Below are 461,373 nucleotides of genomic sequence, written 5' to 3'. Positions count from 1 at the left end.
CGCGCGCGGCGGCGACGTCGCTGCGGAGGCAGCTGCGGCCGTCGCGAGCGGCGACGTGGTCACCGAGGCCGCCGCGCCCGCCCGGGGCCGCGACGCCGCCCCCCAGGCTGCCACGCCGGTCGCGAGCCGCGACGTGGCGGTGGCTGCGCCCTCCGCGAGCACGTCCGCATCTGCGGAGGCGGTCGCGTTCGTGACGGGCGACGCGCGCACCGAGGCCGCAGATGCCGCCTCGCCCCACGGCGCCGCACCCGAGGCCGCCGCACCCGAGGCCGCCGCATCGGCGCCGCTCCAGGGGCCCGGTGTCGACGTGGGCACCACCGGCCACGGCGCGCCGGGCGTCGTCGAGACGGGGCGCTTCCCCCCGAGCGCGGAGCCTCCCCGCTTTCCCGCGGGGACGACGCCGACCCCGGAGGCGGTCGCGGCGACCCGCGGCCGGGCCAGCGAGGGCCCACCCCGCTTCCCCTCGGGGACGGTGCCGACCCCGGAGGCGATCGCGCAGGCGGTCGCGGCGACCCGGGGCGGGGCCAGCGAGCTCGGTCGGCGGGGTGGCGGAGGCGTCGGGCCCGGGCTCGGGCGCGGCGGTCCGCCCCACGCCAGCGAGGCGCTCCGGCGCATCGGCGCCGAGGGGGCTCAGTCCCTCGGCGGCGGCAGCGAGCTGCGCAGCCTGGGCGGCGGCAGCGAGCTGCGCAGCCTGGGCGGCGGCAGCGAGCTGCGCTCGGGCGCGGGATGGGCACGCCCCCTGGGCGGCGGAACCGAGCTCTGGCGGAGCTTCGCCACCGGGGCGCGCACGCCGTCCGGGGACCGCTGAGCGAGCCGCGCGGCCCGTCGCACGCAACTGGCGACGCGCGGCCGTCGACCCAGCTCGCGTGCAAACGAACCACCGATCCCTCCACCGCTCCGCCCTCTTCCTCCTCGGCGCGCTCGCGTGCGCCCTGTCCGCGCCGCAGGCGCGCGCGGACCTCCCCTCCGACGACGAGCCCACCGCGCTCGACGCGCGCATGGACCGCCTCGACACCGCGCCCCACGAGCTCTGGGCTGCGTCGCCGGGGCGCGCGCAGCCGCTCTGGATCGCGGTCCAGCTCGGGGTCGCTCGGCTCGAGCGCGGCGAGCGCTCCGTCAGCGGCATGCTGCTCGCGAGCGTCCCCCTCGAGCGGACGTCCGAGCGCCCGCGCGCGCCGCCTCCCTCCTCCGTCGCCGAGTCGGAGGCGCCCCGGCTGAAGCCTGCCGCCGAGGCCCGGGGCGCGCCCGGCGCCGCGCCGGCGCTCGAGCTCCCCGAGGCGCCTCCCGCGCCGCCCGCCGAGGCGGAGCCGCAGCTCCCGCTGCCGGTCCGGGTCACGCCGGCGATGGCGCGCGCGGCCGTGGAGGCGGCGCTGCGACAGGCGCGCCTGCTCGACCCGGGGGCGCGCATCGACGCGCTCGCCTCGCGCGCCCGGACGTCGTCGCTGCTCCCGGAGCTCCGGCTCCGCGTCTCGCGCCTCGTCGACGAGGCGGAGAACCTGGCGCCCACCGAGTACGACCCGGCGCGCAGGACGGCCTCCGGCGGCACGAGCCTCTGGCTCGAGGCGCGCGCGACATGGCGGCTCGACCGCCTGGTGTTCGTCGACGAGGAGATCGCCCTGGAGCGCCTCCGCCGCGAGCGCGCCGAGCTGCAAGCGAAGCTCATGGCGCGCGTCATCGAGCTGCTCTTCGCGTGGCAGCGCGCCGTCGCGCTCGCGGCAGACCCGGGCCGGAGCCCCGAGGAGCACCGCGCCGCGACGCTCGAGGCGCTCGAAGCCGAGGTGTCCCTCGATCTGCTCACCGGCGGCTGGATGACGCGCTGGCGCGCCGCGCGCGAGCAGGATTTCTGACCTGCGTACCAGCGGCTACAGGATCGTCTCCGAGAGCGTCACCTTCCGCTTGCCGGTCCCGGTGTCCCCGTCGGTATCGGTGACGGTCACCTCGACGTCCACGACCTTGCCGAGCAGCTCCTCGATCTCCCGCTCCCCGTCCAGCCGGAACCGCAGCCCCGGGAGCTTGCAGAAGCCGCCTTCGTCCTGGTCCAGGGTGAAGATCACCCGGAGCGGCTCGATCGTGGTGCCGAGCTCGGGCACGACGCCGCTCACCACGGTGGTCGAGCCGGACCGGCGGAGGTTCTTGATCCGGGTGGCGATGAAGATGTGATACCCGCCCTGCGGTCCCGCCTCGACCTGGACCTCGTCGAGATCCTCGAGCGGGAAGTAGTCGGTTTGCCCCTCGCCGACGACGACCACCGGCGCCCCGGCGCCGTCCGGCTTGCAGAGGTCCGGCTCCGCGTCCTCCTTCCACGAGGGGTCGTACGGATCGAGCTGCCGGGGATCCACGAAGGGAGCGCTGCAGCCGCCGGCGACGCAGGTCTGCGGCGCCGGGCACGTGGCGGCCCCGGGCGCGACGACGCACTCCCGCTCGAGGCGCAGCTCCAGGAGCGTCGTGCGGCCGCCGGTCACCTGGGTCATCGCGGTGCGGACGAGCACCGGCCTGTCCGGGTCCTCGGCCCCGAACGCCTCCAGCGAGATCTCCACCGCCGTCAGGTCGTCGAGGTCCTTGAAGGCGAACTCCCGGGGGAAGAAGAGCTGCCCGCTCCGGTGCGTCATCACGTCGTCGCGCACGAGCTCGCCCGCCGCGCGCAGGACCACGCGCATCCTGTCGATGTCGACCCCCGGGAGCAGCTCGCTCGTCACCCCGACCACCACGGTGCCGGTCGGCGGGGCCCCGACGCCGCAGCCGGAGAGGACCACCAGGAAGCAGAGGGCGCAGAGGGAGCCGCGCGCGCGGACGCCGAGCAGGGAGGGGCGCATGGGCACGGCGCTACTGGATGCCCTCGAGCGCGGCCAGGAACACGTCCGGGCCGACGAAGTCGTTGAAGCGCTTCCGCTCGGCCCCGGTGGAGTCGTAGATCACCACCGTGGGCAGGCCGACGACCCTGTACTTGCCCTTCACCGCGTCGACCTGCGGATCCTCGTCGTCCGTCGCGTCGACCTTCACCGCGACGAAGTGCCCCGCCTTGGCCATCACGCGGGGATCCGAGAAGGTGTCCTTGTCGAGCTGCTTGCAGGCGCCGCACCACTCCGCGGTGAAATCCACGAGCAGCGGCCGCTTCTCCGCCTTCGCCTTCGCGACGGCCACCGGCTCCTCGTGCAGCCACGTGAGCTGCCGCGGCGCGGCCTCGCCGGCCACCGCCGCCGGGACGGGCGAGGCGAGGCGCGGCAGGTCCAGGCTCGCGACGAGCAGGAAGCCGCAGGCGACCGTGAGCGCGATCCCGAGCCCCTTGCGGACCTTCACCCCGAGGCCGCCGTCGTCCCAGGACAGGTGCACCGCGCCGAGCGCGAGGCCGAGCGCCACCAGGCCCGCCATCACCGCCATGAACTGCGGCGTGGGCCGCGCGAGCGACGACAGCGCCGGGAACGTCGTCTTCAGGAAATAGAGCGCGACGATCAGCATCACGATCCCGAAGAACGACTTCACCCCGAGCATCCACTTGCCGCCCTTCGGGAGCGCGACGGCGAACGTGCCGACCAGCCAGAACGGCAGGCCGAGCCCGATCGAGAAGGTGGCGCCGACCAGCGCGCCGAGGCCGATGTTCTGGGTCTTGCCGATCCACAGGATGATGCCGGTGAGGACGGGCCCGGTGCACGGCGCGGCGACCAGGCCGCTCACCAGCCCGAGCAGGAACGCGCCGCCGTAGCCGATGCCGCCGACCTGCGAGAGCCGCTGCATCAGCGTGTCGGGCAGTGTCATGTCGAAGGCGCCGAACATGGACAGCGAGAGCGCGATGAACACCATCGCGATGCCGACGATGACCCACCGGTTCGCGAGCACGCTGCCGAACAGGCTCCCGGTCAGCGCCGCGACCACGAGCATCGCCGTGAAGAGCACGACGATGCCGAGCACGAAGCTCGTCGAGAGCAGCATCGCCTCGCGCCGGGACTTCGCCTCCCGCGCCCCGAAGATGCTCACCGTGATGGCGATCATCGGGTAGACGCACGGCGTGAGGCACGTGAGCAGGCCGCCCGCGAGCGCGGCGAGCCCCGCGAAGAGCGGGCCGGCCTGGAGACCGCGGGTGAACAGATCCGGCTCGTCGGCGGCCAGCGCGAGCCCCGGGCACGCGAGCACCGCGAGCGCGATCAGCGCGGCCAGCGCGCGATCCGACGTGCCGAGCGCGCGATCTGACGTGCCGAGCGCGCCGCGCTGAAGACCTGCCGGTGCGGCGCCGGCGCTTCCCTGGAGACGGGTCGAAGCGGTCATGACGGAGGTTCTATAGCAAAGCGATCGCCGTCGTGCGGCGCGCTCCCTTCCGTCTTCCGTTCGGACCGCCGTCAGCGCTTCGCCATCGTCGCCAGCGTCTGACGCGCCGCCTCGATCTCCCCGCCGAGCGCGATGGCGACCGCCGCCCTGCCCGAGGTGCTCCGCTGTACGAAGGCTTCCAGGTATTTCTTGGCCTCGTCCCAGCGACGGTCGAAGTAAGCCATCTGCCCCAGCACGAACCGGCCGTATCCCTGGCCCGCCGGCACCTCGGAGAGCCGGTCGATCAGCGCGCCGAGCCCCTCCACCGTCCTGCCGCTCTCGCACTGCACGACGGCGAGGTGCCCCTGGTAAAGCGGCTTGTCCCGCGTGCCCCAGCGCGCGGCCCGCGTGAGCGCGCCGATCGCCTCGTCGTACCGGCGCGCCAGGTGGTACACGCTGCCCAGCGTCCACCAGTGGAACGCCCGGCGGCTCGCCGGCCCCGTGCGCGCCGCGAGCCGGAGGTGGCCCACCGCCCCCTCGATGTCGCCGAGCGCCTGCTTCGCCCGCGCGGCGTCCTGGTGGGCGACGTCGCTCAGCACGCCGAGCGCCACGATCTGCTCGGCCACCTCGGACGCCCGCTCGAAGCGGCGCGTCTCGAAGTACGCGAGGTAGAGCTGCCTCAGCAGCATCGCCTGCGTCGTCCTGTCGAGCGGCCCTCGGAGCGACAGGCCCCGCCGCGCCCACAGCGCGCGCGACCGCGGCGTCTCCGCGCCGAGCGCGCGCCGCAGCATCTCCTCGGCCGTCAGCGACGCCGCCGGCGCCCGCCGCCGCGGCGCGCTGCTGGGCCGCTTCTTTCGTGGGGCGTCCTCCAGGCCCGCCTCGCCCCCGCTGCCAGCAATGGCCCCCGCCCCCGGCTTCGTGCGCCGCGACGCACCGCCGGAGCCCCCACGGACGGCTCGAGCGCCGCCCACGCTGTCACCGTGCTCGCTCGCCTTGCGCACAGAAAGCAATCCTAACAGACCTGGACAGGCGTTCCAGCAAGACGCGAGCTTTCCAGGCTTGACTCAGGCCCGGCTGGCCGCCGGGCGCGGTGGCGCCCCGACGGCTGCGCCCTGGCCGCTGGACGTGGTCACGCCCTGATTCGCCCTGATTCGCCCCGATTCGCCCCGATTCGCCCTGACAGTTGCGCCCTGACAGGCATGGCGCCATCGTCGCGGCCATGCGTCGCCGCCCTGGCTTCAGTTCGCTTCAGACGAGGCGGTGTTCCGTCTCCACGGTCTCCGGCAGCCCGGGTCGGGGCTCGGCCCTCGGGCTCGCGTCGTTCCTGGCCTTGCTCGTCGAGCTGCCGCTCGCGGCGGGGTGCGGGCACCCGGCGGGCCGCGAGGAGTGCGAGGCCATCTTCAAGCGGAGCGCGGAGATCGAGCTCCGGACCCAGAACATCGTGGATCCGAAGATCGTCGAGGAGCGCATCGCGGCGGTGCGGGACGCCCGCAAGGACCTCATCGACCGGTGCGTGGGGCGGCGGATCACGGACGCCGCGATGGCGTGCGTCCGGCAGGCGACGACCCCGGAGCAGGTCGATCGATGCCTGGAGTGACGCGCCCGGCGACGCGCGCCGACGTGCTGGCGACGCTGGCGATCGTGCTGCTCGTGGTCGGCGTGATCGCCGGGCGCGTCGCGCTCCGCGGTCTCGCCGCGCGCCCCTCGCCGGACGAGTGCGCCGCGCTCCTCGATCGCTACGTCGAGCTCGTCCTGCGCGCGGCCACGCCTGAGCCCGCCGCGTCCCAGGTCGCCGAGCGGAAGGCGCTGGCGCGGGAGGCGGCCGGCGAGCGCGGGTTCGTCCGCTGCGAAGCCGACCTCACGCAGGCGGAGGTCGCGTGCGCCCTCCAGGCGGGCAATGCGGACGACCTGGAGCGCTGTCTGCCCTGAAATGACGGGCCCCGCGGCCGGCGGGCGGCCGGCTCCGACGTGCGCCCCCGGCGTGAACCCTGCGCGGACCAGCGCTGCCCGGCCGTCGACCAGCGTGGACGCTGGGCTGGGCGAAGATACGACGCGCGCTGCGAATCGTTCCGGGCGCGCCGCGCTGTGATAGTCTCGGCCGTGGCGAGCGCTCCCCTCTGGCGCGATCTCCTCACCTCCCCACCCTCGGATTGCCTGTCGTGAAAGCCCCGTCGCCCTTGCTCGGCTTCAACAACAACGTCCGGCACAAGGGGCGGTTGTTCCACATACAGACCGAGGACTCGGGCATTCGCCATCCTCACATCATCACGCACCTCTTCGCCGACGGCGGCCGCATCCTGAAGACGACGAAGACGTCGTACGCGGAGCACGTCGGTCAGGCCACGCTCGCCGAGACGGTGCGCGGGATGATGAAGGAGCAGCACAAGGCGATGTTCATCGCCCTGCGCGACGGCCTCTTCGACTACCTCTTCGACGACACGGCCGCCCCGCCCGTGTCGGCGGCCGCCGCGGCGCCGCCCGCCGCCGAGCAGAGCAAGCCGGCGCGGCCGCCGGCGCCGTCGTCGCCCGAGGTGGCCAGCGCGCCGAAGGCGCCCCCGGCGTCGCGGCCCCTCACGCCCGAGGCGCCGCGCCCGAAGCCCGCCGCGGCGCCCGCCCCGGCGCCGACGCCGCCGCCGAGGCCCGCCGCGCCGGCGGCCAGGCCGGCCGCCGCGCCCGTCGCCGCCGCGCCGCCGCGCGCCCCGGCGGCCGAGCCGGCGCCCGCGTCGGCCAGCCCGCGCCCCCGGCTCGAGCTGGATCCGGGCGCGCTCCAGGGGCTCGGCAACGTCGGCGGCGGACGCCAGGCCAGCCCGCTCGCGGGCAGCAGGGCCGTGCGCCCGGCGCCCCCGGAGATCAAGCACGAGCAGCCGTCGATCGATCTCGATCTCGACGCGCTCGAGCGCGCCGCGGCCGAGGCGCAGACGCCGTTCTTCCAGCAGATCCAGGACCTCCCCCCGCCGCCTGCGTCCGTGATCGGGCGGCGGACCGAGTCCGCGTCGTCGGGCGCCGGGGTGTACAGCAACGTCCACCCGGAGCAGCCCGCGGCGCCGCCCGCGGCCACGGTCGCGGTCGAGCACTACTCGGGCGGCCCCGGCTCCGGGCGCTACGCCGCCTCGCGCCCGGCCAGCATCTTCGCCACCAACCGGCCCGCGGAGGGCGCCTCGATCTTCGGTGAGGACCTGATCAGCGAGAAGTCGCTGGACGAGGTGATCCTCAGCTACCTCGCGGAAGATCTCGACAGCCCTCCGGAGAAGAAATAGGCGGGCTGCCGCCCGGCGGTGCGAGCGCGTGAGAAGGCGGGGGGATCAATCGCGTGGTGCTCGGGCGCGTGATGACCAGGCGCGCGGACAGGCGCGTCGATCGACCGGCGAGTACCTCATGAGCCTGGGGCAGACCGCGGCGGACGCCGAGGGGCAGCGCCGCAGGGGCGCGGCCGTGGCCCGCATCTGGCTGCGGCCGATGACGTATCCGCTCGGCGTCAGCATGGCGACGCTGGCCGTCGTCTACCTGCTCGAGCTCGCGCGGCGCGGGAACCAGGGGCTGCCGTTCTGGGAGGTGTTCGCGCGCATGTCGCCGGGCGACGCCGAGCACATCATGGGCGGCATCGGCGAGGTCATCGCCGCGATCCTCGGCATCGTGATCACGGTCGCTTCCATCATCGTGCAGCTCGCGGCGAACCGGTACACGCCGCGGATCACCGAGATGTTCTTCCGCGACCGGACGAACATGCTCGTGATGGGCTTCTTCGTCGTCAGCGCGGTGTTCTCGCTGTGGATCAACTTCTCGATCCGCGTCGGCGGGGGCGGCTCGACCGAGCACGCGTTCGTCCCGTATTACGGCGTCCTCGTCACCATGGGGCTGCTCACCGCGAGCCTGCTCATGATGGCGCCCTACTTCGGGTACGTGTTCGACTTCGTCGAGCCCGACAACGTGGTCGGGCGGATCAAGCGGAGCGGCGTCGAGCAGGCGCTGCGCCCCGCGGGCGGGGAGGGCGAGGACGCGATCGACGAGCGGCGGGTGATGGCGCTCTCGGCGCTGGAGCAGCTGGCCGACGTGGCGCTCAACGCGATCGACCAGAAGGACAAGGGGATCGCGTCGAAGACGGTCGACTCGCTGTCGGAGCTCGTCGTCGCGTACCTGCCCCACAAGGCGACGCTCGACGAGCGCTGGTTCCAGATCCGCGACCGCCTCGCGAAGGACACCGACTTCGTGAGCATGAACGCCGAGGCGCTCGGCAAGCTCTCGACCACGCAGACCTGGCTCGAATACAAGGCGCTCCGCCAGTTCCTGATGGTCTACCGCGAGGCGCTCACCGCGATGCCGGACCTCATCACGCGCATCGCGATCGACACCCGGTACATCGGGCAGACGGCGATCGCCGCGGGCGACCAGGCGGCCGTCGCGGTGGTGGTGAAGTTCTTCAACACCTACATGCGCCGGGCGCTCAACGCGAAGGACATCGCCGCGGCCTACAACAACCTGAACCAGTACCGCTACCTCGCGGAGGAGCTGCTCAAGGCGGGGTGGGGGGATCAGGTCCTCGAGATCGCGCGCTATTTCAAGTATTACGCGCAGACGGCGCACGCGATGGGGCTCGCGTTCCTGACCGAGACGGTCGCGTTCGACCTGTGCGTGCTCAACGAGCGCGCGTACGACGTCCACGCGCCGGCCCGCGACGAGCTGCTCCGGATCTTCCTCGATGTCGACAAGGAGGCCGAGCTCGACCAGCAGGAGCGGTCGCTCCGCGGCGTCCGCAAGGCGCAGGTCAAGCTGGCCACGTACTACCTGCAGCGGGGGGAGGAGGCGCTCGCGCGCAAGATCTACCGCGACATGCGCGACGAGCGGCCCGACCGGCTGCGCTCGATCCGGGCGGAGCTCCTGGCCGTGACGAGCAACGAGTTCTGGGAGATCAACGACCGGGGCGCCGTGTTCGAGTACATCGAGCCGGAGCGGCGGCTGCTCATCCACCGCTTCTTCGAGTGGTTCCCGGCGACGACCATGCGGGAGCCGATCCGCGAGGAGCACACGCAGGAGTGAGCGGCGCGCCCGCAGGTGCGCTGGGGTGGGCGTCGGCGCGCGACGAATCCGCGCCGGGCATGGACGCGGTGATTCCTGCGGCGCGCGGGCGGCGATAGGATCGGGCATGCCTCCCCTGCACCCTCTCCACCCGCCGCAGGAGGGCTAGCCTCGACGGACGTCGAGGTCGAGCGCCGCAGATCACGAGATGGCCGCCTCACGCCCCCACCCCACGAGCGCCGAGCCCGATCCGCAGCGGGAGCTGTTCGCCGGCAAGTACCGGCTCATCCGGATGCTGGGCAAGGGCGCGATGGGGGAGGTGTGGCTCGCCGAGGAGGACGGGCCCAGCGACCCGCGGCGCCTCGTCGCGCTGAAGCGGCTGGCGCCGAGGTCCGAGCTCGGCGCGTACGCGCGCGAGTCGTTCTTCGCCGAGGCGCAGGTGATCGCGCGGCTCGACCACCCGAACGTGGTCCGGCTGATCGAGCTCGGGAGCTTCGAGGGCTCCGTGTACCTCGCGCTCGACTACATCGACGGCCCGGCCATCGATCGCGTGCTCAGGAAGGTGGGCGCGTTCTCGCCGCGCGTCGTGGCGTACATCGGCCGGGAGATGGCGAGGGCGCTCGAGGCCGTGCACACGCTGTGCGAGGAGGACGGGCGGCGCTACGCGGTGGTCCACCGCGATGTCTCGCCCTCCAACATCCTGATCGCGCGGGACGGCCGCGTGTGCCTGACCGATTTCGGGGTCGCGCGCGTGCCCGGCGGCGGGGGCGAGCAGGCCGACAGCGGCGTGTTCAAGGGGAAGCTCCCGTACATGCCGCCGGAGCAGGCGCGCGGCGAGCCGTTCGACGGGCGCGCGGACGTGTTCTCGCTGGGGATCACGCTCCTGGAGGCGCTGCTCGGCAGCCGGGTGCGCAAGGCCGACACGCAGACGCAGCTCATCCTGCGGGTCGCGTCGACGCCCATCCCCCGCGCGCGGACGCTGCTGCCCGAGCTGAGCGCGCCGCTCGCGGACGCGCTCGACGCGGCGACCGAGTTCTCCGTCGAGAAGCGGACCGCGAGCGCGGGGGCGCTGGCGGACGCGCTGGAGCAGGTCCTCCTCGGGATGGGCCCGGACGCCGAGCAGGAGGCGCGGCGCGAGCTGAAGGAGCTCATCGAGACCTACCTGGCGAGGGCGCGCTCGACGAGCGGCTCGGGCTGCCACGCGGCGCCGTCGATCCCCCCGGCGAGCGGACCGGGATTGAGCTCGCCGGGTCTTTCGCGGAAGGCGGCGCCGGCGGGCGTCGTGTCCGCCGACCGTCCGTCGGGCCGCCCGTCGTCGCCCGAGCCGCGGCGGAGCGCGCCTCCCGCGCGCCGGAGCGGCGCGCCGCGGCCGTCCGGCGCGGCCATGGGCTCGCTGTCGGTGAACTACCTCGATTTCGATGGCCCGGACGACGCGCCGCCGCGCCCGCGCGCGCTCGCGACGCCGCTCACGCCGGAAGGAGAGCTGCTGCGGAGGCACGCCGCGGTCGAGGTCGAAGGCGAGGCGGGGCCCAGGGCCAGCAAGCCGTCAGCGGCCGGCGCGGCGCTCGCGGCCGGGATGCTGCCGGCGACGCGCACCGGCGCGGCGCCCGGCGAGGAGCCCGGCGATACAGGGCTCAGCCCCGAGCAGATGCGGCGCAAGCGGCGGATCTTCTACGCGGGGCTGCTCGTGCTGGGGACGGTCGCGACGATCCGGCTGATCTTCGTGGCCGGCTGCTAGACCCATCAGCCGAGCTGGATCGCCCGGAGCACGGCCGCCTCGTTCAGCGCGTGGCGGCCGCTCTGGACCGACGCGAAGCCCGCGCGGGCTAGCGCGGCGAGCGCGTGCACGGCGCGCCGGATCTCGACCTGGCTGCGGGAGCCGCCGCGCGCGGCGAGCTCCTCCGCGCTGAGCGCCGCGCCGCCGGCGAGCAGCTTCGCGGCCAGCGCGACGTGCGCCACCGACCGGGGTGATCGCCGCCGCGCGTGGCTCCTCGCGGCGTTGACCATCTGCTTGACGCCGCGCGCCTCGAGCACCGCCCCGGCCGGCAGCGCGAGATCCCGGAGCGACGGGGAGGCCGGCCTCGCGACGACCTTCACGGCCGCGCCGACCGGCGCGGGAGCAGGCGCGGGCGCCGCCGGAGCGGGGGGCCGAGGCGCGGCGGGAGCGAGCGCCGCCGGCGGGCGCGCGGCGTCGGGCTGGACGACGCGCGCCACGATCTCGTTCTGGATGACGACCTTGACGACGCCGGCCACCTGCAGCGCGACGCGCAGCCGCTCGGTCTCGGCCTCGGCGGCCCTGCGCGCCTCGTCGGCCTGCTCGAGCTGCTGCCGGAGGCGGCGGATCTCGGCCCGCAGCGCGGCGCTCGGATCGGGCGCCGTCGCGCCCGCGATCTCGTCCGCGAGCGCCTCGCGCAGCTCGTCGATCAGCGTGCTCAGCTTCGAGTCCGCGGCGCGCGGCGGGCCGGCGGCCTCGCCGGTCCAGCTCGGGGCGTCGCCGCCGTGGGCGGTGTGGCGGGCGCGCCAGCGCTCGAAGCGCCCGGCGGCGGGCAGGAAGAACTCGCCGGCCGGGAGGGCGCGGAACTCCTCGAACGTGTGGCCGTCGACGAGCGCCTTCACCGCGTCGTAGTCGCGCTCGATCTCGAACCCGCCGATCGCCGGGAAGTTGAGCTGGCTCATGAGCTCCTTCGAGACGGCCTGCGTGCGCTGGCTGGCGACGGCGAGGAGGACGCCGCGCTTGCGGCCCTGCTTGGCGAAGCGGTGCAGGATGTCCGAGGTGAGCGACGCGCCGGACTGGGGCGCGAAGATGTGCACCTCCTCGACCACGAGGGCCGCGGGCGCGCGGCGCTCGGACAGGAGGACCCACAGCCGCTCGAGGAACGGGAGCGCGGCCTCCTGCTGGGCGCGGTTCGTCGGCTGATCGGAGAGGTCGATGACGAGGCCGAGCCCCTCGTCGAGCACCCGCGCGAGCGCGAGCGCCGCCGCGCGCTCGCCGGACGGCAGCGGCAGATCCGCGTGGGCGCCGCCGAGGACGAGCAGGCGGAACCGCTCCCGCAGCGTGTAGAGCTCGCCCTCGGGGTCGATCGCGACGACGGGGATGCCGGCCGCGAGCAGCTCCTCGCAGAGGACCCCGACGCCGAAGCTCTTGCCCCGACCGGACGAGGCCCAGATGCCGACGCGCAGGCCGGTGCGCGCGTAGTCGGAGAGGTCGAGTCGGTAGCCGTCGCAGAGGGAGAGGATGGGGCTCAAAGGGGTGCCTCCCGTGGGGCTCGGGGCGGATCGCGCGCGACGGTGGACTGTAGGCGAGCGCGTCGGCGTGTGCGAACCGAGCAGGGTCGCGTCGCGAGGGAGTTGCGGGCGAGGCGCGGCGGGGGAGGCAGGGGGAGATGGGCGTGGCCTGGTGGCCGTGGCGGGACGGGGCCATGTCGCGGGCGCGGCCGGATCGGCGCGCTTCCCGCGGGGCCGGGAGAGTGGAACTCCCGGCGAGCGGGTCCAGGGCCAGGCCAGACGGGGCTCGACCCCCGTGGGATCGGGCGCAAGGCCAGGCCAGAGAAGGGGTGGGCCCCCCGAGAGCAGGCAGGAGGGCAGGCCGGAAGGGGGGATGGTTCGAGACGGGGACCGTGTTGTCGAAGTGCCCTTGTGTGTTGATCCGACAAGCATGCAGAAGCAAGACATGGCGCGTTTGCTCGACGGATTACAACGAGCTTGCCCGGAGGCTGCGTGATGCAGCGGTCAGTACCCGGAGGCTGCGTGATGCGGCGGCCCGAGAGACCACCGGTCGCCGTGTGCGAGAAATCGGCACGCACTGTCTGGAAGGGAATCTTGCCCTTCATCGCCCGGCTTCACGGCCCGACAGGAGAAGGTAGGATCCACCAATGCCCGACCCCCGCTCCGTGCCCCCCGGCCCCCTCGTCGACGTCCCCTGGCTCGCGGCGAACGCCGCCGACCCTCGCGTCCGCGTGGTCGACTGCCGCTGGTACCTCAGCGGTCGCCGCGGCGCCGACGAGTACGCCCGCGGACACATCCCGGGCGCCGTGCACCTCGACGTCGACGCCGACCTCTCCGCCCCGGCGCAGGGAGGGCCCGGCCGCCACCCGCTGCCCGACGCGGCGGCGTTCGCGGGCGTGCTCGCGAGGATCGGCGTCGGCCCCGAGACGCTGGTCGTCGCCTACGACGACGCGGGCGGCGCCATCGCGGCGCGGCTCTGGTGGCTGCTGCGGTACTTCGGCCACCCGGGCGGGCGCGTGCTCGACGGCGGCCTCCAGGCGTGGACCGCGGCGGGGCACCCGCTCTCGACCGACGCGCCCGCCATCGCGGAGGCGCCGAGGACGGAGCTCGCCGCCGGGGGCGCGCCGGTCGCCGACAAGGTGGCGGTCGACCGGCTGCGCCGCGACCCCGCGGCGGTGATCCTCGATGCCCGCGCCCGCGAGCGCTACGAGGGGCAGACCGAGCCCGTCGACGCGCGGCCGGGCCACATCCCCGGGGCGCGCTCGGCGCCGTTCGCGGAGAACCTCCGCGCGCCGTCCGGGCCCTTCCGTGAGCGCGCGGAGCTCGAGCGGCGCTACCGCGACCTCGGCGCGCTCGAGGCGACCACCGTGGTCTGCTACTGCGGCTCCGGCGTCACCGCCTGCCACGACCTGCTCGCGCTGGCGACGCTCGGCCGCACGGACGCGATCCTCTACGAGGGGTCGTGGAGCGACTGGGCCAGGGACGCCGGCCTGCCCGCGGCGAAGGGCCCCGATCCCTGAGCGTCGCCCCCGGGCGTCAGGCGAGCGCGCGGCCGAGCGTGGCCTCGATCGTCTCGCGCAGGTAGCGCACCGCGAGCGCGAGCGTGCGCGCCGAGCTCTCCGGCGTGGGCTGGAGCGCCGGCGCGACCTCCATGACGTCGCCGCCGATCAGGCCGACCTCGCGCCCGAGGCGGCGGATCAGCGCGACAACGAAATCGGGCGTGAGGCCGTCCGGCTCCGGGGTCCCGGTCGCATCGGCGTACGCGGCGTCCGTGCCGTCGATGTCGTTCGAGAAATACACGCCCTCGACGCCGGTGCTCTTCACGTGGGCGACGATGGCGTCGAGCGCCGCCGCGGGATCGGCGCGGCACTCGGCCGCCCAGAACTGCCGCACGCCGTAGCGGCTCTCCCAGTGCTCGCGCGGCCTCTGCGAGGCGCGGACCCCCACCTGGGTCAGCCGGCCGCCCCGGCCGACCAGCTCGTTGGCGTGGTACGACCAGGTGGCGAAGCAGTACGCGACCCCGAGCCGCTCCTCGAGGAGATCGGTGTGCGCGTCGGGCTGCACGATGCCCCACGGCCGCTGCTGCGCGCCGCGCACGCGGGCGAGCGCGCGCGCGACCGGCAGGGCCGTGGAATGATCGCCGCCGAGCACGATCGGCGCGACGCCGGGGTTGATCGAGAAGACGAGATCCAGCGCGCGCTCGGCGATCGAGAGCGGGGAGACAGGCAGCCGGGACGCCTCCGGCTCGGGCACGCCGGGGTAGAGGGCGCGGCGCGAGGCAGCCTTCTGGGCCTCCGAGAGCATGTCGTCGTGCAGGAGCTGCGGGACGACGAACACGTCGCCGATGTCGACGAGGCCGACGTCGCGCGCCCGCTCGGGGAAGTCCGGGTGGGCGTCGAGGAGCGCGGTCCGGATCGCCTGCGGGCCCATGTTGGAGCCGCGGAGGAGCCCCGCGCCGACGTCGGAGGGGATGCCGAGCAGGATGGCGCGCGCGCCGGCGATCCGGTCGAGCGACGCGCGGAACCGGGCGGCGACCTCGTCCTGGGTCGTGGCGCCGTAGAGTCGCCGCTGGACCTCCAGCTGCTGGGCGCGCCCGGTGGAGACGAGGTAGAGGCCTCCGGCCGCCGGACGCAGCAGGAGCGCGAGCTCTTCGTGCGGGGTCATGCTCGACGAGGGTACGCGCCCCTCAAGGGGCCGCCAGCGAAAGGGCGGGCGCGGGGAGCGGGAAGCGCTCGGGCGCGAGGTGAGGCGCGGGCGCGCTCATCGCCTCGATCCAGGACGCGCCGCACGCGACGACGCGGAGCGCGCGCAGCACCCCCGCGTGCGCGACGAGGAGGTGCGGGCGCGCGCCGACGGGATCCATGGCGTCGCCGGACGTACCGGGCGTGCCGGGCGTGCCGGGCGCGCTGAACGCACCGGACGTGCCGGGCGCGCTGAACGCGCCGGACGTGGCGCCGAGCGCGCGCCAGAACGACCGCACCCGCGCCTCGACCTCGAGCGCCGACTCGCCCCCGGGCGGGCCGACGCGCTCCCAGCCGTCGAGCCACGCGGCGTACGCGATCGGGTCGTCGCGCTCGATGTCGGACCAGGCGCGCCCCTCCCAGGCGCCGTAGGCGATCTCGAGGAGGCGCTCGTCGACAACGTGCGGCGCCCCGAGGCGCGCCGCGAGCTCGGCCGCAGGGGCGGCGCAGCGGGAGAGCGGGGACGACCAGACCGCGCGCGGGCGCAGGCAGCGATCGGCGAGCGCGCGCTCGATCGCGGTCGCGGCGGCCTCCGCGGAGAGCTCCGCCGCGACGTCGAGGCGGCCGTAACAGACGCCGGAGAGCGGGACGGGGGCGTGGCGGAACGCGATGAGGCCGCAGGGGAGGGGATCCACGCGCGGCGCCCCCGGCTCAGCCGCCCCGCGCGATCGCGAGGGCGAGCAGCGCCGCGCACTCGGCGATCTGCTGCGCCGCGCCGAGGAAGTCGCCGGTGATCCCGCCGGCCCGCGCGCGGAAGCGGAGGCCGCAGATCGCCGAGGCGGAGGCCGCCGCGCCGACCATGGCCGCCGCCTCGGCGGCCGAGACGGCCCCGGCGGCGTGCGCGGCGGCGAGCAAGAGCGCCGGCCAGACCGAGCCGAGGAGCGCCTGCGGCAGCGCCGCCTGCGCGACCGGCCGGCTGCGCGAGGCGCCCTGCGTGACGTAGGGCAGCGCGACCATCAGCCAGATCGGCGGGGTGCGCGAGAGGCACTGCGTCAGCACCAGCGCGACCGGCGCCGCGGCGTCGAGCCGCGCGAGCAGCGCGATGCGCAGCACGAGGACCACGATCAGCGCCGCGGCGCCGAACGAGCCGATGCGGCTGTCCTTCAGGATCTCGAACATGCGCGCCCTGTCGAAGGCTCCGCCGAGCGCGTCGGCCGTGTCCGCGAGGCCGTCCTCGTGGAAGGCCCCGGTGAGGAGCAGACCCAGCGCGACGGTGACGCTGGCCGCGACGAGCGCGCCGCCCCGGTCGACGAGCAGCCACGCCGCGGCCTGGACGGCGCCGAGGCCGACGCCCACGAACGGGAACCAGGCCGAGGCCCAGCGCCAGTCCGCCTCGGCATAAGGGAAGCCGCCGACCGGGACGCGCGTGAGGAAGGTCGTCGCTGCCCGGGCGCCGCGCAGGACCGGCGGCATCATCATGAGGGCCCGGGCGAAGCGCGATCGGGCACGCCCGCGCTCGCGAACGTCGCCATGCCGGCGTGAAGGGCGCAGGCGGCGTCGAGGAGCGGCAGCGCGGCCAGGGCGGCGCTCGCCTCGCCAAGGCGCATCCCGAGGTCGAGCAGCGGGCGGGCGTCGAGGGCCGCGAGGATGCTGGCGTGGCCGCGCTCGGCCGATCGGTGGGCGAAGAGCATGCCCGCCCGCGCCCGCGGGGCCATCCGGACGAGCGCGAGCGCCGCCGCCGAGACGATGAAGCCGTCGACGAGCACCGCCATCCGCCGCTCGATCGCGCGCGCCGCGGCGCCCACGAGCGCGGCGATCTCCTTCCCGCCGACCGCCCGCACCACGCGGTGCGGGTCGGCGCTCTGGACGCGGCGGACCGCGTCGCGCACCACCTCGATCTTCCGCGACAGCGCGTCGCCCGCGACGCCGGTGCCCGCCCCGACGACGTCCTCGGGGGCGAGCCCGAGGAGCAGCGCCGTCATGGCGGCGGCCGCGGTGGTGTTGCCGATGCCCATCTCCCCGAGGAGGACGACGCGCGTGTCGCCCCCGAGCGCGTCGATCTCGGCGGCGCCGGCGCGGAGCGCGCGCTCGTAGACCGCCTCCGGGAGCGCGTCCTCGACGCGCAGGTCGAAGATGGGGTCGTCGGCGACCGGATCGCGCCGCAGCCGCGCGTGCGCGCCGGCAGCGTCGAGATCGACGCGCTCGTACGGGTGGGCGACGCCGACGTCGACGACCCGCAGCTCGACCCCGAGGTGCCGGCAGAGCACGCTGGCGGCCGCGCCGCCGCGCGCGAAGTTCGCGACCATCGCCGCCGTGACCTCGGCCGGATACGCCGAGACGCCGTGCCGGACGACGGGGTGGTCGGCGGCGAACAGCACCGCCGCCGCGGGCCGGCTCGCGGGCGGCCCGCCCTGGATGCCGGCGAGCGCGACGGCGAGCTCCTCGAGCGCGCCGAGGCTGCCGCGCGGCTTGGTCAGCGTGTCCTGCCGCGCGCGCGCCGCGTCCGCCGCGCTCGCGTCGAGCTCCGGGAACACCCAGGAAGGCGGAGAAGCCATGTCCGCGTTCTCTACTCCCGCGCGGCAGGCCGGGGAAGCGCGTTGACCGTGTCGGCAGGCCGTGATAGCCGCCCGTCCCGCCGAAGAGGTCCCTCGCGGGACGAGGGGACATGGAGTCCCCCCCGGGACAGGCCGAGCGCCGCCGAGCCGGGACGCCCCCGGGGCGCGCGAGCTCGCTCGAACAGGGGTCAGGATGTCGCTGCGTGTCCTCTTCGTCTGGTCCGTCTGCCTCGGCGCTTCCGCCGCTGTCCTGTCCGGGTGCGGCGGCGTCGACGCGCCCCGGGAGGACGGCGGCTCCGGCGAGCCCTCCGCCGCGGAGGGCGCGGGCGGCTCGTGCCTCTCGGGCGGCCACGGCGGAGCTGCTGGCGACGGCGCGGCGTCGTGCGCCGGGCCGGGCGCGCGGTTCGCGACGCGCGTGGTGTCTGCCTGCCTCGGAGCAGGGCAGGGGTTCGGTGAGGACAGGTTCCCGGACATCGTCCTCGGCCCGCCGCGAGGCGGCGGCTGCTGCGGCGGATCGCTCGACGTGCTCTCGCTGGGCGACGGGGGGTCGATCGTCGTGGCCTTCGAGGGCAACGCGATCGTCGACGGGCCCGGCGCCGACTTCCTGGTGTTCGAGAACGCCTTCGAGCGCGGCGGTGACGCCGCGAACGTCTTCGCCGAGCTGGCCACGGTCGAGGTGAGCGAGGACGGCGTCGCGTGGTCGGCCTTCCCCTGCGCCGCGGACCGCTACCCCTACGACGGCTGCGCCGGGTGGCACCCCGTGCACGCGAGCCCAGGCGAGAACGACGTCGACCCGCTCGATCCGTCGTCGGCCGGGGGCGATCCGTTCGATCTGGCCGACGTCGGGGTCCCGCTGGCCCGCTACGTGCGCATCACCGACCGCGCCGGCACGCCCGACGTCTTCGACCTCGACGCGGTGGGCATCGTCCACGCGCTGTGTCCGTGAGGCGCGCCGGGGCGCTCGCCTGCGCGGCGCTCGTGGCCGCGGGCCTCGCGCCGCGCGCGCGGGCCGAGGAGGCGGGCCGCGGCGCCCGCGCCGGGAGCGCCCCGCCGGAGGGCGCGCCGGGGGCGGCTGGGCCGCGAGCCGCCGGGCTGCAGGGCGCGCCGGAGGCCGCCGCGCTGGAGCGCGCCGCGCCGGAGGAGGCCCCCGCGGCGCGCCGGCCGGCGATCGAGGTCCGCGTCCAGGGCGAGCGCACCGCGACGGTCGCCGCGCGCGATCCCACCGCGGCGTCCTACGTGATCCGCGGCGACGAGCTCCGCGCCCCCGGCGCGACGGCCTCCTCCGTGCTGGGGCGCGTCCCCGGCCTGCAGGTCGTCCGGACCGGCGCCGGCGCCGACCTCGCGACCGCCTCGATCCGCGGCGCGAGCAGCGCCGAGACCCCGGTCTACCTCGCGGGCGTGCGGCTCAACGACGACGTCACGGGGACGGCCGACCTCTCGCTCGTGCCGCTCTGGATGCTCCACCGGGTCGAGGTCTACCGGGGCAACGCGCCCGCCGACGCCGACCGCCTCGGGATCGGCGGCGCCATCTTCTTCGAGCCGGCGCTGCCGCGCGGCCCCCGCGTCGGCGCGGGGCTCGGCGCGGGCAGCTTCGGCGAGCTCTCCGCGTCGGCCTCGGCGAGCCTCGGCGACGAGCGCGCGAGCGTCCTGCTCGCGCTCGGCCGGCGCGCGGCCGACAACGATTACCCGTACCTCGACGACGGGGACACGGGGCTCACCCCCGCGGACGACCGCACCCGGATCCGGCAGAACGCCGACTTCGAGGCCTACGATCTCTGGAGCGTCGCCCGCTACCGGCTGCCGCGCGGCGGCGGCGTCACCGCCCTCGTCAACGGCTTCGCGCGCGAGCAGGGCCTGAGCGACCTCTCGGCGAGGGCCGCGCCGCCCGCGAGCCCCGCGGACGCCGCGCGCTCCCGCGTGCAGCGCTGGCTCGGCGCGGTCGCCGCCGTGGTCCCCTGCGCCGGCCCGCGCGCCGGCGGCGTCGAGCGGTGCCGCCTCGAGCTCAAGAGCTCGGCGATCCTCACGCGCCAGAGCCTCCGCGACCCCCTGCTGCGGCACGGCCTGCCCTCGCCGTTCGTCGCGAGCGCCGGCGAGCGCGCGGCGGAGCAGGGCGCCGTCCGCCTCCGCGTCGCCGAGGGGGTGACCGTGTCGGCCTCCGCGGCGATCGAGGTCGAGCGCCTCGGCATCGACCAGGCGAGCGCGCCGCCGCTCCGCGCCCTCCGCGCGACGTCCCGCGCGTCGGCGAGCGCGTCGTTCGCGCCGGCCCCCTGGCTGGAAGGCTACGCGCTCGGCGCCGTGGAGCACCACGCGACGCGCGTCGACGGCGACGGCGGCGCGCGCGGGCTCGTCGAGCCGAGCGGCCGCCTCGGCGCGCGGCTGCGCCTCGCGGACGGCGCCACGCTCTTCGCCAACGTCGGCCGCTACGTGCGCGTCCCGGCGCTCGGCGAGCTCCACGGCATCTCGCCGATCGTGCGCGGCAACCCGGAGCTCGAGCCCGAGCAGGGCGTCACCGCCGAGCTCGGGGCGCGCGCGTCCGCCGCGCTGCCGCGCGCGCGGGCCGAGGCCTCCCTCGAGCTCCTCGGCTTCGCGCGCCTCGCGTCGGCGCTCGTCGCGTACCGCCGCGCGGCCCTCGGCGCCGTGCGGCCGTACAATGTACGGGGCGCGCGCGTGCTCGGGCTCGAGCTCACGGCCTCGGCGACCGCGCTCGACCACGTGCGCGCGGCGCTCACGCTGACCGCGCTCGACCCGCGCGACGCGTCGCCGGATCGCGGGATCGTGAGCGATCTCCTGCCCTTCCAGTCGCGCCTCGTCGCGGCGCCGTCCCTCGAGGTGTACGCGGAGCCCGCGTGGCTCGGCGGCGGCCGCGCCTCGCTGGGCGCGCGGCTGCTCTACCGGTCCTCGCGCGTCGCCGACCGCGCGGGGCTCCTCGTGCTCCCGGAGCAGGCGGCGGTCGACGTGGACCTCGCCGTCCTCGCGCTCGACGGGCGCCTGTCGGCGCGCCTCGCGGTGGAGAACGCCACGGGCGCGCGCATGCTCGACGCGGTCGGCTTCCCGCTCCCCGGGCGGAGCGTCCACGCGGCCATGGAGGTGTGGTGGTGATGAGGGTGATGACGTCGTCGTTGGACAGGGGCCCTCGCCGGCCCGCGCGCTGGTCCCCGCCGTGGACGGCCCTGGCCGCGGGCGCGGCCGGCGCGCTGCTCGGGTGCAACGCGCCGGCGCCGCCCGAGGACACGGGCGGCACCGACGCGCCCGAGGGGCCGTGCGGGATCGGCGCCGTCGTGATCAGCAGCGACTACCAGTCCACGAGCGTCGGCCTGCTGAGCTGGGACGGCGCGGTCCTGTCCGCGTCGATCGCGTCGTCGGCCTCGGCGCCCGTCGTGCTCTCGGCGCCGCTCTCCGGCGACGTGACCGCGCCGACGATGGCCCTGCGCGGCGGCCGCCTCGCGCTGATCGATCGCTCGGCCTCCGCGCTCACCTGGCTGGACGCGCGGCGCGGCGAGGTCACCGGGCAGCTCTCGGTGGCGACCGGCTTCACCGCGAACCCGCAGGACTACATCGAGGTCTCGCCCGTGAAGGCGTACGTCCCGCGCCTCGAGCCGAACCTCGCCCCGGGCGCCCAGCCGCTCGACGGCGGCAGCGACGTGCTCGTCGTCGATCCCGGGGCCCGCGCCCTCGTCGGCCGCGTCGACCTCGCGCCCGCGATGGCCGGGGAGGACCCGGAGTTCCACCCGCGGCCGAGCCGGGCGGCGCTGGTCGAGGACAGCCTCTACGTGCTGCTCACGGCGTCCACGCTCTCGTTCCTGGAGACGGCCGCGTCGCGCCTCGTCGAGATCGACGCGCGCGACGACGCGATCAGGGCGATCACCCTCCTCGACGGGCTGCACGGCTGCACGGGGCTCGCCGTGTCCCCGAGCGGCGGGCGGCTCGCGGTCCTGTGCTCCGGGTCGTTCGGCGGCGACTCCGCCTCCAACCTGGCCGAGGCGGGGCTCGTGGTCCTGGCCCGCGGCGAGGGCGGCCTCGTCGAGGAGCGGCGCTGGACGGCCGCCGAGCTCGGCGAGGGGTCGCCCGGCTTCTCCGTCGCGTTCGCGTCCGAGGACACGGTCCTCTTCACGACGCTCGGGCGCGACGCTGTCGGCGGCGAGCGCGCTGTCGACGACACCCTGACGGCGGTCGACCTCTCCGGCGGAGCGCCCCGCGTCCTGCTGCGCTCGAAGGAACTCCCGTTCTCCCTCGGCGAGGTGCGCTGCGCCGCCGCGTGCGGGCGGTGCCTCGTCGCGGACGCCGAGACCGACGGGGGCGTCGTCCACCGCTTCGATGTGGGCGCCGGCGGGGGCAGCCGCGCGCTCGTGCACGCTGGCGCCTTCCACGTCGACCCGCGGGTGGGTCTGCCGCCGCGTTACCTCGGCGCGTTCTGAAGGAGCATGCCGGCAGGCGGGCGCGGCGTGCCGGACTCCCGGGGGAGTCCTTTGGTCCTGGTGGTGGACGAATCAGTGGAGCTGAGGGGGATCGAACCCCTGACCTCATGACTGCCAGTCATGCGCTCTCCCAGCTGAGCTACAGCCCCGGTCGTTGGGAGCGGCATGTCTACAGCCTCTCGAGCCGCTTGTCTCTATTTTTTTTCAGCCGACGGTTGGTTTCCGGTCCCGGCCTCGCCGGCGGGGCTCAGCGCCTCGCCGGCGCGGCCCGTGGCGCCGCGCGGTCGCGTGGTCGCGCGCTGCCGGCCTTCAGAAGTTCATCAGCTTCGCCAGGTAATACTTCATCGTCTCGGTCGTCCCGCCGCCGATGCGCAGGAGCCGTTGATCGCGCCAGGCGCGCGCGATCGGGAAGTCCTCGATGTAGCCCCAGCCGCCGTGGAACTGCAGGCAGGTGTCCACCACGTCGTTCGCCACGTCGCCGGCCAGGATCTTCGCCATCGAGATGAGCTTCACCGTGTCGAAGCTGATCGGCACCTTCCGCACGTACCGCTCGTCGTTGTAGTGGTCGATGCACTTGTAGACGAAGGCGCGCGCCGCCTCGCAGCGCGTGTACAGGTCCACGAACTTGTGCTGCCACGACTCGCGCTTGATGATCGGCTTGCCGAACGCCACCCGCTCGCGCCCGTACTCGACCGTGTTGTCGAGCGTCATGAACGAGCTCGCGATCGCGCCCACCGCGGCGACGAGCCGCTCGGTCTGGAAGTTCTGCATCAGGTACGCGAAGCCCTGGTCCGGCTCGCCGAGCAGGTAGCGCCGCGGCACCCGCACGTCGTCCAGGAAGAGCTCCGCCGTGTCCGAGGATTTGTTGCCGATCTTCCGCAGCTTCTTCGCGACGCTGAAGCCCGGGAGCGCCGTCGGCACGAGGAAGAACGAGCAGCCGTGGGCCCCCTTGTCCGGCGACGTCTTGGCGAGCAGCGTCACGAAGTCGGCGCGCGTCCCGTTCGTGATGAACGTCTTCTGCCCGCTCAGCACGTAGTCATCGCCGTCCTTGCGCGCGGTCGTCCGGATGCCGGCCACGTCGCTGCCGGCCGCCGGCTCGGAGACGCCGAGCGCGGCGATCTTGTCGCCCGCGAGCGCCGGCCGGAGGAACTCCTCGATCTGCTCCTTCGTGCCGATGTCGCTGATCACCGGCGTCGCCATGTCGCTCTGCACGAGCAGCCCCATCGAGACGCCCGCCATCGTGGAGCGCACGAGCTCCTCGGCCTTCGCCGCCGAGAACCAGTAGTCGAGCCCGGCGCCGCCGTGCTCCTCCGGGAAGTGCGCGCCGAGGATCCCGAGCTCGCCGGCGCGCTTGAACACCCAGCTCGGGAAGCACTCCTCCGCCTCCCACGCCTCCACATGAGGAGCGAGCTCCTTCTCTGCGAAGGCCCGCACCGTCTTCCTGAACTGCTGATGTTCCTCCGTGAACGGCTGCCACATCGCGAACCCCTCCTCGCCGCCAGAATGAAAATAATTCGTACACGAAACATTTTTCAGCGCAAGCGCCGCGCCTTCCAGCGCTTCCGCCCCTGTCGAGCCCGCCCCTGGAAAGGCGGGCAGACAGCGCGGCGCACGACCGCGAGCGCCGCCGCGTAAGCGCAAGCGCCGGCTGGGCGGTGGGAAGCGGTACGTCGGCAGAACGTCGGCAGAACGTCGATCGACGCGCGCACCCATCCACGCAGTCTGCGGGCTCTGCTAGCCTCCCGGCCACATGCGATTCCTCGTCCTGTCGCGCAACGCGTCCCTCTACTCGACGAGCCGCATCGTGCTCGCGGGGCGCGCGCGCGGCCACGAAGTCAGCGTCATCGATCCGCTCGATTTCCAGATCGTCGTGTCGCGCGGTCGCCCCTCGTTGCTCGTCGGCGGCTCGGCGGTGCCCCGCTTCGACATCGTGATCCCGCGCATCGGCGCCAGCATCACGAACTACGGCCTCGCCGTCGTCCGCCAGTTCGATCTCATGGGCGTCCCCGTCCTGAACGGCGCCGTCTCGATCGCGCGGAGCCGCGACAAGCTGCGCGCGCTCCAGCTCCTCACGCGCCGCAAGCTCAACGTGCCGATCACCGTGTGCGCCCGGAACCCGGCCGGCGTCGAGGCGGCGCTCTCGCTCGTCGGCGGCTGCCCCGCGATCGTGAAGCTGCAGCAGGGGACCCAGGGCATCGGCACGATGCTCGCCGAGACGCCGCACGCCGTGCACGCGCTGCTCGAGACGTTCTGGGCCATGGGCCAGGACATCGTGCTCCAGGAGTACGTGCGCGAGTCGAAGGGCCGCGACATCCGGGTCATCGTCGTCGGCGGCCGCGTCGTCGCGTCGATGCGCCGGGTCGCCAAGCCGGGCGAGTTCCGCTCGAACCTCCACCGCGGCGGCAAGGGCGACCGGGTGAAGCTGCCGCGCCTCTACCGCAGCGTCGCGATCCGCGCCGCGAAGGCGATGGGCCTCGAGGTCGCCGGCGTCGACATGCTCGAGGCGCGCTCCGGGCCGAAGATCCTCGAGATCAACAGCTCGCCCGGGCTGGAGGGCATCGAGCGCGCGAGCGGCGTCGACGTCGCGGGCGCGATCATCAGCTACGCCGAGCGGTACGCGGAGGAGCAGCGCGGCCTGAGCCGCCGCACGCTCGAGGCGCGGATCGCCGAGGTGATCCACGACGAGCGCATGCCCGTCCCGCGCCGGCTCAGCCGCGCGGCGGAGAACGGCACGGGCGGGGGCCGCCGGAAGCCGGCGATCCTCACGAACGGGAGGGGCGCCCGGAGGGCGGTCTCATGACCCTCCGGGTCGAGGCGGCCGGCGACGCGGTCGTCCTCACCATCGATCGCCCCGAGCGCAGGAACGCCATCGACAGCGCCTTCGCGAGGCGCCTCGGCGAGGCGATCCGCCTCGCGGGCTCCGATCCGCGCGTGCGCGGCGTCGTGATCGCGGCGGGCGGCGACGTCTTCGTGGCGGGCGGCGACATCCGCGAGCTCCACGCGCTCGCCAGCGGCGGCGCGGCGGGCGGCGAGATCCTCGCGATGTTCGACGGCCTCGCGGCGCTGGAGGAGAGCGAGGTGCCGATCGTCGCGGCGGTCCAGGGCGACGTGCTGGGCGGCGGCTGCGAGCTGCTCCTGCTCTGCGATTTCGTCATCGTCGAGGAGCACGCCGGGCTCTCGTTCCGCCACGTCAAGATGGGCCTGTCGCCGGCCTGGGGCGGCCTGACGCGGCTCTGCGAGCGGGTGGGCCCGCTCGAGGCGTCGCGGCTGCTGCTGACGGCGGATCGGATCGACGCCGCCGAGGCGCTCCGGATCGGCCTCGTGAGCGAGGTCGTCCCGACGGGCGCGGCGCGGAGCCGTGCGATCGCGCAGGTGAACCGCATCGCCGACAGCCCGCGCACGTCGGTCGCCGCGATGAAGCGGTCGCTGCGCGGGGTGCGCGAGGCGCTGCGCGCCGCGGCCGTCGAGGTCGAGCGGGAGGCGTTCGCCGCGCAGTGGAACGGCCCCGAGCACCGGCGGGCCATGGATGCGTTCCTGAGCAAGAAGTGACCGTGGAGCAGGGCGGGGGGCGCGGAGCGGAGGACCCGAGCGGCGCCGGGCCCGGCGCTCCGGAGAGCGCGCTGCTCCCGGTCGCGCCGCCGACGATCGAGCACTTCATCGGCCGCCGCCCGCACCTGCGCGCCCTGCACCGCGCCGCCGAGTCGCTCTTCGTGGAGCGGCCCGTCTCGGTGCTCGTGCACGGCGGCGCGGGCATGGGCAAGAGCGCGCTCATCCACCACTTCCTGATGGGGCTCCGCCGCGACAAGGGGCCGGTGGTCCTGCGCGGGCGCTGCGCCCTCGGCGCCACCGAGTCCTACAACGCGTTCGGGGAGCTCATGGAGGCGCTGAGCCGCCACCTCCGGCGCATCCCCGACGACGAGGCGGCGCGCCTCCTGCCGCGCGACGTCCGCGCGCTCGCCCGGGTCTTCCCGGCGCTCGGGCGCGTGCCCGCGGTCGCCGCGGCGCCGCGCGTGAGCGAGGCGCCCGACGCCCAGGAGCTGCGGCGGCGCAGCTTCGCCGCGCTCCGGCAGCTCCTCTGGCGGATCGCCGAGCGCCGCCCGCTCATCGTGGCGATCGAGGACCTCCAGTGGAGCGACATCGACAGCGCGGCGCTCCTGCTCGAGCTCACGCGGCCGCCCGACGCGCCCGCGATGATGTTCCTCGGCAGCTACCGGACCGAGGACGTCGCCGCGAGCGCGCCGCTCCGCGCGCTGCTCGACGGGACGGGGCTCGATCTCCGCGCCGCCGGGGAGGGCGAGGCCGCGCCCGGCGCGCCGGAGCGCGTCGAGCGGCAGCACCGGGACGGCGCGCTGCGCGAGATCGTGGTCGGCCCGCTGTCGCCGATCGAGGCCGAGGAGCTCGCGCTCGCGCTCCTCTTCGCGCGCGGCGAGGGCACGCGCGCGCGGGCGGACGCCGTCGCGCGCGCGTCGCGGGGCGATCCGCGGCTGCTCGGCGAGCTCGCGCGCGACGCGCAGGAGCCGGCGGGCGAGGGCGCCGCGCAGGGCGACGCCGCGCTCGCCCGGGCGCTCAAGGCGCGGCTCCACCGCCTCCCGGAGCAGGCGCGCCGGCTGCTCGAGGTGATCGCCGTCGCCGGGGAGCCGATCGACGCGGCGGTCGCCGCGCGCGCGGCGAAGCTCGACGACGAGGAGCGCGCGCCGGCGCTCGCGCTGCTGCTCGCGGAGGACCTGATCGCCGCGCGGCCGGCGGGCGAGGGCGAGCTCGTCGAGGTGTCGCACGACCTCGTGCGCGCGTCCGTGGTCGGCCGGCTCGCCCCGGAGCAGCTCGCGGCGCGGCACCGGCGGCTCGGCCGCGCGCTCGAGGCGCTCGGGACGGCGGACGCGGAGACGCTGTCGCGGCACTGGCTCGGCGCGGGCGAGCCGGCGCGGGCGGGGCGGTTCGCGGCGCGCGCGGCCGAGCAGGCGGCCGAGGCGCTCGCGTTCGAGCGCGCCGCGCGGCTCCACGAGCGCGCGCTCGGCCTCCTCTCGCGCGAGGCGGAGCTCCCCGAGGCCGAGCGGCGCGCCCTCGAGGTCCGGTGCGCCGACGCGCTCGTCAACGCGGGCGAGGGCGCGGCGGCGGCGGAGCTCTACGCGGCGGCCGCGGAGGGGGCGGAGAGCGGGCCCGGGCTCGAGCTCCGCCGCCGCGCCGCGGAGCAGTACCTGCGGAGCGGGCACATCGACGAGGGGCTCGAGCTGATCCGCGCCGTGCTGAAGGCGGTCGGGCTGTCGCTCCCGGAGACGCCGCGGCGCGCGCTGGTGTCGCTGCTGCTGCACCGCGCGGAGCTGCGCCTGCGGGGCCTCCGGTTCCGCGAGCGGCCCGAGCGGGAGGTGCGCCCGGAGGATCTCGCGCGCATCGACGCGTGCTGGACGGTGACGGTGGGGCTCTCCGGCGTCGACATGGTCCGCGCGGCCGAGTTCTCTGCGCGCGCCCTCCTGCTCGCGCTGCGCGCCGGCGAGCCGTACCGCATCGGCCGCGCGCTCGCGTTCGAGGCCTCGTCCGCGTGCATGATGGGGTCGCCGAACCGGGCGCGCGCGGAGGAGCTCGTCGCGGCGGTGCGCGCGCTGGCCGAGCGGCTCGACAGCCCGCACCTGCTCGGCCTGTCGATGATGGTCTCCGGGATGCTCGAGGCGTTCACGGCCGGGCGCTGGAGGGCGGCGGCCGCGTGGTACGAGAAGGCGGACGAGCTGCTGCGCGATCGCTGCGCCGGCGTCGCCTGGGAGCTCGTGACGACGCAGCTCATGGCGTCGTGGGTGCGGTACTACCGCGGGCAGATCGACGCGCTCGGGCGGACGATGCCGGCGGTGCTCCGGGGCGCCGAGCAGCGGGGCGACCGCTACGCGGTGGCGATCTTCAGCGTGCAGGCCGCGTGGGTGGCGCTCGCGGCGGACGACGTGGCGGGGGCGCGGGGCGCGATCGCGGGGGCGCTGTCGCGGTGGACGACGTCGGGGTTCCACCTGGAGCACTTCGTCGGGCTGCTCGGCGAGACCTACGTCGACCGGTACGCCGGCCGCGCCGGCGCCGCGATGAGGCGGCTCACGGCGGCCTGGCCGGCGCTCGAGGGCTCGATGCTGCTGATGATGCAGAACAGCCGGGTGATGGCGCACGTGGAGCGCGCGAGCACGGCGCTCGCGGCGGCCGAGGGCGCGGCCGAGCCCGAGCCGCTGATCGAGGCGGCGCTCCGGGACGCCGCGGCGCTCGCCCGCGAGAAGACGGCGTGGTCGGACCCGTTCGTGCCGCTGATCCGCGCCGGCGCGGCCGCGCTGCGGGGCGACAGGGACGCGGCGATCGCGCAGCTCGAGGCGTCGGCGGCCGGGTTCGACGAGGCGGACATGTCGCTCTACGGGGCCGCGGCGCGGCGTCAGGCCGGCGAGCTGCTCGGCGGGGAGAAGGGGCTGCAGCGGCTGCTGGTGGCGGACGCCGTGATGGCGCGGGAGCGGATCAAGAGCCCGGCGCGGTGGGCCGCGATGCTGGCGCCGGGGTTCGGTCGGAGGTAGCGGCGCAGCGCTCCGGGGTGCCCGGAGGATCGGCCAACATGACCCCACGCACCGGCCTGCCTGACTCTCCGTCGATCACCCTGATCACAGAGAGGGACCGCCGAAGCACAGAGGGCAAGAGGACCGAATCAACAATTCTCCCTCTGTGCCCTCTGTGCCTCTCTGTGGTTCAAATCCTTCTCCGTCAGGGAAAACCAACCTGGCCGAGCGGTCGAGGCCGCGTCGCGCCACCACGACGTGCTCGTCTGAACGCATCGCGGTAGGCCCCCTCCGGGGGCCGGTCAGCCCGGATCCAGCGCTCTACCCCGCCCCGCGCACCGCCAGCGCCACCTCGTGCGCCTCGGTCCTCGCCGGGATCTCCCACCGCTCGCTCATCCGCCGGATCACCGCCTCCGGCACCGCCGCCTCGCGCGCGCGGTTCTGCGCGAACAGCGCCGCCGCCGGCACCTCCACGTAGACCACACGGATCCTCGCCCCGTAGTCGGCCGCCATTTGCAGCAAGGGCCCGCGCCGCTGCCGCGACAGGTTCGTCGCGTTCCACACGAACCGCTCGCCGCGCCGGAGGTGCTCCTTCGCCCGCTCGCGCGCGGCCTGGACCACCTGCCCCTGCGCGTCGGTCGGATCGATCTCGAGCTCGCTCCGCAGCGCGTCCAGGGAGACGACCGGCCAGCCCGCGAGGTGCTCGCGAACATACGTGTCCTTCCCGGCGCCCGGGAGCCCGCTCATCACAACGACCTCGGCGCGCGTGTCGTCGTACACCTCCACGTCCGGGTGCCGCCCGCTGGCGGGATCGGACCGGAAGTACACGAAGCGCGTGTGATCCGAAGCGAAGGAGCGCGGCGCCGTGTAACACCCCTCCTCGCGGCAGAACTCGCGGAAGAGCTCGATGTTGTCGACCACGCGGGCCATGTCCGCGCAGACGCGCCCGCGGATATCGGCCTCGGCCACGAGCGCGAGCAGGTCGCAGCGCGCGTGGAGGCTGACCTCGGCGGCGACGCGCTGCGCGTCGTCGCGCTCGATGAGGTAAAAGGGGATCTGGTGGTAGCGCACGAGCGCGCACACCTGCTCGCGCAGCGCGAACGGCGCGCCGAGCTCCCAGAGCAGCCGGCGCGCGAGGAGCTCCCCCGCGCGCGAGTGGCCCTTCGCCGTGATCCGCCCGTCCTCCTCGCGGGTGGTCGCCGGCTTCGCCACGTCGTGCAGCAGGCACGCGAGGTACACCGCGCGCTGCTCCTCCGCGGGCAGCGCCTGCCACGCGGGCAGCCCGAGGAGCGCCTCCAGCACCATGCGGGTGTGAATCCAGACGTTGCCCTCCGCGTGGTGGATCGGGTCCTGCGGGCAGGCCTCGAGCGCGCGCACCCAGTCGAAGACCTGGAGATCGTCCCAGGGGACACGCGCCGGATCGGGCGTGAGGAGGTCGAGCAGCGATGACGAGGACGACATGACGAACACCCCCTGGCGAGCGCGGGCCGTCTCCGACGGCGCGCGGCGCGGGAACGTAGCATGTCGGGGCCGGGGCGGCGGTGCTACGCTGGCGCCTCCATGTCCGCCAAATACCCTCGCTCGTTCCACCTGCCATGGTCGCCCGGCGGCACGTCCGACGACAAGCGGATGGCGGACGTGTCGGGGCTGCTCGGCGTCGAGATCGTCATCACCGAGAAGTGCGACGGGAGCAACCTCACCTACACGCGGAAGAGCGTCTTCTCGCGCTCGCACTCGGGCCCTCCGTCCCACCCGAGCTTCGACCTCGCGAAGGCCACGCACGCGAGCATCGCGCACCTCCTCTCGGACGGCATGTCGCTCTTCTGCGAGTATTGCTACGCGGTCCACTCCATCGAGTACGACGCGCTGCCGGGCTATTCGCTGGTCTTCGGCGTGCGCGACGACGCGCGGGGGCTCTTCTGGGAGTGGGACATGGTCGTCGCCCAGGCGAAGGATCTGTCGCTCCCCACGGTGCCTGTCCTGTTCCGGGGCGTCGTCGAGAGCGAGCGCGAGCTCGAGGCGCTGACGACCGCCCTCGCGCGCGAGCCGTCCGCGTTCGGCGGCCCGCGGGAGGGGGTCGTGGTGCGCGTCGCGGCCGAGTTCCCGGACGCGATGTTCCAGAGGTGCCTCGCCAAGTGGGTGCGGCGCGGGCACGTGCAGACCGACGAGCACTGGATGCACCAGGAGATCCGGGCGCAGCGGCTCGCCCCCTCGCCGGCAGAGGGCCTATCGCCGTGAGGCCAGCGCCGCGAGCCGGTCGCAGAGGCGCTCGCGGAGCGGGCCGTAGGTCCTGCGGTACTCCTCCCAGTCGATGCGCTCGTCCGCGGCGATCTCGCGCCAGATCGGGTTCGCCGCGCCGTAGTCGTGGATGGCCCCCGCCTCGGCGATCTGGACCGCGAAGAGCGGCACCCGGAGCGCGTGGAAGAGCTTCTTCTTCGAGGCCTCCGGCTCCTCGTCGAAGCGGGCGCCGGCCTTCTTGAAGTCGGACGCCGAGCGGCTCGCGGCCGACGCGGCGAGCTTCTTCCGGTCGAGCTTGAACGGGAAGGGCGGCCTCGCCTCCTTGAGCCGGTGCTCCGGCGGGAGGAACAGGCACTCGAGCGCGAAGACGCTGTGATCGGCGAGGGCGCCGCGGAAGGTGTCGAGCCCGTGGACGACCACGTTGACGCCGGGGGCGAACGCGAGGTCCTGCTTCGCGTCCCGGCGCGCGAGGACGGCGACGAAGTCCTCGTCGGACGTCGCGGTCGCGGTGCCGTACACGCGCGACCCGGTGCGGAACACGCTGTGGACCTCGCCATCGGCGCGGCCGAGGACGCGGAGGACTGTCGACAGGCTCATGGGGGGGCCTCGCTGCGAGGGGGCCCGCGAGCATTGCGCCGCCGCCGGCGCCGCGCAACGGGCGGCTTTCGTCCGACGGCTGCCGTCGTCCGTGTCGCCGGTGTCGTCTGTCGTGATTCCGCGCGCAAGGGCTCGACGTGTCCCCGCGCGCGGCGGGAGAATGGCCGCGTGATCCGCCGTGCCGTCATCCGGCTCTCCCTGGCCGCCCTCCTGGCCGGTTGCCACCACGGCGACGGGGCCCTGCACGACGACGGATTCCGGAGCCGGCTCTCGCGCGGCTGCCGGAGCGAGCCCGAGTGCCTCGTACTGGAGCTCGACGCGCGGGCCCGCGCCGACAGGTGCGTGTCGGGCTGCGAGCAGGCCGAGGCCGATCTGCGCGCGTCGAGGGCCCTCGTCGCCCGCCACCGGCAGCAGCGCGAGGCGCGGCAGGCCCAGATCGAGGCGCAGCGTCAGGCCGACGAGGCCGCGGAGGCCGAGCGCCGCCGCGCCGAGCTCGAGGCCGTCGAGGCGGCGCGCCGGCGAGAGGAGGCGGCCCACGCCGCCGATCTCGAGCTCGCCGCGACCGAGCTCGCCTGCGGCCAGCAGGGCGACGCCGCGGCCTGCGACGCGCTCCTCCGCTACCTCGCCGGCGCTGCCCCGCGCGACGAGCGCGCGGCCCAGGCGCGCGCGTCGCTCGAGAAGGGCCGGCGGCTGATCGCCGAGCGCGAGGCTGAGAGGGCGGCCGAGGCGCAGCGCGAGGCCGAAGGCGCGCCCGCCCCCGCGCGACCGGGCGGCGGGCCGGCTGCGCCGGCGCGTTCGCGGCCGGCGCCCGAGGGCCGCGTGTGCTGCTGCGACGGCACGCTGTCGCCGACCTGCGCCTACGTGAAGCGGGGTTGCTGCTCACACCACGGCGGCGTCTGCGCGTGCCCCTAGTCGCAGGGCCATCGGCCCCGCCCCGCGTGCATTCCGCTCATCCCACCCCCGGCTCGGGATCCAGCGCGCGCCCGACCGGCGGACGACGCGCTTCCTTCGAGAACTGCTCGAAGCAGGGTCACGGCGCTGCGACGTCGAGCTTCGTCACGACATTTCCTCCCCATCCGTAGAAAAGCGGGGATCCAGTCCCGCCGCTGTCGTCTTCCCCCAAAATGGCGACGTTTCCTCGGGGGTCCACGGCGAGGCTCAGCACGTTGCTGAGCTCGGGGCCGAGGGTTTGGGACCACGAAATATGCCCATCCCCGTCGAGCCGCACGACGAACCTCCGCTCAGCTCCGTCCTCTGCGCCGAGCGCCGTGCCGTCGGCGTCCAGGGTCCCGGTGAAGGTGCCCGCAACGAAGGTGTTCCCGAGAGCGTCGACACCGAGGCTCACTGCTCTGGATGCAGAGCTGCCCGCGATGACTCGGCTCCAGATGTGGCCTCCACGAGCGTCGAATTTCGCCACGAAGGCATTGTCGGATGAACAATCCGCGCCAACCAGCGGTCCGCCGCCGAAATCGAAGTCGCAGTGCGCGCTCCCGGCGAGGAACACGCTTCCGTCGCCGTCCACCGCGATGCCAGCGAGGCCTTCGTGGCTATCCGAGGCTGATTGACGATGGAGAGGAGCTGTCCACGCCTTGCTCCAGAGATCGTTGCCCGAGGCGTCCAGCCGCGCGAGCCAGAGCCGCGCGAATAGGCCTGAACCGTCATCGTAGATGTCCGAGTCGTCGGCCGCGATCACGATATGCCCTGAAGCGTCGACGGCCATGATGCCGCCTGGCGTGTACCTGCCGCTGCCGCTCGGGGAGAACTTGCTCCAGACAAAGTCTCCCATCGCATCGAACTTCGCCGCGTAGCCGCTATACGGGTCGTAACCACTCTCTACGAGCGGTAGCCGACCTCCCCCGAGATCGAAGTCCCCGTAGTAGCGTCCCACGAGCACCACGCCACCCGTCGTCGGATCCACCGCGATGGATCGGATATACCAATCTGCTTCATACCCGGCGTTGAGGTGCTTGCTCCACAGGGGGGTGCCGGCGCTGTCGAGCTTGTCCAGGAAGATGCTGTGCGAGGAGATGCTGTCCCAGGATGAGTTCACGAGCATGCGTACGAGGAACATGTTGCAGTCCGCGTCGAAAACGACGTGATGGCCGGCCTGCGGGCCCGAATCATCGCCGAAGAGCTTGCTGAGGGTGTGGTTGCCCGCGGCATCGTACTTCGCCAGGAGGAGGTCGTCGATTCCCCCGGACCGGAGCACGCCGCCGCCCAAGTCGACGTCCGACGCCGTGTACCCTGTCACGCCGAGGTTGCCGGATGGATCGAAGGCGATGCCCGTGATCGCCAGCGGAAAAGTGCCACCCACTGCCGGCCAGTCGTCCAGGCTGAAGGGACGGGAGGCCACCGGCGTGCTGCACCTGCCCGAGTTGCCCGTGCCGCCGGAACCCGACGAGCCGCCCGTGCCCGAGCCATCCGGGTCGAGATCGCCGATCGACACGCGACCTGTGGCGCACCCAAACGTGGTGGCTGAGAGGGCGACCGGGAACCACAACAAGGAGAGCGCTAGCTGCGAAAGTCTCATGAGCGAGGATCCTCCACCGTCCGGCGATCTCTCGCTCCGCGCTTTTGATCACGGAATCGTGCTTGAACAGCGACCCACCTTGATCATGCGCGGCGCCTGAGCGGAGCGCGGGCTCCGCGCGGCGAAGGCGCACGCGTGCGACGCGGCCTCCGCGATGTGCCCTGCGGCCACGAGGGCGTCGACGCGGAGGACGTCGCGCTCGATGGCGAGGCTACCTCCTGGAAAGCGGGCCGCGTGCTCGGCGGTGAAGCGAAGGGCGAGCGGCGCGTCCCCCCGCGCGAGGGCCGCTCGCGCGGCGTCGATGAGCCGGAGCTCGTCCGAGAGTACGAAGGTGGGTGTCGCAGGGGCCGGCGCGGCCTGCTCACTGCTGGGTTCTCGTGGAAGGGGGTCGACGGCGGGGACCGCCGTCACCGAAGGAGCGGAGGAGGGGACCTGGCGCGCGAGCCCGGTCCCCTGGGGCGCGGGCGCCACGTCCTTGATCGACGCCGCTGCGCGCGGGGCGGGCGACGCCGCTGCGCGCGGGGCGGGCGACGCCGCTGCGAGCGGGGCGGGCGACGCCGCTGCGAGCGGGGCGGGCGACGCCGCTGCGAGCGGGGCGGGCTCGGCGGCAGGGGCGACGGCGGGCTCCGCCTTCGCAGGCAGGGCGGGCTGCTCCTGCGTGGCCTCCTGCGTGGGTGAAGCGGCCGCCGGCGCCACCTCGTCGATCTCCGCTGCGCGAGGCGAGGCCGCGCGCGGCGAGCGCACGGGGGCTGCGGACGCGATCGCGTCCGCGTGACGGCTCGCCGCCACGTACGCACCCCCGAGCACGAACGCGACCGACGTGACGCCGATGGACGCGACGAGCACCGCCTTCAGGCCGAACGCGTGAGCGGCCTGCGCCGCGATCCCCCCGCTCGCCTTGGCCGTACCGACGCCGAGCTTCGTCGTTGCGGCCGCGGTCGCCGTCCCCACCGCGGCGGCCGCGAGGGCCTTCGCGCGGAGCGAGGAAGGCGCCTTCGCCGTCCTCCCGGCGCGCAGCAGCGCGCGGTCGAAGTCGTCGTACGAGTCGCTCACGGCCGCCTCCCGCCGCTCACCGGCAGACCCTTCTTCAAGCGCTCCGTCGCTCGCTTCCACGCTTCACGGGCGCGGCGGAGCCGTGACGCCACGGTTCCTGGCGGCAAGTCCAGCAGATGGGCTATGTCCGCCATCGTCTCTTCTTCGATCTCGTGGAGCACGAACACCGCGCGAAGCTCGTCGTCCAGCGCCTCGAGCGACGTATCCAGCAGCCTGCGCGCGCGCGCCTCGTCGAGGCGGCTGTCCGGCCGCTCGCCCGCCGGCGCCGAGGGCTCGCCCGTGAGCTCTTCGTGACGTGCTCGCCGGGTTCGCTCGCGCCGGACCATGTGAACCACGACCGAGACGAGGTACGAGCGCTCCTTGCCGGGAAGGAGCGCGTCGAGGCGCGACGCCGCCACCACGAACGCTTCCTGCGCGATGTCCTCGGCCGCCGCCTCCCCCACGCCCATCCGGCACGCGAACCGCCACAGGAACTCGAGGTGCGACGCGAGCTCTTCGAGCCGCGCCTCGCGGGCGACGTCGGCGGTGGGCTCACATGGGGCACGCGCTGGCGCGTCGACGAGTCCGCCCGGAGGGCGAGCCAGGCGGAAGGCGGTAGAACCGGGGGCGTCGTCGGTGGTGCTGATCACGAGGGGCTCGTCCCAGGCGATCCACGAGGTCCCCGCTTTGATCACGGAAAATACGCCCCGATGGAGAGCGCGGCGTCCAGCCGCACGGCGGGCGCTTGATACGCCGTCCCGCCGTGCACGAAGTAGAACTGGTCCCGAAGGAGGGGCAGCGCGGGCCCAACCTGCCCATCCACGAACGACCATGCGCCGAGCAGCGCGCGCACGCGTGCGCCGGCGCCCGCCTCGAGCCACGGGCGCCACCGGCTGTCGACCTTCGGGGCCCCCTTCCCCGAGGCGAGCAACGCGCCCGCGTCGAGCATCATGTAAGCGCTCACGAAGACACGATCGCCGAGCGATGCGCCGAGCGGCGCCAGCGAGGCGCGAGCGGTGAGCCAGGTGAGGCTCACCGCCGCTCCCCCTCCGAGCACGGTGCGCGGCAACGTCGCCCCCACGCCGAGCTCGGCCCATGGGAAGAGCGCTCGATCCGCTGCGAGCCCGCCCGAGAGCCGCGCGCCTGCCGGCCCTGCGTGGAGCGGTGTGGCCACGAGGCCGAGCGCCGCATACGGCTTCGTCGCGGGCGTGGTCTCGCGCGCCGTGGCTCGCCACGGCCTCGCCGGCGGCGCGGTGAAGGTCGGCCTGATCTCGCGGGCTGCGCCTCGCGACGGTCTCGCCGGCGGCGTCAGGGGGAGAGGCTCGGCGCGGGAAGCTTCGGCCCGGGCCTCCTCCTCGTCGCCGGCCATCGTGACGACCAGCCCGAGCGCCGAGGCGGCTTCCGCGCAGGAATCTGCCACGATCGTGCGCGCTTCGATGGCGCCATGCGCGCCTTCTCCCGAGATCACCAGCGTCACCGCGCTCGGCGGCTCCGCTTCGCGCACGTGGACCCGGAGCCGTACCGTGGAGTCGGCGTCGACGCGCCCTCCGCGCAGCGCAGCCGCCGCACGCACGTCGTCGAGCGTCACGCAGCGCTGCTCATCGAGCTCCACAGCGACCCCGACGCTCGCGGCGTGGACGGCCTCCGCTCGCACCAGAACGAGCCATCCCACGACGGCGATCGCGCCCTGGCGTACGGCGCCGCCCAGCGCGCGCACCCGACGAGCATCGCTCGACGGGGCGGAGACTTTCTGAAGTTGAGCTGCCACGGGCCGGGAGGATAAGGCGAACTGTGTCTTTATCTTGAAGGCAAGGCAGCGATCTGAGACCCATCACGCGCCGTTGGATCCTCTCTCCGGACCCCTGGCCGGCCATCCTGACGGATGGAACCAGGCGCGCCCCTCGCACCCACGGCGGCATCCGCCCCCCAGCCACCACGCGCGCACGCGCGCCCCGCGGCGGGCTCTGCGCCCGCCCGTGCGCGCCCGCCAACACGCGCGATCGAGGCTCTCCTGCGAACCTGGTGTTTCCTCGATGTTCTAAGTACCGTTCTGGCTCGCAGCCGCGGGGCGGCGTCTCTGCGCTTCGTCTCCGCGCTCTCAGGAGGGGCCATGGCCGTCGCCGACTCGCAGTCCGCTCATCCCCAGAAGCCCGATCATCTTCCCGAGGCCGTGGAACGGCGCGTGGAGGAGGCCCTCGCCGCGCTGTCGCTCGAGCAGAAGGTCCGCCTGCTGACGGGCGCCGACGTGTGGAGCACGTACCCCGAGCCCGCCATCGGCCTGCGCCGCATCGTGGTCTCGGACGGCCCCGTCGGCGTGCGCGGCGAGCAGTGGGACGAGCGCGATCCCTCCGTGAGCCTCCCTTCCCCCACCGCCCTCTCGGCCACGTGGGACGAGGCCCTGATCGAGCGCGTCGGCGCCCTGCTGGCGTCGGAGGCGCGGCGCAAGGGCGTCGACGTCGTCCTCGGGCCGACGATCAACCTGCACCGCAGCCCGCTCGGCGGCAGGCACTTCGAGTGCTTCTCCGAGGACCCGCTGCTGACCGGCCGGATCGGCGCGGCCTACGTCCGCGGGCTGCAGGCCCACGGCGTCGGCGCCACCCCCAAGCACTACGTCGGCAACGACTCGGAGACCGAGCGCTTCACCGTCGACGTCCGGATCGACCAGCGGACGCTGCGCGAGCTCTACCTCGCGCCCTTCGAGCAGACGATCGTCGACGCGCGCGCGTGGCTCGTCATGGCCGCCTACAACGCGGTCAACGGCGTGACCATGACCGAGAGCCCCTTGCTCGCCTCGCCGCTCGACGACGCGTGGGGCTTCGACGGCGTCGTGGTCTCGGACTGGACCGCGACCCGCTCCACCGCGGCCGCGGCGCGCGCGCGGATGGACCTCGCCATGCCAGGCCCGACCGGGCCCTGGGGCGACGCGCTCGTCGCCGCCGTCCGCAGCGGCGAGGTGCCCGAGAAGGCCATCGACGAGAAGGTCCGTCGCCTGCTGCGCCTCGCCGCGCGCGTCGGCGCGCTCGAGGGGGTCGCGCCGGCCGCCCCCGCCCCCGCGCAGCTCCCCGCCGACGCGGCCGCCCGGCTCGCCCGCGAGGTCGCCGCGGCCAGCATGGTGCTCGTGCGCAACCAGGGCGACGCGCTCCCCCTCGACGCGTCCACCCTCCAGCGCGTGGCCGTCATCGGCCCCAACGCCGCGCAGGGGCGGATCCAGGGCGGCGGCAGCGCCAGCGTCCACCCGCACTACGCCGTCTCGCCGCTCGAGGGCCTGCGCGCCGCGCTGGGCCAGCGCGTCGAGGTGCGCCACGCGCTCGGCGCCCGCAGCCTCGAGGGCCTCGTGCCCGTGGCCGGCGACCAGGTGACCGACCCCGTGACCGGCGAGCACGGCGTGCACGTGCGCCTCCTCGACGCGAACGGCGGCGCCTTCCACGACGAGCACCGGGCCGTCGGGAAGCTCACGTTCATCGGCGACTTCCGCGCGAACCGGGCCGCGACCATCGAGGTGACGGCGCGGTTCCGCGCCGCCGAGGCGGGCCGCTACCGCATCGGCGTGGCCGGCGTGGGCGCCTACCGCCTCACCGCGGGCGGGCAGGTCCTCTTCGAGGAGACGGTCGCGCCGGACAAGGACGACATGGCCGCGATGCTGCTCGCCCCGCCGCAGAGGGCGGCCGAGCTGACCCTCGACGCGGGCCAGGAGATCGACCTCGCGCTCACGCACTCTGTCGCCCCGGACGCGTTCGCGGTGGCGTTCTCGCTCGGCGTCGAGGTCCCCGCGCTGCCCGACGACGAAGAGCTGGCGCGCGCCGTCGAGCTCGCGCGCACCGCCGACGTCGCCATCGTGGTCGTCGGCACCACGGAGGCGATCGAGAGCGAGGGCTTCGACCGGAGCTCGCTCGCGCTCCCCGGCCGCCAGGACGCGCTGGTCAGCGCGATCGCGGCCGTGAACCGCCGCACCATCGTGGTGGTGAACTCCGGCGGCCCGGTGACCATGCCCTGGCGCGACGAGGTGGACGCGGTGCTCCTCACGTGGTTCCCGGGCCAGGAGATGGGCAACGCCGTCGCCGACGTGCTGCTCGGCGCCGCGGAGCCCGGCGGCCGCCTGCCGACCACGTGGCCGTCGCGCGAGGAGGACGTGCCCGTGCTGTCGACGCAGCCCGAGAACGGCAAGCTCGTCTACGCCGAGGGCCTGCACGTCGGCTACCGGGCCTGGGCCCGCGCCGGCGTCGCCCCGGCGTACCCGTTCGGGCACGGCCTGGGCTACACGCGCTGGGAGATCCTCGACATCGACGCCCCGCAGAGCGTCGCGGCCGGCGCGCCCGTCGAGGCGCGGGTGCGCGTGCGCAACACGGGGCCCCGCCGCGGGCGTCACGTGGTCCAGCTCTACCTGTCGCGGCCCGGCTCCGAGGTCGAGCGCCCCGTGCTCTGGCTGGCCGGCTTCGCCGCCGTCGAGGCCGAGCCCGACCAGGCGGTCGAGGTCGTCATCCCCGTGGCGCCGCGGGCCTTCGCGCACTGGGCGTCGGGCGGCTGGCAGGTCGAGCCCGGCGCGTTCACGCTGCACGCGGGACACTCGGCCACCGTCCTGACCCGGCAGGCCGCGGTGGTGATCCTGGAGCCCTGAGGGCGCGCCGCGCCGCTCCGGGCGGCCGGGCCTCACCCCTCGGCGTCGTCGTCCTCGGCGGGCTCGTCGCTCGCCGAGCGCCGCCCGAGCCAGCGGCGGAGCTGCGTGCGGTGCACGCCGAGCGCCCGGGCCGTGCGCGCCACGTTCCCCTCCTCGCGGCGCAGCGCCTCCTCGATCACCTCGTCCGCGGGCAGCGACGCCGCGCGCCGCGCCGCGCGCTCGCCGTGCTGCGCGCTCGCCGGCGGCCGCGAGCCGCGGTCCGTCGCCGTCGCGCCGGCCGCCGCCAGCTCCGGCGCGCTCGGCCGCGCCGGGGCGAAGGCGTGCCCGGCCGAGGGCGACAGGTGCCGCGCCTGGACCACGTGGCTCTTCGCGAGCTGCGCCTCCTGCGCCGCCGCGCGGATCTCCGCCATCAGCTCCCGCACGTTGCCGGGCCACGCGCGCAGGAGGCACGCCTCGATCAGCGACGCGTGGGCCACCGGCGGCGCGCTCGCGCCCTCCGCGCCGCGCTCGACGGCCGCGCCGGCGCTGCGCAGCGTCGCGTCCACGATCCACGGGATCTCCTCCGGCCGCTCGTGCAGCCGCGGGACGCGGACCGCCGGCTGCGCGATGCGGAAGAAGAGATCCTCGCGGAGCTTGCCTGCGGCCACCTGCGCGCGCAGGTCCTTGTGGGTCGCGGACACCAGCGCGAAATCCACCGGGATGGGCCGCGACGCGCCGAGGGGGAGCACCTCCCGCGCCTCCAGCGCCCGCAGCAGCTTCGCCTGCACCCCGAGATCGAGCTCCGCCACCTCGTCGAGGAAGAGCACCCCCCCCTGCGCGGCCTGCACGTACCCCTCGGCGTCCGCCGCGGAGCCCGAGTACGCGCCCTTGCGCGCGCCGAAGAGCAGCCGCTCGGCGAGGCCGTCGGGGACAGCGGCGCAGTTCACCGCGACGAACGGCCCCGCGCGCCGCGGGCCGAGGGCGTGGAAGGCCCGCGCCGCGTGCTCCTTGCCGGTCCCGCTCTCGCCGGTGATGTGCAGCACCGTCCCCGCGCGCGCCGCGCGATCGATCGCGTCCCACGCGCGCGCGAGGGTCGGCCCGAGGATCGTGCCCCCGGCCCTCGAGATCCCCGCGCGAAACGGCTCCACATCGGCCTGGATCACGAACACCGACGAGCCCGTGCGCACGATGCGCAGCTCGCTGCCCGCGCGCGCGCCGGTCAGCGGCTCGCCGTCGAGCGACGTTCCGTTCCGGCTGTCAAGGTCCTCGACCTCCCACTGGCCCTGGCGCCAGCGCACGCGCGCGTGCCTGCGCGACATCTTCAGATCGTCCAGGGGGACGCCCCCGACCTCGCCGCGGCCGAGCTCGAGCTCGCCGTCCTTCAGCGGGAGGACATCGCAGCGGGGGCTGTCCACGGAGAAGACGAGCACCAGCCCGGGCATCGGCCTCCTGGAACGCAGGCGTTCCGAGGCCGCACCGAGCGAGTCGTCCAGGGTTGTCCTGGGTGCAGTGGGCACCACGTCGCCGACGAGTCTAGCGCGGACCTGCAGCGATGAGGATCCTCCTGACGAGGATCGACGCCGGGCACGTGGAACGACGATAGGGGAGCTTTGGCCACAGCCGCGGAGCGCCCCTTGCTCCTTCGCAATCGCTTGTTGCGAATTGCCTCAGCGTGACCGATGCGCGTGGACGATTCTCCTCCGGGAGTAACGGCTCTTTCCATTGTGGCCGTGAGATGGGGCGGTAGAGCGCCGAGCTCGCCAGAGGTCCCGGCCGCATTGGGGCGGGAGCCGCGCGTTTTGCCGCGCCGGGGCCGGCGCTGGCCGGGCGATGGGCGGTGGTTCGGTGCTTGCTTTCGGGATGGACGACCCATGAAGGACGAGCATCACGACTCCGGACACAGCAGATCGTTCGCCAGGAGAGGCGATGCGAGCACGGGCGGTGTCTCGTCCTGCGTCCGCCGGTTGCCGCGGAAGGAGCGCGCCGTGGGCGAGGTCCTCGCTGGCAAGTACCAGATCGTGGGCCGGCTGGGCGCTGGCGGCATGGGCACCGTGTGGAGGGCGCGCAGCCTGTGGCTCGACGTCGATGTGGCGATCAAGGTGCTCCACGAGGAGCAGTTCGACACGCACGCCGCCGAGCGCCTGCTCCGGGAGGCGCGCGCGACGGCGAGGCTCGGCCACCCGGCGATCGTGCGCGTGTTCGACTTCGGCGAGACCGACTCGGGCGAGCCGTTCCTGGTGATGGAGCTCCTCGAGGGCACGTCGCTCTCGAACTGGCTGGATGCGAACGGCCCGATGCGGGCGGGGCAGGCGGTCCAGATGCTCTTGCCGGTCGCGTGCGCCCTCGCGGCCGCGCATGCGCAGAGCATCGTCCATCGCGACATCAAGCCCGCGAACATCCTCGTCGTGCCCGACGGCGCGGGCGGCCATGTCCCCAAGGTGGTCGACTTCGGCATCGCCAAGCTCGCCAACGCGGCGAGCCCCTCGATCACCCAGCGAGGGATGATCGTCGGCAGCCCGGAGTACATGTCACCGGAGCAGGCCGACGGGCAGCCCGAGGTCGGCGAGCAGACCGACGTCTGGGCGTTCAGCGTGGTGCTTTACGAGCTCATCACCGCGCGGCGGCCGTTCAGCGGCGAGACGCTCAGCGCGGTGATCTCGGCGATCTTCAGCAAGGAGCCGGTGCCGACGACGCAGCTCGGCGCCGGCGACGAGGAGCTCTGGGCGATCATCCAGCGAGGGCTGGCCAAGTCGCCCGCCGAGCGGTGGCCCACCATGCGCGCGCTCGGCCGCGCGCTGGCGTCCTGGGCGGTGGAGCGCGGGATCACGGCGGACGCGGCGGGCACGTCGCTCGAGCACCAGTGGCTCGCGCGCGGGGCCGAGTCGCCGGGCACCGCGGAGCGGCCTGCGCCGGCCGTCACGAGGGCCAGCGCCGTCTCCGGTGCGCCGGCGGCGCAGCGCCGGGCCGGCGCGAGGGGGACGCTGCTGGCGTCCCCGGCGCCGGCGGTCACGCCTGGCGGGCGTCGGGGCGGCACGGTCGTGATGGCGGAGGCGCCGAACGGCGCGCCGCTCGGGTTCTCGCCCGCGCTGCGGCTGCAGAAGGCGCTCCTGATCGGGGTCCTCGCCGCGTTCGTCGCGCCGGTGGTCGTCGTGATGGGGCTGAACGCGCGGGGCGGAAGCGCCGGCGCCGCGGAGCCGGTGGCGGCGGCCGGTGTCCCTGCGGTCCATCCGGGCGCCGTGTTGGCCCCCAGGGCGGCGGCCCCGGCGGCGCCCGCCGCTGACATCGCTTCTGCAGATGCGGGGGCGCCGCGCGCGGCAGCCTCCGGTGCGGCGGTGAGGGGCGCGCCGGCAGACGAGCCGCTCACGCCGCGCGTCGCGCGGCCCGCGTCACCGCTCGCGGCGCCCGATCCGGGGGACGAGGATCCCTATCCGTGGGACGACGACCCGCCCGCCGAGCGGGCCGAGGCGCCCGCTCAGCGGGCCGAGGCGCCGGTCCAGCGCGTCAGGGCGCCCGCTTCCCGCGCCGAGCCGACGGCCCGGCCCGGCGAGCGGCCGTCGCGTTCGAGGCCTGGAACAACGTCGATGCCGCTCCCGGCGGCGCCGGATTTCTGAGGTGGTCATGCGCAATTCTGGGGTGACGTTTCGCTCCTCTCGCGGCCGTGGCGATCTGCTGCTCCTCGTGGCCGCGCTCGCCGCGGCGGCGCTCGGTCCGGGGGGCTGCTCCGCGCTGATCGGCGCCGAGCTATCCGACAAGCCCGACGAGACGGAGGACGCCGGGGGCGCCGGCGAGGAGGGCGCCGGCGACGGAAGCGGCGGCGGCGATCTCAACCGGATCAGCGTCGGAAGCGGCGGTGGCGAGAGCGCCAGCAGCAGCGCGAGCGGCGGTGGTGAGAGCGCCAGCAGCAGCGCGAGCAGCGGCGGTGGTGAGAGCGCGACCAGCAGCGCGAGCAGCGGCGGCGGCGAGAGCGCGACCAGCAGCGCGAGCAGCGGCGGGGCCGGGAGCGTGACCAGCAGCGCGAGCAGCGGCGGCGGCGGGAGCGCGACCAGCAGCGCGAGCAGCGGCGGCGGCGAGAGCGCGAGCAGCGGCGGTGGCGAGAGCGCGACCAGCAGCGGGAGCGGCGCCGGCGGCGAGAGCGCGACCAGCAGCGCGAGCAGCGGTGGCAGCGAGGGCGCGACCAGCAGCGGGAGCGGGCCCGGCGACCCGGGCAGCGGGAGCGGGCCCGGCGACCCGGGCGGCGGGAGCGGGCCCGGCGGCCCGGGCAGCGGGAGCGGCGAGGAGGGCGAAGGCGGGAGCAGCAGCTCTGGTGGCGGGGCGGTCTGTCATGGCCATTTCGCCGATTGCGACGGGGACGCCGCGCACCATTGCGAGACGAACCTGTGGAGTAACGACAACCACTGCGGCGCTTGCGGCAACCGGTGCCTGGACCGCACGCGCTGCCGGCAAGGAGAATGTCGGTGATGGCTCGTTCTCCTGCTCTATCCAGGCGAGTCGGCGCTTTCCTCGTCGTGGCGTTGCTCGCGGCCGCGGCCCCGTCGCCTGCGTCCGCGCAGGGCTCGGGCGATGTGGAGTCGGCGCGCGTGCTGTTCGTCCAGGGGGCGAAGCTGGCCAGACAGGGGCGCTGGGAGGAAGCGCGGGCGCTGTACTCCCGGTCGCTCGAGATCAAGCCGGCGCCCCTCACGCACTACAGCCTCGGCGTCGCGCAGAAGGAGCTGGGGCGCTTCGCCGATGCGCTCGCCAGCTTCCGCGCGTTCCTGGCCGAGCCGTCCACCCCGGCGACCGCGCCCTATGTCGGGCCGGCGCGGGATGCGGTCGCCGCGCTCGAGGGGCGCGTCGGTCGGGCGACGATCGCCGTCAGGCCCGGCAAGGTGGACGGGCTCACGCTGGTCGTCGACGGCAAACCGAGGCGCGGGGGCCCCGGGCGGGTCGTCGAGGTGGACCCGGGAGATCACGAGGTCGTGGCGAGCGCCCCGGGGTACCGCGCCGCCGCGGCTCGGTTCACCGTCGGCGCGGGCGGCTCGGTCGAGGTCCCGATCGCGCTGACGCCCCGCACAGCGGCGGCCGTGCAGGCCTCGGCTGCCGGGGGGGGTCTGCCTCCCGTGGCCGACCCCTCCGACGCTTCGCCGAGCCGGACGCTCCCGATCGTCGTCATGGGCGTGGGCGGCGCGTTCATCGCCGGGGGCGCGGTCCTCGGCATCTCCGGCCTGAATCAGGCGAGCGCCGCGCGCACGAGCGCGGACGCGGACGCGAGCGCCGCGCGCGCGAAGGGGATCGTCGGTGATGTCCTCGGCGGCGTCGGTCTCGCGACCGTGGGCGTCGGGCTGTACCTGCTGCTCAACCAGCCAGCGCCGAGCGCTCCCCGCACGGGAAGCGTGAGGCCGTGGCTGGGCGCCTCGGGCGCAGGCATCGAGCTGCAGCTCTGACGGCGCAGGGGTCCCGCGTCAGGCCCTCGCGCTGGACGTGAGCGCTGCGCGACCGCGCGACGACGCGAGGACGTGGGGCATGCCCGCGCTTTCCGGCGGCGGCGCGGGCATGGTACTGCGCGCTCATGCGCTCGACCGCGATGGTGCTGTCCCTGGCCGCGCTCCTGGCCGCGGGCGCGCCCGCTTCGGCCGAGGGCGACGAGGCCAGCGCGCGCTCGGCCGAAGCGGGCGCGCCCGCGCCGCTGGCAGCGGCCGCGCCTGCGCCCCCGCAGGCCGCGCCGGAGGCAGCGGCCGCGCCTGCGCCCCCGCAGGCCGCGCCGGCAGCGGCGAGGTGGTGCGCGCCGGAGCTCGCGTCGCTGCCCGGCGACGTGTGCGCCTTCCTGCCGGCCAGGGAAGCGCCTGGCCCTCGCGTGCTGATGATCTTCCTGCACGGCGTCGTTCAGCCCGAGTCCGGGTGGCAGTGGGCGCAGCAGCGGGGCGCGGCGCGCGCCGGCGCCCGGCACGGCGTCGTCGTGATGATGCCGCGCGGGCGTCGAGGGATCGGGCCCAAGGCGATGGAAGACTGGTGGTGCTGGCCCACCGCCACGGCCGCGCAGGCGTCCCACGAGGACGCGCTGCTCGCCGAGTGGGACGCCGCGCGCGCGGAGCTCGAGCGGCGCGCGGGCGGGCGCTTCGAGCGGGTGCTCGTGTTCGGCTTCTCGAACGGCGCGTACTACGCGACGTCGCTGGCGATGCGCGGGCGGCTGCCGGTGGACGGCTACGCCGCGTTCGCCGGGGGATCCGGCGCGCGCTACCTGGAGCGCGCGGGCGCGCAGACCAGGCTGCGCGTGCCCCTCTTCGTGGGCTGGGGCGGCAAGGACCCGGCGCACCGGGATCAGGTCGCGCTCGCCAGGATGCTCCGCAGGCTGAAATGGCCCTCGAAGGCGCTCGGCAAGCCGCGCGCGGGGCACGCGATGACCGATGATCAGGTCGATCAGGCGTTCGAGTTCCTGCGCGGGGACCGGCGCGGCGCGAAGAAGCCTGGCCGCGGGCGCGCAGCTCGACCGCGATAGCGATCTTCGTCGTCTCTGCGTCTCCGCGCGCGCTGCGCCTCCGGGCTCCACACCCTCGTGAGCCCGGGACATCGGCGCGCGCCCCGCGATGACCGGCCATCGGGGAAGACGCCCCCGATCCCGGCGCGCCGCGCTCACCGGCGGGCGAGCCGTGGCGCCGGACGGAAGTGCACGGGGAACACCCGCTCGAGGAACTCGTTGCGCAGGAGCCCGTCCGGATCGACGAGCTGCTTCAGGCGGACGAACTCCGGGAGCGCGTGCGCGTACATCGCCTCGAGCTGCTCCGGCGTCGCGTAGACGTTCTTCACCAGGTAGACGCGGCCGCCGAGCTCGAGGGTGCGCGCGCTCAGCTCGCTGAGCCGCAGGCGGATACGGCACACGCTGTCTTCATCCCAGGCCTCGAACGCGAGCGTCACCGCGAACCCGTCGGTCCCGTGGTTGGCCGAGAGGAGGAACCGATCTCCCTGGATGTGGAGCACGTCGAACATGAGCGGCGGGATCCCGTCCCGGGCCGCGATCTCCTCGATCGTGCGCAGGAAGTCGGCGAGCCGGCGCAGGCTCTCCTCCCGGGCGCCCGCGTCGTACGGGATCATGAAGGACTGCTGCACCGTGAACATGCGCATCCCGAAGCCCTGCGCGATGCGCTTCGCCAGGACGTTGCCGTCCATGAAGAACATGTAGCCCATGAGCTCATCGACGTAGGGGCGCGTGACGTCGAAGATGAAGCGATCGATGATCGTCCAGATGGCGCGGCTCACCACCGACGCGCGCATCAGCCACTCGACCGGGACGCGGAGCAGGTGCCGGGGGCGATGGGTCAGCAGCGGGCGGAGCTCGAGCGACGTCCCCGCGACGTACCGCGACCGGAGGACCATGCTCCTGCTCCCCTCGAGGGTCTGGAAGGCGACCGAGAAGAGCGCCTCGGGGATCCATCCGGCCTCGTCGGCGGTGCCTCCCTCCGCCGGCAAGAGCAGCTCGGGCGGCGGGACGAGCGCCTCGGCGAGCTCCTCGAACGACGCGCAGCGCGTCGCCTGCGTCACCACCCGGATCGGCGTCCCGGCCGGGGCGACGCGCGCGACGCGGTAGGTGATGTCGATCACCGCGCCGAGGTAGCCGAGCCCGCCGATGACCGCGTGGAACAGCGCGCTCGTGGGCTCGTCGCGGCTCAGCGAGAGGAGCCGCCCGTCCGTCGTGAGGAGCGTCAGCCGCTCGACGTAGCTCCCCTCCTTGCCGGCGGTGCCCGAGAAGCGAGAGAGGCAGCCCCCCGAGACGGTGCCCCCCGCGGTGGCATAGCTCGTCGATACCGCCGTGTACGGCACGAAGCCGCGGGGGGCGAGCTCACGGGCGATGGCTCCCCACGTGGCGCCCGCGCCCACGGTCACCTGCGCGCGCTCCGCGTCGACCTCGATGGAGTCGAAGCGGCTCATCGAGATCATGACGTCGTCGTTCAGCGCCTGCCCGTCGAACGACTGGCCCCCGGCGCGGAACGTGATCCTGCGCCCCGCCTGCCTCGCCATCCGGAACAGCGCCCTGAGCTGCTCGACCGATCTCGGGAAGTACAGATCTCCACACGAATGGTGGAGCCCGCCATAGCCCTGGAGGAGGCAGAGCGGCCTCCGCGCGATCTCGTCGAGGCGCGGCGGGGGCGCCGCCCCTCCCGCGTGGGCGAGGCCGGCGCCCGGGCCTTCGCCCGCGCGCGGCGAACGTGCGCGCCATCCGCCGGCGAATCCAGCGGTCATGGTCAAGCCGGGGAGGGAAGGAGAGGGAGGGGGACGCTGCCTGTCGTGCCGGTGCTATCGAGAGCAGGACGCATCCGGGCAGCGTCGCTCGAGCGGGACGCCGGGGCAAATTCGCGCCCCGCTCGTCGAACCGGGCCTACAGGCCGAGGACCTCGACGCGGATGTTCCGCCGCGGCGCGGACTGCTGGAAGCGCCGGATGAGCTCCGCGACGTCGTGATCGACGTACGATGCGCCCTGGGCGTCCACGACCACGTGCGTGTCGCTCGGCAGCCCCTCGAAGAGCGAGACCAGCTTGCCCTGCGTGAAGAAGTAGGCCGCCTTGTTGAAGCGGATCGTCACGCGCGCGCCCTCGTGGATCACGTCGAACACGCGGGACATCTGCGTCTTCAGCACGAACAGGACGCCGACCGCCAGGCCGATCGCGATGCCCTTCAGGAGATCGGTCAGCACGATGGCCACGATCGTCACCACGAACGGGATGAAGTGGTTCCACCCGAGCTTGCGCATCTCGGCGAAGATCGCGGGCTTGGCGAGCTTGTAGCCGGTCACGAGCAGGATGGTCGCGAGGCACGCGAGCGGGATGTGCGAGAGCAGCGCCCCGGCGAACACGACGGCGAGCAGGAGGAGCGCCCCGTGCGTGAAGGCGGAGACCCGCGTGCGCGCGCCGGCGTTCGTGTTGGCGCTGCTGCGGACGATGACCGACGTGACCGGGAGGCCGCCGGCGAACCCGGAGACCATGTTGGCGAGCCCCTGCGCGACGAGCTCCCGGTTCGGCGGCGACTTGCGCTGGAACGGATCGATCCGGTCGACGGCCTCCAGGTTGAGCAGCGTCTCGAGGCTGGCGACGATCGCGAGCGTCACGCCGAGCACCCAGACCTCGGGCCGCGCGATCGCGGACAGGTCCGGGAGCTGGAGGGCGCTGAGCAGGTCGCCCGTGGGCAGCGTCACGAGGTGCTTCTGCTCGAGGGCGAGCGACGGGACCGCCGCCTTGAACAGCTCGTTGCCGAGCGTCGCGACGAGCACGGCGACGAGCGGCGCGGGCAGCCAGGAGATCTTCGCGAGGCGCGACTTCTCCCAGCCGACAAGGATGACGAGGCAGATGGCGCTGAGGAGGAACGCGCCCCACTCGAGCGCCTGCGGCGCCTGCGCCAGCATCGTGAAGGTGTTGCCGCCCTCGGCCTGGAACGACTCGGAGGCGAAGTTGTCCTTGTCGTAGCCGATGGCGTGGGGGAGCTGCTTCAGGATGAGCAGGACGCCGATGGCCGCGAGCATCCCCTTGATGACCGAGGAGGGGAAGAAGTGGCTGATCGCGCCGGCCCTCAGCAGCCCGAGCGCGAACTGCAGGACGCCGCCGATCACCACGGCCATCGCGAAGGCCTGGAAGCTCTGCAGGCTGGTGATGCCCGCGAGCACGATGGCCGCGAGGCCCGCCGCCGGGCCGCTCACGCTGAGCTGGGCGCGGCTCACGAGCGGGATGACGAGCCCGCCCACGATGCCGGCGACGATGCCCGACAGCAGGGGGGCCCCCGACGCGAGCGCGATGCCGAGGCAGAGCGGCAGCGCGACGAGGAAGACGACCACGCCGGCCGGGATATCGTACTTGAGGTTCGCGGTGAGGCGCGGGTCGAGCGGCGGCGCGCTGTCCGCCGGCGGCGCCCCGGGGAGCGCTGTTGCGTTGCCAGGAACGTCAGCGATCTGGGTACGGGCGTCCGTTTGTCCCGGACCATTGCTTGCTTGAATCACATTGTCGAACTGCATCGAACGGGCCCTCTTTTCGAGTGAAGTCTCGGGTCAGCGCCTGTCAGGCGTTCAGATCGCTCTCCGGAAGACGGCTGTCTCCGGGAGCGCCGACGGCGACGCCGTGTCGCAGATGGGCGTGTACTGACCGCTCGATGCATCGAATTGAAAGACCTGCCCGGTCTCGATCTTGAAGACCCACGCGTAGAGCGAGAGCTCGCCGCGCGCGAGCCGCGCCCGGACCGTCGGGTGCGTCCTGAGGTTCTCGATCTGGGCGAGGACGTTCTCCTCCACCGTGATCGTCAGCCGATCCTCCCCCTCGATGTGGGGGTAGTTCTCCTGCACCAGCCGGCGCGTCAGCTCGGCGTGCTGGAGCCAGCTCTTGACCCCCGGCAGCGCCTCGAGGCTCCCGGGATCGAGCAGCCCGCGCATCGCACCGCAGAGCGTGTGACCGCACACGATGATGTGCTTGACCTCGAGGTGCGCGACGGCGAACTCGATCGCCGCAGCCTCGCTGCCGCCGCCCGCGCCGTAGGAGGGCACGATGTTGCCCACGTTGCGAACGATGAAGATGTCGCCCGGCTCGGTCTGCGTGATGAGGTTCGGGTTGATCCGGCTGTCCGAGCACGTGATGAACAGCGCCTCGGGCCGCTGACCCCTCGCCAGGTGGCGAAAGAGATCCTGGTGCGTGCGGCAAACCTCGGCATGGAACTTGTGCAACCCGGTCGCTAGCTTCTGCATTGAACAAACCCTCTCCGTTGCCGCGCGGCTCTGGCGCGGCGGTCGTCGTGAACACCACCCTTTCCAGCTCCTCCGATCTCGCGGCGCACGGCCGCGGGCGCGGAGCTGACCGATCAATTCAGGAAGCGGGCTGGGGGACGACGGGAAGGAGGGCGGAGGACAGGAGACGCGAGGCGCGTGGGTCGGAGGTCGGCGACGAGGATAACGCGCGGCGGCATGACGCCGCCGATCGCGGACCGCTCTATCGCGCGTGCACGAAACGTCGCTCCTCGCTGCGGCGGCTGCAGCACCTCGAGATCGGCGTGATCGATCTCGATGGCCCCGGTTCGAAACGTTCCCGAAACATCGGAGTTGCTCGTTTCGAAAACGCTGATGTTCACTCGTGCCAGCGTGAGCGGCGCGAGGAGCAGCGCGAAGAGCAGCGCGATCCGCGGGAAAATTGACCGAAGGCTCAGCATCGTTCGGGGATTGAAGAGTTCGTCGGTCGCTCGAACCAGGATGGAACCCAGTATATTCCTCGATCTGGCAGGGCGGCTAGTGTGTCACGCAACATTGATGGGGAACATGCCGCTTGTGGCAGAATGTCACCATCGAGGACGGACTCACGGCGGCTGAGCCAGGCTGGGGCCAGACCCAGATAACCGCTGCGCAGTCGGGATTCAACCTGGGGTCAACGCTGTCACGATGGCGTCACGCGTGTCGTTCATCTCCTGCTCACCCGCATATTTATAACGAGGCCAGAAGAAGCCCTTGAGGCCGTCCTTCTGCCGGCGCGGGACCACATGGACATGGAGGTGGGGCACGCTCTGGCTGACGCGGTTGTTGATCGCGACGAAGAAGCCGTCTGCCGAGAGCGCCGACTCCACGGCGCGCGCGAGGCGCTGCGCGGTGGTGAAGAGCGGGCCGACCAGCGCGGCGGGGAGGTCGGTGAGCACCTCATGGTGGGCGCGCGGGATGAGCAGGCAGTGGCCGGGGAACAGCGGGCGGCTGTCGAGGAACGCCATGACGTCGGGCTCGTCGAGCACGACGAACGCCGGCGTTTCGCCCCGGACGATGCTGCAGAAGACGCAAGGACGCGCGGGCACGGGCAGCCGAGAGATGCAGCGACCGCCGCGCGGCGTCAATACGGCCGGCTGCGACCTTTCGTCGCGCGGCGCGCTTCGGCCCGGCTCGCGCGCCGTGGCCAGCGCGGCGCGCGGACCGGGCCGCGCCGGCGGCGTGGTCAGTGGCTCGCGAGGATGTCGCCGATCGATCCGTGGCCGGTCGGCTCGTGCGTCCAGTAGTCGAGGAGCCGTCCGCCGGCCGTCATCCAGATCCGGTCGTAGCGGCCGTCCTGGGACGTGATTCGCACCAGGTGGTCGCCGCCGTGGAACGCCCAGTGGCGGCCCGTGTTGTCGAAGTGGTCGATGAGCGCGCCCTGCCGCGTCTTGACGTGGAGCGCGTCGGCCGGGCTGTCCCAGGACGTGTCGATGATGAGCTCGTAGACCTGCCAGAGGTTGCCGGACGGGAGCACGCCCCAGTCCACGTTGATCCCGGAGTCGTTCGGGAGCCCGAAGACGAGGCAGTGGGGCATGCGCCGCGCCGCGTGCCAGAGGTCGCCGTTGCGGCTCGGCTCGTGGTGGAGCGTCACCAGCGTGTTGCGCGCGAGGCCGAACGCGTCGTTGTCGCCCGGGCTGTCCCACACCCGGCGGAAGAGGTGCTGGCAGAGCTGATCGGCGCCGGCGGAGAACCCGACGGTGAGCAGGCCCCGCTGACGGCGCTCGTGCAGGATCCGCCCGAACTTGCCGGGCTCGCCGTCGAACTGGGCGCCGAGCTGCTTGTAGCGCCAGAGGCCCGTCGTGCTGTAGCCGCCGCCGAGGATCACCACCTCGGACGACGCGAGGTAGCGCCAGAGGAGGTCGACGTCCTCCTTGCGCAGGTGGCTCGTCCAGTAGAACGGCACGTGCTCCAGGCCGAACCGCTCGTAGAACTGGAAGAACCAGCGGAAGTTGCCGTAGGCGAACTCCTGGCGCTCCAGCTCGTCGCCGTCGCGGGGCGCCTCGGACATCGGCAGGAACAGGACGCGCTTGTTGTCCTGCCCCTGCAGCGCGCGCTGCGCGATGTGGTCGTTGTGGATGACGTTGCAGCGGCTGTGCGAGCTGTAGATCAGCGCGGTCCCTCTCATCAGGGCCGGGATCTGAGCTGCTCGGCGCGCCGCTCGTCAAGAGGCGGCTCCCCGTCGAACGAGCGGCCGGCGGCGGCCGGCGGGGCGATCACGGCGGAGGCGCGACGCGGGCCTCGCCCGGCCGCCCGCTCAGCCGCGCCGCATCTGCTGCATCTTGCGCGGGACGGCGCCGGAGCGCATCAGCATCTCGAACGCTTCCTTCTCGAGCATCGGGTGGATGCCGCGCGGCGGGACGCCCATGGGGCTCTTCTTCCGCGTGACGAAGCCGCTCAGGTACTGCGGGTTCAGCGCGTACAGGCTCCGCAGCGTGTTCTTCATCTGCTTCGTGTTGTTCGCCCACGCGTAGGCGAACGCCCGCGAGCGGAGCAGCTGCGGCTTGAGATCGGCGAACGCCTCGTCGTTCGGGTCGAAGGTCTCGAGCAGCTCGACCGCCTTCGTGGCCTGGCCGGTCCGGGCCCACGCCTCGCCGACGATGGCGGCCATCATGGCGCGGATCTTCGGCTCCTTGTGGCGGGTCATGTCGATCTTGTCGACGAGCGCCCGCGCCTCGTCGGTCTCGCTCAGGATGAGGTGGATCATGCCGCGCTGGGCGCGCGCCTCGTCGGCCATCGGGGCCATCACCTTGTCGAGGTTGATGGTCTCCAGCGTCCGGAGCGCGGCCCGCGGGTCCTCCTGCATCTGGAGCTGCGCCTTGGCGAAGACCGCGGCCGCGTCGTCCTTCTTGAACTCGGTGTCGAGCTTCGCGATCGCGTCCTTGCGGGCCTCGGCGGTGTCGGCGGTCTGCACGATCTGCGCGACGGCGCGCGACCGGGTCGCGAAGCGCAGCGCCCACACGATGACGCCCGCGACGACGACCGTCAGGATCCCCGCGACCACCTTCGGCCAGACGCCCGGGATGGCCAGGGCGATCGCCCAGACGATGAGCGCCGGGATGCCGACGCGGATGGCGAGCGAGCGCGGGTTGAGCTGGGAGAGGGGGTCGGCCGGCGGCTTTCCGCTGCGGAGCGCCGCGATGGCCTGCTCGCGCTGCTGCTTGGGGCTCTGCTTCTTCGGGGTGGGTTTGCCGGGGGTCTTCATCGAGGTCGTGGATCTGACGTTCCCGCTGCGGGGGCGCGGGGTCTCATAGCCGGCTTGCGCGGGAGCGGCCAGCGCTGGCGGGCGGCCAGGGGCGGTCGGTGCTGACTGCCCGGCCCCCGGCGAGGGACGCCGGGGACGAGCGGTCAGCCCGCGGCGGTGTCGGGGTCGCCGGCGCGCCGGGGGGGGTCCCCCTCGGCCCCGGAGCCGGGGACGGGGGTCACCGCCGGGCGGACCGTCTCGAAGCCGCGCAGCGGGGGCAGCGGCTCGATCGACGGCGTGACGAGCGGCGCGCCGCGCTGCGGCGGGATCGAGGCGGTGGGGTCGGCGAGGCCGAGCGTGGACTCGCGGAAGTGGAGGAAGATCGTCTGCGCGATCGAGAGGCAGGGGACCGCGAAGAGCGCGCCGGTGATCTGGAAGAAGTGCTCGCCGATGAGCAGCGCGAGCACCACGAGGACCGGGTGGATCTTCGCGGAGTCGCCGATGATCTTCGGGTTCAGGAAGTTCGCCTCGAGCTGGTGGATGCCCACGATCCACGCGAGCACGCCGACCGCCGTGCCGAACGACTGCGTGAGGCCGATGGCGACCGCCGGGATCGAGCTCAGGATCGAGCCGAAGATCGGGATCAGCGACATCACGCCCGCGACCACCGAGAGGATCGGCCAGTACTTGAGGTCGAAGAGCCAGAAGCCGATCGCGGAGAGGACGCCGTTCACGAGGCAGATGAGGAGCTGCCCGCGGACGACGCCGGAGAGCCCGCGGTCGAGCCGGCGGAGGAAGCGATCGAACGAGTCGCGCGAGCTCGGGTGCCAGAGGTCGCGGAAGAAGCCGAGGATCTTCTCGTGGGTCAGGATGATGTACCCGCCGAGCATCAGCGTCATGAACAGGTTGAAGATGCCGCGCGAGATGGCGGTCGCGATGGCCTGGCCGATCCTGAGGACCGTGAGCGAGTTCTCCTTCAGGTACGCGGCCGCCTTCTCGTAGCCCTCCTGGAGCATGTTCGCGCTGGAGAGCGGGTGCTTCGGGCGCCCGTGCGCGATCTGCCAGACGCCGTCGCCCGCCTCCCGGATCTCGATGTCGTCGGCGATGCGCACGTCGAACGAGCCGTCCGGCCCCGGCGTGATGCGGACGGGCGGGCGCTCGCTGTCTTCCTCCCGCGGCAGCGCGATCGCGTCGGGCGGCGGCGCGGTGATCTCGTGGGGCTCCCGCTCCGGCGCGGCGTCGTCGACGCGCGGCGCGGCGTCGTCGACGCGCGCCGGCGCGGCCTCGCGGCCCGACCAGCGGCGGAGCCGCTCGTCGAGCGCGGGCAGGTACTCCTCGCGCAGCCGCGCGGCGAGCCGCGGCGCCTCGACCGTGAGCGCCTTCCCCTCGGCGACGAGGCGCGGGACGCTGAGCGCGAAGAAGCCCGCGATGCCCGAGAGCACGACGGCGTAGACGATGAGGATCGACGCCCACCGCGGGACGCGCGCGCGCTCGAGCCGGACGACCGACGGCGTGAGCACGTAGGCCACGACGAGCCCGAGCACGAACGGGAGCAGCACCGCGTGGGCGACGACGAGCAGCGTCACCGTGAGGACGGCGCTGACCGTCAGGAACACGGTGCGCCGGGAGATGCCCTCGCTCACTTGGCCTCGCCGCGCCCGGCCGCGCCCGCGGCGCCGCCGTCGATGAGCGGCGCGGGGAGGTCGGCGAAGAAGCCCTGCAGGTGGTCGCGCGTGGCCTCGAGCGCCTGCGGGACGACGCGCACGTCGGCGAGCACCGGCATGAAGTTGGTGTCGCCGGGCCAGCGCGGGACGATGTGCACGTGCAGGTGCTCGGCGATCCCGGCGCCCGCGGCGGTGCCGAGGTTGATCCCGATGTTCATGCCCTCGCACCTGAGCGCGGCGCGCAGGCGGGTCGCCGACTCGCGCACGAGTCGGAAGAGCGCCTCATGGTCGGCCGGATCGAGCGCGTCGAGCGAGGCGACGTGCGCGTGCGGGACGACGAGGAGGTGCCCCGACGCGAACGGGTAGCGGTTGAGCATCACGAACGCGCGGCCGGTCGAGGCGACGACCAGCCGGTCGCGCTGTTCGTGCTCGGAGGCGCGGGGGATGCCGCAGAAGATGCAGTCGGCCTGGCCCTTCGGCGCAAGGATGTACTCGATGCGCCAGGGCGCCCACAGGGGGTTACCCATGTCGCGGAGACGCTAGCACGGCGGCCACGCGCGCGGGACCACCGCTCAGAACGGGATCGGTGTGGCCGCGAGATCGAACCAGACCGAGAGGCCAAGCCCGGCGGTCGTGCCGAGCGCGTCCCAGACGAGGTCGCGGAACGAGGGGGTGCCGTGCCCGGCGGCGTCGTACGCCTCCTTGGCCAGGCCGGCGCCGAGCGCGAGCGCCGCTCCCAGGGCGATCCGCGCGCGAAGGTCGTCGGTCGCGAGCGCGCCGAGCGCGTACCCGCCGCCGGCCAGCGCGATTGACGCGCAGAAATGGCGCGCCTTGTCATCGCCGAACCACGGATCGGCGCCGCGCGTGAGCGGCTGCGCCGCGGACCCCAGCCAGACCGGCGCGCTCGTGGCGCGGAGGGGCGCGCCCGCGGCGCGGAGGGGCGCGCCCGCGGCGCGGGGGCGGGGGTCGTCCGTCCCGGCGGGGCCGTCGGCCCGGGCAGGCGGCGCGCCGAGCGCCACGGCGGCGAGGACCGGCGCCGCGAGGGCGGCGCGCGCAAGGAAGCCTCTCATCGCCGGATCGTCCGCGGCGTCGCTGAAAAAGCAAGAGGCGAGGCCCTGGGAAGAGCCTCGCCTCTCGTTTTACATCCGTACCATCGGGTCCACACGGCGAGCCGAGGGCACCGGGGCGCCCGCGGCCCGCCGCACCTGACGCGGCGGCGTGAGCGCCTGGCGCGCGGCCTTCAGAGAGGCCGCGCGCCGGGCGACGTCACTTCAGGTCCAGCTTGGTGCCGAACTTCTCCTTGATGAGATCGCCGATCGTGCCGGCCACCGGCTTGTCGTCGTCGTCCTTGCGCTTCTGCTGCTGCTGCCGGACCGGCGCGGGGCGCTCCATGCCGATGTTCTTCATCGTCAGGAAGAGCCGGCGGTCGACCGTGTCGAGCGAGGAGATCTCGGCCTTGACCTTGTCGGCGACCTTCAGCTTGCCCTCCTCGGGCTCCTGCACGTCGCTCTGCGAGATGAGGCCCTCGACGCCCTCGCGCAGCCGCACGAACACGCCGTAGTCGACGATGCTCACCACCTGGGCGTCGTCGATGACGCGGCCGGGCGGGTACTCCGTCAGCATGCTCGGCCACGGATCGTCCCAGAGCTGCTTGATGCCGAGGGAGACCTTCTTCTCGTCGTGGTTGATCGAGAGGATGATCGCCTCGACGTCGTCGCCCTTGTGGTACAGGTCGCTCGGGTTGTTGACGCGCACCGACCACGAGAGATCGCTCTTGTGGACCATGCCGTCGACGCCCTCCTCGATCCCGACGAACACGCCGTAGTCGGTGAGGGACCGGACCTTGCCCGCGATCTTGTCGCCGGGGTGGTACTTGTCCGTGAAGAGCATCCACGGATCCGGCTCGAGCTGCTTGAGACCGAGGCTGATGCGCTTCGCGCGCGCGTCGACCTCGAGCACCTGGCACTCGAGCTCCTGGCCCACCTCGAGCAGCTTCGACGGGTGCTTGACCTTCTTGGTCCAGCTCATCTCGCTGACGTGGATGAGGCCCTCGACGCCCGGCTCCAGCTCGACGAACGCGCCGTAGTCGGTGATCGACATGACCTTGCCGCGCACCTTCTTGCCCGCGGGGTACGCCTCCTCGGCGTGGTTCCACGGGTCCTCCTGGGTCTGCTTGAGGCCCAGCGAGACGCGCTCGGTGTCGGCGTTGTACTTGAGGACCTTCACGAGGACCTCGTCGCCGACCTGGAACACCTCGCTCGGGTGGTTCACGCGGCCCCACGACATGTCCGTGATGTGCAGGAGGCCATCGATGCCGCCGAGGTCGACGAAGGCGCCGTACTCGGTGATGTTCTTGATGGTCCCCTTGACGGTCATCCCTTCCGTCAACGTCTCGAGCGTCTTGGCCTTCATCTCGTCGCGCTCGCGCTCGAGGAGCACGCGCCGCGAAAGGACGATGTTGCCGCGCTTCTTGTTGAACTTGATGACCTTGAACTTGTAGGTCTGGCCGATCAGCTTGTCCAAGTTGCGGATCGGGCGAAGATCGACCTGAGAGCCCGGGAGGAAGGCCTTCACGCCGCCGCGGATGGTGACCGAGAGGCCGCCCTTCACGCGCTGGCTGATCGTGCCCTCGATGAGCTCGTCCGCCTCGCAGGCGTTCGAGATCTCATCCCAGACCTTCATCTTGTCGGCCTTCTCCTTCGACAAGGTGACGAGGCCGTCGTCGTTCTCGCGGCTCTCGATGTAGACGTCGACCTTGTCGCCCGCCTTGACGGCGGCCTGGCCCGCGGCGTCCGAGAACTCTCGGAGCGCGATGACGCCCTCGCTCTTGCCGCCGATGTCGACCACGACGGAGTCGCGGTTCACTGCGACCACGGTGCCGGAGATGATCTCTCCTTCACGCGCGAAATCGCCCCCCTCCACGCTCTGTTCGAAGAGCGCGGCAAAGCTCTCCATGCTCGCCCCGGACGAGCCTGCCTCCATCTGGATGTTACTAGTCATGTTGTTCGTTCTTGTTTCCTTTCCTTCCCTGGGATTCGCCGCTGCGGGCGTAGGCGTGGACCCTTGGTGCCACGCACGAGCGACGGAGGGGCAGGCACACGCGTACCGATGCACCCGGCCCCTCGGGAGAGGCGAGCCTGTAGTCTGAGGAGGGGCCTCTGTCAATGCAACGACCGAGCCATGGGCAGTTTTTGTCGTTTCCCTGAGAAACGACGAGCTCGCCGGTTCAAAGAGCCGCGATCTCAGGGCGCGGCGGGCGGCGCGGCGGGCGGCGCGCTGGCGGCGCTGGCGACGCGCTGTGCGAGGTCTGCGCAGGCGCGATCGAGGCCGTCGTAGGGCCACTTCGTCTGGATCTCGACGCGGTCGCCCTGCGCCGCCGCCTGGGCTCCCTCGATCGCGGACTTCGCGCCGGCGACGTCCGGCACCAGCGCGAGGGTGAGCTTGAGGCTGCCGAGGAGCGCCTGGGCGTCCGAGGCGAGCGCCGCCGCGGCCTCGCCCGAGGCGGGCGCGAGGCGCATCGCGAGCGCGGGCTCGGCGCCGAGGGTGAGGGCGCCCGAGGCGTGATCGATGCGGCGGAACAGCGCCGCGGCGCGCGGCAGCACGGCGGAGACCGCGCCGGCGGCGCCGGACCACGCGGGGCTCGCGACCGCGAAGGTGACCGGGCCCTGCTCGGGCAGATCGAGGCGCTGCCACTCGTCGGACGCGGGCAGCGCGGCGTTCACGATCTCGACGTCCGTGCCGAGGACGAGCGTGCCGTCGTCGGCCTGGCCGATCACGGCGCGCGGATGCGGGCTGCCGACGACGAGGAGCTCGCCCTCGCGGCGCCAGCCGGTCCAGCCCTCGTCGCGGGCGACCTTCTCCATGCCGGCGACGAACCGGCCCTTCGGGATGCGCCCGCCCGCGAGCGCGACCCAGCTCGCGGCGTCCGTCGACGCGATCACGATCTCGCGCAGATCCGAGGGGAAATCGAGGCCGGTGGCGGCCTCGATGCGCGCCTTGCGCGACGCGCGCGGCACGTCCGACGCCCCCTCGTCGAGCAGCGGGAGGAAGTGCCGGCGCACGGGGCCGAAGAGCGCGAGCTCGGCGGCCTCGAGGCGGACCACGATGTTCGCGTCGCCCGGGATGTGGCGCCGGGCCGTCGGCTCGTAGCGCCAGAGGAAGAAGTAGACGCCGAGCGCGGCGCCGGCGACCAGCGCGACGAGCGCGATCGCGGCCAGGAGGCACGCGGCGATCGACGGCCCGCGCGGCCGGCGCGGCCGCGGCGGGGCGGCGGGGGCGCCTTCGCCGGGCGGCGCGGGGCGCGCGTCTGCGGGGGCGGCCTCCGGCGCCGGCGCGGGGTCGCCCTCGGGCGCGGCGAGGTCGTCGGTCACTGTCGGTCGGATCGGTTCTTCGATCAGGGTGTCAGGCATCGGCTAGTTCCGCCCGCCAGAAGTCCGGCCAGCGATCTGAGGAGAGATTTCAACGCAAAGGCGCAAAGGCGCAAAGGCGCAAAACTGCACAAAATCTGTTCTTTTTTGCGCCTTTGCGCCTTTGCGTTGAACTCTTTCCCCCCTCGCGACACCGGTCCCTGGCAGGATCTCTGACCCGAGGCACTAGCCCGGGGAGCGCCCGGACAGCAGGGCGAGCACGACGGGCGCAGGGAGGAGCCAGCGGAGCCGCACGGCGCGCTCCACCTGCTCGATCGAGAGCGCCTCCACGAGCTCGGCGTGGCGGGTCTCCGCGACGTTGTCGCGGAGCACCTCGAGGAAGCGGCGCGCGCGCCCGGCGCCGGCCGCGTCGACGCCCACGATCTCGGCGTCGACGCGCACCCCGTCGTCGTGGAGGGAGGCCACGGCGCGGACGCGCTCGACGCCGGCGACGAGCGCGCCGATCGAGGGGAAGCGCCGCTCGAGGCGGGGCGGCAGCCGGCGCGCGCGCAGGTCGAGGCTCACGAGCCCCTCGGCGGCCGGGTCGCCGCGGCGCGCGTCGGGGCCGTCGCGCAGGACGCGCGCGACGCTGCTCACCTCGACCGCGGACACGAGCGCGACGGCCCGATCGCCGAGCGCGACGACCCGCGCCGCGTCCGCGCGCGCGTCGACGCTGCCGCGGCGGTCGAAGACGGAGACGCCGCCCTGCGACGACGGCGCGGCCTCCCAGCGGTCGGGATCGGGCGCGAGCCCGGCCATCCGGCCCTCGAGGACGACGACGCGGTCGCCCTCCTCGAGGTCGGCGAGCCGCAGGCCGAGCCAGACGACGTCGGCGCGCGGGAGCGCGCTCTCCAGCAGCGCGTCGGGCGCCTCGTCGAGCGCGCGCCGCGCGAGCGCGTCCGCGGCCGCCTGGCCGAGGCCGGCGCGCATGCGGGCGACGTCGACGCGCACCACGAGGTCGAGATCGGCCGGGATGAGATCGGCCGGCTCGACGCGCCGGACGACGCGCGGGCCGGCGGGGGCCTGCGCGCCGCGGTCGCCGGCGAGCCGCGGGGCGGCGTCCCCGCAGGCCGGGAGCGCGAGCGCAATCAGGGCGGGGCCGATGGCGGGGCCGATGGCGGGGCCGATGGCGAGGCCGATGGCGAGGCCCGCGGCGGCGCGGACGTCAGCCGCCGCGCGCACGGACCTCCACGAGGGTCGCCATCTCGTCGACGATCTCCTGCGGGCTCCTGTGGCCGGAGTCCATGAGGATCGCGTCGTCGGCCTTGCGCAGCGGCGCGACGGCGCGCTCGCTGTCGGCCCTGTCGCGGCGGAGCACGTCGGCGAGCGTCGCCTCGAAGCTGACGGTCATGCCGCGCGCGACGAGCTCGTCGTAGCGCCGCTTGGCGCGGATCTCGGCCGGCGCCGTGAGGAAGAACTTCACCTCGGCGTCGGGGAACACGACGGTGCCGATGTCGCGCCCCTCGAGCACGACCCCGCCCACGGCGCCCGCCTGCCGCTGCATCGCGAGCAGCGCCTTGCGCACCGCGGGGACGGCCGAGACGCGGCTCGCGCCGAGGCTGATCTCGGGCGCGCGGATCGCGCTGGAGACGTCCTCGCCGTCGAGCAGCACCCGCATGCCGCTGCCCCCGACGCTCGACTCGGCCGGGGCGTCGTCCGTCGTCGCGCCGCCCGCGCCGCCGGGCGCGCTCCGCTCCAGCGCGATGCGCCCGCCGCTGGCGAGGTCCTCGGCGAGCGCGCCGATCGCGCCCGTCTCGTCCCACGCGAGGCCGACGCGGTGGGCCGCGAGCGCGACGGCGCGGTAGATCGCGCCGGTGTCGACGAGGAGGTAGCCGAGCCGCTCGGCGAGCCCCCGCGCGACAGTGCCCTTGCCGGCGCCGGCCGGCCCGTCGATCGCGACGCGCAGCCGCCGGGGCTCGCCCGCGGCCGCGAGGTGGCGCGCGTCATCCTGTCTCTGCCGTTCCGTCACCTGCGCTCCTCCTCGCTCATCCGCTCCCTCGCTCACGCCGCGCGCGCGCTGTCGACCTCGATGCGCGCGCCCAGGGCGCGCAGCGTCCCGACGAAGAGGGGGAAGCTCGTCGCGATGCAGCCCGCGTCGCGCACGCGCGTGGGCCCGCGCGCGGCGAGCCCGAGCACGGCGGCCGTCATCGCGATGCGGTGGTCGCCGAAGCTGTCGACGTCCGCCGCGTCGAGCGGGCCGTCGGGCCTGCCCTCGACGAGGAGCCCGTCGGTGCGCTCCTCGCAGCGCACGCCGAAGGCGCCCAGCACGGACACCATGGCCGCGATCCGGTCGGTCTCCTGCGCGCGCAGCTCCCTCGCGTCGAACACCTCGGTGACGCCGCGCGCCCGCGCGCCGAGGGCGAGCAGGATCGGCAGCTCGTCCATGGCGCGCGCGGCGAGCTCGCCGCCGGCGCGCCCGCCGCGCAGGCCGGCGCCGGGGCTGGAGGCGACGTGCAGGTCGCCGGTCGGCTCGCCGAGGGCCTCACCCTTGAACTCGACGGCGATCGCGCTGTCCATGTCGCGCAGCACCTCGAGCAGGCCGGTGCGCGTCGGGTTCAGGCCCACGCGCCGCGCCGTCACGCGGCTGCCCGGCACGATCTGCGCGGCGGCGAGGAGGAACGCGGCGGCCGAGAGATCGCCGGGCACGTCGAGGTCGAACGCCGGGAGCGCGCCGGAGAAGCGCATCGCGTCGAGGCAGACCATCGCGCCGACCGAATCGAGCGGCACGTCGAGCGCGGTGAGCATGCGCTCGGTGTGGTCGCGCGAGACCGTCGGCTCGCGGACGAAGGTGGGGCCATCGGCGAAGAGGCCGGAGAGCAGGAGGGCGCTCTTCACCTGGTCGCACGGGAAGGGGAGCTCGACCTCGATCGACGAGAGCACGTGCGGTTCGGGGAGCGCCCCGACGTCGAGCGGCGCGGTGATCTCGCCGATCTTGCGCGGGTCGAGCTGCCCCTCGATGCGCCCGCCGCGGAGCCGGAGCGGCTTCGCGACGCGCTCCATCGGGCGGCGCGAGAGCGAGGCGTCGCCGACGAGCCGGGCGGGGAAGCGCTGGGCGACGAGGATGCCCGCCAGGAGCCGCATCGTGGTCCCGGAGTTGCCGCAGTCGATGGGGCCGTCCGGGGCGCGGAGGCCGGAGAGCCCGGCGCCCTCGACGACGAGCTCGCCGGGCGACGGCTCGTCGACGCGGACGCCGAGGGCGCGCAGCGCGCCCACGGTCGAGCGGATGTCGCCGCCCTGCGTCGCGCCCTGGATGCGGCTCCGCCCGCTGGCGAGCCCAGCCAGGAGGAGCGCGCGGTGGGCGATGCTCTTGTCCGCTGGGACCGGCACGCTCCCCATGAGCGGGCGCTCGGCCGGGTGGACGATCAGGTCGGGCACGCGTTGCCGTGTAGCAGAACGGCGGCGTCGGGCACAGCGAACGGGGCGAGCCATGCTGCTACAGTCGGCGCCTCGCGGCGGATCGAGCGGATCGGCAGCGGATCGGGCGGATCGGGCGGGTAGGCAGAAGACAGGAGGCGACGTGAACGAGGCACTGGACGTGGCGGCGCGCGCGGCGGCCCGGCTCGGCGAGGTCCCGGGCGTGGCGGCGGTCGTGCTGGGCGGCTCACTCTCCCGCGGAGAAGGGCACCCCGACTCGGACATCGATCTGGGCATCTACTACGAGCCGGAGCGCCCGCCCGATCTCGATGCGCTGCGCGCGCTCGCGCGGGAGCTCTGCGCGGGCGGCGCCGAGGACGCCGTGGCGCCGCTCGCGAAGGAGCTCCACGGGAGCGTCCCCGAGGACGTCGTGACGCCGATCGGCGCCTGGGGCCCGTGGATCAACGGGGGCGCGTGGCTGGACATCGAGGGGCGCCGGGTCGACTGGCTCTACCGCGATCTCGCCCGCGTGCGGCGCGTGATCGCGGAGTGTCGCGCGGGGCAGGTGACGTGCGACTACCAGCCCGGGCACCCCCACGGCTTCCTCAACGCGATCTACCTGGCCGAGGTCCACGACTGCCGGCCGCTCTTCGACCCCGACGGCGCGCTCGGGCCGCTGAAGGCCCTCGTGACGCCCTATCCGCCGCTCCTGCGGCGCGCGATCATCGACAGGTTCCTGTGGGAGGCCGGCTTCGCGCTCGACACCTCGCACAAGGCGGGGAGGCGCGGCGATGTGCTGTACGTGAGCGGGTGCCTCTTCCGCGCCGCGGCCAGCCTGGTGCAGGCGCTCTTCGCGCTGAACGAGCGCTACCTCTCCAACGAGAAGGGCGCCGTGCAGAGGACGCGGGCGCTCCCGCGGTGCCCCGAGGGCTTCGCCGACCGGGTGGAGGCAGCGCTGGCGGCGCCCGGCCAGGGCGCGGAGGCGCTGCTCGGGAGCATCGGGCGCATGGAGGCGCTCGCGCGCGAGACGCGCGACCTGTGCCGCCTGGACGCGCCGAGCTGGTAGCTCCGCCCGCCAGGAGGCCGGCCAAGGGATACGGAGACAGAGAATTCAACGCCAAGGCGCCAAGGCGCAAAGACGCAAAGAAGAAAGAAGATAATAAATTCGGGCATTTTTGCGTCTTTGCGCCTTTGCGTCTTTGCGTTGAAATCTCTCGCCGCTCGCGACGTAGATCCCTCGCAGGCTTTCTGGTTCGCGCTGGTAGCATCGGCCGCGACGGTGGCCGAGGACGCCGCGGGGGCGGGCCTGGAGGCGCATCGCGCGAGGACGAGGAGCCATGGAGATCAAGGTGGAGCACGGTCCGTCAGAGGAGCAGCTCGCGGAGCTCGGAGCGCGGGGCTGGCCGATCTGGACGAAGGAGGTGTCGACCTTCTCGTGGCACTACGACGAGCCGGAGACCTGCTACCTGCTCGAGGGCGACGTGATCGTGACGCCGGCGGACGGCGGCGGCGCGCCGGTGCGCATCCAGGCGGGGGATCTGGTGACGTTTCCCGCCGGGCTGAGCTGCACGTGGGAGGTCCGCTCCCCGGTGCGCAAGCACTACCGGTTCGGCTGATCGGCGACCGGCGGCACTTCGATGTAAGACAGCTTGCTCGGGATCGGTGCCCGGCGGCGCTCGGCGCAAGTTCACTGTCGGCATTCGCCGCCCGGTGGCGCTTCGGCGTGAGGCATCTTACGCGAGACCGCCGTCCGGCAGCGCTTTGATGTAATTATGATTACATTCGATCGCTGGCCGGGGGCGCCTCGGAGTAAGATATCTTACCCGGATCGCCGCCCGCCACCCGTCCTGCGCGAGTGAACTACCGCGCATGGGCTGGCAGGCGGCGGAGAAAGGAAGATGGCTTACTTTTGCAGGGCGGAGGGCGGCGGATCGAGCCAGATGGTTCGTGCCGCGCGCCCTGGCGCGGGGACCGGTCGTGGCGCGGGGGATCAGGGGGCGCCCGGTTCAGGCGTCGTCGAAGGGAGGATCGTCGTCGCTGCCGGCGTCGCCGGGCGTGACGGCGTCGCCGGCCGGCGCGGAGTCGGCCGCGGCCTCGGCGCCGCCCTTGCGAGCGCGCCGGTCGGCGCGGGCGGACTCGCGGCGGAGCCGGCCCAGGAGGCGATCGGTGATCTCTGCCGTCGCCGCCTTCTCGAGGGCGAGGTTCGTCTCGACGGCCCGGACCACGCGGATCCAGGCGTTGCGGGCGTTCAGCACCTCGCGCGGGGTCGCCCCGTCGGTGTTCGAGGGGGCGCTCAGCGCGAGCTGCTCGCGCTGCGCCTCCACCTTCTCGAGCTCGAGCGCGGCCGCGACCCAGGCGTCCACGACCTGCGCGAGCGGGCCCTCGGGCGTCTTCAGCTTCTTGAGCAGCTTCTCCGAGGCGTCGTCGAGCCGCGACCGGAGCAGCTTGGCGTCGCCCGCCTGATCGCCGTAGCTCCGCGCGATGGCCTTGAGCCCCGCCGGCGCGAGCCGATCGCGCAGGTCGAGGAGCGCCGCCGCGAACGCGGGGTCGTCGGTCATCTCGGCGAGCGCGCCGAGGTAGTTGTACGCCCCGCGGAGCTTGCGATCGTGCGTCGCGTCGAGCGCGAGGGCCTTCTCCATGAGCGCCTTCGATTGCTGCTGCAGGCTGGAGCCGAGCCGCTGCGTGGTCCTGATCCGGTCGTGCGCCTCCTCGACCGCGGGCAGGAGCGGCGCGAGCAATGGTAACGACGTGAAGGCCCTTCGATCCTGCTCCGGATCGAGCCACGGGCCGGAGATATTCACCATCGCCTGGGGGCTGAGATTGCGATAACCCATGAAATACCCTCCTTCGTCAGGGGCGCCCGGAGTGTCGGTCCCGGATTGACGGGATGCAACCTGCCGGGCGCGAGGGCGGGCGTCGCGGATGTGCTCTGTGGCCGGAGGGGACGAGATGCGCCACGACCGTCCCGAGATCGCGCGGCGCTTGCCCCTGGAAGAGAGGATCCCCTGGCCGAGGGGCGACCCCGCTGAACTCGGCCATGCGGGCGCGCGTGTGGCCGCCGGCGTCATTCCTCATCCTGCGTAGCGCGATCATCAAGTCGCTGGACGCGCTGGTGCGCTGTGCCGCCGCCCACCACAACCCAGGGAGCCAGCGGGTCGTACGCTGTGACACCCCACACAGGCAGCGGCGCTCCTTGAGCGATTTCAACAAGACCGCGTCGCTTTATTTCATCTCCGACAGCCGTCAACCTGTAGCGAGCCTCTAACATAGGTGGCCTGTCCGGCCTGTAGGGCACGCTCTCGAGCGCGGCCTCAGCCCCGCGGTGCTCGGCCCACTGGCGCAGCCGCATGGCGAGAAAGTAATCGCCGATGCGCGTCCCCCAACCATCACGCAGCTCTTCGCCTGCCGATGAACGGTGCATGAACACGTCAACGGGCGTCAACCAGTCTTTGCTGAGACATGCGAACAAGAGCTCATCAACCCAGGATAGTGTAAGCGCGCTGTCGTCCATCCGAGGCAAGAACGCAGCTTGGTGGGTGCCCAGCGCTACGAGATCCTCCCGCGCTCGATCTGCGCGCCCCCCCTCGGTGGACAGCACCGGAGATCGACTGGATAGCCTTCGCCAGGAGCGCGCCATCTGCTGGACACGCGTCCGAGATAGAGCGCGAGCTTCGTCCAGACCGCGGCGCGCGTCAGCCGGCTTCACGTGGACGAATCCGCGGCTGAACCCATCCTCCGGCGCATCTCCCAGGACGACGATGTCGAGATCCGGGTGCTCGGGCCGATACCGGAGCCTCCACGCGCAGAGCGCCCACAGCATCAGCCTATCCCTCCACAGGCCGGACGTCCATAGGATGATTCGCTGACGCGACTTCATCGCGCTGACAAGATCATCGAACGATGAGCGAAATTGTGTTCTTTCCCGACCCCGAAGCTTCCAGTAGTCGCACCGCTGCTCACAATGGTCTTCCGGAACGGACGCGCACGGCCCCTCCAGCACGTTGTCGCGCAGGAATCGCACAGGAAGACGAAGTCCGCGCCGAACCGCTCTCCGAATATCATCATTTGTAGTGACGTAAATGCTCATCGAAGCCTCAGTACAAGCACTTTTTGCAGGCTGATGATGGAGGGTCCCCGGACGTGCATCGTCTATAGCAGGTTCGACACTTCGTCTCACCTGGGTCTCCAGATCCTGGACTTGCACAAGACCGCCACGGACCGCGGTCCATGCAATCCTGATACTTCTCGTCACAGTTTTTGTTGCTTGTCCGCTCGCAATTTTCTCGGCAGCTACGATAATCAGCGTAGGCGATCTCACCGCACGCTCTCCGCTGCGCTTCGTTCTCGAATTTACCACATGCGACGGAAGCAGACTCGTAATCCGCCTCGCACTTCTCGTTGCATGGGCTCTGGGCCGCGATGTTACAGACGGGAGGAGGGGGATCCATGTCCTGCGGCTCCAGCGGCGGCGCAGGCCCGAAGCCTCCGGATCCTGTCGGACCAAAGCCGTAGCCGCCGACCCCTGTCGCGGTGACGATGATGCCGCCGGCACCGCTCTCGCCCTCACTCCGGAGGTAGCAGTCTCCGACATCGAAGTTGCACCCCGCGAGACCCAAAGATAGAAGAGCACACAGATTGTTAATTTGGACTCCCCACCGAATCTCCAAACAGGCCCAGCAGCGACCATCACAACCCAGCTACCAGGAAGAAATCGGCTACTCCCGCCGGCCCAGTCCACGTTGGCGCTCACGGACGCGCCCGGGCGACCAGCAAAGAACCAATCAGATTGCCCGCGAACCCCTGGAGCAAGACCGACCACGCTGTCGCAGAACACGACATCACACACGGGCATTGCATAGATTGCCAGGGACGGCCCAAGACTGACGTTGCCTGTCGTCGTGACGTAGCCAAGCATAACGGCCGTTCGAACGTAGACCCCTACACGTGCCCCTGGAACGATGCTGAGCATGTTGTGGACATCGATCCGGAAGTCCTTCTCTCTGCGCCAGAGCCACCCTACAGAAGGACTCACCGCGAGTCTTGGCTCGGTCCCGACCTGGATCCCGCCCAAGCTCACGCCGCCGCTGACCTCGAGTGCCTGTGCGGGCGCCGGGACGACGACGATCGACCAAGCGCAGAGCAGGCAGACCTTGGGGTGTGCGCACGTAGACATGGCGGAAGCCCTGGCCGGACCGCGACCCGCGTCGTGGGGCGCGAACTATTTATCTGGGCATGCGGCATCGGCGTCAAAGACAAACGCTGCGGTGAAACCGCAATGAATTGGGGCATGCCGTCCCGGGCGTGCGTTGGGGCGCACGCGGGTACGCGGCTGGTGTGTGTTCGTCAACCAACTGGTTGACGAACGTCACCCGCCCGGAAATTCTCAGCGGCTTCGCCAATGCCCCTCGACTTCGTCGGGCACGTATGCGCGGACGGCGCCGGCTGCGCACGGGCCGGCGTCCACCACCATGGCATGGCAGCTCCGGGGCGAGCGAGGGATGCGCCTCGCTCTTGCGATGGCATCACGTACCCCGCGCCGGCGGTGACACCGCACGCGGGCGTCCACCTCCACCCCGAGACCGCAACAACGATGTCCTCACGTCCTCTGGCGTGAGCCCCGGTGCGCCGGGTGTGTCCGAGGCTCGAACCGGCGCGCACCTAACCATGAGAAATTTCCCGCGCATCACGCAATGCACTCCCGGGGCGGAAGCTTGGCTCATCGAGGCTTCCTGGCGCCGCGGGACCTATGGTAGTCAGCCTCTGCACGAGGGATGGACGCCGTTCCAGCCGGTGCTGGGCGGAGAGGGCGATGCTGCGCCGGATCGGGCCAGCGCGGCATCCGGTCCTCACGTTCGGCCGAGGTGAACCTTGCTGCGTTCTGCGCTGGTCGTCTGTTGGTCGAGAGCGGTGGCCGTCGCGATGTTCCTCCTCGCGCTTCGGCCGGCCTTGGCCGCGCCGCCGCCGCGATCGCCGCCACCACGGTCGCCGCGCGTGGAAGCCCTGCTCAGGGAGGCAGAGGCGGCCCTCGATCGGCTCGATATCGCGCGCGGCCGCGACCTGTGGGCGCAGATCTACGATGTCGAGCGATCCACGGTCGGGATCTGCCAGCTCGGGCAGCTCGACCGCCGCCTCGGACGCTGGGTGGACGCGGCGGAGGAGCTCACGCGCTGCGTGCAGGAGATGCGCCCGCCGGCCACGACCACGGAGCAGCGACTCCACGATACGCGGCACGCGGATCTCGCCGCGGCGCGGCGGGAGGTCGCGCAGCTCCGTGTGTTCGCGCCGGCCGGGGCGGCGCCCGTGCTCGTGGACGGCCGCCTCGTGGACGAGAGCGGCCAGATCTACGTCGCACCCGGGCAGCATGAGGTCGCTGCGGCGTTGCCGGACGGCCGGAAGGCGCGCTCCACCGTGCATGTCACCGCGGGAGAATCGCGCGCCGTCCTCCTGAGCCCGGAGCCGGCAGCCCTCCGGAAAGGCGCCCCGCCGCAGGCGAGGCCGGCGGGCGCGCCGGCTCGACCGGCAGCGCCGCCGGCGCCATGGCTGCTTTATGCGGGCTCAGCTGCGTCGGGCGCGTTCCTGGTTTCCGGGATCGTGCTGCACATCGTGGCATCGGTCGAGGACAGCGCCCTGAGGGATGAGATGTGTAAGCCCCACTCGGATATCGAGGATGCAGGAGCGTTTCGAAGAGAGCAGCACGCCGTCGAGCTGAAGCAGCATCTCAGCACGGCGGCGCTTGTCGCCGGCACCGCGCTGGGAGCCGCGACGCTGGTGGTCGCAGTGCTACCGAGCGGCGCTCAGGTGCGCGCGAGCGCGGGCGGCGCGGAGGTGCGGTTCTCGTGGTAGAGCCTGGTACCGTCTGGGAAGGTCACCGGATCCTCGGCGAGGTTCACGATGGTATGGTCCGCACGTTCCTGGCCCGACAGGTAGGCGATGAGGGAGCGACGGTCTGGTTGCACCTCCGCGAGGGCCAACCCATGGACAGGACCGCGTTCGCTTCCGAGCTGAAACGGCTGCAGCATGTCTCGCGCGCGGTACCGAAGATCGAACCCGTTCTCTACGGCGACGCGGGCGGCCTCTCTGCCTGGGTCGCGTGCCGGCGAAGCGACGGCATCCGCATCAAGGACGCGACCCGCAGGGCCGATCTCGGGGCGACGGCGCTGCAGATGGTGGTCGAGGTCGCCCGCGCGATCCAGCGAAGCCACGCGCTGGGCTGGTGCCATGGTGCGCTCGGGCCGGACCGCGTGTTCATCACCTCGAAGCGGGACTATAGCATCAGCCATTTCGGCCTGGTCCGGCTGTTCCGGATCGAGCCGCACGAAGCCGCGCGGGAGCCGCTGGTGGCGCCTCCTGAGCTGCTGAGCGGCGACCGGGTGGGGCCACGAGCCGACGTCTATGGCCTCGGGACCCTGCTCTACGAGCTCCTCTGCCGTCGCTCGCGCGAAGCCGGCCCGCCCGGTACGTTGGGAGTGCGGCGGAACAGGCCTGCGATCCCCGTCGATATACCGCGCGCCGTCGCAGCGGTGATCGAGATGGCCCTGGAAGAGGATCCGCGCCGCAGGTACAGGAACGTGGACCACCTCATCACGGAGCTCGAGGGCCTCGTGGACGCTTGGTCCACGCTGGACCGGGAGCCGAGCAGCGGCGAGGAGCCGGCCTCGGTCGCCGTTGCGGTGCCGTCGACCTTGCGCAGCTCCCACCTGGAGGGGCCTCATTCGCCAGCGCCGGCCACAGGAGAGCCGGACGCCCGCTCGTCCGAGGTCAAAGCTGTCGCTTCGCTGTTGAATGACGGTGGGCTTCCGCTGCCGGAGATCCCCCCTCTCGACGTGCCGTCGCGGATGGCTCCCGCTCCGAAGGATCCGATCTTGCCACCACCCCCCTCCCTCATCCGAGGACCAAGGCGAGGGACGATGAGGGCGCGGAGCAACCCTGCCGACACGCCGCCCCGGAGGCTCGCGAGCCGCATCGCGGCTTCGGTCGCTGCGATGGCTGCGCTGTGTGCAGGCGCGCTCTGCCTGCTGCGCCCGGCTGGCGTCGTCCTCCGCGCGGAGAAGCTCGCGACGACCCTGGTGGAGCAGGGCTCGCCGCCGCATGAGCAGCAGAGGTCTCCGCCGCCGACTTCGCCGCCGAGCATCACCTTGGAGGACACGGACAGCCGCCCGCGTGCTGTGCTCGCACCGCGACTGGGCGTGGTGGCGAGAGCCGGTCTGCACCGGCCGTACTGCGAGTCCGGTGATGTGAGCTGTGGTCCTGCGCTGTACTAGGAGGGCTTCTGGATGCGATGCATTCTTCTGTTCATCGGCGCGATTGCCGGGGTGGGTTGTGTCCCCGACCGCGAGTGCCCTGGCACAGGGCCCCACGAGGGCGACCCTGCTGTGTGGCTCTGGAAGGGCACGCAGAACGAGGTGCAAGGCTGCGCGGAAGACAGGGAAGTTCTCTGGGACGGGTGGAGGGAAGAGTCCTCCACCGCCCCGGAGTCGCCGACGTTCGCGCGCGCTTGCGCGGGCATCGTCCGAGACGACCTCCCGGACGGGTACACCCTTTGCGTGATCCCGACCGAGATAGCGGAGATCTGCTACGAGGGGTATGAGGACCGATCGGTGTACGTCGAGGAGGATGGAGAAGAGCACGTGATGTGCTGCACGCCCATGGGGAGCCCGCCGACTGTGGTTCCTCAGAGCTATGGTGGATGCATGACATGAGCGACCGGAGGGCAAACACCTTGGCGCGCAAGCTCCTGCCCCTGTTCTGGGTCACCGTGTGGATCTCGGGCGGAGGATGCCGCGCCCATCCCGAGCCCGAGGTTTCGGGCAAAGCGGTGGTGACGCGCGCTGGTGAGGAGCTGGTGATCGATACGGGCGGCGACGGAAGGAGTTTTGTCGGCCTGGACGACCATCCGATTGGCCTATGCGTCGTGCGGAACGCAGGTGACCTCAGCGTGGTCGTGGATAATGGGGATGACACCGGGCTTTCCTACGTCAACGTCATGGACGAGGACGGCCTGCCTCATGCATCCGCGAAGATCGACGGAGATCTGTACCAGGGTGCGTGCGAGATCATCGTCCAGGAGCAGCAAGGCGATCCGTACCAGGCCGACGTCACGGCCGGGCCGTGTGACCTCGTCCGGCTCTTCGACGGCGCAAAGGCGCGTCTCGTGATGGCGACCTTTCACGTCTCGGACTGCAGCGGGGCCGACTAGCCGGGCCTGGTCGGGCGGTCATGTCTACCAGAAGATCCGACCCGCCGCCGCGGGCTCCACGCTGACGCCGGACCACGCGAGCGTGCTGATGAAGCGCACGCCGCACGTCGCCACGACCGCCACGTGCTGCGTCGACAGGTAGGCGGCCCCGGCCTCGACAGCCGGGAAGAATCCCATGTAGCGCAGGCACAACCCCCACGCGTTGCACACGGGGATGCGCCCGAAGTCGAGCCGCGCCGTCAGCTCGAGGGAGACGGGTACGCGGAACGGCATGACCCGGGCCGACGCCGCCGGGCCCCCCAGGAAGCCGAGCCAGCGTGCGTCGCTGCCCAGACCGAAGAGGCCCGCGTCGGCGCCGAGGCCGAGGTCGACGGCGTCACGGAGGGGCCATCGATGCATGCCGGTGACCGACGGCATGATGCCGCCGGTCGCGCGCGCGGCGCTCGCCCCCAGCACGACATAGGCCGCCTTGACGTCGACGTGCCACTGCGGCGGCGCGCCGTCTTCCGCCCGGGCGCCCGTGGACACGAGCCACAGCGCGATGATCACGGCGCACGGCCCCGCCAGCGCGCTACCTGGCCATCTCCGGCGGAGCATCGTCGGCCTGCGCCTTTCTCCGAGCAGCGCGGAGCGCCGCGAGCCAGTGCGCCTGGTCCGGGTCGCTGTCCCACGGCGGAGCCTCCCGGTAGAGCGTGTCCCAGTATTCCCATACTGCCGCCTCGGCCGTGGCCGAATCGGGCTCGCCTTCGGGCGCCTCCACGACGCGATCCACGAAGGAGCACCATGGCTCCGAGGCGAGGTGGCTCAGGCTCCGCCACGGTCGAGCGGGCTCCCCGCCAAAGCGCCCATCGCTGCTCTGGAGATAGCCTTCGTAGGCGCTCTGTCCGAGGGCCCTCCGCCAGAGGTAGTTGATCGACATCGTGCAGGTGTCGCGGTACATCGCGGCCCAGACGCGGTCCTCCTCCGGGACGTCCTCTCGCCATGCGGTCGCATACAGCGCGCGGAGCTCCTCCTCGCGTGAAGCCAGCTCCTCTCGACTGGTCGGCGGCGGCAGGGCCCTGATCGCGCGGTCGCGCGCGGCGCTCGGCCCGGGGAGCTCGTGCGCGGCGCCCCAGCCGACGGGCGGCTTCAGCATCGGGGGGATGGGCCTCGTCAGCGTCCTCGGTTTTCCGCGGCGCCCGATCCGAAACCCCCTCCGGAAGGCGCGGAGCGCCTGGGCCCGGAGCTCCTCGGCCGTGTCGTCGGACGTCAGCGTCCGCCAGAGATAGGTCCGGTGGAGCCGAGACGTCGGGTCGGCCTCAGCGAGCTCGCCTGTGCCGGGGCGCTCCTTCTTGAAGGCCTCCAACATGAAAAAGAACGCGCTCTGGACGGCCTCGAGCAGCATCGGCCAGGGTGGAGCCGGCTGCCTGTCGAAGCGTCCGTGGGGGCTCGAGGGAGCGCCTGTGTTGCCCTGGCCGACCGGGGGTCGCGAGTCGTCGATCCACCGCGCGAACTTCTTGCGGTGTCGCTCTGCCCATGCGCGGTCCTCCTCGAGCAGGTCGTCGCGCCACGCTTCGGCGCAATGCCTGCCCAGGTTCTCGAGATCCCGCGTCCATGTTTCGGGGTCCTTGGTCGTAAAGAGGCCGTATCCGGCGACCGCTTCGCGCAGCTGGACCCCTCCGGGCGGGAAGCTCGACCACCACTTCACGGCCGATCTCCCGGTTGGCCGCCGGTCGGGTCTGTCGGTTGACCACCGGTCGGGTCGGTAGGCGTGGGCGGGCAGCCCCAGCCCGGCCCGGCGCCGAGAGGGCAGAGGAGCGGGACGAGCTGAGGAAAGGCCCATCCGGGAGGCGGTGCCGGTAGCGCGATCATGGTGTCAATCATGTCGTCCGTGTCGACCTCGTCGGGGTCCGTCAGCTCGGCCGGCACCTTCTCCGGATCGTAGCGGAAATCCCACACGAACCGGCACTCCACGGTCGCTCCGCCAGGGATCGGCAGGCTGTTCATGAGATCCGTTTTCCTGGCTTGACCCTGCACGGATACCCATAGGTCCTTGGCCATCTCATAAGTTATCCATTCAGGGGTCTTGATGAGATGGTAGAGCATTTCGGCCACAGTCAGGGGTGGTTCCTGGTCGGCCCAGTTGGTCCACTGGCCACCGGCTTGGTAGCGGCATTGAAGCTTGCCGACCTGATCCCTCTCGTCCTTGCGGTCGAGCCACCTGATTGCAGCGGCGTTCATGCCCAACCTCTTGAGCTCTGATATCGCTTGCAGGGGCATCGCCGCGATCCGGTCTCTCAGCTCGTCGCGATCGCTGGGATCCACGATAGAGCAGCCGCAGGCGAGCACCGCCAGCAGGGCGCCGCCCAGCCGATGGTTCATCGGTCTTCCCCTCTCCGACAGATGGATCCACCCCCGCGTGGACCGTGGGCTACCCTGCCAGCACCGCTCCGCGCCGGTCAACGGCCGAATCCGATCCTCGATAAGCGTGCCGACGAGGACGTCGAGGCGGCCTCGCTCGCCGAGGTCGAGCAAGGCCTGCAAGAATTCACGCCCTGGACGTTATTCGAAATCGGAACGCCACACGGCTGCACAGATCGTGAATGAAACTCGTTGTCGTCAGCGAAGCGGATGCAGCGCTCGCTGCCGTCGTTCTTTCGTGCTGGCGTCCGGCCACACGCGTCGAAAGCCTGGTTCCTGGCGACATCGACCGAGGCCGTGACTGGGACCTCGCGTGACCAGCAAGCCACTGCCGCCGACGGCGCTTCAGGTTGCCTCCGGCGCAGGGCGCGCGGAGCCCGGATCCATCTGCCGGCGATCATCGGCGCCTCCGGCGCCCGGACTCTCGGTTAAACTACGATCCCATGGGATCCTTTCATCTTTACGGGGTCATCCATCTCGACACGGCGCGCTCCCGCGCGCTCGCGCGCGCCGCCGGGGTGCTCTGCGCCGCGCTCTGCGCGGGGTGCGCGGCGGACCCCGCGGACCACGAGGCTCCGGCCGCGGAGACCTCGGTCGGCGCGGTCGACGGCTCGGACGCCGTGGTCGCCGTCGTGCGGGGCGAGGGCGAGGTCACGCTCTACGTCTGCGGGGGCGCGAGCAGCTACGCGACAATGACCCGCTGGTTCGAGGGCCCCGCGGAGGCGAACGGCGCGTTCTCCCTCTCGAACGGCGGCTGGACCGCGCGCGCCGAGCCCGGCGGCGACGCCGGCGCGCTGCGCTCGCCCGACGGCGCGGAGCTCGCCTTCCGCGTGCGACCCGCGGCGCTGGACCGCGCCGAGGGCCTCTACGCGGCCGTCGACAGCGGCTGCCGCACCGGGGTCGTCGTCCACACGCCGGAAGGCGCCGAGGCGCCCGCGCTCCAGGGCACCTGGTGCGGCGACGGCGACCGCTTCGCGCAGGTGACGCCGATCCGCTGGCTGTCCGAGCCCGATCGGCGCGGGATCGAGGTGCGCGTCGAGCTCGAGGGCGCGCGGAAAAACCTGCTCGTGACCCCGCTCGAGCAGCCCTGATCGCGCCGTCTCGGCGTTCCAGCTCGGCCGTTGAACTCCGCCCCGCCCCGAACGAAGCTCGGCGGATGGCGGACGTAGCCCAGCCGCGGAGGCGGCACCTCGCCCTGCCCGCGTCGCGCTTCATCGGCCGGGAAGGCGAGCTCGCCGCGCTCACCGAGATCCTCGGGCGCGGCGAGCGGCTCGTGACCGTCTGGGGCCCGGGCGGCATGGGCAAGACGCGGCTCGCCCTGGAGCTCGCGAGCCGCTGGGCCGAGGCGCGGCCGGGGGAGGCCGCGTGGATCTGCGAGCTCACCGCCTGCCGGGACCTGCGCGGCGTCTGCGGCGCGGTCGCGCGCGCGATCGGCGCGCAGGTCGCGTCGGCGCGCCGGGAATCGGCGCTCGTCGAGCGGATCGGCCGCGCCCTGGCCGCGGTGGGGCCGGCGCTGCTCGTGCTCGACAACCTCGAGCACGTGCTCGAGCCGGCGGCGCCCGCCCTCGACGCGTGGGTGCGCGCCGCGCCCGAGCTCCGCTTCCTCGCGACGTCGCGCGAGCGCGCCCGCCTGCCCGGCGAGGTGAGCTACGAGCTCGGCCCGCTCGGCCTCCCCGCCGAGGGCTCGGCCGAGCGCAGCGCGGCCGTGGCGCTCTTCCTCGACCGCGCGGCCGCCCACCGCGCTTCCGCGCCGCCGCCGCCGCCGCCGCTGTCCGGTGACGAGCGCCTCGCCGACGTCGCCGCCCTGGTGCGGCGGCTCGAGGGCATCCCGCTCGCGATCGAGCTCGCGGCGGCGCGCGAGGAGGTCCTCGGCGTGCGCGGCCTGCTCGCGCGCCTCGGGAGCCGGCTCGACCTGCTCGCGGGCGCGGCGCGCGGCAGGGAGGCGCGGCAGGCGACGCTGCGCGGCGCGATCGCGTGGTCGTGGGACCTGCTCGACGACCGCGAGCGACGCGCGCTCGCCTGCTGCTCGGTGTTCCGCGGGCCGTTCACGCTCGCGGCGGCGGCGGCCGTGCTCGCGGAGCCGGACGCGGCCGCGATCGACCGCGTCGAGGCGCTGCGCGACAAATCGCTGCTCCGCGCGGCGCCCCCGGGGAGCGACGGGGCGCCGCGGTTCGCGCTCTACGAGGGGGTGCGAGAGCTCGCCGCAGAGAAGCTCGCCGAGCGCGGGGGGCGCGAGGGCGCGGCCGAGCGGCACGCCGCCTTCTACCTGGCCGACGGCGAGGCCGCCGCCGCGGACTTCGAGCGGCGCGGCGCGCTCGACGCGCTGAACCGCGTCGCCGACGACCTGGAGGAGCTGCTCGCCGTCGCCGAGGGCGCGCTCGCGAGCGCGGCCGCCGGCGCGGAGGGCGGCCGCGCGCCCGACGATGACGCCCGCGCCGGCGCGCGCGCCGCGGCCGAGCGCGCGCTGCGGGCGCTGTGCGCGGTCGAGCCCGTCCTCAGCACCCGCGGGCCGTTCGGCGCCCAGCTCGAGCCGCTCGACCGGGCGCTCGCGGCCGCCGAGGCGCTCGCGGCGGACCCGCTCGTCGTGGCCCGCGCGCTCGCGGCGCGGGGGCGCGCGCGGCGGCTCCGCGGGCAGGCGGAGGCGGCGCGCGCGGACCTCGAGCGCGCCCGCGCGCAGGCGGCGGCGCTCGGCGCGGCGGCGCTGGTCTCGGGGATCGTCGCGGACCTCGGCGTGCTCCACCACGGCCGGCGCGAGATGGAGCGCGCGCGCGAGCACTACGAGCAGGCGCTCGCGCTCCACCGGGCCCTCGGCGACCGCCGGGCCGAGGGGCGCGCGCTCGGCAACCTCGGGGCGCTCCACCACGACGAGCGCCGCGAGGACGAGGCGGCCGGCCACTACGAGCGGGCGATCGCGATCGCGGCGGAGATCGGCGACGGCAGGCTCGAGGGCATCTTCTCGACCAACGCCGGGCTGCTCGAGCAGGAGCGCGGCGCGCCGGCGCAGGCGCGGCGGCGCTACGAGCGCGCGGCCGCGATCCTCGGCGAGGTGGGTGACCTCCGGCTGCTCGCGATCACCCTCGGCAACCTCGGGGCGCTCCACCACGAGGAGGGCCGCCTCGACGACGCGCGCGCCTGCCACGGCCGCGCCGTGGCGCTGCTCCGCGAGGTGGGCGACCGCCGCTCCGAGGCGATCGCGCTCTGCCGCCTGGGCGCGGCGCTGGCGTCGCGGGGCGAGGTCGACGAGGCGCGGCGGGCGCTCGAGCCGGCGGAGCGGCTGCTCGCGCAGCTCGGCGACGAGCCCGACGTGGAGCTCGCGCGGGTCGCGTCGGGCTTCGTGGAGCTCGCGCTCGCGCAGGCGGCGCGGCGCGCGGCGCGGGGGGAGGAGGCCGCGGCGCACGCGGGGGCGGCGCGGCGGCGGATCGCGCGGGCGCGGGAGGGCGCGGAGGGGGCGCCGTCGAGCGCGAGCCGGTCCGACGACGTGCGGCTGCTGCTCAGGATCCTGGAGCGCAGCCTGGACGCGCTGGGGCTGCCGGAGGGGCGCGGCGAGGGCGGCGAGGGCGGCGGGGGGCGCGAGCTCCTGCTGACCGAGGGGGCGCGGTTCTGCCGGCCGCCGGGCGGGGGGTGGCACGATCTGCGCGAGCGGCACGCGGCGAGGCGCCTGCTCCTGGCGCTGGCCGAGCAGCAGCGGCGGGCGCCGGGGCGCGGGCTCTCCCTGGCGGCGCTGCAGGAGGCGGGGTGGCCGGGGGAGCGCATCCTCCCGGGCGCGGCGGCGAACCGGATCTACGTCGCGATGAACCAGCTGCGGAAGCTCGGCCTCAAGCCGTGGCTCCGGAGGGACGGGGAGGGGTACTCGCTGGATCCCGCGCTGCCGGTCCACCACGTCGCGATCGAGCCGGCGGCGGGGGGCGACGGCCGCGTTTAAGGGCGGCTTAAGGATCGGTCCGCGCCGGGAGACCTAGCCTCGCCGGTGGAGGTCCTTCGATGCGCATCTTCTCCTCGGTTCTCTTCGTGTCCTCGATCGCGCTCGCCGGCTGCGGCGAACTCCAGCCCCAGGCCCCCGATCCCGCCGCGGGCTCGGTCGGCGGGGGCGGCGACGCGCCCGGGGGCGGGGGCGCGGGGGGCGGCGCGCCCGGCGGGGGCGGCGGAGGCGGCGAGGGCGGCGCGGGAGACGGGGGCGGCGGCGCGCCGGAGACGGGAGGCGCTGGCGCGGGGGGCGACGCGCCGCTTCCGCCGGCGGACGCCTGGCACCGGCAGATCGCCGGCCCCGACATCGAGCAGGCCATGGCCCTGGCGATCGACCCGGGCGCGAACGTCCTCGTCGCCGGCAGCTCGCGCGGGCCTGCCGATTTCGGCGCGGGCCGGACGGCGCTCGCCGGCTTCGAGGATCTCTTCGTGGCGAAGTACACCGACGAGGGCGCCCTGCGCTGGGCGCAGCGCTTCGGCGGAGGCCTGGTGACGAGCACCGGCGCCGCGATCTTCGGCAACGACGGTGTCGTCGTCGTCGGTCATTACGCGAGCGGGCCGCTCGAGGTGGGCGCCCTGTCGCTCGAGGCGCCGGAGGACCACGACCTCTTCGCCGTCGCGCTCGACGGGCGGGGCAACCTGCGCTGGGCGCGCCGCGTTGGCGGCCCCGGCGACGATCTCGCCGGCCGCGTGGCCGCCGGCCCCGGCGACAGCGTGACCGTCGCCGGACAGTCCGGGGGCAGGCTCCTGCTCGTCAGGTTCGCGATCGACGGGACGCCTGTCTTCGAGCGGCGGCTCGGGAGCCTCTCCGGCAGCGTGTCCCTGTTCGCGCCGATCGGCGGGGTGGCGGTGGACCCGAGCGGCGACATCGTCGTGGCTGGCAGCTTCTCCGGCGGCGCCGATCTCGGCGGCGGCCCCATCACCGGGCTGCGCGGCGACCAGGCCTGGGTGGCGAAGTACTCGGGCCGGACGGGCGCCCACCTCTGGTCGAGGCATTTCGGCGCGCCCGAGGACCACGGCCTGGGCCTCGGCGACGAGGCGCAGGCGCTGCTCGTGGACGCGCGCGGCGACGTGCTGGTCGCCGGCCAGCTCGCGGCGGGCGCCGAGCTCGGCAAGGCGCCGATCGACGGCGCGGGCGGCGCGTTCCTCGCGAAGCTCGCCGGAGCGGACGGCGAGGTCCAGTGGGCGAACGTGCTCCCGGCGGCCCGCGTCGGCGGGGCGAGCCTGTCGTTCACGCCCGACGGTCGCGTCGCGCTCATCGCCTCGCTCGGCGCGCCCTTCGACCTGGGCGGCGGCGCGATCGACGAGCGGGGGAGCTACGTCGCCGTCTACGAGCCCGCGACGGGCGCGTTCGGGTCGCAGCGGCACATCGCCGAGGTCGGCGCGATGATCATCGACACGCAGAACGGGCTCTTCGGCCTGGGCGCCGCGGCGCTCGACGCAGAGGGGAGGCTCTCGCTGGTGACGAGCTTCCACGGCGAGGCGCAGAGCGGCTACGGGACGCTGCGGAGCGAGGGCTGGGGCGACGTGCTGGTCGCGCACGTGCCGCTCTGAGGCTCAGGCTGATCGGCGCTCTAGCCCTCCGCCTCGTCGCCGCCCGCCTCGCGCGGCGGCGCGCCGCCCTCGGCCGCCTCGCGCGCGAGCGCGCCGGCGTGGATGGCGCGCACCTCGTCGATCGTGCTGGCGTCGGCGGCGGCCTTGTCGGGGCGGTAGCGCTTCACGCGGGCGAAGCGGAGCGCGAGGCCGCCAGGGTACTGCGGGCTCGCCTGCACGCCGTCGAAGGCGATCTCGACGACGAGCTCCGGCCGCACGTGGACGGTGTACGCGTCGCGCGTGATCTCGAGCTCGAGCAGCCGCTGCGTCTGCCAGGCGAGCATCTCGTCCGTCATGCCCTTGAACGTCTTGCCGAGCATCACGAACGCGCCGGCGGCAGGGTCGCGCGCGCCGAGGTGCAGGTTGCTGAGCAGCCCGCGGCGCCTGCCGCTCCCCCACTCGACCGCCAGCACGACGAGGTCGAGCGTGTGCGTGCGCTTCACCTTGAGCCACGAGCTGCCGCGCCGCCCGGCCTCGTACGGCGCGGCGAGCGACTTGGCCATCACCCCCTCGTGGCCCCGGCCGAGCGCGTCCGCGAAGAACGCCTCGGCCTCGGCCGCCGTCGGGAGCTCGATGCGCGGGACCCGCAGCGACCGGTCGAGCACCTGCCGGAGCGCGGCGGCGCGCTCGCTGCCAGACCGGTCGAGCAGATCCTCGCCGTCGAGGTGCAGCACGTCGAAGAAGAGGGCGCGCAGCGGCAGCTCGGCCCGCAGCGCGGCCACGTCGAGCGTGCGGCCGAAGCGGCGCATCGTGACCTGGAACGGGTGCGGCGCGCCGTCCGGCCGCAGCGCGATCGCCTCGCCGTCCAGGACGAGCGAGCGGGCCGGGAGCGCCCGCACCGCCTCGACGATCTCCGGGACCGCCTTCGTGACGGGGTTGAGGCTGCGGCTGAAGACGCGCACCTCGTCGCCGGCCTTGTGCACCTGCACGCGCGCGCCGTCGAGCTTCCACTCCAGCGCCATCGCGCGGAGCTCGCCGAGCGCGGCCGTGACGTCGTCGGCGGCCTGCGCCAGCATCGGCTGCACCGGGCGGAGGAGCTGCAGCGAGAAGCGCTGGAGGCCGAACGCCCCCTCGAGGAGCGCCGTCTTGGCGACCGCGGCCGCGTCGCCGGCCAGCATGACCGCCCGCCGCAGCGAGGCCGGCGGCAGCCCCGCGGCGCGCGCGACCGCCTCGATCATCACCGCCTCGAGCGCGCCCTGGCGGAGCTCGCCGACGAGGAGCCGCGCGAAGAAGTCGCGCTCGGCCTCGGTCGCCCGGGCGAAGAGCCGGCCGAGCGCCGCGCGGCGCTGCCCCGCAGAGCCAGCGCCCGTGGTGCGCGCGATCTCCGTGAACACCGCGTCGGTCTCCCCGAGCGTGAGCGCGGGCTCGGCCGCGGCTGGGCCCGCGCGGCGCGCCTCGGTGACCATCGACGGCCCGAGGCCGATGCGGCCCTGGCGCAGCCGGCCGGCGAGCCAGTCCACGCCGATCTCCACCTCCTCGGGCGAGAGGCGGCGCAGGAGGTCGGCGAGGGCGGCGATCTTCTCGAGACGGCTGGACGTGGTGGCGACACGCTCGGAGGTGGCGACGAGGTCGGAGACGAGCACGCAGGTATCCTACCCTGGCACCTCTCGAGCGCACGCTCGACGGGTCAGTGATGAGGCCGCCGCAGGGTGTCCTCTACAACCGAGCCGAGGAACTCCGCAGGATCGGACCTGACCCACAGGCGCCAAGTGTTCTCCGCATGGGCTGAGCGAGAGACTACCAAAGGGTGTAAGAATGCGGAGCAGAAAAGAGCGCTTTCGGGCCGGATTGTCGACACGTCCAGTTGCGACCACTTACGGAGAGCGCAGAAGAATTATCAGGTCATCTCTCGCGACTGCCCTTCATCGCGGGCAACACAGCAGCAGATAACCTGGCTCCCGGCCGTCCTGGCCGACGAATCGAGCCTGTTTCGCCGCCTCGACGGCGTCGCGCTCGCAGCGCAGGGGCGATCGGGCGCCCTCCGGCGCCTCGTCGAGGAGGGGAGTCCGGCGTCTCCTCTTGCGTCTTACGTCTTACGTCTTACGTCGTTCACCTGTTTCGGAATCGAGCGCTCCGGCGCCGATCTGCCCCTCCGGCCGGCCGGTCGGCGCGGGGGCGACGAGATGGCGAAAGAGCGCCTCGCACACACCTCGACGCGCGCGCGCGCGGGCCCTGCGATTCAGGGGCGCGAACGGCATGACGCGCCTGCGGTGCACCCCGGGACCGCACGAGCAGCGCGCGGAGCCGATCTTCTCGCCCCTGTGCTGCCGAACACCCCGCGAGAGGCCCTCCGCCGCGCTCGCTTCCCCCGACGGCGCGATCGCTCCGTTTAGTTGACCTCCGCCGCTGGCCTTGATACCGGGTTGGCGGTCAGCGCGCCGTGGGCAGGTGAACACGGCGGGCGGGCGCAGTTTTCCTCAACCACAGGTCAGGAATACCGCCCTTTCGCTGCAAGGCCGCCATGATCGGGCCTTCGGAGCCGCTGGCTTGGTTTTTGCGCAGTGTCTCTCCGGCAGTCTGACTGTACCGGAAGATGCTGGCCTGGTGTTGGTGTCCGCACGGGAAGGCGACGGAGGTTCTTCGATGGTGGAGCGGCAAGTCCGGAGGCGGGTCGGCGTCGTGATGGGCGGCTCGTCGGGTGAGCGCGAGGTGTCCCTTCGCTCGGGCGCGGCCGTCGCCGAGGCGCTCGAGGCGCGCGGGTACGATGTCGTCCGGATCACGCTCGGTGACCGGTTCGGCGCGGAGCTCTGCGCCACGCTGCAGCGCGCGCAGCTCGACGCGGCGTTCCTGGCGCTGCACGGACGGCTCGGTGAGGACGGGTGCGTGCAAGGCGTCCTGGAGCTCGCCCAGGTCCCGTATACGGGGTCGAGCGTGCTCGCGAGCGCCCTCGCGATGGACAAGCTGAAGGCCAAGGAGATGTTCCGGCTGCACAACGTGCCGACGCCTCCGTACTACACTGTGGGTGCTCACCAGGACCTCGACGAGCTCGACGCGATTCACGGCTCGTTCGGGTTCCCGGTCATCGTGAAGCCGCGCGGCGAGGGGTCGAGCCTCGGCGTGGCCAAGGCCGGGTCGCTCGAGGAGCTCCAGGCGGCGCTCGCGCTGGCGTTCGAGTTCGACGACGCGGCCATCGTGGAGCGGTTCGTGTCCGGGACCGAGGTCAACGTGGGGATCCTGGACGGGAAGGTCCTTGGCGCGATCGAGATCGTCCCGAAGAAGGGGCTTTATGACTACGAGGCCAAGTACACGCCGGGCATGACCGAGTACCACATGCCGGCGCGCCTCCCGCCGACCCGCTACCGCGGGGTCCTCAACCTGGCGGAGCGGGCGGCCCAGGCGCTCGGGTGCACGGGCGCCGTGCGCGTGGACCTGCTCGTGACCGGCGGAGAGAACGAGTACGTGCTCGAGGTGAACACCCTGCCGGGCATGACCCAGACGAGCCTCCTGCCGAAGATCGCGGCGGCGGCAGGCTACGAGTTCGGCGACCTCTGCGAGGCCATCCTGGCGAGCGCCCGGCTGCACCAGCCGGTGCGGCGCCGCGCGCCCGCCGCCTCGGAGCTCCGCCTCAACGAGCGGGGACAGGCCGAGAAGCGGCTGCGGCTCGTCAAGTCGGCGATCTGAGCCGGCGACTCCTCGACAATCAGGCGCCCTCGCGGCGTGGCGGGGGCCGCGCCGCAGGGCGGCTCGGACATCGACACAGGCTCAGACGAGCGACGTGCAGATACCGACGCGGGGATGGTAGACGCCGACCCGGCGCTTCCCACTCCGGGTCTCGGGCGTCACGAGCACCACCATGCTCTTCACGAGCGGCGCATCCGCGCGAATCCGCACGTGCTCGCCCGCGACGACGACGTGCCAGATGTTGACCGTCCCGAACCGGGTCACGACGACACCCTCGTAGATCTGCGCGGGCGACGGCGCGCCGCGCAGCGCCAGGCGACAGGCCGTGTAGCTGCCCAGCGCCTGATACAGGAGCACGATCGGCATGACGACATACGAGAAGCCGACCACCATCGACGCGACATCGCTGTCCCGGTAATACCAGCCGACGGCAAGGATCCCCGCCCAGACGAGCAGCGCGTAGCCCACGCCCGCGAGCTGGTGCCGGGCGTGCCGCAGGGCCGCCCAGGGGCGCGGGGGCGGCTCGCGGAGCTCTTCGGGCAACTGGATCGCGCTGTGGGACGCCATCGTGCCGTCCCGGCATAACCTCGACGGCCGCGGAGCTCAATCGCGCAGCGCGGGCTCAACCGCCTTTCGCGGCCCGGCCCCGTGGACGCGCGCGCTCGCTCCGTCCGCCTGGGCCGCGGCGCGCGGGTCTTATCCGCTGGAAATCTGGCGCGGGTCGAGCAGGATCGCCGGACCATGACCCCCCTGCGCAACCGCAAATTCGTCCTCGCCGCGCGGCCGGCCGGCGAGCCCAAGGCGTCCGATTTCAAGCTGATCGAGGAGGAGATGCCCGAGCCCGGCGAGGGGCGCGCGCTGCTGCGCACGCTGTACCTGTCGCTCGACCCCTACATGCGAGGGCGCATGAACGCCGGCAAGTCGTACGCGCCGCCGGTCGAGATCGGCGACGTGATGGTCGGCGGCGCGGTGAGCGAGGTGGTCCGGTCGGGCGTCGCCGGCCTGTCGCCGGGCGACATCGTCGAGGGGCGGACGGGCTGGCAGGCGTACGCGATCACCGACGGGAGCGGCCTGCGCAAGGTGGATCCCGCGCTCGGCCCGGTCTCGACGGCGCTCGGCGTGCTGGGGATGCCGGGGATGACGGCCTACACGGGGCTGCTCAACCTGGGCCAGCCGAAGCCGGGCGAGACCGTGGTTGTCGCGGCGGCCTCCGGGGCGGTGGGCTCGCTCGTGGGGCAGATCGCCAGGATCAAGGGCTGCCGGGCGGTCGGCGTCGCGGGCGGGCCGCGCAAGTGCGACCACGTGGTGAACGAGCTCGGCTTCGACGCCTGCGTCGACCACCGCGGCCCCGACCTGGCCGACCGCCTGAAGGCGGCCTGCCCGGACGGGATCGACGTGTATTTCGAGAACGTCGGCGGCGCCGTGTTCGAGGCGGTGCTGCCGCTGCTGAACCCCTTTGCCCGCGTGCCTGTCTGCGGCCTGATCGCCCACTACAACGACGTCGCGCCGCCCCCCGGGCCGGATCGGCTGCCGGATCTGATGAGGCAGGTGCTCTCGAAGCGGCTGATGCTGCGCGGCTTCATCGTCGGCGATTTCGCCGAGCAACGCGGCGAGTTCCTGGAGGAGACGAGCCGCTGGATCCGCGAGGGGCGCGTCAAGTACCGCGAGGACGTCGTCGAGGGGCTGGAGAACGCGCCCGAGGCGTTCATCGGGCTGCTCAAGGGCGAGAACTTCGGCAAGCTGGTGGTGCGCGTCGCGTCCTGAGCGTCATTCCAGGAGGTTTCATGAGAAGAGATTGAACCACAGAGGCACAGAGGGCACAGAGGAGAGAAAAAGAGAGAAGAAGAGAGTGATTGTGCGTTCTGCATTCTATTCTCTGTTCTTTGTCTCTCCCTCTGTGCCCTCTGTGCCTCTGTGGTTCAATCTCTCCATCCTCAGGGAACCAGGGTGGCTCGAACGACGAGGCGCCACCTCGGGGCATCACGGCGCGAGGATCACCGCGCCGCCCGGCGGGATCGTCATCGAGAGCAGGCCGGCCGCGGAGACCGTCGCAGCCTCGCCGCTGAGCGCGTCGGTGAGCTCCGCGCCGGCCGGCAGGCCGAGCGCCTGCGCGACCTCGACGGAGATGCGCTGCGCCGCGCCCGCGCGCGTCAGCGCGACGACGGCCGATCTCCCGCCGGCGAGGCGGCGGCCGAAGACCAGCGTGTCCTCCGTGGCCGTCAGGTTCACGTAGGCGCCGCGGCGGAGCGCAGGGACGTCACGGCGCGCGGCGCCCAGCGCGCGCACGAAATCGAGGGTCTCGCGCTCGGGCGGCGTGAGCTCCGCCTCCGGCCGCCACAGGCTGCGGTTGTTCGGGTCGACGCCGCCCCACTCGCCGTACTCGTCCCCGTAATAGAGCAACGGCGCCCCGGGCAGCCCGAGCAACCACGCCATCCCGAGGCGCACCCGCGCATAGACGTCGGCAGACGCCGGCTCCGACGCGGTGTCCGTCCACTGGTGGTTCGGGACATCGCGGTTGCGGGGCCCCTCCGCGTCACGGTAGTCCGCGAGCGTCGCGAACCGGGCCGTGTCGTGGCTGCCGAGGTACGGCGTCATGATCGCGCCCTCGGGCCACCGCCGCTGCCCGTCCTCGACCCAGGTCGCGGCGTGCAGCATGCCCCTGCTCTCCTCGCCCCAGGCGAACGTGCGGTACGAGACGCCATGATAAAGGACGAAATCGAACTGGCCGTCCAGCCCGTGCGGGCCGATGTACTTCGCGATCGTCCCGTAGTTCTCGTCGTTGCACGACGCGCCCTGCCCGCAGTCGCTCCAGCCCATCGCCGTCTCGCCCATCAGGAAGTAACGGGTGCCCGCCGGCTCGAACGCCGCCCGGACCTCCGCGGCGAGGTTGCGCGTCGCGATCTCCTCGACGTGCTTCACGGCGTCCACACGGAGCCCGTCGAGATCGAACTCGTCGAGCCAGTAGATCGCGTCGTCCACGAACGCAGCGTTGGCCTCGGGCACCGTGTGGTCCACGTCGGGGAGATACCCGGCAAACATGCAGTCGAGCGCGTGCGACGTCCAGTCGCACCCGTCCGTGCCGCAGACACACCCCGTCCTGAACCAGTCCGGGTGCGACGCGACGTACTCGTGATCTTCGTGGACGTGGTTCACCACGAAGTCCTGGAGCACGCGGATCCCGTGGCGGTGCGCCTCGGCCACCACCGCGCGGAGCGCGTCGGCACCGCCGAGCCGCGGATCCACCTCGCGCGCCTTGATCGGCCAGTAACCGTGATAGCCGGTCACCTGGTGGACTCCATCGCTCGCGAGGTACGCGCCGGCAGGGTTCTCCTGGAACGGCGTGAGCCAGATGGCCCGCACGCCCAGCGCGTCGAGCGTGCCGTCCTCGATCGACTGCCTCAGCCCCTCGAGATCGCCGCCGAGCCAGTCGCCCCGCGGATCGGCGCCCGGCGTGGGCGGCGCGTTCAGGTCGGGATCCCCGTCCCGGTAACGGTCGGTGACGACCATGTAAATGAGCGCATCCTCCCAGGAAAACGGCTCCTCCTCGACCCAGAAGACGAGCCGGAGCGGCTCGCCGACGCGGCCGCTCCGGGTCGCGCCGCGCAGGGTCACCCGGTACTTGCCGTCCGCGAGGCCCCCCAGGTCGATCCGCACGTCGCCGCGCGCGTCGACCGAGATCTCCCGCTCCGTGAGCGGGCGCGCCTCGCCCTCCTGGTCCAGCAGCACCGCCTCGAACGCGGACGCCTCGGGCCCCGCGCCCTCGATGCCGTCTTGGTAGACGAGCCGCGCCTCGTAGGCGCCCTCGCCGTCCGCGGCCCGGGTCACCTGGCTCGAGGCGATCGAGAACGACGGAAGGCGGCAGTCGGGGACCCTGATCGCCGAGTTCTCGACGCCGCCGACATACTTGCGGCGACCCTCCGCGGGGTCGAACACCCACGAGACCTCGCTGCCCGACCGATACGCGATCTTGTAGCCGTGGAGGCCCGGCGGCAGCTCGACGGTGGCCACGAGCTCGCCCGGAGCGTCGCCCTCGATCATCGAAGGGGCAGAGTCGAGATCGAAGCCGTTCCACTCGCCAGGGACACGGACATCCGTCGCCCCGGGGGGCGGGACGAACGTGATCGACGCCGGGCAAAGCACGGCGGCCTGTCCGCCGCCACCGCCGCCGGCCGCACCGGCGCCGCCGGTGCCCTTTCCGTGACCCCCGTCGAGCTCGTGATCGTTTCCACACGCGAGCGGCACCGCGAGGAGCACGGCGGTGGAGACGAATGTCATCAGGAATGCAGATCGGCGGCGCGACATGGCCTCGATGAGTATCCGATCGCGAGGGACATGTCAGCGCAGGCGTCGCGGAGAATCGGCTCATGCAGCGCGGAGAAAGGCGATGCTCCGCCCACGCTGTTGCGTCGCCAACAAGGGCGGCCGTGGCCCCGTCGGGGCTCCGCCGCGCTCCGCCTCTGCCAAGCCCACGCGATAACGCTGAACGCAGTGACGGATCGTGCGACGCCGGCAAGGACGGACACCGCGGAAGCTCGTCGGCGTGGCCATGGACGAGCGGGGCCCGCTGCCCGCGCGCCTCGGCAAGCTCGACATCAAGGCCTGTAACGATAGAGCTCGATCCAATCGTAGGTCGCGCTCGCAGTGCCCGTCTCGGCCGTCACGGCCCCGGCCCACGCCGCGCTCGACGACGCCCAGATCGTCATGAGCACGTTCTGCGGCAGCACCATGAGGTCGATGCGCTCCGTCCACTCGTGTCGGAGCGCGTCGTCGACGGAAAAGCGGGCGCCGGACGGCGTCCATTCGATCTCGTACGTGTGGAAGTCCTCGCTCGGGTCGAAGCCGAGGTCCACCTTCTGCGGATGCTGCGTCGGGGTGACGGATTGCGTCACCGGGGGCCGTACCGGAGCGCCGGTGTACACCATGGCGTTGAACTGCACGTCGTTCGGCTTGGCTCCGAGGCACTCGATGTCGAGCTCGTTCCAGTTGTCCGCTGGCCAGGGGGTGTAGATCGTGACCAGGGACGAGATGACCGCCGAACCTCGGGCCAGCTTGACGCGAGCGCGCACGCGCCCGTACGTGAGTGTGTCGACGGAGCGAACCTCGGCACCCAGGAAGGACTTGGCCGCTCCGGAGCTGTCGACGGTGCCCGCCGGGGCCGGCGTGAGCCGAATCACCAGCTGGCCACGTTCGATGGTGGCGGCGGATTGCGAGAACAGCGCCAGATTCTCGGTCCAGGAATGTGTCATCAGCTGCCAGCGAGCTGCATCCAGTCGATCGAAATCGTCGCGGAAGAGCAGGGTGAAGGCCTCTTCGGGCGCGGGAGGGCCGCCCGCCGAGCCGCCGTTCCCCGTGCTCGCCGCTGTTGTGCCACCCGCCGTTCCGCCGGCGCCGCTCGGGCCGCCCGCGCCGCCGCCCGCGCCGCCCGCGCCGGCTCCGGCGCTGGAGGCGCCAGCCGCAGCCCCAGCCCCCGCCTCGGAGCCGTCCGTTCCGGCGCTGGAACTGCCACCAGCCCCCGCGCCGATGCCGTCCCCGCCAGCGCCCGGCGCCGAGCCCGGGGGCAGGCGGGTGTCGTCACAGGCCAGCGCGGTGAGAGCGGAGAACAGAAACGAAGCGAGCGTGTAGCGCGTCGAAGACATCATGGGCCCCACCTGGCGCACCGGGGGCGAGAGCGCTTCGCATTTTTTGCTTTCGGTCCGCGTCCCCGCTGCCGCACACTGACCTGGCCTTGAGCGCTCGGCCCGCGCTGTTCCAGCCCTTTCCGATGCTCGCCGGCCGGCGCGCCCAGGTCTTCCGTCACCAGCCGCAGTACCGTCGGCCCCGGCACTTCCACGAGGAGCCGGAGATCAACCTCGTCGCTCGCGGCGCGGGCATCATGGCCGTGGGGGAGCGCGTGGTGCCGGTCGTGGCGGGCACGCTTCTCTACTTCGCGCCGGGGCAAGACCACGCGCTCCTCGAGGAGAGCATGGATTTCGTCCTGTACGTCGCGGCGCTCCGCCCCGAGCTGGCGGCTCGCATCGGGGGGGCCGCGTCGAAGGTCGCGCTCGACGCCGTGCAGCTCACGCCGGCCGTGCGCGCCGAGGAGCTCGCGCTCCTCGGCGCGCTCGATCGAGCGCGCGACACCTCGGTGGTGGAGCACCGCCTCGCGGAGCTCTTCGAGCGGTCGCTGTCGAACGTGCCGCTCCCCCACGTGGTAAGCCGCCGTATCTTCGAGCTCTTGCGGCGCGATCCGAGTCTCCCCGGGGCGGCCCTCGCGGCGCGCCTGCACACCGGCGAGAGCGGGATCAGCCGGCGTTTTCGCAAGGACGTGGGCGTGAACGTCGTCGAGTACCGCGCGCGGCTCAAGCTGATGCAGTTCGTCGCCGAGGTGGATCGCGGCGCGAGCTTCGCGCGCGCGGCGTACGCCGTCGGGTTCGGGAGTTATGCGCAATGCCACCGCGTCTTCACGCGCGCCCTCGGCTGCGCGCCCCAGGCCTATTTCGGCGGTCAGCGCGCGGCGCTGACCGAGATGACCCTGCCGATGCTCGGATGAGGCGTCTCAGGCTGGGAGCTCCGGCGTCGGATACGGCGGGTCAGGGCAGCCCGAGCCGACAGGTCAGCTCCTGCAATCTGCTCTTCTAACCGCTGCTGAGCGGCTCCTTGCCGCGCGCGTCGGCGGCGAGGTACTGGCGCAGGTGACGGCGGAGCGAGACGCGCGTGATCCCGAGCGCGCTCGCGGTGCGGGTCACGTTGCCGCCCTGGGCGGCGTAGACCGCGAGGATGTGGCGGCGCACGGCCTCCCCGAGAGAGGCGCTGCCGCGCGCCGGAGGGGACGGCCGCACCGAGCCCGGCCGCGGCGGCGCGCTCGCCTGCGAGAGCGCGCCGATCTCGGGCGGCAGGTGCTCCAGGTCGAGCGGCGCGCCATGCGCGAGGAAGAACGCGCGCTCGACGACGCTCCGGAGCTCGCGCACGTTCCCCGGCCAGGGATACGCCTCGAGCTGCGCGAGCGCGCTCGGCGAGACGCCGCCGCCCGCGAGCCCCGTCGCGACGCGCTGGCGCTCAAGGAAGTGCTCGACCAGCCGGCGGACGTCGCCGTCGCGCTCGCGCAGCGGCGGGAGCGCGAGCCCGAGCGCGCCGACGCGCTGGTGAAGATCGGGGTGGAACGACCGCTCGATGGCCGGCGCGCGGAGGTCGCGGCTCGTCGCGGCGATGACGCGCACGTCCGGGACCTGCGAGCCCTCGCCGCCGATCCGGCAGAGCGGCTCGCCGTCGAGCACGCCCACGAGCCGCTGCTGGAGATCGAGCGGGAGCGCGCCGATCTCGTCGAGGAACAGCGTGCCGCCCTCGGCGAGCTCGATGAGCCCGGGGCGCGCCGCGGGGCGGCCGTCTGCCCGCGTCTCCACGCCGAACAGCTCGTCCTCGAGGCGCTCGGCCGGGAGGCGCGCCGCGCTCACGGCCACGAACGGGCCGCCCGCGCGCGGGCTGCGCGGGTTGAATGCGTGCAGGTACCGCGCGCAGAGCTCCTTGCCCGTGCCAGGCTCGCCCGTGATGAGCAGGGGCGCGCGCTCGTGCGCGGCGAGCCGCCGCAGCTCGTCCATCGCGCGCATCCATCGCTCGGAGGCGCCGACGAGGCGCACATGGCTGTCATCCTCGACCCAGAGGACGCGCGTCATCATCCCGCCGCCAGGGGAGCGGAGGTGTTCCGTGCGCCAGGAAGGGGCTGCGCTGTCTTCCACATCGCATCTCCTGATTCGTGGGCAGACGGCGAGCGCCGCGTCTGCCAATTTCACTCGTGGGCAGAAGGCGAGCGCCGCGTCTGCCAATTTTACTCGTGGGCAGAAGGCGAGCGCCGCGTCTGCCAATTTCATTCGTGGGCAGACGGCGAGCGCCGTGTCTGCCATTTTCTACAACCCGTGCTGTACCCGGCGCAGGCCGTCACCAGGGATGGACCCCGACGAACGACGGCGGCGGACGGCCCGCGACCGGCAGAATGACCAACGACGATGACGGTGGACAGATGCCGGAAGTTGTCCTCCGGCCAGCCACATCCACTCTACCGCGAACGGCGCTCTCGTGGAAGGGAGATCCCCACGGGACGGGGCCGTGGCGGCGAGGAACTACGTGCTCAAAATTTGTGCGTGAGCGCGGACCTGGGTTAGTCGACCCGTGCACCCGAAAGGAGACACGACGAGATGAGCTCGAAGCGCAAGACCCCGGCCCGCACGAAGACCACCAAGGTCCCGACCCCGGTCGCCTCGGAGAAGCCGAGCGCCGTGCAGCCGAAGGGCGCGTCCTCTGCCCCCGCCGCTGTCGAGATGCCGTCTGCGTCCGCGGAGCGCGCGGCCGAGCGCGCGCGCGTCGAGGCGCCGAAGGCCGCGCCGCCGCCCCCGCGGCCCTCGCGCGAGGAGCGGCACCGCCTCATCGCCAAGGTGGCCTATGGATATGCCGAGAGGGCCGGCTTCCGGAACAACCCCGTTGACGACTGGCTGAACGCCGAGCGCGAGGTCGACGCGCGGCTCGAGCGCCTCGCGAGCTGAGGCCTGCCGCGGCGGCGCTGGCGCGAGATCCAGCGAAGGTGTCAAAGGTGTCCGCGGAAGGAAGGGGAGGGCCGCGCGACGCCGCCCAGCCCCTGCATCTGCCCACGACTCCCACACGACGAGCCGCTCCCGCGCGGCGAGCCCCGAAGACGCCCGGCCGCCTCGCCCCGCGGCCCGAGCGCGCCGCCGGGCGTCTTCGAGGCTCGTAGCCGCGCCGCGGGATGGGTATCCTCGCGGTGGGACGTGGGCGATGAGCCCACGGCTCGTCGTCGTCGTAGCCGCCGCGCGCGCGCCTGGCCCGCGAAGGTCCGTACCCGGAAGCTCTCCATGCATTCAGGCCACGTCATCGCCAACCGCTTCCTGCTGGAGCGCCTCGCGGGCTCCGGCGGGATGGGCGCGGTGTGGCGGGCGGTCGACCGGCAGAGCGGCCAGGCGGTCGCGCTCAAGGTGATCTTCAACCAGGGCCGGGAGCACGTCGTGCGCTTCCAGCGGGAGGCGCGCCTGCTCGCGGAGCTCGAGCACCCCGTGGTCGCCCGCTACATCGACCACGGCGTCACCGCCGATGGGCTCTACTACCTCGCCATGGAGTGGCTCGAGGGCGAGGACCTCGGCGCCAGGCTGTCGCGGGGGCCGCTCGGGATCGAGCACAGCCTGATGCTCGTCGGCCGCGTCGCCGAGGCGCTCGCCGCCGTGCACGCGCGCGGCATCGTCCACCGCGACCTCAAGCCGACCAACGTGTTCCTGCCGGGCGGCGACATCGGCAGCGCCAAGCTCATCGATTTCGGCATCGCGCGCCAGGCCGACGCGACGTACGAGCTCACCCTGACGGGCTCGGCCATCGGCACGCCCGCCTACATGGCGCCGGAGCGCGTCCGCGGCGACCTCGACGTCGACGCGCGCGCCGACCTCTACTCGATCGGGTGCCTCCTGTTCGAGTGCATCACCGGGCGCTCGCCGTTCGTCGCCCAGCACCCGCTGTCCGTGCTCGCCAAGGTGCTCTTCGAGGCCGCGCCGCGCCCGAGCACCTTCTGCCCGAACATCCCGCCGTCGCTCGATCTGCTCGTGACCCGGCTGCTCGCGAAGAACCCCGCGGAGCGCCCGGCGGACGCGGGCGAGATCGCCGCCGAGCTCCGGATGCTGAGCGTCGTCGAGGGCAACATGTCGAGCGGCAACGGCCTGCCGACGCCCGCGCTGACGAAGAGCGAGCGGCGGCTCGTCAGCGTCGTGCTCGCGGCCGAGATGAGCGCGGGCAAGCGCGGCCCGCCGTCGGCCCGGCCGCAGGCGATGGCGACCCCGGCGCGGGCGAACGACACGATGCTGTCCGGCCACGACCCCACCGTGGTGTCCGGCAGCAAGGACGCGCTGCCCGAAGGCCTCCTCGCGCCCGCGCCGTCGGTGCGGGCGCGGCCCGCCCCGCCGCCGACCACGCCGTTCCACGAGGTCCGGCAGGCCGCGCAGTCGCACGGCGCCGTGCTCGAGGTGCTCGCCGACGGCTCGGTCGCCGCGGTCGTCGCCGGCGCGGGCTCGCCGACCGACCTCGCCGGGAACGCCGCGCGCTGCGCGCTCTCGATCCACGCGCTCCTGCCGGGCGCGTGGGTGGCGCTGGCCACGGGCTGGGACGTCATCGCCGGGACGCAGGCGGTCGGGCAGGTCATCGACCGCGCCGGGGCGCTGCTCGACGCGCGCGTCCGCCACGCCTCGGAGGACCCGTCCTCGGGCCGGCCGGTGCTCATCGACCAGATGACCGCCGCGCTCCTCGGCGATCGGTTCGAGACCGCCGCGGGCAGCCAGGGGCCCACGCTGCTCGGCGCGCGCGAGCCGCAGGAGGGCGGGCGCAAGGTGCTCGGCAAGCCGACGACCTTCGTGGGCCGCGAGCGCGAGCTCCGGGCGCTCGAGGACCTGCTCGACGAGTGCGCCTCCGAGGGGGTCGCGCGCGTGGTGCTGGTCACGGCGGGGGCCGGCGTCGGCAAGTCGCGCCTCGGCTACGAGCTCGTCCGGCGGGTCGAGGCGCGGAGCGAGCCGGTCGAGGTGTGGCGCGCGCACGGCGATCCGATGCGCGCCGGGGCGCCGCTCGGGCTGCTCGCGCAGATCGTGCGGCGCGCGGCGGGGATCGCGGACGGCGAGCCGCTCGAGGCGCGGCAGGAGAAGCTCGCGGCGCGGGTCGCGCGTCACGTCGGCGAGGCCGCGCGGGAGCGGGTCGCGGAGCTCCTCGGCGAGGTGGTCGGGGCGCCGTTCCCGGAGAGCCCGGCCCTGCGCGCGGCCCGGCAGGACCGCGCGACGATGGACGAGCAGACGCGGCGGGCGTGGCTCGACTTCGTCCGGGCCGAGTGCGACGCGCACCCGGTGCTGATCGTGCTGGAGGACCTGCACTTCGGCGACCGGAGCACGGTGGAGTACATCGACGCGGCGCTCCGGATGCTGCGCCAGAGGCCGCTGCTGGTGCTGGCGCTGGCGCGCCCCGGGGTGCGCGAGGCGTTCCCGGATCTCTGGGAGGAGCGCGAGGCGACGGAGATGCGGCTCGGCGAGCTGTCGCGCCGGGCGTGCGAGCGGATCGCGCGCGAGGTGCTCGGCGAGGCGGTGCCGGCGGCCGAGCTCGCGGCGATCGTGGACCGGTCCGCGGGCAACGCGTTCTTCCTCGAGGAGCTCGTGCGCGCGACGGTGGAGAGGCGGCCGCGGGGGGTGCCGGAGACGGTGCTCGCGATGATGCAGTCGCGGCTCGCGGCGCTCGAGCCCGAGGCGCGGCGGGTGCTCCGCGCGGCCGCGGTGCTCGGCGAGGTGTTCTGGCGAGGGGGGGTGGAGGCGCTGCTCGGCGGGGGCGGGCAGGTGCCGCAGCTCGAGTCGTGGCTGCTCACGCTGGAGAAGCGCGAGCTCATCGTGCCGCGGCCCGAGGCGACGCTGCGCGGGGAGGCCGAGTACGCGTTCCGCCACGGGCTCGTGCGCGACGCGGCCTACGAGATGCTGACCGACGCGGATCGCGCGCTCGGGCACTGGCTCGCGGCCGACTGGCTGGAGCGCGTGGGCGGGGACGAGCCGGCGGCGCTCGCGCTCGTGGATCAGCACCTCGGCCGCGCGGCGGAGGAGGCGATCGCGCTCGGGAACACCGACGGCGCGGCGGGGCACCTCGCGCGCGCGGCGGCGATCCGCGCGCGGGCCGGCCAGTTCGACGGGGCGATCGGCGCGATGACGCGGGCGTTCGAGCTCGCGGACGTGTCGCGGCGCGATCCGGAGGAGCTCGGCCGGTGGGTGGAGACCCTCTCGAAGGCGGTGAGCCACGCCCGGCGCGCGCCGTCGCTGGCGGCGGCCTCGGACCGGATCCTGTCGCGCGTCGACGCGGTCTCGCCGCTGGAGCTGCGGGTGAAGTCGCGCATCGAGCTCGCCCGCGCGCTCGGCGCGACCAACCTGTTCCGGCTGTCGCACGACCTGCTCGACGGCGTCTTCGAGATGGCGCTCGGGCACCGCGAGCTCCTGCGCGAGGCGCTGATGGTGGACCTGGAGGTCGCGTGCCTGCAGGGGCAGTTCGCGCGCGCGCGGCGCGCGGCGCTGGACCTCGACGCGCTCGGGCCGATCGACGACCCGCGGGCGCTGCTGTCGGTCGCCCTGGCGCGGGCGACCTCGGGGGATCGACGCGGCGCGATGGAGGCGCTGGTGCGCTCGGAGTTCATGTCGGATCCGGGCGACCGGGCCGCGGAGGCGGTGCGGGCGAAGCTGCTCGTGATGATCGAGCTCTACACCGGGGATTTCCGGGCCGCGGTGCTGGCGTGCGAGCGCGCGCTCGAGCTGGATCGGGCGCTCGGGCTGCGCTTCGACGGGGTGGTGAACCTGCACAACCTCGCGTACGCGTGCGTCCGGCTGGGCGACCACGAGCGGGCGCGGGCGCTGTTCGCGGAGTCGCTGGAGCGGGCGGACGAGGCGGGGTACGAGCGGGTGGCGGCCTCGAACCGGATGTACATCGCGTACCTCGACGGCGTGCAGGGGGCGGGGGACGCGCGCGAGCGGCTGAAGGAGCTCATCGCGCGGGCGGAGGAGCAGGGCTACTGGCACGACGTGCTGCAGGGCCGCTGGGCGGCGGCGATGCTGCTGAAGAACGCGCGCAACGACGCGCTCGCGCGGCGCGAGTTCGAGGACCTGCTCGAGCTGTCGGTGCGGCTCGGGGATCCGCTGCTGGAGAAGGACGCGCGCGCGTGGCTCGACCACGCCGAGCGGTGAGGCGCGGCGGCCGGGTCGCGCGGTGAGGCGCGGCGCCCGCGCCGGTCAGCGGGTCACGCTGGCGTCGGGGCCCGCGCCCTTCGGGGGCTCGTAGGGCTCGGGGCTCTTGCCGGCGGTCCTGAGGTTCACGAGCTTGTTGAGCAGGTCGAACCAGAAGGGCGCGCCGAGGGAGGCGGCGGCGGCGGTGATGAGGATGCCGGGGCTCACGAGCCGGTCGAGCACCCCGCGGATCCAGCCGACGATGCCCTGGCCGAGGAGCGCCGCGAGCCCCTTCCAGAGCGTCGGGAAGCTCATCTGCTCGGGGGCCTGCACGCCCCAGGTGATCTTGAGGTCGAGCCCGGTGAGCTGCCTGTGCGCGCCCCCGCCCTGGGCGAGCGCGGCCATGACGTCCTCCTCCGTGCCGCCGTCGAGCGGGGCGGCGCGGGGCGGCGTCTTCGCCATCTCCTGCGCCGCGGTGATCATGGCGGCGCGCACCACGGCGTCGCGCGAGAGGGCGCCCGCGAGCTTGATGCTGTCGGCGTTGAACCCGATGCAGAGGACGAGCGCCGTTGCGCTGATGATGAGCTGCGCGCGGCGCTTGTAGCGCCCGGCCGCCCGGTCCATGGCGTCGTTGAACCACCGCTCCAGCCGGATGTTGGCCTCGCGCACATCCCTGACCGTGCCGTCGACGATCGTGGCGAGGGCGCGACGGAGGTCGCTCTCCCCGGGCATGCGCGCGATGATGCTCCGCAGCTCGCCGAGCGGCGCGTCGTCGCAGCTCGGCGGCGCGGCGGACCCGGCCGGCGCGGGCGCGGCGGAGCCGGCCGGCGCGGGGGCGGCGGAGCCGGCCGGCGGGGGGGCGGCGCTGGCCGGCGGAGGCGAGGGATCCGAGGCGCTGTCCGGCGAGGGGATGGAAAGCGCGGAGAGAGGCGCGGAGCCCGCGGCGGTGGGGGGGATGGCCGCCGTCGCGGCGCCGGCCTGCGGGAGCGACGGGGCGCCGCTCCCGGACCAGTCGATGTGGCGCAGCGTGTCCATGAGCGCGGCCACGAACGCGTGCGACGGGATGTAGGACGGCCCCACCCAGCCGTACTTGAGATCCTTGATCAGCGGGTGTTGCCGGAACGCCGCCGCGAGCGGGCTCGGGGGCGGTCCCGGCATCAGCCGGGTGCGCACGAGAACGGCGGCGCCGCGGATCAGGCGCTTGATCAAGGGCTCGCGCGGGGCGACGCCGCGGGCGGCGGCCTCGTGGGCGGCGGCCTCGCGCGAGGCGAGCGACCGGAGGACGTGCGGGTCGAGCGCGCGGTCGGCCAGCAGGATCTCGATGCACTGCGCCAGGTTCAGCGCGCGCAGCCGGAAGACGCCGGCGAGCGCCTCGTGGATGGCCGAGCAGAGGACGCTGAGCAGGAAGAAGACGCTGACGAGGCCGATCGCGATGTCGAGGGTCGTTCCCATGGGCAGCCGGCTGGGCAAGGCGCGCGGCGGCGCGCGGCGCAGGCCGGCGCGCCTCGCGGCGCTCCCCCGGCCTGCGGGACAGGGAGGAAGAGATGGCCTTGCGAGCGCCCGCCCCCCCTCCGCGGCAGATCAGCATACGCCACGCGGCGTTCCGGATCGAGCGCGCTCGATGCCCCGGGATCTTGGTCTACCATCCCGTCCCCGTGACGAGCACCACGCTACCCCCCGAGTCACAGAGCGACAGCGAGCCGCAGCTGCGCACCTCCTGGGCGCAGGAGAGGGACGACCTCGACCGGACGCAGCGACCCAGGCGCGACCGGCTCATGCACGAGCCGCCGCCGGCGTCGCCGCCCGGAACGCTCGTCATCGACGACACGCGGCGGCCGAAGATCTTCGTCATCGACTACGACGCCGACATCGTGTCCGAGAAGGAGGTCCAGTCCCTGGACGAGTGCATCCCGTACCTCACGGACGATCGGCCCTCGATCACCTGGGTCGATGTCCGAGGGCTCGGACACAAGCCGACCTTCGAGCGGCTGGGCGAGATCTTCAAGGTCCACCCGCTCGCGCTGGAGGACATGGTCAACGTGCCCCAGCGGCCGAAGGCGGATGTCTACGGGGGCGAGCACGTCCTCATCATCTCGCGGATGGCGCAGGTCAATGAGCGCTGCGAGCTGCGCACCGAGCAGCTCGCGATCCTGGTCGGCAAGAGCTTCGTCCTGACCGTCCAGGAAGAGGCCGACTGGGACGTGATCGAGGTGGTGCGGGAGCGCATCCGCGTCGGCCGGAGCGCGGTGCGGCAGCGGGGCGCCGACTACCTGGCGTACGCGCTGCTCGACGCGGTGGTCGACGGCTTCTTCCCGGTGCTCGAGCGGCTCGGCGAGCGCATCGAGGATCTGGAGGTCGAGGTCATTGACGCGAAGCGCTCGATGTCGAAGCCGATCCACGACCTGAAGCGGGACCTGCTCACGCTGCGGCGCGCCATCTGGCCGCAGCGCGACCTGGTCAACGCGCTGCTCCGCGAGGACAACCCGATGATCTCCAAGGACACGCGGCTTTACCTGCGCGACACGTACGATCACTCGGTGCAGCTCATGGACATGGTCGAGACCTACCGCGAGCTGAGCTCGGGGCTCATGGATCTCCATCTTTCCGGGATGTCGAACCGGATGAACGAGATCATGAAGGTGCTCACGATCATCTCGACGATCTTCCTTCCGGTCACCGCCATCGCGGGCATCTACGGGATGAACTTCCACCACGAGAGCTCGCCGTACAACATGCCGGAGCTCGACTGGTATTACGGCTATCCGCTGGTCTGGTGCCTGATGCTGGCGAGCGTCATCGGCCTGCTCACGTACTACCGCCGCAAGGGCTGGCTCGGGAAGGACGGCGACAGCCGCTGACCTGCGGCAGCGGCAGGGGGCGCGCCGGCGCTGCGCTGCGTCGAGGCCGCGGGGGGCGGCGCGGCGGGCCGGCGGGGTGATTCGCAGGTGGACGGCGCCGGAAACGGCGCCGGAAGAAGACGGCGGGGATGGACGGGGCAGGCGTGGAGAGGGGAGGGGTCCCACGGAAGGCGCACCGGAGGGGACGCGCGCGTCGCGCCCGCGGAAATGCGTCGCATTGAATTGGTCGCGCCCGCCGGCGGCGGTATACTCTCTCGGTTATCGAGATGAGGATTCGCGAACGCTGGATCGCTTGCCTGCTCGTCGGTGGAGCGGCGCTCCTCGGCTTCGCCTGCTGGAAGGGGAGCCTCTCCGCCGCCTCCGACGCCGCCGCCGGCCTGGAAGGGCCGTCGGGACGCCTGCGCTTCGAGAAATCGCTCGACGTGTCGGTGTTCCAGCGCGGGAACATTCACACACACACGTCGCTGAGCGACGGTGACAGCGAGCCGCGCGAGGTCGTCCGCTGGTACCGCCAGAACGGGTATGCGTTCGTGGCCCTGACCGACCACAACCATCGGGTCGATCCTGCGATGTTCCAGGGGCTCCAGGCGTCATCGAATTTCGTCGTCATCCCGGGCGAGGAGATCACGATGACGGCGGAGGGGCGGCCTGTGCACGTGAATGCGCTCTGCGCGCAGGGGACGATCGGCGGCGGGAATTTCCCCACCAAGGGCGAGGCGCTCCGGTGGGCGATCGAGCGCGTGCGGGCCGAGGGCGGCGTGGCGCTGATCAACCATCCGAATTTCGACTGGGCGCTCTCGGCGGCCGACCTCCTGGGGGCGCCTCGGGCGGAGCTGCTGGAGATCCACAGCGGGCACCCGTACGTGCACACGGACGGGGACGCGACGCGGCCGTCGCACGAGGCGCTGTGGGATACGGTGCTGACGGCGAGGGGGGCCGCCGGTGGGGCGATCGCGGGGGTCGCGGTGGACGACACGCACCAGCTCGTGCCCGGGTCGAGCGCCCCGCCGTCGGGGCCTGGCCGCGCCTTCATCGAGGTGTTCTCTCGCGAGGTGTCGAGCGCCGCGATCTGCAGCGCGCTCGCCTGGGGCCGGCTCTATGCGTCGACGGGCGCGAGGCTGCGGAGGATCGCGATCGCCGACGACGCGTTCTCGGTGTGGCCGAAGGCGCCGGACGCCACGGTCGAGTTCATCGGGGCCGGCGGGCGCGTGCTGGAGAAGCAGCGGCCCGTGGCGGGGCGGGCGACGTACCGGCTGCGCGGGGGAGAGCGGTACGTGCGGGCGCGGATCACGCGGCCGGACGGGAAGCGGGCGTGGACGCAGGCGTACGCGGCGGTGGAGTAGGGGAGAGGCGCTTCACCGCCGCGGTGGGCCGACGTCTCCAGCAGCGATTCGCTCACGAGAGTGGCTCTCGCTGGGACCGTGGAGCGACGAAGCTGCCAATTGACTTGGGATCGCCGCAGCGAGTATCTCAGAGTGCGTGCGTCGCCTGATCTCCTGGATGTTGCCATGCGCTCTCGCGCTGTCCGTCGCCGGTGTCGGGAATGAGGCGAGCGCGGACGAGCCCTACGCCGATCCGGACGCGCGCGCGGCGTCGATGACGGCGGGGCTGCTGCGCCGCGCCAGGCAGGCGCAGGCGGCGGGGCGGCTGGTGGCGGCCGCGGCGACCTACGAGCGGGCGCTGGAGGCGGCGCAGGCGGCGTGGACGACCGACGCCGAGCGGGCGACGATCGCCGGGGAGCTCGGGCTGGTCGAGCTCGCGCTGGGGCGGCATCGGGACGCGGCGAGCCACCTGGCGCAGTGCCTCGAGCACCGGGGCGTGATCAGCGGATGGCTCCGCGACCGGGTCGATGATGGCCTGCAGCGCGCCGCGAAGCGCGTGGCGACGGTCTACGTGACGACCAATCCGCCGGGCGCCGAGGTCCTGATCGACGGGCAGGCGCTCTACCCGCCGGAGCCGGTCCACGAGGCGTTCGTGGAGCCGGGGGAGCACACGGCGCGGGCGCGGCTCGAGGGGCACGAGGAGGCGGTGAGCTCGTTCACTGCCGAGGCTGGCCTGACGCACCCGATCGTCCTCAAGCTGCGGCGCCTTCCGGAGCGCGTCGCGCGCGCGCCGGAGGCGGCCCCTGCGGCGCCGCTCTCGGCGGCTCCGGCTGCGCCTCCGGCCGGGTCGACCTTCCCGCTGGCGGAGCTGCGCATCGGCGGGGTGGCGCTGACGACGGCGACGGTGGCGGCCGGCACGGTCTTCCTCCTGCGGTCCGGCGTCCTCCGCGACGACCTCGCCGCGCAGGAGGCCTCGCTCCGCCGCGGGGGGTGGGACCCGTCCGCGTGTGGGGGGGCGGGCGCGCCGCCGGCCTGCGCCGAGCTCCGCGACACGGCCGAGGCGCGGGACCTGTTCCGCGAGCTCGGGGTGGGGACGCTGGTGGCGGGCGGCGTCTTCGCGGCCGTGACGGCGGCCGCGTTCCTCACGGATCTGTCGTATCTGGCGAGCGAGCCGGCGCGCCAGGGCGTCCGTATCGTGCCGGTGATGACGGCAGAGCGGGCAGGGGTCTTCCTTCAGGGCACGTGGTGACAAGGCACGTCCTGGTGTAGCGACGCTGGCCCGCTGCGCGCCGGAGGTCGTCGTGAGCCGGGCCGCGACCTTGACACGAACGTCGATAGTCGATCTCGCACGGAAGCTCGCCGCTCCCGTCGCGGCGGTCGACCCTGCCCGCGTCGCCACGCTATCCACCGTTCGCGCGCACCGACGCCCGGCGAATCCACTTCGTTCGCGCGCGCCGGCGCCGGGCAAACGCCCGCCTGCTTTGGCGCAGATGGATTCCGGTTGAAGCAAGCACCGGAGCGCCGGCAGACAGTCTGGCCCGCTGGTCCGTCCGCAAGCACATGCATTGGGAGCTTGAAGCGGTCGACAGATTCTTGCTGTAAGCACGAGTGACTCTGGACGGTTTGCTTGTCTCGGTGCTTACATGTGCCGCTGTGGTTCCGGGGCGGTGGGTAACGCCGCCCGGAGACTCCTGCGCGCTGTGACGCGGCGGGGTGTCAGAGCCCTTTGGCTCTAGGCATGGGTCCCTGACCGGGACGATTCGGGAAGGAAGCGACATGCAGCAACATGGCAGCAGCGCCCAGGGGCGCGGTGCGGCGGCGGCGACGTGCGTGCGGCCGCCGGTTCGGCGGAAGATTGCGGGCTCCAGCTGGCTTCCGAGCGCGCCGCTGCGCAGCGCCTCGTGGCTGGGCGTCCTCTGTTGGTTGCTCCTCGCATGCGAGGACGGCGCTTCGCCGGGGGCCGGCAGAGCGTCGAATTCGTTGACCGCCAACGACGGCAGCACCGGCGTCACGGAGTGCGACAGCTACCTCGATCAATACGAGGTGTGCATGCAGGCGACGTTGCCGTCGCACCAGTTCACCCAGCAGCAGAACGGCATCCGCCGCCAGCGGACCGCGTGGAAGACGCTGGCCGAAAGCCCCTTCAAGAAGCAAGCGCTGGCGCACGTGTGCCGGCAGGCCATCACCACCGCGCGGGGAGAGTTTCAGACCTGCACCTGGACCGGCGGGCTGTGACGCCATGGGACCGACGATTGGAGCGCGCGAGGGGCGGTTACGCGGCCTTCGAGGGCGCGGCGCAGGGAAGATTCGATTCGTCTGTGATGGGAGTGAGCAGCTGACCAGCGAGCTGCGAGGAAGCGCACCATGCTGAATGTCATCGGTCGATCCAAGAGGGCTTGGACCACGTCGTTCGTTTTGATCCAGGCGCTGGGGCTCGCGGGGCCGATCGCCGCGCTGGCCGCGACATCGTCGCGAGCGCCGAGCGCGAAGGCGAGCGCGGCGGAGCCCAGCCTCCCGCTCGACGAGGCGCTGCGCGAGATCGAGTCCGCGAAGGCTGGCTTGTCTGGCGCTGCGGCGCCGGAGAGCGTGGCGCGGGATGCGGCGACGGCGCTCCCGGATTCGGGCGACGCGACGACCGTCGCGGCGGTGGCCTCGGCGCAGTGGCTCAACGCCCCTTCAAACTCGGATCCGAGCGCAGCCTGGTCGCTCTTCGACGGCGACGCGCGGACGACGCTGTCCTCGCCCTCGGGAGCCCCGATTCGCGTGGAGGTCCGCTTCGCCGAGCCCACCTGGATCCACCAGGTCAGCGGCTTCGGGTGGACCCGGGGCGCACTGACCATCACCGTGGATGGCGCGGGGGGCGAGCGCGTCCTCGAGGGCGTGGAGCAGCGCCCGCTGGAGCTGTCGGGCGCCCTCGCCCCGCTGCGCATGCCGCTGCCCGTCCTGGCCGAGCGGGCGCTCGTCGAGTGGCTCCCCGGGGATGAGTCCGGTCTCGCGGAGCTCGCGTTCTGGGGCGCCCGCGATCCGGTGGGCGTGCTGCCGGAAGCGCAGTGGGCCGATCGGGTGACGAGCAACGGCTTCCCGGGTGCGCTCGTCTTCTCTTCGGATCGCGCCACGGCGCGAATCGGCGAGGTCGGTAAAGGCGCGCAAACGTTCGATGTCGACGTCTTCGCCGAGCCGCGGTCGCTGTCGCGCGCGTTCCTGGTCTACGAGCTCGAGGGCGTGTCGCACTGGAGCGGGGTGCCGCGCAGCATCAACGGAGCGGCCGAGCGCGCGTCGGCGGCGCTCCCGCCGGCCAGCGCCAGGTCCGGTCTGCAGGTCGAGGAGATCAACCCCGCGTGGCTCAAGCAGGGCGTGAATCAGGTGGCGTTCGGGGCGCCGCGGAGCTCCGTCGAGCACGGCTCCGCGTCGAGCTACGGCGTGAGCCACGTGCGCGTGGTCGGCATCCCGCACGGCGGCAGCTACGCTGCGGTCTCCCCCGCCGCGCTGTCGAGCATCGCAGGCCGCGCGCCCTCGGCGCAGGCGACCCAGCTCGGGACGGCCGCGTTCGCCGATCCCTCGGCCCCCCACACGCTCGGCTTCCGCCTGACCGAGCCGTCGGACGGCAAGCTGGTCGCCATCGCGGGAGGAGGGAAAGAGCGCCTCGAGATCCCGCTTCGAGGCCTCTCGCCCGGCTGGCATCAATGGGACGCGGCAGGTGTGTTCGCGACGCTCGACGCGGTTCGCTTCTCGCTGCACGGCGGCAAGGAGAAATCCTCGCCGATCGGGGATCTGCGCGTGGCCGCGAGCGCCTTGCCGGCGCAGGCGCGTCCGGAGCTCCGCATTGCCTACCCGCTGCACGGCGAGTGCGAGCAGGGGCGAGCCTACGTCCGGGGCTTCGTGCACGGCGCGGGCGCCGCGGTGACGGGCGTCAGCGTCGATGGCCGCGCCCTCACACCCGACGAGCTAAGCGGCGACGGGGCCTTCGAGCTCAGCGTCCCCGAGGCGCGGGGAGGGGCCGCGTGGTCGGTTCAGCTGCGCGCCGCCCTCGCGGATGGCTCCACCGTCGCTCGCCAGGTCGAGCTCGGGCCGTGCCTGGACAAGGGCGCGCTCGCGGCCGCGCCAGACGGCCTCACGCCCGACGTGGGTGCGCCCTATGGCGCGTGGGTCACGCCCGATGAAGCGAAGACACTGCACCACGCCGGCGCGACGCTCGAGATCCCGGCGGGGGCTGTCTCGGAGCCGGTGCGCATCACGATTCGACCCCTGACGCGCGATCAGGCCTCGCCCCCCGGGAGCGGGCTCGTCAACGTGGTGCCGGGCAGCGGCAGCTTCCGCTTCGGCCCGGCGGGGCTGCGCTTCAAGCGGCCCGTGCGGCTCACGCTGCCGTTCGACCGGGAGGGCATGCCGCCTGCGGCGACGATGCAGAGCATCTCGACCCTCTACTTCGACGTGCCGTTCGGCCTGTGGCGCGCGATCCCCAAGGTGGCGGACGCCAGCGGCGGCGTGATGGTGAGCGAGACCGACCACTTCACCGAGTTCATGAACGCCACGCTCCCGGCGCCGGACGCGCCGGGTCCGAAGAACACGCTGCCCGATGAGATGAACGGCATCGAGCTCGGCAGCCCCTCGGCCGGCGTGGACCTGATCGAGCCGCCGAGCGCGAACCCGCAGCGCACGGCGAACCTCGGCTACCCGCTGCGCGTGCCGCCGGGCCGCAACGGCCTCGAGCCCGATCTGGCGCTCACGTACTCGAGCGCCCGTGGCAACGGCTGGCTCGGCGTCGGCTGGGACCTCGAGATCTCGAGCATCCAGCACGACACGCGCTTCGGCGTCCCCGACTACGATGGTACCAGGATCCAGAATGATCACCCGGGCTCCGTCGCGGGCTCGGTGCGCTACGCGCTCGACGGCGCCCAGCTGACCGCCGTGGGCCCCGCCGCCGGCGGCACGCGGTATGAGCGCCGCGTCGAGGGCGCGTTCCAGCGCATCCTGCAGTTGCCGACCGGCGAACCGGGGATCGTTTACTGGGAGGTGACCGACAAGAACGGGGTGAAGTCGGTCTACGGCAAGACAGCGAACGCGCGCCTCGCCGACCCCAGCGACGCCAGCCGCGTCTTCAAGTGGAACCTGGAGTACGCCGAGGACCGGTTCGGGAATCGGATCGTGTTCAAGTACTTCCACGACGAGCAGACGATGTCCGGCGTCTCGATGCCGCAGGTCTATCCGAAGAAGATCTGCTACGGCGCCATCGCCTCCGAGGATGAGGTCGACTGCGACGGGACGTACAACGTGAGCTTCGTGCTCGACGCCGCCGAGACCCGGCCCGACCGCACCGTCGACGCGCGGGCCGGCTTCCCGATCAAGACGTCGCGCCGCCTGGAGAGCGTCGAGGTCGGCTTCGGCGACACGATCATCCGCAGCTACGACCTCCGCTACAAGCTCGGCGCCTTCCAGAAGACGCTGCTGGAGGAGGTCGGCTCGCTCGGCACCGACGGCACCGAGCTGTACAAGCACGACTTCGAGTACGAGGAGCCGCCACAGGACCCCTTCGCGGAGCCTGAGGTGTGGGGCACGCTCAAGTCGAGCTCGGGCCTGAGCACGGACTTCGGGCTCTCCCGGACGAAGGGCTCGAGCTTCGGCGGCGGCGGCGGCATCGGCGTGAAGACCCCGGTCATCTCCGCGAGCGCGAGCCTCGGCGGCTCCAGCGGGCACAGCCGCGTGCGCCGCTCGCTGCTGGATGTCAGCGGCGACGGGATGCTCGACCTCCTCAGCGGCCCGAGCAGCAGCGTCAACACGGCGCCTCGCCTCCTGCCCCCCTTCGATCACCTGAGCTACAAGAGCATCCCAGGCGTCGGAGAGAACTCGCTCGGATACACGAGCACCGGCGGCTGGACTGCCGGAGCGGGGATCTCCGTGCTCGGCGGCGCTCTCGGCCTCGGCGGTAGCCTCGCCCACACGGAAGCCGAGGATCGCCACATCCTCTCCGACATCAACGGCGACGGCTTCGTCGATCAGGTGTGGGTGAGCGACGGCGCCATCAAGGTCCGCAAGGGCGCGAAGGACTGTTTCGGAGAAGCGGAGACGTTCGGCGCGTACGACGAGTCGATGATCGCGTTCGCGAACGCCGACCGCCTGGAGAACCAGAAGAGCAGCTTCTTCCTCGTCGACCCGCTGGCGCGCTGGAAGGCGCCGTTCGCCGGCACGGTGCAGATCGGCGGCGCCATCCAGAAGGGCGCGGCGGGCGGCGACGGGGTCACCGTCTCCATCCTCAAGAACGACGCGCTCCCGCCGATCTGGACCCGGACGTTCGCCGGGGGCGATCTGGCGCCGTGCGTGCCCACCGCGGGCAACACCTGCAACGGCGCCACGCCGCTCCAGGAGCCGATCAGCGTCGGGGACGACCTCTACTTCCGCGTGAGCGCGGTCGACGACCCGCGCAAGGACCTCGTGCAGTGGTCTCCCGAGATCGCGTACCAGGGCATCCCGGCCAGCCGCGTCGACGACCGTGAGGTGTACGGCGCGTTCGTCTACCGCACGTCGCTGGCCGACGATTTCCGCCTGGTGGGCATGCCAAAGCGGCCCTGGATCCCGAACGCGCCGGGCGAGGTCAGCGTGGTCGGAGGCGGGACCAAGCTCTCGACCTCCGATGACGTCCAGCTCAACGTCTACAAGGTACCGTCCACTGCGACCACGTGGGCTGCGGCGCAGCTCGTGAAGAGCACCGACCTGGCCGCCGGCTTCGAAGGGCCGTATCAGGTCACCGCGACCGGCGTCCGCGTCGAGTCGGGCGACTTGCTCTACTTCGAGCTGAAGTCGGACTCGCCGGTGGATCCCGAGCGGGTGGGCTGGGAGCCGGTCGTCGAGTACACGCGCTACAGCCGGCCGGACCCGGAGGCCGAGGCTTACGTGGAAGGGGCCGTGCTCGGGTGCGGTCCCTCCGACGAAGATCCGGAGACGATCGTCTGCGAGATCGAGAACGATCCGACGCCGGAAGATCCGGTGCCCGTGAGCTTCATCGTGCAGCAGCCGGAGGTGAACATCGCCGTCTTCATGTGGCAGGCCGGCGCGCCGACGACGCCGGTGACGGCGGAGAGCTCGACCAGCGCGGGCACCTTCATGAAGGGCTTCACGAGCCACCCTGTGTGCGCCCTCGTGCAGGGCGTCAACAAGCTCTTCTCGAAGGCGTGCCTCGGCCCCACGGCGACCGGCCCCGCCACGTTCCCCGCTCCGGTCGGCATCACCCCGGGTGAGCCCATCTACTTCACCCTGATCTCCCGATCGCCCCTCACGCGCGTCGGCGCGACGCCCGGCGATGGCCAGGTGTACTGGGATCCCTCGACCGGAGGGGACCTCGCGCCCGTCAACGTCCGCTGGCTGGATCCGAACTTCGGCGACACCGAGGCGCCGGCGCCCACGCACGACATGATGGCGGGCGGATATCACCGGTGGTCGTTCGGGGACCATCGCGGCGACCAGACCTTCAGCGAAGCGGCGATCCAGCACGCGAACGTGAGCAGCGACACGGCGCCCTTCTTCTTCGCGACCATCTCCCGCGCGGGGATGGCTGGCGGCGCTGGTCCCGTGTACAGCACGCGTGGTCAGGGCAGCTTCGTGGGGCGCGGTCTGTTCTCGCCCGGCCGCACGAAGGCAGGCCGCGGCTTCTCGGGGAGCGGGGGCATCGAGGCGCTGCGGCTGTCCGACACGTGGAGCTACGGCCTGGACGCCAACGCTTTCAACGTCGGCGTGGGGATCGGCGCGGCCGACACCACGGGTGAGGTCGACTTCCTCGACATGAACGGGGACAACCTGCCCGACCTGGTGACGCGCAACGGCGTCCTGTTCAACACCGGCGGCGGCTTCACCTCCAAGCGCGCGGTCGACTTCGACGAGTTCCGCGAGGTCGACCAGGAGAGCATGCGCTTCAAGGCGAGCATGTCGCTCGGCGGCAGCGACGAGAAGGACCAGGCGGTCCCGGACACGGACACGCGCGGCCGGACGCGCGCGGTCATGTCCACGAGCTTCTCCGTCGGGCTCGACTACGCGGTGAGCTCCGGGAAGACGGAGCTGCTCGACATCAACCATGACGGCCTGCCGGACCGCGTATCCTTCAGCCCCGAAGGCGGGAACCCCGTCGTGCGCCTCAACACCGGGTACGGCCTGACGGCGCCGATCGAGTGGCCGAATCCGGACTGGAGCGCCAGCGGCATCGGCCTCCGCGAGGACGTGCTGAATGCCATCAACGTGATGGACGTCGAGACCGGTCCGAACGCGGCGCGCTACGAGGACACCGGCTCGCTCAGCGCGGGCGTCTCGGTCGGCGCGTCGTTCAGCGTGGGCGTCTTCGGGGGCGGCGGGCACGTCGGCGCGGGGTACGTCTACAGCATCAACCGCCAGGCGGTGGACTTCATCGACGTCAACGGCGATGGCCTGCTCGATCACGTCAGCCGGCTGCCGTATGACCCGCAGCTCCGGGTCAAGCTGAACCTGGGCGATCGCTTCGACGCGGAGCAGACGTGGGATCTTCCGCCGTGGCCGAGCGACGTGGAGGATGCATTCGCCACCGTCGGTTCGGACATCCTGAAGACGTTCGACACCACCAAGCGCAAGCAGGAGGCGCTGACCTTCTCCAGCTCGCGCGACTACAGCGCGACCTTCGACGCCGAGATATGCTACTTCTTCGTCTGCGGCAGCGTCTACGGCTTCTACAACGACACTGCAGGCGGAAGCGACGTGGCCTGGCGTGACGTGAACGGCGACGGGCTGGTCGATCACGTCGCCAAGGTCGACGGCCAGGCCCAGGTCCACGTCAAGCTGAACCAGCTCGGGAGGGCCAACCTCCTCAAGGCCGTCAATCGCCCCTTCGACGGCAGGTTCGAGCTCGATTACGAGCGGTATGGCAACGAGGTCGGCGACGAGGCGGAGCCGAGCGTCGACCTGCCGGGCAACAGCTACGCCCTCGTCTCGGTCGTCTCGATGGACGGCCGTGGCCAGACCCTCGGTCAGACCCTGGACTACACGGCCCCGGCGGGCGGAGCCGCCCGCGCGCAGACGGGCAAGTACGATCGCCTCGAGCGCGAGGACTACGGCTCGTCGATCGTCACCCTGACGCGCGGGGTGAAGGACAGCGAGGGCGAGTGGGTGGACGGCTCGGGCGACGGCTCGCAGATCGAGACGCAGTACTTCAACCAGGACTACTACCGTCGTGGGCTGGTCCATCAGACGATCGAGCGCGGCTTCACGCCGGGCGGCGATCTCGTCCCCTACACGCGCCAGACGTTCACGTACGAAGACCCGACGCCCGGCGGTGCGAGCGTGCAGGCAAAGCCGGATCCCATCGTCGGCTCGTTCTTCCCCGCGGAGACGCACCGCACGACGGAGTGGTTCGAGGGAGAGGCGACGGCGCAGAAGTCCACGGCGGAGCAGCGGACCTGGAGCTTCGACCACGGCGGCCTCGATACGCTCTTCGTGAGCGCCGACGAGGGCACCGCGGACGACCTGTTCTACAAGGTCGAGTACGACACGCGCGGCTTCAGCTATTCGAGCCCGAGCGAGCTGTACCTCGCGCAGCCGGACCGGGTGGTGGCGCGCAGCGGAAGCGCGTCAGGCGCCGTGCTGCGGGACCGGCGGGCCACCTACCACCCCACGACCGGCGCGCTCGAGACGTTCAGCCATCACATCACGGGGGGCGGCGTTCCGGGATCCAACGCGACGTACAACGACGCCGCGAGCACGGTCACGATCGAGCGGGATGAGTTCGGCAACATCCACCAATTGACTGATCCGAACGACTACGCGCTCACCTACCTCCACGACGCCACGGGGATCTACCGGACGAGCATCACCGATTCGTTCGGCTACACGTCCGAGAGCAGCCCGAACTACCTGTTCGGTGCTGTCGAGACCACGACCGACCTGAACGGCCACGGCACGAGGTACAAGTACGACGCCTTCGGCCGCCTGATCGCGGTGTGGGGGCCGAACGACTTCGTGGAGGATCCCGTCGCGCAGGAGGGCGTGGTCCCCACGCTGCGCGCCGTGTACGGGCTGCAGCCGGGGGCTCCTGCCGCGCCGTTCTGGGCGATCATGGGCCACAAGGACGTCTCCCGGAACGCGCCCACGACCCCGCCCCAGCTCCACGACTACGTCGAGACGGTCACCTTCATCGACGGCTTCGATCGCGTCATTCAGACGAAGAAAGATCTGGAGAAGGACTTCGGCGACCACACCGAGGTCGGTATGATGGTCAGCGGCTATATCCAGTTCGACGAGCGCGGGCGCCGGGAGGCGCAGGGCCAGCCCGTCTTCAGCACGGAGGCCGCCACCGCCCTGGTGGACGTATCGGACTCGGACGAACTCGTCACGACGTGGGAGTACGACGCCCTCGGGCGCGTGACCAAGCTGACGACGCCCGCCGATCCGGAGGACATCGGTCTGAGCTTCGTCGAGACCGAGATGACCTACGGCTTCGGGCTGGACCAGGAGGGAGTCCTGCGCTTCCGCACCACGGTCACGGAGCCCGACAGCGGGATGACCATCCAGCACCGTGACGTCACGGATCGCGTCGTCGAGATGATCGAGCGCGCAAATCCAGCGGATGGCACGCCGATCGTCACCCGGTACCGCTACAACCCGGTGAGCGACCTGCTCGAGGTCGAGGACGCTCATGGCAACGTCACGACCGCGACGTTCGACACGCTCGGGCGCATGGTGAGCCTGAACAGCCCTGACGCCGGGCTCATCGAGTGGGAGTACGATCGGGTCGGCAACCTGCGGGAGAAGCAGACAGCGAAGCTGCGGGCGTCGTCGCAGCGCATCACCTACCAGTACGACTACAATCGCCTGCGGCAGGTCACCTATCCGACGAGCACGCCGCGGGTCTACACCTACGGTGGTCCGTCGCTCGCGGGGGACGCGAACGGAAACGTCGCCGGCCGCGTCATGACGGAGACCAGCGAGGCCGGCGAGCGCACGTTCCGCTACGATCGGCACGGCAACAGGGTCCAGCTCCAGGCGACGTTCCCGCGGCTGCGGGAGCCGCACCGCGGTCCCTACCGCTACCAGGTCGAGCATCGGTTCGACTCGTTCGGCCGGGTGCTCCGCATCCTCTTCCCGGACCTGCGGGTCGGGACCAACCCCGACCAGATGCCGCTCGGCGATCCGAGCCGCGAGGTGATCAGCTACAGCTACGACGCCGGCGGCAACCTGAAGAGCATCCTCGGGTTGAACACGGAGATCAACGAGCAGCACCCCGACGAGTCGCCGAACACGATCTACCTCGCGCACATCGGCTACGACGAGTTCGGGCAGAGGGTGCGGCTCATCGCGGGCAACTTCATCGAGACGACGTACCAGTACAAGCCGCGCACGCGCAGGCTGGCCAACGTCAACGCGGACCATCGCGACCCGTTCCTGCGCCAGCAGAACAAGCCGGCGAGGCCGTTCCAGCGGCTCGACTACACGTACGACCATGCCGGGAACGTGACCGAGCTGCGGAACGACGCGCCGTTCGACAACCAGATGAACGGCAGCGTGCTCGTCGGCAACCTGAAGCACACGTACCAGTACGACGCGCTGGACCGCCTGACGCAGGCGGCCGGCGTGGTGCAAGCCAGGACCCATGAGAGGTATCGCTACACGCAGGCGTTCGAGTACAGCGACATCCACAACATCACCAGGAAGACGAACAAGAGCTTGCGGCAGGTGCCGGACTCCTCTCCGCGTGATGGAGAGGATGGCCAGGTTGACGGGTGGCGAGACGACCACGGCATCCCCGAGCAGACGTACGACGCGATCTACACCTACGCGGGGCCCCGGCCTCACGCGGTCACGAAGACCTCCGAGAAGCTCCATGTGGAGACGCAGCGCGACGATCGCGTTTACCAGTACGACGCGAGCGGCAATCAGCGGACATGGGCCTTCCGCGGCGCCACCCGCGAGATCATCTGGAACGAGGAGAACCTCGCGAGCGAGATCAAGCTCTTCAACCAGACCCGCTCGAAGAACCTCTACGATGGAGAGGGGCAGCGCGCGGTCTCGAAGCACGACGTCGTGGGCCAGGAAGAGACAGCGTACATCAGCCAGGACCTCACGATCCGCGACGGCCGCTACCTCACCAAGCACGTGTACGCGGGTGGGACGCAGCTCGCGTCCAAGATGGACAGCGCCTGGCTGAACCACCCGCCGACGCTGTACTTCCACACCGACCACCTCAGGAGCACGCAGTACTCGAGCAACGAAGAGCAGACGCTGATCCAGCACAACGAGTACTTCCCGAGCGGCGAGCTCTGGCGCGACGAGACCGATTCCCGCTACGAGCTGGCCCGCCGCTACACGTTCAGCGGCAAGGAGCTCGATATCGGCACCGGCCTCCACTACTTCGGCGCGCGCTACTACGACGGTCGCCAGAGCCAGTGGCTGAGCCCGGATCCGATGGTGGCGCAGTACTTCAGCGGGCAGCCCGCGCTCGGGGTCTACGCGCCGGTGAACCTCAGCCTGTACGCGTACACGGGCAACAACCCGACGAACTATGTCGATCCGAACGGGCAGTGGATCGAGTCGGCATGGGACGCGGTCAGCCTGGGGATGGGCGTGGTGTCGCTGGTCGACAACGTGCAGAAGGGCAACTGGGGGAGCGCCGCGCTCGACGCCGGCGGTGTGGCCCTCGACGCGCTGGCGCTGGCGCTTCCGGTGGTGCCCGGCGGTGCGGGCGCCGCGCTGAAGGCAGTCCGAGGCGCCGACAAGCTGAACGACATGCGCAAGGCCGTCGACACGGGCGCGGACGCGGCCAGGTTCGCCGCCAAGCACGGTGACGAGGTCGCGGACGCCGGCCGGCGCATGGACGATGTCGCCGATCTCGGCAAGCAGGCCGATAACTGCGTCGGCAGCATGTGCAGCGCTCCTGGGCTGTGCTTCGTCGCCGGTACGGAGGTGGCGACCTCGTCGGGGCTGGTGCCGATCGAGACCGTGTCGGTGGGCGACCGGGTGCTCACCTCGGACGGCCGGAGCGAGACGCTCGTCGACGAGAGCTGGCAGCTGGTCGAGCTCGAGATGCCGAGCCCGGCGGGGGCGAGCAATGCCATCGAGATCCGGCTGCTCAGGCCGCCGTCGTGGCTCGCGGCGAACGGGGTTGCGGTGGGGCGGACGGTCTGGCTGGCGTACGAGGAGATCTCGCTGGCCGGCGAGGCGCTGGTAAAGCGCATCGGTCCGGCCCCGCAGATCGCGGCCGGGCCTGGTCGGGTCGTGCTCAGCACGATCAACCAGACGGCGAGCGACGTCGTGCGCCTTCGCTTCAGCGGAGAGGGCGAGGTCGTCGAGGCGACGTCATCGCACCGGTTCTACTCGGTCGATCGCGGCGACTGGGTGAGGGCGGACAACCTGCAGACAGGCGAGCATGTCAGGGCCGCCACGGGCACGCTTGCGGTCTCCGGCGTGGATGTGCTACCGGGTGCGCAGCGCGTCTTCAACCTGGAGGTCGAGTCCGAGCATGAGTACTTCGTCTCCGAGCTCCGCGTCCTGAGCCACAACACCCAACCGTGCGGTGGGGGAGGTGCAGGTGGAGGAACTGAAGCTCGAAAGGTGAATCCGCGCGCCCTCCGCCCGACAGAGCAGCTATCCAGCAAGAGTCAGGCCGAGAAGATGAGCAAGCATATGGGTGGCGATAAAGGATTTGGTCCGTTCGATCCAATCGATGCGGTTGAAAGTGATGGAGCGCTCTACATCGTAGACGGCCATCATCGGCAAGCCGCGGCTATCAAGAAGAAGCTCACGGAGGTTCCTGTCAACGTTCGATCCCCCCATTCGCCTGAGGAGGCACAGGACTTGTTTCGAGGTTGGGCGTCTACTCTGGACGATAAGGGGTTTTGAGTGGCAGAGAACAACGCGGAGTACCTTGTTAAGCAGTTTGCGTCGCTCCAAGGACGGTTGGTGCGGAAATTTCTTGATAAGTATCGACCGAAGGATCGGGAGAGATTTCTCGATATCTCCAACGGATATCTGATGGAAGCCGGCGCATCGTGGTCGCACCAGCGTCACGGGGCAGGGGTTACGTTCGTCAGTTCGGAGGGTACTCGGGTAAATGCGCATGTCGCCATGGACGAATATCCTGAAGGTATCGATGGTGGGAGGCTATTTGAGTACTTAGAGTCAGTCGGGGTTGCGTCCGTGCATTTTGAAGCTATCGAGTATACCGTTGCCAAGCGTGAAATGGACAAATTGATGGACCAAATGGCGCGGAGTGGTCTGCTGCGACATGTCGTCTCATCGGGGCGCTTCGCTCACCGGCTGTTCGAGTTAGCGCAGGAATCACCTGTGTCCAAGAGCTGAATCGATCTCAGGCTTTCCCTTCCCCGACTACTTGGCCGAAGAGCCGAAGCGCGCGAGGGCGCGTAGCAGAGATAGCGGGACCTGGCGCTCGCATCGGTGGTTTGCGCGAATTAAAGCCAAGTGCGGGCGCCGGGAGGCGCAGGGCCAGCCCATCTTCAGCACGGAGGCCGCCACCGCCCTGGTGGACGTATCCGACGCGGACGACATCCTCACGACGTGGGAGTACGACGCCCTCGGGCGCGTGACCAAGCTGACGACGCCCTCCGATCAGGAGGACATCGGGCAGAACTTCGTCGAGACCCTTACGACCTACGGCTTCGGTCTGGACCAGGAGGGAGTCCTGCGCTTCCGCACCACGGTCACGGAGCCCGACGGCGGGATGACCGTTCAGCACCGTGACGTCATGGATCGCGTGGTCGAGATGATCGAGCGCGCGAATCCAGCGGATGGCACGCCGATCGTCACCCGGTACCGCTACAACCCCGTGAGCGACCTCGTCCAGGTCGAGGACGCTCATGGCAACGTCACGACCGCGACGTTCGACACGCTCGGGCGCATGGTGAGCCTGAACAGCCCTGACGCTGGGCTCATCGAGTGGGAGTACGACGCGAGCGGCAATCAGCGGACATGGGCCTTCCGCGGCGCCACACGCGAGATCATCTGGAACGAAGAGAACCTCGCGAGCGAGATCAAGCTCTTCAACCAGACCCGCTCGAAGAACCTCTACGATGGAGAGGGGCAGCGCGCGGTCTCGAAGCACGACGTCGTGGGCCAGGAAGAGACAGCGTACATCAGCCAGGACCTCACGATCCGCGACGGCCGCTACCTCACCAAGCACGTGTACGCGGGTGGGACGCAGCTCGCGTCCAAGATGGACAGCGCCTGGCTGAACCACCCGCCGACGCTGTACTTCCACACCGACCACCTCAGGAGCACGCAGTACTCGAGCAACGAAGAGCAGACGCTGATCCAGCACAACGAGTACTTCCCGAGCGGCGAGCTCTGGCGGGACGAGACCGATTCCCGCTACGAGCTGGCCCGCCGCTACACGTTCAGCGGCAAGGAGCTCGATATCGGCACCGGCCTCCACTACTTCGGCGCGCGCTACTACGACGGGCGCCAGAGCCAGTGGCTGAGCCCGGATCCGATGGTCGCGCAGTACTTCAGCGGGCAGCCCGCGCTCGGGGTCTACGCGCCGGTGAACCTCAGCTTGTACGCGTACGCGGGCAACAACCCCACGAACAATGTCGACCGCACCGGGCAGTACTTCGAGTCGGTATGGGACGGCATCAGCTTGGGGATGGGCATCGCATCCCTGGTCGACAACATAGCACAGCGCAAATGGGGAAGCGCCGCGATCGACGCCGGCGGCGTCATCCTCGACGGGGTCGCGATGGCCTTGCCCGTGGTGCCCGGCGGGGCGGGAGCCGCGATCCAGGGAGCTCGCGCCGCCGACAAGCTGAACGACATGCGCAAGGCCGTCGACTCGGGCGCGGACGCGGCCAAGGTCGTCGCCCAGCACGGTGACGAAGCTGCGGACGTCGGTCGGCGCATGGACGATGTCGCCGACCTAGGCAAGCAGGCCGACACCTGCTCCGGCAGCGGGTGCGGCGGTAAGGGAGTATGTTTCGTCGCCGGTACGGAGGTGACGACCTCGTCGGGGCTCGTGCCGATCGAGACCGTCTCGGTCGGCGACCGGGTGCTCACCTCGGACGGGCGGAGCGAGACGCTCGTCGACGAGAGCTGGCGGCTGGTCGAGCTCGAAATGCCGATCCGGGCGGGGGCGCGTGACACCATCCAGATCCGGCTGCTCAGGCCGCCCTCGTGGCTCGCGGCCCACGGCGTTGCGGAGGGGCGGACGGTCTGGCTGGCCTACGAGGAGATCTCGCTGGCCGGCGAGGCGCTCGTGAGGCACCTCGGGCCGGCCCCGCCGATCGCGGCCGTGCCTGGGCGGGTGGTGCTCAGCACGATCAACCAGACGGCGAACGACATCGTGCGCCTTCGCTTCCGCGGAGAGGGCGAGGTCATCGAGGCGACGGCATCGCACCGGTTCTATTCGGTCGATCGTGGCGACTGGGCGCGAGCAGACAACCTGAAGACGGGCGAGCATGTCAGGACCGCCTCCGGCACGCTTGCGGTTTCCGGTGTGGATGTGCTACCGAGTGTGCAGCGCGTCTTCAACCTGGAGGTCGAGTCCGAGCACGAGTACTTCGTCTCCGAACTCCGCGTTCTCAGCCACAACACCGAGCCGTGCGGTGGGGGAGCTGCAAGGGGTGCACCGAAAGCGGTCAATCTTCCAGCGTGGCGGAGCGTTGGCATAGACACAGCCCACATTGCCGAGCGCCACATCCCAGGGGGACCACTTACCTCAGGTCGCACCGTGTTTCCGGAGCACATGAGCACCAAGTCCGTCGAACGTGCGGTGCGGCAAGCATATCGCTATGGACAAAAAGTCGGCGGTCAGGGCGAACGGGTACTGATGCGGGGCCAATACGACAGCATCACTATCGAGATGTGGGTGAACACTACAACGAAGACCATCGAAACCGCCTATCCGGTATTCTGATGCAAACCATCGCGCTCAAGATCAACCCCAAGAACTCGGGGCGCTCGCAGGCAGGCGTCGTATGGGCCGGTCTGTGCGTGGACTTCGGCGGCCGAGCCTTTCCGGACCCCAGATGGAGCGATTTTGTAGTTGTCGTGCTCACGAGGTGGGTTGATGCGTTGACGATCCTTCTGCGCGGAAAGTCGCAGCGGCAGGAGGTGATGTTCATGGAGGGGCCCTTCGCGGTGGTCGTCGAAGTTACGACCGCAGGCGCGTGGCGATTTACTTGCGTCGAGCGCGGTCTCCGGAACGTGACGAAAGAGCAGGACACGATTGAGCCCAAGGAGTTGCTTGGCAGTGTCGTTTCTTGCGCCGAGGTTGCGTTGGCTCTCTGCCAATCCAATGATTGGTGGTCAGTCGACGCCGATGCATTGGATTGCGGTCTGCGTGCACTGAAGAAGGAAATTGCCATGAGGATCAACTGAAGTCGGAGCCCTCTGTGCCAACGTCGGGTGAGACAAGCTCCCCCTGGAAATCTGTGGTGAGAGGGCGGAGAATGGACCTGACCCGTGCCGAAGCCTTCCCATCTCCGATCCGTCGATCCTACCCCCGTCCCAGCGGCGCAGGGCGCTGCTCCCCGCCCGAGTGGCGCCGCCGTCGAGAGCGTGCCGAAGCCGGGCAAGAGGCGGAAGTTCTCGGCGGCGGAGAAGCTGCGCATCGTTCGCGCGGCGGCCGCGTGCACCCAGCGCGGGGACATCGAGGCGCTGCTGCGCCGCGAGGGCATCTACAGCTCCCTCCTGACGGCGTGGCGCAAGCAGCTCGCCCTTCACGGCAGCGAGGCTCTCGCGGGGCGCAAGCCCGGCCGCAAGCCGAAGCACGACGCGAAGGACCGGCGCATCGCCGAGCTCGAGAAGCGCTCGGCGCGGCTCGAGGAGAAGCTCGCGCTCGCTGAGAAGCTCATCGACCTCCAAAAAAAAGTCTCTGCCATTCTGGGCGTCAATCTCACGACCGACGAAGAGCGCTGATGGACGTCATCGAAGAGCTCGATGACCCGCACGTCCCCATCGCGCACGCGTGTGCGGCGCTCGGCGTCAGCCGCGCCACGCTCTACCGGCAGACCCAGCCCGCGAAGCCGCCCGCGCTGCCCGAGCCCGCTCCGAGCCCACGCCGGCTCAGTGACCCCGAGCGGCAAGCCGTGCTCGACGTGCTGCATAGCGAGGAGTTCGTCGACCAGCCCCCGCCGGAGGTCTACGCGACGCTGCTGTCGCGCGGCGTCTATCTCGCCTCCATCCGCACGATGTACCGGCTGCTCGCCGCCTCCGGCGAGAGCGGGGAGCGGCGCGCCCAGCGTGGACCGATGGCGCACGCCAAGCCGACGCTCACCGCCACGGCCCCCAACCAGATCTGGACGTGGGACATCACCAAGCTGCGCGGGCCGCTCCCTGGGGTCTTCTACTGCCTGTACGTCGTCCTCGACCTGTTCAGTCGCATGACCGTCGGCTGGCTGCTCGCCGAGCGCGAGAGCGCAGAGCTCGCCGAGCACCTGTTCGCAGAGACCGTCGCCCGCCACGGCGTTGAGCCCGGCTCGCTCACGGTGCACGCCGACCGCGGCTCCGCGATGCGGTCGGAGGGGCTCGCTCAGCTCCTCGGCTCGCTCGGCGTCGTTCGTAGCTTCAGCCGGCCTCACGTCAGCGACGACAACGCCTTCTCCGAGTCGCAGTTCAAGACGCTCAAGTACCAGCCAGACTATCCGGACCGCTTTGCCTCCCTGGCTCATGCACGAGCGTGGTGCCAGGAGTTCTTCAGCAGGTACAACGATCTTCACCAGCATTCTGGACTTGCGCTCTTCACACCTGCTGATGTATTCTACGGCCGAGTCGAAGATGTCGCGGCTCGGCGCCAGGTCGCCCTGGACGCGGCCTACGCCGCGCATCCGGAACGCTTCCCGAACGGGTCACCCGTCGTGCGCAGGCCGCCCGCTTCGGTAGCCATCAACCCGCTGTCCGTTGACGATGCTGCCGGAGAGGCCGCGGCGCCGACACACACGGCCACGACCAGCGCCGCGCCCGAACCTGGCGCCACGCCCACTGCCGTGCCCGGCCGCCCCGACCTCGACCGGGTGCTGCCCAGAGCCGGAACGCGCCCCTCAGCGCGATCCACTCATAGGATTCTCGTCCGGCCTGTCTCAAACCTGTTGGCATTCTCCGGTGCGACATGGAGGCGGCCGTGTCGACATCGATCTCCGAGGTGAGAGACACTTCGACAAGGCGAGCGGTGAGCAGAACGACACTCCCCACGTGCACGAATTGACGGCGCATGTCGATCCCGAACGGTCAAAGAAGCTTGGGCCCAAGACCACTCGACCGGCCACCAAGCGCGACATCAGGACGGCGGGCGATCTGGCCCGACGGGAAGGATTGCTGCGCCAGGAGACGGCGATGGAGAGGGACACGTTAACCTGGCTTCAACAATGGTACCGTTCGCGATGCGATGGGCAGTGGGAGCACCAGAGCGGAATTCGGGTTGAGACGTTGGACAACCCGGGATGGTCCGTCGTGGCTGACGTGGGTGATGTTGAGGTGTCCGCGCCCGTCTCGGAAGAGAGAAGTGATGAGGACTGGGTACGATGTGATGTGAAGGATGGACGCTTCCATGGCTATGGTGGGCCCGGTAATCTCCAGGAAATCCTGGAGATCCTCCGGGCGTGGATCCGCACATCGAACGGGTGACCTGCCCCGAGGGGCGGAGATCGTTCCCGGACAGAAGAGCCAAAAGGGGCGTATCCCCTCCGAGGAGCAAGCCCTGGTCCGGAGGCTACAACCTCTCCCCTGGTCCTGTTCGCTGGCCTTTAAGGCTCGCGCAAGCCGGTCGGTGCCCAACTACCGTAGGTTCGTGGAAGAGACCGGGTGGGGGATATCAGGCCCATGATTCGTGCATCCCCAACCCCCCTCAGCCCTCACTCCCCCCGCGCTTCCCGTCCAGCCGCGCCAGCACCGCCCGCGGCGACATCGTCGCCCGGTACACGTAGATCTCCCCCGCGTCGTCCTCCCCCAGGACCTCCTCGCTCACGCGGAGCTGCTTGCCGACCGCCAGCAGGATCCTCGCCGGAAACCCCTTCCGGATCAGCTCGACGCGCCGCCACACCGCAGCTCGGCTCCAGAAGCCGAACGCCTCCAGATAGACCTCCTCCCCGGTCTCCGCGTTCTGGAACACGAGGTCCGGGACGCACACCACCTCTCCCGGCAACGCGAACAGCCGCTCGTTCTGCGCCACGCTCCACGGCGACCCGAGCTTCCTGAACCCCTCGCAGAACGCCGTCAGCTCCGGCGTCGTCTCCGCGAGCTCGCGCCCGTGGTACACGAGCCCGTCCGCCGGGCCGATCTCGACGGCGAACGGCTCCTTGTCGCGCCCCCAGCGCAGGTCGGCGCGCAGCCGGAACGAGGCGCACGAGAGCACCGACGGCAGGAACATCGCCAGCCGCAGCCCGTAACGCTGGACCGCGTCGAACAGGCTGAACGGGCCGTCGAGCGAGATCGTGTAGCCCGAGCCCGGATCGCCCTGCACCACGTGGATCAACCCGTGAAACCGCGCCGCCCGGAAGATCTTCCGGTACCGCGCGGCGCTCTCCCCGTCGACGCGGATCGTCACCTGCGTCGCCCGCAGCAAGATCGACTGCGCCAGCGCCAGGTTGTACCGATCCAGCAGGATCTCGGGCGCGTCCGCCGCCGCGCGCCGGAGGATCTCGGCGCCGCGCAGGTCGGCGTAGAGCCCCGCCTCGATCGCCGCCGGCGTCGTGCCGAGCCGGGCGGCCACCTCGTCGAGCACCGCCGCCCGATCGAAGCGGGCGCGCACGTCGAGCGCGCGGTGCGCCGCCGCCGCCGCGTGGAACAGCTCGCGCCGCAGCGCCTCGGGGTCGACGCCCTCCTGCACCTCGTACTCGCAGCCGTCCTCGAGCACCTTCCTCAGCCCGAGCGCGGCGACGCGATCCCGCGCGGGCACCTCCACCGCGTCGAGCGCGGCCTCCACCTCGTCGCGGCTCTCGCCCACCCGCTGCGACAGGATGTCGAGGTACGCGCGCGCGACAGGGAGCAGCCGCTCGGCCGCCGCGCCGCGGAGGTACTGCGGGACGACGAGCCCGCCCCGGCGGCGGACCCGGACGAGGTCACTGGTAAGCAACGTGCTCCCGGCGCTTGTCGCTCACCCGCTGCTCGCCCGTGCCCAGCGCCACGAGCTCGTAGAGGATCGCCGTCTTGTTCTCGCTCCGGCGCAGGATGCGGCCGAGCCGCTGGACGTGCTCCCGCACCGAGCCGCTGCCCGACAGGACGATCGCGACGTTGGCCTCGGGCACGTTCACCCCCTCGTTCAGCACCTTCGACGTGACCACCGCCGACAGCGCGCCGCGGTTGAACGCCTCGAGGATCGCGCTGCGCTCCTTCACCTTGGTCTGGTGCGTGATCGCCGGCAGCAGGAACTGCCGCGAGATCTGGTAGACCGTGGCGTTGTCCTCGGTGAAGACCAGCGTGCGGTCGGCCCGGTGCGCGTGGAGCAGCCGGGCGAGGACGTCGATCTTGCCGGGCGCGCACAGCGCCAGACTCCGCTGGCGCCGGTACGCCTCGAAGGCCCGGCGGCCCGCGTCGGATTGCGAGCTCAGCAGGATGAATTGCCCCCACCCCTCGGGCATGCGGATGCCGTTCGCGCGCAGAAAGCCGATGTACACGGCGCGGTCGGCCTCGTACGCGGCGCGCTCGCCGTCCGAGAGCGGCACCTCGAGCCGGACGACATCGTAGGCCGCCAGGTACTGCCCGGAGAGCTCGGTGATCTCCCGCCGGAAGACGATCGGACCGATGAGGTCGTCGTAACCGCGGCCGTCGGTGCGCTCGGGGGTCGCCGTGAGGCCGAGGCGGAAGGGCGCGAGGCACATCTTCGCGGCGAGCGCGTACGAGGGGCTCGGCAGGTGGTGGCACTCGTCGAAGATCACGAGGCCGAAGCGCGCGCCGAGCCGGTCCATGTGCAGGTGCGCCGAGTCGTAGGTCGTCACCGTCAGGTCGAGGACGTCGTGATAGCCGCCGCCGAGCAGGCCGATCGGGACGCCGAACGCGGCCGAGAGCCCGTCGTACCACTGGTTCAGGAGGTCGAGCGTCGGGACGACCACGAGCGTGCTGCGCTGCCGCGCGGCGATCGCGAGCGTCGCGACGAACGTCTTGCCCGCGCCCGTGGGGAGCACGACGACCCCGCGGCTGCGGCGCGCGGCCCACGCCTCGAGCGCCTCGCGCTGGTAGGGAAACGGGTCGTGCTTGGCGAGCGGCGCGAGCGGGAGCGCCTCGTACCTGCGCGCGGCGTCCGTGAACGGGACGCCGCGCGCGCGGAGCCTCAGGACGAGCTCGGCGTAGTCGATCGCGGGCACGCGGTAGACGCGCTCGCGCGCGTCCCAGCGGCACGACGCGGGGAAGCACGCGGGGTCGAGCGGCGCGCCCTCGGCGGACGAGCCCGCGCCGTCGCCCTCAGGTGCCTCCGCGGGGCGCGCGTCGAGCTCGGAGGCGGCCGGCTCCAGCGCCGGCCGCGGGGCGGTGCCTTCGATGCGGAGGGTGCCGCCCTGGAAGGTCAGGACGATCGGCGCTGTGCGGACCGGCTCGGTCATCGGCGCGCTCTTTTGCCGCGAGCAGGGCGGCGTGCCAAGCGGAGAGAGCGGCGGTCACGCCAGCATGGCGGTCAGGCCAGCTCGGCCGGCATGATCGAGGCGCCGCGGATCGGCGCGCGGTAACGTACCCACACGAGGGGGGACTCGTGCAGGGTGACCGTGAGGGCGGTGCCGGCGTTCACAGGGAGCTTGCGGCCGAGCTCGCGGTGGATGTGGCGCGCGATGAGCTCCGGCGTCGAGCGCTTCCCCTCGAACGCGGGGTGCTCGTCGAGGTTGCGGTAATCGATCTCGGCGAGCACGCCGCGCAGGCTGTCTCGCAGCACGCTCGTCTCGAGGACCTGGCCGAGGGGCGAGAGCTCCTCGCGGTCCACCTCCACGGTGACAGTGTAGGTCGCGCCGTGCAGGCGCTGCGCAGGGCCGAACTGCTCCCCCTTCAGGCTGTGGGCCACCATGATGTGATCGCGGACGCCGACCGTGTACATGCCCGCACTATACTCGTCGTCACGGCGCCCGAGGGAGATCCCAATCGCCTGTCGCCGCGCGCGGGAGTAAGGTGCGGACGGTTCCCCGTGAGCCCTACGCCGGGGAGCGGGCGGGTCCGTGCGGGACGCAGTGACCGGTTGACCGTTGAGAGGGAGGATCGCGGATGAACAGCGAAGCGAGCGTGCTGGCCCCAGGGTTCCTCATCGCGTCGCCGCCCCTGGGCGATCCGAACTTCGACAAGACGGTCGTGCTGCTGGCGGTGCACAGCGAGGGCGGGGCGCTCGGGTTCGTGGTGAACCGGCCGGCGCCGATGACCCTCGGGGAGCTCCTGTCGTTCGCGGGCTACGGCAGCGACCTGAAGGATCCGGCGCCGGTTTACCTCGGCGGGCCGGTCCAGCCGAGCTCGGGGTGGATCCTGTGCCTCGACCCGGCGCTCGGGGCCGAGGAGTCGGGCGTGATCCCGGTGGGCTCCCGGGTGCGCGTCACGTCGTCGCGGACCGCGTTCGACGCGCTCGCGGCCGACGCGGTGCGCGGCGCGGCCGCCGAGGACCCGCGGCGCAGGACGGTGCTCCTCGGCTACAGCGGGTGGGGGCCCGGGCAGCTCGAGCGCGAGATCGCCGCCGGCGCGTGGCTGCCGGTGCCCCTCGACGAGGGGGTCCTGTTCGACGTGGACGCGGACCGGCGCTGGGAACAGGCGTATGCGCTGCTCGGGCTGAGCCCGATCGAGGTCATGACGATGCGTACTATCGGCGAGGCGTGAGGCGGATTGACGCGGGGACCGCAAGGACGAACCTTGCGGAGCGCGTCAAGGACACGCAGGGGGCCGCGCCGGGCTTCGCCGCCTCCGGCCCATCTGGCCAGCACACGAACCGAGAGGAAACGTCATGGAGATCAATATCGGCATCGACGCGAAGAACCGCGAGCAAATCGGGACGGGGCTGGGCCGTGTGCTCGCCGACACCTATACGCTGTACCTCAAGACGCACAACTTCCACTGGAACGTCACAGGGCCCATGTTCCAGACGCTCCACCTCATGTTCGAGCAGCAGTACAACGAGCTGGCGCTCGCCGTGGACCTCATCGCCGAGCGCATCCGCGCCCTCGGCCTCCCGGCGCCGGGCACGTACAAGCAGTTCGTGGCGCTCTCCTCCATCAAGGAAGAGGACGGCATCCCCAAGGCGACCGACATGATCAGGCGCCTCGTCGAGGGGCACGAGACCGTGGCGCGCACCGCGCGCGAGATCTTCCCCGTGGCCGAGTCGGCCAGCGATGAGCCGACCTGCGATCTCCTCACCCAGCGGCTCCAGATCCACGAGAAGACCGCGTGGATGCTGCGCAGCCTGCTCGAGTGACTCCCCACCTCGCGGCGCCCGCTGGCCGACGCGACCGCGCGGCGCGCTCAGCCAGGCGCGGAGGGCGCCGCCCGGCGGCTGCGCGGCAGGCGGAACCAGAAGCGGCTGCCGCGCCCGGGGTGGCTCTCGACGCCGACCTCGCCGCCGTGGGCCTCGACGATCTCCCGCACGATCATCAGCCCCAGCCCCGTCCCGCCGACGCTGTGGTCGGCGCGCCGGTAACGCTGGAACAGCGTGTCCGCGACCTCCGGCGCGACGCCGACGCCCGTGTCCTCGAGCGAGATCTCCACGTGGCGCGGCGCCACCTCGACGCGCGCCGCGATCGAGCCGCCCGGGGGCGTGAACTTGATGGCGTTGCCGATCAGGTTGGAGAGCACCTGGGCGATGCGCCGCCGATCGCCGAGCACCGCGGCGCCCTCGCAGCGGGACGGCCCGGAGAAGGTGTGGCCCTTCTTGTCGAGCAGCGGGCGGAAGTCCTCGACCGTGTCCGCGATCAGGCGCACCACGTCGACATCCTTGCGTTCCATGCGGTGCTTCGCGTCCTCGAGGCTCGCGAGCTCCAGGAAATCGTTGATCATGAACACCAGCGATCGCAGGCGCCCGTCGAGCTTCTGGACGTCCTCGAGCAGGGAAGGGGTCCTCGCGAGATCCTCGCAGTCGAGCATGTTGGCGATCCGCAGCGTCATCGCGTTCAGCGGCGTGCGCAGGTCGTGCGCGATCATCGAGTAGAAATCGAGCCGCCGCTCGTCGAGCAGGCGCCGCTCGGTGACGTCGCGCAGCGAGACGATCGTGCTCGAGGCGGCCCCCCCCGGGAGCACCCGCAAGGTCGGTGAGAAGACCCGGCTGCGGATCTCCACGTCGGGAGTGGGAAACGTGGACTCGCCGCTGAACAGCTCCGGCTCGTTCACGGGGAGGCCGGGGATCAGCTCCGAGATCGACCTCCCGATCACGGCGTCAGGCGCGACGCCGAGCGCGATGACGGCCTCGTCGTTCACGAAGCTCAGGGACCCCTGCGCGTCGATGACGAGCAGCGGGTCGGGGGCCGTCTCGAGCAGCCTCCGATTCGCCGCCTCGGCCTGCTCCGCGCGCTCGAGCAGCGCCCGCGCGCGGAGCAGGGACGCGACGCGCGCGCGCAGCTCCTCGTCCTCGTAAGGCTTCGCGAGGTAGTCGTTGGCGCCCGCGGAGAGCCCCTCGACGATCTGATCGGTGTGGCGATGCGCGGTGAGCAGCAAGATACCGAGCTTCTGGGCCCCCACGTGCTCGGAGCGCAGGAATCGGCATACCTCGAGGCCGCTCACGCCCGGCATGATCCAGTCGAGGATCATCACGTCCGGCGCCGCGCAGGAGGAGAACCGCTCGAGCGCCGTGGACCCGTCGAGGAGCACCTCCACGTCGTGCTCGTCGGCGAGCACGCGACGCGCCCGCTCGGCGTCGAGAGGGCTGTCGTCGACCACCCAGACGCGGCGTCGCGCGGGACGGATGCTCATTCGGCCGCAATCCTAGTAGGTGAAGGTGGGCAGCGTCAATGTGCCCCCGGGCGCTGAGCCCTTGGCGGGCGCGGGCGCGCGAGCGTTCATGACCGGACGGACACAGCAAGTGTCGCGCGAGGCGAAGGGCAGAGCGCCGGATCAGCGCCGGGAGTGCACGAGGAAGCCGTCGCGATCGATCGCGACCGAGCGCTCCTTCAGGAGGCGGCCGACGGCGCGCTTGAACGCCTTCTTGCTCAGGCCGAAGAGCGCCCGGATCTCCTCGGGGCTCGACCGGTCGCCGACCCTCGGCGCGCCCGGGCGCGAGAGCCGCCCAAGGATCTTCTGCGCGTCGTTCTCGACCTCTTCGTGCGCGTGGCCGCGCAGCGACAGCTCGATCTTCCCGTCGGGCAGCACGCTGGTCACGCGGAACCGCGCCGCCTCGCCGCGCGAGAGCGCGTGCGGCTCGTCCGCGGGGACGAGGCCGACGAACCTGCGCTCGATGATGACGAAGAGGCCGAGATCCGGCTCGTTGCGCCACGCCTCGCCCTCGACCCACTCGTCCAGCTCGAAATCGCCGCTGTCGCGCAGCATCTCGCTCACGCGCATCGTCCCGGCGAGGCGCCCGGTCCTGTCCACGAGGAGCCCCACCGGGTGCCGCTGGCCGATGCGCAGGTCGCGGGTCTGCTCCGCGCGCGGCACGAGCAGCTCTTTCGGCAATCCCCAGTCGACGAACGCGCCGAACGGCGCCACGTCGGTCACCTCGAGAAAGGCGACCTCGCCGAGCGTGAGCCGCGGCCGGCGCGCGGTCGCGATGGGGCGATCCTCCGAGTCGAGGTGCACGAACACCTCGAGCGCGTCTCCCTCCGTCGCGCCCTCGGGCACCTCGCCGCCCGGCAGGAGGAGCACCGGCGCGTTCGGGCGGAGGTCGTCCGGATCGGGCGAGAGGAAGGCGCCTGGCGGGCCGAACCGCCGTATCGGCAAGGTCACCACGCGTCCGAGCAGGTCGTCGTAGGGCATCGGCGCGCAGTCTTGCACAGCCCGGGCGGAGCGTCGCCGCGGTCCCGTGGCGGCGGCGTGGTAGCGGGGGCATCGCCGGCGGAATGGGTTGACACCGGCGGCGGGGAGGGATGAGCCTGCTGCGCCATGGGGAGCGGCAGTCGGGCGAAGGCCGGGTGGATCGGCGCGATGGGAGCAGTCGCCCTCGGCGCCGGGTGCGCGGACCTCCTCGGCGCCGACTGGGGGCGGTACGCGCGCGGCGCGGGAGGCGGCGGCGCTGGAGGGGGTGACAGCGCGGGAGGCCTCGGCGGCGGGGCGAGCGGAGGGGGAGATACGGGCCCGGGCGGATCGGGCGGCAGCGGCGATGGCGGCCAGGGCGGCAGCGGCGATGGCGGCCAGGGCGGCAGCGGCGATGGCGGCCAGGGCGGCAGCGCCGCCGGGGCGGGCGGAGAGGGGGCCCATGGCACGTCTTTCTCCCTGAGCTGCGCCATGCTGGACGTGCGGTGCGGGCCGGACAGGACGAGCTGCTGTGACAGCAAGCGGGTGGACGGCGGCGCTTACGACAGGAGCTATGAGGGCGTATCGGAGCCCGCCGGCGCGCGCCGGGCGGTCGTGAGCAGCTTCCGGCTGGATACCTACGAGATCACGGTCGGTCGGTTCCTCGCGTTCATCGAGGTGGGGAAGGGGACGCAGGCGGATCCGCCGGAGGACAACGCAGGAGAGCACCCGGCGCTGCCCGGGAGCGGGTGGCGCTCCGCATGGAACGGGCGCCTCGCGGTGGACTACGCCACGCTGCGGAGCGGGCTGATCGCCTGCCACCCCGAGAGCTGCGGAGATCTCGGCGACCGCTGCGTGACGTGGAATCACGAGGACGTGGCTGCCGACGACGAGACGCTGCCGATGAACTGCATCACGTGGTACGAGGCCATGGCCTTCTGCGCCTGGGATGGCGGGCGCTTGCCGACCGAGGCGGAGTGGAACTACGCGGCGGCGGGCGGCGAGGAGCAGAGAGCTTACCCGTGGGGCGACACGTTCGAGCAGAACCGCGTGCTCAGCAACTGCGTCGGCGATGGAGACCCAGGTCACTGCACCCTCGACGACTTCTTGCCGGTCGGTTCGCGGTCGACCCGCGGGGATGGACGGTGGGGGCAAGCGGACCTGGCGGGGAGCCTCCTCGAATGGACGCTGGACGGGTTCAGCACGCGGTTTCAGACCTCGTGCGAGGGCTGCACGTCCTGCGACGACTGCGCGAACCTGTCCGACGCCGGAGACCGGGTCATGCGCGGCGGGTCCTTCGAAGATCCAGCGGTGCAGCTCCGCACGAGCTTTCGACTCGACGGCGACCCCGCCGGCCGTTACTACGGCATCGGCGCGCGGTGCGCGAGGGATCCGTGAATCAAGGGGTGGTGCGACCCTTCCTGCGATGCGCCGCCCGTCGTTGAAGCGGCTCGCGCTCACCGCCGGTCTCCTTTTCGTCGGCCCCGTCGTCGTGGCGCACGGCCGCGTCTGGCTCGACGGCGCGGCGCCCTCGGAGAGCGCCGGCAGCCCGGCGCAGGGGCGCCTCGCGCACGGGCACCCGCTCCCGCCCTCGGGGCCGGGCCACGTGACGTATTCGTACCTGGGAGCGAGCCTCGGGCGCCAGTACGTGCACGGCGCGGTGCGCGACGCGCTGCTCGACGCGTTCGCCGCGGTCGCGGCCGCGAGGCCCGGGCGCCGCTTCGTCGTGGGGGAGACGGGCCACCGGCGGGGCGGCCCGTTCTGGCCGCATCGCACGCACCAGAACGGGCTGAGCGCGGACATCTTCGTCCCGCTGCGCGACGGCGCGGGGCGGCCCGCGGACGTCGCCACGTACCCCTGGAACAAGCTCGGTTATGGCCTCGAGTTCGACGCGCAGGGCCGCCGCGGGGACCTGGCGATCGATTTCGACGACCTCGCGCGGCTCCTGTCGGCGCTCGACGAGAAGGCGAGATCCAGGGGGCTCCGCGTCCATCGCATCATCCTCGCGCCGGAGTACGTGCCGCTGCTCCTCGCGAGCCCCGCGGGCCGCGCGCTGGGCCCGCTCTCCGGGGCGATCCTCCGGAGCCAGGTCTGGTGGCGCCACGACGAGCACGTGCACATCGATTTCGCGGTCCGCGACCCGCGCTGAACGGCCGCGCTGGCGCGGAGCACGGGGGCATCGCGCCCTTGCCCAGCCCGTTGATCATGACGTGGCTCGCGATCCGCTGCGTCCCGGCGCTCAGGCAAAGCGCGTGCTCGCCGCCATCCCGTGAATGGCCGCAAAACCGCGATCGATCAACGCGATGAACGCAGCGTTCGCCTTCTTCGCCGAGCCTCCGCGCTCGAACACGCGGATGGCTTCGCCGTACGCCGTGCGCCACGTCAGCACGACCATGCCGGCGACGAGCCGCGCGATGCCATCGGGCTTCGGACCAGCGAGCTCGACCGCGAGCGCCTCGACCGTCTCATCCCCGATTTCGCGGAGGCGCGCCTTGAGCGACGGGCTCGCCGCGACGACGCGCCGCCAGCCGACCGTCTGGCTGTCGATGCGAGCGAACGGATGTTTCTGCTCGCACAGCCTGTCGACGAGGCGGCGGAGCGCGTCGATCGGCGACTGCCCTTGCGGCCTCTCGCCGATTGCCTCGCGCAAGAGCCGCTTCACCTCGTCCTCGCGATCCAGGAGGAGGTCCTCCTTGCGCGCGAAGTAGTTGAACACCGTCATCTTGGAGACACGGGCGGCGGCGGCGATCTCCTCGACCGTCACCGCGTCGAAGCCGCGCGCGAAGAACATCGCCGTCGCGACGTCGGAGATCCGCTGCCTGGTCTCGCGCTTCTTGCTTTCCCGGAGCTCGCCCATGGATCGAATCTTAGACCAAGACAAATATTTGTCTTGATCAAATATTTACCGAGTCTAAGATTTGGGTCATGGCTCACGACGTGGTCATCGTAGGCGCCGGCCCGGTCGGGCTTTTCCTCTCGATCGAGCTCGCGATCGCGGGCGTGAAGCCGCTCGTGCTGGAGCGGCTCGTGGAGCCCGACCGCACGATCAAGGCCGCCGGGGTCGGCGCGGTGGCAGCCGAGGCGCTGGAACGACGCGGGCTCGCGCGTGCGCTCGACGACGAGCGCCGTGCCACCATGGCGCGGATGATGCCGGCGCTGAAGGCGCGCTTCGGATCTGGAACGATAAAGAGGCCAGGAGGCCATTTTTCTGGAATGTTCTTGATTGACCAGGACCTCCAGCGCGACCCGGAGCGCCACATGCGTCTCGTGCCGCAAGAGGCGCTCGAGAGGATCCTGAGCGCGCGCGCGACCGAGCTCGGGATCGAGATCCGTCGCGGCATCACGGTGGAAGGCTTCGAGCAGGACGACGACGGCGTGACCGCGCAGACGAGCGCGGGCCCGCGGAGCGCGAGGTACCTCGTCGGCTGCGACGGCGGCCGGAGCCGCGTCCGCAAGCTCGCCGGCTTCGAGTTCCCCGGCACGGATCCGACCATCACCGGCTATCAGGCTGTCGTCGAGCTCGATGCGCCCGAGAAGCTCGCGATGGGTTGGCATCGAACGCCGCGCGGCCTCGTCGCGTCCGGACCGACGCCGGGGCGCGTCTTCACTGCGGAGTTCAACGGGCCGCCGCCCCATCGGGATGCGCCGATCACGCAAGCCGAGGTCGAAGCGGCGATTCAGCGCGTGAGCGGCACCGACGTCAAGATCCTGTCGATGACGATGGCGACGCGCTGGACCGATCACGCGCGGCAAGCGACGAGCTACCGAGCTGGCCGCGTCTTTCTCGCCGGCGACGCCGCGCACGTCCACTCGCCCTTTGGCGGCCAGGGCTTGAACCTCGGCCTCGTCGACGCCGCGAACCTCGGTTGGAAGCTCGCCGCGGCGGTGAAGGGGCGCGAGCATCTCCTCGACTCGTACACCGCCGAGCGCCACCCCGTCGCCGCGCGCGTCCTCGAAAATACCCGCGCTCAAGTCGCGCTCATGCGACCTGACCCGCTGACGAGCGCGCTCCGCACCATCGTGAGCGACCTGATGAAGCTGCCCGGAGGCAACCGCTACTTCGGCGAGATGCTCTCGGGCGTCGGCATTCGTTACGACCTCGGGGACGACGACCCGCTCGTCGGCACGCTCGCGAAGGACCAGCTCCTCACGCTCGAAGGCGGCAGCGAAGAGCGGCTCTACGTGCTGATGGAGAAGGGCGGCGGCCTCTTCATCTCGCCTTCGGAACGGTCACTCCCGCGCAACGTGCACGTCGCACGCACCAACGACGGCCCGTCGATGCTCGTCCGTCCCGACGGCTGCATCGCGTGGACAGACGCGTCGTCGACGTCGCTCGACGACGCGCTCGCGCGCTGGTTCTGAATCAGAGCAGCCAGCCCTTCACGTCGGTACGCGGCGTGTCGGTTGGCGGAAAATTCTTGACAGGTCGGAATGGCTTTGCGCGGGCTATGGCTCACCGCCAGCAGCTCGCGATGGCCGCCCCCGGCCACCCAGGGCGCTGCGGCGCCGTCACCAGAACCGGCCGACGAGCCCCGCTCCGCCGAGCCCCGGCCCGAGGATCGGCGCGGCGGAGAGCTCGAGCCTCGGGCCGCCCGTGCGCGCGGGGGTCGGGTCCGTGCGCGCGGGCAGCGGCGGGGGGGTCGGCGTGTCGAAGGCGTAGAACACGAAGCCGCCGAGGGCGAACACCGCGGCCGTGCCGAACAGGCCCGTGGTGGCGTTCGCGAGCTCGTCGCGCATGTCGAGGTGAGCTCGGTACTGGCCCAGCTCCTCCTCGGAGATCCCCTGCTGCCCGCGCTTCTCCTCGATCTCGCGCGCCTCCTCCTCTTCAGCGAGGCTCGAGGTCAGCGTCAGCAGGCCGACGGCGGCGGACAGGACCCCGACCGCGGCGAGGCCATAGGACATCTTCCGCTGGAAGGAGCTCGAGAGGCCCACCTCGATCACGCGGCGCTCGCCGCGGCGGAGCGAGAGCTCGCGCGAGAACGGCGTGTGGCCGTTCTTCGTGGCGACGAAGAAGCGCTTGCCGGGAGCGACCTGGATGAGCGGCAGCGGCGTCGTGCCGACGAAGCGCCCGTCCAGCGTGACCTGCGCGCCGACGGGGGCCTTCACCACGAGGAGCGCCGGCCGCTCGCGCAGCTCCCTGTCGATCCCGAGGACGTCCCCCTCGATCGCGACCACCTCGCGCTCCTCGTCGATGTGGCCGTCGGCCGTGATCTTGATCCGGTGCTTGCCCGGCTGGACCTCGGCCATCAGCGGCACCTCGACCGGCGCGCGGCCGTCGATGGACACGCGGGCCCCCGCGGTCGGCGAGGTGACGTTGATGCGGGTCCTCGGCCTGGCGTCGGGCGGCGCCGCCTCCAGCGCGGCGGGCGACGACGGAGCGGTCGCCTCGAGGCGCGCAGCGATCACGCCGAGCTCGCTCAGGGCCTCGGTCGCGTCCGCGCGGCGCCCGCCCTGCGGGACCTCCTCCAGGTACCGCCGGTAATTCGCGATGGCGGCCCTCAGCGCCTCGGGGCTCTGCTCGACCACGTACAGGCGGCGGTAGGCCTGAGCGAGCGAGAAGAGCAGAGCAGGGCGCGGCGCCTTCCTGTACGCCGCCTCGAAGGACTGCACCGCGTCGCGGTACCGCGTCGCGGCGTAGGCCTGGGCGCCGGCGTTGAAGAGGGCCTTCGCCTGCTCGATGTCCTCCTCGGCCGCGGCCGCGCGCGGCGCGAGCGCGGTCGCCGCGAGGGCCATGAGCACGACGCAAAGCGAGGTCCTCATCGGCGGATCGGGACCCCTTCGTGGACGCGGAGCGCGCCGTCGCTGAGCACCCCGAGGTCGTCGACCCCGTCGCCGAGGACGTCGCACGTCGCGATCGCGGAGCCGCCGGGGATGCCGTCCAGCTTGCGGCTGCGGAGCAGGTGCCCGCCCAGGTCATGGCAAGCCGCCGCATCATCGCCGCACGCATCGAGCGCGTAGGCCGCGCCGCGCGTGAGCACCACGAGCGCCCTTCCCGCCCCCTCGTCGATGCGGGCGAAGTCGACGCTCGTGACCTCGCTCGCCAGGTTCTCCAGACCGGCGTCCGCGGGCTCGAGCTCGACCGGCGCGTCCAGCGCCCCGTCGCCCGTGTTCCAGAAGACGGCGAGCCGGCTCGCCGCGATCCTGCGCGTCCCCGGCTCCATCCGGTAAGCGACGCCCACGACGTCCGCGCGCTCGTCGCCGTTCAGGTCGCCCGCGCGGAGCCCCCCGTACAGCGTGCCAGGGGCTCGCGCGATGGCCGCCTCCGGCACCCCGAGCGCGCCGCTCGCGCCCTGGCGCACGAGGACGACCGCGCCCTCCAGCGCGGGCGCCCCTGATCCAGCCGCCGCGTCCTTCCCCACGACCTCCACCGGCAGCGAGAGGACGATCTCGTCCACTCCATCGCGTTCGAGGTCGACGGCGACTCCATCCAGCGCCCACGCGGGCTCCCGCGAGGGGACGAGCTCCGCGGGAAGCGAGATGCGCTGCTTGTCCTCGTCGACCATGGCGATCGCGCCCGCCTCGACCGCCGGCAGGAGCCAGAGATCGGCCAGGCCCGCGGAGGAGCCAGGGCGCGGAGGCACGATCGTCAGCGAGGCGATCTCCGCCCCAGCGCCCCGGAAGCGGCCGGCGATGCTCTTCACGGCGCGCAGCTCGCCTGCCTGCCGCACGTCGCCCTCGCGGACGAGCGGCAGCGGCGGCAGCAACGACCGCGAGCTGCTGCCCTCGATGAGGCTGAACGCGATGTCCCCGCGGTGCGAGAAGAGCACGCTGAGGTCGTCCACGGCGTCGTCCGGCTCGGGCAGCCGCACCGCCGCGACATCGAGGAGCCCCTCGAAGGCGCCGAGCCGCACCGGAGCCTCCGGCGCCTTCATGTACCGGCCGAAGCAGACGGCGAGCGTCGGGTGGACCGCGCTCGACTGCGAGCTGCCGGCGCTCTCGGCGAACGAGAGGTCCGGCAGGAGATCACCGTCGAAGTCGCCGACGACGAAGCTCGAGACGTTGCCCAGCGTCGGGATCTTGAGCTCGTTGAGCTTGAAGTCGGAGGGCAGCGCGCCGGGGACGCCGGTGAAGAACGTCAGATCCGTCGCGTCTGCGGAGCCGGTGATCACGTCGGACACGCCGTTGCCGGTCAGGTCCGCGATCACCGCGCTGGTCCAGCGCCGGCCCCTCGCCGGCGCGAGCCGGTCGAACTCGACCTGGTAGGGAGGAGACGTCCGGGCCTTTCCGAGCCTCACGGCGCCGGGGTCCACGACGTCGAGCACCCCGTCGCCGTTGAGATCGCCGACGGCGATGGGGGCCCCGAGGCCGGGCGAGCGCCTGGAGCCCGCCTCGCCGGCCGGGTACGAGAGATCGCCGTAAGGCTGCATGTCCCCGAACGCGCCGCCGCCCGCGCCCTCCGCGACGTCGAGCTCGTAGCAGGCGGCATCCGCGGGCAGGCCCGGGCCGCGCTGCGCGCACGTGGCGCCGACGAGCAGATCGAGGATGCCGTCGCCGGTCACGTCCCGGAGGAAGGGCGCGCCCGCGATCCGCGCGCCGGCCGGGAGCTCGACAGCGGTGTGCGCGCCGCTGTCCGGCGAGTAGATGCGCACGGCCGAGTCGTCCGCGAGGGCGACGACCACCTCGTGGAGCGCGCCGCCGTCGAGGTCCGCGCTCACGAGCGGACCGGCGACGTCGCGCCGCCCGCGCTGCAGATCGAGGGGCGACAACTCGCCCCTCGCCGCCCCCTGCACGACGACGATGACGTCCTCCGGCGCCGCGCCGCCCGTGTCGGTCCCGGCGACCAGGGCGACCCACGTCTGCCCGTCCTCGGGTGTGCTGCCGACCGGCAGGAGGCGCGCCCCGCGCAAGGTCATCGTCCCGGGCTCCGCGCCGCTCAGCAACTCCAGGCGAAACACCGACGCGAGCACGGGGACCGGCGCGAACGTGCGACCCGGCTGGCCGCTCAGGATCGCCACGCCGGGCCCCACGCTGAGCGCGATGTCCGTCGTCGCGTCGTCGGTCAGGGGCGCGAGCGCGGGCGTGTCCCCTGCGGAGGGGATCGACACCTGTGTCCCCACGGTGCTGTTCGCATCGAAGTAGAGCGCCTCGAGGCTCGTCGAGCCGACGCCCACGAGGTCGCCGCGGCCGTCGCCGTCGAGATCGCCCGTGAGCAGCCGCTGCGCGCCGAGCGGCAGCGCGGCGCCGAGCGGCCTGAACTCGCCCTTGGAGGCGCGGCACACGCGGTCGATCCCGCAGCCCCACCCGCTCGGGCACCCCTGGCCGTCGTCGTCGCACCCGAAGCGGCACTCGTTCTCGCTTCGTCGCGGGTTGCACACGGCGAGCGAGGTCGCGCCCTGCGCGTTCTTCGTCTCGACGACGCACGCCTCGCTGGCCTCGAAGCAGTCGCAGTCCTCGTTGCGCGACGGCTCGATGACGCCGTTGCCGCAGATGCCCGGGGGGATCTCGCCGAGCTCCTCGCACCCGGCGGAGCCGGCCGCCGCGCCGAGCAGCGCCGCGGCGCCCGCGGCCGCCCGCGCGTGTCGCGTGGAGCGGGATCGCGCGCGCATGCTCACTGGAACGGATCTTCCAGGTCGCCCTTCCTGACGGTGCCCCTCGCGGTCGCCGCGGCCCTCTTCAACGTCACGGTGAGCGCGCCGTCCGCTTCGGCCAGGAATTCCTGCGCCTGCTCCTGGTAACCGGGCGACTTGAAGGTGAGCTTCACGGCGCGCCCGCGCGGCAGGCGCAGCGGCCCCGGCGCCTTGCCGACGAGCTTGCCCTCGCTCCACACCTCGATCTCCTTCGGCGTCGCCTGGATCTGGAGCTCGACCTCGGGCGTCGCCGCGCGGGCGCTCGCCGTGGGCACGTCCGCGGGCGCCGGTGCGGCCGAGGCGGCGGGCGCCGGCGCGACCGGGGCGAGCAGCGCGGCCGACTCGTTCGACGCAGCCAGCGCCGGCGCGCGCGGGGCGTCGGCCAGGTGCTCGCTGCCCGTGAGGCGCAGCGTGAGCGCGGCGGCCGCGGCGCCGCCGAGGATGGCGACCGCGGCGAGCGCTGCCCTCCGCCGCGACGCCGCGGTCGGTGTGCTCTCCACCTTGGCCGGCAGCGACCGCTGCAGCACCGTCTCGGTCCCGTTGGGGCCCGTGCTCGCGTCCGCGATGGGACCCGGCTGCGTCGGCGCGAGCTCGGAGGCCAGCGGCTCCGCGGCTGCGATGCGCGCGCGGCGCCCGGCGGCGTCGCTCCCGCCGCGCCCGACGGCGGCGTCGCTCGCCCGCAGCAGGCCCGTGGGCACGTCGTAACCGGCGCCCCGCGCGGCCTCCACGAGCGCCGTGGTCGCCTCGAGCAGCGACGCCGGGCGGCTCGCGGGGTCCTTCTCGAGCATCCGCAGGAGCGGCGCGTCGAGCGCCGGCGACAGGTGCGTGGCCACGCTCGACACGGGGGGAGCCGGCTCCGACGCGTGCTTGGTCAGGAGGTCGAACGCGCTCTCGCCGTCGAACGGCGGCGCGCCGGCGAGCAGCTCGTGCGCCAGGATCCCGAACGAGTAGATGTCCGTCCGGTGATCGACGTTCCTGCCGCGGCACTGCTCGGGGGACATGTAGAGCGGCGTCCCGATCAGGTGCCCCGTACGCGTCTTGTGCGCCGTCGTCGAGGGCTCGCCGAGCAGCTTGGCGATGCCGAAGTCGAGCAGCTTCGGGAAGATCGCCCCGTCCTCGTCGAAGACCAGGAACACGTTCTCGGGCTTGAGGTCGCGGTGGGCGATGCCCGCGGCGTGCGCGGCGTCGAGCGCGCGCGCGATCTTGACGAGGATGGGCAGCGCCTCGGCGGGCGGGAGGCGCCTGCGCTTGCGGAGGTAGGCGTCGAGGGTCATCCCCTCGAGCAGCTCCATCACGTAGTAGTGCCGGCCGTCCTCGAGGGCGCCGAACGAGAAGATGTCGATGATGTTGCGGTGCCGGATCTGGTTCACGGCCCGCGCCTCGGCGACGAAGCGGGAGACGAGCTGCGGGTTCGCCGAGCACTGGCGGCTCAGGACCTTGATGGCCGCCGCCTTGCCGATGACCGGGTGCATGGCGCGGTAGACCGTGCCGAAGCCCCCGACCCCGATCTTCGCCTCGATGCGGTACTCGCCGACCGGAGTGCCTGGCGCGAGATCCGGATCGGCGCCCGGCAGCGCGGGGTCTGGCGAGAGCGTGTCAGCGTCCGGCGGGCAAGCGACGACGCCGTCCGCATGCTCGGTTCGGCACGTAGGGCATGTCGACATGAGGAGGCCAGGGAGAGCGTACACGGGGAGCCCGTCGCAGCACAGATCCCCGAGCGTCACAAACCGGCCGAGCTCTGGCGGGCGGGCGCCGCGCGCCCCTGCCTCGTGGCGCGCCTCGGTGAGCGCCGCGCTGCGCGGTCCCAGCCTCGAGGCGCGGCCTCGGTCTCCGGTCTCCGGTCTCCGGTCTCCTGGCCGGCGCGAGCCGCTCGCCGGAGCGGCTGACCACCCCGAGGCACCGAGCAGGAGGGCTGCCGGCATTGCCTCACATGGGGTGTTGCCCTCCAGGGCCCCGCGAGCCATGCGTGTAAGGTCGACTGGTGCACGCAGCTCGCCGCGCTCACGGGGATCGACCTGTCCACCTGTCCTCGCTGCGGTCAGGCTGCGATGGCTCGCCGCCCGCTGCCGTCGTGCGTCGTCGCCTCTTCCGCTGCTCCTCCGGACACGTCATGAGCATCGCTGGCCTGGGCAGGAGCGACAACGCCACCCCCGTTACGCGGCGGTCAGGCATCGATCCGCCTTCTGCGCCGTCAAGGCGCTCGACATCTCGCCGGCGGACATCGAGCGGGTGTACTCGCACACATCGGATCCCGACGTCCTGTTCCACGTTGACGGCAAGGACCTCATCCGCTACCACGTCGGCGCCGTGACGAAGGACGTCGTGACGACGTTTGATTTCTGCTCGCGCGGCGCCTGGAGCCGTAAGGCCACGCGTCGCTGAGCATGGCGAACGGTCACGACACCTGGAGCGGGGCCGTCTACGATCCCGGTCCCGGCGGCAATGCCGCCATCGGGCTCCTCGTGACATGGGATATTGCGGAGGGCACCGCGAAGGGGCCGAGCCGCACACCGTGCCCAGCCCTGGTGGCGCGCGCGCCGTGTTCGGGAGCGACTGGGGCAACGGTGAACCCGTCGACACCTAGGGATGGAAGCATGCACAATCCAGGCGATGTGATCGGCACCTACGGCAAGAGCCGTTCGCTTCTTTTTACCGGATGGTTTCTGGCAGCGCTGTTCGCCGGTGCGGGCGCCCTGGTGCTGTCCCTGGTACCAGGGCCGGGCAGCACGGCGCGGTTCGATGGGGATATGTCGGTGCTGTATCGCGTTGGCTACGGGGCGATCGCGCTGGGCGTCGTGATCGCGCTGGGCACGTGGTGGGTCGTGGGCTCGCAGCCCGTGTTCGTGCTGTACCAGAACGCGATCCAGGCTCGGGAGCGCAAAGGCACCCGGACCGACTTCTACGCCGACATCGAGGATCTCTACACGTTCTACTTCGGCGGTATCGGCTACCGAGCGACACCCCAGGCGCCGTGGGTCTTCATTGGAGCACGCACCTCGCGCTACGCCGAGCTGAGCCAGACGTTGCGGATGCGCCATGTAGAGCAGCGTGGGGAGCGGCTCTACCGCGAGCTTCAGGCCGGTGGCTCGGTCGGCTTCCGGGCTCTGCCCGACAGCGTGGCGTTGTCCAAGACCCTGTTCGCCTCCCGCAACATGGACCATCCGATGCGGAGGATCGAACTCACCCGCGGCCACCTCACGATCGAGGGGAAGACCATCGCGATCGGCCGCATTGCCGACGTCACATCCAACCTCTGGGCAGAGCGGTCGCAGATCCTCGATGTGGATGGCGGGGTGTTCCACACCATGCACTCGAATGCCGTGATGTCGTTCGATGTGCTGGTGACGCTGATCGCCCGCTTGCAGCAGGACGCCGCCTCGGCAGCCCGCGTCTGAGAGCGGGCATGGGCGACGCGCGCGCCGGAGGGGCCGGCGCGAGCGCGGTCGATCGAGCGAGTCGGGGCCCTGCGGGGCTGGGGGAGGGAAACGCGAAACAAGTGGAGGACATCAGGTCCGAGCTGCTCTGGATTTCCTTCTCCCCGGCGCGGCGCCCGCCCCTGGCTCGCTCCCGAGGCGCTCGACGAGGAGGTCCACAAACGCGCGCACCTTGGTGGGCTGGTGGAGGTGGTGAGGGAAGACGACGAAGATCGAGATCTCTTGCCCGGCATGGCTCAAGAGCACAGGCTGGAGCCGGCCGGCTGCCAGATCCGCCGCGACGGCGAAGTACGGCAGCATCGCGAGGCCGAGCCCGTCCACGAGCGCTTGCCTGAGCACGACGACATTGTCCACGACCAGATTGCCCCTGACCGTCACGGCGAGCGTCTCCGCGCCGGACTCGAAGACCCACTCGCCCGACTGCCCCGAGAGACGGATGCAGTTGTGCCTGACGAGATCGCCGGGCACCTGCGGCGCGCCGTGGCGCGCGAGGTAGCCGGGCGAGGCATAGACCATACGACGGAAAGACCCGATCTTGCGCGCGACACGCGCCTCATCGAGCTGCCGCGCAAAGCGCACCACGACGTCGAAGCCCCCGCCGACGACATCCACGACGCTGTCGGAGAGGGAGAGTTCGAGGCGCACCTGCGGGCAGCGCGCTGCGAAGTCGCCTAGCAAGGGCGCGATCTTCAGTATGCCGAACGAGACGGGCGCCGACACGCGCAAGAGCCCCTCGGGGACCCGGCTCACGCCGTGCATCGCGGACGCGGCCTCGTCGGCGGCCGTGAGGATACGCTCGCAGCTCTCGTAGAGCCGTAGGCCGTCCTCGGTCAGCGCGAGGCGCCGCGTCGAGCGGTGGAGCAGCCGTACGCCGAGCCGCTCCTCGAGCGCCGCGAGCCGCGCGCTGACGACCGACTTCGAGAGCCCGAGCACGCTCGCCGCGCCCGTGAAGGACTTGCGCTCCACCACGCGCGCAAAGATCGCCATCGAGAGGAGGTCGTCCAGGGAGGTGGTCAGCATTGTCCTCCAGACAGAACAGTTTAACCCGCGGAGGACTCTACCGCAAGGACGAAGGTCGCGTCATGTTCAGGCCTCCACAGCTCGCGGCGCTATCGCATGTCGCGGGCACCGGCGAGCCCTTGCGGCGCAAGGGCAGAAGCTCGTTCGCGCGGGCACGACCTTTCACGGTCCTTCACGTCCCACCGAGGGACGGCAGCCGCCCTGGCAATAAAGACATATTACCAAAGGAATTATCATGAAATCGACCATGGCACTCTCCCGATCAATCCTCCTGACGGCGCTGGGGCTCAGCGCATCTCTCGTCGCGTGCGGCGAAGACAACACCACGAGCAGCAGCAGCAGCGTCTCGACACCGGAGCTCAGGTCCCTCGCCGAGCTCGATGCAGCGAAATCCCAGCTCCCCGAGGGGCTCTGGGTCAACGCCGACAGCGAGACGGCGTATATGGGCTATGCCCTGACCGGCGAGATCGTCGCCGTCTCGCTCGCCGACAACAAGGTGTCTGCCTTCGCCACCGTGCCGGCGCCGCCCGCGAACACGGGCTTCGTGACCGGCATCACGCAGTCTGCCGCCGGCGATCTCTACGTGGCCGCCGCGTCACTCGACCCGGCCGAGTACGCGCCCGGCATCTACAAGATCCCGGCGGCGGGCGGTCCGGTGACCACCGCCTTCGCTACCGACGCGGCCATGAACCTGCCCAATGGGCTCGTCTTCGACGAGGATGGCAACCTCTTCGTCACGGACTCGGCCCTGGGCGCGATCTTCAAGATAAGCCCCGATGGCAAGACGGTGACCAACTGGCTCACCGATCCTTTGCTCAAGGGGGACGTCGCTGCGACGAACCCCTGCAAGACGGTCCTCGGCATCCCGTTTGGCGCCAACGGCCTCGCGCTTTCGCACGGCGCCTTCTACGTGGCCAATACGGACAAGGCGGCGCTCATCAAGATTCCGATCAACGCCGACGGGACGCCGGATGTCGCGGTCGAGTTCTCCACGTCAGATCCGGCGACATGCCTGCCGCTCCAGGGCGCCGACGGCATCACCGCGGATGCGGATGGGAGCATCCTCGTCGCGGGCAACGGGGGCAACGCGCTCGTCCGGGTCGGGACAGACGGCAAAGCGACCGTGCTCGCCAAAGGCGGCTTGTTCGATGGGCCCGCGAGCGTCGCGCTCGCGACGTTGGGCTCGAAGAAGCACGCCCTCCTCACCAACTTCGGGCTCATCACGCTGCTGTCGATGAAGACCCCGAAGGTGGGCCTGCTCTCCTACGGCCCGCTCCCGTGACCGCTGCACCGGAGCGCAGGTAGCCGCGGAACGCCTGCTCCAGGCACGGAGGCAGCGGCTGCTCGTAGGTTTGTCACCGGCAGCCCGAGCAGCCGACCGATCGCCTCGTGATCGACGCGGGCCCCCACCTCGTCCCCGAGGGCGCACCCGACGAGGATCGCTCGACGGGGCGGAGACTCTCCGAGGTTGAGCTGCCACGGGCCGGGAGGATAAGACGAACAGCACCGCTCTCGCAGCGCCGCGCGTCCGGCGTCCGCGTCGCCCCTGCGCGGCCGGAGATCCTCGATAGGAGAGCGCCGATCGACGTGTGGCACCGCATGGCGCTGCAGCGTCGCGATCCTGGATCTCACCGGCGTCGAGGCCAGGCGGTACGGCGCATCCCGGCTTGGCATCGCCTCGATCCCGCCCCATGCAGCGCGAGCAGCCCGGGAGACCGAGCACCACGCCGGTGCGCGGGCCGCGCTGCGAACACGGCTCCTTGTGGCTCGGGCGAGCTCATGGGAGGCAGCCCGGCGCATGCGAGCCGAACCTCGCGCAGACCACCCATGACCGACAGCTCCGGATACCGCATGTACGTCTTCCGCAGCGGCCGCCGCGACGTCCCGGGCCAGCGGCTCCTCGACGAGCTCGCCGCCGACCTCCGGGCGCTCGCCGACCCCGCCGGCGCCGATCTCCGTCGCGCCGTCGCGCTCCGCGCCCTGATCCGCGCCGGCGAGCTCGAATCGATCCTCGCCGACGCCGGCGCGGAGGGCGCCTCGCTCCTGGCCCGGCTCACCGACGATCTCGCCGCGCTGCTGGTCGGCGACGCGGGCGCGCTCGCGATCCCGGACGGCCAGACGTCTGGCCACGGACGGCCAGACGTCTGGCCACGGACAGCCAGACGTCTGGCCACGCCGGAGTCCCTCACCGCGCTCACGGCGATCGATGTCCCGGCGACCGTTCCGACCTCCCCGCCCGAGGGGTTCTCGTTCTATGCGCTGCATCCGCTCGACTTCGCCCGGCTCGCCGAGCGGGTCGCGTCCTCCCCGGCGCCGGTCCGTGTCGTCGGCGTCCGCAGCATCGGCACCACGTTGAGCGCGGTGACCGCCGCGGCGCTCCGCCGCCGCGGGATCCCGGCCGACCGCATCACCGTGCGCCCGGCCGGCCACCCTTACGATCGCCGGGTCGAGCTTGCCGCCCCGCAGCGCCGCTGGGTCGAGGACGGCATCGCCGAGGGCGCGCAGTTCTGGGTGGCGGACGAGGGGCCAGGCTTCAGCGGCTCCTCGTTCCTCTCCACCGGCGACGCGCTCACCGGCGCCGGCGTTCCCCGCGGGAACATCGTTTTCCTCGGCTCCCGCGCGCCGGACCCCGATGCGCTCGTCGCGCCGGACGGCGCCCGCCGCTGGCGGTCGTTCCGCGCCGAGAGCGTCAATTACGGGACGCACGTCCCGGGCGACCCAGGCGAGTTCATCGGTGGAGGGCAGTGGCGCCGCCGCCTCTATGAGGACGAATCGAGCTGGCCGGCCTCCTGGACGGCCATGGAGCGCTTCAAGTGCCTTTCCCGTGAAGGCGATCGAATTCTCAAGTTCGAGGGCATGGGTCGTTACGGGGCCGAGTGCATGGAGCGGGCTCACGGCGTCTTCCAGGCCGGCTTCGGGCCGGAGCCGCGCGACGAGGGCCAGGGCTTTGCCTCCTATCCCTGGATACCGGGCCGGCCGCTCCAGGCCGACGACCTGTCCACCGCCGTCCTGGAGCGACTCGCCGAGTACTGCGCCTTCCGCGCCTCGGCCTTTGCCCTCCCGAGCGCTCCGGTCGAGGAGATCATTGCGATGACTCGACACAATTTCTCAATAGAAATGGGGAAAGATCTCCCGGGTGAGCTCCTCCTGGAGGTCGCGCGTCCCGTGCTCGTCGATGGCAAGATGGATCCCCACGAGTGGCTCAGGTCCTCCTCTGGCGAGCTCTTCAAGGTGGACGCTTCCGGGCACGGCGACGATCACTTTCTCCCCGGCCCCACGGACATCGCCTGGGATCTCGCCGGGGCCGTGATCGAGTGGCGGATGGCGCCCGGCGCCCGGCGCGCGTTCCTCGATCTCTACAGGCGTCGCTCCGGCGATGACCCCGAGCGGCGCCTGCCACCGTATCTCCTGGCCTACGCGCTCCTGCGCCTCGGTCACGCCGCGATGGCCGCGGCATCGCTCCAGGATGAGGGGGAGGTGCGGCGCCTCGTCGCGGCGCGACAGCGCTATCGCGCGGCGATCGAGGCCCTGGGCTCCGAGACGCTGTCGGTCGACCTCGGGTAGGGCCGCGAGCGCGCTACGGACGTCACGTCTGTTGATCATTTCTTTCCCTACCCCCCTGTACGGGATTTCCGCGATGGTGCGTCGAGCGCCGCGGAGATAGGTTCACGGCGCTGTACCCCTGTTCGTCCGCGGCAGCCTACCTCGCGGAAGCTGGTTGGAGCTCCACGCCCGTAGCTGACCGGAGAACGCACGCTCATGCTCAAGCGCTTGATCCTCGTTGCCGGCTCCAGTTCGAGCAGCGATGACCCGTCGGTCCGCCGGACACCGCTGCTGTCACCCTCCGGGAAGGCGGAGCTCTCCAGGGAGTTTCCCGGCGTGGAGATCGACGCCCCTTGTCCCCCCGGGGACGAGCCCCGCGCCTCGGTCGACGCGCGCGCGTGGCGCTCCTCGGCGATCGATCTCTGGGCGCTCGACACCCACCTGCACGCGCTCGACGCCCGCGGCCTCTTCGATCTCCGGATCGAGGGGCTCGATCCGGAGGGCGCCGCCCGGACGGCCTACGAGGTGCTCACCCGCTGCCAGCGCTTCATCCGCCGGAGGAACCTCGCCTCCGCGAGCGCGGTCTTCGCCCGGGTCCTCGCGCGGCACCGGGAGCTTTACGATCTCGACAGGCCGCTTGTCCGCGCCGACCACGATCATGCGATCGACGTCTGGCAATGGATGCTCCGCCTCGACGCGCGCGCCGGCGTCGCGGCCCAGGCGGCGGCGCTCTTCCACGACGTGGAGCGGCTGGTCTCCGAGGCGAACGTCCGGATCGAGCACCGCGCCCCGGATTACCAGGCCTTCAAGGACGAGCACGCGCGGCGCGGCGCGGCCCTCGCGCGCTCCGCGCTCGCCGACGTCGGGCTGCAGCCCGAGGTCCTCGACCGCGTGGGCGTGCTGGTGAGCGCGCACGAGCGGCCGGGGGACGACGCCGAGCTCGCCTTGCTCAACGACGCCGACGCGCTCTCGTTCTTCTCGCTGAACAGCGGCGGCTTCCTCGATTACTACGGGCCCGAGCACACGCGCGCCAAGGTGGCGTACACGCTCCGCCGCCTCCGCCCGGCGGCGAGGGCGCTCTTGCCGCGGATCCGCTGCCGCCCCGAGGTGGAGGCGATGATCCTCGGCGAGCCGAGGAGGACTGTCACGCCCGCTCCGGCGGAGACGCAGGCCTAGGGGAGGTCCGGCTCGTCATGAGGCTCGTCATCTTCGGTCTGACGATCAGCTCGTCCTGGGGCAACGGCCACGCCACGCTGTGGCGCGGCGTCATCTCCGCCCTCGGGCGGGCCGGGCACCGCGTCACCTTCTTCGAGCGCGACGTCCCGTACTACGCCGCGCACCGCGATCTGTTCTCGCTCTCGCACGGCAACGAGCTCCGGCTCTACGCGTCGTTCGAGGACGTCCTGCCCGACGCCCGGCGCGCTGTCGCGGAGGCCGACGCGGCCATGGTGACCTCGTATTGCCCCGACGGCGGCCCCGCGACCGAGGTGGTCCTCGAGTCGCGCGCGCTCAAGGTCTTTTACGATCTCGACACGCCGGTGACGCTGGACCGGATCGACGCCGGCCAGTCGGTCGGCTACATCGGCCCGCGCGGCCTCGTCGATTTCGACTGCGTGCTCAGCTACACCGGCGGCGAGGCGCTCGCGCAGCTCCAGGCGAAGCTCGGCGCCCGGCGGGTGTTCCCGCTGTACGGCAGCGCGGATCCGGAGGTGCACCGCCCGGTCGTGCCGCGGGAGGAGTTCCGCGGGGATCTCTCGTACCTGGGCACGTACGCCGCCGACCGGCAGGAGGCGCTCTCCACGCTGTTCCTCGAGGCGGCCAGGAGGCTGCCGGACAAGCGGTTCGTCATCGGGGGCTCGCTCTATCCCGAGAATTTCCCGTGGGCGCCGAACATCTATTACATGCGGCACGTGGCCCCGCCGGATCACCCGGCGTTCTATTGCTCCTCGCCGCTGACGCTCAACGTCACCCGGGGCGCGATGGCGGCGATGGGATACTGCCCTTCCGGGCGCCTCTTCGAGGCGGCCGCGTGCGGCACGCCGATCCTCAGCGACAGCTGGGAGGGGCTCGATCGGTTCTTCACGCCGGGCGAGGAGATCCTCGTCGCGAGGACGACGGACGAGGCGGTCGCGGCGCTCTCGCTGCCGGCGGGCGAGGTCGCGGCCATCGCGCGCGCGGCGCGGGAGCGGGTGCTCGCGGAGCACAGCGCGGCGCGGCGCGCGGAGGAGCTCGTGGCGATCCTCGAGTCGGCTGCCTCGGTTGCGGCTCGATGAAGGAAGGGAGAGGACGATGTGGGGAGTGATTCCAGCGGCGGGCCTGGGGAGCAGGATCCAGCCGCTCGCGTTCTCGAAGGAGCTGCTCCCGGTCGGTACGCGCAAGGACGGTGACGTGGAGCGGCCACGCGCGGTCAGCGAGTACCTCATCGACCGGATGATCCTCGCCGGTGCGGACAAGATCTGCATGGTGATCTCGCCCGGCAAGTCGGATATCGTCGAGTACTACGGCGCGAACGTGGGGCCGGCGCACATCTGTTATGTGGTGCAGCCGGTCGCCGCCGGGCTCTGCGACGCCATCTTCCGGTCGCTGCCCTGGATCCAGCCGGAGGAGGAGGTCCTCGTGGGGCTCCCGGACACGGTCTGGTTCCCGGAGCACGGCCTGCGCGCGCTCGACGGCGGGGGCCTGTCGTTCCTGCTCTTTCCTGTCGAGCACCCCGAGTTCTTCGACGCTGTCGTCACCGACGAGCGGGGCAGGGTGCTCGAGATCCAGGTCAAGCAGCGGGACGCGCTGTCGCGGTGGGTCTGGGGCGCCTTCAAGCTGACGGGGGCGGTGATGCGGGAGCTCCACGACCTCTGGTGCGAGCGCGGGCAGCAGGACCCGTACATCGGGACGCTGGTGAACGAGTACCTCGCGCGCGGCGGCAGCGCGCGGGCGGTGCGGGCTGGCGAGGCGTATGTCGACGTCGGGACGCTGCACGGCTACCGAGAGGCCATGCAGCTCCTCAGCGGCGTCGTCGTGTGAACGGAGGAGCGATGGAGCGGAGCGTGCAGAACGTGCGGAACGTGCGGAACGTCGATGACGTCGATGACGCGGCGAAGTGGACCCGCGAGCAGATCCAGGAGCGCGTGCGCGGGCTCGGCCAGTGGTTCCACAACATCGATCTCGGCGGCGTGAAGACGGCGCCGGACCATTTCCTGGGCGATTACCCCGCGTTCAAGTGGAAGAGCTTCGCCCACGCCATCCCGGCGGACCTCACGGGCAAGACGGTCCTCGACATCGGCTGCAACGCGGGCTTCTACTCGCTCGAGATGAAGCGGCGCGGCGCGGCGCGGGTCCTCGGGATCGACAGCGACGAGGACTACCTGGCGCAGGCGCGCTTCGCGGCGGAGGTCTCCGGGGCGGACATCGAGTTCCAGAACCTCTCCGTGTACGACGTCGGCAGCCTCGGGGAGCGCTTCGACATCGTGCTCTTCATGGGCGTCCTGTACCACCTCCGCCACCCGCTGCTGGCGCTCGATCTGCTGCACGAGCACGTTGTCGGGCACACGCTGGTCTTCCAGAGCATGCAGCGCGGCAGCGCCGAGGTGATGCCGCTCCAGGAGGACTATCCGTTCTCCGAGAAGCGGATGTTCGACGACGCGGGCTATCCTCGGCTGCACTTCGTGGAGCACAGCTACTCGCACGACCCGACCAACTGGTGGGTGCCCAACCGCGCTTGCGCGGAGGCGATGCTGCGGAGCGCGGGCTTCGACATCGTGAACCACCCCGAGCCCGAGGTCTACCTCTGTCGCCGCCGCGAGAGGGCTGACGGCGTGCCTGGCGCGGCGTACCCGGCCCGGCGAGGCGCCACGACGAAGGGAGAGCAGGGATGATCGAAGCGGTGATGCTCTGGAACGAGCCCAACAACAAGTCGCACTGGGATTTCGAGATCGATCCCGAGTGGACGACGTTCGGGTCGATGGTGAAGCTCGCCGCGGACGCGATCCGGAGCGAGCGTCCCGGGTTGCCGCGGGTGCTGGGCGGCATCTCGCCGATCGATCCTGCGTTCATGGCCAACATGGGCCGCCAGGGCGTGCTCGACCACGTCGAGGTGGTCGCGGTGCACGGCTTCCCTCTCGACTGGAACCACTGGCAGATCCACGAGTGGCCGAGCAAGCTCGACGAGATCCGCGCGGTGACGGACAGGCCGATCTGGATCACCGAGATCGGCGTCTCCACGTTCGGCGCCGAGGAGGTGCAGGAGTTCGGCCTGAAGCGGAGCGCCGAGCTGTTGCGCGGCAAGGTCGATCGGGTCCACTGGTACAGCCTGTACGATCTGCCGCGCGCGTGGCCGGCGACGACGCGGCATCGCGAGGCGGAGGGGTCGTCCTATTACCGGCACTTCTACATGGGGTTACTGCGCGAGGACGGGACGCCGAAGCGCGCGCTGCGGCTCTTCCCGGAGTGCACGCCCGATTTCGGTCTGTGCCAGTGGTTCCACTTCGAGGATCACCGGCTCGACGACGCGGTGGGGTGGCTGAAGAAGCTCGGGGTGCGCCATCTCCGCACCGGCCTGAGCTGGGCCGACAGCTTCCGCCCTGGCGCGGAGGCCTGGTTCGACCGGCAGATGAAGGCGCTCGAGCCGTTCGACGTGACGCTGACCTACTGTTTCACCCCGGAGCACGCCGGCGTCCGGCCGCACCACACGAGCCCCCCGCAGCGCATCGAGGAGTTCGCGGAGTTCTGCGCCCGGATGACGAGGCGGTATGCGTAGAGCGACGCGTTGACCGCCCTTGTCGCGACAGAGCCGCAAGCACAGGCGTACCCGGCCGTCCAGACCAGATTGCAGCGCGGCGGTAGTTGTGCTACCAGGTAAGCTTGTCTGTCAGAGGCCGCCGTCCTGGGGCGATCAGAGAGGTAGAGTCGTCATGTCATTGGCCGAGATTCTGCCGGATGTCCAGTCTTTGTCTCGGGTGGACAAGCTCCGGCTGATTCAACTTCTGGCGCAGGAGCTGGCGGAGGTCGAGGACGACGTGGGCCTTGTAGGTGGCCAATCCTACCCTGTCTGGTCCCCGGACCAGGCGTTTGCAGCGGCCGACACCCTGCTCCAGGCCCTGAGCGCGGACCGCGGTCCGGGCAAGTGAGCGTGCCGGCCGAGCAGTTCCCGTTCACCGCGCGTACGCCCGATCTGGGGGCCGCCAGCCTGGCCCCGATGCTCCCGCTCACGCTGGTGGCGTCCCAGAGCGCGGCGGTATCAGGCCTGCTCGATACCGGAGCTGCGGTGAACGTCCTGCCTCACGCCGTTGGCGTGGCGTTGGGGTTCGACTGGAGTCAGCAGACCACGTCGATGCAACTCAGTGGGAATCTCGCTATTGCCCAGGCCCGAGCGATCGTGGTCTCGGCGGTGGTCGGGCGCATTGCGCCGGTACGCCTGGCTTTTGCCTGGGTCGACGTTGACACCGTGCCCGTGATCCTGGGCCAGATCAATTTCTTCCTGGAGTTCGACGTGTGTTTCTTCCGGTGTCGTGGCGTTTTCGAGATCCGACGCGCGCAACGCCCCTGACCCGCGCTTCCGCGACGCGCGCACGGCCGGCTCCTCGGCGCGCTTCTACGCCACCTGCGGGCTGTCCTTACGCCGCCATCCGGGCGCGCCTGGATCGTCTGTCCGCGCTTCATGCGCACATCTGGCGCGCTGCGTCGCCTTTTGGTAGGCTGGAGATCGCTGAGCGCTGCTTCCGGATGACCTGACGTTACGCACTCCAGGTGGCTCATGTCCCACGTCGCGAGCACTCCGAAGCGAGAGATGGCCGAGGAACACCGCGGCATCGCGGCCGAGCCGGACCGGCGGTCCGACGCGCGCGGCAGGCTCACGGGAGCCGGGGAGGCGTGGCCGTGAACTTCGCCGTGCTCCGCCGCCAGGGCCGCAACGGGCCGGAGCTCGCGTGGCCGCCGTTCACGTGGCTCTCGTCGGGGCGGGCGCCGCGCTGCCTCGTCGTGCTGGCGCATCCGGACGACGAGACCATCGGGCTCGGCGCGCGGATCGGGCGGCTCGATCCGATCGAGGTGGTCCACGTGACCGACGGGGCGCCCCGCGACAGCCGCTTCATGCCGGCGGAGCTCGCCGACATCGGGCGCGAGCGCTACACCGCGCTCCGGCGCGAGGAGGTGACGCGCGCGCTCGCCGTGGCCCACGTGCGCGCGTCCAGGCTGAGGTGCCTCGGCGCGGTCGACCAGGAGGCCATCGAGGAGGCCCCGAGCCTCGCCCGCAAGCTCCTCGACCTGTTCGCCCGGACGCGGCCCGAGGTGGTGATCACCCACCCGTACGAGGGCGGCCACCCCGATCACGACGCGGCGGCGCTCGCCGTCCATTCGGCCGCGGTGCTCGCCCTCTGGAACGGCGTCAGCGCGCCGCTCCTCTTCGAGGCGGCCTCGTACCACGCCGCGCGGGGGCACCTCGTCACCGGCGAGTTCATCCCGTATCCCGGTGTCCCCGAGATCGCCCTCCGGCTCTCCGACGAGGAGGCCTCGCGCAAGCGCGCCATGCTGGACTGCTTCTCCAGCCAGCAGGAGACGCTCGCCCCGTTCGGCGCGGAGGTCGAGCGGTTCCGGCCGGCGCCCACGTACGATTTCCGGCGGCCGCCGCACGAGGGGACGCTCCATTACGAGCGCCTCGGCTTTCCGATCGACGGTGCGCGCTGGCGGAAGCTCGCGGTCAAGACGCTCACGCTGCTCGGCCTCGGGCGAGAGCGATGTCTCTGACGGTCCTGCACGTCAGCTATCCGCTCGCGCCCGTGGGGTCGGACGCTGTCGGCGGCGCCGAGCAGGTGCTCTCGATGCTCGACGAGGCGCTCTCGCGCGCCGGCCACCTGTCGATCGTTGTCGCGCCGGAGGGCTCGACGTGCGCGGGCACGCTGGTCCCGACGCCGGCGCCTCCGCCGGGCGCGGTGCTCGACGAGGCGGCCAGGGAGCAGGCCTGGCGCCATCACCGCAGCGCCATCGCGCGGGCGCTGGATCGGTATCCGATCGATCTCGTCCACCTGCACGGCGTCGATTTCGATCGTTACCTGCCCGAGCCCGGCGTGCCCGTGCTCGCCACGCTCCATTTGCCGCCGAGCTTCTATTCGCCGGCGGTCTTCCGGCTCGAGCGCCCGAGGACGTTCCTCCATTGCGTCTCCGCGACGCAGCGGCGCGCCTGTCCGCCGGGGGCGCGGCTGTTGCCCGAGGTCCCGAACGGCGTCCGGCTGGAGCATTACCGGCCACGGCGGCACAAGCGCGGCTTCGCGCTCGCCCTCGGCCGGATCTGCCCGGAGAAGGGGTATCACGTGGCGGTCGAGGCCTCGGTCCGCGCCGGGGCGCCGCTGCTCATCGCCGGGCAGGCGTTCGGTTACGAGGAGCACACGCGGTATCTGCGGGAGGTGCTCTTGCCGATGCTGGCCGGCGCGGGGCCGGCGCGGCGCTTCCTCGGTCCGATCGGCCTGGTCCGGAAGCGCCGCCTGCTCGCGGCGGCCCGGTGCCTGCTCGTCCCCAGCCTGGTCCAGGAGACCAGCTCGCTCGTCGCCATGGAGGCGCTCGCCTCGGGCACGCCGGTGATCGCGCTGCGCGGCGCCGGCGCGCTCCCGGAGATCGTGGAGCACGGCCGGACGGGGTTCCTGGTGGACGGCGCGGCCGGGATGGCCGAGGCGATCGCGCGGGTGGGCGAGCTCGATCCAGCGCAGTGCCGCCGCGCCGCCGAGGAGCGCTTCTCGGCGGCGAGGACGGCGGCGGCGTATATCGAGACGTACCGGCGGGTCCTGCGCGAGGGGTGAGCGGGTGCACCGGGAGCGCCGGGGCGCATCGATGTCCCGGGGTGCGATGGCGCGGTGTGACCACCCGGGCTCGCGCCGTGGGAGCAGCGCTTGCGGGCGTGGCGGTGTGGGCGAGCCGATGATGAAGAGAAATTTGAACCACAGAGGCACAGAGGGCACAGAGGATGAGAAGAGAGATTGAGAGTTCTCGCTCTCTCTCTCTCTCTTTCTCTCTCTCCTTCTCATCCACAACGAGACGCCAAGGGCTTCCTGCTGCCGTCTCCCGTCGAAGCCGAGACACTGGCAGAAGATGATCCTGCTCGGCGGCATGGCCGACCGCTGCGCTCGTCATGGCGACGGCGGGCTCTTCGGTGGCGCGAGGCCGCGGCGCATCTTTCCGCCTGCCGATGTGGACACCCGTTCCGATGATGCGTACACTCGTCCATATGACGAGCCCTGACGACTCCCGGTCCATGCGCGAGCGGATGCTCGCCGGGGATCCGTACATCGCGGACGACCCCGAGATCGCCGAGCGGAGCGCCGCTGCGCTCGACCTCATGGCGGCCTACAACGCGACCTCGGTACGGCAGCGCCCGCTGCGCCGTCGCCTGCTCGAGCAGCTCCTCGGCTCGATCGGCGAAGGGACGGAGATCCGCCCGCCGTTCTACGTGGACTACGGCGCGCACATCACCATCGGGGCGCGCTGCTTCGCGAACTTCGGGCTCGTCGCGCTCGACGTCGCGCCGATCACCATCGGCGACGACGTGCAGATCGGGCCGAACGTGCAGCTCCTCACGCCGACCCACCCGGTGGAGCCGGAGCCCCGGCGACAGAAGTGGGAGGCCGCGAAGCCGATCAAGATCGGCAACAACGTGTGGCTCGGCGGCGGCGCCATCGTGCTGCCGGGGGTGACGATCGGGGACAACACCGTCGTGGGGGCCGGCTCCGTCGTCACGCGCGACCTGCCGGCCAACGTGGTCGCCGTCGGCAACCCCGCCCGCGCGATCCGCTCGATCGACGACGCCGTGGCCGCGCCGGCGCCGGGCGACGCGCCCGGGTGACGGAGGCGCGATGAGCGCGAGGAAGGCGAAGCCCGTCGCGCCGGCGCGGCGGGCGCGCCGCCACGACCCGGGGCGCAGGGAACGGCTGGTCGCGACGGCGCTCGACGTGGTCGCCGAGCAGGGGGTCGCCGGCGCCTCCCACCGCTCCATCGCGCGGGCCGCCGACGTGCCGCTCGGCTCGACCACGTACCACTTCGCCTCCATCGACGAGCTCCTCGCCGCGGCGTTCACGAGGCACGCGGAGACCGTGGCCGCCCGCTTCGAGGAGCGGATGCGCGCCGCGCGCGACCGCGAGGCCGCCGTCGATTGCCTTGTCGAGCACCTCGCCTCGGACCTGCTCGGCTCTTCGCGCGACCTCGTGCTCAGCGTCGAGCTCTACGTCGCTGCCGCCCGGAGGCCCGCGCTGCGGGCCGTCACCCAGGCCTGGATGCTGCGGAGCAGGCGAGCGCTGGAGCTCCACTTCGACCCGGTGACAGCGCGGGAGCTCGACGCGCTCGTCGAGGGCCTCGTGCTCCACAGCGCGCTCTCCACGGATCCGATGACCGCCGAGCAGATCCGGCACGCCATCCGCCGCTTCACCCGCTGAGCGCCCGGCATCACTTGATGATGGCCGGATCCTCGATCGTGAAACACTCGACCGACGACGCCGCGTACTTCACCGCATTGTACCAGAACTGCGAGATCTGAAAGACCTGCGCCGCCGATCTCTCATAGCAGGGGCTGTTCGGGTCCATGTACATCCGGGGGTCGATGCACGACGCCGTCCCGAGCCACTGGCCCGAATAGGTCACCCACTCGTCGCCATACGCGACGACGCGGCCCTTGCCGACCTCCTCGTGCACCGCGAAATTGTTCGTGCCGTCGGTGCAGTCGACGGTCGCGTTCGTCGACTTGATCGAGCGCGCGACGTACGCGCCCACGCTCTGGATGTCCTTGCCGATCGGCGTGTCCTGGTTCCAGGTGCCCACGCTCCCGGGGAGGGGGCCGCCGAGCGGCACCGGGCCGCCCCAGCAGTTGCAGTTCGGGCAGCCGAGCCGCGCGGGATCCAGCAGGCCGTCGGTGTTGAACTGGATGTCCGTGAACGAGAGGAGCTGGTTGGTCGCCGTGACGTCGTGGATGGTACATCCCTGTCCGTTGCACTGATAACCGCTCAGCGCGATGAGACCACCGCCGTTATTGACCCAGTCCTTGAGCGCGTTCACCTCGTCCGCCGTGAACTGCCAGGGCGCCCCGTCGTCGTTCTGTTCGCCCTTCGTCACCATCCACTGGAGGAGTATCACGTCGTACTTGGCGAGGAACTCCGGCGTGAGCGTGGGCTTCTCCGTGTTGTAGTTGTCGACCTGGGCCGTGCTCTGGGTGTTCAACCAGTTCTGAAGCGCCGTGGTGCTGTCGCTGCTGCACGGACCCCAGACACCTTCGTGGCCGATCGACGCGATGTTGATGCAGGTGCAGTTGCCCTCGTCATCGCAGGTCGTCTGGTGACCAGCGTCGACCGGCGGCGTGCTGCCCGGACCCGAGCTCGTCAGCCCGATCTCGCCGCCGAAATCGCCGCTGCTGCTGCTGCTGCTCCTGCCCGCGCCGCCGGCGCTCTGGCCGCCCTCGCCGTTTCCCGTGGTGTTGCACTTGTCGCCGTCGCCGCCCCCCGAACAGGCGATGACGGGCAGCCAGACGGCTGCGAGCACAGCGGAGAGGCGCGTCGCGAGCTGAAGTCTTGTCATGACCCATAGACTATCACTCCCCCGCGCCTGACTGCAGGTCCAAAATCGTGAGGAAGCTCTCCGCCGGCAGTCGCTACAGGCTCCTCGATCCCCAGCCGCGCGAGCCTCCCGCGCGACAGCTCCGGCGTGAGCGCTGCCCCGTCCTCGACCCGCGCCGCCCCCCTCCGCTTCCATGTAGACCGATCCGTCGACTCATGCGTATGCGTCGGTGCGCGCCGCGGCGGTTCCTCTCCGCCGCGCGAACGGTGAGAGACAGCGATGGCAAAGGCAGATCGAGAGAGCGAAGCGGCAGCGGGGGCGTGGGCCGGAGCCGGCGGGGGCGACCTCGACGCGCGATGGCGGCAGGACCTGGGGCGTCCGGCGCGGCCCTGGCGTCCGGCGCGGCCCTGGCGTCCGGCGCGGCCCTGGCGCCTGGCTTCAGGCGCGCTGGCGTGGGTCCTCGCCGCCGGCGCGCTCGGGTCAGGGGCGGCCGCCTGCGCGCGCGCCGAGCCGGACAGCGCGGGTGCCGCCGCCGGGTCCAGGCCCGCCAGCGCCGCGCCGAGCGCCAGCGCCAGCGCCGCGCCGAGCGCCAGCGCCGCGCCGGGCGCCAGCGCCGCACCGGGCGCCAGCGCCAGCGCCAGCGCCGCGCCGAGCGCCAGCGCCGCGCCGGGGGCGACGCCGCGGCCGGCAGCCGCTGAGGGGTGGCGGCCAGAGAGCTCCCTCGGCCTGCAGATCGAGGTCCCTGCCGATTGGGCGGTCAACGACTACGGCTGCGGCATGAGCGACAGGCCCACCGTCGTCCGGGCGCAGGGGCTGCAGCGAAGTTGCCTGACGGCCGAGGAGCCGACGAAGCAGGTCGCGATCATCGGCCACGATGCGCCGGCCGACGTCCGCGGGGGCCCGGGGTTCACGCGCCGCGACGTGTCGCTCGGCGGCGTGAGCGCCGAGCGCACCGAGGGGCGGGGCGCCGACGGACGCCATCTCGGCTGGCTGAGGATCCCGTCGCGTCAGCTCATGGTCTCGGTCCGGACCCATGACCCCGACATCGCACGCCGCATCCTCGACAGCGCGCAGCTGGTCAGCGTCGACCACAACGGGTGTCCTGCCAGGCGCCCTCCGGAGAAGCGACCCGCGCCGACGCACCCCACCGCGCGTTCGGCCATGGCGCCCGCCAACCCGAGCTCGATCTCCCTCTGCTACTACGGTGCGAGCGCCGATACGCTGCTGACCTCCGCGCGCCTCTCCGGCCAGGAGGCCGCCGCGCTGGCCGCCGCCCTGAGCTCGGCGCCCCCCGGCCCGAACCCCGACGCCGACCCGAAGGAGTGCGCGCTCCCGCCGGCGCCGCCCCCGGCAGACGCGGTGTTGCTCCTCGAGGACGCCGCCGGTCGAGGCGCGGTCCATGTCGCGTTCTCCGGCTGCACAGGGCGCGGCCTGGACAACGGCGCGCTGCGCGCGCGGGTCGACCAGCCCCTGATCCAGCGCATCATGGCCCCGCTGGGCACCGGCTTCGCCTTCCACGGCGACCTGAACCGCTGAGCGGCTCACGGCGCGGCGATCCCCGCGCGACAGCGGCAGCCCGCAGGTCACCTCATCTCGTAGACGTCGACCGTGTCCACCATCACGTGAGGAACGAGGACGCGTCCACGCTTCGTGTCGTAACCGATGTCCGTGGGCGTCTTCTGCTCGGGAATCGCGACCTCGAACGTCCCGCCGAGCTTCCCGCGAAGCACCGCCGAGGCTTCGTGGCTGGTCACGAGGAGCGAGTCTCCGACGGAGACCAGACCGTCGAGGCGGCCGCCGGGCGCCGTGGTGGTCACGTCCTGCCTGGCGCCCTTCTCGTCGAGGCGGAAGACCTCGGGAGCGCCGCTCGAGCAGACCACGAGCCCCTTGTCGGTCCACGCGAGGCCGTTCGGCATGCGCAGGCCGGTGCTCTTCGCCAGCGCCTTGGCCTTGCCCTTCTCGATCACATACATGGCGTCGCTCGACGTCGCCTCGAGGTTGCCGGTCGCGCCGATCTTGAAGCCGGAGTCGGACACATAGACCCTGCCGTCCGGGGCCGCCGCGACGTCGTTCAGCAACGTCGTGCCGGGGATGGGGATCTCACCCCTCGGCGCCCCGGTCGCGAGGTCGAACATCCGGACCGTCGTGAGGTCGGCGACGTAGAGCACGCCGTTCACGATCGCCGAGCCCGTCGGCGCGTCGAGCTTGACCTTGTTCCTGCCGCCCTCGATCCACTTCAGGTTCGTCACCTGACCGTCGGGCGAGAGGACGGAGATGAAGCCGTTGTTGTCCTTGTCGTGCGGATTGCCGTTGACGTTCGAGACGAGGTAGCGGTCGTTGTCCGCGTCGTAGAGCACGCTCTCCGGCCTGGCGAAGCCGGTGTACGTCGCGACCGGGCTCGGCGCGGCGAGCCTGGGCGGCTCGGACGCCGCGGGAGCAGCCGGCGCCGCAGGCGGGGGCTCGGCGTTGCTCGCCGCGACGGGCGCGGCGGGAGCGGGAGCCGCCGGCGCCAGCGCGGGCGGCGGCGCCTCCCCCCCGCAGGAGACCACCGCGGCCGCAGCGACGATGCACGTGAAGATTCCGGGGGCTCGTGCCATGGGAAGACCTCCGGGCGGCGAATCTACCACGACGCCGGGGGCGCTGGCCGAGCGGGTAAGAAGCAAACGCAGGGTGGCCTTGTCGGTCAGACCGCCCTGCTCCTCGGAGCAAGGCGGTCCGAGAGCGATCCAATCTAGGGCAGATTGGCAGAAGAGACAATCCAGCTACTATCGGTGCAGTAGCGGCAGCTCGCGCCGACGAGCGCGCCCTTGCCGCTGGCCGATTCGTCGCCCTTCAGCCACCAGTTGAGCCAGGCCAGGTTGACCTTGGTGAAATCGCCGCCGTTCCGGGCCCACAGATCGCCCCCGTGGTCCGCGCCGACCTTGGCGAACATCATGACCGGGATATCACCCTGGGCGGCGATGTTCTCGTAGTCTCTCTGCCCGTTCGGGTACGCGCCCACGCTGTCCGCGGTGCCGGTGATGATCAACACGGGCGTGTGAATCGAGTTGTAGAACGCCTGATTCACCGAGAAAGAGCCGCTGCTCGTGTGCCCCCAGGTCGTCATCCTGGGGTCGGCGGCGGTCCCCGCCGCCATCAAGCCGCCGCAGGAGAAGCCGTTCGCGCCGACCTTCGTGGTCTCGATCTTGTGGTAGTAGGCGCTGCAAGGCTTCTCGTTCTCGGCGATCACCCAGTCGACGTAGGCGAGCAGCACGTCGCCGCCGCCACCGAGCTCGCGGTTGGGCTCCGTGTTTCCCGGTGTCCCGTCCGCCACCACGAAGTAGCCGTGCGAGGCGATCTCGGCCATGGCCGCTTCATTCGCGAACCCGTCGCGCGAACATCCGCCCTGCCCCCAGACGAAGATGGGATACTTGGTGTCCCCATCGAGATCCGCCGGACGGAAGATGGTGCCCTGGTTGATGCCAGGGTCCGAATTCGTCTCGAGGACCACCTGATGAGGGCCGCTCCCCGACACGTTCTTGTTGACCCTCTGCGACTCGGTGCACGTGCCGGTGAAGACGCCGCCGCCCGAGCCTCCGCTCCCGCTCGCCATGTCCCCGCCGCCGGCAGGCGACGCTCCGCCCGCGGTGCCCGTGCCGGAGGCGTCAGACCCTCCGGTCGTGCTCTGGGAGCTGCTCGAGCCCACAGCCGGAGGACCTCCGGTGGAGGCCGCCTGCTCGCCGCCCGAGCCGCTCACGCTCCCTCCCGAGGCCGCCGAGGCTCCGCCGCTCCCACCAGCGTTGCCGTCGTCAACCGAGCCACTGCAAGCGCCGACGATCATGCCCAGCGCGGCCCAGATGAAAGCCCGACTAGATTTGGTCTTCATAGCAATTGTCATCGAATGACCGAAGTAAGAGGATACCCGTTCACGGCAGTGTGAGCGTTCACATTCTCGGTGTCAATTTCAATCGACCGGCCTGCGGCTGCCCTCGATCCCGAGGTGGAGCAGGCTGGCGGGTCTCCTCCGGAGCGCCGCGTCAAACGCGGGCTCTTCCGGCGCGCCGCGCTCGAAAAGGTGTGCGCAGGATCGCGATCTTCGCCGGCCCGCTCGACGGGCGCAGAGGCGATGGGTCATCGACCTGTGTGTGCGTTCACAAACGTGCGACCTGTGGCTGCGTTCACCAAGGTGAGACGGGACGGAATGCGCTCGCGGCAGCGGAAGGCCGGACCTTCCTCATGGGAGGATCTCGACATACCCGTCCGTGCCGTGCACGCGGATGCGTTGCCCATCCCGGATCAACCGGGTCGCATGTTCCACGCCGACGACGGCCGGCAAGCCGTATTCCCGGGCGATCACCGCGCCATGGGTCATCAGGCCCCCGACCTCGGTCACCAGGCCCTTGATGGACACGAACAAGGGCGTCCAGCTCGGGTCGGTGAAGGCGGTGACGAGGATGTCCCCCGCCTCCAGATCCGCGCCGGCCATGTCCAGGAGGACGCGGGCTCGTCCCTCGACGACGCCGGAGGAGACCGGCAGGCCGACGATGGCTCCGGCGGGGAGATCGGCGCGCTTGTACGCGCCTGTCACGATCTCCCCATCGGACGTGATGACGCGCGGGGGCGTCAGCCTCTTGTGGAGCTCGTGCTCGGCCCTCCGTTTGCCGAGGAGCTGGTCGTCCAGCCGATGCGTGCGCACGACCTCGCGAAGCTCGTCGAACGTGAGGTAGTAGATGTCTTCGGCGTCGTGGATCACGCCGGCCTGGACGAGCCGCTCGGCCTCTCGCAGCAAGGCCTGCTTGTAAACGAAGTAGCGATTGACGATGCCGTACTTCGGATACTCGCGATAACCGATGAAGCTCCGGAGCCGGTCGATCATCCGCCGGGCTTCGCTGGCCTTCTGCTCCCCATCCGGCAGCTGCCTCAACCGGTCCAGCAGCGCTCGCGCGCGCTCCAGCGCCTCCTGCCGCCCCTGCTCGAGCTTCCGCTCGCCGGCACGAGGCTCGAAGTTCTTGACGTTTCTCAGGATCAAGGGGACCAGGGTCGTCGGCTTCTCGCTCCAGCGGGCTCTCGTGATGTCGATCTCCCCGGCACATCGCATGCCGTATCTGTCGAGGTAAGCCCGGATGGCGTCCCGGGCCTGCTGCCCGCCGTCGAGCTCGACCAGCTCCTCCAGGAAGCCATCGTGCTTCACGCTCTGCAAATAGGCGACCACGTCCGGATAAGGGCGGATCACGTCGGCGACGTCCAGCAACGCCAGGCCCATCTCCGACGTGACGTTGTTCGACACGGACTGGGAGAGCGTATCCGCGGCGTTCCTCTCGCCGAGCCACGCCATCATCTTCTCGTTGAGCCACCATGCGGCCTTCATGGCCCCCATGATCACGCCCATGCTCCGCGGATCGGAGAGGGACTCCTTCAATCGCTGGATGTCCTCCAGGATGAAGTCGAACAACGCCGTTCCGGTCCTGGTCCGGATGTCGCGCTTCAGCTCCTCGAGCGCGGCCTGGCTGCGCTCGATCAGCTCCGCGACGATCGCCGGGTCGTCCTCGACCTGCGCGTCGAAGCGCGCGAGCGCCGACCCTTGCTTGCCCTGGCCGGGAGGCGAGGCCGCCGGATCGCCGGGCAACGGCTCGATGAAATCTCCCCGCTCGATGAGGGTCGAGAGGGCGTCCCTGGTGAGCGGATCGGAGCGCCCCACGAGATCCAGGAGGGCGTCCCGGCTGGCCGGCGAGGCCAGCGTCTTCGTGGGATCGACGAACAACCTGCCGCCCGCTGCGTACATGCGGCCAGCAGCGGTCAGCTGGAACAAGGACAGCCCCAGGGGCTTCATGGGGTCGGTCATCATCTGTTGATGGCCGACGGACAGGTAGACGTGGTTGCCTCGATCCCCTGCGTCGGGGATGGGAAACAGCGTCGTGATCGGCCGGCTCTGGACGATGTGGAGCTCCTCCTCGACGAGGCACCACTCGATGTCCTGGGGGTGGCCGAAATGCCCTTCGATCTGCCGGCCCAGGCGCTCGAGCCGCAGGATCTGCGCATCCGCCAGCGCCTGCCCGCCCTGCCGCTCGGGCGCGATCGCCCGTTCTTCGGTGCCGCCCCCCTCCAGGGCACGCGTCGCCAGCGTCTTCCTGGCGATAACCTTGTCGATGATCTGGCCGTTCCGCACCTTGTAGCGATCGGCGCTCGCCAGGCCGGCGACAAGGGCCTCCCCCAGGCCGAGGCCAGCCTCGATTGACGACACCTTCCGGTTCGACGTGACGGGATCGGCCGTGAAGAGGATCCCGGCCGCCTGCGCGAAGACCATCTTCTGCACCACCACCGCCATGTGGACCTTGCGGTGATCGAAGCCGTGCTGGATCCGGTAGGTCACGGCCCGCTCGGTGAAGAGCGATGCCCAGCACCGGCGGATGTGCTGCAGGATCGCCTGCGTCCCGAGGACGTTCAGGTACGTATCCTGCTGGCCCGCGAAGGAAGCCCCCGGCAAGTCCTCCGCCGTCGCGCTGGACCGTACGGCGTAGGCATCGTCCGCGCCGAGCCTGGAGAGCGCCTGGGTGAGCGCCGCCTGCAGGTCCTCGGGGATGGGCGTCCCTTCGATGATCCGGCGCAGCTCGCCGCTGAGCTCCCGGATGCCCTCCCGGTCTCCCACTTCGAGCGACGACAACCGATCGAGCAACCCGCCGATCGACGGCGCTTCTCCCAGGATCCGCCGGAAGGCTTCGGTCGTGACGCAGAAGCCGGCGGGCACGCGGATCCCCTCGATCCGCGAGAGCTCCCCCAGGTTCGCGCCCTTCCCCCCGACCACGTTGGCCTTCGTTCGATCGACCTCCTGGAGATCGAGCACATAGGTCCGCATCCGTTCACCTCCCTCTGGGAATCGGCAGCTCGTTTTGCGTGGGCGCCATGCTGCGCTCGCGGGCGCTCACTCGCCTGGGAAGAGCTCCTCGGCCGTCATGTACTTCGCCCCGAGCGCTCGCGCGAACTCCCGGTCGCTCTCCATATCGCCGACCATGACCAGGTGCTCGCGCGCGAGCTTGTGGCGCTGGATCAGCGATATCCCGAGCCCCGGCAGGGGCTTGCGGCAGAAGCAGCCGACCGGAAACGCCGGGTGCGGGCAGTACATGACCTCGGCCACGGGCAGGCCGAGGAGCTCGATCGTCCGCGAGAACGCGGCCAGGACAGCCTCTTCGGTCACCGATCCTTTCGAGATGCCGCTCTGGTTCGACACGAAGAAGAGCGTGTATCCGTCGTTGACCCAGCGCTCCAGGACCGCGCGCCGACCGGGCAGGAGCTCGACGTCGCCGGGGTCGCGCGGGTAGATCTCGCCGCTCTTTGTCCTTCGCAGCGTGCCGTCGACGTCGAGGAGCAGGCCCTTGCCCGTGAAGAGCGGATCGACGCGCCGGGCAAACGGGATCTCCTCGACCACCGAGAACCCCTCATCCACGTGCGGCGCCTCGAAATTCGCGGCCCACCGCGAGAGCGCCTGCGGCGGCGGCAGGTTGGGATCCTCTTTGCCGAGCGCTTTCATGTCCTCCGGCCCGAGCAGCTTACCGTGGCGCTCGAGGACGCGCAGGACGACGTTCGCGTAGGCCTCGTTGATGGGCGTGGCCAGGTACCGGCACCGGACCGGCACGCCGTGCGCGTGCGCCATCCGGAGCACCGCATAGCGCGACGCGCGCGTGCCGTACGTATTGTCGAGGACCACCCGCGTTTGCCCCGAGGAGAGCAGCTCTCCGAGCTTCTTGACCACGCCGTCGAGCGTGCCGCCGAGCTCATCGCGGTTCAGGCGCGCGTACCCTTTCGCCGTGTAGCGGGCGACCTCCGACGATTTGCCGGCCCCTTGGATTCCCATGACCACGACCACCTCGGGCGCATCGCCGGGGCCCTCTCCGGGCTCGAGCTTGCGCAGGCCGGCGGGGATCACGGGGGGCGCGACCGAGGCCAGCGCATCGGCCGTGGGCGCAAAGCTGATCTTCGAGAGGTCGGCTCGATCGCCCGCGCCAAAGGGGACCCGGAGCGCGCGCAAGCAGGACTCGACGCTCTCCCGCCTGGTCGCCCCGAACAAGGGAAGGACTGGCGGGCCGAGATCGAGCAGGGCCGCGAGGGCCGCCTCCTGGGGCGTGATGCCGTGCCGCGCGGCGATGGGCTTGATCGCGCGGTTCTTGAGGAGGCTATCGACCTTGGCGTGACCGCCGAGCGGCCGGTGGGCGAGGAACGGGATGCCCATGTGCCTGGCGAGCTCGAAGAGGCCTCGGGCGGCGCTGCCGCGATCGAGGACGCTCAGCTCCTCCTGGATGGCCCGCACCGGAAAGTGCCGCTCGGCCTGGCGGACCTCTGCGATGGAGGTGTTGCTGAGGCCGAGGTGCTCGATGAGGCCCTCTTTCTGCAGCTCGGCGAGGGCGGCGAGGCTCTCTTCGAGGGGGGTCCTGGGGTCGGTCACGTGGAGGAGGAGCATGAAGATCCGCGAGACGCCGAGCGCCTTCAGGCTGCCCTCGACCGTGCGGCGCAGGTGGTCGCGGCTGCCGTTCGGGGCCCATCGCCCTTTGGGTCGGGTGAGGCCCGCCTTGGTGATGACGCGCACGTCGTCGCGCGGGCCGGACCACGCGTCGAGCGCCTTGCGGACGAGGCGCTCTCCATAGTGGACCTCGCGGTCGGTGAGGCAGTAGGAGTCGGCGGTGTCGAGGAGGCGTACGCCTTGATCGAGGGCAACGTGGATGACGGCGGTCGCGTCCTCTTCCGAGGGGCGCCCCTCCGTGGCCAGCCGGAGCAGGCCGATGCAGAGGGGAACGTCGAGGGGGCCTAGGACACCGTAGGGCGAGGGGGCGGGAGTCACGGAGACGCTGGCGTACCCAGGTCCGCGGCTCGATGCAAGCGCCGGCGCTGATGCTGCTGATTTGCTGACGCTGCTGACGCTGCAGAAGCTCGGTGGCGTGCGCGCTCAGGGTCGTGACCCGGGTCCACCCCCGGGAGTCCGTCTCCGACATCCAGAGATCCTCTGCGTCAGCGCGATGACGGCCTCGAACTCTCGTCAGCGATCTGGCCCCCTCTTCGAGGGCACCGCGTCGTCGTGATTGGAACGCTGGGGGCGTAAGGCGAGAAGCAAAAGAATGTATTGATTGGCAAGCTCAGCAGGACGTGCGATCATCGTGTCCACCCGTCGTTCCTTGTCGACGAGCGTTGGCCATCGTCCCCCCACGAGTGAGGTGCCCATGATGAGAGCGTCGCGCCGTTCAGGCTCGTCTCTTGGCCGTGCGTTCGTGAAGCCCGCGTTCTCAGCCGCAGCGCTCTCCGCAGCGCTCGCCGTGAGCAGCGCCGCCGCGGCCACGTCGTCCTATACGCTGTTCGAGAGCGGGCAGGTCCGCCCGCTGGCCCTTTCACCGAACGGCAAGCTCCTCTTCGCCGTCAATACCCCGGATGGCCACCTCGAGATCTTCGCGATCCATGGCGGCAATCTCGTGCATCGGGGCTCGGTGCCGGTGGGCCTCGAGCCGGTCGCCGTCGCGGCGCGCAGCGACACGGAGGTCTGGGTCATCAACCATCTCTCCGACAGCGTGAGCGTCGTGAAGGTCGCCCCGGGCGGGTACGGGGGCGCCGTCGTGCGGACCCTCCTCGTCGGCGACGAGCCGCGCGACGTCGTCTTCGCAGGCCCGGGCAGGGCGCGCGCCTTCATCACCGCCGCCCACCGCGGCCAGAACATCCCCTTCGACCCGCAGCTCACCACGCCCGGCGTGGGGCGCGCCGACGTCTGGGTCTTCGACGCCAATCACCTCGGCAGCTCCCTCGGCGGCGATCCGCTCACCATCGTCACGCTCTTCAGCGACACGCCGCGCGCGCTCGCGGTCACGCCCGACGGGAAGCGCGTCTATGCGGCCGCGTTCCACTCCGGCAACCGCACCACCATCGTCCCCGAGCTCGTCGTGCCGGACGGCGGCGAGGACGCCGGCGGCGTGCCGGGGCCGAACACGAACGCGGAGGGCGTCCCCGCGCCGGAGGTCGGGCTCCTCGTGAAGCACGACGGCGAGCACTGGCGGGACGTCCTCGGGCGGACCTGGGACGACGAGGTCAGGTTCTCCCTGCCGGACAAGGACGTCTTCGTCATCGACGCGACCGCGAGCCCACCCGCGCAGCTCGCCGGCCCGGCGGGCTTCTACGCCGGCGTGGGCACCATCCTCTTCAACATGGCCGTCAACCCGAAGAGCGGCAAGGTCTACGTGAGCAACACCGAGGCCCGCAACGACCTCCGCTTCGAGGGGCCCGGCGTCCACGCGGGCGAGAGCCTGCGCGGCCACCTGCACGAGGCGCGCATCGCCGTGTTGAGCGCCGGCAGCGTCGCGACGCGGCACCTCAACAAGCACATCGACTACGACGCCCCGCCCGCCCCGCTGCCGAGCGCGGTGAACGACAAGAGCCTCTCGCAGCCGCTCGGGATGGCCGTGTCGAAGAACGGCAAGAAGCTCTACGTCGCCGCGTTCGGGTCGAGCAAGATCGGCGTGCTCGACACCGCCGCCCTCGAGAACGACACCTTCGCGCCCAGCGCCGCGGACCACATCGCGCTGAGCGGCGGCGGCCCCACCGGGATCGTGCTCGACGACGCGCGCAACCGCCTCTTCGCGCTCACCCGCTTCGACAACGCGATCTCCGTGGTGAACACCGCGACGCGGCAGGAGATCGCGCACGTCCCCATGCACAACCCCGAGCCGCCGGCGATCGTCGAGGGGCGCCCGTTCCTCTACGACGCGCGCTTCACGTCGAGCAACGGCGAATCGGCCTGCGGGAGCTGCCACGTCTTCGCGGATTTCGACAGCCTGGCGTGGGATCTCGGCAATCCCGACGGCAGCGTGCTCAACAATCCGTCTCCGATCGTCCCCATCGATCCCTCGCTCGAGCCCATCTTCGGCACCGACCCGCTCCTCGGGGCGGACCCCGATTTCCACCCGATGAAGGGCCCGATGACGACCCAGAGCCTGCGCGGCATGGAGAACCACGGCCCGATGCACTGGCGCGGCGACCGCACCGGCGGCAACGACGAGGCGAGCTCGCAGCCCGAGGACGGCGCCTTCGACGAGGACGCGGCGTTCAAGAAGTTCAACGGCGCGTTCGTGGACCTGCTCGGGCGCAGCGCGCGGCTCTCCGAGGAGGAGATGCAGAAGTTCACCGACTTCATCCTCCAGGTCACCTATCCGCCGAACCCGATCCGGAACCTCGACAACGCGCTCACACCGCAGCAACAGGCCGGGCGCGATTTCTTTCGCAGCGTCACCGTCGTCCCGAACGGCGCATGCGAGACGTGCCACGTGGTCGATCTCGACGCCAACCCGAGCGAGGGCGTCTTTCGAGGGTTCTTCGGGACCGACGGCCGCTCGTCGAACGACGCCGAGCCGCAGATCGTGAAAATCCCGCACCTGCGCAACGTGTATCAGAAGGTCGGGATGTTCGGCACCAGCGCGCTGTCCGGGTCGGTCCCGCCCGATCCATTCCTGGGGGAGCAGGTCCGCGGTTTCGGCCTGTTCCATGACGGCTCGGTCCCGGACCTGTTCAAGTTCTGCAGCGCGTTCGACGCGGGGCCGATCAACCCCGTCGGCATCCCGCTCGACGCGGCCGGCGAGCAGGCGAAGAGGGACATGGAGGAGTATCAGCTCGCCTTCGAGAGCAACCTGGCGCCCATCGTGGGCCAGCAGGTGACGCTCGACGCCATGAACGGAGCGACGGTCGGCGCGCGGATCGACCTCTTGATGGAGCGGGCCGACGCGGGCGAGTGCGATCTCGTCGCCAAGGGCCGCTTCTGGCTCCAGGATACGGGCTTCCTCTACCTCGGCCAGGGTGAGTTCGCGGCGAACCGGCAGTCGCTGCCGCCCATCCCGGACGCCTTGTTGCGGATCATCGTGAGCGTGACGAGCAGCGTGCTGACCTACACCTGCGTGCCCCCGGGCAACGGGGAGCGCATCGGCGTCGACCGCGATCTCGACGGCTTCCTCGACGGCGACGAGGTCGCCTCGGGGAGCGATCCGGCGGATCCGGACAGCACGCCTTGAGCCGTGGCGGTCACCGAACGGCGCGGCCCAGGGGGCGGAGCGAGACCGGCCCGGAGCTCCACGATGAGCCGCTCGAGCGGGCCGCGGACCGCGGGGGGATGTCCCCCCAGGCGGCGCAGGTGACGTCGACGTAGCCCGCGGGAGTCAAGCGTCTCGACGTGAGAAACGGATCGCCGTCGCGTCGTGCATGCTCCCCCGCGCGGTCGCGTCCAGAAGCTCGCGAAAGTCGGCAGGCGTGGCGGCGAGGAGTTGAAGGACCGACTCTTCGCCCCGGTCACGGTTCCACACGCCCTCCGTGCACACGAGCACGCGGTCCCGCGGCTCCAGGCGCTCCTGCGCACACTCCGGCTTCAGATGGTCGCCCATGCCGAGGAGCTGGGTCACGATGTGACGATAGAAGATGGTGTTGTCGCGATAGTCCATCCCCTCCATGCTCACCTCACCCTCCTCCATCCGTGTGAGGAGCGTGTGGTCCTTCACGACGGAACGAAGACGGCCGTCACGAAGCACATAGGCGCGCCCGCTCCCTACCTGAACGAAGCAGAGCGCGCCGCTCGCCTGGATGCTGCATGCAGTGATTCCGCCTGCGAAGTGACAATGTGAGCGCAAATGGCTCCAGCGCTTCGGCCGGACCGCGTCCGCCGCGCGAAGCGCGGCCTCCATGGGATGGTCGGACGACCTGGAGCGCTCGACCTCGAACAGCCGCTCATACTCGGCGCCCAGACGCCTCATCGTCGCGTCGGCGGCGGCGAGCGCCCCGAGCAGCCGCGCCGGCTCGGAATCGGACGAGCTGGCGAATGTACTTCGGAATGCGTCCAGGCCTGGGTCAAGGCCGAACGGCGCGTGATACCCACCGTATCTGGGTCCGGATCCGTTCGCGACCAGGAGGAGACCAAGGTCGCGATCCACCAGACACCGGTCGTCGCCGTCGGGAGCCCAGCCCCCTTTCGATGCGTGCGCAAGAATGTGCAATGCGTCCACGACCATGAGCTCCTCTCGCTCATTCAGCGGCCGAGCACGGCCGATGGGCCCGCCTGACGTCAAACAGCCGTTGCCGCTCCGGTTCGCACTCCGGCTCGCGGCCCTGCTCCGACCGCGCCCGCCCATCCGCTACGCCGTTCGTGGAGAATCGATCGGTCACCGGAAGCCGCCAGACCAGGTCTGTCCAGATTGTCGCGATTTGTGATGTCACCCACGAAAATTCTCGCAGATCCGCTCTGCGCCGCAAGGCCCAACTGCTGTCCAGCGCCATGAGCGTGGGGCACGGTACCCACGGCGTCTACCCATGCGTCAATCGGCCGGATAGCCTCGCCACATCCAGCGCAGCGTGTCGGGGAGCGTCTGCCTGATCACTTTCCCGTCGCAGTGGGCGGCGCCCTTCGAGTAGACGAAGCGGTAATGATACCCCTTCTCCTTGAGGATCGCCGCCACGCGCTGGTTCGCCATCACCCAGTTGTGGTGGCTCGCTTCATCTCTGGTGCTGCCGAGGTCGTTGTCGCCGACCTGCAGGAAGATGCGCAGCGGCTTGCGCGGGCTGTCCCGGATGAGCCCCTCCGTGTACTCCCAGGCGCCGTCGGGATACTCGGCCTCGGTGGGCGCGCGGGGGTTCTGCTGGTCGACGAACGTGCCGGAGTAGGTGACGATCTTGCGGTAGGTGTCGTGGCCGAACCAGCCCATGGTCAGCGCCGCCGCCCCGCCCGAGCTGCATCCGTACGTGGCGCGGCCGTCCGGATTGCTGGTGAACTTCAGGTTGGGGTACGCGGCGTGAACGGCCTGGTCGTTCTTGACCGCCTCGAGGAGCTCCGTATCGACGAACCTCTGATAGGCGTCCGACATGGTGTCGTATTCGAGCCCCCGCTCGCTGCCGTACGAGTCGCCCCCTCCGCTCGCGGCGAAGATGGCGATGACGCTCGGGAAACGGTTGTTCGGGTCCGCGACGAGGTTGTTGATCGTGTTGATGATCTCGTTCCTGTCGCGCGCGTCCTGGACGACCATGAACGGCGCCTCCGCGCCGTCGACGTACGTCGCGGGGATGGCGACCTCCACGCGGCGGTTGAAATCTCCTTTGGCGTTGTCGTTCAAGGTCGGATCGTGGCCGGTGAAGATCTCGCTCTCCCGGGACGACAGGGAAAACGTGAACGTCCGCCCCTGGGGAACGCCGTCGATCCTCTTGATCTCCGGGGCGTCCTGGTAGTCAGGCCCGATCTCGAAATCGCCGTCGCCTTCGGTGCCGACCGGATCGATCGTCCCGCCCTGTCCTCCCCCGCCGTTCGGGCCCGGGTCGTCCGTGCCGCCCGCGCCCGAGGTGCTGCCGCTGCTGGTCGAGGCGCTGCTGCTGCTCGAAGAGCTGCTGCTGCTCGGAGAGCTGCTGTTTCCGTTTCCTCCGCTGCCGCCCGAGCCGTCGGCGGCGTCGTTGTCGGACCCGCAAGCGGCGATTGAAAGCGCGACGAGGAGCGAGATACTGCATGGGATCGAGCGGCTCATGGATCCTCCTGGGATTGGGTTGCGTTACGCTGCGAAGCAATCACTCGCGTCGACTCGTCGAGCAGAGGCAGCGTCCCCTCGGCGAGGCGGTCGCGGGCTTGCGTCAGGGGAGGGGTGCGCCCGCGCCGTGCGCTCGGTGCCCATGATCCCCAGCCAGGGGAGCGCGATGGCGATGGCGCCGGCACAGCGCAGCATGGAACGTCGACTCAAACGAAAGTTCGACACAGTGAACGCTCCTACCATGCAGCCGTGTAGGGGAGGCATGCGCTCGCCAGGGCTCAATGGCAGTAGCGGATCGCCCTCGGATCGGCTCACCACGAGAGCGAATCGTGCCGGAGCGAAGTTTTTCTGTCGCAGCGTGAGCCTGCTGCTCGCCGCGACGCGGCATGCCTCCCAGCAGGCGGTATCCTTCTGCGGCGATCTCCGCGGCTGCGGCCCGATGGGGTGGCGGCCGCCCTCCACCGTGGCGCCGCCAGGGGGGCAGCGCTCCCGGGTCCGCGAGATGGCAGCATCGCCCGAACAGGGGCAACTGCACCGGCGCGCAGCCGCGTCGACGCGAGCAGCGGACCCGTCGGGTCACCTGCTCCGACCGAGAGAGCGCGCGAAGTCAGCAATCGCTTCTTCCTGATCGCTGTTCTCGATGGCCCCACGGCGGCAACGCCTCACGGCGGCGATCGCGTCGACCGGCGCGAGCCCACGCTTCACCAAGCAAGCTGCCGCGACGAGCCCCGTCCTGCCCAGGCCGGCCCAACAGTGGATGATCGCGGCGCGCCCCCGCGCGGCCGTGTCGAGGATCCGATCGACCGGCGCATGAAGGGCCGTGATGTCGGACGGTGCCGAGAAGTCGCCGAAAGGCCAGCGCAGGACGGCAATGCCCCGTTCCGTCGCACGCTCGGCCAGCTCCTGGATCCCCAGAAGCTCGAGCTCGTGCTCACTGACAAGCGAGACGAGGAGTCTGGCGCCATGGAGATGACGGAGCTCGTCGAGATCCTCGACCAGCGGCCGGCCTCGCCCCGGCGCCGCCATCATCCCGATGCCCGCGACGAGACCGGTCATTGCAGGGGGCATGTAGTCGACGTGCATGGATCAGCAGATGAACCAAAGTTGACCATTGCCAGACGTCTGGCTGTGCGTGGCCAGACGTCTGGCTGTCCGTGGCCAGACGTCTGGCTGTCCGTGGCCAGACGTCTGGCCGTCGCAGATCACGCTTCTCCGCCTGCGCCCGGGAGCGCCCGCCGACTCACGCTCTTCCCCTCGCCCCACCAGCGCGCTTGCGGCTCCCTCGGCGCGCCGCGAGGACCACGGCCAGCGCGGCCGTCGCCGCCGCCGCGACGCTCACGCCCTTTCGCTCGGAGCGCGGCGCGCCCAGCGAGCACATCGACGTCGACTCCATCTCGTTCGTCCCCCTGTTTACCTTTGCATCGAAGCTGACGTGCACCTCGACAGGCGCGCCATCCCGCGTGACCACGTACTCCACCTCGTGGTGGCCGTCCTCGTCCACATGCAGGTACGCCAGCTCGCGCTCGCCCGGCGCGAGATCGCACCCGTCGCCCTCCTCGTCTCGACAGGTGAACTCCTCGGGCAGCGAGATCGGTCCCTCGCAGCCGTTCGTGATCTCGACCGCGGGGCTGCTCTCGCATATCAGATGGACCAGCTCCACGTAGAGACACGCCGTCTCCGGCGTGACCACCACCTCGACGTTCGTTGCCTCGACCGATGAGGTGGGGCATGCCGTGGCCATGGCCGAGGAAGGCGCTGTGGCAAGCACGGCGCCCACCGCGGCAAGCTGAAGTGCGCGACGGAGGTTCATGCCCCGCGCACTGCAACGGCCATACCCTGTGCCCCGCGCAGCGATCCCCTTGCGCCGGAAGCGCAGAAGCTCCGCATCCGACGGCGTTCTCTCCAGCGCCGTCCGGTGCGCCGCCCGCTATCGGCACACCATGGCACGCACATCATGGCACAACAGCGGACCGCGCCCGCGCTGCGGGGCTCACCCCGTTCACGAGCCCAGTCCGCGCTCGGCGCGACCACCGCGCCGCGACCCGACGCGCTCCTCAGTCGTAGTACTCGTTCCCGAGGTGCGTGATCAGCTCTTCCCCCATCATCCAGCGCAGCGTGTTCTTCAGCTTCATCGACTGGATGAACAGGTCGTGCTCCGGGTAGAGCTCCGGCGCGGTCATCGGGCTCTTGAAGTAGAAGCTCAGCCACTCCTGCGTCCCGCTGAACCCCGCCCGCGCCGCCAGATCCAGGAACAGCGCCAGGTCGAGCACGATCGGCGCCGCGAGGATCGAGTCCCGGCAGAGGAAGTTCACCTTCATCTGCATCGGATAGCCGAGCCACCCGAACAGATCGATGTTGTCCCACCCCTCCTTCGCGTCCCCGCGCGGCGGATAATGCTCGATCCGCACCTTGTGGTAGAGCTTCGAATACAGCTCCTTGTAGAGACCCGGCTGGAGGATCTGATCGAGCACGCTGAGCTTCGACGCCTCCTTCGTCTTGAACGAGTCCGGATCGTCGAGCACCACGCCGTCGCGGTTGCCGAGGATGTTCGTCGAGAACCACCCCGAGATCCCGAGCATCCGCGCCTTGAGCGCCGGCGCGATCACCGTCTTCATCAGGGTCTGCCCCGTCTTGAAGTCCTTGCCCGCGATCGGCACCCCGTGATCGCGCGAGAGCTCCGACGCCGCCGGGAAATCGACGGTCAGGTTCGGCGCCCCGTTCGCGAACGGGACCCCCTCCTTGATGCACGCCCAGGCGTAGATCTGCGAGTTCGAGATGCCAGGGTGGTTCGACAGGAGCCCCGCCTCGAACGCGGCCGCCGACTGGTGCACCTCCGACGGCGCGATGAAGATCTCCGTCGATCCACACCACACCGCCACCGCCCGAGCCGCCCCGCGCGACCGCACGAAGCCGCGGATGTCGTCCCGCACCTGCTCCACCATGTCGGCCTTGTTGCGGCCCGTCTTCACGTGCGGGCCGTGGAGCCGGCGCACGTAGTCCGGGTAGAACACCGCCTTCATCGGCGTCACCCCGGAGAGCTCCTCGCGGACCGCATCGAGGTGCGCCGCCTCGAGCACCTTCGCCTCGACCGCCGCTTCATGCGCGTTGTCAGGGAAGATGTCCCATCCGCCGAACTCCAGATCATCGAGCGACGCCAGCGGGACGAAATCCTTGATCCTCGGGGAGCGGTTCTCCGTGCGCTTGCCCAGCCGGATCGTCCCGAGCTGGGATAGCGCCCCCACCGGCGCGGCCACCCCGCGCCGCGCGAGCATCACGCCCGCGATCGTCGTCGTCGACACGGCCCCGAGCCCCGGGAGGAGCACGGCCAGCTTCCCCTGCGGCTTCACCAGCTTCTGCGGCTGCTTCATCCGATCCTCTCCTCGCTCGATTCAGCTCAGCCGCTCTCGGGCTGCTCGTTTCCCAGCGCAGCCGTTCCCGGGCTGCTCATTTCCCAGCGCAGCCGCTCTCGGCCTGTTGTTCTCTGCCGGCTCAGCCGTTCGCGGCCTGCGGCAGCGGCGCGTCGCTCTCCGACGCGAGCCCGGGCCCGTGGCGGGTCAGCCCGAGCACGCCCCGGAAACCCTCGATCGTCCGGCGCAATCCGACCCGGAGCGGCACCTTCGGCTCGAACCCGAGCACCCGCTTCGCCTGATCGATGACCGGCTGCCGCTGCCGCGGATCGTCCTGCGGCAACGGGCGGAACGCGATGCGGCTCCGGCTCCCGGTCAGGTGGATCACCTCCTCGGCGAGTTCCAGCACCGTGAACTCCTCGGGGTTCCCGAGGTTCACCGGGCCCGTCTCCGTGGGGTGCTCCATCAGCCGCACGATCCCCTCGACGAGATCGTCCACGTAACAGAAGCTCCGCGTCTGCGAGCCGGCGCCGTACACCGTCAGATCCTCGCCCCGCAACGCCTGGACGATGAAGTTCGACACCACGCGCCCGTCGTCGAGCGCCATCCGCGGACCGTAGGTGTTGAAGATCCGCGCCATCCGGACCTCGACGCCGCGGCGACGGTGGAAGTCCATCACCAGCGACTCGGCGCAGCGCTTCCCCTCGTCGTAACACGAGCGGATCCCGATCGGGTTCACCGAGCCGCGGTAGCTCTCCGGCTGCGGGTGGACGTCGGGATCGCCGTAGACCTCGCTGGTCGACGCCTGGAAGACCCGCGCCCCGCAGCCCTCGGCGAGCTTCAGCGCGTTGTGCACGCCCACCACGTTGACCATCGTCGTCCGGACCGGATCGCGCTGGTAATGCGGCGGGCTCGCCGGCGAGGCGAGGTTGTAGATGCGGTCGACCTTGACGTCGTAGGGCTGGGTGACGTCGTGCTCCATCAGCCGGAAGCGGCGGTGGTGGAGGAGGTGGGCGACGTTGGCCTTGGCGCCGGTCGAGAGATCGTCGATCGCGACGACCTCGTGGCCCTCGCGGATCAGCCGATCACACAGGTGGGAGCCGACGAAGCCGGCGCCTCCGGTCACCAGGATGCGCAGCGCAGCGCTCATGTCTCTCTGACCTCCTCTCCAGAAGACGACGACCGCCCGCCAGCCCCCCGAGGGGGCAGCGCGATGGGATCCATCCTCGTCACGGTCGCTCCGTCATCCTTCATTGGCAGCACGCTGTTCCAAGCCCGACACCACACGTCGATGTCACTGTCTCCGGTCCCCTGGGAGCTCCCGCTCATCGAGCAGCTCCCGGGCATACCTCTCGAGCGCCTCGGCGCGGTGCGCCGCGGTGTGCCGGGCGAGCACGCGCTCGCGCGCCCGCTGCCCGATCGCGATCCGCTCCCGCTCCGGGAACTCGCGCAGCATGCGCAGCGCCTCCTCCGAGGAGCGGGCGACCAGGATCTCCTTGCCAGGCTCGAAGAACTCGTCGAGACCCGGCCAGTCGTCGCTGATCACCGGCACGCCGCACGCCGCCGCCTCGAACAGGCGCACGCTCGGCGAATACCCCGCCTCGATCATGTCCTGCCGCGTGACGTTGAGCGTGAAGCGCTGCGCGCCGTAGAAGCCCCGGTGCTCGCCCGGCGGGATGTGATCCGTCCTGTCGACGTTGGCCGGCCACGCGATGTCCGCCGGGTACTGCGGCCCGGCCACCGCGAAGCGGCCCTGCTCCCAGCGGCGCGCCGGCTCTACCAGCAGCCGGTCCAGCGTGGGCTGGCGATCGGCGCTGTAGGTGCCGAGGTAGCCGAGATCCCACCGGGGCGAGGCGCGCTCCGGGAAGTACTCGTCCGGGTCCACCGAGCAGTAGAGCGGGCGCGCCCGCTTCGCCCCGTAGCGGCGCTCGAGCACGTCGAGCGTCGGGCCGCCGGTGAACGAGAGGTAGAGGTCGTACCGCGGGATCAGCGCCGCCGACAGGTACTCGGTGTCGCCCCGCTCGAGCTTCTTCAGCGTCACCGGCGTGTCGATGTCGTAGAACGCCGTCTTCCCGCGCGCCGTCTCCGTCACCCACGCGCCGACCGCGACCCCGTCGGGCACGTACGACCCGACCACCACCACGTCCGCGTCGCGCACCGCCTCGCCGAAGCGCGCGCGGAGGTCGTCGAGGCCCTGGTAGAGCTCGGTCTGGCCGTAGGGCGGGCTCGGGAGATCGCGGTTCTCCGCGTAGAACCAGAGGTCCCGCTCGAGGAACAGCACGCGGTGGCCGCGCTGCGCCAGCCGCTTGATCAGGCCGCGGTAGGTGGTCGCGTGGCCGTTGCCCCACGACGAGGTGATCGAGAGGCCCAGGAAAACGAAGGAGGTTGTCTTCACGGCGCGGCCGCGGTGAGGGTTGCGTCGTCAGGGCGGGCGAGCAGCGCTTCGACCTGCTTCGCCCGCTCCGCGTAGGTGTGCGCGGCGAGCACGCGCTGCTTCGCCGCCTTGCCGATCGCGCGCGCCCGCTCGGGCGTGAGCGCCCGGAGGATCGCCGCGACCTCGTCGCCGCTGCTGGCGACAAGCACCTCGCGCTCGGGCTCGAGGAAGAGCTCGATGCCCTCCCACGCGTCGGTGATGAGGCACGCGGCCGCGCCCGCGGCCTCGAAGACCCGGGTCGCCGGCGAGAAGCCGACCGACGCCATGCTGTCGCGCGCCACGTTCAGCACCGCGCGCGCGCTCGCGTTGAAGGCGTTGTGATCCGCGGTGTAGACGTGCCCGACGTACCGGACGTTCGGCGGCATCGCCTTGTCCTGCCAGCCGTTGCCGCCGAGCAGGAACCTGAGCTCGGGGAGCGCGGCCGCGGGCCGGAGGAAGAACTCCTCGACCCGCTTCTCGCGGTCCGGCAGGCGGTTCGCGAGGAGCGCGAAATCGCAGTCGAACCGCGGGTCCGGCGCGACCTCGACGTGCGTCTCGGGGTCGAGCGCGTTGTAGATCGGCACGCAGCGCCGCGCGCCGAGCGCCTCGTAGCCGCGCACCACGGGGTCGCCGCCGCCGTAGGTGAAGACCAGGCTGTAGCGCGGGATCTGCGGCCGGAACGCGTCGGACGGGTCGGTCCGGACCCGCTCGAGCGTGGCCGGCGCGTCGACGTCCCAGAAGATGGTCGTGAGCCCCGGCCGATCGATCGCGGCGACCTCGGCCTCGAGGAGCTCGTCGAACACGCCGACGCCGCTCGCCTTGACGACGACGTCCGCGCTCCGCGCCTGCTCGACGAGCCGCCGGGGCTCCGCCGGGTCGGTGCCGGAGTAGACCACCACGCGGGCCCACGGCGGGTCCTCGATGTCGCGGTGCTTCTGCCGGTCGTAGGCGTCCGGCTCGTAGAAGGTGACCCGGTGGCCGCGCGCGGCGAGGGCGCGGATGATGCCGCGGTAGTAGGTGGCGGCTCCGTTCCAGTAGGCGGAGACGAGGCTCGATCCGAAGAAGGCGATGGTGAGCGATCGGCTCGAGGTCGGGCGTCGGTTCATGCGGTGGCTCGCTGGGTGGTGGCGGCGGGCGCAGGGCGGTCGACCTCGATGCCGAGGTCGGCCGAGATGCTCAGCAGCTCGTTGACGCGGTGGGCGCAGGTGTGGCGCGCGAGGACGGCCTTGCGCCCCCGCTCCGCCAGCTCGGCGGCCATCGCGGGCTCGGCGAGGAGCGCCCGCAGGTGCTTCTTCATCTCCTCGCCGTCCCGGGCGACGAGGTAGTCGAGCCCGGGCGAGAACAGCGCCTCCGCGTCGCTCCACGGCGAGCAGACGAGCGGGATCGCGCACGCCAGGGCCTCGAACGGCCGGATGGTCGGGGTGCCGGGGAGCGACTCGACGTAGGGCCGCCGCGGCACGTGGACGGTCACCCGCGCCCGCGCGAACGCGTCGGGCGCGCGGTGGTTGGGGAGCCAGCCGCGGTACTCGATCCCGGCGGCCTCGAGGGCGGCGCGGGCGTGCTCGGGGTAGCGCACCCCGTGCACGCGGGCGGAGAGCCGGAGGTCGCGCGCCGGGCCGATCAGGAACTCGTCGAGCTCGCGCGTGCGCTCCTCGTCGCCCCAGTTGCCGACCCAGACGAGGTCGCGCTCGGGCTGGACGTCGCGGCGCGGCCGGAACACCCGCGCGTCCGCGGCCTCGTGCCAGATGAAGGCGCGGCGGGCCCAGCGCCGCTCGAGGTAGATGTCGCGGATCACCCGGCCGAAGGCGAGGACGCCGTCGTAGTGGGTGAGGTCGTAGCGGGCCATGGCCCCGGGATCGGTGACCGACCGGTGGTGCGTGTCGTGGAAGAGCAGCCGGTACGAGGCGCCCGTCCGGTGCGCGCCGACGCGGGCGACGAGCTCGGGCTCGCTCCACTCGTGGACGATGACCAGCGAGGCGCCCTCGAGCGCCTGATCCAGGTCGAGCGAGGCGAGGTCGTACCGGATCGGGTCGAGGTGCGGGTAGACGTCCCGCACCTCGCGCAGCGGCGCCTCGCCGTGGTCGGCGACGAGGTTCTGGAGGCTCCAGGCGTCCCGCGGCTCGAAGACGCGGACCTCGTGCCCGCGCTCGGCGAGCTCGGTGACCACGCCGCGGAGGAAGTGCGCGTTGCCGTGGTTCCAGTCGGACAGCAGCGAATGACAGAACAGGACGATGCGCATGGGGCTCACTCGCCTCCCACGGCGGCCGCGGCGGCCTCGCGCGCCGGCGAGCGCCTCGCGGCGAAGGCGCGCCGGCGGAGGTCGCCGTAGAGGTGCAGGTAGCCGCGGACCATCCGCCGCGGCGAGAAGTCGAGGGCGCGGGCGCGGGCGCGGGACGCCATCTCCTGGCGGGCGCCGGGATCGTCGATCAGCGCCTGGAGCGCGCGCTGGAGCGCGTCCGCGTCGCCGGGATCGACGTAGAGGGCCGCGTCCCGCCAGATCTCGCGCAGGCTCGGGATGTCGCCCAGGACGAGCGCGCAGCCGGAGAGCGCCGCCTCGAGGACCGACAGGCCGAACGGCTCGTAGCGGGCCGGGTGCGCGTAGATCGACGCGCGGGCGAGCGCGCCGGCGACGCCGGAGGGGGAGAGCACGCCGAGGTGCTCGAGCGACGGGATCGGCCGCGAGCCCCCGCCGGGGTGGACGTCGCTGCCGGCCACGCGGATCGGCCAGGGCAGGTGAGGGGCCACCTCGCCGAGCGCCGCGACGTTCTTGGCCTGGTCCCAGAGCCGGCCGACCGCGAGGATGGACTCCTCCTTGGCCTGCGGGGCGAACCGATCGGGGTCGGCCGCGTTGGGGATCACCGCCGCGCGCGTGGGGCTGAAACGGCCGGACGAGAGCGCGCCGTGGTGGCGCAGCAGGGCGTCGAGCATCGCCCGGGTCGGCGCCACCACCGCGGACGCGGCGGCGAGCCCCCGGGCCACCTCGCGCCGGTAGCGATCGTACTGCGGCGGCGCCTCCCCGCCGAGGACGGCGGACCACCAGGAGAGGACGCAGGAGTGCGCCACCACGAGCTTCGGCGCGCGGAAGTCGAGCGCGCCGTGCGCGTAGCCGTTCAGGTGGACAACGTCCGGGCGGACGCGCTCCTCGAGATCGAGGAGCCAGTCGCCGGCGCGCGCGACGTCGTCCCAGGGGTCGTCCATCCACTCGAGCCGGTACGAGCTCTCGAAGAGGGCGAGCCCGGGCACGCTGCCCGCGGCCTCGCGCTGGGGCGCCGAGAGCGGCCCGCCCATCGTGGCGAGCGACGTCCGCACCCCGTGCGCCGCGAGCGCGCGCGCGAGCTCGATCGCGTAGGAGAAGACGCCTCCCACCGTGTCGGCGGTCATCAGGACGGAGCCGAGCTCGTGCAAGGCGTCACCCATGGCCCGGCGCGGCGACTTCCAGCTCGGAGAGCGGCAGCGGGCGGCTCTCCTGGATGTCGCTGAAGTGATCGAACTGAACGAGGTAATGCTCGACCGAGCGCTCCCACGCCTGGTCGTCGGGGCGACCCCAGCGCATCGTGTAATCGGGCGAGCCCGGGTACGGGAACATCGGCACCGGCTCGTTCGCCCAGACGCCGTGCTGCCGGAGCCGCTCCCGGAAGGCGGTGACGTCCGCCGGGTCGTCGGTCTGCGACTGGATCAGGTTCGCCTGGACGAAGGGGACGCTCTTCTTCGCGTGGATCAGGAGATCGCTGAGCTGCTCGGTCGAGAGCTTGCAGTGCTTGGCCAGGAGGCTCCTGCCCTCCTTCGTGATGCTCTCCACCCCGGCCTCGATCGAGACGCACCCCGCTTTCCCGAGCAGATCGAGCATCTCGCGGCTCCAGTTGTCGACGCGCATCTGGATGCCGAACGACACCGGGCGATCCACGAGCGCCTCGAGCAGCGGGCGGTCGGGGAGGAAGATCTCGTCGATGAAATAGACGTAGCGGACGCCCTGCGCGATGAGCCCGTCGAGCTCGTCGAGGAGCACCGGGAGCGGGCGCTTGCGGTAGCGGTCGCGGAAGTTGTCCTTCGCGCAGAAGGTGCAGTGGTAGGGGCACCCTCGCGACGCCTCGACCTCGGCGCCCGGGCCGACCGGCGCGCTGTCGAAGCGGTGGTGGTGGTGGGCGTGGCGCGCCACCGTGGCGTCGTCCCAGCGCAGGGCCGGGAGCCGGGCCATGTCGGCGCCGTGCGGGCCGCCCTGCACGCGCGCCTCGTCGCCGTCGCCGTACGCGATCGACGCGATCTCGCCCCAGCGCGAGCGCGGGAGATCGGCGAGCTTCACCAGCACCTCCTCGCACTCGCCCATCACGACCGCGTCGACCCCGAGCTTGCGCAGGGTGGCCCGCGGGGTGGTGGAGGCGTGGGGGCCCACGGCGAACCGGAGGCCCGGCAGGTCGCGCAGGGCGTGGAGCGTCTGCTGGGGGACCCGGAGCTCGGGCGGCGCGCAGCGCCAGAAGAGGTAGCTCGGCGCGGTGGTCACCACGACGGCGTCGGGGCGGAGCGCGGCCACCTCGTCGCGCACGGCCTCCTGGGAGAGGTTCCGGGCCTGGGCGTCGACGACCGTCGCCTCGTGACCCGCGGCCTCGAGCAGCGCCCTGGCGTAGCCGTACTCGAGCGGCAGGTGCGGCTCGCGGCACCCGAAGTAAATGCTCCCCTCGAAGCTCCAGGGCGGGTTGACGAGCGCGAACCTCACCCGACGCCCTCCATGCGCAGCTCCTCGGTCGCCTGGCCGGCGGCGGCCTTGCCGGTGCCGGTCATCTCCTGAAGCCAGCCGTACAGCTTGCGGACGCCCTCGCGGACCCGGACGCGCGGCCACCACCCCGTGGCCGCGGAGAACCGGCGGCAATCGGAGACGTAGTAGCGCTGATCGCCGGGCCGCCACGCCTCGAAGCCGGTCGCGGGGCGCTTGCCGTCGAGTTCCTCGATGAGGTCGAGCAGCTCGAGCAGGCTGATGGTGTTCTCCGGGCCCCCGCCGATGTTGAACGCCGTCGCGGAGATCTGCTGGATGTTCTTGCGGGCGAGGAGGAAGGCGTCGACGAGGTCGTCGATGAACAGCACGTCCCGGACCTGCATCCCGTCGCCGTACAGCGTGATCGCCTCCCGCCGGAGCGCCTGGATGAGGAAGTGGGCCACCCAGCCCTGGTCCTCGGTCCCGAACTGGCGCGGGCCGTAGATGCAGCTCATCCGGAACACCGCCGCCGGCAGCCCGAAGGTGCGGGCGTAATCGATGACGTACTGGTCCGCCGTGCCCTTGGAGCAGCCGTACGGGCTGTGGAAGTCGAGCGGGCGGGCCTCGGAGATGCCGGAGGCGCGGAGCTTCGGATCCTCGGGCTCGTAGTGCCTGTCCCGGCACTGGAGCGGGACGTCGGGGAGGCCGCCGTACACCTTGTTGGTCGAGGTGAAGAGGAGCGGCGGCGGGGAGCTCTGGGCGCGGATCGCCTCGAGGACGTTGAGCGTCCCGCGGGCGTTGATCTCGAAGTCCTCCACCGGCCGGACGAGGCTGGTCGTGACCGCGACCTGGGCGGCGAAATGGAAGACGCTCGAGGCGCGCCGGACCGCATCGGCCACCGCGCCGGCGTCGCGCACGTCGCCGGCGATCAGCGTGACGCGGTCGCCGTGGACCCGCTTCAGCCAGTCCACGTTGCGCGCCACCGACGGCCGCGAGAGGTTGTCGAAGAGGATCACCGACTCGCCCGCCTGGAGCAGGCGGTGGGCCACGTTGGCCCCGATGAAGCCGGCGCCGCCGGTGATCAGCGCCGGGCGCGCCGGCGCGCCGGCCGCGCTTGTCGCATCGAGCTCCGCGGCGCTCATACAGTCAGCCCCCGGGACTCGAGCTCGGCGCGGGCCTGGGCGACAGCGTCCTTCGCCACCTGCCCCTCGAGCCAGCCAGCGAGATCGCGGAGCCCCTCTTCGAGAGAGACCTGGGGCTCATACCCGATCTTGCGCTGCGCCGCGCCGATGTCGGCGAAGCAGTGCCGGATGTCGCCGAGCCGCGATTTCCCGGTGATCTCTGGGTCGATCCGGTCCTTGCCCATCACCTTCCGGACGTGCTCGGCGACCTCGCGCACGGTGTACGACTTTCCGCTGCCGATGTTGAGCACCTGGCCCACGGCCGAGTCGGCCGTCATGACCCGCACGCAGGCGCGGGAGATGTCGGCGACGCTCACGAAGTCGCGCCGCTGCAGCCCGTCCTCGAAGATGACCGGGGGACGGTCGTTGAGGAGCCGCGAGGCGAAGATGGCGAGGACGCCGGTATAGGGGTTCGAGAGGGCCTGGCGGCGGCCATAGACGTTGAAGAAGCGGAGGGCGACGGTCGGGATGTTGTAGGCGCGCCCGATCGTCAGGCAGAGCCGCTCCTGGTCGTACTTGGAGAGCGCATAGACCGACTCGAGCGCCGGCGTCTTCGACTCGGGGGTCGGGATGGGCACGAGCACCTCGCCCGCCTCGCTCCGGACCTCCCAGTCGCCGCGCTTGAGCTGATCGAGCGGGCGGCTCGCCCCGGCGACCACCGTCCCGGAGGCGGTCCGGTAGAGCCCCTCGCCGTACACGCTCATGCTGGAGGCGACGATCAGCCGCGACACCGGCTTCTCGGCGAGCGCCTCGAGCAGCACGGCGGTGCCGAGGTTGTTGACCGAGGTGTACTCCTCGATCTGGTACATGCTCTGTCCGACCCCGACCATGGCCGCGAAGTGGACCACGACGTCCACGCCGCGGAGCGCTGACCTCACCGCCTCCCGGTCGCGGACATCGCCCACGATGAGCTCGACTTCCGGGTCGAGGTACGCCGGGCGCTGGCGCTCGGGGCCGTGCACCTGGGGTAGGAGGCTGTCGAGCGCGCGGACGCGGTGTCCCTGGCGCAGGAGCTCGTCGGCGACGTGCGAGCCGATGAACCCCGCTCCACCGGTGATGAGGACGTGACTGGCCATATTCCTCTGGGTCGATGGTTCAATGCGTGGCACAGCGCCACGCGCCTGAGCGGACCAGGCGAGACCTGGCGGTCGAGGCAGGGCGCCCGTGCTGCCACCCTGCAGTCTGAACGGTCTACTGCGTGGCGTGTCCGGGTCTGTTCGCTACGGACATCGTACGATCGATGCCCCGGACGCCCTCCGAGTAACATGTAATCCACGAGCCCGCAAGACCGCTCTGTGAGAGTTTTGACACGTTCCCGTCCAGTACGAGCTCCTCAGTTCAAACGAGGATTACTCTCATTCCATCAAGCTATCCGTGATTTGACTGACAGGCCCCCGGGCAGGTGTGTACCGCGCGAAATGCAGCGCGGGACGCGAGGTGACGAATCGACAGGGCGGCGCGACATCAGGGAATACCAGTGTTCGTTCTAGGGAACCTCCGTAGTCACTGCTTCACAGCGCTTTGCTCCGCGCTTTCGATCTTCTCCCGACCACCCCGCGGTTGACAGACCTCCCGGATAAAGGAGCCGAACGGCGGGCGTGTCAATCCGATTCAGCCCGATTCGGCGGCGCGGCACCGTTCTCGCCGACCGGGCGTCCTGAGTCGCATTGCGGTGAGCGGCAGGAAATTCTACGAATATTTGTCGCAAGATGAGGGGGAGCGCGCGGTGCTGTCCCCGAAGGGGTGGGAGCGCTGCTAAGCTCGCCGTCGCCCGGCTGCGGGCCTCCGGCACCACGGAGGAGCCAGCAAGGAAGCAAGGAGAGGAGCCATGATCGTCGTCACCAACCGCATTCCTGTCGCCGAGGGCCACGAGGCCGATTTCGAGGACCGCTTCAAGAACCGGGTTCACCTGGTCGACCGCGCGCCCGGCTTCATCCGGAACGAGGTGCACCGGCCGAAGCCGATGAAGCTCGACCACGCGACGGGCGCGTGGAGCCCGGACCCGGACGCCCAGGGGTTCTACGAGGTGAAGACCTGGTGGCGATCGATGGACGACTTCATCGCCTGGACGAGGAGCCCCGCGTTCGCGGAGGCGCACCGGAACCGCGCGCCGAAGGAGATGTTCGCGGGCCCGAGCAAGCTCGATATCCACGAGGTGTTCCTCAGCACCGATCATCAGGAGTAGGGCGGAGCGCGGCCGGTCGAGCGAGCGGCCGGCCGCGCGCCTGCTGGCCAGCCCCCGGGCAGCGCCAGACCGCGGCGCAGGCACGTCGCGGGGAGCGCGGCGCGACCTGGAGCCGGGCGTGGACCCCGTGCGCGGCCTCTGTTATAACGGACGCCCGTTCACGAAGGAGGGCAGCGCATGCGGTTTCGTCCGGATCCCACCTTTTATCCGTCTCCGCGCCTGGCGATGGAGGCGCCTCCCGAGCGGCTGGCCTACGTGACCGCGCTCGACGCGGGCGCCGCGCTGAAGCGCCCGGGCCAGCTTCGCCACGACGCGCTCACGGTGGTCGATCTCGATCCGAGGTCGCCGTCGTATGGCACGCTGGTCTCGGTCAACGAGCTGCCGACCTACGGCGACGAGCTCCACCACTCGGGCTGGAACGCGTGCAGCGCCGCGCTGTGCCCCTACGCGCCGCACCCCCACGTGGAGCGCCGCTTTCTCCTGCTCCCGGCGCTCCGCTCGTCGAACATCTTCGTCTTCGACGTGAAGCCGGACCCGCGCCGCCCCGAGCTCGTCCACACGGTCCGCGCCGAGGAGATCGCGAAGAAGGCCGGCTACTCGCGCCCGCACACGCTGCACTGCGGCCCCGACGGCATCTACGTGAGCGCGCTCGGCAGCCCTGACGGCGACGGGCCCGGGGGCATCTTCGTGCTCGACTGCGAGAGCTTCGATGTCCTCGGCCGCTGGGAGATCGACCGAGGGCCGCAGTTCCTCCACTACGACTTCTGGTGGCACCTCGGCCACGACACCCTCCTCACGAGCGAGTGGGGGACGCCGAGGATGATCGAGGACGGCGTGAATCCGGAGCTCCTCCTCGGCAAGAAGTACGGCCACAGAGTCCATGTCTGGGATCTCCGGAAGCGCAAGCACCTCCAGGCGCTGGATCTCGGCGACGAGCACCAGATGGCGCTGGAGCTCCGCCCTGCGCACGATCCGACGAAGGCCTATGGCTTCGTCGGCGTGGTCGTGAGCGTCAAGGACCTCTCCGCCTCGGTCTGGCTCTGGCATCGCGACGGCGACAGGTGGGCGATCCGCAAGGTGATCGAGGTGCCCGCCGAGCCCGCGGACCCGGGCTCCCTGCCGCCGCTGCTCCAGGGCTTCAAGGCGGTCCCGCCGCTCATCACCGACATCAACCTCTCCCTCGACGACCGGTTTCTCTACGTGTCCTGCTGGGGCACGGGCGAGCTCCGGCAGTACGATGTGTCGGACCCGTTCCACCCGAAGCTGACCGGCTCGGTGCACCTCGGGGGTGTCGTCCGCAGGGCGGCGCATCGCCGCTCCGGGCCGCTGCGGGGCGGGCCGCAGATGGTCGAGGTGAGCCGCGACGGGCGCCGGGTCTATTTCACGAACTCGCTGTATGCCTCCTGGGACGAGCAGTTCTATCCGGAGGGCGTCGGCGGCTGGATGGCGAAGGTCGATGTGGCGCCCGGCGGGGGCATGGCGCTCGACCCCGAGTTCTTCGTGGATTTCGGCCCGCTGAGGCCTCACCAGGTGCGGCTCGAGGGGGGCGACGCGTCGTCCGACTCGTTCTGCTACCCGTAGGCGGCCATGACGCCCTGGCTCACGCTGGCGCTCCTCGGCGCTTACCACGGCATCAACCCGGGCATGGGCTGGCTGTTCGCGGTCGCCCTCGGCTTGCAGGAGAAGAGCGGCCGCGCGGTGGGGCGGGCGCTCGTCCCGATCGCGGTCGGCCACGCGGCGTCGATCGGCCTCACGGTCGCGCTGCTCGGGCTCGGGCTCGCGAGCGTCCCCGCCGCGGCGCTGCGCTGGATCACGGCGGCCGCGCTGGTCGCGTTCGGCGTGCTCAAGCTGGTGAGGCCGCGCCACCCGAGGTGGGTCGGGATGCGCGTGGGGTTCCGCGATCTGACCTGGTGGTCGTTCCTGATGGCCACCGCGCACGGCGCGGGGCTCATGCTGCTCCCGGTCTTCCTGCTCGGCGCCGACAACCCGGCTCCGTGCCACGGCGGCGGGTGTCACAGCGCGGCCGGCCTGTCGCTGACGAGCCCCGCGGGCTACCTCGCCGCCGTCCTCGTGCACACGGCCGCCATGATGGCGGCGGCCGCCGCGGTCGCGCTCGTCGTCTATCACAAGCTCGGCGTCGCGATCCTCCGCACGGCGTGGTTCAACCTGGATCGGGCCTGGGCTGTCGCGCTCATCGGGGCCGGCGTCATCGCGGTGCTGCTCTGAGCGGCTTGAAGGCGGGCGGCCTCGTGTACTAGGAGGCCGGCGAGCGTGCTCGTCGGGCCGCCGGCCCGGCGCCGCGCGGCGGCGATGTCCCGCGGGATCGCCACCATGTCAGAACATCATCCATCAGCGTGGGACGGCGGCGTCGAGGCGTGGCGCCCTGCGAGGTCGGGGCGGGGCCCCGAGGCGCGCCTCGAGGGGCCGCGCGGCGAGGCGGCGGCGCGCGAGCGGCGGGGGCTCGTGTCGAGGAGGATGCTGTATCTGCTTCCCAACCTGATCACGCTGTCGTCTGTCTTCTGCGGCTTCGACGCGGTACGGCGCTCGGCCTCGGCGCGATCGGACGAGGATTTTCGGCGCGCGGCGCTCCTCATCCTGTTCGCGATGCTCTTCGACACGCTCGATGGCCGCGTCGCGCGGATGACGCGTACCCAGAGCGCGTTCGGGCTCCAGCTCGACTCGCTGGCCGATCTCGTCTCGTTCGGCGTGGCCCCGGCCGTGCTCGTGTACCAGGGGTCGCTGCATCGCCTCGGTCCTGTCGGCGTGACGGGCGCGTTCGTGTTCACGGCGTGCGGCGCGATCCGGCTCGCCCGCTTCAACGTGCTCGCGACCCGGGACGCGGGCGGAGCCGCGCCGCCACCGAAGTACATCGTGGGTCTCCCGGTCACGGGCGCGGCCGGGCTCCTTGTCGCGATCGTGATGACGGAGGGCGCCGCGGGCGGACAGCTCGGCGGCGCCGGGGCGGCGCCGGGGGTGTTTGCGGCGACGCTCCTGGTCTCGCTCCTCATGGTGTCGACGATCCGGTTCAGGTCGTTCAAGGATCTTCGCTTCGAACCCCGCACCGCGCTGTTGCTGGCGTTCGCCCTGGGATCGAGCGCGCTCGTCTCGGCCCGATGGGCGCCGGGGTTCGTCGTCGTGGGGCTGATCGGCGCCTATGTCCTGCTCGGCGTGGCCGAGTCGCTCTGGCGCCTCACGGCGAGGCGGCGCGGCGCCTAGGTTTTGCCGAGGCCCATGATGAAGAAGAATTTGAACCACAGAGGCACAGAGGGCACAGAGGAAGAGAAGAAGAATGACAGAATATTGGGTGTGTAAGTTCTCGCGCGCTCTCTCTCTCTCTCCTCTGTGCCCTCTGTGCCTCTGTGGTTCATTCTCTCATGAACCATGGAGAGGAGGGCGTGGCCGTCGAGACGCTGCGCTTCCCTGAACAGGAAGCTCACGTCAAGAGCTTCCGCCCGCGACACATGAGCTGCTGAGCTCTCGCGACGACGGAAGTCCGAGACATGATGTCGAGGAAGGTCGCTATCGGACGCTCGCTAGAACGGCAGCCCGTCCGTGCGCTTGCCGGGCGACGAGCTCCCGCCGAGCGCGTTGTGCAGCACGAACGTCGCTCCCGCCGTAGCATCGGGGCTGCGGTTCATCGACACGCCGTCCTGGCCCGCGAGCGCGGACGAGTACGTCACGCTATCGACGGTCGCCCCGAGCCCGTTCCGCAGCGTGAGGGTGTCTCCGCTGTTGCCGAGGCCCAGCGCTCCCGTGGACGCCCCGGCGGCCCCGCTGCCGATCGGCACGGCGGAGGCGTTGCCGTACACGACGATGGCCGTGGAGGGCGCGAGCGACACGCCGCTCGGGAAGGTGTGGCGCGTCCCCGTGACGTCGGAGAGCGTCCACCCTCCAAGCGAGGCCGTGCCCGTGCCAATATTGACGATCTCGACGAACTCGCCGTCCGGGTTGCTGCCCGGCTCGTTCGCGAGGACCTCATTGATGATCACCGTGGCGGTGCCCGTGCCGCCACCCCCGGCCCCGCCGCCGCCGCCGCTGCCGCCGCTGCCGCTGCCGCCGCCGCCGCCGCTGCCGCCGCTGCTGCTGCTGCTGCTGCTGCTGCTGCTGCTGCTGCCCCCGTCGGGGATCATGAAGTCCCGCACCACGCCCATGTGCTGCATGTTGGACGCGCCGCTGTCCGCCGAGAGCGCAGGGCTGATCTCGGAGAGCGGCGAGTAGACGCGCGTGTCCACCACGAGCCCGCTCGCGAAGCTGCTCCCGCCGATCGTGACGGCGACCTCGTGCGGCTCGAGATCGCTGTCGACGAGCACCCAGTCGTACGGCTTGGTCCTGCCGGCGTTCGTGTTCTTGTTCCCACCCGCGTCCGCGGGGTAGGGCTCCTGCGCGACGACGACATCCCTCAACGTCGAGACGCACGCCTCGGTCCTGGATCCCGTGTTGAAGTCGCCGCCGATGACCAGATAATCGCCGTCAGGGACGGTCGACTCGATGAACGACACGAGGGCGTTCGCCTCCGTGTTGCGCGCGCTCGCGCTCGCCGTGAGAAAATGGACGCTGACCGCCCAGAGGTCGACCGGACCGGGGATGTCGATCCGCGCCCAGGCGAAATCCCGGTTGCTCACCGACGCGTCGTCCCACTCGCCGGACGCGACGATCGGCCACCGGCTCACGATCCCGTTCGGGATCTGCGCCCCTCCCTCGCGGTAATAGCTGAACCCCGCGCCGAACGCGTCATCCACGAAGGCACCAATGGCGGAGGGCGTGTTGCTGCCGTAGTTGAACTCTTGCAGCAGCACGATATCGGGCTTGACCCCCTCCATGATGCGCCTGCCGTGCCCGGGATCGTAGCTCTGGTTCGTGCCGCTCGTGAGGTTCGCGGCCATGAGCCGGACCCGCGTCGAGAGCGCTTCGCTGCCCTCGGCCAGGACGGCCGCCTCCGGGCCTATCTCCTCCCCGTGCAGCGGCTCGGCCGCGCATGCGGCCAGGGCGAGCGCTGACACGAGCAACGGAAGACGAACCCACGCGCACCGCTCCGAAATGGACGACGTCGATCGCATATCGTTGCACCGGACCTTTCTCGGGATCCTCTCATTACATCACGAAACAGAGACACAGCGGGAACATGATCGCCCCTGTTCGATGCAGTGATGATGCGGTTCCGGTGGCGAACGAGCGACAGCCGCCCCGGGCTCGGTCCCCCTGGACGGACCCGGCGTCAGCGTCCTCCCCGACTCGGCCGCTCAGCGGCCACCGAGCGCGAACGCGATCCCGCTCTGCAGGGAGCTCTTCACCGCGAGCCGGCCGATGTCGGCGCCGCTCGCGGCGAGGCGGCCCGCGACCTCGGGGCGGATCCCCGTCAGGACCACCCGCGCGCCGAGCAGGCCCGCGACCCGCACCACCTCGAGCAGGGCGTCCACCGCCCCCGGATCGAGGTCGCCCACGCCGGTCAGGTCGAGGAGGGCGGTCCGCGTGCGGCGTTCCGCGATGCCGCGCGACAGCACCTCGATCACGCGGCGCGCGCGCTGCGCGTCGAGCGGGCCGATGAGCGGCAAGACCACCACGTCGTCGCTGAGAGGGATGAGCGGCATGGAGAGCCTCGCCAGCGCCGCGTCCTGGGCCTGGATCACCTCCTCTCGAAGCCGCGCGCGCTCCTCCTCGGCGCGCCTGCGCTCGGTCATGTCGATGCCGGTCATGATGATGAACCGGGCCCCCTCGTCCTTGCCGCGCAGCACGGCGCCGGACCAGGCCGTCACCCGGCGGTCGCCGTCCCGCGCCGTCCACGGGACCTCCACCTGCTTCTTCGACGCGCCCGCGCCGAGCTCCTCGAAGAGGCCCCTGAGCTGCGCCGACGCCGCCGGATCGGGCGTGAGATCCCAGAGGAACCGCGGCTCCAGCAGCCCGCGCCCGGCGCCCAGCGCCCGCTCGGCGGCGCTGTTCGTCCGCACGATGCGCCCGCGCGCGTCGAGCACCACGATGAGGCCGTCCACGAGGTCCATGACGCCCGCCAGGAAGTCCCGCTCCCGGCTCAGCATCTCCTGCGCGTGCTTGCGCTCGAACAGCCGGCCGAGCTGCCGCGCGATCCGGCCGATCGTCCTCGTGAACGTCCCGTCATCCCCGTGCTCGGCGTCGGAGAAGAACTCCAGCACCGCCACCACGTCGGCGCCCACCATCACCGGGAACGCGAACCCCGCCTTGACCCCCAGGTTCTTCGCGAGCCTGGCGCGCGGGAAATTGGCGTCGTCCGTGACGTTTCGGACCCACGCCGGCTGCTTGCTGGCGAGCACCCGCCCGGGCAGCCCGACCCCGGAGGTGAACTGCGTCGCCTCCGTGACCGCCTTGAAGGTCGCGAACTTCACCTCATCGTGGATGTACCAGAGCGCCGTGGGCAGGAGCAGAGAGGGGTCGTCCGTGGCCGGCACGTACGCGTGCCCAACGGGCCAGCCCAGGTGGCCGCAGATGTGCGCGATGGTGCGATGCAACGCCTCCTCGACGCTGGCCGCCTCGTGCACGTCGACGGTGACGATCCGGAGGAGCTCCACGAGCGACCGGTCATCGGTCAAGACGTTGTCGAGCCTCAATCGAGCTCTCGTCGCTGCTTCCTCGGAGCGTTTGAGGAGACCGGTCATGACGGAGCAAGTACCATGTGCAATGTATCCAATCCGTTTCCGTGAGACGATCTTGGCGGAGGTCCGCTCGCGCCCCGCGCTCCGCGCTCCGCGCTCGCGCCCCGCGCGGCGACGCGGCCGACGCCGCGGGCGCCCGTGGCGCCGCTGGACGGTGGCGCGCGGTTCGCCGTAATGTGTCGACACAGCGTGTCGGCCCGTGTGTCGACCCTCGCCGATGAGAAGGATGATGATGCTCTCGAACTGTCTTCGCCGGTGCGCGCTCGTGGTGACGTTGCTGGCCGCGGCGCCGGCGCTCGCGGCGGAGCCGCCGTCCGCGGGCGCCTCGGCCGACGCGCAGCAGCTCGCCCGGACCAGGGCGCACGAGGGGCTCAAGCTCTACGGCGCGGACCGCTGGCAGGAGGCGTTCGACGCCTTCCAGGAGGCGGACCGGCTCTACCACGCGCCGACGCTCGTGCTCTACATGGCGCGGTGCCAGCGCAAGCTGGGGAACCTGGAGGGCGCGCGCGCCCTGTACGAGCAGGTGCTCGACGAGCGGCTCCCGGAGGACCCGCCGCCGGCGTTCCTCGAGGCGCGGAAGGACGCCGAGACCGAGCTCGCCGGCGTGCGCGAGGCGCTGAAGCCGCCCGCGCCTGCGCCGGCGCCAGCGCCGCCGCGCGCCGAGGGCGGCGGCGGCTCGTTGCTGCCCGCGGGCATCGCGTTCGGGCTCGGGGCGGTGGGGCTCGGCGTCGGCGCCGCGACGGGCATCGTGTCGCTGTCCAAGGTGTCGGACATCAAGGCGCAGTGCGAGGGCCAGCGCTGCCCGGCCGAGCTGAAGGGCGACGCCGACACCGCGACCACGCTGGGCCACGTGTCGACCGTGGGCTTCATCGTGGGCGCCGCCTCGGCCGCGGCGGGCGTCGTGCTGCTCGTGGTGCGCCCGGGCGGCGACGGCGCGCCCGACGCCGCGGGCGCGGCGCCGCAAGCGCGGCGCGGCGCGGTCTGGAGCGCCGGGGTGGGCCTCGGGAGAGTCGAGCTCCGGGGGGAGTTCTGATGCGGGCGCTCGCGGCCCGCTGACGCGGCCGGAGCGGGGCGGAGGAGGGGCGCGGGGCGGAGAGCCGCGGGGCGCGGGGCGGAGAGCCGCGGGGCGGAGGAGACCCGCCCCGCGGCGCCGCTCACCGGGAGGAGGTCAGTCGCACGTCGCGACCTCGCAGGCGTCCATCTCCGCGGCGCACTCCGTGACGATGCAGGTGTTGCACGCCTCGCCGCCCTGGCCGCAGGCCTCGTCGCACGCGCCGTAGGCCCCGTTGATCTGGCAAGTGAGCGCCGCCGAGAGCTGAGGCCCGACGCTCTCGCAGCTGTTCACCACGCAGCCGTAGAACGCGGCATCGTCCCCGGGCGCCGCGCTGTTGATGCACGAGAACGCCTCGGCGCACGTGGACTTGCCGGAGCCGAACCACGTCGGGACGAAGAAGTTCTGCTCGTTCGCGCAGTTCTCGTAGGCCTCGGACCGCGGGAAATACGGCCCGATCAGCATGCACATCTCGTCCCGGGTGGTCAGGCCCTGGGCGATGTCTCGAGCCTCGGTGTTCTTGAAATCACAGCGGTAGTCCAGGGCCTCGCCCGCCTTGAGCTCGAGGACCGGCTTGAACTCCTGCGTCGGGACATCCTCCCACCGGTCGTGGGCGTAGAGCTCCGTCATGTTGCCCTCGGCGTCGACCTTGTGGGCGGCGTAGCCGACCCCGCGGCGGTGCATGTGCGACTGGATCCGCACGATCGAGATGTCGTTGTCGGTGGTGCACCGCATCCGCGCCGACGACTCGCCGTGCGCGGGCACGCTGATGAACGGGTTGTAATGGAACAGCATGCCCGCCTCGATCGTCACCTCCTCATCCGGGATCGTGAAGAGGTTGATCCGGGCGTCGGTCTCGATCGGCTCGGCCGACGAGTTCAGGTAGTGGGTGTTCATCAGGAGCACCGTGCCCGGCTTGACCTTGAGCGCCACCCCGTCCGGCATACCGCCGAGGAACGACTTGCCGTCGGAGGACTGGGCGCCGGCGATCACGCCGGTGACAGCCCAGTCGCCCTGGGGACCGTCGTTGCAGTCGTGGACCTGGCTCGGGTCGAGCTTCTGGCCGCGGATCGTCTCGGTCGGCATCTCGGTGTACGGCGTCGCGTACAGGAGGACGTGGTGGCTCCCGCCCGAGAACCGCACCTCTTCCCGGTTGATGTTGAGCCCCTCCGGCGGCGCCACGAAGAGCTGGCAGCGCTCGATCTCCTGCGCCGGCTCGATCGTCGAGACCATCCGGTACTGGACGCCGGTGCCCTGGGCCGGCGGCTCCAGCAGCGTGTCCCCCGGCTCCTCAGGGCCGTTGCCCGAGGAAGAACAGCCGATGAGCGCGGCGGCGCCGAGGAGGGCGATGAGTGAAGAGGTGGTTGTACGCATGCGTCGATCCCTGCTGTGTGTTGATCTCACATCGTGCGCGCGCGCCGGTGATTCGAGCGCGCGCGCGTGGCTCCCGGGGTATGGCGGCGACGTCGCGCCCGCCCAGGGAAAACGGTGAACGCCGGCTGGCTCGCGCCGACGAGTCCGCGGCCGCCTCATCCGGTGAGGGGGCGCAGGCGGACGGGGGGTGACGTCATCTTCCGGATCGAGGGGTGCGAAGCGAACAACGCAGAACCCACGAGCTCCATGTCGGGAAAGCGGTCGAGGAGCGTTTCGATGGCGATCCGCCCCTCCAGGCGAGCCAGCGCCACCCCGATGCAATAGTGGGCACCGCCCCCGAAGGCAATGCCCGCGTCGGCGCTCGAGATCATCGTGACAGAGCGTCTCCTCGATGACGCCCTTGACGAGCTCGGGCTCGCGCCTGACCTCGGCGATCGCCTCGGGTGACCGGAGCAGGTCGTGCGTCGCAAAGCAGATGAGGTGGACCGTGGTCTCCGTGCCTCCCACAAGCGCCGCGGCGACCAGCGCGGCCAGCTCGTCCTTGCTCAGCCGGTCGCCCTGCTCCTCGGCCTGGACCACCTGGGTGAGTACGTCGCCCTCGAGCGGTTTCTTCCTGCGCTCCTCCTGTCGGGGAAGCGAGAAGGGGCTGTGCGGGCTCAGCCGATCGAGCTTGCTGTTCCAGGGAGAGGAGGGCGTCGTTCCTGGAGGATTCCCACGCTGCCCGATCGGTCGTGAAGCGGCCATCGCGCAGCAAGGAAACGACGTCCTCGCGCCGGAAGACCAGCCACCCGTCCGCTCTCGACAGCACGTCGAACGCCTCGTCGGACAATGCGTACGTCCGTTCGCCGTAAATCGAGCCCGCGCGCTTCTCGGAAGACTCGATCGAACCGGCGTCGCGATGCCGTGTTTCGAGCCGGACTCGAACGACCGATGTGCCGGGTAAAGAACTGCAAAGATGCTTTGTTTATCGTAACGTGGCCTTGCGCGCCCCGAAGAAGGTAGCTCGCGGCGATCGCTTCGAGCTCCCGCCGGCCGCGCGCTCTGGTAGCCTGGGACGGTGCAGCCACGCGCCCACACCCGCCGCCGCTCTTCCGCCCTCGTCGTTGCGACGGCCGCTGTTCTCCTGGCTCCGGCCGCTGCGCAGGCTGCCGATCCGGCGCCCGCCATCGCGGTCGACCTCGGGGGCGCGCAGCTCGAGCTCGTCCTGGTGAAGGCGGGCCGCTTTCGCCAGGGCTCGCCGCCCCAGGAGGCGGGCCGCGGCGAGGACGAGGCGCCCCGCGACGTGACGCTCAGCCGCGGCTTCTACCTGGGGAAGTTTCCGGTCACGGTCGGGCAGTTCTCGCGCTTCGCCCAGGAGACCGGCTACCGCACCGAGGCCGAGGTGGGCGCCTCCGGCGGGTTCGGCTTCGACGGCAAGGGCCTGTCGCAGCGCAAGGAGTTCACCTGGAGGACTCCCGGCTTCCCGCAGACCGACCAGCACCCGGTGACGCTGGTGACCTTCAAGGACGCGGGCGAGTTCGCCCGCTGGCTGACGCGGAGGACCGGCCGCGCCTTCGATCTGCCGACCGAGGCGCAATGGGAGTACGCGGGCCGCGCGGGGACGCAGACGCGGTTCTACGCGGGGGACGACGACAACGCGGCCGCCCTCATCGGGTGGTTCAAGGGCAACGCGGGGAGCGGCACGAGGCCTGTCGGGCAGAGGCGGCCGAACGCCTTCGGCCTGCACGACATGAGCGGCAATGTCCACGAGTGGTGTCGCGACTGGTACGGTCCCTATGCGCCCGGCCCCGCGGTCGACCCCGAGCAGACGGCGGCGCCTGCCGGCGACAAGCCCCGGCGCGTGCTGCGCGGCGGGTCGTGGCTCAAGGACGCGAAGCACCTGCGCGCCGCGGCGCGGTACCGCAACGACCCGGGCAGCCGCAACGCGGACAACGGCTTCCGCGTGGTCGCCGCGCTGGAGGCGAGCGCGCCCGCCGCGGCGGCGCCCGCGCCGGGCGCGCCGGCGCCGCTCCAGGCGGGCGCCACGCGCAAGGCGCCGTCGAGTTTCTGGTCGACCGCGTCGACCGCGTCGACAGGGACCCTCGTGGCGTTCGCGGGCGGGGGCCTCGTCCTGGCGAGCGCCGTGATCGGCCTCATCGGCCTGATCGTGCGCCGCGCGGTCCGCGGAAGACCCGTGGCCGGCGCGCCGCCGGGCGTGACGTTCCGGCCGCAGGGCGACGGCTTCTGGCTGAGCGCCCCGCCGCACCTGCACGGGTCGACGCTGCACTACCGCTGCCTCGTGAAGGGCGCGATGCGGCGCGCGTCGGTGCCGATCGAGCCGAGCCCGCGCGGGCAGTTCGTCTACACGGGCGGCGTCCCCTCGTCCGTCGAGCTGGAGCAGCTCGGCGCGGCCGCGTGGGCCGCCGCGCCCGGCGTGGGGCGCGGGATCGCGGCGCCTGTCGCCGCGCCGCACCGCGCCGGCGGGGGCTATCGCTCGCGGGACCGCATCTCGAGCGCGCCGGACGTGGCCGTCGTCGCGCCGTTCCGCGGCTATCCCTCGGCCTACTGAGCGGCGCCGGTCGGTCCCGCATGCGCCCTCCGATCTGCGCCGTCTTCGCCGAGGCGCCCGCGCACCGCGCCCGCGCCGGCCGCACGCTGCGCGCGCTCCGGCTCGCCGGGCTCGCGCCGGTCGACCTCACGGCGGCGTCGCTCGCGGCCGCGGCGGAGGCGCTCGCGGCGGGGCCTGTGTGGCTCGTGCGCGGGGGCGCGTGGCCGGCCCCGTCCGCGGCGCTCGAGTGGGGCCCGTTCCCGCCGCCGAGCGACACCGGGCTGCCGCTCTGCGCGTTCGGCGCGGTCATGACGCCGCCCGACGTCGGCGCGGTCTCCACGCCCTCCGGCGCGGACGCCGAGGCCGCGGCGTGGGCCGAGCTGCTGCGGGCGACGGGCGGGGAGCTGAGCCGCGCCGCGCGCGCGCGCCGCGCTCCGGGGCTGCCCCGGGCGGCGAGCGTGTACCTCGACGCGCCGCTCGCCGCGGGCGTCGCGGCGCGCCTCCGCGCGGGCGAGGCGCTCGACGCGGCCCTCCAGGGCGAGCTCGCGGGGCGGCGCGCGCGCGTGGTCCGGCACGCGCCGCTCGACGTGTGCGACGACGCGGCGCTGCGGGTCGCGCAGGTCGTGACCAGCCTGCAGCAGGGAGGCGCCGAGCGGATCGCGATCGACCTCGCGACCGGGCTGCCGCGCCGCGGCGTGCGCTCGCGCGTCCTCGCGGTCTACCGGCCGACGCGCCCGACGTTCGCCGCGCCGCCGGGGGCGCTCGACCTGTCGGAGGTGCCGGGCGATCGCGAGCAGCGCTTCGACGCGCTCGCCCGCGCGCTCGCGGCGTGGGGCGCGGATCTCGCGCACGCGCACCTGCTCGACGCCGAGGACCTCGCGCGCCTCTCCGCGCGCGGGTTCCGGCCGCTGGTCACGGTGCACAACGTGGCCGCGGGCTGGCCGGCGGGGCTCTGCCGCCTCGGCGCGGACGACGCGGCGCTGCTCGTGGCGTGCGCGCGCGCGGTCGAGGCGGAGCTCGCGGCGTGCGCGCTGCCCGTTCCGGCGCGCACGGTCTGGAACGGGATCGACCTTGCGGCCGCGGAGGCGGAGGCGCGCGCGGCCGCGCCGGCGGAGGCGGCCGCATGGCGGCGGCGCCTCGAGATCGCGCCGGACGACCTCGTCCTGCTCGCCGTGGCGAACCCGCGGCCGCAGAAGCGGCTGCACCTCTTGCCGGCGATCCTCGCGGCGATGCGGGCGGCGCTCGTGGAGGCCGGCGATCTGCGGGCGGCGCGGCTCGTGATCGCCGGGAGCGCCTCGCCGCGCAGCGAGCAGGCGCTCGCCGCGGAGGCGGAGATCCGGCGCGAGGTCGACCGGCTCGGCCTGCGCGCCGAGGTGCGCTTCGCGGGGGCGGTCGCCGACGTCGCGGGCCTGCTCGCGGCGGCGGACGTGCTCGTGTCGCCGAGCGCCCACGAGGGGCTGAGCCTCGCGCACCTGGAGGCGCTCGCCGCCGGCCTCCCGGTCGTCGCGACCGGCGCCGGCGGCACGGCGGAGATCGCCGCGGAGACCCCGGCGCTGGTCCACCTGCCGCTCGACGCCGCGCCGGAGCGGTTCGCCGAGGCGATCGCGTCGGCGGCGCGCGGTCGCCCGGCGCCTGCGGGCGGTCGGGAGGTGGTGGCGCGGCACTTCAGCGTGGCGCGGATGGTCGAGGGCTATGCGCGGCTCTATCCGCGGGCGATCGCGCGGAACCGCGGTCCGCGCCGGGGGGACGGGCTGCTCCTCGTGACCAACAACTTCTCGACCGGCGGGGCGCAGTCGAGCGCGCGCCGGCTGCTGCTCGGCCTCGGGGCGGCGGGCGTGCGCGGCCGGGCGGCCGTGATCGAGGAGCAGCCGGAGTACCCGACGCCGGGGCGGCGGGCGCTCGTGGCGGCCGGCATCCCGGTGCTGGCGGTGCCGCCGCCGGCCGACATCGAGCCGGCCGAGGCGGTGGAGCGCCTGCTGCGCGCGATCGAGGAGGACCCGCCCGAGGCGGTGCTGATGTGGAACGTCATCGCCGAGCACAAGGTGCTCCTCTCCGACGGGCTGCTCGACGTGCCGCTCTTCGACATCAGCCCGGGCGAGATGTACTTCGCCTCGTTGCGCCGGTATTTCGCGTCGCCGCGCCGCGGGTTGCCGTACCGGACGCCGCGCGACTACGGCGCGCGCCTGGCCGGGGTGATCGTGAAGTACGAGGCCGAGGCGGCGCTCGCCGCCGAGGTGCTCGGGGCGTCGGCGCACGTGGTGCCGAACGGCGTGGCGCTGGGTCCGCGCCCGTCGCGCCCGTCGCGCCCGCCCGCGGCGCCGGGCCCGCGCGCGTCCGGGGGCGAGCGCGCGCGGCTCGTGATCGGGACGGCGGCGCGGATCCACCCGCACAAGAAGCTCGACGAGCTCCTCGCGGCGCTGCGCCTCTCGGCGCCGCGGCTGCCGCCGCACGTGCTGCGCATCGCGGGCGGCGTCGAGCGCGGCGCGGAGGCGCACGCCGAGGCGCTGCGGCGGATGGCGGCGGGGCTCTCGGTCGAGTGGGTCGGCGAGCTCGACGACGCGCGCGGCTTCCTGCGCGAGCTCGACGTGTTCGCGCTGATCGCCGAGCCCGCGGGGTGCCCGAACGCGTCGCTGGAGGCGATGGCCGAGGGGCTGCCGGTGGTGGCCACCGCGGTCGGCGGCATGTCCGAGCAGGTGGACGACGGCGTGACGGGGCGGCTGGTGCCGCCGGGCGACGCCGAGGCGTTCGCGGCGGCGCTGGTGGAGCTGGCGGGAGACCCGGCGCGGCGGGCGCGCATGGGGGCGGCGGGGTGGGAGCGCGCGCGGGAGCGGTTCTCGCTGGAGAGGATGGTCGCCGACTACGCGGGCGTGTGCCTGGGCGGGCGGGAACGGTGGGGGAGGTGAGGGGAAGCGCGTTGGGAAGAGGGGGGTTGCGTGAGAGCTGGCGTAGCCAGACGTCTGGCTGTGCGTGGCCAGACGTCTGGCCGTGGCCCGGATACCCCATCTCAGAGCCGCTGGTGGCCCAGGCCTGACGACACACCAGCCGGCAGGCGCGGCGAAGTCCGCTTCAACAGCGCCGTTCAGCGCGACCGCATCGGCTCATGACTACGGCGTCCTCGCGCACCTGACCCCGACGTGGCTGTAGCGGACCGATGGGGGGTAGGAGTTGCGGTGGGAAGAGCGCAGGAACAACTCTTCCTTCTGAAAGCCCCCGCCCCGGATCACCCGTTGGGATTCCCCTTCCTCCCCGACAGGGGTCTCCTCCATGTTAGCACAATCATCGCATGGTTCGGGGTAGTCCCCACGCCAGTCCAGGACCCACTCCCACAGGCTCCCGGCCAGATCCGCGTGCCCCCACCTCCCGTCTCCCTGTCTGGACCGCGACCCGACTGGCTGGACATCGCTCAACTCGCATCGGCTCTCACCAGCCCTGTCACCTCTGCAGTCAAAGACCGCATGGTCTTCATCGATCTCGGTCGAGTCTGCCGGATCCGACCAGGGAAACGTCCGCTGCTCGTCTCCGCCTGCCGCCGCGAAGTACCACTCCGCCTCCGTCGGCAACCGGCCCCCGTCCCACGCGCAGAACGCGGACGCCAGGTACCAGCTCACGCAGAGCATCGGCAGCTGCTCATGGTCGCCGGGCTCATCCGTCCATAGATCGAAGTCCGCATCGCAATGCAGGTGGCTGCTCAGACGCGTCGCGTCCTCAGGCAGCTCGGCGTCTTCGATGCTCCATGTCTCACCCCACCCGCTCCCAGGGATCCCGGGGTGCGCTCCCGCGCCCACGGCGGGCAGGCTCCCCGGATACGCCTCCACGAACTTGCGGAATCGCCCGAACGTCACCTCGAACCGGTCCAGCAAGAACGCGCTGACCGTCGCCGGATGGTCCGTGCCGTCGTCGGTCTGACGCAGGAAGCTCCCGCCGGGCACCGCCCTGGTCGCGCAGCAGCTCTCCTTGCCGGTCGGGCCGCACGTCGCGGCCAGCCCGACACAGCTCGGAGGCGTGGTGCACTTCCCTCCATCGCACACGGGGGCTGCCGCGGGACACGGCGGCGCGTCCTCCCACCGGCCATCGACGCAGCGTTGCGGCGTGTTGTGCGAGCACGTCGCCTCGTCGGCAGAGCACTCCGTGCCGCCTGCGCCACCGGCTCCCTCGCCGTGCGAATAGCTGGACCAGTCCGCGCCGAGGATCTGCGCGCAGCCTCCGCAGGAAGCCGCAATCGCGGCCCAGAGCCACACCATCGCAGACCGTCCCTTGCCGCCCATGACGCGGAGCATCTTGCGACGCGAACGGCGCGTCAAGGCGCGGCGCGGGCGCGGCGCGGGCGCGGCGTCGGACTCCACGCGAGCCCGCTTTGCCATGACGCGGGACGGACTGTCGGTGCTCCTTGCGCCTCGAAAGAAGCGCATGGCGACGTGCGCTCCGAGCCAGGGGCAGGGGAGCACCGGACACTTCGTCGAGGCCTGCACGCGTGGCTTGCCGCGATGCCGCGGCGGCCACGCATTTACGTGGTCAAGGCCAGCGTCGTTCGCGCTTGAGCTGCTCGCGCAGGGCGGAGAGCTCCGGTCCGGCCATTGCGTCGATGGTCGCCTCGTGCACCGGTGACAGGGTGATGCCGAGCACCTCGCACAGGTCCCTCACCGCGGTTCTCAGTCCCTGGGTGTGCCCCTCGTTCTTGCCCTCTTTTCGGCCTTCTTCCCGGACCGCCTCGATGTCTTCGTATCCCCTGCGCTGGAGCAGGTTGCGCAGGGTGGCCTCGTGGGCGGCCTCTCGGTCGTAGAGGGCCTCGACCGGCACCGGGTTCTTCAGCACCCCCGGCGCGACCAGCGCCTCGCCCGGCAAGGCAAGGCGCGCCGGCTGGCGCCGGGGCTTCGGCGCGCCTGCGCGCGCTCGCGCCCTGCGCTCCGGCGCGTTCTGCGTGACCGCGCTCGAGGCATCATAGACCTCGACGCGCCGCTCGCCCTGAAGGCGGACCACCCAGATCCAGCGCGTGCCGGCCGCCAGCAGCTCGTCGATCTTGCTGTGCAGCTCGGCCTCGTCCTGGCCGGTGTCGGCGTACTCGACGGCGAGCGGCGGCGCCTCGGTGGCCCAGCCGGGCTCGTCCGGGATGGGGCCGACCGCGATGTCGGGCGCGCGCAGCATCTCCGGCCGGGGTGAGACACCGAGATCGACCGCGGCGGCCTCGGCGAGCGGATCGGTGTCGAGCACGCCGAAGCCGGTGCCGTTGCGCGGGCCGCCGCGGCGACCGCTGGGCAGGCATTCGACCAGGCGGCCTTCCGACAGCTCGTAGGGATCTCCCGGGCGAAGCTGGTCGGCGGTCACGGGGTGACGGGGAGGAGCGGTCATCGAGTATCTCATGTGGATCTATTCCGGGCAGGGCACGGCGTCCATCAGGAGACGTGTGAGAGCTGGCGTGGCCAGACGTCTGGCTGTGCGTGGCCGGACGTCTGGCTGTCCGCACCCATGGACGGACATCACACCGCGGACGCGCGCTTACATGGTCAGGGCCAGCGTCGTTGGCGCTTGAGCTGCTCGCGCAGGGAGGAGAGCTCCGGTCCCGTCATGGCCTCGAGGGCCGCCTCGCGCTCCGGTGACAGGGCGATGCCGAGCACCTCGCACAGGTCCCTCACCGCGGTTCGCAGTCCCTGGGTGTGCCCCTCTTCCCGGACCGCCTCGATGTCTTCATAGCCCCTGCGCTGGAGGAGGTTGCGCAGGGTCGCCTCGTGCGCGGCCTCACGGTCATAGAGGGCCTTGACCAGCACCGGGTTCTTCAGCACCTCCGGGGCGACCAGCGCCTCGCCCGGATAGGCCACGCGCGCGGGCAGGCGCCGGGTCTTCTGCGCGCCGCCCGCCTTCTGCCTGGCTGAGCTCGAGGCCTCGTAGACCTCGACGCGCCGTGCGCCCTGAAGGCGCACCACCCAGATCCAGCGCGTGCCGGCCGCCAGCAGCTCGTCGATCTTGCTGTGCAGCTCCGCCTCGTCCTGGCCGGTGTCGGCGTACTCGACCGCGAGCGGCGGCGCCTCGGTGGCCCAGCCGGGCTCGTCCGGGATGGGGCCGACCGCGATGTCGGGCGCGTGCAGCATCTCCGGCCGGGGTGAGACACCGAGATCGACCGCGGCGGCCTCGGCGAGCGGATCGGTGTCGAGCACGCCGAAGCCGGTGCCGTTGCGCGGGCCGCCGCGGCGACCGCTGGGCAGGCACTCGACCAGGCGGCCTTCCGACAGCTCGTAAGGATCTCCCGGGCGAAGCTGGTCGGCGGTCACGGGGTGACGGGGAGGAGCGGTCATCGAGTATCTCATGTGGATCTATTCCGGGCAGGGGCCCGCGTCCATCAGGAGACGTGTGCGCGCTGGCGTGGCCAGACGTCTGGCTGTGCGTGGCCGGACGCCTGGCTGTCCGCTTCCGTGGACGGACGCCGTACAGCAGCGCGCCGTTACATGGTCATGGCCATCGTCGTTGGCGCTTGAGCTGCTCGCGCAGGGCAGAGAGCTCCGGTCCCGTCATGGCGTCGAGGGCCGCCTCGCGCTCGAGCGACAGGGCGATGCCGAGCACCTCGCAGAGATCCCGCACCGCGGTTCGCAAGCCTCGCGTGTGCCCCTCGTTCCTGCCCTCTTCCCGGACCGCCTCGATGTCTTCATAGCCCCTGCGCTGGAGCAGGTTGCGCAGGGTCGCCTCATGCGCGGCCTCGCGGTCATAGAGGGCCTCGACCAGCACCGGGTTCTTCAGCACCCCCGGCGCGATCAGCGCCTCGCCCGGATAGGCCGCGCGCGCCGGAAGGCGCCGGGTCTTCGGCGCGCCAGCGCTCGCCTGTGCCCTGCGAACCGGCGCCTTCTCCATGGCCGAGCTCGAGGCCTCGTAGACCTCGACGCGCCGTGCGCCCTGAAGGCGCACCACCCAGATCCAGCGCGTGCCGGCCGCCAGCAGCTCGTCGATCTTGCTGTGCAGCTCCGCCTCGTCCTGGCCGGTGTCGGCGTACTCGACGGCGAGCGGCGGCGCCTCGGTGGCCCAGCCGGGCTCGTCCGGGATGGGGCCGACCGCGATGTCGGGCGCGTGCAGCATCTCCGGCCGGGGTGAGACACCGAGATCGACCGCGGCGGCCTCGGCGAGCGGATCGGTGTCGAGCACGCCGAAGCCGGTGCCGTTGCGCGGGCCGCCGCGGCGACCGCTGGGCAGGCACTCGACCAGGCGGCCTTCCGACAGCTCGTAAGGATCTCCCGGGCGAAGCTGGTCGGCGGTCACGGGGTGACGGGGAGGAGCGGTCATCGAGTATCTCATGTGGATCTATTCCGGGCAGGGCCCGGCGTCCGTCTGGGGTTGTTCCTCGCGGTCGCGCTACATGCACAGCAGGGTGCTGAAGCGCCACCGCGAGCCTGATCCATGGCCGCAGACCGCGCGTGGCGACCGATCACAGGAGCGCCTGGGGAGACGGCGCGAAGAGCTTGCTCCTGGCGCGGGCAGGGGAGTAGCTTGCGGTTGAAACCATGCGCTTCCGTGTCGAGAACCTGGGACCGCTGCGCGCGGCAGAGGTGGACCTGTCCAAGGACTTGCTCGTCCTCACGGGGCCGAACAACACGGGAAAGACGTACTTCGCGTGGAGTGTGTACGGTCTCCTGCGCACGCCTCCGAAGGGGCTGGAGGGCATCGGCAAGAAGCTCCTGGCGGCGGCGGGGGCCGAGGTCGACCTCACGCCACTTTGGGGCGAATGTCTCTCGGACGTCGCCCGGGCTTTCCAGGGCAACCTGCGTAGCTGCTTCGCGGCGCCGGCTCATTCCTTCGATCGCGCAAAGATCGATCTTCGCGTCGACGATACCGCGTGGCTCTCCGAGCGGCTGTTCCCACTGGAGGAGATTGCGCGCAAGTTCGGAGCGAAAGTTTCCGGCCCGACCATCCGTTTGACCGATGACTTGAGTGTTTCATTGCTTGCTCGTCCGCCCGCGAGAGCGGCTATCCGCATCCTCGGGCGAGCTGCCGACGGATCCCATTCGAACGACATTGGGTGGGACGGTGTTCCCTCCGAGCTTCAGGCATCGTTGCCGGCGGTGGCGGGCCGCCTTCTCGGATCGCAGATGACATGGTTCACAATGGGTTGCGATGTGTTTCCTGCGGAGCGTATCGCGGTCAACATCTTCGCGAAGGAGCTCGCCTTGAAGAGGATGGAGCTCGTCAACGAGGTCCTCGAGGAGAGCGACGACAGGGGCGCCGCTGACGCGTTCGGCACTGTCTTGCGACGGGCTGGTCGGTACCCGTGGCCCATTCAGCACAGCCTGCTCGTCGCGAACGACATGGCCAACCTTGCGAAGAAGGAGAGCAAGCACGCGGATCTCGCGAGCGAGATCGAGTCGGCCATCCTCGGCGGCGTGGTGCGCGTCTCGGAGCACGGGGAGCTCACATTTGCGCCTCACCAGGCCAGCGGTCAGCACCTCGCCATTCATCTCACCGCCTCCGTCGTGAAATCCCTGGCGAGCCTCGTCTTCTACTTCCGCCACCTCGCGCGAGGCAGCGAGCTCCTGATCATCGACGAGCCCGAGCTCAACCTCCACCCTGACAACCAGCGCAAGATCGCGCGCGTCCTCGCGAAGGCAGTAAACCGGGGCTTCAAGGTCATGATGAGCACCCACAGCGATTACATCATCCGGGAGCTCAACCATCTGATCATGCTGGGAACTCCCTCGGAGAAGACGCATCGCTTAGCCGAGGAGCTCGGCTATGACTCAGCCTGTCTCATCCATCCCGAGCGAGTTGGTGTTTACCTCTTCCAGGACGGCACCGCGCGTCCGATCGAGGTCAACGAGACGGGCTTTGACGTCAAGACGATCGAGGACGAGATCGTCAAGGTGAACAGCGTCACCCAGCGCCTGTTCGCCGAGCTCTTCGAGTGACGCATGTCCACGCTCCTTCAGGCCGTCAATGCCATTCTACGCGATGAGTTCAAGGTTCACGGCGCCATCCGGCTCGAGGAGAGTCATGTCCTGAGCACCTGCGAGCCGATCGTCCTCCAGAAGCGCGGTCCGGCGGTGGTGCTCAAGCTCGACGCGCAACCCCCGGCCGCCTGCGAGCGAACCGACTGCCCGCGCACGTTCTCGGTAGGTGACCGCATCTTCCCGCTCTTCGTGGCGCGGTCCGGGATCCACTCGATCTGCGACTACATCATCTTCTACCAGCACCGCGAAGAGGCAGGAAACCCTGTGTACGTATTCCTGTGCGAGCTGAAGTCCGGCAGGATCGACGCTCCAGGCAGCAGATCGAGAACGGAAGGATCCTCGCCGAGCACATCGTCCGGATGGCGGCTCACCACCAGATCGACGAGGTCGTCCGGGAAGGCCCCGAGATCCGTTATCGGGGCATCATCTTCGCGCCGAAATTGCCCGAGCCGAAGAGCAGCTCCCGACGACCCAAGTGCCCATACGAGCCCTATCCCGGCGGCATGCAGGATCTGCCGGTCGTTCGCTGCCGCGCCGGAGGGACGCGCGAGCTACACTATTTCTGTGCTTGAGGGCTTTCACGGGGAATGCCCGACCGCGCACACCGCCACGGTCGAGCCCGCCATTGCTGGGCAGCCGGCGCCGCCGCTCGCTCAGTAGATGATCGGATCGCAGTTCGTGAACTTCAGCGACGTCTCCAGGCTGAATTCGACTCCGTCGCCGGTAGCTCCCGCGCTGCCGTCACCCCCGCTCGTCGTCCCACCGCTGCTGCTGCTGCCCGGCGAGGGGGAGTCCCCGCCCCACATCCATTCATCGACAGCGCCACCAGGAGCGATGCTTCGTGCGGAGATCAGCGGGCCGAGAACGGCCAGACCCTCTGTTCCAGCTCGGCGAGGGACGAGACCTCGGACTCCCAGCCAGCCATCCTGAGCTGGAACCGGAGGTTGCTGTACCGGTGCAGGAGCGAGAGCGCCATCAGCTTGTGGCTCAGCGACGGGGTGAGGTCCGTGAGCGGGTATCCGTAGGAGCACAGAAAGGCGCGCTGGAGGTCCGCGTTGCCCGCGGCGAGGAAGAGGCACGGGCCCAGCTGGTCGTACTCGCGCGGCCCGAGGCACGCGTCCGCGAAGTCGAGCATGCCGGTGACGCTCCACCTCTCGCCCGTCCGGGTCACGAGGAGGTTCTCCGGCGTGTACTCCCCGGTCAAGAGGACCGGGACCACGGCTCCAGGCAGGAGACCGCGCGCGGACTCGAGGTACGACGGGATCTGCGAGACGAGATGTCCAGGCAAGCCCATCCGCCGGTGCCGGCTCTCGCATCCGGCGATCTGGCGCTCCACGAACGTGTCCCAGCCGAGGTCGATGCTCTCCAGTCCGTCGGTGGGCAGCGCGTGGGCGGCCCTCATGATCTCGCCGATGCGCGCCAGCGCCTCGACCCGCTCCGCGCCGCTCAGCGCGGGCCACACCTCTTCCAGGGGGCGCCCGGGCAGGCGCGACATCACGAGATAGGGCCACCCGTCGAGCTCCGCTTCGTGGAGGAGCTCCGGCGTCGTCGCGGGGACCTTGCCATGGAACCGCGCGAGCGAGAGGCGCTCGGCCTCGAACTGGTGCCGGAGGAAGGGCGGAAACAGCTTGATGATCTGCCCCGCGTCGTTCGAGACAACCACGTTCGTCCCGTGCGCGAACGCGGAGAGCCCGCCCGTCGCCAGGCCGTGGCGCTGGCACACCGCGAGGATCGCCGGGCGAAATGCCTCCAGGGCGGCGCGGATCCGGTCGAATCCGGCCGGGCCGTCGAACGACGGGAACAGGGAGCGGTCGTCGGGGGGCGCGCTGGACTCGGACGGCATGGGCGGCGGAGACGGTAACGCGCGCGCGCCGGGGCCGCCATCGCGGCGTCGCCCCGCGCGGCGCTGGCGATCAGGGGCGGAAGCCGCAGGCACTCAGCCAGAGCGATGCGAGCGACTCGCCTTCAGGGGTGGCGCTCTCGACCGGCGACGGCCGCGGAAGAGGGGAGATCTGGTGGCAGGACCCGAGGCGTCGGATAATCCTCGGCGGGAGACATCGTTCCCCGACACCACCCCCGTTCTCCCGAGAGGAGCGTTCCACCATGCAGATGCCGGACCCCCCGGAAACCCACAAGGAGTTCATCCGCCGCTTCCCCAAGCTCGGCGAGGCCTGGGCGCTCCTCGGCGAGGCCGGCGCGGAGGGGCCGCTCCCCGAGAAGACGGTGCGCCTGCTGAAGCTCGCGCTCGCGTGCGGCGCGATGCGCGAGGGGGCCGTGCACTCGAGCGTGCGCAAGGCCCTGGCCATGGGGATATCGGCCGAGGAGATCGAGCAGGTCGTCGCCCTCTCGGCGGCGACGCTCGGCCTGCCCGGCGCCGTCGCCGTCTATTCCTGGGTGCGCGATGTCCTCGAGGAGTCCGGCGGGTGAGGCGCGGCGCGTGAGGAACACCGCGAACCGCGGCCGGACGCGCGCCGTCGTGGCGGCGCTCGGGACCGGCGTGCTCCTGAGCTGCCTGGGCCCGACGGCGGGCCAGGTCGATCTCCCGGGGCTCGACGTCCCCGTCGAGAAGGCGATCTCCTTCCCGGCGGGAAAGGAGCTCGAGTTCCCCGTTCACGCCGATCGCTACGAGCACAGCGGCGGAAACCACGTGCGGATCGAGGTGACGCTGCTCCGCGGCGGCGCGCCTGTCGGCGCGATGGCGTGCGACGGGTTCGAGCTGGAAGGCGGCGCCGGGTGCGGATCCGGCGCGACCCACATGAACAGCAGCTGCTCGATGACGGTCCCCGCCGGCGGGAGCGACGCGATCCGGGTCGTGGCGAGGCTCGCGGACAGGAGCAACTCGGCCAGCTTCGAGGGGCTCAGCGTCTATATCCGGGACTGATGACCGCGGGCTGGCCGCCCGACCCGGGTCCTGTATGCTCCCGCGCCGCGCCCCGCCGTGGCGCGCCCGCTGCCATGCCGCTGATCGTCGTCGAGGATCTCCGCAAGGCGTACCGCGTGGCCGAGCGCCGGCCGGGCGCGTGGGGCGCCGTCGCGGGGCTGCTGCGCCCGCGCTACCGCGCCGTGGACGCGCTCGCGGGCGTCTCGTTCTCGCTCGAGCGAGGCGATCTCGTCGGGTACATCGGGCCGAACGGCGCCGGCAAGTCGACCACGGTGAAGATCCTCGCCGGCATCCTCGTGCCGGACTCGGGGCGCTGCGAGGTGGACGGCCGCGTCCCCTGGCGCGAGCGCATCGCGCACGTGCGGCGGCTCGGGGTCGTGTTCGGCCAGCGCACCCAGCTCCTGTGGGACCTGCCCGTGATCGACTCGTTCGAGCTGCTCCGCGACATCTACCGCGTCGGCGCCGCAGACCACGCCCGCGCCCGCGACGAGCTCGTCGCGATGCTCGACCTCGCGCCGCTGCTCGACACGCCCGTGCGGCAGCTCAGCCTCGGCCAGCGGATGCGCTGCGATCTCGCGGCGGCGCTGCTCCACGCGCCCGAGCTGCTCTTCCTCGACGAGCCCACGATCGGCCTCGACGCCGTCTCGAAGCTCGCGGTGCGGCGCTTCATCCAGCGGCTCAACCGCGAGCGCGGGGTCACGGTGATCCTGACGACGCACGACATGGACGACATCGAGGCGCTGTGCTCGCGCGTCATCCTCATCGCCGGCGGCCGGGTGCTCTCGGACGGCTCGCTCGAGGCGCTCCGCGCGCAGGTCACCGCCGAGCGCTGGCTCATCGTGGACCTGACCGACCCCGCGGCGCCGATCGACGAGCCGCACGCCGAGGTGATCCGCCGCGAGGGCGACCGCGTGACGCTGCGCTTCGATCCGGCGGCGATCTCGACGGCGGAGCTCGTCGGGCGCGTCACGGCCCGCTACCCTGTGCGCGACCTCCTCGTGCAGAACCCGCCGATCGACGAGATCGTGGCGCGGCTCTACGGCGAGGGCGGCGGCGAGGGCGGCGGCGACGGCGACGAGGCGCGCGCGCGGCCGTGAGCGCGCTCCGCGCTTACCTCGCCGTGTTCCGCGCGCGGTTCCGCGCGCTCTTGCAGTACCGCGCGGCGGCCGCCGCCGGGTTCGGCACGCAGCTGTTCTGGGGGCTCATCAAGGTGATGGTGCTCGAGGCGTTCTACGCGAACGCCGCGGGCCCCACGTCCGCCGCGCCGCCGATGGCGCTCGGGCAGGCGGTCACGTACACGTGGCTCGGGCAGGCGTTCTTTCAGCTCATGCCGTTCTCGACGAACCCCGATCCCGAGGTGCGCGAGCTGATCCGCACGGGCGCGGTGGGCTACGAGCTCGCGCGCCCGCTCGACGTTCATGCGCTGTGGCTCACCCGCGCGCTCGCCGCGCGCCTCGCGCCGACGGCGCTGCGCGCGGCGCCGATGGTCGCGGTGGCCGTGCCGCTGCTCGGCATGTCGCTGCCGCCGTCGCTCGCCGCGGCGGGCGCGTGGGCGGCGGCGATGGCCGGCGCGGCGGCGCTGGTCGGCGCGTTCGCGACGGCGGTGACGTCGACGATGCTGTGGACCACCTCGGGCGACGGCATCTCGCGGATCGTGCCGTCGGTCGTCCTGATCGGCTCCGGCATGGTCGTGCCGCTGCCGCTGTTCCCGTCGTGGATGCAGCCGTGGCTCGACGCGCTGCCGTTCCGCGGCATGATGGACGCGCCGTTCCGGCTCTACCTCGGGCACCTGCCCGCGGGGGCGCTGCCGGGCGTGCTGCTGCACCAGGCGCTGTGGACCGCGGTGTTCGTGGCGCTCGGCCGCGCGATGGTCGCGCGCGGCCTGCGGCGGCTCGTGGTGCAGGGCGGGTGAGGGGCGGGGAGCAGACGAGGAAGAGGCGAGAGACTGACGAGATGTCGCGCGACGCAATCCAGCTTTATCTACGGCTCGCCGCCGCGTCGCTGCGGTCGCAGATGCAGTATCGCGCGTCGTTCGCGATGTGGTCCGTCGGCCAGTTCATCACGGTGGGCATCGAGCTGCTCGGGGTGTGGGCGCTGTTCGACCGCTTCGGCGCGGTCCGGGGGTGGCGCTTCGCCGAGGTCGCGCTCCTGTTCGGCCTCGTCAACGTCTCTTTTGCGCTCGCCGAGTCGTTCGGCCGCGGATTCGACACCTTCTCCACCACGGTGAAGTCGGGCGATTTCGACCGGCTCCTGCTGCGCCCTCGCTCGACGGCGTTCCAGGTGGCGACGCGGGAGTTCCAGTTCCTGCGCGCCGGGCGGCTCGCCGTCGGCCTCGTCATGCTCGCGTGGGCCGCCGGCGCGCTGGACGTCGGGTGGACGGCGGCCAAGGCGGCGCTGCTCGCCGGCGCGATCGCGGGCGGCGCGTGCGTGTTCTACGGGCTCCTCGTGCTCCAGGCGACGCTGTGCTTCTGGACGGTCGAGTCGCTCGAGATCATGAACACCGTGACGTACGGCGGCACGGAAGCGGCGCAGTACCCGCTGACCCTGTACCGCGACTGGTTCCGGCGGTTCTTCACCTTTATCGTGCCGCTCGCGTTCGTGAGCTACATCCCCGCGGGCGCGCTGCTGGAGCGGCCCACGGTACCGGCGCTGCCCGAGGCTGCGCGCTGGGCGTCGCCGCTCGTGGGCGCGGCGTTCCTGCTCGTGTCGCTGCGCGTCTGGCGCTTCGGGGAGCGGCGGTATCAGTCCACGGGGTCATAGCCGGAGGGCGGGATTCCGAGGCACACGGCATCCGAGGACCTTCGCGACGCTTCGGCGCGATCCGGACTCCAGGGGCGCCGGTGGCCGCGACATCGCGTGATCGGCATGGTCGAGCGTGAAGCGCCGTGGGCGAGACGCTCGCCGCCATGCAGGCCGCCATGCGCTCCTGTCCGCGCCGCCCGCCCCGCCCCGCGCTCCCTCGGCCAGCACCGAGGCCGCCCCCTCGGTCAGCGCACGCGTCATCGCGTGATGAGCTGAGTCGGACGGGAGCGGCCACGCGCGGTCCGGCACCCCAGAGCTGTCCTTGAGGACGCGTTATCAGAACGGCACTTCCGGGATCGGGACGCGGTCGGGCTCGGGGGCTATCGGTTGCGGAACCGGCGGCTTCATGGCCGGATCGGGGGCCGCGGTATGCGGCGCCCGCGGCCTGGCGATCGACGACGGTCGTGACGCCGTCGCCGACGGCGAGGGGCGCACCCTCGCATCCCTGGGAGCGGCCGCGGCCGATCTCGCCGCGGATGCAGCCGGCTCACCGGACGTCGCGCGCGGCGGCGGCTCGGGCGGGGACGCCTCGCCGGGCGTCACGCTCGGCTGAGGCTCGGGCCACGCCAGCGGCTCCGCCGGCCGTGGAGCTGCGGTCTGCTCGGGGACGGAGGCTGCCGCGGGGGCGGCCTCTGCGCCCGTCGTGCCCCGGCCCCCCGCGCTGCCCTGGCTGACGGCGGCGGTGATGCCGGCGCCGAGGAGCACCGTCATCGTGACGCCGAGCGCCAGCCTCGCGCGCGAAGGCCTCGGATGCGCGGCCTCCCGCGCCGTCGAGCTGGCGCCGGTCAGGGTGCCTGGCCTCATCGAGCGGGGCGCGACCTCGGGCGTGACGAGCTCCAGATCGTCGAGCGATATCGTCATGCCAGGGCTCGGCTGAGAGGAGCTCGGCGCGCCGGAGCATGCCTGATGCAGATCCGGGATCGACGGCGACCCCATGCCCGCGAGCCGGCGGAGCTCGCCCATCATCTCTCCGATCGACTGGAACCTCTGCGCCCGGTCGCGGGCCAGCGCCCGCGCGAAGAACGCGTCGATCGTCGGCGGCAGATCGGGCGCGAGCCCGGACGCGCTCGGCAGCGGCGCGACAAGGATGTTGGCGATCACCGCGCCGAGCTGATCGCCCTTGAAGGGGAGCTCGCCGGTGACGGCGTAGAACAGGATGACCGCGAGCGACCAGAGATCGCTGCGCTGGTCCACGTCCTTCTCGCCCCGGACCTGCTCGGGGCTCATGTAATGGGGTGAGCCGAGCAGCTCGCCGGTGCGCGTCACCTCGTCGGTGAGCCGGGCGCCGGTCTCCTTGACGATGTCGAAATCGAGCACCTTGACGATCTCGTCCTGCTCCTCTTCCACGCGCACGAGGAAGAGGTTGGCGGGCTTGAGGTCGCGGTGGACGAGGCCGGCGTCGTGCGCGCGGCGGATCGCCTTGCCGGCCTGCGCGAGGATCCGCGTGGCGTCCGCGAGCGAGAGCCGGCCGACGCGCTCGAGCCGCGTGCCGAGGTCCTCGCCCTGGAGCAGCTCCATCACGAGGTACGGGGTGTCGTCGTCAATGCCATAGTCCTGGACGTAGACGACATGCGGACTCTGAAGGTTCGCGGCGATCCTGGCCTCGCGCTCGAAGCGGGCCAGGAACGCGGCCGACGTCGCAAACGTCGGCGCCATGAACTTGACCGCGACGGGAGAGCCGAGGTTGATGTGCCGCGCCAGCCACACCGAGCCCATCCCGCCGCGCGAGAGCGGACGCTCGAGACGGTACTTCCCACCTACGACGGAATCCGGGGCGTAATGCATGGCGATGGCTTCCTTCTGGATGCCAAGGGAGGTGGGATGAGCGTACAGGATAGGAAAGGCTCCGGCCATGATGAGGCGGGAGATGGCGAGAGATTGTCCTTGTGTGCGCGACGTTCCGGGCGCCTTTGCGCTTCACACAGCGACGCGGCGACTGGCACGTTGGACGACCGCCGGGAGGCAGGGTCGGGAGCGATGCTCCGGCCCGAGCAGGGCAGTCGGGGGGAACCCGGTCGACTCGGGCGCTCCTCCCGATGCGATCGCTGGACCACCTGCGTTCACGCCGTCCGAGGCGGCCGGTCGTCGGCGTGGCGCTCTCGAGACGGGCCGAGCGCGAGATCCGGGGCGCGACAGCCCTCGCCTGTTCATCTGCGTTGATAAATTGCAAGATGGGCTGGCGTGACGAACGTGCTCTGTCGGGCGATGGCGCTTGATTCGTCCTCGAGCTCGGTCCGCGCTCGTCTACGTTGCGCGAATGAAGATCCTGCTTTGGATGGCTCTGGGGCTCCTGTGCGCGGCCTGCGGTGACGACCTCGAGGGAGGTGGTGGCGGATCCGGCGGCGGCGACAGCGGCGTCACCAGCGGGGCCGGCGGCGATGGCGGCAGCGGTGCTGGCGGCGCTGGCGGCAGCGGCGGTGCTGGGGGGGATGGCGGCGCTGGCGGCAGCGGCGCTGGCGGCAGCGGCGGCGCTGGAGGGGATGGCGGCGCCGGCGGCAGCGGCGGCGCTGGAGGGGATGGCGGCGCCGGCGGCAGCGGCGGCGCTGGAGGGGATGGCGGCGCCGGCGGCGGCGGCGGCGCTGGCGGCAGCGGCGCCGGCGGCGGGTCGACCGGCGCGGTCGCCGGGCTCGCCGCTGCTGACGCCATCTATCTTCACCCGACGGAAGAGCTGGGCAGCATGGTCTGGAACATCGCTGTCGCCGGGGCAGACGACGGGGGCGCCTACGTCGGCGGTGAGGCCTTCGGCGAGACGACGCTGGGCGATCGGACGATCACCGAACGAGGCGCGTTCCTCGTGCGCCTCGATCGCAACGGCGACCTCCGCTGGTCGGCGCCCATCGCCACGGAGGAGCAATCCTCGGCCAACGCGGTGACCGTCGACCGGTCGGGCAACGTGCTCTTCGCGGGCGAGCTCTACGGCGAGGTCACGATGGGCAGCACGACGCTGACGGCCCCGCTGGCCGATCCCGACGCGCTCGTGGCCAAGCTCGACGCCGACGGCGCCGTGCTCTGGGCGAGGCGCTTCGGCTCCGCCGCCACGGATCGAGGGCTCGCGATCGCCTCCGACGCGACAGACCACGTATACGTGGGAGGCTATGTCGACGGAGACATCGACTTCGGCGGTGGTCTCGTGCAGGTGAACGGCGAGTCCCCGTTCCTCCTGAAGCTCACGCCGGAGGGCGACCTCGCCTGGGCCAAGGTGTTCCAGCACCCCGGCGGCAGCGGCGATGCCTTCACCGGGAGCGCCGTCGCCGGCATCGCGGTGCACGAGGACGGCGACGTGTCGGTCGCGGGCTACGCCGACGGGCCGTTGACCATCGATGACACGGCGCTGTCGCTGCCCACCGATTCGACGATGATGGGCTTCGTCGCCCGCTTCTCGAGCGCCGGCGAGCGCCGGTTCGCGCGGCGCTTCGGCGGGCCGGAGTTCGATATGGGCAACGCGATCGCCGTCGGCGGCGGCACGTTCCTGGCAGGCACGGTGAGCGGCGAGAGCGACGTGCTCGGGATCACCGTGGACGCGGACATCGAGGGGACGCCGTTCGTCGCGAAGCTCACGGAGAGCGGGACAGCCGAGTGGGTGATCACGCCGGAGCCGAGCGGCACGACCTACGGCCTCGCGCCCGACCTCGAGGGCGGCGTCTACGCAGCGGGTCGGTATGATGACAACGTCACGTTCGACTACGCGCCGTTCGCGGCGTACACGCGCGGCTCCTCCGATGCCACGGTGACCCAGCGCTACGCGGCGAGCGCCGGCTCCGCCGAGGGCATCGCGCGCGCCGCCGACGGGACGCTCTGGGTAGCAGGCCTCTTCTACGGATCCATCGATGTCGGCTCGGGGCCCGTCGAGTCGCCGAGCACGAGCGGATTCGTCCTTCGCATCCTGCCCCCCTGAGGTAGTGTCGGCGTATGCACCTGCGCCCCTATCGCATCGATGTCCCCGACGCGACGCTCGACGACCTTCGCCGGCGCCTGGCATCGACCCGCTTTCCGGATCCGCTCCCCGGCGGCGGGTGGGCTCACGGCGCCGACGTGGCCTATGTGCGCGAGCTCTGCGAGCACTGGCGCGCTCGCTACGACTGGCGCAGCCACGAGGCGGCGCTCAACCGCATCCCTCAGTATCTCTGCGAGATCGATGGCGTCGATCTCCACTTCTGGCACGCGCGCGGCAAGGGTCCGGATCCGATCCCGCTCCTCCTCATTCACGGCTGGCCGGGATCGATGTACGAGTTTCACCACCTGATCGGCCCGCTCACCGATCCGGCCGCGCACGGCGGCGATCCGGCCGACGCGTTCGACGTCGTGGTCCCGGCGCTGCCGGGGTTCGGGTTCGGCGGCAAGCCGCGCGAGCCCGGGTGGGACGTCCGCCGCGTCGCCGCGGCGTTCGACCGGCTCATGGTCGAGGCGCTGGGCTACCCACGCTACGGCGCGCAGGGCGGCGACTGGGGCGCCATGGTGAGCGCGCGCCTCGGCGGGGCGCACGCCGAGCACCTCCTCGGCGTTCACGTGAACATGGCGTTCGGGGTGCCCCCCGCGGGGGAGCTGACCGAGGAGGCGAAGGGCGCTCTCGCGAAGATCGCCGCGTTCCGGGCCGCGGAGGGCGGATACGCCCATGTGCAGGGGACCAAGCCGATGTCGCTCGCGATCGCGCAGGCGGACTCGCCCGCAGGGATCCTGGCGTGGATCGTCGAGAAATTCCGCACCTGGAGCGATTGCGGCGGGGAGGTCGAGCGCGCCTTCTCGAAGGATCAGCTGCTCACCAACGCGATGTTCTACTGGGCGCCGAACAGCATCGCCAGCGCCGCCAACCTCTATTACGAGACCGTCCACGACGAGGAGATGCCGCCGTACCTCCTCGACAGGATCGAGGCGCCGACCGCCGTGGCCGATTTCCCGAAGGAGATCTACCGCGCGCCGCGCGACTGGGTCGCGCGCCGGGCCAACCTGGTACGGTGGACGGAGATGCCGCGCGGCGGGCACTTCGCGGCGCTCGAGGCGCCCGATCTCCTCCTCGACGACGTGCGCGCCTTCTTCCGATCTCTGCGCGCGCGCCCGGCGTCCTGAGGCCGCTGCCGGGCCCGGCCGCTGGCGTGGAGCGGCGCTTGCGCAATGCAGCACAGGCGCGTGGCCGCGGCGCTGGAGCGCGGCCGCGACATGCCGCGGCGACCCCGGCGCGCCAGCAAGAGAACGCCGGAGAGACCTGTTGCGCTCGCCGCGGCGCCGTCTAGAATTCACAGTGCCATGATAAAATTCTTGCACCAATCCAGCACGATCATGCTCGGACTCGTTCTCGCCCTCGGCGTTGCGGCTTGCGGGGGCGACGACGCCGCGGGGGACACTGGCGCGGGCGGCGAGCCGAGCGCCGGCTCGGGCGGCGGATCGACCACGGGATCCGGCGGCGCGTCGACCAGCGGCTCGGGGGCCGGGTCGACCAGCGGCGCGGGGGCCGGGTCGACCAGCGGCGCGGGGGCCGGGGCGACCACGGGGACGGGCGGCGATCCCGACCCGGATCCCGCGAATGCGCGGACCTTCGATCACCGGCACGCGGCGCTCGAGGGGATCCCGGCGAGCTGCCTCGACGCGCTCAAATCGGGCGACTTCATCTTCCATTACACCCATCGCTCGCACGGCTCGCAGATCATCGTCGGCGCCGAGAGCATCGAGGCCAACAACCCTGCGTACGGCTTCGAGGCAGAGTATTGCGACGTCCCCTCCGAGACCGGCGTCTTCCCGATGTGGGACGGGATGCTCGACAGCAACCTCGTCAAGGGGGATCAGTACTGGGGGACCGAGGCCGGGGTTAACGAGCTGCGCGCCATCCTGCGCGATCACCCGGAGATCCGGTACTCGATGTGGGCGTGGTCGTTCGAGATCTCCGAGCAGACCGAGGAGAGCGTGCAGCTCTACCTGGACACGCTCGACGCGCTCGGGCAGGAGTTCCCGGAGGTCACGTTCATCTACATGACCGGCCCCGGGGACGCGGAGTATAACCGCGTGAACCGCGCGAAGCGCAACCAGCAGATCCGCGACTTCTGCCGCGACCACGGGAAGATCCTCTACGACTTCGAGGACCTCGACGTCCACTGGAACGGCGAACGGCACACCGCAGAGGTGGACGGGGTCGAGATCCCGATGCAACACCCGCATTACGACGTGGAGACGTCCGGCAATGCGGAGTACGAGTACACGCACACGACGCAGGAGAGCTGTGAGGTCAAGGCCCGCGCCTTTTGGCGCATGATGGCCGAGCTCGAGGGGTGCAGCGCGCAGTGACCGGCGGTAGCCGCATGGTCGCAGCACGGCGACAGCGCGGCGCGCAGCGTACGATGAAGGCCAGCGCCCGGGCGCGGCGATGACCTCGGTGGGGACCCGCGTCGTTCACGAGGCGCTCGGTCGGCTGCTCGGGCTGCCGGTGGCACCGGAGGGGTGAGCAGGCCTGGACCGAACGGCGGGCCCGCCGCTCGCGTGGACTCCGCTGCCCGAGCCTTGCCGCTCGCCAGCGCCCGGCCTCGACGCCGTGGAGCTGCTGCCGAGGGCCGTGGATCGCGGCGTCGCCTTCGTGCCCGGCGCCGCCTTCAATGATGCGGACGCAGCGGACGTGTGCACACTGCGCCTGTCCTTACCGCTTCGGTGGAGCAGATCGACGCGGGCGGGGGCCGGGTTCGTGCTCGCGCAGTTCCGCGAGATTGAGCGGCAGGTCACGGCGCCCATGGCCGCGGCGACGCGCGTCCGCATCGTGTGCGAGTGTTACACCGCGTACCGCTGGTTGCCCTCGGCGATGGCGAACCTCCGACGCAGGCTGCCTCGCCTCGACGTAGAACTCGCGGTGGAGCACACCGGGGATCCGGGATCCGCGCTCGCAGGGCGCCGTGGAGCGCCTGGTCACCGCGCTCGAGAGCTCGGTGCCGCGGCTCTACACGCGCGCGGGCTGAGGCGCACACGGTCACGACGGCCGCCGCTCTGGTCGTCGCGAGGGCTTCGCTGGCTGAGCCGGCCCGGGCGCCAGCCGAGCGGTGAGATGCGCGCCAGCTCGTGTATAATCGTATCATGAAACGTGGTCTTCGTTCTGCGTTGCTTGCCGTGTTGCCGGCGCTGGCGGGCGCATCGTGCGGGGCGCTGCTCGGCCTCGATGACTTCACCGACGCTCAAGCGCCGGGCGGCGGGGGTAGCGGAGGGATTGACGCCTCCTCTGATGGAGCCGGGGCTGCCACGTCGGGCGGCGCAGATGGATCGGGGGGCGCGCCGTCGGGCGGAGGCTCAGGCGGCGCTCCCGGCGGTGTGTGCGCTCCGAACAGCGATACGCGGTGCTCGGGGAACACGCCGCAGCGGTGCGACGACCGCGGAGCGTGGCAAGACGAGGCGCCGTGCCCCGCCAGGGCGCCGGTGTGCCGCGGAGGGACCTGCGTGACACCTCCGAGCTGCGCCGACCTGGCACCGACGTGCGGGCCGATTAGAAACGAGAGCTGCTGCGCGACGACGGCGGTGCCGGGCGGGAGCTTCAACCGGAGCAATGACAGCGAGCATCCGGCCAAGGTGAGCGACTTCCTGCTGGACCGGTTCGAGGTGACCGTGGGGCGATTCCGCGCGTTCGTTGATGCGTACCCGGGGAGCTTCCCCGATCCGGGAGCCGGGAAACACCCGAAGATCGAGGGGAGCGGGTGGGATTCGAGGTGGAACGGGTATCTGGCTTCGAGCGCGGCATTGCTCAAGGACGAGGTAAAGTGCGACTCGATGTTCCGGACGTGGACGGATACGGCGGGCGACAACGAGAGTCTGCCAATGAACTGCCTGAGCTGGTATGCTGCGTTCGCGTTCTGCGCCTGGGATGGGGGCCGCTTGCCAACGGAGGCGGAGTGGAACTACGCAGCGGCGGGCGGAGACGATCAGCGGCCGTACCCGTGGTCGATGTCACCCACGGATGAGACGATCGATCAGAGTTTTGCGGGGTATGGCTGCACCTTCACGGATACCCCAGAGAAGTGTACGTTCATGGACATCTTGCCTGTCGGATCATGGAAGACAGGAGATGGAAGATGGGGGCAGGCCAACCTGGCCGGGAACATGCGAGAATGGGCTCTGGATATAAAGTGGGACTATCCTGAAGATTGCACGGACTGCGCTAACTCGGAGGGGGGGGGCGAACGGGTATTGCGGGGCGGCTCCTTCTCGGATGACGCGCGATACCTGCTTTCATCCACCCGCGACAGCCACGACGCGCCGACGCGCCGCCCCTACGTCGGGGTCCGCTGCGCGAAAAACCCGTAGTTACGAGTCGAGTCCACCGAGCGGATCGCCTGCTGGCGCATGATGGCCGCCCTCGAGGGGTGCGGCGCGCAGTAGCCGCGGGGCGCGGGCGGGCAGAGGCGCCGCCCGCGCGCGGGCCCTCTCGTCGTGAGCCTGCTCGCCCCGGGGCGCCAGGCGGGCTGAGGAGGCGCGCCGCCGGCGGCCGCGACAGGTCACGCGGGATCACGAGACGTCTCATCGTCAACGTCGCCCCGTCGTCGACAGCCGACAGCTATCTTTCCTGTCGGTTAAGTCCCGGTTTCGCGCGATCGACATTGCCGGTTCGCGGCGCCCGCGCCTTGCGGGTCGCCTCGGGACCATGCTACGCGGATGTCCTAGAGGCGCGCATACCGCGGTGTCCACCGCGCCGGGCGCCGCCTGGCAGTCGATCGGAGGCGGGCCATGGACAGCGTGATGGACAGCGCGATACCGCTCGGGAAGAAGCAGATCATCGACGGCCAGCTACGCGTCTATTACTATGGCTACTGGATCAAGGCGTACGAGGCTCCGGCCGACACGCTGCGCGCGAAGAAGCGCTTGATCGAGGCGCTGACGCGGCGCCTGTTCAACCACGTCGAGCACGGCATCAACGTGCCCGGCAAGCGGCTGGACGAGGCGCGGCGCGCCTTCGAGTCGGAGACCGACCCGCAGCGCAAGCGCGTCAAGGGCGCCATGCTCGCCGGCGCGATCTTCAATCGCGCGGCGGACATCTTCACGAAGCTCGTCGAGATCCAGGAGCTCGGCGTCACCATCGAGCCCGACAACGCCCTCATGCGCGAGTGCGGCGAGCACCTCCTCGAGGCGCTGACGCTCGGGAGGATGGTGCTCCACCGCAGCGGGGAGGAGGGGCTCGACGAGCTCTGGGGAGAGCCGTTCAAGGCCTTCTCCTTCCCGATCGAGGCGTTCTACAACAGCCGCTATGTCAAGATCGCCCAGAGCATGCGGGCGATCGACGGCATTCGCGACGAGATGATCGCCACCTTCGCGGGGCTGCCGATGTTCGCCGGGGTGGACCGCCTGGCCCGCGAGCTCGCCCACGCGGCCAAGGTGAAGTGCGAGACGCTGCGGACCGACGCCGAGATCTTCGAGGTCTGGACGTCCTTCGTCGTGGCGGCGGAGAAGCTCGCCGCCTTCCAGCCGCTGCTCGGCCCGGACGCCTCGCCCGCCGAGCGGGAGCAGGCGGCCCGGGGCGTCGAGCTGATCGTCCGCGGCAAGAACGTGATCTCGTACATCACCCGGGCGCGCGTGCCGATGCCCAAGACGACGAGCGAGCTCATGGAACGGTACGCGCGCTACCGCGCCGCGTACGGCGCCGCGCCCGCGTCCGGCGCCGCGCGCAGCGTCGCCTGAGCCGCCGTGCGCCCGTTGTCGGGCGGCGTCGAACCCTGATACGCTGGTGCGATCGACTTCATATCGGCGCTGGAAGTGCGTCCTTGCCGGGCCGCCGCGCCGGGTCGTGGCGTGGGAGGTCCGATGGGGTGCTTTCGTGAGGGGACGTATCTTCTCTGGTGTGCAGCCGCCCTGGCGGGCGGCGTCGTCGCGGGCGGCTGCGGCTCCACCGTGGTGAGCGGCGGTGACGGCGGTGCGGCGTCGGCGACCGCGTCGGGCGTCGGCGGTGGCGGCGGCGCCACGTCGGCGAGCACGTCGAACGCCGGCGGGGGCGGGAGCGGCGGCGCGGGCGGCGAGGGGGGGAGCGGCGGGGAAGGCGGCGCGGGCGGCGCGGGGGGGAGCGGCGGCGCGGGCGGCGAGGGCGACGGGGGGGCCGCCGTGCCGATGAACCCGTGCGGGAGCGCGTGCGGCGACGAGGAGCTGTGCGACGAGAGCCACCTCGGCCTGGACGACGACTGCGATGGCGAGGTCGATGAGACGTGCGGGTGCACCGCGGGCCAGGCGCGCGCCTGCTTTCGCGGGGATCCGTCGTACCGGGCCTACGCGGGCTGCTTCCCTGGCACCGAGATCTGCGATGACGCCGGCACGTGGGGCCCCTGCGTCGGCGGCCTGCACGCGGCCGACATGTGCTTCCTGAACGACGCCGGCGGCTGCCACCCGATGCGAGCGGCTCCGTTCGCCGACGTCGACCTCAAGGAGGGCACGGGCTCGTTCAGCGCGGATGCGGGCGTCGAGTGGTGGACGGTGGCATGCCCCGAGGGCGTGGACCCGTGCCCCGAGGTCGGCGGGGCGGAGCCGGCGGACGACTTCAAGCCGCTGCAATCCGGCGAGTACACGGTCACCTACACGAAGCGCGGCCTCATGGACGGGGGCACGAGGAGCTGCACGTACCCGCTCTTCGTCGGCGCGCGCGGCCTCCGCGTCGAGCTCGAGTGGGAGCACCTCCCTCGCAGCGTCGATCTCGACCTGCACCTCCACAGGCCCGACAGCACGCGGCCGTGGCGAATCCACGGCTCGTCGGATGACTGCGGATACAGCAACTGCACCATCAAAGAGATCTCGGACGCCTCGGAGATCCGCTGGTTCAGCGACACGGCGACGCCGCCCGAGCCGGTGAACTGGTACCTCGACCCCGAGGAGACCAACAACACATGCTATTACGCCCCGCGGGGCCTGGGCGATGCGTGGCGGGATGAGGGCCTCGGATGCCACAGCCCGCGGCTCGATCTCGACAACGTCGTCTGCAACCCCGCCGTCACCGACCCCAACGACAGAGACTTCTGCGCGCCGGAGAACATCAACATCGATTTTCCGCCGAGAGGCCAGTGGATGCGGATCGGCGTGCATTACTACGGCACGGAGGACGCGACATCCGACGTTCACCCGCGGATCAAGGTCTTCTGCGACGGCGCGCTCGGGGCCGAGCTCGGACCCAGGGGCTTCTATCAGCCCGAGCAGCCCGTCACCTTCGCTCCCGCCGACGCCAGGGACAGGTTCTGGGTCGTCGCTGACGTGATCTTTCCGGAGCCCGACGCGTGCGGCGAGCGCACCTGCGTCGTCCAGCCGATCTACGCCGATGAGGCCGCGCGGTCGCCGCTGCTCACCACCCAGCGCGCGGCCGAGAGCGCGTTCACCCCGGAGTATCCGCCGGTGCCGTGAGGGCCCGCGGGGGCGCGCCCCCGCGGGCCGGCCGCGCTCACCCGGGCTGCGGCGCCGCCACGAGCGCTATCGCCTCCTCCGGGCAGGCGACGACGCAGAGGCCGCACGCCTGGCACCGCGCCGCGTTCGGCGTCATCGCCGTCTTCCGGCCGTGGACGAGCGACTTGAGCTTGCCGCGCAGCGAGAGGGCGTCGAAATCGGCTTGCGCGATGCGGGCGACCTCGAAGACCTGATAGGGACAGACCTCGACGCAATCGCCCTTCGCCTCGCACCGGTTCCGGTCCACCACGGGCCGGAAGGCGCCAGGCTCGGCCCGGCACTGCTCTCCCGGCCTGTCCGGGCGCGCGGCCGCGCGCCGCGCCTTTTCCTTGTTCAACGAATCCGCCATGTGCGTGCCTCCCGCCGCCGCTCGCGCGGAGCGCTCAGAAACAGCTCGAGCGCGCCTCGAAGCGGGCCGCGTGGTTCGCGCCGAGGTTGCTGTCCCACGCGCCGTGGGACTCGGCGGCCACCTCGATGTCCCAGGCGTTCATGCGGCCGACCTGATCGTAGGCCCAGAGGAAGAGAGCCTCCTCGGTCGCGGTCGGCTCGTTGCAGACCCAGGTGCCGCTCGAGGTGGGCGGGAGCGGCGCGCCGCCGCAGATGCGCTGTCCCGAGGCGTCGGGGGGCGGCGAGCACCACGCGCAGTCGCGGGGCGCGTTGCTCACGAGGACGTAGGCGTCGCCGTGCGCGCCCGCGCTCGCCGGGAGGAACGCGTCGCTGCCGTTCAGCCGGACATAGAGGTTGATCTCGTGGTCCGGGTAGAGGTCGCGCAGGTACCCGCGATAGGCGATGGTCAGCTTCGCGGCGTCGGTGCGGACCGGATCCTGGATGATCTCGAACGGACCGGTGTGCACCGTGGTGGTGGGCCCGCAGTAATCGTAGCTCGGCGGGTAGTTCGAGGCGGCTCCATCGCGGGCCACGGCGGAGAGCGCGAGCGAGAGCGGGAGAGCAGCGGCGAGCGTCTTGCGGAACATGCGTGGACCTCCAGGGACGTGTCGGCGCCGGGGTCGCGCGCAGCGCGGGCGCGCGGCTCCGGACGAGGGGGCTACCAGCTCCACCCACGCCGGTCAACGCGGCACGGGCGGCTGACCGCCGCCGTCGCCACCGAGCTCGTCGGCGGCTGGCGCCGCGTACCTTGAGGACGAATTTGCCGAGGGCTCCTCAACCTGGGTCGGGTAGAGGATCCTGAGGATCCTCAACCTGGGTCGGGCCGGGGCTGGGCTCCTCAACCTGCGGGGCTCCTCAACCTGGGTCGGGCCGGGGCTCCTCAACCTGGGTCGGGCCGGGGCTCCTCAACCTGGGTCGGGCCGGGGCTCCTCAACCTGGGTCGGGCCGGGGCTCCTCAACCTGGGTCGGGCCGGGGCTCCTCAACCTGGGTCGGGCCGGGGCTCCTCAACCTGGGTCGGGCCGGGGCTCCTCAACCTGGGTCGGGCCGGGGCTCCTCAACCTGGGTCGGGTCGGCGAGGCTCAACCTGGGTCGGGTCGGCGAGGCTGAAGGGACGTGACGGCTCGCCGCCACCGCCGGTGCCGCTCCTCTCCGGCGACCGCTCATGGCATGGTCCGCCCATGAACGGTGAACTCCTTTGCTCATCGGTCCTCGGGGTCCTCCTTGCTGCCTGCAGCAGCCCCCCCGCCATGACGCTGACCGGGAGCGGCGGGGCCGGCGGCGAGGACGGCGCCAGCTCGACCGGCGGCGGTGGGAACGGCGGCGGAGCGCTGGTCTCGTGCGGAGGGAGCCTGGGCGACACCTGCAGCGAGACGGAGTACTGCGACACCCGCGAGCCCGGCGCGGAGGTGTGCGACGAGCAGGCGATCGGCGTGTGCGTCGCGCGGCCGAGGGTCGAGGAATGCCCCGAGGATTGCCCGGGCGTCTGCGGGTGCGATCAGCGCGTCCATTGCAACGAGTGCCTGGCGCGCGCGGCCGGGGTGAGGGCGTCGAAGGACACGTCCTGTTCGAGCGGAGACTACGTCGTCGGCGTGAACGACCGGGTTTACGTGCACAGCGCCGATCTGGCGGCGAACCGGTGCCTGACGCTCTCCCTGGCCTGGCCGACCGAGAGCGATCCGCGCTTCGCGGGCGTCGAGCTTCCGGAGCACTGGGCCCTTCTGGACGTGGCGCTCACCGGGGAGATGCGCGATTGCACCGCGCCGCGCACGCCCGACGACGATGGGGTGCACGTCGTGACCGGCGCCACCGGCGCCATGTCGTGGGAATCCGAGCCGAACACCGGTCTCCCGTGTGTCATCGACATGGATGTCACCGTCGCGCTCGAGGGCGAGCCCGGAGCGTACCACGTGGAGGCGACCGGCGTCGTCGTCGACAACACGTGCCTGTGGTGACGGCGCGCCGCCTAATCCGAGATGTCCTGGCTGATGACGACGACCGACGAGGGGACATCGGAGTAGCTGTCCGGCTCGGCGCTGATGACCAGGTCGAAGCTCGCCCTGGCGACGGTCGCGCCGAACAGCTCGCCCCGGTGCATCACGGGGTCGTAGTCGAGCGCGCCGATGCGGCGCCACTCGTCGTCCTGCTCGGGCTTCGCCCAGGCCACGAACATCCTCCCTCCGAGCCGCTCGGGCGGCGGGAGGTGATCGACCTTCAGGTTGAGCTGCGTCGTCGACGTGCTGCGGTCGACCTCGGCCACGATGAGCGCATTCGCGTTCGGCGCCATCTCCGTCCCCTGAGAGACGAAGCGCATCGAGCCGCTGCAACCGGCGAGCGCGGCCCCCGCGAGCAGGGAAGCGGCGAGCACGAACGGTGTCGAGCGAACCTCTCTCATGAGAATTTCTCCTGGCTGCCTGTGGCGTGCTGGGGCGCTTGCCGAAGAGCGCTGGCGGCGGTGGCTCGTCGCCCCGCCCCTCTCGAAGCAGCCCCGCCCATGAGTTGATTTTTACCGCAGCGGAGCGGTCCTTGCCAACCCCGCGGCAGGGGCGACGCGGCGAACCTGGCCGGGGCGCTGGCACGTTGCCTGCCATCCCGTGGCGCGCGGGGCGGCCTGCTTACCGTTTCACGGCGACGGCTCGCGGCCGCCCGGCGGCGGAGGGGGCGGCTCGGAGGGCGCAGCGGCGCCCGGCGTAGCCGCCGCGCCCGCCGCGCCCTCCGGCGTCACCGCCGCGCCCGCCGCGCCCGCCGCCGCCGCGGCCACGCCGGCGACGATGCCCTCCCAGTGGCTGCCCTTCCACAGCACCTTGCCGCAGCGCTCGCAGCGCCAGAACTCGTCGTGGCGCTCGGCCACCAGCGGGGGCACCGCGCCCCGCACCGCGTCCTTCGGCGCGGCCGCGAGCGCGCCGCCGCACGCCATGCAGCGCGGCTCCCGCACGGGCAGCCCGAGCTCCCGCAGCACGAAGCCGGCCTGCTCCATCGGCCGGAGCCCGCGGGGCACGTAGAGCCCGCGCACGGCCGCGGTGCGCAGGGGGCGCCGCTCGAACACCCCGGCGTCGGAGCTCAGCAGCACGCGGCCCGTCCGCTGCGCGAGGCGCACGAGCTCGCCGTCGTCGATGCCGTGCTCGAACGTCGCGTCGTACCCGGCGCCGCGCAGCCAGCGCGACAGGCCGCCGAGCATCGCGTCGCACAGGAAGCTCGGCCCCGCCGCCTCGTCCGGCGCCGGAGCCGCCCCGCCGCCCGCCTCATCCACGAGCTCGCCCCATGCGCTCAGGATGGCGCCGGGCCACCTGGCGGCAAGGCGCCGGGCGCGAAATCCCCACGGCTCGCTCGAGCGCTGGTACCGTCGTGGAGAAGCGATCGTGGTGACGTGGTGGAGGAGTGGATGTCGACGAAGGGTGCGAGGTGCTCCGGTGCGGCCCTCGCGCTCGCCGTGCTGGCGAGCGCTCACGAGGCTTCGGCCTACTGCCGTTCGAACACCTGCAAGATACCGGAGCTGTGCCTCCAGGACGACCTGCCGCGGGGCGACTGCAAGCCGCTCCGCTGGACGGGCGACTGCATCGGATTCGCCATCCAGGAGGACGCGTCGAGCGAGGTCTCCTACCAGGAGATCGCCGACGTCCTCGATGTCGCCTTCGGGGCGTGGCAGCAGGCGCCCTGCCCCGGGGGAGGCACCCCGGGCATCCGCGTGCAGAACCTCGGCCCCGTGGCGTGCGGCGCGGTGGAGCTGAACGCGAGGGACGGCAAGACCAGGATCGTCGACGGGCTCGTGCCGGCCAACGCCAACGTGGTCGTCTTCCGCGACCTCGATTGGCTCGCGGCCGCGGGGCACAACAGCGAGATGCTCGCGCTCACCACGGTGCAGTTCGACAAGAAGACCGGTGAGCTCTGGGGGGCCGACATGGAGATCAACTCCGATCTCTACGACTTCTCGGTCGGGGACGACTCCGCTGCGCCGCGGGAAGACCTCCTCGCCGTCGTCACGCACGAGGCGGGGCACTTCCTGGGCCTCGATCACTCGATGCTCGGTCCAGAGGCGACCATGCATTACCGGTATGACCGGTCGGACCCGATCAACTTCCGGACGCTGCACGAGGACGACATCAACGGGATCTGCCAGATCTACCCCCCCCGGGATCTCTCGACGTCGACCTGCAACCCCATCCCCCCGCACGGGTTCTCCCCGGAGTGCGCGGAGGACCAGATGGTCGCCTGCGGGGTGTCGCCGCCCGCCGCGGGCGGCCCGGGCTGGGGCGCGCCGCTCGCGGCCGCGGCGATCGGCGCGGCCGCCTGGCGGCGCGCCGGCGGGCGCGGCCGGCGCGCGAGGCGCTGACCGGCGGGGTCTGGTCGGCGGGCGCTCGTCGACACGCCTGGACCGGCGGGCGCCTGGGCCGCCGGCTACGGCGCCGCGCCGTGGTGGCCGCGGCGGGAGAGCGCGTAGGCGACGCCCCGCTCCAGCGTCCCCAGGGTGACGATGCCGCCGAGGTTGGCCTCGAGCTGGACCAGCGACTGGGCCACGCTCGGCCGGACCCCGGTGATCACGATCTCGGCCCCGAGCAGCCGCACGCTGCGGGCAGCCCGGATCAGCGCGTCGGTCACCTCGGCCCCCGCCTCCGGCATGCCGGTGACGTCCAGGATCGCGATCCGCGCCTGCTGGCTCGAGATCCCGTGGAGGAGCGCCTCGATGACCAGATCGGCCCGCTCGCGGGTCATCTTGCCGACGAGCGGCACCACGAGGACGCCGGGGGCGATGGGCAGGAGCGGCGTGGAGATCGACCGGAGCGTGTCCTCGCGGACGCGGAACATCTGCTCCTGCAGCCGGAGGTTCTGCTCCTCGGCCCGCACGCGCTCGGTGATGTCCGCCGAGATGCCGCAGACGCCCGTCACCTTGCCCTCGTCGTCGCGGAGGGCGAACTTCGTGGTGATGAACACGTGCGTGCCGTCGAGCATCTCGACCCGGTCCTCGACGGCGATCGGCGCGCTCGCGGCCATGGCCTCGCGGTCCTGCGCGACGAACCGAGCGGCGGTGTCGGCGGGCAGGAAGTCGCGCGGCATCCGCCCCATGAGCTCGCTCCGCGGCTTGCCTGCCGCCGCCTCGACCAGGCGGTTCGCGACGGTGTAGCGGCCCTCGGCGTCCACCGCGTAGATGAGCAGGGGCGCGTTCTCGATGATGCTCTGCAGCAGCTGGGCGCTCTGGCGCTGCTGCGCCTCGGCCTCCCGGTGCGCCGAGACGTCGCGGATCAGCGCCACGACGAACCTCACCCCGGTCTCGTCCCGGAGCGGCAGGTAGGTCACCTCGAGCCAGCACCAGCGGCCCCGGTCCTCGTTGACCTCGTGCTTGATCACGTAGGGTATCGCCGGGAGCGTGACCACCTCGCCGGCGAGCGCGCGATGGAACGGCTCCGTGAAGCCCTTCGCTACCGCCTCGGGGTCCTGCAGCATGTTGTACTTGCCGACCAGGTACTCCCGCGGGGTCTTGTACCAGGTGCAGCAGACCTCGTTGACCGCGGCCACCACCCCGTCGGTGCGGTAGACGAAGACGGGCATCGGGAGCAGCTCGAAGACCGCGTCGAAGGGGACGCGAGGCTCGCTCGCGGAGGCCTGCGCGGTCGGCGGCGGCGTGGCTTGCGGCGGCGCGGCCTCGGCGAGCCGGCGCTCCAGCTCCTCGATCCGGGCCCGCAGGCGCGCGTTCTCGGCCGACATCGCGTCATCACCCCCCTGTGTGCTCATGGTTCCTCGCTCGTCGAGTTCACGCTGTCCGGGGCCGCTCCACGCGGAGCTCGGTCCAGGGAGACGTCTGCTCGGCCAGGGTACGATACGCGAGCGCCACGGCGCCGACGAAGAAGAGCGCGAGCGCGGCCGGGCCGATGCCGATGCCGCCCGCGGGGGCGGCGCCGACATCGCCGGCCGGGGCGAGGGCGCCGAGGACGTTCGCGTGGAACGCGCGGAACAGGCCGAGGTGGAGCGCGGTGAGCGCCGCGCCGAGGGCGACGGCCCAGGCGCGGTGGAAGCGCGCGCGCCGGGCGTGGTGGGCGATGACCGTGTCGGAGGAGACGCAGAGGTTGCCGTGCGCGGGCGCGCGGAGCACCCACGCCTGCGCCGCGTCGCGGTACCCCTTGCCGGCGGCGCTCGGGTCGATCTCGCGGCGCAACGAGCCCGCGATGTAGATGGCGTCGCCGGGGCGGACCTCGGACCTATAGACGAAGGCGCCGCCGCGGCTCGCCGGCACGAAGGTCGTGTCGAGGGCCAAGCGGCCGCTCGCCGGCTCGACGCGCACCGCGGCGCCCGAGGGGAGCCGGAGCGAGAACGCGCGCGCCCGGGTGTGCCAGGCGCCCGGCGTGGCGCCGGGGGCGGCCTGGCCGCCGCCCGGGATCTCGACCGCGATCACCGCGTCGTCGGGCGCGGCGTCGTCCGCGCCCACCGCGCCGCGGAGCAGGGCGAACCCCTCGCGCATCGCGTCCGGCGAGGCCGAAGGGCTCCGCGCGCAGGCGGCGACCTGCGAGCGCCGCTGGTGGTGGAGCCAGCGCCCGATCGCGATCGCGAACGCGACGCCCAGCACCACCCCGGCGACCCCGTACACGATGAGAAAGCTGGCGACGAAGCCCATCCGGAGAGCCTAAACGTGCGGCTTCGGCGCGTCGAGACGGGCAGATATGGCCGCAGGCGAGCCAGCCCATCAGGTGCTTTTGCCGTCCCACCTGGCGCGCGCGTGTGCGCTTTGCTCGGCGCAGCGAGGACCCTTTCCCGAGGCGCGCGAGGAACGAGCACGCTCGCCAGGAGCGGCTCAGCGCGGCGGCGCACCGCGCGCCCGCGCCGCCCGGCGCCAGCGCTCCGGCAGGCGCGCGAGCAGCAGCAGCGCGAGCGCGGGGAGCAGCACGATCCCCGCGAACAGCAGCAGGATCGACGTGAGCCGCGCGGCGGAGGCGCCCAGCGCCGCGTAGGTCGCCGAGATGCCCAGGTTGGCCAGGGCGGTGACCGTGAGGAACGCGCGGCGCGGCATGCGGCCCGCGCCGGCGAAGACGACCGAGGCCTCGGAGAGCACCGGCACGCCGCGGAAGAGGAGCAGGAACCAGGGGCCATGCCGCTCGGCGGCCCGCGCGAGGCGGGCGAGCTCCGCCTCGCCGACCATCCGCCGGAGCGCCGGCGCCCCGGCCCGCGCGCCGAGCGCGTAGCCGAGCGCCGAGCCCGCCATCATTCCCGCCCAGGAGACCGCCGTCCCGCGCCAGAAGCCGAGCAACCCGCCCGCCGCCGTGCTCACGAAGCTCGACGGCACCGGCAGGAGCACGTCGCCCGCGAGCAACCCCCCGAGCACGAGCGCGGTCGCGGCGGCCGGCGGAGGCGACGCGAGCAGCCCCCGGGCCGCCGCCTCGAGGCGGTCCGCGAAGAGGAAGAAGGGCACGAGGATGGCCAGGAGCAGCAGGCCGGAGAAGCCCGCCCACCCCGCCCAGGAGCGCCGCGCGCGCGCGGGCGCGCCGGGGACGGAAGCGCTCTCCGGAGGGCGGGGCGAGGTGGTGGAGCCAGGGGGTGAAGACGGCAAGCTCGATGGTCTCTCGGCGTGCGGGGCGCCCAGGGGTCGACGCGTCCGGCCCTTGTACCAGAGGCTGGCGAACACCGCTCTAGGTGACGTGGCTCACAGGCGATACGCTCTGGACAGTCGACGGGCCGGGTTCTCCGGCGCCGGGACGAGCTCCGTCACCGTTTCGCCCACACAGGAGATCTCAGCATGACCGAACCCGACGCGCTGCGCGCCGCCCTCGCCGCGGAGAACCTCTTCAGCCCCGAGCACATCGTCGATCCGTACCCGCTCTATGCGCAGGCCCGCCGCGCTGCGCCCGTCTTCTTCAACGCGTCCGCGAGCTGCTGGATGGTCACGCGCGCCGAGGACATCGTGGCGGTGCTGCGCGACACGGAGCGCTTCTCGTCGAAGTACCTGATGAGCCCGCGGACCCCGCTGGCGCCGGAGATCGTCGCCCTGCTCGGCGACCCCGACGCGCGGCTGCCGACGCTCCTCACGACCGACCCGCCCGACCACACGCGGCTGCGCGGCCTGCTCAGCAAGGGCTTCTCCGCGCAGCGGATGGCCGCCATGGAGCCGGAGATCCGGGCGATCGCCGACGCGCTGATCGACGGCTTCGTCGCCGACGCCAGGGCCGACCTGGTCCCGCGCTTCGCGTTCCCGTTCACGTCGTTCGTGATCGGCGACATGCTCGGCATGCCGCGCGCCGACATCGCCCGGCTGAAGCGCTGGTCCGACGACTGGATCCGGCTCGTGTGGAACGTGGAGCCCGTGGAGCAGCTCGTCGAGGCGGCGCGGGGGCTGGTGGCGTTCCGGCGCTACTTCGCCGAGGTGATCGCGGAGCGCCGGCGCCGCCCGGGCGACGACCTGCTCTCGGCGCTGATCCAGGCGCACCTCGACGACGACGCGCGGCTCAGCGAGGAGGAGCTGATCGCCGTGCCGATGCAGCTCATCATGGCCGGGCACGAGACGACGCTGCACCTGATCAGCAACGCGCTGGTGCAGCTGCTGGAGCGCCCGGCGCACCTCGCCGCGGCGCGCGCGGACCGGGGGCTGCTCGAGCACGTCGTCGAGGAGGCGCTGCGGCTCGACGCGCCGGTGCTCTGGATAAGCCGCCGGACGACGGTGGAGGTCGAGCTGGGGGGCGTGACGATCCCGGCGGGCGCGACGCTCCAGCTCGCTGTCTGCGCGGCCAACCGCGAGGAGAGCCTCTTCGGCGAGCCGGCGACGTTCGATCCGTGCCGGCCGAACGCCGACCGCCATCTCAGCTTCGGCCGGGGTACGCACTTCTGCCTGGGCGCGCCGCTCGCCCGGCTGGAGGCCCGCGTCGCGCTCGAGCGGCTCCTCGCGCGGCTGCCCAACCTGCGCCTCGACCCCGAGCAGCCGCCGGAGCGAGCCACGGCGATCGGCTTCCGCGGCTACGCGCGCCTCGTGGCGCTCTGGGACGCACCGCCCGGGCCGTGAGCTCCGGGACGGCGGGGAGCGTGTGCAACCCGACCCAGGTTGGGCAACCCGCAGGTTGGGCAAGCCGACCCAGGTTGGGCAACCCGCAGGTTGGGCAAGCCGACCCAGGTTGGGCAACCCGCAGGTTGGGCAAGCCGACCCAGGTTGGGCAAGCAGCCGACCCAGGTTGGGCAAGCCGACCCAGGTTGGTTGGGCAACCCAACCCAGGTTGGAATCGCGCGGCGCGTGTGAATGATCCGCCGCTCGCTCTGCGTTCTCCAAATGAACGTCCCCGAAGACGGCGCGTCGACGCCGCGCCCTCTTGCCCGTCTCGCTGCAGCGAACTCGCGCCGAGACTACATTGTTGTAGGCACAGCGTCGGTCACGTCAACGCCGTGAAATATGCGCATCCACCACGTACCCGCCGGGAATACGGCGCTGCGTACACCAGCACGCCATCGTTCGAGCGCGGCTCGGTACGTGGCGCGAAATGCCCGAACAGCGGAGGCTGCGATTTGCCATGTGTCACGCTGCTCACGGCCCGCTGCAAACGTCGGATTGCGATCGCGGATCGCCTCGAAGCTCGTGGCACGCTCGTAGGGGGAGATCTTGCTGGCTCTTTCGGCGCCCAGAAAGCGCGACCCTTTCCGATGTGCCTCTGCATGTGCCTGCGCTTCGTGGCGCTCGAGCTCGGCGGCAACCGCATCACGAAAGCCCTCCGCCCTGTCTTGCTCGACGGTGGGCGGCAGCGCGAGCTGGAGCGATACTTGCTCCGGCCACTGTGGGTTCTCCGGGTCGAAATAGACCGAGGGACGGGTCGCGCGCAGCTCGCCGCGGCCGATCTCGCAAACATCCACCTTGGCGCCCGGCCACTCACGCGCATGGCCCACCAGGCCAGCGGCCACAGGGTTCGCGAGAACGTAGGCGATCTTCTCGATCACCGCCGCGTGTGTCAGCAGCCGCACAACGCTCGTGGCTTCATGGTCCCATACCGGGCCTTCCCACTCGCGGAGCACCTTGGTGCCGAGCGCGACGATACGGTGAAAAAATTGCAGGAAGCGCGGCAGGACGCCGTTCGCATCGGTGACGACGATGTGCAGGTGCGATGACATCGCGCAGAGCGCATGGACCTCGATGCTGTAGCGGCGTGCCGAGACCGCGAGGGCGTAGACCAGGAACTGGGTGATGGCCGCGTCGGGACGGAACAGGAGGTGCCTGCGGAGGACGCGACGCGTGATCAGGTAGGTGGCGCCGGGAGCAATATTGCGGGGCTGGCTCATGGCCGCTGCACATCATCAAACGGCGTGCCGGCCGTCCTGGCGGGGCATTTCGAACATTGGGAGCGCTCCATGGGTGGCGGCCGCCAGGGGTTTCGCCGATCCCGCCAGGTGTCCCCGACCTGGCTGCTGCTGTTGCTGTTGGCCCAACCTCGGTCGGGTCGCCCCAACCTCGGTCGGGTCGGGTCGCCCCAACCTCGGTCGGGTCGCCCGGTCGAGGCCCCGCCAACCTGGGTCGGGTCAAGGCCCGCTGTTGCTGTTGGCCCAACCTCGGTCGGGTCGCCCGGTCGAGGTCCCGCCAACCTGGGTCGGGTCAGGCCCCAACCTGGGTCGGGTCAGGCCACCACCGTGGGAGCAAAGTTCCATGGACAGCGCTGCGTTGGCTGGAGTACAAGCCCCAGGCCGGATCGACGAGCACCTCACCGCGGCGGGGCAAGATGCTTGCGCACAATCGACAAGGGTTCCTCATGGCTGACCCGACCGATTACCCCGAGCACCACCTGGGTCTGCAGCGGGACAACGGATTCCTCGACGTCCGCTTCGAGCATCACGACCGCACCAGGCCTGTGCACGTCGCGCACCGCGCCCCGTGCCGCATGCTCTTCCCGCGGCAAGAGCCGGACGAGCCTCTTCTCGGCGTGTTCATCACCACATCCGGCGGCACGGCCGGAGGCGACGCCCTCCGCGTCTCGGTCGAGGCCTGCCGCGGCGCCACCGCCACCGTGACGAGCCAGGCCGCCGAGAAGATCTATCCTTCGCTGGGCGCCCCGAGCCGCCTCTCGTTCGGCCTCCGCGTCGAGGCTGGCGCCGCGCTCGAGTGGCTGCCCCGGGAGACCATCCTGTTCGACAACGCCCGCCTCGAGCGGCGCGTCGACCTCGACGTCGCCCCCGGCGGGAGCCTCCTCGCGCTCGACCTCACCGTCTTCGGCCGCCTGGCGCGCGGCGAGCGCTTCACGGCCGGCGCGCTGCACGACGTCTGGCGCGTCCGGCGCGGAGGGCGCCTCGCGTGGGCCGACGCCCTCTCCCTCTCCGGCGACATCGCCGCGCAGATCGCGAGCCCCGCCGGCTTCGGCGGCGCCACCGCGGCGGGGCTCGCGCTGCTCGTCGCCGACGACGCGGCCGCCTGGGTCGACGAGGCGCGCGCGCGGCTCGCGCGCGGGTCGTCCCGCGCGGGCGCCACGCTCGTCGGCGGGGTGCTCGTGGCCCGGGCGCTCGGCGCGGAGCCGGCGCACGTGCGGCGCGATCTCACCGATCTGGTCTCGTGGCTCAGGGCGGCGCGCTCGGGCCATCCTGCGCGCATGCCGCGGTTCTGGTCGATCTGAGGAGGAGTCGATGAATCTCACCCCCCGAGAGAAGGACAAACTGCTGATCTCCGTCGCCGCGATGGTCGCGCGCCGGCGGCTCGAGCGCGGCGTCAAGCTCAATTACCCGGAGGCGATCGCGCTCATCTCCGACTTCGTGGTCGAGGGCGCCCGCGACGGCCATTCGGTCGAGGACCTGATGAGCCGAGGCGCGCGCGTGATCTTCCTGGATCAGGTGATGGAGGGCGTCGCCGAGATGATCCACGACGTCCAGGTCGAGGCGACCTTCCCCGACGGCACGAAGCTCGTCACGGTCCACAACCCCATCGGCCCGCGGCTCGGGATTCACTCGGCGCCCCAGGACAAGGCCTAGAGGCGAGGAGGAGGAACCATGATTCCCGGCGAGATCATCACCCCCGCGGGGCAAGCCGACCTCCAGCTCAACCTGGGTCGGCCTGTCGCCACGATCACGGTCAAGAACACCGGCGATCGGCCGATCCAGGTCGGCAGCCATTACCATTTCTACGAGGTCAACGAGGCGCTCCATTTCGACCGCGACAAGGCGCGTGGCATGCGGCTCGACATCCCGGCCGGCACCGCGAGGCGCTTCGAGCCGGGCGAGACGTGCGAGGACGTGCCCCTCGTGGCCTTCGGCGGCGCCCGCGTCGCCGTGGGCTTTCAGGGCAAGATCAACGGCTCACTCTAGGAGACCCCGGCGATGCCTCATCCGATCTCTCATTCCAGCTACGCGAGCCTGTACGGCCCGACCGTGGGCGACAAGGTGCGGCTCGCCGACACCAATCTCCTCATCGAGGTCGAGCAGGACCTCACTGCCCTCCACGGATACGGGGAGGAGGTCACGTTCGGCGGCGGCAAGGTCATCCGCGACGGCATGGGCCAGTCCCAGCGGACGCAGGCCGAGGGCGCCGTCGACACGGTGATCGTCAACGCGCTCATCCTCGACCACTGGGGCATCGTCAAGGCGGACATCGGCATCCGGGAAGGCCGGATCGCCGCCATCGGCAAGGCCGGCAACCCCGACGTGCAGGACGGCGTGACCATCATCATCGGCCCCGGCACCGAGGTCATCGCGGGCGCCGGGAAGATCGTCACCGCCGGCGGCATCGACACGCACATCCACTTCATCTGTCCGCAGCTCGTCGAGGAGGCGCTCTGTTCTGGCCTGACCACGCTGATGGGCGGAGGCACCGGGCCGGCGGCGGGCACGGCCGCGACCACCTGTACGCCCGGCCCCTTCCACATCCGGCGCATGCTCCAGGCCGCCGAGGCGCTGCCGGTCAACATCGGCCTGTTCGGCAAGGGGAACACGAGCCGGCCCGCCGGCCTCGTCGAGCAGATCGAGGCTGGCGCTTGCGGGCTGAAGCTCCATGAAGACTGGGGCACAACGCCCGCGGCGATCGACAACTGCCTCTCCGTGGCCGACGCGTACGACGTCCAGGTGGCGCTCCACTCCGACACGCTGAACGAGAGCGGCTTCGTCCAGGAGACGATCCGCGCCTTCAAGGGGCGGACGATCCACGCGTTCCACACCGAGGGGGCCGGGGGCGGCCACGCGCCCGACGTCATCGCGCTGGTCGGGGAGCCCAACGTGCTCCCGGCCTCCACCAACCCGACGCGGCCCTATACCCGGAACACGGTCGTCGAGCACCTCGACATGCTCATGGTCTGTCATCACCTCAAGAAGGAGATCCCGGAGGACGTGAAGTTCGCCGAGAGCCGCATCCGGAAGGAGACGATCGCGGCCGAGGACATCCTGCACGACATCGGGGCCATCTCCATCATGGCGAGCGACAGCCAGGCGATGGGGCGCGTCGGTGAGGTCGTGCTGCGGACCTGGCAGACCGCCCACAAAATGAAGAGCCAGCGCGGCAAGCTGGCGAAGGACGGCCCGGGCAACGACAACTTCCGCGCCAAGCGGTATGTCGCCAAGTACACCATCAACCCGGCCATCGCCCAGGGCGTCAGCCGGCATATCGGCTCGGTCGAGGTCGGCAAGCTCGCCGATCTCGTGGTCTGGTCGCCCGCCTTCTTCGGGGTCAAGCCGGACGTGGTGCTCAAGGGCGGCTCGATCGTCACGGCGCCGATGGGCGATCCCAACGCCGCGATCCCGACGCCGCAGCCCGTGCACTACCGGCCGATGTTCGCGGCGTATGGCCGGAGCGCGATCGAGAGCTCGGTGCTGTTCGTCAGCCAGGCGTCGCTCCAGCGCGGGGTCGCGGCGACGGCGGGGCTGTCGCGCCCGCTGCTCGCGGTGGAGAACACGCGGTCCGGGATCTCGAAGGCGAGCATGATCCACAACAGCGAGACGCCGCGCATCGAGGTCGATCCGGAGCACTACACGGTGAAGGCCGACGGCGAGCTGCTCACCTGCGAGCCGGCGGAGGTGCTCCCCATGGCCCAGCGCTACTTCCTGTACTGACATGCGACGCGCCATCGAGGTCGTTCCCCGCGGGAGCACGCCCGAGACCGCCGCCGAGGCGTGCGTGACGCTCGCCTACGACGACCGGCACCGCCGGCGGATCCGGCTCGCGACCGACGAAGGGTGGGAGTTCCTGCTCGATCTTCCGGAGGCGACCGTGCTCGGCGACGGGGACGGCCTTCGCCTCGAGGACGGCGCCTGGCTCCTGGTCCGCGCGGCGGACGAGGAGCTCGTCGCGGTCACGTGCCATCATGCGACGGACCTGGCCCGCATCGCCTGGCATATCGGCAACCGGCATATCCCGGCCGCCTTCGACGGCGCGCGGATCCTCATCCGGCACGATCATGTGATCGTCGACATGGTCCGGGGTCTCGGCGCCGAGGCGACGCCGCTCCGCGCGCCCTTCACGCCGGAGCGCGGCGCGTACGACCGGCAGCCGCACGCTCATGGGCATGGGCATTCTCATGAACATGGGCATTCCCATGAACACGGGCATTCTCATGAACACGGGCACTCCCACGCTCACGGGCATTCCCATGAACATGGGCACTCCCACGAGCATGAGCACTCCCACGCTCACGGCCACGGGCATTCCCACGACCATGAGCACGATCGCGAGGGCCGACGCGGGTGATCGCCGTGGGAGAGGGAGCGCTCTACCGGCTGATGAGCTGGATGTCGCCCGCCTACCCGGTCGGCGGCTTCAGCTACAGCCACGGGCTGGAGTGGGCGGTCGAGGCAGGCCTCGTGGGCACGGCGGAGCAGCTCCGGGCGTGGGTCGCGGCGATCCTCGGCGAGGGCTCCGGCCAGGTCGACGCGGCGCTCCTCGCGGCCGCCTACCGCGCCGAGCAGGACGGCGAGCTCGACGAGGTGGCGGAGCTCGCCGCGGCGCTCCGGGGCACCCGCGAGCTCGCGCTGGAGAGCGCGCAGCAGGGCGCCGCGTTCCTGACCATCACCCGCGCCGCGTGGCCGCACCCTCGCCTCGACGCGTTCGCGGCGCGCCACGCGGGCGAGGCGCCGCTCCCGGTCGCGGTCGGGCTCGCCGCGGCCGCGCACGGCATACCGCTCGATCCGGCGCTGACGGCGTACCTGCACGCCTTCGGCTCCGGCCTGGTCTCGGCGGGGATCCGGCTCGTCCCGCTCGGCCAGACGGACGGCCAGCGGATCGTGGCGGCGCTCGAGCCGGTCATCGTCGCCGCCGCCCGGCGCGCCCGGGAGACGCCGCTCGATCGCATCGGCGCCGCGACGCCGGGCGTCGATCTCTCGTCGATGCAACACGAAACCCAGCACACGAGGTTATTCCGATCATGACAACAAGCACCCACGGCCCCCTCCGTGTCGGTATCGGAGGGCCGGTCGGCTCCGGCAAGACGGCGCTCGTCGACCGCCTCTGCAAGCGCATGCGCGACGAGTGGCGCGTCGCCGTGGTCACCAACGACATCTACACGAAGGAAGACGCCGAGTTCCTGACCCGCTCGGGCGCGCTCAGCCCCGAGCGCATCGTCGGCGTCGAGACAGGCGGCTGCCCGCACACGGCGATCCGCGAGGACGCCTCCATCAACCTGGCGGCCGTCCGCGAGATCGCGCAGCGCCTCGCCCCGCTCGACCTCGTGTTCGTCGAGTCCGGCGGGGACAACCTGGCCGCGACCTTCTCGCCGGAGCTCGCCGATCTCACCCTCTACGTCATCGACGTGTCGGCCGGCGACAAGATCCCGCGCAAGGGCGGCCCGGGCATCACCCGCTCGGACCTGCTCATCATCAACAAGATCGACCTCGCGCCCATGGTCGGCGCGAGCCTCGAGGTGATGGACCGCGACGCCCGCAAGATGCGGGGCGACAGGCCGTTCCTGTTCACCAATCTCAAGGAGAACAAGGGCGTCGAGGAGATCGCCGCCTTCATCGTCAAGAAGGGCGGCCTCGACGCGGGGAATCGCGCCGCGGCAGGCGGCTGAGGGGCCGCGGGCGTCGGAGGCGGTGCACCCTGGGCTCCTGCGCCCAGGGCAGCGGGCTGGCATTCCTCGGGAGTCAGGGCTGGCAGCTCGGCGTCTCGGGCCGGCCGCGCAGCCAGTCGGCGATGCGCTCGCCGGCCGCGGGGCCGGTGGGGTGGAGCATGTACGTGTGGCCGGCCCGCGGCACGGTATCGAGCGTCACCGACGGTGAATGGATGAAGCTGGCCGCCGCGAGGGGCGCGAACGCCGCGGGGAACAGCCGATCGCTGTCGGCGAGCTGCAGGAGCACCGGGACACGGACGAACGGCGCGAGGACGCGCGAGGGCTGGAGGGTGATCGTGAGGATCTCGCCGCTGGGCGTCAGGTGGGCGGCGGCGGTGTCCGCGGCGACGACCCAGGGCTCGGCGGCGGCTGTATAGAACATCTGGGCGCGATGGGACGGCGTGCCCAGGAAGTACTCGTAATCGCTGAGCAGCGCGCGCGGGATGTCGCCGGTCGCGAAATCGGCGAGGAACCGCGTGGAGGGGAACTGGTGGTACCCCATCGCGATCAGGGCATCGACGTCGTTGAACAGGCCCGCCTCGAGCTCCGAGACCTCGGCGCCGGCGCTGTGGCCGCCGATCGCGACGTGCGCGAACTCCCCGCGGAGCTGCTGGACGATCTGGTGAGCGAACTCGGCGTGCACGTCCACCGTCGCCCGGTATCCGTCATCCAGGGTGCTCGCGCCGTAGCCGAGCCGGTCGATGGCCACCACGGTGTAGCCGGCGTCGGCCAGGGTGCGCGCGTACGAATAGCCGTGCTCGGGGCTGAAATCCCAGGCCTCGGCGCCATAGGAGAGGCCGTGGAGCAGCAGCACGACCGACGTGGCCGCGCAGGGCGGGTCGACGCGAAAGCCGTGGATCTCGTGCTCCGCGCTGCGCGCATAGGGATCCGTCACGCGGTAGGTCACCGGAGCAGGCTCCAGAGGGCCGCTGTCCGCGCGGGCGACGGGGAGACCGGCGGACGCCGCGGCCAGGAGCGCGGCGCCGACGACCGAGGAGCGGTGCGGCTTCATGGTTCGAGAGCGCATGGTCATCCCGTCACGGTAAGTCAGAACACCGCGCGAAGCACCCGGACCGCACGATCTCGGTCATGAAGCAGCGGCGCCGCGCTCCGGCGTGGCCAGCCGCTCGCCGAGCTCGCGGATCCGGAGCTCCTTCTCGGCCGTGAGCCCCTCGGCCGCCCCGAAGAGGGGATGGGGCACGGGCGCCGCGATCGCGGCAGCGCGGAGCTCGCGGCTGCGCGGATCAGGATTCCTGCACGACGACGCGGTTCATGCGGATCGGGGTGAGGGGCCGATCGCTCCCGTCGGTGCGCGCCGTCTCGATCTTGCGCACGACGTCCATGCCCTCGATCACGCGGCCGAACACGGGGTGCTTCGACGGGCCGGGCGTGAACCAGTCGAGGTAGGCGTTGTGGACCGTGTTGATGAAGAACTGGCACGAGCCGCTGTTGGGATCACCCGTGTTGGCCATGGAGAGCGTGCCCGCCTCGTTCGAGAGCCTGGCGTTGGCCGGGTGCTCGTCCGGGATGCACCCGTCGGGCCCGTCGCCCGTGCCTGCCAGCGGGCTCTTCGGGTCGCGGCTGCGCGGACACCCGAACTGGAGCATGAAGCCGCTGATGACGCGGTGGAAGTGCAGCCCGTCGTAGAACCCGCTCTTCGCGAGCTTGACGAAGTTTCCGGCGGTGATGGGCATCTTGTCGAGGAAGAGCTCGATCTTGATGTTGCCCAGGGAGGTCTCGAGGAGCGCGGTCGGGTTGGCCATGAACGAGAGGGTAAGTGAAGGCGCGGGCGGCCGGCAAGCGTGCGCCGGATCCCGTGCCCGGGACGAAGCGCGCTCGCCTGCTGGCCTGCCAGGAGCCCGCGACCCTGCAGCGCTGGCTCGTGCGGGCGATGAGCGCCGGCTCCCTCGACGAGATCCTCGCCGACCGACGAAGCCCTGCGGCGCTCGCCGCGGCCGCCGCGACGCGAGCCGCTCCGCTTCCGTGGTCCTCCCGCGGAGCTGACCCCGGGGAACGGTCTCCCGCACCGAGCCCGGCGGGTCGCCGTGCCGTCCTCGCCGACACGGCGCGCCGCGTGCGCGCGCTCGAGCTCGGCGCGGTCGACCACCTGACAGGCCGTCGCCGCGCCGGCGCCCGTGGTAGAAGGAGCAGATGGCAACCCTCCCTGCACTCGATGACTCCACGTTCGATGAGGCGATCAAGAGCTCCGGCGAGCCGGTGCTGGTGGATTTCGGCGCGACCTGGTGCGGGCCCTGCAGGCAGCTCGCCCCCATCGTCGAAGGGATCGCGAAGGACTACGCGGGCAAGGTCAAGGTGTTCGCGGTGGACATCGACCAAGCGCCGAAGACCGCGCAGAGATTCGGCATCAGGAGCGTCCCCACCTTGATCCTCTTCAAGGGCGGCGAGAAGGCAGGTCAGATCATGGGCCTCACGTCGCGCGACAAGATCGTCAAGCAGCTCGGCCTGTGATCGAGCGCCTCGGCGCGCCCCGGGCCGCGCGCGCCTGCGCGTCGCGCGCGGTGGCGCGCGCCACCGCCGCGCGCGGGGCCGCCCGTCGCCTCGACCTCCTCAGCGCGCGGCGCCCGCCGCCCCCGTCTCCCGCAGGAGCCGGTACCAGGCGAGCATCCGCGGGAGCCCCTCCGCGAGCGACACCGTCGGCGCATACCCGAGCTCCCTGCGCGCCTTGGTGATGTCCGGGCAACGGCGGTTCGGATCGCCCACCGGATACCCCTCGGGGTAGCTCGCGAGCGCGAGGTCGAGCGGCTCGCCGACGGCCTGCTCGACCTTCTTCGCGAGGTCGCGCATGGAGATCTCCTCGGCGTCGGAGCCGATGTTGTACACCTCGCCCGGCCGGCCGAGCAGCAGCACCCGCAGGAAGCCGTTCACCCCGTCCGTCGCGTAGCAGAACGTGCGCGTCTGCGTCCCGCCGCGGTGGATCTCGATCGGCCTCCCGTCGAGCGCGGCGTTCAGGAAGCTCGGGAGGACGCGGGAGTCGTCGCGCCGCATCCCCGGACCGTAGACGTTGAACGGGCGGACGACCGTCACCGGGACGCCGTACTGGCGGTGATAGACCATCGCGAGCGTCTCGCCGAGGCGCTTCGACTCGTCGTAGCAGGCGCGGAGCCCCGTGGGCGAGACGCGACCGGGGTAGTCCTCCGGCGTCGGGATGAACTCGGGGTGCGGATCTCCGTAGATCTCGCTCGAGCTGAAGTAGAGCACCGCCTCGGGCCGCGCGCGGCGCGCGAGGTCGAGGACGTTCCGGATGCCGTCGACCGCCACGGTGATGGTCTCGAGCGGGTACCTCGCGTAGTACACAGGAGACGCGATCCCGGCCCCGTGAAGGATGAAGTCGGGGTCCACGCCGCGCGGGTACGGCCGCGTCACGTCGTGCGTCTCGAAGACGAGGTTCGGGTCGTCGAGATCGAAGAAGCCGCTGTCCTTCGTTCCGGTGATGAGGTTGTCGAGCGCCACGATCGTCGCCGGCCGCTCGAACCTGCTCCGGTTGAGCTCCTGGAGGACGCCGACGATGTAGCTCCCGAGGAAGCCGGCCGCGCCGGTGATGAGCACCGTCTTCCCCTCGAGCCGGCGGGCGACGTCGCCCAGAAGGCCCGCAAGACTCCGCAGCTCGTCCTCGATGAGGCGCTCCATGTCGCTTGCTCTCTTACCCGATGACGGTCGGAGTTGGAACCGGGACGATGAACTTGCCGCCGCGCTCCGCGAACGCCCGCTGGCTCTCCATCACGGGCTGCGCGAAGTTCCAGGCCAGGATGAGCAGATGGTCCGGCCGCCGCCGCTCGATCTCCAGCGCGGAGACGACGGGGATGTGCATCCCCGGCGTGTAGAGGCCCTGCTTGAGCGGGTTGTCATCGACGATGTAGTCGAGCGTCTCCGGGCCGATGCCGAAGTGGTTGAGGAGCGTGTTGCCCTTGGCGGGCGCGCCGTACCCGGCGACGCGCTTCCCCGCCGCCCGCAGCCCGGCGAGGAGCTCGACGAGCGCGCGCTTGTTCTCCTCGACCGCGCCGGCGAACCGCCGGAACGTCGCCACGTCGCCGAGGCCCGAGGCGCCCTCGCGCGCGACGCGCTCCGCGACGCTCGGTCCCGCCGCGCGCGCGCCGGCGTGGGCGACGAAAAGGCGCAGCGACCCGCCGTGGACCGGCTCGTGCCCGACGTCCACGAGCGCGAGCCCGAACCGCTGAAAGAACGGGACGAGCGGCGCGACGGAGAGATACGACAGGTGCTCGTGATATACGGTATCGAAGAGCCGCTGTTCGAGGAAGTCGACCAGATACGGCGCCTCGATGACGAAGAGGCCGTCTTCCCGGAGGAGCGCCTTCACGCCGCGCGCGATGTCGTCGAGATCGTCGATGTGCGCGAAGACGTTGTTGGCCGTGATGAGCTTCGCCTTGCCGCGCTCCTCCGCGAAGCGCCGCGCGAACGCCTCGGTGAAATACCCGACCACGGTCGGCGCGCCGTGCGCGGCCGCTCGCCCGGCGATCGCGGCGGCCGGATCCACCCCGTACGCCTCGGCGCCGAGCGCGCGCAGCGGCCTCACCAGGACGCCGTCGTTGCTGCCGATGTCGAGCGTGACAGCGCCGGAGAGCCCGAGCCGCTCGTCCATCGCCCGGGCGTACCGCTCGAAGTGGCGCACGAACGAGGGCGACGTGGAGGAGACATAGACGTACTCGCGGAAGAGGAGGTCGGGATCCACCGCGTGCCGGAGCTGGACGAACGCGCAATCGGCGCAGCGCGCGACCGAGAGCGGAAAGCGGCGCTCGGACGCGAGGTCCTCCTCGCGGAGAAAGGCGTTCGCCGGCGGCTGCTCCCCGAGATCCAGGAACGTCTCCAGGCGCGCGCCCTTGCAGAGGCGACATCGGCGCTTCTCCGTCAGCATGAGCCCTTCCCGCTACCACGGCCGCACTTCCGGCAGAAGCGCTCGATTCGTCAGATGTCTTTACGAAGCCGCGCGCGGTAGCGGCTCAGCGCGATCGCCCGCGCCTCGCCGGGCCGCGCGAGGTTCCTGTAGGCGAAGCACTTCGCGATCTCGCTCTCGACGAGCTCGGGCAGCGTGCTGGTGAGCGTCCCCTGCGAGTGCGTGTGCCGCCCGTCGCGGGCGAGGGCGGCCACGGCGTACGGCGCGATCTGGAGGCTCGCCGCCTCGCGGCCGGCCGTGACGAAGCCGAGGTACGCGCGGAGCACGTGGAAGTGGTGGGCGACGACCGTCAGGTGGGCCACGCCCTGCTCGCGACACCACCGGATCACCGGGGGGGCCTCGGTCGCCGAGTTGAGCGCCGGCTTCCGGTCGTCGCCCTCGTACTGCGCTCCCCCGACGAGGACGATGGCGCTCCCCGGGACGCCCAGCTCGTCGCGGAGCTTCCGCTGCCACGCCGCTCCGCCGGCGAAGCCGGAGGCGGGCCCGTCCGCGCAGACCAGGATCTTCGGCGCGCGGGAGAGCCGCTCCCAGAGCGCGACCGCGCCGCGGAGCAGGCTGTCCTCCGTCTCGGGGACGTGGGCCATGACGTAGAGCGCGTCGCACGCGCGCGGCGTCTCCATCGCCTCCGTGAGCACGTGGGCCGCGAGGAGGAGCATCTCCGCGAGGTGCTCCTTCGGCTCGTTCATCAAGGCGTCGTACGTCGCGTCAGCGGCCACGCGCGGCCTCCTGCCGGCGCCCCGCCCCGTCGACCAGGCCGCGCCGCGCCTCCCCGCCGTCGTCTCCGGCCAGCGCTCTCCGCCGGAGATCCGTCTGCGCACGCTCGATCCTGCCGGCGGCCGTCATGCATCCATCCTACCTCGTGCGCGGTGCTCAGCGCACCTGCCGCGTCCGTCGCCACCATCGCGCGCGCCGGATGTCCACTCCGGGCGCGGCGGGGATCCCACGCCGGGCCCGGCGGACAATCCTGAACGCATTGTGGTCGGGACGTGCGGATTGCCACGAGAGGGACCGGCCGACACCCCGTCCACGAATCAGGGGGGCGGACGCCGCGCATCAGGATTTTAACGTTAGAATATAAACGCCAACACGGAGGCGTGATAAGGAGGCGCCGTGTCCGACCAGCTCAGCTCGGATCTCGCCTCGCTCCGGATCCAGCGGGATGTCGATCCCGACCGTCGGAGCCCGCTCCGCACCGCCCTCATCGTCGCGCTCGCGCTCGCGGCGGTCGCCGGTGCCGCGGTCTTCGTTGCGCCCAGGGCGCAGAGCGCGATCTTCAAGACCGAGGTGACCACCACGGAGGTCGCGCTGGTCTCGCCGGCGCAGGCCTCGATCTCGGTGACGTCGACCGGGTACGTGGTCCCGCAGGTCGTGTCCAAGGTCGGGGCCAAGTTCCCCGGCCGCATCGCGCGGGTGCACGTCAAGGAAGGCGACGTGGTGAAGCAGGGCGACCTGCTCGTGGAGCTCGACGACGCCGACCAGAAGAGCCTCGTGGCCGCGGCCCAGGCCAAGGTCGCGGCGGCGCGGGCGCGCGCCACGGCCTCCCGGGCGAGCATCGGCGAGGTGGAGCAGCAGCTCGCGCGGGAGCGGCTGCTGGTCGAGCGCCAGGTGACCGGCCGCGCCTCGATGGATGACCTCACCGCGCGCATGCACTCGCTCACCCAGTCGGCGGCGGCGGCCGACGCCGAGGTCAAGGCCGCGGCGGCCGACGTCGAGAGCCTCCGGGTCACGCTGGCCGACCGGAAGATCGTCGCGCCGATCGGCGGCACGATCATGACGAAGCCGCCGGAGGTCGGGGAGGTCGTCGGCCTCGAGCTGCCGCACCTCGTCGAGATCGCCGACTTCGCGTCGCTCGTCGTCGAGACCGATGTCCCGGAGACGCGCCTCTACCTCATCGAGCCCGGCAAGCCGTGCGAGGTGGTCCTCGACGCGTATCCCTCGAAGCGGCACCGCTGCACGACGCTCGAGATCGGCAAGCGGGTGAACCGCGCCAAGGCGACCGTCCCGGTGAAGGTGAAGTTCGTCGGAGAGCCAAAGGAGGCGCTGCCGGAGATGAGCGCGCGGGTCAGCTTCCTCGCCGAGGCGCTGTCCGAGGAGGCGATGAAGGAGCCGCCGAAGCGGGTCGTCCCGGAGGCCGCGGTGGTCGAGCGGGGCGGCGCCAAGGTGGTGTTCGTGGTCAACGAGGGCCAGGTGAAGATGGTGCCCATCAAGGTGGGCGGCCCCGCGCCCGGCGGGCTGGAGCTGCTCGACGGCCCGACCCCGGGGGCGCGCCTCGTGGCGAGGCCGTCCGCCGAGCTCGCGGACGGTCAGAAGATCAAAGAGAAGGAAAAGGGGAGCGAATGACCGAGGGGTATCGCGACGGGAAGCCGAAGCCCATTGTCGAGCTGCAGGGGGTTGGCAAGAGCTATTTCCGCGACAAGGAGCCGATCGTGGTGCTCGACAACATCACGCTCGACGTCCCGGAGGGGTCGTACGAGGCGCTGATGGGGCCCTCGGGCTCGGGCAAGTCGACGCTGCTGAACCTGATCGCCGGGCTCGATCGCCCGACGCGCGGCTCGGCGCGCGTGGCGGGGCAGGACCTCACGCGCATGAGCGACGGCGAGCTGGCGCGCTTCCGCTCCAGGACGATGGGCTTCATCTTCCAGGCCTACAACCTGATGCCGGTGCTCACCGCGGTCGAGAACGTCGAGCTGCCGCTCCTGCTCACGAACCTGTCTTCGTCCGAGCGGCGGAAGCGCGCGCAGACGGCCCTCCGCGTCGTCGGGCTCGAGGAGCGGATGGGCCACTATCCCCGGCAGCTCTCCGGCGGCCAGGAGCAGCGGGTCGCGATCGCGCGGGCGATCGTGAACGACCCGACGATCATCGTGGCGGACGAGCCGACCGGCGATCTCGATCGCAAGAGCGCCGACGAGATCCTGGCCCTCCTGGAGAAGCTCAACAAGGAGTTCAAGAAGACCATCCTGATGGTCACGCACGATCCGCAGGCCGCCGAGCGCGCGACGGTGACGCGCCGGCTCGACAAGGGGAACCTGTCATGAACCTCGTCTCCGTCGCCGCCAGGAACGTCCTTCGCAACAAGTTCAGGACGCTGCTGACCGTGATCGGCGCGGTGGTGGCGGTGCTCGCGTTCGTGCTCCTCCGGACGGTGCTGACGGCGTGGAACGTCGCCGCCGACCACGCCGCGAAGGACCGGATCGCGACGCGGCACAAGATCTCGTTCATCCTCCCCTTGCCGAAGCGCTACATGGACACGGTCCGCGAGGTCCCCGGCGTGACGGAGGGGTCCTTCATGAGCTGGTTCGGCGCCAAGGACCCGCGCGACGCCAACAATTTCTTCGCCTCGATGGCCGTCGAGTCGAAGACCTTCTTCAAGGTCTATGATGAGATGGTCGTCTCGCCCGAGGACATGGAGCGGTGGCTGGGCGACAGGAAGGGCGCCATCCTGGGCGACGTCCTCGCGACCCGGCTCAAGGTGAAGCCGGGCGACACGGTGACGCTGGAGGGGACGATCTACCCCGGAAACTGGCAGTTCAACGTCTCGGGGATCTACACGGCGACGCGCAAGTCGATCGACAGGTCGCAGTTCATCTTTCACTACGACTACCTGAACGAGTCGCTCCCCGAGCGGCAGCGCGACCAGATCGGCTGGATGACCGCCCGGATCGACGACCCGTCGCGGAGCGCGGACATCAGCGCGGCGATCGACAAGATCTTCGACGAGAAGGACGTCCAGACGGCGACGATGAGCGAGCGGGCGATGAACCTGTCGTTCATGGCGATGATGTCGGCCGTGCTGACGGCGCTCAACGTCGTGTCCATCATCATCCTTCTCATCATGATGATGATCCTCGGCAACACGATCGCCATGGGCGTCCGGGAGCGGACGCGGGAGTACGGCGTGCTGCGCGCGCTCGGGTTCGAGCCGAAGCACGTGAGGATCTTCATCGTCGGGGAGGCGGCGACCATCGGGCTGCTGGCCGGGTTCCTCGGGCTCGTGGTCTCGTATCCGATCGTCGAGCTCGGGCTGGGCCGGTGGCTGGAGGAGGACATGGGCGCCTGGTTCCCTTATTTCCGGATCGCGCCTTCGACGATGGTCATGGCGGTGCTGCTCTCGATGGGGCTGTCGCTCGTCGCGTCGCTCATCCCGGCGTACAACGCCTCGAAACTCTCGGTCACCGACGCGCTCCGGCGCGTGGCGTGAGCGACCCACGCAGCCTGTCTTCGACACCCTGAAAGCGGGAGAGAGCGCTCATGATCCCCGTCGCCTACAACGTTCGAAATCTGGTGGTGCGCAAGACGACGACCCTCGCGACGGCGTCCGGTCTCGGCCTCGTGGTGTTCGTGTTCGCGTCGGTGCTGATGCTCGCGAACAGCGTGGAGCGCACCCTCGGGCGCACCGCGCGGGACGACGTCGCGATCGTGATGCGGAAGGGCTCCGACGCCGAGATGGTGAGCAGCATCGAGGAGCAGCAGATCGGCGTGATCCTCGCGAGCGCCGAGGTCGCGAAGCGGCAGGACGGCAAGCCGGACGGGGTGGGGGAGGTGGTGGCGGTCATCCTCCTCGACAAGCTCGGCACGGAAGGCATCTCCAACGTGCAGGTGCGCGGGGTGCCCGACGACGTGCTCGCGTTCCGCTCGCACGTGAAGATCATCGAGGGCCGGCCGGCGCAGCCGGGCACGGACGAGGTGATCGTGGGCAAGGCGATCAACGGCCGCTTCAAGGGCCTGTCGATCGGCGAGTCGTTCGAGCTGCGAAAGAACCGGCCGGTGAAGGTCGTGGGGGTGTTCGACGACGGCGGCTCCTCGTCGGAGTCCGAGGTCTGGGCCGACCTGCACACGACGCGATCGGCGTTCGGCCGCGAGGGGGGCGTCTCCGCGGTGCGGGCGCGGCTCGCCTCGGCCAGCAAGTTCGACGCGTTCGAGGCGTCGATCGAGCAGAACCGGAACCTCGGGCTCGAGGTGATGCGCGAGAGCGTCTATTACGAGAAGCAGTCCGAGGGGACGAGCATGTTCATCAAGGTGATGGGCGTGCTCATCGCGGTGTTCTTCTCGATTGGCGCGATGATCGGCGCGATGATCACGATGCACTCGTCGATCGCGAACCGGCAGCGCGAGATAGGCACGCTGCGGGCGCTGGGCTTCTCGCGGTTCAGCATCCTCGTGTCGTTCCTCATCGAGTCGGTCCTCCTCGCGCTGGCGGGCGGGGCGCTCGGCGTGCTCGCCGCGCTCGGGATGAGGTTCGTGCGCTTCTCGACCGTCAATTTCGCGAGCTGGTCGGAGGTCGTGTTCACGTTCGAGCCGACGCCCGGGATCCTGCTGACGTCGGTGGCGATCGCGGCGGTGATGGGCCTGCTCGGCGGGTTTTTCCCGGCGCTCCGCGCTGCGCGGATCAGCCCGATCCAGGCGATGCGCGGCTGATCCGGACAAGGGGGCAGGGGAGCTGGAGGGGCTTCCGGCCTGGAGGCGTGGCGCCGGGGAGCCGATCTTGTGACCGATGGGCCGCCTCCCGGGGTGGGCGCATCGATCGAGGATCGCCGGGGGGGGTGCTACGATCGTGCGCCTGGGAGATTCGAGGCCATGAGCCACCCGGATATCCTGCTCATCGGGCATATCACTCGAGATCTGCTGAGCGCCGATCCGCACAGCGACTACCGCCTCGGCGGTACGGTCAGCTTCGGGGCCGTCACGGCGGTGCGGCTCGGCCGCGCGCCGACGGTGGTCACGCGCGCCGCGGCGTCGACGGATCTGTCGGCGCTGCCGGCGGAAGCGGAGGTGATGGCGCTGCCGTCGCCGGCCACGACGACGTTCGCCAACGTGTACACCGCGCAGGGTCGGGTGCAGTACTGCCATGCGCGGGCGCTGCCGATCAGGTCCAGCGATATCGAGGGCCGCCTGCGCCGGCCGCGGGCGGTGCTGCTCGGTCCGATCGTGGACGAGATCGGTCCTGACGTGGCGGGTGTCTTCGCCGAGGAGACGCTGGTGGTCGCCGCGCCGCAGGGATGGATGCGGCGGTGGGACGACGCCGGGCGGGTGTACAGCAAGCGGTGGGATGACGCGGGCGGGATCCTCTCTCGTCTGGATGTCGTCGTGCTGTCGGAGGAGGACATCGAGCACGACCCGAGCCGCCTCGATCCGTTCCTCGAGCGCGTGCCGCTCGTGGTGGTCACCGCGTCGCGGGAAGGGAGCACGCTGGTTCAGCGTGGTGCGGGCGGGGCGATCGTGAAGACCAGGATCGCTCCTCGTCCGGCCGAGGAGGTCGATCCGACGGGCGCGGGCGACGTGTTTGCGACGGCGTTCATGATCCGGCTCGAAGAGAGCGGCGATCCGGTGGCGTCAGCGCGCTTCGCCAACGTTGCCGCCTCGTTCGGGGTCGAGCATCCGGGCATGGGCGGGATTCCAGGCCGGGAGACGATCCTGGCGTACATGCAGGAGCACCCTTTCGGGGTGGCCCCGGGAGTGCCGTGATGCGCAGGCGTGTGGCTCCGGAGCAGCGATAAGGCGGAGAGGGAGAGGAGGCGCGCGGGCGGTGTGCGTCGGCGGGGGCCGGCGTGGTGCTCCGACGCGCTCGGTCCGGGTGGCCGGTGACGTGCTCTGTCCTCGACCGGGGGAACAGCATGACCACGGTCACCAAGGCGGTTTACGTGAACTTCACGGCAGCGAGGGACGCGGACCGGATGAATCGGCTCTCGTCTCTGGTCCAGCGGACAGAGCTGAATTCCATGGTCATCGACGTGCGATCGGACGGAGGGGCGCTCCTCCACGAAGACGACGAGACGACCAGGGACCAGCTCGGGGCCCTGCGCGGCGCCGGCATTTACCTCATCGCGCGGGTCGTCGCGTTCAAGGGCGGGCCACGGGGGTGGTACGATCCCGGATCGGAGGCGCGGTGGCGGGAGATCGCGGAGATCTCGTTGCGGGCGTTCGAGGTCGGGTTCGACGAGGTGAACTATGATTACGTGCGCTACGGGGCGGCGCGCGAGCCGCGGTCGCGGACGCCGATCGGGGAGAGGGCGCCGACGATCCGCGCCTTCTTCGAGTTCCTTCGCGCGGAGGTCGGCGATGCGGCGTCGCGTCCGATCTCGGCGGACCTCTTCGGGATCACGCTGCTCGGGCCGCAGGACGGCATTGGCCAGCGGATCGAGGACGCGGTGGAGCTGTTCGACTACGTGATGCCGATGCCGTATCCATCGCACTGGGAGCCCGGCAGTTTCGGGCTCGCGAACCCGGCGCATCACCCGTATGAGACCCTCCATGCGTCGCTCTCGGCAGGCTGGCGCAGGGTGGCTGAGCTGCCGGGGCGGATGGCGCTGCTGCGGAGCTGGATCCAGGCGTTCAACCTGGACAGCTCGCGCCCGATGAGGCGGTACAGGTACACGCCGTGGCACATCCAGGAGCAGATCCGCGCGATCGAGGACGCGGGGGGCGCCGGGTATGCGGCGTGGAATCCCCGCAGCGAGTACGAGGAGAGGGCGTTCGTGGCCGAGCCGGGGGAGGCGGGGCTGATGGGGCGCCCCGGGCGATCTGACCCGGGTTGACGATCGGACCGGGGTTGGGGGGATCCGACCCAGGTTGGGGGATCCCCGGGGGGGGATCCGACCCAGTTTGGGGGATCCGAGCCGGGTTGACGATCGGACCGGGGTTGGGGGATCCGACCCAGGTTGAGGCTGCGCTGCGCTGCGCTACGCCGGAGGAGAGGGGGTAGCACCGAGGTTGAGGCGGCGGGGGGTGGCGGAAACAGCTGGCGGCCGCCACCCCCGGCGTGATGCAAGTCATTGAAATGATTCGCCACTAGACCGGGCACGTCCTTTGTTGATGTCCGTCGGCCATGAGCCAGCCCCGCGAGATCGCCCCCGGCGCCACCTACCTCATCACCCGTCGCGTCCTGCGCCGGCATCTCCTCTTCCGCCCGGACGCGGCGATCACCCAGCTCCTGGTCTACGCACTCGCGGTCTCGACCCGCCGCTACGGCATCGAGGTCCATGCGCTTTGCGCAATGTCCACACATCTGCACCTCGTCGTGACCGACGCGAACGGCGTCTTGCCGCGATTCCTGCAGTTCTTCCATCGCATCGTCGCGCTCGGTACCAAGGTGCTGCGCCAGTGGGAAGGACCGGTATGGGACCATGAGGCCACGAGCGTGGTGCGGCTGCTGACGCGCGCGGCGGTGGTGGAGAAGATCGCTTACGTCCTCGCGAACCCTGTGGCCGCTGGGCTGGTCCAGCATGCGGGTGAGTGGCCGGGCGCCAAGGCGGACGTGCGCGAGATCGGCCGAGGCGTGCTGCGCGCCGCGCGCCCGACGGCGTACCTCGACCCGGAAAATCCGCAGTGGCCCGAGGAAGTGGCGCTCCTGCTCGCGCTGCCCCCGGTCATCGAGCCAGACAGCGCAGATGCCTTCCGCGATGAGGTGGCGGCCGAGCTCGAGCGACAGGAAGCGCAGGCCCATGCGGAGGTGCGGCAGCAAGGGCGCTGTTTCCTTGGCGCCGTGCGAGTCGGCGAGGTCTCCCCTTATGACCGGGCCACGACCTTCGAGGCGCTGCGTGGTCGCAATCCGACGTTCGCGGTCGGCCGCCAGCAGGGCGAAGCGTGGCGAATCGCCGGCGCTGCTGTGCGGGCCTTTCGCGCATCGTACCGCGCGGCGCTCGAACGCTGGCGTGCCGGTGTACGCAGCGTCGTGTTCCCGGCGGGGACGTGGTGGATGCGCACATTTCACGGCGTCAGCGTGACTGACGTCGTACTTACGGTGTAGACGCTGCGGCAGTGCGCAACGAGGCGCGGCGGGCAGGACTGTGCGACGGCTTCGACGCGTCGTGGTGGGGAGCGTCCGTCTCGAGGAGGCGGAATGGGCGGCGGCTTGCTCGAGCGGCGCTATGCGAGCGCATGCGCTGAGTCATGCTGTGCTGGCGGCGCGAAGGATGCTGTAAGCTCTACTCGGCCTACCGGGATTTTCCCGTGTCAGTAGACGAGCCCCGTGACGTCTTGTTCTCGGACCGCGAGCTGCGGGGCCTCCGGACCCGCAACCTGGGTCGGACCCGCAACCTGGGTCGATTCAAGATGTGGCGGACCCGCAACCTGGGTCGATTCAAGATGTGGGGCGGGTCCCACCCGTAGGGCACCGACGTGAGTCGGGTTACTGACCTGAGGTCGCAACCTGGGTCGGTTCAATCTGTGGGACGGGTCGCACTCGTGGCGAACAGCGTGCACTGGCTCAAGACGTGGGTCGGATCGTCGCGTCGGCCAGTCGGGGTCGGGTCGCGGTCGTCCCGTTGGTTCAACCTGGGTCAGGCCGCGACCTGGGTCACCTGCCCCGCAACCCGGGTCGGGTCACCCGGGTCGGGTCACCCCCGCTCCCGCCGCAACCCGGGTCGGGTCACCCGCAACCCGGGTCGGGTCACCCCGGTCACCTGCCGCCGCCCGACCGTTGAAGACGGCTCGACGCCGGTGCATTCTCCGCCCCATGCGCCCGGGTGAGGTCATCGACCGCCGCTTCGAGATCGAGCGCGTCGCGGCCTCCGGCGGGATGGGCACGGTCTACCGCGCCCTCGACCGGACCACCGGCACCCCCGTCGCGCTGAAGCTCCTCGGCCAGCCCGACCGCACCGGCGTGCACCGCTTCGAGCACGAGGCCCGCATCCTCGCCGAGCTCGACCACCCCAGGATCGTCCGCCACGTGGCGCACGGCGTCACCCCCGACGGGGTGCCCTACCTCGCCATGGAATGGCTCGACGGCGAGAGCCTCGCCCAGCGCCTCGCCCGGCAGCGCCTCGACCTCGAAGAGAGCCTCGCCCTCCTCCGCGCCACCGCCGAGGCGCTCGGGGCGGCGCACGCGCGCGGCATCGTCCACCGCGACGTCAAGCCGGGCAACCTCCTCCTCGTCGGCGGCGAGGTCGCCGGCCTCAAGGTGCTCGACTTCGGCATCGCCCGCATGAAGCGCACCATCGGCGCCCTCACGCGGACCGGCTCGGTGATGGGCACCCCGGGCTACATGGCCCCGGAGCAGGCCACCGGCGACCGGGACCGCCTCGACGCCCGCGCCGACATCTTCTCGCTCGGCGCGGTGCTCTTCGAGTGCCTCACCGGCAGGCCCGCGTTCCAGGGCCAGCACGTCATGGCCCTCCTCGCCAAGCTCCTCATGGAGGACCCGCCCCGCGTCCGCCACCTCCGGCCCGACATCCCCCAGGAGCTCGACGACTTCGTCGCCCGCATGCTCGCCAAGGACCCGGAGAAGCGCCCGCGCGACGGCGCGGCCGTCATCGAGGCGCTCGACGCCCTCGAGCGCGACCCGAGCAGCGGCCTCGCCGTCACGCCCGTCCTCTACGAGGCGATCACCACCGGCGAGCTCCGGCTGCTCTCGATGGTCGCCGCGCGCGAGCCGCGCCAGACCTCCGCGAGCAGCGCCGCCAGCACCCTCGTCTCCGCGCTCCCCCGCGAGCTCACGACCAAGCTCCACACCCGCACCCAGTCGCTCGGCGCCCGCGTGGACACGCTCGCCGACGGCACGCTCCTGCTCTCGATCGCGGGCGTCGGCGACGCCATCGAGCAGGCCGCCCGCGCGGCCCGGTGCGCCCTCGAGCTCGGCGAGCTCCTGCCCGACGCCTCCGTCGTGCTCGCCACCGGCCGCGCCGAGCAGACCGGCAGCCTCCCGGTCGGCCCCGTCATGGACCGCGCCGCCGCGCTCCTCGCCCTCGCCGAGCGCGAGGCGCGCCCGGAGCGGCAGCCGGCGCCGGTGCGCATCGACGACGTCACCCGCGCGCTCCTCGACGCCCGCTTCGAGATCGAGGCCGCGCGGTCCGGCACCTTCCTCCTGCTCCAGGAGCGCGAGGTCGGCCGCACGGCGCGGACGCTCCTCGGAAAGCCGAGCCCCTACGTCGGCCGCGACCGCGAGCTCCGCAACCTGCGCGAGCTCCTCGAGGACAGCTTCGGCGGCCCCGAGCCCCGCGCCATCCTGATCACCGGCCCGCCCGGCATCGGCAAGTCCCGCCTCCGCTGCGAGCTCATCGAGATCCTGCGCGAGCGGCACCCCGAGCTCACCATCGCGGTCGGCCGCGGCGACTCGCTCAGCGCGGGCTCGCCGTTCTCGCTCCTCGGCTCCGCCCTCCGGGGCGCCGCCGGCATCACCGGGGGCGAGCCCGCCGCCGCGCAGCATGAGCGGCTCCTCTCGCTGGTCGCGCGCGCCCCGGCGCTCGACTCGAGCGGCCGCACCCGGATCGCCGCCTTCCTCGGTGAGATCGTCGGCACGCCCTTCCCGAGCGAGGCCGACCCGCGGTTCCACGCCGCCCGGCAGAGCCCCGCCCTCATGGCCGACCAGATCCCGCTCGCCTACCTCGATTTCATGGAGGCCGCGTGCGCGGCGGGCCCCTACCTGCTCGTGCTCGAGGACATCCAGTGGGGGGACGCCGCGTCGCTCAAGCTCATCGCGCGGGCCCTCCGGGAGCTCCGCGACCGCCCGTTCGCGGTGCTCTACCTCGCGCGTGTGGAAGTGCGGAAGGCCTTCCCCGTCCTCTGGGAGGGCAGCGAGATCCACGAGATGACGCTCGGCGCGCTCCCGCGCCGCGCCGCCGAGGAGCTCGTGCGGCAGATGCTCGGCGACGGCCTCCCGCCCTCGGAGGTCGCCCGCCTCGTCGAGCGCGCGAGCGGCAACGCCTTCTACCTCGAGGAGCTCATCCGGGCGGTCGCGGAGGGCCGCGCCGATCGGCTGCCGGAGACGATCCTCGGCATGGTCGAGGCGCGGCTCGAGGCCATCCCCGCCGAGGCGAGGCGGCTGCTCCGGGCCGCGAGCGTCTTCGGCGAGACGTTCTGGAAGAAGGGGGCGCTCGCCCTGCTCGGCGACGCCGAGGGCTCGACCCTGGCGGTCGACTGGCTGCCCTGGATGCTCCAGCGCGAGCTCCTCGAGCGGCGCGAGCAGAGCCGCTTCTCGGACCAGGAGGAGTACGCGTTCCGGCACGCGCTCATCCGCGACGGCTCCTACGCGATGCTCCCGGATCACGATCGCGCGCTCGGCCACCGGCTCGCGGCCGAGTGGCTCCTGCAGGCGGGGGAGCACGACGCCAAGGTGCTCGCCGAGCACTTCGAGCGGGGCGGCGAGCCGCAGCTCGCCGTCGAGTTCTACCTGCGCGCGGCCGAGCAGGCGCTCGCCGGGAGCGACTCCGCGGCCGCGACCGCGCTGGCCGAGCGCGGGCTCGCGCTCGGCGCGGGCCAGGACGTCGAGGCGGCGCTCCACGGCATCCTGGACGGGGTATCGGACACGCTGCGCGCCACGGGCGCCCCCATCTCGCCCGGCTTCTCGCCCGGCTCCTGAGCGATCACGACATCCGCTTCCGCGGCCGCGGGATGCCGTACTCGTCGATGCGGTTGATCAGCGTGCGGAGCGAGATGCCGAGGAGCTTCGCGGCGCGCGTCTGGTTGCCCGCGGACTGCTCGAGGGCCTCGACGACGCGCTGCCGCTCGAGCGCCTTCATCTCCTGCCGGAGCCTCGCCATCGCGTCGGCGCCGGGCTGCGGCGTCGGGGCCTCCGCGGCGGGCGCGGCGGGCGCGGCGCCGTCGCTCTCGGCCCCCCCACGCGCCCGGGGGGCGCCGTCGCTCTCGGCCCCCCCGCGCGCGCGCGGGGTGCTGACGCTGGCCGGAGGCGGCACGGAGCCGGCCGGGGGCGGCGCCGCGCCGGCCGGGGGCGGCGCGGCGCCGCTCGTCAGGTGCGGCGGCAGATCGCCGGGCAGGAGCGCCTCTCCCGCGCACAGGATCGCCGCGCGCTCGACCACGTTGCGCAGCTCGCGCACGTTCCCCGGCCAGGAGTAGGCCTCGAGCGCGCCGAGCGCCTCGGGGGAGATGCGGGGCACGCCGCGCTGGTCGAGCTGCCGGCACGCGTCCTCGAGGAACTTGCTGGCGAGCGGGGCGATCTCGGGGAGCCGCTCGCGGAGCGGCGGGACGACGAGCGAGATGCCGTTCAGGCGGAAGTAGAGGTCCTGGCGGAAGTTACCGCGCGCGATCTCGGCCTGGAGGTCGCGGTTGGTGGCCGCCACGAAGCGGAGGTCGATCTGGCGGGGCGTGCGGCCGCCGAGGCGCAGCACCTTCCGGTCCTCGAGCACGCGGAGCAGCTTCACCTGGAAGGCGAGCGGCAGCTCGCCGATCTCGTCCAGGAAGAGCGTTCCACCGTCGGCGGACTCGATGAGGCCCGGGCGCGCCTGGGTGGCCCCGGTGAAGGCGCTCTTCTCGTGGCCGAAGAGCTCCCCCTCGAGGAGCGACGGCGGCAGCGAGGCGCAGTGCAGCTCGACGTAGGGCCCGCCGGCGCGGGGTGAGCGCGCGTGGAGGGTCCGTGCGAGCACCTCCTTGCCGACGCCCGTCTCGCCGAGGATGAGCACGCAGATGGAGCTCCGCGCGGCGCGGGCGGCCTGCTCGTGGAGCGCCACCATGGCCGGGGCGCGGACCACGACGTCCTCGGGCGCGTTCCCGCGGTCGGCCTCCTCGGCCGCCCCCGCCGGCGCCCGCCCGACGACAACCGTCGTCGCACCCAGGTTGAACCTCTCGCCCACGACAACCTCGGCGCTCTCCCGCGAGAGGCGCCGCAGCCGGTGGGTCCGCGCCGTCAGGGCGGGGAGCTGCTGCTCCCCGACGAAGGTCCCGTTGGCGCTCCCGAGGTCCTCGATCCGGAGCGGGGGCCCCACGTGCAGGGCGGCGTGCCGGCGCGACACCGACCGATCGTCGATGCGCACGTCGCACCCCTCGTCCCGGCCGAGGACGACCGAGCCGCGGCCCGGCAGCGGCGCGAAGGCGATCGAGCTGCCCGCCACGATCGCGAGCCGCAACGTCGTGCAGGAGCCCCGCGCCCCGCCCGGAGAGCCTTCGTCCACGGGCACATGATACGCGGCGCCGTGCGCCGGCCTGCACGATTCATGCAGCGCCCTGCACATCGTGCAGGCGGTTGCACGACCCACGCGTCGCCGGCCGGAGCGAGCAGACCCCGGCGTCGCGAAATGCCGGGTCCGCCCCCGGCGCGCGCCCCGGCATACGTCCTGCTCATCCTCTGGGATGACCGCGCGAGCAGCGCCGCCGACCGCGATCGGCAGCGCGCGGCGCGCTCCGCCGGCCACGCGGCCTCGGTGGCGCAGCTCGCCCCGCTTACCCCCCACGGTTCAGGAGTGGTCATGTGCACTGAGGATGGAACTTTCAACCGCAGGCGTCTTCTCCAGGGGTTTGGTCGTGCGGCGGCGGTGGCAGCGTTCGCGCCGGCGGCGGCGCTCTCAACCCGGGTTGCCGAGGCGGCGCCCTCAACCTGGGTCGGGACGCCGCAGGGGGGGCTAGCTTACGACCAGCTCCTCCCCGGCTCGCCCGAGGGCGTCGGCCTGTGCTCGGACCGCATCGAGGACGTCTTCGCGCGCGTCTCGCGCCGCGTGACCGACGGCCTCTTCCCGGGCGCGGTCGCCCTGATCGCGCGGCGGGGCAGGATCGTCGGCCACCGGGCGTTCGGCACCCGGGTTCGCGGCGAGGACGAGCCGGTCACGCTCGACACCCTGTTCGACCTGCTCTCGATCACCAAGGTCCTCGCGACCGCGACGTCGGCGATGATCCTGGTGCAGGACGGCGTCCTGCGGCTGAACGACCGGATCGCCGACTTCGTGCCCGGCTTCGCGGCGAACGGCAAGCGGGCGGTCAAGGTCCGCGACATGCTCCGCTACACGTCCGGCCTCCCGCTCGACAGCCAGTTCCTCGACGATCAGGACGCCGAGCGCGTCTGGCGGCGGATGGCCGAGGCGCCGCTCGAGTACGTGCCCGGCACGCAGGTGCTCTACAGCGACCTCACCTACCGCCTGCTCGGCCGGGTGATCGAGGCGGCCTCGGGCATGGATCTCGACGCGTTCGCGAAGGCGCGCATCTGGGGCCCGCTCGGCATGCGCGACACCACCTTCAACCCCTCGGCCGCGCTGATCGCGCGCACCGCCGCCACGGGCTTCTCCGAGCTCCGCGGCCGCGTCGTCCGCGGCGAGGTGCAGGACGACCAGGATTACGCCCTCGGCGGCGTCGCCGGGTGTGACGGTGTCTTCTCGACGGCGCGGGACATCGCGGTCTTCTGCCAGATGATGCTCAACGGCGGCCGGTACGGCGGCGTCCGCATCCTGAGCCGCCAGGCCGCCGACGCGATGGTGAGCAACCAGACGCCCGAGGTCCGGGCGGCGGACACCGACGTGTCCCCGCTCTCGAACCTCCTGCTGACCCCGAAGGGCTACGGCTGGGAGCTCGCGACCCACCGCTTCTCGAACGGCGGGATGCGCCTCGGCAGGACCGCCTACGGGAAGGCCGGCGGCACGGGGACGTTCCTGTGGATCGACCCCCGCCGCGAGCTGTTCGGGGTGCTCTTGACCAACCACGGTCTGCCGACCCCGTTCGACGAGCCCGGCTGGGACCGCATGCTCGATGCGGTCGGCAGCGCGGAGTTCTTCGACGGGATCGTCAACGCGGTCATGGACGACTGACCTGCACGAGGCGCTGCGAGCGGGCCTCGACGACGGGCGCGACCGTCACGGGCCGCAGCCGATGCGCTCCGTCCCGAGCGCGATGTCGTCGTACCACATCGTCTTGTTTCCGCCGTGGTACTTCTCGAACCCGAACTTGAAGAGCTTGTAGTCGTACGGACCCCAGTCCGAGACGTGCATCGCCTCGACCTCGGCGCCGTCCACGAACACGCGCACCTCGCGGCCGGGCCCGTCGTAGTGGAACTCGAGGCAGTACCAGGTGTCCGCGGCGAGCTTCACGCCGCCGGAGCACGTGTACATACCGCCGTTCGAGAGCTTCTCGGCGTCGTCGGACTTGCGGTTCAGCTCGAGCTGACATTGATGCTCGCCGATGCGGATGTGCTCGCCCTCGTTGGGGTCCCCGTTGCCCGTCGTCGCCGCGATATAGGTGTTGTGGCCCATCTGGCTGGCGGAGTCGCCCTTGAGGTAGATCCTGCCCCAGAACGTGCTCGGCACGGGGACGCCGAGCATCTGGCTGAAGCCCGTGCCCGACACCTTGACCGAGCGCGAGCCGCTGTGGCCCGTGCTGTCCAGCGTGACGTAGTCACCCATGCTGGCGCGCAGGTACTCGGGGTAGAACTGGACCTCGGACGGCAGCGCGCCGCCCTCGAAGTCCGAGCAGAAGATATCGCATGAACCGGAGCCCGTGCTGCCGGTCGCCGTGCTGGTCGTGCTGTCGCCGCCCCCGGTCCCCGTGCCGCCCGTGCCGGTGGTGGCGGAGGTCGTCACGCCGGTCGTCGCGCTGCCCGTTGTCGCGCCGCTGGTGGCGACGCCGCTGGTGACGCCGCTGGTGGCGCCGGTGCCGGCGGAGGTGCTCCCCGGGCCCGCGGCGTCGCCGCCAGAGCCGCCGGCGCCGCCGGTGCCGCCGGAGTTCGAGTCGTCGCCGCATGCGACCAGGGATGCGAGCGTGAGCACAGCAAACAAGCCAAAGGAACGAGCCGTGAACGACATGCTGGGATCTCCTCAAAGAAGGGCGCAGAATGGCCCAAGCGATGCGCGCGACTCTATCAGTGAACCCCCCGCGTGTCAGGCACAACCGGAGGAGCGCGCCGCGTCAGCGTCGTTGCGGGCGCGTCGATGTTCTGGTTCACCGCCGTGGCGGCGTTCCTCGACAGATCGCCGCCGACGACCGCGGCGCCGCGCTCACCCCCGAGGACGTGCTCCTCACCCTCGACGACGCCTCGCCCGCGCGGGCCCTGCGCCGAGCCCCGGCCCGCGGCCGAGCGCGCCGCCGGCGCGGCAGGGCATCCGGCGGTCCGGGGCGGCAGCGACACCGACCGAATCGGGGTGACAGAACCATCCCCACTGCGCCACTCTGGGCCAGTGACTGGCGGGCGTTTCGGGTCACGGGCGTAAACAGCGAAATCTCCAGAGATTTTCGACGGATGGGGGCTGGCACATGCCGTGCAGGGCGTCCGCAGCGGAGGTGTTCATGTCACGTGTCTTTCTTTCGGACGATGCGGCCTTGTTATCGCCGCTGCCCACGCCCCCGCCTCGCACGGCGGCCCTGGTACGGGGGGTATCCCGAGCTGCCGCTGCGGCTGCTGCGGTCCTTGTGGTTGCCTGTAACGCGCCTGGCACCGACGGCGGGAGCCAGGGGGATCAGTCCAGCACCGGGACGCACACCGCAGAGGGCTGTGGTGGCGGGACGGTGATCCCGCCGATGCATCCGCCGATCGACGACGAGGTCATCGCACCCATGCCGCCGCCTCCGGACGGCGAGGCGAGTGACCCCATCCCGCCGATGCATCCCCCGTGCGGCGACGAGGGCGAGATCATCCCGCCGATGCCGCCGCCTCCTGACGGCGAGGAGGGTGACCCCATCCCGCCGATGCCGCCGCCTCCTGACGGCGAGGAGGGTGACCCCATCCCGCCGATGCCGCCGCCTCCTGACGGCGAGGACGGTGACCCCATCCCGCCGATGCCGCCTCCTATGCCTCCCCCGTGCGGCGACGAGGGCGAGATCATCCCGCCGATGCCGCCGCCGCCCCCGGACGGCGACGAGGGCGAGATCATCCCCCCCATGCCCCCGCCGCCCCCGGATGACGAGGAGGGTGACCCCATCCCGCCGATGCCGCCGCCGATGCCTCCTCCGTGCGAGTGAGGTCTCGAGCGTCGCGCCGGTGGTTCCCTTGAGCTGAGATCGAGGTCGACGATGGGTGAACAGGATCGGAAGCTGGAGGTCGCGCCTGAATGGTGGCGCTGGGCCACGGAGAACCTGCTGCGCGGCGTGCCGGAGCGCCTGGTCTCGGAGCAGCTCCAGGCGGCGGGCGTGAGCAGCGCGCAGGCCAAGGAGCTCCTCTCGGCGATCGTCGGTTCGCCCATCTTCCTCGCCGCTCGGCCGTTCGCGCGCGCGGCGCGGCAGCACGAGATGCTGGCGCGGCTGAAGCAGCGGATGGCGTCGACGGCCCTCGATCCGGCGGGGATCCCGCGGCGCTCCGGCGTGTCCGCCGCGGAGTTCCGCGACGTGTACGTCGCCGGGAACGTGCCGGTCGTCCTGACCGACGTCGTGACCTGCTGGCCCGCGTTCGGCCGGTGGACGCCGGCGTACCTCGCCGAGACCTTCGGCGACGTCGCGGTCGACGTCACCACAGGACGCCTGAGCGACCCCGATTACGACATGCACGCGGCGCGACACACGGAGAGCACGCTGCTGCGTGACTTCGTCGCGCGCATCGAGGCCGCGCGCACGGAGACGAACGACTTCTACATGGTCGCCAACAACCGTGTCCTCGAGCGGACGAGGCTCGGCGCCCTGCTGAACGACGTGGTGCTCCCGGACGGGTACTGCGCCGCGCAGCGCCTCCTCGGCAGCTCGGCGCTGTGGCTAGGCCCCGCGGGGACGGTCACGCCGTTGCATTACGACACATCCAACATCCTCTTCGGCCAGGTGTACGGCAGGAAGCGATACCGCATGATCGCCCCGTTCGAGACGTCGCTGTTCGAGGGGGCGCGCGCGATGTACGCGGATCGCGACCCGGAGCAGGGCTCGATGGATCCGGTGCTCGTGAAGGACGTCGTGCTCGAGCCGGGCGACGCGCTCTTCATCCCCGTCGGCTGGTGGCACCATGTCCGCGCGCTCGACGTGAGCATCAGCCTGGGGATCAACAGCTTCCCGTTCCACAACAACTTCGACTGGTACCGGCCGAGCAGCGTCGCGTAGCCCCGAGTCCGGCCGCGGCGCTCCGCCGCCCGGAACCGCGGCGCGCTCGCGCCGACGTGCCCCTCCGCCGCGCGTCGAGGCCCACCGCACGATCAGCGACCCGAGCACCCGCGCCGCGTCGGATCCGTCGGTGCGGCCGCGGAGCACGTGGGCCGCGAGCGCGCCGCGCGCCGCGCCGCGTTCGCCCTCCGCCTTGACACGACCACCGGCCGGCGCATATTACCAAAGGTAACTTACTGAAGGTAAGTTTGCGGCGAACACATCCCGGGCGCCTGCGCGACCCGACGGGAGGAGTCCATCCAGATGACCACACGAGCGATGTCACCTGTTCTGTTGATCGGCGGTTCCGGCCACGTCGGCGCGCGCGCGGCGAGGGCGCTCCGGCGCCTGCATCCAGATCTTCCGATCGCCATCGCCGGACGCGACGCGCGGAGAGCGGCCGCGGTCGCCGCCGAGGTCGGCGGTCCGACGACGGCGACGACGGCCGACGTCGGCCGCGACGATCTCGGCCTCGAGCGAGGCGCCGCGTTCAGCGCCGTCGTCACGCTCGTCAAGGACGAGGCGTCCAACGCGGTGAAGCGCGCCCAGGCGGACGGCGTGCCTCATATCGCCTTCTCGGACTTCGTCACGGAGATCGGCCCGCTGGTCGCCCATCACGTCGCGCGACCGACGCGCGCGCCCATCCTCGTGCTGGGTCACACCCTCGGCGGCGCGGCGACGCTGGCGGCGCTGCACCTCGCGCAGGATCTCCGGAGCGTCGACGCGATCGCGATAGGCTGCGTGGTGGACGCCGACGACCGCGGCGGTCCCGCGTCCCAGGCCGATTTCGAGCGGAACGAGCAGATCGGGCAGGCGGCGCTCGTCCTCCAGGACGGGAAATGGACCTGGGCGCGAGGCGACGCGGCGACACGGCGCTTCGCGGACGCCGAGGGCGTGGAGCGGGTGGGCCATGCGCTGCCGCTGATGGACGTGGTCAGCCTCGCGGCGGCCACCGACGCGCGGTCGATCCGCGTCGATATGGCCGCGCGCGACGTGGCGACGCGCGGCGCGGGCCACGCGACGGACCTCGTCGTCGAGGTGTCGGGGCGGCGCCACGACGGATCGGCCGCGCGGCTGCGTTACGACATCGTCGACGCGGACAGCTATGCACGGCTCAGCGCGTATGGCGCCGCGATCGCGACGGAGCGCCTGCTGGGGCTCGAGGGCGGTCCGCCTGTCGGCCCGGGGCTCTACCACCCGGAGAGCCTCATCGACCCTGCGCGCGCGGTCGCGCGGCTCGAGGAGCTCGGCGCGCGCGTCCGCCGCACACGGAGCTAGAGCGATAAACGGGTTGAATCGTCGTGGCCGCCTGCACCGCGAAGAGCGCGTCGTCCTGCTGCTCAAGCGCGTAGAGCGACGCGCCGAGCTCGACATGGTGGGTGACTCGTCTGACGCACGGAACCAGGGACTCCGAGAGGCTGGCCGATTTCGCGACGCAGCGCGGTTGCCTCGTGATGGGTCCCCTGCGTTGCCCACGCGACGCATCCGTTTCAGGTTTCCGCGGTCCCGTACCATGAAACCGCTTCGCCTCGAAAGATCGGCCGGCGCTCGAGGCGCAGCGAAGAACGAACGCCGTCGACGATGGAAGAATTCAGCGTCAACGGCTTCCTCCTTGTGTTGTCGTAAGCCGAATCCTGGGTGCCAAGACCCTGAGATGCGATAGGCTAGGCCCCGGCGCTGAGCTCTTTGCGGGCGAGGTTCGCCGCACCGGCATCGCGACGCCGGCCTACCAATTCCGCAATTCTCTTCAAATCGCGCCCCGGCGCGACGAGGGAACGACCATGACCGAGATGAGCCGCACAATCCGAGGCACACGTAGCTTCCTGCTCCTCCCCTTCCTCTTCATCATCGCTGCGTCCGGTTGTGGCGAGTCCGCTTCGTCCGGCGCCACCGGTGGGAACGACAACACCGGAGGGGCCGGTTCGGGAACCGGAGGCGCCTCGACGGGTGGCACGAGCACGGGGACCGGGGGCGCCTCGACAGCGAGCTCGAGCGCGGGGACCGGAGGCGCCGCGACGGGCAGCACGAACGCTGGAACTGGAGGTGGCGCCACGGGAGGGCCCGCATCGGGCAGCAGCGGGGCAGGCACCGGTGGCGCACCGAGCTCAGGTTCGACGTTCCACGTCTTCATGCTCATGGGCCAGTCGAATATGGCTGGTGTCGCAGACAAACAGGACAGTGACCAGAACTCTGACGCGCGGCTCAAGGTCCTCGGCGGATGCAATCAGCCGGCCGGACAGTGGAACGTGGCCAATCCGCCGCTCAGTGATTGCCCTGGTGAAAAAGGATGGAACCTGTCGACCGCCGTCGACCCGGGCATATGGTTCGGCAAGACCCTGCTCGGAAAGCTGCCTGAGGGGGATACGATCGGGTTGGTCGCTACTGCTGAGAGCGGTGAGTCGATCAACACGTTCATCTCCGGTGGCTCACATCACCAGATGATCTTGAACAAGATCGCCAAGGCGAAGACGGCCGAGAATGCGCGCTTCGCGGGCATCATCTTCCACCAGGGTGAGTCCGACAGCGGCCAGAGCTCATGGCCCGGCAAGGTCGTTCAGCTCTATAACGAGGTGAAGGAAGCCTGGGGGGTCGACTACGACGTCCCCTTCATCCTCGGAGAGCTCCCCGCGGGCGGATGTTGCAGCGGTCATAACAACCTCGTGCACCAGGCGGCCGACATGTTGCCCGAGGGATACTGGGTCACTCAGCAGGGGACCAACGTCATGGATCAGTACCACTTCGACCATGCGTCCGTTGTTCTCATGGGCACGCGTTACGGTGAGAAGATGATCGAAGCCCTGGGGTGGTAGCAAAGGCGGCTCGCGGCGGGGGGGCCGCGCAGCCGAGGCCGCTCGAATCCCCTGGATCCGAGCGGCCTTTGATGATGCCATGTAAAATTGCATGGCCATGGTTTTTTGCGTCGTGCGCGGCTTGCTCTGGCGGCCTGAGAGCGCGTGGCGCGCTCGTCACGGCGCCGCAGCCCGGCGGCGCCTCGCCGGAGCGGATTCGTCGCCGTTCCGCCCTCCGTCACGCCGCCGCCGCGCTGCCACTGCCACTGCCACTGCCACAGGGAACGTGACAGGGGCGATGTGACAGGGGACAGCCGGGCCTGTGGCAGGCAGGGCGCTTGAGCGAAGCCGTCCTGCCGCGACCTCCGCGAGGGCCACGCTCGACGGCGCCGAGCCGCTCGTCATTCACGAGATGTACGTGGAGGGCTGCCCGCGGCGCTCGAACTCCCTGCGCGAGCGGCGCGCGCTGGCCCTGCGCTTGCAATGATCCTCCGGCAGAGACGCCGCCGCGACCGGGCCAGTTCTGACCCGCTGGGCGGGCCGTCCGCCTCCGCTTCGAGGACGAGCGAAGGAAAGCCCGTGAACGGCCCTTGACGGGAGAGGAGAACGCAGATGACGAAAGCGAAGATCGAGCAGGAAGTGCGCGCCGCGCTCGCGGCGAAGAGCTTCATCACGCCCGCCCGGGCCCGGAAGATCATGAGCACCGTCAGCTCGATGCTGCCGCGGCTCAAGGATCTCTCCAGCGGCATCCTGGTGGTCGGCGTGCATGCGGACGGCGTCCAGACATGCACCGGCGGGCACCTCTGCGGCGGGGACGGCCCGTCGCCGGGGGATACGGACGATCCGGACTGCAGCACGGAGGCGTGCTCCACCCAGATCTGCGAAGACTCGCACGTCTGTGGTGACCAGTCCTGCGGTACGGAGTCTTGCAGCGATGACGCCCACGCGTGCACGGGGACGTACAAAGGCATCCTCGACATCGGGGCGATGAGCGCGAGGAACGCGGCCGCGTGGACCGCGCTCCAGGCCGAGGTGCAGAGGAACGTGGCGGCGAGCAACCTGGATGTCCAGGTGAAGGTCGAGCGCTGATCCGCCCGCCCGACGAGGGAGTCTCTCATCGCGGCCCCAGCGGACCGCACACCGGAGGTCGGCCATGAAGCCATCGGAGTTCAATGTCTTCGTCGACGCCCACGTCGACAGCGTCGTCATCGCTTACAACACGTTCACCGGCTCGATGTTCACGTGCGACACCGGCGAGCTCGCGCGCGTCGAGGCGGCCCTCGGCGCGCCGGACGCCGCGCCCGCGAGCGCGCGCGACGCGGCGCTGCGGGAGAGGCTCGTGGCGTGCGGGTTCCTCGTCGCGGACGGGCTCGACGAGCGGCTGGCGCTGCGCTCTCGCTACGACCGGCGGCAGGCGTCGACCGGCGCGGTCGCCCTCACGCTGGCGCCCACGGTGAGCTGCAACTTCGGCTGCACCTACTGCTTCCAGGAACACCCGAAGCGCAGGATGAGCGAGGACGACGTGCTGGCCGTGAAGCGTCACGTGGCCGGCAACCTCGGCCCGAGATCGTCGCTCCACGTCACGTGGTTCGGCGGCGAGCCCCTCCTCGCCTTCGACGTCATCGAGGAGCTCACACCTTATTTCCACGAGATCGCCGGGGAGCGCGGCGGGCGCTTCCGCCAGTCGATGATCACCAACGGCAGCCTGCTCGACGAGCAGAAGGTGGACTTCTTCGCGGCCCAGGGCAATTTCGACTTCCTCCAGATCACCCTGGATGGTCCGCCGGCGGTCCACAACAAGCGGCGGCTGACCACGAACGGACAGCCCACGTATGATAGAATCCTCGCCAACGTGGAGCGCGCCTCGGACCGGCTGCCGATCACCCTCCGGGTCAACGTGGACCGCAGCAACGTCGATCACCTGGCCGCGTTCGTCGATCTCCTCGCGGCCCGGGGGCTCCTGCCGCGCGTCTCCGTCTATCTCGGCCACGTGCTGCCGTACACGGACGTGTGCAGCGGCGTGGGCTCGGCGGCGCTCACCAAGGAGGAGTTCGCGGCGGTCCAGGCGAGCTTCGACTTCGCCCTGTTCGAGCGAGGCATCCGGCCTCCGTTCTCGCTGCCGAAGCCGCGCTTCGGAAGCCTCTGCATCGCCGACAACCCGAGCGGCGCGGTCGTGGCCCCGGACGGCCTCGTGTTTCGTTGCTGGAACGAGGTCGCGACGACCGAGCGCGAGGCCAGCGGCCAGCTCGCTCCGGGCTCCGGCGCCGTGGTCTCGGAAGGGAGCGCGAGGGAGAACCGGGCGGCCTGGGACGGTTACGATCCGTTCGCGCACGCGGTCTGCCAGGCGTGCAAGGTGCAGCCGCTCTGCCATGGCGGCTGTCCGTGGGAGGCGCGGAAGAACCCCGTCGAGAGCACGGGACACTGCACCCCGCTGCGCTGGAACCTGCCCGACAGGCTCCGCCTCGTCCACCTCAAGATGGTCCTCGACAAGCACCCGCCGCTCGCGGCGGACGGGGCCGCGCCTGCTCCCTGCTGAGGGCCGACAGGCGGTCGCGGACGCTCGCTAATCGCAGGTGTTCTCGCGCGAGTTCACCAGCGTCAGGTTGCGGAACGTGCTGTTCGTGGCGCAGGGGTTCTCGTTGACCGCGGTGTTCGTGACCGTGAGGTTCTGGATCGTGATGTCCGAGGAGTTCTCGAACTCGGCGCGCGCGGCGAGCCGGATGTCGCCGCCGCCGGTGACCTTCCCGGATTCAGCGGCGATGTTCACGTTGTGACAGTTCTCGAGCAGGATCGCGTTGCTGCCGGTGTCGGCGAGGTCGATGCGGTCGATCGTGACGCCGCCGCTCTCGGACACGCAGAAGATCCCGCGGCCGCCGCCGCGGGCGATGACCTCGCCGACGCGGATGTTGGTGGGGTAGCCGCTGCCGATGCGCCCCGCCCGGTTAGCGACGCGGAACGCGGCGTAGCCGGTGCCCGCGCCCGCGTTCACGGCGTCGACCTTGCCGATCTCGGCGTTGGTCGTGTCGTTCAGGAGCAGGCCACATTCGCCCACGTCGCGCGCGACGACGGTGCCGACGCGGAGGTCGTCGACGCCGTAGGTCTCGACGGCGTGGGAGCTCGTTCCCTCGGCATCGACATGGTCGATGTCGATGTTCGTCACCTTGTCGGAGCGGTCCGAGCGCCCGTGGTTGTCGATGCGGATGCCGAGGCCGCTCGAGACGCGCAGCGTGACGTGGCCGAGGCGGAGGTTCTCGACGTCGCGGAAGAACATGGCGTAAAGCGGGGTGCCGCTGATCGTGACGTTCGGTATCTCGATGTCGGTCCGGCCGCGCGCGTAAATGGGCGCCATGTCGCCGGAGCCGCTGCCGGTGACCTCGATCGTGCCGCAGACGTTGAGCACGGTGTAGCTGGGCACGCTGATTCGTGCGTTCGCGGCCACGGTCCCCGAGCCCTGGACCAGGACGCTCTCCTTGGCGGCGCGGCCGGAGCGCAGGCTGTCGAGCGCCGCCTGCACCGCGGCCCGCATGTCGCCACCGCTGTAGACGCTGCGGGCGCCGTTCTGCGCGACCCAGCTCGAGCCGGAGCGGGTCACCACGGCGTTGTAGCCGCTCGTGTCTCCGTCGCAGGGATACGCCGCATCCCCGGCGCCGCCGCCCGCTCCCGACCCGCCGGCGCCGGTCCCGGCGGCCCCCGACCCGCCGGCGCCGGTCCCGGCGGCCTCCGCGCCTCCGGTGCCCGCGCCGGTGCCTCCGGAGCCGCCGCCCGCCTCGCCGGAGCCTCCTCCCTCGCCGCCGGAGCCAGCCGCGGGGGCTCCGGCGGTGCCGCTTGAGCCAGGCCCGCCGGCCCCCGTTGTCCCGCTGCCCGCGCCCCCGCCCGCGCCCGACCCGCTGACGGCCGGGGCTCCGCTGCCCACGCCCGAGCCGCTGCCGGAGGGCGCGCCGCCCGCGGCCGAGCTGCCGCCGCTGCCCTCCGGGTCGCCGGCTGCGTCCGAGCCGCAGCCCGCTGCCATGAGCAGCCCAACGAGCGTGGCAGACATCACAGAGAGCGCGCGCATTCGAGTCTTCATCTTCGGCTCCGAACGGTGAGAGGGAGTTGCCGCCGCCTGGTCGACGCTCGCGCCGGGGATCGACGCCCGGGCCCTCGATGGGCAGCGCCGCGCGCCTGCAGAGCTGCAGTCGTCAGGATGGTGTCGACGGGGGGGCCGATTCAATCACGGTTCTCGGCGAGCGACGATGCGTTCGCTCACGGTCGTAGGATTGCAGTGTTACGCGTCGTCACGGCGCGGTGACGACGCTCGCGCACCGACGCCCATGATCCCGTCTCGCGCGCGCGCGCTCACCCCTGCCGGAGGCCCATCGCGCGCGCGACTCCATCCCTGTACGCCAGCCATGCTGTGTGCGCCGCGGCGACGGCCGACGCGACCTCGTCGGCCATCGGGCCCTCGTCCGGCACGTGGCCCAGCACCATCTCCCACGCGTCCCGCCGGTGCCCGCCCTCCACGGCCCGGTGCGCCCTCGCGAGGCGCATGCGCTCCGGAGGACAGCCGTAGTGACGCACCATCGGGTGCGCGCGCAGCGCCTCCTCGATCGGCGGCATCTCTCGACGCCCCTCCAGCTCTGCGCGCTCGTGCACGCTGCCCTCCACGAAGATCGTCAGCACCGCCGCGCCCAGCACCCATGGCGGCGCCGCGCTCACGCGATCGAGCAGCGCCCGGTAGGCGCGGGCCTCGGGCTCGACCGGGAGGGACTCGTCCTCGATGGACGCGCGCGGGATGCCGAGGCCGTCGATCATCTCCAGGAAGAGCTCCGGGTGCGACACGCCCAGCGAGAGCTTGCCGGTCTGCTCCTCGAAGAGGTTCTCGGCGAGGGCGCTGCGCACGGCGGCCGGCGGCGACTGGCCGAGCACGCGCGCGAGCAGCACCGGGAAGTCGCGCACGTAGACGCGGTACTCGTGCCGGAAGTGGACGGCGAGCTGATCGCGCGTGAGCCCAGGGCCGGTGAGGTGCGTCCAGGCCCAGTGGTTCTTGCGGTCCATGATCGCGAGCAGGCGCTCCTGAAGACGGCTCGTCATGCGGCAGCTCCTTGGCAAGGGGGACTTCGTTCTACCGCACGGGCGGCGTCTGCCCAGCGCCGTCGTCGCCGGGCGAGCCGAGGACGCCGCGTCGTCACGGCACCGGCACGCGCCAGAGCGGTCGAGCTTGCACGGCCGCCGCAGCCGGTGACGGAGGGCCCGAGTCGTCGGCGCGGGCTGGGTGAGGCGTGATGAGCTGCGGCCGATGTCGAGGCGCCGCGCGCGCAGCATCTCGCGCCGGCCGCAGCAGGGCGAGCGCCATGTTCCAGCGAGGTCCGGGATGTGCGGTGGGTCCACGGATGAACGGCCAAGCAATCCGTACGAACGGTCATGGCGGAGGCGCAGCGCGGGCAGCAGCATGGAGGCCGTCCAGCTTGCACCGAGAGGGGATACGTATCATGGCCATTCCCGCGATTCTGGTCTTCGGCGCGACCGGTAAGATTGGCGGCGCGCTCATCGACGAGCTGCTGCCTGACCACGCCGCCGGCCGGGTGAAGCTCGTCGCCGCCGTACGCCGGCCGGAGGCGGCGCCCGCCTTCGAGGCGCGCGGCGTCGAGACGCGGCTCATCGACCTCGATCTCGCCGAGACGCGAGGCCTCGAGCCGGTCGTCGGCGCCATGCGCGGCGTCGACCGCGTGTTCTTGCTGACCGGGTATGACGTCAAGATGATCGCGCAATCGAAGGCGGCGGTCGACGCCGCCAGGGCCGTGGGGGCGACGCAGATCGTTCACCTCGGGGCGCACGCGAGCCCCGACACGACGATCGTCCACTTCGCCTGGCACCAGGTCGTCGAGGCCTACATCGACAGGTCGGGCGTCGACGCCACACACCTTCGCCCGACGTCGTTCATGCAAAACCTGCCGCTGCTCCTGCAGGTGGGAGGCGCAGCGCCCGGCGTTCTGCCCCACTACATCGGCGACGCGCGCACGAGCTGGGTCGACACGGGGGACATCGCCCGCGTCGCTGCGGCGGTGCTGCGCGAGCCGGAGGCGCACGCGGGCCGCGCCTACGGCCTCGGCACGGAGGCCGCCTCGATGAAGGAGATCGCCGCGATGATCGCGGCGGTCACGGGCCTGCCGTGGCGTGACGAGGCGAGAGAGCCTGGCGAATTCCTCCGCACCATGACGGCGCTCGGCGCGGACCCGGTATACATGGCCTGCGTGCGAAACGTCTTCGAGCGAACGCGCAACGGCTCGCTGAAGGACGCCGCAGACACGTTCGACACGGTGCAACGATTGACGGGGCGCGCGCCGATGACGCTGCGCGACTACATCAAGGGAAACCGCGCGACGTTCTCTTATGCGGATCAACGGTAGATCGGGAGTCGTGCGGTGACCCGAGCCGGGCTGGAGGCCGGGCAGCTCTGGTTCAGGATGCAGAACATGAGGTCGTCTACCGCCTGTGCATGGGGGCCGTGTCGCTGCGCCGGCGGCGTGTGGCCGGCTCTCGTGCCGCAGCAGGATCCGTGCGATGGCGCGGGGTCGTGCATCGACCGCGTGGACAGCGGCGGGTGCGGAGAGTGCTGCCGCTGCGCGGCAGGGGAGGTGTGGGTGCCGGCGTGAGCCGCGCTTGGGCGGCGCCGCCCGGCGCGGTTGGGGCGGCCTGTGCGGCCCGAACCAGGTTGAGGCGTAGGTGTATCCTGTTGTTCACAGTCCGCCCGCAAGATGGGACCGACCCCCCCCCGCGGACCCGACCCAGGTTGGCGACCCCCGACCCGACCCCGACCCCCGACCCGACCCAGGTTGGGGTCGTCGGGATCGCCGATCCCCGGCCCCGGCCGCGGCCTCGGCCGCCGGCCGCGGCCCCGGCCGCCCGACCCAGGTTGCGGCGACCCGACCCCCGGCCGCGGCCCCGGCCGCCCGACCCAGGTTGCGGCGGCGGCCCGAGGTTGCGGCGGCGGCCCGACCCAGGTTGGGGTCCGGCGGGGGGTCGCGCAGGTTGAGTTTGCAATGGTGCAGCCACCGCGTACGACCGACCCAGGTTGGGTCGCAGGGTCGCAGAGGTTGGCGTGTATGACCCGACCCAGGTTGGGGTCTCCGAGGTTGGGGTCTCGGGGGTCTACCCAGGTTGGGGTCTCCGCGGGGGTCTACCCAGGTTGGGGGCTCGCGAGCCGTTGTGGGGGACCCTACGTGTGTCCTTTTGTTTACAACGAACGCTGTGACATGAGACCCGATGTGGCCGTCGGTTCACAGCTCCGCCTGCCCAGCGACGCCGCGTGAGCCACGCAACTGACCGCCTCTCACCGCAGTCCATCCCCCTCGCGTCGAGCTGCGCGCTCCTCCGACCTGCCCGCGCTGCGGGATCTCGGCCGGGCTCTGCTGTTCGCCGCCCCGTGCGTCATGGCGACGCACGCGGGCTGCGGCGAGATCGAGGCCAAGGTCGCGTTCGTGTCCAGGCTGCGGGATTGACGGGCCAGAACTGGCCTGTCGCCCACCGCCGCGAGCGGCGCCCGCTTTCTCGCGCCGCCGCTTGCCGCTAGCATCGCGGCGTCATGCGCCCGCGCGCCGCCACTGCTTGAGAAGGAGACCCTCCGTGCACCGTCGACATGCGCTCTGGATCCTGATGCTTTGCCTGACTTCCCTGCTCGCCGGGTGCGGGCATCCCTGGAAGACGACTCGTCAGGCCGTTCCGAACCCGTTCTACGGCAAGGGCCGTTTCGGGGTGGTGCCGGTGACGTTCCACGCCCTCGAGGTCGGCGACGTCACCGAGGCCGACTGGATGGCGGAGAAGGACGACGAGCAGCGGATGAACTGGCAGGGGGACAAGGCGGCGATCAACGAGCAGTTCACCGAGGCTCTCCTCGCGCAGGCAGCGTCGGAGGACGTCGCCGTCGTCCTGGCGAGGAGCGCAGCCGACGCGCCGTTCTTCATCCGTTCGAACGTGACGTTCTACGAGCCCGGCATCTTCACGGGGGTCTTCAACATGGACACGGTCCTCAAGGCGACCGTGCAGATCACCGACCCGGCCGGGATGGTGCTCGATGAGGTCCTGCTCGAGACGAAGTCGCCAGCGTCGTTGTACAACCCATCGAGCGGAGGGCGCGCGCGGGACGCTGCGCGCCAGCTCGGAAAGCTGACAGCGATGTACATCCTTCATCGCGTCCGGGGCGAGGACTGAGCACCCCTCGACGCTGCGCCCCATGCGAGCGCTATCGGATCGTCGGCGCCCCCCGCAGCAGGCGCACGCGGGACGCGGCGCCTGGACGGCGAGGGCTATGCGTCTTTGGCAAGAGACTTTCCTTCTGCTTCGAGGGCAGCCTTGATGACCCCGATCGCCTTGGGGCCCACGCCGTGAAGCGCCATGAGCTGGGCTTCCGTGAACCGAGCGACCTGGTCCAGGCGAGAGACCCCGGCCGAAGCGAGCGCCCGCATCGCCGGCTTCCCGATGCCCTTCGGAAGTGAAGACTCCTGTCGTTCCTTCGTTCTGCTCGGCATGCTCCTCGTTCCAGGTCGTCGCCGCCTGGTCCGCTGGCGTCCAGCTTCGCCGGCGAGCCCCAGCGTCATCACCACGTACAGCATGTCAGGGCAGCGACCGTGGTACAACATCGCAGCATTCCCGGGTCGGGGTAACAGCGCCCGGCGCCGTGGCGCACCCGGCGAGCCTTCGGCGGACCGCGGCGCGGCCGGCCCCAGGTCCCTGTTGCCGAGCATGGCAGTCCTCGAGGAGCCCGTCGCATGAACGCCGACGCCATCGTCCTGCAGACGCCGCCTGGCGCACCGTTCACCTTCGGAGTCACCATCAACCGCCGAGGACCGCGCAGCTTCCAGGTGACCGAGCCCGGGCAGGACGCGCAGCGCTACGAGCTCGCCCGGGCGGAGCAGCCGGACTACCTCGACCTCTTCGAGGCGCTGGCGCGCGACCTCGGGACCCGCACGCCGCTCGCCCGCACCCCGCCGCCGCCGCGGAATGGCGGGGCGCCGCTGCGGCCCCTGCTGACCGAGCCCATCGCGCCGGAGATCCTCTACGGCTATGGCGACCCGTGCGTGGTGCGGGTGGGCGAGCGCGCGTGGCGCTTGCTCGTGACCTCGAACGACGCGCCGAACGCCTTCCCCATCCTGGCCTCGAACGACCTGACGACCTGGCGGCTGACCGGCTTCGTCTTCCCGGAGGGGCGCGCGCCGGCCTGGACGCTGACCGGCTTGAACCGGGCGGATTTCTGGGCGCCGGAGATGCACCGGGTCGGAAAGGAATACTGGCTCTGCTTCACGGCCCGCACGCAGGACCGCTCGCTCGCGATCGGCCTCGCCCGAGGCGCGAGCCCGGATGGCCCCTTCGAGGCGGACGACGCGCCCATCGTCACCGGGGACGTGATCGACGCGCACATCCTCGTGGACGCCCACGGCGCGCCCTGGCTGGTCTGGAAAAAGGACGACAACGGCGTGTGGCCCCGCCAGCTGACCGCCTTGCTTCACCGTGAGCCCGCCCGGGTGCGCGAGCTGTTCGTGGACCGCGAAGACCAGCGCACCGCGGTCCTGGCGCTGACGCTGTGGCCGTGGGCGGAGACCCTCGAGCCCATGGAGCAATTCTTCGTCCTGCAGCCGCTGATCGAGGCGGCGACCGCTGATTTCACGCGGTTCGCGCGGCGGCTGGAGACGCTGCGAGCGCGGGTGTGCGGCGCGGAGGCGGAGGAGATCGCCGTGATATCGCGGGCGCTCAGGACCCGCATCCACGCCCAGCGGCTGTCGGCGGACGGCCGCAGGCTGGAGGGGGAGCCCGCCGTCATCCTCGAGAACGACCAGCCCTGGGAAGCGCACCTCATCGAGGGCGTCTGGATCACCCAGGAGGGCGGGCGCTATCACCTGCTGTACGCCGGCAACGATTTCTCGACCGCGCACTACAGCATCGGCGCGGCCGTGGCGGACGCTCCCACGGGCCCGTACCGCAAGTCGTCGGAGGTCTTCCTGAGCTCCAGCGAGGAATGGTGGGGGCCAGGGCACCCGTCCGTGGCCATCGGCGCCGACGGGCGCCACCACGTGTTCCTGCACGCGTTCCGCCCGGGGGCGGCGGGGTACAAGGTCTTCCGCGCGCTGCTCGCCGCGCCGATCCGCTTCGAGGGCGGCGTCGTCTCGCTGGTCAGGCGGCGCGGCGGTGCTGGGCACGCCAGGCGGCGGGGGTGACGCCGTGGTGGCGCCGGAACAGCCGCACGAAGTGGCTCGGGTCGGCGTAGCCGACGCGCTCGGCGATCACGTCGACATACTCGTCGGTCGCGACGAGCCGGCGTCGCGCCTCGGCCAGGCGCCCCTCGATGATCCACGCGCCGACCGTGCGCCCGGTGGCCTGCTTGACCGCGGTCGTCACGTGGGCAGGCGACCGTCGCACCGCCGCCGCGACCTCCTTCAGCGAGAGCGGCCCGAGACACCGGGCCTCGATCACGGCCAGAGCCTCGGCCACGAGCGACGGCCGCTGCGCCGGCGTGGCCTGCATACCGCCGCTCGCGCGCACGACCTCCGCGAGGACCAGCGCGAGCAGGCTCTCGGCGACGACGGGCAGCGTGGCCGCGGCCTGCTGCTCTCGTTCGAGCTCCCGGAGCAGGTCGAGCACGTACGCCTGCCGCGCCGCCGGCAGCTCGATCACAGGAGAGGCCCCGCCGCGGACGCGATCGAGCGGCGCGAACAGGCCGCCGTAGCGCGCCGGATCGAGGCACGTCCGGCAGAAGCCCAGCCCCCATACCTCGGGGCGGCTCGCGGACAGCACGCGGTGCGGGTCCCCGGCAGGAATGATGTGGAGGTGTCCGGCGCGCAGCTCGAACTCGCCGCGATGCTCCACCCGCACGCGACCGCCGACGTGCAAGGCGAGGGCGACGTAGGTGTGGACCGCCGGGCTCCGCATCGGCCGCATGGTGTCGCCGGAGCTTGGCGGCCGCAGGAACCGGATCGGCGCGGGTCCGAGATCGTCGTGGCTCACCCGAGGAACGTACCACCTCGCGGGACAATCCGGCTCCTCTGCGACATCGTGTCGCACACGCGCGCGTGGTCCGCCCGCCGCGCAGCCGCGCGTGGCCCGCCCGCCGCGCAGCCGCGCGTGGCCCGCCCGCCGCGCAGCCGCGCGTGGCCCGCCCGCCGCGCAGCCGCGCGTGGCCCGCCCGCCGCGCAGCCGCGCGTGCCCACGGCCCCGACTCGCAGCCCCGAGCCCGCTGGCACATGGGTTGCCGGCGCCGCGCGGAGGAGGTGCCCGCGCCCATGCCGCAGATCCACTCATGGCTCGACGTCACGTTCTGGCGGGAGGTTCTCCGGCGCACCGTCGCGTGGGCAATCCACGCCTTGCCGGCCATGCTGCTGATCCTGCTCCTCGCGCTCGCGCTGCTCAAGGTGCTCCAGCTCCTGTGCAGGCGCGTGGACGTGTCGCTGAGGAGGCGGGGGCGCAGCGGGGATGTGAGGACGGCGCGCGAGATGGAGAAGCGCTCCGACACGTTGCTGGGCGTCTTCCGGACGACCGGGAAGGTGGTCGTCTGGGTCATGGTGGTGATGCTCTTCCTCGTTCAGCTCGGGGTCGACGTCGCGCCGCTCCTCGTGGGCGCGGGCATCGCCGGTCTGGCCATCGGCTTCGGGGCGCAGGAGCTCGTGCGCGACGTCATCTCCGGGTTCTTTCTGCTCCTCGAGAACCACATCCGGGTCGGCGACATGGTGATCGTCAACGGCACCGGTGGCCTCGTGGAGCACGTCGGCCTCCGGACGGTGACGCTGCGCGACGAATCGGGCGTGGTCCACGTCTTCCAGAACGGGAAGATCAACGCGCTCTCGAACATGACCAGGGAATGGTCTGCCACGGTGTTCGACGTCGGGGTCGCCTCCGAGGAAGACGTCGACAAGGTGATGCGGGTGATGCGCGAGGCCGGGCGCGAGCTCCAGGAGGACAGGCGCTACAAGGCGAGCATCCTCGAGCCGCTGGAGATCCTTGGCGTGGAGTCGTTCGACGGCCGCGCGGTGATCGTCCGCGCGCGCATCAAGACGCAGCCCACCGAACCGTGGCAGATAGGCCGGGAGTATCGCCGGCGCCTCAAGAGGGCGTTCGACGCGCACGGCATCGAGATGCCGCTCACTCACCGGACGATCCAGGGGGCCCATGAGAGGGCGCCGTCCAGGGCCGACGTCCGGGCGGCGAACGGCGCGAGCGGCGCGAACGGCGCGCGGTTCGAGGAGACCGGCGTGCAGGCCTGATGCCGTTGTCATGAGGGATGGGAGATGGACTCGTGCGTTCGTGGCGGCGGCCTGGGTTTCGAGCGCGGGGTCCTCTGGAAATGGACAGCATCGAACAGGCCAGCAGGGGCGCGAGCGAGCGACATGAACATGAGGAGGCAGCCGTGAACATGCGGACGATGGTGCCAGTCATCTCCGCCGTGGTAGCGCTCTCGAGCGTGGCTCGGGCCGAGCTGCTCAGCGTCAAGGTCCCGGTGGCGAACTTCCGCGCGGGTCCGTCCACGAGCGAGCCCGTCGAGTTCACCGCGACGCGGTACTACCCGGTCAAGGTCGTGGAGCGCGCGGGCGGGTGGTGCAAGATCAAGGATTTCGAGGGCGATCTGGCGTGGGTGGCCGATCGTCTCCTGGCCAGGGTCAAGACGATCGTGATCAAGGTTCCACGGGGCAATGTCCGCGAGGCGCCGACGACCTCCGCGGAGGTGGCATTCCGGACCGAGCGCGGGGAGGTGTTCAAGGTCCTCGACCGGAAGGGCCGCTGGCTCCGCGTCGTCAACGTGGAAGGCGCCAAAGGCTGGCTACGCGAGGATCTGGCCTGGGGCATGAAGAAGCTCGAGGACACCGGCGGCTCTTCCTGAGCGCCCGCGGGGACGCTGGCGGCCAGGTTGCGCCACCCGACCCAGGTTGCGCCACCCGACCCAGGTTGCGCCACCCGGCCCAGGTTGAGCGCCACCCGACCGAGGTTGAGGCGCCACCCGACCGAGGTTGAGGTGCCCTCCACCCGACCGAGGTTGAGGTGGCCCCACCCGACCGAGGTTGAGGTGCCCCGAGGTGCCCCCCAGCCGACCGAGGTTGAGGTGCCCCAGGCCGTCTGCCGCCTCCCTGGCCCGCCGGCTGACGCGTGTGGTAGTCAAATCGGGTGACCGACCCCACACCCGACCGCACCTCCACCCCCACCCTCATCGGTCGCTCGAGCTCCCATTTCACCCGCGTCACCCGCATCTTCGCCGCGGAGCTCGGCGTCGCGTACGACTTCCAGGTCGTACCCGACCTGCGCTCCGTGAACGCCGCGGACTACGCCGGGAACCCCGCGTTGCGCCTGCCCATCCTGCGAACGGGGGCGACCACGTGGTTCGGCGCGCTCACCATCTGCCGCGAGCTCGCGCGCCGGGCGCCGGCGCAGCGCCGCGTGGTCTGGCCCGAGCACCTCACCGACGCGCTGACCGCGAACGCGCAGGAGCTCGCCGTGCAAGCCATGGCCACCGAGGTCGCGCTGATCATGAGCCAGCTCGCCGGGACGCCCAGGGACGACGCGCAGCTCGCCAAGCCGCAGAAGAGCCTGCTCAACATGCTCACCTGGCTCGACGACAACATCGATGCAGCGCGCGAAGCCCTGCCCCAGGATCGCGACCTCAGCTACCTGGAGGTCTGCACATTCTGCCTCGTCACGCACCTCGAGTTCCGCAGCGTGCTGCCCACGAGCGGCTACCGTGCCCTGACGGCCTTCTGCGACGACTTCGCCCGGCGCCCCTCCGCGCAGGCGACTGCCTATCGCTTCGACGCGCCGTGACCCCGCTGCGCACACCCGCTCTCCGGCGGCGCGCTCACCGCACCCGCTGAAACCCGGCCACGCCACCGAGGCGGCACGATGGTGGAGCGATCGCTACGAGGATCTCGACGTCCGCGACGCTCCTGATCTCCCCGCCCCCCCGGCCTTCCGCGCCGCCCCCGCGGGCCTCGACGGGCCGGGCGCCTCCTCCGGCGGCGCGGGCGGCGCCTCCTCCGGCGGCGCGGGCGTCGCCCCCTCCGGCGGCGCGGGCGGCGCCTCCTCCGGCGGCGCTGGCGGCGCCTCCTCCGGCGGCGCTGGCGGCGCCTCCTTCGGCGGCGCGGGCGTCCGGAGCCCCTCGATGAACGTCGTGATGAGGCGCTGCGCGCGCCCGGGCTCCGCGGGCGTCTGCTGCGCGGCGAGCGCTATGCCCGTCACCAGAGACACGATGTCGTCGAGGTCGATGTCACTCCGTATCTCGCCCGCTGCCTGGGCGAGCGAGAGCAGGCGGGTGGCCGCCTCCGACGCCGCGGCGCACCCCGGCGTTCCGCTCTGGAACACGACGCCGAGCGAGGCCGCCAGACCGCGGTAGGTGCTCGCGTGCTCGACGAACGCCGCGAGGAACTCCGCGACCGCATCCCCCGGCGACGCGGACGCCGACGCCGTGAGCGATCGCGTCTTCCGCGCCAGCGCGTGGAGCTGCTCCTCCACCGTCGCGACGAGCAGCGCCTCGCGGGTAGGAAAATGTCGATAGAGCGTCCCGATCCCGACCTTGGCGCGCCGGGCGATGTCCTCCATCGACGCGTCGGCGCCGCGCTCCGAGAACACCTCGTCCGCGACCGCGAGGAGCCGCTCGCGGTTGCGCCGCGCGTCCGCGCGCAGCGGGCGCGGCGCCTCGCTCGAGGGGACCGGCGGGGGCTTCGGGGTCGAGCGCGCGGGGGGCATTGCAAAACGGAGGATCCCTCCGTATGCTAACCGGAGCAACCCTCCGGTTAGCGCGGAGGGCTCATCGAGGAGAGGTCATGAGCGGAACGACAGAACCGAAGAAGATTCGCGTCGGCGTCATCGGGGCGAGCCCGGACCGGGGCTGGGCGGCGGCGACGCACCTGCCTGCGCTCGCGTCGCTCGACGCGTACGAGCTCACCGCGGTGAGCACCACGCGGCAGGCGAGCGCGGACGAGTCCGCGCGCCGCTTCGGGGCGCGCCACGCGTTCGACCGCGCCGAGCCGCTGATCGAGCACCCCGACGTGGATCTCGTCGTCGTCTCCGTCCGCGCGCCCGAGCACGCGCGGCACGTCCGCGCCGCCGTCGCCGCGAGGAAGGACGTGTTCTGCGAGTGGCCGCTCGGGGTCTCGCTCGCCGAGGCCACCGAGCTCGCCGGCGCCGCCGAGGCGGCCGGCGTTCGCACCGTGATCGGGCTCCAGCGGCGCCTCGCGCCGAGCGTGCGCCACCTGCGCGAGCTCGTCGCCGGAGGATACCTGGGCCAGCTGCGCTCGGTGACGATGCACGTCGCGTCGCCGATGGCCGGCGCGCGGCGCTCGCGCGCGGACGCGTACGCGGCCGACGTGAAGAGCGGCGCCAACGTGCTCACGATCTTCGCCGCGCACTTCCTCGACACGGTGCTCTCCGCGGTCGGCGAGATCGAGAGCCTGTCCAGCGTCGTCGCCCGCCAGCTCGACCACACGACGCTGATCGAGACGGGCGAGGTCCTCCCGGTCACCGCGCCGGATCAGACGCTCATCAGCGGGACGCTCGTGGGCGGCGCGGTCGTGTCCGCCCACTTCGAGACCGGAAAGCGCAATGGCCCTGTCATGGGCTGCACCTTCACGGGCACCGAGGGCGATCTCGTCCTGTCCCACGATCTCGGCATCTCGGGCGCCCGCGGCGACGGGCAGCCTCTCGCGCCGATCCCGACGCCCGAGCGCCTGTCCTGGGTCCCGAGAGCGGGCCTCTCCGACGACGCGCACCAGATAGCGCACGTGTATGCGGCCTTCGCGAGGGACATCGCGGAGGGCACCTCGGTCGCGCCGACGTTCCGCGACGCGCTGAAGATCCATCGCCTTGTCGACACGATCGCCGAGGCGTCCGCGTCCGGGCGGCGCCTCCCCTGGAAGGGCTGAGCGCGCGGCGCGGAGAGCCCCCCCTGCTGCGCCGGCGCGCGCCGCGAACCCGGCTCGCGCGCTCGCGCCCTCCGGTGTTGTGGTAGAGGTGGCGCATGACGTCGGTCGAGGATCTCAAAGCAGAGCTCGCCCGCGTGCGCGAGGAGAACGCGGCGCTGACGCGCGCGCGGGACGAGGCGCGCCGCGAGCGGGACGAGCTGCGCACCGCCATCCTGGGAATGCCGGCGGCGATCGGGGTGATGGTCGGCCCGGAGCACGTGTTCACGCTCGTGAACGACGCGTGGCGCGCCCTCGAGCCTTCGTACGAGCCCCTCGGCAAGCGCCTTGTCGATGTCATCCCGCCGCCCCTCGGGCCGCGCATCGCCTCGATGCTCGATCGCGTCCTCCAGACGGGTGAGCCCTTGATCGCCGCCAACGTGCCTTTCTCGTTTCCGGGCTCCACGGAGCGGCGCTTCATCACCTTCCATTACAGCGCGCTGCGCCGGGAGAGCGGCGAGATCTTCGGGATCGTCTTTCACGGCATGGACGTGACCAGGCAGCTCCGCGCTCAGGAAGAGGTGCAGTCGCTGAACAGCAGATTGCGCACGCTCCTGGCCCTGGCCGAGAACGCGCCGGACGGCATCGTGGTCACCGAGCGCGGCCGGGTGACGTACGCGAATCCGGCGTTCCGCCGCATGTCCGGGTACGGCCAGGAGATCGTCGAGGCGACGTTGCCGGACCTGATCGACGACGAGAGCTGGGTGCTCCTCGAGGCCCGCCGCCAGGAGGGCGGCGCATCACCCGGCGCGGTCCAGGCCAGCGTCACCTGCTGCCGCCGCGACGGGAGCACCTTCCCGGGGGAGGTCTCGGCGTTCCCCATCCGTGACGAGGGCGGGCAGATCGACGCCGAGGGCGCCATCTTCCGCGATCTCACCGAGCGGCGGCGCGCCGAGCAGGAGCAGCAAAGCCTGCAGGAAGATCTCATCGCCGCGCAGCAACGGGCGATACGCGAGCTCTCGACGCCGCTCATCCCGCTCGCCAGGCGGCTTGTCGTGATGCCGCTCGTGGGCACCATCGACAGCGCCCGATCCGAGCAGATCCTCGAGACGCTCCTCCAGGGCATCGCTGCGCACCAGGCCGCGGTGGCCATCCTGGACACGACGGGGGTGCGGAGCATGGACGAGCAGGTCGCGAGCTCCCTGCTCAGGACCGCCGGCGCCGCCCGCCTGCTGGGCACGGAGGTCATCCTCACGGGCATCTCGCCCGAGGTCGCGCGCGCCCTCGTGGAGATCGGGACCGATCTGAGCGGGGTGGTCACGCGCGGGACGCTGGAGGCCGGGGTGGCCTACGCCCTCGGCCGGCGCCGCCGATCGAAGCGCGGGTCTTGAGGGAGGCGGAGGAGCCATGCTGACCGGATGTTGTTATTGCGGCGCCGTGCGCCTCGAGGTCGACGACGCGTTCGGCTACGCCTTTTATTGCCATTGCTCGAGGTGCCGTCGACGCACCGGCGCCGCCTGCGCCGCCATCGGCGGGATCGAGATCGACAGGGTCCGCATCACGGCGGGTCGCGAGCATCTCTTGAAGGTGGGGGAGTCCGAGGACGGATACCGCTGCCTCTGCAAGCAATGCTACGCGCCCCTGTACGACGCGGTACGCGAGCAGAAGTTCGCCCACGTGCAGCTCGGCGTGCTCGACGGCGCGCCGACGAGGCGGCCGGATCATCACATCTTCGCCGGCTCGAAGGCGGCCTGGCATCCGATCACGGATGCTTTACCCCGGTTCGAGGAGTTCCCGCCGTAGCGAGGCGGCGCCCGGACGCGCCGTCACGCGGGCGAGATCACCGCGGCTCCTGTCGGGACGCCGGGCGAGCGACCGCGGCGTCGGCGTCGCGCGCGCCCGGCGCGAATCCTTCGACGAGGTGCCTGACGAGCTCGCGCACCTTGGCAGGGATGAACGGCGCCTGCGGGTACACCGCGTAGATCGCGCGCTCGATCGGGACGCAACCCTCCAGCACGGCGACGAGCCGGCCGGACCGGAGATCCTCGCCGACGAGGTAGGCCGGCAGGTTGACGATCCCGAGCCCGCCGAGCGCCGCCTCGCGCAACGAGAGCGTGTTGTTCGCCTGGAACCGGCCGCGCACGCGCACGCCCTCCGCCTCGTCCGAGCGGGGGTCGGGCTTGAGCCGCCACGTGTCGTCCACCGCGCCTCCGGCGACGAAGACGATGCAGTCGTGGTCCGCGAGGTCGCGGGGGTGGCCCGGGCGCCCGCGGCGCGACAGGTAGGCGGGGCTCGCGCAGAGCACGCGCGCGTCGTCGCCGAGCTTGCGCGCCACGGAGGAGAGCGGCGGGCTCGCCGTCATGCGGACGGCGACATCGATGCTCTCCTCGACGAGGTCAACCACCCTGTCGTTGAGCAGGAGCTCGATCTTCACCTCCGGGAACGTGCCCTGGAACGACAGGAGGAGGGGGAGCACGCGGACATGGCCGAGCACGGTCGGCGCGGTCACGCGCATCGCCCCGCGCGGCGCGTCGTCGTGGCTCTCGACCTCGCGCTCGAGCGCGTCGAGCTCGTCGAGGATGCGCCGGGCGCGCTCGTAATACGCTCTCCCGACCTGCGTGAGCTGCATCCGACGCGTGGTGCGCTGGAGGAGCCGCACCCCGAGGCGCTCCTCCAGCCGGGAGACGAGCTTGCTCACCCCGGACGGGGTGAGCCCGAGCTTCGCCGCGGCCGCGGAGAACGAGCCCACCTCGACGGAGGCGATGAAGGCCGCCATGCCGGCGAAGGACTCGCGTTCGTTCCGCATCTGTGGAGACCGATCCCGGGGGGCCGACGAGATTACCATGTCCACGCGCCTCGCCAGGTCGGGCGACTCCGACACCTCGGCCTCGCTCCGACGCCGCGCCGCGCGCAACTACGGGTCTCCTTGCATCGTTCCCTCCCTTGTAAATGTAATTTGAGTTACCATTGTGACGCCTCTTGACGTCCCGCCAGTGTTGGAAGAATTCGTCCGGATAGAAACAGCATGCGTACGACGACCATCACATTCCTCGGGCTCCTCGGATTCTTCACGGGCTGCGCCGCCCCCCCGCCGGCGCCTCCGCTCGCGCCAGCGCCGGCGCACCCCGACGCCCCGGCGAGCGCGGCGCCCGCCTCGAGCGCGGCGCCCGCCGCGAGCGCTCCTCCTGCGGCGAGCGCGTCCGCTGCCCCGCCGCCGGCCGCCGACGACGAGCTCGCCAGGGTGGAGATCAAGGTGGAGAAGGTCGCCGGCGCGGTCTACATGCTCGAAGGCTCCGGCGGGAACATCGCCGTCTCCGTCGGCGAGGACGGCATCGTCATCGTCGATGATCAGTTCGCCCCGCTCGCGCCCAAGATCAAGGAGGCGCTCAAGGGCATCACCGATCGCCCGGTGCGGTTCGTGCTGAACACGCACTGGCACTTCGACCACACCGGCGGCAACGCGGTCTTCGGCGCCGGCGCGCCGATCGTCGCGCACGAGAACGTACGGAAGCGCCTTGCGAGCGGCGGCCCGAAGCAGACCGTCGGCGACAGGACGATCGAGGCGATCCCGCCGGCGCCGAAGGAGGCCCTGCCGGTCGTCACGTTCCAGGACAAGGTCTCGATCCACCTGAACGGCGAGGAGATCCGCGCCCTCCACATCGCGAGCGGGCACACGGACGGCGATACCGTCGTTCATTTCACGAAGTCGAACGTCGTCCACATGGGCGACGACTTCGTCACGTATGGCTTCCCGTTCGTCGATCTCGTGAGCGGCGGCAGCGTGAGGGGGCTCATCGCGGCGCTCGACAGGATGGTCAAGGAGCTGCCGGCCGACGTGAAGGTGATCCCCGGGCACGGCAAGGTCTCGGGGATCGAGGACATGAAGAAGCTCTCCGCCGCGCTCAAGGAGTGCGTGCGGCTCATCGAGGCCGAGGTGAAGAAGAAGCGGACCTTGAAGCAGATCCAGGAGGCCAAGGTGCTCGCGAAGTACGATGAGCTCGGCAAGGGGTTCATCTCGGCCGACGCGTTCATCGAGGTGGTCTTCAAGGAGCTGACCCACCAGCAGAACGTCTTCGTGCCGCACTGATCGACCGCGCGCGGGGCTGGCCGCGTGGCGAGCTAGCCCTCGGCGGACATGATCCTCACGTCACGTCCTTCGCGCTCCACGTCATCGAGCGGCTGCCACATGTCGCTCGCCAGCTCGAAGATGTGAGGCGGCACGACCATCGAGAAGGTGTCTCCCTTCTGTTCGTTGCGTCGCTGCACACGCTCGCGGCGCACGTCGCGCGGCGCATCCAGCACGTAGATCGTCAGATCATGCCCGCCCGCGTCGACCCGCTCGTAGAGCCTCGCGCGCTCGTCCCGGCGAATGAGGCCGATCTCCAGCACGACGTCGGTGCCCACCTCGAGCAGCCTCTCGGTCAACCTCCAGATCTGATCGATGCACCGCCCGGTCCTCTCGATGTACCACTCCATGGTGCCCGTGGCCGGGCGGTCCGGGCTGAAGAGCGTCGCCATCCACTCGTCCAGGTTCATCCGCGGGGCGCGGTGCTCACGAGAGAGCCGCAGCGCGAACGTCGACTTGCCGGCGCCCACGGGGCCCACGATGAGGTGGATGCGCGCCATGGTGCGCGACGCGGCGCGCTGCTCGTCAAGGGCGGCGCGCCTCGAAGACGTTCTCTCCTCGGTCGTCGTTCTCTCTGTCATCGTTCTCTCCTCGGTGTCGGGCGCGACGGATCGAGCCGCGGCCCGCGGTTCGCAGCAGTGCGTGTTCGCTTCGAGGCCGTCGGCCAGGAGCACGCGATGGGGGGCGATCACACGTCGCTGTCCGGGCGACACGCAGCACGGGCCTGCGGGGAAGCGCGCGCGGTGAGCTCGCCTCGAGCGGGGCAGCAACGAAAACGCCAGCCGGAGGGCTGGCGTTCTCGACCTTATACCGAGCGGAGCCGGCGGACGTGAAGCAAAAACGTACGGGTCCGTCCCGGGCCGCCGGCGAGGCGCGTTACGCGATGGACCTCAGGGCTGAGCGGCGCCCTGACCGTCGCCGTCGTCGTCGTCGCCGACGAGATCGGGGCACTTCTGCGTGATGAGCGCGCACTCGGCGACAGGCGCCTCGATCGTGCTCACGGGGGAATCGCACGTGAGCGCGCGGAGCCTCGCGACGTGCGCGAGGAGGCAGGCCTCGTACTCGGCGACGGTGGCGGCGCAGCCGGTGCGCGCGTCGGCGGGCGGCAGACAGCTCGGCGGCGGCGCCGGCGCGGCGTCGTCCGGCTGGGTCTGCGGCTGATCGGCCTCGGTCATGCATTTCTCCTTCACCGCGGTGCACGCCTGCCCGACGGTGGACCACAGGATGCCGGCGAACTCACAGGTATCTTCCTTGGAGAGCGCGAGGCTCGGCGCGAGCGTCTGGCACGCGGACGCGACGTCCGCGTCCGTCAGGTCCTTGAGCTGCTTGCTGCTCAGAGCGGCAGATATCGGAGCGGCGGCCAGATCCTTGCCGCCCCAGAGGACGAGCGACAGGAAGACCGAGAGCGCCCCGAAACGAGTCAGTCGGTTCATTCGTTCTCTCCTTGTACGAGCGGCCGTCTCCGGCCGCCGGGGGGCTCGGAGCAACCGACGTACCGGTGGCCTCGTTGTGCACGATGGGACCGCGCGCGCGACGCCCGCGCGGCGCGCGAGGGCGCGAGGAAGCATCGCTCTTCCAACCTTCCTGCCTTCCTGCTCGGGCGCTCTGACGAGATCTCGTGAGATCCACCCTGCCGGTCTGTCGCTCCGGCGCGCGTGCGCGCGCGCCGGCCAGCGCGGGCAGGATGGGCACAGGGCTGCTCGCCGCGCTGGCGGGGCCTCGGGCGCACCGTGGACGGCGCTCGCGCTCAGACGAGAAGAAGATGAATCACCAGAAATGCGCGGAGCGCAGGGCGGCGGCGGCGCGCGCGGGCGCCGGCTGGCCGGGGGTCACGGCGTCAGAGGAGGTCCCGCTCGCCGCCCGGATACACGAAGGAGCTGCGGGGCGCGTGCCACGAGGCGGTCGTCACCACCTGCAGCGGGCTCCCGGGCCGCAGCGCGTACACCGGATGATCCTTCGCGAGGAACTCGACGGACAGGAGCTCGAACGGGTCGGCCATGTCCGCGATATAGGGGTAGTTGCCGGCGGTGAGCCGGTTCCCGACCTTCGTCACGTAGGTGAGGTGTCCGCGCGCGACCGCGCCGATCTTGTTGCCGACGCGCGCGGTCGTCCGGATGATGGGAACGCCGTCCACCGAGGTCGTCGCCACGAGCTCCCTGCCGCGCAGCTCGAGCGTCGTCTCCCCGGGCGACGCGGGCACGCCGCGCTCGGCCACGTACCGTCGCACCGCGTCGGAAGAGTTGAAGTAGTGCGTGAAGAACCGCGCCGGGCTCCCGCCGTCGGGCGTCGTGTGATCCGCGAGATCCAGCCCCAGGTAGGTGAGCGAATACGCGCCGAAGCCGGACGTCTGCTCCGGCCTGTCGACCACGTACTGGTTCATGTAAATGGCCCTGTTCGCGGCGGGCCTGATCCCGCCCGGCAGCAGCGCGGCGGCGGCGTCTGGATCAGCTGGGACCCAGCTCGAGTAGAGCATGCGACTATCGACGACCATCTGCGGCGCGGCGAGCTTCGACTCCGACATGGTGATGTCTTTCTCCCCCCCGGGAAGGACGACCACTATCACAGCTCGCCCTCCGGTGACCCGCTGCCGCCCGGGAGAGAACACCGGAGTTGCGTTGTCAGGAGGTGAGAGACTGTCGTCGAATCTGCTGCTCGCTCCGCGCGCCGCCGGAGCCCGGAGCCGGCGGCGGCCGTCGGTCGAGGTGATGGCGCCCAGATCTCGGCCACGCCGACCAGCCGGCGGAGCGCGTCGATCTGTCGCTGCGCGAGCTCCTGGTCGGCCGGCGGGAGATCGGGGAGCTTGAGCAGCTCCTCGAACGTCTCGAGCGCCTCGTCGGCGCGCTCCAGCTTCCGCAGGCAGATCGGGCGAGGACGGTAGGTCGAGCTTGCGGTATCCTCCCGCGGGGAGAGCCTCGAACCATGCGAAACTTTGACCGGATCACCTTGCACCCTGGTCGCATGAACGGGCAGCCGTGCATCAGGGACCTTCGCCTGACCGTGAAGCGGGTGCTGGAAGCGCTGGCCACCTACCCGGATCGCGAAGAGCTGCGGCGTGAGTACCCGGAGCTGGAGGACGAGGACATCCGGCAAGCCCTGGCCTTCGCGTCCGCCATGATTGGCGACGAAGTCATCGAGCTGCCTCGGAGCGCATGACGTCGACGGTTCGGCTGCTGCTGGATCAAGGGCTCCCGCGCTCGGCGGCAGAGCGGTTGCCTGCGGCCGGGGTCGACGCCACCCACGTTGCCGAGCTCGGGATGTGGGCGGCGCTCGATCAAGAGATCCTCGAACGGGCCCGGCAATCAGGGCAGGTCGTCGTCACGCTCGATGCAGATTTTCACGCGTTGCTCGCGGTTGCCGGCGCAAGTGCGCCCTCCGTGTTGAGGCTGCGGGTGGAACGGCTGAACGGAGATGCGTGCGCCAGGCTGATCCTGGATGTGCTCGCTGTATGCGGGGCAGAGCTCGTCGCAGGCGCGGCAGCAACGGCGGATCTGGTGCGTGTCAGGCTCCGGCGATTGCCGCTGACCGATCTCGGGAGCTGAACCACGGAGAGACACTGGCCGTGGGTCGGCGCCCCGAAGACAGCGCCTCCGCGTTGATCTGTCTCCGTCTCCGGCGAATCCACCACGTGCACACGGCTGCCGCGACGCTGTAAACGCGCCTCTTGCGGGCGAACCCAGCCGTCCGCGAGCCCGTCGCTCGCACAGGAGGGCGCGGCGGCACCACGGCCAGGCTGCGCGCGACCCGGACAGCCGCGCAGGCCGCCGCTGTCGCATCTCCTCCTCCACGCCGCGCCGCCCCGCGCCGCACGATCGCAGCCCTCGACGATCGGCGGCTGCCCCGCCCGCGCGGGCCCCGATCCCCGAGCCCATTTGGGAAACGCTCCTGTTACCTTGGGCGACGCTCCGCAGGCACTGCGGCGCAGGTTCGAGGGCAGCGCCGGCACGCCGGCCTCTCGCCCCATCGCCAGCCGAGGTTCGGATCCAACATGCAGCAGGACACGAAGGGCGCGCGCGTCTCGTTTCGTATCGAGAACCTCGAAGCCGCGCTCGAGCAGGGGATCGACAACGAAGCGGCGGCGCTCGACGTGCTCGTGGCCGCCGCGGCGAAGGGGAACCCGCACCCGGAGCTGTGGGCGAAGCTCCACCAGGCCGCCGCGCGCCACGACCGGTTCTCCGAGCTCGCGTTCGCGTACGAGCGCTTCGCCAGCGAGCGGCGGTTCGGGATGCTCCCGCAGGCCGCCCAGGCCGAGGTCCTCGTGCACGCCGCCGAGTTCCTCGCCGACTCCTTCGGCGACCCCGGCGGCGCCCGCCCCTACCTGGAGCGGGCCCTCTCCGTCCTGCCGTCGCACCAGGAGGCGTTCGTCCGGCTCGAGCGCATCCTCAAGGACGCGAACGAGCCGCCCAGGCTCGCCGACCTCTACGCCCTCGCCGCGAACCACCGCCCCGACCGCGTCGAGCAGCTCGCGCTGCTCCGCCGCGCCTACGAGCTCGTCGAGGCCAGCGGGAAAGAGGAGGAGCGCGCGATCAAGCTGCTCCAGCAGATCCTCAAGATCGACATGGGCGACGCCGCGGCGCGCTGGGCGCTCGAGGCGCGCTACGCCCGCGCCGGGCGGCCCCAGGACGTCGCGCGCCTGCTCGAGCAGGCGCTCACCACGGACCCGCCGCCCGCCGACGCGCTCGAGGTCCGCGCGCGGCTCATCGACCTGTACAACGGGCCGCTCAAGGAGATCGAGCGGGCGCTCCCCCACGTCGAGGAGGTGCTCGCGCAGAACCCGGCCCACGAGGGCGCCTTCCGCGCCGGCGAGGCCCTGCTCGGGCGCAAGACCGCCCTCGTGCGCGCCGCGGCGGCGCTCGAGGCGGCCCACGCGCGGCGCGGGAGGACCCAGGAGGTGGCGCGCATGATGTCCCTCCAGATCGAGAACCTGCGCGGGCCGCGCCGCGTCGAGGTGCAGAAGCGGCTCGTCGAGCTGCTCTTCCAGAAGGTCGGCGACCTCGCGTCGGCGTTCTCCCTGTCGGAGCAGATCCTCGCGGTCGACCCGTCCGACGAGGCGGTGCGCGAGCGCTTCGTCGCGCTCGCGTCGGCGCTCGACCGCCGCGTCGACGCGGCGCGCGTGCTCGTGCGCGCGTCCTCCGGCGCCAAGGACAAGCCGCTCCGGGCGCGCATCGCCGCCGAGCTCGGCGAGCTCTACGAGGGCCTCGGCGACGGGCGGAAGGCGCGCGCGGCGTTCCAGCAGGCGCTCGACAGCGAGCCCGACGCCGTGGGTGTGCGGCGCGCGGCGCGCGGGCTCGCGAAGCTCTGCGAGCGCGAGCGCGACGCGCGCGGGCTCGCGGGCGCGCTCGAGCGGCTCGTCGAGGCCGAGCCGGAGGCCGAGGCGCGCGAGGCGGCGGCGGAGCGGCTCGCGCGCCTCTACGAGGAGGAGCTCGGCGACATCCAGGGCGCGATCGCGACCTACCGCAAGCTCGCCGAGGCGGGCTCCTCGCGCGAGCCGCGCGCCCTCTCCGCGCTGGAGCGGCTGTACGACGCCACGGGCGGCCACGAGGGTCTCGCGTGGGTGCTCGAGCGGCGCGCCGAGGCGGAGCCGGATCGCCGCGCGGCGCGGGTGCTCGCCTTCCGCGCGGCCGAGCTGCGCACGCGGCTGCCGGACCTGCCGGGCGCCGTCGCCGCCTGGCGCCGCTACCTGGCGGCGTTCGGGCCGTCGCGCGAGGCGCACGCGCGGCTCATCCCGCTGCTCGAGCAGGAGCGGCGCTGGGCCGAGCTCGAGGCGCTCCTCGAGGCCGAGGCCGAGCTCGCCGCCGGCCAGGAGCGCGCCTCGGTGCTCGCCCGGATCGGCGCGATCCGCATGGCGCGGCTCGACGACCCGGCGGGCGCGATCGCCGCGTACCGCCAGGCGCTCGCGCTCGATCCGGCCGACCGGGCGAGCCGGCTCGCGGTCGAGAAGATGCTGGGGCCGCCCCCGGGCAGCGGCGCCGGGAGCAGCGGCGTGGAGTCGTCGCGGCAGAGCGCCCACCTGCATCTCACCGACGACCAGCGGATCGCGGCGTGCGCCGTGCTGGAGCCGATCGCGCGCGCGGAGGGAGCGGCGCCGCTGCTCGTGCGCGTGCTCGAGACGCGGGCGGAGATCGCGCCCGCCGCGTGGGCCGAGGGCGCGCCTGCGGCCCTGGCGGCCGACGTCCGGGGCCGGCTCGCGGCGCTCGAGGAGGCGGTGGGCATCGCCGAGCGCGAGCTCAGGGACCCGAGGCGGGCGCTCGATCTGGCGGCGCGCGGGCTGACGCTCGCGACCGCGTCGGCGCCGGAGCGGCTCTCCCGGTGGGTCGCCGAGGTCGAGCGGCTGACGGAGCACGGCAGCGAGTCCGCGCGGCGCGCGCCGGCGCTCGCCGGGGCGCTCGGCGACCGCGCGGTGGACAGCGCGCCGCTGTCGCACCTCGCGCGGCGGGCGGGCGAGGCGCTGCTCGCGAGCGGCGACGTGACGCAGGCGCTCGCCCTCTACCGGCGGGCGCTCGCCTTCGAGCCGTCTTCGCCCGAGCTCATCGCGCGGGTCGACGCGCTCCTGCGCGAGCAGGGCAGCCCCGAGGAGCGGCTCGCGCTCTACCGCGAGGCGCTGGCGCAGCCGTGCCCGCCGCCGCGGCGGCGCGAGCTGCTGCACGCGATCGGCACGATCCAGCGCCGCGACCTCGACGACCTCGCCGGCGCGGCGGCGACGTACCGCGCGGCGATCGAGGACGATCCGGGCGACGACGCGGCGTACGAGGCGCTGCTCGAGACGTACGCGGCGGGCGGCGCGTGGGGCGCGCTCTACGGCGCGCTCGCCGAGCGGCTGCAGGGCGTCGCGCCCGAGGAGCGCGTGGCGCACGAGCTGCGCATGGCCGACGCGGCGGCGAGGGGCGGGGACGTCGCGGGCGCGGTCGCGCACTACCGCGCGATCCTCTCGGGCGGGGCGGCGCTCTCCGACGCGGCGCTCTCCGCGATGGAGGCGCTCGCGCTCTCCGCCGGCGAGGCGCCGCTGCTCCGCGACGCGCTCGAGCGGCGCGTCGCCGCCTCGGGCGATCCGCAGGACGAGGCGCTGTGGCTGGAGCGGCTCGGCGATCTGGCGGCGTTCGGGATCGGCGCCGCGGGGGGCGCGAGCGCCGCAGAGGCCACGAAGGCCGCGGGCGACGCGGGCGACGCGGCGGCCCGCGCCGCTGCCGCGCCGGGCGATCTCGCGGGCGCCGTGGAGGCCTGGCAGCGCGCCGCCGCGCTCGCCGAGGGGCCGCTCGCGGACCCGGAGCGGGCGCAGAAGCTCTACGAGCGCGTGCTCTCCGTGGCGCCGGAGCACCGCGACGCCGCCGGTCGGCTCGTGTCGCTCTACCGCAAGCAGGGGGCGTGGGACCGGCTCGCCGCCGTCGGCGAGGTCCTGCTCGACACCGCGCCGACCGACGAGGAGGCCCTCGTCGCGCTCGCGCTCCTCGAGGACGCGGCGATCCGTGCGCGCGCGGCGTCGCGCTTCGTCGACGCCGCGCTGAAGGTCCGCGATCGCGTCGCCTCCGGAGGGGAGGGGAGCGCGGCCGCCGGCGAGGCGGCGGCAGAGGCCCGCGTGAACGACGCCGCGCTCGCGCGGGCCCGAGCCCGCGCCATCGACGACGCGCTCGCGCGCGTGCTCGCCGCCGATCCCGACCGGCAGGACGACGCCGCGGCCGTCTACCGCCGCCTGCTCGCGCCACCCGCGGCCGGCGACGCCGCGGCCGGCAACGCCGCGGCCGGCGCGCTCGACCCCGGCGCGCTGGAGGCGTTCCGCGCGTTCCTCGCGCAGAGCCCGGACACGCTGGCGCGCCGCGTGGACCGGCGCTGGCTCTTCACGCTCCTCGCGGAGCGCGCCCACGAGGGCGAGCGCCTCCGGGCGCTCGCCGCGTGGGCCGCGTGGGAGGAGGAGATCGGCGAACGCGCGGCGGCCGCGGCGCTCTACGCGCGCCTGATCGAGGCGGACCCCGAGAACGACGACGCGCTCGCGGCGCGGGGGCGCCTCCTCGCCGACCTCGGCGATCACGAGGGCGCGGCCGAGGTGCTCGCGATGCGCCGCGACCGCAGCGAGGGCAGCGCGCGCGTCGCGCTCGACGTCGAGCTCGCCACGCTCCTGCTCGACCGGCTGGATCGGCCGGCCGACGCGCTCGACGCGATCGCGCCCGCGATCGAGGCCGGGACGATCGATCCCGCGGTGCTCGACGTCGCCGAGCGCGCGCTCCGGCGCCCCGAGACGCAGGCGCGCGCCGCGCTGCTCCTCGAGCGGGCGTGCGACGCGCTCGACGACCCCGCGGCGCGCGTCGCGCTGCTCGAGACGCTCCTCGCGAGCTCGCCCGCCCCGCGCCCGCCGGCCGACGCGGCGCCGCGCCCGCCGGCGGACGGCGCGCCGGGCTCCCCCCGCGGCGCGCTGCTCGACGCGGGCAGGCTCGCGGCCGAGCAGGGCGCCGCCGTCCGCCGCGGCTGGTTCGAGCGCCTGCTCGAGCTCCATGACCAGGACGTCGATCGCGGCCTCGAGGTCGCGCTGCGCGCGGTCGCCGAGCTGCCGGGCGAGCTCGCCCTCTGGGAGCGGCTCGAGGACCTCGGGCGCCGGGCGAAGCAGCCCGAGCGCGTCGCCGCCGCGTACGCCGCGGCGCTCGACGGCGCGGGCGCGGGCGCGGCGCTCCCGCCCGACGTCATCGAGGAGATCGGCCGGCGCGGCGTCGAGCACCACGAGGAGTGGTTCGACGCGCCCGAGGCCGCCCTCGCGCTGCTCCGCCGGCTCGTGGAGCTCGTGCCTGGCTCGCTCTGGGGCTTCGAGCGCCTGAAGCTCGCCTACAACGCGGCCGAGCGCTGGGAGGATCTCTTCGCGCTCTACGACGCGATGCTCGAGCGCACCCCGGCGGCCGACGAGCGCATCTTCCTCCTGGAGGACGCCGCGGCCGTCGCCCGCGATCTCGCCGGCGACGGCGAGCGCACGATGCGCTACCTCGAGCTGCTCCTGCCGCTCCAGGACGACGCGCGCACCCGCGCCGCGCTCGAGCGGCTCTACGAGCGCCACGGCAGGCACCGCCCGCTCATCGATCTCTTGACCGCCGAGCTGCCGAGGCTCTCCGGCGAGGCCGCGGAGCGGCTCCGCGAGCGGATCGCGCTGCTCTGGATCGACGGCGTCGGCGACGCCGCGTCGGCGCTCCCGGGGGTCGAGCAGCTCCTCGACGCGCACCCCGCGTCCGGCGCCGCCTTCTCGCTCCTCGAGCGGATCCTCGGGGCGATCCCGCCCGAGCAGGCGCCGGCCGGCGAGGCCGGCGCGCTGCCCGCGCGCGCGGCGCGGCAGCGATCGGCCGTCCTGCTCGCGCGGCGCTACCGCGAGGAGGGGCGGCCCGAGGACCTCGTGCGCGTGCTCGAGATCCAGCTCGAGGGCGCCGACGTCGACGACCGCCCGGCGCTGCTGCGCGAGATCGTGCGGCTCCGGCGCGACGCCCTCGGCGACGAGCCGGGCGCGTTCGCGCGCCTCGCCGAGCTCGTCGAGCTCCGGCCGTCGGAGGCCGGCGACCGCGTCGAGCTCGCCGACCTCGCCGAGCGCCTCGGCCGGCACGACCGCCTGGCCGAGGTCCTCGCCGCGGCCGAGCCGCGGGCCGGCGATCCGCAGCAGGCGCTCGCGCTCGTCCGCGACGCGGCGCTCCTCCGCCGCGACCGGCTCCGCGACGCGGAGGGGGCGATAGCGCTCTTCCGCCGGCTCTTCTCGCTCGCGGAGCGCCATGGCGACGCCGCGGCCGCGCGGGGCGCCGCGCGCGCGCTCGACCGGCTCTTCGCGGAGGGCGATCGCGTCGCCGAGCGGTGCGACGTGCTCGACACGCTCGCCGCGATCGAGGAGGACCCGGCGGCGCGGCGCGCGGCGCTGGGCGAGCTCGCGCGGCTCGCGTCGGGGCGGCTCAACGACGAGGCGCGGGCGATCGCCGCGTACTCGGCGCGCCTCGCCGACGACCGGCAGGACCTCGAGGCGCTCGACGGGCTCGCGGCCATCCTCGAGGCGGGCGGCCGCTACCGGGAGCTCACCGCGGTGCTGGAGCGCCGCGCGGCCGTGCGCGGCGGCGAGGGCGCCCGGCGCGATCTCGCGCGCGTCGCGCGCCTGTTCGAGCGCGAGCTCGGCGACATCGACCAGGCGGTCGCCACCTGGCGCCGCGTCCGCGAGGAGCTCTCTCCCGACCCGGAGAGCGGCGACGCGCTGGCCGCGCTCTACACGCGCACCGAGCGCTGGGACGACCTCGTCGCGCTGCTCGAGGCCGAGGCGACCGCGGCCGGCGCGCTCCCCGACGCGGCCGGCGCGGCGCGCAGCGCGGAGCTCTTCCGGCGCCTCGGCGACGCGCACCGCGATCGCACGCTCGCGTGGGAGCGCGCCGTCCAGGGCTACCGCCGCGCGCACGAGGCCGAGCGGGCCGCGCGCGTCGCGATCGGCGAAGCAGACGAGCGCGCCGAGGGAGGCGAGCGCGAGCGCGGGGAGGGGGCCGCGCGCGGGTCCTCGACGGCGCGCGCGGGCCTCGAGGAGCTGCTCCGCCGCGTCGATCCGGCGTCGGCCGAGCGCCGCGGCGCGCTGGTCGCCGCCGTGGGCGCGCTGCTCGAGATCTGCGCCGCCGCGGACGACTGGCGCGGCCAGGTCGCGCTGCTCGAGCCGCGGCTCGCCGCGGCCGACACGGACGCCGATCGGGTCGCCATCCTGAAGGCCTCCGCCGCGCTGCTCGAGGAGCGCGGGGGCGACCGCGAGGGCGCCTTCGAGCTCGCCTTCCGCGCGTTCCTGCTGTCGCCCGGCGCCGAGCCGCCCGAGGGGCTCCTGCGGCTCACCGATCTCGCGGCCCGCTGGCACACCATCGCCGACGCGCTCCCCGCGCTCGAGCGCCGCGGCGACGTCCCCGCCGCCACGCTCCGCGACCTCACCTTCCGCGTCGGCCGCTGGCACCGAGACGCGCGCGCCGACCAGGACGCGGCCGAGCGCGCCTTCGAGCAGGCGCTCCTCCACGACCCCACGAACAGCGCGATCCTGCTCGATCTCACGGAGCTCCTGCGGCACCGGCGCGGCCCCGCGCTCGTCCCGACCCTGCTCCGGCTCGCCGCGGCGACGGGGCACGACCTCGCCCTCTACCGCGAGGCCGTCGAGGCCTCGCGCGACGGCGCGGGCGACGCGGCGCGGGCCCGCGAGATCGCCGCGGAGCTGCTCGAGATCGCCGTGCGCCGCCTCGGCGAGGAGGATGCGCAGGCCCCGACCCCCGGCGCGTGGCCGCCCGCGCGCGCCGCCCTGTGGGCCATCGACGCGCTCATCGGCATGCTCGCGGACACGGGCGACAGGCGGCAGATCGTCGCGCTGTGCCGCCGCGGCGCCGCGCTCCCGCTCGCGTCGAGCGAGCGCCGCCGGCTGCTGCGCGTCGCGGCCGAGGCGGCGGAGCCCGAGGAGGCGATCGCCCTCTACGGCGGGCTCTTCGACGAGGATCCGACGGACGAGCCGGTCGGCGAGAGCCTCGCGGCGCTGCTCCGGGCGGCGTCGCGGCGCGACGAGCTCGTGCGCCTGCGCGATCGGCAGATCGAGGTCTCGGCCGACGTCGAGCGCCGCGTCGCCCTCCGGTACGACGCCGCGGAGCTCCTCTCGGACACGCCGCGCTCCGCCGAGGCGATCGCGCTGCTCCGCCAGAACCTCGCCGAGAGCCCCGGCCACGCCGCCTCGATCGATCGGCTCGCCTCGCTGCTCGAGGCGGGCGGCCTGCACCGCGAGCTCATGCTGCTGCGCGAGGAGCAGGCGACCGCGCGCGAGGAGGCCGGCGGCGGCCCGGCGTCGGCCGAGCTCTGGCTGGAGGCGGCGTCCCTCGCCGAGCACGAGCTCAACGAGCCCGAGCGCGCGATCGCGAGCTACCGCCGCGCCGCGGAGGTCGGCTCGGTCGAGGCGCTCGACGCCCTCGCGCGGCTGCTCTCGCGCCGCGGCGAGCACGCGGCGGCGGCCGAGGCGCTCGAGCGGCTCTGCGCGGGCGCGCCGGCCGACGAGCTCCACCAGGCCGCGCTCCGCCTCGCCGACGCGTACCTCGCCGCCGGCGAGGCCGACCGCGCCCGCGCCGCGCTCGAGCGGGCGCTGCCCCGCGCCGCGCAGCCCGCGCCGCTCCGCGAGCGGCTCGCGTACCTCTACCGCGCGTCGGGCGCGTGGGGCGCGCTCGCCGAGCTCATCGCGGGCGACGCCGCGCGCGCGATCGGCGACGGAGGCGACGCGCCGGCCCGGCTCGCGCTCCTCCGCGAGGCCGCGGACCTCTACCTCACCCGTGCCGGCGCGCCCGCCGCCGCGATCCCGCTGTTCGACGAGGCGATCCTCCTCGCCCCGGACGACCTCTCGCTGCGCCTCGCGCGCAGCCGCGCCCTCTCCGCTGCCGGCAGGACCGAGGACGCGACCGCGGCCCTGCGCGGGATCATCGCCGACTTCGGCGCCCGCCGCCCCAAGGAGCGCGCGCTCGTCCACGACGAGCTCGCCCGCGTCGCCCTCGCCGCCGGCGACCGCGCCCGCGCGATGGCGGAGTTCGACAACGCGCTCCGCATCGACCCCGCGCACACGGGCGCGCTCGACGGCCTCGCCGGCCTCGCGCTCGAGGACGGCCAGCTCGAGCGCGCGCACCGCGCCTACCGCGCGCTGCTGCTCGTCGCGCGCCGTCCCCGGGACGAGGGCGACGGGCTCCCCGGCGCGCGGCGGAGCTCGCTGCCGCCGGCGCGCTCCAGCCTGGCGAGCCGCCCGGCGGCGACGTCGTTCAGCCGGGCCGAGGTCCTCCTCGCGCTCGGCGAGATCGCGCGGCGGCAGGGCGCGCCCGATCGCGAGGCCGAGTACGTCGAGTCGGCCTTCGAGGCGGCGCGCGAGAGCGAGGCCGAGCACGAGAAGCTGCTCGCCGCGCTGCGCGCGCGCGGCCGCCACGACCTGCTCGCCCGCGCGCTCGAGGCGCGGCTCGGCGGCCCCGCCCTCGAGCCCGCCGAGGACGCCGCCGCGGCGCTCGGCGAGCTCGCGTCGCTCTATGAAGGGCCGCTCGATCGCCCCGAGCCCGCGCTGACGGCCCGCCTGCGTGCGCTCGACCTCACCCCAGGCGCGGGGGCCGCTCACGACGCCGCGCTCGAGCTCGCGCGCCGGCTCGACCAGGTGCCCCGGTACCTCGAGCTCGTCGAGCGGCTCGTCGCCCGCGCCGCCGGCGAGCCGCACGAGGTCGCGCTGCTGCTCCGCTTCGGCCGCGCCCTCGAGCTCGCGCCGGGCGACCCGGAGCGCGCCGCGGCCGTCTACCGCCGCGCCGAGGCGCGGATCGCGGCCGGCTCGCCCGCGGCAGGGCGCGACGTGGGCGTCGACCTCGATCAGCTCTGGCGCTCCCTGGAGGCCATCTACGAGCGCCTCGGCGACCGCCCGGCGCAGGCCGACGTCCTCCGCAAGCGCATCGCCCACGCCGACGCCGCGCGCGCGGACGCCGCACCGGCCGGCGGGAGCCCCTCGGATCGCGCCGATCCGCGCTACCGCCTGGCCTCGCTGCTCGCGGCCGATCCGGCGGAGGTCGATCCGGCGATCTCGCTCCTCGAAGAGGCGCTCGACCTGCGCGCCGAGCCGGAGCGGGCCGAGGCGATCCTGCGGCACGCGCTCCGCACCGACCCGCGGAACCCGCGCGCCATCCGCCTCTTCGAGCGGCTCGCCCGGCAGAGCGGGCGCCCGCGCGCCCTCGTGGACGCGCTCCTGCTCCTCGCGGAGATCGAGGGCCCCGCGGTCCTCGAGGAGGCGGTGCGCACCGCCCGCGCGCTCGGCGACCGCGATCAGGCCGAGACGATCCTGCAGCGCATCGTCGGCGTGGGCGCGCCGCCCTCGTCCGATCCGCCCGGCGCCGCGTGGGCGATCGTCGCGCTCGCCGAGCTCCGCGAGGAGGCCGGCGATCTCGCGGCCGCCGCGTGGCTGTCCGAGCGCGCCGCGCGCGCCTCGGCGCCCGAGGAGGAGCGCGCGCTGCTCCTGCACGCCGCGACCCTCGCCGCCGGCCCGCTCGACGACCTCGGCCGCGCCGCGCGCCTCTACGAGGAGCTCCGCGGCCGCGAGCCCGCCGAGCGCGAGATCTGGATGCCGCTCGCCGGCGTGTACCGGCGGAGCGGCGACGCCGCGCGGCTCTCCGCGCTGCTCGAGGAGACGGTCCCCCTCGTCGACGACATCTCCGAGCGCTGCGCGCTGCGCCTCGAGCGCGCGCGCCTCCTCGCGCGCGAGTCGCCGGCGCAAGCGGCGCTCCTGCTCCGCGACATCCTCGACGAGGACCCGACCCAGGTCGAGGCCGCCATCCTCCTCGCCACGATGCTCGAGGAGGCCGGCCGCACCGAGGAGCTCGGCGAGCTCTTCGCGCTCCAGCTCGACGCCGCGAAGGACCGCGCCGACCTCGCCTCGATCGCCTCGATCTCGATGCGCCTCGGCGCCCTGCTCGAGCAGCGCGGCGACGACCGCGGCGCGCGCGACGTGTACCTCGGCGCCGCGGACTGGGACGGCGCGAACCGCGACGTCCTGCGCGCGCTCGTGCGCCTCGGCCGCAAGCGCGACAACACCGACGACCTCGTCGACGCCCTCGAGAGGCTCCTGCGCGTCGAGCAGGGCGGCGAGGCGGCGCAGATCGCCCTGGAGCTCTCCGGGCTCCACGGCGCGCGCGGCGACGACGCCGCCGCCGAGGCCGCCCTCAAGGCCGGCTACGCCGTCTGCCCGGCGAGCGACCGGCTCCGCGAGGAGCTCGCGTCGCGCTACGCGGCCCGCGAGGCGTGGCACGCGCTCGCCGACCTGCACGTGCTCACCGCGCAGGTCGCGGACACCGACGAGGCGCGCGTCGAGTCCCTCTGCCGCGCCGCCGAGCTCCTGCGCGATCGCGCGGGCGACGCCGCCGCCGCGGCCGAGCTCCTCGAGCGCGCGCTCCGCGTCGCCCCCGGCGACCGCGACGTCCTGCTCGCGCTCATCGACGCGTGCGGCGCGGTCGGCGAGCACGCCCGCGCGGCCCGCGCGCTCACGGCGACCCTCGAGGCGAGCCCGGACGACCCGTGGCTCCACCGCGCGCGGGCCGAGGTCCACGGGGCGCTCGGGCAGGGCGACCGCGCGCTCGCCGATCTCGAGCGCGCCTACGCGCTCGGCGGTGCCGAGTACGCGCCCGAGCTCATCGCCGGCCTGGAGCGGGCGCTCGATCGGGCGGCGGCGCGGGCGGCGGGCCTGGGCGACGCCGAGGCCGCGCCAGCGGAGCCCGCGTCGGCGGGGGCGGCCGCCGTCACGCCGCGCGCGCTCCGGCTGCGCCTCGCCGAGATCCTCGCGCGCTCGGGCGATCTCGAGCGCGCGCGCGCTCACCTGGGCGACCTGCTCCACGCCGACGCCAAGGATCGCGCCGCGCTCAAGGCGCTCGCCGGCCTCGAGGAGTCCGCGGAGCGGTGGGACGCCGCGAGCGCCGTCTACCGCAGGCTCATCGCGCTCGAGGAGGGCGAGGCCCTCGTCGCCACCGCGCTCCGCCTGGCCGGCGCCTGCTCGCGCGCCGGACACCTGGGCGACGCCCGCGGCGGGCTCGAGCGCGCGCTCCGCGCCGCGCCGGGCAACGCAGCGATCCGCGATCGCCTGCGCGCGCTCTACGCCGAGATCGGCGCGAGCCGCGAGCTCGCCGCCATCACGCTCGAGGACGCCGCGGCCGCGCCCGACGTGGCGGGCCGCTTCGCGCTCCTCGTCGCCGCCGGCCGCCTGCTCCTCGAGGTCGGCGACGCGCCCCAGGCCGTCTCGGCGCTCCGGGAGGCGCGCTCGCTGCGCCCGCAGGATCACGAGGTCGGCGTGTCGCTCGTGGACGCCCTGACGGCCGCCGGCAACCCCAGGGAGGCGCGCGCTGTCACCGCGGAGCTCATCGCCGCCAACAAGGGTCGTCGCTCGCGGCTCCTCGGCGCCGTCTACCACCGCCTCGCGCGGATCGAGGACGCCGAGGGGAATCCGCGCGAGTCGCTCGTCGCGCTCACGAGGGCGCTCGAGAACGACCCTCAGAACGGCGAGCTCGCCATGGCGCTCGGCGAGAGCGCGCTCGGGCTCGGCGAGCAGGACATCGCCGCGCGCGCTTACCGCGCGGTCACCCTGATGAAGATTGCCCCCGAGCCAGGCGAGGCTGGCACCACGCTCGCCGCGCGCGCGCTCGCCTATTACCACCTCGGCGCGATGGCGCTCGCCGCCGGCGACCGCCGGAGAGCGCGCCTGATGCTCGACAAGTCCGTCTCCGAGGACGCCTCCCTCGAGGCGGCCCGGGCGCTCCTCGACGAGCTGCGCGCCGGCTAAACCCCCCTCCCGCGCGTCTCCTCGGGTATGCCCCGGTCGCGGCCGCGCCCCTCGCGGCCGCCCGAGGCGGCGCGCCGGCGCCGCGGAACCGCTCGATTCCAGACACCTTTTTGGTGTGTCCTTGGCGCCTCTCCGTCGCCTCTCTGGCCCATCAACGCGCCGCTCCGTCGCCCTTCCCAGCGCCTCGTTCCCCCTCTGGCGCGCCGCTCCGGCGCGGCCTTTCAGGGGTCCGCGCGATGCCCGTTCTCAGAAATCGCGTTTTCTCCCCGCATTTTTGTCTTTTTTTGTCCTGTTCAGTGTGTAAGGTTCGCTGAGGCTGCGCGCGGCGAGGTGTCGCGCGCGAGCTCATGTCCCAGGAGAGTGCCATGGCGACCAGCAAGAAGACGGCCGGGGGCGGCCCGAAGAAGACGTTGAGCAAGAGCGGCCTGATCCAGGCCATCACCGAAGCTGCCGGTGATGAGCTGAGCCGCAAGCAGGTGAAGAACGTTCTCGAGTCCCTGATCTCGATCGGTCATCGTGAGCTGAAGAAGTCGGGCGTGTTCACGCTCCCCGGCTTTGCGAAGTTCCGGGTGGTCAAGCGCCCTGCGACGAAGGCGCGCCAGGGGATCAACCCGTTTACCAAGCAGCCGATGACCTTCGCTGCGAAGCCGGCGAGCAAGTCCGTCCGCGCCCGGCCCATCAAGGCCATCAAGGACGCGCTCCTGTAGGCTCGCGGTTCTCCCCGCGGAGCGCAGGGCGGCCACGGCGACGTGGCCGTTCTCGCTCCATGCCCTCCACGGCGCCATCCGGCGCCCTTCTCGGCCCCGAGGCCGCCCGACACCGGTGGACTCCCTCGACCGACGCTGGACCCCCGGAGAGGGCGTTCGGCGGTCCGCACGGGCCATGGGCCCGATGCCCCCGGTGAACCCCTGCAACGGGACGGTAGGCCCCTGGTGAGGGTGTTCGTCGCGCCGCGCGGCCCACGGCCCGACGCGTCCGGTAGACCCTCTCAAAGGCCGGTAGGCCCCCCGAACTCCCTCTCCGGGGGGCCGGTCAGATAGGAACCACCTTCTCCCGCCGCCGCCCTCCTCCCGGCCCCAGCAGCCGCCTTACTTCTTGCGGCTGTAGGCCTGCGCCGCCACCGGCCCCGACCCGGTGCGCGCCTTGACTACCAGCTTGGCCGTCGCCGGCAGCGGGAAGGGCCATTGGTAGCAGTTCTGCTTGGCCCCGATGGCCGCTGTCGGCCCCGTATCCGAGTCGACTGCGAGCACCGGTTTCAGGTTGAACGCCGCGAGCCCCGGCTGCCCACCCGCGTTGAGGTCGATCTCGAGCTGGAGATCGACCTCGGTGACCGTGGGCAGCGCCTGCGCCAGGAACGTGTAGCAATTGCCCGGCTGGAGCATGAAGGTCTGCCCCGAGGCCGTCTGCCCCTCGGGCACCACGTTGCACACCGGCGCCCCTTCCGGCTGCATCCTCGGCGCCTCGCCCGAGGCGCGGCCCTGGAACATCGTCGTCATCGCGAGCGACTGCACTCCATCGCAGGGCGACGTCGTGGGCACCGCGACCGGGGGCAGGCCGGCGTCCGGGGGCGGGACGGACGCTGTCGGCTGCGGAGGCGGCAGCGCCCCCGCGTCCGGCGGGTCGTCCGCGAACTCCGACTCCTTGCTGCCGCCGCCGCAGCTCAGCGCTGCCGCCGAGAGAGCTGCCGCCGAGAGCGCCAAGAGCACTGCTGAACCCAACGACCTACCCGTCACCGTCATCTGCGGCCTCCTCGCGCACAGCCCTGCCGCACGCCGCGGCTCCTCGCTCGGAAAGCTGTGCCCGCGGGCGCTCATACACCCGACAGGGGCCGAGGGCTATGTGCGAGACGCCCTGCGCAGGCGGGCGAAGCGCCTTGCGCAGGCGGGCGAGGCGCCCTGCGCAGGCGGGCCGGCGCAAGGCGACGCGCCTCGCCCCCGCGTCGCGCCCGCGCGCCGCTCAGCCGCCGGCCCCGCCCACGAGCTCGCGCAGGACGCACATGCGCGCGACGAGGAGCGCCTCGGGACGGATCGCCCGGTCGAGGTACGCGGCCGAGTTCGCCTCCGTCAGCGACTCGCGCAGCATCCCCTGGTCCAGGAAGGCGACCGCGCGCCCGAGGTGCAGCCGCGCCCTGTCGGCCGCGAGCCCCATGCCAGCGCTCGCCAGCATCTCCCGTTCCAGGAACCACCGCGCAAACTCTCCGGGACGCTCGAACTTCGCACGGGAGCCGTGGTCGGTCATGCCGTAGGCTACCTCACTTTTTCTACCCGGCCAGCCGAGCCTGACCGCCGTGATCCGGGAAATCGTGGCAGAAGCAGCATCAATCTGCCGGACGGGCGCGATGAAAGCGGGGGCGTGACCCGTCCAAAACGACATCCGGCGGACGGCCCTCGGAGCTCGGTTCATCGCGCTCCGGGAGGCGTCGCTCCGGGGAGCTTCCCCGCGAGTGACCCGTTGCGTCGCGCGCCCGTCAGTGAGATTGAACGCGGCGTTCCGCCCGGAAATTGGAGGAGGTTCTTTTGGTCCGTACGATTGGCGTCCTGTCAGCCATGGTCCTCACCGCAGCCCTCACTGCTGGTTGTCAACAGCGAGAGGCTTCCCCGCCGCCGAACTACGCGAACCAGCCGCCGCCCGGCTACGCTCCGCCTCCTGGCGGCTATTACCAGCAGCCCGGGTACCAGCAGGGCTATCCGCCGCCCGGCTACCAGCAACCCCAGCAGGGCTATCCGCCGCCCGGCTACCAGCAGCCGCAGCAGCCGGGCTATCAGCAGCCGCAGCAGCCCGCGCCGACGACGCAGCAGCCTGCCCCGCAGCAGCCCGGCGCGACGCCCTCGGCGCAGCCCGGCGGCTTCCCGTGGCCGTTCCCGCTCCCCGGCCAGACGACGACCGGCGGCCAGCAGCCCGCCCCGAGCGGCAGCGGCAGCGGGACGAGCACCGGCAGCGCGTCGCCGATCGACCCGAACTTCGCGTCGGCCGCGACCATCCCGCTCAACAACCTCGCCGCGACCGAGGCGCAGGGCATGACGAAAGAGGGGGGCCCGATCGCGGGCCAGTTCAGCGCTGGACAGACGCTGGAGCAGCAGATCCAGCTCATGCCCGGCAAGTGCTACACGATCCTCGGCGTCGGCGCGGGGATCACCGAGCTCGACATCAGCCTCGTCGCGCTGACCCCGATCCCGATGGGCTCGTCGGAGCTGGCGCGAGACACCCTGACCGGCTCGAACGCCGCGCTCGGCGGCCGGGGCAACTGCTTCCGCTGGTCGCTGCCCGTGGGCATCAACGCGAAGTACATCGTCAAGGCCACGGCCGGCTCGGGCATGGCCGCCGCGCAGCTCTACGTGAAGTGAAGGCGTAGAAACGCCGAGGACGCCGGGAGAGACTCTCCTCGGCGTCCTCGTCCGGCGCGCCTCGCGGCCCGCCGCAGCCCTACAGCCGGATGCCTGGCGCAGGGAAGCCGCGGCAGAGCTCCGCGACCTCGGCGGCGATGCGCGCGATGCGCGCCTCGTCGTTGATGTTCTGCGCCACGTCATCCATCCACGCCGCCAGGCGCTCCATCTCGGCGACGCCCATGCCGCGCGACGTCACGGCCGGCGTGCCGATGCGGATCCCCGACGGGTCGAACGGCTTGCGCGGATCGAACGGGATCGAGTTGTAGTTGGCGACGATGCCCGCGCGATCGAGCGCCTGCGCGTACGGCTTGCCGGCGAGCCCCTTCGGGGTCATGTCGATGTTCAGCAGGTGGTTGTCGGTCCCGCCGGTGATGAGCCGGAAGCCGCGCGACTCCAGCGCGCGCCCGAGCGCCTTCGCGTTCTCGACGATCTGCTTCGCGTAGGTCCGGAAGCCGTCCTCCGAGGCCTCCTTCGCCGCGACCGCGATGGCCGCCGTCGTGTGGTTGTGCGGCCCGCCCTGGAGGCCCGGGAACACCGCCTTGTCGATCGCGCTCGCGTGCTCCTTCTTGCAGAGGATCATCGCGCCGCGCGGGCCCCGGAACGTCTTGTGCGTCGTCGACGTCACCACGTCCGCGATGCCCACCGGCGACGGGTGCACCCCGCCGGCCACGAGCCCCGCGATGTGCGCGATGTCCGCCGCCAGGATCGCCCCCACCTCGTCGGCGATCGCGCGGAACGCGGCGAAGTCGATCGTGCGCGGGTACGCCGTCGTGCCGCACCAGATGAGCTTCGGCCGGTGGGCGCGCGCCAGGTCGCGGACCTGGTCCATGTCGATGCGGTGATCGCTCTCGCGCACGCCGTAAGGGACGCTCTTGAAGTACTTCCCGGTGATGCTCACCGACCAGCCGTGGGTCAGGTGCCCGCCCGCGGGCAGCCCGAGGCCCATGATCGTGTCGTTCGCCTGCGCGAAGGCGAGGTAGACCGCCAGGTTGGCCGGGCTGCCGGAGTAGGGCTGCACGTTGACATGGTCGGCCCCGAAGAGCTTCGCCACGCGCGTGCGCGCGAGCTCCTCGACGACGTCGACCTGCTGCTGACCCTCGTAATACCGCTTGTGCGGGTACCCCTCGGAGTACTTGTTCGTCAGCACCGAGCCGGTCGCCTCGAGCACCGCCCGAGACACGTAGTTCTCGCTGGCGATGAGCCGGAGCGTGTCCGCCTCCCGCCGCTCCTCCAGCCGGATCAGCTCGGCGATCTCCGGATCGACCTCGCTCAGCGCTCTCAGGCCCTGCACGTCGCTCTTCGCGTTCATACTTCGAACTCCCCGCGTGTGAGGATGTCGGTGACGCGCCAGAGGAACGAGTTCGCCAACACCCCGTCGATGATGCGGTGGTCGTAGGACAGCGCGAGGAACATGACCGGATGGATCGCGATCGAGTCCTCCTTGTCCTTCGTGACCACCACGACGCGCTTCTTGATCTCACCCATCCTGAGGATGCCGACGTTCGGCTGTGAGATGATCGCGCCGCCGAACAGGTTGCCCTTGAGGCCGGGGTTCGAGACCGTGAACGTCGTGTTCGCGAGGTCGTCGGCCGTGATCTTGCCCGACCGCGCGCGCCCCGCCAGCTCGTCGATGCTCCGCGCGATGCCGCGCAGCGACAGCTCGTCCGCGTGCTTGATGCTCGGGACGATGAGGCCGCCGGGCGTGTCCACCGCCACGCCGAGGTTGACGTCGCGCAGCACCACGTACGAGTTCTCGAGCACCCGCGCGTTGAACTCCGGGTGCTCGCGCAGCGCGCGGACGGCCGCGGCGCAGATGAAGGACAGGAACGTCAGCGACGCGCCCGCCTTCTTGAACTCGTCCTTGTGCGCCTCGCGCAGCTTCGACGTCTCGTGCAGGTCGACCTCGGCGACCGTCACCACGTGCGGCGACGTCACCTTGGAATAGACCATGTGGTCCGCGGTGATGCGGCGGCGCCGGCTGAAGGGCACCACCTTGTCGCCCGGCTTCGGGGTGTAGGGCGGCACCTTGTACGCGCCGAACCCGACCCCGGGCACCGGCGGCACGAACCCGCCGCTCGCCTGGATGAGCTGCGACAGCTCGGCCGCCTGGCTCGCCCCACCCGCGGGCTGCGGCGCCGCCGGGTGCGCGGCAGGCGCCGGCTCGGCCGGCGCGCCGTGCGCCGCGCGCATCACGTCATCGTGGGTGATCCGACCGCGGTCGCCTGTCCCCTGCACGTTGCGCAGGTCGACGCCGGCCTCGAGCGCCAGCTTCTTCGTGGACGGGCTGGACAGCGGCCGGGCGCCCTCCTCGTGGCCGTTGCTGCCCGGCGCCGGCGCCGCGGGTCGCGGCTCGGCCGGCGCTGCGGCGGCCGGGCTCTGGGCCGCCGGCTGGGCCTCGCCCTGCGCCGTCTCGTCGATCTGGCAGAGCAGACCTTCCTTGGCGACAACGGTCCCCTCGGCCACCGCGATCCGCGCGACACGACCCGCGATCGGCGCGGGGATCTCCGTGTCTGCCTTGTCGGTCGCAACCTCGAGCAGCGGCTGCTCGCGCTTGACGAAATCGCCCTCGCGCACGAGCCACCTCGAGACGGTCCCCTCGAGCACGCTCTCGCCGAGCTGTGGCATGCGAACATCGACCATCGCTTCTCGCTCCTCCAACGCGGCCGCCGGGAGCGCCCGTTTCTCCGGGCAACGGCGGCACGGTCGTATACGCCGCCCGCCCTTCGAGGGCAACGACACATGTTCGTCCCGTGCGTATCCTTTGCATCATTTGTCAGCATGTCGGCGGAGAGGCGTCCCGGCGTGCGCCACGTCGAGCCGCCGCGCGACCCGGCGCGCCCACGGGAGGCTCGCCCCCGCGGCGCCCACCCGCCACCCTCCGCCGGCCCGCCGAGGGAGCCTCCCCGGCGACGGCGAGCCTGCCCCACCGGGACGCCGGGCGCAGGAGGACCGGAATCGTACGTAGACGCTGGCGCGCCCGAGCCGGTAAAAGACCCCGGTGCGTGACGCCGCGCCGGATGCGACCGCGGTCCCTTGCCCCCGGGCCCCCTCGATCGAGCCCGCGAGCGAGCGGCTCGCCGCCGGGCCGGCGCGCGGCGCGGGCGCGCAGGCGATCGGGGCGATCTCGGTCGGCGTCATCGCGTTCCTGCTGCTGCAGATCCTGACCTACGGCTACGGCCGCGATCAGGGCATCTACGCGATGGTCGCGCGCGCGGTGCTCGACGGCGGCATGCCCTACCGCGACGTGTTCGACTTCAAGCCGCCCGGCATCTTCCTGATCTACGCGCTCGCGCGCGCGCTCTTCGGCCCGGCGCAATGGGGCATCCGCGTCCTCGAGGTCGTCGGCCTCGCGGGCATGTGCTTCGCGATGGCGTCGCTCGCCGGGCGCGCGTTCGGCGACCGCCGGATCGGGATCGTCGCCGCGGCGCTCGCCGTGCTCGTGCACGCCCAGCTCGATTTCTGGCACACGGCGCAGCCCGAGTCGTTCGGCGGCATGCTCACCGTCTTCGCCCTGCTCGCGGCCACGCCGCGCGGGGGCGCCGGCGCGCCGCGCCCCGCGAAAGGCGCCGCCGCGCTCGTCGCGTCGGGCGCGCTCTTCGGCGCCGCCGGCCTGCTCAAGCCGCCGCTCGCCGGCGGCGGCGTCGTGCTCGCCGTTGCGCTGGCCGCGCCCGCCCTCGCGGAGCTCGCGCGGCGCGCGCTGCACGGCGGGGCGCGCGGCGAGGATCAGCGCGCGGGCGCGGAGGTCGGGCGCGCGCTCGAGGGCGAGCCGGCGCGCGCTGCAGCGTCGACGCGCGCGCTCCTGTGGGCGGCGCTCCGGCCCGCGCTGCTCGTCGCGCTGGGGGGCGCGCTGCCTGTGCTCGCCTGCGTCGCGTGGTTCGCCGCGGCGGGGGCGCTCGGCGATCTCTGGGAGGTCCTCTTCGTCTTCACGCCGCACTACACCGCGCTCGGGTGGCGCGACGCGGGCGTGCTCGAGATGGCGTGGCACGGCGCCAGCGAGTGGCTCGTCCGGTACTCCGGCCCGCTCGCGCTCGGCCTCTGCTTCCTGCTCGCGCTGCACCCGGAGCGCCGCGAGCGGGCGGGCGTGGCGCTGCTCGCGGGCGTGATCGCGATGCACCTCGTCGGCGTGGTGATGCAGGCGAAGTTCTTCCCTTACCACTACGGCGCGACGTGGCCGCTCACGGCGATGCTCGCCGCGCTCGGCCTCTGGAAGGCGTGGGAGCGCTGCGCGCGGCGCGGCGTGAGGGCGATCGCGGCGCTCGTCGCGGTGCTCGTCGCGGCGGGCTTCGCCCGCTCGGCGACGAAGGACGTGGCCGACGACTACGTCGAGCGCTGCGCCGAGCGCCTCGCGCTGCTCGCCGCGGGCGCGAGGGATCTGGACCGCCTCGATCGCCTCGCGTCGGTCGCGGACGTCAACGCCGCGGCGAACCGCGCGGTCGCCGCGTGGCTGCGCGAGCGCGTCGCGCCGGGGCGGCCGGTGTTCGTGTGGGGCTTCGAGCCGGTGATCTACGACCTCGCCGACCGCCCGCCGGCGACGCGCTACCTCTACAATGTCCCGCAGCGCGCGGCGTGGGCCCGGCAGGAGGCGCGCGACGCGCTGATGCGCGATCTCGCCGCGAGCCCTCCGGCCGCGATCGTCGTCGAGCGCCGCGACGTCTTCCCCTCGGTGACCGGCGACGTGCTCGACTCGCGCGACACGCTGGACGGGTTCCCCGCGCTCGCGGGGCTCATCGAGGAGCGCTACGAGCTCGCCGTGCTCATCGAGGATTTCGAGATCTACCTCGAGCGCTGAGCGGCAGGCGCGCGCGCCGCGCAGCGGGCTCGAACGCCGGGCGCGGCCGGCGGGCCGCGCCCGGCGCCCGGCGCCGCGATCAGGGGCAGGAGACGTCGTTGGGCTCGCCGGGGGTCGGCGCCGCCGCCTGGAAGAGGCGGCCGTCGCGGCGGCCGTCGGCGCAGCGCTGGATCGACTGCGTCGTCGACAGCGCGCTCGTCGCGCCCTCGTCGACCTGGACGCGCTGGAGCGCCTCCGGATCGCTGGAGATCAGCGCGCTCAGGAGGTCTTGGTCGGCCGCGTCGCCCGTGCCGTAGACCACGGCGTCGATGAGGCGCGTGGCCGTGAGCGGCGTCCCCGAGGGGAAGGCCGCGGGCAGCCCCTGGTACAGGCCGACGGCGTCCGCGCCGTTCTCCAGGTTGCTGGCGACCTCTGTCGCGTCGAGGAGCACGGTGGGCGCCGGGGTCACGGCGGGGTTGCCGACGAGCAGGAGGCCGCCGATGTCCGTCCTCCCGTTGAGCTCCACCGCCCGGTACGACGCGTCGCCGCCCGGCGCGTTGCCGTTGTAGAGCACGAGCGTGTAGCCGGCGAGGCTCACGTCCATCACGCCCGTGCTGATCTCGATGAACTCGCGGTCGTCGTTCACCGGCGCGGTCGGCGTGTCCGCGTCGAGCTCGTTGATCTGCAGCCGGATCACCGTCACCGGGAACGGCGTCCGCAGCGCGCCCGGCCGGGTCACCACGATGTCCCCCCGGCCGATGTCCGTCGCGTCCGACAGCGCGGGGATCGTGATCTGCGTGTCGGAGTCGACCGTGAACCGTTGCCGCACGTAGCCCACGGTCACGGCCGTCGCTCCGGTGAACCTCGTGCCGGTGAGCACGAGCGAGCCTCCGACGGTGATGACCGGGTAGTCGACCGACGTGACCCTGGCCGCGGGCGCGCAGGCCGTGCAGGACGAGCCGCCGCAGTCGATGCCGCCCTCGTCGCCGTTCTGGATGCCGTCATCGCACGAGGGCACCTGGCAGACGTTATCGATGCAGACCTCGGTCGGGCAGTCCGAGTGGACCAGGCACTGCACGCAGACCCCGGCGGCGTTGCACAGCCCTCCGTCGGCCAGGGAGCACCAGGTGCCCACCGCGACCGGCTCGTGGACCGGGGAGCCGTCGCGGCACGAATCGCGGGTGCACTGGCTGCGGTCGTTGGGCACGTCGTCGTCGTCGTCGACCTCCTCGACCGCGCCCTCTCCGTCGCAGAGGCGCTCTGCGCAGTCGCCGGCCATCTGCATCTCCGCGGGCGTCCCCTCGGCCACGGGCCGGGTGGCGCACGCTCCGTCGACGCACGCCGCGACCGCGCACTCGCTCGCGGGCTGGTCGCAGTCCGCGTCCTTGGTGCAGGCTTCACCGCCGGAGCCGCCGGAGCCGCCGGAGCCGCCTGAGCCGCCGCTGCCGCCGTCGCCGCCGCCGGTACCACCGACTCCACCGGAGCCGCCGTCGCCCCCACCGGAGCCGCCGCTGCCGCCGTCGCCGCCGTCGCCCCCACCGGAGCCGCCGCTACCACCTGCGCCGCCGGTGCCGCCGTCGCCGCCGGCACCGCCGATTCCACCGGAGCCGCCATCGCCCCCACCGGAGCCGCCATCTCCGCCCCCGTCGCCCCCGTCGCCGCCGCTGCCGCCGTCGCCGCCGGCACCGCCGATTCCACCAGCGCCGCCGTCGCCCCCACCGGCGCCGCCGTCCCCGCCCTGTCCTCCAGCGCCCCCCTGTCCGCCGCTCCCGCCTGTGTTCTCACCGATCAGGCTGCGATCGGGCATCGTGATCAGCTCGCAGCCCGAGGTGGCCACAAGCGAAATGCTCAGAGCGAGCGCGGAACCGTATCGATTCGATCTCGAAGTCATGGACCACCTGTGTGCGGATTGGCTGGGCGCTCGGGCCCTCGACGCTACCTGCGCGGTCCCGCGCGCAGGGAGGAGCGGACGGCCATCCTAGACGGACGGGGCGCATCACGAAAGCGCCGCACCGCTCCGCCGCGCCGGATCGCGTCCGCGGGCAGCTGCTCTGCTGCGCTCGCGGCGCGCCGCCGCCCTCGCGCGCTTCGTCCGCGAGGCGGGCGGGCGCACGGCGGGCGCGCCCTGATGGCATGCTCGTTGATGCGTCGATCGCGGGCATGCGCTCCGCCGCCAGCGGGGTCGAGGACAGGCCCCGCTCGCGTCGCGCGGCCCAGGAGCGACAACCATGCGGATCGGGATAATCTCCACCCCGTTCATCCGGGTGCCGCCTTCCGGGTACGGGGGGACCGAGCTGTTCTGCTATGAGCTCGCCGAGGGGCTGTCGGCGCGCGGACACGAGGTGACGCTCTTCGCGACGGGCGACTCCGCGGTCACCTGCCGGCGCCGGGCGCTCTACGCCGACGCGCGCTGGCCCCCGCTGCCGGAGGACGAGGTGAACCACATCGCCTGGGCGTTCTCGGAGATCGCGCGAGAGGACAGGCTCGACGTGATCCACCTGAACAGCCCGTTCGCCGTGGTGTTCACCCCCTTCGTCCGCGTGCCCGCCGTGCATACGCTGCACCACAAGCGCTGCCACGAGAGCTCGCGCATCTACGCGCGACACCCGGAGATCGCGTATGTGGCCATCAGCGAGCGGCAGCGCTCGCTGGAGACCCCGCTCCCGCGCTCGTGCGTCATCCACCACGGCGTGACGCCGGCGCGCTATCCGCTGAGCCTCGTCGATGAGGGCTATCTCGCGCACATCGGCCGTTACGCCGAGGAGAAGGGGACGCACCTCGCCCTCGACATCGCGAGGGCCGCGGGCATGCCGATCCGGCTCGCCGGCCGCGCGCACCCCGGCGACCAGCCGTATCATCTGCGGGAGGTGGTCCCGCGCCTCCGGGAGATCGGGGCGTCGGACGTCGGGGAGGTGGATCACGACCGCAAGGTCGCGCTCCTGTGCAGGGCGCGCGCCCTCCTCTGCCCGCTCCAGTGGGAGGAGCCGTTCGGGCTCATCGCCATCGAGGCGATGTTCTGCGGCACGCCCGTGCTCGGCTTCCGCCGCGGCTCCTTCCCCGAGATCGTCGAGGAGGGCGTCACGGGCTTCCTGGCCGAGCCGGGCGACGCCGCGCGCCTCACCGCCCTCGCGACGACCCTCGCGCGCTTCGATCGCGCCGCCTGCGCGCGCCGCGCGCGCGAGCGCTTCTGCAACGCCAGGATGGTGTCGAGGTACGAGGCGCTCTACCGGAGCTTGATCGACCCGCGCCGCGCCGCGGGCTCCCGGGCAGCGTGAGCCCGCGGAGGGGCGCGGCGGTCCCTGCCGGTCGCCGTGAGCGCGAGGCGCCGTGGTAAGAGGCGCCCATGAACGAGCTCTTGCACGCCCTGCTCCGGCACCCGCCGCTCGGGCGCGCGGCGCGGGCCGCGTCGGACTGGGTGGATCTCCAGCTCACCCACGTCGTCGACTCGCTCGCTCGCCTCGCCCCGCGGGCGCGCGGGCGGCTGCTCGACGTCGGCTGCGGGGACAAGCCGTACGAGCACCTCTTCCGCCCGCACGTGCGCGAGTACCTCGGCGTGGAGCACGAGGCCACCTTCGGCGCCACCGCCGCGCGCTCGCGCGGCAAGGCGGACATGCTCTATGACGGCGAGCGGCTGCCGTTCCCCGACGCGAGCTTCGACACCGTGCTGAGCGTGCAGGTCCTCGAGCACACCCCCCGCCCGGAGGCGCTCGTCGCCGAGATGGCGCGCGTCCTCCGCCCGGGCGGCCTGCTCATCCTGAGCGCGCCGTTCTCGTTCCGGCTGCACGAGGAGCCGCACGATTACTTCCGCTTCAGCCCCCACGGCCTCCGCGCGCTCTGCGGCCGCGCCGGCCTCACGGTCGAGGAGATCCACCCGCACGGCAGCCTCTGGAGCCTGCTCGGCCACAAGGTGAACAGCTACCTGGCCCTGCGGGTCGCGCAGATCGGCGGCGTCGCGCAGTCGATGGGCAAGCTCGGCCACGAGGCCTCCGCGGCGGTCGGGGCGCGGGTCTGGACGCTGCCGCTCGTCGCGCCGGCCATGATCGCGGTAGCCGCGGGCGCGCGCGCGCTCGATCGCGCGCTGCCCGATCCCACCGAGACGCTCGGCTTCACCCTGGCCGCGCGTCGCTCGCTCAGTTGATGTTCGGCGGGATGGCGACCTGGCACTCGTTGGCCGGGGTCATCCACTTGATGGCGTTCAGCCAGAAGCGCTCGACCTGATAGTCGGGGTGCTCGACCCACTCGCTGTTGTACGTGATCCACTCGTCGCCCCAGACGAGCACCCGCCCATCGCCGGACTCCAGCGCCTTCAGCACGTCATGGCCGCCGCCGGTCGCCAGCGTGGTGCCCTCGCCGACCACCGGGTAGCCGTTGTCCACGCCGACGGCCTGGATCCCTTCGAGCGCCGGGTGCGATCCGCTCCACTCCGTGATCGGGATCGTGGAGCCGCCTTCCCTCGGCAGGATCTGCTCCTCGCCATAGCCTATCCCGAGCGGCTCGAGCAGCGCGTTGACGTTCCGGCGCTCCTCCGGGTCGCCGTACCCGATCAACGTCATCAGGCCGCCGCCCTTCGAGATCCAGTCGCTCAGCGCCGCGACCTCGGCGCTCGAGTACCTGCGCCCGATGACGCTCACGTCCTGGACCACGATGACCTGGTGCTTGCCGAGCTCCTCGGCGGTGAGCTCGGCGTCGCTCAGGTCGACGGCCCCGTTGATGCTGCGCTGGTCCAGCCAGGCCTCGAAGATGTCGCCCTGGCCCCACCTGCCCGGCGCGCCCAGCGTGGCGATGCGGAGGCAATCGCAGACGCCGTCGGCGCCGGCGTCGACATCGTCGATGATGCCGTTGCCGTCGTTGTCCAGCCCGTCGCAGCTATCCTCGTTGCCGGTCATGCCGCTGCCGACGCTGATGCTGCTGCTCCCGCCGCCGGCGCCCACGGCCACGCCGCCGAAGTCGTCGCCGCCGCTGCCCGAGCTCCCCGCCGTGTCCCCGCTGTCGCCGGTGCTGTCGGCGCTGTCACCGCTCGAGCAGGCGGCCGCGTGGAGCGCGACACCCACGCACGCGACCCGCATCAGATGTCCGACCGGAACCCGACCGAAGGACCACAGGCAAGCTCTCGAGTTCATGGCATTCTCCAAGAGGTGCGACGCTCTCGGCGGCGGCCCCGACGCGCCGCCGGACAGCGTCGACATGAAGCCTCTCAGTGTTTCCCGGAGCGGGTCTTTGCGCAACGCGAAAGAGCGAGCTTCGATGAGAGACACGTTGGCTGACGTTGTGTGTGTAGTGGTTTTCTGGTGTGATTGGCGTGATTGGCGTGATGGGTGCGATGTTCCCGGTGATGTGGAGTAAATTTGAACCCCTGCTCGACCCGGCTTGCGGGGAGCTCGAGCGTGGCGATTCGCGATCGGCCACGGATCATGCGTTGCGCGTCGGAGCCGCCGAGAAGAAGAAGGCAAGCCGGCGGCGGTGTTGTCTCGAAGCGGCGCTCGGACGAGGAGACGAGCCGTAGACGTCGAGGACGTCGAGGACGTCGAGTGTGCCAGGGGCAGAAAATTTCAGTGTTGCTTGGGTCGGGCGTCCTTGGCGTCCTGGCGGTTTCTTGAGCCGGGGTGCTGCCGTACCCGAGCGCTCCGAGCCCGCGTGAGGCGGCGCGCGCTGCCGATCGGCAAACCAGGAAACTGCCGGTCGGCTCGTGTGTGATGGCAGCAAGGGACCCGTCCTTGCCCAGCCCCGATCTCGCCTCCTCGAACCTCGCCGAGGTGCTCCGTCCGCTCTCGAGCGAGCAGCGGTCCGACGCGCCCCCGCCCGCCACGGCCTCGGGGCGGAACGCGGCGCCGGCTGCTTCGCGGTCGGCCGACGCCGATGCGGTCGAGGCGATCTACCGCCGCCACCACCGGCTCGTGCACCGGCTGGCGCTCCGCTACGGCAAAGGCAACCTGGCGTGGGCGGAGGACGTCACGCAGGACGTCTTTCTCGACCTGTTCAAGGCGCTGCCCAACCTCACCGAGCTCGACGACCTGGAGGGGTGGCTGTACCGGGCCACGACCAACCGCTGCTTCAACCGCCTCCGGCGCGAGCGCTTCCTCTCGCTCGCCCCGGTCCGCTGGCTCCTCGGCGAGCAGCCGCAGGAGCCCCGGCCGCCGGACGCGCTCGCCATCGCCCGCGACGACCTCCGCCGCGCGTTCGACGCGCTGAACGCGCTGCCGATCAAGGAGCGGGTCGCGTTCTCGATGTACCACCTCGACGGCAAGGAGCAGGAGGAGATCGGGCGGATCCTCGGCCACTCGAAGAGCTACGTCTGCAAGCTCATCCAGCGCGCGGCGCAGCACCTCGGCGGCGCCGGATGGAAGGTGGATCATGGCGACGTCTGACCGCGACGACCTCGTCTCGCAGCTCCGGGCGCTCGACGAGCAGCTCGCCTCCGTGACGCCGCGGCCGCACCTCGAGGCGCGGCTCCGCGCGCGCCTGCGCGCCGCGGGGGAGGCTCCGGCGCCGCCCGCGCCGCGGGGCGCGCTCCGGGGCCTACGTCGCCCGCTCGCGGCCGGCCTCCTCGCGGCCGCGGCGCTCGCGCTCGTCGTCGATGACGGCGCCCCGCGTGCCGTGGAGCCCTGGGGCGTGGCCGCCCGCACGCTGGCCGCGCCTGCCGACCCGATCGCGGGCGACCTCCGCGCGGATGACGCTCCCGCGGAGCCGCGTCCCGCGCGGCCCAGCCTGTCCCCGCCGCCCGAGCCGGTGGCCCCCGCGCCGCGCCGCAGCGCGCGCCCGCCCGAGGAGCGACGCACGCCGGTCGAGGAGCCGCCGCGGGTGGACGTGATGGGCCGCCCGCCGCGGGTGGCTCCGGTGAGCCCGCCCGGCCCGATCGGCCCGCCAGCGCAGCCGAGGCGCGGGCCGGAGCCGTCTTCCCGCCGCGATCTCGGCGACCTGGGGCCGTCCGGCGTTCACGAGCCGCCGATCTTCTCGGTGCTCCGGCCCGAGGAGCGCGTTCCGGGCGCGGCGGGACGCGCGGGCGACGAGGCGGCCGAGCGCGCGCGCGAGGAGGAGAGCGCGACACCCGAGGAGGAGAGCGCGACGCCCGAGGAGGAGAGCGCGACGCCCCAGGAGGAGAGCGCGACGCCCGAGGAGGAGGCCTGCTCGACGGAGCTGCTGTTCGACGGGGTGACCTGTCCGGACGACTGCACGAGCGGCGTCGTCGGCGACGGGGTGACGTGCAAGGACCCGAACGTGCTGATCGAGCAGAGCATCCCGATCTGCGAGGAGCTCGGGCTCGTCCTGCGCGATCTCCAGGTCGACAAGGCCGATTACGAGGTATGCGACGGGAAGGTGCTCCAGGCGGAGTACCTCTGCTGCCCGGCGTGGCCGGGGCAACCGGAGGAGCCCAGGCCGCCGCCTCCGCCGCCCGAGCCCGGCTGCGATACGACGGGCGTGGTGGGTGACGGCGCGACGTGCGAGGACCCGAACGCGCTGAAGGACGAGGCGCTCGCGATCTGCACGTCGCTGGGGCTGCCGCTGAGCCACTTCGACGCTTCGATCGCGCCGTGCGAGACGGGCACCCTCAAGGCGACGTATGCCTGCTGCCCCTGACCGGACTGCCGAGCGGCAGGGCGGGGCCGAGGCATCCCTCCAACCAGGCGAGAGACTCACGCGAGCCCGGAGCGCCGGGGGCGATCTCTCACGGATGCCCCGCCTCCCTGTCGATTCACTTCACCAGACGACGCGCGTACAGGAAACCGGAGCCCCCCTCGCGGTTGGATCATGACGAATGACGACGCGGCGCCGTGCAATGGGCGGCCGCCCGTCGCGGCCATCCTCGCGGCTCACGGCGAGGCAAAGGAGATCTCATGGGATTGGCTCACCGCTGCATCACGGCCCTCTCGATGGTCGGCGCCACGCTGATCGTGGGTTGCTCGACGGATGTCGGGTCCGGCGAGGACTTCGACACGAACACCGTCGACCAGGGCGTCGCCCCGAAGGAGGAGGGCGCCGCCCCGAAGGAGGAGGGCGTCGCCCCGAAGGAGGAGGGCGTCGCCCCGAAGGAGGAGGGCGTCGCCCCGAAGGAGGAGAGTCCGACGCCCGAAGAGGAAGCCTGCTCGACGGAGCTGCTGTTCGACGGGGTGACCTGTCCGGACGACTGCACGGGCGGTGTCCTTGGCGACGGGGTGACGTGCCAGGACCCGAACGCGCTGATCGAGCAGGGCATCCCCCTTTGCGAGGAGATCGGGCTGGTTTTACGCGATCTCCAGGTCGACAAGGCGGACTACGAGGTGTGCGACGGGAAGGTGCTCCAGGCGGAGTACCTCTGCTGCCCGGCGTGGCCGGCGTTGCCGGAGGAGCCCATCACGCCGCCACCGCCGCCGGAGCCCGGCTGTGATACGACGGGCGTGGTGGGTGACGGCACGACGTGCGAGGACCCGAATGCGCTGAAGGACGAGGCGCTCGCGATCTGCACGTCGCTCGGGCTGCCGCTGAGCCACTTCGACGCCTCGATCGCGCCGTGCGAGACGGGCACCCTCGAGGCGACGTATGCCTGCTGCCCCTAGTCCCGTGGGCAGAAATCCTGCCAGGGATCTGCCTCGAGAGAGAAGAGAGATTTGACGCAAAGGCGCCAAGGGCGCAAAGACGCAAGAATGCATGACAATTGGTCTTTTTGCGCCTTGGCGTCTTTGCGTTGGAATCTCTCCAGATCCCTGGCCGAACTCCTGGCGGGCGGACTGGCCGGAATCTCTCTGTGTAGGGGGGTGTCGTCACACGTCGCGCTGTCCGCGCATCCGCGCGCAGCACGCGACGATGGCGGCGGGCTTCCTGCTGCGCGGCCAGGCGTCGGCGCCGGCCACGCGCCGCCGTGGCCGCTCGGCGACCCGCGCCGCTGTGACGGTGCACGGCGGCGCGGTCGCCCTCCGGACGACCGACCACGGGGGCCACCCGGGAGCAGACGAGGGGAGCTACTGGCCCGGTTGACCCGGGTTGAGCTCCCTGGCGATGCGCTGCACGCTCTGCATCAACGTCCTGATCTGGTCACCGACCACCGGGCCCGCGTCCTCGACGAGCCCCTCGATCTGCTCGAGCACGGGCGGCAGACCCTCCGCGGTGACCTCGTGGATGCGCTCTCCTCCGAGCTTCGCCTCGATGCGAGCCAGCTCGTCCTTGAGCTCGCCGAGCGCCTGGGACACATGCTCCCGGTGCTGCACGTGCTCGTGTCGCGAGAGCTCATAGGCAATCGCGATGGCGCTCCGAACATCCCGCTGAACTTCCATCCTCTCCATGCCTTCACCCGTGCCGTTGTCGGCGATAGTCGATCTCGATGCTACCGGCCGCGGGCGTCGCGCTGTCCCACCGCCGGTGCATCCCTCCATGGGAGTGGCTCGCTCTGGTCGTCTGCTGGTCGCGCCCGCAGGGCGGATCAGTCAGCCGGCTGTCGCTGTCGCCCCCGGCGCTCAGCGTTCCAGCGTCTCGACATCCAACCGTCTTTGCAGCTTCGTCTCAGCAGCGTCTCACGTGCTTGTCGTGATAGCAGCTTCCGTGCCCTTGGCGGCGCGGCGCCTCCTCCGGCCGAGCCCGAGGGAGCGCGCCGATCGGCACGCGAGGTCAGCGCCCGCCCGGCGGACGAACCGCCTCAGTTGTCGCAGATCGCCACGCTCCGCGTGACGCGGCAGACCGGCTGTCCGTAGTCCTCCGCGGGGACTCGGGAGCGGGTCTACGGGCAGGGGCCCTTCAGGGCTGCACCAGCTCGACGCCGCTGAACTCGATGGGAAAGGTGATGACGGTCGTCACACCGCCCTCGGGCCTGGGGAACTGCATCTTCTCGAACGAGTCGGCCACGCAGCGGTCGACCTGCTGGCTCTTCGTGGTCGACTTCAGGACGTCTGCCCTGTTGACCTTCCCGCTCGGCCCGATGGTCGCCTTCACGGTCACCTTGCCCATGAACTTCGGCGAGGTCTTGACGCCGATCTTGTAGCACTCGTCGAACAGCTCTGCGTGCCTCTCCACGACGTCGCGGACCTGCGCCTCCGAGATGCTGCCTCCGAGCGTCCCTGTCGCGACCGCGGCGCCGGGCTTCACGCTCCCGCCGCCGCTCGGGGCGCCCGGCCTCGGCGGGGCCGTCGTGGGCGGCGGCGGCGCGGCCGCCCCCGGGACCTGCGACCCCGGCGGGGGCGCCTCCCCGGCGGCCGGCGTCCCCCCCGTCGCCGGTGGGGCTCCCGTGGCCGGGGCTGCGGTGCCCGCCGGGTCTGGGGCGGCCGCGCCCGCCGGCTCCGACGGCGCGGGCTGCGCCGGCGCCTGGGCGGACGGCGGCGCGCCGCAGCCCGCCGCGAGGGCGAGGACCAGAACCAGACCTGTTCGGCGAGAGCTCATGCCCGAAGGTAAAACCCGAATGCGGGCCCTTGTCCACGAGGATGGCGGCGCGCCCCACGCTCAGCGCAGCCGCAGCACCTCGACCTCCGAAGCGCCCCCGCGGTCCACGAGCCTCGGAGCGCGGCCCGGCTCACGCGCCCTCATCGATGCCCAGAACACCTCCGTCCCCGGGCGCTTCCGGATCGGCACCGGATCGGCGTAGAGGAAGCCCGTCCTCCAGCGCTGCGGCGAGATCGCCGTCGGGAGGCCGACCTCGCGGGTGACCGGGTCGGCCATGGTCGTGGACAGCGGGGCGCGCTCGACGACCCGGGAGCGCACCGCGAGCGCCACGTCGTCCGCCGCGGGGCCGCCCGCGCGCACGAAGATCGTGAGGAGCGAGCGCGCGCCCTCGTGGAACGTCGTCCCGAGCAGCTCCGTTCCGTCGTCGAACCGCGCCCCGAGCGGCGCGAGCGCGGCGCCGATCTCCGCGAAGAGGGCCGCCGCGCGCGCGCCGTCGCCCGCGGCCAGGGCGATGTTGTGCGCGATCCGCTTCTGCTCCAGCGTCTCCGGCGCCGCGGCCGGCGGGTCCGCCGGCTGTCCGAAGTGCGCGCGGAGCTCCCACGTGAGGAACGGATCGGGCACGATCTCGCGCTCGGGCTCGGTGCCCGAGACGAGGTACCAGGCGAGGAGCCCCGGCTCCCGCTCGCGGAACGAGAACGCCTCGATCCCGGGCGCGCGCGGGACGTCCGCGCCGACGTGCGCGCCGACGGCCGCGCCGAGCGCCCAGAACGGGCCCACCGCGGTGATGTCGAAGCGCCGCGCGAGGCTCGCCTGGTCCCTGTCGAGCATGAACCGCGTGTCCGCGAGGTAGGCGCCGCGCGGCGGCTCCTGCCTCGGCGCGGGGCGGCTCGTCCTGACGACGCGCCCGCCGAGCGCCCAGACCTGGGCCCAGGTGGCCTTCATGCCCTCGTGCAGCTCGACGGCGGCGTCCCCGGGCAGCGTCGGCGCGAGCCAGCGCAGGAACGCCGTCTTCGCCCCGTCGGAGTCGATGAGGTGCCCCCGCTCGTTGAAGCGCCCGCCCGTCTCGCGCGCGTAGCGCAGCGCCGGGAGCCCGTCGCGCAGGACGGCGGCGAGCGGCGGGAGCCACAGCGCGAGCGCCGCGAGCGCCGGCCACGGGGGCGGCGGAGCGGCCGACGTCGCGCTCGGGCCGACGTGCCGCGCGGCCGTGGCGCGCTCGAGCAGCGCCGCGCCGGTGTCGACGAGGGCGGCGGCGGCGAGGGCGAAGTACGCGCCGAAGTAGTGGGGCCAGAAGATGTGGATGTCGGCGCCCTGGCGGAAGACGACGTACTGCACCGTCGCCGTCGCGAGGTAGAGCAGCGGCAGCGCGTCGTGCTCGCGCCGGAGCAGGGCGAGCCGCCCGGCGCAGACGATCGCGCCGAGCTTTCCGGCGGCGATGGCGATCGGCGTGAACGAGAGCTCGATCCAGTACCGCCGGCTCGCGAGCACCTTGCTGAGCGGCTCGCTGTTGCCCGAGGAGCGGAACCCGTAGCTCGCCAGGAGGTCGGCGAGCTTGCCGGCGTGGTGGAAGAGGGCGAGGTAGAGCGCGGCGGTCAGCGCGGCGGTGAAGGCGGTGAGCACCCACCACTGCGCGTAGCGCCGCTCGTGGACGGGGCCGAAGACGCGCTTCGGGAGCAGGTACGCCCGGATCGCGCCGAACACGAGCAGCCCGCCCGTGAGCACGAACGCGGGCCAGTCGCCGTGCATCCCGAGCGCGAGGCCGAGGGCGCTCACCGCGAGGTAGCGGCGCCGGGACGTCTGCGTCATCCGGACGTACCCCCAGAGCCCGAGCAGCGTCCAGGCCATGACCGGGACCTCGAGCGCGTTGAGGTTCGCGAACGACAGCGTGATCGGCAGGACGACGAACGCCGCCGCCGCGGCCGCCCCCGCGGCGGGGCGGTAGACGCTCCGGCCGATGGCGTAGAGCAGGGGCGGCGTCGCGGCGCTGAGCAGGATGGCGGGCAGCCGGCAGAGGACGTCGTGCCGCCCGAGGACCTTCATGAACGCGGCGGTCGTCCAGAAGATCCCCCACGGGTGGTGGCAGTAGTACATCTCCGGCGGCGGCCGGCTCGCTGTGTACTCCCAGACGGGTCCGACGATCTTCCAGCGGAGCATGTTCTCCGCGATGATCCCGACGCCCGCCGACGACGCGTAGTGGCCGGCGAGGATGGGCCCGAACATCTCCCACGCCGCCGCGAGCGCGAACCACGCTGTCGCGATCGCGGTGACGGCGAGCGCCGCGCGGATCTCGAGCGGGGAGGCGGAGGGGAGGCCACGCAGGTCGGTCGGGCGGGGGGCTGGGCGGGGCGGCAGCAAGGCGCGGGCAGCTTATGTCGATGGCGCCTTCTGGAGAGGCGAGAAGTTCCCCCCGGGCGCGGCGCGGGTCGATGGCGGCGCGCGGCTCGGGTAGGATGGGGCATGTCGATCGAGGCGCGCGGGCAGGTGCATCGGCGGGCGCAGCGTGACGGCACGGAGCGCGACCCGACGCACTATCCCGTGGAGAAGAAGATGGGGGAGGACTCGCTTCAGACGTGGATCGTGGAGCTCCTCCGTCCGCTGATCGAGCGCTGGTACGGCGAGCTGGGTCGGCCGAGGTTCGTGGGAGCGGACCAGTTCATCTACTACCAGCAGTTCGACCCCTCCAAGGTGGTGGCGCCGGACGTGTACGTGCTGCCCGGCGTGGCGCCTGGGCGGCGCGTGCGTAGCTGGAAGGTGTGGGAGACCGGCATCGCGCCGAGCTTCGCGCTGGAGGTGGTCTCGTCGGACGAGCCCTACAAGGACTACGTGGACGCGCCCGAGCGCTACCGGGAGCTCGGGGTGAAGGAGCTCGTGATCTTCGACCCGGACTGGGAGAGGGGCCGCGACCGGGTGCGGTGGCAGCGCTACCGGAGGCTGAAGACGCGCGGGTTCGTGCGGGTCGAGACGTCGAACGTCGACCGGATCTACGCGCGGGTGCTGGGCTGCTGGCTGCGGGTGACCGGCGCAGGCGAGGATGCGCGCCTGCGGCTGGCGACGGGCCCCGAGGGCGAGGACCTCTTCCCGACCGCCGCGGAGGCGGAGCGCGCGGCGAAGGAGGTGGAGCGCGCGGCGAAGGAGGCGGAGCGCGCGGCGAAGGAGGCGGAGCGCGCGGCGAAGGAGGCGGAGCGCGCGGCGAAGGAGGCGGCGCTGGAGCGCATCGCGGTGCTCGAGGCGCAGATCGCGAGCGCCGCGGAGGCGGGCGGCAAGGGATCCGGGGCCGCATGATCCTCGCTTGAAGCGGGGCTGCCCAGGCGGTGGACCCACGACGCTTCCGCGGAGGTGAGCGCGGCGCGCCGCCGGCAGGAAGGCGCCGCCGATCGAGAGGCGCCGCCGTTCAGGCCCGGAGCAGCGTCACGCGTCGGCCCGAGGGCGTCCGGGCCTCCTCGAAGCGCGTGCGCGCCTCGACGTCGCCGGCCGCGGCGCGGCGGTCGAAGAGCACGAGCACGCCCTCGTCGAGGCCGAGCTGGGCGAGGTATCCGTCGAACGGCGCGAGCCCCTTCGGCGTGGGGTCCTTCTCTCCCTCGCGCCACACCTTGAGCTCCAGCGCGGCGCGCTGCACGGCGCGGCGCCCGTCCTCGCCGCGGTACGGCCATTGGACGAGGAGGTCGATCCTCCCCCGGCCGAGGCCGTACTCCCGCTCGATCTGCCCGCCGCCGTTCACCACGCGCTGCAGGAAGGCCATCAGCACGAGCTGCGGCGCGACCTCGTGGTAGCCGAGGTTGCCGGAGAGCGCCTCGCCGTGCTCCCTCCAGAAGGCGGCGAACTCCCGGAGCAGCCGCGCGACGTCGAGCCGACCGTCGGGGAGCACGAAGCTCCGCGGCTCGGCCAGGATGACCGGCTCCACGTCGCCGGCGAGCACGCGGGCGACGACCTCGCGGTAGATGGGGTTCGCGATGCGCGCGGGGTTGTCCGGCGCGATGAGCCCGAGATCGCGGACGTACTGGAGGTCGTCCTGGTAGGCGTCGCCGACGACCGCGAGCGTGCCCGAGAGGATCGGCTCGAGCACGCGCCGGACGCGCGGCTCGTGCAGGCGCGCGACGAGCGAGTCGAGGTGGGTGGCGCGCGCCAGGATGAGGCGCTCCTTCGCCTCCTCGACGTGCGCCGCGGTGATCGGCTCGCTCGCCGGCACCGCGAGCTTCTCCACGATCTCACGGGCCAGCGCGTTGACCAGCCACGGCTGCCCGGCCGTGAGCGCGACGGCCCGCTCGATCGCTCCCTCGGTGAAGGCCTGGCCGGTGTCGGCCGCGTGCTGGGCGTAGAGCTCGCGCACCTCGTCGGGGTCGAAATCGCCGAGCTTGAGGGACTCGAGCTTGACGTTGAACGGGCTGGCCGTGCCGAGGCGGTTCGGATCGCCGCCGCTCGCCGCCTTGTACTCGCGCACGTCGCGCAGGCCGCAGAGCGCCACCGCGGCGGGGAAATCGCCGGGGCGGTCGGAGAAGCCGGCGCGGAGCTGGCGCAGCACGCTGAGGAGGCTCTGGCCGCGCAGCGCGTCGATCTCATCGAAGAACAGCGCCAGCGGCCGCGGGCACGCGCGAGCCCAGGCGCGGAGCGCGACCTCGACGCGGTGGCCCTCCGGGGCGTCGGGGAAGCTCGGCGGCTGGAGCGCCGCGGGCAAGGTGAGCTCGGCGCGCGCCCGGATCGCGCTGAGCAGGATGCGCTCGGCGGCGCCATAGTCGTCGCCGGCCGCCTCACCCGCCTCGCAGGAGAAGTGCAGCGCCGCCCAGCGGCCGGCGCCGGTGAGCCGCTCGGCGAGGGCGCGGAGCGCCGTTGTCTTCCCCGTCTGCCGCGGCGCGTGGACCACGAAGTAGGCGCGCTGCTCCACCAGGCCGGGTGCCTCGGGCAGGCGCCGCTCGGCCGGGATCATGTAGTGCCAGTCGGGACGGCAGGGGCCGGCCGTGTTGAAGCGGCGTGCCATGCGCGCAGCTTGCGTCCCGGAGCCGGGCGGCGGCAAGGGGCGCGCGCGTCCTCCGCCGCCGTCGCCGGGCGGCGTGCGCTGCGCTCGCGCAGCGGCATCTTGCTATCTCGGGAGACCCTGACCTGACCGCGCGCCGGTTCTGGATCGACCCCTGCGGCCCTCCGAGGGCTTCTCCTTCGGTTTCGGATCGACGCACCCCCCCCTCGAAAGGGTCGCCGGCACATCGTGACCTCTCGGTGCGGGCTCTCGAGGCCCTCAGGTCGGTTCTGGATCGACCCCACCCCCCTCGGAAGGGTCGCCGGCACGTCGCGACCTCTCGGTGCGGGCTCTCGAGGCCTCCCGGTCGGTTCCTGATCGACCGATCGCCCCTTGCGAGGGGTCGCTGGTTCGTGGCGACCTCCCGGTTAGGGCTTTCGAGGCCCTCGGGTCGGTTTCGGATCGGCCGCGCGCCCCTCTGGAAGGCGAGTCTGCACATCGCGACCTCGCTATGCGGGCCTCGGAGGCCCTCAGGCGGTTCCAGATCGACCCACTCGACTTACGAGGGGATGTCAGCGCATCGCTGCCGCTTCGGGCTGCCACGTCTGCCAGCAGCCTCATGCGCGAACGTCGCGTGATCGGTGCCGGAGTCCTTGCAACGGCGAAAGCTCTCTCGCGGGCTGCACGTCGCCGAGCGGCGAGCCCAGGGCTTGCCAATTCTGTTCCGGCTCACTACGCTCGACGGCTGCATGGCTCGTGATGTTTGGCAGGCAAGGGTACAAAATGGACGGTTGTTGCTCGACGTGGAGACCAGCCTGCCCGAAGGAACAGAGGTGCGCCTCGCACGTTTGGAGCAACCTGAAGGACCACGCTGCGACGTCCTTTTGTTCGTGACGACGGAGACGGAGCGCAAGGCGCTGGTGCGCGTCATGGAAAGGCTGAAGATCCAGAGAAGAGAGATCTCCGGCCGCTTCAGTGAGTATCTGGATCTGGGTAGTCACTCTCAGTACCGAGTTTTTGCGGTTGAGACTGAGATGGGGGCGCTGCAAGCCGGAGGCTCGGCGACGAAGGGCCTTTTGTGCCCGTTCGAGACGGGGGCGAGGTACATCGTCGCGGTTGGAATGGCATTCGGCGTCGATCGCAGAGAGCAAAATTTCGGAGACGTGCTCGTGGCGTCCCATGTTCTCCCCTACGACTTCGTTCTCATCGACACAGATGCAGATGGGCGGCTTCCGAGGATCCGGTATGATAACGCGAAGCCAACACCGACGAATCCAGCGCTTATCGGTCTCCTGCGTCGCCACATCGAGCGGAGCCCGCCTGGATTCAGGGTACATTTCGGGGCGATGTTGAGTGGATCCGCTCAGATCCGCTGCGGTGCCTATCGAGATCACCTCGTCGCGAAGCTCAACAAAAAACTCACCGATCTGGATAGGGAGCAACAGAAGAAGAAGGGGAGCTCTCTCTCTGAGCGAGTGATCGGCGGCGAGATGGAGGGCGTCGGCCTGCTCGCGACGCCGCCGACCGAGGGAAGCGTGTCGTGGCTGATCGTCAAAGGAATCAGCGATTTTGCTGACGAGGAGCACAAATCGGACAGCAATGAACGCCGGTCCTTCGCGTGCGAGAACGCGATTGAGCTAGTGCTCGCAGCGCTCGCGAGCACCCCACCCGCAGGTGCAGAGCAAGCTGAGGGGCAGGAAAGCCATGAGTAGCAATCGATTTTTCGACGTTCCGGAGGAAGAGAAAGAGGTACACCCCACCGCCCGCGCTTGGCTCTCGCGCATCCGCGAGGGGCAGAAGGCCACGTTCACACTCTGGCGTAAGCGGGACGGCCTCATTTTTAAGCCCGCCAAGATATACCTGGCGTTCGACACTCCACGCGGCCAGGAGATTCAACATGACGACTGGGACGTCGATCTCAACGAAGCGCTCGTTCGCGCCGGTGTACGGGCCGGGGATGTGCCCAACGAGGCGCATCGGCTAACGATGATGTTCCGCTTCTGGTTCTCCAAACCCGAGGAACGCTTCGGGCCGGGCTTCTTCGAAGCCGTGCTCGTCGAGATCCTGAGAGAACCGCCGCTCTCGGGGCAGGAGGTCATCGCCGGCGTGCTGCGGCGAATTCATGTCGATCAGCCCAATCGCGACGGTTATGGGTACGGGGACTGCAAAGATGCTATAGAGCAGATCCTTCGATCTGCCGCGCGTTCGCTGGTGCAGGACCTCAAATATCCACAGCCTCAAGCCGAGGTTATCCTTGCCGAGGCGCTGGCGCGGTACCTCGACGAGCGGTTTCACATCACAGAGCGCCAGATGCTCGGCTGGGGGTGAGCCGGTGCCTGATGCGCCGAGCGGCGCCCAGCAGCGCGCCCTGGGTACCGTCTTCGCGGCTACGGCTGATGCTGCGCGGCGATCCACGCTCTGACGCCCGCCGGCGTGCTCGCCGCCAGTCTCGCGTTTCTTCCGCAGCGATCTCGTTCGTCCTCAGCCGGACAGCGCCTTCGTGCACGGCTCCGTGCGTTGGCTCGTTCGCTTAGCCCGGAGGAATCCAACGCGGCCACCCGGTGATAGGCTCGCCGCATCTTGAACACCCGGTCTTCCACGGCGGCCCCCATCGCCGCGATCCGCGCGCCGTCCGGCCAGCTCCGCCGCGCCTCGGTTCGCGCGCTGTCCGGCCCGCTCCGCCGCGCCGCGGCCGCCGTGCGCCGCGCCCCGCTCAGCGCGGCGCTCGCGCTCGTCGTCATCGCCGTCTCGGTCCACGTGATCGCCGTCCCGCTCGCGGTCGTCCGCTATCCGCCGATGACCGATCTCCCGTTCCACGCGGCCCAGACGGCGGTGTTCCGGCACTACCTCGATCCGGCGTGGCACTTCCGCGAGCAGTTCACGCTGCAGCCGCTCGCGGTCCCGTACATGTCCATGTACGCGCTCGGCGCGCTGCTCATGCTCGTCCTGCCGCCCGTGGCCGCCGTGAAGGTCGCGGCGGCGGCGATGCTCGCGCTCCTGCCCGCCGGCCTCGCCGTGCTCTTCCACGGCCTGAAGCGGAGCCCCCTGCTCGGCGTCCTCGGCCTCGTCCTCGTCTGGTGCAACCTCACGCACTGGGGCTTCCTCAACCACATGGGCGCGCTCGGCCTCTTCGCGATGGTCGTCGGCCTGACCCTCCTGCTCGTCGATCGCCCCTCGCGCGGACGGCAGATCGCGCTCGCCCTCGCGCTCGTCGCGCTGTTCTTCACCCACGTCTTCCGCTTCCCGTTCGCGCTCGCCGCCGTGGTCGGCGCCGCGATCGTCGTGTTCCCGGCGACGCGGCGGCTCCGCCCCATCGCGCTCCCGCTCGCGCCCTCGCTCGCGCTCTTCGCGGCGTGGCTCGCGGTCCGCACCGACACCCTGCACGCCGCGCCCTTCGCGCCCGCGCTGCACTGGGAGCGGCTCGGCGAGGTCCCCTCGCTCCTGTTCGCGAGCTTCACGGATCCCGCCGAGGCGGCGGCGGCCCGGCGGGCGGCGCGCCTCGTGCTCGCCGCGCTGCTCGTGTGCGCCGCCGGCGCCGCCGCGCAGCTCGCCAGCGCCTCCCCGGGCCCCGCGCAGCCCGCCGGCGCGTCCTCGGGCCCTGCGCAGCCCGCCGCGGATGCGCGCGACCGCGCCTTCGCGCGCCTCGCGGCCCTCGTCCCGGTCGCCTGCGCGGCCGTGTTCCTGGGCCTGTTCCTGACCCTGCCGCTCCAGATCGGCCTCTGGTGGTACGTCTACCCGCGCGAGATCGTCGCGGCCCTGTTCCTCGCCCTCGGCGCCTTTCCGGACCTGCCGCGATCGCCCTGGCTCAAGGCGCCCGCCGTGCTCGCGCTCTCGGCCGCCGCGATCTCCCTCGGCGCCGTGGTCCAGGACAACTACCGCCGCTTCGACGAGAGCACCCGGGACTTCGACGCCCTCGTCGCCCGCATCCCGCCCGCCCCCAGGCTGCTCTACCTCGTCTTCGATCACGGCGGCTCGACCCGCACGACGACGCCGTTCATCCACCTGCCCGCCTGGGTGCAGGCCACGCGCGGCGGCTGGCTCAGCTTCCACTTCGCCGTCTGGGACGCCTCGCCCGTCGCCTACCGGCCCCGCTCGGAGCCGGGCGCCGTCGTCCCGCCGCCCACGCCGCTGCGGTGGGAGTGGACGCCGGAGAGGTTCGACGTGCGCCGCCACGGCGCCTTCTTCGACTGGTTCCTCGTCCGCCGTCGGGCGGGGGGCGATCGCCTCTTCGCGAAGGACCCGAGCATCGTCCCCGTCGACCACGTCGGCGACTGGTGGCTCTACCGGCGCAGCAGCGGGCCGTAGCGCGCGCCCTGGCCCGGGCTTCTGTTACCATGCCGCGCATGCGCACCTCGTCCGCGTCCTCGTCCGCCTCCGCGCTCCTCGCCGCCGGCTTCGCGCTCCTCGCCCTGTGCGCGTGCGGCTCCGACGACCCGACGGACCCTGACGGCGCGGGCGGCGCGGGCGGCGGATCGAGCGCGGAGGGCGGCGGCGGCGCTTCCCCGGAGCCAGGGCCGTCGTGCGCGGAGCCGACGCCGGTGCCGTGCGAGGACGATGTCTTCCAGCAGATGAACCTCCAGGCGACCGTGGCGCCCGGGGAGATCCGCAACGAGCCGGACGGCGGCGGGTTCCGCTCGTTCGTCGACGCCACCGCGGGCGGCGCCTTCGCCTCCGAGCCGGACGCCTACGTCTATGCCCGGTTCACCGACGGCGGCCTCGAGAAGGTCGAGCTCTCCGACGAGGACGCGCTCGGATCCATGGACTGGGACATCGCGTTCCGGCGCTACGTGGTGCGCATCAACAGCGGCCACTCCGGGCCGTCCTGCGTGACGGCGGCGCGGCTCCCGGGCACGCCGGACTACGACGCGCTCACCGAGACCCCCGCCGACCCGAGGCTCCGCCGCGACGAGTACTTCACCGAGAGCTGCGAGCTCATCCCCGACGGCTCCGGCCTGGAGGCCCCCGCGACGGCGCTCTCCGGCTACTGGACGTACCCCGGCTGCGTGAAGATGAGCGGCTTCGTCTACGTCCTCGGGCTCGCCGACGCGCGCATGCTCAAGCTGACCGTCACGCACTTCTACAACGACGAGGCCCAGGCGCAGTGCCAGGAGACCGGCATGGTCCCGATGACGGACAACGGCTCCGCCAACTTCCAGATCCGGTGGGCCTTCCTCCCGTGACGCGGAGCCCCGGCGCCGCGGCCTCGCTCGCCGTCCTGCTCGTGGCCTGCGGCGCCGGCGATCCGGCCGCAGGGCCGATCGACGCGCCCGCCGCGGCGCCGCTCGACCGGCCCGACACGCGCGGAACCCAGCTCCAGTTCCGGTTCGATCCGGACGACGTGGTCGAGACCTTCGCGTCGGCCTCGGGGAGCTTCCTGATCCACTTCGCGCGCGACGGGCGCAGCGCGGTGCCCGCCGCGGACGCCGACGCGTCGGGCGTCCCCGACTTCGTCGAGGAGGTCGCGGCCGTCTACGACGAGGTGATCGTCCACTACCGCGACGTCCTCGGCTTCCGGCCGCCGGAGAGCGACGAGGACCTCCCCGACAACGGCAGCGACGGCCGCTTCGACGTCTACCTCGTCGATTTCGCCGGCGTCGGCGACGGGGTGTTCAGCGTCGACGCCTGCGCCGACGACGGCGGCGAGGACCGCTGCGTCGGCTTCATGACGCAGGAGAACGACTACGAGGGCTACGGCTACCCGTCGACGCGGACCGCGAACCGGATCCTCGGGAGCCACGAGCTCTTCCACGCCGTGCAGGCGGCCTACGATCACGATCAGGACACCCTGATCCAGGAAGGGACGGCGGTCTGGGCGACCGAGTCGTTCGACCCCTCGCTGCGGGACTTCGAGGGCTTCGTCGACGGCTATCTCTCGAACGTCGATCGATCGCTCGACGTGCCCCTCGGCGGCCCCGTCGACCCCTTCAGCTACGGCATCGCGCTCTTCTTCCAGTTCCTCGAGGAGCGCTACGGAGAGGGCACGGTCCGATCGCTCTGGGAGCGCGCCGAGGACGGCGCGTTCGGCGAGGCGGATCCGGTGTGGTTCGAGCAGCTCGACCCCTTGCTCTCGTCGCGGGCCGAGGCGACGTTCGGCGAGGCGTTCGTGGAGTTCGCCACCTGGAACCTGCTCACCGGCGCCGCCGCAGATCCCGAGCGTTCCTACGCCGCCGGCGCCGGCTACCGCGGGCTCGCCCCGCAGGAGGTCGCCGCGCCGTACGCCGACCGGCTCCGCGTCTTCCACGCGTCGGCGCAGTACTTCAGCGTGCCGCCCGACGGGCGCGCGACCATGACGGCGGCGCTCGCGGCGCCCGCGGACGACCCGGCGCAGCTCGAAGGGCTCACCCTGCTGCTCGCGGCGCGTCGCGGCCGCGCGTACGGCGAGGTCGTGCGCGCGGGCGACCTCGCCGCCGGCGCGGAGCTGATCGACACGGCCGGCGCCGACGGTCTGGCCGTCGTCGTGGTGAACGGCCTGCAAGACGGCGAGTCGCGCAAGCCGACGCTGTGCATCGGCACGGCCGACGAGGTCGCCGCGTGCCGCGCCGTCGCGGAGGGCGGCGCCGGCGGTGGCAGCGGCGGTGGCGGCAGCGGCGGTGGCAGCAGCGGCGTTGGCAGCGGCGGCGATGCGCCGCCGGAGGGCTCGGACGGCGGGGCCGACGGGGGTTGCGGCTGCCGTGTCGGATCGCCGGCCGCTGCTGTCGGCGGCTCCGGTGCGGCCGTCAGCGCCGCGCTCGGCGCTTCGCTGCTCGGGTTGGCCGTGCGCCGACGGAAGCGCAGGGGCGGGCCGCCCTTCGCAGGGCGTCTCGCCGGGCTGCCGCGCCCGAAGGCCCCTGCTCACCGGCCGCTCACGTGAAGCCGCCGCCCGCGGCGGCGAAGCGCTAGCATGCTGTGCATGAGCGATCCCGGCCCCGAGGACGCGGGCTCCTGCCTTGTCCGTGACGATCCCGACGGCTTTCTGTTCACCGTCACGGTGGGCGACATCTCGGAAGGCGCGGCGCGCGCGATCGCCGCCGGGTGCCGGCGCCTGATGGACAGCGGCCGCGAGGTCCTCGTGCTCTCCGATGCGCGCCGCGCCGGCACCATCCTCCCGTCGGCGCGCAAGGCGATGGCGGACGGTCTCCGCGACGTGCGCTTCGATGCGATCGCGGTCTTCGGGGCGAGCTTCCCGCTGCGCGTCGTCTCGACGCTCGCCGCGAAGACCGTCCAGATCCTCACCGGGCAATCGTATCCCGTCGAGTTCTTCGCGACGGAAGCCGACGCGCGCGCGTGGCTGCTCGCGCGCCGGGATGCGCTCCGGGCCGCGCGGCGTCCGCTCGCGTGACGTCACCCTCCGCGGCGCTGGCGGCCCGCCCGCCGGCGCGCCGCCGCGGCCAGGCCGAGGAGCGCCGCGGCCACGAGACCGCGGCGCTCGCCTGACCGCGCGCCGGCGGCCGCGCACGCGCAGCCGCCCTGCTCGGCCTCGTCGCCGGCGTGCTCGCCCTCGCCGTCCAGCGGCGGCGGCGGTGGCGGCTCGTCCCCGAGCACCTCCCTGAGCGCCGCGACCGGATCGATGATCCCGTACCCGAAGATGGGATCGTGCCCGCGCTCGTCGGGCATCGCGTACGGCGCCGGCCGCGCCGTGCGGATCATGAGGTCGTAGAGCTCGCCCGCGGTCAGCTCGGGCGCCGCGCTCACGAGCAGCCCCGCGACGCCGGCCGCCACCGGGCACGCCGACGAGGTGCCGCCGAACAGGGAGGTGTAATCGTCCGAGGTGTCGCCCTCTCTCCCGGCGATGTCGGTGGTCAGCGTCCCCGTGGGCGCGACGAGATCCACGGAGCTCCCGCGGTTCGTGAACGACGTCTCCTCCTCCAGGTGGTTGACGGCGCCCACGGTGAGGACGCCGCGCACGGCCTGGAGCTCGTCCTCGCCGATCTCCCGGTCGTCGTTGCCGGCGGCGAAGAGGATGAGCGCCCCTTTCCCGTCGCGGCCGGCCTCGAAGAGGCGGTTGATCGCGTCCTCGACCACCCGGGGGACGGGCATCGGCTCGGCGTATCCCCAGCTGTTCGACACGATGGAGGCGTTGACCTGCAGGGCGAACTCGAAGGCGTCGACCGACTGGGAGATGGGCCGCGGCTCGTCGTCGAGCAGCCGCACGCACCGCACCCTGCAGGCGGGGCAGCCGCCGGCGATGCCCACGCCGTTGTCGGTGTCGGCCGCGACAAGGCCGGCGCAGGCCGTCCCGTGGCTCACGCCGGCCTCGCCCGGCTGGTAGGTGGGGTCGTCGTCGCCGTCGATGACGTCCCGGCCCGGATCCATCTTCGCGGCGAGGTCGGGGTGATCGAGGTCGCAGCCGGTGTCGACGACGACGATGGATGTGGCCGCGTCTCCCCGCGTGCGCCCCCAGGCCTCTTCCATCCCGAGGTCGTCGAAGTACCACTGTCCGGGCAGGCGCGGGTCGTTCGGCGTGAACGGCGCCCCGCGCGCCGCGAGGCGCACGTGCAGGTCCGGGATCGCCTCGCGCAGGAACGCCGGCCTCGCCGCGCCCTGCAGGCGCTCGGCGAGGTCGAGGCCGTCGCCGCCGCCGGCATCCCTGACGAGCCAGAGCCCGATCGAGGCCATGAGCGGCCTCACGACCTCCACGCCCGCCGCGGCGAGCGCGCCCTCGGCGCCCGGCTCGACCTCCACGATCGCGGTCGCGCCCACGCTCGCCTGGACTGTCCGTCCCCCGGGGTAGTGGAGCCGCACCGGCGCGAGCGCGCTGCCGGACCTCTCCAGCGCGGCCGGCCCGAGCCGCTCGACCGCGACGCGGCGCCCGCCATCGAGGAACGACGTCGTGCGGGCCGCGGCCGAGGGCGTGCTGGCGAGGGCGTCGCCGGTCCCGGCGGCCACGAGGAGGAGCGTCGCCGAGGAGAGCGAGGTCAGGGCATTGCGTCTCATCGCCCTCCTGGATCTACAGGACCGCGCGGCATCCTACCAGGGCCGCTCAGGCGTGGTGCTCGGGCGAGAAGGGTACAACCCGTCAGGGCGCCAGGAGGAGGAAGAGCTGAGGCATCCCCTCGGATTCTTCGAGAAATTCACAGGGAGGCGGGGAGACGGGGAGGAAAATCTTCAGACACTCTCTGTCTCCCCGCCTCCCCGCCTCCCTGTTCAATTTCTCCTGAAAATGGCTGCAAAACGAGGCGATTCCCCAGGAGGAAGAGAGCGGAAGACGCTGAATCTTGATCTCTTCTCTCTCTCTTTCCCTTGGGCCCCTGCGGGTTTATTTTCTCTCTCTATCTCCGGGCCGCTCGGGCCGCTGTCCCTGCGTATCATGCTCGTCTCTGCTTCAAGAAGAGAGAGCGAACCACAGAGGCACAGAGGGCACAGAGGACAGAGATGAAGAGATGCGGGGGAGCGCGGTTCGTGCGTGGAGGGGGCCCTGTCCCGGGGGGAGGGCGAGGCGGCGCTGGTCAGGCCTTCTCGGCGCCGCGGATCACCATCGATACGAGCAGGTCCATCATCCGCGAGAGCTCCTCGCGGGTTGCGCCGTCGGGGAGCCCGGCGAGGCGCGTCGCGACGCGCTCCAGGAACTGCTGCCTCGCCCGCTCGAACCCCGGGGCCTGCTGGTCGTGCAACGCGCACGTCACGAGCTCCTGATCGAGCTGCCGCCAGTAGAACTTGCCGTCGACCGTCGTGGCGCAGAGCCTCCCCGTGAACCCGACCACCGCGCGCGCCCCCGCCTCGAGGAGCCGGTCGAACAGCGGGCCGCTCGCGGTCTCGCCGCTGCAGAAATAGAGCACGCGACCGCGCGCCCAGAGCTCGATCTCCGGGGCCGGGCTCTCGTGCGAGATCAGGATCCCGTCGGGCGACTCGTCGTCGACAACGCAGCTCGTCCTGCCGTGGGACGACACCACGATCGCACGGAAGGGGTTGCCCGTGCCCTCCGCGCGGGCGATCTGGCGGAGGATCCTCCTCCGCTCCGCGCTGGCGCGCCCGAACGGTACGATGGAGAACTGCTCTCCCATACGACCGTAGAGCTGCGTGCGGCCAGCGGCGAACAAGGCGCTGTCCGGATCGAAGGATGTATCTATCGAGAGTACAGGTCGAGCGGTCATCCTACCTCCGTCGAAGATCCCCTCTGGGCGCTGTCCAGCGCTCGCCCGCACCGGCGATCACCGCCACAGGCAGCGCCCGCCGCGCCGAGCAGCCAGCGCGTGGCATCAGATCATCTCTACCAGCTTCCTCGTCACATCCCCGGCACCCGGTGCCGTGTCGGACCCCAGCCGCGTGAACCGCGGCAGAATACGATAACAACGGTACGGGAATTCCTTCTACAAAAATCGTATTCGCCCGGACCGTGTTCTTGCTTGCGGGAGCGCGCGACGTTCTCCGACGTTCTCGCGGGTCTGGCGTGAGCGCTGGCACGCGCGCATTGCGTCCTGGTGTCATTTCCAACAATCGCTGCGCGGTCCCGGGGCTCACGAGGGTGAGGGGCGAAGGCTCCGCACCGCGCCCCGAGGAGGGCGCGAGACGGGCTGCGCGCGACGCTCAGGGGAGGGGCGCTGCGGCCTCGGTCTGGCTCAGGACGAGCTTGCGGGGCTCGCTGCGCTTCAGCTCGTTCATCCTGCCCTGCATCTCCTGCCCGAGCTCCTCGCGCCCGGCGTCGTCGAGGAGCTTCTTGACCTTGGGGAAGAGGTTCTCTTCCTCCTCCTTGTGGTGGTGCTCGAGCTGCTCGGCGAGCACGTGGAGCTTGGGCCCGAACTTCTCGTCCGTGGTCTCCAGGGCCAGGAGATCGGCCAGCACCCGCTTGAGGGACAGGTGCTCCTCCAGCGACTCGAGGAGGATATCCTCGGTGCGGCGGGCCCGGACCGCCGGGTAAAAGTGCTGCTCCTCGATGGTGATGTGGGTGGCGAGGAGGTCCGCGGCCGTGGAGAACTGCTCAGGCGAGACGGAAGAGGCCTTCTTGAGGCCGGAAAACTGCTGCTCTAGCTCGCGGTGATGGCGTTCGAGAAGTTCGATGGCATCCATGGATTGCTCTATGTAGCGGGCGCCGCCCGCCAGCAAGCTGGGTGGACACCGGAATCGCCGTCAGGCGGCGCTCCTCCCCGCGCCGCGCGGAGCGCCCGCGCCGCGAGGCGGGCTCCCGCGCGGCGCGCGCGCGGTCCAGCCCGCTGGATGGCCGACCGGCGCTCGCGGGCCCTGCGCCGCGCCGAGGCTCGCGCGCGCGGCCGGATGATCCGCGCGGCGGGACGGGTGTAAGCTCCCGGCATGTACTCGCCCAGGGTCTTCGTGGAGACTTGCCTCGATCGACAGCTCGATCTCATCGATGCCTATAGCTTCGGCTGCCTCATGGTGCAGGACGAGCAGGGCGGTATCGAGATCGCGCACCTGCCTTTCGTGCTCGATCGCGGCGCGGGGCCCCACGGGCGCCTCCGCGCCCACGTCGCGCGCACGAACCCGATCTGGAGGCTGGCGACGGAGGGCAGGCCGGTCGTCGCGGTGTTCTCTGGGCCGCACGGGTACGTCTCGGCGCGATGGTACGAGGAGCCCGGAAAGCAGGTGCCGACCTGGAACTACGCCGTGGTGCACGCCCACGGACACGCGTCTGGCCCGATGAGCCGCGACGACCTGACAGCGCTGCTCGATGATCTCGCCGCCATCCACGAGCGCGGCGCGCCCGAGCCCTGGAGCACGCGCGAGCTCGATCGCGAGCTCCACGAGAGCCTGCTCCGGGGGATCGTGGGGTTCTCGATCGCGATCGAGCGCCTCGAGGGCAAGTTCAAGCTGAGCCAGAACCGCTCGCCCGCCGACCAGGCGCGCGTCGCGCGCGCGCTCGGCGAGCGCGGGCGGCCCGATGATCTCGAGATGGCGCGGCTGATGACGCCGAGAGATGAGGGCCGATGAGCCGACAGGATGGCTGGCCCGCGCTTCACGCAGGGCCTCACGCGCGTCTCACGCCAGGTCGAACAACAGCACCTCTCCCTGGTCCTTCCCGACGAGGCGCAGCGACCCGCCCGCCCTGACGGACGCCGCGTCCCCCGCCTCGAGCAGCGTCCCGTTCAGCTCGACGCTCCCGCGCGCGACGTGGACCCAGGCATTGCGGCCAGCCGATAGCTCGTACCGCGCCTCCTGTCCTTGCCCGAGGAGCCCGACGAACACGCTCACGTCCTGGTGGACCGTCACCGATCCCTCGCGCCCGTCCCGCGAGGCGACCAGCCGCAGCTTGCCCCGGCGCTCTTCTTCGGAGAACGCCTTCTGCTCGTAGCTCGGCTCGTACCCGCTCCGGTCCGGCACGATCCATATCTGCAAGAGGTGGGTCACGCCCGTCTTCGAGGCGTTGACCTCGCTGTGGAACACGCCCGTGCCCGCGGACATGCGCTGGACCTCGCCAGGTCGGATGATCGATCCGTTGCCCATGCTGTCCTTGTGCTCGAGCTCGCCCTCCAGGACATAGGTGACGATCTCCATGTTCTGGTGCGGGTGCGTCCCGAACCCGCGCCCCGGAGCGACGTAGTCGTCGTTGATCACCCGCAGCGCCCGGAAGCCCATGTGGTCCGGGTCGTGGTAATCGGCGAACGAGAACGTGTGATACGACTGGAGCCAGCCGCGGTCGGCATAGCCGCGCTCGCTGGACCGGCGGACCTGCATCGAAGGGGTGTTGTTCATGGCACCAGCATGTGCCCGCCGATCCATCTTGTGAATCGGCATTCGTCTCATGGAATCCATCTGCGCCGCAGATGGACGCCCTCGCCGCGCCTCCGCCTCAGACGACCTCGAGGTTGGTCACCTCGGCGTCCAGCCACGGCCCGCCCTCGGGGTGCACGACGAACGCGTCGAAGGTCGCGGCCGTCGGGCGCGCGCCGGCCGGCCTGAGCTGGTCCCCGGGGACGATCGCCAGGTTGGGCGCGCTCACCGCCGGCACGGTCGCCTCCCCGGCGAACGCCGTCGAGGCCGCGCGCAGCACCGCCGCGACCCGGTCGGCGGTCGGCTCCGGCAGGTAGAGCGCGTCGACCGTCGCCACCCGCTCGACCCCGGCGGCGGTCGCGACCTCCGACAGGAACACCGCCGCGGCGCCGACGGCCCGGCCCGCCTCCTCGACGCGCAGCAGCCGCCGCGGCCGGGGATCGCGCAGGCTGTGCTCGAGCTGCGCCGCGTCGGGCGCCGACCACAGCACGCGCTCCTCACCGCACGCCGCGATCGCCGCGAGCACGTCCTCCACCGCCGCCGGCGCGGCCACGGTCTGCAGCGGAGCGGCGCTCGCGCGGGGGACGAAGCCGTGGTTGCGGCACGCGGCCAGCGCCTTCCGCTGGAACCCGGCCTGGTCGACGGCCCTGAGGAGCACGCGCCTGGCGGGCGCGGACTGCGCCTCCACGAACACAACGATCGGCAGGCCGGACGCGCGGAGCCCGGCGAGGAGCTCCGCGTACAGCCGGCTCGCCAGCCCCTGACCCTGGAACCGCGGGCGCACGCTCACGAACGACAGCACGTATCCATCCGACGCGACGCCGCGGAAGCGGAAGCGGCGCGGCGCGACGCCGATGAAGCCGGCCGGCTCGCCGCCGACGCGCGCGAGCACGGCCCGCGGCGCCGGGCCGGGGAAGCTGAGCTGCCACCGCAGGTAGTCGGCCGTGTAATGGAGGGCCGGCGGCGGCCACGCCTCGCGCAGGACGAGGCTGGCCTCCTCCGCCGCGGCCACCGGGTCGACATGCTCGATCTGCATGGCCGCGAGCCTCGCAGAAACACCCGGGAGACGGAACCGCGGTCGGTCTACAGGCCCGCCATCTCGGGGGCGCGCCGCACGATCTCCGGCCACCGGGCCGGGTCGCTGCCGTGCTGGGCGAGGAACGCGTACACCCACCGCTCCAGGCCGAACGCGATGCACACGCTGTGCATCGGGCCCGCGCCCTCGATGTTGCAGCTGAACGCGCGGCCGAAGAAGTCGGTGTGGTAGTTCAGCGAGCCGGCGGCGACCCGCTCGTCGTCCGGGAGCATCAGCGAGATCTCGTACTTCGTCTCGCTGCTGATCTGGAAGTACGTCTTCGCGGCCGCGTCCGGCGCGATGAAGAACGGGTCGCTCGCCGTCCGGATCTCGCCGGCCAGCCGGTGCTCGTCGAGGTAGCGCGCCACGAGCTCGTTCCCCTGCTCGCGTAGCCCGAGGACGTTCTCCCGCGAGCCGAGGAAGACGATCTCCCGCATCGTGAACTCCCAGAGCCGCCGCAGATCGACCATCTTGCTCGACTCGTAGCGGAAGCAGCGGCCCGCGAGCGCGTAGCGCGCGCCGGCGGCCGGCAGCACGCGATCGCGGTTCGCGGCGTACACGTGGTAACAGACGGCCGGCGAGAGGCACACCTCGGGGTGCGCCATGTCGCTCAGCGCCCGCTCGTCGAGCGTCTCCCGGTCCTGGTGCCGCGCGCGGAAGTCCTCGATGCGCGGCATGTCCTCCGGCAGGTGGCACGTGAACGTGACGATGTGGGGGAACGACCGGAAGTAGTCGCACTTCGCCAGCGTCGCCGCCGGGATCAAGGTCGGCACGAGGATCGGGCTCGGCGAGAACGGCGCGCCGAGCGCCTCCAGCGAGCGATCGAAGTAGCGGTAGAGCCGCAGCGGCAGCCCCTCGAGCGCGACCTGGCCCTGGCCCATCTGCGTGATCCCGTCAGGGAGCGCGCCGCCGCGGAACTCCACGCGGTCGCACGCCGGGCTGCGGTACACGAGCTTGCGCGTGAGCTGCCGCAGGCTGCGCTGCATGTTGCGCGCGAGGGCCTCGGCCGCGCGCGCGAGGTCGACAGCGCGCTCCTCGGGGGCCTCGAACTCGAGCGCGGCGCCCTCGCGGACGAAGCGGATGCTCGAGATCTCCTTCGAGAGGAAGGCGATCTGCTTCGGGATCTCCTCCTGCGCCATCTCGGTCGCAGGCGTCGCGAGCTCGACGGTGACGGTCTTCCTCACGGGGTAAGCTCCTGGATGAGCTCGCTCAGCGCGCGCGGCGTGCGGGCGACGCTGAACCTGTCGTCGGGCAGGGTCACGTTGAACTTGTCCTCCAGCTCGGTGAGGAGCTGGAGCGCGCGAATCGAGGAGAACCCCGCGTCGTAGATGTCGTCATCGGGCTGGATCGCAGCGGGCAGGCTGCCGACCGTGACGATGACATCGATCACCTTCTCCACCTCAATCGCCATCAAGAGCTCCAGGGTTAAGATGCGCTGTCGGCCAGCGAGCGGCTCCCGCCCGCGTCGTTGCTCCTCGCGTCGGAGCGGCCCGCGGCCGCCTCGACGAACGGCGGAGGCGGCTCGGTCCGGAGTGATGCCACCCGGCGGGCCGGGTTGCCAGCGACGACCGTGTACGGCGGGACATCGGCCATGACGATCGAGCCCGCGGAGACCACGCTGCCCTCGCCGACCGTCACCCCCGGGAAGATCATGGAGCGGGCGCCGAGCCAGACGTTGTCCTCGATGACGACGGGCCGCACCTCGCCGTCCGCGGGGGGCAGGCCCCGCTTCCGGTCCTCCGGATCGCTCGGGTGGCCGCTCGAGTCGAGGATGTAGACGCCGCCCGCGATCCGGCAGTGCTTGCCGATCGTGATCGACTTGCCGACGATGATCCGGCAGTCGTGCCCGATCCCGGTGTTGTCGCCGATCCGCAGGGTCGGGCGGTCCGTGAAGCGCGCGGCGAAGACGAAGTTGATCTTGCCGTCGAGCACCACGTTGTCGCCAAGGAGGATGTCGCCGCGACCCTGGATGTAGTGAATGAAGTTCCCCGTCCGTACACCCTTGCCGTACTGCGTGCAGTGCGACTTGAAATGCGGCTCGCAGACGAACACACGAGCACCGAAGTAGTACGCCTCGCGCGCCGCCTCGAACGCCATGCGCATCGGGACCACCAGCGGCCGCGGCGCAGGCAGGGTGAAGGTGCGCACCTCATGTCGTACATGACGCACTGCGCGCGCGACGGTGTGATCGGAAGAGGCGAGGAAACGATAGAGGTTGTTCATCGGATGATCGTTCTGCGCGGGTCGCCCGGAGCGACGACGCTCAGCGGGCAACGCCAGACCGAGAGGACGAAAGGCGCAGCAAGGAACGAAAGACTATAGCTCGAAGGCTGTCGCGTCGACCCCTCACGAGGTCGTTCTCGGCTTCTGTTGCCCAGTCTCAGGCTCCCTCTCTCGGCGTTCTCTCTTCCCCTCTCTCTGCTCCTGCGTTCCGTACCTGGCTCCTGGCTCCCGGCTACCGGCTGCCAGCCCCTGATATTAAGCAAATCCCGTGACAACGCCGCGACAGCGGCGCGTCCAACCGCGTCAACCCGGCTCGCTGCGAGGAGCGCGGGAGGGGGCGGCCTCGGAGGGGGCAGCGCCGGCGGCGTCCTTCGCCTCGACGTGGGGCAATGCGCCACGGAGCAGGGCCAGACCGAGCGCGGCCTCGACGAGGGTGAGCGCCACCGCCCACGTCGTCGTCGCGGCCGCGATGGCGGCCAGGCGCTCCTCGCGCGTGACGCCGGCCGCGAAGCCCTCGAACAGCGCGGCGGCGAGCACGTCGCGCGTGCCGAAGCCCTGCGGGGTGAGGGGGAGCGTCACCGCCACCATGAGGATCGGGATGTAGGTCAGGGCAGCCCCGAGGGGGATGCGCACGCCAAAGAACCAGAAGGGGAGCCAGGTGCCGACGAACAGGACGACGACGTGCGGCACGCGCGCGGCGAGGGCGACGAGGTGGCCGCGCACCCCCGCCTCGAAGAGCGGGGCGAGGAGCCGCGTGCGGGCGAGGCGGGCAGGGCGCACCGCGAGGATGGCGAGGTAGAGGACGCCCGCGCCGAGGAGCAGGGCGGACACGGCGAGCGGCCCGCCGTTCGCCGGCACGGCGATCGCGCCCAGGAGGAGCAGGCAGCCGAGCCACGAGGCGTAGACGACGAGCGTCGCGCCGGCGACGCGCGCGAGCGGCACGCCGTGCGCGCGCGCGAGGAAGACGGTGATGAACGCCTGGCCGACGTGGTGGTTGAGCAGCGACGGGAGGTAGGAGGCGCCGCGGAGGACGAAGAAATCGCGGAAGGCGACGGGGGCGATCAGGCGGCGGTAGACGAGGACGGTCGCGAACGTGTCGGCGGCGAGGAGCGCGAGGATGAAGAGGGCGGCGGACGCGCCGAAGAGCGGGGCGTCGACGCGCGACAGGGCGGCCCGGAAGGCGCCGAAGTCGAGCCGGCCGAGGACGAAAGCGACGAGCCCGATCGCCAGCGCGAACGGCAGGGCGCGGCGCGCGCGCGCCCGGAGGCGCGGCGCGCGCCGCTCGGGCAGGGCGCCGTCGCGCGGCTCGCGCAGGGCGCCGTCGCGCGGCGCGCGCCGCTCGGGCAGGGCGCCGTCGCCCGGCGGCGCGGCGGCCGCGAAGGTTCCGGTGTGGGTCGAGGAGCGCAACGGCGCGACCCTAGCAGAATCCCCGTCGTGTGGCCGAGAGGAGCGGCGCCGCGGGCCGGCGCCGCGGGCCGGCGCCTCGGGTCACCGCCGGCGCCTCGGGTCGCCGCCCGCGCCTCGGGTGACCGCCCGCCGCGACGTCGGTCCGGCGCACGCTGCGCGGCGACCGCGCCCCGCATGGGGCATAGTCGCGACCATGTCCAAGTACGATTACGATCTGTTCGTCATCGGCGCCGGCTCCGGCGGCGTGCGCGCAGCCCGCATGGCCGCTTCCTGCGGCGCCCGGGTCGCCGTCGCCGAGTCGCGCCACCTCGGCGGCACCTGCGTCAACCTCGGGTGCATCCCGAAGAAGCTCCTCGTCTACGCCTCGCACTACGCCGAGGACTTCGAGGACGCCGCCGGCTACGGCTGGACCGTGCCCGGCCACGGCGCCGGCGGGAACGGGCACGGCGGGCCGTCGTTCGACTGGTCGACGTTCCTCCGCAACAAGAACAAGGAGATCGAGCGACTCAACGGCGTCTACGAGCGGCTCCTGAAGAACTCGGGCGCCGACATCCGCTGGGGGCAGGCCAGGATCGTCGAGCCCCACACCGTCGAGATCGACGGCGCCGCCGTCACCGCCGAGCGGATCCTCGTCGCGACCGGCAGCTATCCCTGGATCCCCGACGTGCCGGGGCGGGAGCTCGCCGTCACCTCCGACGACGCATTCCACTTCCAGACCATGCCGAGGCGCGTGGTGATCGTCGGCGGCGGCTACATCGCGGTCGAGCTCGCCGGCATCTTCCACGGGCTCGGGGCCAAGGTGTCGCTGGTCCACCGCGGCGTGCACCTGCTGCGCGGCTTCGACGATGACATCCGCGCGTTCCTCGCCGCCGAGATCCAGAAGAAGGGCCTCGACCTCCGCCTCGGCGCGAGCGTCGAGAACATCGAGCGGCGCGGCGACGGGCTCTGCGCGACGCTCGCCGACGGCACCGACCTCGAGGCCGACGGCGTGCTGTACGCGACGGGGCGCCTGCCGAAGACCAGGGGGCTCGGCCTCGAGGAGGTCGGCGTGGTGCTCGACGAGGACGGCGCGGTCGTGGTGGACGACGCGTTCCAGACCTCGATCCCGTCGATCTACGCGCTCGGCGACGTGATCGCGCGCGTGCAGCTCACGCCCGTGGCCATCGCCGAGGCGATGGCGCTCGTGAAGAGCCTCTTCCGCGGCGAGCCCGCGCGCGTGGACTACGCCGGCATCCCGACCGCCGTCTTCAGCCAGCCGAACGTCGGCACCGTCGGCCTCTCGGAGTCGCAGGCGCGCGAGCACCACGACGTCGTCGTCTACCTCTCGACCTTCCGCCCGCTGAAGCACACCCTCTCCGGGCGCGAGGAGAAGACGATGATGAAGCTCGTCGTCGACAGGGCGACCGACAGGGTCCTCGGCGTCCACATGGTCGGGCCGGACGCCGGCGAGATCATCCAGGGCTTCGCCGTCGCGCTGAAGTGCGGCGCGACCAAGGCGCAGTTCGACGCCACGATCGGCATCCACCCGACCGCGGCCGAGGAGTTCGTGACCATGCGCGAGCCGCTCCGGAACGCGGACCGCAGCCCGCCCATGGGCATCGCGCCGAGCTCCGCGTAGCCCGCCGCTGGCGCCCGCGCCCGCTCGGTCGCCCGCGTTCGCGCCCAGCGCGCTCCTCTGGTATGGACCGCGCGATGTCGACACACGCGTCGAGCCCCTTGAAGCCCGTCGGCCTGCTCACCCGCACCAGCGACCGTTCGTTCTACATCTTCAACGCCGTGCTCTCCGCGGCGGCGCTGGCGTTCCTCGCCTACATCCTCATCATCCGGCGAGGCGCGGGCGGCGCCGATCTCCGCTTCATGCCGCCGCTGAACGCCGCCCTGAACGCGACGGCGGCCACGCTGCTCGTCGCGGGCTGGATCGCGATCAAGCGCCGCGCGATCGTCGTGCACAAGTACCTGATGGTCTCGGCGTTCGTCGCCTCGTCGCTGTTCCTCGTCGGCTACCTCGCCTACCACTTCGTGCACGGCGACACGAAGTACCAGGGCACCGGGCCGCTCCGCGCCGTCTATTTCGCCGTCCTCATCTCGCACATCGTGCTCTCGGCGGGGATCGTGCCGCTCGCGCTGACGTCGTTCTACTTCGCCTACAAGGCGAACTTCGCGAAGCACGCCCGGGTCGCCCGGGTGACGCTGCCCCTCTGGCTCTACGTGTCCGTCACCGGGGTGCTCATCTATTTCATGCTGCGCGGGAGCCCGCCGGCGGTGCCGTGAGCGCGCCGTCACCGTGGCCGCTGCCGGCCGTCGTCGTCTCGTCCCTCAGAAGTCCTTGATGCTCCCGCGCCGCCCCTGGAACCCGCCGAAGATGTGCCGGTGGGCAGCCAGCGCCGCGGCCGCGAGCTCCTCGTGCTCGTAGACCTCCTCCATCAGCGGGATCGGGTCCTGGTAGAGCGTGTCGCTCGCCACGATCCTGGGCCAGGGCAGGCGATCCGGGTCGGCGCCCTCCACGCCGGCCGCCTTCATGACCTTGAGGAACTCGTGGGCGAGGAGCCCCTGGCCGATGACGCTCGGGTGCACGCCGTCGAGGCTCACGATGCCGCCCGCCTTGCGGCGCCCGGCGCGGTCGACGTGGTAGTAGCGGGTGTCCATCGGCGCCGCGACGCCGTCCTTGAAGTACGCGGGGAACTCGTACGTGGGCTCGCCGCCGCTGCGCCGGTACGCGAGCCTGTCCAGGCTGCCGGAGATGTCGACGAGGTGATATCGCCGGGCCCGGTGGCGGGCGTTCCTCTCCTCGATCAGCGCGGCGATCTGCGCGTTGCAGGCGTCGACCGTCGCGTCGATGAACCGCGCGTCCATCTCCGTGAGGTGCGGCGCGCCGGCCTTGACCAGGCGGGGGCCCTGCGCGAGCGGGGGGTACGTGTAGTAGGGGAAGTAGCGCGGAGAGCCCGGGCGCGGGTCGCCGACGCCGGCGGCGATGGGCGCGATCGTCACGTGGGGCACGTTGGCCACGAACACGCGCCAGCCCGGGTGCTCGTTGCGCCGCATGATCGTGTCGATGCGGTCGAGCAGCTCGCCGTACTCGGCGACGAAGTCGTCGGGCATCCAGAGGTTCCACTGCGCGCGGGTGCGCTCGTCGAAGCTGAGCGACACGGGCCGCCGGTCCGGCCTGTCCTCGGTCGCCGCGATGCTGAGGAGGATCGCCGAGCCGACCGCGTTGTTCGGGCCGAGCCAGAGGAGGAGGCTCTCGACGCCCTCGCCGCGCGCGTGGTGCGCGAGCCAGTCGAGCTGGCTGAACCCGTCGAGGCGCGGGTCCCGTGAGGGGTTGAGGACGCGGAGCGCCGTCCGGTAGAACGACGCGCTCGGGACATGGAGGAAGCCGTCGCCGGCGCCGGGCGCGGCCGCGATCCGCTCCTCGCAGAGCGCCGGCGTCACGAGCCACGCGTCGGCCACGTCGTAGCCGTACACCGAGACGTTGTGGAACCAGGGGACGCTCCCCCCGCGGTACGGGCCGGCCCCCTCGCCGCGCTCGTAGTGGTCCTCGGCCACGTCGAGCACCCGGTTGATCTCGGTGACGAACGCGGCCCACTCGAGCCCCTCGATCCTCGATCCGAAGGCGAGGTAGAGGCGGCGGAGCACCACCTCGAGATCGAGGAGGAGCCCGTGGGCCGGGTAGTCGGGGACGCGGTACGCCGGGCTCGAGAACCCGTCGCCGACCTCGACGCCGAGCGCGCGCGCGATCCACGTCGAGTAGGCGAGGTGGGTGCGCGCCACGCCGAGCGACATGAGGCCTTGAGAGATGCTGTCCCCGAGGGTGAAGAGCTTCATGCGGCGGTCCTCACGCGTTCGCGGTCAAGGCGCGATGCTATCCGAACTCGCCGCGCAGCGCGGCAGCTTCGTCGCCCGGCGACGACGTGGCGCAGGGCTCAGCGCGACGCCGCGCGTCTGTGCAGGACGGCGCTGACGATGCGCGCGGCGAAGAGCAGCGCGAGCAGCGCCGCGTAGATCAGCGGCTCCGTCGCGTCCTTCTTCACGCGGAGGAAGAAGTGCACCACCCCGAGGACGGCGGCGACATACGCGAGGCGGTGCAGGCGCTTCCAGCGCGCGGCGCCGAGGCGCTTCAGCATGCGCGCGGTCGACGTCGCCGCGAGCGGGATCAGCAGGAGGAGCGCGACGAAGCCGGCGAGGATGAACGGCCGCTCCGTGATGTCCTCGACGATCGTGCGGACGTCGAGCCCTTGATCGACGATGGCGTACGTCAGGAAGTGGGCGCACGCGTAGAAGAAGGCGAGCAGCCCGAGCGCCTTGCGGATCCGGATCGGGAACGTCCAGCCCGAGGCGAGCCTGAGCGGCGTCGCCGCCAGCGAGGCGACGAGCAGCACGAGCGCGAGGAGGCCGAGCTGGTTCAGCGCCTCGGCGACGGCGTTCGGCCCGAGCGCCCCGGTAGCGGCGCGCAGGCCGAGCACGACCAGCGGGATCAGGCCGCCCGTGACGATCGCGGGCGGGAGCCAGGCGAGCTTCCGGGCCGCCGGCGCGCCGGCGCGCGGCGGCGTCCTCGTCGTCCCCGCGGGGTTCGCCGGGCTCGCCGCCTTCATCGGGCTCACCGGGCTCACGGGTCCACCGGCCTCGCTGGCGAGCTCATTCTCAGAAGTTCTCCCGCAGGTCCATGCCGCTGTAAAGGCCGGCGACCTCCTCCGCATAGCCGTTGAACGGCAGCGTGCGACGGCGCCTCAGCTCACCGATCCTCCGCTCGCTCGCCTGACTCCACCGCGGGTGATCCACCGCGGGGTTCACGTTCGCATAGAACCCGTACTCGTCCGGCGCGGCCTGGCTCCAGGTCGTCTTCGGCTGACGCTCGGTGAGCTTGATGCTCACGATCGATTTGCACCCCTTGAAGCCGTATTTCCAGGGGACGACCAGGCGAAGGGGCGCGCCGTTCTGTCCGAGCAGCGACTTGCCGTAGAGCCCCACGGCCAGCAGCGTGAGCGGGTGCATGGCCTCGTCGATCCGCAGCCCCTCGACGTAAGGCCAGTCGAGGACGTCGCTCCGCTGGCCGGGGAGCTGCGCTGGATCGAGCAGGGTGGTGAACTGGACGTAGCGGGCGCGGGAGGTCGGATCGAGGCGCCTGAGCAGCGCGGCGAGCGGGAACCCGAGCCAGGGGATCACCATCGACCACGCCTCGACGCAGCGCATGCGATAGACGCGCTCCTCCAGGGGAAACCACCTGAGGAGGGTGTCGAGATCGATGACCTCGGGCTTCTTGACCTCCCCCTCGCACGCGACGCTCCACGGGCGGAGCCGGAGCCGGCCCGCGTTCGCGGCCGGCTCGGATTTGCTCAGGCCGAGCTCGTAGTAGTTGTTGTAGGACACGATGTCCTCGTAGGCGGTGCGCGCTTCGTCGGTGACGAACGGGTCTCTCCCGCTGGTCACCGGGGTCGGCGCCGCCTCCGGGAGCGGGGGCGCGTCGACGGGCGGCGCGGCGGACCCGCCGGGCGCGCCGCGGCCGGCCGTGTCCGCCACGCCAGCCTGGCCGCCCGTGAGCCAGACGAGGCCGCCGCCCACGGCCGACGCGGTGCCGGCGAAGAGCGCCGCGTTCTTCAGGAGCTCGCGCCGGCGCAGGGTGTAGAGCGCTGGAGGGGTGATCTCGTGGGAGGGCGGCTCCTTCGGCAGCTTGCTCATGCCCCCATTCTACGATCGGGGCGCGCGCCGGCCGCCCCCGGCGTCACGCGGCCGTCGACAGGAGGCGGAGCGCCGCGCCGGGCGCCTGATAGATCGCGGGCAGCGCGAGCATCTGCGCGATGCGCGACGAGCGCTGCTCCACGCCGCGGGCGAGCGCCGCCCGCTCGCCCGCGTCGCGCGCGGCGAGGAGCGCGACGACGTCGACCCAGACGCGCTCGCGCCAGCGCGACAGCATCTCCATGGCCACCCAGGTCGCGAGGTCCGGGGCGTTGTCGCGGAAGAACGCGCTCAAAGGGCAGCCGTGCCGGGCGGCGAGGCGCGCCAGCGCCTCGGCGACCGAGCGGCGGAGTATCGTATTCACCTCGTCGTGATCGTGCTTGAGCCTCGCGAGCATCCTCGGATCGTGCGCGTGCCCGAACTCGACGACCGTGGCGTGGATCCCGAAGACCAGGTCGTAGTTGATGTGGGCGCTGAACCCGAGCAGGGCGTTCTGCACGGGCGGTGTGAACCGGGATGACGTGCTCGCGTACGCGATGTGCCACGCGCCGCAGTCCTGCGCCGCGCCCCGCTCGAACCAGCGGAGCGTCTCGAGGTACCGCTCGCAGAAGCGGCCCGCGAGGCGCGAGATCCACGCCGGTTCGAGGAACACGCCGTCGCGCCGCTCGACCTGCGCCGCGACAGCGCGCGTGACGATCCCGTAAACGTCCGTGAACGCGGCGCGCCGGTCGCCCGCGGCGATGAGCCGCTCCGTCACGGTGTCGAGCACAACGGCGGCATCGTGGACGCTCTTCGGAGACAGGTTAAGGCCGTCGATGCTGCTGCTCATGAAGTCCCCTCCTACTTCTTCGCTCGTCAAACAGACCTGATCTGATGTTCGAACTCCCGCATCCGACCGCCTCGTCTCGCCGTCGCGGCGCCGAACTCCGCGAGCAGGGCCGCCGCGCGCGCAGCGCGAGCTGCGCAGCAGAGGCGCCGTGCTGCGGTTCGCCCGGCCCGGTCTGCGGTCCCGGTGTGCGTCGTCGCCATGTCGAAGCGGATCTACCGACCCGCCGAGTGAGAGATCGCCCGCGTGCAGTGGCCGTGCTTCTCCTGCTGCCGGCCCCCTCTTGACCCGGCTCTGCGCAGAAGAGCGATGATTCGATGCGATCCTGGCGCACTCGCAGCGGGAGCCCCCCCCTCGCCGCGGCGCTCTAAGTTCAACTTACTCTACGACATGCTGTGGGGTGACCACAATTGTCTTATGACGCATGATCCCGTTCGGGACAGCTTCCGAGGCTATTCGAACTAGCGAGCTCGAACAAGCTGCTGTTGACCCTGACACGTTTCTTTGTCACGCGGGAGAGCCCCACGTCATCTTCCCGGTTGCGCTGCTACTGGAGCGTCGAAGGTCTGTCGTATTCAGAGAGAGACCACTCCGTGAGCGCAAGTCGCGGCGAGGTGTTCTTGAAACAAGCCGAGTGGTTATCCCACGTTGGCTGTACGGTCCGGTCGCGGTGAGCGACGATCATTTAGGAAGCGCCTGAGTCGACGATCGGGAAGATCCTGATGCGTTCTCCACAGGGCCGCGCTGATCTCTCGTGCTGGTGGAAAATTCGCGCAGAGGCGGTAGGTCGGGTCAGGGCCGCCATGAACGTCCTGGTCGGCCGCGCGGGCCGCTGGCGCGGCGGCGGCTCCGGGATTCGCCTGTCATCGCGCGGCGCGCCCCCGGCGCATCCCGGCGCCTAGGCGACGCAGCCTGCGCCTTGCGGCAGCGAGGGCCATCCTGACGCGGAAAGCAGCGCTGACGGGCTCGCCCAGGTCGGGGCGAGCAGGGGCTCGTCCATGGCGCGCGGTTCGGCGGGGCGCGGCAGCGGTGTGGGCGCTCGGCCGGGCGGGCGCGGCGGGCCGGCCGCGACGGTGCGCTGCCGTCCGCCCTGTGCGCGGACCGGGGTGACAGGGTGGGGAGGGACTTCGTGAGGAAGGAGGAGACAGCGGGCGGCCGCCGCCGGCCGAGGGGTCGGCGGCGCTGCCGGGCGGCGTCAGCCGGTGCCGCCCTTGGACTGCACGTCGCGGTGGCGCAGCGTGGCGCGCAGGTAGTCGCGGTTCATCTGCGCGATCACGTCGAGCGGGATCTCCTTCGGGCAGACCGCCTCGCACTCGCCGATGTTCGTGCAGTGGCCGAAGTTCTCGACGCGCATCTGCCCCACCATGTTGAGGCTCCGCTGATCGCGCTCGGGCTCCCCCTGCGGCAGGATGTTGAGGTGCGTGAGCTTCGCCGCGGTGAACAGCGACGCCGACGCGTTCGGACAGGAGGCGACGCAGGCGCCGCAGCCGATGCACGCCGCCGCGTCCATGGAGCGCTCGGCGATCGGCTTCGGCACCGGGATCGCGTTGGCGTCCGGCGCGCTGCCCGTCGGCACCGAGATGTAGCCGCCCGCGGCCACGATCCGATCGAACGCGCTGCGGTCGACGGCGAGGTCGCTCACGATGGGGAACGCCTGCGCCCGCCACGGCTCGAGCCACAGCACGTCGCCGTCCTTGTAGTGACGCATGTGCAGCTGACACACGGTCGTACCACGGAGCGGGCCGTGCGCCTGGCCGTTGATCATGAAGCCGCACATGCCGCAGATGCCCTCGCGGCAGTCGTGATCGAACGCGATCGGCTCCTCACCCTTGAGGATGAGCCGTTGATTGAGCACATCGAGCATCTCGAGGAAGGACATGTGCTCGCTGACGTCGGGCACCTCGTACGTGACGAACCGGCCCGCTTCGTACTTGCCCTTCTGCCGCCAGACATGGAGGGTGAGGCGCATTATTTGTAACTCCGCTGCGTGGGGTGAACCTCGTTGAACTGGAGCGGCTCCTTGAAGAGCTCCTGGGCCTGGCCTTCGCCTCGCCACCCCCAGGCGGAGACATAGGTGAAGTTCTCGTCGTCGCGCCGCGCCTCGCCCTCGGGCGTCTGGTGCTCCTCGCGGAAGTGACCGCCGCACGACTCCTCGCGGAAGAGCGCGTCGCGGCACATGAGCTCCGCCAGCTCGAAGAAGTCTGCGACGCGCGCCGCCTTCTCGAGCTCCTGGTTCAGGCCGGTGCCCGTCCCCGAGACGCGCACGTCGCGGTGGAACTGCTCCCGGAGCTCCGGGATCCGCGTGAGCGCGCCCTTCAGCCCGGTCGCGTTGCGCGCCATCCCGCAGTGCTCCCACATGATCTTGCCGAGCTCGCGGTGGAACGAGTCGACCGTGCGCGAGCCGGTCGTCGCGAGCAGCTTGTTCAGCCGCGCGCTCGCGTCGCGCTCGGCGTCGCGCACCGCCGGGTGGAGATCGTCGACCCGCTCGAGCTTCGTCGACGCGAGGTAATCGCCGATCGTGTAGGGGATGATGAAGTAGCCGTCGGCCAGGCCCTGCATCAGCGCGCTCGCCCCGAGGCGGTTCGCGCCGTGATCGGAGAAGTTCGCCTCGCCGAGCACGAACATGCCGGGGATCGTGCTCATCAGGTTGTAGTCGACCCAGAGCCCGCCCATCGTGTAGTGGATGGCCGGGTAGATGCGCATCGGGACGCTGTACGGGTCGTCGCCGGTGATGCGCTCGTACATGTCGAAGAGGTTGCCGTAGCGCTCGGCGATGGCCGGCTTGCCGAGGCGCCGGATCGCGTCCGAGAAGTCGAGGTACACGCCGAGCTTCGTCGGCCCGACGCCGCGGCCCTCGTCGCACACCGCCTTCGCGGCGCGCGACGCGACGTCGCGCGGCACGAGGTTGCCGAAGCTCGGGTAGCGGCGCTCGAGGTAGTAGTCCCGCTCTCCCTCGGGGATGAGCTCCGGCGCGCGGGTGTCGCCCGCGTTGACGGGCACCCAGATGCGGCCGTCGTTCCGGAGCGACTCGCTCATGAGCGTCAGCTTCGACTGGTAGTCGCCCGAGACCGGGATGCACGTCGGGTGGATCTGCGTGAAGCAGGGGTTGCCGAAGAGCGCGCCGCGCTTGTGCGCCCGCCAGATGGCCGTGGCGTTCGACCCCTTCGCGTTCGTCGAGAGGAAGAAGACGTTGCCGTAGCCGCCCGAGGCGAGGACGACGGCGTCGCCGAGGTGCGTCTCGAGCGCCCCCGTGATCAGGTTGCGGGTGATGAGGCCGCGCGCCTTGCCGTCGACCACGATGAGGTCGAGCATCTCGGTGCGCGGGTACATCTTCACCTTGCCGAGGCCGATCTGCCGCTCGAGCGCCTGGTAGGCGCCGAGCAGGAGCTGCTGCCCCGTCTGACCGCGCGCGTAGAAGGTCCGCGACACCTGCGCTCCGCCGAAGGAGCGGTTCGCGAGCACGCCGCCGTACTCGCGCGCGAACGGCACGCCCTGCGCGGCGCACTGATCGATGATGTTCACGCTGATCTGCGCGAGCCGGTAGACGTTGGCCTCGCGCGCGCGGTAGTCGCCGCCCTTCACGGTGTCGTAGAAGAGGCGGTAGATGCTGTCGCCGTCGTTCTGGTAGTTCTTCGCGGCGTTGATGCCGCCCTGCGCGGCGATGCTGTGGGCGCGGCGCGGAGAGTCCTGGAAGCAGAAGCTCTTCACGTTGTAGCCGAGCTCGGCCAGCGTGGCGCTCGCCGCGCCCCCGGCGAGGCCGGTGCCGACGACGAGGACGGTGTACTTCCGCTTGTTCGCCGGGTTGACGAGCTTCAGGTTGAAGCGGTGCTGGTCCCACTTCTTCTCGATGGGACCTTCGGGGATCTTCGCGTTGAGCTGCATGGTGGGGGACGCTCCGGGCTCAGCCGACCAGGCCGAACAGGACGGCCAGCGGGATGGACGAGAAGCCGACGACGAGCAGGATCGACGACGCGGCCGCGAACTTCCTGAGCGCCGGCGTGTAGCGCGGGTGGGTGAGGCCCATCGACTGGAACATGCTCCACGCGCCGTGGTAGAGGTGCAGCCCGAGCAGGCCCATCGCCACGACGTAGGCAATCGCCACGGGCGCCGAGCTGAAGCCCTTCACGACGTTGTCGTAGGCGTCGAGCGGCACGAAGTCCGGGTGCACGGTGCCCGTCGTCAGGTGGAGCAGGTGATAGAGGATGAAGGCGGCGAGGACGCCGCCGCTCAGCAGCATCGTGCGCGCGGCGAGGTTCGGGTGCCGCTGCCCCTTCACCTGGTAGCGCACCGGCCTGGCGGCGCGGCTGTGCAGCGCGAGCGTGACGCCGGTGTAGAGGTGGACGACGAGAGAGGCGAGGAGGACCAGCCGCGTCCCCCACAGCAGCGAGGGGGTCCCGTGGAGGAACGCGGCATAGTCGTTGAACTTCTGACGGCCGAGGAAGACCTGCAGGTTGCCGGCCATGTGGCCGATCACGAAGCCGAAGAAGACGACGCCGCTCAGCGCCATCGCGAACTTCTTGCCGACGAGATCCCGGTAGAAGAGCGCGGCGCGCTGGGCCCTGGAGGGGAGAGTCGATGGGGCAGCAGTGGGGCTCATCGCTCCCCTCCTTTAGTGGGGCGTGAACGCGTTCGCCAGAGGGAATCTCGCGCTCGATCGCCGAAGATTTTGCGGGCGGCGGCCGCTGATCTCGGGCGGCGCGCCGCCCGGGGGAGCGGGTCGCCCGAGCCGCTGCGGAGGGGGGCGCGTCAGGCGGCGCGCGGGCCGCGCGCGGGCCGTACCTTGTGAGCGTAAAAGGCGAGCGCGAGCTCGATCGCGAAGATGCCGATGGCCTGCTCTTCCTGGCTGGTGAACGCCGGCAGGCGCTCGTCGCGGAGCACCACCAGGCCGCCAAACGAGCTCTCGCCCAGCCGGAGCGGCGCCACGATGGCGGCGCCGAACCGATCGCCCTCCGCGGTGCAGAGCAGCTCGGGGGTGTCGTCCGCGCAGAGGCGGACCGGGGCGAGCGCGCCCTCGACCTGGCCGGCGAGCCGCGCGATGAACGCCGCCGGCACCTCGGCGCCGCAGGCCGCCTGGTACAGCGCGGCCCCCTGGTCGAGCGCGAGGGAGAGCGCGGCGCCGGTCGTGTAGACCACCTTCGCCGCGAGGTCCACAGCGCGCTCCGGGAAATCGTCGCGCGAGAGGGACGCGGCGAGGGCGGCGCTCGCCTGGTGGACGGCGGCCACCGCGTCGAGGTGGGTGCGCAGCATCGCCGCCCCGAGCAGCCTCTTCATGTCCTCGATGTCGTACGGCTTCTCGAGGATGTCGTACGCGCCGCTCTTGATGCACTCGACGGCGGCCTGCGCGCTGGAGTACGGGGCGCCGACGATGATCTCGAGGTCCGGGCTGATCGCCTTGAGCGCGGCGATGGTCCCGCCGCCCTCCATGCCGGGCGCCCTCACGTCGGCGACCGCGAGGTCGAACCGGCGCGCCTTGACGAGCTCGATCGCGGCGAGGCCGCTCTCCGCGCAGGTGACGTCGAAGCCCCCCTCGCGGAGCTCGACCGCGAGCCGGTCGAGGACCCACTCCTCGGCGTCTACCACGAGCACATGGGGTCGGGCCTGGCTCACTGATGCCTCCTCCTCTGATGTCCACAAGGGGTGGCCGCGCCGCTTCGCCGTCCGGCGCCGCCGTGATCGCTCGATGACCACGTCTCGGTCGTGGCCGATGTCGCTCTCCATCCGGCGGGGCTCTCTTCGTTCTCTCCCGGCCGTCGAGAGTCCGCCTACGGTCCAATAGAGCCGGTATCCCAGCGAAACGGAAGCCGAAGTGGCGTGCGTCTCCTTTCTCCTTGACAGGGCGCGGCGTCGCGCGTCCGGCGCGAATGTGCTCCGGTGTGCCGACGCCGGCGGGCCGTGAGCGCACCGTGAGCGCGCCTCACCGGCGAGCCGCGCGGCGGAGGTGCGCGCGTGAGGGCCGATCTCGTCGATCCGCCCGCGCGCGGCGTGGTCGCGGGCCGGCGCGCATCGCCCGGGCCCGCGACCACGCCGCGCGCGGGCAGATCGACGATGGAGACGTGACGCAGACAGGAAGGTGGAGACAAACGCCAATCATCTTCCTGATTTCCTTCCTCGGACTCACCACGTCGTCCGGAACATGAAACCTCCCCGACACAAGAGCGTTATCGGGACACTCCCGAAGATGGCTTGAAATCTCAGGATCTTCCCGAAGGCACCTCGGATGCGGGCCGCGAGTCGTCGATTACGTTCATCCTGATCGAGGACGACATCGCCTGCTCCGGTTGTCCGCCGGCCGTTGTGGGCGTTTCGAGGCTGGTTGTCGTGATGTTGAATGGACGACATGTGGCTTGACGGGAAAGCGCAGGTCGGTTCAGCTCGTCGGGCGGCCGGGGGGTCGCGGAGGGGGTCTGATGTTCATCGTCAGGAAGGGCGACATTCCGCTGTTGTCCCGTCGTTTCAAGGAAGCGGCTTCGCGCCTGCTCGAGCGCCATGAAGGGACTCCGTTCGAGGTGCGCTTCTGGGGCGGCGAGCGCCTGCGCTTCGGCGCGGGCGCGCCCGCGCTCTCCATGACGTTCAGGACGCGGCGGGCGCTCTGCGACACGCTGCTGCGGGGCACGCTGGGCCTCGGCGAGGCGTACATCCGTCGCGAGGTGACGTTCGAGGGAGATCTCGAGGACGCGCTCGCCGGCCTGTTCGAGCTCGCGCGGTCGGCGGGGCCCGTGCGATCGGTGCAAGCGCTTGGCTCACGCCTGCCGCGCCTGCCGCGCCTGTCGCCCCTGTCGCATGTCGCGCCGCCGCCGCGCGAGCGCGGCGCGGCGGGCTTGCTCGACGCGCTCGGGATCGGGCGGGGCTCCGGCGCGGCGCGGCGCGAGCAGCGCGCGGTCGAGCGCCATTACGGGCTCGGCAACGACTTCTACGCTCTCTATCTCGACAGGCGGCTCCAGACCTCGTGCGGTTACTTCAGGGTTCCAGGCGAGGCGCTCGACGACGCCCAGGCCCACAAGATCGCCGTCGTGGCGCGGAAGCTCGCGCTCCGGCGCGGGCAGCGGCTGCTCGATGTCGGGTGCGGGTGGGGGCACTTCATGTTCCACGCCGCCGAGGCGTACGGCGTGCAGTGCCTCGGGATCACCCTCTGCGAGAACCAGGCGAGGTACATCCGCGAGCAGGCGGCGGCGCGCCGGCTCCCGGTCGAGGTCCGCGTGATGAGCCACGAGGAGCTCGAGGCCGAGCCGCGGTGGGATCGGCTCGTCTCCCTCGGCTCGATGTGCCACGCCGGCGAGCGCCGGATCGACGTGTTCTACGACCGGGTGAAGGCGCTGCTCGCCGAGGGCGGCGTCTGCCTGCTCGAGAGCGTCACCCGGGCGCAGGAGTCGCCGTGGGCCGACCCGTTCCTGCAAGCGCACATCTTCCCCGGCTACTGGCCTCCGTCGCTCCGGGGGATGGCGTCGCGCGCCGCGACGCGGGGCCTCGACGTGCTCGACGCGGAGAACCTGCGGCGCCACTCCGCCCTGACGGCGCGCTGCTGGCGCAAGAACTTCCTGGAGAACCGCGACAAGATCGCGCGGGTCACCGGGTTCGACCCGGCGTTCATGAGGAAGTGGGAGTTCTACCTCGCCTGCGCCGCCGCGGCGTTCCGCACCGGGCACCTCAGCTTCATCCAGATGGTGCTGTCGAACGGGGCGCCGCGCGATTACCCGCTCGCGCGCGAGGCCCTGCACGCCGTGGACGAGGCCTCTCCGCGGGAGCGCGCGCCGATCGTCCCGGCCGCGCAGTTCAGTCTGTGGGGGGCGTCCGCGCCTTCCTGAGCCGCCGGGCGCGGCGTCCGGCCTGCCGCGCGCGCTTCGCGCGCGGCGGATCGTGGGAGACGCGCGCGGCGGATCGTGGGAGACGCGCGGCGCTCGCGCGCGGAAGATCTTGTGAAGCCCGCGCCGCCAGCTATCAGCTAGATCATGAGCGAAAGGCTACCGGCCGTCGCGCGCCGCGGCGCGGCGCGCTCGTGGTCCGCGCCGCGCGGCCGCCTCCGGGGGCGCGGGGGCGAGGCCGCCTCCGTCCTCCTCGCGCTCGCGCTGTGCGCCCTGCTCTCCGGGTGCACCGAGGTGCGCTACGTCGCGCAGGCGAGCCTCGGGCAGCTCTCGATGGCGTGGCGGACCGAGTCGCTGAAGGACGCCTCCCTCGACGCCCGAAGGTCGTGGCGGACGCGCGCGCTGCTGCGCGAGGTGCCGCACATCAAGCGCTTCGGGGAGCGACACGGCCTCACCCCGACAGGCAATTACCGGACGTACGTCGAGCTCGATCGCCCGGCGGCCGTCTGGGTGGTGAGCGCGTGCGAGCCGCTCCGGTTCCGCTCGAAGACCTGGAGCTTTCCCATCGTCGGCACGGTCCCGTACCTGGGTTGGTTCGAGCTCGAGGACGCCAGGGAGTTCGCCGCGCCGCTCAAGGCGGCCGGCTGGGACGTGGACGTGCGCCCGGCGGGCGCCTACTCGACGCTCGGCTGGCTGGAGGATCCGGTCCTGTCCACGATGATCTCGAGCGGGGACGAGGCGCTCGGCGAGCTCGCCAACGTGGTGCTGCACGAGTCGCTGCACGCGACGCTCTACATCAAGGGCCAGACGCGGCTGAACGAGAGCCTCGCGAGCTTCGTCGGGGACGAGCTCGCCAAGCTCTACCTGGACGAGCGGGTGGGCCCCTTCTCGGCGGAGAAGACGTCCTACATGCGAGAGCAGGAGCGGGGGGAGGCGCGGGCGCGCACGCTGCACGACGCCTACGTCCACCTGAACCGGCTGTACGAGTCGCCGGCCACCGACGCCGAGAAGCGGGCGGAGAAGGAGGCGGTGCTCGCCCGGCTCAGGGCCGACATCGGGGCGCGCCGCCCGCTGAACAACGCGTCGCTCGTGCAGTTCCGCGTCTACAACTCGGGCACCCCGGAGCTCGGGGCGCTGCTCGCGACCTGCGGCGGGAGCTGGCCGCGGTTCCTGGGCGCGCTGAGGAAGCTCGAGGGTGAGCGCTTCTCCGCGCCCCAGGAGAACATCGGCCGGGTGGTCGAGCCGCTGATCCAGGCCGGCTGCCGGTAGCGCGGCGCGCCGCGCGCGCACACGGTGCGCCTGCGCCGCGCCGCACGCCGGGCGTCGCGCCCGACCCTGCGGCGCGTCGCGCTGCGTTCCGCGCTGCGCGCCGCGTGCCGTGCTGCGCGCCCCGCTGCGTGACGCGCTGCGCGCCGGGCTGCCGCGTGCCGCGGTGCGCCGCGCAGGGCCGTGCCGCCACTTCGCAATTCTTCACTCCCACCGCGCGACAATAGGCGCTTTGACCCTCGGCGCGTGGACATGTTCATGTCCAGGTGAGGTTTGCGTTCTGGATCTGAACCCATCCCTGGATCGAAGCAGTCCCTGCGGAAATGTATTACGGAGCCCGCACTTCGAGCGTACGTGAACCGGACGCTAGCGGCCAAATTCGCTGCATTTCTGGCCGCCGGGGGCCGGTCCCGCGGCGCATTGCCGGTTGGCCCGCCCATTGCTCAATGTATCTGGCAGATGTCGCTCCCGGTCGCCGTTCTGTTTCAGGGGGACTCGACGGGAGCGGCCCCCCTGGCACATCGTTCGCAATGCATGCCGCCGTCCCTGGGGGGCGTCGAGCGAGGTGATCGACGGCAGCGACTGCCGGGCGATCGTTACCCCGCCGCCACCCGGATGCCACGGTGCTTGCTATCGGGCTCCTTGATTGACTTGACGCCGGACGCCGGCGAGGACTTCGGTTCACCTGATGACAGCCGCCTTGAGGCGATGAAGGAGGATGATTGAGGTGCGCATCGCGCGCGCCGAGCGAGTTGGCTTATCGTGATCAGCTTGTCGATCTTGGTCCGAGCTTCTCTTACCTCTTCTTCGGCTCTCGAACGACTCTGCTTCATGTCTCGCTTCAGCTTGTCCCGTCGCTTCTCTTGAGCTTGTTCTTGCGATTCAAGTCTGCGCTTGATACTTCGCCTTGCTCTTTCGCTTTGACTGGCTTCTTGGATTGTCTTACCCTTCAGCTTCGTCTTTTCTTCCTCTTCGTTCTTGGTTTCAGTTCTTTTCTCTTCGCTTGATTCCTGCTTCTGACTCTCTCTTCTGATTCTCTTTTTCTCTCTCTTCTGATTCCCGCTTCTTTCTTCCTTGATCCCGCTTCGTATCGCTTTCCTCTCTTCTCTGTCTTCTCTCTCGTGACCGCGGGCCTTGTCGGGTACCGCCGGAGGATCCCCCATCCGCCGGCGCTCCTGTGTGGCCCCGGTGGATCCGGCAGCGGATCCCAGGCCGGCGGGCTCTCCCGACCGGCCTTTCTTTTTTTTTGACGCGCGGACGGCGCGCGGGAGGGCGCGGCCGCGCGCCCCGCCGCTGAGCGCGCCCGGCCGGAGCAGCCCCGGGCGCGGGGGCGCGCGGGTCCGGGCCGAACCGCTCGACCCCGCCGGCGAGTTCCACTAACGACGAGCGGGTCGAGCGAACCGCCGCGTCCTCCCGCCGCCTGGGTCGTCGTCGAGGGGCGCGGTCCAGCGGAGAAGCGGAGATGATGCAGGAGCATCGCGGTGGGCGCGGGCAGCGCGTCGACCTCACGAATTGCGCGGCCGAGCCCATCCACATCCCCGGCAGGATCCAGCCGCACGGCGCGCTGCTCGCCCTCTCTTCCGGCGATCTCGCCGTCCGGCATGTCAGCCTGAACGTCGGCGCCCTGCTGGGGAGCGGGCCGGAGGCGCTCCTCGGGCGCGCGCTCCCCGATCTCCTCGCGCTGGCGGGGGGCGGAGATCTCGAGTCCGTCCTCCGGTCGCCGGACCCCTCCGCGATGAACCCCCTCAAGGTGAGGTCCAGGGACGGCGGCGCGGGCGTGTGGCTCGACGCGATCGTGCACCGGGCGGGGGAGCGGCTGATCGTGGAGCTCGAGCCCGCGGCCTCGCCCGGCGACGTGTCGCTCTCGAGCGTGTACCGCGTGAGCCACGCGGCGATCGAGCGGATCCAGTCGGCGGACGGGCTCTTCGAGGCCTGCGACGTGACGGCCGAGGAGATCAAGCGCCTGACCGGGTACGACCGGGTGATGATCTACAGGTTCGATCGCGACTGGAACGGGGAGGTCATCGCCGAGGCCAGGGAGGCGGACATCGAGCCTTATCTCGGGCTGCGCTATCCGGCCTCCGATATCCCGCCGCAGGCGCGGGAGCTCTATCTCCGGAACTGGCTCCGCATCATCCCGGACGTCGGATACCAGCCCTCGGACATCGTCCCCCAGCCGGACGCGCCCATCGATCTGAGCTTCTCCGTGCTCCGGAGCGTCTCGCCGATGCACATCCAGTACCTCAAGAACATGGGTGTCGGCGCGTCGATGAGCGTCTCGCTCATCCGCGAGGGCGTCCTCTGGGGGCTCATCGCCTGCCACCATCGCACCGCCAGGCCGCTGTCGTTCGAGATCCGGCAGGGCTGCGAGCTCTGCGGGAGGTTCCTGTCGATCCAGCTCGCGGCCAAGGAGAAGCTCGAGGACAGGGGGCGAAAGCAGGAGCTCAAGGCCCTGAGCGACGAGGTCGTGACCACGGTCTCGCGGCAGGAGGACCTCATGGTCGGGCTCGCGGAGAGCGCCGGAGCGCTCATGAAGCTCGCGGAGGCGTCGGGCGTCGCCCTCTTCCACGGAGACGCGGTGACGGCGCTCGGGCTCTCGCCCGCGCCCGAGGAGCTCAGGAGCCTGCACGCGTGGATCCGGCGCCACGTCGCGGATCAGCCGGTGTTCCACACCGAGAGCCTGGCGCGGCTCGAGCCCGGCCTCGCCGGCATCAAGGACGCGGCGAGCGGCGTGCTCTGCATCTCCATCCCCGAGCCGGACCCCTGGTACGTGGTCTGGCTCCGGCCCGAGGTGATCCAGACCGTGAGCTGGGGCGGCAACCCCGAGAAGCCGGTGGAGAGCTCGGCCGAGGGCACCGTGCTCGGCCCCCGGCGCTCCTTCGCCCTGTGGAAGCAGACCGTCGAGCTGACCGCCGTCGCCTGGAGGCCCGCCGAGATCGAGGCGGTCGAGCTGCTCCGGCGCGCGCTCATCGAGCTCGATCTCACGCGGCAGGTCGTCCGGGAGCGGAGCGCGCGCGCCGCCGCCGAGCGGAGCAACGCCGAGCTGGACCAGTTCGGGTACATCGTCGCGCACGACCTCAAGGAGCCGCTGCGCGGGATCAGGTCGTTCTCGACCTTCGTGATGGAGGACGACGGGGCGGCGCTGTCGTCCGAGTCGCAGGGCCACCTGCGGCGCATCGGCGACCTCGCCGGGAGCACGATGGAGTTGATCAACTCTCTTTACGAATACTCCCGCGTCAGCCGGGTGGACTTCGCCTTCGGGGAGGTCGACCTCGGCGAGGTGCTCGCGGACGTCGAGCGGCGGCTCGCGGGCACGCTCCGGCAGCGCGGCGCCGTGATCCGCGCGCCGCGGAGGCTCCCCAGGGTGTTCTGCGATCGCATCCGGATCGGGGAGGTGCTGGCGAACCTCATCTCGAACGGCATCAAGTACAACGTGAGCCCCGAGCCCTGGGTGGAGGTGGGGTTCGACGAGACCTCCATCCCCACGATCTTCCACGTCAGGGACAACGGGGTGGGCATCCCCGCGGACGAGCGGCACCGGCTCTTCACGATGTTCGAGCGGCTCTCGACCGCGGCGCAGTACGGCGAGGGGACGGGCTCGGGGCTCGCCATCACGCAGCGGATCGTCGAGCGGCACAAGGGGAGGATCTGGGCGGAGTCGCCGCCGAGCGGGGGCACGACGTTCTACTTCACGCTCGCCGAGGCGCCCCTCACGGACCCGTGAGCCCGGGCGAGGCCGCGCGCGTCGACCTCGGGGCGCGCGGCGCACGTCGGAGACGTCAGAGGCCGTCGCCCTCGGGCGCGCGCCGCGGGTGGACGGTGGCGGAGACGATCTTCCAGTCGCCCTCGACCTTCTCCATCCGGAGCGCCACGGGCAGCTCGTCGCGGCGGACCGGCTGTCCGTGCCGCGCGCCCGTGACCGTCGCGGTGGCGGTCACCGCGGCGGTCATGCCGGCGGGGTCGACCTGGATGTCCGTGTCGCCGAAGCTCACGTCCGCGGTCTGGTAGACGATCGCGGCCTGGGTCGCGGCCGCCGTGAGGTCGTCCCGGCCGCTGAGCCGGTCGTCGATCTCGACGATGCGGGCGCTCGCCTCCTTCGTGAAGATCTCGGAGAACTCCTTGCGAACGCGGCCGTGGCGCACCAGCGGGTTCCGCTCGCCGTCGTCGATGCGCACCGCGTCCTCGAGCTGGGCGAGGCGCTCGCGGATCCGGTCCTCCTCGGAGGGCGAGAACAGCAGCGCGACGACGGCGAGGACGACGCCGACGGCGATGAGCCCGAGCGGGAGCCAGCGCTTCATGCAGGGAGTATAGGCGACGGCGCCGCGGATGGCGCCGGCGCGCGGTCGAGGCCCGTCAGGCGCGCAGGCTGACGGCGGCGAGGGCGCAGACCTTGAGCGCGCTCAGGATCGCCTCGCGGAGCCTCGCGGAGCCGAGCACCTCTTTCCAGAGATAGCCCGCGATGCCGAGCGACTGCGCCCGCGTCAGCATCATCGGGGCCGGCTGGCCCGTGATGAAGATGACGGGGGCGTCGGTGATGCGCTTCAGCTTCTCGAGCACCTCGAGGCCGTCCATGTCGGGGAGGCGGTAATCGAGGATGATGCAATCGGGCGGGCTCTTCGCGCACTCCTCGATGGCGGCCTTCCCCGTGGGCGCCTCGATCAGCTTGACCTCGATGTCGGCCCAGTCCTTCAGGTAGCGCCGGTAAATGGTGCGATCGATCTCGCTGTCCTCGACGAGGAGGACGACTGCCTTGCGGAGGGCCATGGAGACCAGATTCCCTTCTCCGGGTGTCGCGCGCAATGTGGACGGCGTCGATAGCGCGTGGGGCGTCGCCCGGATGGTCGCACGGGCAGCCCCTGACGCGGCTGGCCGCTGGCTCGGACGAGCCGCTAGCTCCCGACGATCGGATCGAGGCACCGGTCGCGCGCGTCGCGGAGCGCGCCGAGGGCGACGTCGATGACCTCGCCGCCGGCCGCCTCGATGGTGAGGCGGTCGCCGCCGGTCGCGCCGAGCTCGACGCACGGCACGCCCGCGGCCTTCGCCCTGCGCGCGACCTCGGGCGCGTCCTCGGGCCGGACGCTCACCACGATGCGGCTCGGCGCCTCGCCGAACAGCGCCTCGGCGAGCTCCTCGCCCTCCGGCAGCTTCACCCGGGCGCCCACCATCGCCGTCGGGTCGTCGACGGCGGCGCAGCACTCGCCGAGCGCGATCGCGAGCCCGCCGTCCGAGACGTCGTGCGCGCTCTGGAGCAGCCGCGGCCGCGCGCGCGCGAGCTCGAGGCAGAGCCCCTGGAGCCGCGCCTCGCGGTCGAGATCCAGCGCGGGGCTCGGGCCCTTCACCTCGCCGGTGTGGCGCGCGACGTACTCCGAGCCGCCGAGCGGGCCGCCGCGCGGGTCGCCGAGCAGCAGCACCGCGAGGCCGGCGGACGGGAACGAGGCCCGCAGCACGTCGCCCGCGTCCGCGACGAGGCCGACCACCGCGACCGTCGGGGTCGGCAGGATCGCGCGGCCGTCGGTCTCGTTGTAGAGCGACACGTTGCCGCTGACGACGGGCACCGAGAGCGCGCGGCACGCCGCGGCCATGCCGTCGATCGCGAGCGCGAACTGCCGCATGATCTCCGGCCGCTCGGGGTTGCCGAAGTTGAGGCAGTCGGTGAGGCCGATCGGCTCGGCGCCCGCGCACACGACGTTGCGGCACGCCTCGGCCACCGCCATCGCCGCGCCCTGGAACGGGTCGAGCTCGCAGAGGCGGCCGTTGCAGTCGCTCGAGAACGCGAGCAGCTTCTCGAACCGCTGGCCGTCCTTCTCGCACGGGACGCGCACCACCGCGGCGTCGCTGCCCGCCCGGACCTCGGTGCCGCCCCGCACGATCTGGTCGTACTGCCGCCACACCCACGCGCGCGAGCCGAGGTTGGGCGAGCCCGCCATCGCGAGGAAGAGCTCGGACCAGGAGGGCGGCGCCGGGATGGCGCGCGGGTCGAACGCGCGGCGCGCCGGCAGCGTGGCGTCGTCGCGCTGCGGGCGGTCGTACTTCGGCGCCGCGTCCGTGAGGAAGTCGACAGGGAGATCGCAGACGACGACCGGTTGGCGGGCGGTGGCGGCGACGCCGGCCGCCGCGCCGCCGAGCGGGTCGTAGCCGGGCGTGGCGCGCACGACCCAGCGGCCCGTGTCGGTCACCTTGCCGATGATCGCCGCGTCGAGCTCCCACTTCGTGCAGATCTCGATGACGCGCGCCTCGCAGCCGGGCTTCGCGACGAGGAGCATGCGCTCCTGCGACTCGCTGAGGAGCATCTCGTACGGCGTGAGCCGGGCGGCGCGCCGCGGGACGAGGTCGAGGTCGAGGTCGAGGCCGCTGCCGCTCCGGCCCGCCATCTCGACCGACGACGAGGTGAGCCCGGCGGCGCCCATGTCCTGGACGCCGACGAGCAGGTCCTCCGCGAAGATCTCGAGGCACGCCTCGAGCAGGAGCTTCTCCATGAAGGGATCGCCGACCTGCACGGTGGGCCGCTGGCTCGGGCCGCCCTCGGAGAACTCGTCGGAGGCCATGGTCGCGCCGTGGATGCCGTCGCGCCCCGTCTTGGCGCCGACGTAGAGCACGTTGTTGCCGACGCCGCTCGCGCGCCCGTAGAAGATGCGGTCGGAGCGGACGACGCCGCAGGTGAAGGCGTTGACGAGGATGTTGCCGTCGTAGGCGCGGTCGAAGACGAGCTCGCCGCCCACGGTCGGCACGCCGATGCAGTTGCCGTAGCCGCCGACGCCCGCGACGACGCCGCGGAGGAGCTGCGCCGTGCGCGGGTGGTCGGGCCGGCCGAAGCGGAGCGAGTCGAGGTTGGCGATGGGGCGCGCGCCCATGGTGAAGACGTCGCGCAGGATGCCGCCGACGCCGGTGGCGGCGCCCTGGTAGGGCTCGATGTACGACGGGTGGTTGTGCGACTCCATCTTGAAGACGGCCGCGAACCCGTCGCCGATGTCGACCACGCCGGCGTTCTCGCCGGGGCCCTGGATGACGCGCGGGCCGGTCGTGGGCAGCCGGGAGAGGTGCACGCGCGAGCTCTTGTACGAGCAGTGCTCGCTCCACATCACGCTGAGCACCCCGAGCTCGGTGAACGTCGGCTGCCGCCCGAGCCGCTCGCGCGCGCGCTCCCACTCGCTCGGCGAGAGCTTGTGCGCCTGCGCGAGCGCGAGGTCGACCGGCGGATCGCCGGGGAAGGAGGAGGGGGACGGGGAGTTCACAGGGTCGACAGCCATCGCGGCCCTAGCTAGCGCAAGGACGCAGAGAGGGGAAGCGGGTGAGCGCGCTCTAGGCGTCGCGCTTCACGAGCAGCGCGGTGAGGTCGTCTATCTGCTTGGCCGAGCCGGCGAAGCGGCGCACCTCGGCGAGGAGGGCGCCGAGGATGTCGGAGGTGGGCCGCGCGTGCAGGCGGTGGATGAGATCGCCCACGCGCTCCTTGCCGAACACCTGGCCGGCGGCGTCCTGGTACTCGTAGAAGCCGTCGGTGAGCAGCACGAGGAGGTCGCCCGGCGCCATCACGAGGGGCGGCGTCGGGGGCAGGTCGAGGTCCTTGAACATGCCGAGCGGGACGGTCGACGGATCGCGCCACACGATCTGGCCCTCGGCCGCCCGGTAGTGGAGCAGCGGCCCCTGCCCGGCCGCGTGGTAGCGGAGCTGGTGCGTGGTCGGGTCGAGGATGCCGAGGAACGCGGTGATGAAGCGGTCGTTCGGCAGGTCCTCGATGAGCTGCTGGTTGATGTGGTGCATCAGCGCGTCCATGTCGGCCGAGAGGCGGAGGCCGATGCGGAGCATGGCGCGGAACTGGGTGACGCTGAGCGCGGGGCCGATGCCGTGGCCGGCCGCGTCGGCGAGCAGGAGGAGGATCGGCGACGCGTCGGAGCGCTCGTCGAGCCGGATGACGTCGTAGATGTCGCCGCCGGTGTCGTCGGCCGGCTTGCTGAACGCCGACAGCGAGTATCCGGGGCAGCGCGGGAGCCGCCGCAGCAGGATGTTCTGCTGGATGTCGCGCGCGATGGTGAGGTCGTGCTCGAGCTTGATCTTGATCATGCGCTCCTCGAGCAGGAGCGTGCGCTGGACGGCGACGGCCGCCTGCGCCGCGAGCAGCTCGGCGACGTCGCGCTCGTCGGGGCCGAAGTGGCCCACCGCCGAATTCAGCATCTGGAGCACGCCGACGAGCTTGTCGTCGAGCCCGATGAGCGGCACCGTGATCAGGGATTTCGTGTGATATCCCGTCCGGCGGTCGATCTCGGGGTTGAACCGCGGGTCGGCATAGCAATCGTCGACGACGATGGTCTGGCGCCGGCGCGCGCACTCGCCGGCGATGCCCTTGTCGATGCTGACGCGGATCTGCGCCTCGCCCGTGGCGACACGCGAGTAAAGCTCCTTGGCCTCCGCGTCGTAGAGGAAGACGCTGCCGCGGTCCGCGTCGATCACCTCCCGCCCCGTCTTGATGATGAGCTCCAGGAGCTCCGTGAGATCGCACGGCGCCGCGAGCTTGCGCGACACGTCGAGGATCAGGATGAGCGACGACGCATCGATCAGGGAGGGAGTGCCCACGCGCATGCGGCCGGAGAGTTTGGGCTACGTGGAAATAGGGGTCAAGACATGGTCTCGCCCGGGATGTCCGCGGCGAACCCGTTACCCGGCGCGTCGCGCCGCGCTCGCACGGGATCGGCGCTCGGCGCTTCGTCCTGGGGCGACGTTTTCTCGAGCGCCGGCGGTCGAGAGCGCCCCGGCGACGAGGCGAGAGCGCCCCGGCGACGAGGCGAGAGCGCCCCGGCGACGAGGCGAGAGCGCGCGAGCGCGTGATCGACGTCGGCGCTCGCGGCGCTCGCGGCGGTGGAGTCGGCGCTACCACCTCGGCCCTACCTGTCCTAGAACACGCGACGCACACTCCCTTGAAAGCGAGCTCTTCATGATCCGCCTCCGTCTCGCCGCCCTCGTCCTGCCCGCTGCCCTGGTCGGGGCCGCGTGCGACGCGCCGCCCGCGCCCGTGGGCGCGGCGCCCGACGCGTCGCCCACCCCCGCCGCGCCGGCCTCGGACCCGCCGCTCTCCTCCGCCGCGCAGCCCGCCGCGCCGCCGGCGAGCGCCGCCGCGGCGCCCGAGGACGCGGGCGCGCTGGCCGTGGCGACGGACGCGGCGGCGCCGGATGCCGCGGGCGCGCCGGCGGGAGACGCGGGCCAGCGCCCGCCGCGGGACGCCGGCGGCGCGGCGGAGCCGACGGACGCAGGCGCCGTGGCGGCGGCGGACGCGGGCGGCGGGCCCGCCGAGACGCCGGCGGCGTCCTCCGCGCCCGGCGTGGGCGCGCCGCCCCCGGTGCCGCCCGCCGAGGCGGGATCCGCGGAGGCGGTGGCGGCGGAGGTCGACACGATCTTTGTGGGCAAGAAGACGTACCTGGCGCGCTTCAAGCAGGAGCACACCCAGAAGATCTCCGGCGCCGTCAAGAAGCAGAGCGGCGTCGTGTCGGTCGAGAAGCCGAACAAGATCTCGTTTCGCTACGACCCGCCGAACCAGAACCGCATCGTGTCCGACGGCGTGTCGCTCAAGGTCTACGTCGCCGAGGACCGGCAGATGTTCGTCACGCCGGTGCAGAACTCGGAGTATCCGGGCGCGCTCTCGTTCCTCATGGGCCACGGGCTCCGCCCGTCGTTCACGTTCACCTTCAACGAGAAGGCAAATTTCGAGGGCGGCCCCGTGCTCGTCGGGAAGCCGCGCGCGCCGACTCCCCACTACGACTTCGTGATGTTCTATATCGACAGGGCGCTCCTCGCGAAGAAGGACCCGGGCGTCATCCGGCGCGTCCTCATCGTCGACGCGCAGGGCAACCGGAACCGGTTCGACTTCGAGAACGCGTCGCAGCCCGCGTCGATCGATCCCGCGGAGTTCCGGTTCACCGCGCCGCCGGGCACCGACGTCAAGCAGAACTGATGATCCCGCGACTGGCCCTCTCGGAGCTCTTCCCCGACTTCCATCCGGAGTGGATCCTCGCCGAGGACGAGGACCTCATCGTGGTCGACAAGCCCGCTGGCATGTCGACGCACGCGCCGGAGGCGGACCGGATCGACGACGTGGTGACGCGCCTCCGCGCCTTCCTGCGCGGCCGGGGCGCGGCCGACGACTACCTCGGGATTCACCAGCGGCTCGATCGCGACACCTCGGGGGTGCTCCTGTTCACGCGCCGGCGGGAGGCGAACGCCTCCGTCGCGCGGCAGTTCGAGGGGCGCACGGTACAGAAGACGTACGTCGCCGCCGTCTCAGGCTTCGGCGACCGCGCGCCGCGCGGCACCCTGCGGCACCGGCTCGTCCCGGCGCCGGGCGGCGCGATGCGCGCGATCGCCGAGGCGGGCGCGGGGCGAGAGGATCGGGGCGGGGGGCGAGAGGATCGGGGCGCGGGGCGAGAGGATCGGGGCGGGGGGCGAGAGGATCGGGGCGCGGGGCGAGAGGATCGGGGCGCGGGGCGAGAGGATCGGGGCGGGGGCGGCGCGCTGGCGATCACCCGCTACCGGCTCCTCGAGCGCCGCGGCGACCGCGCCCTGCTCGAGCTCCGGCCCGAGACCGGCCGCACCCACCAGCTCCGCGTGCAGCTCGCCGCGATCGGCCTGCCGATCGTCGGCGATCCGGTCTACGGCGGCGCCCCGGCCCCGCGCCTGCTCCTGCACGCGGCCGAGCTCCGCCTCGACCACCCGTCCACGGGCGCGGCCGCGGCCTACCGCTCGCCGCCGCCGGCGGCCTTCGAGGCGTGGCTCGCGGCCGCGCCGGCCGACCCGTACGCGGGGGGCGTCGAGGCCGTCGAGCGCGCCATGCGCGAGGCCGCCGAGCGGCGCTACGGCGTCGCGCGCGCGGGCGACACCACGGCGCTCCGGCTCGTCCACGGCGCGGGCGACGGCCTGCCCTCCGTCTCGGTCGACCTCTACGGCGAGCACCTCGTGGTGTCGCTGTTCGGCGGCGGCGAGGGCGAGCCGGGCGCGCCGCCGCGGGACGTCGTGCTCGACGCGGCCCATCGGCTCGGGGCGAAGGGCGTCTACGTCAAGGTGCGCCCGAAGCACGCGAGCGTCATCGTCGACGCGCGCCGCGAGGAGTTCGCGCCGCGGCACGCCGTCCGGGGCGAGAGCGCCCCCGAGGAGTTCGCCGTGCTCGAGCACGGCCTGCCGTTCAAGGTGCGGCTCGGCGACGGGCTCTCGACCGGCATCTTCCTCGACCAGCGCGAGAACCGGCGGCGGGTGCGCGAGCTCGCCCGGGGCGCGCGGGTGCTGAACCTGTTCGCCTACACGGGCGCGTTCACCGTGGCGGCCGTGGCGGGCGGCGCGCGCGAGAGCGTCACGGTCGACGTGTCCCGGGGCGCGATCGCGTGGGCGCGCGACAACCTCGACGCGCTCGGCGCCGATCCGGCGGCGCACGTCGTGGTCGAGGCCGACGTGTTCCCGTGGCTGAAGGCCGCGGCCCAGGCCGGCCAGCGCTTCGATCTCATCGTGCTCGATCCGCCGAGCTTCGCGACCACGAAGAAGAGCCGCTTCAGCGCCGCGAGCGATTTCGGCGCGCTCGCCGCGCTCGCCTTCCGCCTGCTCGCCCCGGGCGGGAGGCTGCTCGCCTGCACCAACCACCGGGGCATCGCGCGCGCCAGGTTCCGGCGCCATTTGCACGAGGCCGCGCGTGAAGCAGGATGCGACGTCGTGCAGATGAAAGACCTCCCCGATCCCGTCGATTTTCCGAGCGAGCCAGGCACGGAGTCCCATCTGAAGAGCGTCCTCGCCAGCGTGGGCGCGCCGGGCGCGCCGGCCGTGAAGGGCGCGCCGGCCGTGAAGGGCGCGCCGGCCATGAAGGGCGCGCCGGCCATGAAGGGCGCGCAGGCCATGAAGGGCGCGCAGGCCATGAAGGGCGCGCAGGCCGTGAGGGCCGCGAAAGGCGCGCCGTTCGCGAGGGCCGCGAAGCCTGGAGGCGCGCGCAAGGGGCCGGCGCGGCCGTCCCGCCGAGGTGCGCGATGAGCCAGCGCCGTCTGCTGATCACGATCCGCTCGTACGCGTACATGGAGCCTGCTTTCCTCGCCGCAGGCGACTTCGAGCCAGGCCTCGTCGAGCGCAAGAGCTTCCCGGACGGCGAGCGCTACCTGCGCGTCGCGGTCGACTGCTGGGGGCGCGATGTCGTCCTGCTCGGCGGCGCTCCCCAGGACCTCGACTGGCTGGAGATCTACGACCTCGGCTGCGCCATCTCGCGCGCCGGCGCCCGGTCGCTCTCGATCGTGATGCCGTATTTCGGCTACGCGACCATGGAGCGGGCGGTGAAGCCGGGCGAGGTGGTGACCGCGAAGACGCGGGCGCGGCTCATCTCGGCGATCCCCACGTGCGACGCGGGCACGCGCATCTTCCTCTTCGATCTGCACACCGACGGTATCGAGTTCTATTTCAGCGACTCGCACGTGACGCGCCACCTCTACGGCGCGCCGCTCATCACGCAGGCGGTCCGCGAGCTGATGGGCGACCGGCCGTACGTGCTCGCCGCCACGGACGCCGGCCGGGCCAAGTGGGTGCAGAGCCTCGCCCGCACCCTCGGCGTCGACCCGGCGTTCGTCTACAAGGAGCGGCGCGGGGACGGCGTCAGCATGACCGGCATCAACGCCGATGTCTCCGGCCGCGAGGTCGTCATCTACGACGACATGGTCCGCACCGGCTCGTCGCTCGTCCAGGCGGGGCGCGCCTACCTCGCCGCCGGGGCCTCGAAGGTCCACGCCGTCACCAGCCACCTCGTCCTGCCGGGCGACTCGCTCGAGAAGATCAGGAAGGCGGGCGTGTTCACGACGCTGCTCGGCACCGACTCGCACCCCGGCAGCCAGCAGCTCGCCGACACGCCCGGCGCCCTGCGCTCGGTGGCGCCGCTCGTCGTGCGCGCGCTCGAGCGCGAGACATAGGCACGTCCGGCGGGGGGGATCCCCGTACCGCATCTTCCGGTCCCGTCCATGGTCTCGGAGAGAAGGGACCTCAGACCCGCCGAGCCGCGCGCTGGCCCCTTCGGCTGGCGTGCCGCACCGCGGCAACAGCGCAGCTTTGTCCTGGACCGAGGTGGAGAACCGTGTTTTGGTTCCGCGCGGCATCGCCCGATCGGCGGCCTTCCCTGGAGAGGATGCGATGAGCGACGTGACGTCATCTGCCGGAGACAAGGCAGGAAAAGCGCACTGGAGTCGAGTGTGGTCGCAACGGTCGATCCCGAAGCCGGTTGACCCGCGCGCGCGCGGGCTACGGCAATACGTGCTCCAGGCCTTTCATCGTCAGTTCGTTCGCGCGTTCGAGGGGATGGAGACGAAGGGCCAGCGGCTGCTGGAGGTCGGCTGCGGCCGATCGGCCTGGCTCCCCTACCTCGCCCGGGAGTTTGGCTTTCAGATCAGCGGTCTCGACTACACCGAGATCGGTTGCGAGCAGGAGCGGGAGATCCTCGCGCGCGCTGGCATCCCGGGAGAGGTCGTGTGCGCGGACCTGTTCGATCCGCCGGAGCGCTTGGTGGGCGCCTTCGACGTCGTCGTGTCGAACGGCGTGGTCGAGCACTTCGAGGACACGGCCGGCTGCCTGCGCGCGTGCGCTCGTTACCTGCGCCCAGGCGGGCGGATCATCACGGAGATCCCGAACATGTGCGGGCTCGTCGGGTGGGTGACCAAGCTGACCGACCGGGCCAACTACGACGTCCATGTGCCGCTCGACCGTGAGGCGCTGGTGCGGGCGCATCGCGATGCGGGGTTCAACGTCCTGTGGAGCGAGTACGTCCTCCCGATAGACGTGAGCCTCTTCGGCGTGGGCAGCATCGGGCCGCGCTGGCTCCGCGTCCCGGCGGTGGGCGCGGCGTCCGTGGTGTGCAACGTCGTGTGGGCGCTCGACGCACGTGGTCTGGTCCCCGCGCCGAACCCCGTCACGTCCCCCTACATCTTCTGCGTTGCCGAGAAAACCTGACGTCTCGATCTCGTCACGATCCCTCGCTCCGACATGGGTTCCGCGGCGGAGGAGAGCGCTCCGCCGCCTTCCCCGATGCTGCTCCGCGGTCTCTCGTCTCTCTCTCTCTCTCGTCCCCTGGCGCTCTCGACACCCTGGCGGCTCGATTCTCCCAGCAGCGCGTCGCCCGCTCGAGGAACGGCGATCTCCGCCGTGGGGCGCTGCCCGCGGCGCGCCGGTGCGAGCGCCACGTGGCCCAGCGCGCGGCGCTGAATTCCCTTGCCCGCGCCGATCGGCGCGTGGATGCTCTCTCCCCGGATGCGCGGGTCGCGCAGAAAGGATGAGCGTCGAGGCCATGGACGAGCTGGTACGGCAGGTCGCAGAGAAGGTTGGCATCTCGGAAGACAAGGCCCGCGTGGCCGTGGAGACGGTGGTCAATTTCCTCAAAGCGAAGCTCCCCGCTCCGCTCGCCGCCCACGTCGACACCGCGCTCGGCGCGGCGGCCCCCGCCATCGCCAACCTGGACGTGGGCAGCCTCGCGGGCTCCCTCGGCGGCCTCTTCGGCAAGAAGTAGCGGCCTCACCCGCGCCGCGCTGCCCGGGCGCTCTCTTCCACCGATCGCCTCTCCTCTCCTGATCTCGGCGACGAGACCTCCGCTCACGGCGGGAGGGCGGGCGCTCATGTCCAGGACGCGCCGGGCCCATCGCTGCATCGCCCGGCGCGAGCAGCCCTCCTGAGCCGCGGCGCCTCGCGGTCCCGTCCCCGCCGTGGGGCCGCAGCCTCGATCTGGGTCGCGCCTTCGCATTCCGCCGTGCGCGCGGGCTCCGGCGAGCGGCGCAGGCGGCGCGGGCGGCGCGGGGAAGATGACGAGCGCGGAAAGCCGCGGGGTTCCTGGACGACGCGCGCGCCGCGATGCATCGCCGCTGCACAGGCGGGCTCCGGCACCGGGCTTGCGAGCGTCGAAGACCTGGAGAAGCATCCGCCCACCTCTCTCTTCGCGGGCGGTCGAGCTTCCGCGGTGAGAGGAGCGATATTCCATGGCGTCCGTGATCGGCGGCGAGGCCGCCTTCATCGGGTCTTTGGCTGAACTGATCGAGCTCAATTGGTCCGCGGTGGACGCGCTCGCAACGGCGCTCGCGCGGATGAGCCGCCCAGGCGACAAGAGCCGGCTCGCGAGCTTCCTGAAAGACCACGAACGCCACCTCGAGGAGCTCGCCGCCCTGGCCCAGGAGCTCGGTGAACCCCCCCTGGACACCGTCGTCCGACCCAAGCTGAAGAGCAGAGCGCTGACCCACGGGATCGTTGGAGACCGCGCGATCCTGGAGGCGATGAGGCATTACGAAGAAGATAGCTGCGCTGTCTACGAGCGGATGCTCGCGTCCCGAGAGGGCCTCTCCGACCGCGCGCGCGACGCCCTGAGCCAGTCGCTCGCCGTGGAGCGGCGTCACCGGGAGTGGTTCTCGGAGCAGCTCGACTCCCGGCAGGGGCTGCTGCTCTTGCCCCTGTAGCGCGCCTCGCCTGCCGGCGTTCTCGTGGCGCCCCCGCGTGCAGCGCCTCCGTGTCGATGATGACTCCGTCCGGATCGAAGATTAACGCTCGGGATCGATCCATGTTCCCTCGAGCTCCGCCGGGAGCGCGGCTGCGGCGCCGGCCGACCCGGTGAAGACCTGTCTGGCGCGCGCGATCCGATCCATGAGCGTGCTTTGCGACGGCGGTTTTCTTTCGCGGTCTCGTGTATCATCGACGCGATGAATCGTCCTCTGGTGCTTGCGTCCCTTGGCCTTGCTCTCTCGCTCTCGGGCTGTGACGAGCCCGCGAAGCCCTCCGCTCCGGCGGCCTCGGCCGCGCCCGCCGCGCAGGCGCCTGCGTCCGCGCCCCCCGCGGCGAGCCCTGCGGCCGTGGCCAGCGCGCCGCCGAAGCGGCAAGAGGTCGTGTGCACCAGCAAGAGCGACCCGGTGACGTTCTCTCATCCTGCGCTCGAGGCGCGGGTGCGGCAGCAGCTCCAGAAGCCCGAGGGGCCGATCAAGCGCGCCGAGCTCAAGAACATCAAGACGATGAACCTGTCCGACGCCCAGGGGCTCGACGAGCTCGATCCGTGCATCTTCTCCGAGCTCACGGGCGTCAAAGGCCTCTACCTGCCGCCCGGCAAGATCGACGATCTCCGCCCGATCAAGGGCCTGCTCCGGCTCGAGTCGCTGCGCGTGTCGGCCACCCTGGTCAAGGACCTCTCGCCGCTCGCCGGCCTCGTGAAGCTCGACCGGCTCGACATCGGCCGCACGCCGGTCAGCGACATCTCGCCGCTCGCCGGGCTCACCAACCTGACCGAGCTCCAGCTCGACGAGACCGAGGTGACGGATCTGAGCCCGCTCGCCGGCCTGAAGAAGCTCGAGATGCTCCAGATGAAGCGGACGCGGGTGAGCGACGTGTCGCCGCTCCAGGGGCTCAAGAGCCTGAAGAACGTCTACCTCGAGGGCTCGCGGGTCGAGGACGCGAGCCCGCTGCGGACCATCCCCGGGATCAAGATCCACGAGGGCTGACGAGGTCGGGCGCGCGCGGCCGGGATCAAGGTAGACGAGGGCCGACGAGGTCGGGCGACGCGTCTCCGCCGTGCCGCCTCCGCTCGGCCGAGCGCCGGCGCGCCGCGACGAGCGCCGCCGCCGCCGCGAGCAGCCCGAGCTGCTGCCAGCCCGCCGCTGCCCCGCCCGCGCTGCCCGCGCCGGCGGCCCCGCACTCGCATCGGACCTGCCCGTGGATGCCGCCGTTCATGTGGGGCTCGTCCTCCTCCGCGGCGCCCCCGGCGCCGCCGATCCCGCCGGAGCCGCCGGCCCCGTCGGCGCCCGCGCCGCCGCCCTCGCCGCGCGGCGAGGGCGTGTCGATGACGTAGAGCGCCGGCCCGGAGCCCTGCGCCAGGAACGGGCGCGGCGGCAGCGCCGGCCCGAGCGGCAGCGCGGCGAGCCGCGCGACCGGCCAGACGACGGCCTCGCCCGGATCGAGCGTCCACGCGGCGGCGGCCTCGGCGTCCGGCACGGCCCGCCGCGCGGCGCCGTCGACGAGCCACACGGAGGTCGCGCCGTCGTCGCCGCGGACGAGCAGCGGCGACCCCGGGAACGCGTCGCCCTCGGGCAGCGCCTCGAGCATCGCGTCGGGCGCGGTGGCGACGTCCCAGAACCGCGAGAACCCCCACGTGTCCAGCGCCTCGACGTCGCCGATCGGCCGCCGCACGCCGTCCGGCAGCTCGAGCGGGCACGAGAGCGCCTTCGGGCTCCCCTCGAGCTCGACCTCCTCGCCGGTCAGCGCGTCGACGCCGTAGGCGCGGACCGCGTGCTCGCCCCCGAGCAGGCTGAGCGGCATTCGCGCCCCGAAGCCGTGCGCGCACGAGCCGAGCGACGCGCAGAGATCGTCCCGGTGCCGGTCCGCGGGGAGCGTGTAGCCCACCGCGCCGGCGTCCGTCGCCGCGCCGTCGAAGTAGAGCCGCGCGCTGTCCGGCGCGCCCTCGGCGTCGGGGTCGCGGACCCAGCCGCTGATGCCGGCGCAGCCCGCGGACTCCAGCGCTCCCGCGGGCGGCTCGTTGAGGAGCGCCCGGTACGAGGCCACGAGCGACGTGTAGGGCGGCACGTAGACCATGCCGACGCCGCTCACGGACTGCCGCACGTTGAAGTGCAGGTGAATCGTCGTCGGCGTGTCGCCGAAGACGTTGGACACCCGCCCGATGCGCTCTCCCCGCGACACGGCCTGTCCCGGCGAGACCTGGACATTGGACATGTGCAGATAGTCGTAGCGGGTCCCGTCGTCGCCGGTGAGGTACACCGAGTAGCTGCCGACGCTCGTGATGGTGCCGTCCGCGACCGCGACCACCCAGTACTTCCCCGCCTCGCACGTCGGCGGCCGGACGTCCTGCCCCTGGTGGCCTGCCCCGGAGGGGCAGAGCGGCATGTCCCACGACCGCGACTCACAGAAGTTGTCGCGCCACGGATAGGCGTAGTTGTCCGCGTCGCACTGGCCGCCGGCCGGGCCCGCGCTCCCGCCTTTGCTGTACACCTGGGAGTTGGCGAACGCGGGGCCCTCCTCGAGGGGAAAGCGCATCGAGGGCGCATACACGACGTCGTCGGCGCGCCCATCGCCCGAGCCCGGGACGAGCTCGCCGGCCGGATGGTACGAGAACGGATCGGCCGCAGCCGCGCGCGGCAGCAGCGCGAGCGCGGCGGTCGCGACGAGCGCGGCTGCGGCGGCGGGGCGGGGGCGGCGGGGCACGCTCATGGCCCGTTCCCCGTCACCTTCACGCCGGCGCCGCCCACGTACACGAGCTCCGCGGCGAGCTCGCGGACGAGCGCGTCCGAGGCACAGGCCGGCGCCTCGGGCGAGGCGCACTCGACGTCGAGCGCGTACGAGACGCCGTTCTCTGTCCAGGCGGCGCTCCAGATGCCCTCGTTCGCCGTGACGAACGCCGGCTCGCCGCGCACCGAGTGAGCCCCGCGGAGCGGTGGAATGCTTGGATATTTGTGGGAGAGCCGGGTCATCGTGAGCGAGACCGTGAGCGACTCCGTCCTTGCCCAGAACGACGTCCAGTGATCCCTGGCCACGATGACCGGGGCCGCGAGCAGCTCGCGGCGGGACGGCACGAGCACGGGCACCTGCGAGGTCCGCGCGGCGTGGGCCGCCGTCCTGGGCAGCGCCGCGAGCGCGCCCCTGTCGACGGAGGCGGCCGGCGGCCAGGTGACGGTCGCGATCACCGGGGTCACCACCGCGGCAGCGGACAGGGCGGCCGCCTGATCGCGCGGCGCCTCGGAGGGGGGGGCGGTCGGCTCGCACGCGGCGATCGCAGCGGCGAGGAGGATGGATACAGCAAGCGGCGCGCCGCGCATGGGCTCTCCCGGAAAGGGACCCTCTATTCTAGTCGAAAAAATGCACTCCTCGCCAAGAGATGACGTGGCGCGCGCACGATGTCGTCGGGATGTGACCGGGACGACTTGACGCTTTGCGTGATGGTGCGTTGAGCAAGGCCATGCCGCGACGTCGGGCCTGCGGCTGCTGCAGCCTTGGGCGCGAGCGCGGGCGGGGCTCTCACCACGGGCGCACAGCAGAGGTCTTCACGGACCACGGCGCCGGCGACGAGGAGATCCAGGCTCCTTCTGGATGGTGAGGAACACACGGCGCGCGTTCGCATGGACCGTGAGGCGTATCCATCGATGACCAGAGGCCGCGGTCGCGCTCGGCCAGCAGCGACCGCGCTGGACCTCCGCGCCGCGCCCTGTCGGGTGTAGGATGGCCCGGGCGTGGTGATGAGCCTGGCTCACGACGTCATCGGGGCCGGGTATCTTTCAGGTCGATGCCGAGGTGGTCATGCCCAGGCCGATGAGCGTGTTCATTGATTTTCACGGCGATGAGGCCGCGCTCGTCGACGTCCTGGCCGAGGTCCTTGGTTGCTCCCTCGTGAGGGAGGATCTCGACGTTGGAACGATCCATCGCTGCAGGCTTCTCGACACCGAGTTCGTGCTGCTTGGTGACCACGACCTGGAGGACGACTGCGGCATCAGGTTCACTGCGTACAGTTACCAGCTGCAGTTGACGGCGTTCGATGCCGGGATGCGCATCTCCGGCTACGACCGGTTGTACGAAAGCATGGCTGTCTTCCTCGCGGAGAGATTATGCGTGCGCCTTGGCTCTCGAACGGAGGTCGTCGCGAATCTGCAACGGACCGTGGCCGTGTTCGGCGCCGGAGCGGAGATCGCCGAGCGGTCGGAGCCCGCTGTGGACCCGGAGACGCATGTTCCCATGGGCAGCAAGGAGCGATGCGGTCGCGTTGACTGACCGGTCGAGGTGTGAATGGGGCGCTCTGTCTCGATCGATCTTCGTATTCCGGGCCTCAGGTCCAATGCCCATCGTGTGTTGTGCGCCCTGCTCGAAGCGGGGTGGTCCTACGATGATGATGGACACATCAATTATTTGCCAGTGGGGGATCGAGAGGATTTTGACTGGCAGTGGGCCGATCTCGACCGATGGCCGGATGTCCTCGCCGCGATCAAGGTCAAGGAGGAGAGGGATGAGCTCGTCGGGGTCTCGTTGGTACACGAGGAGACGGGCGCCGGTGGACAATTCCTCCTCGATCCCAGGGAAGAGCTCCTGATGATCTGCCTCACCATCAACACGCGCGACATCCAGACCGTGCCGAGGTTCGTCGACTTTACGTGGTATCTGGAGCGCCTCGTCCCGGCGATCTCGCGCGCCGGGTTCACCATCGAATGTGTGGAGTGCTGCCAGCACTGATCGGCAGCAGAGCCCTACCGGCGCCGTATGATCGGACCGCGCGTCATGACGCCACCGTCGCGCCGCGCAGCGCGACCGCCCGCCGGCGGTCCTGCGATCCGCGGAGCTCCCGGCGATCCGCCGCCCGCGCGTCAGAGCGTCGTGCCGCGCGCCGCGCGCGCGAGCGCCTGATCGATCGCGCCGGCGCTGAACCCGACCAGGATCTGCCCGCGGACGTCGATGATCGGGATGCTGCCGCCGCGCTGGTGGCTCTTCGCGAGCTTGTCCTGCATCTCGGCGGCCGCGGCCGGGTCCTCCTCGATGTCCTTGACGATCGCGGCGACGCCCTTCGCGCGCAGGTAGTCCGCGGCCTGGTGGCACGGCTTGCACCACGAGGCGCCGTAGATGATCACCGTGACGCCGCCGAGGTGGCTCGGCGCGCCGGGGCCCGCCGAGCCGCCGGGGCCCGGCGCCGCGGGCGGGGGCGCCGTCTTCGCGAGGTGCTCGGCGCGGCGCTTCTCCAGCAGCGACTCCCACTCACGCCGCGGCATCGTCCGCACCGTGTACGTGCCGTCCGGCCGCTTCTGCGTCAGATCCGCGACATAGAAGGCGTCGCGCGTGCCCTCCGTCCGGTCCGAGAGCATCGCGCGCACGAGCGAGCGGCCCTCGGCGGGCACGTCGGCGGGGCGGAGCTCGACGTGGGTGTCGCCCTTCTCGTCGATCCACGTGAGCATCAGGTTCGCCGTGTCGTCGCGCAGCTCGAGCGGCGGCAGCTCGGCCGACGCCTGCGCCGGGGCGGTGCCGTCGTCGCGCTTCTCCGCGCACGCCGCCGGCCCCAGCGCCGCCGCGGCGAGCGCCAGCAGCGCCGCCGCCCGGCGGGCAGCCGCCGCCCCGCGTGCGCTGGCCGCCGCGCGGCGCGCGCTGGCCGCCGCGCCGGTCACGCCCCGCCTCCCGCCGTCGCCGAGGCGCCGAGCTCCTCGCTGAGCGCCATCCACTCGGCCATCGCCGCGTCGACGCGCTTCGCGAGCGCCTGCTCCTTGCGCGCCGCCTCCGCGAGCTTCGCCCAGTCGCCGCCCGGGTCCTTCTTCAGCTCGTCGCGCATCTCCGCGAGCTGCGACTCGCCGGCCGCGATCTCCGCCTCCAGCTCCTTGATCCGCTTGCGCTTCCGCTCCGCGGCCCGCGCCGCCGCCTTGTCGCTCTCGAACGCCCGCTTCCGCGCCGCCGCGTCCCCCGCGTCGTCCGGCGGCGGCATCGTCGCGCCGCTCCGCCGCACCGCGCGGCCGGGAGCCTTCGCGCCCCGGTCGGCCGCGGCCGCGGCGCCCCGCTGCTCGTCGCGCGGCGCGCTCGCGCCGCCCCGCCCGCCCCGCCCGCCGCCGGCCGGGCCGCGCGCCGCCTCGCGCTCCTCGGCCTCGCGCGCCGCCGCCTCGGCCGCGAGCTTCTCGAGGTTGTCGCGGTAGTCGCGGAAGCCGCCGGGGTAGACGTCCACGCGCCCCTCGCGCACGGCCACGATGCGCGTCGTCACCTGCTCCAGGAACCGCCGGTCGTGCGAGACGAGCAGCACCGTGCCCTCGAAGCCCGCGAGCGCCTCCTCGAGGATCTCGGCCGCCGGGATGTCGAGGTGGTTCGTCGGCTCGTCGAGGAAGAGCAGGTTGCGCGGCTCGAGCAGCAGCTTCGCCAGCGCGAGCCGGCTCCGCTCGCCGCCCGAGAAGCCCTGGACCTTCCGGAGCGCGTCGTCGCCGTAGAAGCGGAAGCGCGACAGGTACTGTCGCGTGGCGTCGACGTTCATGTCGGCGCGGACGCTGCGGATCTCCTCGACCGCGGTCCTCTGCGGGTCGAGCGAGCCGAGGTGCTGGTCGAAGTAGCCCTGGCAGAGGTTCGTCCCGCGCCGCACGTCGCCGACGTCCTCGGGCGCGCCCGCGCCGGCGAGCAGCTTGAGCAGCGTCGATTTGCCGGTGCCGTTGGGGCCGACGACGCCGACGCGGTCGCCGCGCCGGATCAGCAGCTCGACGCCGGAGAAGAGCGCGCGCCCGCCGCGGGAGGCGCCGAGCCCGCGCGCGTCGAGCACGATGTCCCCGCTGCGCGGGGCGGGCGCGAACCGGAAGCGGACCTTCTCGGCGGTGGCCCAGACGTCCTCGGGCCGGTCGATGGTCTCGAGCTTGTCGAGCATCTTGCGCCGGCTCTGCGCCTGCTTCGTCTTCTGGCCGGCGATGTTGCGCCGGATGAAGTCCTCGGTCTTCGCGACGAACGCCTCTTGCCGCTCGGCGAGCTCCCGCTCGCGGGCGAGGTCCTCCTCGCGCGCGACCGCGTAATCGCTGTACTTGAGCGGGTAGGTGCGGAAGCTGCGCTGCCCGAGCTCCATCGTGTTCGGGCAGACGGCGTCGAGGAAGGCGCGGTCGTGCGACACGCAGAGCAGCGCGCCGGCGAGGCCGGCGAGGTGCTTCTCGAGCCAGGTGATCGTCTCGATGTCGAGGTGGTTCGTGGGCTCGTCGAGCAGGAGGAGGTCGGGCTCGATGGCGAGCACGACGCCGAGCTGGAGGCGGCCGCGCTCGCCGCCGGACAGGCTCGCGACCGGGCGGTCCATGTCGGCGGGCGTGAACCCGAGGTGGGCCGCGATGATCTCGACGCGGCGCTCGAGGTCGTCGCCGCCGGCGATGTGGTAGCGGTCGGTGAGGTCGCTGAGCCGGTCGAGGTCGGCCTCGCTGCCGCTCGCGGCGGCGTGCTGCGCCGCGGTGAGGGCGTGGCGGAGATCGAGCACCTCGGAGAACCCGGAGAGGAAGGCGTCGAGCACCGTGCCCTCGGCCTGGAGCTCGTGCGACTGCCGGAAGTAGGCGACCCGGACGCCCTTGCGGATCACGACCGAGCCCGTGTCCGGGATGAGCTCCCGGGCCACGAGGCGGAGCAGCGTCGACTTGCCGGCGCCGTTGGGCGCCACGAGCGCGGCGCGCTGGCCGTGCTCCAGGGAGAAGGTGATGCCCTGGAAGAGCTTGTCGGCGCCGTAACCGAAGCTGAGGTCGGCGACCTGGAGGACCGTCATCGCGGCCGAGTTCTAGCATGGGTCGGGCGCGCGCAAGGGCGCCCGGGGCAGGCGAATCAGGGGAGCGACCGCGCGGACCGAGGGCCGGTCCTTGCCGCGCAGGCGGTGAAGTGGGCGGGGCGCCTCGCCCGCTCGAGCGAGCGAGGGCGCCGTCGGGCTCAGGTCTCGGCCATCGCCGCCTTCACGGCCGGGCGCTCCGCGATGCGGCCGAGCCATCCCTTCAGGTTCTTCAGCTCGGCGATGTCGATCTTGGCCGCCATGAGGCCCCAGCCGAGCATGGACGCGAGATCGAGATCCACCAGGGTACAGCGCTCTCCGGTGAGGTACGGGCGGCCGTCGAGGCGGCTGTCGAGGATACGGAGCAGGTCGCGCATCTCGGTCAGGGCCTGTTCGGCTTGCTTCTCGTTGTGCATCTCCTTCGGGAAATAGTCGCTCGTGTTCCCCATGTAGCGGAACAGGGTGCCGGTGAGGGTGACCTGGCCCCAGACAAGCCAGGTCAGGGCCGTGAGCTGCTCGGGGGTGCCGGGCGCCGGCCACAGGCCCTTCTGGACACCGTAGCGCTCGCCGAGGGCGATCTGGATCGCCACCGACTCGAACATCGGGGTGCCGTCGATCACGACGGTCGGCACCTTGCCATTGGGGTTGAGGGCGAGGAAGTCCGCCTTCTTCTGGTCGCCGGCGCGCAGGTCCACCCGGACGATCTCGCAGGGAATATCGAGCTCGGCGAGCGACACGCGGATGCGGCCAGCGCTGGACTGAGGGGAGTAGTAGAACGTGATGGACATGGGGTAAGCCTCCGGCGCCCCTTGTAGTGGATCGGGCGGGCTGACGTCACGAGCCGTTTGCGGCGGATCTCGGTGTCCTCGCGACGGTACAAACCACGCTATCCCGGCAATGCGCGGGTCCCGAGCCACGCTGGACGCGCCCGGCACGGCGGTATCGCGGGCGTCATCATCACACCTCCGCGCCATTGCAGATCATCGCCGTTCGGGACGAGGGCGCGAGCGCCTCCCGGCCCGCGGCACCATCCTTGCTCATGCAGGGGCCGCGGCGCCCTCCAAGCTCGGGAGGCGCGCTCTGGAAGGGGAACACGATGCGCAAAACACTTCTTCACTTTCATTTCGTCCCGATCCTCCTCGCCCTCGCCGCCGGCTGCTCCAGCGGCGGGCAGCCGCAGCCCGGCACGGACCCGCCCACGCCGATCGAGCCCGCGCCGCTCGGGCCCGAGCAGGGGGCGGAGCTCACCGCGCTGCTCGGCGAGCGCGACGCCTCGGCGGACATGACCGCACAGGAGTTCGCCTCGAAGTACGCCGTCAGCTTCACCTCGAGCCTGCCCTACGCGCCCGCGGACGCCGAGCACCTGCCGCTCATCCAGGGCTCCTCGCTCGGGCTCGACGACGACGAGCTCGCGAAGCTCTCGAAGAACGGCTTCGTCATCTCGGAGAAGAAGACCTTCCCCACCTTCGTCTACGGCTACGAGACCATCTACGCGCTCGATCTGCCGCTCTACGTGTCCGCGGACTCGATCCTGTACGCGGTCCACCGCTCGTACGACGCGATCCTGAAGGCCGTCGAGCTCGCCTCGCTCTCCCCCGAGCTCGCCACGATGCTCGAGGAGATGCGCGCGCGGCTCGCCGACGGCGCCGGCAGCGATCTCGGCGCCGAGGCGCGCGCCGACGCAGACCTGTTCACGGCGGTGGCGCTCGCGCTCCTCACGGACGCGCCCGTCGCGCCCGTCGCGGGCGCCGACGCCGCCAAGATCGAGGAGCTCGTCGCGGGCGCCAAGGCCCACCAGGGCATGGGCGCGGTGCGCCTCTTCGGCTCCGACCGGCTCATGGACTTCTCGCAGTTCGAGCCGCGCGGCCACTACACCGACGAGCCCGCGCTCGAGCGCTACTTCCGCAGCATGATGTGGCTCGGGCGCGTGGACTTCCGCTTCCTCGAGACCCAGACCGACGGCACCCAGGTCTTCCAGCGGCGGCAGCTCGAGGGCGCCTACGTGCTGCGCGCGCTCGCCGAGGCGAAGACCCTCGACCGCTACACGCGCATCGACGACACGATCCAGGCCTTCGTCGGCGAGAGCGACTACATGACGCTGCCCGAGCTCGACGACCTGCTCAAGGACCTCGGCCTCGGCGACGCCGCCGGGCTCGCCGGCGTCCCCGACGAGCAGATCGCCAAGGTCGTGGTCGAGAAGGGCCACGGGACACAGCGGATCTCGAGCCACATCATGATCAACGGGCTCGACAAGGGCACGCTCCCCCTCTCGTCGAGCTTCGCGCTGCTCGGCCAGCGGTACGTCGTCGACTCGCACGTGTTCTCGAACGTGGTCTTCGACCGGGTGAAGGGCGGCACCGTCTACCGCATGATGCCGAACCCGCTCGACGTGGGCTTCGCCGCGCTGGGCAACGATCAGGCGGGCGTCCTGCTCGGGCCCGAGCTCGGCCAGTTCCCCTACGCGCCCGACCTCCACATGATGCGCGTGCTCGTCGACGCGCACCCCGGGGACTTCTGGGGCAAGAACATCTATAACCGCTGGCTCGGCGCGCTGCGCGAGCTGTCGCCGGGCAAGGCGCTGGCCGACACCGAGGGGCTGCCCGGCGTGGCCAGGACCGAGGCGTGGGGCCGGCGCCTCTTGAACACCCAGCTCGCCTCCTGGGCCGAGCTCCGGCACGACACGCTGCTCTACGCCAAGCAGTCGTACACGGCCGGCAACACCTGCGAGTTCCCGGACGCGTACGTCGACCCGTACCCGGCCTTCTTCACGCGCATCGCCGAGCTGGCCGCGCAGGGCGGCGACGTCGTCGGCGCGCTCGATCTGTCGAGCCAGCCGTGGCTCGAGGAGGCCGTGCCGGCGTATTTCGCGCGCCTGCACGACGTCGCGACCAGGCTCGCCGAGATGGCCGCGAACGAGCGCGCCGGCGTGCCCCTCACGCAGGAGCACCTCGACTTCATCAACCAGGCCGTCCGGATCCAGTGGGGCTGCGGATCTCCCTTCGGCGCCGAGGGCTGGTACGCGCAGCTCTTCTTCGACATGGCCAAGAGCGTCGAGCAGGACCCGACCATCGCCGACGTCCACACCCAGCCGACCGACGAGGGCGGCGCGCCGGTCGGCCGCGTGCTCCACGTGGGCACCGGCCTGCCGCGGCTGATGGTCGTCACGGCCGATCCGTGCGGCACGCCCAGCGCGTTCGTCGGGCTCGCCTCGTCGTACTTCGAGCAGGTCACCGAGAATTTCGAGCGCATGACCGACGAGCAGTGGGCCGACTCGATCAAGGAGACGAGGCCCGCGGACGTCGCCTGGATGAAGGATCTCGTCTCCCGCTGATCCCCCGCGAGAGCGCGGACCCGGCGATTGCGTTCCAACCAGTTGTGCCGGGTTGTGCCGGCGCGTCAACGCGATCACGGTCCGCCCGGCGGACCCCGCTCGGGGCCGCTGCACCGACCTTCATGAACCCACCAGCCGAGTGGCTGTCATCGACAGATGGGGTCGGGGAGGTGGGAGGCAGGAATGGATTGCCCATCATCCTCCCGCCTTCCCGCCTTCGCGTGAAACATCGATGGATGAGCGGTCGACGCCGGACAGGGCCTCACGCCGCCGCGGCGGCCGACTGGAAGGCGCGCGAGAGCTCCTCGGGGGCCGGCAGCGCCGAGCTCGCGAGCCCTCGCCGCGCCACCGCGAGCCAGCGTATCGGGTCGGCGACCGCGCCGCTCGCGATCGCCGCGAGCAGGCGGCGGCGCATCCAGTCCTTGCGGCGGTAGAAGCTCGTGCCGTGCTCGGCCATGGGACGCGGGACGTAGCTCGCCAGCGAGACGTGCGTCTTCTCGTGGAGCAGGAGATCGGTGAGCGCGGTGAAGGCGACGGCGTCGTCGCGCAGGAGCACCGCGGTGAGCAGCGCCCGCACCCGCGAGGAGGCGAGGTTCACGCTGATGCCGCTGCCGTCGGTGTGCGCCATCTCGTCGGGGCCATAGAGGTCCTGGTGCGCCCAGATCGGCGACGTCGGCAGGTCCGCGGACTCGGAGATCGCCGCGTCGAGCCGCTCGAGGACCGTCATGGCCGCGGCCACGGCGCGGACGCCGGGCACGTCGGCCGCCGCCTTCAGGAGCGCCTCGCGCGAGGTGCGGGGCATCGGGCACGGCGCGGCGACCGCCGCCCGCGGCGCCGACGACGACGCGGGCGGGGGCGGCGGCGCGGCCGCGCCCTCGGTCGCGAGGCGCCGCCAGAACGCCAGCGCGAGCGGCTCGTCGAGCGCGAGGTACACGAGCTCCCCGGACCGCGCGCCCGGCGCCTCGTGCCCGGAGACGGCCGCCTCGGGCGCCGCGGCGCAGGCGCCCAGCGGCCAGCGGGCGGTGCTCCGGGCGTGGGTCGACGGCGGCGGCGGGGCGCCCTCGAGCGGGCGGAGCACGCCGGCCCGGTGGGCCTGCAGCAGCTCGCGGAGCGTGAGCGCCGCGCTGCGCCAGTGGAGCTGGCCGAGCGGCGGGGGCGACCCCGCGCCGTGCGACCGCTGGCCGGCGTCGACCACGATCGACCGGAAGAGGGGCGCGTCGAGCAGCCCGCCCGCGAAGCGGATGACCTGCTCGGGGGCCGCCACCGTCGGGGTGCGCGCGAGGGGGTCGAGCTCCTCGACCGCCTGGGCGGAGGCGATCGTGATGCTCTCGCCGAGCAGCGCCCCGTGGACGAGCCGGTCGAGCACCGACGAGAGCCGGTGATCCACCGCCCGCAGGAGCTCGCGGTCGTACAGGGCGTCGCGCAGGATGAAGCGCTCGAACGCGGCGACGAGCGCCGCCTCGACCGCCGCCGACGCGCTCGCCGCGACCGCGGAGCGGCCCTTGTTCAGCGGCACGCCGAGCGGCAGCTCCGCGACCAGCCCGAAGCCGGCCGCCGTGATCGCCCGCGCGAGCTCGCGGTGCAGCGCGAGCTCGGGGCCGGGGAAGGGGTCGATCCGCGTGGCCACCGTGAGCCCCTTCTGGGTGATCGTGAGCTGCGGCTCGACGCCGTCGCCCCGGCCCACGGAGAGCTCGAGCGCGCCGCAGAGCTCGCCCGACGGCGGGAGCCGGAGCGGCACCTCCGCGGCGCGGCGGAGGCGCGCCCGCGCCGTGTTGATGAGCGCTCCGTCGACGTGGATGCGCGCGACGGACGGGTCGACAAACCCCGCCGCCGCGGCGACCTCCGCGGCGAGCGCCGGCCGCGAGATCGGCTGCGCGAGCGAGAGCCGCACCGTGGTGCCCGTCGCCGGGCGGCGCGGCGGATCGAAGGCGCGCGGCGGCAGCGGCGCGCGCGGGAGGGGAGCGCCCGCGGCCGGCGGCGCGGGGGAGGGGGGCGGGCGGGAGAGGGGCAGGAGCGTCCACGAGAAGTCCTCGTGGCGCGGCCCGACGCCGAGCGGCGCGACGAGCAGCCGGTGGCCGCCCGACGCGGTCGCGGTGACCACCTCGATCCAGGGCGCGATCTCCAGCGCGGAGAAGAAGCCGATCCCGTGCTCGCCGATCGCGTCGGCCTCGCCGGCCTTGCCGCTCCGGAACGGGACGAGCAGGTCGGTGAGCAGCTCGGTCCGGGTCATGCCGCGGCCCTGGTCCGAGATCGAGATCTCGCGCCCGTCCTCGGTCGAGCGGACGTCGATGCGGGCGCCGGGCGGCGAGGCGTCGAGCGCGTTCTGGAGCAGCTCGCGGAGCGGGCCGATCCGCGACGACGCCTGCGCGTAGATGGTGCGCGAGAGGATGCGCTGCGCGAGGTCGGGCACCGTGGCTTCGCTGCGGCAGGCGGCGACGAGCGCGATGCGCTCCGCGGGGCTCGCCTCCAGGTAAGCCTCGGCGCGCCCGTGGATCCGCACGAGGAGCAGCTCCGAGAAAAGCCCGTACGAGATCTGGGTCATGGCTCGCCTCCGGACGTCCTTTCGCCGGGCCGGGGCGCAGCGCAGGCCGCCCCGTCCACGGGTTCGCCGACGATGAGATCGCGCTCGAGATCGGCCTCGCGCACCCCCGAGGCGCGGTCGAAGGCGGCGCGCAGCGCGTACCAGTCGCTCCAGCCCGAGGGCCGCCGCACGGCCGGGCTGTCGTCGCGGATGAGCAGCAGCCGGCGCGTCCCGAGGCACGGCAGCGGGCCGGGAGGGCGCCGCCCCGCCGCCGCAGGGAGCGGGGGAGCGAGCGGGGGCGCGCCCGGCGCCCGGCGCGACGCGGCGGCCCCCGCGACCCCGCGGTCGGGCGGGAGCCGGCTCCGGCAGAGGGCGACCAGGGTCGTGTGCGGGTTCGCCGCGCGGGCGAGCAGCAGGGGGAGCCCCGCGAGGTCGCCGCGGCGCCGCGCGAGCGCCGAGAGCGTCTCCGCGGGATCGAGCTCGAGCTCGTCCTCGAGGAGCTCGCGCTCGCCCGGCAGGTGGGGCTGCCACTCGCGCTCCGCCCAGAAGCTCTCCGGCACGAAGAGGCGCTCGGCCACGCTCGGCCCGAGGAACCCGAGGAGCGCCTCGCGCCGCTCGGGCGTCACCATGCAGCGCCCGGGGCCGAGCAGCGCGCGCGCGAGGTCGCGGGCCACCTCGTCCCAGCCCGCGGATTGCAGCATGAGGGCGCTGATCTGCGCGGCCATCTCGGCGAGCCGGTCGCGCGTGCGCCGGCCCTCGCCGCTCGCGGCGGCGAGCTGGATGAGCCGCCGGTAGAAGGCCGTCGCGGCCGCGGTGAACTCCGGCCCGACCTTGAGCGCGTCGCGCCCCTCGGTCAGCTCCACGGCGGCCGGGAAATCGATGAGCGCGAGCTCGGCGAGGGCGAGGCAGGCGTCGACCTTGACGCCGGCGTGGAAGGTGGCCGCCGAGATGCTCGGGAGCAGCCCGCGGCCGCCGATGTGGAACCGCGCGAGCAGCGCGGGGCCCTGCGCCTCCGCGGCCTCGTCGGCGGCCGTCGCGCGCGCCTCGCCGGCGGCCGTCGTGCGCGCCTCGCCGGCGGGGGCGCGGCCACGGGCGCCGCCTGCGGGCGCGATCGGCTCCTGCACGAGCTGCCCGCCCGAGATCAGCCGGCCGTCGTTCACGGCCGCGCCGTCGAGCAGCACGAGGGCGCGGCTCGCGGGGAAGAAGTGGAGCGCGTCGCGCAGGTACGCGCGCACCGCGCTCGCCTCGAGCAGCGCCGACGTGACGCGCACGCGGGTGCCGAGCAGCGGCGCGATCCGGCGCACCGAGCACATCAGGGCGGCGGCGAGCTCCGGCGACGCGCGGCCGCGGGCGCGCCCGACCTCCTCCGGGGCGGACGCGGGCGGATCGGGCTCGTCGCCCGCGCCCGGCCAGGGCACGACGCGGATCGCCCACCCCTCGATGCCGTCGCCGGTGGTGAGGTGCAGGCTGAAGCTCTCGGGGTCCGAGAGCCCGAAGCCGAGCACCGAGAAGAACCCGACCCCGAACCGGCCGAGATCGATCCCGGGCCGCTTGTCTGTCGCGAACGGGATGAGCAGCCGTGAGAGGATCGCCCGGAGCCCCATGCCGACGCCGGTGTCGCAGACGTCGACCCGCCCGTCGGTGACGGCGACGTCGACGAGCGGCTGCGGCCCGCGGGCCGCGTCGGCGGCGTTGAGCACGAGCTCGATGAGCGGCCGGAGCGGGTGCCCGAACTGGCGGGAGATCTCCTCGTCGAGGACCTTGAGCAGGTAGGCGCGATCGATCGGCGGCTCCGCGAGGTCGCGCTGCCCTGCGCACAGCGCCTCGAGCGCCGGGCGGTGCAGGCCCACGGCGACGAGCTCGTGCAGCGACCCGAGGAAGTACAGCCCGGCGTCTCCTTGCAGGGGCGCCGCGCGTCGGCCGCCCCCCCCGTCTCCCCCCGCTCCGTAGTGCGCGTGCACGCTCGACCGCTCCCCCTCACGCCCGCCCTCGACATCCTCCTGCGCGAAGAGCGCGCACCCACCGTGCGAAACCGCGCCGAGTGAGCGCCGAGCGGCGAACGATCGACGGAGCTTTCACTGCCCGTGCCGAGCCGAGCCGTCGGGCGGCGGCCGTCCGTCCTTCAGCGCAGCCGCCGCGGGCGTCGGCCCCGGCGCGATCGCAGCCGCGCGGGCGCCGGCCCCGGCGCGCCGGCCTAGCTTGCGGCCCGCCGCGCCGGCGGCGAGCTCGGGGCGCCCCGGGTCTCGTCGTCCGCGGCGTCGCTCTCGTCGTTGTCCGCGGCGTTATCGCCCCCGCCGAGCCGCGCCGCGGCGCCGCGGGGGCGGGTGACGCTCTGGGGCTGTGTGGTGCTCTGGGGGAGCGGCGTGGAGGTCTGGGGCGGGTCGGCGATGTGGAGCAGCTCGGAGAGCTCCAGCGCGCTCCACTTGCCCGGGGGCGGGATCGAGATGATCCCGGCGCGCTCGCGCTCCAGGCGCGCGTTCAGCTCGCCCCCGATGAGCAGCGCCAGCGCGAGCAGCCAGAGCCAGAAGAGGAAGATCGCGACGGTCGCGAGGCTCCCGTAGAACGTGGCGTAGCGGCCGAGCGTGGCGACGTACAGGGAGAAGAGGGTCGACACGATCGACCAGAGCGCCACGGTGAGCACCGCGCCCGGGAAGATCCGGCGCCGCTCGATGTTCGGGCGCTGGATCGAGATCCTGAAGAACGCGGCCACCATGCAGATGACGAGTCCCGCGGGGAGCGCGAACGCGACGATGCGCGCGCCCATGGAGCCCGAGAGCGACCCGATCAGCACGCCGAGGCCCGCGACGACGGGCACCACGGCGAGGCTGGCCATCACGCACGCCGCCGCGATCGCCCTGCGGACGTACCAGGGGCGCTCGCGGGCGTTGTAGATGGTGTCGAACACGCCCATGGCGGTCGAGAGCCCGGAGGACGTGATCCAGAGGAAGCCGGTGATGCTGATCGGGGCGACGGCCGACGACTGCGAGAGCCGGAGGAGCTCGTCGGAGACGATCACGGCGACCTCCGGGGGGGCCGCCCGGAGGATCGGCCGCACCACCACATCGGACCACTGCTGGATCCGGCTGAGCACGTAGCCGGCGAACGCGGCGAGGGGGATCAGGCTGAGGAACGCGTCGAAGGCCATCGCGCTCGCGGCCCGCGGCGCGTTGTGGCGATCCAGGCTGATGATGACGCTCCACACCGCCTTGGCGGCGCGGTGGCGCTCGATGTGTCGCCGGATCGGAGCAGGCACGCGAGCAGCCTCGCTCTCCCTGGTGCGGGGCGCAATACCATCCGCCGTGCCCTCCCGGCTCCGACGACCCCGGGACCCTGGCCTCGGCGCCCCCGTCGGCGGCTAGGCGTCGGCGTTTGTGTCAGCGGCGAGGAGAGTCTGCACCGCGTAGGGCACCGACTCGACGCCGGCGAGCTCGGCGAGCGCATAGGCGATGTGCTCGCGGCTCGCGTGCGGCGGGATGCCGACGATCGCCCACGAGCCCCCCTCGCCGCGCTGGAGGTTCTGCCCGCGCTCGACCCGGAGCGCGGCGAGCGCCGGGTAGACGGCGACGGTCATCCGCTTCGGCCGCAGGCGGTCCAGCGCGCGCATGGCGAAGGCGATCCGGTCGAACTCGCTGGGATCGCGGTACTCGACGTGCCGTTCCCGGTCGATCGCCACGTGGTGGGGGTCTCGCACGCGCACGGGGTGAGCATAGCCCACGCGGGCCGTCCTGCCGCCCCGGGCGCGCGGATCCGGGCGTCCGCCGTGCCGCGCGAGGAGTGAAGGTCGCACCGGCGCCGGTCACAGCGGCGACGCGGCCCCGCTCGCGGCGCGTCGACAGCGTCGAGCTGCCGATAAGCCTGCTTGCCAGGAGGGCCGAGGGCCCGGCGCGCGCCCGCGCCCGACAAACCCGGGGCCGTGGGTGCCGGCGCCGGCCGGCCATGCTACGCGCCCGAGCGCCATGGACAGCCTCCCCCTCCTCGCCGATCACCCGTACGCCTCCTTCCTCGATCAGGTCGAGAAGCCCGCGCGCTACGCGGGCGGCGAGGTCGGCTCGGTCGTCAAGGACTGGGCGTCGGTCGAGGCGCGCGTCTGCCTCGCGTTCCCGGACGTCTACGACATCGGGATGAGCCACCTCGGCTTCAAGATCCTCTACAAGCTCCTGAACGACGACCCGCGCACCCTGGCCGAGCGCAGCTACGCGCCCTGGGTCGACATGGAGGCCCAGCTCGTGAAGCGCGGGCTGCCGCTGGTCTCCCTCGAGTCGGCGCGCCCGCTGAGGGACTTCGACGTCGTGGGCTTCTCGCTGCAGTTCGAGCTCACCTACTCGAACATCCTCACCATGCTGCACCTCGGCGGCATCCCGCTGCGCGCGGCGGATCGCGGCGAGGACGACCCGATCGTGATCGCCGGCGGCCCGACGGCGACCCACCCCGAGCCGATCGCCCCCTTCCTCGACGCCCTCGTCATCGGCGACGGCGAGGAGAAGGCGACGGAGGTCGCCCTCACGTGGACCCGACTGAAGCGCGAGGGCGTGCCGCGGCGCGAGCGGCTGATCGCGATCGCGCGCCTCGGCGCCATCTACGTGCCCTCGCTCTACGCGACCCGGCGCGACCCCGACACCGGCTTCGAGGTCGTGGACCGCCCGCTCGTCCCCGGGATCCCGTTCCCTGTCGAGCGCGCCCTGGTCGACCTCAACCGGTACCCGTTCCCCGACGAGAGCCCGACCGGCGGCCCCGAGGCGATCTTCGACCGCATGTCGATCGAGATCGCCCGCGGCTGCACCGAGGGGTGCCGCTTCTGCCAGGCCGGCATGATCTACCGCCCCGTCCGCGAGCGCGATCCCGAGCAGATCGTCGAGACCGTGATGCGCGCGGTGCAGAAGTCCGGCCAGGACGAGGTCTCGCTCACGGCGCTGTCGACGGCCGACGTCTCGTGCATCTCGCCGCTCATCAAGAAGGTCACCGAGCGCCTCACGGCCGAGCGCATCTCGCTCGGCGTCTCGTCGCTGCGCGCCTACGGGCTCGAGCCCGATCTCCTCGACCAGCTGAAGCGCGTGCGCGCGACGGGCCTCACCTTCGCGCCCGAGGCGGGGACCCAGCGGATGCGCGACGTCGTGAACAAGAACGTCACGGAGGAGCAGCTCCTCGAGACGGCCGAGCGGGTGTTCAGCCGCGGCTGGGGCAAGATGAAGCTCTACTTCATGATCGGCCTCCCCACCGAGACCGACGAGGACGTGCGCGGCATCGTCGAGACGGGCGCCCGCGCGGCCGGCGCCGGGCGGAAGGCGGCCGGCAGGGGCAAGCCGGCCGACGTGACGGTCAGCGTCTCGACGCACGTGCCGAAGCCCCACACCCCGTTCCAGTGGGCGGCGATGGACACGCTCGCGGAGGTCGCGCGCAAGCAGCAGATCCTCCGGGACACGGTGCGGCCTTACCGCGCCGTCAAGCTGAAGACCCACGAGGCCCACGCCAGCGTCCTCGAGGGCATCTTCGCCCGCGGCGACCGCCCCCTCGCCGACGTGCTCGAGCGGGCCTGGCGCAACGGCGCCCGCTTCGACTCGTGGGACGACCAGCTCAAGCTCGCCGTGTGGGAGGAGGCGTTCGCGCACGCGGGCGTCGACCGGGCGAAGTACCTCGGCACCCTGCCGGTGACGGCGCGGCTGCCGTGGGATCACATCGACGTCGGCCTCGAGGAGGGGTTCCTCGCGCGGGAGTACAGGAAGGCGCTCCAGAACCGCCTCAGCCCGCCGTGCGGCAAGGTCGCCGGCACGTTCGTGCACCACACGAACCTCGACGACGCCCGGGCCGACACGCGCCGGCTCGTCTGTTACGACTGCGGCGTCGCCTGCGACATGACGCAGATGCGCGAGGAGCGGCTGACCTTCCTCGACCGGCTCGGCGCCCACAAGCGCGCGCTGCCGATCGTCAAGGAAGCCGCCGCGGCGCCGCCGGATGCCGCGGCGCTGGCCGATGCCGCGGCGCTGGCCGATGCCGTGCTGCCGCCCGCCGACGCCGCGCCGCCCGACGCCGCGCTGCCCGACGCCGTGGCGCCCAGCGCCCTCCCGGTCGTCGAGCCGGCGCGCGCCGGCGACGAGGAGCCTCCCCGCGTCGGCGAGGGGTCGCCCAGGCGCGCGCAGCGGACCGCGCCCGCGCCGAAGGGGCGCGGCGGCTTCCGCTACCGCTTCTGCTTCGAGAAGACCGGACCGGTGGCGCTGCTCGGCCACCTCGACGTCGTGCGCGAGCTGCCCCGCGTCCTCCGGCGCGTCGGCGCGCCGATGACCTACACCGCGGGCTTCCACCCGAAGCCGGACATGACGTTCTCCCCGGCCCTCTCGCTCGGCGTGATCAGCCTCGACGAGTACGTCGACCTCCGCCTCGAGCGCGACCTCGACCCCGCCGCCCTCGAGGCGCTCGTCGCGTCGATGACCGCCGCGAGCCCGCGCGGGCTCGTGTTCCGCGGGGCCGCGAAGCTCGGCCCGGAGGACCCCGCCGTGAGCAAGCTGATCGCCGGGGCCCGCTACGCGCTCGCGTTCGCGCGCTCCGCGATCGGCAGCGACGCCGAGGCGATCCTCGCGGCCCGCTGCGGCGCCGCCCTCTCGGCCGCGTCGCTCCCGATCCGCCGCGAGATCGACCGGCTCGCGAAGATGGTCGACGTGCGCCAGTACCTCGTGCGGGCCGAGGTCGGCGGGCCCGACGTGCTCTCGGCGCTCGCGCGCGCCGGGCTCGCCGGCGACCTCGTCGCGCTCGACGTCGAGGTCGACATCCGCGGCTCGGGAGCGGTGAAGTCGTCCGAGGTCGCCGCCGTGATCCTGGGGGAGCCCGGGGAAGCGCCGGGCGCGATCACGCCGCCGCCGCACCGCGCCGTGCGGCTCCAGCTCTTCGGCCGCGCCGCGCCGGCGGGCTCCGCCGCCGCCGAGCGCTTCTCGCTCCTCGACCTCGAGCGGGCGCGCCGCGTCAAATCTGCGCCGGAGCGCGCGGCGTCCGCGCCGCTCGCGGCCGACGCCGGGTGAGCCGAGCTGCGTATGGTCGCAGCGGGAATATCCATCGCGGGGCGGCGGCGATCGCCCGTCGAGCGCGCGGGCGATCGCCCGGAGATCGGCTACGCTGCGCTCGGCGTTATGGCAAATGAGGGTCACGAGACCGAATGCTGCGCCGCGCGCCTCGCCGCGGCGGGAGCGGTCGGCGCGAGCGTCGCCCACGAGCTGCGCAACGCCCTCGCGGTCGCCGAGTCGTCGCTCTACCTGGCGCAGCGGGACCTCGACGATCGCCCCCGCTTGCTGCGCCACCTCGACCGGGTGACGTGCGAGATCCGCAAGGCGCACGAGGTCATCGGCAGCGTCCTCGGGTTGGCGCGCGGCGAGCCGCTGCGGCGCGAGCCCGCGCCCGTGGGCAAGCTGATCGAGAGCGCCCGGCACGCGCTGGTCCTGCCCACGGCGGTCCGGTTCGAGGTCGCCGTCGCGCCGGCCGATCTCACGCTGCTGTGCGACCCCATCCTGCTCGAGCGCGTCTTCTCGAACCTCTACCTCAACGCGGTCGAGGCGCTCGACAACGCCCCCGGCGGCTCGATCGTCACGCGCGCGTGGCGCGGCGACGAGCGGACGTACCTCGAGGTCGAGGACAACGGCCCCGGCGTCCACCCGTGCGTGATCGACCGCCTCTTCGAGCCGCTCGTCACCGCCAAGGTGAAGGGGACCGGCCTCGGCCTCGCGCTGAGCCGGGTCATCATCGAGGCCCACGGCGGCGAGATCACGGCGACGGCGGGCCGCTGCCGGGGCACGGCGTTCCGCATGTGGCTCCCCAGCGCATAGCGCCCACGTGCAATCGAGATCGCCGCGCTGCCAGCGGCGCGGCAGCCCCGCGGCGCGGCGGCCCGCCAGGGCGCGCCGGCCGCGTGCTATCGTCCTCCCATGCCCTCGATGCACGCCAAGGGCCGGGCGGCGGAGCGCGGCCCGTTTCGCGTGGAGCACGTCCGCTCGGGTGACCCGTACGAGCTCTCGAACGGCCATCCCGTCCACTGCGCCCCCACCGGAGGGCGTGGCTCCGGGCCGCAGCACCTGGGCAGCTCGGTCGTGGGCTGGGACCCGGCGGTCAAGGAGGCCGGCGTGGACACGGGTTACGCCCTGGATGGGGGCACGCTCCGCGCGCCGGACGTCGCGGTGGGCAACGTCCCCGACAAGCCCGGCTGGGTGAAGGGGGTCCCGGAGCTCGCCATCGAGTACGCCGACGTGGGGCAGGACGAGGAGAAGCTCCAGGAGAAGATCGCCGACCTGCTCGCGGCCGGCACGAAGGTCCTCTGGGTGGTGCGCCTGAGCGGCCCGCGGCGGGTCGAGGTGCACGAGCCCCGCCGGCGGATGCGCGTCGTGCTCCCCGGGCAGCTCCTGAGCGCCCCGGGCATCCTGAAGAACGCGGTCCGCGTCGAGGCGCTCTACGATCGCAGCGAGGCGGAGAAGACCCTGCTGACCAACCTGCTCCAGCGGCAGGGCTACGAGGACCTCGAGGCCGTGCTCGCGGCGGGGCGCGAGGAAGGGCGCGAGGAAGGGCGCGAGGAAGGGCGCGAGGAGGGCATCCTCGAGGGCAAGCGCGGCGCGCTGAGGCGCGTCCTCGACCGGCGAGGGCTGCGGCTCACGAAGACCGCGGCGGCGAAGATCTCGTCGTGCAGGAGCGAGCGCGAGCTCGACGGCTGGCTCGATCGCGCCCTCGTCGCGTCGACGACGGCCGAGGTGTTCAAGCGCGCCGGCCGCTGACCGGGCCCGCGCCGCGCGCGCTCAGGCGCGGCCGCGACCGCGGACCAGCTCGGTGACGGCCTCCCCCAGGCCCTCGAGCGTGAGCGCGAACATCGGGAAGATGCCCTTGATCGCGTCGACCGTGGGGTGAGGGTAGGGGCCCACCCCGTCGGGGTTCAGCCACACCGCGCGGTCGAAATGGTCGCGGAGCATCATGAGCCAGGCGACGCCGGGCATCCGCGCGTCGGACTCGAACGAGGACTGCGAGCGGTCGGCCCCCCCGCCGCCGAAGCCTGACGAGCCGAGCAGCTCGTACGGCGCCATCGAGGCGTCCCCGACCATCACGAGCTTGTGGTGCTTGCCGCACTCGTGGAGGAGCTCGCGCACCGGCACAGGGTCCTGTAACCCCTCGGTTTTGTACACTTTTCCGTAGACGCAGTTGTGGAAGTAGTAGCTCCTCAGCTCCTTCCAGTGCGTCGCGCGCTTCGCCGCGCTGAAGAGCTGCGACACGAGCGCGGCGCTCGGGTCCATCGAGCCGCCCACGTCCATCATCAGGATCACGCGCGTGTTCGGCCGGCGCGGCGGCCTGGTGACGACCTCGATCTCGCCCGCGTTCCTGGCCGTCGCGTCGATGGTCGCGTCGATGTCGAGCTCGCGGTCGCCGCCCTCGCGCGCGAAGGCGCGCAGCTTGCGCAGCGCCACCTCGATCTGGCGCACGTCGAGCGTGAGATCGCTGCGGTAGGGCCGGTAGCGGCGCGCGTCGGCGTTCTGCACGGCGCCGCTCCGCCCGCCCGCGGAGCCGCCGACCTGGATGCCGCTCGGGTTGTAGCCGCCGCGGCCGAACGGCGACGTGCCGCCGGTGCCGATCCAGCGGCTGCCCCCGTCGTGGCGTTCCCGCTGCTCGCGCAGGCGCTCCTCGAACCGCCGGAGCACCTCGTCGAGGTCCAGCTCCTCGATCATCGCCTTCTCCTCCTCGGAGAGGGCGCGCATCTTGATGGGATCCCGGAGCCACGAGAGGAGCTCCTCCGCGATCGCCTTGGCCTCCACGTGCACGCCGCGGAAGTGCTCGGCGAACGCGAGGTCGAAGTCGTCGAGGTGCGCCTCGGAGTGGACCAGCATCGCCCGCGCGACGTGGTAGAAGCCGTCGAGCGAGCTGTCGTGCAGCCCCGCGGCGAGCGCCTGCGCGAGGCCGATCGCCTCCTGGGCGCCGACCGGGACCTTGCGGGCCCGGAGCTCGTAGAGGAACTCGACGAACATGGCTACGACCGGTAGCGCCTGCCGCCGGCGAGCTGGTCGGCGAGCGCGACGAGGTCCTGCTCCTTCTTGAGCAGCGCGCCGAGGAACGGCAGCGTCTTGTCGAGCTTCACCTCCTGCACGCCCGCCCGGCGCAGCACGGCGATCCAGTCGATGAGCTCGCTCGTCGAGGGCCGCTTCCGGATGCGGGCGTTCTTCCGGATCTCGTAGAAGACCTGCATCGCCTGATCGGCGAGCGCCCGATCGAGCTCGGGGTGGTGGACGCGGACGATCTCCCGCATGAGCTCCGCCTCCGGGAAATCGATGAAGTGGAAGACGCAGCGGCGCAGGAACGCGTCCGGCAGCTCCTTCTCGTTGTTGCTGGTGATGATCACGACGGGCCGCTCCCGGGCGACGATGTCGTCGCCTGTCTCGGTGATGCGGAAGCGCATCCGATCGAGCTCGTGCAGGAGATCGTTCGGGAACTCGAGGTCCGCCTTGTCGACCTCGTCGATGAGCAGCACGACGCGCCGCTCGGCGCTGAACGCCTTCCCGAGGGGGCCGAGCTTGATGTAGCGGCGGATGTCGCGGACATCGCCGTCGCCGAAGCGCGAGTCGTAGAGCCGTTGCACCGTGTCGTAGACGTAGAGCCCGTCCTGGGCCCGCGTGGTGCTCTTGACGTGCCAGGGGATGAGCTCGGCCGACAGGCTCTGCGCGATGGCCTCGGCGAGGAGCGTCTTGCCGGTGCCGGGCTCTCCCTTGACGAGGAGCGGCCGCTCCAGGACGAGCGCGCAGTTGACGGCGGCCTCGAGCGCCTCGTTGGTGAGGTAGCGTTCGGTGCCGCGGAAGCGGCGGAAATCGGACATGCCGAGACGGTAGCATCCCGCCGGCGCGCCTGGCGGTGCTCGCGCCGGCGCGTGCGCCAGGGCGACCCTGCGCGCCGGCGTCAGAGCCAGTTGCGCGCGAGGTAGGCTGTCCACGAGGCCGCCCGCTCCCACAGGGGGCGCCGGGCCCAGTGCGCGACGGTGATCTCGCGGCAATGGGCGAGGTCGTCGGCGAACATCTGCTCCATGGCGATGGCGAACCCGCGGTGCGAGACGACGGCGTTCACCTCGAGGTTCATGCGGAGCGACTGGCTGTCGAGGTTCGTGGAGCCGACGGTGGACCACGCGCCGTCGATGACCGCGGTCTTGGCGTGCAGGACGCGGCCGCGCCACTCGAACATGCGGGCGCCGGCGTCGAGGAGGTGGCCGTAGATGGTGCGCGACGCGAGCAGGACCGCGGGCACGTCGGTGGTGCCGGCGACCATGATCCTGACGTCGACGCCGCGGCGGGCCGCGGCGGTGAGCGCGTGGATGATCCGGAGCGGCGGCAGGAAGTAGGCGTTGGTGATGTAGATCCGCCGCCGGGCGCGCTCGATGGCGATCCGGTACGCGTGGCGGATGCCGTGGCGGTGCCTCCGGCGGGGGAGGTCGTTGCTGATGATCTGGACGGCGGGGTCGGGCCTGCGCCCCGTGATGCCGTAGCGCTGCTCGTCGACGGGGGGGCCGCCGGAGCGCTGCCACGCGCGCAGGAAGAAGTACTGGAGCTCCGCGGCGGCGGGGCCCTCGATGCGGAGGTGGGTGTCGCGCCAGCCGGCGCCGCCGTGCTCCGGAGCGGCGTAGTCGTCGGAGATGTTGAGGCCGCCGGTGAAGGCGACGGCGCCGTCGACGATGAGCGCCTTGCGGTGGTCGCGGCGGGCGACCTTCCCGAACGGGGCGGAGAGCTCGAAGGGGCGGAAGGCGAGGGGCCGGACGCCGGCGCGGCGCAGGCCGTCGAGGAAGGACGACGACACGGAGGAGCCCCAGGCGTCGAAGAGCAGGCTCACCTCGACGCCCGCCGCCGCCCGCTCGGCGAGCGCCTCGGCGAAGCGCTGGCCGGTGCGATCGCCCCGGAGGATGTACGTCTCGAGGCAGACGGTGCGCCGGGCGCGGGCGATGGCCTCGAGCATGGCCGGGTACGCCTGGGCGCCGTCCTTGAGGAGCGCGAGGCGATGGGCGCCGACGGCCATCTCGGCGAACGGGGGCTCGGCGGGCGCGGGATGGGGCTGGGACATGCGGCGAGGGGCCGGGCTCCTCGAGATGAGGCGGCGCGATGATAGCGCGGTCTTGAGAGCGTCGGGCAGGTCGTCGATCCGGGGGGGCCGGCCGCGGGCCTACCGTGGCGCCGAGCGGGCCGGGGGAGCGTGAGATCGAGAGAAGGGAGGCAACAGGTAATGCGGAGATTGCCTTGAACTTCGGTCGATGAGGGACAGTCGACCAGGCGGGCAACAGCCTTATTTGCGACGAGCGGGTTGGACTCGCCCAGGGCGCACGGGCATCATCCACCGCTCTGGGAGGAGCGCTGCGACTCCGGGGTTCGGTCCGGCGGCTTGCGCGGAGAGAGGACACGTCACGCGATGGCACCGAGGCGAGCGAAGGGGAAGCACGCCGTGGAGGACGAGCTGTCGAGCGCGGGCGGCCGCGAGCATGGCTATCCGAGGCCGCAGCTCCGGCGCGCGGGGTGGACGTCCCTGAACGGGACCTGGGCGTTCGCGCTCGATCCGGAGGCGAGGTGGAGGAAGCCCGGCGAGGTCGTGTGGGACCGCGTCATCGAGGTCCCGTTCTCGCCCGAGACGGAGCAGAGCGGGATCGGGGAGATGGGCTTCTGTTGCGCCTGCTTTTACCGGCGGACGTTCGAGGCGCCCGACCTCCGGGAGGGCGAGCGGCTGATCCTGCACTTCGGCGCGGTCGACTACGAGGCCACCGTCTGGGTGGAGGGGAGCCTCGTCGCGCGCCACGTCGGCGGGTACACGCCCTTCAGCGTCGATATCACCGATCACCTCGGCGCGTCCGGGCCGCAGGAGATCATCGTCCGCGCCGAGGACGACCCCGCCGACCTGGCGAAGCCGCGCGGCAAGCAGGACTGGCAGCGCGAACCGCACTCCATCTGGTATCCGCGCACGACCGGGATCTGGCAGACCGTGTGGATGGAGCGCGTCCCGAGGAGCTCGATCGCCGCGGTGCGCTGGGCGTCGAGCCTCGCCCGCTGGGAGATCGACTGCCTCGCGAGGGTCGCGGGGGCGCGGCGCGACGACCTGCGCCTCAGGGTGCGGCTCCACTACGACGACGCGCTGCTCGCCGACGACACGTACGCCGTCGTCGCCGGCGAGGTGCACCGGCGGGTCGCGCTCTCCGACCCCGGCATCGACGACTTCCGGAACCACCTCCTGTGGAGCCCCGAGTCGCCCACGCTCATCCAGGCGGAGCTCGAGCTCCTCGGCCCGGACGGCGAGGTGCTCGATCGGGTCCGGAGCTACACGGCGCTGCGCTCGATCGCGGTCCAGGGCGACCGCATCGTGCTCAACGGCAGGCCGCTCCCGCTCCGGATGGTGCTGGATCAGGGCTACTGGCCCGGGAGCGGGATGACGCCGCCGGACGATCACGCGCTCCGCCGCGACGTGGAGCTCGCGCGCGCGATGGGCTTCAACGGCGTGCGCAAGCACCAGAAGATCGAGGACCCGCGCTATCTCTACTGGGCCGATACGCTCGGCCTCCTGGTCTGGGAGGAGATGCCGAGCGCCTACCGCTTCACCGCGCAGTCGGTCGAGCGCCTCACGCGGGAGTGGATCGACGTGATCGATCGCGATTACAGCCACCCCTGCGTCATGGCGTGGGTGCCGTTCAACGAGTCCTGGGGCGTGCCGAACCTGCCGGACAACGCGCGGGAGCGCCACTGGGTCGAGGCGCTCTACCACCTCACCACGACGCTCGACGCGACCCGCCCCGTCGTCGGCAACGACGGCTGGGAGAGCGTCGCGACCGACATCATCGGGATCCACGACTACGATACAGACGCGGAGCGCATCGCGCGGCGCTACCACGCCGAGGAGGTCCGTCCCCGGCTGTTCCAGCGGGAGCGCCCCGGCGGACGCCTCCTGGTGCTCGGTGGGAAGGTCCAGACGAGCGATCTCCCGATCATCCTGTCGGAGTTCGGCGGGATCGCGCTCCGGCGGGGCATCCCGGGGAGCTGGGGCTACTCGCTCTGCGACGACGCGGGATCGTTCGCGCGGGCCTACGAGGCCTTGCTCGCGGCCGTGCGCTCGGTCGAGCTGCTCAGCGGCTTCTGTTACACGCAGTTCGCCGACACGTACCAGGAGGCGAACGGCCTTCTCCATGCGGATCGAACGCCGAAGTTCCCGCTCCAGGAGATCGCCGCCGCGACGCGCGGCCGCGTCGCCGGCCACCTGCAGCCCGACTGCCTGGGGCTCCGAGGACGCGAGGGGCCCCGGCAGGAAGGCGTCGTCGATCCCCTGGTAGAGGACGGCGGTTAGCCGACGGTAGAGGACGGCGGATGGCCGCTCCGCGGCGTCGGCCCGGCGCCAGCGCTTCCGCGCGGAGCCGACGCTCGATCTCGTCCAGCCCAGGTGCTCGCGGGCTCGATCCCCTCGTCATCACCCCGCGATCCTGCAGCGCGATCTCGCGCGAGATGCGGTGACGCCGCGTCGCGGCGCGAGCTCCCCGGCATGCTCCTTGAATAGCGCTCGTCCGGAGCCGGGGCCGGGACCCAGGTGCACACCGAGACTCGAGCGGGAGGGACCGATGAGCGCGAGATCGCTGCCAGACGTGATCTGCTTTTCGCACCTGCGTTTCAGCTTCGTGTTCCAGAGGCCGCAGCACCTGCTCACGCGCTGCGCGCAGCGACGCCGCGTCTTCTTCTTCGAGGAGCCGCTGGTCGACAGCGATCAGCCGCGCCTCGAGGAGACCGATTCCGAGCACCGAGGCGTCTGCGTCGCGACTCCGCACCTGCCCGCCGGCGCCGGGCCGTCACGGGCCTCCGCGATGCAACGTGAGCTGCTCGACGGCATGATGAAGCGTCATGGGATAACCGACCACGTGCTCTGGTATTACACGCCGATGGCGCTCTCGTTCTCTCGGCACCTCGCGCCCGCGGCGATCGTGTACGACTGCATGGACGAGCTCTCGGCCTTCGCCGGGGCGCACCCGGCGATCAAGGATCGCGAGGCCGAGCTCCTGCGCCGCGCCGACCTGGTCTTCGCCGGCGGCGCGAGCCTCTACGAGGCGAAGCGGGCGCTGCACCCGAGCGTGCACGCGCTCCCGAGCAGCGTCGACGTCGCGCACTTCGCCCGCGCGCGGGCCGCCTCCCGCGCCGAGCCCGCCGACCAGGCGGGCATCCCGCGGCCGCGCCTCGGCTTCTTCGGCGTCCTCGACGAGCGCATGGATCTCGCCCTCATCGCCGCCGTGGCCGCGCTGCGGCCAGCCTGGCAGATCGTGCTGGTGGGGCCGGTGGTCAAGATCGACCCGTCCACGCTGCCCCGCGCGCCGAACATCCACCTTCTGGGGCAGAAGCGGTACGAGGAGCTGCCCGCGTATCTCGGCGGCTGGGACGTGGCGCTCCTCCCCTTCGCCCGGAACGAGGCCACTCGGTTCATCAGCCCCACGAAGACGCCGGAGTACCTGGCCGGCGGCAAGCCCGTCGTCTCGACGTCGATCCGCGACGTGGTGCAGCCCTATGGTGAGCTCGGGCTGGTGCGCATCGCGGACGAGCCCCGCGACTTCGTGGCCGCCGTCGAGGCGGCGCTCGCCGAGGATCGCGGCCCGCTGCTCGCGCGGGCGGACGACCTCCTCGGTCAGCGCTCGTGGGACGCGACGTGGGCGACGATCGAGCGCCTCCTCGAGGGCGCGCTGGAGCGCCGCGCCCGGGCCGCGGCGGCGAGGTGAGCCATGTTCGATTACCTCATCGTCGGCGCCGGCTTCGCAGGGTGCGTGCTCGCCGAGCGGCTCGCCCGCGGGGCCGGCAAGAAGATCCTGCTCTGCGACGTGCGCATGCACATCGGCGGGAACGCGTATGACCACCACGACGCCGCGGGCGTCCTCGTGCACAGGTATGGACCGCACATCTTCCACACGAACTCGCGGGAGGTCTTCGACTACCTGTCGCAGTTCACCGAGTGGCGCCCGTACCAGCACCGCGTGCGCGCCTGGGTCGACGGGCAGCTCCTGCCGATCCCGATCAACCTCGACACGATCAACGGCCTCTACGGCCTGAGCCTGAACGCGCTGGAGGTCGAGGCCTTCCTCGCGTCGCGGGCCGAGCGGCGCGAGAGCATCCGCACGTCGGAGGACGTGATCGTCAACAAGGTGGGCAGAGAGCTCTACGAGAAGTTCTTCCGCAACTACACCCGCAAGCAGTGGGGGCTCGATCCGTCGGAGCTCGACGCCTCGGTGACGGCGCGCGTCCCCGTGCGCACCAACCGGGACGATCGCTACTTCTCCGACGCCTACCAGGCGATGCCGCTCCACGGGTTCACGCGGATGTTCGAGCGGATGGTCGACCACCCCGGCATCAAGATCCTGCTCAACACGGATTACCGCGAGGTCTGCCATGCCATCCCGCACCGCGAGGTGATCTACACGGGCCCGATCGACGCCTATTTCGATCACCGCTTCGGTAAGCTGCCCTATCGCTCGCTCGAGTTCAAGTTCGAGACGAAGGATCAAGAGGTCTACCAGGCGGCGCCTGTCATCAACTATCCGAACGAGTACAGCTACACGCGGGTCACCGAGTTCAAACACCTCACCGGCCAGTCGCACCCGAGGACGACGATCGTCTACGAGTTTCCGAAGAGCGACGGCGACCCGTACTACCCGGTGCCGCGGCCGGAGAACGCGGCGCTCTACCGCAAATACGAGGAGCTCGCCCGCTCGATCAGCGGCGTCCACTTCGCCGGCCGGCTCGGCACGTACCGTTACTACAACATGGATCAGGTCGTCGCCCAGGCCCTGACCCTCTACACGAAGCTCACGGGCGCACCGGGCTGGCGGTCCTTCGCGGAGGCGGCGTGAGCGGGGCAGCCGGGGAGGGCGGCGCTCCGGCGCTCGAGATCTGGGGTGGCGTCGAGTGCACGGTGAACCGCGTCGGCGACGCCTACCACGACCAGCTCGATCGGAACGGCCACGCGCACCGGCTCGACGACCTCGACCGCTTCGCCGAGCTCGGGATCCGGGCGCTCCGGTATCCCGTGCTCTGGGAGCGCACGGCGCCCGACGGCTGCGCGAGCTTCGCGTGGGCCGACGCGCGCCTCGGGAGGCTGCGCGAGCTCGGCGTCCGCCCGATCGTGGGCCTCGTCCATCACGGCAGCGGGCCGCCCCGGACGAGCCTCCTCGACCCGAGCTTCGTCGACGGGCTCGCGCGCTTCGCCCGCGCGGTGGCCGAGCGCTATCCGTGGGTCGAGGACTACACGCCGGTGAACGAGCCGCTCACCACGGCGCGCTTCTCCGGCCTGTACGGCCACTGGTACCCGCACGGCCAGGATGGCCGCGCCTTCCTGCGCGCGCTCCTCACGCAGTGCCGCGCGATCGCGGCGGCGATGCGCGCCGTCCGCGAGGTCAACCCGCGCGCGCGCCTGGTGCAGACCGAGGATCTCGGCAAGACGTTCAGCACGCCGCTGCTCGCCTACCAGGCGCAGCACGAGAATCACCGCAGGTGGCTCAGCCTCGACCTGCTCGTGGGGCGGGTGGACCGGGATCACCCGTTCTATCCCCAGCTCCTCGAGTGGGGCGCGTCCCCCGGCGAGCTCGAGGCGTTCGTCGCGTCGCCGTGCCCGCCGGACATCCTCGGCATCAACTACTACATCACGAGCGAGCGGCTCATCGACGAGCGTCTCGAGCGTTACCCGTCACGGTTTCACGGCGGCAACGACAGGCACGCTTACGCCGACGTCGAGGCCGTGCGCGTCGTCGCCGAGGGCGTGGGCGGGCATCTCGCGCGCCTGCTGGAGGTCTGGGAGCGCTACCGTCGTCCTGTCGCGATCACGGAGGCGCACCTGGGCGGCTCCCGCGAGGAGCAGCTCCGGTGGCTGGCCGAGGCGCACCGCGCCGCGGTGGACGCGCGCGCGGCGGGCGCGGACGTGCGCGCGGTGACGGCGTGGGCGCTGCTCGGCTCGTTCGATTGGGACAGCCTGGTCGTGCGCGATCGCGGGCGCTACGAGCCGGGCGTCTTCGACGTCCGCGGCCAGGCGCCCCGTCCGACGGCGCTCGCCGCGCTCGTCCGCGCACTCGCGCGCGGGGAGCCCTTCGATCACCCGGTGCTCTCGTCGCCGGGGTGGTGGCGCCGTCCGGAGCGCCTCCTCTATCCTCCCGTCAGCCTCGAGGAGCGCGGCGCGGCGCGGTTCGAGCCGTCCCGCGACGGCGCAGCGCGGCTCGATCCGTCCGGCGACGGGCAGACGATCGCGCCGTCGGGCCGCGCCACGGCCGGGAAGGCCGAGGCGCCGCCGGTCCTGATCACCGGCGCCACGGGCACCCTGGGAAGGGCGTTTGCGCGCCTGTGCGCGCACCGCGGGCTGCCGTGCCGCTTGCTGAGCCGCCTCGAGATGGACATCGCCGATCGCGCGTCCGTCGAGCGCGCCCTCGAGCGCCATGCGCCGTGGGCGGTCGTCAATACCGCCGGCTACGTGCGGGTCGACGACGCGGAGCTGGAGCCTCACCGCTGCGAGCGGGAGAACGCCGCCGGGCCCGCGGTGCTCGCGGCGGCGTGCCGCGAGCGCGGCGTCCGGCTCGTCACGTTCTCCTCCGATCAGGTCTTCGACGGCACCGGGACGACTCCCTATGTGGAGACCGATCCGGCGAGGCCTCTCAGCGCGTACGGTCGGAGCAAGGCTGTGGGCGAGCAGCAGGTGCTCTCGATCCTCCCGACGGCGCTGGTGGTGCGCACGGCGGCCTTCATCGATCCCTGGGACGCGTCGACGTTCGTCGCGGCCGCCCTGCGCGCGCTCCGCGATGGCCGCCCTTTCAGCGCGGCCGAGGACATGATCGTGACGCCCACCTACACGCCCGACCTCGTCAACGCGGCCCTCGACCTCCTGATCGACGGCGAGGGGGGGCTCTGGCACCTGGCGAACCGCGATGCGGTGACCTGGGCTGAGCTCGTGGCGCGGACCGCCGCGCTGGCGCGCGTGGACGCGAGGCATCTCGTCCGCTGCCCGAGCCGCGCGCTCTGCCTCGTCGCGCCGCGCCCTCGTTACAGCGCCCTGGGCAGCCGGAGAGGGCTCCTGCTCCCTGCGCTCGACGACGCGCTCGCGCGCTATCTCGTGGAGCGCGACGGTGGCGCAGCGCGATGACGAGGCCGCGCGAAGCCAGGACGATCGGCGATGGGCCACGGAGCACGATGGATGACGGATATCCCTGACTGACGCTCGGGAGAAGGCGGAGTCGTGTCCGTCACGACCTCTGTCGCGGGGCGCAGAGCCGGTGAGTTCTGTCCACGTGGTGAGCGCATGTCCAGCGCTCGTGCGGGGGAGCGACGATGAGTTCGCTTGTTTTCACGCCATCCCTTCCAGGGTCCGGGCACATCCGGACGTTTGTTATGACAGACGGCTCTCTGCTGGATTGGCGCGGTGTCTGTCGAGGGCGGCGACACGTCTGTTCGACCGGAGGAAAAGTGGAGGGGCCCGGTGGCGTTGCTTGCCCGCACCTGTGCGAGCGCCTAGCCTGGGTTGCAGACGTAACCACGGATTTGCGGAGGAAAACGCCATGATGCCGATGAGCATGCCGATGATGAGCTCGATGGGGATGATGCCTCAGATGATGGGCATGATGCCTCAGATGATGGGCATGATGCCTGGCATGGGAATGATGCCTCAGATGATGGGGATGATGCCTCAGATGATGGGGATGATGCCTCAGATGATGGGCATGATGCCTGGCATGGGCATGATGCCCCAGATGATGGGCATGATGCCTGGCATGGGGACGATGCCTCAGATGATGGGCATGATGGGCCAGATGCCGATGATGGCGCGGATGACCTGTGAGATGGATAAGGAGGGGATGGTCTGCAAGATGATGCCCATGGAGGGCATGGGCATGGACATGCTGCGCGGGCGCTGTGAAGCGATGATGAAGATGATGAGCATGGGCATGCCGATGACGCTCATGTGCGGCAGCATGCCGATGATGATGTGCATGGGCATGGGCATGGGCACCGGATCGAGCGGCACGAGCTCCATGGGCGCCGGCGCGAACGTCGCCAGCATGAACAAGTGAGCGCGCGCTCCTGGCGCAGCGCCTGATCCTTCAGGCTGGAAGCAAGAACGCCAAGAGGAAGAGAGCGCCACGAGGAGAAGCGATTCTCCTGGCGCTCTCTTCCTCCTGGCGCTTCAGCGTGAGGGACGCGGGTCGGCGCCCCTTTAGCCTGTCTTCTCGACGTAGGTCATCACCAGGTACATGATGACCTCTTGCTTGGTCGGGTTCCTGTACTGGTGAGGCACGTCGGCCTCGAACAGGATCGCGTCGCCGGTCGCGAGGAGGTGGCGCTCGGCGCCGACGATCATCTCCAGCGTTCCGGACGTCACCACGAGGTTCTCGACCGTGCCCGGCGGGTGCGGATCTGCGTGTTCGGTGGCGAGAGGGGCGAGCTTGAGCTCGTAGAACTCCACCGTCCTCGGCACATCGAACGGGAACAGCGCGCGCGAAGAGAACGAGCCGTCGTGCGACGTCAGCACCTTGGCGCGCGCGGCCGGGATGATCGAGGTGCCGCCGATCGACTGGTCGCTGATCAGCGCCGAGAAGGGCACGCCCAGCGCCCGCGCGATCTTCCAGAGCACGTTGATCGTCGGCGTGCTCTGGCCGAGCTCGATCTGGCTGAGCATCGCCCGGCTCACGCTCGACGCCTTCGCCAGCCGCTCCAGGGAGAGGCCGCGCTTGGTCCGGAGGCGACGCAGGTTGGCGCCGACGATGCCCGTGAGCGCCGAGGACGCGTCCTGCGGGGCCATCTCGTAGGTCCAGGCCTCGTCTGGCGCCTCGTCCGCGTCCCGCTGCGGCGGCGTTTCCCCCTTCGCTCGGCTCGAGGTCGAGCTCGCCGGGCCAGCGGCGCTCTCCGGCCTGCGGTGCGAGGAAGGTCCAGCCAGCGACAGCGCGCTCTCCGTCGACTCGGCCGACGCAGCCGCGCCGTTCGCCAGGCCCGATGCGGTCAACGAGCCATGGAAACCATTGCCCGGGCTCCCCGCTGGGGAGGTGCGGCGCGTGTTCTGGCGGACGGATTTCATCGAATCTGCCAGACCGGCATCCACGTCCACACGGGGTACCACCAGAGGGCGACCGGCATGCCGACCGACTTGCCCGACGACATCGTGTCGCCCTCGTGGGCGCGTTCGTTCCGAACCACCCGCCGCTGCCGGTACTCTTCCAGGTCGATCACTTGAGCACTCTGGGCGCGCATCCGCTTTACCTCCAACCGGTAGGCACATCATCCGTTATAACGGATTGTTTGTCAAGGGACAGCTCGGCGATGACGCACCGGCGACGGCCACGACGGTCATCCCGACGGGACGCTCCCGGCAGGCCCGTCCATGGCGCAGCGTGTCGCCCCCCGCTGGGAGGAATCGCGCTCCTTCCCGCGTCATCGCCACGGCTGGGGCATGGCCGTCAGGACCACCCGAAATAACGCGATGCGTTAGTTCTGGGGCCGGGGCGAGGGCTCTGCCTCTGAAATACTGGACGAGGCGGAGCTCGCCGCAGGTGGCGCGCTCATCCGTCCGCCGGTCGCGGTGTCCGGTGCGCCACGACGGTCTCCCTTCTGTCGACCCGGTGTCGGTGTGTCCGCTCCCCACCTGCGCGGCGCTTCGCCTGTGGCGCAGGCGATCCGCCCGAGGGCTTTTCAGGAACATCCTGCGCGCGCCGTCCTCTGTCTTTCACGTCGCGGCGCTGCGGAGCCGGAGAGCGCCGCGACATCACGAACACACATCGCGGCATCACGAACACACGAGGAGGCAGCCATGGCGGGCGTCGACGTGGGTGGGGGCGAGAGGCGGGCGCGCAACAGCGAGATCAACATGATCCCGTTCATCGATCTTCTGATGGTGACCATCGCCTTTCTCCTGATCACCGCGGTGTGGGTCACGAACTCTCGTCTCAAGACCAGCGCAGAGGTGCCCGCGGCCGCCGGTTGCGGCGAGGATTGCCAGAAGGAGCCTCTCAAGGCGATGCACGTCCATGTCGGAGAGGACAGCTTCCGACTCGTGTGGAAGCAGGGCGCGACCGTGTTGAGCGAGGCGACCGTCCCCAGGCATCCTGTCGAGATCGGCACGACCGGCGCCACCGCGATCCGTTACACGGAGCTCAGCGAGGCCATCCAGCGCGAGTGGGAGCGGAGCGGCGAGCACCGCGCCCCGAGCGATCGTCGCGCCGACCAGGCCGTCCTCCACAGCGACGACAGGACGCCGTTCCGCGAGCTCGTCGCCGTGCTCGACGCCATCAACGCTCCCCGCCGCGCCGTCCTCCTCGAGGATGGACGCAGCGCCGAGATGCCGGCGTTCCTCGCCACGTTCTCCGCGCGCTGACACCCCCCATTCCGCCGTAGGCCCCCAGAGAGGGTGTTCGCTGCGCCGGGCGGGGTGGGGGATGGGCCGATGTCTGAGCCTTGGATGTTCGTCATCCGGCTCGCCGGATGACGAACATCCAAGGCGAGTTCGGCGGGGCCCCCACCCCGCCCGGCGCAGCGAACACCCTCTCTGGGGGCCGGGCCCCTCCGGGCTCTACGCCGTGAACTCCGTCGTCAGCGCCACCCAGTTCGAGGGCGGCCGGACGGCGTAGCTCAGCGCCAGCACCTCGATCAGCACCACCCGGTAGATCGCGTGGACGTCGTCGACGTCCACCTCGTGCGCGTTCGCCTCGAGCGCCGCATCCAGGTGCTCCTGGACGAAGGCGAGGACGTCGGGCTGCTCCATCGCGATGACGTCGTCCGAGTCGACCGCCTCGGCAGGATCGTGGAGGCGGATCTGCTCGTCCAGGTTCAGCGACTCCTCGACGCCCGTGAGCGCCGTCTCGGTGACCTCCTCGAGGTCCTGTCCGAACAGCTCGTCGAAGGCGAGCCAGATCGCGAGCGTCAGGAAATAGCCGAGGGCGAGCGCCGTCTCGTCGAGCGGGCCCGAGAGCACCGTGGAGATCCGGTCGGCCAGCGCAGGCTGCGTCTGCTCGAAACGCGTGAACGCGTCGTCGAGCTGCTTGCGCGAGTCGTCGTCATCTTCGGCGAGCTGATCCTCGATCTCGGACAGGACGCGCGCAGGCACCTGAGCGTACGAGGGGACGGGGCGAATGGCTGCGCGGCGTACCCACACGCGGACAACCTAGCACACGATGGCGCGGTTCATGGAGCGAGCAACCGGATGCTCGACGCCGGAACCCACCCCTCGGTCGCGCCCCAGCGGACCTCCGCGAGCCCGCCCGATCTCCTGCCGACCTCGACCGACGCGCCCTCGGGGATCGGGGTCTGCTCCGCGACGGGCAGCGCGCGCCCGCCCTCGTCGAGGAGCCGGACCTCGGGGACGACCACGACGCCGGCGCGCGTCGTCAGCCGCAGGTGCCGCGCCGCAACCGTCAGCGGCACCAGCGCGAGCAGCGCGACGAGCGCCGTCGGCGCGAGGACGCTGCCCGCGACGTGCAGGGGGCCCGCCGGGCGGCGCCGCAGCACCACGCCGACCGCGAGGAGCAGCGACGCGAGGAGCGCGGCCGCCGCCCACGTGCGCTCCGACGCGAGGCCGACGATGACCCGGTCGAGCGTGGGCCGCGCGTCGACAGCGTCCGCGGCGCGGCGCGAGCGCCGGCGCGTGATCTCCGCGCGCACGAGGTCGAGCGCGCGATCCGCGTCCGTGTCGCCCGGACGGAGCCGCAGCGCCTCCTCGAACGCCGCCGCCGCCCGGCCCAGGTCGCCGGGGCGATCCGCGCCCTCGCGGACGCGCAGGACATAGGCGAGGCCGCGGTTGTAGCTCGCGTCCGGGTGCACGAAGCCGCGGTCGGCGAGTAGCTCGAACGTGTCGATCGCCGCGCCGTACTCGCCGCGGCCGAGCGCCGCCGTTCCCTGCTGGAACAGCGCCTCCGGGGCCTCGGCCGGCTGGGCGCGCGCGTCGCTCTCGGCCGGCTGGGCGCGCGCGTCGCTCGAGGGCAGCGCCGGCGCGAGGCACGCGGCGAGGAGCAGGAGCGCGGCGGCGAGGGGGCGCCTGCGGCGGCCGCTCACGTCGGCTTCCATCGGGCGAGCTCGGTCATGACGGCGCGGCTCTTCTCGACGAGCGCCGCGGACGCGGCCGCGCCGCCCGCCTGCTCGGCCGGCTCGAACCGGATCGCCTCGCACGCGGCCAGGGTCTCGCAGGCGCGCGCCGCCAGCGCCTCGGGGACGCCGCGCTGGCCCAGCTCGCCCGGGAGCGCCGCGAGCAGGACGCCGCGGGAGCGGAGGCCCGTCGCGGACTCGATCGCCCGGTGCACGGCGCGCTCGACCGCCGCGGCCGTGGCCTTGAGATCCCCCTGCGCGGCGGCCTCCTCCGCCTCTTGCGCCGCCAGGGCCGCGAGCCGGGCGGGCGAGGTCGCGCCCGCCTCGCGGCGCTCGCGCGCCCGGCGCACGAGCCGATCGCCGGCGCCGAACAGCGTGACGAGGAGCGGCGGCGCGGCCAGGAGCAGCCAGAAGGGCGCCCCGTCGAGGGGCAGCGTCGCGGGCGGGGCGTACGCGCCGAGCGACGCGCGGAGCCCCGGCATCCCGGCGAACGGCTCGGCGCGGCCGGCCGCGTCGCGGTTCGCGTCCATCGCGCCGGACGCCGGCCCGGAGGACGCCGTCGGAGCGACCGCGGCCACCTGCACGACGCCGAGGTCCGCGGTCTCGACCACGTAGCGCTTCTGCGCCGGATCCCAGTACGGGAACTCGATCTTCCCGAGGCTCACCGCGCCGCTCTCCTGGATCCGGACGACGTAGCCGAACGAGCGGAAGCCGCCGATCGCGCCGCCGCGCGGCTCGAGCGACTCGCGCTTCTCGGGGTCGAGCCACTCGAGGCCGGTCCGCTCCGGCACCCGGAGCGACTGCGGGAAGTTGCCGGTGCCGGCGACCTGCACGGTCACGGCCACCGAGCCGCCCTGATCGATCTGGCGCGGCTGCACGGTCGCCTTCAGCGTGAACTGACCGACGTCGCCGAGGTTGTAGCCGGACGGGCGGCCGGCGACCGGCGGCTCCGTGACCTGGACGACCACGTCGTTCGACTCGCGCAGCACGCGCGCGCCGATGCGGCGCCCCGTGATGCGCGCCTGCATGCTGCCCGTGTGCAGCTCGCCCGCCTTCAGCGGGAACAGCGCCAGCTTGTCGACGAGGCGCGCGGCGTAGCGGTGCCCGCCGACCCGCGTGTACACGGGCCGCTCGTGGCGCGCGTCCTCGAGGAGCGCGTGGCGGAGGAAGTCCGCGGCGGGCGCGGCGCGGGGCTCGCTCATCTCCGCGTTCTCGCGGAAGTACAGGTAGAACGAGACCGTGACCTGCTCGCCGACCACCGCGGCCGTCTTGTCGGGGATGGCGCGCAGGAACACCACCGGATCGGGCTCGCTCGGCATCGCGAGCTCCGGGGCCTGATCCTCGGGCTCTTCCTCGACCTCGTCGTCGAGCAAGCCGCCCGGGCCGCTGAACGGCCACGGGAAGCCGTGCAGCGGGCCGCCGGGCAAGAGGAACGGGTTGTTCGGCCGGCGCGGCCGCCCGCTCGCCGGCACGACCTTGATCAGGATCGGCCCCGCGGTCATGCGCTTGCCGTTCCACGAGATGGTCGGCCCGGGGATCGTATAGCGGCCGGGCTTGTTCGCGACGATCTGCCACGTCGCGCTGATCCCGAGCTGCGTCGTCACCATGCCGCCGCTCATCTGCGTCTTCATCTGCGTCCCGATGCTCGGGCCCGAGACGATGTCGAGATCGGGCGGGACGCGCAGCTCGGGGTCGGACGGCATGCCGGCGCCGCGCTCGACGAGCGCCTTCACCTCGACCGTGAACGGCTCGCCGACCTCGACCTCGGTGGAGCTCGCGCGCGACGAGAGCTCCGGCTGCTGGGCGCGCGCCGCGAGCGGGGCGAGCAGCGCGAGCAGCGCGAGGAGCAGCGCCGTCGCGAGCGGCGCGGGGCGCGGGGCGGCGAGGGCCGCGAGCGCGAGCGGGGCAGGGGAGAGCGCCGGGCGCGTCACTTGTCCTCCATCCCGCGGCCGCGCCGCATGCCGGCCCTGCTCTTCGCTTCCTGCTCCTGGTACGTCGGCGCCTCCTCGAGCTGATCGAGGACGCGATCGTCCTGCCTTCCGGGCTGCGGCTGCTCCTGGGGCTGCTCGGGCGGCGGCTCGGGCTGGTCGGGCGGCCCCGCGTCGGGCGGCTGATCCTGCGGCCCCGCATCGGGGCTCTGATCCTGGTCGCCGCCGTCGTCTCCCGCGTCCTCGGCGCCGCCGTCGTCGTCCGCGTCCTGGTCGCCGCCGTCGTCGCCCGCGTCGGGCTCGCCCGCGTCGGGCTCCGCGTCCGGCTCTGCATCGGGCTCCGCGTCCGGCTCTGCGTCCGGCTCCGCGTCGGGCTCTGCGTCCGGCGGCCCGGCGTCCTTCTGCTCCTCGATGCGCCGCAGCGCGATCGCACGGTTCCAGGCCGCGTCCCGGCCGATGCCGTCGCCGCCCGCCTCCTCGAGCAGGCCGGGGATGATCGCCAGCGCCTGATCGTAGTACTTCACGGCGTCCTCGTACTTGCGCCGCAAGAACTCGAGGTTGCCCGCGAGGTAGCGGGCGCGCGCGCGCAGGTCGGCCGGCACGCTCGGATCGGCGCCGATCGCCTTCACGAGGGTCAGCGCGCAGTCGATCTCGATCCCGCGCAGCGCGTCGTTCTGCTCCTGCTCCGGCCCGCCGTCCGCGAGGTCCTCGTCGCCGAACCGGTGGCCGTAGCGCTCGGCCAGGTGGAACAGCGTCAGCCCGAGGTCGAACGAGCCGTTCGGCTTCTGGCGCACGGAGTCGGGCAGCCCGATGCCGGCGTCGCTGCACGCGCCCGTCCCGAGGTAGCTCTCGAGCGCCTGCGCGGCCGACTCGAGGTTGCCCGCGTCGAGATCGCGGATCGCCTGGTCGACCGCGGGCGCGTTCCGCTCGAACGGCGACGTCGGATCCCACCCGCTGCACCCGGACGCCGCCGAGAATGCGGCCCCGGTGAGGCACGCCGCGCCGAGCCCGATCGCGAGGACGCGCCCGTGGCGCGCGAAGAACCCGGCGAGATCCGCCCGCTTGCGATCACGACGCGGCATGCTGCCCTCCCGCGCTGCCCGCCTCGGCCGGCCCTGCCTCGTCCGCGAGATCCGCGCCGCCCGGGCGGCCCTTCAGCAGCGCCGCGCGCCTCGGCGCGGCCTTGGGGTGCGTCGCCACGAAGCGCCGGCGCGGGGCGTCCTTGAGGAACACCTCGGCGATGAGGAGCAGGATCGCGAGGCCGAGCGGGTAGAAATACACGTCCGCGTAGACCGTCTCGACCCGCTCCGAGAACTCGCTCTTCATCTGCCGCCTGAGCTCCGCGGCGATCGTCTCGATGCCCGTGGTGCCCTTCTCCGCGCGGATGATCTGCCCGCCCGGCGTCGCCTGCGCGATCGACGCGAGCTGCTGCTCGCCCGACAGCGACAGCTCGGTGGTGAGCGGCTTGCCCTGGCGGTCCTGCCGCCACCCGACGATGCGGCCGTCCGGGCCGATCTCCGGGATCGGCTCCGGCGTGCGCCCGCCGATCTGCACGACGTGGATCGTCGTGCCCTGGGCGCCGATCGCCTGGGCGACGCTCAGCGGGTAGCCCTCCAGATCCTCGCCGTCGGTGACGAGCAGGATGATCCGCTTGTGCTCGGCGGACTTCGGATCGCGGCGCAGGAGCTCGTTCGCCTGGTCGAGCGCGCGCGCGATCGCGGTGCCGCCGATCGGCATGTCGTTCGGGTCGAGCTGGCGGAAGAACTGCGCGATCGCGGCGCCGTCCGCGGTGAGCGGGAAGCCCATCGGCTCGCCGGCGAACGCGACCGCGCCGAAGCGCGCGCCCTCGAGATCCTTGATGAGCCGGGCGACCTCGACCTTCGCGCGGAAGATGCGCGAGGGCTCGACGTCGCGCGCGTACATGCTCTTCGAGTAGTCGAGCACGACCACCACGTCGACGTTGGTCGCCGGCACGAGCCGCGTGCCCTTGCCGTACTGCGGCCGCGCCGCGGCCACGAACGCGAGCGCCGTCGCGAGCACGAGGAGCACGCCCTTCCAGGCGCGGCGCTTCGCCGGGTCGGCGGTGGTGAGCGCCTTCACGCGGTCCTCGTCGCCGAAGCGCTTGATGGCGCGCGCGACGCCGAAGCCGCCGAGGATGAGCAGGAGCCCGATCAGCGCGGCGAACGCCGTCCCGAGCAGGAACCAGGGGGCCGCAAAATTCACGGGAACCTCCGGAGCAGCCAGGCGCGCAGGAGCGCGTCGAGCCCGATCAGGAACACGCCGGGCAGGAGCAGGAACGGGAAGAGATCTTCGTACGCCGAGATCGACGCCTCGAAGCGGGTCTTCTCCAGCCGGTCGAGCACGTCGTGCATGCTGTCCGCGAGCGCCTTCGCGTCGGTCGCCACGTACGACGCGCCGCCGGTCTTCTGCGCGATCTCCTGGAGCAGCGCGGGGTTCACCGGGAAGCGGTGGCGCACGTAGCGCGGCTGCCCGAAGAGATCGATGCCGTCCTCGACCTCGACCTCGTCGTCGGTGCCGATCTGGATCGTGTAGACCTTCACGCCGAGCGAGGTCGCGAGGTGCGTCGCGTACTCGGGGGAGATGGCGCCGGCGTTCGAGTCGCCGTCGGTCAGGAGGATCACGACCTTCGACTGCGCGTCGCTCCTGCGCAGCCGGGCGACCGCGGTGCCCAGCGCGTCGCCGATCGCCGTCGCGCTGCCGTCGATCACGTTGAGCGTCATCTGCGAGACCATCTGCGTCAGCAGGTGGTAGTCGAGCGTCGGCGGCGACAGCACGTAGGCGGCCTTGCCGAAGACGACGACGCCGAGGCGATCGGTCTTCCGCCGGCTGATGAAGTCCTGGAGGACGAGCTTCGCCGTGTCGAGCCGGGTCAGCCGCTTGCCGCGCGGCAGCTTCGGCTGGCCGGGGAGGTCGGCCGGCCTCGCGTCGAGGATCGCGCGCATCGAGCCCGACAGGTCGAGCGCCACGACGATGTCGATGCCCTTGTCGTCCGAGCGCTGCTCGCGGAGCACGCTGACCGGCCGCCCCATCGCCAGGATGAGCAGCGCGAGCGCGACCGTGCGCAGCACGCCGGGCAGGTCGCGCAGGTGGCTGCGCAGGCCGCGCGGCCCGCGCGCGAGCGGCGCGACCGTGCCGAGCCGGAGCCGGGGCTTGCGCGCGTCCTCCGCGAAGATGCCCCAGTACCAGACGACCGGCACCGCGAGGAGCGCGACGAGGAACCACGGGGTCTGCCAGCTCGCGCCGAGCCAGGCGTCGCGGCGCGCGAGGTAGGGGTAGACGCAGGCGATCGCCGCGACGACGAGCGTCGCCGCGACCGCGAGCGCCGCGCGCTTCACCCGGCTCAAGGCGCCTCCTCGGGCGCCCGCGACGAGCGGGCGGGCGGCTGCTTGCCGGACGGCGGGCCGCCGGGCCCGGCGGCCTCGCCGGGGCGCACGGCGGGCGGCGTCGTGCGGTGCACGATGACCTCGCCGCGCTCGATCGCCTCGAGGCAATCGGTCTCGGTCGGCTGGAGGCGCGCGAACTTCACGAGGTCGCAGTCGGCGAGGAACCGCGCGATCTGCGGCAGCACCGGCACGGGCGGGCGCACCCGCGCGAGGAGCGCGCGCATCTCATCGCTGGTCGTCTCGAGGCCGTCGAAGCCGTACCGCGCGCCGAGGTACTTGCGCACGCAGTCGCTCACGCGGTCGAAGTACTCGTCGGTCCGCCCCTGGCTGAGCAGGTCGGAGCGCCGGAGCACCTCGAGCTCCTCGAGCGCGGCGAGCCACGGCAGCTTCGGCGGCGGGGCGGCGACCACGCGGGGCCGGCGCAGCCAGCGGCGGACCAGCCAGGCCACGAGCACGCCGAGCGCCGCGCCGATGAGGATGCCGAACGTGAGCTGCTTCGCGAGCACCCACTCCTCGCGCTGCGGCCGCGGCGGCGGGTTCGGCCTCACCTTGGGATCGCGCTCGTTGGCGATCGGGTCCTCGACCACGATCTCGTGCGGCCGGGTGCAGATCGTGACGAGCTCGCCGCTCGCGCGGGACACGGCGATCGGCACCGGCGGGAGCTGCAGCACGGTCCTCCCCGGCTCCTTCGGCAGCGGGACGAACGGGATGATCAGCCTGGTCGTCGCGCCGGTGTCGGTCGCGGTCGTCGTGCTGGTCGGCCCGGCGCCCGCGTCGGCCTCGGGCAGGATGAACCCCGCCTTCTCCAGCGCGCGCGCGGCGTCGCTGTCGCCCTGGACCTTGAAGCCCTCCGGCAGCACCGTCTCGCCCTTGCCGTGCGCGACCGTGACCTCGAGGTGGGCCGCGTACCCGCTGAACCCGTTCCTCGGGAACGTCTCCTGGATCTGCGGCCGCGTCGCGCCGGCCGGCACGTGCTCCGCGCACGAGGCCCACACGCTGCCCGCGCCCCGCTCCGTCGCGGCCGGCGCCGGCGCGGGCGGCGGAGGCGGGGGCGGCGGGGCGTCGTCGTCCCGCGCGGCGGGCCCGCCGGCGCCGCCCGCGGCCGGCTGCGCGCGCGCCGGCAGGGCGCACGCGAGCGTCGCCGCGAGCGCGGCCCAGGCGAGCGGTCGGGCGATCGCCGCGCGCGAGCGCGCAGGCGGGCGCGCGGCAGAGGCCCGGGAGCGGCGCGGCGTCATCGCCGGAGCCTCCGCGCCCGCTTGGCGAACAGGTCGCGCAGCGGGGTCACGAAGCTCTCGCCCGTCTTCACCACCACGGCGTCGAGCGCGAGCTTCTTGAAGAGCTTGTCCCGGTCGCTCCGGAGCTTGCGCATCGCGGTGCGGTAGTGGTCGCGCACCGCCCGGTCGCCCGTGTCGACCACGACCTCCTCGCCGGTCTCCAGGTCCTCGAACGTCGCGAGCCCCACGTCGGGCAGCTCCTCGTCGCGCGGATCGACGAGCATCACCGGGATCACGTCGTGCTTGGCGGCCGCGAGCGAGAGCGAGCGCTCGAAGCCGGAGGCGAAGAAATCGCTGATCACGAACGCCACGCTCCTCCGCTTCGCCACCTTGACCAGGGTCTCGAGCGCGAGCTTCAGGTTCGTCCCCGTGTACTTCGGCTCGTGGCCGAGGATCTCCCGGATGACGCGCATCACGTGCTTGTCGCCCTTCTTCGGCGGCACGAGCTTCTCGACGGCCTCGGTCGCGAGCACGAGGCCCACGCGATCGTTGTTCTTGATGGCGCTGAACGAGCAGAGCGCCGCGAGCTCGGCGGCGACGCGCGCCTTCGACGCGCGCCGCGTGCCGAACTGCTCGCTCTGCGAGGCGTCGACGACCAGCATGACGGTCATCTCGCGCTCCTCGACGAACACCTTCACGAACGCCTCGCTCATGCGGGCCGAGACGTTCCAGTCGATCCAGCGCACGTCGTCCCCGGGCATGTAGGCGCGGACCTCGCGGAACGAGAGGCCCTGCCCCTTGAAGACGGACGAGTACGTCCCGGAGAGCTGCTCGTTGGCGAGCCGTCGCGTCCGGATCTCGATGCGCCGGAGCTGCTTCAGGAGCTCGGGCGGCAGCGGGTTCTTCGAGCCGGAGGCCTTGATCACGGCACCTCGACCACCTCGAACACGCGCCGGACGATCTGCTCGGACGTCACCTCCTCGGCCTCGGCCTCGTAGGTCAGGACGACCCGGTGCCGGAGCACGTCGGGGCCGATCGCCTTCACGTCCTCCGGCGTCACGTAGCCGCGGTGGCGGAGGAAGGCGTGCGCGCGCGCCGCGAGCGCCAGCGCGATCGAGGCGCGCGGGCTCGCCCCGTACTCGATGAGGCTGCTCAGCTCCCGCATCCCCTTCTGCCCGGGCTCGCGGGTCGCGAAGACCACATCGACGATGTAGTCCTTCACGCGGTCATCCATGTACACGTCGCGCACGACCTTGCGCGCGGAGACGAGCTCCTCGGGCGTCGTCACCTTGGCGGCCTTGCCCTCGATCACCGCGGTCGTGCGGTCGATGATCTGCCGCTCCTCGGCCCGCGCGGGGTAGCCGACCTTGACCATCAGCATGAAGCGGTCGACCTGCGCCTCGGGCAGCCGGTAGGTCCCCTCCTGCTCGATCGGGTTCTGGGTCGCCATGACCACGAACGGGCTCGGCAGCGGGTAGGTGGTGTCGCCGATCGTGACCTGCCGCTCCTGCATCGCCTCGAGCAGCGCGCTCTGCACCTTCGCCGGGGCGCGGTTGATCTCGTCCGCGAGCACGAGGTTCGCGAAGATCGGGCCCAGCTTGGAGGTGAAATCGCCCTTCTGGTGGTTGTAGATGACGGTGCCGATGAGATCGGCGGGCAGGAGATCCGGCGTGAACTGGATCCGGGAGAACTTCGCCTCGATGGCGTCGCAGAGCGTCCGCACCGTGAGCGTCTTGGCCAGCCCGGGGACGCCCTCGAGGAGCACGTGCCCTCCGGTCAGCAGCCCGATGAGGATGCGCTCGATCATGTACGTCTGACCGACGATGACCTTGCCAACCTCGTTGAGCAGGGTGTCGATGAAGGCGCTCTCTTTGGCGACCAGCTCGTTCAGGGCGCGTACGTCGTGCATAACGGGTGGGAGCTCATAGCAAGCCCGGCCGCCCGAGGACAACCGGCGTCGCCCGATTATTCCTCGGGCGCGGGGCCGGGCCGCCGCGCGCGCCGCGCGCCGACGTGCCGACCAACGCCGCGCTAGAAGCCCGGATCGCGGAACTTGGCGCGCCCGGTGTCGGCCGGAGATCTCACCGGCGGCGGGGCCGCGGTCGCGCTCGCGGCGGGCGCGGAGGACGGCGGCGTCGCGGGCGCGGACGACGGCGCCGGCGCGTCGGCGCGCGGCGGCTCCGTCGCGCGCGGCTCGGCGGTGGCGACCTGCGGCCGCGGCTCGGCCGGCAGCGCCGGCGCCGCGGGCTCGACCGCCCCCGGGGCGGCGGGGCCGTCGCCGAGGCCGACCCACAGGAGCGTCGCCGCCCCGAGCAGCGCGCCCGAGGCCACGAGCGCCGCCGCGGTGGCGATCGTCCGGGCGCGGCGCTGCGGGTCGAGGCGGGAGAGCGGCCGCCCCCGCGACCTGCCGTCCGCGGCGCGCAGCGCGTCCTTGATCACCGCCGTCCGCCGCGCGGCGCGCGAGGCGAGCGCGTCGCGGATGTACCCCGTGACCTCCTCGCGTCGGCCGCCGAGCGTGGCCTCCACCGACTCCAGCGCGTCGGCGAGCTCGGCCATCGTCGCGAACCGCTCGGCCGGATCCTTGGCGAGCGCGCGCATCACGGCGGCCTCGAGCGCGGGCGGGTAGTCGGGGACGACCGAGCTCGGCGGATCGACCGGCTCGGGCCGCGCGATGCGCGCCATCGTCGCGAGGTCGTGGCTGGCCGCGAACGGGTGCGTGCCCGTCGTGAGCTGATAGAGCACGATCCCGAGCGCGAAGATGTCCGACCGCCGGTCGAGCTGCTCGCTGTAGACCTGCTCGGGCGCCATGAAGAGGATCTTCCCCTTCATGTGCCCGGTGTTGGTCGTCGGGTTGTCCGCCTGCGCCATGGCCTTGGCCACGCCGAAATCGGCGATCTTCACCGAGCCGTCCCGCGTGATCAGGATGTTGTGGGGCGAGACGTCGCGGTGCACGAGCCCGACCAGCGTCCCGTCGTCGTCCCGGAGCTCGTGCGCGGCGTGCAGCCCCCGCGCCGACTCGATCGCGATCCGCACCGCGACCGGCAGGGGGAGCGGCCGGCCCTGCTTGCGGGTGCTGCCGCCGAGCAGCTCCACGAGCGCGTCGCCGTCGATCCACTCCATCACGAAGTAGAGCACCCCGTTCTGCTCACCCTGATCCAGGATCGCGCACACATTCGGGTGCTTGATCCGGGCCGCGATCCGAGACTCGGTGAGGAACATGCGCTTGCAGCGCGGATCGCTGGAGAGCGCCGGCAGCATCGTCTTCACTGCCACGATCGTGTTGCCCGCGGCTCCGCCGCGCTCCCGGGCTGCCCACACCGTGCCCATTCCGCCCTGCGCGATGGCGATCAGCAGCTCATAGCGGCCGAGGTGCTGACCTGGCACAAGATCGACGGGCGCTATCACAGCTCGTACCTGCGACTCCTGTGTCGTCGTGAATCCGACCATGCTGAAGCTCTCAGCGGTGATGCAAGAGCGTTCCAGGATCGGGCACCAATCTCAAACAATTTTCCAGTTGTCGAGAATCGAGGAGCATGAGTACGGTTAGATTGCCTCTATCGCTTCGTTGAGGAAGGAGGCGCAGGTGGAGCATCGGATCACCATCGGCGGAGTGGTATTCTTCGCCGTGGTCGGCGTAGGTCCGGCTGCGTTCGCCGATCCTTCCCCGCCGATCGAGGGGCGCGCGCCGCCGGCCGCCGTCGCGGGCGATACGGCGGTTTCTGCCCCGCCGCCGGCCGCCGTCGCGGGCGATACGGCGGCTCCCGCCGCGCCGCCGGCGGCCGCCGCGGGCGATACGGTGGCTCCTGCCGCGCCGCGGCAGCCGAGCGCCGCGGAGCTCGCGACAGCGCGGCGCCTCTTCGCGCTCGGCCTCGCCGCCGAGGATCAAGGCCGGTGGGCGGAGGCGCTGGAGACTTACGAGCGCATCCGCAAGGTCGTCGTGTCGCCGTCGCTCTGGTACCACCTCGGCGCCTGTCACGAGGCGCTCGGCCACGTGGTCGAGGCGCTCAACGCGTTTGAGCTCGCCCAGGCCGGCGCGACCGCGCGGCGCGAGACCGCGCTCGCCAGGGAGTCGCGATCGCGCATCGAGAAGCTCCGCGCGAGGACGTCGCAGATCGTCCTGCGCCTGCCCGAGGACGCGACCGGCGTGCGCGTCGAGATCGACGGCGAGCCGATCCACCCGGCGCTCGTCGGCGCGGCGATCCTCGTGACCCCCGGGGAGCGGCGGGTCGTCGTGCGGGCCGAGAACTACGCAGCGCCGTTCGAGGCCGCGGTGCAGGCCGAGACGGGCGCGATCGTCGAGCTGCGGGCCGATCTCGGCCCCAGGCGGCCGCTCGTTGCCCTGCGGCCGCTCGCGCCCGTTCGCCCGGCGCCTCCCCCGGCGCCCGCGCCGGGCCCGCGCATCCCCCCGGTGGCCGTCGCGGGGACGGCGGTCGCGCTCGCCGCCGGCGCCCTGGTCACGGGCGTCATGGCGTACGACGTGCGGCACAGCTTCGTGCGGCTGAACGAGAACCCCACCCCGGGCTCGCTGGACGAGCGGCAGGCCCTGCGCGACCGCGGGCAGGCGCTCGCCACCACGAGCACGGCGCTCACCGGGGCCGCCCTCCTCGCGGGCGGCTTCGCAGCGTACCTCTTCTGGCCCTCCTCCTCGTCGCCCGCGACGCCTCCGGACGGCGCCGGGCCGCAAGCGCGGCCCGCGACAGCGCCGCGCGCCCCCGGCCCGACGGCGCTCTCGCCGTGGGTCGGCGCGGACGGCGCGGGCGTCGCCGTGCAGGGGGCGCTGTGAGCGACGCGCGTCGCCTCGGCATGGGCGTCGTCGCGACGCTCGCCGTGGCCTTCACGGGCGTGGGCGCGTGCGCCTTCATCGCGCCGTTCCCCGAGGTCGCGCCGGACCCGCCGGGCCAGGGGGGGAGCGGCGGCGGCGGCGGCGACGTCGTCGGCGTGGAGCCGGGCGCGGGCGGGGGCGGCGAGGTCGTGGAGAGCTGCGCCCCTCGCGCCGAGGCGGCCTGCTACACAGGGCCGCAGGGCACCGAGGGCGTCGGCCTCTGCGCGGCCGGCGTCGCCGCCTGCAACGACGACGGGACGGCGGTCGGCCCGTGCGTCGGCCAGGTCCTGCCGGCGTTCGAGAGCTGCACCACGCCCGCGGACGAGAACTGCGACGGGCGGGCGTGCACGGGCGATCCCGTGCAGAGCGTCGCGCTGGGCGGCACCGGCGATCAGCGCGGCCGGGCGATCGCCGTCAGCAAGGAGGCCGTCGTGGTGGTCGGGTCCGCGTCCGGCAGCACCGACCTCGGCGCGGGCCCGTCGGACGAACTGGGCACGCTCGCCGAGGCGGACGCGTTCGTCGCCTCGTTCCCCCGCGACGCGCTCTCGCGCGACGGGCTCTCGCGCGGCGGTCGCTTCCGGTTCAGCCGCCGGTTCGCGGACAGCGTCGCCCGGGGCGTCGCGCTCTCGCCGGAGGGCGACGTGGTGCTCGCGGGCAGCGCGTCGGGCGACGTCGACTTCGGCGGCGGCGTGCGCAAGGGCCGCGGCCACCGCGCCGACGTGGTCGTCGCGCGGTTCGACGCCGCGGGCGCGCACCAGTTCAGCCAGCGCTTCGGCGACGCCGACACCCAGCAGGCGACGGCCGTCGCCGTGGACAGCGCGGGGAACGCGTTCGTCACCGGCGAGTTCTGGGGCACGCTCGACTTCGGCGAGCCCAGGAAGGGCGAGCGCTTCACCCTGAAGAGCCAGGGCAAGCGCGACGTGTTCCTCGTCAAGCTCGACGCCGCGGGCAACGTCCACTGGGCCAGGCAGTTCGGCGACGAGGAGGACCAGGCCGGCACCGGCGTCGCCGTCGACGGCGCGGGCAACATCGTCCTCGTCGGCTGGTTCAGCGGGAGGATCGGCTTCGGGGGCGAGAAGGACCTCATCACCGTGGCCAAGAGCGACCTGTTCGTCGCGAAGCTCGACCCGTCGGGCGACCACGTCTGGAGCAAGTCCGCCAACGCGACCAACGCCGCCGAGGCGCTCGGCGTGGCCGTGGACGGCGCGGGCAACGTCCTCGTGACCGGCTCGTTCCGCTCGTCGGTCACCCTCGGCGAGTCGCCGCGCACGACGGCGGGCGACAAGGACGTCCTCCTCATCCGGCTCGACGAGAACGGCGTCCCGCTGTGGAGCGAGGACTACGGCGACGACGCGGACCAGGAGGGCGCCGCGATCGCCGTCGACCTGGCCGGCAACATCCTGTTGACCGGCTCGTTCCGTGGGAGCCTCGAGATCGGCGACGAGGTGCACTCGGCCCGGGGCGCCGCCGACGCGTTCGTGGCCAAGATCGACCCCGACGGCAGCCCGCTCTGGTCGCGTCGGTTCGGCGACTCGGGCGAGCAGGCAGCCACCTCCGTCGCGGCCGATCTCCTCGGCAACAGCTGGGTGACCGGCCACTTCGACGGCACCCTCGACCTCGGGACCGGCGGCGCGGTCACGAGCCGCGGCGCCGGCGACGCGTTCCTCGTCCAGATCGGGCCGTGAGCGCCGCCCGCGGGCGGCTCACTCGCCGGCGAGCGGGTAGATGGGCCGGATGTCGATCGGGATCCCCTCGAGGCCCCCGAGCGCCTGGTGCATCGGCGCCGAGACCGCGCCGTACCTCGCGAGGAGCTCGCCGGCGGCCTGCTTGTCGCCGCGGTGCTGGACCATGCAGAGGTCGCGGACGAGGCGCGTGATGGCGGCCTCGAGCTCCGCGGTGTCGACCGTGAAGCGGCCGGTCGCCGGGTCGAAGCGGGCGGCGCGCTCCTCCAGGAAGCGGTTGATCTGGAGCGCGGCGCCCTTGCCGTGCGCCTCGGCCACGCCGAAGCGGGTGCTCCGGAAGAGCCCCGCGAAATAGGACACGAGGAGCTTGTCCCTGAAATCGGCGGGGAAGTGGCCCCTCCGGATCATGAACAGGACGTTGTAGGCGCCCATCACGTCGGCCTTGGCCTCCTCGAGGGCGGAGTAGGTCGAGCCGAGCGCGATGCGCACCTCGACCCGCTCCCCGCCGGCGGTCGTGAACGCCGGCCCCAGGCTGTGCGAGAGCTCGTGGAAGAGCGTCTCGTTGAAGAACGCGTCGGCGGACAGGTGCTCGAGCTGCGCCGGGTCGAGGATGCGCTCGGCGATGGGGCGCATGATCCGCTCGAACTTGGTCTCGATCACGTTGCGGAGCAGGACCTTCTTGGCCCCCTTCTCGGCGCGGACGCGCTCGTCGTTCGGCAGGTTGAACGCGATCGTCTGGACCGATTTGCGGGCGTCGCCGGCGCTGAAGACCAGGTCCACGACCTGGATGGGGCTCTCGCCGCCGCGCTCCGTCTTCACGTCGTCGGGGATGGGCAGGTTGCGCTCCATCTCCGGGAGCAGCTCCTTGTACCGGGAGAGCTTCCGGGAGGCCTCCGGATCGCTCACCGTGACGAACGACTCGAACGAGGCCTTGAGCCCGAGGAGCTCGTCCTCGTAGGTCTCGTACGGGCCGATGGTCACCTCGACCTGGCTGTCGAGGTCCATCCAGTCCTTGTCCGATGCAAAATAATCGTCCGAGCGGAACGCCTCGGCCCTGGACTTCAGGAACCGCCGCAGGCTCTCGTTCGCCGTGAGCGCCGCCGCCTCCTCGAGGAGCGCGCCGGCGGGGCCGAGCCACGCCGCGTAGGCCTGGCTGTACGGCACGGCGACGAGCTTGCCCGCGTCGCGGCGGATGAGCGTGAACAGGCTCTCGAAGGCCGCCTTGTCGCCGCGGTGCTGCGCTGTCCACGCGTGGAGCTCGTCGGCCGAGAGATCTTCCGGGTAGAAGCCGGCGCCGGGCGGGCGGGGAATGTCGATGGCGAAGGGGCGGTGGTGATCCTGCCTGTCCCACGGGCCGCGCATGATGTCGAAATAGGCGAGCCGGTCGCGCCCTTCCGGGGTGCCGTCCGCGAGGAGCCGCTCGCGGAGCTCGGGGTTCGCGGCGTAGGCCTGCCGGTCGAAGATGGGATCGAGCAGCCGCGAGGCCTCGATGAGCTTGCCGAGCGCCGCCCGCTCCGGCTCGGGCAGCTTGCTGACGTCCGCGGTGAGCCTGGCCGGCGCGAACTGCTTGACCTTGTCGGAGAGCATCGGGACCTCCTCTGGCGTGATGCGATGTCCGGCGAGCGCCGGGCGGTTCAGGGTCGGCTCGTCTGGACCGGGTGCGCGTCGCGGTACTCGCGGATCGCCTGGGCCTCGTCGACGGCGTGCTGGAAGCCGGTGGCGGCGCGGAAGGCGGCGCTGTCCACGACGACGGGGTACTTGATGTGGGTCAGCGCCGCGCGCGGGAGCTTCGGCAGGCCGAAGCGGCCGAGCGCGTTGCGGAGCACGAACTCGGGGAGGGGCACCGGCACGCGCCCGGCCGCCCGGATGATGAGCGACAGGGGCACGGGCTGCGGGCCCGAGACGTTGTAGACGCCGCGGATGCGCTTCTCGAGGGCGAGGCAGATGGCGGTCACGACGTCCTGCTCGTGCATGAACTGGAACAGCGGGTCGAACCCGAGGACGTACGGGACATGCGGGCCGCGCAGGAAGCTCGCCAGCGTGCCGTGGCCCGTCGGGCCGAGCGTGTAGCACATGCGGAGCACGGTCGTGCAGAGCTCGGGGGCGCGCCAGAGCGCCGTGCAGGCGTAGAGATCGGCCGCGACGAGGTCGGCGAGCTCGGGGAAGGTGGACACCGCCATCGGCGGATCCTCCTCGGTGTGGTAGAGCGGCGACTCGGGGCCAGCGCCGTAATAGGTGTGTCGTCCGACGAAGATCACGTGCTCGACCCCGCAGGCGCGGCTGTTGTCGAAGACGACGCGCGTGCCGCCGAGGTTGATGCGATACCGCTCCTCCGTCTGCTCCACGAGGTGCGTCACGGTCGCCATGTGGATGACGGCCTGGGGCCGGCTCTTGCGGAACACGTCCTCGGCGGCGCGCTTCTGGAGATCGACGTTGTGCATCTCGACGCCGGCGGGGGCGGTCGGCCACGGCCGCCGGTCGATCCCGATCACCTCGTGCCCCTCCTCGAGGAGGCGCGTCGCGACCATGCGGCCGAGCTGGCCGGTGATTCCGGGGATGAGGACCCTCATGCGCGCTCCTTCGATGAACCCGGCGACGAACCGCGCGATGAATCCGGCGTTGAATCCGGCGATGGACCACGCGCCTGCGCCGTGGCGCCGCGCTGGTCGAGCGCGAGCTTCCCGCGGCGCCGCTGCCGCCCGACCTCGATGAGCTCGGCGATCTTCGCCTTCACCTGATCCACGTGGCCCATGATCACCTCGTCTTCCTCCGCCCCGGTTCCGGGGAAGGTCATCGGCTCGCCATACGTGATCTCGAGCTGGACCGGGAGCGGGGCCGGGACGAGGTACGGCGTGATCGGGACATACGGCACCCCGAACAGCCGGCCGATCGTGTACGAGTTGGCGATGGTGGGCACCGCCTCGCCCCCGCCGACGAAGCCGAACGGGAGGATGGGCGTCCTCGTCTTCATCGCGAGCCGGACGAACCCGGACCCGAAATGCACGAGCGAGTTGCGCTCGCTGTAGAGCTTGGCGGTGCCGCGCGCCCCCTCGGGGAACACCATGAGCAGCCGCTCGTCCTCGAGCAGGCGGCTCGCGTGCTCGGGGAGGCCGGTGAAATGCCCTGTGCGGCTCGACCAGAGCGAGGTGAACGGGAGGCGATTGATGAATTTCTCCGCCATCCCCTCGGCCAGCCGCGGCGGATCCATCTCGAAGAACATCGACGCCACGACCATCGCCCCGTCGATGGCGACGCCTCCGGAGTGGTTGCCGACGAGCATCGCGCGCCCGCGCGCAGGCACGTTCTCGGTGCCCACCACGTCCACCGAGAAGTAATGGTGATAGAAGAAGTCCAGCAACGAGAAGAAGAGACCAAGGTGCTTCCGGGAGATGCCGTAAGGATCGACCCCGAAGCTGTTGAAAGGGATCTCCAGCCGCTGGACGCGCTGGGCAATCGAGTCGTTGACGAGCAGTGTCAAAGGTCACCCTCCGGAGGCGTCGGCGCCCGGAGGGTACGCGCGATCGGGCGGGGAGCACAACCTCCGCAGGGCCGCCGCCGAGGAGGCGGACGGCCTGCGCTGCGCCGGCGCAGGGCTCGAACGAACGCGCAACGGATGCGCGCGCCTCGCGGCGCGCTTCGACGCTTCACCGCTCTCCACGGCGCTTCACGGAGGAGCTCCCGCGTTCTCGTCGAGGATCACATCGTGAAACATAACGCGCCGCGGCGGCATCCGCGGCGGGCTCTGCGCGCCGTGTTCTCCGCCGAGGAGCGCGGCGCAGCCATTGAGCAGCCCCGCCGCTCGCGGTATGGGTCGCCCATGTCGACCCGACCTCGCGCCCCAGAGCTTCCCCGTCAGGCGCCGTCCGACCGCGCGCCGGAAGGACGTCCCTGCAACGCCCATCGGGAGGTCGCCCCGTGACCGATCTCATGATCCGCCGGGCCACGCCCCTGGATGCGGCGATCCTCGCGGCGAACAACAGGGCGATGGCGCTCGAGACGGAAGGCAAGGTGCTGGACACGTCCATCACCCTCCGGGGCGCCGCCGCGCTGATCGCGGACGAGGCGAAAGGGTTCTATCTGATCGCCGAGCGCGCCTCCGAGGTGGTCGGGCAATTGATGGTGACCTACGAATGGAGTGACTGGAGAAACGCTACTTTCTGGTGGATCCAGTCCGTTTACGTGTCGCCCGCGGCGCGGCGCGGCGGCGTCTTCCGGGCGCTGTACCGGCGAGTCCACGAGATGGCGGCGGACGCGGGGGACGTATGCGGCATCCGGCTCTACGTGGAGACCGGCAACGCGCGCGCACAGTCGACCTATGCCGCGCTCGGGATGCAGCGATCGCATTACGAGCTCTACGAGCTCGACTTGGCTTTCGGTTCCTCCTGAGGTGTCCGGATCTCCTGGCTCGCGTCGGGGGGAGCGACCGCGGGCATCGAGGGCCAGGATCCCTTGACCAGGGCGCGCATCGCGGCCGTCTTCAGCGCGACCTCCCGGGGCTCGAGGAAGACGGCGAGGGCCTGGCGGATGTGGGGGAGCGAGCGGATGAGGTCGGCAGGCGTCATCGCGTCGGGCGGCGACACACCGCTCCGCTCGCAGGCCTCCTGGATGATCCTCCTGGCGAAGGCCGGCGCCAGGCCACAGCAGTCGACCACCTGCTCGAACAGCGAGCGCATGAGCTGATTCCCCCGGGGTAACGTCTGACGCGCGGCGCGTCTTTCACTTGGGCGATCTCATTCCGCCCCATGACAAGAATAGCCTGCCTCCCATGTCACGCTCGTGAGATGACGACTGACCTTCTGATGTCCTTTGCGAGGATGTAGGTGGCGAGGCGACGCGTCCCATGGGCGACGACGCGGCCCGGCGTCGCGCGATCGGAACAGATTCGCAACAGGCGCAGAGGGAGGTCGCCGGAGCGTTGGACGGGCTTCCATCGCCGGAGTGTTGGACGTGGCGCCGAAAAGGATCATGGCCGGCCGGCAGCGAGGATTGCGCGGCGCGTGGTCGGTGCGCGGGCCCGACGACGCGATGTCTGTCCGTGGCTGACGTGCGGGGCGAGCGGGTCGCCGGGCGCCGCCGAGCCGGCGCGATGAGCAACGGGATCAGGCGCCCCGGCGGTGTCTCCCCGCCGGCGCGATGACGTCGCGCGTCGCGCGCGTCACGACCCGCGTGTCACAACCCGCTGGGCTTGTAGGGCGTCCGGGAGGTCGTGCGCGGGGCGGTCCGCTTCGGCTCCGGGGCCTTCGTCGTCGCGCCGCGCGCGGCTGCGCGGGCGGCCGGCTTCGTCGTCGGGGCCATCGACCCGCTCGCGGTGCGCATGTCGGGCCGGCCAGCCTTGGGCTTGGCGGTGGGCGGGGTCGCTCGCTGGGCCGGCCGCGGGGCCGCGCTCGCCGCGCGGTGCGCGGTGGGCGCCGGGCCCTGGACGGCCTTGCCGGGGAGCCGCGGGGCGGAGCCGGGGTCCGGGGCAGCGCCGCCGAGGGCGGGGGCCTGGGCCGCGTTGGCGTTGACCAGCGCCGCACCCTGGGCCGCGTTGACGAGGGCGGGGGCCTGGGCCGCGCTGGCGTTGACCAGCGCCGGGCCCTGGGCAGGCCCGCCGGGCTGCGCCGGCGCGGCCGCCTCGCCGGTCGCGCTGTCCGCGTCGGCCGCGGGGAGCGCCGACAGGATCGACGGAGCCGCGACGCTCTCCGCTTGCAGCGCGGCGGGCGCGCGCTCGCCGGCGACGAAGAAGACCACCACCCCGACCGCGAGCGCGACCGCGCAGAGGGTCGCGATCACGCTGCGACGCACGATGTGCTGACGGCGGGCCACCGCCTCGGAGACGACGGCGCCCAGCGCCGACGCGCTGGCGTCCGCGCCCGAGATGTCCGGCGCCGCCCCGAGGCCCTGCTCGCTCCGGGGGGCGCGCTGGCTCAGGGGCAGCGGCTCGCTCCGGGGAGCGCGCTGGCTCAGGGGCAGCGGCTCGCTCCGGGGAGAGCGCTGGCTCAGCGGCGACCGCGCCGACCTCGGCCCGGAGCCCGACGCCGGGCCGCTCCGCGCGCTGGTCGGCCCGCCGAGGCCCTCCGGCGACCCCCGCAGGCCGACCTCCTTGATGAGCGCCTCCACCGCGCGGGGGGACGACACCGCGAGGCCCGGCGTCTGCGCGGCCGCCTCCTCCAGCGCCTCCGCGAACGCGGCGGCGGTCGGGAACCGGCCGTTTGGGTCCGTGTTCAGCGCGCGCAGGCAGATCAGGTCGATCGCGGCCGGGACCGACGGCACGACCCCGCGCGGGCCCGTGGGCGGGCCCTGGAGGATCTGCGCGATCAGCGCGCCGTCGTTGTCGGCCTTGAACAGCCGCTCCTCCGTGAGCATCTCCCAGAGCACCACGCCGGCCGAGTAGACGTCGCTGCGGCGGTCGATCTGCTGCGCCCGGATCTGCTCGGGTGCCATGTACGCGAGCTTGCCCTTGAGCGCGTTGCCCCGCGTCGACATGAGCCTCGTCTCGGCGCGCGCCACGCCGAAGTCGGTGATGCGCGAGACGCCGTCGATGCCGACGAGCACGTTCTGCGGCGATACGTCGCGGTGCACGAGGTGGAGCGGCTCGCCCTCCGACCCGGTGAGCTCGTGCGCCGCGTGCAGGCCCGCGAGCACGTCGAGGAAGATGCGGAGCGCGATCCCGAGCGGGAGGGGCCGCTTCGCCCGCGCGCACGTGCGGAGCAGGAGGTGCAGCGACGGGCCCTCGATGTACTCCATGACGAGGAACAGCGGGTCCTCGACGAGATCGAACGTCGCGACGACGTTGGGGTGGCGCACCCGCGCCGCGAGGCGCGCCTCGTCGAGGAACATCGCGACGAACTCGGGCTCCGCCGCGATGTGCGGGTGCATCATCTTCAGGGCGACGAGGCGCTCGAACCCGCCGGCGCCGACGGCCCGCCCGAGATACACGGTGGCCATGCCGCCCGACGCGATGGCGCGCAAGCTCTCATAGCGGCCAGCGTGCAAGGTCACATGCGGAGGCTACACCATGCCTCGTGCGTTCTCCATGAGTCCCGCGCTGTTCCCGCGGGCGCGCCCGTCCAGCACAGCATGATGAACGGCGGGTGTTTTCGGGTCGATGTGAGGCGCCCTACGACCGATGGTCGATTGGCCGACATCCGGCGTCGGCGTGGGCCCCATGTCGGCGATCGGCGCGTCGGCGATCGGCGCCGGTGGCGCAGGCGTGCGTGGCGGCTGCGGGATCAGCTCACGATCGGCAACCGCCTGGTCGGCGGCCGCGCGCGCGGGGCGCCCTGCTCGCGCTCGCGCAACGCAAGGTCGTGCTCGACGATCGTAAGGGGATTGTCGTAGGCCGGTAGCGGAAGATCCTTATTCTTCGCATACACCGGGTGCCTGCCGTGCTTCTTGTACCACTCGGCCACCGTGGCGTTGGCCTTCATCTTCTCGAGGATGTTTCGCCACCCAGCGCCGGTGTTGTACGCGCAGAAGCTGATCTCACCGAGCTGCGTTCCGTACGGAATGATGCACATCTCGGTGCGACGGAAGTCGTAATTGAACAGGTCCTGAAACCACATGCCCGCGACGAAGAGGACCCGCCACTCGTACTCGCGGGCGTCGCCCTCGCCGGCGTGCGCGGCGCCGGTCTGGCTCATGAACTGCTTCACCAGGGTGCCGAGGTGGAAGTTGGGCGGCGCCTTCTCGGGGCGGTAATGGCGCAGCAGCGCGGCGACGACCTGGGCCTTCGTGAGGGCGCGGCCGCGCCCGGCGTCGAAGATCGCGCGCAGGTCGGAGAGCAGCCCCTCGACATCGACGAAGTCGAGCAGCGGGACCATCTGCTTCGTCTTCTTGTGGACGAACAGCGCCGTCCCGATGCCGCAGTTCGGGTGGCAGCCGCAGTTGATCTGGCCCCAGTCCTTGTCGGGGCCGTCGAGGAGATCGGTCACGTCGCCGAAGGGGCCGAGCGACGAGAGGGGGAACCAGTCGCGGAGCGGATCGGTCACGCCTGTCTGCCGGGCGACGTCGTGCGCGAGGTGGCTCAGCGTGTAGCGCTGCTGCTCGCGCAGCTCGTCGGAGATGTCCTCGTCGCGGCCGGTGAAGCTGACCGGCTGGAAGCTGACGACCGTGATCTTGTCGGCGTTCTGGACCGCGAAGTCGATGATCGGCCCGACCTGATCGTTGTTCACGCCGTTGACGATCGTCACGACCAGGATGACGTCGATGCCGGCGGCCGAGAGCTCCTCGATCGCCCGCAGCTTCACGTCGTAGAGGTTGCCGATCTTGCGGTGGCTGTTCGCGGTGTTCGTGACGCCGTCGAACTGCAGGTACGCCATCCGGAGGCCCGCCTCCTTCGCCTTCCTGGCGAAGCCCGGCTCCTCGGCGAAGCGCAGCCCGTTCGTCGCGCACTGCACCGCGAAGTATCCCTTCTCGCGCGCGTACCGGATGGCGTCGAGGAAATGCGGGCTCAGCGTCGGCTCGCCGCCGGAGAACTGGATCGACATCTGCCGGCGCGGACGCACGTCCGCCGCGTCGTCGAGGATGCGCGTGATCTCGTCCCAGGTGAGCTCGTGCACGTAGCCGACCTGATTGGCATCCATGAAGCACGGGTCGCACATCATGTTGCAGCGGTTCGTCAGGTCGACCGTGAGCACCGCGCCGCGCCCGTACCGGATGGTGCTCGAGCCGTGGTTGTGGATCTTGTCCGGCGTCATCTCGACGTCGCGGCCGGCGAAGAGCCGCTCGATCCGGGCGAGGAACTCCGGGTCGATCGAGATCGTGTCCGAGAAGGAGCCGTGCTTGGGGCAGGTCTTCTCCATGACCACCCGCCCGTCGCGCGCGACGATGCGGGCGCGGATCTCCCCGGGCTTGTCGGTGATGAGCCGGGTCCAGTCCGCCCTGCCGCTCAGGATCTCGGCGCGCGCCTCCTTGACGCAGCGCGGGCACAGGCTGTCCGTCTCGCGGGGCCAGCCGAGCGGGGGCTTCGAGCGCTGGCCGCCCCTCGGGATCGGTTTGTCGCTCCATTTGGGGTGAAACGGCTCGGGCTCGCCACCGAGCCGGCTGAGCTGCTGCAAGACCGGCCACACCTTGTTGGCGGATACCGTGATGGCCTTTTCCAGTGTCCGTACCAGGTCGATCAAGCGTCACCTCTTCTACAGCCGCTCTCCGCGGCCGCACCGTAGGTCGACCTAGCGCGTGCTTCCATCAAATTCCAGGCTTGTCACGCCGCGCTGGCGCGCCTCGGGGGAGCGTGACAGCGGGCCGCCGATCGCGGGATAGTGCGGTCGAGCGAATGCGATTTCCCCCTGGAACCCCCCGCGCGCTGGGCTTCGCGGCGGCGCTCGCGGCCACCGCGATCGCGGGCGCGGCGGCGCCGCAGCCCGTCGCGCGGACGGCGCGGGCGCCGCGCGCGGAGGACGGCGGCGCGCCCGCTGCGGCCGAGCCCGGCGCCACGCCGCTGCGCGGCAGCCTCGGCGTGCCGGTCGCGGAGCGGCTGCTCGCGTCGAGCGACCCGGAGGCGCGGCTCCGCGGCATCGAGCGGCTCGGCGCGATCGGCACCGAGGAGGCGGTGAGCGCGCTGCTCGCGGCGCTCGAGCAGGGGGCCCCGGGGGCGCGCGATCCCAGGGCGCGCCTCGCGGCGGTGCGGGCGCTCGCGCCGCACGCAGCGCGCGACAGCGTGCGCCAGCTCCTCTCGCGCGAGCTGTCCGAGGGCGGCGCCCCCGCGCGCAGCGCCGCGTCGCCGCTCGGCGAGCTGCTGCGCGGCACGGCCGCCCTGGCCCTCGCGCGCTCCGGAGACCGGCGCGCGCTCGGCGCGCTCGTGAACGCGATCGTGCAGGGCGGGGCCGCGGGCGAGGCCGCGGCGCGCGCGCTCAAGGCGTACCCGCCCGCGTCGCTCCAGCTCTTGCTCGGGAGCCGCAAGCGGCTCGAGCCCGCGCTCGTCGCCTTCCTCGGCGAGCTCGGCGACCTGCGGGCGATCGGGGCGCTGCGGCCGATGCTCGAGGGCGGCGACCGGGCGGCGCAGGTGGCCGCGGCGCGCGCCCTCGCGCGGCTCGGCGACGAGGCCGCGCTGGCCAGGGCGCGCGCGTGGCTGCGCCGCCCGGAGCCGGGGCTCCTCGAGGCGACCGCCGAGATCCTCGTCCACCTCGGGGCGCCGGAGGCGCCGGACGCCGTGGCCGCGCTGCTCGGGTCCGAGCGCGCGCGCCTCGAGGGGCTCAGGCTGGCCGAGCTCGCGCCGTCGGAGCGGCTCGTGCCGGCGCTCGCGCGCGCGCTCCCGCTGCTCCCGGAGGACGCGCGGCCGCGCGCCGTCGCGGCGATCGGCCGCGCCGGCGGCGCGGAGGCGGCGCGGCAGCTCCGCGGGCTTGTCGAGCGCCCGGAGCTCGCGACGGCGGCGGCGTTCGCGCTGGCGACGACACCAGGGGCCGAGGCGCGGGCCGCCGTCGCGGAGATGATCGACGGCGCGCGCGCCGCGAAGGACGCGGACCTCCGCCGGCTCGGCCTGCGCGCCGGCGTGGTCCGCGGCCTCGTCCTGGGCGACGCGCCCGAGGCGATCGAGGGGCGGCTGCTCGCGGCGCTGGCCGCGCCGAGAGGGTCGAGCGATCGCGCCGTCGGGGTGTTCGGCGCCGTGGCGCTCGGGCTCCGCGACGCGGGTGAGGTGGTCGGCGCGTGCTCGCCGGCCGCCTGCGATCGCGCGGCGGTCCACGCGGCGGCGCGCGGCGCGCTCGCGCGCGGTGAGCGCGCCCTCGCCGCGCTCGCGCCGCTCTTCGCGGAGCTCGTCGCGCCCGGCGGCGGGGGCGCCGCGGCGGGCGGCGACGACGCCGCGCCCGACGCGGCGGCGATCTCGGCCGGCGTCGCGCTGCTCGCGGCGCCGCGGGGCGGGGCGGTCGCGACCTCGCGGCTCGCCGCCCTCGCGGAGGCGGGCGGCCCCCTGGCGCCGCTCGCCGCGCGCGCGCTCGCGGCCCGCGACGACGAGGTGATCCGCGGCCGGCTCAAGCGGCTGCTCGAGGGGAGCGATCCCGTCGTCCGCGCGCACGTCGCGCTCGGCCTCGGGAGCGACCCCATGCCCGACAGCGTCTCGCTCCTCGCGCGCGCCTACCGCTTCGAGGACGACCCCGCGGTGCGCCGCGCGATCGTGCGCGGGCTGTCGCGGCGCGCCGAGGTGCAGCGCACGCGCGTGCTCCTCACGGCGCGGGACCTCGACCCGGACGAAGGGGTGCGCGCGCTCGCGCGGGCCGCGCTCTCCGGCGTCCCGGGCGCCCGCGACGCGCCGCGCCCCGCGCTCGCGGCGGGGGTGGTCTGGGTCGCGATCGTCCCGAACGACCGGAGCGCGGCCGCGAGCGCGTCGTCGCGTCCGGCGCGGCTCGTCCGGCCGGACGGGGTGGCCGTCCCGGTCGTGGCCGATCCGGACGGCGTGCTCCTCGTGCCGGCGGTGCCGCCGGGGGTGAGCTCCGTCCTGCTTGCGCCGGCCGCACCCCCGGGGGACTCTGGCTCATGACGACGATGAGCAACGCGACGGACGAGAGCGGCACGGACGCGGAATCGTGCGTGGAACCGCGAGCGGAGCCCCGCGCCACCTCGACGGCGTCCGCGAGCGAGGCCGATCGCGCGCCGGTGAGCGGCGACAAGGCCGCCGGCGCCGGCGCGTTGTCCTTCGAGGAGTCGACGCGCCGCCTCGCGAAGATCGTGGCGGAGCTCGAGGGCGGCGACCTGCCGCTCGAGCGCGCGCTCTCGCTGTTCGAGGAGGGCATCCGCCTGTCGCGGTCGGCGCAGGAGCGCCTCGACCGCGCGGAGAAGCGCGTGGAGGAGCTGCTCGGGATGGACGCCGACGGGCGCCCCGTGACGCGCGAGTTCGAGGGCTGAGCGGAGCACAGGGAGAGATGAGGACTGCGGCGGCGCTGATCATCGGTAACGAGCTGCTCACCGGGAAGATCGCTGACGAGAACCTGTTCGTGCTCGCGGGCACCCTGCGCGCGCTCGGCGTCAAGCTCGAGCGGGCCGTCATGGTGCTCGACGACATCGAGGTGATCGCCGCGGAGGTGCGGGCGCTCGCCGCGTCGCACGACTGGCTCTTCACGAGCGGCGGCGTGGGCCCGACGCACGACGATCTCACGATCGCGGGCGTCGCGCGCGCGTTCGGCGTGCCGGTGGTCAGCGCGCCCAACATGGAGAGCATGCTGCGCGAGTACTACGGCGACCGGATCACCGAGGGGCACCTGCTCATGGCCCGCATCCCGGAGGGCGCGCGGCTCGTGACCGGCGGCAGCGCGGCGTGGCCGGCGGTGGTGATGCGGAACGTGTGGATGCTGCCCGGCGTGCCGCAGATCTTCCGGGCGAAGCAGGCGCTCATCCAGGCGGAGCTCTCCGGCGGCGCGCCGTTCATCTCGCTCGCGGTGTTCACGACCCTCGACGAGGGGCAGCTCAAGCCCATGCTCGACCGCGTGGTCGAGGCGCACCGCGACGTCGACATCGGCTCCTACCCCCGGTGGTCGGGCGCCGACTACCGCACGAAGCTCACGTTCGACGGCCTCGTCGAGGCGAAGGTGCGCGCCGCGCGCGACGCCTTCGCCCAGAGCCTCCCCGAGGAGACGATCGTCCGCGTCGAGTGACGCGCGCGCGCCCTCTCACGCTCTCACGCCGCGCGCGCCCCTGGCGGCCGCCACCCTCCGCCGCCGGACCGCCACCCCCGGCGGCGTGAAACCCGCCGGCGCGGCGGGCGCGCCGGCCGGCCCGCCGCGTGCTTGGCGTCCGCGCATGAGCCTGTGGAAGAGCGCCGCGCTGCCGTCCAGTCACCTCATCGATCCGTACGCCGACGAGCCCTCCGCGTTGCCCGGCTTCGCCGGCCCGCGGGAGCGGGCGCTCGAGGAGGGGATCTGGTCGCTCGGCGACGCCGATCTGCTCGCGATCGTGCTCGGCACCGGGCTGGTCGGCACCCCCGTGACGCTCGTCTCCGCCGCGCTCCTCGCCCGGTTTTCCGGGCTGGAGGGGCTCTCGCGCCTCGGCCCGCACGCGCTCGCCCAGCACCCCGGCCTCGGCCTCGCGAAGGCCCTCCGCATCGCCGCGTCGCTCGAGCTCGGGCGGCGCGCCTTCGAGCGCGCGGTGCGCCCGCGGCCCCCGGTGCGCACCTCGGCCTCGATCGCGGCGTGGTGCGCGGCGCACCTCGGCCCGCTCGAGCACGAGCAGATGTGGGTGATCTCGCTCGACGGCCGCAACGGGATGCGCGGCGCGCGCAGGGTCTCGCAGGGCGGGCTGCACGGCTGCTCGGTCACGGCGAAGGACATCCTGCGCGCCGCGCTCGCGGACGCGGCCTCGGCGCTCGTGCTGGTGCACAACCACCCGAGCGGCGACTCGGCGCCGTCTCCCGAGGACGTGCTCATGACCAACTCGGTCGCCGCGGCCGGCGCGGTGATCGGGGTGCCGCTCCTCGACCACGTCATCCTCGCGCCGGACGGCCACTACTCCTCGATGCACGATCTCGGGATGATCGAGCCCGGCGACGCGCCGCCCGACGCCGCCGAGCCGCCGCGCCCGTGATCCCGACGGCCTAGCCCCGCCGGCTGACCAGGATGCCGTGCCGCTCCCCGCCGGCCTTGCTCGCGGCGCCCGGCACGCTCGCGAGCCGCGCCGTCGCGCCGCCCCAGTCGACGGAGGGCGCCCCCTGGAGCAGCGACGCGTAGAGCGCGCTCGCCTGCGTCATGGGGCAACCGAGCGCCTCGCGCAGGAACGTGAGCGACGCGCCCGTCGCGTAGTTCACCGGCGCCTGCCGGCCGTCCTCGCCGATCACGGTCACCTTGAAGACGTCGTCCTCGGACCGCGCCGCGCGATCCGGATCGGTCAGCGCGAGGTGCAGCGCCTCGATCGCGCCGCCGGCCGGGTCGATCGTCGCGTAGAGCTCGAGGAGCGGCGCCGTGTAGCGGACGATCTGCCGCCCCGCCCCCTCGCCGGTCGCCGCCGGCGTCTGCTCGCGGCGCCTGAGCTGCGCCTCCACGGCGAGCGCCGACCGCGCGAGCTCCCGCTCCGTCTTGCCGAGCAGCCGGCGCGCGCGCATCTCGGCGAGCGCGCGCCGCAGCACCTCGCGGTTGTGCGCCGCCTTCTCGTGGCGCCGCTCGCGCGCGAGCAGCGCCTCGAGCTCGCCCAGCGCCTGCTCGTGCTCCCCGATCGACGCGAGCGCGTCGGCCAGCGTGAGCCGCGCGTCGGAGAGCGCCGGCGCGCGCCGCACCGCCTCGCGGTAGGCCGCGATCGCCGCCGCGATGTCCCGCCGCGCCTCGTGCGCGAGCCCGAGCGCGAACGCCGCCCGCCCGTCCTCCGGCGCCGCCTCGCACGCCCGCGCGAGCCAGCGCGCTGCCTCGTCATGGCGGCGCTGGTCGTAGCGCGCGATCCCGAGCTCGCGCAGCACCCGCGGGTCGGGCGGCTCGATCGCTGCGCCCTGCTGGAGCTGGTCGGCCGCTTCGTCGAGCCGGCCGAGGCGGACCAGCGCGCGGGCGTAGGCGAGGCGCGCCTCCACCTCGCCGCCGCCCCGCTCGACCGCGCGCGCGAGCGCCCGCGCCGCCTCGGCCCAGCGGCCCTCCGCCGCGTACGCCGCCCCGAGCGAAAGCCAGGCCCCCGCGTCGTCCGGCTCGGCCGCGAGGTGCGCCTCGAGGCCGGCGATCCCGCCGGCCATGTCCCCTCGGCTCAGTAGATCGAGCGCGCGCGCGCGGAGCGCTTCGGGCGGCGTCATGGCGGCAGGGTACGCCGGCGCGAGGAGGCGGGTCGAGCGCCGCCGGGCGGCGCGCCGCCCCGGGGGAGACCTCGGCCGCGGCCCTCGTCCATGACGACGGCGTCAGTAGCCCGGCGGCAGCTCGCCCGTCAGGCACGACACGGTGTTCGGCGCGGTGCGCGACGACCACAGGGCGCCGGCCGGCGCGCCGTCGGCGAAGCGCACGCCCTCGCGCGGATCCCACGCCGGCGCCTCGCCCGGGCGGAGGGAGTGCGTCCCGCTCTGGTAGAACGCGATGATGTACGTGTGCCCCGCGACCCGGCAGCCGAGCCGGCCCGCGAGCGCCCGCGCGAACGCCTGGCCGGAGTGGCCGAAGGCGCTGCAGCAGCGGAGCCACACGAGGGCGTCGGGGCCCGCGAGCTCGGCCTTCAGGGCGGCGATGGCCCCGTCGAGCGGCGAGCCCGGCCGGAGCGCCGCCTCGTCGAGCCGCGTCTTCCCGATCCGCATGTACCCCCAGCCGCCGTGCCCCCAGGCCTGCAGCGAGCTGATCTTCCGGCCGCGCTCGCGCGCCGTGCGCGCCGCCCACCCGAGCGCCTCGGCCCAGCTCGACGCCGACTGCCACGCGTCGGCCGCGCCCGTCATGCGGTGCAGGAGCGCACCGGCGCGCCAGACCGGCGTGAGGCCGATCGACGCGCCCACCGCCTCGCCCAGGACCGAGAGATCCGCGGCGTCGGCGGTCGCGGGCTCCGCGCGTGGCGCGACCTCGCCGACCTCGCGCCGGCGGGGCGCGCGCGGAGCCCGCCGAGCACCCCACCCGACGTCGGTGTTATCGAAGAGGACGAGCCGCATGGAGCCTCCCATTCTGCGCATTCCGAATGTACCGCCGCTCGCAGCCGCCGCCACGCGGTCGATTCCCCACCCGCACCCCGAGCATCTCCCGATCGCGCAGGCACGTCCCGGGCGCGGCGCGGGTGAGGCGGACGGGCGGAGGTCGTCCAGTTCGCGGTGGGCGCAATCGCTAGTGATTTCCTCCCGCGCCCTCGGTTAGCCTGCCCGAACCGATGGGCCTGTCCGAAAACATCAGGTTTTATGCGGCCACCGACGTCGGCCGCATGCGGGACCACAACGAGGACAACTACCTCGTCGACAAGAAGCTCGCGCTCTTCGTGGTTGCCGACGGAATGGGCGGACACGCCGCGGGCGAGGTCGCGAGCGCGCTCGCGGTCCGCATCATCCACGAGGAGCTCAAGAAAGAGCGGGATCTCATCGAGAACCAGGCGCGCAGCAACGTGCGGCGCGCCGCGATGAAGGAGGTCCTCAGCCTGCTCGAGCACGCCGTGCAGCGCGCCTGCGCCCGCATCCACGAGGAGGCGAAGGCCGACGCGACGAAGCGCGGCATGGGCACGACGCTCTCCGCGCTGCTCATCGCCGGCTCGCACGGCTACATCGCCCACGTCGGCGACAGCCGCATCTACCTCCTCCGCGAGGGCCGCATCCAGCAGGTCACGGAGGACCACACCGTCTACAACGAGCTGATCAAGCGCGGGAAGCTCACGCGCGATCAGATCGAGAAGGTCGCGCAGAAGAACGCGATCACCCGCGCCGTCGGCGTGTACGAGCGCGTCGAGGTCGACACGCTCACGATCGAGGTGCTCCCGGGCGACCAGTTCCTCCTCGCCTCCGACGGGCTCCACGGCTACATCGCGCACACCGCCGAGCTCGAGCCGTTCTTCGAGGAGGAGAACGGCGAGGCCGCCGCGAACGGCCTCATCGACCTCGCGAACCGGAAGGGCGGCAAGGACAACATCACCGCCGTCCTCGTGCGGCTCGGCGCGGGCGATCACCGCGACAGCGTCCGCGCGCGGCTGCTCGCCCTGAAGCGCGACGTGCTCGCGAAGATGCCGCTCTTCGCCCGCCTCCAGGAGCGCGAGATGCTCCGGGTCATGCAGGTCGCCGAGGTGCTCTCGTTCGAGCCCGGCCAGATCGTGGTCCGCGAGGGCGACCGCGGCGACGAGCTGTTCATCGTGCTCTCGGGCCTCGTCCGGATCGTCCGCGGCGACGCCGTGCTGAGCGAGGTCGGCCCGGGCGAGCACTTCGGCGAGATGGCGCTCATCCGCAGCATGCCGCGCTCCGCCACCGTCTCGGCCGTCGAGCAGAGCGAGCTCATCGCCGTCCGGCGCGCCGACTTCTTCGAGATCCTCCGCAAGGAGCACGAGCTGGCCGTGAAGCTGCTCTGGCAGTTCCTCGGCGTGCTCGCCGACCGGCTCGATCAGACGTCGCGCGACCTGACCACCGCCCGCGAGGAGCTCGCCGCGGAGGACATCACGAGCGAGATCTTCCCGGACAGCGAGGAGGGGAAGAGCCCGTTCGCCCCCGAGGAGCGGGCCGAGGCGCGCTGAGGCCCCGCGCCGCGCCCGCCGAGCGATTCGCAGATTGACACCCTCCGGCCCCCGCCGGTAGCGTCCGTCCGACGGATCACCATGAGCATGCACGGCAGAAGGTACGGCGAAGGCCATCTTGCTCGCGTCGCCATCAGCGTGGCCAATCGCGTGGACTGCGGCTCGGCGCTCGCGTCGCTCGCCGTCGCTGCGGCGGCTCTCCTCGCGACGTCCCCCGCGGCCGCGGACGAGCCGCGGAGCGCCACCGAGCCGCGGCTCATGGTGGAGACGGGCGAGATCACGAGCGTCATCGACGCCTTCGATGAGGGCGACAACTTCGATCTGAACTTCAGCTTCGGCTTCGAGTACGCGAGCAAGAGCGCGAAGATCCGCCGCGAGACGAGCATCGCCGCGCCGGGGCTGTCGACGGGCGGCTACACGTCGAACCTGCTCAACGTCGCGAGCTACAGCGAGGCGACGTCGAAGTTCAACATGCGCCTCGACGTCGGCGTCTACCGCGACCTCGCGCTCTACCTCAGGATGCCGCTCGTCCTGAGCCACTCGCGCGAGCTCACCGACCTCGACGGCAGCGCCGCGCACCAGGCCGTCGCCCTCGCGGGCGCCCCGGGCGAGCAGCTCTTCTCGCTGCCGTTCACGTCGCCGACCCGGAGCGGCATCGAGTACCTCGCCGTCGGCGCCGACGTGAACATCATGAACCAGGCGCGCGACCGGACGAAGCCGACGTGGCTGTTCGGGATCGAGGGGCGCTTCCCGGTGAGCGAGCCGATGCACGCCTGCACCGAGTCGCCGAAGAGCGGGCAGGCCAAGTGCGCCGATCCGACGGACATCAACCGGAACGGCGAGACAGATCTCCCGTTCGAGGGGGGGCGCCTCGCGCAGCGCGATCCCGGCGTCTCGCGCGGCACCATCGGCCTCGAGGTGCACACGTACCTGTCCAAGCGGATCAAGTACGTCGAGCCCTACGGCGGGTTCAAGGCGCTGTTCGAGTTCCACCAGGAGTCGAGCGACTACGGCCTCATCGACCTGAAGACGTCGCTGGTCAACAACCCGCCGCTCGTCGGCACCGTGATGCTCGGGATGATGATCATCCCCTGGGAGAACCGTGAGAAGTTCACCGGGCTCACGTTCGATCTGCGCTTCACCGGCGAGTACCACTCCGAGGGGCGCGACTACTCGGAGCTGTTCGACGCGCTCGGCTCGACCGACGCGAGCTCGCTGCGCCAGCCGCAGTGGGCGTCGTTCCGCCAGAACGAGGCGCACAACCCGAACGCGTGCAGGAACGGCGACCCGGGCGCCTGCGCGCCCTCGGTCGTCGACGAGGGCTCGCAGCGGACGTACTTCACGGGTCTCGCCGACGTCCAGCCGTACGGCTCGTACCGCGGCTCCGCGAGCGTGACGTGGAGGGCGGCCGAGCTCGTGAAGTTCCAGCTCGGCGTCGGCTTCCGCCACGACCAGGGGCACGGCATCGGCGGCGATCAGCCGTGCAACTCGCAGTACAAGGACGACATCGGGACGGCCGGGCCGTGCCGCCGCCAGAACGAGGACGGGAGCTTCACCGTCACCGGCAGCCCGAACCCCAACTACCGCCCGAGCATCAACGCGATCGGCCGCCGCTTCTATGTCAACGACAGCAACACGTTCGACATCTTCGCGAGCGGCACGTTCATGTTCTGATCGACGCCTCGATCGGCGGCGGCCACCGCGGCGAGCGTCGCCGGGGACCGAAGCAGCGACCTCATGATCGATCCCTGGCACCTCCGCGGTCGCGCGCGCGCTCTTTCGCTCGCCGCGGCGCTGCCAGCGTTCGCCGGGGCGCTCCCGGCGTCGGCTCAGCCGGCCGGCGCGATCTCGCCGGCGCGCGCCGGCCAGCCCGCGGGCTCCACGCGCCCGTCGCCGGCGGCGAGGCCGACCGTCGTGCTCCCGACGGCGCTCGCGCCCGAGGACGCGGAGCGCGCGGCGCCGCTCGCGAGCGCGCTCGACGCGCTCCTCTCGGACACGGCGCAGGACCTCGGCCTGTCGGTGGATCTGGCCGACCGCGTCGCCTCGCGGGCGCGCGCCGACGAGGCCGAGCTCGTGGAGCGCGCGCGCGCGAGCGACAGGCTCTTCATCGCGCCGAGCCTCGACCTGCGCGGCGACGACGTCGAGCTCCGGATCGCGCTCGCGCCCGGCGGCGCGCGGTCGCTGCGGGTGCGCGTCGAGCGCGTCGCGCGGGACGAGCTCGCGGTGCGCGCCGCCGTGATGCTCCGCGACCTCGTAGCCGAGCTCGACGGCGGCGCGAGCGCGGCCCCGCCGCGCGGCGAGGAGGAGCCTTGCTCCGAGCGGTGCCGCGGGCGCCTCGCCACGCCCGCGCGCAGCCTCGGGAAGGCGACGCTCGCGGCCAACGCGACGCTCTACGGCGGCCTCGTGGGCTTCTCGATCCAGCGATCGAGCGGCTCGGACGATCCGCGCCTGCTCTACCCGCTCCTCGCGGTCGGCGCGGGCATCGGGCTCGGCGGGGCGATCATCATCGCGGAGGAGTGGGACGTCGGCGTGGCCGACGCCTGGTACCTCGGGTCCGGGACGTGGTGGCCGACGATCGCGGGCCACCTGATCTACGAGGGCCGCTTCGCGGAGCACGCCGCGGATCCCGACCAGGAGCGCTGGGCCTCCGGGCTCATCGGCGGGACCGCCGGGATCACGCTCGCGGCGCTCGGGCTCTCGCTCGGGCGCATGTCCGAGGGCGGCGCGCTGATGGCGCAGTCGGGCGGCGGGCTCGGGCTCACGCTGGGCGCGCTGGTCGAGTGGGCGGCGCGCGGTGACGTCGACAGGACGCCGATCGCGGGGATGGGCTATGGCGCCGCGCTCGGCTGGCTCGCGGCGGCCGCGGCCGCGACGCAGCTCGACGTCACCGCGTCGCAGGTCCTCACGATCGACGTGGGCGCGCTGCTCGGCGGCCTCGGCGCCGCCGCGCTCGCCAGCCCGCTCGTCTTCGAGTCCCCGACGCAGGCCCAGCAGCGGGCCTGGGTCGGCGCCGCCGCCGGAGGATTTCTGCTGGGGGCGGGCGTCACGTGGTACGTGACGCGCGCCGCGTTCGCCGGCGCCCGCGGCGCGCGCCCCTCGTGGAACCGCTTCGGCCTGCCCATGATGGGAGTGATAGGAGAGAGCGTGGTCGGGAGCCGGCGGGCGCCCGCGCTCGGCCTCGGGTGGCAGGGGGCGATTCCGTAGGAGCTATGAAGATCACGATCACCGAGCTGGATGCAGGGACGCGCCTCGACAAGCTGCTCGTGCAGATGCTGCCCGGGCTCGGGCGGGCGGGCGCGAAGCGGCTGTTCTCCGAGGGGCGCGTGCGCGTGCACGGGGCCGGCACGAGCGGCGCTGGCCGGCGCGCGTCGAAGGGCGACGTCGCGGTGGCGGGCGAGGTGCTGGAGGTCGACGTCGCGCCCACGGAGGCCTCCGGCGCGGCGACGCCGGACCCGGACGTGCCGCTCGAGGTGGTGCTCGAGCGCGACGACCTCGTCGTGGTGAACAAGCCCGCCGGGATGCCGACCGCGCCGCTCGATCCGGGCGAGCGCGGCACGCTCGCGAACGCCCTGGTCGCGCGGTACCCCGAGATGGCGGCGATCGGGTTCTCCCCGCGGGAGCCCGGGCTGTGCCACCGGCTGGACACGGACACGAGCGGCCTCGTGCTGGCGGCGCGCACGGCCGCGGCGTTCGCGGCGCTGGGCGCCGGGCTGAAGGAGGGGCGGCTCGACAAGCGCTACCTGCTCATCTGCCAGATCGGCGATCTCCCCGAGATGGGCTCGATCGAGGTGCCGCTCGCGCCGCACCCGAAGGACAAGAAGCGGGTCTACCCGTGCATCCACCCGCGCGACGTCGTGCGGTACGCGCCGCGGCCCGCGGCGACGATGTACAAGCGCGTGCGGCAGGCGGGGCTCTGGGAGCTCGTCGAGGCGCGGGCCCCGAGGGCGCTGCGGCACCAGATCCGGGCGCACTTCGCGTCGGTGGGTCACCCGCTGGCCGGCGACGTGCTCTACGGCGGGCCCACGGTCGAGGGGCTGAGCCGCCACGCGCTGCACGCGCACTACATCGGGTGGGGCGGCAGCGACGCGGTGCCCGCGTTCGTGGTGACCTCGCCGCTGCCCGCGGACATGGCGGCGCTGGTCGGCGAGGTCTGACCCGGCGCCGCGCGCTCGCCGCGCGCGCGCGCCTCAGGGCAGGCTCACCTCGACCACGTGGCCGTTCACGTCGCGCGCCCGCGCCGTGATCCGGAGGTCGTCGGCCGACGCCGTCCCGTCGAGGTTGCTGAAGCGGAACGCGATCACGTAGGTCGAGGCCTGCGCGTTGAACTTCGCCGGCTCGATCCGGATGCCCTCGAGGCTCTCGTCGTCGATGATCGCGGCGTCACCCTCCGCCGTGTACTTGCGGTTCCACGCGTCGTAGTTGATCCCCCGCTCGTCGATGATCTCCCCTGTCGATCGGTTCGACGTGGCGACGTCGACCTCGAGGAGGCCCGGGGCGATGCCGGGCAGGGTGGCCTCGACCTCGACCGAGACGCTCGCCGTGGAGTCCTCGTCGGTGCGGCGCACGACGATGGCCGGGGGCAGCCCGCGCGGCGTCGGGAGGAAGCGGAGCGGGTGCACGCAGTACACCTTCTCGGTCCCTCCCTCCCGGATCTCGAAGTGCAGGTGGGGGAACAGGCTGCTGGCCGCGAGGCCGGTGTAGCCGATGTGCTGACCGCGCCCGACCACCTCGCCGGGCTCGACGAGCGGCATCGTCAGGTGGACGTAGGTGCTGTAGAAGCACGCGCCCGTCCCGTCGCAGTGCTCGATCTGCACCACGACGTCATCGAAGTCGTCGTAGCGCCCGGCGCGCGTCACCCTCCCGTCGCCGACCGCGTACACCGGGGTGCCCATCACGGCGGGGATATCGATGCCCCGGTGAAAGTCGTAGACGCCGTCGCGCGAGGTCTGCAGGCGGGGGCCGAAGCTCGACGACATCGGCTGCATCTCGTCCGTCCCCCCGATCGGCCACACGAGATCGGGGCCCTCGGGGTCCGAGCCGCAGCCGGCCGTGACCGCGGCGAGCGCAAGCAGGGTCGCGAGATACGATGGCTTCCGCGAGGGCTTCATGGTGGCGGGTCCGTGGCGCGCAGGCGCAGTGCAGGTGTCGAGTCCACGGCGCAGCGCCGCTCTACGGCGCATCGCCGCCCGCCCATGGTACCGAGGCAGAGCGAAGAAGTCGAGGTCAGGAGGATCGTGAGTCGATGTGTGGGTCTCGCGTCTTCGAGGTGGTCGCCGGCGCGTCGTCGGCCTGTCGTCGGCGTTCGGCGTTCTCGCGTCCTGGCGCTGATGGGGTGCTCAGGGCGTCGCCGGCGCCAGCGTGTACGACCGGTGCGTCATCGTCACGCCGAGGGTCGTGAGCGCCGGATTTGTGGCGGTGCAGCGGACGAAGCTCCAGTCGTTCGGCGTCGCGAACGCGAACCCGACGGAGCCGTCGGCGATCGTGCCCTCCCACTCGACGAGCGACACGTCATCGAGGAACGTGGTCGCCTCGCCGCTCGCCGGCGGCGCCGCCCTGAAGTAGACCCGCACCGAGCCCGCGTTCGCCGGCGGGGTGAGGTCGACGGTGAACCGCTGCCAGTCGTAGGTGCCGGCCGCGCGCGTGTACGCGACGCTGTTCGACAGGCTCGCCCCGCCGCTCGTGTACCAGTAGACCTGCGCGCGCATCTGCCCGGCGTTGTCGCCCTTCAGGTATCCGGTGAGGGTCAGCTTGCGGCCGGGCTCGAACTTGACGCGGTTGTTCATGTAGGTCGACACCTCTCCGGTGCTGTTCGACTTGCGCAGGAACACCATCGCGCCCGTCCCGCCGTGGACGACGCTGTTCTCGATGTAGCGGTATTCGCTCATCGACCACATCGAGCCTTCGTGGAAGGCGTCGTCGACGTCGCTGTCCTCGAAATCGCCGTAGAGCATGATCTCCCGGCCGTAATCGCAGCTCGCGGCGGCGGTCGTCCGGAGCGCGGCGAGCGAGTCCGAGGCGCTCGAGCGCTGGTGCGCGACGGGGCCGGTGCTGCGGTTCGCGAGCGGCACGCTCCGCGTCTCGACCTGCTCGTTCGTCGTGTACTGCGCGGGGTCGCTCACCGCGGCGGCCCGCGGGCCGCTCGCGAACACGACCGCGCCGGTCAGGCCGTCGGCCGCGTCGCCGGGCGACGGCGCCGCCGGCAGCGTCGTGGAGAGGTGGCCGATGTGGCGGATCGCCCGGCCGAGCCAGGCGCCGCCCACGAGCTTCGGCACGTAATCCTCGTTCTGAAACGGGATGAGCTGCACGCGGTGCACCGCGCGGCTGCCGTCCGCCGCCTCGTCGATGTCGACGGCGGCGAGGTACGATTGGTACGTCTCGAAGATGTCCTGATCGAAGACCATGTTGCCGAGCGACATGAAGATGAAGCGGGGGCCGGCGCCGGCGTCGTGCAGCCCGACGCCGTGGATCGTGTGCGGGTGGTGCGCCACGACCATGCCGGCGCCCATCTGGACGAGCTGGGTGAACCGCCGCCGCATGCCGGATGACGGGTAGTCGCTGTACTCGGTGCCTCCGTGCAGCACCGGGATGGCGAAGCGCCCCACCGCGTCCGTCTGCATGAAGTCGCTGATCTGGGTGAGGCCGAGCTGGAGCGCGCCGGGCTTGGGAGGGGGCCCATCGGAGGCGGTGAGCGCGTACTCCGCGAGCGTCGTCCCGTCGTTGACGATCTGGCTGAACCCCTGGAAGGCCACGTCGACGTCGCGGATCGTCCTGTAGAGAACGGTGCCCTTGGCCGTCGCCTCGTCGACGCCGGCGCCGAACCAGTCGAGTCCGGCGTTCGGCACGGCGCTGAGCGTGTCGGTGACGCCCCCCTCCAGGTAATCGAACATGTGGTTGTTGCCGAGGCTCACCCCGTCCACCCCGGAGAGCGCGAGGGCCCGGACCGTCTCGGGGTAGGAGAAGAACGTGAACGACTTGTACGGGTGGGGCGTCTCCGGGTTGGCCGTGACAGGGCACTCCAGGTTGACCTGGGTGTAGTCCGACGACGAGAGGACGTCGCGCAGGAAGGAGAGGATGGCGCGCGCGTCCGCCTCGCGCGTGCCGGGGCGGATCAGGTCGCCGGTCTCCCCCTCGACGCCGTCGGCGTCGCTGTCGATGAAGCGCCGCCCGAACATCGTGTCGCCCCCCACGAGGATCCGCGCGCGGCCGGGGCGCTGCACGGTCAGGACGACGCGGCCGACGTCGGCGGCCGCCGCGAAGAGCGGGCGGTGCAGATCGGCGGGGATGATCTCGCTGTAGTACCCGTCGATCTCGACGCGCAGGAGGACCGAGCGCCGCGCGAGCGCCTCCAGGGTGAACGCGCCCGCGCCGTCGGTGAACGCGATCTCGCCGTGGTTGACCGCGCCGCTCCCCCAGCCGATGGCGGTCACCTCCGCGCCCGAGATCGGCGACCCCGCCTCGTCGACGACGACGCCGGTCACGTCGATGGGCGCCGCCGCGTACGTCGCGTCGAACGCCGCCTCGGTGGCGTCGAAGCGATACGCCGCCCGGGCGTCGCCCGCGGCGAGCGAGGCGCAGATCGCGGCGCCCGCGCACAGCGATGAGGACGTGAATGTGGAGATGACGCGTCTTCTTGCCATGATCGCTCCCGGTCCGTTGGGGCCTGTCCGACGACGGCCGACATCAAGAGATGACGAGGCCAGAGCAGAGCTCCGCCGGGGCCGGTCACGCATGTGTAAAAATGCCGTGTGACCGTACTCCAGCGTTTCTCACCCGGCCGATGCAGGGTCTGCGAGCGTCGACTGGCCGCTCAGCCCTCGCTGCTGAGACAGCGGGAGCACCGACCCCTTGCATGATTCGATCCGTTCCAGCGCTGTTCTGCGCGACAAAGATGATCAGCTCGAGATTATCATGCTCAGGTCAGCTCTCGCTATACGCTCGAGTGGAGCGTCCGCGTTTTCTTCGCATGCCGTCGGGGTCAGTGTCGGAGGGCGCCCTCGCCACGTCACGTCGCTGTCGTCTCTTTCGTGTGGGGGCGCGTGCAAGCACGGCGCGCTGCGGTGATGCGCGCCGGCGTCGCACCTGGACACACTGACTTGGAAGAGTGCCAGTCTCAAGAAATTCGGAGCTTCGCGGCGGGACGGGCTCGCGCGGGCAGGAAGGTAGGCCAAACAGGCAGGGTTGAAGCCGCGATTTGCCGCCTTTTTCTCCGTTCTCGAAGAGCGGAAACCCGGTATCCTCGCTCGACTGGCCGGCCGCGTCCGTCACGCGGAACGTGAACGGCCTTCTGACGATGCGAACGGTGAGCTCGCCGTCGTGGCCGTGAGCGCGCAGGCGCGCGCCGCGGATCCGTTGTCGTCGTCGCGAGGAAGGGCGTGTCTGGCGTCCGAGGGAGCGCGCGCTACGCGGCGGCGGAGATCGCCTTCTTGCCGGGGCGCGGCGCGCGAGGCGCTCCGGAGGCGCTGGCGCCCTGCGGCTTGTTCGGCGTGGCGCCCGCGGGCGGGGTGGAGACGGCGCGGACGAGCGCGGCGGCGATGGCCGCCGTCATCCGCGCGGTCGGCAGCCGCGGCGTGAACGCGAGCACGCGCTCGCCGGGGCGCCGGCCGCGCGACGACCGGCCGCTGCTCGCGAGCCGCTCGACGGCGCGCTCGCAGGGCGAGCCCGGGGCGACGCGCAGCAGGACCTCGGGCAACCCGATGGCGCCGCCGGCGCCGGGCGCGTAGACGACGCCGACCTCGATCGCGACGAAGCCGGGGAGCGCGGCGCGCGGCGCGAGGCCGAGCCGGAGCTCGTCGGCGTCCGGGCTGCCGTCGGGGATGCGCAGGCGGCCGACCACGCGGAGCTCCGTGGCCCCCGCCGCCGCGCGCGCTGGCGCCTTCACCGTGGCCCTGGCCGTCGCGCCGGCGGCCGCCTTGGCCGCCGTGCCCGCGGGCGCCTTGGCCGCCGCGCCCGCGGCGCGCTTCGACGCGGCGGGCGCCGCGCTCGCGGGCGCCTTCAGCGTGCGCCGCACGCGGCGCGCGACGTCGCGCAGGAACGCGACCGGCCGGGCCGCCGGATCGGGGGGGAGCTCGGCGAGGCGGCCGGTGCAGAAGATCGCGAACAGCGCCGTCGCGTCGAGCGCGAGGAGGTGCGCGTGGTACGGCGACGCGCCGGCCAGCGCGTGGACCCCCGCGCCGAGCGCCGCGAGCAGCGCGACCAGCAGCGCCTTGCCGGCGCGCGTCGAGACGTCGAGGTAGACGCCGCGCGCCCGCGGCGGCTCGCGGAAGGCCTCGGCCTCCGCGACGGGGAGCCACTTGCCGGGGCGCCGCAGGGCCCCGCCGGCGCGCTCCGGGCGGGGGGTGCGGTGCGCGGCGAGCGCGGTCGCCGCGGCCACGAGCGCGGCGCCCGCCGTGCCGTCCCTGAGCAGGAACTCCAGGGCGACGCCCGCCACGAGCGCGAGCCCCGCGAGGGCGGCGCGCGGCGCGAGCGGGATCGGGACGAGGGGCCGCGGCGCCACGCCCGCGGCGCGCGCGAGGCGCTCGTGCTCGCGCGCCTTGAGCGCGACGAGCGCGCTGTAGAGCGCGAACAGGGCGACGCCGGCGGCGATGTAGAGGGTGCGGCTGCGATCGGGGCTCGCGGCCGCGGCGTCCGCCAGCCGCCCGAGGCTGTCGGCGCCGGGCGTCGCCGCGGCGGGCGCGGGCTGGAAGGCGCGCGCGTCGGCGCGGACCGCCCACCGGATCGGCTCGCCCTTCGGGGCGTAGGGGCGGAGCAGCTCGAGCTCGTCCTTGTCGAGCGCGCGGCGCAGCGTGGAGAGCGTCATCGGCGCCCCGAGCGGGTCGGAGCCCGCCGCGTCGCCCGCCTCGTCGACGCGCGGCTCGTCGGGCGCGGCCGGTAGCTCGACGGTGAGCCGCGCCGAGTCGTAGCCGTCGTCCCAGAGGGGCCCGGTCCACGAGACGCGGGAGCTCGGACCGTCCTGCTGGATGAGCCCCCGCTTCACGAGGTCCGTGCGGTAGCGGAAGAAGAGCACGAACACCCCGCGGCTCAGGCCCTTGCCGTCGAAGCGGGCCCGCAGCGTCGGCGGCGGGCGCGTGCCGTCCTCGCGCGGGCGCAGGTCGGGCGGCAGCAGCTCGAGCGCGACCGGCGTCGCGTCCGTGAGCGAGCCCGCGGCCGCGGCCTTGAAGGGCACGGCGTAGCTGCCCTGGTCGAGCTCGGCGTCCGGGTCGACGCCCTTGATGTCGAGCGCGCGCAGCGGCCCGCCCGAGATCTTCAGCGTGACCTTGTGCTCGACCCGGGCGGCGCCGGCCCGGTCGATCGCGAGCCGCGCGTCGTCCCCGGCGACGTGCACCTCGACCCACGCGCGCGCCGGGAGGGCGAAGGCGAGGGCGACGAGCGCCGCCAGGAACGGGAGCAGCAGCGCCGGCCCGGGGCGGCGGGCGATGCGAGAGGGCATGGTGCAGACGTCCCACGGCGCCGCGCGCAGGGCCAAGTTCTGTGGCCGGCGCCGGTCGTCCGTCGCCGCGCGCCCCTCCGCGGTAAGGCCGCGCTGCCGCCGATCAGGGCGCAGCGGACGCGATCAGTACGCGACGCCGAGCGAGAGCGACCCCATGAGCTTGATTTTCTCGATCTTGTCGTAGAACACGTCCACGGGCGTGCCGTTTATCGTGAGCTCTTCCGGAGGGGCGAGCGCGACGCCGAGCCCGAACCCCCCCGACATGGCGAACCCGCCGTCGCGGCCGAAGATGTTCGTGCTCCCGATGATGAGGCCCAGGACGGCGCTGCTCACGTCGCGTTTCCCTGTGATCGCCGGGGCACGGGGGTTGGGGGTGAAGACCGCCTCGAACGACTCGTAGCCGACGCGTCCTTTCACCCAGAACCCCTGGAGCGGCTTGCCCTCCACGTAGATACCGACGTCGGCCGCGAGCGCGTATCCGGTTGTGTCGAGCCTCGCGTCCTCGAGCGAGCCCCAGATCCACGACGGGGTGATGCCGATGGTGAGCGGCCCGAGGACGGCGACCTCGCCCTCGAAGGTCATCCTTCCGAACAGCAGATCCAGGGCGTTGTAGCGGACCGACCAGCGGCAGCAGGTGGCCTCGGGCGGCCTCGGCGGGGGCGGCGGTCCTTCCGGCAAGGCGTACCCCGGACCGTAGCCGGGCGGCTGCTGGGGATAGCCCTGCTGCGGATAGCCTTGCTGCTGGGGATAACCCTGCTGGGGATAGCCTTGCTGGGGATAGCCTTGCTGCTGGGGATAGCCCTGCTGGGGATAGCCTTGCTGCTGGGGATAACCTTGCTGCTGGGGATAACCCTGCTGGGGATAGCCTTGCTGCTGAGGATACCCTTGCTGCTGGGGGTAACCCTGCTGAGGATACCCTTGCTGCTGGGGATAACCCTGCTGGGGATATCCCTGCTGCTGCGGGTACCCGGTCGGCGGCTGGGCGGCTCCGCCGGGCTGTCCCTGGCCTTGCGGGAGCGGCTGAGCGGGCTCTTGCGCCGCCGACACGGGCGCGAGGAGGAGCGCGCCGAGGCCGAGAAGGAGACCGCAAGCCGCCGAGCGGGGAGCGATCCTGGAGGCGGGCGCGCGCGCGGAGCCCCGACCCGTGCTGAAAGCGCAATCCATGGCGGAGGACTGTACCGAATCCCGAGCAGGCCGGCCATACGCACGCCGCGGCCCGCCGCTGCGCTCGCGCGCGCGATCTCCAGCCTGTAGTCTTCCCCGCCGATGCTGCCTGTCCCCGATGTCGCCGCCGCCGCTCCCGCGCCCGGATTCCCCCCCGTCAGCGACGCCGCGGCCGCGCCGGCGGCGGATCTCGGCGCCCCGCTCGGGCCGGAGACACCGCCGGTAGAGCTCGATCGCGCGCTGTCCGAGCTCGGCGAGGCGGCGCTCGGGTTCGCGCGCATGCCGCCGCGCGAGAAGGCGTCCCTGCTCCGCTCGCTGCTCCCGGGCCTGCTCGTCGCCGCGCGCCCGCACGTCGAGGCCTCGTGCGCCGTCATGGGGATCGATCCCGGCTCGGCCGCGAGCGGCGCGGCGTGGCTCGCGGGGCCGTGGCCGACGCTCTCGCACGTGCGCCTCCTGGCCGAGGCGCTCGACGACATCGCCGCGCGCGGCCGCCCGCGGCTGGGGCGCGACGCGCTGCGCGCCCGCGCCGACGGACGCGTCGAGGTGGAGGTGTTCCCCACGCGTCTTCGCGACGGCGCGCTCCACGGACCCGTCCGCGCGCGCGCGCTGATGCTGCCCGGCGCGACCCCCGCCGGCGTCCGCGAGGGGCAAGCGCGCTTCTATCAGCAGCGCGACCCCGAGGGGGGCGTCGCGCTGGTGCTCGGCGCGGACGATGTTGCGGGCGTCCCCCTCCGGGACGCCCTCCACAAGCTGTTCGTCGACGGGCGGGTCGTGGCGCTCGCGATGAGCCCGCGCAGCGCGCCCCTCGGCGCCATCCTCGAGCGCGCCCTCGCGCCGCTCGTCTCGCGCGGGCTCCTCCGCTTCGTCTACGGCGGCGCCGACGCGGGCGCCTACCTCGCTCGTCACCCCGCCGTCGCCGAGGTCCACGTCGCCGGCTCGGCGGCCGCGCACGACGCGCTCGTCTGGGGGCCGTCGGGCCCCTCGCAGGCGCTCCGGCGGGCGTCGGGAGAGCGGCTGCTCGACAGGCCGATCTCCTCCACGCTCGGCGGCGTCACCCCGGTCGTCGTGACGCCGTGGCTCTACGGCGAGGACGAGCTCTGGTTCCAGGCGAGGCTCCTCGCGCGCCAGATCGTGAGCAACGCCTCGCTCGCCGGCCACGAGGCGCAGGTCCTCGTGCTGCCCAGGGGCTTCGTGCAGCGAGCGCTGCTCCTCCGGATGCTCCACCGCGCGCTCGCCGCCGTCCCCCCGCGGCGCCCCGCCCACCCGGAGGCCGGGGCGCGGCACGCCGCGCTCACGGCCGGGCGCGCGCCGCTCGAGCGCGAGCGCCTCGATGGCTCCGCCGACGTGCCGCTGCCGCGCGGGGTCGTGCGCATCGGCGAGCCCGGGCCCGGCGAGCTTCCGTGGACGCTGATCACGGGCCTGTCCGGATCGGACGCCGACGAGCCGCTGTTCTCGACCGAGCCGCGCTGCGGCCTCCTCTCGATCGTCGAGGTCGGCTCGAGCGACCCGGTGGAGTTCCTCGACGCGGCGACGCGCTTCTGCAACGACCGGCTCCACGGCACCCTGAGCGCGTCGATCGTGGCGCACCCGATCAGCGAGGAGGACCCCGCCGTCGCCGCCGCGCTCGACCGCGCCCTGCTCGAGCTCCGCTACGGCGTGATCGCGGTGAACCAGGCGCCCGCCGCCGCGCACGCGGCCGTCGTCCCGCCGTGGGGCGCTCATCCGAGCGCCACGCTCGCCGACATCCAGAGCGGGCTCGGCTTCGTCCACAACACGGCGATGCTGGGGCAGGTCGAGAAGACGATCCTGCGCGCGCCGCTCACGACCTTCCCGCGCCCGCCCGGCTTCCTCGATCACCGGCGCTCCCACGTGGTGGGGGAGCGGCTCGCGGCCTGCGCCGCCGATCCCCGGTGGGGCAACGTCGCGCGCGCCGTGTCCGCGGCGCTGCGCGGGTGATCCCGCGCCGGGCTCCAGCCAGGAACACAAAACGAGGCTGGCGGTGATCACCAGAGCTCACGGGCCCTGGTGAACGCCGCCAGCGGCGCCGCTCACGCGGAGAAGCGCGCTTCGATCCCGGCGATCAGGAGGGGAGCGACGAGCGGAACTCCTTCACCTTCTCCAGGATGTCGCGCAGCGCGTTCCGCGAGGTCTCCGAGACGTCCTCGGCCAGCTTCTCGGCGTCGAGGAGCGTGGGCTCCAGCTTCCCCCAGGCGTCCTTCGCCTCCATGCCAGCAAGGTGGAGCCTGACCCGGATCTCGTCGCGCAGGGTCTGAAGCGACTCCAGGCTCTTGGTCAGATCGCTCTTCAGGTCGGACGTGATGTTGCTCATTCTTTTTCCTCCCGTAGGTACGAGGTGTTGGTAGCTCCGCGTGTTCCGGCCTGATGCATCTGCCGCGCCAGGCAGCGCGCTTCGACGCAGCGCGCGACGTCCGCGCGTCCCGGCCGGAGCCGAGCACAGCAATCCTGGGAGCAACCACCGCGGTTCACCGCGCCGGAGGTGTGGCGAAATTGCTCGTCCACGTGCGTTTTTGCCCCGCGCGGCGGCCGAGCGCCTCAGGCTAGCTGCTTCTGTGCGTGGAGGATCCCGTCGTGATCGGCATAGACGAATCCGCCGGGAACATAGGTGATCCCGGCGAACGTCACGGGCACATCGCGCTCGCCAGCGCCCTTCTTGCCGCTCTTTCGTGGGTGCGTCGCCAGGGCCTTCACGCCGATCGGGAGTCGGGCGAGCGCCTCCGCGTCGCGGACGCAGCCGTAAACGATCAGCCCGGCCCAGCCGTTCTGGAGGGCGATCTCGGCGACGTTGTCGCCGAGGAGCGCGCAGCGGAGGGACCCGCCTCCATCGACGACAAGCACCCGCCCTTGGCCCGGCTCCTCCAGCGTCTTGCGGACGAGCACGTTGTCCTCGTGGACCTTGACCGTGGCGACGCGCCCGTGGAACAGGCGCGCTCCGCCGTAGTCCCGGAAGACGGGGTCGGCGACGACGACGGCGTCCGGGTGCTCATCGCAGAGATCCGTGGTTCGATACCCGATTCCTGAGCTCATGGAGGCTCCTTCGCATGGTTCACCGCAACAGCCCACCGTCCTGCGTACCGCGGAGGCTCGGTGACCCGGTGGCGCGGTGAAAGGACGAGACGTCCGACGCGGGCGAGAGGTCAGGAAGAGTGCAGCGCTCCTTCCCGATTCCCGTCGTTGCTCCCGGATCACTCTGGGGTATCGAGCGCCGGATTCAACCGCTCATCCGCTCGCCCGCTCGCCGCTCGCCTGCTCGGCGGTTCGCTCAGGACGGCTCGCGGCGCCCAGCGTCCTCGCCGGAGGTCTCCTCGTCCTTGCCCGTGCGCGCGCCGGCGAACGCCGCCGCGTCGAGGCCGTGGCGGACGAGCCAGCGGCGGAGCTGGTTGCGGTGCATCCCGAGCGAGCGGGCCGCGCGCGAGACGTTCCCCTGCTCGCGCCGCAGCGCCATCTCGATGGCGATCCGCCGCATCTCCACCGGCGCCGGCGTGCGCCGCGCGACCTCCGTGATGTCGAGGCCCGCCGACGGCGCGAGATCCGACGCCTCCACCGCGGCGCGCCCCGCCTCGCGCGCCGAGAGGGCCGCCTGCCGCACCTCGCGGAGCAGCTCCCGCACGTTGCCGGGCCACGCGCGCAGGGCGCAGGCCTCCAGGAACGCGGCGCTCGGCGCGAGCCGCGCGCCGTCGCGCCGGAGCTCCGCGGCGACCAGCCACGGCAGCTCCTCGAGCCGCTCCGACAGCGCCGGGATCCGCACCTCCGGCCGGCCGATGCGGTAGTAGAGGTCCTCCCGGAAGCGGCGCGCCGCGACCTCGGCCTGGAGCTCCTTCAGGGTGGCCGCGCAGAGCCGGAACTCCACCTTGCGCGGGCGCGTATCGCCGAGCGCGACCACCTCGCGCGTCTCGAGGACGCGGAGCAGCTTGGGCTGGACCGACGGGTCGAGCTCCGCGACCTCGTCGAGGAACAGCGTGCCGCCGTGCGCGGCCTGCACGTAGCCCTCGGCGTCGGCGTTCGCGTCCGAGTACGCTCCGCGCCGCGCCCCGAAGAACAGCCGCTCCGCGAGCCCCTCGGGGATCGCGGCGCAGTTCACGGCCACGAACGGCCCGCCGCGCCCGGTCGCCGCGTGGAAGGCGCGCGCCGCGAGCTCCTTGCCCGAGCCGCTCGGCCCGGTGAGCAGCAGCGTGTCGCCGCGCGCCCCCGCGCGCTGGATCTTCTCGCGCGCCTGCCGGAGCGTGGGGCCGACCAGCCCGTCCTCGTGCTCCAGGACGCCGCCCCGCTGGAACGGCGCGATGTCGGCGGTGAAGCGCAGGAGCGTGCTCCCGATGCGCAGCACGCGCGGGAGCGCCGGGAAGAGCTGGCGCTCGACCTGCTTGCCGTCGACGAAGGTGCCGTTCCTGCTGCCGAGATCGGCGACCTGGATGCCCTGGGCCAGGAGGGAGACGCGGACGTGCCGGCGCGACACCTGGTCGTCCTCGACGACGACGACGTCGTCCGCCGGCGCGCGACCGAGCGCGACCGCGCCGTCCCTGAGCGGGATCGGCGCGCAAGCAGGCTGCCCGCGGGTGAAGATGACCACGAGGCCAGGCGTCGCCGTCTCCGCCGGTGCCCGCACCGCGTCGTGCGCCCTGATCGTCGACTGATCGTCGGCTCCCACACGGCAGGCATACATGATCCCACGGCGGCCCTGAAGGACCGAGGCGCTCGCGGAGTGTGGGTGGAAAATTCAGACAAGGCGCGACGCGCCGTGCGCTCGTCGTCGCGAGCGCGGCGCGCGCTCGGGGCGGTCGGTCCTCAGTAGCGCGGCACCGAGGGATCGACCTTGTGCGACCAGGCGTCGATCCCGCCCTCGAGGTTGTAGAGGTTCTTGAAGCCCTTCGCGAGGTAGTGCTCGGCGGCGGCCTGGCTGCGCCCGCCGTGGTGGCAGTGGAAGACGATCCGCGCGTCCCTGGGGAGCGCGTCGAGGTACCGCTGCCCCTCCTGGTCGAGGTGGCGAGCCCGCTCGATCTTCGCGATCGCGCGCTCCTGCGCGGTGCGGACGTCGAAGAGCTCGATCGGCTCGCCGCCGTCGAGCATCGCCTTGAGCGCGGCGGGCGAGAGCTGCTTGACCCGCGGCGGCTCGTTCGGGCTCTCCAGCTTGAAGCCGCCGGAGGGGCCGTCGACGAAGTCGATCGACAGCCCCTCGGCGCGCCGCGCGCTCGCGCGGTCGAGGAGGAACACCACCCCGCCCGCCTCGACCTCGACGTCGCCGGCCTGCCGCGGGCCGAAGTAGAGGCTGTAGGTGTAGGAGGGGTCGATCTCGATGTGCACGAAGTCGGCGTCGGACTCCCGCGCCGACTGGAACGCGGCGGCGGCCGCGGGGGTCACGCGGAGGGAGGGCGGTGCCTGCGGCGCGCCCTGCGCGAGCCCGAGCGTCTTCACGAGCTCCCCGGTCGCGTGCAGCTCCTTCACGATGTCGCAGCCGCCGACGAACTCGCCGCGGATGTAGAGCTGCGGGATCGTCGGCCAGCTCGAGAACTCCTTGATGCCGTCGCGCAGCGCGGCGTCCGAGAGGACGTCGACGGTCTGGTACTCGGGCAGGTGCTCGTCGAGGATGCTCACCACCGTGGCGGAGAACCCGCATTGCGGCATCGACCGCGTCCCCTTCATGAACAGGACGACGTCGTTCTCGCGGATGATGGTGGCGATCCTGGCCCGCAAGGGCTCGCTGAGGCTCATGTGCTTGCTCTCCGTCCGCGGCCGTCGCGGCGCGGTCGACGTCCGCGCGCTTCCGCGGGCCTCTCGCTAGCATGGGCAACGCACGGCAGCGAGGCCCCGCGCGCGTCCGCGCCCGTGTCTGCCGCGGGCGCTCTCGCCGGCTCCGCGGCGCTGCGCGCGCTGGGCAGACGGCGCGCGCAGCGGGCGAGGCCCGCTCGGCGGGCGGAGCGATCGCGCGGCGCGCTCAGCGGCCGAACAGGAGCCCCACGACCGCCGCGATCGCGGCGAGGGTCGCGAGGACGGCCGGCGCGCTGAGCTGCGCGCCGAGCGCGCGCAGGCGACCGCCGCGCTCGCTCGCAGGGCGCGCGAGCGCGTCCGACGGGGGCGGCGCAACGCAGCGCACGCCCGGCGACGCCGCGCTGTCCGCGCGGATGTCGACGAGGAGCTGATCGAGGGGGGCGTGCTCGCCGAAGGGGCGCACCAGGCGGAGCGTCGCGCCGCCGGTGAGGTCGGCGGGCAGGCGGAGCCGCAGCGTCCTCGCGGCGAGCTCGGACGGCGCGCGGTGGGCGCCGCTCCGCGCGCAGCTGTCGCAGCCGCCGCCGTCGCAGCGGGCGCACGTGATGCGCGCGGGCACGGCGATCTCGAGGTCCGCGCCGCCGCGCGTCCACGCGGCCGGGACGGCGATCGAGAGGCGGCCTCGCGAGCCGTCCGAGGCGTCGAGGTCGTCGCGATCGATCAGCTGCCCGAGCTCGGCTCTGCCCATGCTCCTTGTGTGCCGCACCCGGGCGCCCGCGCCAAGCGGGACCTCCCGGCCGCCGCTCCTGCCCGGGCTGCTGCTGAGCTCAGGGGCCGTGTACGTGTGGGGTTCGGTGCAGAAGATCGGGCAGCGCTACGGGGGAGGGGAGCGGGGCTGCGCCTCCGCTGCCCGGGGCGAGCGGCGGAGGCGCGGCGCGAGGATCAGTCGCCGAGGTCGACGACCTCGAGCCCGTAGTGCCCGAGCGAGCAGAGCGCGCGATCGCCGGAGATCGTCACCCGGTGGGTGTACGACGAGAGCTCGCCCTTCGTCTCGTACGTGAGCTCGTCGAGATCGGCCGCGTCGAGGACGGCGATCGACGGCGGGTTGTAGCTCGCGATGACGAGGCGCGCGCCGTCCGCGAGGATCGGCCAGCCGTAGTCGAGGTCCTCGAGCGGCTGGGTGGCGACGTCGATGCTGCCTGCCTCCAGCCCGCTCGCCACGAGGATCCCGGTCGAGCTCTCCCGGTCGCTCTCGGCCACGACGTAGTTCCCGGCGGTGTACATGAAGACCCGGTCATCGCCAGCGAGCACCTGCGCGATCCGGCGGTTGTCCGGCAGCGAGCTCTCGTCGCGCAGCCGCGCCGTCGTGTCGCCGACGTCGAGGAGCTTCAGCGTGCGGCGCGTCCCCGTGCACACGCCGGGGCCTTCCCAGGATTCCTGGTTCGTCGGCTCGAACCGGGCCTCGGCGAAGACGCCGTAGCACGCCGCGTAGTCCGCCGCCGCGAACTCGACCGTCTCGTAGTCCACCGTGAGCGCGCGTCGGGACGCGGAGTCGAAGGCGAGCAGCGAGCCGGGCACGTTGACCGGCGTCCGCACGACCGGCGCGGACGGGTCGGCCACGTCGATGCGGTCGAGGTAGAAGCGCGCCCTCGTGGGATCGTCGGGCAGCGGCACCCAGTGCGAGGTCAGCACGGTGGTGCCGTCGATCAGGAGGGCGGTGTGGCCAGCGCCTTCGGGCAGCGCCACCGTGCGGTGCGCCGGGCTCGAGGGGTTGGAGAGATCGATGATCTCGAGCGACGCCTCGGCGGGCTGCGGCGCTCCGGTGCCGCTGCTGCCCTCGTAGTAGACGTCGTCGTAGTAATAATAGGTGTCGTTCGCGTTGCGGAGCACGAGGGTGCTCCCTGCCTGGACCACGGCGTCGCCGGCCTGGAGGACGGCGCCGTAATATCCGCCGGCGTACAGCGCATTGCTGCTGAACGGCAGCTCGCGCTGGCTGGCGATCCGGGGCGCCGCGGGGTTCGTGAGGTCGATGACGGCGAGGTTCGTCTTCGACCAGTCCGTGTACGTGGGCCAGAGCAGGTACGCGTGCTGCCCGTGCGTGAAGACGCGCGCCTCGGCGAGGCCGGAGCCGTAGCAGTCGCCCTGCGACTCGGACGTCAGCGTCGTGAGGTCGAGCCGCCCGAGCGGCTCGGCGCGGGTCGGATCCGAGGCGGACACGACCTCGAGCTGCGCGCGGTTCGTCCACCAGTCCGCGCTCATGCGCACGACGAGGTCGCCGGTGGTGACCGCGTTGCTGACGACGGTCGCGAGGGCGAGATCGGCGGTCGCGACGGGGGCGTCGCGGTCATCGATGCTGAACGTCCCGACCTCCTGGTCGGAGACGGCGAAGAGCCTGTCGTCGTGGACGAAGGCGCGGCGCGCCTGGCCGCGCGCGGGGGCCACGCCGCGCTTCGTGAGCGTGTCGGCCGTGAAGTCGATGAGCTGGATGCCGCTCCGGTACGCGCCGCAGCCGTACCCGGCCTCGTCGTACTCCCAGCCGCTGAACGGCACGAGCAGGGCGCCGAGGTCGTCCAGGATGGTGAAGGCCTTGTGGATCCGGTCCTGATCCTCGGCGAAGTTGCCCCAGTCGCCGCCGAAGTGGACGCGCTCCAGCATCGTGGGGTTCGCGAGATCCGAGACGTCGAAGAGCGAGACGTGGAGCGCGCCCTCGGCGGCGGCGTTGTCGAAGCCGAGCGCGAGCACGCGATCGCCGCGCGGCTCCATGTGGTAGACCCACCCGGGGATCTCGAGCTCGCCGAGCTGGGCGGGGTTCTCCGGGTCGCTGAGGTCGATGGTGAACAGCGGGTCGGTCTGCTCGGCGGTGATCGCGTAGGCGCGGTCGCCGTCGAAGCGGACGGAGCGCAGCGACTCGGGCCGGGGCAGGGTGAGCTCGGTGTACCCGAGGGGCGTGAGCTCCTGCGAGGACGCGACGGTGAAGGTCTGGACGCCGGGCTTCGCCGCGTTGTTCCACCAGAGGCCGGGCTGGCTGATGACGCGGAGGACGCCCTCGTGCTCGTCCATCTGCCAGCGGCTCTGGATCTGGCCGACGGCCTCGACGCTCGTGCCCTCGACGAGGTCGCCGCCGGGGTCGGAGATGTCGATGACCTGGATGGTGGAGTGTCCCTCGTCGGTGCCGTTCCACTCGATGCCGGCGACGTACATGCGATCTGCGGTGACGCTCACGCTGCGCTGCCACCCGTAGCCGTAGGGATCCTCGTCGTCGTAGGTGAGCTGATCGACGACGGTGATCTCGGCGGGGTCGCCGACGGCCAGGGAGGTGACGGTGGTGTTCCGCGTCCCCGAGCACCCCCAGCAATACCCGTCCTCGAAGGTGACGGCGTAGAGCACGTCGCCGACGATGCGGGAGTCGGAGATGCTGCCCGGCAGGTTGAACGACCCGATCGACGCGATGTTCGCCGGGTCGGAGACGTCGAGCGCCTCGATTCGGCTCGTCTGCTCAAAGGTGTACGAGCCGTCGGCCTCGTTGTAGATGTATTGTCCCCACGACGAGAACATCGCGTAGACGACCCCGTCGCGCAGGTACATCTCGAACGGGATCCCGCTCGCCTCGTAGCGCCCGACGAGCCTGAGACGGTCGCGCCGCGAGATGTCGATGATGCTGAGCCCCGAGTACTGCGAGAGCGCGTAGAGCTTGCCGTCGTGGACCTGGATGATGTCGGCCTCGGTGATCGCGCGCTCGGCGCCGCCGTCGCCGCCATCGTCGGCCGTCGGGGCCCCGGCGCCGCCGCCGGCGCCCGTGCTGCCGCCGGCGTCGTCCCCCTCCGAGTTGTCTCTCCCGTCGGGGTTCCTCGGATTGCCCGAGATGAAGTCGGTCTGCGCGTCATCGGGTGAAGGCCCCGTCGTGGAGCCTCCCTGGCAGCCGGTGAGCCCGGCCGATGCCGCTGCCGTCGCGAGGACGAGCCAGCGCGCGTAAGTTCTAGACAGGAAGGTCATGGTCACCTCGTTCACGACAAGACACAGAGCGTCATGCTTTTCGCCGGTGTCCGTTGCACTTGGGAAGTCCCGCGTCCGGCGCACGTAGCAAGCGGCAGGCCAGGCAAATTGCAGCGAAAATCCGGTGGATTTCGCGGTGTCCGCCGGTCCTGTGCCAGAGTGTGCAGCCGCGGGCTGCCACCGCTGGCAGCCGCAAAGCGTGCGCCTCGTCGCCGCGTGTGCGCGCGGATCCGGGGGTGGGCGCACGGGGCCTGAGAGCGGCTCGTTCCCCTGGTGGGAGCCGAGCGCGCATGGCGGGAGCGCCGCGTTCACGCGTCCGACGACGCCCGGGCCCGGGGCTGTGAAGCGACCGGCGGCCCCTGGCGCCAGCGGCTGCCGGGTGCCACGGTCGATCGCAGGATAGGAGGCTTGACCATGGATGTGTTCGGCAACCGTCATCGATTCCTTGCTGCGATGCTCGTGCTCTTCGTACCCCTGCTCACCGGCGCCGAGGGCAAGGGCTGTCAGACTCCGGGCGACGGCGGGCCCGGAGCCGGTGGCGGCGGGACGGCGGGGGGTGGTCCCGGGGGAGGCGGGTCTGCGGGCGGCGTCCCTGGGGCCTGCATCGAGACGGGCTGCAGCGGGCAGATCTGCGCCGACGAGGGCGTGATCACCACCTGCGAGTACCGCGAGGAGTACGCGTGTTACGCGGAGCTCGGCGTCTGCGAGCGCGGCGCGTCGGGCGAGTGCGGCTGGCGGCCGACGCCGGAGCTCGAGGCGTGTATCGCGGAGAAGCGCGGCGAGCCTCCCGAGCCCGCGCCGTGCGTCGTGACGGGCTGCAGCGGGCAGATCTGCGCCGACGAGGACGTGATCACCGACTGCGAGTTCCGCGAGGAGTACGCGTGCTATGCGGAATTCGGCATCTGCGAGCGCGACGCGTCGGGCGCGTGCGGCTGGCAGCAGACGCCGAAGCTTGAATGGTGCCTCGAGGGCAAGGGGGGCGAGCCCGCCGAGCCCGGGTCGTGCGTGGTGACCGGCTGCAGCGGGCAGATCTGCGCCGACGAGGACGTGGCGAGCACCTGCGAGTACCGGGACGAGTACGCGTGCTATCCGGCGCACAGCAGGTGCGAGCGCGACGCGTCGGGCGCGTGCGGCTGGCGGCAGACGCCGGAGCTCGAGGCGTGCATCGAGGCGGCCTCGGGCGACAGGACGCCGGT

General features: G+C 72.2%; 359 protein-coding genes, 1 tRNA gene and 2 pseudogenes (2 of these 362 cut by a window edge). 182 read left to right on the top strand and 180 right to left on the bottom strand.

Features of this window, described 5'->3' with window-relative positions:
* Positions 1 to 808: the final stretch of a DUF4912 domain-containing protein gene (locus tag WME76_RS32635; RefSeq protein WP_437956151.1), read on the top strand. 1,649 nt of this gene lie to the left of the window's left edge; 808 of the gene's 2,457 nt are visible here — the last part of the coding sequence; its start codon lies beyond the left edge, outside the window; it ends in the stop codon at positions 806 to 808.
* Between the two features lie 58 nt (positions 809 to 866).
* Positions 867 to 1,847, top strand: a complete 981-nt coding sequence (locus WME76_RS32630) for a hypothetical protein (protein ID WP_437956150.1) — start codon at positions 867 to 869, stop codon at positions 1,845 to 1,847.
* A gap of 15 nt (positions 1,848 to 1,862) precedes the next feature.
* Here WME76_RS32630 and WME76_RS32625 read toward each other — a convergent pair whose 3' ends face one another.
* From WME76_RS32625 to WME76_RS32615, 3 genes are all read right to left on the bottom strand, one after another.
* Entirely contained in the window at positions 1,863 to 2,813 is a 951-nt protein-coding gene (locus tag WME76_RS32625) for a hypothetical protein (protein WP_437956149.1), read from the bottom strand.
* 10 nt (positions 2,814 to 2,823) lie between these two features.
* The gene (locus WME76_RS32620) at positions 2,824 to 4,260 is read right to left on the bottom strand and encodes a protein-disulfide reductase DsbD family protein (protein WP_437956148.1); all 1,437 of its coding nucleotides are present in this window, start codon (positions 4,258 to 4,260) and stop codon (positions 2,824 to 2,826) included.
* 71 nt (positions 4,261 to 4,331) lie between these two features.
* Positions 4,332 to 5,240 carry a tetratricopeptide repeat protein gene (locus WME76_RS32615; RefSeq protein WP_437956147.1) on the bottom strand — a complete coding sequence of 303 codons (909 nt, stop codon included), beginning with the start codon at positions 5,238 to 5,240 and terminating at the stop codon, positions 4,332 to 4,334.
* Positions 5,241 to 5,458: 218 nt separating this feature from the next.
* On the opposite strand from WME76_RS32615, the gene WME76_RS32610 reads away from it, so the two are divergent.
* The 5 genes from WME76_RS32610 (at position 5,459) to WME76_RS32590 (ending at position 10,990) form a co-directional block, all read left to right on the top strand.
* The gene (locus WME76_RS32610) at positions 5,459 to 5,836 is read left to right on the top strand and encodes a hypothetical protein (RefSeq protein WP_437956146.1); all 378 of its coding nucleotides are present in this window, start codon (positions 5,459 to 5,461) and stop codon (positions 5,834 to 5,836) included.
* Positions 5,824 to 6,168, top strand: a complete 345-nt coding sequence (locus WME76_RS32605; RefSeq protein WP_437956145.1) for a hypothetical protein — start codon at positions 5,824 to 5,826, stop codon at positions 6,166 to 6,168. Before WME76_RS32610 ends, WME76_RS32605 begins: the two co-directional genes overlap by 13 nt.
* A gap of 230 nt (positions 6,169 to 6,398) precedes the next feature.
* Positions 6,399 to 7,496: a hypothetical protein gene (locus WME76_RS32600; protein WP_437956144.1), complete on the top strand. Its 1,098-nt coding sequence runs from the start codon at positions 6,399 to 6,401 to the stop codon at positions 7,494 to 7,496.
* A gap of 118 nt (positions 7,497 to 7,614) precedes the next feature.
* A complete protein-coding gene (locus WME76_RS32595) occupies positions 7,615 to 9,273 on the top strand; it encodes a DUF2254 family protein (protein WP_437956143.1) in 1,659 nt (552 codons plus the stop codon).
* Between the two features lie 187 nt (positions 9,274 to 9,460).
* Positions 9,461 to 10,990 carry a serine/threonine protein kinase gene (locus WME76_RS32590; RefSeq protein ID WP_437956142.1) on the top strand — a complete coding sequence of 510 codons (1,530 nt, stop codon included), beginning with the start codon at positions 9,461 to 9,463 and terminating at the stop codon, positions 10,988 to 10,990.
* A gap of 5 nt (positions 10,991 to 10,995) precedes the next feature.
* On the opposite strand, the gene WME76_RS32585 is transcribed toward WME76_RS32590, so the two are convergent.
* Positions 10,996 to 12,498 (bottom strand): helicase HerA domain-containing protein, encoded by a 1,503-nt coding sequence (locus WME76_RS32585; protein ID WP_437956141.1) that lies wholly within the window; start codon positions 12,496 to 12,498, stop codon positions 10,996 to 10,998.
* Between the two features lie 626 nt (positions 12,499 to 13,124).
* Here WME76_RS32585 and WME76_RS32580 point away from each other — a divergent pair.
* Complete coding sequence (locus tag WME76_RS32580) at positions 13,125 to 13,997, top strand: sulfurtransferase (RefSeq protein WP_437956140.1); 873 nt, start codon at positions 13,125 to 13,127, stop codon at positions 13,995 to 13,997.
* Positions 13,998 to 14,013: 16 nt separating this feature from the next.
* Here the strand turns inward: WME76_RS32580 and WME76_RS32575 are convergent, their stop codons facing one another.
* The 4 genes from WME76_RS32575 to cobT are packed head-to-tail and all read right to left on the bottom strand — an operon-like array spanning position 14,014 to position 17,713.
* On the bottom strand, positions 14,014 to 15,141 hold the full coding sequence (locus tag WME76_RS32575) for an arginase family protein (RefSeq protein WP_437956139.1): 1,128 nt from the start codon (positions 15,139 to 15,141) through the stop codon (positions 14,014 to 14,016).
* Positions 15,142 to 15,163: 22 nt separating this feature from the next.
* Positions 15,164 to 15,853 carry a histidine phosphatase family protein gene (locus WME76_RS32570; protein ID WP_437956138.1) on the bottom strand — a complete coding sequence of 230 codons (690 nt, stop codon included), beginning with the start codon at positions 15,851 to 15,853 and terminating at the stop codon, positions 15,164 to 15,166.
* A 16-nt stretch (positions 15,854 to 15,869) separates the two neighbouring features.
* Positions 15,870 to 16,637 carry an adenosylcobinamide-GDP ribazoletransferase gene (locus WME76_RS32565; protein ID WP_437956137.1) on the bottom strand — a complete coding sequence of 256 codons (768 nt, stop codon included), beginning with the start codon at positions 16,635 to 16,637 and terminating at the stop codon, positions 15,870 to 15,872.
* Positions 16,634 to 17,713, bottom strand: a complete 1,080-nt coding sequence (gene cobT / locus WME76_RS32560) for a nicotinate-nucleotide--dimethylbenzimidazole phosphoribosyltransferase (RefSeq protein ID WP_437956136.1) — start codon at positions 17,711 to 17,713, stop codon at positions 16,634 to 16,636. The genes WME76_RS32565 and cobT overlap by 4 nt, the downstream gene beginning before the upstream one ends.
* Positions 17,714 to 17,906: 193 nt before the next feature.
* Here cobT and WME76_RS32555 point away from each other — a divergent pair, with 193 nt between their 5' ends.
* The 3 genes from WME76_RS32555 to WME76_RS32545 are packed head-to-tail and all read left to right on the top strand — an operon-like array spanning position 17,907 to position 22,128.
* Positions 17,907 to 18,659, top strand: a complete 753-nt coding sequence (locus tag WME76_RS32555) for a hypothetical protein (RefSeq protein WP_437956135.1) — start codon at positions 17,907 to 17,909, stop codon at positions 18,657 to 18,659.
* The gene (locus tag WME76_RS32550; protein ID WP_437956134.1) at positions 18,656 to 20,812 is read left to right on the top strand and encodes a TonB-dependent receptor; all 2,157 of its coding nucleotides are present in this window, start codon (positions 18,656 to 18,658) and stop codon (positions 20,810 to 20,812) included. The genes WME76_RS32555 and WME76_RS32550 overlap by 4 nt, the downstream gene beginning before the upstream one ends.
* Before the next feature lie 8 nt (positions 20,813 to 20,820).
* Positions 20,821 to 22,128: a hypothetical protein gene (locus WME76_RS32545; RefSeq protein ID WP_437956133.1), complete on the top strand. Its 1,308-nt coding sequence runs from the start codon at positions 20,821 to 20,823 to the stop codon at positions 22,126 to 22,128.
* A gap of 76 nt (positions 22,129 to 22,204) precedes the next feature.
* Here the strand turns inward: WME76_RS32545 and WME76_RS32540 are convergent.
* Together WME76_RS32540 and WME76_RS32535 are read right to left on the bottom strand one after the other, a co-directional pair.
* A tRNA-Ala gene (locus WME76_RS32540) sits at positions 22,205 to 22,277 on the bottom strand.
* Positions 22,278 to 22,437: 160 nt separating this feature from the next.
* A complete protein-coding gene (locus WME76_RS32535) occupies positions 22,438 to 23,607 on the bottom strand; it encodes an acyl-CoA dehydrogenase family protein (RefSeq protein ID WP_437956132.1) in 1,170 nt (389 codons plus the stop codon).
* 271 nt (positions 23,608 to 23,878) lie between these two features.
* On the opposite strand from WME76_RS32535, the gene WME76_RS32530 reads away from it, so the two are divergent.
* Genes WME76_RS32530 through WME76_RS32520 form a run of 3 tightly spaced genes read left to right on the top strand, consistent with a single transcriptional unit; the run spans position 23,879 to position 28,658 of the window.
* Positions 23,879 to 24,928: a RimK family alpha-L-glutamate ligase gene (locus WME76_RS32530; protein WP_437956131.1), complete on the top strand. Its 1,050-nt coding sequence runs from the start codon at positions 23,879 to 23,881 to the stop codon at positions 24,926 to 24,928.
* Entirely contained in the window at positions 24,925 to 25,677 is a 753-nt protein-coding gene (locus WME76_RS32525) for an enoyl-CoA hydratase/isomerase family protein (protein WP_437956130.1), read from the top strand. The genes WME76_RS32530 and WME76_RS32525 overlap by 4 nt, the downstream gene beginning before the upstream one ends.
* Before the next feature lie 2 nt (positions 25,678 to 25,679).
* Positions 25,680 to 28,658: an AAA family ATPase gene (locus tag WME76_RS32520; RefSeq protein WP_437956129.1), complete on the top strand. Its 2,979-nt coding sequence runs from the start codon at positions 25,680 to 25,682 to the stop codon at positions 28,656 to 28,658.
* A gap of 300 nt (positions 28,659 to 28,958) precedes the next feature.
* Here the strand turns inward: WME76_RS32520 and WME76_RS32515 are convergent, their stop codons facing one another.
* Positions 28,959 to 30,098: an AAA family ATPase gene (locus tag WME76_RS32515; RefSeq protein ID WP_437956128.1), complete on the bottom strand. Its 1,140-nt coding sequence runs from the start codon at positions 30,096 to 30,098 to the stop codon at positions 28,959 to 28,961.
* Between the two features lie 99 nt (positions 30,099 to 30,197).
* Here WME76_RS32515 and WME76_RS32510 point away from each other — a divergent pair, with 99 nt between their 5' ends.
* Positions 30,198 to 30,875: an RNA ligase family protein gene (locus tag WME76_RS32510; protein WP_437956127.1), complete on the top strand. Its 678-nt coding sequence runs from the start codon at positions 30,198 to 30,200 to the stop codon at positions 30,873 to 30,875.
* On the opposite strand, the gene WME76_RS32505 is transcribed toward WME76_RS32510, so the two are convergent.
* A complete protein-coding gene (locus WME76_RS32505; protein WP_437956126.1) occupies positions 30,864 to 31,472 on the bottom strand; it encodes a hypothetical protein in 609 nt (202 codons plus the stop codon). The genes WME76_RS32510 and WME76_RS32505 overlap by 12 nt on opposite strands.
* Before the next feature lie 168 nt (positions 31,473 to 31,640).
* On the opposite strand from WME76_RS32505, the gene WME76_RS32500 reads away from it, so the two are divergent.
* A complete protein-coding gene (locus WME76_RS32500) occupies positions 31,641 to 32,384 on the top strand; it encodes a hypothetical protein (RefSeq protein ID WP_437956125.1) in 744 nt (247 codons plus the stop codon).
* Positions 32,385 to 32,502: 118 nt separating this feature from the next.
* Here the strand turns inward: WME76_RS32500 and WME76_RS32495 are convergent, their stop codons facing one another.
* Genes WME76_RS32495 through WME76_RS32480 form a run of 4 tightly spaced genes read right to left on the bottom strand, consistent with a single transcriptional unit; the run spans position 32,503 to position 36,751 of the window.
* Positions 32,503 to 34,002 (bottom strand): hypothetical protein, encoded by a 1,500-nt coding sequence (locus WME76_RS32495; protein ID WP_437956124.1) that lies wholly within the window; start codon positions 34,000 to 34,002, stop codon positions 32,503 to 32,505.
* Between the two features lie 48 nt (positions 34,003 to 34,050).
* On the bottom strand, positions 34,051 to 35,055 hold the full coding sequence (locus WME76_RS32490) for a hypothetical protein (protein ID WP_437956123.1): 1,005 nt from the start codon (positions 35,053 to 35,055) through the stop codon (positions 34,051 to 34,053).
* Positions 35,052 to 35,729 carry an RNA polymerase sigma factor gene (locus tag WME76_RS32485; RefSeq protein ID WP_437956122.1) on the bottom strand — a complete coding sequence of 226 codons (678 nt, stop codon included), beginning with the start codon at positions 35,727 to 35,729 and terminating at the stop codon, positions 35,052 to 35,054. Before WME76_RS32485 ends, WME76_RS32490 begins: the two co-directional genes overlap by 4 nt.
* Entirely contained in the window at positions 35,726 to 36,751 is a 1,026-nt protein-coding gene (locus tag WME76_RS32480) for a hypothetical protein (RefSeq protein WP_437956121.1), read from the bottom strand. The genes WME76_RS32485 and WME76_RS32480 overlap by 4 nt, the downstream gene beginning before the upstream one ends.
* A 393-nt stretch (positions 36,752 to 37,144) precedes the next feature.
* Between WME76_RS32480 and WME76_RS32475 the strand changes: the two genes are divergently transcribed.
* Positions 37,145 to 39,649, top strand: a complete 2,505-nt coding sequence (locus tag WME76_RS32475) for a beta-glucosidase (RefSeq protein WP_437956120.1) — start codon at positions 37,145 to 37,147, stop codon at positions 39,647 to 39,649.
* A gap of 32 nt (positions 39,650 to 39,681) precedes the next feature.
* On the opposite strand, the gene WME76_RS32470 is transcribed toward WME76_RS32475, so the two are convergent.
* Positions 39,682 to 41,070, bottom strand: coding sequence for a sigma 54-interacting transcriptional regulator (locus tag WME76_RS32470; RefSeq protein ID WP_437956119.1), 1,389 nt, complete (start codon positions 41,068 to 41,070; stop codon positions 39,682 to 39,684).
* Positions 41,071 to 41,613: 543 nt separating this feature from the next.
* Here WME76_RS32470 and WME76_RS32465 point away from each other — a divergent pair.
* The 4 genes from WME76_RS32465 to WME76_RS32450 all read left to right on the top strand — a co-directional run bounded on the left by WME76_RS32465 (position 41,614) and on the right by WME76_RS32450 (position 46,100).
* Positions 41,614 to 43,239, top strand: coding sequence for a protein kinase domain-containing protein (locus WME76_RS32465; protein ID WP_437956118.1), 1,626 nt, complete (start codon positions 41,614 to 41,616; stop codon positions 43,237 to 43,239).
* A 7-nt stretch (positions 43,240 to 43,246) separates the two neighbouring features.
* Positions 43,247 to 44,086: a hypothetical protein gene (locus WME76_RS32460; RefSeq protein ID WP_437956117.1), complete on the top strand. Its 840-nt coding sequence runs from the start codon at positions 43,247 to 43,249 to the stop codon at positions 44,084 to 44,086.
* Positions 44,086 to 45,048, top strand: a complete 963-nt coding sequence (locus WME76_RS32455) for a hypothetical protein (protein WP_437956116.1) — start codon at positions 44,086 to 44,088, stop codon at positions 45,046 to 45,048. The genes WME76_RS32460 and WME76_RS32455 overlap by 1 nt, the downstream gene beginning before the upstream one ends.
* 125 nt (positions 45,049 to 45,173) lie before the next feature.
* Positions 45,174 to 46,100: an alpha/beta hydrolase gene (locus WME76_RS32450; protein WP_437956115.1), complete on the top strand. Its 927-nt coding sequence runs from the start codon at positions 45,174 to 45,176 to the stop codon at positions 46,098 to 46,100.
* Between the two features lie 134 nt (positions 46,101 to 46,234).
* On the opposite strand, the gene WME76_RS32445 is transcribed toward WME76_RS32450, so the two are convergent.
* The 3 genes from WME76_RS32445 to WME76_RS32435 all read right to left on the bottom strand — a co-directional run bounded on the left by WME76_RS32445 (position 46,235) and on the right by WME76_RS32435 (position 50,318).
* Complete coding sequence (locus tag WME76_RS32445; RefSeq protein ID WP_437956114.1) at positions 46,235 to 47,839, bottom strand: FAD-binding oxidoreductase; 1,605 nt, start codon at positions 47,837 to 47,839, stop codon at positions 46,235 to 46,237.
* Between the two features lie 136 nt (positions 47,840 to 47,975).
* On the bottom strand, positions 47,976 to 49,598 hold the full coding sequence (locus WME76_RS32440) for a SulP family inorganic anion transporter (protein WP_437956113.1): 1,623 nt from the start codon (positions 49,596 to 49,598) through the stop codon (positions 47,976 to 47,978).
* A 51-nt stretch (positions 49,599 to 49,649) separates the two neighbouring features.
* The gene (locus WME76_RS32435; RefSeq protein ID WP_437956112.1) at positions 49,650 to 50,318 is read right to left on the bottom strand and encodes a carbonic anhydrase; all 669 of its coding nucleotides are present in this window, start codon (positions 50,316 to 50,318) and stop codon (positions 49,650 to 49,652) included.
* A gap of 47 nt (positions 50,319 to 50,365) precedes the next feature.
* On the opposite strand from WME76_RS32435, the gene WME76_RS32430 reads away from it, so the two are divergent.
* Entirely contained in the window at positions 50,366 to 50,761 is a 396-nt protein-coding gene (locus WME76_RS32430) for a hypothetical protein (protein WP_437956111.1), read from the top strand.
* A gap of 216 nt (positions 50,762 to 50,977) precedes the next feature.
* Here WME76_RS32430 and WME76_RS32425 read toward each other — a convergent pair whose 3' ends face one another.
* The 11 genes from WME76_RS32425 to aroA all read right to left on the bottom strand — a co-directional run bounded on the left by WME76_RS32425 (position 50,978) and on the right by aroA (position 62,983).
* On the bottom strand, positions 50,978 to 51,403 hold the full coding sequence (locus WME76_RS32425) for an HIT family protein (protein ID WP_437956110.1): 426 nt from the start codon (positions 51,401 to 51,403) through the stop codon (positions 50,978 to 50,980).
* Positions 51,404 to 51,540: 137 nt separating this feature from the next.
* Positions 51,541 to 52,482 (bottom strand): hypothetical protein, encoded by a 942-nt coding sequence (locus tag WME76_RS32420; RefSeq protein ID WP_437956109.1) that lies wholly within the window; start codon positions 52,480 to 52,482, stop codon positions 51,541 to 51,543.
* Positions 52,483 to 52,611: 129 nt separating this feature from the next.
* Positions 52,612 to 53,559 (bottom strand): tetratricopeptide repeat protein, encoded by a 948-nt coding sequence (locus WME76_RS32415; RefSeq protein ID WP_437956108.1) that lies wholly within the window; start codon positions 53,557 to 53,559, stop codon positions 52,612 to 52,614.
* A 143-nt stretch (positions 53,560 to 53,702) separates the two neighbouring features.
* Positions 53,703 to 55,181, bottom strand: a complete 1,479-nt coding sequence (locus WME76_RS32410) for an AI-2E family transporter (RefSeq protein WP_437956107.1) — start codon at positions 55,179 to 55,181, stop codon at positions 53,703 to 53,705.
* Complete coding sequence (locus WME76_RS32405; RefSeq protein ID WP_061613630.1) at positions 55,178 to 55,729, bottom strand: HIT family protein; 552 nt, start codon at positions 55,727 to 55,729, stop codon at positions 55,178 to 55,180. The genes WME76_RS32410 and WME76_RS32405 overlap by 4 nt, the downstream gene beginning before the upstream one ends.
* Before the next feature lie 45 nt (positions 55,730 to 55,774).
* Complete coding sequence (locus tag WME76_RS32400; protein ID WP_437956106.1) at positions 55,775 to 56,272, bottom strand: hypothetical protein; 498 nt, start codon at positions 56,270 to 56,272, stop codon at positions 55,775 to 55,777.
* Positions 56,273 to 56,468: 196 nt separating this feature from the next.
* Complete coding sequence (locus WME76_RS32395) at positions 56,469 to 58,316, bottom strand: 30S ribosomal protein S1 (RefSeq protein ID WP_437956105.1); 1,848 nt, start codon at positions 58,314 to 58,316, stop codon at positions 56,469 to 56,471.
* A 128-nt stretch (positions 58,317 to 58,444) separates the two neighbouring features.
* Positions 58,445 to 59,611 (bottom strand): hypothetical protein, encoded by a 1,167-nt coding sequence (locus tag WME76_RS32390; RefSeq protein ID WP_437956104.1) that lies wholly within the window; start codon positions 59,609 to 59,611, stop codon positions 58,445 to 58,447.
* Positions 59,612 to 59,794: 183 nt separating this feature from the next.
* Complete coding sequence (locus tag WME76_RS32385; RefSeq protein ID WP_437956103.1) at positions 59,795 to 60,790, bottom strand: hypothetical protein; 996 nt, start codon at positions 60,788 to 60,790, stop codon at positions 59,795 to 59,797.
* Positions 60,774 to 61,577 (bottom strand): (d)CMP kinase, encoded by an 804-nt coding sequence (cmk, locus tag WME76_RS32380; protein WP_437956102.1) that lies wholly within the window; start codon positions 61,575 to 61,577, stop codon positions 60,774 to 60,776. Before cmk ends, WME76_RS32385 begins: the two co-directional genes overlap by 17 nt.
* A gap of 32 nt (positions 61,578 to 61,609) precedes the next feature.
* Complete coding sequence (aroA, locus tag WME76_RS32375) at positions 61,610 to 62,983, bottom strand: 3-phosphoshikimate 1-carboxyvinyltransferase (RefSeq protein ID WP_437956101.1); 1,374 nt, start codon at positions 62,981 to 62,983, stop codon at positions 61,610 to 61,612.
* A 142-nt stretch (positions 62,984 to 63,125) separates the two neighbouring features.
* On the opposite strand from aroA, the gene WME76_RS32370 reads away from it, so the two are divergent.
* Positions 63,126 to 64,028: a nucleotidyltransferase domain-containing protein gene (locus WME76_RS32370; RefSeq protein WP_437956100.1), complete on the top strand. Its 903-nt coding sequence runs from the start codon at positions 63,126 to 63,128 to the stop codon at positions 64,026 to 64,028.
* 271 nt (positions 64,029 to 64,299) lie between these two features.
* Positions 64,300 to 64,578 carry a cupin domain-containing protein gene (locus WME76_RS32365; RefSeq protein WP_437956099.1) on the top strand — a complete coding sequence of 93 codons (279 nt, stop codon included), beginning with the start codon at positions 64,300 to 64,302 and terminating at the stop codon, positions 64,576 to 64,578.
* 390 nt (positions 64,579 to 64,968) lie between these two features.
* On the opposite strand, the gene WME76_RS32360 is transcribed toward WME76_RS32365, so the two are convergent.
* Entirely contained in the window at positions 64,969 to 65,796 is an 828-nt protein-coding gene (locus WME76_RS32360; protein ID WP_437956098.1) for a hypothetical protein, read from the bottom strand.
* 230 nt (positions 65,797 to 66,026) lie between these two features.
* Positions 66,027 to 67,049, bottom strand: coding sequence for a hypothetical protein (locus tag WME76_RS32355; protein WP_437956097.1), 1,023 nt, complete (start codon positions 67,047 to 67,049; stop codon positions 66,027 to 66,029).
* Positions 67,050 to 68,953: 1,904 nt separating this feature from the next.
* Here WME76_RS32355 and WME76_RS32350 point away from each other — a divergent pair.
* The 4 genes from WME76_RS32350 to WME76_RS32335 are packed head-to-tail and all read left to right on the top strand — an operon-like array spanning position 68,954 to position 72,158.
* On the top strand, positions 68,954 to 69,805 hold the full coding sequence (locus WME76_RS32350) for a hypothetical protein (protein ID WP_437956096.1): 852 nt from the start codon (positions 68,954 to 68,956) through the stop codon (positions 69,803 to 69,805).
* Between the two features lie 53 nt (positions 69,806 to 69,858).
* Positions 69,859 to 71,223, top strand: coding sequence for a protein kinase domain-containing protein (locus tag WME76_RS32345; RefSeq protein ID WP_437956095.1), 1,365 nt, complete (start codon positions 69,859 to 69,861; stop codon positions 71,221 to 71,223).
* A 12-nt stretch (positions 71,224 to 71,235) separates the two neighbouring features.
* On the top strand, positions 71,236 to 71,661 hold the full coding sequence (locus tag WME76_RS32340) for a hypothetical protein (RefSeq protein ID WP_437956094.1): 426 nt from the start codon (positions 71,236 to 71,238) through the stop codon (positions 71,659 to 71,661).
* Positions 71,658 to 72,158, top strand: coding sequence for a hypothetical protein (locus tag WME76_RS32335; RefSeq protein ID WP_437956093.1), 501 nt, complete (start codon positions 71,658 to 71,660; stop codon positions 72,156 to 72,158). The genes WME76_RS32340 and WME76_RS32335 overlap by 4 nt, the downstream gene beginning before the upstream one ends.
* A 24-nt stretch (positions 72,159 to 72,182) precedes the next feature.
* On the opposite strand, the gene WME76_RS32330 is transcribed toward WME76_RS32335, so the two are convergent.
* Genes WME76_RS32330 through WME76_RS32320 form a run of 3 tightly spaced genes read right to left on the bottom strand, consistent with a single transcriptional unit; the run spans position 72,183 to position 74,519 of the window.
* The gene (locus WME76_RS32330) at positions 72,183 to 72,755 is read right to left on the bottom strand and encodes a hypothetical protein (protein ID WP_437956092.1); all 573 of its coding nucleotides are present in this window, start codon (positions 72,753 to 72,755) and stop codon (positions 72,183 to 72,185) included.
* Positions 72,730 to 73,845: a hypothetical protein gene (locus WME76_RS32325; RefSeq protein WP_437956091.1), complete on the bottom strand. Its 1,116-nt coding sequence runs from the start codon at positions 73,843 to 73,845 to the stop codon at positions 72,730 to 72,732. The genes WME76_RS32330 and WME76_RS32325 overlap by 26 nt, the downstream gene beginning before the upstream one ends.
* The gene (locus WME76_RS32320) at positions 73,842 to 74,519 is read right to left on the bottom strand and encodes a hypothetical protein (RefSeq protein WP_437956090.1); all 678 of its coding nucleotides are present in this window, start codon (positions 74,517 to 74,519) and stop codon (positions 73,842 to 73,844) included. Before WME76_RS32320 ends, WME76_RS32325 begins: the two co-directional genes overlap by 4 nt.
* A 482-nt stretch (positions 74,520 to 75,001) precedes the next feature.
* Between WME76_RS32320 and WME76_RS32315 the strand changes: the two genes are divergently transcribed.
* From WME76_RS32315 to WME76_RS32305, 3 genes are all read left to right on the top strand, one after another.
* Positions 75,002 to 75,649 carry a hypothetical protein gene (locus tag WME76_RS32315; RefSeq protein WP_437956089.1) on the top strand — a complete coding sequence of 216 codons (648 nt, stop codon included), beginning with the start codon at positions 75,002 to 75,004 and terminating at the stop codon, positions 75,647 to 75,649.
* Between the two features lie 65 nt (positions 75,650 to 75,714).
* Entirely contained in the window at positions 75,715 to 78,480 is a 2,766-nt protein-coding gene (locus WME76_RS32310) for an ATP-binding protein (protein WP_437956088.1), read from the top strand.
* A 59-nt stretch (positions 78,481 to 78,539) separates the two neighbouring features.
* The gene (locus tag WME76_RS32305) at positions 78,540 to 80,075 is read left to right on the top strand and encodes a hypothetical protein (RefSeq protein ID WP_437956087.1); all 1,536 of its coding nucleotides are present in this window, start codon (positions 78,540 to 78,542) and stop codon (positions 80,073 to 80,075) included.
* A 20-nt stretch (positions 80,076 to 80,095) separates the two neighbouring features.
* Here WME76_RS32305 and WME76_RS32300 read toward each other — a convergent pair whose 3' ends face one another.
* Positions 80,096 to 81,697 (bottom strand): ATP-dependent DNA ligase, encoded by a 1,602-nt coding sequence (locus WME76_RS32300; protein WP_437956086.1) that lies wholly within the window; start codon positions 81,695 to 81,697, stop codon positions 80,096 to 80,098.
* A gap of 1,000 nt (positions 81,698 to 82,697) precedes the next feature.
* Here WME76_RS32300 and WME76_RS32295 point away from each other — a divergent pair.
* Positions 82,698 to 83,735, top strand: a complete 1,038-nt coding sequence (locus WME76_RS32295) for a D-alanine--D-alanine ligase (protein WP_437956085.1) — start codon at positions 82,698 to 82,700, stop codon at positions 83,733 to 83,735.
* 81 nt (positions 83,736 to 83,816) lie between these two features.
* Here WME76_RS32295 and WME76_RS32290 read toward each other — a convergent pair whose 3' ends face one another.
* Positions 83,817 to 84,302 carry a hypothetical protein gene (locus WME76_RS32290; protein ID WP_437286076.1) on the bottom strand — a complete coding sequence of 162 codons (486 nt, stop codon included), beginning with the start codon at positions 84,300 to 84,302 and terminating at the stop codon, positions 83,817 to 83,819.
* A gap of 174 nt (positions 84,303 to 84,476) precedes the next feature.
* On the opposite strand from WME76_RS32290, the gene WME76_RS32285 reads away from it, so the two are divergent.
* Positions 84,477 to 85,499, top strand: coding sequence for an NADP-dependent oxidoreductase (locus tag WME76_RS32285; RefSeq protein ID WP_437956084.1), 1,023 nt, complete (start codon positions 84,477 to 84,479; stop codon positions 85,497 to 85,499).
* A 216-nt stretch (positions 85,500 to 85,715) separates the two neighbouring features.
* Here WME76_RS32285 and WME76_RS32280 read toward each other — a convergent pair whose 3' ends face one another.
* Positions 85,716 to 88,010, bottom strand: coding sequence for an alpha-amylase family glycosyl hydrolase (locus tag WME76_RS32280; RefSeq protein WP_437956083.1), 2,295 nt, complete (start codon positions 88,008 to 88,010; stop codon positions 85,716 to 85,718).
* A gap of 317 nt (positions 88,011 to 88,327) precedes the next feature.
* Positions 88,328 to 89,374, bottom strand: a complete 1,047-nt coding sequence (locus WME76_RS32275; protein ID WP_437956082.1) for a glycoside hydrolase family 16 protein — start codon at positions 89,372 to 89,374, stop codon at positions 88,328 to 88,330.
* An 86-nt stretch (positions 89,375 to 89,460) separates the two neighbouring features.
* Between WME76_RS32275 and WME76_RS32270 the strand changes: the two genes are divergently transcribed.
* Positions 89,461 to 90,264, top strand: coding sequence for an AraC family transcriptional regulator (locus tag WME76_RS32270; protein ID WP_437956081.1), 804 nt, complete (start codon positions 89,461 to 89,463; stop codon positions 90,262 to 90,264).
* Between the two features lie 85 nt (positions 90,265 to 90,349).
* On the opposite strand, the gene WME76_RS32265 is transcribed toward WME76_RS32270, so the two are convergent.
* Positions 90,350 to 91,447, bottom strand: coding sequence for a sigma 54-interacting transcriptional regulator (locus WME76_RS32265; RefSeq protein WP_437956080.1), 1,098 nt, complete (start codon positions 91,445 to 91,447; stop codon positions 90,350 to 90,352).
* 456 nt (positions 91,448 to 91,903) lie between these two features.
* On the opposite strand from WME76_RS32265, the gene WME76_RS32260 reads away from it, so the two are divergent.
* Positions 91,904 to 92,248 (top strand): DUF2934 domain-containing protein, encoded by a 345-nt coding sequence (locus WME76_RS32260; RefSeq protein ID WP_433929098.1) that lies wholly within the window; start codon positions 91,904 to 91,906, stop codon positions 92,246 to 92,248.
* Positions 92,249 to 92,575: 327 nt separating this feature from the next.
* Entirely contained in the window at positions 92,576 to 96,454 is a 3,879-nt protein-coding gene (locus WME76_RS32255; protein ID WP_437956079.1) for a protein kinase domain-containing protein, read from the top strand.
* 45 nt (positions 96,455 to 96,499) lie between these two features.
* Here WME76_RS32255 and WME76_RS32250 read toward each other — a convergent pair whose 3' ends face one another.
* Positions 96,500 to 97,885 (bottom strand): hypothetical protein, encoded by a 1,386-nt coding sequence (locus WME76_RS32250; protein ID WP_437956078.1) that lies wholly within the window; start codon positions 97,883 to 97,885, stop codon positions 96,500 to 96,502.
* Between the two features lie 203 nt (positions 97,886 to 98,088).
* Between WME76_RS32250 and corA the strand changes: the two genes are divergently transcribed.
* The 11 genes from corA to WME76_RS32195 all read left to right on the top strand — a co-directional run bounded on the left by corA (position 98,089) and on the right by WME76_RS32195 (position 120,191).
* Positions 98,089 to 99,291: a magnesium/cobalt transporter CorA gene (gene corA, locus WME76_RS32245; protein WP_437956077.1), complete on the top strand. Its 1,203-nt coding sequence runs from the start codon at positions 98,089 to 98,091 to the stop codon at positions 99,289 to 99,291.
* A gap of 266 nt (positions 99,292 to 99,557) precedes the next feature.
* A complete protein-coding gene (locus tag WME76_RS32240; RefSeq protein ID WP_437956076.1) occupies positions 99,558 to 100,634 on the top strand; it encodes a PHP domain-containing protein in 1,077 nt (358 codons plus the stop codon).
* Between the two features lie 157 nt (positions 100,635 to 100,791).
* Positions 100,792 to 101,862 (top strand): PEGA domain-containing protein, encoded by a 1,071-nt coding sequence (locus WME76_RS32235; RefSeq protein ID WP_437956075.1) that lies wholly within the window; start codon positions 100,792 to 100,794, stop codon positions 101,860 to 101,862.
* A gap of 731 nt (positions 101,863 to 102,593) precedes the next feature.
* Positions 102,594 to 102,848: a hypothetical protein gene (locus tag WME76_RS32230; RefSeq protein ID WP_437956074.1), complete on the top strand. Its 255-nt coding sequence runs from the start codon at positions 102,594 to 102,596 to the stop codon at positions 102,846 to 102,848.
* Positions 102,849 to 102,977: 129 nt separating this feature from the next.
* Entirely contained in the window at positions 102,978 to 114,458 is an 11,481-nt protein-coding gene (locus tag WME76_RS32225; RefSeq protein WP_437956073.1) for a SpvB/TcaC N-terminal domain-containing protein, read from the top strand.
* Positions 114,459 to 114,917, top strand: coding sequence for a DUF6896 domain-containing protein (locus WME76_RS32220; RefSeq protein WP_437956072.1), 459 nt, complete (start codon positions 114,459 to 114,461; stop codon positions 114,915 to 114,917). It begins immediately after the preceding gene.
* 181 nt (positions 114,918 to 115,098) lie between these two features.
* Positions 115,099 to 117,483 (top strand): RHS repeat-associated core domain-containing protein, encoded by a 2,385-nt coding sequence (locus tag WME76_RS32215; RefSeq protein ID WP_437956071.1) that lies wholly within the window; start codon positions 115,099 to 115,101, stop codon positions 117,481 to 117,483.
* Complete coding sequence (locus WME76_RS32210) at positions 117,483 to 117,947, top strand: hypothetical protein (RefSeq protein WP_437956070.1); 465 nt, start codon at positions 117,483 to 117,485, stop codon at positions 117,945 to 117,947. Before WME76_RS32215 ends, WME76_RS32210 begins: the two co-directional genes overlap by 1 nt.
* Positions 117,948 to 118,127: 180 nt before the next feature.
* Positions 118,128 to 118,487, top strand: coding sequence for a transposase (locus tag WME76_RS32205; RefSeq protein WP_437955467.1), 360 nt, complete (start codon positions 118,128 to 118,130; stop codon positions 118,485 to 118,487).
* Positions 118,487 to 119,713 (top strand): IS3 family transposase, encoded by a 1,227-nt coding sequence (locus WME76_RS32200; protein ID WP_437956069.1) that lies wholly within the window; start codon positions 118,487 to 118,489, stop codon positions 119,711 to 119,713. Before WME76_RS32205 ends, WME76_RS32200 begins: the two co-directional genes overlap by 1 nt.
* A 46-nt stretch (positions 119,714 to 119,759) precedes the next feature.
* Positions 119,760 to 120,191: an immunity 53 family protein gene (locus WME76_RS32195; RefSeq protein ID WP_437956068.1), complete on the top strand. Its 432-nt coding sequence runs from the start codon at positions 119,760 to 119,762 to the stop codon at positions 120,189 to 120,191.
* Between the two features lie 220 nt (positions 120,192 to 120,411).
* Here WME76_RS32195 and WME76_RS32190 read toward each other — a convergent pair whose 3' ends face one another.
* From WME76_RS32190 to WME76_RS32180, 3 genes are all read right to left on the bottom strand, one after another.
* The gene (locus tag WME76_RS32190; RefSeq protein WP_437956067.1) at positions 120,412 to 121,638 is read right to left on the bottom strand and encodes a DUF790 family protein; all 1,227 of its coding nucleotides are present in this window, start codon (positions 121,636 to 121,638) and stop codon (positions 120,412 to 120,414) included.
* The gene (locus WME76_RS32185; protein ID WP_437956066.1) at positions 121,625 to 123,100 is read right to left on the bottom strand and encodes a DEAD/DEAH box helicase; all 1,476 of its coding nucleotides are present in this window, start codon (positions 123,098 to 123,100) and stop codon (positions 121,625 to 121,627) included. Before WME76_RS32185 ends, WME76_RS32190 begins: the two co-directional genes overlap by 14 nt.
* Before the next feature lie 71 nt (positions 123,101 to 123,171).
* The gene (locus WME76_RS32180; RefSeq protein ID WP_061615087.1) at positions 123,172 to 123,582 is read right to left on the bottom strand and encodes a 6-pyruvoyl trahydropterin synthase family protein; all 411 of its coding nucleotides are present in this window, start codon (positions 123,580 to 123,582) and stop codon (positions 123,172 to 123,174) included.
* Between the two features lie 164 nt (positions 123,583 to 123,746).
* Between WME76_RS32180 and WME76_RS32175 the strand changes: the two genes are divergently transcribed.
* Both WME76_RS32175 and WME76_RS32170 read left to right on the top strand, forming a co-directional pair.
* Positions 123,747 to 124,343: a YqgE/AlgH family protein gene (locus WME76_RS32175; protein ID WP_437956065.1), complete on the top strand. Its 597-nt coding sequence runs from the start codon at positions 123,747 to 123,749 to the stop codon at positions 124,341 to 124,343.
* 124 nt (positions 124,344 to 124,467) lie between these two features.
* Entirely contained in the window at positions 124,468 to 124,935 is a 468-nt protein-coding gene (locus WME76_RS32170) for a Dps family protein (RefSeq protein WP_437956064.1), read from the top strand.
* Between the two features lie 47 nt (positions 124,936 to 124,982).
* On the opposite strand, the gene WME76_RS32165 is transcribed toward WME76_RS32170, so the two are convergent.
* On the bottom strand, positions 124,983 to 126,422 hold the full coding sequence (locus WME76_RS32165; RefSeq protein ID WP_437956063.1) for an ATP-binding response regulator: 1,440 nt from the start codon (positions 126,420 to 126,422) through the stop codon (positions 124,983 to 124,985).
* 141 nt (positions 126,423 to 126,563) lie between these two features.
* The gene (locus tag WME76_RS32160) at positions 126,564 to 127,421 is read right to left on the bottom strand and encodes a CvfB family protein (protein ID WP_437956062.1); all 858 of its coding nucleotides are present in this window, start codon (positions 127,419 to 127,421) and stop codon (positions 126,564 to 126,566) included.
* Positions 127,422 to 127,589: 168 nt separating this feature from the next.
* On the opposite strand from WME76_RS32160, the gene WME76_RS32155 reads away from it, so the two are divergent.
* Both WME76_RS32155 and WME76_RS32150 read left to right on the top strand, forming a co-directional pair.
* Positions 127,590 to 128,795, top strand: a complete 1,206-nt coding sequence (locus tag WME76_RS32155) for a formylglycine-generating enzyme family protein (RefSeq protein ID WP_437956061.1) — start codon at positions 127,590 to 127,592, stop codon at positions 128,793 to 128,795.
* A gap of 28 nt (positions 128,796 to 128,823) precedes the next feature.
* Complete coding sequence (locus WME76_RS32150) at positions 128,824 to 129,546, top strand: penicillin-insensitive murein endopeptidase (protein WP_437956060.1); 723 nt, start codon at positions 128,824 to 128,826, stop codon at positions 129,544 to 129,546.
* Positions 129,547 to 129,636: 90 nt separating this feature from the next.
* On the opposite strand, the gene WME76_RS32145 is transcribed toward WME76_RS32150, so the two are convergent.
* Positions 129,637 to 130,254, bottom strand: coding sequence for a TetR/AcrR family transcriptional regulator (locus WME76_RS32145; protein ID WP_437956059.1), 618 nt, complete (start codon positions 130,252 to 130,254; stop codon positions 129,637 to 129,639).
* Positions 130,255 to 130,322: 68 nt separating this feature from the next.
* On the opposite strand from WME76_RS32145, the gene WME76_RS32140 reads away from it, so the two are divergent.
* Positions 130,323 to 131,759 (top strand): FAD-dependent monooxygenase, encoded by a 1,437-nt coding sequence (locus WME76_RS32140; protein ID WP_437956058.1) that lies wholly within the window; start codon positions 130,323 to 130,325, stop codon positions 131,757 to 131,759.
* Between the two features lie 147 nt (positions 131,760 to 131,906).
* On the opposite strand, the gene WME76_RS32135 is transcribed toward WME76_RS32140, so the two are convergent.
* Genes WME76_RS32135 through WME76_RS32125 form a run of 3 tightly spaced genes read right to left on the bottom strand, consistent with a single transcriptional unit; the run spans position 131,907 to position 137,628 of the window.
* Complete coding sequence (locus WME76_RS32135; protein ID WP_437956057.1) at positions 131,907 to 133,157, bottom strand: PEGA domain-containing protein; 1,251 nt, start codon at positions 133,155 to 133,157, stop codon at positions 131,907 to 131,909.
* On the bottom strand, positions 133,154 to 135,943 hold the full coding sequence (locus tag WME76_RS32130; RefSeq protein ID WP_437956056.1) for a hypothetical protein: 2,790 nt from the start codon (positions 135,941 to 135,943) through the stop codon (positions 133,154 to 133,156). Before WME76_RS32130 ends, WME76_RS32135 begins: the two co-directional genes overlap by 4 nt.
* A 2-nt stretch (positions 135,944 to 135,945) precedes the next feature.
* Positions 135,946 to 137,628 (bottom strand): serine/threonine-protein kinase, encoded by a 1,683-nt coding sequence (locus tag WME76_RS32125; protein WP_437956055.1) that lies wholly within the window; start codon positions 137,626 to 137,628, stop codon positions 135,946 to 135,948.
* 565 nt (positions 137,629 to 138,193) lie between these two features.
* Between WME76_RS32125 and WME76_RS32120 the strand changes: the two genes are divergently transcribed.
* Positions 138,194 to 138,346, top strand: a complete 153-nt coding sequence (locus tag WME76_RS32120) for a hypothetical protein (RefSeq protein ID WP_437956054.1) — start codon at positions 138,194 to 138,196, stop codon at positions 138,344 to 138,346.
* Positions 138,347 to 138,558: 212 nt separating this feature from the next.
* Positions 138,559 to 139,359, top strand: a complete 801-nt coding sequence (locus WME76_RS32115; RefSeq protein ID WP_437956053.1) for a hypothetical protein — start codon at positions 138,559 to 138,561, stop codon at positions 139,357 to 139,359.
* Positions 139,360 to 139,470: 111 nt separating this feature from the next.
* Here the strand turns inward: WME76_RS32115 and WME76_RS32110 are convergent, their stop codons facing one another.
* Positions 139,471 to 140,418: a LysR family transcriptional regulator gene (locus WME76_RS32110; RefSeq protein ID WP_437956052.1), complete on the bottom strand. Its 948-nt coding sequence runs from the start codon at positions 140,416 to 140,418 to the stop codon at positions 139,471 to 139,473.
* A 247-nt stretch (positions 140,419 to 140,665) separates the two neighbouring features.
* On the opposite strand from WME76_RS32110, the gene WME76_RS32105 reads away from it, so the two are divergent.
* The 13 genes from WME76_RS32105 to WME76_RS32045 all read left to right on the top strand — a co-directional run bounded on the left by WME76_RS32105 (position 140,666) and on the right by WME76_RS32045 (position 153,368).
* Positions 140,666 to 141,700: an SMP-30/gluconolactonase/LRE family protein gene (locus WME76_RS32105; protein WP_437956051.1), complete on the top strand. Its 1,035-nt coding sequence runs from the start codon at positions 140,666 to 140,668 to the stop codon at positions 141,698 to 141,700.
* 545 nt (positions 141,701 to 142,245) lie between these two features.
* Positions 142,246 to 143,982: a hypothetical protein gene (locus WME76_RS32100; protein WP_437956050.1), complete on the top strand. Its 1,737-nt coding sequence runs from the start codon at positions 142,246 to 142,248 to the stop codon at positions 143,980 to 143,982.
* 195 nt (positions 143,983 to 144,177) lie between these two features.
* Complete coding sequence (locus WME76_RS32095; RefSeq protein WP_437956049.1) at positions 144,178 to 145,137, top strand: DUF4202 family protein; 960 nt, start codon at positions 144,178 to 144,180, stop codon at positions 145,135 to 145,137.
* A 17-nt stretch (positions 145,138 to 145,154) separates the two neighbouring features.
* Positions 145,155 to 146,234 (top strand): CgeB family protein, encoded by a 1,080-nt coding sequence (locus tag WME76_RS32090; protein ID WP_437956048.1) that lies wholly within the window; start codon positions 145,155 to 145,157, stop codon positions 146,232 to 146,234.
* A gap of 16 nt (positions 146,235 to 146,250) precedes the next feature.
* Complete coding sequence (locus WME76_RS32085) at positions 146,251 to 146,979, top strand: sugar phosphate nucleotidyltransferase (protein ID WP_437956047.1); 729 nt, start codon at positions 146,251 to 146,253, stop codon at positions 146,977 to 146,979.
* A gap of 11 nt (positions 146,980 to 146,990) precedes the next feature.
* Positions 146,991 to 147,830 (top strand): TIGR04290 family methyltransferase, encoded by an 840-nt coding sequence (locus WME76_RS32080; protein WP_437956046.1) that lies wholly within the window; start codon positions 146,991 to 146,993, stop codon positions 147,828 to 147,830.
* On the top strand, positions 147,827 to 148,711 hold the full coding sequence (locus WME76_RS32075) for a glycosyl hydrolase (RefSeq protein ID WP_437956045.1): 885 nt from the start codon (positions 147,827 to 147,829) through the stop codon (positions 148,709 to 148,711). Before WME76_RS32080 ends, WME76_RS32075 begins: the two co-directional genes overlap by 4 nt.
* Before the next feature lie 154 nt (positions 148,712 to 148,865).
* Positions 148,866 to 149,081 (top strand): hypothetical protein, encoded by a 216-nt coding sequence (locus tag WME76_RS32070; RefSeq protein WP_437956044.1) that lies wholly within the window; start codon positions 148,866 to 148,868, stop codon positions 149,079 to 149,081.
* A complete protein-coding gene (locus WME76_RS32065) occupies positions 149,078 to 149,500 on the top strand; it encodes an aspartyl protease family protein (protein ID WP_437956043.1) in 423 nt (140 codons plus the stop codon). The genes WME76_RS32070 and WME76_RS32065 overlap by 4 nt, the downstream gene beginning before the upstream one ends.
* Before the next feature lie 323 nt (positions 149,501 to 149,823).
* Positions 149,824 to 150,696: a PIG-L deacetylase family protein gene (locus WME76_RS32060; protein WP_437956042.1), complete on the top strand. Its 873-nt coding sequence runs from the start codon at positions 149,824 to 149,826 to the stop codon at positions 150,694 to 150,696.
* On the top strand, positions 150,687 to 151,742 hold the full coding sequence (locus tag WME76_RS32055; protein WP_437956041.1) for a glycosyltransferase family 4 protein: 1,056 nt from the start codon (positions 150,687 to 150,689) through the stop codon (positions 151,740 to 151,742). The genes WME76_RS32060 and WME76_RS32055 overlap by 10 nt, the downstream gene beginning before the upstream one ends.
* A gap of 425 nt (positions 151,743 to 152,167) precedes the next feature.
* A complete protein-coding gene (locus WME76_RS32050; RefSeq protein WP_437956040.1) occupies positions 152,168 to 152,782 on the top strand; it encodes a sugar O-acetyltransferase in 615 nt (204 codons plus the stop codon).
* A gap of 10 nt (positions 152,783 to 152,792) precedes the next feature.
* The gene (locus WME76_RS32045; protein WP_437956039.1) at positions 152,793 to 153,368 is read left to right on the top strand and encodes a TetR/AcrR family transcriptional regulator; all 576 of its coding nucleotides are present in this window, start codon (positions 152,793 to 152,795) and stop codon (positions 153,366 to 153,368) included.
* Positions 153,369 to 153,378: 10 nt separating this feature from the next.
* Here WME76_RS32045 and WME76_RS32040 read toward each other — a convergent pair whose 3' ends face one another.
* Entirely contained in the window at positions 153,379 to 154,500 is a 1,122-nt protein-coding gene (locus WME76_RS32040; protein ID WP_437956038.1) for a hypothetical protein, read from the bottom strand.
* Positions 154,501 to 155,256: 756 nt separating this feature from the next.
* Here WME76_RS32040 and WME76_RS32035 point away from each other — a divergent pair.
* Positions 155,257 to 156,015: a hypothetical protein gene (locus WME76_RS32035; protein WP_437956037.1), complete on the top strand. Its 759-nt coding sequence runs from the start codon at positions 155,257 to 155,259 to the stop codon at positions 156,013 to 156,015.
* A gap of 47 nt (positions 156,016 to 156,062) precedes the next feature.
* Here WME76_RS32035 and WME76_RS32030 read toward each other — a convergent pair whose 3' ends face one another.
* From WME76_RS32030 to WME76_RS32015, 4 genes are all read right to left on the bottom strand, one after another.
* The gene (locus WME76_RS32030; protein WP_437956036.1) at positions 156,063 to 157,076 is read right to left on the bottom strand and encodes an SMP-30/gluconolactonase/LRE family protein; all 1,014 of its coding nucleotides are present in this window, start codon (positions 157,074 to 157,076) and stop codon (positions 156,063 to 156,065) included.
* A gap of 134 nt (positions 157,077 to 157,210) precedes the next feature.
* Positions 157,211 to 158,344 carry an alpha/beta hydrolase family protein gene (locus WME76_RS32025; RefSeq protein ID WP_437956035.1) on the bottom strand — a complete coding sequence of 378 codons (1,134 nt, stop codon included), beginning with the start codon at positions 158,342 to 158,344 and terminating at the stop codon, positions 157,211 to 157,213.
* A gap of 348 nt (positions 158,345 to 158,692) precedes the next feature.
* Complete coding sequence (gene rph, locus WME76_RS32020; protein ID WP_437956034.1) at positions 158,693 to 161,311, bottom strand: rifamycin-inactivating phosphotransferase; 2,619 nt, start codon at positions 161,309 to 161,311, stop codon at positions 158,693 to 158,695.
* A 66-nt stretch (positions 161,312 to 161,377) separates the two neighbouring features.
* The gene (locus WME76_RS32015) at positions 161,378 to 163,288 is read right to left on the bottom strand and encodes an aldo/keto reductase (RefSeq protein ID WP_437956033.1); all 1,911 of its coding nucleotides are present in this window, start codon (positions 163,286 to 163,288) and stop codon (positions 161,378 to 161,380) included.
* Between the two features lie 379 nt (positions 163,289 to 163,667).
* Between WME76_RS32015 and WME76_RS32010 the strand changes: the two genes are divergently transcribed.
* A complete protein-coding gene (locus WME76_RS32010) occupies positions 163,668 to 166,487 on the top strand; it encodes a hypothetical protein (RefSeq protein ID WP_437962178.1) in 2,820 nt (939 codons plus the stop codon).
* A 144-nt stretch (positions 166,488 to 166,631) separates the two neighbouring features.
* Here WME76_RS32010 and WME76_RS32005 read toward each other — a convergent pair whose 3' ends face one another.
* From WME76_RS32005 to WME76_RS31945, 13 genes are all read right to left on the bottom strand, one after another.
* Positions 166,632 to 167,474 (bottom strand): PP2C family protein-serine/threonine phosphatase, encoded by an 843-nt coding sequence (locus WME76_RS32005; protein ID WP_437956032.1) that lies wholly within the window; start codon positions 167,472 to 167,474, stop codon positions 166,632 to 166,634.
* A gap of 303 nt (positions 167,475 to 167,777) precedes the next feature.
* Entirely contained in the window at positions 167,778 to 168,971 is a 1,194-nt protein-coding gene (locus tag WME76_RS32000) for an alpha/beta hydrolase (protein ID WP_437956031.1), read from the bottom strand.
* Between the two features lie 576 nt (positions 168,972 to 169,547).
* Positions 169,548 to 170,054: a phosphatase domain-containing putative toxin gene (locus WME76_RS31995; RefSeq protein WP_437956030.1), complete on the bottom strand. Its 507-nt coding sequence runs from the start codon at positions 170,052 to 170,054 to the stop codon at positions 169,548 to 169,550.
* 157 nt (positions 170,055 to 170,211) lie between these two features.
* Positions 170,212 to 170,712: a hypothetical protein gene (locus WME76_RS31990; protein WP_437956029.1), complete on the bottom strand. Its 501-nt coding sequence runs from the start codon at positions 170,710 to 170,712 to the stop codon at positions 170,212 to 170,214.
* A 313-nt stretch (positions 170,713 to 171,025) separates the two neighbouring features.
* Positions 171,026 to 172,339, bottom strand: coding sequence for an inositol-3-phosphate synthase (locus WME76_RS31985; protein WP_437956028.1), 1,314 nt, complete (start codon positions 172,337 to 172,339; stop codon positions 171,026 to 171,028).
* A 121-nt stretch (positions 172,340 to 172,460) separates the two neighbouring features.
* Positions 172,461 to 173,468, bottom strand: a complete 1,008-nt coding sequence (locus WME76_RS31980) for a UDP-glucuronic acid decarboxylase family protein (protein ID WP_437956027.1) — start codon at positions 173,466 to 173,468, stop codon at positions 172,461 to 172,463.
* A gap of 144 nt (positions 173,469 to 173,612) precedes the next feature.
* A complete protein-coding gene (locus WME76_RS31975) occupies positions 173,613 to 174,713 on the bottom strand; it encodes a CgeB family protein (RefSeq protein WP_437956026.1) in 1,101 nt (366 codons plus the stop codon).
* Complete coding sequence (locus WME76_RS31970) at positions 174,710 to 175,837, bottom strand: CgeB family protein (RefSeq protein ID WP_437956025.1); 1,128 nt, start codon at positions 175,835 to 175,837, stop codon at positions 174,710 to 174,712. Before WME76_RS31970 ends, WME76_RS31975 begins: the two co-directional genes overlap by 4 nt.
* Entirely contained in the window at positions 175,834 to 176,970 is a 1,137-nt protein-coding gene (locus WME76_RS31965) for a CgeB family protein (protein WP_437956024.1), read from the bottom strand. Before WME76_RS31965 ends, WME76_RS31970 begins: the two co-directional genes overlap by 4 nt.
* 5 nt (positions 176,971 to 176,975) lie before the next feature.
* On the bottom strand, positions 176,976 to 178,148 hold the full coding sequence (locus WME76_RS31960) for a glycosyltransferase family 4 protein (protein WP_437956023.1): 1,173 nt from the start codon (positions 178,146 to 178,148) through the stop codon (positions 176,976 to 176,978).
* Entirely contained in the window at positions 178,141 to 179,442 is a 1,302-nt protein-coding gene (locus WME76_RS31955; protein ID WP_437956022.1) for a TIGR04295 family B12-binding domain-containing radical SAM protein, read from the bottom strand. Before WME76_RS31955 ends, WME76_RS31960 begins: the two co-directional genes overlap by 8 nt.
* The gene (locus WME76_RS31950) at positions 179,439 to 180,560 is read right to left on the bottom strand and encodes an SDR family NAD(P)-dependent oxidoreductase (RefSeq protein WP_437956021.1); all 1,122 of its coding nucleotides are present in this window, start codon (positions 180,558 to 180,560) and stop codon (positions 179,439 to 179,441) included. Before WME76_RS31950 ends, WME76_RS31955 begins: the two co-directional genes overlap by 4 nt.
* Positions 180,557 to 181,675 carry an SDR family NAD(P)-dependent oxidoreductase gene (locus WME76_RS31945; protein ID WP_437956020.1) on the bottom strand — a complete coding sequence of 373 codons (1,119 nt, stop codon included), beginning with the start codon at positions 181,673 to 181,675 and terminating at the stop codon, positions 180,557 to 180,559. The genes WME76_RS31950 and WME76_RS31945 overlap by 4 nt, the downstream gene beginning before the upstream one ends.
* A 752-nt stretch (positions 181,676 to 182,427) precedes the next feature.
* Here WME76_RS31945 and WME76_RS31940 point away from each other — a divergent pair.
* The 4 genes from WME76_RS31940 to pssA all read left to right on the top strand — a co-directional run bounded on the left by WME76_RS31940 (position 182,428) and on the right by pssA (position 186,000).
* A complete protein-coding gene (locus WME76_RS31940) occupies positions 182,428 to 182,784 on the top strand; it encodes an antibiotic biosynthesis monooxygenase family protein (RefSeq protein ID WP_437956019.1) in 357 nt (118 codons plus the stop codon).
* A 177-nt stretch (positions 182,785 to 182,961) separates the two neighbouring features.
* Positions 182,962 to 184,365, top strand: coding sequence for a selenium-binding protein SBP56-related protein (locus tag WME76_RS31935; RefSeq protein WP_437956018.1), 1,404 nt, complete (start codon positions 182,962 to 182,964; stop codon positions 184,363 to 184,365).
* A 6-nt stretch (positions 184,366 to 184,371) separates the two neighbouring features.
* A complete protein-coding gene (locus tag WME76_RS31930) occupies positions 184,372 to 185,010 on the top strand; it encodes a hypothetical protein (RefSeq protein ID WP_061616008.1) in 639 nt (212 codons plus the stop codon).
* Between the two features lie 105 nt (positions 185,011 to 185,115).
* Positions 185,116 to 186,000: a CDP-diacylglycerol--serine O-phosphatidyltransferase gene (gene pssA, locus WME76_RS31925; RefSeq protein WP_437956017.1), complete on the top strand. Its 885-nt coding sequence runs from the start codon at positions 185,116 to 185,118 to the stop codon at positions 185,998 to 186,000.
* Here pssA and WME76_RS31920 read toward each other — a convergent pair.
* From WME76_RS31920 to WME76_RS31910, 3 genes are all read right to left on the bottom strand, one after another.
* Positions 185,997 to 186,221, bottom strand: coding sequence for a hypothetical protein (locus WME76_RS31920; RefSeq protein WP_437956016.1), 225 nt, complete (start codon positions 186,219 to 186,221; stop codon positions 185,997 to 185,999). The genes pssA and WME76_RS31920 overlap by 4 nt on opposite strands.
* 96 nt (positions 186,222 to 186,317) lie before the next feature.
* Positions 186,318 to 187,841: a lamin tail domain-containing protein gene (locus tag WME76_RS31915; RefSeq protein WP_437956015.1), complete on the bottom strand. Its 1,524-nt coding sequence runs from the start codon at positions 187,839 to 187,841 to the stop codon at positions 186,318 to 186,320.
* A 183-nt stretch (positions 187,842 to 188,024) separates the two neighbouring features.
* Positions 188,025 to 189,362, bottom strand: a complete 1,338-nt coding sequence (locus tag WME76_RS31910; protein WP_437956014.1) for an STAS domain-containing protein — start codon at positions 189,360 to 189,362, stop codon at positions 188,025 to 188,027.
* Positions 189,363 to 189,633: 271 nt separating this feature from the next.
* On the opposite strand from WME76_RS31910, the gene WME76_RS31905 reads away from it, so the two are divergent.
* Positions 189,634 to 190,440 (top strand): tetratricopeptide repeat protein, encoded by an 807-nt coding sequence (locus WME76_RS31905; RefSeq protein WP_437956013.1) that lies wholly within the window; start codon positions 189,634 to 189,636, stop codon positions 190,438 to 190,440.
* A 135-nt stretch (positions 190,441 to 190,575) separates the two neighbouring features.
* On the opposite strand, the gene WME76_RS31900 is transcribed toward WME76_RS31905, so the two are convergent.
* The 3 genes and pseudogenes from WME76_RS31900 to WME76_RS31890 form a co-directional block, all read right to left on the bottom strand.
* Positions 190,576 to 191,832 (bottom strand): hypothetical protein, encoded by a 1,257-nt coding sequence (locus tag WME76_RS31900; protein WP_437962177.1) that lies wholly within the window; start codon positions 191,830 to 191,832, stop codon positions 190,576 to 190,578.
* Between the two features lie 155 nt (positions 191,833 to 191,987).
* Positions 191,988 to 192,203, bottom strand: a complete 216-nt coding sequence (locus WME76_RS31895; protein WP_437962242.1) for a cytochrome P450 — start codon at positions 192,201 to 192,203, stop codon at positions 191,988 to 191,990.
* Positions 192,204 to 192,252: 49 nt separating this feature from the next.
* Positions 192,253 to 192,576, bottom strand: a pseudogene (locus WME76_RS31890) (cytochrome P450); the annotation flags it as partial.
* 313 nt (positions 192,577 to 192,889) lie between these two features.
* Here WME76_RS31890 and WME76_RS31885 point away from each other — a divergent pair.
* Both WME76_RS31885 and WME76_RS31880 read left to right on the top strand, forming a co-directional pair.
* Positions 192,890 to 194,380, top strand: coding sequence for a formylglycine-generating enzyme family protein (locus WME76_RS31885; protein ID WP_437956012.1), 1,491 nt, complete (start codon positions 192,890 to 192,892; stop codon positions 194,378 to 194,380).
* Between the two features lie 20 nt (positions 194,381 to 194,400).
* Positions 194,401 to 197,262 (top strand): glycosyltransferase, encoded by a 2,862-nt coding sequence (locus WME76_RS31880; protein WP_437956011.1) that lies wholly within the window; start codon positions 194,401 to 194,403, stop codon positions 197,260 to 197,262.
* 201 nt (positions 197,263 to 197,463) lie between these two features.
* Here the strand turns inward: WME76_RS31880 and WME76_RS31875 are convergent, their stop codons facing one another.
* The 4 genes from WME76_RS31875 to WME76_RS31860 form a co-directional block, all read right to left on the bottom strand.
* Positions 197,464 to 198,600 carry a formylglycine-generating enzyme family protein gene (locus WME76_RS31875; RefSeq protein ID WP_437962176.1) on the bottom strand — a complete coding sequence of 379 codons (1,137 nt, stop codon included), beginning with the start codon at positions 198,598 to 198,600 and terminating at the stop codon, positions 197,464 to 197,466.
* Between the two features lie 271 nt (positions 198,601 to 198,871).
* Positions 198,872 to 199,705 carry a Uma2 family endonuclease gene (locus tag WME76_RS31870; RefSeq protein ID WP_437956010.1) on the bottom strand — a complete coding sequence of 278 codons (834 nt, stop codon included), beginning with the start codon at positions 199,703 to 199,705 and terminating at the stop codon, positions 198,872 to 198,874.
* Positions 199,706 to 199,860: 155 nt separating this feature from the next.
* Complete coding sequence (locus WME76_RS31865) at positions 199,861 to 200,646, bottom strand: Uma2 family endonuclease (protein ID WP_437956009.1); 786 nt, start codon at positions 200,644 to 200,646, stop codon at positions 199,861 to 199,863.
* 154 nt (positions 200,647 to 200,800) lie between these two features.
* Entirely contained in the window at positions 200,801 to 201,622 is an 822-nt protein-coding gene (locus tag WME76_RS31860; RefSeq protein WP_437956008.1) for a Uma2 family endonuclease, read from the bottom strand.
* A gap of 218 nt (positions 201,623 to 201,840) precedes the next feature.
* Between WME76_RS31860 and WME76_RS31855 the strand changes: the two genes are divergently transcribed.
* Positions 201,841 to 203,238, top strand: coding sequence for an AAA family ATPase (locus WME76_RS31855; protein WP_437956007.1), 1,398 nt, complete (start codon positions 201,841 to 201,843; stop codon positions 203,236 to 203,238).
* Positions 203,239 to 203,558: 320 nt separating this feature from the next.
* Positions 203,559 to 203,852 (top strand): hypothetical protein, encoded by a 294-nt coding sequence (locus tag WME76_RS31850; RefSeq protein ID WP_437956006.1) that lies wholly within the window; start codon positions 203,559 to 203,561, stop codon positions 203,850 to 203,852.
* Positions 203,853 to 203,933: 81 nt separating this feature from the next.
* On the opposite strand, the gene WME76_RS31845 is transcribed toward WME76_RS31850, so the two are convergent.
* Complete coding sequence (locus WME76_RS31845; RefSeq protein WP_437956005.1) at positions 203,934 to 204,086, bottom strand: hypothetical protein; 153 nt, start codon at positions 204,084 to 204,086, stop codon at positions 203,934 to 203,936.
* Positions 204,087 to 204,130: 44 nt separating this feature from the next.
* On the bottom strand, positions 204,131 to 205,123 hold the full coding sequence (locus tag WME76_RS31840; protein ID WP_437956004.1) for a phosphotransferase family protein: 993 nt from the start codon (positions 205,121 to 205,123) through the stop codon (positions 204,131 to 204,133).
* 260 nt (positions 205,124 to 205,383) lie between these two features.
* Between WME76_RS31840 and WME76_RS31835 the strand changes: the two genes are divergently transcribed.
* The 5 genes from WME76_RS31835 to WME76_RS31815 all read left to right on the top strand — a co-directional run bounded on the left by WME76_RS31835 (position 205,384) and on the right by WME76_RS31815 (position 208,921).
* Positions 205,384 to 205,707: a carboxymuconolactone decarboxylase family protein gene (locus WME76_RS31835; RefSeq protein WP_437956003.1), complete on the top strand. Its 324-nt coding sequence runs from the start codon at positions 205,384 to 205,386 to the stop codon at positions 205,705 to 205,707.
* Between the two features lie 10 nt (positions 205,708 to 205,717).
* Entirely contained in the window at positions 205,718 to 206,161 is a 444-nt protein-coding gene (locus WME76_RS31830; protein ID WP_437956002.1) for a hypothetical protein, read from the top strand.
* 74 nt (positions 206,162 to 206,235) lie between these two features.
* Positions 206,236 to 207,258 carry an ABC transporter ATP-binding protein gene (locus tag WME76_RS31825; protein WP_437956001.1) on the top strand — a complete coding sequence of 341 codons (1,023 nt, stop codon included), beginning with the start codon at positions 206,236 to 206,238 and terminating at the stop codon, positions 207,256 to 207,258.
* Positions 207,255 to 208,073, top strand: coding sequence for an ABC transporter permease (locus WME76_RS31820; protein WP_437956000.1), 819 nt, complete (start codon positions 207,255 to 207,257; stop codon positions 208,071 to 208,073). Before WME76_RS31825 ends, WME76_RS31820 begins: the two co-directional genes overlap by 4 nt.
* 41 nt (positions 208,074 to 208,114) lie before the next feature.
* Positions 208,115 to 208,921, top strand: coding sequence for an ABC transporter permease (locus WME76_RS31815; protein ID WP_437955999.1), 807 nt, complete (start codon positions 208,115 to 208,117; stop codon positions 208,919 to 208,921).
* 318 nt (positions 208,922 to 209,239) lie between these two features.
* Here the strand turns inward: WME76_RS31815 and WME76_RS31810 are convergent, their stop codons facing one another.
* Positions 209,240 to 210,748 carry a protein kinase domain-containing protein gene (locus WME76_RS31810; protein WP_437955998.1) on the bottom strand — a complete coding sequence of 503 codons (1,509 nt, stop codon included), beginning with the start codon at positions 210,746 to 210,748 and terminating at the stop codon, positions 209,240 to 209,242.
* Positions 210,749 to 211,220: 472 nt separating this feature from the next.
* Between WME76_RS31810 and WME76_RS31805 the strand changes: the two genes are divergently transcribed.
* The 6 genes from WME76_RS31805 to WME76_RS31780 all read left to right on the top strand — a co-directional run bounded on the left by WME76_RS31805 (position 211,221) and on the right by WME76_RS31780 (position 220,294).
* On the top strand, positions 211,221 to 212,858 hold the full coding sequence (locus tag WME76_RS31805; RefSeq protein WP_437955997.1) for a hypothetical protein: 1,638 nt from the start codon (positions 211,221 to 211,223) through the stop codon (positions 212,856 to 212,858).
* A gap of 14 nt (positions 212,859 to 212,872) precedes the next feature.
* Positions 212,873 to 214,027, top strand: coding sequence for an epoxide hydrolase family protein (locus tag WME76_RS31800; RefSeq protein ID WP_437955996.1), 1,155 nt, complete (start codon positions 212,873 to 212,875; stop codon positions 214,025 to 214,027).
* Positions 214,028 to 214,237: 210 nt separating this feature from the next.
* The gene (locus tag WME76_RS31795; protein ID WP_437955995.1) at positions 214,238 to 215,236 is read left to right on the top strand and encodes a hypothetical protein; all 999 of its coding nucleotides are present in this window, start codon (positions 214,238 to 214,240) and stop codon (positions 215,234 to 215,236) included.
* A 1,209-nt stretch (positions 215,237 to 216,445) separates the two neighbouring features.
* Positions 216,446 to 217,228, top strand: a complete 783-nt coding sequence (locus tag WME76_RS31790; protein WP_437962175.1) for a formylglycine-generating enzyme family protein — start codon at positions 216,446 to 216,448, stop codon at positions 217,226 to 217,228.
* A 420-nt stretch (positions 217,229 to 217,648) separates the two neighbouring features.
* On the top strand, positions 217,649 to 218,596 hold the full coding sequence (locus WME76_RS31785; RefSeq protein WP_437955994.1) for a hypothetical protein: 948 nt from the start codon (positions 217,649 to 217,651) through the stop codon (positions 218,594 to 218,596).
* 123 nt (positions 218,597 to 218,719) lie between these two features.
* Positions 218,720 to 220,294 (top strand): hypothetical protein, encoded by a 1,575-nt coding sequence (locus WME76_RS31780; RefSeq protein WP_437955993.1) that lies wholly within the window; start codon positions 218,720 to 218,722, stop codon positions 220,292 to 220,294.
* Between the two features lie 37 nt (positions 220,295 to 220,331).
* Here the strand turns inward: WME76_RS31780 and WME76_RS31775 are convergent, their stop codons facing one another.
* Positions 220,332 to 220,682 carry a 4Fe-4S binding protein gene (locus tag WME76_RS31775; RefSeq protein WP_437285964.1) on the bottom strand — a complete coding sequence of 117 codons (351 nt, stop codon included), beginning with the start codon at positions 220,680 to 220,682 and terminating at the stop codon, positions 220,332 to 220,334.
* Between the two features lie 34 nt (positions 220,683 to 220,716).
* Positions 220,717 to 221,307 carry a hypothetical protein gene (locus WME76_RS31770; protein ID WP_437955992.1) on the bottom strand — a complete coding sequence of 197 codons (591 nt, stop codon included), beginning with the start codon at positions 221,305 to 221,307 and terminating at the stop codon, positions 220,717 to 220,719.
* A 592-nt stretch (positions 221,308 to 221,899) separates the two neighbouring features.
* Between WME76_RS31770 and WME76_RS31765 the strand changes: the two genes are divergently transcribed.
* A complete protein-coding gene (locus tag WME76_RS31765) occupies positions 221,900 to 222,673 on the top strand; it encodes a hypothetical protein (protein ID WP_437955991.1) in 774 nt (257 codons plus the stop codon).
* Positions 222,674 to 222,684: 11 nt separating this feature from the next.
* On the opposite strand, the gene WME76_RS31760 is transcribed toward WME76_RS31765, so the two are convergent.
* Both WME76_RS31760 and WME76_RS31755 read right to left on the bottom strand, forming a co-directional pair.
* Positions 222,685 to 223,113, bottom strand: a complete 429-nt coding sequence (locus WME76_RS31760; protein WP_437955990.1) for a hypothetical protein — start codon at positions 223,111 to 223,113, stop codon at positions 222,685 to 222,687.
* Between the two features lie 228 nt (positions 223,114 to 223,341).
* Positions 223,342 to 223,968 carry a Mut7-C RNAse domain-containing protein gene (locus tag WME76_RS31755; protein ID WP_437955989.1) on the bottom strand — a complete coding sequence of 209 codons (627 nt, stop codon included), beginning with the start codon at positions 223,966 to 223,968 and terminating at the stop codon, positions 223,342 to 223,344.
* 132 nt (positions 223,969 to 224,100) lie between these two features.
* Here WME76_RS31755 and WME76_RS31750 point away from each other — a divergent pair, with 132 nt between their 5' ends.
* Positions 224,101 to 225,048 carry a matrixin family metalloprotease gene (locus WME76_RS31750; RefSeq protein ID WP_437955988.1) on the top strand — a complete coding sequence of 316 codons (948 nt, stop codon included), beginning with the start codon at positions 224,101 to 224,103 and terminating at the stop codon, positions 225,046 to 225,048.
* 65 nt (positions 225,049 to 225,113) lie between these two features.
* Here WME76_RS31750 and WME76_RS31745 read toward each other — a convergent pair whose 3' ends face one another.
* From WME76_RS31745 to WME76_RS31735, 3 genes are all read right to left on the bottom strand, one after another.
* Positions 225,114 to 226,445: a PAS domain-containing protein gene (locus WME76_RS31745; protein WP_437955987.1), complete on the bottom strand. Its 1,332-nt coding sequence runs from the start codon at positions 226,443 to 226,445 to the stop codon at positions 225,114 to 225,116.
* Between the two features lie 19 nt (positions 226,446 to 226,464).
* The gene (locus WME76_RS31740; RefSeq protein ID WP_437955986.1) at positions 226,465 to 227,322 is read right to left on the bottom strand and encodes a hypothetical protein; all 858 of its coding nucleotides are present in this window, start codon (positions 227,320 to 227,322) and stop codon (positions 226,465 to 226,467) included.
* A gap of 177 nt (positions 227,323 to 227,499) precedes the next feature.
* Positions 227,500 to 228,252 (bottom strand): TVP38/TMEM64 family protein, encoded by a 753-nt coding sequence (locus WME76_RS31735; RefSeq protein ID WP_437955985.1) that lies wholly within the window; start codon positions 228,250 to 228,252, stop codon positions 227,500 to 227,502.
* Between the two features lie 186 nt (positions 228,253 to 228,438).
* Between WME76_RS31735 and WME76_RS31730 the strand changes: the two genes are divergently transcribed.
* Positions 228,439 to 229,695 carry a cytochrome P450 gene (locus WME76_RS31730; RefSeq protein WP_437955984.1) on the top strand — a complete coding sequence of 419 codons (1,257 nt, stop codon included), beginning with the start codon at positions 228,439 to 228,441 and terminating at the stop codon, positions 229,693 to 229,695.
* Positions 229,696 to 230,030: 335 nt separating this feature from the next.
* Here the strand turns inward: WME76_RS31730 and WME76_RS31725 are convergent, their stop codons facing one another.
* Positions 230,031 to 230,954, bottom strand: a complete 924-nt coding sequence (locus tag WME76_RS31725) for a transposase (protein ID WP_437955983.1) — start codon at positions 230,952 to 230,954, stop codon at positions 230,031 to 230,033.
* A 464-nt stretch (positions 230,955 to 231,418) separates the two neighbouring features.
* Here WME76_RS31725 and WME76_RS31720 point away from each other — a divergent pair, with 464 nt between their 5' ends.
* Genes WME76_RS31720 through ureG form a run of 7 tightly spaced genes read left to right on the top strand, consistent with a single transcriptional unit; the run spans position 231,419 to position 236,644 of the window.
* Positions 231,419 to 232,273, top strand: coding sequence for an urease accessory protein UreD (locus WME76_RS31720; RefSeq protein WP_437955982.1), 855 nt, complete (start codon positions 231,419 to 231,421; stop codon positions 232,271 to 232,273).
* Positions 232,274 to 232,283: 10 nt separating this feature from the next.
* Positions 232,284 to 232,625 (top strand): urease subunit gamma, encoded by a 342-nt coding sequence (locus tag WME76_RS31715; RefSeq protein WP_061620416.1) that lies wholly within the window; start codon positions 232,284 to 232,286, stop codon positions 232,623 to 232,625.
* 18 nt (positions 232,626 to 232,643) lie between these two features.
* On the top strand, positions 232,644 to 232,958 hold the full coding sequence (locus tag WME76_RS31710) for an urease subunit beta (RefSeq protein ID WP_437955981.1): 315 nt from the start codon (positions 232,644 to 232,646) through the stop codon (positions 232,956 to 232,958).
* Positions 232,959 to 232,970: 12 nt separating this feature from the next.
* Complete coding sequence (gene ureC / locus WME76_RS31705; RefSeq protein WP_437955980.1) at positions 232,971 to 234,692, top strand: urease subunit alpha; 1,722 nt, start codon at positions 232,971 to 232,973, stop codon at positions 234,690 to 234,692.
* 1 nt (position 234,693) lies between these two features.
* Positions 234,694 to 235,326 (top strand): urease accessory protein UreE, encoded by a 633-nt coding sequence (locus WME76_RS31700; protein WP_437955979.1) that lies wholly within the window; start codon positions 234,694 to 234,696, stop codon positions 235,324 to 235,326.
* Complete coding sequence (locus tag WME76_RS31695) at positions 235,323 to 236,003, top strand: urease accessory protein UreF (RefSeq protein ID WP_437955978.1); 681 nt, start codon at positions 235,323 to 235,325, stop codon at positions 236,001 to 236,003. The genes WME76_RS31700 and WME76_RS31695 overlap by 4 nt, the downstream gene beginning before the upstream one ends.
* Complete coding sequence (ureG, locus tag WME76_RS31690) at positions 236,000 to 236,644, top strand: urease accessory protein UreG (RefSeq protein ID WP_437955977.1); 645 nt, start codon at positions 236,000 to 236,002, stop codon at positions 236,642 to 236,644. The genes WME76_RS31695 and ureG overlap by 4 nt, the downstream gene beginning before the upstream one ends.
* A gap of 73 nt (positions 236,645 to 236,717) precedes the next feature.
* On the opposite strand, the gene WME76_RS31685 is transcribed toward ureG, so the two are convergent.
* Together WME76_RS31685 and WME76_RS31680 are read right to left on the bottom strand one after the other, a co-directional pair.
* Complete coding sequence (locus tag WME76_RS31685; protein ID WP_437955976.1) at positions 236,718 to 237,710, bottom strand: alpha/beta hydrolase; 993 nt, start codon at positions 237,708 to 237,710, stop codon at positions 236,718 to 236,720.
* Positions 237,711 to 237,927: 217 nt separating this feature from the next.
* Complete coding sequence (locus WME76_RS31680; protein ID WP_061620410.1) at positions 237,928 to 238,446, bottom strand: peptidylprolyl isomerase; 519 nt, start codon at positions 238,444 to 238,446, stop codon at positions 237,928 to 237,930.
* Positions 238,447 to 238,834: 388 nt separating this feature from the next.
* Here WME76_RS31680 and trxA point away from each other — a divergent pair, with 388 nt between their 5' ends.
* Entirely contained in the window at positions 238,835 to 239,152 is a 318-nt protein-coding gene (gene trxA, locus WME76_RS31675; RefSeq protein ID WP_061620409.1) for a thioredoxin, read from the top strand.
* Positions 239,153 to 239,251: 99 nt separating this feature from the next.
* On the opposite strand, the gene WME76_RS31670 is transcribed toward trxA, so the two are convergent.
* The 3 genes from WME76_RS31670 to WME76_RS31660 are packed head-to-tail and all read right to left on the bottom strand — an operon-like array spanning position 239,252 to position 242,431.
* On the bottom strand, positions 239,252 to 240,331 hold the full coding sequence (locus WME76_RS31670; RefSeq protein WP_437955975.1) for an NAD-dependent epimerase/dehydratase family protein: 1,080 nt from the start codon (positions 240,329 to 240,331) through the stop codon (positions 239,252 to 239,254).
* A gap of 13 nt (positions 240,332 to 240,344) precedes the next feature.
* A complete protein-coding gene (locus WME76_RS31665; RefSeq protein ID WP_437955974.1) occupies positions 240,345 to 241,574 on the bottom strand; it encodes a class I SAM-dependent methyltransferase in 1,230 nt (409 codons plus the stop codon).
* A gap of 50 nt (positions 241,575 to 241,624) precedes the next feature.
* Complete coding sequence (locus WME76_RS31660) at positions 241,625 to 242,431, bottom strand: hypothetical protein (protein WP_437955973.1); 807 nt, start codon at positions 242,429 to 242,431, stop codon at positions 241,625 to 241,627.
* A gap of 292 nt (positions 242,432 to 242,723) precedes the next feature.
* On the opposite strand from WME76_RS31660, the gene WME76_RS31655 reads away from it, so the two are divergent.
* The 8 genes from WME76_RS31655 (at position 242,724) to WME76_RS31620 (ending at position 253,905) form a co-directional block, all read left to right on the top strand.
* Positions 242,724 to 243,953, top strand: coding sequence for an efflux RND transporter periplasmic adaptor subunit (locus WME76_RS31655; protein ID WP_437955972.1), 1,230 nt, complete (start codon positions 242,724 to 242,726; stop codon positions 243,951 to 243,953).
* On the top strand, positions 243,950 to 244,648 hold the full coding sequence (locus WME76_RS31650; protein ID WP_061620404.1) for an ABC transporter ATP-binding protein: 699 nt from the start codon (positions 243,950 to 243,952) through the stop codon (positions 244,646 to 244,648). Before WME76_RS31655 ends, WME76_RS31650 begins: the two co-directional genes overlap by 4 nt.
* On the top strand, positions 244,645 to 245,811 hold the full coding sequence (locus tag WME76_RS31645) for an ABC transporter permease (RefSeq protein ID WP_437955971.1): 1,167 nt from the start codon (positions 244,645 to 244,647) through the stop codon (positions 245,809 to 245,811). The genes WME76_RS31650 and WME76_RS31645 overlap by 4 nt, the downstream gene beginning before the upstream one ends.
* A gap of 50 nt (positions 245,812 to 245,861) precedes the next feature.
* A complete protein-coding gene (locus WME76_RS31640; RefSeq protein ID WP_061620402.1) occupies positions 245,862 to 247,028 on the top strand; it encodes an ABC transporter permease in 1,167 nt (388 codons plus the stop codon).
* Positions 247,029 to 247,187: 159 nt separating this feature from the next.
* Positions 247,188 to 248,075, top strand: a complete 888-nt coding sequence (locus WME76_RS31635) for a PfkB family carbohydrate kinase (RefSeq protein ID WP_437955970.1) — start codon at positions 247,188 to 247,190, stop codon at positions 248,073 to 248,075.
* 116 nt (positions 248,076 to 248,191) lie between these two features.
* Complete coding sequence (locus tag WME76_RS31630; protein ID WP_437955969.1) at positions 248,192 to 249,145, top strand: putative glycoside hydrolase; 954 nt, start codon at positions 248,192 to 248,194, stop codon at positions 249,143 to 249,145.
* Positions 249,146 to 249,435: 290 nt separating this feature from the next.
* Complete coding sequence (locus WME76_RS31625) at positions 249,436 to 250,356, top strand: transposase (RefSeq protein ID WP_437955968.1); 921 nt, start codon at positions 249,436 to 249,438, stop codon at positions 250,354 to 250,356.
* 708 nt (positions 250,357 to 251,064) lie between these two features.
* Positions 251,065 to 253,905 (top strand): serine/threonine-protein kinase, encoded by a 2,841-nt coding sequence (locus tag WME76_RS31620; protein WP_437955967.1) that lies wholly within the window; start codon positions 251,065 to 251,067, stop codon positions 253,903 to 253,905.
* A 4-nt stretch (positions 253,906 to 253,909) separates the two neighbouring features.
* On the opposite strand, the gene WME76_RS31615 is transcribed toward WME76_RS31620, so the two are convergent.
* Entirely contained in the window at positions 253,910 to 255,451 is a 1,542-nt protein-coding gene (locus tag WME76_RS31615; RefSeq protein ID WP_437955966.1) for a sigma 54-interacting transcriptional regulator, read from the bottom strand.
* A gap of 360 nt (positions 255,452 to 255,811) precedes the next feature.
* Between WME76_RS31615 and WME76_RS31610 the strand changes: the two genes are divergently transcribed.
* Positions 255,812 to 257,071, top strand: a complete 1,260-nt coding sequence (locus WME76_RS31610; RefSeq protein ID WP_437955965.1) for a serine hydrolase domain-containing protein — start codon at positions 255,812 to 255,814, stop codon at positions 257,069 to 257,071.
* A 45-nt stretch (positions 257,072 to 257,116) separates the two neighbouring features.
* Here the strand turns inward: WME76_RS31610 and WME76_RS31605 are convergent, their stop codons facing one another.
* The gene (locus WME76_RS31605) at positions 257,117 to 258,061 is read right to left on the bottom strand and encodes a hypothetical protein (protein ID WP_437955964.1); all 945 of its coding nucleotides are present in this window, start codon (positions 258,059 to 258,061) and stop codon (positions 257,117 to 257,119) included.
* A gap of 712 nt (positions 258,062 to 258,773) precedes the next feature.
* On the opposite strand from WME76_RS31605, the gene WME76_RS31600 reads away from it, so the two are divergent.
* The 6 genes from WME76_RS31600 (at position 258,774) to WME76_RS31575 (ending at position 265,637) form a co-directional block, all read left to right on the top strand.
* Positions 258,774 to 259,214 (top strand): hypothetical protein, encoded by a 441-nt coding sequence (locus WME76_RS31600; protein WP_437955963.1) that lies wholly within the window; start codon positions 258,774 to 258,776, stop codon positions 259,212 to 259,214.
* A 51-nt stretch (positions 259,215 to 259,265) separates the two neighbouring features.
* On the top strand, positions 259,266 to 260,273 hold the full coding sequence (locus WME76_RS31595) for a cupin-like domain-containing protein (protein ID WP_437955962.1): 1,008 nt from the start codon (positions 259,266 to 259,268) through the stop codon (positions 260,271 to 260,273).
* 303 nt (positions 260,274 to 260,576) lie between these two features.
* Positions 260,577 to 261,590, top strand: coding sequence for a hypothetical protein (locus tag WME76_RS31590; protein WP_437955961.1), 1,014 nt, complete (start codon positions 260,577 to 260,579; stop codon positions 261,588 to 261,590).
* A gap of 851 nt (positions 261,591 to 262,441) precedes the next feature.
* A complete protein-coding gene (locus tag WME76_RS31585; RefSeq protein ID WP_437955960.1) occupies positions 262,442 to 263,122 on the top strand; it encodes a sialate O-acetylesterase in 681 nt (226 codons plus the stop codon).
* A 591-nt stretch (positions 263,123 to 263,713) separates the two neighbouring features.
* Positions 263,714 to 264,190, top strand: a complete 477-nt coding sequence (locus WME76_RS31580; RefSeq protein WP_437955959.1) for a hypothetical protein — start codon at positions 263,714 to 263,716, stop codon at positions 264,188 to 264,190.
* 64 nt (positions 264,191 to 264,254) lie between these two features.
* Positions 264,255 to 265,637, top strand: a complete 1,383-nt coding sequence (locus WME76_RS31575; RefSeq protein WP_437955958.1) for a radical SAM protein — start codon at positions 264,255 to 264,257, stop codon at positions 265,635 to 265,637.
* 27 nt (positions 265,638 to 265,664) lie between these two features.
* Here the strand turns inward: WME76_RS31575 and WME76_RS31570 are convergent, their stop codons facing one another.
* Both WME76_RS31570 and WME76_RS31565 read right to left on the bottom strand, forming a co-directional pair.
* Positions 265,665 to 267,155: a hypothetical protein gene (locus WME76_RS31570; RefSeq protein WP_437955957.1), complete on the bottom strand. Its 1,491-nt coding sequence runs from the start codon at positions 267,153 to 267,155 to the stop codon at positions 265,665 to 265,667.
* 281 nt (positions 267,156 to 267,436) lie between these two features.
* Complete coding sequence (locus WME76_RS31565) at positions 267,437 to 268,171, bottom strand: iron-containing redox enzyme family protein (protein WP_437955956.1); 735 nt, start codon at positions 268,169 to 268,171, stop codon at positions 267,437 to 267,439.
* 398 nt (positions 268,172 to 268,569) lie between these two features.
* On the opposite strand from WME76_RS31565, the gene WME76_RS31560 reads away from it, so the two are divergent.
* The 3 genes from WME76_RS31560 (at position 268,570) to WME76_RS31550 (ending at position 273,288) form a co-directional block, all read left to right on the top strand.
* Entirely contained in the window at positions 268,570 to 269,487 is a 918-nt protein-coding gene (locus WME76_RS31560; protein ID WP_437955955.1) for an NmrA family NAD(P)-binding protein, read from the top strand.
* 1,216 nt (positions 269,488 to 270,703) lie between these two features.
* The gene (locus tag WME76_RS31555; protein WP_437955954.1) at positions 270,704 to 271,288 is read left to right on the top strand and encodes a hypothetical protein; all 585 of its coding nucleotides are present in this window, start codon (positions 270,704 to 270,706) and stop codon (positions 271,286 to 271,288) included.
* A 557-nt stretch (positions 271,289 to 271,845) separates the two neighbouring features.
* Positions 271,846 to 273,288, top strand: coding sequence for a family 43 glycosylhydrolase (locus WME76_RS31550; protein ID WP_437955953.1), 1,443 nt, complete (start codon positions 271,846 to 271,848; stop codon positions 273,286 to 273,288).
* On the opposite strand, the gene WME76_RS31545 is transcribed toward WME76_RS31550, so the two are convergent.
* Entirely contained in the window at positions 273,245 to 274,075 is an 831-nt protein-coding gene (locus WME76_RS31545; protein ID WP_437955952.1) for a helix-turn-helix domain-containing protein, read from the bottom strand. The genes WME76_RS31550 and WME76_RS31545 overlap by 44 nt on opposite strands.
* A gap of 275 nt (positions 274,076 to 274,350) precedes the next feature.
* Here WME76_RS31545 and WME76_RS31540 point away from each other — a divergent pair, with 275 nt between their 5' ends.
* From WME76_RS31540 to WME76_RS31530, 3 genes are all read left to right on the top strand, one after another.
* Positions 274,351 to 275,328 (top strand): mechanosensitive ion channel family protein, encoded by a 978-nt coding sequence (locus tag WME76_RS31540; RefSeq protein WP_437955951.1) that lies wholly within the window; start codon positions 274,351 to 274,353, stop codon positions 275,326 to 275,328.
* 149 nt (positions 275,329 to 275,477) lie between these two features.
* Positions 275,478 to 275,942: an SH3 domain-containing protein gene (locus tag WME76_RS31535; protein WP_437962174.1), complete on the top strand. Its 465-nt coding sequence runs from the start codon at positions 275,478 to 275,480 to the stop codon at positions 275,940 to 275,942.
* A gap of 281 nt (positions 275,943 to 276,223) precedes the next feature.
* Positions 276,224 to 276,874, top strand: a complete 651-nt coding sequence (locus tag WME76_RS31530; protein ID WP_437955950.1) for a glutathione S-transferase family protein — start codon at positions 276,224 to 276,226, stop codon at positions 276,872 to 276,874.
* A 327-nt stretch (positions 276,875 to 277,201) separates the two neighbouring features.
* Here the strand turns inward: WME76_RS31530 and WME76_RS31525 are convergent.
* Positions 277,202 to 277,795: pseudogene (locus tag WME76_RS31525) on the bottom strand (TetR/AcrR family transcriptional regulator); the annotation flags it as partial.
* 77 nt (positions 277,796 to 277,872) lie between these two features.
* On the opposite strand from WME76_RS31525, the gene WME76_RS31520 reads away from it, so the two are divergent.
* From WME76_RS31520 to WME76_RS31510, 3 genes are all read left to right on the top strand, one after another.
* Complete coding sequence (locus WME76_RS31520; RefSeq protein WP_437955949.1) at positions 277,873 to 278,970, top strand: Gfo/Idh/MocA family protein; 1,098 nt, start codon at positions 277,873 to 277,875, stop codon at positions 278,968 to 278,970.
* A gap of 95 nt (positions 278,971 to 279,065) precedes the next feature.
* Positions 279,066 to 280,337: a PAS domain-containing protein gene (locus tag WME76_RS31515; RefSeq protein WP_437955948.1), complete on the top strand. Its 1,272-nt coding sequence runs from the start codon at positions 279,066 to 279,068 to the stop codon at positions 280,335 to 280,337.
* A gap of 16 nt (positions 280,338 to 280,353) precedes the next feature.
* Complete coding sequence (locus tag WME76_RS31510; RefSeq protein ID WP_437955947.1) at positions 280,354 to 280,749, top strand: GFA family protein; 396 nt, start codon at positions 280,354 to 280,356, stop codon at positions 280,747 to 280,749.
* A 37-nt stretch (positions 280,750 to 280,786) separates the two neighbouring features.
* On the opposite strand, the gene WME76_RS31505 is transcribed toward WME76_RS31510, so the two are convergent.
* A complete protein-coding gene (locus WME76_RS31505; protein ID WP_437955946.1) occupies positions 280,787 to 281,752 on the bottom strand; it encodes a LysR family transcriptional regulator in 966 nt (321 codons plus the stop codon).
* A gap of 219 nt (positions 281,753 to 281,971) precedes the next feature.
* Between WME76_RS31505 and WME76_RS31500 the strand changes: the two genes are divergently transcribed.
* A complete protein-coding gene (locus WME76_RS31500) occupies positions 281,972 to 283,033 on the top strand; it encodes an MBL fold metallo-hydrolase (RefSeq protein ID WP_437955945.1) in 1,062 nt (353 codons plus the stop codon).
* A 32-nt stretch (positions 283,034 to 283,065) separates the two neighbouring features.
* Here WME76_RS31500 and WME76_RS31495 read toward each other — a convergent pair whose 3' ends face one another.
* From WME76_RS31495 to WME76_RS31485, 3 genes are all read right to left on the bottom strand, one after another.
* Positions 283,066 to 283,653 (bottom strand): AAA family ATPase, encoded by a 588-nt coding sequence (locus WME76_RS31495; protein ID WP_437955944.1) that lies wholly within the window; start codon positions 283,651 to 283,653, stop codon positions 283,066 to 283,068.
* Positions 283,654 to 283,962: 309 nt separating this feature from the next.
* Positions 283,963 to 284,505, bottom strand: coding sequence for a hypothetical protein (locus WME76_RS31490; RefSeq protein WP_437955943.1), 543 nt, complete (start codon positions 284,503 to 284,505; stop codon positions 283,963 to 283,965).
* Between the two features lie 404 nt (positions 284,506 to 284,909).
* Positions 284,910 to 285,593, bottom strand: coding sequence for a hypothetical protein (locus tag WME76_RS31485; protein ID WP_437955942.1), 684 nt, complete (start codon positions 285,591 to 285,593; stop codon positions 284,910 to 284,912).
* Between the two features lie 398 nt (positions 285,594 to 285,991).
* Here WME76_RS31485 and WME76_RS31480 point away from each other — a divergent pair, with 398 nt between their 5' ends.
* From WME76_RS31480 to WME76_RS31465, 4 genes are all read left to right on the top strand, one after another.
* Positions 285,992 to 286,225: a DUF433 domain-containing protein gene (locus WME76_RS31480; protein ID WP_437285907.1), complete on the top strand. Its 234-nt coding sequence runs from the start codon at positions 285,992 to 285,994 to the stop codon at positions 286,223 to 286,225.
* Positions 286,222 to 286,611, top strand: coding sequence for a DUF5615 family PIN-like protein (locus WME76_RS31475; protein ID WP_437955941.1), 390 nt, complete (start codon positions 286,222 to 286,224; stop codon positions 286,609 to 286,611). The genes WME76_RS31480 and WME76_RS31475 overlap by 4 nt, the downstream gene beginning before the upstream one ends.
* 446 nt (positions 286,612 to 287,057) lie before the next feature.
* Positions 287,058 to 299,348 (top strand): tetratricopeptide repeat protein, encoded by a 12,291-nt coding sequence (locus WME76_RS31470; RefSeq protein ID WP_437955940.1) that lies wholly within the window; start codon positions 287,058 to 287,060, stop codon positions 299,346 to 299,348.
* A gap of 365 nt (positions 299,349 to 299,713) precedes the next feature.
* A complete protein-coding gene (locus WME76_RS31465; RefSeq protein WP_061618793.1) occupies positions 299,714 to 300,055 on the top strand; it encodes an HU family DNA-binding protein in 342 nt (113 codons plus the stop codon).
* Between the two features lie 381 nt (positions 300,056 to 300,436).
* On the opposite strand, the gene WME76_RS31460 is transcribed toward WME76_RS31465, so the two are convergent.
* Both WME76_RS31460 and WME76_RS31455 read right to left on the bottom strand, forming a co-directional pair.
* Positions 300,437 to 301,087 (bottom strand): hypothetical protein, encoded by a 651-nt coding sequence (locus tag WME76_RS31460; RefSeq protein WP_061618794.1) that lies wholly within the window; start codon positions 301,085 to 301,087, stop codon positions 300,437 to 300,439.
* 217 nt (positions 301,088 to 301,304) lie between these two features.
* Complete coding sequence (locus tag WME76_RS31455) at positions 301,305 to 301,586, bottom strand: hypothetical protein (RefSeq protein ID WP_061606513.1); 282 nt, start codon at positions 301,584 to 301,586, stop codon at positions 301,305 to 301,307.
* Between the two features lie 278 nt (positions 301,587 to 301,864).
* On the opposite strand from WME76_RS31455, the gene WME76_RS31450 reads away from it, so the two are divergent.
* On the top strand, positions 301,865 to 302,692 hold the full coding sequence (locus WME76_RS31450; protein ID WP_437955939.1) for a hypothetical protein: 828 nt from the start codon (positions 301,865 to 301,867) through the stop codon (positions 302,690 to 302,692).
* A 79-nt stretch (positions 302,693 to 302,771) separates the two neighbouring features.
* Here the strand turns inward: WME76_RS31450 and glyA are convergent, their stop codons facing one another.
* Positions 302,772 to 304,043, bottom strand: a complete 1,272-nt coding sequence (gene glyA, locus WME76_RS31445) for a serine hydroxymethyltransferase (RefSeq protein WP_433928856.1) — start codon at positions 304,041 to 304,043, stop codon at positions 302,772 to 302,774.
* Positions 304,040 to 305,374, bottom strand: coding sequence for a dihydrolipoamide acetyltransferase family protein (locus WME76_RS31440; protein WP_437955938.1), 1,335 nt, complete (start codon positions 305,372 to 305,374; stop codon positions 304,040 to 304,042). The genes glyA and WME76_RS31440 overlap by 4 nt, the downstream gene beginning before the upstream one ends.
* A gap of 358 nt (positions 305,375 to 305,732) precedes the next feature.
* On the opposite strand from WME76_RS31440, the gene WME76_RS31435 reads away from it, so the two are divergent.
* Positions 305,733 to 307,523: a glycosyltransferase family 39 protein gene (locus tag WME76_RS31435; RefSeq protein ID WP_437955937.1), complete on the top strand. Its 1,791-nt coding sequence runs from the start codon at positions 305,733 to 305,735 to the stop codon at positions 307,521 to 307,523.
* A 79-nt stretch (positions 307,524 to 307,602) separates the two neighbouring features.
* Here the strand turns inward: WME76_RS31435 and WME76_RS31430 are convergent, their stop codons facing one another.
* Positions 307,603 to 309,339, bottom strand: coding sequence for a hypothetical protein (locus WME76_RS31430; RefSeq protein WP_437955936.1), 1,737 nt, complete (start codon positions 309,337 to 309,339; stop codon positions 307,603 to 307,605).
* Positions 309,340 to 309,730: 391 nt separating this feature from the next.
* On the opposite strand from WME76_RS31430, the gene WME76_RS31425 reads away from it, so the two are divergent.
* Together WME76_RS31425 and WME76_RS31420 are read left to right on the top strand one after the other, a co-directional pair.
* Positions 309,731 to 310,777 (top strand): glycosyltransferase family 4 protein, encoded by a 1,047-nt coding sequence (locus WME76_RS31425; protein WP_437955935.1) that lies wholly within the window; start codon positions 309,731 to 309,733, stop codon positions 310,775 to 310,777.
* 68 nt (positions 310,778 to 310,845) lie between these two features.
* Positions 310,846 to 311,640, top strand: a complete 795-nt coding sequence (locus tag WME76_RS31420; protein WP_437955934.1) for a class I SAM-dependent methyltransferase — start codon at positions 310,846 to 310,848, stop codon at positions 311,638 to 311,640.
* Here the strand turns inward: WME76_RS31420 and WME76_RS31415 are convergent.
* Positions 311,633 to 312,622: a hypothetical protein gene (locus WME76_RS31415; RefSeq protein ID WP_437955933.1), complete on the bottom strand. Its 990-nt coding sequence runs from the start codon at positions 312,620 to 312,622 to the stop codon at positions 311,633 to 311,635. The genes WME76_RS31420 and WME76_RS31415 overlap by 8 nt on opposite strands.
* A 594-nt stretch (positions 312,623 to 313,216) precedes the next feature.
* Here WME76_RS31415 and WME76_RS31410 point away from each other — a divergent pair.
* From WME76_RS31410 to WME76_RS31400, 3 genes are all read left to right on the top strand, one after another.
* Entirely contained in the window at positions 313,217 to 313,867 is a 651-nt protein-coding gene (locus tag WME76_RS31410) for an RNA polymerase sigma factor (RefSeq protein WP_437955932.1), read from the top strand.
* The gene (locus WME76_RS31405) at positions 313,854 to 315,077 is read left to right on the top strand and encodes a hypothetical protein (protein WP_437955931.1); all 1,224 of its coding nucleotides are present in this window, start codon (positions 313,854 to 313,856) and stop codon (positions 315,075 to 315,077) included. Before WME76_RS31410 ends, WME76_RS31405 begins: the two co-directional genes overlap by 14 nt.
* 257 nt (positions 315,078 to 315,334) lie before the next feature.
* Complete coding sequence (locus tag WME76_RS31400; RefSeq protein WP_437955930.1) at positions 315,335 to 316,033, top strand: hypothetical protein; 699 nt, start codon at positions 315,335 to 315,337, stop codon at positions 316,031 to 316,033.
* A 402-nt stretch (positions 316,034 to 316,435) separates the two neighbouring features.
* On the opposite strand, the gene WME76_RS31395 is transcribed toward WME76_RS31400, so the two are convergent.
* From WME76_RS31395 to WME76_RS31385, 3 genes are all read right to left on the bottom strand, one after another.
* Complete coding sequence (locus WME76_RS31395) at positions 316,436 to 316,747, bottom strand: hypothetical protein (protein ID WP_437955929.1); 312 nt, start codon at positions 316,745 to 316,747, stop codon at positions 316,436 to 316,438.
* A gap of 457 nt (positions 316,748 to 317,204) precedes the next feature.
* Positions 317,205 to 317,843 (bottom strand): TonB family protein, encoded by a 639-nt coding sequence (locus WME76_RS31390; protein WP_437955928.1) that lies wholly within the window; start codon positions 317,841 to 317,843, stop codon positions 317,205 to 317,207.
* 60 nt (positions 317,844 to 317,903) lie between these two features.
* Positions 317,904 to 320,195, bottom strand: a complete 2,292-nt coding sequence (locus WME76_RS31385) for an ArnT family glycosyltransferase (protein ID WP_437955927.1) — start codon at positions 320,193 to 320,195, stop codon at positions 317,904 to 317,906.
* A gap of 102 nt (positions 320,196 to 320,297) precedes the next feature.
* On the opposite strand from WME76_RS31385, the gene WME76_RS31380 reads away from it, so the two are divergent.
* Positions 320,298 to 321,122, top strand: coding sequence for a Uma2 family endonuclease (locus WME76_RS31380; RefSeq protein ID WP_437955926.1), 825 nt, complete (start codon positions 320,298 to 320,300; stop codon positions 321,120 to 321,122).
* 109 nt (positions 321,123 to 321,231) lie between these two features.
* Here the strand turns inward: WME76_RS31380 and WME76_RS31375 are convergent, their stop codons facing one another.
* Positions 321,232 to 322,812: an ATP-binding protein gene (locus WME76_RS31375; protein ID WP_437955925.1), complete on the bottom strand. Its 1,581-nt coding sequence runs from the start codon at positions 322,810 to 322,812 to the stop codon at positions 321,232 to 321,234.
* Between the two features lie 770 nt (positions 322,813 to 323,582).
* Between WME76_RS31375 and WME76_RS31370 the strand changes: the two genes are divergently transcribed.
* The 6 genes from WME76_RS31370 (at position 323,583) to WME76_RS31345 (ending at position 330,106) form a co-directional block, all read left to right on the top strand.
* On the top strand, positions 323,583 to 324,500 hold the full coding sequence (locus WME76_RS31370; RefSeq protein WP_437955924.1) for a hypothetical protein: 918 nt from the start codon (positions 323,583 to 323,585) through the stop codon (positions 324,498 to 324,500).
* On the top strand, positions 324,493 to 325,116 hold the full coding sequence (locus WME76_RS31365; RefSeq protein WP_437955923.1) for a hypothetical protein: 624 nt from the start codon (positions 324,493 to 324,495) through the stop codon (positions 325,114 to 325,116). The genes WME76_RS31370 and WME76_RS31365 overlap by 8 nt, the downstream gene beginning before the upstream one ends.
* A gap of 252 nt (positions 325,117 to 325,368) precedes the next feature.
* Positions 325,369 to 327,093: a hypothetical protein gene (locus WME76_RS31360; RefSeq protein ID WP_437955922.1), complete on the top strand. Its 1,725-nt coding sequence runs from the start codon at positions 325,369 to 325,371 to the stop codon at positions 327,091 to 327,093.
* Between the two features lie 38 nt (positions 327,094 to 327,131).
* Positions 327,132 to 327,968, top strand: a complete 837-nt coding sequence (locus tag WME76_RS31355) for an HmuY family protein (protein ID WP_437955921.1) — start codon at positions 327,132 to 327,134, stop codon at positions 327,966 to 327,968.
* Entirely contained in the window at positions 327,965 to 329,638 is a 1,674-nt protein-coding gene (locus tag WME76_RS31350; protein ID WP_437955920.1) for an MXAN_6640 family putative metalloprotease, read from the top strand. Before WME76_RS31355 ends, WME76_RS31350 begins: the two co-directional genes overlap by 4 nt.
* Positions 329,639 to 329,677: 39 nt before the next feature.
* Positions 329,678 to 330,106, top strand: coding sequence for an STAS/SEC14 domain-containing protein (locus WME76_RS31345; protein WP_437955919.1), 429 nt, complete (start codon positions 329,678 to 329,680; stop codon positions 330,104 to 330,106).
* A gap of 2 nt (positions 330,107 to 330,108) precedes the next feature.
* Here WME76_RS31345 and WME76_RS31340 read toward each other — a convergent pair whose 3' ends face one another.
* The 3 genes from WME76_RS31340 to WME76_RS31330 all read right to left on the bottom strand — a co-directional run bounded on the left by WME76_RS31340 (position 330,109) and on the right by WME76_RS31330 (position 333,771).
* Positions 330,109 to 331,701 (bottom strand): S8 family peptidase, encoded by a 1,593-nt coding sequence (locus tag WME76_RS31340; protein ID WP_437955918.1) that lies wholly within the window; start codon positions 331,699 to 331,701, stop codon positions 330,109 to 330,111.
* A gap of 512 nt (positions 331,702 to 332,213) precedes the next feature.
* Positions 332,214 to 332,858 carry a hypothetical protein gene (locus WME76_RS31335; protein ID WP_437955917.1) on the bottom strand — a complete coding sequence of 215 codons (645 nt, stop codon included), beginning with the start codon at positions 332,856 to 332,858 and terminating at the stop codon, positions 332,214 to 332,216.
* 433 nt (positions 332,859 to 333,291) lie between these two features.
* On the bottom strand, positions 333,292 to 333,771 hold the full coding sequence (locus WME76_RS31330; protein ID WP_437955916.1) for a hemerythrin domain-containing protein: 480 nt from the start codon (positions 333,769 to 333,771) through the stop codon (positions 333,292 to 333,294).
* A gap of 240 nt (positions 333,772 to 334,011) precedes the next feature.
* Between WME76_RS31330 and WME76_RS31325 the strand changes: the two genes are divergently transcribed.
* On the top strand, positions 334,012 to 334,647 hold the full coding sequence (locus WME76_RS31325) for an FMN-binding negative transcriptional regulator (RefSeq protein ID WP_437955915.1): 636 nt from the start codon (positions 334,012 to 334,014) through the stop codon (positions 334,645 to 334,647).
* A 48-nt stretch (positions 334,648 to 334,695) separates the two neighbouring features.
* Here the strand turns inward: WME76_RS31325 and WME76_RS31320 are convergent, their stop codons facing one another.
* The 6 genes from WME76_RS31320 to WME76_RS31295 form a co-directional block, all read right to left on the bottom strand.
* Positions 334,696 to 335,409 (bottom strand): pirin family protein, encoded by a 714-nt coding sequence (locus WME76_RS31320; RefSeq protein WP_437285879.1) that lies wholly within the window; start codon positions 335,407 to 335,409, stop codon positions 334,696 to 334,698.
* A 97-nt stretch (positions 335,410 to 335,506) separates the two neighbouring features.
* Positions 335,507 to 336,463 (bottom strand): GNAT family N-acetyltransferase, encoded by a 957-nt coding sequence (locus WME76_RS31315; protein ID WP_437955914.1) that lies wholly within the window; start codon positions 336,461 to 336,463, stop codon positions 335,507 to 335,509.
* Positions 336,464 to 336,510: 47 nt separating this feature from the next.
* Positions 336,511 to 337,686, bottom strand: a complete 1,176-nt coding sequence (locus tag WME76_RS31310; protein ID WP_437955913.1) for a hypothetical protein — start codon at positions 337,684 to 337,686, stop codon at positions 336,511 to 336,513.
* Positions 337,683 to 337,913 (bottom strand): acyl carrier protein, encoded by a 231-nt coding sequence (locus tag WME76_RS31305; protein ID WP_437955912.1) that lies wholly within the window; start codon positions 337,911 to 337,913, stop codon positions 337,683 to 337,685. Before WME76_RS31305 ends, WME76_RS31310 begins: the two co-directional genes overlap by 4 nt.
* Before the next feature lie 14 nt (positions 337,914 to 337,927).
* Positions 337,928 to 338,725, bottom strand: a complete 798-nt coding sequence (locus tag WME76_RS31300) for an acyltransferase (protein ID WP_437955911.1) — start codon at positions 338,723 to 338,725, stop codon at positions 337,928 to 337,930.
* Positions 338,726 to 339,028: 303 nt separating this feature from the next.
* Positions 339,029 to 340,132: a lysylphosphatidylglycerol synthase domain-containing protein gene (locus tag WME76_RS31295; RefSeq protein ID WP_437955910.1), complete on the bottom strand. Its 1,104-nt coding sequence runs from the start codon at positions 340,130 to 340,132 to the stop codon at positions 339,029 to 339,031.
* Positions 340,133 to 340,325: 193 nt separating this feature from the next.
* On the opposite strand from WME76_RS31295, the gene gor reads away from it, so the two are divergent.
* A complete protein-coding gene (gor, locus tag WME76_RS31290) occupies positions 340,326 to 341,750 on the top strand; it encodes a glutathione-disulfide reductase (RefSeq protein ID WP_437955909.1) in 1,425 nt (474 codons plus the stop codon).
* A gap of 62 nt (positions 341,751 to 341,812) precedes the next feature.
* Positions 341,813 to 342,403 carry a DUF420 domain-containing protein gene (locus tag WME76_RS31285; protein ID WP_437285872.1) on the top strand — a complete coding sequence of 197 codons (591 nt, stop codon included), beginning with the start codon at positions 341,813 to 341,815 and terminating at the stop codon, positions 342,401 to 342,403.
* Between the two features lie 45 nt (positions 342,404 to 342,448).
* Here the strand turns inward: WME76_RS31285 and WME76_RS31280 are convergent, their stop codons facing one another.
* From WME76_RS31280 to WME76_RS31245, 8 genes are all read right to left on the bottom strand, one after another.
* Entirely contained in the window at positions 342,449 to 343,954 is a 1,506-nt protein-coding gene (locus WME76_RS31280) for a hypothetical protein (protein WP_437955908.1), read from the bottom strand.
* Positions 343,955 to 344,052: 98 nt separating this feature from the next.
* Entirely contained in the window at positions 344,053 to 344,721 is a 669-nt protein-coding gene (locus WME76_RS31275; RefSeq protein ID WP_437962173.1) for a protein-methionine-sulfoxide reductase heme-binding subunit MsrQ, read from the bottom strand.
* 49 nt (positions 344,722 to 344,770) lie between these two features.
* Entirely contained in the window at positions 344,771 to 345,805 is a 1,035-nt protein-coding gene (gene msrP, locus WME76_RS31270; RefSeq protein WP_437955907.1) for a protein-methionine-sulfoxide reductase catalytic subunit MsrP, read from the bottom strand.
* 43 nt (positions 345,806 to 345,848) lie between these two features.
* Positions 345,849 to 346,631: a DUF5995 family protein gene (locus WME76_RS31265; protein ID WP_437955906.1), complete on the bottom strand. Its 783-nt coding sequence runs from the start codon at positions 346,629 to 346,631 to the stop codon at positions 345,849 to 345,851.
* A 1,192-nt stretch (positions 346,632 to 347,823) separates the two neighbouring features.
* A complete protein-coding gene (locus WME76_RS31260; RefSeq protein WP_433928799.1) occupies positions 347,824 to 348,597 on the bottom strand; it encodes a succinate dehydrogenase/fumarate reductase iron-sulfur subunit in 774 nt (257 codons plus the stop codon).
* Positions 348,597 to 350,510: a fumarate reductase/succinate dehydrogenase flavoprotein subunit gene (locus WME76_RS31255; protein ID WP_437955905.1), complete on the bottom strand. Its 1,914-nt coding sequence runs from the start codon at positions 350,508 to 350,510 to the stop codon at positions 348,597 to 348,599. The genes WME76_RS31260 and WME76_RS31255 overlap by 1 nt, the downstream gene beginning before the upstream one ends.
* 19 nt (positions 350,511 to 350,529) lie before the next feature.
* Complete coding sequence (locus WME76_RS31250) at positions 350,530 to 351,225, bottom strand: succinate dehydrogenase cytochrome b subunit (protein ID WP_437955904.1); 696 nt, start codon at positions 351,223 to 351,225, stop codon at positions 350,530 to 350,532.
* A 149-nt stretch (positions 351,226 to 351,374) separates the two neighbouring features.
* On the bottom strand, positions 351,375 to 352,235 hold the full coding sequence (locus WME76_RS31245; protein WP_437955903.1) for a response regulator: 861 nt from the start codon (positions 352,233 to 352,235) through the stop codon (positions 351,375 to 351,377).
* Positions 352,236 to 353,068: 833 nt separating this feature from the next.
* Here WME76_RS31245 and WME76_RS31240 point away from each other — a divergent pair.
* Together WME76_RS31240 and WME76_RS31235 are read left to right on the top strand one after the other, a co-directional pair.
* Positions 353,069 to 354,430: a class I SAM-dependent methyltransferase gene (locus tag WME76_RS31240; RefSeq protein ID WP_437955902.1), complete on the top strand. Its 1,362-nt coding sequence runs from the start codon at positions 353,069 to 353,071 to the stop codon at positions 354,428 to 354,430.
* Between the two features lie 144 nt (positions 354,431 to 354,574).
* Positions 354,575 to 355,696, top strand: a complete 1,122-nt coding sequence (locus tag WME76_RS31235) for an aminopeptidase (RefSeq protein ID WP_437955901.1) — start codon at positions 354,575 to 354,577, stop codon at positions 355,694 to 355,696.
* 593 nt (positions 355,697 to 356,289) lie between these two features.
* On the opposite strand, the gene WME76_RS31230 is transcribed toward WME76_RS31235, so the two are convergent.
* Positions 356,290 to 356,856, bottom strand: coding sequence for a hypothetical protein (locus tag WME76_RS31230; RefSeq protein WP_437955900.1), 567 nt, complete (start codon positions 356,854 to 356,856; stop codon positions 356,290 to 356,292).
* Between the two features lie 299 nt (positions 356,857 to 357,155).
* On the opposite strand from WME76_RS31230, the gene WME76_RS31225 reads away from it, so the two are divergent.
* Entirely contained in the window at positions 357,156 to 359,417 is a 2,262-nt protein-coding gene (locus tag WME76_RS31225; protein WP_437955899.1) for an ATP-binding protein, read from the top strand.
* 55 nt (positions 359,418 to 359,472) lie between these two features.
* On the opposite strand, the gene WME76_RS31220 is transcribed toward WME76_RS31225, so the two are convergent.
* The 4 genes from WME76_RS31220 to WME76_RS31205 form a co-directional block, all read right to left on the bottom strand.
* On the bottom strand, positions 359,473 to 359,991 hold the full coding sequence (locus WME76_RS31220; RefSeq protein WP_437955898.1) for a nuclear transport factor 2 family protein: 519 nt from the start codon (positions 359,989 to 359,991) through the stop codon (positions 359,473 to 359,475).
* Positions 359,992 to 360,046: 55 nt separating this feature from the next.
* Positions 360,047 to 360,457, bottom strand: coding sequence for a response regulator (locus WME76_RS31215; protein ID WP_437955897.1), 411 nt, complete (start codon positions 360,455 to 360,457; stop codon positions 360,047 to 360,049).
* Between the two features lie 125 nt (positions 360,458 to 360,582).
* The gene (purL, locus tag WME76_RS31210; RefSeq protein ID WP_437955896.1) at positions 360,583 to 362,940 is read right to left on the bottom strand and encodes a phosphoribosylformylglycinamidine synthase subunit PurL; all 2,358 of its coding nucleotides are present in this window, start codon (positions 362,938 to 362,940) and stop codon (positions 360,583 to 360,585) included.
* Positions 362,941 to 362,992: 52 nt separating this feature from the next.
* Positions 362,993 to 364,267 (bottom strand): PP2C family protein-serine/threonine phosphatase, encoded by a 1,275-nt coding sequence (locus WME76_RS31205; protein WP_437955895.1) that lies wholly within the window; start codon positions 364,265 to 364,267, stop codon positions 362,993 to 362,995.
* Between the two features lie 352 nt (positions 364,268 to 364,619).
* On the opposite strand from WME76_RS31205, the gene WME76_RS31200 reads away from it, so the two are divergent.
* The 7 genes from WME76_RS31200 to WME76_RS31170 all read left to right on the top strand — a co-directional run bounded on the left by WME76_RS31200 (position 364,620) and on the right by WME76_RS31170 (position 372,153).
* Positions 364,620 to 365,633: a LolA family protein gene (locus tag WME76_RS31200; protein ID WP_437955894.1), complete on the top strand. Its 1,014-nt coding sequence runs from the start codon at positions 364,620 to 364,622 to the stop codon at positions 365,631 to 365,633.
* On the top strand, positions 365,633 to 367,687 hold the full coding sequence (locus WME76_RS31195; RefSeq protein ID WP_437955893.1) for a class I SAM-dependent methyltransferase: 2,055 nt from the start codon (positions 365,633 to 365,635) through the stop codon (positions 367,685 to 367,687). The genes WME76_RS31200 and WME76_RS31195 overlap by 1 nt, the downstream gene beginning before the upstream one ends.
* On the top strand, positions 367,684 to 368,607 hold the full coding sequence (prs, locus tag WME76_RS31190) for a ribose-phosphate diphosphokinase (protein WP_437955892.1): 924 nt from the start codon (positions 367,684 to 367,686) through the stop codon (positions 368,605 to 368,607). Before WME76_RS31195 ends, prs begins: the two co-directional genes overlap by 4 nt.
* Positions 368,608 to 368,716: 109 nt before the next feature.
* Positions 368,717 to 369,637: a class I SAM-dependent methyltransferase gene (locus WME76_RS31185; RefSeq protein WP_437955891.1), complete on the top strand. Its 921-nt coding sequence runs from the start codon at positions 368,717 to 368,719 to the stop codon at positions 369,635 to 369,637.
* Positions 369,638 to 369,956: 319 nt separating this feature from the next.
* Positions 369,957 to 370,190 (top strand): hypothetical protein, encoded by a 234-nt coding sequence (locus WME76_RS31180; protein ID WP_081427035.1) that lies wholly within the window; start codon positions 369,957 to 369,959, stop codon positions 370,188 to 370,190.
* Between the two features lie 463 nt (positions 370,191 to 370,653).
* Positions 370,654 to 371,124 (top strand): ferritin-like domain-containing protein, encoded by a 471-nt coding sequence (locus tag WME76_RS31175; RefSeq protein ID WP_437955890.1) that lies wholly within the window; start codon positions 370,654 to 370,656, stop codon positions 371,122 to 371,124.
* A gap of 240 nt (positions 371,125 to 371,364) precedes the next feature.
* Positions 371,365 to 372,153, top strand: coding sequence for a leucine-rich repeat domain-containing protein (locus tag WME76_RS31170; RefSeq protein WP_437955889.1), 789 nt, complete (start codon positions 371,365 to 371,367; stop codon positions 372,151 to 372,153).
* Positions 372,154 to 372,178: 25 nt separating this feature from the next.
* On the opposite strand, the gene WME76_RS31165 is transcribed toward WME76_RS31170, so the two are convergent.
* Together WME76_RS31165 and WME76_RS31160 are read right to left on the bottom strand one after the other, a co-directional pair.
* The gene (locus WME76_RS31165) at positions 372,179 to 373,873 is read right to left on the bottom strand and encodes a M23 family metallopeptidase (RefSeq protein ID WP_437955888.1); all 1,695 of its coding nucleotides are present in this window, start codon (positions 373,871 to 373,873) and stop codon (positions 372,179 to 372,181) included.
* On the bottom strand, positions 373,870 to 374,478 hold the full coding sequence (locus WME76_RS31160; RefSeq protein ID WP_437955887.1) for a hypothetical protein: 609 nt from the start codon (positions 374,476 to 374,478) through the stop codon (positions 373,870 to 373,872). Before WME76_RS31160 ends, WME76_RS31165 begins: the two co-directional genes overlap by 4 nt.
* 490 nt (positions 374,479 to 374,968) lie before the next feature.
* Here WME76_RS31160 and WME76_RS31155 point away from each other — a divergent pair, with 490 nt between their 5' ends.
* Both WME76_RS31155 and WME76_RS31150 read left to right on the top strand, forming a co-directional pair.
* Positions 374,969 to 375,424 carry a hypothetical protein gene (locus tag WME76_RS31155; RefSeq protein ID WP_437955886.1) on the top strand — a complete coding sequence of 152 codons (456 nt, stop codon included), beginning with the start codon at positions 374,969 to 374,971 and terminating at the stop codon, positions 375,422 to 375,424.
* 15 nt (positions 375,425 to 375,439) lie between these two features.
* Positions 375,440 to 375,880, top strand: coding sequence for a hypothetical protein (locus tag WME76_RS31150; protein WP_437955885.1), 441 nt, complete (start codon positions 375,440 to 375,442; stop codon positions 375,878 to 375,880).
* Positions 375,881 to 376,011: 131 nt separating this feature from the next.
* Here the strand turns inward: WME76_RS31150 and WME76_RS31145 are convergent, their stop codons facing one another.
* From WME76_RS31145 to WME76_RS31135, 3 genes are all read right to left on the bottom strand, one after another.
* On the bottom strand, positions 376,012 to 376,800 hold the full coding sequence (locus WME76_RS31145) for a glutaredoxin family protein (RefSeq protein ID WP_437955884.1): 789 nt from the start codon (positions 376,798 to 376,800) through the stop codon (positions 376,012 to 376,014).
* Positions 376,797 to 378,893 (bottom strand): ABC-F family ATP-binding cassette domain-containing protein, encoded by a 2,097-nt coding sequence (locus WME76_RS31140; protein WP_437955883.1) that lies wholly within the window; start codon positions 378,891 to 378,893, stop codon positions 376,797 to 376,799. Before WME76_RS31140 ends, WME76_RS31145 begins: the two co-directional genes overlap by 4 nt.
* A gap of 158 nt (positions 378,894 to 379,051) precedes the next feature.
* Positions 379,052 to 379,678 carry a glutathione S-transferase family protein gene (locus WME76_RS31135; protein ID WP_437955882.1) on the bottom strand — a complete coding sequence of 209 codons (627 nt, stop codon included), beginning with the start codon at positions 379,676 to 379,678 and terminating at the stop codon, positions 379,052 to 379,054.
* 308 nt (positions 379,679 to 379,986) lie between these two features.
* Here WME76_RS31135 and WME76_RS31130 point away from each other — a divergent pair, with 308 nt between their 5' ends.
* The gene (locus WME76_RS31130; RefSeq protein WP_437955881.1) at positions 379,987 to 382,221 is read left to right on the top strand and encodes a DUF3160 domain-containing protein; all 2,235 of its coding nucleotides are present in this window, start codon (positions 379,987 to 379,989) and stop codon (positions 382,219 to 382,221) included.
* Between the two features lie 262 nt (positions 382,222 to 382,483).
* On the opposite strand, the gene WME76_RS31125 is transcribed toward WME76_RS31130, so the two are convergent.
* The 4 genes from WME76_RS31125 to WME76_RS31110 all read right to left on the bottom strand — a co-directional run bounded on the left by WME76_RS31125 (position 382,484) and on the right by WME76_RS31110 (position 388,439).
* The gene (locus WME76_RS31125) at positions 382,484 to 384,763 is read right to left on the bottom strand and encodes an ATP-binding protein (protein ID WP_437955880.1); all 2,280 of its coding nucleotides are present in this window, start codon (positions 384,761 to 384,763) and stop codon (positions 382,484 to 382,486) included.
* Positions 384,760 to 386,703, bottom strand: coding sequence for an ATP-binding protein (locus WME76_RS31120; protein ID WP_437955879.1), 1,944 nt, complete (start codon positions 386,701 to 386,703; stop codon positions 384,760 to 384,762). The genes WME76_RS31125 and WME76_RS31120 overlap by 4 nt, the downstream gene beginning before the upstream one ends.
* Before the next feature lie 233 nt (positions 386,704 to 386,936).
* Positions 386,937 to 387,995: a YihY/virulence factor BrkB family protein gene (locus tag WME76_RS31115; RefSeq protein WP_437955878.1), complete on the bottom strand. Its 1,059-nt coding sequence runs from the start codon at positions 387,993 to 387,995 to the stop codon at positions 386,937 to 386,939.
* Between the two features lie 102 nt (positions 387,996 to 388,097).
* Positions 388,098 to 388,439 carry a hypothetical protein gene (locus WME76_RS31110; RefSeq protein ID WP_437285845.1) on the bottom strand — a complete coding sequence of 114 codons (342 nt, stop codon included), beginning with the start codon at positions 388,437 to 388,439 and terminating at the stop codon, positions 388,098 to 388,100.
* Between the two features lie 259 nt (positions 388,440 to 388,698).
* Here WME76_RS31110 and WME76_RS31105 point away from each other — a divergent pair, with 259 nt between their 5' ends.
* The 3 genes from WME76_RS31105 (at position 388,699) to WME76_RS31095 (ending at position 393,483) form a co-directional block, all read left to right on the top strand.
* A complete protein-coding gene (locus WME76_RS31105; RefSeq protein ID WP_437955877.1) occupies positions 388,699 to 391,749 on the top strand; it encodes a TIGR03960 family B12-binding radical SAM protein in 3,051 nt (1,016 codons plus the stop codon).
* Between the two features lie 108 nt (positions 391,750 to 391,857).
* Complete coding sequence (locus WME76_RS31100; protein ID WP_437955876.1) at positions 391,858 to 392,547, top strand: sensor histidine kinase; 690 nt, start codon at positions 391,858 to 391,860, stop codon at positions 392,545 to 392,547.
* A gap of 108 nt (positions 392,548 to 392,655) precedes the next feature.
* Complete coding sequence (locus WME76_RS31095; protein WP_437962172.1) at positions 392,656 to 393,483, top strand: Uma2 family endonuclease; 828 nt, start codon at positions 392,656 to 392,658, stop codon at positions 393,481 to 393,483.
* Positions 393,484 to 393,504: 21 nt separating this feature from the next.
* Here WME76_RS31095 and WME76_RS31090 read toward each other — a convergent pair whose 3' ends face one another.
* The 3 genes from WME76_RS31090 to WME76_RS31080 all read right to left on the bottom strand — a co-directional run bounded on the left by WME76_RS31090 (position 393,505) and on the right by WME76_RS31080 (position 396,790).
* Positions 393,505 to 394,719 (bottom strand): vWA domain-containing protein, encoded by a 1,215-nt coding sequence (locus WME76_RS31090; RefSeq protein WP_437955875.1) that lies wholly within the window; start codon positions 394,717 to 394,719, stop codon positions 393,505 to 393,507.
* A gap of 2 nt (positions 394,720 to 394,721) precedes the next feature.
* A complete protein-coding gene (locus tag WME76_RS31085; RefSeq protein ID WP_437955874.1) occupies positions 394,722 to 395,561 on the bottom strand; it encodes an AAA family ATPase in 840 nt (279 codons plus the stop codon).
* An 80-nt stretch (positions 395,562 to 395,641) separates the two neighbouring features.
* Positions 395,642 to 396,790, bottom strand: coding sequence for a phospholipase D-like domain-containing protein (locus WME76_RS31080; protein WP_437955873.1), 1,149 nt, complete (start codon positions 396,788 to 396,790; stop codon positions 395,642 to 395,644).
* Between the two features lie 342 nt (positions 396,791 to 397,132).
* On the opposite strand from WME76_RS31080, the gene WME76_RS31075 reads away from it, so the two are divergent.
* From WME76_RS31075 to WME76_RS31055, 5 genes are all read left to right on the top strand, one after another.
* Positions 397,133 to 399,046 carry a glycoside hydrolase family 2 protein gene (locus tag WME76_RS31075; protein ID WP_437955872.1) on the top strand — a complete coding sequence of 638 codons (1,914 nt, stop codon included), beginning with the start codon at positions 397,133 to 397,135 and terminating at the stop codon, positions 399,044 to 399,046.
* Between the two features lie 268 nt (positions 399,047 to 399,314).
* The gene (locus WME76_RS31070; RefSeq protein ID WP_437955871.1) at positions 399,315 to 400,454 is read left to right on the top strand and encodes a glycosyltransferase; all 1,140 of its coding nucleotides are present in this window, start codon (positions 399,315 to 399,317) and stop codon (positions 400,452 to 400,454) included.
* Positions 400,455 to 400,457: 3 nt separating this feature from the next.
* Positions 400,458 to 401,579, top strand: a complete 1,122-nt coding sequence (gene glf, locus WME76_RS31065) for a UDP-galactopyranose mutase (protein WP_437955870.1) — start codon at positions 400,458 to 400,460, stop codon at positions 401,577 to 401,579.
* A complete protein-coding gene (locus tag WME76_RS31060; RefSeq protein WP_437955869.1) occupies positions 401,576 to 403,852 on the top strand; it encodes a family 1 glycosylhydrolase in 2,277 nt (758 codons plus the stop codon). Before glf ends, WME76_RS31060 begins: the two co-directional genes overlap by 4 nt.
* A 412-nt stretch (positions 403,853 to 404,264) precedes the next feature.
* Complete coding sequence (locus WME76_RS31055; RefSeq protein WP_437955868.1) at positions 404,265 to 404,777, top strand: hypothetical protein; 513 nt, start codon at positions 404,265 to 404,267, stop codon at positions 404,775 to 404,777.
* Between the two features lie 143 nt (positions 404,778 to 404,920).
* Here WME76_RS31055 and WME76_RS31050 read toward each other — a convergent pair whose 3' ends face one another.
* Together WME76_RS31050 and WME76_RS31045 are read right to left on the bottom strand one after the other, a co-directional pair.
* A complete protein-coding gene (locus WME76_RS31050) occupies positions 404,921 to 405,706 on the bottom strand; it encodes a helix-turn-helix domain-containing protein (protein ID WP_437955867.1) in 786 nt (261 codons plus the stop codon).
* 68 nt (positions 405,707 to 405,774) lie between these two features.
* Positions 405,775 to 405,951, bottom strand: coding sequence for a hypothetical protein (locus WME76_RS31045; RefSeq protein WP_437955866.1), 177 nt, complete (start codon positions 405,949 to 405,951; stop codon positions 405,775 to 405,777).
* Positions 405,952 to 406,507: 556 nt separating this feature from the next.
* On the opposite strand from WME76_RS31045, the gene WME76_RS31040 reads away from it, so the two are divergent.
* Positions 406,508 to 407,071, top strand: a complete 564-nt coding sequence (locus WME76_RS31040) for an ExbD/TolR family protein (RefSeq protein ID WP_437955865.1) — start codon at positions 406,508 to 406,510, stop codon at positions 407,069 to 407,071.
* Between the two features lie 195 nt (positions 407,072 to 407,266).
* Here the strand turns inward: WME76_RS31040 and WME76_RS31035 are convergent, their stop codons facing one another.
* The 10 genes from WME76_RS31035 to WME76_RS30990 form a co-directional block, all read right to left on the bottom strand.
* Positions 407,267 to 407,800: a hypothetical protein gene (locus WME76_RS31035; protein ID WP_437955864.1), complete on the bottom strand. Its 534-nt coding sequence runs from the start codon at positions 407,798 to 407,800 to the stop codon at positions 407,267 to 407,269.
* Positions 407,801 to 407,877: 77 nt separating this feature from the next.
* Positions 407,878 to 408,756: a tetratricopeptide repeat protein gene (locus tag WME76_RS31030; protein WP_437955863.1), complete on the bottom strand. Its 879-nt coding sequence runs from the start codon at positions 408,754 to 408,756 to the stop codon at positions 407,878 to 407,880.
* Positions 408,741 to 410,705: a BatD family protein gene (locus WME76_RS31025; RefSeq protein WP_437955862.1), complete on the bottom strand. Its 1,965-nt coding sequence runs from the start codon at positions 410,703 to 410,705 to the stop codon at positions 408,741 to 408,743. Before WME76_RS31025 ends, WME76_RS31030 begins: the two co-directional genes overlap by 16 nt.
* Entirely contained in the window at positions 410,702 to 411,784 is a 1,083-nt protein-coding gene (locus WME76_RS31020) for a tetratricopeptide repeat protein (protein ID WP_437955861.1), read from the bottom strand. Before WME76_RS31020 ends, WME76_RS31025 begins: the two co-directional genes overlap by 4 nt.
* Positions 411,771 to 412,925, bottom strand: coding sequence for a vWA domain-containing protein (locus tag WME76_RS31015; RefSeq protein WP_437955860.1), 1,155 nt, complete (start codon positions 412,923 to 412,925; stop codon positions 411,771 to 411,773). The genes WME76_RS31020 and WME76_RS31015 overlap by 14 nt, the downstream gene beginning before the upstream one ends.
* On the bottom strand, positions 412,922 to 414,058 hold the full coding sequence (locus WME76_RS31010; protein ID WP_437962171.1) for a vWA domain-containing protein: 1,137 nt from the start codon (positions 414,056 to 414,058) through the stop codon (positions 412,922 to 412,924). Before WME76_RS31010 ends, WME76_RS31015 begins: the two co-directional genes overlap by 4 nt.
* A 5-nt stretch (positions 414,059 to 414,063) precedes the next feature.
* On the bottom strand, positions 414,064 to 415,341 hold the full coding sequence (locus WME76_RS31005; RefSeq protein WP_437955859.1) for a hypothetical protein: 1,278 nt from the start codon (positions 415,339 to 415,341) through the stop codon (positions 414,064 to 414,066).
* The gene (locus WME76_RS31000) at positions 415,338 to 416,246 is read right to left on the bottom strand and encodes a DUF58 domain-containing protein (RefSeq protein ID WP_437955858.1); all 909 of its coding nucleotides are present in this window, start codon (positions 416,244 to 416,246) and stop codon (positions 415,338 to 415,340) included. Before WME76_RS31000 ends, WME76_RS31005 begins: the two co-directional genes overlap by 4 nt.
* A complete protein-coding gene (locus WME76_RS30995) occupies positions 416,243 to 417,229 on the bottom strand; it encodes an AAA family ATPase (protein WP_061615569.1) in 987 nt (328 codons plus the stop codon). The genes WME76_RS31000 and WME76_RS30995 overlap by 4 nt, the downstream gene beginning before the upstream one ends.
* A gap of 122 nt (positions 417,230 to 417,351) precedes the next feature.
* Positions 417,352 to 418,725 (bottom strand): serine/threonine-protein kinase, encoded by a 1,374-nt coding sequence (locus tag WME76_RS30990; RefSeq protein ID WP_437955857.1) that lies wholly within the window; start codon positions 418,723 to 418,725, stop codon positions 417,352 to 417,354.
* A gap of 178 nt (positions 418,726 to 418,903) precedes the next feature.
* Here WME76_RS30990 and WME76_RS30985 point away from each other — a divergent pair, with 178 nt between their 5' ends.
* Both WME76_RS30985 and WME76_RS30980 read left to right on the top strand, forming a co-directional pair.
* The gene (locus WME76_RS30985) at positions 418,904 to 420,103 is read left to right on the top strand and encodes a hypothetical protein (protein ID WP_437955856.1); all 1,200 of its coding nucleotides are present in this window, start codon (positions 418,904 to 418,906) and stop codon (positions 420,101 to 420,103) included.
* Complete coding sequence (locus WME76_RS30980) at positions 420,100 to 421,827, top strand: hypothetical protein (RefSeq protein WP_437955855.1); 1,728 nt, start codon at positions 420,100 to 420,102, stop codon at positions 421,825 to 421,827. The genes WME76_RS30985 and WME76_RS30980 overlap by 4 nt, the downstream gene beginning before the upstream one ends.
* 18 nt (positions 421,828 to 421,845) lie before the next feature.
* Here WME76_RS30980 and WME76_RS30975 read toward each other — a convergent pair whose 3' ends face one another.
* The 3 genes from WME76_RS30975 to WME76_RS30965 are packed head-to-tail and all read right to left on the bottom strand — an operon-like array spanning position 421,846 to position 425,302.
* The gene (locus WME76_RS30975; protein WP_437955854.1) at positions 421,846 to 423,411 is read right to left on the bottom strand and encodes a dipeptidyl-peptidase 3 family protein; all 1,566 of its coding nucleotides are present in this window, start codon (positions 423,409 to 423,411) and stop codon (positions 421,846 to 421,848) included.
* Between the two features lie 47 nt (positions 423,412 to 423,458).
* Positions 423,459 to 424,394 (bottom strand): SDR family oxidoreductase, encoded by a 936-nt coding sequence (locus tag WME76_RS30970; RefSeq protein ID WP_437955853.1) that lies wholly within the window; start codon positions 424,392 to 424,394, stop codon positions 423,459 to 423,461.
* Entirely contained in the window at positions 424,391 to 425,302 is a 912-nt protein-coding gene (locus tag WME76_RS30965) for a lysophospholipid acyltransferase family protein (RefSeq protein WP_437955852.1), read from the bottom strand. Before WME76_RS30965 ends, WME76_RS30970 begins: the two co-directional genes overlap by 4 nt.
* 449 nt (positions 425,303 to 425,751) lie before the next feature.
* On the opposite strand from WME76_RS30965, the gene WME76_RS30960 reads away from it, so the two are divergent.
* Positions 425,752 to 426,210, top strand: coding sequence for a GNAT family N-acetyltransferase (locus WME76_RS30960; RefSeq protein ID WP_437955851.1), 459 nt, complete (start codon positions 425,752 to 425,754; stop codon positions 426,208 to 426,210).
* Here the strand turns inward: WME76_RS30960 and WME76_RS30955 are convergent.
* The 3 genes from WME76_RS30955 to WME76_RS30945 form a co-directional block, all read right to left on the bottom strand.
* Entirely contained in the window at positions 426,177 to 426,497 is a 321-nt protein-coding gene (locus tag WME76_RS30955) for a hypothetical protein (protein ID WP_061620949.1), read from the bottom strand. The genes WME76_RS30960 and WME76_RS30955 overlap by 34 nt on opposite strands.
* 496 nt (positions 426,498 to 426,993) lie before the next feature.
* A complete protein-coding gene (locus WME76_RS30950; RefSeq protein ID WP_437955850.1) occupies positions 426,994 to 428,805 on the bottom strand; it encodes a protein kinase domain-containing protein in 1,812 nt (603 codons plus the stop codon).
* A gap of 230 nt (positions 428,806 to 429,035) precedes the next feature.
* Positions 429,036 to 430,928, bottom strand: a complete 1,893-nt coding sequence (locus tag WME76_RS30945; RefSeq protein ID WP_437955849.1) for a radical SAM protein — start codon at positions 430,926 to 430,928, stop codon at positions 429,036 to 429,038.
* Positions 430,929 to 431,080: 152 nt separating this feature from the next.
* On the opposite strand from WME76_RS30945, the gene WME76_RS30940 reads away from it, so the two are divergent.
* The 4 genes from WME76_RS30940 to WME76_RS30925 all read left to right on the top strand — a co-directional run bounded on the left by WME76_RS30940 (position 431,081) and on the right by WME76_RS30925 (position 435,315).
* A complete protein-coding gene (locus tag WME76_RS30940; protein WP_437955848.1) occupies positions 431,081 to 433,279 on the top strand; it encodes a HEAT repeat domain-containing protein in 2,199 nt (732 codons plus the stop codon).
* A gap of 50 nt (positions 433,280 to 433,329) precedes the next feature.
* Complete coding sequence (xseB, locus tag WME76_RS30935) at positions 433,330 to 433,644, top strand: exodeoxyribonuclease VII small subunit (RefSeq protein ID WP_437955847.1); 315 nt, start codon at positions 433,330 to 433,332, stop codon at positions 433,642 to 433,644.
* Positions 433,645 to 433,661: 17 nt separating this feature from the next.
* Positions 433,662 to 434,390 carry a competence/damage-inducible protein A gene (locus tag WME76_RS30930; protein ID WP_437955846.1) on the top strand — a complete coding sequence of 243 codons (729 nt, stop codon included), beginning with the start codon at positions 433,662 to 433,664 and terminating at the stop codon, positions 434,388 to 434,390.
* Between the two features lie 145 nt (positions 434,391 to 434,535).
* The gene (locus WME76_RS30925; RefSeq protein ID WP_437955845.1) at positions 434,536 to 435,315 is read left to right on the top strand and encodes a JAB domain-containing protein; all 780 of its coding nucleotides are present in this window, start codon (positions 434,536 to 434,538) and stop codon (positions 435,313 to 435,315) included.
* A 10-nt stretch (positions 435,316 to 435,325) separates the two neighbouring features.
* Here the strand turns inward: WME76_RS30925 and WME76_RS30920 are convergent, their stop codons facing one another.
* Together WME76_RS30920 and WME76_RS30915 are read right to left on the bottom strand one after the other, a co-directional pair.
* Positions 435,326 to 436,498 (bottom strand): tetratricopeptide repeat protein, encoded by a 1,173-nt coding sequence (locus tag WME76_RS30920; protein WP_437955844.1) that lies wholly within the window; start codon positions 436,496 to 436,498, stop codon positions 435,326 to 435,328.
* 102 nt (positions 436,499 to 436,600) lie between these two features.
* Positions 436,601 to 437,326, bottom strand: a complete 726-nt coding sequence (locus tag WME76_RS30915) for a hypothetical protein (RefSeq protein ID WP_437955843.1) — start codon at positions 437,324 to 437,326, stop codon at positions 436,601 to 436,603.
* Between the two features lie 212 nt (positions 437,327 to 437,538).
* On the opposite strand from WME76_RS30915, the gene WME76_RS30910 reads away from it, so the two are divergent.
* The 4 genes from WME76_RS30910 (at position 437,539) to WME76_RS30895 (ending at position 443,030) form a co-directional block, all read left to right on the top strand.
* Positions 437,539 to 438,876: a Stp1/IreP family PP2C-type Ser/Thr phosphatase gene (locus tag WME76_RS30910; protein WP_061620529.1), complete on the top strand. Its 1,338-nt coding sequence runs from the start codon at positions 437,539 to 437,541 to the stop codon at positions 438,874 to 438,876.
* Between the two features lie 87 nt (positions 438,877 to 438,963).
* Entirely contained in the window at positions 438,964 to 440,550 is a 1,587-nt protein-coding gene (locus WME76_RS30905) for a hypothetical protein (RefSeq protein WP_437955842.1), read from the top strand.
* A gap of 63 nt (positions 440,551 to 440,613) precedes the next feature.
* A complete protein-coding gene (locus WME76_RS30900; protein ID WP_437955841.1) occupies positions 440,614 to 442,080 on the top strand; it encodes a hypothetical protein in 1,467 nt (488 codons plus the stop codon).
* Between the two features lie 5 nt (positions 442,081 to 442,085).
* Positions 442,086 to 443,030, top strand: coding sequence for an RluA family pseudouridine synthase (locus tag WME76_RS30895; protein WP_437955840.1), 945 nt, complete (start codon positions 442,086 to 442,088; stop codon positions 443,028 to 443,030).
* 33 nt (positions 443,031 to 443,063) lie between these two features.
* Here the strand turns inward: WME76_RS30895 and WME76_RS30890 are convergent, their stop codons facing one another.
* The 4 genes from WME76_RS30890 to WME76_RS30875 form a co-directional block, all read right to left on the bottom strand.
* A complete protein-coding gene (locus tag WME76_RS30890; RefSeq protein WP_437955839.1) occupies positions 443,064 to 443,984 on the bottom strand; it encodes a M23 family metallopeptidase in 921 nt (306 codons plus the stop codon).
* Positions 443,985 to 444,212: 228 nt separating this feature from the next.
* On the bottom strand, positions 444,213 to 446,513 hold the full coding sequence (locus WME76_RS30885) for a CapA family protein (protein WP_437955838.1): 2,301 nt from the start codon (positions 446,511 to 446,513) through the stop codon (positions 444,213 to 444,215).
* 761 nt (positions 446,514 to 447,274) lie between these two features.
* Positions 447,275 to 449,302: a hypothetical protein gene (locus WME76_RS30880; RefSeq protein WP_437955837.1), complete on the bottom strand. Its 2,028-nt coding sequence runs from the start codon at positions 449,300 to 449,302 to the stop codon at positions 447,275 to 447,277.
* 123 nt (positions 449,303 to 449,425) lie between these two features.
* A complete protein-coding gene (locus tag WME76_RS30875) occupies positions 449,426 to 449,980 on the bottom strand; it encodes a hypothetical protein (protein WP_437955836.1) in 555 nt (184 codons plus the stop codon).
* A gap of 57 nt (positions 449,981 to 450,037) precedes the next feature.
* On the opposite strand from WME76_RS30875, the gene WME76_RS30870 reads away from it, so the two are divergent.
* Both WME76_RS30870 and WME76_RS30865 read left to right on the top strand, forming a co-directional pair.
* Complete coding sequence (locus WME76_RS30870; RefSeq protein ID WP_437955835.1) at positions 450,038 to 450,556, top strand: hypothetical protein; 519 nt, start codon at positions 450,038 to 450,040, stop codon at positions 450,554 to 450,556.
* A 12-nt stretch (positions 450,557 to 450,568) separates the two neighbouring features.
* Entirely contained in the window at positions 450,569 to 452,422 is a 1,854-nt protein-coding gene (locus WME76_RS30865) for a hypothetical protein (RefSeq protein WP_437955834.1), read from the top strand.
* Positions 452,423 to 452,546: 124 nt separating this feature from the next.
* On the opposite strand, the gene WME76_RS30860 is transcribed toward WME76_RS30865, so the two are convergent.
* The 6 genes from WME76_RS30860 to WME76_RS30835 all read right to left on the bottom strand — a co-directional run bounded on the left by WME76_RS30860 (position 452,547) and on the right by WME76_RS30835 (position 460,177).
* Positions 452,547 to 452,795 carry a hypothetical protein gene (locus WME76_RS30860; protein ID WP_061611017.1) on the bottom strand — a complete coding sequence of 83 codons (249 nt, stop codon included), beginning with the start codon at positions 452,793 to 452,795 and terminating at the stop codon, positions 452,547 to 452,549.
* Between the two features lie 224 nt (positions 452,796 to 453,019).
* Complete coding sequence (gene rraA, locus WME76_RS30855) at positions 453,020 to 453,511, bottom strand: ribonuclease E activity regulator RraA (RefSeq protein WP_437955833.1); 492 nt, start codon at positions 453,509 to 453,511, stop codon at positions 453,020 to 453,022.
* 235 nt (positions 453,512 to 453,746) lie between these two features.
* Positions 453,747 to 455,129, bottom strand: coding sequence for a sigma 54-interacting transcriptional regulator (locus WME76_RS30850; protein WP_437955832.1), 1,383 nt, complete (start codon positions 455,127 to 455,129; stop codon positions 453,747 to 453,749).
* Positions 455,130 to 455,266: 137 nt separating this feature from the next.
* Positions 455,267 to 456,190: a Grx4 family monothiol glutaredoxin gene (grxD, locus tag WME76_RS30845; RefSeq protein WP_437955831.1), complete on the bottom strand. Its 924-nt coding sequence runs from the start codon at positions 456,188 to 456,190 to the stop codon at positions 455,267 to 455,269.
* 223 nt (positions 456,191 to 456,413) lie between these two features.
* On the bottom strand, positions 456,414 to 456,932 hold the full coding sequence (locus WME76_RS30840; RefSeq protein WP_437955830.1) for a hypothetical protein: 519 nt from the start codon (positions 456,930 to 456,932) through the stop codon (positions 456,414 to 456,416).
* A 194-nt stretch (positions 456,933 to 457,126) separates the two neighbouring features.
* Complete coding sequence (locus tag WME76_RS30835; RefSeq protein WP_437955829.1) at positions 457,127 to 460,177, bottom strand: beta-propeller domain-containing protein; 3,051 nt, start codon at positions 460,175 to 460,177, stop codon at positions 457,127 to 457,129.
* A gap of 414 nt (positions 460,178 to 460,591) precedes the next feature.
* Between WME76_RS30835 and WME76_RS30830 the strand changes: the two genes are divergently transcribed.
* On the top strand, positions 460,592 to 461,373 hold the 5' portion of the coding sequence (locus tag WME76_RS30830) for a hypothetical protein (protein ID WP_437955828.1). 184 nt of this gene lie beyond the right edge of the window; the window shows 782 of its 966 coding nt (coding positions 1–782); the start codon lies at positions 460,592 to 460,594; the stop codon falls past the right edge of the window.

Origin of the sequence: Sorangium sp. So ce119, from assembly GCF_051524405.1 — a bacterium.
Taxonomy (GTDB): Bacteria; Myxococcota_A; Polyangia; order Polyangiales; family Polyangiaceae; genus Sorangium; species Sorangium cellulosum_G.
Note: the sequence above shows the minus strand (reverse complement) of the source record. Positions and strands in the feature narration are given on the sequence as shown.

What these genes read in the sequence shown, in the direction of transcription:
- WME76_RS32625 (WP_437956149.1), bottom strand. Translation starts at nt 2,813, where the DNA reads ATGCGCCCCTCCCTGCTCGGCGTCCGCGCGCGCGGCTCCCTCTGCGCC.
- WME76_RS32620 (WP_437956148.1), bottom strand. Translation starts at nt 4,260, where the DNA reads ATGACCGCTTCGACCCGTCTCCAGGGAAGCGCCGGCGCCGCACCGGCA.
- WME76_RS32610 (WP_437956146.1), top strand. Translation starts at nt 5,459, where the DNA reads ATGCGTCGCCGCCCTGGCTTCAGTTCGCTTCAGACGAGGCGGTGTTCC.
- WME76_RS32605 (WP_437956145.1), top strand. Translation starts at nt 5,824, where the DNA reads ATGCCTGGAGTGACGCGCCCGGCGACGCGCGCCGACGTGCTGGCGACG.
- WME76_RS32595 (WP_437956143.1), top strand. Translation starts at nt 7,615, where the DNA reads ATGAGCCTGGGGCAGACCGCGGCGGACGCCGAGGGGCAGCGCCGCAGG.
- WME76_RS32590 (WP_437956142.1), top strand. Translation starts at nt 9,461, where the DNA reads ATGGCCGCCTCACGCCCCCACCCCACGAGCGCCGAGCCCGATCCGCAG.
- WME76_RS32580 (WP_437956140.1), top strand. Translation starts at nt 13,125, where the DNA reads ATGCCCGACCCCCGCTCCGTGCCCCCCGGCCCCCTCGTCGACGTCCCC.
- WME76_RS32575 (WP_437956139.1), bottom strand. Translation starts at nt 15,141, where the DNA reads ATGACCCCGCACGAAGAGCTCGCGCTCCTGCTGCGTCCGGCGGCCGGA.
- WME76_RS32565 (WP_437956137.1), bottom strand. Translation starts at nt 16,637, where the DNA reads ATGATGATGCCGCCGGTCCTGCGCGGCGCCCGGGCAGCGACGACCTTC.
- cobT (WP_437956136.1), bottom strand. Translation starts at nt 17,713, where the DNA reads ATGGCTTCTCCGCCTTCCTGGGTGTTCCCGGAGCTCGACGCGAGCGCG.
- WME76_RS32555 (WP_437956135.1), top strand. Translation starts at nt 17,907, where the DNA reads ATGTCGCTGCGTGTCCTCTTCGTCTGGTCCGTCTGCCTCGGCGCTTCC.
- WME76_RS32545 (WP_437956133.1), top strand. Translation starts at nt 20,821, where the DNA reads ATGACGTCGTCGTTGGACAGGGGCCCTCGCCGGCCCGCGCGCTGGTCC.
- WME76_RS32535 (WP_437956132.1), bottom strand. Translation starts at nt 23,607, where the DNA reads ATGTGGCAGCCGTTCACGGAGGAACATCAGCAGTTCAGGAAGACGGTG.
- WME76_RS32530 (WP_437956131.1), top strand. Translation starts at nt 23,879, where the DNA reads ATGCGATTCCTCGTCCTGTCGCGCAACGCGTCCCTCTACTCGACGAGC.
- WME76_RS32525 (WP_437956130.1), top strand. Translation starts at nt 24,925, where the DNA reads ATGACCCTCCGGGTCGAGGCGGCCGGCGACGCGGTCGTCCTCACCATC.
- WME76_RS32515 (WP_437956128.1), bottom strand. Translation starts at nt 30,098, where the DNA reads ATGTCGTCCTCGTCATCGCTGCTCGACCTCCTCACGCCCGATCCGGCG.
- WME76_RS32510 (WP_437956127.1), top strand. Translation starts at nt 30,198, where the DNA reads ATGTCCGCCAAATACCCTCGCTCGTTCCACCTGCCATGGTCGCCCGGC.
- WME76_RS32505 (WP_437956126.1), bottom strand. Translation starts at nt 31,472, where the DNA reads ATGAGCCTGTCGACAGTCCTCCGCGTCCTCGGCCGCGCCGATGGCGAG.
- WME76_RS32495 (WP_437956124.1), bottom strand. Translation starts at nt 34,002, where the DNA reads ATGAGACTTTCGCAGCTAGCGCTCTCCTTGTTGTGGTTCCCGGTCGCC.
- WME76_RS32475 (WP_437956120.1), top strand. Translation starts at nt 37,145, where the DNA reads ATGGCCGTCGCCGACTCGCAGTCCGCTCATCCCCAGAAGCCCGATCAT.
- WME76_RS32470 (WP_437956119.1), bottom strand. Translation starts at nt 41,070, where the DNA reads ATGCCCGGGCTGGTGCTCGTCTTCTCCGTGGACAGCCCCCGCTGCGAT.
- WME76_RS32460 (WP_437956117.1), top strand. Translation starts at nt 43,247, where the DNA reads ATGCGCAATTCTGGGGTGACGTTTCGCTCCTCTCGCGGCCGTGGCGAT.
- WME76_RS32455 (WP_437956116.1), top strand. Translation starts at nt 44,086, where the DNA reads ATGGCTCGTTCTCCTGCTCTATCCAGGCGAGTCGGCGCTTTCCTCGTC.
- WME76_RS32450 (WP_437956115.1), top strand. Translation starts at nt 45,174, where the DNA reads ATGCGCTCGACCGCGATGGTGCTGTCCCTGGCCGCGCTCCTGGCCGCG.
- WME76_RS32445 (WP_437956114.1), bottom strand. Translation starts at nt 47,839, where the DNA reads ATGACCGCTGGATTCGCCGGCGGATGGCGCGCACGTTCGCCGCGCGCG.
- WME76_RS32440 (WP_437956113.1), bottom strand. Translation starts at nt 49,598, where the DNA reads ATGCAGTTCGACAATGTGATTCAAGCAAGCAATGGTCCGGGACAAACG.
- WME76_RS32435 (WP_437956112.1), bottom strand. Translation starts at nt 50,318, where the DNA reads ATGCAGAAGCTAGCGACCGGGTTGCACAAGTTCCATGCCGAGGTTTGC.
- WME76_RS32420 (WP_437956109.1), bottom strand. Translation starts at nt 52,482, where the DNA reads ATGAGAGGGACCGCGCTGATCTACAGCTCGCACAGCCGCTGCAACGTC.
- WME76_RS32415 (WP_437956108.1), bottom strand. Translation starts at nt 53,559, where the DNA reads ATGAAGACCCCCGGCAAACCCACCCCGAAGAAGCAGAGCCCCAAGCAG.
- WME76_RS32405 (WP_061613630.1), bottom strand. Translation starts at nt 55,729, where the DNA reads ATGGGTAACCCCCTGTGGGCGCCCTGGCGCATCGAGTACATCCTTGCG.
- WME76_RS32400 (WP_437956106.1), bottom strand. Translation starts at nt 56,272, where the DNA reads ATGAGAGGCTTCCTTGCGCGCGCCGCCCTCGCGGCGCCGGTCCTCGCC.
- WME76_RS32390 (WP_437956104.1), bottom strand. Translation starts at nt 59,611, where the DNA reads ATGCCTGACACCCTGATCGAAGAACCGATCCGACCGACAGTGACCGAC.
- WME76_RS32365 (WP_437956099.1), top strand. Translation starts at nt 64,300, where the DNA reads ATGGAGATCAAGGTGGAGCACGGTCCGTCAGAGGAGCAGCTCGCGGAG.
- WME76_RS32360 (WP_437956098.1), bottom strand. Translation starts at nt 65,796, where the DNA reads ATGGGTTATCGCAATCTCAGCCCCCAGGCGATGGTGAATATCTCCGGC.
- WME76_RS32355 (WP_437956097.1), bottom strand. Translation starts at nt 67,049, where the DNA reads ATGAGCATTTACGTCACTACAAATGATGATATTCGGAGAGCGGTTCGG.
- WME76_RS32345 (WP_437956095.1), top strand. Translation starts at nt 69,859, where the DNA reads ATGGTCCGCACGTTCCTGGCCCGACAGGTAGGCGATGAGGGAGCGACG.
- WME76_RS32340 (WP_437956094.1), top strand. Translation starts at nt 71,236, where the DNA reads ATGCGATGCATTCTTCTGTTCATCGGCGCGATTGCCGGGGTGGGTTGT.
- WME76_RS32335 (WP_437956093.1), top strand. Translation starts at nt 71,658, where the DNA reads ATGAGCGACCGGAGGGCAAACACCTTGGCGCGCAAGCTCCTGCCCCTG.
- WME76_RS32330 (WP_437956092.1), bottom strand. Translation starts at nt 72,755, where the DNA reads ATGCTCCGCCGGAGATGGCCAGGTAGCGCGCTGGCGGGGCCGTGCGCC.
- WME76_RS32320 (WP_437956090.1), bottom strand. Translation starts at nt 74,519, where the DNA reads ATGAACCATCGGCTGGGCGGCGCCCTGCTGGCGGTGCTCGCCTGCGGC.
- WME76_RS32315 (WP_437956089.1), top strand. Translation starts at nt 75,002, where the DNA reads ATGGGATCCTTTCATCTTTACGGGGTCATCCATCTCGACACGGCGCGC.
- WME76_RS32310 (WP_437956088.1), top strand. Translation starts at nt 75,715, where the DNA reads ATGGCGGACGTAGCCCAGCCGCGGAGGCGGCACCTCGCCCTGCCCGCG.
- WME76_RS32305 (WP_437956087.1), top strand. Translation starts at nt 78,540, where the DNA reads ATGCGCATCTTCTCCTCGGTTCTCTTCGTGTCCTCGATCGCGCTCGCC.
- WME76_RS32295 (WP_437956085.1), top strand. Translation starts at nt 82,698, where the DNA reads ATGGTGGAGCGGCAAGTCCGGAGGCGGGTCGGCGTCGTGATGGGCGGC.
- WME76_RS32290 (WP_437286076.1), bottom strand. Translation starts at nt 84,302, where the DNA reads ATGGCGTCCCACAGCGCGATCCAGTTGCCCGAAGAGCTCCGCGAGCCG.
- WME76_RS32285 (WP_437956084.1), top strand. Translation starts at nt 84,477, where the DNA reads ATGACCCCCCTGCGCAACCGCAAATTCGTCCTCGCCGCGCGGCCGGCC.
- WME76_RS32280 (WP_437956083.1), bottom strand. Translation starts at nt 88,010, where the DNA reads ATGACATTCGTCTCCACCGCCGTGCTCCTCGCGGTGCCGCTCGCGTGT.
- WME76_RS32275 (WP_437956082.1), bottom strand. Translation starts at nt 89,374, where the DNA reads ATGATGTCTTCGACGCGCTACACGCTCGCTTCGTTTCTGTTCTCCGCT.
- WME76_RS32260 (WP_433929098.1), top strand. Translation starts at nt 91,904, where the DNA reads ATGAGCTCGAAGCGCAAGACCCCGGCCCGCACGAAGACCACCAAGGTC.
- WME76_RS32255 (WP_437956079.1), top strand. Translation starts at nt 92,576, where the DNA reads ATGCATTCAGGCCACGTCATCGCCAACCGCTTCCTGCTGGAGCGCCTC.
- WME76_RS32250 (WP_437956078.1), bottom strand. Translation starts at nt 97,885, where the DNA reads ATGGGAACGACCCTCGACATCGCGATCGGCCTCGTCAGCGTCTTCTTC.
- WME76_RS32240 (WP_437956076.1), top strand. Translation starts at nt 99,558, where the DNA reads ATGAGGATTCGCGAACGCTGGATCGCTTGCCTGCTCGTCGGTGGAGCG.
- WME76_RS32235 (WP_437956075.1), top strand. Translation starts at nt 100,792, where the DNA reads ATGTTGCCATGCGCTCTCGCGCTGTCCGTCGCCGGTGTCGGGAATGAG.
- WME76_RS32225 (WP_437956073.1), top strand. Translation starts at nt 102,978, where the DNA reads ATGCTGAATGTCATCGGTCGATCCAAGAGGGCTTGGACCACGTCGTTC.
- WME76_RS32210 (WP_437956070.1), top strand. Translation starts at nt 117,483, where the DNA reads ATGCAAACCATCGCGCTCAAGATCAACCCCAAGAACTCGGGGCGCTCG.
- WME76_RS32200 (WP_437956069.1), top strand. Translation starts at nt 118,487, where the DNA reads ATGGACGTCATCGAAGAGCTCGATGACCCGCACGTCCCCATCGCGCAC.
- WME76_RS32185 (WP_437956066.1), bottom strand. Translation starts at nt 123,100, where the DNA reads ATGACCGAGCCGGTCCGCACAGCGCCGATCGTCCTGACCTTCCAGGGC.
- WME76_RS32180 (WP_061615087.1), bottom strand. Translation starts at nt 123,582, where the DNA reads ATGTACACGGTCGGCGTCCGCGATCACATCATGGTGGCCCACAGCCTG.
- WME76_RS32175 (WP_437956065.1), top strand. Translation starts at nt 123,747, where the DNA reads ATGAACAGCGAAGCGAGCGTGCTGGCCCCAGGGTTCCTCATCGCGTCG.
- WME76_RS32170 (WP_437956064.1), top strand. Translation starts at nt 124,468, where the DNA reads ATGGAGATCAATATCGGCATCGACGCGAAGAACCGCGAGCAAATCGGG.
- WME76_RS32165 (WP_437956063.1), bottom strand. Translation starts at nt 126,422, where the DNA reads ATGAGCATCCGTCCCGCGCGACGCCGCGTCTGGGTGGTCGACGACAGC.
- WME76_RS32160 (WP_437956062.1), bottom strand. Translation starts at nt 127,421, where the DNA reads ATGCCCTACGACGACCTGCTCGGACGCGTGGTGACCTTGCCGATACGG.
- WME76_RS32155 (WP_437956061.1), top strand. Translation starts at nt 127,590, where the DNA reads ATGGGAGCAGTCGCCCTCGGCGCCGGGTGCGCGGACCTCCTCGGCGCC.
- WME76_RS32150 (WP_437956060.1), top strand. Translation starts at nt 128,824, where the DNA reads ATGCGCCGCCCGTCGTTGAAGCGGCTCGCGCTCACCGCCGGTCTCCTT.
- WME76_RS32145 (WP_437956059.1), bottom strand. Translation starts at nt 130,254, where the DNA reads ATGGGCGAGCTCCGGGAAAGCAAGAAGCGCGAGACCAGGCAGCGGATC.
- WME76_RS32140 (WP_437956058.1), top strand. Translation starts at nt 130,323, where the DNA reads ATGGCTCACGACGTGGTCATCGTAGGCGCCGGCCCGGTCGGGCTTTTC.
- WME76_RS32135 (WP_437956057.1), bottom strand. Translation starts at nt 133,157, where the DNA reads ATGAGGACCTCGCTTTGCGTCGTGCTCATGGCCCTCGCGGCGACCGCG.
- WME76_RS32130 (WP_437956056.1), bottom strand. Translation starts at nt 135,943, where the DNA reads ATGCGCGCGCGATCCCGCTCCACGCGACACGCGCGGGCGGCCGCGGGC.
- WME76_RS32125 (WP_437956055.1), bottom strand. Translation starts at nt 137,628, where the DNA reads ATGTCGACATGCCCTACGTGCCGAACCGAGCATGCGGACGGCGTCGTC.
- WME76_RS32115 (WP_437956053.1), top strand. Translation starts at nt 138,559, where the DNA reads ATGCACAATCCAGGCGATGTGATCGGCACCTACGGCAAGAGCCGTTCG.
- WME76_RS32110 (WP_437956052.1), bottom strand. Translation starts at nt 140,418, where the DNA reads ATGCTGACCACCTCCCTGGACGACCTCCTCTCGATGGCGATCTTTGCG.
- WME76_RS32105 (WP_437956051.1), top strand. Translation starts at nt 140,666, where the DNA reads ATGGCACTCTCCCGATCAATCCTCCTGACGGCGCTGGGGCTCAGCGCA.
- WME76_RS32100 (WP_437956050.1), top strand. Translation starts at nt 142,246, where the DNA reads ATGACCGACAGCTCCGGATACCGCATGTACGTCTTCCGCAGCGGCCGC.
- WME76_RS32095 (WP_437956049.1), top strand. Translation starts at nt 144,178, where the DNA reads ATGCTCAAGCGCTTGATCCTCGTTGCCGGCTCCAGTTCGAGCAGCGAT.
- WME76_RS32090 (WP_437956048.1), top strand. Translation starts at nt 145,155, where the DNA reads ATGAGGCTCGTCATCTTCGGTCTGACGATCAGCTCGTCCTGGGGCAAC.
- WME76_RS32085 (WP_437956047.1), top strand. Translation starts at nt 146,251, where the DNA reads ATGTGGGGAGTGATTCCAGCGGCGGGCCTGGGGAGCAGGATCCAGCCG.
- WME76_RS32080 (WP_437956046.1), top strand. Translation starts at nt 146,991, where the DNA reads ATGGAGCGGAGCGTGCAGAACGTGCGGAACGTGCGGAACGTCGATGAC.
- WME76_RS32075 (WP_437956045.1), top strand. Translation starts at nt 147,827, where the DNA reads ATGATCGAAGCGGTGATGCTCTGGAACGAGCCCAACAACAAGTCGCAC.
- WME76_RS32070 (WP_437956044.1), top strand. Translation starts at nt 148,866, where the DNA reads ATGTCATTGGCCGAGATTCTGCCGGATGTCCAGTCTTTGTCTCGGGTG.
- WME76_RS32055 (WP_437956041.1), top strand. Translation starts at nt 150,687, where the DNA reads ATGTCTCTGACGGTCCTGCACGTCAGCTATCCGCTCGCGCCCGTGGGG.
- WME76_RS32050 (WP_437956040.1), top strand. Translation starts at nt 152,168, where the DNA reads ATGACGAGCCCTGACGACTCCCGGTCCATGCGCGAGCGGATGCTCGCC.
- WME76_RS32045 (WP_437956039.1), top strand. Translation starts at nt 152,793, where the DNA reads ATGAGCGCGAGGAAGGCGAAGCCCGTCGCGCCGGCGCGGCGGGCGCGC.
- WME76_RS32040 (WP_437956038.1), bottom strand. Translation starts at nt 154,500, where the DNA reads ATGACAAGACTTCAGCTCGCGACGCGCCTCTCCGCTGTGCTCGCAGCC.
- WME76_RS32035 (WP_437956037.1), top strand. Translation starts at nt 155,257, where the DNA reads ATGAGCGACAGGCCCACCGTCGTCCGGGCGCAGGGGCTGCAGCGAAGT.
- WME76_RS32030 (WP_437956036.1), bottom strand. Translation starts at nt 157,076, where the DNA reads ATGGCACGAGCCCCCGGAATCTTCACGTGCATCGTCGCTGCGGCCGCG.
- WME76_RS32025 (WP_437956035.1), bottom strand. Translation starts at nt 158,344, where the DNA reads ATGAAGACCAAATCTAGTCGGGCTTTCATCTGGGCCGCGCTGGGCATG.
- rph (WP_437956034.1), bottom strand. Translation starts at nt 161,311, where the DNA reads ATGCGGACCTATGTGCTCGATCTCCAGGAGGTCGATCGAACGAAGGCC.
- WME76_RS32010 (WP_437962178.1), top strand. Translation starts at nt 163,668, where the DNA reads ATGAGAGCGTCGCGCCGTTCAGGCTCGTCTCTTGGCCGTGCGTTCGTG.
- WME76_RS32005 (WP_437956032.1), bottom strand. Translation starts at nt 167,474, where the DNA reads ATGGTCGTGGACGCATTGCACATTCTTGCGCACGCATCGAAAGGGGGC.
- WME76_RS32000 (WP_437956031.1), bottom strand. Translation starts at nt 168,971, where the DNA reads ATGAGCCGCTCGATCCCATGCAGTATCTCGCTCCTCGTCGCGCTTTCA.
- WME76_RS31995 (WP_437956030.1), bottom strand. Translation starts at nt 170,054, where the DNA reads ATGCACGTCGACTACATGCCCCCTGCAATGACCGGTCTCGTCGCGGGC.
- WME76_RS31990 (WP_437956029.1), bottom strand. Translation starts at nt 170,712, where the DNA reads ATGGCCACGGCATGCCCCACCTCATCGGTCGAGGCAACGAACGTCGAG.
- WME76_RS31985 (WP_437956028.1), bottom strand. Translation starts at nt 172,339, where the DNA reads ATGAAGCAGCCGCAGAAGCTGGTGAAGCCGCAGGGGAAGCTGGCCGTG.
- WME76_RS31980 (WP_437956027.1), bottom strand. Translation starts at nt 173,468, where the DNA reads ATGAGCGCTGCGCTGCGCATCCTGGTGACCGGAGGCGCCGGCTTCGTC.
- WME76_RS31970 (WP_437956025.1), bottom strand. Translation starts at nt 175,837, where the DNA reads ATGAACCGACGCCCGACCTCGAGCCGATCGCTCACCATCGCCTTCTTC.
- WME76_RS31965 (WP_437956024.1), bottom strand. Translation starts at nt 176,970, where the DNA reads ATGCGCATCGTCCTGTTCTGTCATTCGCTGCTGTCCGACTGGAACCAC.
- WME76_RS31960 (WP_437956023.1), bottom strand. Translation starts at nt 178,148, where the DNA reads ATGGGTGACGCCTTGCACGAGCTCGGCTCCGTCCTGATGACCGCCGAC.
- WME76_RS31950 (WP_437956021.1), bottom strand. Translation starts at nt 180,560, where the DNA reads ATGAGCGCCGCGGAGCTCGATGCGACAAGCGCGGCCGGCGCGCCGGCG.
- WME76_RS31945 (WP_437956020.1), bottom strand. Translation starts at nt 181,675, where the DNA reads ATGGCCAGTCACGTCCTCATCACCGGTGGAGCGGGGTTCATCGGCTCG.
- WME76_RS31940 (WP_437956019.1), top strand. Translation starts at nt 182,428, where the DNA reads ATGATCGTCGTCACCAACCGCATTCCTGTCGCCGAGGGCCACGAGGCC.
- WME76_RS31935 (WP_437956018.1), top strand. Translation starts at nt 182,962, where the DNA reads ATGCGGTTTCGTCCGGATCCCACCTTTTATCCGTCTCCGCGCCTGGCG.
- WME76_RS31930 (WP_061616008.1), top strand. Translation starts at nt 184,372, where the DNA reads ATGACGCCCTGGCTCACGCTGGCGCTCCTCGGCGCTTACCACGGCATC.
- pssA (WP_437956017.1), top strand. Translation starts at nt 185,116, where the DNA reads ATGTCAGAACATCATCCATCAGCGTGGGACGGCGGCGTCGAGGCGTGG.
- WME76_RS31915 (WP_437956015.1), bottom strand. Translation starts at nt 187,841, where the DNA reads ATGCGATCGACGTCGTCCATTTCGGAGCGGTGCGCGTGGGTTCGTCTT.
- WME76_RS31905 (WP_437956013.1), top strand. Translation starts at nt 189,634, where the DNA reads ATGATGATGCTCTCGAACTGTCTTCGCCGGTGCGCGCTCGTGGTGACG.
- WME76_RS31900 (WP_437962177.1), bottom strand. Translation starts at nt 191,832, where the DNA reads ATGCGTACAACCACCTCTTCACTCATCGCCCTCCTCGGCGCCGCCGCG.
- WME76_RS31895 (WP_437962242.1), bottom strand. Translation starts at nt 192,203, where the DNA reads ATGATCTCGAGCGCCGACGCGGGCATTGCCTTCGGGGGCGGTGCCCAC.
- WME76_RS31880 (WP_437956011.1), top strand. Translation starts at nt 194,401, where the DNA reads ATGCGCCCTCCGATCTGCGCCGTCTTCGCCGAGGCGCCCGCGCACCGC.
- WME76_RS31875 (WP_437962176.1), bottom strand. Translation starts at nt 198,600, where the DNA reads ATGGTGTGGCTCTGGGCCGCGATTGCGGCTTCCTGCGGAGGCTGCGCG.
- WME76_RS31870 (WP_437956010.1), bottom strand. Translation starts at nt 199,705, where the DNA reads ATGACCGCTCCTCCCCGTCACCCCGTGACCGCCGACCAGCTTCGCCCG.
- WME76_RS31865 (WP_437956009.1), bottom strand. Translation starts at nt 200,646, where the DNA reads ATGACCGCTCCTCCCCGTCACCCCGTGACCGCCGACCAGCTTCGCCCG.
- WME76_RS31860 (WP_437956008.1), bottom strand. Translation starts at nt 201,622, where the DNA reads ATGACCGCTCCTCCCCGTCACCCCGTGACCGCCGACCAGCTTCGCCCG.
- WME76_RS31855 (WP_437956007.1), top strand. Translation starts at nt 201,841, where the DNA reads ATGCGCTTCCGTGTCGAGAACCTGGGACCGCTGCGCGCGGCAGAGGTG.
- WME76_RS31845 (WP_437956005.1), bottom strand. Translation starts at nt 204,086, where the DNA reads ATGTGGGGCGGGGACTCCCCCTCGCCGGGCAGCAGCAGCAGCGGTGGG.
- WME76_RS31840 (WP_437956004.1), bottom strand. Translation starts at nt 205,123, where the DNA reads ATGCCGTCCGAGTCCAGCGCGCCCCCCGACGACCGCTCCCTGTTCCCG.
- WME76_RS31835 (WP_437956003.1), top strand. Translation starts at nt 205,384, where the DNA reads ATGCAGATGCCGGACCCCCCGGAAACCCACAAGGAGTTCATCCGCCGC.
- WME76_RS31825 (WP_437956001.1), top strand. Translation starts at nt 206,236, where the DNA reads ATGCCGCTGATCGTCGTCGAGGATCTCCGCAAGGCGTACCGCGTGGCC.
- WME76_RS31815 (WP_437955999.1), top strand. Translation starts at nt 208,115, where the DNA reads ATGTCGCGCGACGCAATCCAGCTTTATCTACGGCTCGCCGCCGCGTCG.
- WME76_RS31810 (WP_437955998.1), bottom strand. Translation starts at nt 210,748, where the DNA reads ATGCATTACGCCCCGGATTCCGTCGTAGGTGGGAAGTACCGTCTCGAG.
- WME76_RS31805 (WP_437955997.1), top strand. Translation starts at nt 211,221, where the DNA reads ATGAAGATCCTGCTTTGGATGGCTCTGGGGCTCCTGTGCGCGGCCTGC.
- WME76_RS31800 (WP_437955996.1), top strand. Translation starts at nt 212,873, where the DNA reads ATGCACCTGCGCCCCTATCGCATCGATGTCCCCGACGCGACGCTCGAC.
- WME76_RS31795 (WP_437955995.1), top strand. Translation starts at nt 214,238, where the DNA reads ATGCTCGGACTCGTTCTCGCCCTCGGCGTTGCGGCTTGCGGGGGCGAC.
- WME76_RS31785 (WP_437955994.1), top strand. Translation starts at nt 217,649, where the DNA reads ATGGACAGCGTGATGGACAGCGCGATACCGCTCGGGAAGAAGCAGATC.
- WME76_RS31780 (WP_437955993.1), top strand. Translation starts at nt 218,720, where the DNA reads ATGGGGTGCTTTCGTGAGGGGACGTATCTTCTCTGGTGTGCAGCCGCC.
- WME76_RS31775 (WP_437285964.1), bottom strand. Translation starts at nt 220,682, where the DNA reads ATGGCGGATTCGTTGAACAAGGAAAAGGCGCGGCGCGCGGCCGCGCGC.
- WME76_RS31770 (WP_437955992.1), bottom strand. Translation starts at nt 221,307, where the DNA reads ATGTTCCGCAAGACGCTCGCCGCTGCTCTCCCGCTCTCGCTCGCGCTC.
- WME76_RS31765 (WP_437955991.1), top strand. Translation starts at nt 221,900, where the DNA reads ATGAACGGTGAACTCCTTTGCTCATCGGTCCTCGGGGTCCTCCTTGCT.
- WME76_RS31760 (WP_437955990.1), bottom strand. Translation starts at nt 223,113, where the DNA reads ATGAGAGAGGTTCGCTCGACACCGTTCGTGCTCGCCGCTTCCCTGCTC.
- WME76_RS31750 (WP_437955988.1), top strand. Translation starts at nt 224,101, where the DNA reads ATGTCGACGAAGGGTGCGAGGTGCTCCGGTGCGGCCCTCGCGCTCGCC.
- WME76_RS31745 (WP_437955987.1), bottom strand. Translation starts at nt 226,445, where the DNA reads ATGAGCACACAGGGGGGTGATGACGCGATGTCGGCCGAGAACGCGCGC.
- WME76_RS31740 (WP_437955986.1), bottom strand. Translation starts at nt 227,322, where the DNA reads ATGGGCTTCGTCGCCAGCTTTCTCATCGTGTACGGGGTCGCCGGGGTG.
- WME76_RS31730 (WP_437955984.1), top strand. Translation starts at nt 228,439, where the DNA reads ATGACCGAACCCGACGCGCTGCGCGCCGCCCTCGCCGCGGAGAACCTC.
- WME76_RS31725 (WP_437955983.1), bottom strand. Translation starts at nt 230,954, where the DNA reads ATGAGCCAGCCCCGCAATATTGCTCCCGGCGCCACCTACCTGATCACG.
- WME76_RS31720 (WP_437955982.1), top strand. Translation starts at nt 231,419, where the DNA reads ATGGCTGACCCGACCGATTACCCCGAGCACCACCTGGGTCTGCAGCGG.
- WME76_RS31715 (WP_061620416.1), top strand. Translation starts at nt 232,284, where the DNA reads ATGAATCTCACCCCCCGAGAGAAGGACAAACTGCTGATCTCCGTCGCC.
- WME76_RS31710 (WP_437955981.1), top strand. Translation starts at nt 232,644, where the DNA reads ATGATTCCCGGCGAGATCATCACCCCCGCGGGGCAAGCCGACCTCCAG.
- ureC (WP_437955980.1), top strand. Translation starts at nt 232,971, where the DNA reads ATGCCTCATCCGATCTCTCATTCCAGCTACGCGAGCCTGTACGGCCCG.
- WME76_RS31700 (WP_437955979.1), top strand. Translation starts at nt 234,694, where the DNA reads ATGCGACGCGCCATCGAGGTCGTTCCCCGCGGGAGCACGCCCGAGACC.
- ureG (WP_437955977.1), top strand. Translation starts at nt 236,000, where the DNA reads ATGACAACAAGCACCCACGGCCCCCTCCGTGTCGGTATCGGAGGGCCG.
- WME76_RS31685 (WP_437955976.1), bottom strand. Translation starts at nt 237,710, where the DNA reads ATGCGCTCTCGAACCATGAAGCCGCACCGCTCCTCGGTCGTCGGCGCC.
- WME76_RS31680 (WP_061620410.1), bottom strand. Translation starts at nt 238,446, where the DNA reads ATGGCCAACCCGACCGCGCTCCTCGAGACCTCCCTGGGCAACATCAAG.
- trxA (WP_061620409.1), top strand. Translation starts at nt 238,835, where the DNA reads ATGGCAACCCTCCCTGCACTCGATGACTCCACGTTCGATGAGGCGATC.
- WME76_RS31670 (WP_437955975.1), bottom strand. Translation starts at nt 240,331, where the DNA reads ATGGAGCGCCTCATCGAGGACGAGCTGCGGAGTCTTGCGGGCCTTCTG.
- WME76_RS31665 (WP_437955974.1), bottom strand. Translation starts at nt 241,574, where the DNA reads ATGCTGACGGAGAAGCGCCGATGTCGCCTCTGCAAGGGCGCGCGCCTG.
- WME76_RS31650 (WP_061620404.1), top strand. Translation starts at nt 243,950, where the DNA reads ATGACCGAGGGGTATCGCGACGGGAAGCCGAAGCCCATTGTCGAGCTG.
- WME76_RS31645 (WP_437955971.1), top strand. Translation starts at nt 244,645, where the DNA reads ATGAACCTCGTCTCCGTCGCCGCCAGGAACGTCCTTCGCAACAAGTTC.
- WME76_RS31640 (WP_061620402.1), top strand. Translation starts at nt 245,862, where the DNA reads ATGATCCCCGTCGCCTACAACGTTCGAAATCTGGTGGTGCGCAAGACG.
- WME76_RS31635 (WP_437955970.1), top strand. Translation starts at nt 247,188, where the DNA reads ATGAGCCACCCGGATATCCTGCTCATCGGGCATATCACTCGAGATCTG.
- WME76_RS31625 (WP_437955968.1), top strand. Translation starts at nt 249,436, where the DNA reads ATGAGCCAGCCCCGCGAGATCGCCCCCGGCGCCACCTACCTCATCACC.
- WME76_RS31620 (WP_437955967.1), top strand. Translation starts at nt 251,065, where the DNA reads ATGCGCCCGGGTGAGGTCATCGACCGCCGCTTCGAGATCGAGCGCGTC.
- WME76_RS31605 (WP_437955964.1), bottom strand. Translation starts at nt 258,061, where the DNA reads ATGTCGTTCACGGCTCGTTCCTTTGGCTTGTTTGCTGTGCTCACGCTC.
- WME76_RS31600 (WP_437955963.1), top strand. Translation starts at nt 258,774, where the DNA reads ATGCATCCGCCGATCGACGACGAGGTCATCGCACCCATGCCGCCGCCT.
- WME76_RS31595 (WP_437955962.1), top strand. Translation starts at nt 259,266, where the DNA reads ATGGGTGAACAGGATCGGAAGCTGGAGGTCGCGCCTGAATGGTGGCGC.
- WME76_RS31590 (WP_437955961.1), top strand. Translation starts at nt 260,577, where the DNA reads ATGACCACACGAGCGATGTCACCTGTTCTGTTGATCGGCGGTTCCGGC.
- WME76_RS31585 (WP_437955960.1), top strand. Translation starts at nt 262,442, where the DNA reads ATGCTCATGGGCCAGTCGAATATGGCTGGTGTCGCAGACAAACAGGAC.
- WME76_RS31580 (WP_437955959.1), top strand. Translation starts at nt 263,714, where the DNA reads ATGACGAAAGCGAAGATCGAGCAGGAAGTGCGCGCCGCGCTCGCGGCG.
- WME76_RS31575 (WP_437955958.1), top strand. Translation starts at nt 264,255, where the DNA reads ATGAAGCCATCGGAGTTCAATGTCTTCGTCGACGCCCACGTCGACAGC.
- WME76_RS31570 (WP_437955957.1), bottom strand. Translation starts at nt 267,155, where the DNA reads ATGCGCGCGCTCTCTGTGATGTCTGCCACGCTCGTTGGGCTGCTCATG.
- WME76_RS31565 (WP_437955956.1), bottom strand. Translation starts at nt 268,171, where the DNA reads ATGACGAGCCGTCTTCAGGAGCGCCTGCTCGCGATCATGGACCGCAAG.
- WME76_RS31560 (WP_437955955.1), top strand. Translation starts at nt 268,570, where the DNA reads ATGGCCATTCCCGCGATTCTGGTCTTCGGCGCGACCGGTAAGATTGGC.
- WME76_RS31550 (WP_437955953.1), top strand. Translation starts at nt 271,846, where the DNA reads ATGAACGCCGACGCCATCGTCCTGCAGACGCCGCCTGGCGCACCGTTC.
- WME76_RS31540 (WP_437955951.1), top strand. Translation starts at nt 274,351, where the DNA reads ATGCCGCAGATCCACTCATGGCTCGACGTCACGTTCTGGCGGGAGGTT.
- WME76_RS31535 (WP_437962174.1), top strand. Translation starts at nt 275,478, where the DNA reads ATGCGGACGATGGTGCCAGTCATCTCCGCCGTGGTAGCGCTCTCGAGC.
- WME76_RS31520 (WP_437955949.1), top strand. Translation starts at nt 277,873, where the DNA reads ATGAGCGGAACGACAGAACCGAAGAAGATTCGCGTCGGCGTCATCGGG.
- WME76_RS31515 (WP_437955948.1), top strand. Translation starts at nt 279,066, where the DNA reads ATGACGTCGGTCGAGGATCTCAAAGCAGAGCTCGCCCGCGTGCGCGAG.
- WME76_RS31510 (WP_437955947.1), top strand. Translation starts at nt 280,354, where the DNA reads ATGCTGACCGGATGTTGTTATTGCGGCGCCGTGCGCCTCGAGGTCGAC.
- WME76_RS31505 (WP_437955946.1), bottom strand. Translation starts at nt 281,752, where the DNA reads ATGCGGAACGAACGCGAGTCCTTCGCCGGCATGGCGGCCTTCATCGCC.
- WME76_RS31500 (WP_437955945.1), top strand. Translation starts at nt 281,972, where the DNA reads ATGCGTACGACGACCATCACATTCCTCGGGCTCCTCGGATTCTTCACG.
- WME76_RS31495 (WP_437955944.1), bottom strand. Translation starts at nt 283,653, where the DNA reads ATGACAGAGAGAACGACGACCGAGGAGAGAACGTCTTCGAGGCGCGCC.
- WME76_RS31490 (WP_437955943.1), bottom strand. Translation starts at nt 284,505, where the DNA reads ATGAACCGACTGACTCGTTTCGGGGCGCTCTCGGTCTTCCTGTCGCTC.
- WME76_RS31485 (WP_437955942.1), bottom strand. Translation starts at nt 285,593, where the DNA reads ATGTCGGAGTCGAAGCTCGCCGCGCCGCAGATGGTCGTCGATAGTCGC.
- WME76_RS31480 (WP_437285907.1), top strand. Translation starts at nt 285,992, where the DNA reads ATGCGAAACTTTGACCGGATCACCTTGCACCCTGGTCGCATGAACGGG.
- WME76_RS31475 (WP_437955941.1), top strand. Translation starts at nt 286,222, where the DNA reads ATGACGTCGACGGTTCGGCTGCTGCTGGATCAAGGGCTCCCGCGCTCG.
- WME76_RS31470 (WP_437955940.1), top strand. Translation starts at nt 287,058, where the DNA reads ATGCAGCAGGACACGAAGGGCGCGCGCGTCTCGTTTCGTATCGAGAAC.
- WME76_RS31465 (WP_061618793.1), top strand. Translation starts at nt 299,714, where the DNA reads ATGGCGACCAGCAAGAAGACGGCCGGGGGCGGCCCGAAGAAGACGTTG.
- WME76_RS31460 (WP_061618794.1), bottom strand. Translation starts at nt 301,087, where the DNA reads ATGACGGTGACGGGTAGGTCGTTGGGTTCAGCAGTGCTCTTGGCGCTC.
- WME76_RS31455 (WP_061606513.1), bottom strand. Translation starts at nt 301,586, where the DNA reads ATGACCGACCACGGCTCCCGTGCGAAGTTCGAGCGTCCCGGAGAGTTT.
- glyA (WP_433928856.1), bottom strand. Translation starts at nt 304,043, where the DNA reads ATGAACGCGAAGAGCGACGTGCAGGGCCTGAGAGCGCTGAGCGAGGTC.
- WME76_RS31440 (WP_437955938.1), bottom strand. Translation starts at nt 305,374, where the DNA reads ATGGTCGATGTTCGCATGCCACAGCTCGGCGAGAGCGTGCTCGAGGGG.
- WME76_RS31425 (WP_437955935.1), top strand. Translation starts at nt 309,731, where the DNA reads ATGCGGATCGGGATAATCTCCACCCCGTTCATCCGGGTGCCGCCTTCC.
- WME76_RS31420 (WP_437955934.1), top strand. Translation starts at nt 310,846, where the DNA reads ATGAACGAGCTCTTGCACGCCCTGCTCCGGCACCCGCCGCTCGGGCGC.
- WME76_RS31415 (WP_437955933.1), bottom strand. Translation starts at nt 312,622, where the DNA reads ATGAACTCGAGAGCTTGCCTGTGGTCCTTCGGTCGGGTTCCGGTCGGA.
- WME76_RS31405 (WP_437955931.1), top strand. Translation starts at nt 313,854, where the DNA reads ATGGCGACGTCTGACCGCGACGACCTCGTCTCGCAGCTCCGGGCGCTC.
- WME76_RS31400 (WP_437955930.1), top strand. Translation starts at nt 315,335, where the DNA reads ATGGGATTGGCTCACCGCTGCATCACGGCCCTCTCGATGGTCGGCGCC.
- WME76_RS31395 (WP_437955929.1), bottom strand. Translation starts at nt 316,747, where the DNA reads ATGGAAGTTCAGCGGGATGTTCGGAGCGCCATCGCGATTGCCTATGAG.
- WME76_RS31390 (WP_437955928.1), bottom strand. Translation starts at nt 317,843, where the DNA reads ATGAGCTCTCGCCGAACAGGTCTGGTTCTGGTCCTCGCCCTCGCGGCG.
- WME76_RS31380 (WP_437955926.1), top strand. Translation starts at nt 320,298, where the DNA reads ATGTCGATCGAGGCGCGCGGGCAGGTGCATCGGCGGGCGCAGCGTGAC.
- WME76_RS31375 (WP_437955925.1), bottom strand. Translation starts at nt 322,812, where the DNA reads ATGGCACGCCGCTTCAACACGGCCGGCCCCTGCCGTCCCGACTGGCAC.
- WME76_RS31365 (WP_437955923.1), top strand. Translation starts at nt 324,493, where the DNA reads ATGAGTAGCAATCGATTTTTCGACGTTCCGGAGGAAGAGAAAGAGGTA.
- WME76_RS31355 (WP_437955921.1), top strand. Translation starts at nt 327,132, where the DNA reads ATGCGCACCTCGTCCGCGTCCTCGTCCGCCTCCGCGCTCCTCGCCGCC.
- WME76_RS31345 (WP_437955919.1), top strand. Translation starts at nt 329,678, where the DNA reads ATGAGCGATCCCGGCCCCGAGGACGCGGGCTCCTGCCTTGTCCGTGAC.
- WME76_RS31340 (WP_437955918.1), bottom strand. Translation starts at nt 331,701, where the DNA reads ATGAGACGCAATGCCCTGACCTCGCTCTCCTCGGCGACGCTCCTCCTC.
- WME76_RS31335 (WP_437955917.1), bottom strand. Translation starts at nt 332,858, where the DNA reads ATGACCGCTCGACCTGTACTCTCGATAGATACATCCTTCGATCCGGAC.
- WME76_RS31330 (WP_437955916.1), bottom strand. Translation starts at nt 333,771, where the DNA reads ATGGATGCCATCGAACTTCTCGAACGCCATCACCGCGAGCTAGAGCAG.
- WME76_RS31325 (WP_437955915.1), top strand. Translation starts at nt 334,012, where the DNA reads ATGTACTCGCCCAGGGTCTTCGTGGAGACTTGCCTCGATCGACAGCTC.
- WME76_RS31320 (WP_437285879.1), bottom strand. Translation starts at nt 335,409, where the DNA reads ATGAACAACACCCCTTCGATGCAGGTCCGCCGGTCCAGCGAGCGCGGC.
- WME76_RS31315 (WP_437955914.1), bottom strand. Translation starts at nt 336,463, where the DNA reads ATGCAGATCGAGCATGTCGACCCGGTGGCCGCGGCGGAGGAGGCCAGC.
- WME76_RS31305 (WP_437955912.1), bottom strand. Translation starts at nt 337,913, where the DNA reads ATGGCGATTGAGGTGGAGAAGGTGATCGATGTCATCGTCACGGTCGGC.
- WME76_RS31300 (WP_437955911.1), bottom strand. Translation starts at nt 338,725, where the DNA reads ATGAACAACCTCTATCGTTTCCTCGCCTCTTCCGATCACACCGTCGCG.
- gor (WP_437955909.1), top strand. Translation starts at nt 340,326, where the DNA reads ATGTCCAAGTACGATTACGATCTGTTCGTCATCGGCGCCGGCTCCGGC.
- WME76_RS31285 (WP_437285872.1), top strand. Translation starts at nt 341,813, where the DNA reads ATGGACCGCGCGATGTCGACACACGCGTCGAGCCCCTTGAAGCCCGTC.
- WME76_RS31280 (WP_437955908.1), bottom strand. Translation starts at nt 343,954, where the DNA reads ATGAAGCTCTTCACCCTCGGGGACAGCATCTCTCAAGGCCTCATGTCG.
- WME76_RS31275 (WP_437962173.1), bottom strand. Translation starts at nt 344,721, where the DNA reads ATGAAGGCGGCGAGCCCGGCGAACCCCGCGGGGACGACGAGGACGCCG.
- msrP (WP_437955907.1), bottom strand. Translation starts at nt 345,805, where the DNA reads ATGAGCAAGCTGCCGAAGGAGCCGCCCTCCCACGAGATCACCCCTCCA.
- WME76_RS31265 (WP_437955906.1), bottom strand. Translation starts at nt 346,631, where the DNA reads ATGAGCAGCAGCATCGACGGCCTTAACCTGTCTCCGAAGAGCGTCCAC.
- WME76_RS31260 (WP_433928799.1), bottom strand. Translation starts at nt 348,597, where the DNA reads ATGCGCCTCACCCTCCATGTCTGGCGGCAGAAGGGCAAGTACGAAGCG.
- WME76_RS31255 (WP_437955905.1), bottom strand. Translation starts at nt 350,510, where the DNA reads ATGCAGCTCAACGCGAAGATCCCCGAAGGTCCCATCGAGAAGAAGTGG.
- WME76_RS31250 (WP_437955904.1), bottom strand. Translation starts at nt 351,225, where the DNA reads ATGAGCCCCACTGCTGCCCCATCGACTCTCCCCTCCAGGGCCCAGCGC.
- WME76_RS31235 (WP_437955901.1), top strand. Translation starts at nt 354,575, where the DNA reads ATGAGCGAAAGGCTACCGGCCGTCGCGCGCCGCGGCGCGGCGCGCTCG.
- WME76_RS31230 (WP_437955900.1), bottom strand. Translation starts at nt 356,856, where the DNA reads ATGGGGGATCCTCCGGCGGTACCCGACAAGGCCCGCGGTCACGAGAGA.
- WME76_RS31225 (WP_437955899.1), top strand. Translation starts at nt 357,156, where the DNA reads ATGATGCAGGAGCATCGCGGTGGGCGCGGGCAGCGCGTCGACCTCACG.
- WME76_RS31220 (WP_437955898.1), bottom strand. Translation starts at nt 359,991, where the DNA reads ATGAAGCGCTGGCTCCCGCTCGGGCTCATCGCCGTCGGCGTCGTCCTC.
- WME76_RS31215 (WP_437955897.1), bottom strand. Translation starts at nt 360,457, where the DNA reads ATGGCCCTCCGCAAGGCAGTCGTCCTCCTCGTCGAGGACAGCGAGATC.
- purL (WP_437955896.1), bottom strand. Translation starts at nt 362,940, where the DNA reads ATGGCTGTCGACCCTGTGAACTCCCCGTCCCCCTCCTCCTTCCCCGGC.
- WME76_RS31205 (WP_437955895.1), bottom strand. Translation starts at nt 364,267, where the DNA reads ATGCGCGTGGGCACTCCCTCCCTGATCGATGCGTCGTCGCTCATCCTG.
- WME76_RS31200 (WP_437955894.1), top strand. Translation starts at nt 364,620, where the DNA reads ATGATCCGCCTCCGTCTCGCCGCCCTCGTCCTGCCCGCTGCCCTGGTC.
- WME76_RS31195 (WP_437955893.1), top strand. Translation starts at nt 365,633, where the DNA reads ATGATCCCGCGACTGGCCCTCTCGGAGCTCTTCCCCGACTTCCATCCG.
- prs (WP_437955892.1), top strand. Translation starts at nt 367,684, where the DNA reads ATGAGCCAGCGCCGTCTGCTGATCACGATCCGCTCGTACGCGTACATG.
- WME76_RS31180 (WP_081427035.1), top strand. Translation starts at nt 369,957, where the DNA reads ATGAGCGTCGAGGCCATGGACGAGCTGGTACGGCAGGTCGCAGAGAAG.
- WME76_RS31175 (WP_437955890.1), top strand. Translation starts at nt 370,654, where the DNA reads ATGGCGTCCGTGATCGGCGGCGAGGCCGCCTTCATCGGGTCTTTGGCT.
- WME76_RS31170 (WP_437955889.1), top strand. Translation starts at nt 371,365, where the DNA reads ATGAATCGTCCTCTGGTGCTTGCGTCCCTTGGCCTTGCTCTCTCGCTC.
- WME76_RS31165 (WP_437955888.1), bottom strand. Translation starts at nt 373,873, where the DNA reads ATGAGCGTGCCCCGCCGCCCCCGCCCCGCCGCCGCAGCCGCGCTCGTC.
- WME76_RS31160 (WP_437955887.1), bottom strand. Translation starts at nt 374,478, where the DNA reads ATGCGCGGCGCGCCGCTTGCTGTATCCATCCTCCTCGCCGCTGCGATC.
- WME76_RS31155 (WP_437955886.1), top strand. Translation starts at nt 374,969, where the DNA reads ATGAGCGTGTTCATTGATTTTCACGGCGATGAGGCCGCGCTCGTCGAC.
- WME76_RS31150 (WP_437955885.1), top strand. Translation starts at nt 375,440, where the DNA reads ATGGGGCGCTCTGTCTCGATCGATCTTCGTATTCCGGGCCTCAGGTCC.
- WME76_RS31140 (WP_437955883.1), bottom strand. Translation starts at nt 378,893, where the DNA reads ATGACGGTCCTCCAGGTCGCCGACCTCAGCTTCGGTTACGGCGCCGAC.
- WME76_RS31135 (WP_437955882.1), bottom strand. Translation starts at nt 379,678, where the DNA reads ATGTCCATCACGTTCTACTACTCCCCTCAGTCCAGCGCTGGCCGCATC.
- WME76_RS31130 (WP_437955881.1), top strand. Translation starts at nt 379,987, where the DNA reads ATGCGCAAAACACTTCTTCACTTTCATTTCGTCCCGATCCTCCTCGCC.
- WME76_RS31125 (WP_437955880.1), bottom strand. Translation starts at nt 384,763, where the DNA reads ATGACCCAGATCTCGTACGGGCTTTTCTCGGAGCTGCTCCTCGTGCGG.
- WME76_RS31105 (WP_437955877.1), top strand. Translation starts at nt 388,699, where the DNA reads ATGGACAGCCTCCCCCTCCTCGCCGATCACCCGTACGCCTCCTTCCTC.
- WME76_RS31100 (WP_437955876.1), top strand. Translation starts at nt 391,858, where the DNA reads ATGGCAAATGAGGGTCACGAGACCGAATGCTGCGCCGCGCGCCTCGCC.
- WME76_RS31095 (WP_437962172.1), top strand. Translation starts at nt 392,656, where the DNA reads ATGCACGCCAAGGGCCGGGCGGCGGAGCGCGGCCCGTTTCGCGTGGAG.
- WME76_RS31090 (WP_437955875.1), bottom strand. Translation starts at nt 394,719, where the DNA reads ATGTTCGTCGAGTTCCTCTACGAGCTCCGGGCCCGCAAGGTCCCGGTC.
- WME76_RS31085 (WP_437955874.1), bottom strand. Translation starts at nt 395,561, where the DNA reads ATGTCCGATTTCCGCCGCTTCCGCGGCACCGAACGCTACCTCACCAAC.
- WME76_RS31080 (WP_437955873.1), bottom strand. Translation starts at nt 396,790, where the DNA reads ATGTCCCAGCCCCATCCCGCGCCCGCCGAGCCCCCGTTCGCCGAGATG.
- WME76_RS31075 (WP_437955872.1), top strand. Translation starts at nt 397,133, where the DNA reads ATGGCACCGAGGCGAGCGAAGGGGAAGCACGCCGTGGAGGACGAGCTG.
- WME76_RS31070 (WP_437955871.1), top strand. Translation starts at nt 399,315, where the DNA reads ATGAGCGCGAGATCGCTGCCAGACGTGATCTGCTTTTCGCACCTGCGT.
- glf (WP_437955870.1), top strand. Translation starts at nt 400,458, where the DNA reads ATGTTCGATTACCTCATCGTCGGCGCCGGCTTCGCAGGGTGCGTGCTC.
- WME76_RS31055 (WP_437955868.1), top strand. Translation starts at nt 404,265, where the DNA reads ATGATGCCGATGAGCATGCCGATGATGAGCTCGATGGGGATGATGCCT.
- WME76_RS31045 (WP_437955866.1), bottom strand. Translation starts at nt 405,951, where the DNA reads ATGCGCGCCCAGAGTGCTCAAGTGATCGACCTGGAAGAGTACCGGCAG.
- WME76_RS31040 (WP_437955865.1), top strand. Translation starts at nt 406,508, where the DNA reads ATGGCGGGCGTCGACGTGGGTGGGGGCGAGAGGCGGGCGCGCAACAGC.
- WME76_RS31030 (WP_437955863.1), bottom strand. Translation starts at nt 408,756, where the DNA reads ATGGAAGCCGACGTGAGCGGCCGCCGCAGGCGCCCCCTCGCCGCCGCG.
- WME76_RS31020 (WP_437955861.1), bottom strand. Translation starts at nt 411,784, where the DNA reads ATGCCGCGTCGTGATCGCAAGCGGGCGGATCTCGCCGGGTTCTTCGCG.
- WME76_RS31005 (WP_437955859.1), bottom strand. Translation starts at nt 415,341, where the DNA reads ATGACGCCGCGCCGCTCCCGGGCCTCTGCCGCGCGCCCGCCTGCGCGC.
- WME76_RS30995 (WP_061615569.1), bottom strand. Translation starts at nt 417,229, where the DNA reads ATGCACGACGTACGCGCCCTGAACGAGCTGGTCGCCAAAGAGAGCGCC.
- WME76_RS30975 (WP_437955854.1), bottom strand. Translation starts at nt 423,411, where the DNA reads ATGCTCTCCGACAAGGTCAAGCAGTTCGCGCCGGCCAGGCTCACCGCG.
- WME76_RS30970 (WP_437955853.1), bottom strand. Translation starts at nt 424,394, where the DNA reads ATGAGGGTCCTCATCCCCGGAATCACCGGCCAGCTCGGCCGCATGGTC.
- WME76_RS30960 (WP_437955851.1), top strand. Translation starts at nt 425,752, where the DNA reads ATGATCCGCCGGGCCACGCCCCTGGATGCGGCGATCCTCGCGGCGAAC.
- WME76_RS30955 (WP_061620949.1), bottom strand. Translation starts at nt 426,497, where the DNA reads ATGCGCTCGCTGTTCGAGCAGGTGGTCGACTGCTGTGGCCTGGCGCCG.
- WME76_RS30940 (WP_437955848.1), top strand. Translation starts at nt 431,081, where the DNA reads ATGCGATTTCCCCCTGGAACCCCCCGCGCGCTGGGCTTCGCGGCGGCG.
- WME76_RS30930 (WP_437955846.1), top strand. Translation starts at nt 433,662, where the DNA reads ATGAGGACTGCGGCGGCGCTGATCATCGGTAACGAGCTGCTCACCGGG.
- WME76_RS30925 (WP_437955845.1), top strand. Translation starts at nt 434,536, where the DNA reads ATGAGCCTGTGGAAGAGCGCCGCGCTGCCGTCCAGTCACCTCATCGAT.
- WME76_RS30920 (WP_437955844.1), bottom strand. Translation starts at nt 436,498, where the DNA reads ATGACGCCGCCCGAAGCGCTCCGCGCGCGCGCGCTCGATCTACTGAGC.
- WME76_RS30915 (WP_437955843.1), bottom strand. Translation starts at nt 437,326, where the DNA reads ATGCGGCTCGTCCTCTTCGATAACACCGACGTCGGGTGGGGTGCTCGG.
- WME76_RS30910 (WP_061620529.1), top strand. Translation starts at nt 437,539, where the DNA reads ATGGGCCTGTCCGAAAACATCAGGTTTTATGCGGCCACCGACGTCGGC.
- WME76_RS30905 (WP_437955842.1), top strand. Translation starts at nt 438,964, where the DNA reads ATGCACGGCAGAAGGTACGGCGAAGGCCATCTTGCTCGCGTCGCCATC.
- WME76_RS30900 (WP_437955841.1), top strand. Translation starts at nt 440,614, where the DNA reads ATGATCGATCCCTGGCACCTCCGCGGTCGCGCGCGCGCTCTTTCGCTC.
- WME76_RS30895 (WP_437955840.1), top strand. Translation starts at nt 442,086, where the DNA reads ATGAAGATCACGATCACCGAGCTGGATGCAGGGACGCGCCTCGACAAG.
- WME76_RS30890 (WP_437955839.1), bottom strand. Translation starts at nt 443,984, where the DNA reads ATGAAGCCCTCGCGGAAGCCATCGTATCTCGCGACCCTGCTTGCGCTC.
- WME76_RS30885 (WP_437955838.1), bottom strand. Translation starts at nt 446,513, where the DNA reads ATGGCAAGAAGACGCGTCATCTCCACATTCACGTCCTCATCGCTGTGC.
- WME76_RS30880 (WP_437955837.1), bottom strand. Translation starts at nt 449,302, where the DNA reads ATGCCCTCTCGCATCGCCCGCCGCCCCGGGCCGGCGCTGCTGCTCCCG.
- WME76_RS30865 (WP_437955834.1), top strand. Translation starts at nt 450,569, where the DNA reads ATGCTGCCTGTCCCCGATGTCGCCGCCGCCGCTCCCGCGCCCGGATTC.
- WME76_RS30860 (WP_061611017.1), bottom strand. Translation starts at nt 452,795, where the DNA reads ATGAGCAACATCACGTCCGACCTGAAGAGCGATCTGACCAAGAGCCTG.
- rraA (WP_437955833.1), bottom strand. Translation starts at nt 453,511, where the DNA reads ATGAGCTCAGGAATCGGGTATCGAACCACGGATCTCTGCGATGAGCAC.
- grxD (WP_437955831.1), bottom strand. Translation starts at nt 456,190, where the DNA reads ATGAGCCTCAGCGAGCCCTTGCGGGCCAGGATCGCCACCATCATCCGC.
- WME76_RS30840 (WP_437955830.1), bottom strand. Translation starts at nt 456,932, where the DNA reads ATGGGCAGAGCCGAGCTCGGGCAGCTGATCGATCGCGACGACCTCGAC.
- WME76_RS30835 (WP_437955829.1), bottom strand. Translation starts at nt 460,177, where the DNA reads ATGACCTTCCTGTCTAGAACTTACGCGCGCTGGCTCGTCCTCGCGACG.